Genomic DNA, 385,109 nt, shown 5'->3' with positions numbered 1-385,109 from the left:
CACCGAACGGGAAAGCGGTGCCGAGAAGCCTCAGCACCGCTTTATCGTATCCGAATTGCTTTCACCCACTTATGGAATCAAAATTCGGGATGACTCATGTTTTTTTAGATAGTCATACTATTTGTACATCACATGTACGCTTCGTCTCTCCCTCGCCGTAATTGGATAACATTTAATTTATTAAGGATTATCAGCAATGGATAGGCTGGATCGAACTCGTGCCAGCGAAATCCGCCAAAATTTGCCCGACCCCCATATTTGTGATGATTATTATGATAGGATTCACCCATCATTAGGAAATCGAAGGGAAATAGATTTTTGGCCGTATCGTCCACCTCGAAATTCGTATAGCCATAGCGATGTGCATACCAGTTGATGATAGCACCGTGAACAGGGCCCATGAGAAAATGTACGGGTAATAGCAGATAAAACCAGGGTGACGTAGCGAACTGAATATAAAACAGTGTATAGGCCGTTCCCCAGGCCAACCGCACCAACCAACGATCTCCAAACTGCTCCATCCACTTCCAATTAGGCACACCTTTTTTGAATTTCGCAGGGATAGAATCCCGATTCTTCACTATATCATTATAGTAAATCCGAGTCTTCCACATCATATCGAACAGATTTTTAGAGAATTCGGGTGAGTGGGGGTCTTGCTCAGTATCGGCGTGGGCGTGGTGCAATCGATGCATAATACCATAGGCACGCGGACTCAGAAATGAAGAGCCCTGACCAATAAATGTTAGTACATAAAAGACTTTTTCCCAGCCTTTGCTCATAGTGAACATCTGATGGGCCGCATAGCGGTGGAGAAAGAGCGTTTGCATCAGCACAGATAAATACCAGTGCGCCAAAAAGAAAGCGAGGATAATCATAATAAAGAAAGCTCCCCTCTCCTGTTTAGGAGAGGGGCCGGGGGTGAGGTAAGGCACAAAATTGTCCTTCCTTTCCCGCTACCTTTCTGATCTATATCAGTCAGCTAACTGATAGTCATCAGGATACTCTTATACAGATATAAATCAGCTACGCACCTGACATATATCAGGATTTGCGCTACGAAATACCCCCACTTTTGAGCCATCAAATCAACGCGCTCATGAGCATTATCTTTTTTATGATCGGTATTAGTCTGCTTATGGCCCTGGGGTTTCTGGGGGCGTTTTTCTGGTCGATGAAAACTGGTCAGCAGGACGATCTGTATACTCCCTCGATCCGGATGCTGCTCGACGATGATTCCGTAGATATACCTGAAGATTAATCAAATACCTAGTAACCTCTGTACTCGCTCACTATGAATGTTTCGTTTAATCCATCGCCCACAGACGTAAAGTTCGAGCGACAAACTGGCCGCTCCGTTACGCAGCCACCAGATCGTGACCTGATAACCCCAGTGGAGCATTTCGCATACGATAACCGGATTGTCCGCAATTTCGCTATCGCCACTATTGTCTGGGGTATTATTGGTATGCTGGTTGGTGTACTGATTGCCAGCCAATTGTTTGCACCATCGGCTAACCTGAATAATCAGTATACCACCTTTGGCCGGATTCGCCCGCTCCATACCAACGCGGTGATTTTTGCGTTCGTCGGTAACGCCATTTTTATGGGCATATATTACTCGTTGCAGCGACTGTGCAAAGCGCGCATGTTCAGCGATCTGCTTAGCAAAGTTCACTTCTGGGGTTGGCAATTGATTATTTTGTCGGCAGTCGTAACGCTACCGCTGGGACTGACAACTTCGCACGAATACGCCGAACTCGAATGGCCCATTGACATTGCCATTACACTGATCTGGGTCGTGTTTGGCGTCAATATGTTCGGTACGATTGTCAAACGACGCGAACGGCATTTGTATGTGGCCATCTGGTTTTACATCGCCACGTTCATTACCATTGCTGTGCTACACGTGGTCAACTCGTTCGAGATGCCGGTGAGTCTGTTCAAAAGCTACTATCTCTACGCTGGAGTGCAGGATGCGCTGGTACAATGGTGGTACGGCCACAATGCAGTCGCTTTCTTTCTGACGACGCCGTATCTGGGCATGATGTATTACTACCTACCCAAGATGGCTAACCGCCCGGTGTATTCGTATCGACTGTCGATTCTCCACTTCTGGGCGCTGATTTTTATTTACATCTGGGCCGGACCGCACCATTTGCTTTATACGTCTTTGCCCGACTGGGCGCAATCGCTGGGCGTAGTTTTCTCGATAATGCTGATTGCTCCCTCCTGGGGTGGCATGATTAACGGACTGCTGACACTCCGCGGGGCCTGGGATAAAGTGCGCGAAGATACTCTCCTAAAGTTTATGGTGGTGGCACTTACCGCGTATGGGATGGCCACGTTTGAAGGGCCGATGCTATCGCTCAAAAACGTGAACGCTATTGCTCACTTTACTGACTGGATCGTTGCGCACGTACACGTTGGTGCATTAGGGCTGAATGGGTTTCTGACCTTTGCGATTCTGTACTGGACCATTCCACGCATCTACAAAACACCCTTGTATTCACAAAAACTGCTGAATATTCACTTCTGGATTGGTACGCTCGGCATTCTGTTTTACGCCGTTCCGATGTACATCGCAGGTTTTACACAGGGGTTGATGTGGAAGGAATTTACAGCGGAGAGTGTCCTGAAATATTCATCCTTCCTCGAAACGACGCTGCAAATTTTACCCATGCACCAGATGCGCGCTATCGGGGGAACGCTCTATTTAATCGGTGCCATTCTGATGGGCTATAATCTCTTCAAGACAATGGCGGCTGGTACGTTGGTCGCCAACGAAAACGCCGAAGCGCACGCCCTATCCGTCGTCTACAAACCAACGGGTTCCGATCAATTCTGGCATCGCTGGATTGAGCGCCGGCCATTCCAGTTACTGGTCGCGTCGTTAATCACGATTTTGATTGGATCGCTGGTTGAGCTGGTACCCACCTTTATGGTCAAGTCCAATATACCAACCATTCCTTCGGTACAGCCCTACACAGCACTCGAAGTACAGGGCCGGGATTTATACATCCGCGAGGGATGCGTCAACTGCCATAGTCAGATGATCCGTCCATTCCGAAGTGAAACTGAACGTTACGGCGAATATTCCAAAGCGGGTGAGTTCGTCTATGATCACCCATTCCTGTGGGGGAGCAAACGTACCGGACCAGACCTACACCGCGAAGGTGGCAAGTACCCCGACTCGTGGCACTATTACCACATGAACGATCCAACGTCAATGTCGCCGGGTTCTATAATGCCTCCCTATCCCTGGCTACTGACTCAGCAGCTCGACATTTCCACGACATCGGCCAAACTGAGTGCGCTGAAAAAAGTGGGCGTCCCTTACGATGATCAGACGATTTCGGCTGCGAATGAAGATCTCAACAAACAGGCAGCCGACGTTAGTGCCCGACTGGCCAAGGAAGGTATTAAAGTCAAACCCGACCGCGAAATCGTGGCCCTGATTGCCTACCTCCAGCGGTTAGGAACGGATATTAAGAAAATGGAAACCGTTAACCAGTGATGAGTGATGAACGATAAGTGATGAGTGGGTTGACACATTCTATTCATTACTCATCACTTATCATTCATCACTCATCACTACAACATACTATGTTCAAGCAATTTATCTCAAAAATTCCCGGAGCCGATCTCTACATGGTAGGCTCGTTCCTGACGTTTTTCGTCTTTTTTCTCCTGGTTGGCTTGTATCTGGTATTAGCCGACAAACGCCATCTCCGGCAAATGGGTAATCTCCCCCTGGACGAAGCTCCCCGCGACTAATCGACCTTTCTTATGAATCTCTTTTTAACCATCCTACTCGATCCGTCGACCGAAACCTCAGTCTGGAACCTCACTTCAGGTGAAGACTTGCTGCGGATTATACTCCTGATGTTCGTGGCTGTCGGGACGGTTTTGCTGCTGGCTATTACGCTTTACCTGGCCTACATTCTGCGGAAGGCGTTGGCTCCAGACGTAAAAAGCACCCCAATCGATACGCGGACGTTCTGGCAACGCGTATCGGACCTGAAACCATTGAGTCAGGAAAAAGACCTACTGATGGAACATGCCTACGACGGGATTGCCGAACTCGATAACCCAACCCCGACCTGGTTTATGGGCCTGTTTTATGGAACTATAGGATTCGCTGTAGTGTACTGGGCTATTTTCCACGTCTTCCGCACGGATAGTGTTATGGAGACAGAATACAATCAGGAAGTAGCAATAGCCGAGAAGGAACGGGAAGCGTATGTAAAATTAGTGGCGGGTAAAATCAATGAAAATTCCGTAACGCTGCTCGCTGATAAAAAAGGTATCGACGCTGGCAAAACGCTATTTAATCAATACTGTACCGCCTGCCACGGTCAGAATGCCGAAGGCAAAGTAGGCCCAAACCTGACGGATGAATACTGGCTGCATGGTGGTACCATAAAAGCAGTTTTCCACACCGTAACGGAAGGTGTTCCCGAAAAAGGCATGATTTCCTGGAAAAAACAACTCAATCCGCTCCAGATCCAGCAGGTATCCAGTTATCTCCTTTCGCTACAAGGCACCAAGCCCACCGGAGCCAAAGAACCCCAGGGCGAAAAAGTAACTATGCGTTAATGTAGAGATGCAATCCTTTATGTCTCTACAAAAATAAAAATCGATGAATCCCCAAACTCTCCATACTAGCCCCATTCGTCAGCGACTTTACCCTCGCGTGGTGAAAGGACGCTATTATCGCTGGCGGACGGCGGTTGCCTGGGCACTGCTGGCGGCTCTATTTGCTGGACCTTTTTTGAGTTATAATGGGAATCCTCTATTCCTGTTTAACGTGCTGGAGCGGAAGTTTAATTTCTTCGGCGTCACATTCTGGCCGCAGGATTTTTATCTGGTTGCCATTGGTTTATTGGCATTTATCGTCTTTATTGCGCTGTTTACGGTCATTTATGGACGGGTATTCTGTGGGTGGGTTTGCCCCCAGACCATCTTCCTGGAGATGGTTTTTCGTCGCATCGAAATCTGGATTGAAGGCGAGCCCAATGCCCGCAAACGACTTGATGCCGCGCCCTGGACAACTGAGAAAGTTCTAAAGAAAACGGCCAAACACAGCCTTTTTCTCCTCATTTCGCTCGCTATCAGCAATACTTTTCTGGCATACATCATTGGCAAGGATGTCTTGCTGACAATCATAACCGACAATCCCATCCATCACCTTGGCGGGTTAGCTGCCATTCTGATTTTCACGGGTGTTTTCTATGCTGTATTTGCACACGTACGCGAAATTGTCTGCACGACCATTTGTCCCTATGGCCGTTTGCAAAGTGTATTGCTGGATAAAAAATCAGTCGTTGTTGCGTATGATGATGTGCGGGGTGAACCGCGAGGCAAGCTGCAAAAAGCAAGAGCTGCCGAGATGGCAGGGTTTGCAGGGAGTGCTTTGATAGCTACGACCCATCCAAGCCCAGCCACGCCCGCCCCAAAAGGTGACTGTATAGATTGCAAACTTTGTGTGCAAGTCTGTCCGACTGGGATCGACATTCGGAATGGCATTCAAATGGAATGCGTCAATTGTACGCTTTGCATCGATGCCTGCGACAATGTAATGGATAGAATCAGTCGACCGCGCGGCCTGATTCGCTATGATTCGCAGGAAGGTATTCAGACCCGCCGGCCCTGGCGAATGACGCCCCGGATGATTAGTTATAGTTTCGTACTGATGCTGTTGATGGGAGTATGGGCATTTCTGCTGGTTAACCGTTCAGATCTGGATACGACGATTCTGCGGGCGCCGGGGCAGTTGTATCAGCGTGAAGCCAAGGGTAAGATATCCAATCTATATCTGGTTGAATTGGTCAATAAAACGCACCAGAATAAACCGGTTACGTTTCGCGTGGATTATCCGGGCGCTGCGCTTAAGCTGGTACAACCTATTCCTCAAGCTCCTGCTGGCGAACTGACAAAAGGTATATTTTTCATTCTGTTACCTGAAAAAGCCATTCACCAAAGCAGTACGAAACTTACCATCGAAGTCATCTCAGAAGGTGTCGTGCAGAATAGAGTTAAAACAACGTTTTTAGGACCTACTCAATGAGCGAAGAGTGAAAGTGCGAATATGCATCTGTCTCTCTTTCGTACTTTCACTCTCTCACTCTTTCACTCATTAAAAATGAACTGGGGGAAATCAATCATACTTGTGTTTGTGCTCTTTGCAAGCTTTATCGGTACAATGGTGTATCGAATGACACGCCAGCATATCGACCTGGTCAGCGATAATTATTACCAGAACGAAATCGATTTTCAACAACAAATCGACCGCGTAAACAACGCCCGATCAGCTGCTCCTGTCACCATAACTTATCAGGCCGATCAGCAACAGGTAGTGTTTGTACTACCCATCACCCTTCTGAAAGGCGAAATTACATTTTACCGTCCCAGCGACCGTCAACAGGATTTTCGGTTGACGATTGCCGCCGATCACTCCATTCGGCAGGTTGTTCCAACCCAGTCGCTGGCAAAAGGGAATTGGCGTGTGCAGTTCACGTGGTCGGATGGGCAGCGCGACTACTATCAAGAAGAGCAATTTTTTCTGTAAGACGATGTCACCCTGGCTTGCCACCGCTTTCCTGACGGGTCTGATTAGCAGTCTGCACTGCGTGGGTATGTGCGGCCCACTGGTTGCAGCCCTGCCTGTTGGCCGGTTGCCACGGGGAAAGCGGTGGCAGGCTATCGCTTTATATCATACTGGCCGTATGGCCATCTACAGTGGATTAGGAGCACTGGCCGGTACAATGAGCTTCGGCCTTCAATTGCTAAACTGGCAACGACCACTAGCCATTGGTGGAGGTATCTTTCTACTGTTAAGTTTTGCCGGACGAAGAAGATTGCCCAGCCGATTTCGCTGGCCCTGGTTATCCAATCAGGTAACTACTCTTTTTCGGAAAACACTAAACCAGCCTAACTGGATTGGTTTTGCCGGGCTGGGTAGTTTAAATGGGCTCCTGCCCTGTGGGTTCACCTATTTGGCCCTCGCAGGAACCTTATCCACAACGACACCGCTGGCAGGAGTGGCCTACATGCTGTTATTTGGGTTGGGAACGTTACCCGCTCTGCTAGGCGTCAATTTGATAACTGACTGGCTAACAGCAATTGGACGCCAGCGGCTAAATCGATTTCTTTCAATGGCTACTATTGCAGTGGCTCTGCTCCTGATTTGGCGCGGATTGGCCCAGTATCAACTGCCCATAGCCCCGGCAGATGTGATTCCTCTCTGCCGGGGATTTCTGCCACACTAAGTCAAAGCAGATTCAAACTCATCATACCCGACAAAAATTGAAGGCAACCGTCTTTGATCCGGGAAAATTCACCGACTAAACTGGTAGCGTGTCGCTCAAGAGTGGCCGACAGATTAAAACGGGTATTATCGCAGGAAGGCTTTTCCTGGTGAAATTTACAATCAATACCTTCGCAAATCAGGTCACGAGTGAACCAGTCGAGTTTAGTTTGTAGCTTATTCAAATCCCGGTAGTAATCAACTGCATCGTGGCGAAGGCTGCGGCAATTATATAAGTTCATGACCTCCAGCAGCAATGAGCGTAGTTGCTGGATTTCGACTTCCTGCTGGTGAATAAGCCGTTGCCAGTATTGATAATTCTGGTGACAGATAACGGGCGTTATAGGCTGAGGTAACGGATTAACGACGGATTGAGTAGTCATATCAGTTGCGGTTTAACGAGTAGTCAGAGAAGGTTGCTGCATCTGGTAACCCAGTTGCGAAAAAAGATCGGCGCTGTCGACCGGTCCTGAATAGCGCCAGAGTTCCTGCCCCCGCTGTAACAGCACAAAAGCGGGCAAGGCCGTAATACCAAAACTACGAACGACTTCGGGATGTGTGCTATCACTAACGCGCATGATCTGCACTGTCGGGTTGAGGAGCGAACGGACGTTTTCCAGCAGACGGTCTACCTCGGCACGTTGGGCCGGGGCAGCGGATGTACAAACTAGCAACATGGGATGCTGAGGTGTCGCCGTGAGCAACGAAGACGGAGGTGCCATAGCAATAAACAGATTAATGGTGGTAAAATTGATCGATTTACCTTTGGTAAACGTTGAGAGAGATCAGTGCACCATCTGATTAAAATCAGCCGTGTTCGGTATATTGGCGTTTACTTTGCAGCCAGAAACTAACCTGTATGTTCGACGACTCATTTGAGGCCGTTTTCACCCACGCTACGATTGGAATCATCGTTACCGATGAACAAGGGAGGATCGTGTCTGCCAATCGCTACGCCCGCTCTCTGTTTGGCTACAGCGAAGAGGAGATGAACGACTTATCCATCGATGCGCTGGTGCCTGATTCAGTGGCCCCCCGTCATGCTCAGTTGCGGGCTTCGTTCAATGCGAATCCGCAGGTGCGGGCTATGGGTCACGGACGCGATCTGTTTGCCAAGCGGAAAGATGGTTCGGTGTTTCCGGCTGAAGTCAGCCTGAGTTTTTTTTACCGCGATAATGCCCTGCTGACCGTCAGTTACATTATTGACATTACGGCAAAAAAAGCGGATGAGCAGACTGTACTGCAACAGAAAAGCCGCATTGAGCAACTCAACGCCGAACTCGAACAGAAAGTGGCCGACCGTACCCACGCCCTTATGACGACGTTGCATCAGCTGGAACAGTCGAAGGACGAACTGGCGAAAGCCCTGGCCGCCGAACGCGAATTGGGTGAGTTGAAATCACGATTCGTTTCGATGGCTTCGCACGAATTCAGAACGCCCCTGAGTGCAGTGCTCACCTCGGCGTCGCTGATCGAGAAGTACCCCAATACAGACCAGCAGGATAAACGACTTCGGCACATCCATCGAATTAAATCGTCCGTCAATCACCTTAACGATATTCTGGAAGAGTTTCTATCAGTCGGTCGTCTCGAAGAAGGGCGCGTTGAAGCTACCTGGTCGCGGTTCAACTTGCCGGAATTAATTACATCGGTGGTGACCGATCTGGGCGATATGCTAAAATCGGGTCAACGCATCGATACACAGTTCGATTGCCCAAAGCCGGTCTATTCCGATCCCTCGTTACTGCGGAAAATTATCGTGAATCTGCTGTCGAACGCTATCAAGTATTCTGCTGAAAATCAGACTGTTCATATTACTGCCCGTTGTGAAGAAACTTCTTTTCTACTAACCGTTCGAGACGAAGGTATTGGGATTTCGGCTGAGGATCAGACGCATTTATTCGAACGGTTTTTTCGGGCTAAAAACGCTACTAATTTCGCTGGTACGGGCTTAGGACTGCATATTGTGGCTCAATATGTCAACTTGTTGGGGGGTACTATTGAGCTAAGCAGCCAGTTAGGCGAAGGCACCATCGTATCACTTACTTTTCCTTATGAAAACGATTCTGCTCATTGAAGATAACGCGGCTATTCGGGAAAATACAGCCGAAATTCTGGAACTGACTGGCTACCGCGTACTGACTGCCGAAAACGGTAAAATAGGTATTGAACAAGCCCTTGCCGACCGGCCCGATCTGATCATCTGCGACATTATGATGCCTGTTTTAGATGGGTATGGCGTGCTACACATCGTCAATAAAAACCCTCAGTTGGCTGGCATTCCGTTTATTTTTCTGACGGCCAAATCCGAACGGGTTGATTTTCGCAAAGGCATGGAGCTAGGTGCTGACGATTATCTGACCAAACCCTTCGATGATACTGAATTGCTCAACGCAGTCGAGAGCCGATTCAACCGATTTAAACAATTTCAGGCGGATGCCTATAATCTGAAGCAGGAAGGGCTTACGCAATTTCTAGCCGATGCCCGCTCGATGGGTGGCCTAACGAATTTATCCGCTGATCGCAAAATACATCACGTTCCGAAAAAGCAATTTATCTATACCGAAGGCGACGAACCCACACGCCTGTTTTTTCTCAAAACTGGACGTGTTAAAACGACGCGCACCAATACCGATGGTAAAGAACTCGTAACCGGCCTTTACGGCCCTGGCGAGTTTTTTGGCGAGTTAGCTTTATTGGAAGAAACAAATTACACCGATTCGGCCTTAACGCTCGATGATGCCGAACTGATTTATATTCCTAAAGACGATTTTCGGCAATTGCTGCTGGCACAACCCGAAATAAGCCGGGAATTCATCCGGTTACTAGCCGGACGAGTCAGCGAAAAAGAGACTCAATTGCTGGGAATGGCCTACAGCTCGCTACGTCGACGCATTGCGGATACATTACTACGCCTTCAGGAGCCGCTACCCAATGGAGACCCCGCCCCCCCCATCCAACTCTCGCGCGACGATCTGGCCGCCGTAGTTGGTACAGCAACCGAATCGCTGATTCGCAACCTCACCGAATTTAAAAACGACGGACTTATCGAGATTACTGGAGCGGGCATCCGCGTTTTGCAGCCCGACAAACTCCGCCGGGCCAACTGGTAAAAAGTGTAGCTGATTAGAATCAGCTTTGGAACTAAGCAAGCTCAGCTTTGGGCCGGGCTTGTTCGCGTACTTTTGGCAAAAATCAATTGCCAGAAAAACGCATGAAAAAAGCGCTGTTACTTACGGATGGTTCGATCGATATGGCCTTGTCGTTGCGTCAATGGCTGGAAACGTCAGCAGAGCCCATCGACCTGACAGTCGTTTATGCCCTTTCAACTACGCAACTGACCAGCCAACCACTAAAGGCGGCTCCTTATTACGAAGCCAAAAAGGTTGCCAACGAGCGGCTAAACCGCTGGCTAACTTTTCTGCCACAAAATGATCGACTCCATCCCGATCCATCTCAAAAACACCAGCTTCATACTGAAATTTTGTTGGGCGAACCTGAATTAGTACTTACTATTCATTTGCTGATTCGTCGGTATGATTATTTGCTGGTTGATCCCGTACAGCCAGAAGTCATCTCAACGTTTGAGGCCTGCCAAAGCCAGATTATGACTCAATTGAAATGGATTTGTCTATCTGAGCGATTAGGCCCGCCGTTGGTGTCTACTGCCGAAGTGGTCTACACCTATTCCGTTTAAGCTGATCCATTCAGGCATCCAACGTATTCATTGAAGCTGTTTTAAATTTTCTTGTCAAACAGTTTCCTTTTCTGTTTGCTGAATAGGCGTTATTTTCTTCGAGCGCATCCCGAACGTAGCAATGGTCAGCATAGTGGCTGAACTAACAGGCATTAAAATAGCGGCTACAACCGGCGACAGATTTCCAAACAACGCATAACTCAGGCCAATCGCGTTGTATACCAAAGACACGCCAAAACTAAACCGAATCACGCGCATCCCGAACCGACTGTAACGCAGAAATTGCGGTAACTGACTCAGTGAGGCCGATTCCAGAATGGCGTCGCTCGACGGGGTAAATTGGATCGTATCGTCGGTGAGGGCAATTCCAACGTCAGCCTGTTTCAGTGCACCGGCGTCGTTCAGGCCGTCGCCAATCATAATCACTCGTTTGCCGTTGGCCTGTAGCTGCTTAATGAACGTTAATTTTTCCGATGGGCGACAATTAAACTGCATCTGTCCGCTCTTCGGAAACCAACGGACCAGGCCAGCCTGGGAATGGGCTGTATCGCCCGACAACAGGTACAATTGATAATCCTTTCCCAAATCGGTCAGTAGTTCGTCCAGACCCGGCCGAAACTGTGTTGGGAAGCAAAATCGACCGCGATAGCGATGATCGATACTCAGGTAGGTGGCTGTATCAGTCGATGGTAACGGATGAGGGTCAAACGAACCGGAATCGACAAACGAGTGCATACCTATTTTAACAATACGTCCATCAATTAATGCCTGAATACCCTGGCCGGGTACTTCGGTAAAGCCCTCAATTGACATTGATGACATATCTGAGAAATGAATCTCCAATTTACGACTGAGTGGATGAGCTGACTGTCGTACCAGTGTCGCTACCATGGTTTGTTCGATAGCACTCAGTGGTTGGGCAAATTCCTCCAATACGGCTGTTTGAGAAGTAGTAAGCGTACCGGTTTTGTCGAACACGATGGTATCACAGGCAGCCAATTGTTCGATAACATCAGCGTTTTTAAGATAGAGGTGTCGTTTACTGAGCAGTCGCAATCCATTACCCAGAGCAAATGGGTACGAGAGGGAAAGCGCACAGGGACAGGCAATAATCAACACGGCCGTAAACACGTTAACTGCTCGCGCCGGATCGTGTTGAGTGTACCAGTACAAACCGGCCAGCGTAGCTAACAGTATGACCGACAATGTGAAATACTTTCCAACGGCATCGGCAAACGTGCGGATGTGAGACGACTCGGTTTTCCGAAACACATCGTTATTCCATAATTGAGTCAGGTAACTTTGTGACACCTCACGTATAACTTCCAGTTCAATTGCTTCGCCAACTTGTTTTCCACCCGCATACAACAGCGCGCCCGGCTCTTTCGATTCCGGCTCCGATTCACCTGTCACGAAACTGTAGTCAACCCTGGCCTGGCCTTTGTAAAGCAAACCATCGGCCGGTATCAATTCCTGATTTCGCACCCGAATGCGATCGCCTTTTCGTAGTTGAGCGAGGGGTAATGCCCCACGCCCTACTACCGTTACGGCTAGCGGAAAATAGGATTTGTAATCACGCTCGAAGGATAGAAATTCATGGGTTCGCTGTTGAAACCATTTCCCACACAATAGAAAGAAAATCAGACCTGTCAACGAGTCAAAATAACCAGCACCACCGAGCACTAACACTTCATAGGTTCCCCGAAAAAAAGCAACCAGTATCCCCAGCAAAATAGGCAGATCAATATTAATGATGCCTTTTTTTAGGCTTGCCCAGACCGACTCGAAATAGCCCGATGCGGAATAAAACACGACGGGAATGGCCAGCAACAGATTAACGATACCAAACAGGTGCTTAAACGCAGGGTCATCAAGGCCAAGGTATTCGGGGAAACTGAACAGCATGATGTTGCCCGCACAGAATCCTGCGATGCCCAGTCGATACAAAAATGGTCGATTGGTAATTTTCTGCCCTTCTTTCACAACGTCGTTCAGGCTAATCAGGGGTTCATAGCCGACCGAAGCCAGCAATTCGACCACTTTACGGAGTGTCAGTTCAGCCGAATTATAGGTCAAGTGAACCTGTTTCTTCAGAAAATCTACCCGCGACTGCTGAATGGCCGGATTAATTCGGTAGAGGTGTTCGAGCAGCCACAAACAGGAGCTACAGTGAATGGTCGGAATGTAAAACGTAACCTTCGCTACCGAATCGCCCGAAAATTCCAGCAACTGGCTTATAATATCCGGATGATCCAGAAATTCCAACCGGGTTACCCCTGATTGGGATTTTCCCGGATTGGGGGCTCTGGTCTGGGCACGATCGTCAACAGAACCGATGGTATAATACTGACAAAGCTGGTGCTGATTTAGAATACTGTAGACGGTTTTGCAGCCATCGCAGCAAAAGTGCTTATCATCAAAAAGAAGGTCATCGTTAGCGCAATCGTTGCCACAGTGATAACAGGCTGTAGAAGAAATCGTTGCCGTATTCATCGCTCAGAATTTTGAAGCAAGTTGGCAACGAACCAAATCGTAAATACTGACAAGTATCAGTCATCAAGCTGATACGACTCAGGATTCAACAGCTTTATCAGTACCAAATTTGCGGAATGGAGGAAGGCATATTTGCCCTTACCACAATGCCCTATGCGACTCATCGACAAATACAACGTTCCCGGCCCACGCTACACCAGCTATCCAACTGTGCCTTTTTGGGATAATACAACGTTCAGCGAAGCCGCCTGGGTACAGAATCTCCGGCAGGCATTTTTTAGTAGCAATAGCCAGACCGGCATCAGTCTGTATATCCACCTGCCTTATTGCGAGAGTCTATGCACATTTTGCGGCTGTACAAAACGGATCACCCGCAATCACAACGTTGAAGAGCCCTATATCGACGCTTTATTAACGGAATGGAATACATACTGTGACTTACTTCCGGAACGTCCTCGTATTGCTGAACTTCATCTGGGTGGCGGAACGCCAAGTTTTTTCGCTCCAGAACAACTCGAACGGCTGCTAACCGGACTTTTTAGTCGAGCAATCCCTGCTGAATCAGTCGATTATGGCTGGGAGGGTCACCCCAACAATACAACACCTGAACATCTTCAACGGCTGTATAATTTTGGTTTCCGACGGGTGAGTTTTGGTGTGCAGGATTACGACCCCATAGTGCAACGCGCCATTCACCGCCCGCAGCCATTCGAGAATGTACGCCAAGTGACAAACTGGGCACGACAGATTGGTTACACCTCTATCAGCCACGATCTGGTCTTTGGCCTGCCCCTTCAGACAACGGATTCAATAGAAGACACCATTTATAAAACGCTGTCTCTTCAACCCGATCGTATTGCCTTTTACTCTTACGCCCACGTTCCCTGGCTAAAAGGAAACGGCCAACGGGGGTTCGATGAGCAGGATTTACCGTCTGGCGAACAGAAACGAGTTCTCTACGAAACAGGCCGAAATTTGCTTGAGCAGGCCGATTATGTTGAAATCGGGATGGATCATTTCGCACGAAAGCACGATTTACTCTACAAGGCCCTGCAGTCGGGAACGCTTCACCGGAATTTTATGGGGTACACAACCACTCAAACGCGGGTATTGCTGGGCCTCGGCGCGTCGTCTATCAGCGATGTTTGGTCAGCCTTCGCCCAGAACGAGAAAGATGTCGAGAGCTATATAGCCCAGGTAGTAGCTGGCGACTTGCCTCTGTTACGGGGCCATATCCTTGATGATCAGGACCAATTCCTGCGCCGACAAATTTTGTCTATTATGTGCCAGGGCAAAACGACCTGGCACCTTGGCAGTTGGTCGAAGAGCGAGTGGGCGCGATTAAGCGCTACGCTGGAATCGTTCTGGCTTGATGGTTTGTTGGAATATGATGCCGAAGGCTTACAGGTTCTGCCAGCAGGGCGCCCTTTTCTACGGAACATCTGCATGGCTTTCGACGAACGATTGACTTATAGTCAACCCCAAACCCGCTTGTTTTCGCAGACGATTTAATGATTTTCAGATCATCTATATACACCCACTCATTTACGAAACTGTTTCGTCGCCCTAAGAAAGAGATCGTTTACCCCCGATTTTGTATTTAGTTTCTCTCCCCCGCAGACAAGTATAACCATTGTTTACCAGGCACAAAACAGGCGCTGAATGATGCATAGCTCCGTTGCCATTATACACTAGATTGGCGTTCTACGCTAAATCACAGCCTACAAAAGCATTGAATGTCTGCTAATTAATGCCAGACTAAGGATAATCCTGAAAACTGCCGTATGACGATTGATGCATACAAAGTAGAAGCATCAAGTTGAATCGTTTATATGAAAAACAGATTACAGCCCTATTCTTCTGGCCATGAAACTTCTTTATCTGCTTTGGCTTTACTGTCTTTTCCCGATTGCACTACTGGCTCAGGCGCCTGATACCTACCCGGCTCATCCCGATTCGCAAATCAAACCCGGCGTTCCCAAAGGAGAGGTACTCAAATTCACGTTTGAATCATCTAAACTCTTTCCCGGTACCTGGCGAGAGTATTGGGTGTACGTACCGGCACAATACCAGCCCGATAAACCTGCCTGCGTATATATCAATCAGGACGGCATTCAGTGGCAGGCTCCCGCCGTATTCGACAATCTGATTCATCAAAAAGAAATGCCCGTTACCATTGGTATTTTCGTTATGCACGGGCGCGTCAAAGCGGCTAATCCTGACGCAGCTCTGGATCGCTTCAACCGCAGTTACGAATATGATGGTTTAGGCGACAGATATGCCCGATTTTTACTGGATGAATTACTTCCCGACGTGGAAACTCGGAAAACATCCGACGGACGAGCGATTCATCTTTCTCGCAATGGCAACGATCGGGCCATCGGAGGGTCCAGCAGCGGAGCTGTTTGTGCTTTCACCGCTGCCTGGGAGCGTCCAGATGCATTCAGTCGGGTATTCAGCACGATTGGTACGTATGTTGGTTTACGCGGAGCCGATCGCTATCCAACGCTGATCCGGAAGGTGGAGCCTAAACCACTACGCGTCTTTTTGCAGGACGGCACCAGTGATCACAATATCTACGCAGGAGACTGGTGGATGGCCAATCAAATGATGGAACGAGCCCTTACCTTTTCGGGCTACGAAGTAGAGCATATCTGGGGTGAAGGAGGTCACAATGGCAAACATGGCACGGCGATTTTCCCCGATGCGATGCGGTATTTGTGGAAAGGATGGCCCGAGCCCATTAAAGCGGGGACGTCGAAAAATCAGATGCTTGTGGATATTTTAGTGCCCAATGAAGGATGGCAACTCGTTGGCGAAGGCTACAAATCAACCGATGCATTGAGCACCAATGCCCAGGGAGACGTATTTTTTAGCGATGGCCCAGGCGGAAAAATTTGGAAGATCAGCCAGGGTGGGAAACCGAGCCTATTCGGCGACAATACAAATAAGATTGATCGACAGACAGTTAGCCCCGACGGACGAATGTACATGACGAGCGTAGCCACCAGGAAAATTGTAGCCCAGACCCCAACCGGAAAAGTAACACCCATTGCTGATGGGTTGGCGGGTAATAATCTGGTGATAGCTAACAATGGAGCTACGTACGTTACCAGTGTATCTCCCAACGCCAAAAATCATACTCAGGTGTGGTTAATTCAGCCCACAGGTAAAAAACAGGTGGTCGATACGGAATATTTTGCAGCAGGAGGAATCACACTTTCGCCTGATCAGACGCTGGCTTACATAGCAGACAACGATTCACACTGGGTCTATAGCTATTCAATTAAATCAGATGGCACGCTGGCTAATAAACAGCAGTATTATTGGCTTCACGCTCCGGACACAGCCAATAATGCAGGAGCAGAGGGCCTCAAAACCGATCGGGACGGGCGACTCTATGTAGCTACTCGAATGGGAATCCAAGTGTGCGATCAGGCAGGGCGGGTCAACGCCATCCTCCCAACTCCTAATGGAAAGGTATCTGACCTGTGTTTTGGAGGTACTAATTTCGATATACTTTATGCTACCTGTGGGGATAAAGTATATAAGCGTAAGTTAAACGTCAAAGGGGCTAATCCGTGGGACAAGCCTATCAAGCCAGCGACGCCAAGATTATAAGCTATATCTATTGAATTTAGATTACTTATTCGGCCGGTAGATAGACCCAGAAGGTAGCGCCTTCACCAGGCTTGCTGGTAGCTGTGATTCCACCACCATGATTAGTCGCAACCTGTTGGCAGATCGCTAAACCCACTCCGGTGCCCGCATATTCATTTTTACCGTGCAGACGCTGGAAAACCTGGAAAATACGGTCGACATACTGGGGATCAAAACCAATTCCCTGATCGCGCACACTGATTTGGTGAAACAGCGTTGCTGCGCTCTTCGGCCTGACTTCGCGTGGCAGCTCACTTCGCGGAACAACGATACTCTTCACCTCTACCCGCGGACGATGATCGGGTCGGCTAAACTTCAATGCATTGGATAGCAGATTCTGAAACAGCTGTCCTAGCTGCCAGGCTTCTCCATCTACTGTTGGTAAAGCATAAACCTCTACCTGAGCCTGTCGTTGGCTAATCGTCCAGTCAAGCGTGGTCAGTACATCGGCTACGACAGCGGATAATGAGACAGGAGCAAATTTTTGCTGAACCGTTGACAGTCGTGAATAAGCCAGCAAATCAGTAATCAGCGTAGACATCCGACTGACAGCCAGATTGATACGCTGGAGATAGTCGCGACTGATATCCGTTAGCTGGCCTTCTAGCTGGCTGGTCAGGAGCGCACTGAAGGATTGAATTTTGCGCAGAGGTTCCTGCAAATCATGACTAGCGATGGAGGCAAACTGCTCTAAATTATTATTGGAACGGTTTAACTCCTCAATCTTGCTTTCAAGCTGACCTTGTAATTGCTTCACACGGGTAAAATCGGTGAAGTGAATGACGACCTCCTCATCCAGTTTGAACGTACTCATGACATTATAGAGGTCAAGGCCGTCTTTATCGTAATGAATGTCAAACGTAAGCGGCTTGCCCGTTGTAAAGGTTTTAACCGGATTGGTAAAGCTCACCGTTTCGAGATAGCCCGGAAAAACCTCCCCCACCCGTTTTCCCTGCAGCTGTTCTGGTGTTGTGCTGGCATAGGAAGCGTAAGCCTGATTGGTGAATTTAAAGCGAAAATCAACGATTTCGCCCTGTTCAAAAACCGGCTGAAGCACTTGTAGGGGCTCCTTAAACAAATTGATAATCGTTTGCAAATACCGATTAGATTCAGCAACCTCCATCAATTGCACCTGAGGAGTAATGTCCTCTATCGTATGGATGATAAAAGCGACTTTTCCATCATTACCAATAACTGGTTTATTCACCGGTCGCCAGACGCGCCATTCCTGCTCACTTGTTTGAAGGTAAGGCCACTCATAGTGCTGATCAGCCATTAAATGCGTTTGCCTGGCCTGAATAACCTGAACCAGCGACTGCCGGAGTTGGGTAGCCATGTTATGACTGCTTTCCTCGCGAAAAAGCACATCGAATATGCCGCCACCCACCAAGGTCTCCCGCTGAATGCTTACGGCTCGCAGATAATCATCAGATACAGCTGTAATGGTAAATGTGGGTTCATCAGGTAGCAGCACCAGATGATTGCCGGGCATGGCATTTATGAGTATCGAATGGACGGCCAGGGCATCCCTGCCGGTTGCTGATATACTTCCGGAAGAAGATGAAAACATGTTATACAATGCAGCTTTTCAGCGGTTAATTTATTTTATACAATCTTCCGTTTCCGTGAATGGGTAGTATACAACTAATAGTATCGACCAGCCTTCTTCCTTCGTTCTGCCAGTAAATGTCTGCTGGCTTCTTCTATACTTTTCTTTAAAAGTAAATGAAAAGCGGCTTGAGAAGTCAATCACACCAAAATTAGTTGACTAATCGGCATAATTTAATTTATCTTTGTAGCTAAGATATTTAAATGCTAAGATAGATGAGTGATGATCTAGCCAATCGAGTCAGAAAACTGAGTCAACACTATGCATTCAGTTCTATTCAGATGCACGAAGCCATAGGCCGAAAAGCGGGACTTTCCGGGACTGACCATAAATACCTGGGATTTCTAATAGAAAAAGGTCAGATGACAGCCGGTGAGTTATCGACTTTAACAGGTTTGACGACAGGCGCAGTTACTGGCTTGATAGACAGGTTCGAAAAGAAGCAATTGGTAAAAAGGCAATTCGTAGCAGACGACAGGCGGAAGGTAATCATCGTACCGAACACAGAAACGATCATGGCACTTTTTGTACCTCTCTACAAAGAATTCCGGGAGAAGTCGGCAGCCTTGATTGCTTCGTTTTCAGATGAAGAAATCAAAATCCTGGAAAGCTACTTTTCAAAAGCAATTGACATTATGGATAGCACAACCAATGAACTTCAAAACAAGGCATTGTAGCCAAAGTAACGTTATGAAAAACCAACGCAGTAAGATTTCATTTGTATTTGATTTTCAGCATATTGACAAAACCCAGCAAAAAATTGCCGGGGGTAAGGGTGCTAACCTTGGGGAACTCACCCGGATTGACGGAATACGCGTTCCAGATGGTTTTTGTATTTCAACAGAAGCGTTTCAACGAATCATCGGAGAAGCTTCGGCGCTGAACGCATTACTCCATAACTTATCGGCGCTGACAGTGGAAAACCGGGCCAAAATCAGCGAACTAAGTAGCGAGATTCGCCAGGTTATTGAAGGAATAGCTATTCCTTCAAACATTCAGGAAGAAGTCGCCAGCTATCTGGCCAAGCTTGGAGAAAAAGACGCCTATGCAATACGATCGAGTGCAACAGCCGAGGATTTACCAACGGCTTCTTTTGCCGGACAGCAGGATACGTATCTAAATATTGTTGGCAATGAGGCCGTTCTGAAGCATATCAGCAAGTGCTGGGCATCGCTGTTTACGGATCGTGCGGTCATGTATCGAATACAAAATGGCTTCGACCATCGTAAAGTTCAACTAGCTGTAGTGGTTCAGAAGATGGTCTTTCCGGACGCATCAGGGATCATGTTTACAGCCGACCCAGTTACTTCCAACAGAAAGGTACTTTCTATTGATGCCAGCTTTGGGCTTGGTGAAGCATTGGTTTCCGGTCTGGTCAATGCGGATAATTACAAAGTGCGCGACGGCAAGATTATCGACAAGAAAATCTCCACCAAGAAACTGGCTATTTATCCCATAACCAATGGCGGAACGAACGAACAGGCAATTGAGCCTGAGCACCAGAACAAGCCAGCGCTGATGGATGAGCAGATTTTACAGCTTGAACGTATGGGCAGACAGATCGAAACCCATTTCGGTAGCCCGCAAGACATCGAATGGTGTTTGACTGATAATCAAGTTTATATTGTTCAGAGTCGGCCAATCACGACGCTGTATCCCATTCCAGAAGCGGCTGACTCCGAAAACCATGTTTATGTGTCCGTTGGTCACCAGCAAATGATGACCGATCCCCTAAAGCCATTAGGGTTGTCGATCTGGAATTTAACGGCAGCACGTCCTATGTTTACGGCGGGGGGAAGGCTGTTCGTGGATGTCACAGAGGAGCTGGCTTCGCCGGATAAACGAGATATTCTCGTAAATGTGCTGGGTAAATCGGACCCGCTCATAAAAGACGCGCTCACGACCTTGTTAGAGCGAGATGATTTTATACCTCTGTTGCCCGATGATACGCTGGAGCAGCGTTCCGATAAAAGAGATCAAGGTCCGTCGTTTAGGGATTTTCGAGCGTTAAACGAGTACGATCCAGCTATCGTTGCTGAGTTAATCCAGAGCAGTCAGGCATCGCTTGACGCGTTAAAACAGGCGATTCAAACTAAATCGGGAGTCGATTTATTTGATTTCATTGTAGCAGATGCCCCGCAACGAGCGAAGAATGTAGCTGATCCACGAAGTTTTGGTGTGATTATGACAGCCATGAATGCTTCAGCCTGGGTCAATACCAACCTGGAGGAGTGGCTGGGTGAAAAGGCGGTGGCTGACACACTTTCTCAATCTGTACCAAATAATATCACCTCAGAAATGGGACTGGCCCTATTGGATGTTGCCGATGCAATTCGTCCGTACCCGGAAGTCATTACGTATTTGCAGCAGGGCGGACTTCAGGAAAAAAAGGATAATGTTCTGAATGAGTTGGTTAAACTCGATGGCGGACAAGAAGCTCGTGATGCAATCGATGCTTATTTGACCAAATACGGGATGCGATGCGCCGGGGAAATTGATATAACAAGAACCCGTTGGAGCGAAAACCCAGCTACTCTTTTCCCGCTGATTCTAAGCAATATCAAAAATTTTGAGCCGGGCGAAAGTGGTCGGAGATTTGAGAAAGGGCGTCAGGAAGCTTTAGAAAAAGAGCAGGAGTTGATAGATCGACTGAAGAACTTACCGGATGGCGAAGAAAAGGCAAAAGAAACCATCCGGATGATTGGATTGATCCGGAATTTTGTCGGTTATCGTGAATATCCCAAATACAGTATTGTCAGCCGCTTCTTCGTGTATAAACAGGCGTTGATGAAAGAAGCCGAACGACTCGTACAGGCAGGTATTATTCACGAAAAAGAGGATATCTATTACCTTAATTTTGACGAGCTCCGCGAAGTCGTACGTACGCATAAACTGGATTATCAACTCATTAATCATCGAAAAGAGGAATACAAACTTTTTGAAAAACTAACGCCTTCCCGTGTTATGACGTCGGATGGTGAAATCATTACCAGTGCGTTTAAGCGTGAAAATCTCCCAGATGGAGCTATAGTAGGATTACCCGTTTCGGCCGGCACTGTAGAGGGTCGGGCTCGCGTCATCATCAATATGGAAGATGCGAATCTGGAACGTGACGATATATTGGTTACCTCCTTTACAGACCCCAGCTGGACACCCTTGTTTGTTTACATAAAAGGGCTGGTTACCGAAGTTGGTGGACTGATGACTCATGGAGCCGTTATCGCTCGTGAATATGGACTACCAGCCGTTGTCAGCGTAGACAATGCGACCAAACTGATTAAAGACGGACAGCGAATTCGGGTGAATGGAACAGCTGGCTATATAGAAATCTTACAAGCCACCTAAGGCAATTGTCTTGCGAAATACTATTGATAATCAATAGTATTTCGCAAGAATACTTTATTTATTTTTCCTTAAAGCTAGTTACGTTGACCCGAATTTTTTTATCGGGCATTTCGGCTATTTCCATCAGAAATGTTATTACTCCGTCTTTCCCTTCAATCGTCAGTGTTGTGTGCCGCTGCGGTCCGGATGGGTCATCAAAGGTCGCTTTAATCACTGTTTTTCCCTCTTTATAGGCCACGTTCCAGTTGCATGTATTGGATTGAACGGCGCCAACCATTTTATGGTCCGCCCTACCAGGTGTGATGGTTACCTGTGATTTAGTGATGTCAATAGTACTTTGTTCGGCCTCGGTTCGTTGAACGACTCCAGATCCATCAAGGTACTCTGTTTTCGAGGAAACGAGCGTTACGTCTTTGTCGCATTGGCCAAAGCTGAGTGTTGTAGTAAATAAGATCGTAAGGCAGATAATACTTTTCATAGCTATTTGTTCATTTATGTCAACAGTCATCAAATCTATTAACATGCAAGCTACTATGCAAAACAATGTAGCTTGCATAACCTAAAATATGATAAGAGGTCAATAGTTAGGATAAGTGGACCTGTTGCAATTGGCTTGATTAGCCTCTGCTAATAGGCATATACGGCGATAAAGTAGCCTAGTGAACTAAAATCCTGAGGTTCTTGCTGTATTCTTAAAATAGTCCTTTTTCATTCCCCGCCAAACCCCTAATTTTGCAGGATTTTTGACCGGACGCTGCTGTCTGGCCTTGCCAGATACGACGATCTGACTAGTATTCAAACGGGGCCACCTGGCATTAACCCGCCTGTGTGGTTCACTGTCCCGCTGAAAAATGCCCAAAAACACCAACATTCGCTCTGTTCTGATTATTGGCTCAGGCCCCATCGTGATTGGCCAGGCCTGTGAATTCGATTATGCCGGTTCGCAGGCAGCCCGCTCCATCCGCGACGAAGGCATCGAAGTAGCGCTGATCAACTCCAACCCGGCCACGATCATGACCGATCCGATCAATGCGGATCATGTGTATCTGCTGCCGCTGGAGAAGAAGTCTATTGTCGAAATCCTGAAAAAACATCAGGAAATGGGTCGGCCTATCGATGCGGTTCTGCCGACAATGGGTGGCCAAACGGCGTTGAATCTGGCCATCGACTGCGAAAAAGCAGGCATCTGGCAGAAATACGGCGTCAAGATTATTGGTGTCGATATCAAAGCCATCGAGACCACTGAAGACCGAGAGAAATTCCGGTTATTGATGCTTCAGTTAGGTGCTGGCGTGTGTAAAGGCCGCACGGCCCGCTCCTTTCTGGAAGGAAAAGAAATTGCGCAGGAAATCGGATTCCCCCTCGTTATTCGGCCGTCATTTACGCTCGGTGGAACAGGTGGCGGCTTCGTAAACGTACCTGAAGATTTCGACAAAGCCCTAACCCACGGTCTGCATGCGTCGCCGGTACATGAAGTACTGGTGGAACAAAGCGTGATGGGCTGGAAAGAATACGAATTGGAATTGCTGCGCGATAACAACGGTAATTTCATCATCATCTGCTCCATCGAGAACTTCGATCCGATGGGCGTCCATACGGGCGATAGTATTACAGTCGCTCCTGCTATGACGCTGCCCGATACGCTGTATCAGCAAATGCGCGATTTAGCGATTCGGGTGATGAGTGGTATCGGGCAATTTGCGGGGGGATGTAACATCCAGTTCTCGGTCAATCCGCAAACCGACGAGATTATCGTCATTGAGGTGAATCCGCGTGTAAGCCGCTCATCGGCACTGGCTTCGAAAGCAACAGGTTATCCGATTGCTAAGATTGCCGCTAAAATGGCGGTTGGTTATAACCTCGATGAATTAATCAACCCAATTACGGGAACGACGTCGGCCTTTTTCGAGCCAGCAATTGACTATGTTATCGTAAAAGTGCCGCGCTGGAATTTCGATAAATTCCCCGGTGCCGATCGCTCGTTGGGCCTACAAATGAAATCGGTGGGTGAAGCAATGGGTATTGGTCGGAATTTCCAGGAAGCCCTGCAAAAAGCCTGTCAGTCGCTGGAAATTCGCCGGAACGGATTGGGGGCGGATGGTCACGAACTAACCGACCGGGCTGCGCTTACGGAAAGTCTTCAGCACCCAAGCTGGAACCGGTTATTCCATATCTACGATGCGTTTAAAGCGGGCATGTCGTTCCGAACGATTCAGCAGTTGACCAAAATTGACCCTTGGTTTTTGCATCAGATCGAAGAATTAATCGAACTGGAACGCGAAATTCAGCAGTACGATCTGGACGATATTCCGCCCGAATTGCTCCGTACGGCCAAGCAGAAAGGTTATGCCGACCGCCAGCTGGCGCACTTGCTTCAGGTGAAAGAAAGCAAGGTGTATCAGTATCGCCAGGCCCACAACATTCGTCGGGTGTATAAGTGCGTAGATACTTGTGCCGCTGAGTTTGAAGCCAGAACCCCTTATTACTATTCAACTTTCAACAATCAGGTTCCCATCACGACCGATCATGCCGAACCTGTTTCGGATTTGCCGGGCAACGAATCGATTCGCAGTAACCGCAAGAAAGTAGTGGTGCTCGGATCGGGACCAAACCGGATTGGGCAGGGTATCGAGTTCGATTATTCGTGCGTACACGGCGTATTAGCGGCTAAAGAAGCGGGCTACGAAACAATCATGATCAACTGCAACCCGGAAACCGTTTCGACTGACCCGGATATTGCGGATAAACTGTATTTTGAGCCGGTTTTTTGGGAGCATGTTCATGCGATTATTATGCATGAGCAGCCTGAAGGCGTCATTGTGCAGTTGGGTGGTCAAACTGCCCTAAAAATGGCTGAGAAGCTGACCCGTTATGGTATCAAGATCATCGGTACGAGTTGGGAAGCGCTTGATCTGGCTGAAGATCGCGGGCATTTCTCCGATATGCTTCGGAAACTAGATATTCCGTACCCAAAATTCGGAACGGTACGGGAAGCTGAAGGGGCTATCGAATTGTCGCGTGAGCTGGGATTCCCGTTGCTGGTCCGTCCGAGCTACGTATTGGGTGGTCAGAGCATGAAAATCGTGATCAACGAGAATGAACTGGAGCAACATGTGATGAAGATTTTGCAGGACATTCCTGACAACAACATACTGCTCGACCACTTCCTCGAAAACGCCATCGAAGCCGAAGCCGACGCCATTTGCGACGGCGAAGATGTGTACATCATCGGCATCATGGAGCATATCGAACCCGCAGGTATCCACTCCGGCGACTCGTATGCGGTTCTGCCACCGTTTGATCTGAGTGAGAACGTGATCCGGCAGATTGAGGAGCATACGAAAAAGATTGCTGTTGCACTCAAAACGGTCGGCTTAATCAACATTCAGTTCGCGATCAAAGACGAGGTGGTTTACATTATCGAAGCCAATCCACGCGCCAGCCGGACGGTTCCGTTCATCTGTAAAGCCTACCAGGAGCCGTATGTCAACTACGCGACGAAGGTGATGCTGGGCGATAAAAAGGTGAAGGACTTTAATTTTAAGCCCGTCAAAAAAGGCTACGCGATCAAAATACCCGTGTTCTCGTTCAGCAAATTCCCGAACGTCAATAAAGAGCTCGGTCCCGAAATGAAATCAACGGGAGAGGGTATCTACTTCATTGATGACCTGACAGATGATTACTTCCAGAAGGTCTACTCTGAACGAAATCTGTACCTGAGCCGATAACAAAAAAACGGGCTGCATCGAAATCGAGCAGCCCGTTTTTTATACGCCCTGGTTAGCTATAGCCAGCCAAGTAAAGAGAGAACTAGTTTCAGGGCGAAAAACGTCAAGACAAAGGAAAATAGAATAGCCAGAGGCCAGTTACTGGAAAGGAAGAAGTTTTTCATAGAAGTTCAATATATTACGATATGTTAATGTTAATAGAGGGTACTACAAATATATTAAATGGTAAAATAGTAAACAAATTAGAGAAATAACTTCTTAATCGCTAACGCAATAGAATGGATAAAATACAGGAATGGGCAACCAGTAAACGACCTTTATTCGAGTAGCTGCAGCACAAATCAAGAGGCTTTCAATACCTAAAATAAGGGATTTGGTTTCGTAAAAGAAGAGTATACTAGAAGGCGCAACCACTTTTTAATGAGTTATTTATAACCCACACCAACCCTAAATCTGTTTCAAACGAAACTGGTTGCTTCTCCTACCGCCAGTATATGTCTTGAAAATAACGATTAGCCTTTTGATAGTCTGTATTTCCTTTATCGTCTATGTAATGAGTAGGCCAACTTCTCCTATGCCCAAAAAGATAGATAGTCTACAAACTACGCAGCCGAAAGAACAACAGACAGAAGAACCGAGAGCCCAGACTCAGGCCAGAAAGGCGGACTTGGCCAGTAGACAACTCCATCTGCTAGCGGCCGAAAATGAAATACGATTTACGTTTACGTACTCTGGTATTGGCTTGATGGGCGTTAAAGAAATAGAAACAGGTTGCCTTTGGGTAGGCGTTAATGATGAAAAAAAACGCTATACACTCATCACTAAAATTTTAAGCCGTGTTGCCCGAAAACAACTCTTCGACTGCCTCACTATAGTGGATTATAAACAGAATGAAATAAGGCGAATCCATATCCGGGAATAAGCTATATGCCAGCAAGAAACCTGCGAAACTAAACGATTAACTAACGGTCCCTGTGCCACCAGGATCATGACCTGTTCGTAACCACCCTAGCAACGCATCAAGATTCGACGTATTGATATCAGGTTTAAGCGGGCCAGGCCCTTCTTTATCGGCCAACAAGTCAAACTGTCCCTGGAATACATCGTTTTCACCAGAAATAGTTACCTCGGCAATGGGTTCTTTTTCATGGTATTCGGCCAGGATCAGCTTGAGCTGCCCGGACTGGGGTTGGATTACCTCTTTGAGAATATAACCCGCCATCACATAATGATCAATCTGGCTATTGGCCCAGCTTACCAGCATCGAATAGGTTTCGTCTTCCATCTGTATTAACGTTTTCGATTCACGACAGTGTTATCAGCGAGGATAAGCGTCTTTCAGAGAATAGGACACGATGCAGGGTTGAATTGTTATGAAGTAATGAGGTACAGAGTTCTATAAATCATCATCAACTGCTCGTTCGCTCAAAAGTTTGACTCGCTTATAGGCCGATTGAGTAACTTCCGTTACATACTCAACCCGGTCATCCTATGCCAGCTCCTCCCATTAGTTTCGACCCGCCTTACGATCTCCACCTGCTGCGGGGCCAGTCTCTTCAAATTTTCACTGGAGCCTTCTCGCTATTGACCATTGCCGGGAGTCCGGCACATCGGTATGTTGATCGTAACGCTGGAATTAGCTACACCTTCTGGACAAGTTTCGACGAGGACAAAGCCGCTGATTTTGGTCTGACGGTCGACAATCCCGTTGAACACGATCCCGCTTTTGATCGAAAACCAAATTGGCGAATTAATTTACTAGCCAATGAGCCTGCTAACGAGCACAACCGGATTCGCAATTTCCATCTCTTTGCCGAAGTCACGAAAGAAAAAGAGGGCGATGAAACGGAAGACCCTACTAACTGGACAGCCGTACGCATTCACATTCATAATGCGCTTTCAACGATCTGGCTTACACCCAGGGCCTTAACGATACCCCTCAATGTTCCTTATGAATTTCGAGTTTATGCTCGATTTGATGATGATGTTGTTGCCGACATCAGCGATTACAATTATTATCGGATAGTCAATCCGGTAGCGATCACCTGGGATTCACCTACGCCTAATTTAATTAATCCGAACAACGGAACGATCCGTGCGAAGAGTCCGGCGGGATTACACGATGTAACTGTATCGGCGGTGTATAATGGAACAACGCTACAGGATAGTGTTCTGGCGCACGCAACGACCCAGCTAACCGACACCTCAACGCTTCGGGCCGAACTGGTTGTAACGGGCGGATGTCCGGGATTTTCCCGATTGAATGACGTGCCCAATATTCTGTTTCTATCCGAAGGCTTTACCCGCGATCAGGAATTCAACTTTAAAATTCTGGTTGCGGAGTATGTTCTGGATTTGATGAACAAAAAAATCACTTCGCCCTTCAATCTGCTCAAAGGCTCCATTAATTTCTGGATGGTATTTGTGCCCTCGCGCGAGAGCGGTGCAACCTACTGTGGCGATCTGGCCGTTCGCCAGAAACCGAATGAACCCATTCTCGCTAAGTTAATCGGATTACCCATTCCGCATATTGAAAAACCCGACAGCGATAAGCCGATTGCCCAATGGGGAGTTGAGCATCTGCTCTATTGGGTCGGATTACCCGTCAGGGCAGAACGTAATCCCGATGATCAGCAGGTTATCGATGGGATATTTGCAAAATGGGCGGCTACGACCAATCTCACAGATGACGAAATTGATAAGTTGAAGACGAATGAATCATTACGAAAGAAATGGCAGAAATTGGGCGAAAGGCGTCTTCCTGATGCGAAAGATACGGCCTTCGGTATCACGATAACCGATCAGACAGCGGCCCTTAGATGGGGCGATTTCAGTGAAATAAATCTGGACTCAAAGCGCATCCAGCGGAGACATCTGGATGCGCTGTTTAGAAATTTACGGGATGAGGACGACAACCTGATTGGCACTACGTTCATAAAGGAGGCTACTCTGACGCAGCCACAGGGGAAAGACTGGGATAATATTGTTCTCTTAACGGCTATTCGTCGCGGGCGTGCGTTAAACTCCGCAGGCTATATGTTTACCATTCTTGACAAGGTCAGTTATTTTCAGACTACAGAAACCTTACTCGGTGATTTAACGACCTTTCAGGTTCCAATTGCTCCGACCGATTTGCCGAATAAGTTGCCAATCAATGCAAAAGCCACGACTACCCATGAGTTATGTCATTCATTTGGTCTGGAAGATGAGTACGGCGAACAACCACCATCGGATAGTTATGACAATAAACCAGTAACCGATCCGTCCGTATCAGGCTGGCCATTTGCCAACTTTACCGAACGTGCGTCTAACTTAGACTGGTCGAGTAATACGCAGGCCAGAGCGGATCTTGAGGTACCCGTATCAACGGGAGGCCATCAGATTCAACCGTATCACATCAAGTGGCGCTATCATCGCATTCAAACGTGCGGCATCGTAACGGCATTGACGGTTACCGGTAATCAAGTCATATTAATCTTACCGAGTGGTCAGGTTAGCCAATTTACAGTGAACAAATCCGTCTTTCTCCGGAAGCGACGGAAGACGGCAACGGTAAATATTCTCTTTAATCCGGTAAATGGTAGTACCAGTACACTCGCTACGATCGTAACACCGGACCCTATGCCTATTGCCTTTGGCCGTGAGGTCGAAATAACCGCGATCGATGTCGCTACGAATCAGGTAACCCTTACGAGCGACGGCGATACCCTGATTGTTCAGGTTGAACCGGGGCAGGCTGCTTCCCTTCAGACAGGTACCGGATTTGAGATTCGATCCGGAAACAGACGAGGCCCTGTCGTCACGCTATTTCGTACACCGAATCCGGCTGATGCGGATCATGATCTCATCGAAAAGGCGCTTTCCCCACTACTGACGGTAACGAGCATTGATGCAGTCAATAATCAGATTACGCTAACCATTCCAGCCAACAGTTCTCTTTCTGCCTACCTGAGCACCGTCGATCCGAACGAAGCCATGATTGTCTTCGAGCCGATTGATATGCCAGACGGCCAGCGATCAGCTGATTATCCGCATGCTGAACTGATTTCGCAGAAAGTATTAAATCATATTCTGGTCAATCCATTCGCCTTTAATACCAATGACGCTCATCAGGAAGTGATTCCCGAAACGTCCGATAACACGAATATTCCCGGTCATTTAGTGCCTTGTTGTTCGCGCCGGAAGAAAGAGGTTATTGGCTTATACGCCGGTGGCGATCAGCGCCATGGTGGAGTGTATCATCCAGCGGCAAGTTGCATGATGCGATCCTCCATTTCTGACGGTCATTATACGGAACTATGTGCCGTTTGTCGCTACACGCTCGTCAACCTGATTGATCCGACCAAGCACCGCGATTTCGACGCCGACTATATGGATCGGAATATATATCCAGACTAGAAAAGCGTGCCGTTGGCTAAATAGCTCCAAGTCACGATAGAAGAATGCCTTACCTTTTGCCTGACTAAACTTCGCCTGTATGTCTGCTCCGCGTTGTGCGTTCAATCCTCCGTATGATATTCACCTGCTTCGGGGGCAATCCATCGAGTTGTCGAACTTGCTGGAAATTGACAGGACAAATGCGTCGAAATATGTCGATGCCCACGCGACCATCAACTACACGTTTCAAACCAGCTTTACAGCATCGGATAACCTAAAAATAACGGCATCGCTCAGCAGCACGACCAGTCGAAAGCCAACCTACATCGTCCAACCGAATCCGACGGCGCCTACCGATCCGAAATTCCTCATTACCAGTTTTCTGGTATATGCCATCGTAACGGATACGTCAGACAGTTCAACCACGCAGGCGGCCATTCGGATTCACGTGCATAAAACCATTCAGAAAGTCTGGATGACGCCCGATCCCATCACGGTATATCAGGGAATGAAGGGCGCTCGGGCTGCTGTATATGCCCTTTTCGACGATCATGTTGTGGCTGAAATCGGAGATATTTACGTGGGTGATAACGCAGAGATCATTGATTACGCCATCACGAACAAAATCCAGATCAAGTGGAAATGTACGGCTACACCTGGTTTAATCAACGATAGTGGACGCATAACGCCGGGTACGCATACAGGCGATCATACTGTAAGCATTACCGTAAAATATGGTTCGCGGACCGTTTCCGCTACAGGTAAAGTTAGCGTATCGACGTTACTAGCGGCCAATCAGACAACGCTTCAGGCTGAACTGGTCGCTACGGGCGGCTGTCCGGGGTTTGCCAAACTGAACGAGGTACCGAATATCCTTTTCCTCTCTGAAGGATTTACGAATCAGACAGCGTTTGACACACTGCTGAATAATTACGTATCGGATCTGGTCAATAAAAAAATTACCTCGCCCTTCGATCTGCTCAAAGGCTCCATTAATTTCTGGAAAGTATTCGTGCCCTCGCGCGAAGATGGGTTGACGTACCGCTCGGTGCTGGAAGTATTAGAAACCGATCCTAATGTCTTAATGGCTTCACCGGCTAAAGTGGCGACCAAGCCCAGCAGCAATGACGCCAGTACATGGACGGCTGAAAATTTGCTGTATTTCGTTGGCAACCCTGTTAAAGGCGACGCTGTTGTGGGCGATACTGCACTTCGGCTTCGCTGGGAAAACACCACTAAACTGACGACGGCTCAATTGGATGTTTTATTCGATTCAGCCGGTACGAATTATCTGGCAGGAAGTTGGCGATCGGATGCCGAACGTCGGCTACCTGATGCAAAAGATACCGCATTCGGCATCAGCGTGAACGACTATACGGCGGCTGAACTGGACTATAGCTATAACTTCATCAATTTTGACAAACGCCGGGTTCAGCGCGATTTTCTGGATGGATTTCTGGGTAGTTTAAAAGATACCGATAATAACCTGATCGGCCCTGTATTCGTGATGGATACCCCCGCTGGAAATCGCGGAAAAGATTTCGACAATGTTCTCTTTTTGCTGGTGGATGGCCGGGGCCGCGAACAGAACGAAGCCGGATACCTGTTTGCCGCAATCGAGGATACAGCGGCCATTTCACTGAAAGGAACTCTGGCAGATGATCGGGTTTCGGAAATAGCGGTTAAGGTTCCTTCTAAGATGCCCTTGCGCAAAAAAGGGTCCGTTACCCATGAAATAGCGCATTCGTTCGGGCTGGGCGACGAGTATGGCGAATCGCCTGATGATGAACGTTTTCTAGGCAAACCTGTTACAGATCCGCAGGTCGCCAATTGGGTATTTGCCAACTTCCAGGCACCCGCTAATCGTACCGATTTCTATAGTAATATCCAGGCCAGAAAAGATGTCGAACGGCCAAAACCCGGAGGAGCCGTCGGAACCGAAATCGACGCGTATAAAATCAAGTGGCGTTACCACCGCATTCAGAAATGTTCGCTGATTACGGCAATTACGGTGTCGGGGCCTGACATCGTCATGACGCTGAAAAATACGAAAGTCAATTTTAAAGTTGGTGAAACCGTATTTTTCCGAAAACGGCAAGTCAATCGGTTTCAGATTCAGATTTACACGATAGGTATGGCCGTTATGGCCGAAATCGTGAGTCCCACTACGCTGGCGAAGGTGTTCACAAAATATTATGTGAACGTGCTATCGATTGATGCGGCAGCGAATAAGCTGACTGTCAAAACCGAGTATGAATCAGCACAGACGACACTGGAAGTAAAGCCTGGCCAGATTCAGTTTTTTACCGTAGGACAACGATTGGGTATTCTGGACAAGCGACTGACCGATCCTATCTATACCATCACCAGAACCCCTGCCGCTACCGCCGGACAGCCTGATAGCCAGACGCTTTCATTATCGCCAGAGTGTACAGTAAAAGCAAAATCAGGTAATCAGGTTACGCTGCAATTGGTTGCCAACACGCCGTTACCAACGGACCTGACGACGCTCAATGCCAACGAAGAGATGTTGTTGTATGCCGCTGTCCCGGTCCGCGATAATCAGGGGAATAATCAGTATAAATACGCTGAACTAATTGCCAAACCCGTTCTGGATTATTTGAATGCTAACCCATTCCCCCTGAATGCCAACGCAGCCCATCAGGAGCTTATCGACAAGGATGAGATACAGAATTCATCACTTCCCAAAGACTTAATCCCCTGTTGCACAAGCCGGAAGAAAGAAATTGTTGGCCTTTACAATGGGGGCATGCATCATTTTGGTGGAATATATCATCCGGTGGCTAAATGTCTGATGAAAAGAGGCTACCTGTCCGAGGATAAACAGAAAAAGCAAAAGGAGCAAGTGATCGAACTGTGCGCCGTGTGTCGATACACGCTGATTAACATGATCGATCCAGATAAATTCAGCGATTTTGATTCCGATTATATCCGTCGAAAAATTTATCCTGACCAACATCCATGGGTACCTTAGAAGAAATTGGGAAACACTTGGCGCTGGCCGTTCGACCGTTGAAAGACGCCGTAAGCGACGCTGCCCATTTCCGGCAGTTCATCTATCAGTTGGGCTGGAAACCGACCGACATACCACCGTCATATTCAGCATTAGCTACCGATGTAGAGGCTGCGCTCACGGCATTAGACGCTCTACAGGCAAGCCCTGATCCGGCAAAGGCATTGGACGTGCTGGCTAAAGTCAAGGCGGTGTATGAAGCACTTCAGAATCTTAGTGATGTTCCGCCGGGGATAACGGATGCGCCCGCGTTTCTGGCCGAGATTCAGGAACGTATTTTCGAATTGCTGGTCGTCGATTATCTGACGATTGCGTGGCCGTTCCTGCTCAACTTCTTCAAAATGACGGGCGTCATCGAAGAGGTCGCCATACCCGGAACCGCCGACCGAAGCCGCCCTTCGTATATTCGGTATAAACTAAACTGGGATCGGATTCCGCAAATTCTGACTCAGCCAGATAAACTTCCCGAACTGATTTACGGCTGGGGAACGCCTGATTTTAATTTCGAGCTTTTTGCCGAACATTTGCTCGAACTGCTTTACGCCTTACGTATTCCAGTATCGCTCGCTTCGTTAGATGCCGAAACAGGCTATCGCTACCTCGATTTTCCAACCGATGATCCCACAAATCCCCGCGTCAAACAGTTTATCAGGATTGCATTTGCGTACCTGAATATTGCCGGACAAGACCGTGATCTGGGGCTTGCTATTTTAGATTTACCTGCCGTCGATGGCAAACTGCCGGGTATCATTGTTCAGCCTGCGCTACCGTCGGAAATTACCCTGCCTGAGTTGCGGATTCGTGAGGATGTCAATCTGATTGTCCGAGCGGGTACTAATATCGCGTCGCTGTTTGGTCTGCTGATTCGGCCCGGTGATATATCTGTTAAATACCCATTTCAGGATGGGCAATTGCCTTCGGCAGGTTTCGGCGCTGGCGTTGAATACGCACCCACTCAGACGCGAACCGTAGTTGGCAACGATGGTGGAACCCGGCTGGAATTGAAAGGTGGATCGCTGGAATTTAGCTTTTTGTTTAACGGCAACGAACCTGAAGTAAAAATAGGTGGGAAGCTAACCGATTTCGCACTAGTCCTCACCCCCGGCGAGGCAGACAGTTTCATCCGAAAATTGGTTGGTGATGGCGAAACGAAGATTCCGTTTACACTCGGATTCGAATGGTCGAATAAGAACGGGATTAAGTTAACGGGCGGTGGCGGTTTCGAAGTGGCTGTTCATCCGCACCTGGTATTAGGACCGATTTCGATTGAGGAATTGTTGATTCGGCTCCGAGGAGAATCCGATCCGAAACCCGCAGCCATTCTGGAAGTAGGCGCAGGTATCAAAGGGCAACTCGGGCCATTGACGCTGATAGTGCAGAATATCGGATTAGCATTAATCACCAAATTCGGTGGCGGAAATGCCGGACCATTCGATATCAGTTTAGGCTACAAACCGCCAACAGGCGTCGGTATTTCCATTGACGGTGGCGGTTTTACGGGTGGCGGTTTCCTCTTTTTCGACGATACGAAAAAAGAATACGCTGGTGGACTTGAACTGACGTTTTCGGGCGTGATCTCGCTCAAAGCCATTGGCATCCTGACGACCCAGATGCCCGACGGAAGCGAAGGATTTTCCCTGCTCATCATCATCACGGCAGAATTCACCCCGATTCAGTTGGGGTATGGTTTTACGCTCAACGGCGTCGGGGGATTGCTTGGCCTGAATCGAACGTATCTGATTGAAGAGCTTCGCAAAGGTGTGTACGATGGCTCGCTTAATTCTATTCTATTTCCGCAAAACATTGTCGCCAATGCGACGACTATCGTTAGTAATCTCAAGCGAATTTTCCCTCCGCAGCAAGGTCATTTCCTGATCGGACCGATGGCAAAAATCGGTTGGGGAACGCCCACGCTGATCAGTATCGAATTAGGGTTATTGCTCGAAATTCCCCGACCCGGTTTTGCACTTTTGGGCGTATTGCGGATGAATTTACCCGAGGAACGGACACCTATTGTCAAGATTCAGGTTAATTTTCTGGGCTACGTTGATTTCGATAAAGGGCAGATTTCCTTCGATGCCTCGCTGATCAATTCCCGCATTCTGACCTTTACGCTTACGGGCGATATGGTATTACGGCTATACTGGAAAGAGAATCCAAACTTTCTGGTGTCCATTGGCGGTTTTCACCCATCCTACTCGCCACCGCCCATGTCGTTGCCCGCCATGAAGCGGTTGAGTCTGATTATTTTCTCTGGCAATCCCAGCCTCAAGGCCGAGTCTTATTTTGCCATTACATCGAATACGATTCAGTTCGGCTCCAAAATCGAGCTGAGTGCTGATGCAAGTGTATTTAACGTATATGGGTTTTTATCGCTCGATGTACTGGTTCAGTTTTCGCCATTTTATTTTATCGCCGAAGTAGCGGCCATGCTGGCCGTTCGGTCGGGATCGCATACGTTGTTTAGTGTCAAGCTAAAACTGACACTCGAAGGACCAACCCCCTGGCACGCACACGGAGAAGCCTCGTTTGAAATCGGCTTCATTTTTACCATTACGATTACCGTTCACTTCGACAAAACCTTTGGCGAACGACGAAACGATACGCTGCCGCCTGTTCGAGTAATCGACAAATTGCTGGAAGCACTTAATCAGTCAGGCAATTGGAAGGCGAAATTACAGGTTGGCAACCAGCACGTTTCCCTCCGGGAATTACCCAAGGATGATACTTCGCTAATTCTGCATCCATCTGGAACGCTGCACGTAACCCAGAAAATTGTTCCGCTTCGACTGGACATTGCCCGCTTTGGCTATCAGCAACCCGATGGCCCGCGTCGGTTCGAGATTACGAACCTAAAAGTCGGGAATGCACAGAAAACACCATCGGATGCGGATTATGAAAAGGAGCAGTTTGCTCCGGCTCAATTCATCGAACTATCTGATTCCGAAAAACTGTCCAGACCATCATTCGAAGCGTTTGATGCGGGTGTAGAAGTTGGTGGTTCGACGCAGCCGCAGAGCGATTACGCAGTCGGGCTCGATGTTTCCTACGAGCTGATTTATGTACCCGAAAAGCAAACCCGCAAATTCCTGAACATCGACCGTGGCCTGTTTGGACTGTATCTAGGCACAAACGCAATTTCTCGGTCGCCGTTAGCCGAAGAACAGCGTAAGCCATCGGTATTAGGCGCCAATCCTGTTCGGGTACGTCCTGAAACGTTCGTCGTTGCTACATCCGATACACTGCAACTGCACCAGCAACTGGTATTTGCTACCGAAACCGAGGCCCAGATGGCACTCGGAAATCTGATTCGTCAGGACGCCGGACTAGCCGATGAATTACAGGTTATTCCCGCTTATCAACTCAACTAAACCCAGCATCGATCATGAGTTTAGCCCGATATACCTTTTTGCCGTGGCTGCGCCGTGGTATCGCCAATCAACTTACGGCGGGTGCCACCTCGTCACGAGCGCAACTGGCCGTTAGCCTGACCGTCAATAATGATACGGCTCATCCAATCTCAAAAACCGTTAGTTTGATCGGCCCCGGCGATATTGTTGGTATCAACCAGCAGATGATTGTGCGGACTGAACCGCGTAATCTAATTACTGATTTCGAACCGAATTATCTGGCGTTTATTGAGTTTTACGACGAAGATTTTCCCTGGCGCTACACACCCGATACGGTTCAGACCAATCATCGACTAACACCCTGGATTACGTTGGTCGTGCTAAAAGAGGATGAGTTTACCGATGTCAATACGGGTAATAGGCCGTTGCCAGCCATAACCATTAAGGCTCCCCGGAACGCCATTCTTCCGCCAACGGCCGATATGTGGGCCTGGGCGCACGTACACCTGAATGAACCCATTGATCATCCCAGCAATCAGCCTGATCTGGGACAATTAGATACGTTGCTCCAGAATTCACCCGATCGTGGGGTTTCCCGGATCATGTGTCCCCGGCATCTGGAGCCGAATAAGGCATACCACGCGTTCCTGATTCCAACCTTCGAGATTGGCCGAAAAGCGGGGCTAGGAGAACCTGTTAACGATAATGATCCCGCCCTTACAATGTCGTGGACAAACGGCGAAACGGGCGAGAAAGAGTATCCGGTTTATTACCGATGGTTTTTCCGAACGGGGGTTGGCGGTGATTTTGAATCGCTGGTTCGGTTGCTGCAACCCCGCGATATGGATAAGCGAGTCGGAATTCGGGCGATGGACGTTCAGGCTCCCGGTTTTGGGATTGGCGCGGTAAGCGTTTCGCCGGACAATACGGTCGGATTAGAAGGTGCATTGCTGGCGCCCACCACCGAGCGAAAGCCCAAAGAAGCTTTCAACTCAGTCAGTGATTTTCCACAGAAAGTACAACCCATCATCAACCTCTCGGAAGATATACGCGATGCAAATCCGAATGCTGATCCGGTTGTAACACCTCCGTTGTATGGCAAATGGCACGCGCTGATCAGCCGATTAAGTCTCGATCCTGATGCTCAGAATTGGTTGCACGAACTGAATCAGGACCCACGCTATCGAGCTCCGGCGGGTATGGGAACGCTCGTAATTCAGCAAAATCAGGAGGATTACATGCGTAAATCCTGGCAGCAAATTGGTGATGTGATCTCGGCTAATCAAAAAATCCGATTCTCGCAGCTGGCCATGCTGACCAGTATGCAGCTTCATCAAAAGCATCTCGCCAATCTCGACGATACGCTCCGACTGGCAATGACAGAATCGTTGCATAAAAAAGTACTTAGCGGATCAACTACGATTCGTTTTCAGGTACAGCAAAGTTTATTGCCTGCCGCTAGTGTCAGTGGGGCTTTTCGTAAACTCGTCCGTCCGCGCGGATTGATGGCGAAGCGATTGGCGATGACCACACCCGTTCGAAGTTTTACAACGTTGCTTCAGGAGTTGAACGTGGGTAAACTAACGGTTTCGCCAGCTAAAGTCGTCCCGTCTGAAGCACAGACATTGCCTACATCTATCGTAAAGCAATTGGATTTTAGCGCCGATGCCGTCAGGAAAATTGGTGCGCGGGGTACGTTTAAAATTCTGCTGTCCGGTAAAGCCCAGACGACTATTACCCGCCTGGATCGGGATAACACGGTAGCTAAAGCGTTTCGGAACGCGCTGACCAATTTACACGCAGTGCTGGATGAAAAAGTGAAGCCCGCACCCGTTCGGCAATCGGTGGAGATTCCGTCGGTCAGTCAGACGATTGTGAACGCGATTAATCCGCTGAAAACCTTTCCGGTTCGGGTGTTGCCGGGTATTACGAAAGGCGACGAAACAGTCCCTAAACTGGATCGGGTGATGGCGTATCCAGATATTAAAGACGCGATGTATGAGCCATTGGTCGCGATTAATAAAGAATTTTTCGTACCAAACCTGAACATCATCCCGCCGAATACACTGTCGCTGATGGTCACGAACCAGCGATTTATTGAGGCTTACATGGTTGGGCTTAACCACGAATTCATGCGGGAACTGCTCTGGCGCGAATACCCAACCGATCAGCGCGGTACGCCATTCCGGCAATTCTGGAAACCCATTGGCAATACGCAGTCGGCAGCCTTACCGCCCAAAGATCAGGCCGAGAAACAGAAAGACATTCCGCCTATTAACGAATGGCTATTAAAGTATCCTGAGAAGATACACCTTGGTGAACATAATCATCGGCAGACGGAAATAGAAGATGCATTGCTGGTGCTGGTTATTCGGGGAGATTTGCTCAAACGCTACCCCAATACGGTCATTTACGCCCAGCAGGCCGAATGGGGAACAACACCTGATAATGCCAATCGACTCGTGCTGTTCGACACAAGTGGACAGGCGGTGGCCGATGGCGTACACATCAAGAATCCGATTTATAAAGCCCAGATCGATCCTGATATTCACTTTATTGGCTTCGATCTAAGCATCACAAAAGCCAAAGGCGATGTAAAGGAAGAAACGGCGGCCGAACAACAGCGGCTTGGCAACAATAACCTGGGCTGGTTTTTTGTGATCCAGCAAGTGCCGGGCGAACCCCGGTTTGGACTGGATGATGAAGCCGCTACCAATCCTAGTCCGCAGAAATGGGATAATCTTTCCTGGTCTTCTCTTGGGGATGAACAGCAGGTCATTGATCTAAGCAAGCCATTTACCCAGCCGCTGACCGGCCAAAATCCGGATGCAGTTAACTGGAATACGCAGTCGGCGGATCTGGCGTATATCTTGTTTCAGAAGCCCGTAATGGTTGCCGTTCATGGCCGCGAAATGCTTAAAAATCTAACTGCCATCCAACCCTGAACGTGATGAATCTGACAGATATTCAACAGAAAGCCGCGGAACTGGCGAGAGGTCGGGACAAAGCCTATGGGCAAGTGGTCGAGCAATTTACCCAATTGGCTGCGCTTAAAAATGAAGTAGCACAGTTACAATCAGCGGGTAAATTGTCGGACAGTGATGCTGCCGTACTTGAGCAACGGTTAGCCGAAGTCGCAAGTGCCGAGCAAAATCTGTCGTTGTATAGAAAGGATGTACTGGCAGGGCGAGCGCAGGAACTTGCCGATTATCAGACACTGTTTGCCGACACGCCCCAAAAGCTGATTGAGCAATTGCCGGATAATCTGCCGTTTGTGCTGTTTCCAGTTCGGATCGAAACGCATTTTCATAATGACGGTAACACGCACGAACTCTGGGTCAGAGTCTATCCCGACGACATCACGACGTTCTCACATAAAAAAGACCTGACGGCTGATGAAATTGAGTCGGGCGAAACCTACTGGCGGCAGGTTTGGGCAACACGTTCTGAGTCAGATGAGTCGGGCAAGCAGCAACGAACAACGCTTTGGAATGGATTAGCTAATCGATTTGGCGCGAATCGGGCTGCCTGGGTAGCTAAACAAACGCAACCGACAAACTGGTCGGCTGATTGGAAGGCCCTTCCTGAGCTAATTTTAAAACCGCAAAATCCGCCCAAACCCCAGCCCTGGACGCAGGCTCCCCACACTCGACTAATGCCCAATCAGTTTGTTTTTATGGGATTTGTCGGGCCTCGGAAAATTCTGGAAGCCGTCGGAAAACCGATTCCTGATTATTTAGTAATGGGTCCCGACCCGTTACAGATGGAAGCATCCTTTGGGCGCGATGACGCTAATAAACTGGTGTACAGCCAGGAAATGGCCTGGATGTTCGATTTTGACGAAGCACTGGCAGTGGGGATGGCGGTTAAAATCCCTTTGCCAAGTCCCTGGTTTCAAAAAGGATTTGATCGGTTGATTGCATTGGGTGTCCGATTTAGTAGCGATGCTACACAAAATCAGCAATTGCTGGATGACCTGATTCAGAATCACAATTACTCCTCTGGCGGAATCAGCATTCTGCCGCAGGGAACGCCAACCAATAACACAGAAAAAGCAAAATCAGGCCCTGCGTTATCCATTGATCGCCAGGCGGAAGTAGAAGTGAATGCTCCTTATTATTCACCAGTTACCGATTTTTATCAGCAAACAGATGGGCAGCGATTAGCCGAAGCGTTAGGCGTTCAGAATGAATCGGTGGCTTTCGTTCCAAATGCTGGACGAACCGATATTCGGGAAGCGTTCGCCATGAATAACGCGCTCTGGCCCGCTACCTGGGGTTTATTTCTGGACGATCTGCTGAAACCGCTGGTGAGTCGATCACGACAGGCATTGGCGCGGCAATTTTTCACTGAGTTTGTATCGGGTCGAGGTAGTTTGCCAGCTATTCGGGTGGGCAATCAGCCGTATGGTTTGTTGGTAACGAGCGATTTTAATAGCTGGCAGTTTACCGATCCTGAGCTAGGAAGTGACAGAGATTTCTGGACCAAACTACTGGCTATTCTGCAACAGCTTCAAAGTCAATGGGAGTTACTGCGTTCGCAGGTAGCTTTTGCTGGAAAACCGGGAAATGATTCCGAAAATCTAATGAACATTCTGGGATTACAGGCTTCTTCTGTTTCGTATCATTCCCGAAAAGCTGTCAGCGATGCGTATGCTTGGAATTACCTTAATTTCCAACAGACTACGCCCGTACCCGATACCGTTTGGGTGCTGCTCCATCGAAACAAACAGGCCCAACTCGCTCGGCTAGGCTTTAATCCGGCAGATGATTTTCTGCTTGAAAAACTACTTTTTCAGGCATCCGCCGATGAATTGAACGGGCCAGTCATCGATAGTGATCCCCGAACCCCGCTGTCGGAAACCGACTTGATTCAACCGTTCAACGGAACGGATAATTACATTGACTGGCTCTTGAAAAACGATTTACAAACGATTCGAAATGGTCAGTTTTTGGATGCGAATAATCAGCCGATTGCCGCGCCCAAAGCCCTGTTGTATCAGGTTCTGCAACGAGCCTATCTGGAAGAATTTGGGAAACGTATTGCCGATTGGCTGGTTGATCAGCAGTTTCTCCAGAACCTACCTGTTGAAAGCCAGATTCAGAATATAGGCGAACAGCAAGACCTTACGAAAGCTGATTTTTTTCAACTGGATGCAGCTAAACTTCGGCTTTCTCAAACGGCTATGCCCGTTGGTGAGTATATCCGTACGCTAATCCCTAAACCCGGCGTACCCTACAATGGCCCGACGCAGATGTTGCCATTAATGGGTGTGATTGAGGCCCTGCGGACGCTCCGTGGGTTGCCTACTGCCCGATTAGAGCGGTTATTCGCAGAACACATGGATTTGTGCAGCTACCGGCTAGATGCCTGGCAAACGGGTTTGTTCATGCGTCGGCTATATAATCTGCAACATACGGATAAGCATGAATATGTGCAGAAAGGTACGTATTTGGGGGCCTATGGCTGGGTAGAAAATCTACGACCCAATACCACCAAAACCGCTGTCTCGCAAGAACAATATCCAGCTCCTCTCCAGGATTCAAAGACCAACGTAATTTTTGAAGATGCCACCAACGGCGGGTACATTCAAACGCCATCCTTACGGCACGCGACGACCGCTGCATTACTGCGCAACGCCTACCTTTCGCATGGCGACGACAATGCGCAATTTGCCGTTAATCTTTCCTCAGAACGGGTTCGGTTGGCGTTGAATTACCTGGATGGCATTCGGAATGGACAGGAATTGGGCGCGTTGCTGGGTTATCAGCTTGAGCGTGGTTTGCACGATCGTGGCTTACTGATGAACCAATATATTTACGTATTGCGCGATCGTTTCCCGTTGACGGCCAGACAATTAACCGAAGTTCCTGACAATGCTCCACAGGAAGTTGTAGAAGCTCGAAATGTAATCAATGGCTATGATTTGCTGGACTACGCCCGTACGCATCCGACTTTACAGGGAATTGCGGGTTTGCCCGCTGATGGCTCATCGGAAAAACAGGCGCTGCTGGCTGAGTTAGACCGCTTAACCAATGCACTTGATGCGGTAGCAGATTTGTCCTTATCAGAAAGTGTTTTTCAGGCCGTCCATGGCAATTATGATCGGGCAGGGGGGATGATGCAAGCCATTTCAGAAGGAAAAATGCCCGCTCCTCCCGAAATTGTTGATACGCCAAGAAGTGGTATATCCATTACCCATCGGGTAGCGGTGTGCCTGCAAACTGAGGGCATAAGCGATCATCACCCGGCCTGGAACGGAGGGGCTTCACCACGAAGTAAAGCGAATCCGTTTGTCAATCACTGGCTTGGCGAACGATTGCCGAAACCCGAATCGATCCAGTTTCACTATCAGGCCGGGAGCGTGGATGATACGTTGTCACTCGCTCAGTTTTCAATACAACCGCTCGATCTTGTGTTGATGATTGGGAACGAATTAGGCACGCTTTCTTCAGAGATTGAGCGGTGGTTGATTTATCAGATTCGTCAGCAGTTCAATATCTCGGACTCGGCGACCATTACGTTTGATTTTCATGAAGCAGCGGCCAATGCCGTATCCTTATCTGCTTTGTTGCCGTTGCTTCGTTCGTTAAAGAAAATCGTGACCGAAGCGCGACCACTTCATGCTCTCGACTTTTTCCCGCAGACACAATCTTACCTTCAGGGAGTACCGAACCCCGCTGGTTATCAAGGCTTAGATGCCTGCAGAATAGCTATAACAGCTTCTATAGCTGATTTGACCGCCCGTGCTTCGACGTTAAAAACAATTGCTGACCAGCTCAATACCGAGTTAACAACGGCTCGCGCCAATCAAACCGCTACTCTACCACCAGCTGTACTCAATTCTGTTCGAACAGCGTTGCTGTCCATCGCTAACTACGGTTGGAGTCAGGCCATTCCAACGTCGACAGATGACAATTCGCTACCTGCTGGCGATGCATTATTGGCGCAGGCAAACGGCTTGATTGCGACCATCGAGAAGCAAGTAGCCACTATTGATTTTACTGATTTTGCCGTACTTACTCCTGATCAACAGCTAGATCGTTGTCGGGAAGCGGCCCGTCAAATTTATGGTCAGTCGTTTAGCTGGATTTCGCAGTTTCAGTTTCAGAATCAACCCCAACTGGCCAATGCGCTTGAACATAGCCGGGATATGCTGAGCGATGAGCCTGAGCTGGTTATGGAAAACTGGTTGCAGAGTTTGGCTCGGGTTCGTACCGATATGGAAAATGTCGAAACGCTGGCTCTGCACCATGATCTCTATCAGGAACAACCGTTCGATTTGATGCCTGTTCAATTGCCTTGGGTATCAGGCGAAAAATGGGTAGGTGAACGTTTCTCTGAAGCACAGCGAAATGAAGAGAGAATGTCAATTGTACTACATCAGGCACCAACAAATTTATCTGGTTTACAGGCCGGTTGGCTGCTGGATGAATGGACTGAATTGATCCCAACAGATCACGAAACAACCGGGATTGCCTTTCATTATAACCGCCCGAATGCCATGCCGCCACAGACAATCTTACTGGCCGTGCCGCCCGCAATTACCGGTAAATGGACCTGGGATGACCTGGTTGGGGTTCTATATGATACGATGGAGCGTGCCAAACGCCGGGCCGTGGAGCCGGATATGCTGACGCCAACGGATTATTTTCAGGTATTACCCGCTGTGCTAAATGACTTCTCGACAGGTGGTTTATCTACGATTTTTACGAAAGGGAGTGTATTACTGAAAAACTAACCAGGCCATGCCCGTACTCGATAATTTACGTCCGCTATTTTTTCAGTTACCTCTATTTCGACCAGCTATTAAAGGCTGGAATCGATTAGAAGGTCGCCCTCGGCAGGCTGACTTTGAACGTAGTCTGCGGGCAGAAGTGCGCGATCCGCTCTGGATGCTGACGCGGCAATGGCAATTTGGGGAGTTTATCGCTGAAGATGCTGGTTCGCCCATCGATGCCCGTATGCTAACCTATCAGACGTACCTAAATCGGTACGCCGTAAAAGATGGCCCTGCTCAGCCGTTGCCAACCGATATTCCCCTCGAGACACGCGTAGAGCGCGAGCCCTGGCCCGACGATCTGGCTAGTCAATTACGAATAGGTCGGTACGCGGAAAAGCTGCTCCGTAAAAAAGGACTGTCTGCGTTTAAAAATGACTATATAGGTCAATATCAAATTGACGCTAATCGCCCAGATCCAACTTACGATAAAGACACGGCCCAAACCCGTGAAGCCGTCGCCGGGAAAGTTATAAATGGGAATCTACTGATTACTGCTATTCGAAACGGATCGCATGCGACTTGGATAGACGCCAAAATACCTTCGCAGAATGAGCGTACGAGCCATATTGATCTGGCTAATGAATTGCTAGTCTGGTTAGCAAAATATACGTCGCAGCCGCTTTCAGAAGCCGATAACTCCTGGTCTGGGTCGAGTCTGGAATATCAATTTGCCTGTGCCGCCGAGGATACGGATGGTAAACAAACCGTTTTAAGCGCGGAGCAATATGATTCGGGGCAACTGGATTGGTATTCGTTTGATGTAGATGCGAGCAAAACGCTCGATTCACCTGCCAATACAACTATAGAAGCTATAAAACCACTAGAAGAATGCCTGTCGTTTATTCCGGCTCCAGTATCATTTCAGGGAATGCCGAATCCACGTTTCTGGCAAATGGAAAGCGAGCGGATCGAATTCTCCCAGATGGACGTCAATACGACCGACGTTATCAAGATCATTCTTACCGAATTTATGCTGTTGTACAGCAACGACTGGTGTATTTTTCCGTATGAACGTAAAGTTGGTTCATTATGCGATATCCGGGGACTGGTCGTTACCGATGTTTTTGGGCAACGGACAGCTATTACACCGTCGGGTAGCGGTATTGATAATGACTGGAAGCGGTGGAGCTTTTTTTCGCTCAGTACGCAGTCCGAAGCAGCCAATACCCTTTCATTTTTACCACCTGCTTTGGGTAAATCAGCAGAAAGCCAGCCAATCGAAAAGGTGAATTTTATCCGCGATGAAATGTCGAACATGGTGTGGGGCATCGAATCATTAATTCCGTCGCCTTTAGGACGAGGGATAAATGGCTATGAATCGGCGTTAGCAGCACAAAACGCTACTTTGCCTCCGCCTGTTACGCTACTTCCGACAGAGGCAAAAATCCGCTATATTCTAGGAACTAGCGTGCCATATAACTGGATCCCGTTCATTCCCGTCCATGTACCTAACAATAACCGGGATATTCAGCTTCAACGCGCTCGAATGCCCGATGCCGCAGCGGCATTCAAAGGGGAAATTCTTGACGAACCTGCTCCTTATTTTGTTCATGAAGAAGAAGTGCCCCGGTCTGGAAAGATTGTAACTCGACAATACCAGCGAACCCGAATGCCCGATGGAAGTGTAGTACTCTGGACCGGTCGCAAAGCCACCATCGGAAAAGGAGAGGGAAACAGTAGACTTAGCTTTGACCAGATCGTTTAAGGATACGTTTACGTTTGGATACGTGCCTGCAAACACTAACTTCATCATAGTTAATGATGGTATCCTGCCAAAACATTTAATGCCCAGATAAAATATTAATCACCACGGTGCGTGATTCTGCTGTAATCTACGTTATTTCGCAGAGAGTCAAGTTACTTTATCTGAATGGTAGGTATTATTATGGGCAGTCTTTCTGACCGAAAGGTTATGCAGGAAGCCGCCGACATCTTAACAGAATTAGGCGTATCGTGGGAAATGGATATTGTTTCAGCCCATCGAACACCTGAAAAAATGGTCGACTATGCGAAAAACGCCCGCGATCGAGGGATGAAGGTCATTATCGCTGGAGCGGGTGGTGCCGCTCATCTGCCGGGTATGGTCGCTTCGCTAACAACATTACCTGTCATTGGCGTTCCGGTTAAGTCAAGCAACTCGATTGACGGCTGGGACTCCGTTCTGTCTATTCTGCAAATGCCTGCCGGTGTTCCTGTGGCGACGATGGCGCTCGATGGTGCTCGTAATGCAGGTATTTTAGCCGCGCAAATTGTAGGCACATTTGATAAAGCAGTCGCCCAGAAGCTAGATCTGTTTAAAGAGAATTTAAAGGAGAAAGTCGCTCAAATGAGCCAGGATTTACTGAACACCACAAAATGAAATCGACAAGATTCTCCGCCAGATATAGCTACACACCAGTAGCTATACACGCTATACGATTTATTTTCCATTGACAATATGGCAACAGAAACCCAGTCACCTAACCCTCGCCCAGCAACAAACTCGAGTTTGCCAGCTATCACCATTATCGTGTTGGTTGGTATGATTGCCGCTTTATTGTACATCGGCTACGATAATCTGGTTGATGATACAAAGGGGGCTGATCAACTGACGAACGTACCGCTTGATACGTTGTCGCAGCAGCCTCTGGCGCAGAATGACCCGGAAATGCTTATGTCTCCCGAAGAGGCAGATACCTCTTCACAACCCACTCCGGTTGATCTTACTCAGGCGGCCCCACCTGCGGATGCGCCCGAAGCAAATGCAAAGGCTGAAGAAGTAGCCGAAGACAATCGGGAAACGACCGAAGGGAAAGCTGCGCCTGAAGAAAAATCTGAACCGGCGAAACCTGCTCCAGAGAAGCCGAAAGCCGAGAAGCCTGTTGAAAAGCCAAAAGAAGAGAAACCCAAAGAAGAAAAGCCCAAACCGGAAGCCGTTGCCGAGAAAGTGAAAGTAAATCCGGGTGGGGTTTCAAATACGCATACTGTGGGCGCTGGCGAAACCTTCTATGGCGTAGCGACTCGGTACAATATGAAACTCAGTACGCTCAAAGCGCTCAACCCAGGCGTAACGGAGAGTGATGTAAAAGCGGGAGTCACGAAGTTAAATGTTAAGGTAATGGCTGTGCATACCGTTGGGCCTGGCGATGTGTTGCGGGTAGTTGCGCAGAAATATGGCATCAGCAAAGAAGCCCTAATGCGGGCCAACAAAAAGCAGAAAGATCTTGCAACCCGTGGCGAAAAACTGATTATTCCTTTTCCTGACAAACAGTAGTTTTAAGGGTACTAAATAGGTCGACTAAAATGCATTAGCCTATTTTTTGTCCTGCTGACGAAGGAAGCATCTTCGGTAAGTGGATTCAGGCTACTACCGAAGATGCTTCCTTCGTCAGCAGGACAAAAACGCCTTTTCAAAATAATCTAAACTATTTACACTGAGTGCTTAAGAGAATTTGTTTATAAGTTTTTTTGTCATTCCGACGACAGGAGGAATCTCAAAATCAGCTAGTTACTTCTCCAGATTCTTAAAGAGTTGATAACTCTTTTTATTTCTTCTCGTAAACCAGCCCTATCGTAAACCGAAAATCGTTGTTTTGGCGATCGGGCGCAATCAGGCTTTCGTAGGCATTGGCCACTGTTGAGCGGAGACTGATGACTTCTGTTAATTTTAACTGGAGACTCAAGCTCGCATTCCATCGAACATTATACTGCCCTAAAGCGGGTTGATAAAAGGCCGTGTGTGTAATGGTAAAGCGATCTTTAGCCATTGTGTATTCCCCGAACAGACGGGCTGAATTTCGAAAGATGTTGATGTCGCTGAGTTGGATGAAATCCGTGTATTCCTGCATAATGACATCCGTCAGGGAAATGTACGCCCGCTTTCGATTCAGTAGTTTGTAGCCTGCCCCTGCTGCAATTGTCCAGCGGTGATTAATCTGGCGTAGATTACTTCGTTCGTACGATCCAAATGCCAGGTAATACAATCGATTTTCATAACGGTACGTCGTTCGTAAGTCGCCAAACCACTCGCGCTCGGCGAGAATACCATTTTGTCGGCCGTATACAAAAGAAGGATTACTCGATAGTTTGAAATAATTACTCAATTGATAATCAACGGCGCTGGTTAATTGTAACAGCGTACGGTTGACATTCCCGGCGGTAACTGTACCATCTGCCGTAAAGCGATATCGAAGTACATTGGTTATTGCCTTCTTCAGTGTATCCGTTTGGGGTGATTTTACCGTTCCCTTACTCGAATCCTGTCTGGCTGTTTGGGCTGAATCGGGAATGGAGGGCCGGAGGGGATCAGGTTGCTCGACAATCTGTGCATTTGCCAAGAAACTTGTAAAAAGAGCATACATCAAAAAGAGGCATAACGAAGAGTATTTCACGGAAAAGTAACATTGATGAGCCTGCAACTTAGAAAAAAAGTGTTTATTTGACGGCTGACTCAAGCGTCAATTTATCTAATAGCCTTCTCAATTCAGCTCAATAATCGTATGACTCGCTGGGGAATTTTAGGACCGGGACGTATTGCCCACAAATTCGCACAGGACTTGCTGACACTGCCCGAAGCACAGCTTTATGCCGTTGCGTCTTCTGATCTACAACGTGCGAATGAATTTGCAGAAACGTATAATATTCCTCATGCTTTTGGCAGTTATGAGGAACTGTTAACGCTGCCGGATCTGGACGTTGTGTATGTGGCGACTCCGCACGTAAAACACCATGAGCATGTCATGATGCTGCTCAATGGGGGCAAAGCTGTATTGGGCGAAAAACCATTTGCGATGAATGGCGATCAGGTTCGGGAGATGGTCGAAACGGCGCGTTCGAAAGGTGTGTTTTTGATGGAAGCGCTCTGGAGTCGGTTTATGCCCGGTATTGAGTTTGCTCTGGATCTGGTTAAATCAGGGGCTGTTGGTAAGGTAGTTTCGCTAAAAGCTGATTTTGGTTTCAGGGCCCCTTTTTTACCCGAAAAACGATTGTTTAACAAAGAGTTAGGTGGCGGTTCTTTGCTCGATATAGGCATTTATCCGCTCTTTTTATCGTATCTGTTTTTAGGTAAACCAAAGACCATCAAAGCGTCTGCTACGTTTGGCTCTACGAATGTTGATGAGCAATGTGGCATGGTATTAACCTATTCAGATGGTCAACTTGCCTTGCTCGATAGCACGATCTTAGCCGCAACGGATTGCCTAGGCTTAATTCAGGGCGAAACAGGTCAGATTCGTATTCAAAGTCGTTTTCATGAAACGAAAGGCATTGTTTTGAAACAGGAAGACCAAACCACAAGTCCATTTGAGTTTAATCGGGAGACGCACGGTTATGATTACGAAGCGCGTCATGTGATGCAATGTCTGGCCGAGGGTAAAACAGAAAGTCCGCTCTGGTCGCTTGACGATAGCCTGAATTTGATGGAACTATTGGATGCCGTTCGGGCCGAAGCAGGTATTGTGTATTGAGTGATGAGAGATGAACGATAAGTGATGAGTGATTAGACTCCTCTTTTGTACCTTTGTTCATCATTTATCTCTCATCATTCATCGTTTAGAATGACTGATCGCTATGCCCAGCGCGGGGTTTCCGCCAGTAAAGAAGACGTTCATAACGCCATTGCCCAACTCGACAAGGGCCTTTTTCCCAAAGCATTCTGCAAAATTGTACCCGATACGCTAGCGGGTGATCCGGATTTTTGCACCATCATGCATGCCGACGGTGCCGGGACGAAATCGTCGCTGGCCTACCTGTATTGGCGTGAAACTGGCGATCTAAGCGTTTGGAAAGGTATTGCTCAGGATGCAGTCGTGATGAATACCGATGATCTGATTTGTGTAGGAGCAACTGGTCCTATGCTGCTCTCATCGACGATTGGACGGAATAAAAACCTGATTCCGGGCGAAGTAATTGCTGAAATCATTAACGGCACAGAAGAGGTGCTGCAAATGCTGCGCGATCACGGTATTGACATTTACAGTACTGGTGGCGAAACGGCTGACGTGGGTGATCTGGTCCGGACCGTTATTGTAGACAGCACCGTTATTGCCCGAATGCGACGCGATCAGGTCATTAGTAACGACCGTATTCAACCCGGTGATGTGATTGTTGGATTAGCTTCATTCGGGCAGGCAACATACGAAACCACCTATAACGGAGGTATGGGCAGCAATGGCCTGACTTCTGCCCGGCACGATGTACTCGCCCATTATCTAGCCGATAAATATCCAGAAAGCTTCGACCCTGCCGTTGACAAATCGCTTATCTACAGCGGTAGTAAACAGCTAACTGATACGATCAATGTTGGTAATGCAGAGGGCACGAATCCAACGATTGGTCAGTTAATTCTTTCCCCTACGCGTACGTATGCACCTGTTGTGAAACAGCTTTTGGATCAGCTTCGCTCGCAAATTCATGGAATGGTGCATTGTTCAGGAGGAGCACAGACGAAGGTGTTACATTTTGTTGATAACCTGCATATTATCAAAGATAACCTGTTTTCAATACCGCCTTTGTTTAAGTTAATTCAACAGGAAAGCGGAACGAGTTGGCAGGAAATGTATAAAGTATTCAATATGGGCCATCGACTGGAAGTTTATTTACCCAAAGCTTACGCCCAGCAGGTTATCGACATTGCTCAATCGTTCGGTATAGAAGCACAAATTATTGGTCGGGTTGAAGCGTATCAGGGCAAGCGTGTAACCATACAAAGCGAAGTTGGTGAATTTGTGTATTGAGTGACGAATTTCTGTTATGCGGTCAAATAGGCGAATTGGCTAAACTAACCGTATTGCATGAAGAATATATACGCTGTTGCTCTATCGATCTGGCTTATTATTGCTCATATAGCTGCTGCGCAAACGGCTCCTTTCATGGGCACATGGCACTTTGAAAATACGACGAGTGGAACTTCGTCTAATCCGTTGGTAGGCGTTTCGAGCGTAAGTTATGCAGGCGTAAATCAATTATTCGGGGGTTATCAATCGGGCTATTCGGGGCAGGGCGTAAGTTTACAGCACTGGTCAACAACCGATTGTAATTATGGGGAATACGCTCAATTTTCGGTTCAGCCACAAGGGACAGCGCATATTACAATTACATCGCTGTCGTTTGCCTTTTCCAAATCAGGAGAAGGCCCTCAGCAGTTAAAGGTCAGATCGAGCGTCGATGGGTTCAGTAATGATTTATATTCCAGTTCGGTTGCAGCTAACTACCAAATGGCTTCGGTTGGCCTGAACGATGGAGGATTTATTGATCAAACGTCTGCGATAACGTTTCGCATTTACGGCTGTAATGCCTCATCCAGTAACGGCACGCTTCGAATTGATGAAATTCAACTCAATGGTTCCTCATTGCCTATTATGTTACGATTACCCCAAAAGACGACTGAGTAAATTTGTTCTGATAAATCACTGTTGATCTACAAAAAAGCGATTCCAACATTGGAATCGCTTTTTACTAAAAAATAGAAGTAAGGCATTTACGCTAATTCCGGTTCTTCTTTCAGAACAGCTTTTACCTCTACTCGCGGAGGAAGTAATTTATAGAGTACAGGCGTAACAACACGCGAAAGTAATGTACTGGAAATCAGCCCCCCGATTAATACCCAGGCTAGTGGCGAATAAAGCGGATTGCCTTCGATAGCCAGCGGAATCAAGCCCCCGATTGCCGTCAGCGACGTAAGAACAATCGGTACAAATCGGATCTCGCCCGCTTCCTGGATCGCGTCGATAAGCGACATACCTTCTTCGCGGAGATGGTTCGTGAAATCAACCAGCAAAATAGAGTTTTTAACCTCAATACCGATCAGGGCAATCAGGCCAATAACGGCTACGAACGAAAATGGATTACCGGTGAAATACAGCGCCAACACCGCGCCAATTACGCCAAGTGGAATAACGGACAACACGATCAGAGTACTTTTAAAGGTGCCAAATTCTAATACCAGGACGGAAATGAACCCGAAAATCGTAATGAGAATAATAGTGCCTAGTCCACCAAACGATTTCTCACGACTCTCCAGTTCGCCCGCAGCTTTGTAGCTGAATCCGGTCGCAAACTTCATTTTATCCAGCTTTGATAGCACCTCATTAAACACGTTATCAACCAGATAGCCCGTTTTGACAAAACCCGTAATCATGACGTATCGATCTTTGTCGTAGTGTCGGATCTGATTCATACTGCTTTCAAATTCCAGATCAGCGATTTGGCGTAGAGGAACGGCAGCACCCGTTAACGTATTGACGTACAGATCGCTCAGAACACGTTGATCAGCTACTTTCCCTTTTGGCATCGTAACATTGATCGTGTAATCATCACCGTTTGGTTCTTTAAATGTTCCTACGTTCAATCCAGCAATGGCGAGCCGAATCGTGCGGTTAACATCGGCAATAGAAATACCCAATAAGCCCGCTTTTTCTTTGTTGATGCGTACGCGTAAATCCGTTTTCTGATTCGACAAAGGATTATTGACGTAAATCAGTCCCGGTGTCTGTTTGAAAACGGCTTCAACCTGAGCAGCCGTAACTTTCAGTGTATCCAGGTTTTCGCCAAACACGCGAACCGCAACCGGCGCATCCTGATCGGGACCTTGTTCGAAATCTTTTACTTCGATTTTCGCGTTCGGATAATACTTGAATCGCTCGCGTAGCTTGTCAATTAATACGCGTTTCTCGGCGGGTAATACATCCACTAACTGTACGTAAAACTGAGCGTAGTTGGGCGATTCGTTCCGCTGAATGATGTTGTAATAAATCCGTGGTTGACCGCGACCGATATTTGTCGTCACGTATTTTACATCATGTTCGCGTTTCAGAACGCTCTCTACGTAGCGAGCAACTCGATCCGTTTCCGACAAGCTCGTACCATCTGGCGTATCGATATTGATAAGAAATTGTGGCTTTTCGGAAGCGGGGAATAGGGCAAAACCTACGATTTTGAACATATACAAAGCTCCGCCAAACAACGCTCCAGCTATTAATAATGTAATGACTGAATGGCGTAAACCCCAGTGTAACAGACGACTATACGAACCGCTAATAACTCGTTTCAGCGACCGCATGAAAATATTACCGTCTGGATTGTGAGATTCTTTCAGAATGCGACTCGATAAAAACGGAACGATAGTTAGCGAAACAAACAGCGATGCCAGAATCGTCGTCACAACGGCCATTGGCAGCGAACGAATGAAGTCGCCGGAGGCTTCGGGGAGGAATAAGAGCGGTAAGAAAGCCAGAATCAGCGTGGTCGTACAACCGATGACGGCCAAGGTAATTTGGCTGGTGGCTTTGATGGCCGCTTCGCGTTTTGAGTAACCTTCGCGCAGGTATCGTTCAATATTTTCAACGACCACAATCGAATCATCGACCAGAATACCCAGCGCAACAATTAACCCGACTATACTTAACTGATTGATACTAAAGCCCAGAATATCAAGACCTGCTAGTCCGATAGCGAGTGATAACGGAATCGAGATCATTACAACCACCGCAGCCCGGAAACCTAGCGGAAGTAGCGTGAGAGAAACCAGCAAAATAGCCAGTCCAAAATCCTGCAAGAAATGATCGAGCCGTTTGTTGACGCTAACCGTCTGGTCGAAGTTTTTAACGAGCGTGATGTGGGGAGGTAGCGTTTTGGCAAATCGATCAATTACTGGATTCAGTTGTTCACCGATTTTAGCAATGTTTTCGCCCATTTTCTGCCCAGCCGTTACCAATACTGCCCGGTGACCGTTCAGTCGAGTGATGTGAGTTTCATCTTCGTAATTAAAATCGACGTCAGCTACGTCGCGTAAGTAGATGATTTTCTGGCCGTTTGTCGAAACAATTGTATTTCGGATCTCATCCAGTGACTGATAATCACCGGATGTTTTAACGTTGAATTTTCGAGTACCGGCCTGAATATTTCCACCTGGAATGTTCAGATTTTCAGCCTGAAGTGCTCCCAATACCCGGTTGACAGCTATGCCGTTCTGAGCCATCTTTTCAATATTGAGCGACACCCGCACCACCGAAGCCGGATAGCCCCAATCTTCAGCATTTTTCAGGCTCTTGATCTTTTCAAACTCTTCCTTTAGTTTATCAGCGTATTCGCCCAATTCTTTAGACGAAGCGACTTCCGATAGCAAGGCGACCTGAACAATATTGACGTCGGTCGGCGAAAACTTCTTAATGTCAACTCGGTAAATATCAGATGGTAGCTCACCTTTCAGCGCATTTACCTCCCGGATAACTTCCTGATATTTCTCTTCAGCATCCACGCCATAATCATAATCGAGTCGGAATACGGCTAATCCATCATCGACATTGGTAATCACGTGATTCATGTTTTCCAAGGCATTGAATCGCGCTTCACCCGGATCGACAACCAGTTTCTCCATGTCCAGCGCATCGGTGCCGGGGTAAATAACGGCGACGGCAAAACTTGGGGCTATAAATTCAGGGTCTTCACCCCGTGGCATATTTAGCAACGAGTTGACACCCAGAGCAGCTACGCCCAGAAATAACACCAGCATAAACTGCCAGTTCTTGACGGAAAATTCGGATAAGTTCATGGCTTTTCTAGTCAAAAAATACTTATTTCAGGACTACGCTTGAGGATTCTGTTAGATAAGCTGAACCAGCCGTAACGACGTCTTTAACACCCGATAAGCCATTGGCCAACAGAACTTTATCACCATCAAGAAAGCCGATTTGCACCGGAACTTTGCGAACGTGTTTCTTGTCGTCGGCTAGCAGATAGACAAAACCTTCCTTGCCATTCCCTTCGACAATCGCTTCGATGGGAACCAGCGTATAACTCCGGCTTTGCGCAGGAACAAGCGTTACTTTAGCAAATAGTCCCGGTGCCAACTTAGCCGCGCCCGGACTAACACGTACTTCTACTTCGTAGAGCTTATTGACCGGATCGGCCGCTTGCGCTAATTCGCTGATTGTACCAGTAAACGTTCGGTCGGGGTAAGCGTCGAGTTTGATGCTGGCTTTATTGCCGATACGTAGCCGCGCCCAGTCTTTATCGGATACGCCAACTCGTACTACCCAATCATTCGGACGATTGGATGAAAGCTGATAAACAGGCGCCCCTGGCCCTATAAATTCTCCGGCATTGACGATTTTACGGGTTACGATACCATCTACTGATGAACGAATCTGCGCGAAATCCCGGTTGAATTGCGCGATGGTCAGATTTTGCTTGGCCACGTTCGTGCCGGTCGTCGCGTTCTGAAGTTGTTCGAGTGTAGCAGCAGTATCAGCGTACAAACTTTTCACACGGCCGAGATCTCGTTCCGCTTTTTCGTTCGCCAATTGTGCCTGGCTCACCTGCGCGTTGATTTCGGTCAGATCGAGCGTGGCCAGCAATTGTCCTTTCCGAATTTGTTGGCCTTCTTCAACATACATTCGAGTAATGATACCGCCAATTTTAAAGGACAATCGGGCTTCCTGAGCAGACGAAACCAGACCCGATGCAACAACAGGTTCGGCGCGTACAACTGTACTGACCGGAGCGAGTTTAACCGGAACCACTGCTTCGTCGGATTCCGTTGTCGTCGTTGCATTTTCGGCTTTGCTACCGCAAGACCATATTGCAACGGTCAAAGAGAGTGAAATAAGGAGAGGAAGTGCTTTCATGAGTGTAACAGGAAAGAAATATGTGGGAGGATATGCCTATAAATCATTGACCTACGTTCACAGCGCGATCCAGGGCCGCACGTTTGACGAGGACATCCATACGAGCCAGGGAATGCTGAAGCTGCGCTGTTAAGCGATCATTTTGATAGCGCAAAAACTCGATGAGGAGTGATTGCCCGTTCCGGTATTTGCTATCAATGACGCGGAACGTTTGATCGGCGTTGAGCATGCCACTTTGCGTAGCTGACAGACTTTCGTTCGCTGCATTCAGATCGTAATAAGCCTGCAACACCTGTAGCTGGATTTGTCGCTGAACTTCGGCCAATCGCGTTTGCAATGCATCTGTCTGAATTTTAGCCTGCTGAATCTTTGAGCGTTTTTCGTACCCGCGAAATAAATCCCATTGCAAACCAACCTGAGCAATTGCATAAGCCTGATTTTGAAACGTGTACCCAAAACCCTGAAAGCCCGCATTGCCGCCAACATATACGTTCGGAATTTTAGCGTTGGCTTCGTTTAGCTTCACCGCTGTCTGAGCGGCTCGTAAAGACTCGTTCAATTGCGTAATTTCCTGTCGGCCACGTAAGGCAGTCTGTTGTAAATCAGCAATTTGCTCTTTCGATTCAGGCAAGATTTTCGTTAGCGAAGAATCTATATCGATGGCTGTTGTGAGATCGCGATTGAGGAGGAAATTGAAGTAAGCTTTGGCGGTTTCTCGGTTCTTCTCCGCCACCGCCAGTTGCTGATCAACTTTGCTAATTTCATAGCGAGCCGACGTCAAAACTTCCTTCGTAGCTACGTTATTACTGATCAATTTTTCGTTCAGCCGAGCCAGTTCGTTCAGGACTTTATGCGAATTGTCAAAAATGCGAATGGCGTCCAGCGTTTGCAGATATTGGTAATAGGCTGTAGCAATATTATAGCGTAGTTCATTTTCAACTACTCGTTTACGAGCCTGCTGTGCCGAAAGTAATTGCTTCTGAATAAGGTAATTGTACTGAATATCTGTATTGAAAATAGAATAGCTGACACTGATTTTCGTATCGTGAAAATTATTTGGTGCCAGTAATTCATTTACATTCGGAATGTTCGTCGGGAATCGATCGGAACCGATCAACTGGTTTAGTGTCCTGTAGGCTGGATTGAGTAAATCACCTACCGGAAATTCGAGCCGACGGCCACCCGCTGCTACGGAATAGACCGGATTGAACGCTATTCGCGGATAAAACAACGAACGAGCCTGATTGATCGACTCCGTCACTCGATTGATTTCCAGCGACTCCTGTTTTAGAGCCAGATTATTAGTCATTCCCTCCTTAATGTAATTCTCCAGAATCGGAGAAACGCCCGATGGTGATGGCTGGGCTATGGCTGACAGAGGAAGAAAAAGTGTCAGATAGCGAATGTGTTTAAGAATCAATCTCATAATCGCTTATCAATTAATGAACAGTGTTTAGTGAAGAGGCAAAAAAATATTACAATCCGTGTCGAAGTGTTTGGCAGAATAAATTGAACGCTTCATCCATAATCATCTGGCGGTCACATTCGGGGAACATGCCTAGCCGTTTACGCAAAAACAACGCGGTATAGCCGTGAATACCACTCCAGATCATCATCGCCGTTGACTGAACATCATGCTGTTTAAAAATGCCAGCATCCATACAGTCCTGTACGGTCTGCATCAAAATACCGAACGCTTCATCGCCTTCAACCCAGTTTTCTTTTTCGAGCGTGTCCATTGGCGCGGTCATAATGAACATTAGATCGAATAATTCTGGATTATCAATCGCAAATCGAATATAGGATCGGCCCATTTCTACCAGTCGTTCAAACGGATCAGCCAATTGCTGTAGCGGTAGAAACTCACCGACCATTTTCACAAACCCCCGTTGATGCAGGGCAAACAGAAGTTCGTTTTTGTCCTTATAATATAGATAGATCGTCGCGGGGCTGTATTCGATTGAGTCAGCAATGTTTCGGATACTGACTTTATCGTAACCATTTTCCAGAAATAATTTTTGAGCTCCGTCCAGAATCAGCTTCCGCATTTCCTCCCGCTCCCGTTCTTTGCGCTCTACAATTCCCATTGGTGAATTAATTAACGACGCAAACTTACTGAACACTGTTTAGTAAACAAGCATTGTTTATAATTTTTTAGAATCGTTTGATTAAACGGCTCATTTTATGGGTAGGGAATGATTTAATCTTTTTGCGTTGTTTATACTCTAAGGAATAAAGAGTAGCTAATTATTGTACAATGAACGTATTGCTGAAATGGGCATTAGCCGTTGGTTTTTATGTGACGCTAACACAATCGATAGCTTTTGCGCAGCTCCCTAAAGGGTATAACATTGGGGATGTTGTGGCCGATTTTCGCCTGAAAAATGTAGATGGACGGACAATTTCGTTAGCTGACTATCGAGCTCAGAAAGGATTGATTGTGGTATTTACCAGCAATCACTGTCCATTCGCCAAAGCTTACGAAGATCGGTTGATTGCGTTGGATCGCAAATTCGGGGTACAGGGATATCCCGTGTTAGCTATTATGCCAAATGATCCTACTGCATACGCAGAAGATTCGTTTGAGCAAATGAAAATTCGCGCTCGCGACAAAGCATATCCGTATGCGTATGCGATGGACGAAACGCAGACCACAGCCCATGCATTCGGCGCTACCCGCACACCCCAGGTCTATATATTGAATCAATCGAGCGGTCAGTTTGTCCTTGAATACGTCGGTACGATCGATGATAATCCGCAGGATGGAACCAGTGTGCAGCGTCGATATGTCGATGAGGCCATTAGTAATTTATTGCTTGGGAAACCTGTGCAATCGCCAATTACCAAGCCGATTGGTTGCGCCATAAACTGGAAATAGCCATTATTCTGGCACACCGTTTGCCAACCGGGTTTGTAATAATCAAACTACACAAACCCATTATGAAAAAGTCTTTTTTAATACTGACTCGAATTCGGCACGTAGCCGGAACATTGTTACTGGTTTCTTCGCTGGCTTTGTTGCAGGCTTGCGGTTCCGATCATAAAGACGAGTCGCGTACGGAAGATGCGCTGGAAAAAACTGGCGATGCTATTGCTGCGGATACGAAAGATGCCGTGGATAAAGCCAAAGAAGATCTGGATGACGCTGGCGATAAAGCAGAAGCTAAATCGAAGGATATAGCGGCTGATTTTAAGCGCGAACGCGATGAAGCTGTGGCTAAAATGCAGGTTCAGAAAGAAAAATTAGATGCAAAAATCGATGAGCTGAAAGCCAAAGCTGATAAGGAAAAAGACAAGGCAAAGGCCGAAACAGAACGGCAAAAAGATAAGCTGGAAGAGGAGCGCAAAGAGTTAGCTGCTGACATCGATAAGGCAAAGAATTCGACTGCCGATGCCTGGAAAGATATCAAAAAAGGCTTTAAAGAAGCTGGTCGCGACATAGGTGATGCCTTTGATAAAGCGGGCGATAAAATCAAAGATTAAAAATAATCTTCTCGAAAATCATCGTTAAAGGGTGCCAATCTACTCACAGGTTGGCACCCTTTGTGCTTATAGACTGTGGAAACCGCTCCTCAGTTTTGGGGATAGATATACAGTTACTACTTGTATTCCAGCGAGGAAAATTGTTATTTTGCGGGCTAAATTGTCTGTTAAAAGCGAAATGTCTGTCATTAATAAGATCAGAGAACGTTCAGGGTTGGCCGTCGGCGTTATTGCCATCAGCCTGATTCTGTTTATTGTGGGTGGTGATTTGCTGGGCGGTCGTAGTTTATTGTTCGGCGGAGATCAGCAAAAGGTAGGAGAGATTGCCGGCCAATCCATTGATTATCAAGATTTCAATGCGAAAGTAGACGAACTACGCGCCCAATACGAACAACAAACAGGCCGCGCTCCTGCCGATCAGGATATGGCGCAGATTCGTGAGCAAGCCTGGAATCAGTTATTGTTCGAAATTGCCTATCAGAAAGAGTTTGATAAACTGGGCATTAAAGTTTCGCCCGAAGAACTTGTCGATATGGTACAGGGAAATAACATTAGCCCCGCCGTACGTCAGGCCTTTACAAATCCTCAAACGGGCGTTTTCGACAAAAGCTCGATTATCAGCTATCTCAAAGGCTTAAAAAATCTGCCTGCTCAACAACAGGCTGCCTGGGCGAATTTCGAGAAAAACCTAAGTTCAGATCGTCTGCGCCAGAAGTACGAAAGCCTGATGCGTCTATCGGTATTTACGACAACGGCCGAAGCGCAGAAAGAATACCAGGCTCAGAACTCAAAGGCTAACGTAAAATTCCTGTTTGTGCCATTCTACACCATCAACGATACGACGGTGAAGGTGACGGATTCGCAACTGGAAGAATATCTGTCAAAGCACAAAGACGAATATCCCGGCACAGATAGCCGCTCGATTCAATATGTGACGTTCTCAGTTGCCCCTTCTAAAGAGGACAGCGCTACGCTTTACAACGATATCAAATCACTGGCTCGTGGCTTAGGTGCCGCTTCGAATGACTCGACCTTTGCACAGCAAAACAGCGATGTTCGGGTTCCGCTCTATATGACAGCCGGTGAAATGCCAGAGCAGCTTCGGGCTTCTATTCCAACTTTTGCTCCAGGTGGTATTTACGGACCTTTCCGGGAAGGAAACACCTATTTTATCTATAAATACGGTGGGTCGAAAAAAGATACCAGCTTTACAGCTCGTGCCAGCCATATCCTGATCCAGACGAAAGGATTAGCTGATTCTGCGAAAGCCGATGCGCGTCGTCGGGCGGAAGGGATTCTGAAACAAATTCAGGGTGGAGCCAGCTTTGAAGCGTTAGCCCAAACGAACAGCCAGGATGGATCAGCACAAGCAGGTGGTGACCTTGGTTATTTTAAGAATAATGGCCAAATGGTTAAACCTTTCGAATCAGCTGTATTCGGTGCCACATCAGCAGGCTTAATTCCTCGGCTGGTTGAAACGGAGTTCGGTTATCACATCATTAAAGTGACGGAGCCTAAAACCAATATACTGTATCGTATAGCGGCAATTGGCAAAACCATTGCGCCAAGCCAAACTACCCGCGATGAAGCCTTGCGTAAAGCTGATCAGTTTGCAGCTGAAGTGCACACAAAAGATGAGTTTGTCGCGAAAGTAAAAGAAGATAAGTCATTAGTTGTCGCTACGGCTGACCGTATTCCAGAAGGAGCGTCTCAGATCAATGCACTGACAGGTTCGGAAGTTCGACAAATCGTTCGCTGGGCTTTTGACAGCAAAACCGACCCCGGTGATGTATCGACTCCATTCGAAGTTGGCGACCAGTATGTAATTGCTGTGCTGACAGGTGAGAGTAAAAAAGACAAAGTAACGGTCGATGATTATCGGAATGAGCTGACCGCTAAAGTTAAAAATCAACTGAAAGGCGAACAGATTCTTGCCAAGTTGGGTAACGCTAGTGGAGATTTCGAAACAATCGCTCAGAAGTACGGTTCTGGTGCTTTAGTTGAAACCGCTGACGACATTAACCTGGCTACAGGTTTCCTACGTAGTGCTGGTGTTGATCCAGTAGCACTTGGTAAAGCGTTTGGCTTAAAAGCAGGCAAACGGTCGAAACCATTTGTTGGTGAGGGCGGTGTTTTAATTATCGAAACAACGTCAATTACACCTGCTCCAGCCGTTGCTGATTATTCAATGTATAAGACACAACTTCAGCAAAATGCTATATCTCGGATGGGTTTCAATATCAACGAAGCCATCAAAGAAGCTGCTAAAGTTGAAGATCGTCGGGCCAAATTCTATTAGGCTTTTTGATACGAATACAAATAAAAAACTCCGCTTATGATAAGCGGAGTTTTTTATTTGTAGCGTTTTGTCATTCTGAGGTACGAAGAATCTTAATGTATCCTTATTGGTGAGTAAAGAAACTTCAAGATTCTTCGTACCTCAGAATGACAAAAAAAGATTCTCTACCAGGTGCGCTTGCTCATTACTTTGTCTAATTCGGCTCGATTCATAGTGCCTAATTCTGGGTGTTGTCCCAGCCATTTCAAGAATTCGACCTTAATTTCATCCGTCCATTGGCTATCGATTTGCCCAGTTGTATAACGACCGGATTTGACGACTTCAAAACCGAACTGATCTTTACGCGTAACAAATTCGCAGGTAGTGATCACCTGTTCGGCCATGTGAGCCGGGATAAACAAAACACCTTCTCGCTGGGCAATCACTAAATCGCCGGGAAGCACCATCGCACTACCCATTCGAATTGGGGTGTTTAAGCCCATGAGCACCATTTCTTCCAGGAACGACGGGTGGAAATCGCGAACGAAGGCGTTAAAGCCTTTGATGTTCTCTAATTCCTGCAAGTCTCTGGCAGCGCCGTGAAAAACGACACCATTGCCCGTTTTGCTGAAAATAGCATTGCCTAAAGTAGCGCCCATCAGTGTACCACCACCAATTTTTCCGTAGGCGTCAGCTACATAAACATCACCTTTTGTTAGTACTTCGATAGGCCAGGCATTTGTATTGCCTTTTCGCCCCTGTTGGGTAGTGCCTCGCGCTTTTATTAGTTTCTCTACATCGGGCCGAGTGGGCATGAACATGGCTGTTACTGCCCGACCAATCACCGGAACGTCGTTATGAATTAATTTCCAGCCACCTTCAAATTGATTGGTATAGCCCTCGTTTTTCAATACAGTCCAGGCATCGTCGATACCGATACGTTTCGCCCGTTCCAATAAGTTATCTGGAATTTTAGGTCGTCCATCGGTAAATCGCTCACCCTTCCACTCGGCGGTCAAGAAAAGTAATTCCTCTTTCGGAAGTGTTTGGGCAAATACGTTGCTGGCAATACAACTAATGGCTAGAAACGATAATACGCAGGCAATTCTGGAGTTCATCAATTCAATAATAATAGGTGATAGTTGTCGCGGTAAATTTACTTATGTCCTTCTTTCGCCAGGTAGGCTTCTATGTCTTTTTCAGAGATGGCTAATTTCTTAGGGTATTTACTCACCCATGTTCTGAATTCGCCTTTGATCTTGTCCGACCAATCGCCGTGAATTTCGCCAGATGGGTATTTGCTCTGTTGCAACAATACGCGTTCAAATTCATCACGTAGAGCTGTCATTTCAGAAGCGGATACCAGCCCTTCGACTAAATGAGCGGGGATAAATACAACACCATATTCATTGGCAAATACGACATCGCCAGGAAGAACCGTCACTTCGCCGACACGAATTGGCGCGTTGATCGACGTAGGGGTCATGTCTTTGATATACGACGGATCATGTCCTTTCACCCAGGCATTGAAGCCTTTTGTGTCTTTCAGCTCCTGCATGTCGCGTATTGAGCCGTAAAAAATGACACCTTTCCCGGTTTTTCCGTATATGGCATTTCCCAGGCTTGATCCGATCAGCGTGCCGTCTTTGACTTTACCATAGCCATCGGCCACGTAAATATCACCCTTGGTTAAGATGTCAATTGGCCAGATGTTAATACCGCCTTTCTGAGATCGCCCCTCGGCTTTACCGTGTTTTCTAACCAGGCTGTCAAGATCGGGGCGAGTAGGCATGAATTGGGCGGTTACTACTCGGCCTGTCATGGTTTCACCCGGCTTAAGGATGACCCAGTTTTTTTCGACCTGGTTCCGGTACCCTTTATTTCCCAGATAGCCCCAGATTTGCTCCAGGGTACAATTTTGCAATCGTTCGAGCACCAGATCCGATACTTTTGGGCGTCCATCGGGCAAGCGTTCTCCCTTCCAGTTTCCTGTTAATTCCGTGACGTATTCTACGGATGAGCCTACTCGCTGTGCCTGTGCTGACATGCCTACTGAAAACGCCATACCTGCTATCAGCAACGTTTTATGTAGAACTAATTTTTTCATGTTGAAAACGTAGGGTTTTAATAGATTATAAGGATAAAAGACGCCCAGATAAGTAAATTACTGACATTGGCTCATTTTATGGAATGAATACCGAGCTATAAAACCCTGACTGTTTTTTTACCATGAAAAATATTTTCTCCCAATTAACTTCCTCTAACCCCTCGTCCGATCGCCGTGATTTTATGCGTAAGGCAGGTTTAGGTGGCCTATCACTTGGTTTAGCATTTGATAAGCAACCGGATCAGGAGCTTGAATTTATTACCCAGAAAGTAAGCCGGGATTCGAAGCCATCGGAGCTTAAAATCACGGATATGCGTATTGCCGTTCTGCAAGGCGTACCGTTTAGCAGCCCAATTATTCGAATCGATACCAATCAGGGATTAGTGGGCTGGGGCGAAGTGCGCGACGGAGCAAGTGCCAATTATGCGCTTATGCTCAAAAGTCGGCTTTTGGGGAAGAATCCCTGTAATGTCGAACAGATATTTAAGCAGATCAAGCAATTCGGTGGACAAAGCCGAGCGGCTGGTGGAGTTTGTGGCGTTGAAATGGCGCTTTGGGATCTGGCTGGTAAAGCGTACAATGTGCCCGCCTATCAATTACTGGGTGGTAAGTATCGCGATTTTATTCGCCTGTATGCCGATACGCCTGAAGCGAACACTTATGAAGGATTTGCGGAAAATATGAAGAAGCGTCGGGACCAGGGGTACACTTTCCTGAAAATGGATTTTGGCATCGGTATGCTGGCCGATCAGCCGGGCATGCTGGTCAATGGAAACAACTGGAGTGTAAGGCGTCAGTGGAGTGATTCAGAGCCTGGGAAATTGGGTAATTATGCTAACACGAAACACCCCTTTACCCGGATTCAGGTCACGAAGAAAGGGTTAGATAAATTAGCTGAACACGTCGGTAAAGTTCGTGATATTGTTGGCTACGACACCCCATTAGCTGCTGACCATTTCGGCCATTTCGACGTCAATACGGCGATTCAGATTGGTAAAGCGATGGAACCCTTCCGACTGGCCTGGCTTGAAGACCTTGTCCCCTGGTTCTATACCGATCAGTGGAAGCAAATTTCGGATGCGATTGAAACGCCAACCTTAACCGGCGAAGATATTTACCTGAAAGAAGGCTTTATCAAACTAATTGATGCCAAAGCCATCGATATGATTCACCCTGATTTGGCGTCATCGGGTGGTTTGCTGGAAACGAAAAAAATTGGCGATTATGCCGAGGAAAAAGGCATTCCGATGGCGATGCACTTTGCAGGTTCACCGATTTCGATGATGGCCAACGTACACTGCGCAGCAGCCACTGAGAATTTTGTCGCTCTCGAACACCACGGTGTCGACGTAGAAGGCTGGGAAGGTATCGTAACAGGAATCAAACCAATTGTTGAGAAGGGCTTTGTCCGCGTTCCCGATCGACCCGGTTTAGGCGTTGATTTGAATGAAGAAGCGGCTAAAAAATTCCTAAGAAAAGGGGCAACCTGGTTTGCACCAACCGATTACTGGAATACCCGCGATTCGTCTGACCGCGAGTGGAGTTAATAACATTCGTTATAATTCAACCTTGTCCTCAATTAACTGGTTGTTGATTGAGGACATTTTTATAAAACTTTCTTTGTCATTCTGAACGTAGTGAAGAATCTCAAAGCACACTTATAAGAAAGCTTAACCAGACCACCGGAGCGGATTCTTCACTGCGTTCAGAATGACAAAAAATTTATTACTTATCAGTAACATTTACTTCAACAAATCCTCCAGCGCCGTTTTTACGTCCGTATATTCATACGTAAAGTTCGTCTCGTCGGCAATACGCTTATTTAATACGAAGTTTCCGCCAGTGACAACAATGGCCATTTCGCCATATAGCAGCTTTATTGAGAACTCGGGAATATTGGGTAGTAACAGTGGCCGATGTAATACATCGGCTATGGCTCGGGTAAGCGATTCATTCGTAACCGGATTGGGAGCAACGGCATTATAAACCCCTTGCCAGGTATCCTCCGACAACGCCTGCACATACATTCGGCACATATCGTCGAGATGAATCCATGATATATATTGTTGCCCCGAACCAATTGGAGCCCCTGCGCCTATTCGGATAGGAAGGGCTAATTTGGGTAAAGCGCCACCGTCCATTGTCAGAACAACACCCGTTCGCAACTTTACCGTACGAATACCAAGGGCAGCAATCGTGTCTTCCGATCGTTCCCAGGCACGTACGACCTGAGCCAGAAAATCGGTTCCGCCATCACTCGTTTCGGTTATGGGTCGGTCGCCGGTATCGCCACCGTAGTATCCAATAGCTGATGCCCCGATAAATGATTTTACGTTATGTTTCGTTTTGGCTAGTGTTTTGGCCAGTAATTCTGTCGACTGTGTACGGCTATTCAGAATTTCATCTTTCCGACTATCGGTCCAGCGACCATCGGCAATGCCTTCTCCGGCTAAATGAATAATATGGTCGGCGGTCTGGATAGCTTTGGGATCAATAGTACCTTTCTTGATATCCCATTGATAGACGTTAACGTCAGGGATATCCTTTTTCTCCCGACTGACTAATGAGATTTTATAACCCTGTTGTTGAAGTAACTGGATTAATCGTCGACCAATAGTGCCCGTACCCCCCGTTATTAAAACTGTTTGACTCATTCGAAATAGGTTTTATAAACAACCTGATGAGCAAGGATACGGTTTAATAATCTTACAGATTCCATTCTTTAGGTAAACCCAATTGACGAGCATAGTGAGCAGGCGCTGTATAATGCACCCAACTGAGCAGTCGATTAATATCGTCGGCAAATTCGATATAATAATCAGGATCGAGTTTGGCTACTTTTTTTAAAACCTGATCTGCTCGCTTGGCAATGTAATCAGCAGCTTTGTCGGTACGGGAATTGTATTTCTGGAGAAGATGAGCGTTGTGCTCGTAGAACGTATTGAGCATGTAAAGCATGAGTTCGACTTCGCCGTATTTGTCTTTGGTTACTTTCAAATGACGACTGATATACCCGCTTACGGTGCGCATATCCATCATGAGCCAACCCGCTGTATCGGCGTGGATTTTAGACGTACGATCAATAAAATCCCGAATTAGCTCTCGGCGCTCGTCAATGGTTTTACCTGCTTCAACCAGTTCAAACTGAAGCCGTTCGGTTAACACGCCATCTTTAGCGACTAAACGCAGGAGCAACTTATCTTTCTCATTGACCGGCATTCGGACAATTGCTTTTTTTAGATCTGGGTCAAGAGCAGGCATTTATTTGGTGCTAATCGATGAACGATAAGTGATGAATGTAAAAATAGGTTTTATATACCACTCATCGTTCATCGATTAGCACTCATCATCAATTACACGCCCACATTATCGGTCTCGTCTGTTTTGATTTTCTCTTCTATGTAAGTGATGATGTGTGCAGCTACATCGATGCCCGTTGCGGTTTCGATACCTTCCAGACCAGGCGATGAATTGACTTCCAGCACTAAAGGGCCCCGGTTTGATGCAATCATATCGACACCGGCTACTTTTAGGCCGAGTGCCCGAGCGGCTGCGATAGCTGTCCAATGCTCATCCTGTGATAGTTCTACGGGTATCGCATTCCCCCCCCGGTGAATGTTGGAGCGGAATTCCCCATCCAGCCCTTGCCGTTTGATAGCACCGACTACCTTTCCTCCAACCACAAATGCCCGTATGTCAGCGCCTTTGGCTTCGGCAATGAATTCCTGAACCAGTACATTCTTTTTCAGTCCGTAAAATGCTTCAATGGTTGACTTGGCTGTTTTGGTGGTTTCGGCCAGTACAACACCAATTCCCTGCGTGCCTTCCAGCAATTTGATCACAACCGGTGGGCCACCTACCAATTTGATCAGTTGGGTAACGTCCCCATTTTTCGGGTGATTGGCGAACATAGTTTTGGGTAAGCCTACACCTGCTTTCGAGAGCACCTGTAAACTGCGGAGTTTATTCCGCGACCGCATAATAGCCTGCGATTTGCCCGTTGTAAACACGTTCATCATTTCAAATTGCCGGACAACCGCGCACCCGTAATCTGTTACAGATGCGCCAATGCGGGGCACAACGGCGTCGAACGAGTTTAACTCGTTTCCTTCATAAAGTACCGAAGGTCGGCCGCCTTCAATCATCATCTGGCAATTCAGGTGATTAACCACAATGCCTTCATGTCCACGTTGATGAATAGCGTCGAGAAGGCGCTGAGTTGAGTATAAATCAGGCTTCGCCGATAGGATGGCAATACGCATAAAAGTCGATAGTCTTCAGTCGATGGGTAGGCGTCAGCGATTAACTAGCTGACTCTCATTGACTTTGGCTTGATAAGATAAGTTCTTTTGTGAAACGTCTACGATAAATCGGTTGCGGAGTAATTTGCGACCTAATAAGACTGGATTTTTAAGATTTTCGCGGTCGGCCAGGGTAAATTCGGTCTGAATGGTTCGGCCAAATAAAGTAATGTGCGTTTTAATAACGTATCGCTTCTCCGATACACCAAATGAGTTACGAATCATCCGTTGCTCGAATTGATCGCTGTAAAATGGCTTGGCTTTTCCCGCCGTTTTGTCGATCAGCCAAAACCGTAAGATTACCCGAACGCCAACTTTTACCAGTCGCACCTGTTTGCAGTGCAAAGCAGATGTATAAGCCCCCGTATCGATTTTGGCCTGAATATCGAAAAGGCCAAAATCTGGCAAATCGATAAGGTCGATCATACCAATAATCTTTTTAGGTTTGGGCATTCGGGGTTATTGTTTTCAGTTTAGTGAAAACCGCTATCGCCTAATTAATCGACTGAACGTTAGAGACATATCCAGCATAATCATTTTGGCCCGCGCATTTCGTTCGAGATGATAAGCCGCTTCGTTTAAATCATGTACAATATGTTCGATATGATTGACTGTCAGTATTTTAGCAAAATTTTTCACAAATGCCATTTCGTTATCGGGCAATCGGAGTAACTCCGTTGCGCCCTGTTGCCAGAGAAATAAATCGCGGTAAAGCCGAATGCTGTAATCCAGTAATCCTTTTTGCTTCTCCTTGCTGAAACCATCAAACTGATCAGCCTGTTTAACTAATTCGATTAAATCCTGCCGATAACAGGTACGCATCCACTCAGCAAACCAATTATGTTGTTCGGCCGACTGAGCATCCTGCCTGGATAAATTGAGTGCTTCCGCCAGATTCCCGTCGGCGAGATAGGCAATTCGCCGGGCGGTCGTTTCATCGAAGTTAAGATGTTGGCGAAGATAGGTAGCTACCTCTTCGTCGGTAAATGCCCGTACGGCCACGCGCTGGGTTCTCGACAAAATGGTAATCAGCAGTTTGTCAGGTTGGTTCGTCACCAGCAGAAAGAGCGTTTGAGCAGGCGGTTCTTCTAATACCTTCAGCAATGCATTGGCCGATGCGGTATTCATCAGTTCGGGAAGCCAGATGAGCATAATTTTATAGGCTCCTTCGTAAGCTTTCAACGACAATTTCTGCAAAATATTCCGGGCCTCTTCGGCTGATATGTTCCCCTGTTTGTTGTCCGCTCCAACCTGCTCAAGCCAATCGGGTAAGGTACGGTAAGGCCGGTTCAGCAGGAAAGTACGCCAGTCAGATAAATAGGCTTCCGAGGTTTTTCCTTTACCCGTATTGGCAACCGGAAATACCATATGCAAATCGGGATGAACGAGTTTCTGGGTTTTTATGCACGACGCACATTGTCCGCACGCATCAGTCGATTGCCGGTCCTCGCAGTTAACATATTGTGCCAGTGACAGTGCTAGTGACAGATTTGCACTCCCTTCCGGGCCATCGAACAGCAGTGCGTGGGCGAGATGATTGGTCTGCACTGCCCGCAATAACAACTGCTTTGTTTCGTCCTGACCGATGATTTCGTTGAATAACATACAATGGCAATAATTGGGGGCAACGATTATCTACTTGTTCTCCAGTGAGAAAATAGATTTGAGAATATCGGCTTCTGTATCATCGAACGCTTTGCCCCGTCGAATAAACGCTTCGTGCGCCACTTGTAATGCCTTATCAAGACGGTACGTTGCAAAACTATCCGCTCCTCCCCAGGAAAAGGATGGAATATGTTTAGGTTGAAAGCCGGCCCCAAAAATATTCGCGCTAACTCCGGCGACCGTTCCCGTATTGAACATCGTACTAATTCCTGCTTTCGTAAAATCGCCCATCATCAGGCCGCAAAAAATACGCCCCGTATCTTCCAGTTGTCCTGTAGCGTAGGAGTGAAGTTTAACGTTGCTGTAATCGTTTTTAAGATTCGAATTATTCACATTCGCTCCCAGATTACACCATTCGCCAATTACCGAATTCCCCAGAAAACCGTCGTGTCCTTTGTTGCTATATCCCAAAAAAATCGAATTACCGACTTCACCACCCACTTTGCAGAAGGGACCAATGGTGGTATTGCTTCGCATTTTACCGCCCCAATTAACGGTTGATCCTTCACACAACGCAAACGGGCCAATGACAATAGACCCTTCACTAATCGTAGCGTCCCGACCAATGTAGATTGGTCCACCTTCCGCATTCAGAATGGCGGCCCGAATCGTTGCGCCCGGTTCGATGAATATATTTTCTGGCGCATAACAGCGGGTAAATGGGTCAGTAATTGGAGCAGACGTTCGCCCAGCCGTTAATCGAGAGAAATCAGCTCGGATTTGATCGCCATTTTGTAAAAATATATCCCACAGATTGGCTATGATCGTTAGTGGCTCCGCAAACGTTTGATAGGTATAATCGTCGGTAATGGTTGGAGCCAACGACAATGTTTTACCTGTTCGAACAGCAAGTACTAAACCATCAGTCGTAATCAAGCCAGCATTATTGGCCAGGTTCGCGATGGCTTCCTGTAGAGCAATTGTCGGGCAAACGGCACTATTTACATACCAATTATCGGTATCTGCAAGAAGCGGGAATTTCGTCTGTAAATACGATTGGGTCAGAAAGGAAGGTGATTGCCCTAAAGTGCCAGCCCATTTTTCGGCCAGTGTCTGTATCCCGATTCGGATACCGGCTACAGGCCGCGTGAACGTAAAGGGCAGCAACGCAGTACGAATAATCGGATCGTCAAATAAAATCAGATTTGACATTGGTTGAGTCAATGGATCAGGTGGCAAATATCTACTCTTAATCTGGAAAAAGGGAACATATCAAAGAGTACTTTTACAAAACTATGGCTACGCTGACTGCGGATACAATTATTCAACACATCGCCAGCCTGCAGGGCGAAGATGGTCTGTTTCCGTCGGTTCGTCGTAATGACTTGATTGGTTATAAACGCGCAGATACCAATGTTTTCTTTACGGCCATTACTGTTTTTACGTTGCAGTCTATTCGAATAACCGTATCGCCAGCGTCTCAACTATTGATCGACCAGATTGCCGAACGAGCCCGAGTAGCTTACTCAATTTTTCAGAATAAAGACGGATTAAAAACGTATAATTTCTGGCCCACTCGTCCATCCCGACACTTCCCAAATGGTCGTTTGTTTCACCGATTCGAGCATTTTCGTATTCCTGACGATATCGATGATACAGCGATGGTGTATCTGACAACGCATCCAACTCAGCAAGAATTGAGTTGGTTAAAAGATAAACTTAGTCAGCACGCTAACGGGAGCGGTCGATTCCAGATTCGAAATACGTATAGTGATTATCGGCACCTACGCGCTTACTCAACCTGGTTTGGGAAAAATATGGGCGTTGATTTCGATGCCTGCGCCCTGAGCAATATTCTCTACTGTATTTATCAATATGATTTACCTCGTAATGAGCATGATAGGGATTCGTTAAACTATCTAAAATCGATTGTTGAGTCAGGTAGATATATCTCGGAGCCATTTCGATGCGCCCCACACTATGCTCGTACATCGCTGATTATTTATCACCTTTCCCGATTAATGGCGGCTTTCGATATAACCGAATTAGCCACGATTCGACCACGGCTGATTCAGGATGCGCACCAGGCGCTAAATAAGGCTCATAATGCTGTGGAAAAACTAATGCTGGCGACATCCTTACATCGTTTGGGTGAACCAATGCCAAACGTATCTACAGACAAACTTGCGCAGGACGTTAACTTATTTCACTTCTTCATCGCCGGTTTACTGACGGCTTATGAGCAGCCCTGGCTCCGTCGTTTTGCCGATCGATCGATCGTCCAGATGCGGTGGCAATGCGAAGCGCACAGCTGGGCGTTGGTGGTGGAAGGGCTTTCGGGAGTGATGAGTTATAAGTGATGAAGGATGAGTGGGCTGACGCATAATCTTCACTCACCGTTCATCACTTATAACTCATCACTCAAATTCACAGGCTCATACCGCCGTCGACGAAAAAGGTTTGTCCGGTAATGTATCGGCCTGCATCGGAGCATAGGAGAACGGCCATTCCGGCAATGTCTTCGGGCCGGCCTTCAAAACCGACGGGAATGGTCATTCGTTGCGAAATTCGGTCAGGAACGGGCGGAGTTGGCTCGTCGGTTCTTGGGGTTTCAATAACGCCCGGAGAAAGGTTATTGACAGTAACACCTTTGTCGGCTATTTGTAAACCCAGATTTCGAACCATGTTGGCGACGGCGGCTTTAGTACCAGCATATACCATCATAGTCGGATGTGGTCTTAATTCCTGAACGCTACCAATCGTGAGCAGTCGTCCCCAGCCGCGTTCAGCCATTGCTGGATAAAAGCGCTGGATCATGGATACCGTTGATTTCCAATTGGCGTTTACCTGGGTATCAAAGTCATCCGGGGTACTATCTTCCCAAAGAGCCGGAATTTGAACGGATGCATTGACGACTAAAATATCGATGGAGTCAAACGCTTCTGTAGCCTGCTGAAAAAGCTTGTCGACAGCATCTGATTCGGCTAAGTCGGCGCTAATTACTTCACTTTTTACCCCTTTTTCCCGGACTTGTTCAGCCACTTTCTGAGCTTCATCGTCACCCTTCCGATTATGGATGAGGACATTCGCGCCAAATTCGGCCAGAGCCAGCGCAATCGCTTCGCCTATACCTTGGCTAGAGCCAGTTACTAATGCGTTTTTGCCAGATAAATTCAGAAGATCTTTAATCATGGATAGTTCGCTCGTTTTGCAGTAATTGGTAAACCATAAACCAGCGAAACTATCCCGAAAAAACTAGTGATGGGCTTTAATACGTTTTCGTCATATCGGCTGGAATCGTCAGTATGAAGTCGGCCAGATTTTTATTGTCATCCGCTGGTTTCTCAATATCAGCGATTTCGACTGATGAAATGGTCAGAATTTTCAGATCGGGTTGCTGCTGGCGTAAATACCAGACAATGCCTTCAAAGTTTTTGGAATGGTAATCGCCATTGAAATGTAGAAACGTCTGACTGGGCTTGCGATTTTGCAGAATAAAGTACGCCATCGTCGCATCTTTAGCCGCCTGAGCACGGGCGAAATTAGCCGACTGATCCGTAGCCGCCGGAGTTGTAGTGGCTGTTGAGGAACCAGGTGTTGAGCCGTGAGTGCCATTGCCCATCATATCCATCATTCCCTTATAGCCGGGTAAGGTTAAATCAACAGTCAATGGCAACGGAGCGATCTGCCGCTTGGCATCCGCCGAGATCGTATCGAGCGACGCTAAGCCCTGGCGGGATACCTGCCGAGCGTATTGGCGGGGAATATTAGTTGCTATAAATGGAATGTGCTGCTCACGCGCAAAATCCGTAATCGGCTTATAATCTGTATTATAGTTTGGCCAAAGCCGAGCTTGCGTCGCTAATTCTTTGGCGGTGGTTTTGGCAGTCACATAGTCACTGAGTGCCGCTTGATTATCGGTTTCAAACATTTCGGCACCAAGTACCAAAGCTCCTTTTCGGGCAGCCTGCAAATCTTTCGTTAACTGAAGTTCAAGCCAATGACAAATGGGATTGTTGTGTAACTCGCCAAATAAAACCACATCGGCCTCAGTGGCCTGACGGAGCAATTTGGCATACGTTGTTGATTTCAGAGTGGGTGTATAGAGCCGATAAGCCGGTTTATCAGGGCCGTTCAGGCGGGGACGAAAAGAGAATGCCAGCAGGCAAAGCAATACCAGAATAAGACGCATTATCAGCAAGTTGTAGAGTTGTATCCTGAAAATCCGAGAATTTCTGCGAAGTTCGGAAGGAATACATGAAACTGTAACCAATCGGTCGTATAATTCGTTACTCGTCTGTCAACTTCCTCTTCGTATGAATCTGTTAGAAACCCTCCGCCAATTTCCGGATTTTAAATTAGTGCCTGATGACCAATTACAGTGGTTTATCGAGCGAGCTGACGAAGTATCCTATCCGGAGGAAGTCGTTATCTACAAGCCAAATGAATCGGCTGATTATTTGATGTTATTATTGGAGGGACGTGTTCGGATTGAAACCGGCGCAGGCGGACCGGGCGATGAACTGCTTCTCTATGACGCCTATTCCATTCTGGGATTATTGCCTTTCTCGCGGATGAAACGTTTTCCGAATCGGTTAGTGGCTGAAAAACAGACAACTATCCTTCGGCTCCATCGCGATCATCTGCGCAAGCTGATTCATACCTGTTACGAACTAACGGAAGTACTTGTCCATCAGATGACTACGCGCGTTCGGGACTATACAAAATTGACCCAGCAAAACGAAAAAATGGCATCCCTGGGTCGTTTGTCGGCTGGCTTGGCTCATGAACTCAATAATCCGATTGCTGCCGTTGTTCGCTCGGCCGATACGTTGAAAGCGCACTTGCGGGCAACACCCGAAGCGTTTAAAACCATCATGCATCTCAACCTGACTGATGAGCAGGTTGACTCGGCGAATACCGTATTTTTTGGCAAACTGGATCAGTGCGTTGCGATGGGCACATCGCAAAAATTGACGTTACTCCAACGAAGTGACCTGGAAGACAGACTAACGGATTGGCTCGATGATCATGGTGTTGATGATTCGCTCGATTTAGCCGGGCCGTTAGTCGAATACGGATTTACAGAAACCGATCTGGATTGGCTTCTGGATAAAATTGGTGATGAGAATCTGGTTGGGGTAATTAACTGGTTGGTCAATAACCTCGTAACCGAGAAACTGGTAATCGACATTAGTGATGCATCCACCCGCATTTCGACGCTGGTCAACTCAATAAAAAATTATACGCACATGGACCGGGGGGCGGGCAAAGAACGAGTTCGTTTAGCTGATGGCATTCGAAACACGCTTACTTTGTTGAATCATAAAGTAAAAAGTAAACACATTGTCGTACATCTCGATTTACCCGATAATTTGCCTGATGTATGCGGTTGGCCCGGTGAACTCAATCAAGTGTGGACAAATCTGATCGATAATGCGATTGATGCGTTACCTGATGGCGGTAAAATTAATATAATCAGCGAACTGGATCATCAGTCAAACGGGATGGATTTTGTGCTGACCAAAGTAATTGATAATGGAACCGGCATTCCGAGCGATATTCGGGACAAAATATTTGACCCTTTTTTTACAACCAAAGAAATTGGGAAAGGCACTGGTCTCGGTCTGGATATTGTACAAGGCATTGTCAAACACCACAATGGCTCGATTAAACTCCAATCAAAGCCCGGCCGAACCGAGTTTAGTATTTGCCTACCTGTCGAATAATTAACTGATTGAATTGTAGAGCTACGATTTATTATTCAACAAGTCAATCAGTCAACAACTCAATCATTCCTCTATGCGCCTTCCTATCATCTTTTCTATCGACGACGACCCGCAGGTATTGCAGGCCATTCAACGCGATTTGCGGCAGCAGTACCGAAAAAAATACCGAGTTCTTAGCACCAGTTCGGCACGGGAGGCCCTGGAATCGCTGCCCGATTTAAAGAAAAAAGGCGAGGAAGTCGCTCTCTTTTTGTCGGACCAACGAATGCCGGATATGACGGGCGTGGAGTTTCTGACGCAAGCGCGTAAGTTATACCCGAATGCCAAACGCGTTTTGCTTACGGCCTACTCGGATATCGATGCGGCCGTTCGGGCAATTAACGAAGTACAGTTAGATTATTACATTGCCAAGCCCTGGGACCCGCCCGAAGAGAAATTATACCCTATTTTGGATGATTTACTTGGTGACTGGCAATCGGACTATCGACCTGCTTTTGAGGGATTAAAACTAGTGGGTTATCAGTTTTCACCCCATTCTCATGACTTGAAAGACTTTCTGGCAGGCAATCTATTTCCCTATCAGTGGCTTGATATTGAGAATGATCCACAGGCAGAGCCGTTACTTGATCTACACAAGCTAAGCCGAAAGGAGTTACCCATTGTTGTGTTCGAAGATGGAACTGTACTGACACAGCCAACCCTCAGTGATGTGGGCGAAAAGTTAGGTCTGCAGCCAAAAGCGTCCAAAAGCCTGTACGATCTGGCGATTATTGGCGCGGGCCCGGCCGGATTAGCCGCTGCGGTTTATGGGGGTTCGGAAGGTCTAAAAACCATTTTAATCGACAAGCGTGCGCCGGGAGGGCAGGCAGGTACGAGCTCCCGAATTGAAAATTACCTTGGTTTTCCAAATGGTCTAAGCGGAGCCGATCTGGCCCGTCGGGCTATTACACAGGCTCAACGTTTTGGGGTTGAATTTTTAGCTCCTCAGGAAGTCGTTTCAATTAAGTCGCAGGGCGAGCAATACAAGCATATTAAAATGGCCGATGGCAGTGAGGTTGTAGCACGAGCCATTTTGCTTAGCACCGGCGTGTCGTATCATAAGCTGGATAATGAAAGCCTTGATAAGTTTACCGGCGCAGGTGTGTATTACGGAGCCGCCACAACCGAAGCGTATGCGTTTAAAGACAAGCCCGTATTTGTGGTAGGTGGTGGAAATTCGGCGGGGCAGGGCGCTATGTATTTATCCCGAACGGCCTCGGAAGTCGTAATATGCATTCGACGGTCTGATCTAACCGCAACGATGTCGCAGTACCTCATTGATCAGATCGAACGGACGCCAAATATTACGGTTATGGGCTGCACCGAGGTTGTGGAGGGATTAGGTAACGATCAATTGGAATGTGTGGTATTGGAAAATATGGATTCCAAAGAGCGTAAAACCGTTCCGGCGGCCGGGTTATTTATTTTTATCGGTACCAAGCCGTTCACCGACTGGATTGAAATGAACATTATTAAAGACACGAACGGTTTCATTGCCACTGGTCGCGATCTGGCCCGCTACGCCGACTTTAAACAGGTCTGGAAACATGAGCGGGAGCCTTATCTGCTCGAAACCTGTAGCGCAGGCATCTTTGCGGCTGGTGATGTTCGCTCTGGCGCCATGAATCGCGTCGCTTCAGCCGTAGGAGAAGGAGCCATGGCCGTGAGTTTTGTGCACAAGTATTTAGCTGAAAACTAAACGATGTATGCTATAGGGTCTATGAGATATATTCGGTAACTACTTCACCTCTCATACACCCTATAGCATACATCATACATCTACAATATGCTTAAACGGACTATTTGCACTCATCTGGCTGCGGTAACAGACATTCGCTTACCGGAGGAATATGTTTGTGAAGAATGCGTGAAAACGGGGAGTTCCTGGATGCATTTACGTACCTGCCAGACCTGTGGTGTAACACTCTGTTGCGACTCATCCCCCAATAAACACGCAACGAAACATTTCTATCGAACTGAGCATCCAGTAATCGCTTCTGCCGAACAGGGCGAACGATGGTTATGGTGTTACACAGACGAGCAAATGGCAACGTATTGACTGGAGCGTTTTACAGCCTGTCAGCAGGATCATTTAAGCAGTTGCGATATACGCATACAAAGCCTGGTCTAACACTTGACCATCTTTAATCGCACTTCGGCGCATGATTCCTTCACAGTGGTAGCCTGCTTTTTCAAGCACTTTAATTGAAGCCGGATTACGTAAGAAGGGGACGGCATATAGGCGAGTCAGGTCAAATTCGCGAAAGACGTACTGAGTGAAGGCTTTTAAGGCTACGGTAAGGATGCCACGGCCCCAATAGTTTTCCCCTAACCAATACCCTACTTCTGCCGAACAGCGCTCAATGTCTTCATGAAGCACTAAACCTATCGCTCCAACGGGCTCATTATCAACTACGATAGCGAAATTAGTTTCAGGCAGAGTCCCTACAACAGACGCTATCCATCCTTGTGCATCAGCCTCCGTATAAGGATGCGGAAAGCGATCCCGTAAGTTCAGCCAAATATTCCTGTTATTGGCGTGTAGAGCGAGCGTCGGTTCGTCGCCCTGTTGCCAGGAACGGATGATACAAAGGTCACAGTCAATAGACATAGCACGAACAGTTATTTTTCAGCTTTTATCAGGATATTACCTCTTTCTCCGAGTAAGTGAGAACGCTAATAAGATCAGCACTGTATACCCGAACATTGATTGCATTTTCAAAGCCGTTGTATCAGTGGCAATATATGTAAACTGAATCCTCAAAAACTAGCTGTGATTAAACCACAAGGGTATAAAAATCAGAAGGATGAAGAAAAGAACTATTAACACGCATATCAATAGACCCGTACCCAGGGCTTTTAGTAGCTCTTTTAGTAGCTGCATAACTATGATATAAGTGCGTTTCTGTAGACTAGACTAGTACAGCCTGATTTAAATGAGGAAATCAATACTGTTGAAGTCTGGTAATTTCTTCTCCTTCCCATTCTGGATTGGTTCCTTCAGGTCGATAATGATAGTCAATATAAGAATGGCCATTATGTTGATAAAATAACAGCACATTATCTAAGGAACTCGGATTATTAACCGCATTAGGGGTTAAGTAAACCGTGTACCGATATGAACCACCTTTCAGTTGTTTTGCTACTGGAATGGTACTTGAGCCAACAAAGGCTTTTGCATACGTCAGGTTTTGCCCGGGCGAAAATCCATAGTTGGGTTCTGACTGGATGGCTACCTGAACGGTATCTTTACTTACTCGCTGAATCTTTAAGCTAAACGACTTGCCATTGATTGGATATACTAGTCCTGTATTCAATGCTACAACAGCTGAGTAATCACCACTAACTAGAGCTGCTGGCTCAGGATCAGGTTCTGAAGAACGACAGCTAATTAGGCTAAAAAGTAATAGAATGCAGAGTTGATAAAATGTTTTCATTGTAACAGGCCTGGCCTAGAGCTATAGATCCTTTTCCATAAGAGACAGTTGTTTTACCTATTGTATAATCTAATGTTATGTTTACCTGACAGGATAAATATAAGTTTTTAAGTAATTGGCCGACTCATGTACAGGATCTATTTTACTATTATACGGCATTTCGGCCTTGTCCGTTGAGAAGTAAAGCTGGATCAATAAATAAAGTCTTGGGAAACACGAGTTTCTGCTGACTTCAACCGGATCAGTTCCCCTAAGAGTCGGGTACGGTTCGCTAAATGAGGTTTGCCCAGCCGTTGCGCCAGACTGGCAACAGCGAGGTTTAATGTATCAATTTCCGTCTCCCGACCCTGATTAATATCAACTAACGTCGAGATAAGTTGCCCTTCTGAGCGCCGACTGATTTCCAGTAATCGCTGCTCCACAATCTCGCGGTCCAGTAAAATCTTCATTTCTTCTGCTACGGCTACGCATTCGTCGATCACCTCTCGCGCTAATGCCAGTGCCGATGTATTCCGGTAAAAAACACCGTTATCGACATTCAATAGTGGACAAATGGCATTGAAGACGCAGTTCGTAATAACCTTCTCCCAGACGGCCCGTTGAATAGCAAGTTCCGTACGAAACGGAAACAGCGATGTACTCAGTTGCTCCACAAGCTCGGCTACTCGGGCTTCCTGACCGCGCACTACTCCAATCGGCGAAGCTGCCACAGGCTTATAGCTGACCGTATGAACATCCCGTACCTGACTGGTAGCCAGTAGCACGCATCGATAAACCTCTGGAAAATCAGCTTCCAGAAATGGCGCTTCGATGTCCAGGCCATTTTGTAGTAAAACCAGGGGCGATTGGCCTGTCTTACCACTCAATCGCCTGGCTAAATCCTGATTACCGAACGATTTGCTGGTTATAATTATCAGCCCGTTCAGCGAATCAATCTGTTCCAGCGTATGGATCGGAATAGACGCCGAGAGAATAGTCCCATCACTGCATTCAACCTTAATGGAAGCCTCAGTTTCTGAATAACTACCCTGGCGACCGTGCAGCAGAATTACATCTTTTCCAGCCTGCCGGAGTATAACCGCTAAGGTCATGCCGATGGCACCAATTCCGATAATATAAATAGGAGTATGCATAAGAATGGGGTGATAAGTTAGCTAACTCATTTACGGTAAGATCATTACCTCAATAGATGAGTCACTATAAAGGCGATGATGCGCGGGTTGAAAATCGACGGTTTGAGCTTTATAGATAGTTTCGACGTACGTCTGCGGGTTTCGGTCGATCAGTGGGAACCAACTACTTTGCACCTGAATCATCACCCGATGCCCTTTTTTAAAGGTGTGCAGGATGTCCTGAAGCTGGAATGTCACATCGGTAATTTGATTCGGTGTGAAGGGTTTGGTGATTTCAAAACTATCCCGAAATCGTCCGCGCATAACGTCGGCCCGAACCAGTTGCTGGTAGTTCGCTAGCTGCGTTTGCGAATTGGGCATATAGGGATGATTGGGTTCGTCAGGTGGGTATACATCAATGAGCTTGACTACCCAGTCCGCATCGGTTCCTGTCGTACTAACCTTTAATCGAACCGTAATTTCCCCACCCACAGTCAGTTTTTCAGACAATACATCGGTTTGAAAAGTAAGCACATCGGAACGTTCACTGGCAAACCGCTGATCGGCCGACATGTAGCTGGCCAACGCGCTAAAATCCGGCTCAGCCGTTAGCGTTGCTTCGGTATAAGGAACAGGATTCGTCGGGTCACTAACATACTCCCGATAGGATGTACTGCCAGCGGATTGTGTCATTAGCTGACCCGTTTGGACCAAATACCAGCGTAGTTTATACGTATCAGGCGACGGCCAGCGGGTAAACGTTCGCCAGTGTTTTTGGCCCGTATCGAACAAGGAGATCATAGGCAGCCCGGTTTTGCCGTCGCCAGCTCCTTTCAGGTAGTGGTGAAAGAAAGGGGCTTCCAGTTCACGCTGATAATAGGTTGCCAGACTATCGCCAAAATAGAGATCATTATGGAGTGTATGACCCGTTTCTTCCGACCACCCCCGGTGCCCAAACGGACCCATCACCAGCATCGGACGTGCTTGTGGGCTCTGCTCCTCGAGTGTTTTGTAGATACTCAGTGGTCCATATAAATCTTCAGCATCGAACCAGCCCCCTACGACCAATATGGCTGGCCGAATCTTTCGCAGATGAGGTAGAATGTTGCGCTGCTGCCAGAAGGCATCATAATTTGGATGCTCTACAGTTTGTTGCCAGAACGCATTCCGCGCTAAATAAGCCTTTGCATTAGATAATGCCCCTAATTGCTTATGCCAAGCAAATTCCGTCTGGCCTCCCGTTTGAATCCAGTTCCTAAGGAACCAGGGCTTTGTGGTCGGATTAGTTGGTCCATCGCCAAACAGCGGATAGGCCAGCAAAGCGACCTGTGTAAAGGCTCCATTATGATGAATGTCTTCTCGGAAAAAGTCAGCGATGGGAGCTTGTGGTGAAGACGCTTTCAAGGCCGGATGCGTATTTATTGAACTCGCCATGGCGTAAAATCCGGCATAACTCATTCCCCATAGCCCTACTCGACCGTTGTGATAGCGTACGTGCCGAAGTAGCCACTCAATCGTATCATACGTGTCGGTACTTTCATCAATCGCTCGCGTACCCGATACCTTTCGACGATCACTGACAACAGGAGTCATATTGGTCCAACGACCTTCAGAAGCCCAGCGTCCTCGTACATCCTGATAGACAAAAATATACCCATCCGTCTGGAGTGTTGGCGAAGGTCCTAAAGCCGTTTTATACTGGTTGGGACCGTAAGGTGTAACCCCAAAGCATGTACGTTGCATTAGAAAGGGATACCGTTTGCTTACCGACGCATTACGGGGCACATAAACGGCCGTATACAACTTAATCCCATCACGCATTGGGATTCGATATTCCAGTTTCTGATACCGCTCACGCACTTTATCGGCTGCATATACAGATGTTATCAGACATACCGATAAGCATAGGGCGAAGATCATCGCCTGAACGATCGCTGGTCCGATTAATCGATTCATACCACCAATTGCTGATGAATAAGTTGTCCGATGGTTTTCAGTCCCCAGGCAACGCGTTCGTCAAAAGGCATTCCGTAACTGAGTCGCATGCAATTGGTATACTGCGGCTGAAGGCTGAATAAAGTCCCTGGCAACATACTGATTTTATAAGGAGCCAACTGATCAAGCAAGGCCAACGTATTCACTCGAGCATCAACTTCAACCCATAAGGTAAAACCGCCCTGTGGTTCGCTGATGCGCGTGCCATCCGGAAAGTGGGCACGGATGGTCTGCTGGTAGCGCTGGCAGTTGCTTTTCAGTCGCTGCCGAAGTCGGCGCAGGTGTAGTTCATAGCGATCGTTAGCCAGAAAATTGGCCACGGCCTGTTGAGTTATACCCGGCGAGAAACCCGCCTGATAACGCTTTACCTGAAACAGCGCATTGTAATATCTCCCCGGAGCTACCCAGCCTACTCGATAGCCAGGGGCCAGGGTTTTACTGAACGATCCACACCATAAAACCAACCCCTGCCGGTCGAAGGCTTTACAAGGGAGTGGTCGGTCGGGGGCGAAATGCAGGTCGCCGTAGAGGTCATCTTCAATGAGGGGAATCTGGTACGTTTCCATCAGCCGCACCAGTCGTTGTTTATGGGAATTGGGCATACAACAGCCAAGAGGATTGCTGAAGCTGGGCACCAGCAAACAGGTCTGCACTTGTCCCGCACGGAGATGTCCTTCCAATACGTCCAGATCAACGCCTGTCAGAGGATCGGTTGGTAATTCAAGTACTTTCAGGCCCAGCGAGAGGATCGTTTGCAGGATACCAAAATAAACAGGGCTCTCTACCGCGACGGTATCGCCTGGCTTAGTAACAGTTTTCAGGCATAGGGCCAGGGCAGCCGTGCAGCCTTCGGTCGTAATGATTTCCTCATCGGTGATCTGACCGCCCCAAAACAGAGCATAGCGGGCAATTTGTCGACGCAGCGCAGCATTACCAGCCATCTGTTCGTACTCGATTCCACCGTGGGGCAGTTCGCGCTGGGCTTGCTGGAGCGCCTTGGTTAACTTGCTAACTGGAAGTAGACTGGGTGCAGGTACGCTCAGTGATAAAGGTAGCCAACCGGGTTGCCGTTGCTGGTGCATTAGTCTGAGCAATACCGACTCCTGATTGGAGAGATCAGATTGGTGGGCCATCGCCTGGGGTTCAGACCGGCGAGGTACAGTACCCATACGTTCAATCATTGTTCGAGCGTAGTAACCCGACTGGGGCCGGGCTTCTACCAGCCCCTCTGCTTCCAGGCAATAGTATGCCTGCTGTACGGTGTTGATGCTGACGCCAAGCTCCTGGCTAAGCGTACGGACGGAAGGGAGCTTATCACCTTCGGTTAGCACGCCGAGTCGCAACTTATCACTCAACTGACGGGCCACTTGCTGATACTTAGGAATCGATACATGCATAGACTTTTTATAAACCACGATAACTGGTTTACAGACAAAAGTAGTGGTCTCATCTGTACGCGTTGTCATACAGATTTCATTAAAACAGCTCGTACAGTTTGATCACATGAGTTAACCTTCGAAAAAGCAATCTGTACGGTAACTGAATCTATAAAGTGTATCTGGTTTCGTACAGATTCGGCCACTTTTTTTGTGACATGCAAACTCAAACAACTCCCTCGTTCGATCTTGCCCAACTGCGAGCCGATACACCGGGCTGCCACGATAGCCTGTTTATGAATAGTGCCGGAGCTTCCCTTATGCCTCAACCGGTCGTAACAGCCATGATGGATTATCTTCAGCAGGAAACTCAAGTAGGCGGTTATGAAGTCGAGCGGTTACGAATGGATCAGATAAGCCAGTTTTATGACGAAACGGCCCGACTATTGAACACGCAACCCGGCAATATTGCCTATGCCTATAGTGCTACCGATGCCTGCATTCAGGTCTTGTCGGCCATACCGTTTCAGGCAGGCGACACGATTCTAACTACTACGAATGATTACGTTTCCAATCAGCTGGCGTTCCTATCTATGCAACAACGATTGGGCATCCGGTTGTTACGAATCAATGATTTGCCCAACGGCGATCTAGATCTGACCCATTTAGAGGAATTAATTCAGCTTCACCGACCAGTATTGGTAACCATCACGCACATACCCACAAACTCTGGTCTGGTGTTGCCAGCCGAGGAAGTAGGTAATCTCTGTCAACAGTATGATGTTTGGTATCTACTCGATGCGGCTCAGTCAGCAGGGCAGTTGCCGCTCGATGTTGCCCGGATTCAGCCCGATTTTCTAATAGCAACGGGACGTAAGTTTCTGCGTGGGCCTCGAAACACAGGGTTTCTGTATGTATCAGATAGGGTGCTGGAAGCCGGACTATCACCACTATTTATCGACCGACGGGGAGCTAGCTGGACCGGCCCAGACACGTATGCATTACAGACGGGCGCCCGCCGATTTGAACCGCAGGAGATTTCGCTCCTTAGCGCAGGACTAACTGAAGCCATTCGTTACGCGAATCAGGTGGGTTTGGAGGGTATTGTCCAGCAGAATCGACAGCTTATGCACCGGCTCCGAACGGGTCTGGAACAGCTCGATGGTCTGACCTTGCTTGACCGAGGCTCCCGTCAAAGTAACCTTCTGACATTTCACACAACTCGCCAATCACTCCCAGTGCTGGAGGCAGCCCTCAAACGCGAATGTCTGATTTATACAACACAATATCCACCGTCAGCTTTAATCGACTTCCAGCGTAAGGGAATAGACTGGCTGATCCGGCTGTCTCCCCACTATTTTAATACATTGGACGAGATGGATGCAGTGGTCGACTTAATCGCTCGGTCTTTAAACGAATAAGAGCCTAAAAGTTGCTATCGTCTCCATAGTCGGCGTGTCATCATCCCTGACCTTTTCGGAGTGGTTGTTCATCTGCAAGAGCTCGTTTGCAAAACCAACTTTCGCAGGATAATATTACAGGCACATAATCGCTGGGTTTCCAAAGGCTAAACTAGCTTGTTGCAACCCATTTTATATGACTAAACAAAGTATCACTACTATCGAACAACAAGGATTCAACGGTTTGCAGATCGTCAATCGATGGAATATTGAAGGAAGGATAACGTACATTTTGGGAATTTCCACTACACTGCTTACCATCTTCAATATCATTTTCGGGCAAGTGGCCCAGGCGCAGCAAGCCGAATTGCCTACCCGTTGGACACAAGCCGCCAGGACTGCCCCAATACCATTGGGCGAATACCCGCGCCCCCAACTTCAGCGCAGTCAATGGCTTTGCCTAAACGGAAGCTGGAATTATCAGGGTGGCAAATCAGTCGCATCCGCCAACAATCCGTCAACAGTAATCAATTTCCCAGCTAAGCCTGAAAAAATACGAGTGCCCTATTGCCCTGAATCGGTTTTATCGGGCATCAAGCGAAAGCAGGAAATGAATATGTGGTATCACCGCAAATTTACGTTCCCTGCGACCTGGAAAGGCAAACAGATTCTGCTTCACTTTGAAGCCGTGGATTATAACGCAACGGTCTTTGTAAACGGGCAAAAAGTAGGTAACCATTCGGGAGGATACGATGCGTTTTCGTTTGATATCACATCCTTTCTGGTAACCGGGGAAAACAGCCTGGTTGTTGCCGCTTATGATGCCAATGATGGGCGTACACCTTCGGGTAAGAACGGTCCTCGTGGCGATTACACATTCACATCCGGCATTTGGCAGACGGTATGGCTCGAACCCGTCTCCAAAGAGTATATTAAAAACATCCGTTTGTTACCTGATCTGACCGGCAAACAACTAAAGATTGAAGTGAATGCCAGTTCTCAGACCAAGGTATCCGCAGTTGTTCTTGCAGGAAAAAAAGAGCTTATCCGGGCAGACGGAAAGGCTGGAGCGGCTTTCTACGTGCCGATTGCTAACCCCAAATCCTGGTCGCCGGATTCGCCGTTCCTATATGATTTAAAAATCACGCTGACATCGGCCAGTGGGGTCGTAACGGATGAAGTGATGAGCTATTTTGGAATGCGTGACGTAAGCCTTGGCAAAGTGGATGGTGTTATGCGCCCCTTGCTGAACGGAAAATTTGTTATGCAGCTGGGTTTGCTGGATCAAGGCTACTGGCCCGATGGTATTTTAACCGCACCCACCGAGGAAGCGTTAAAATCGGATATCGAGTTTACCAAAAAAGCCGGTTTTAACCTGATTCGTAAGCACATGAAAACCGAGCCCCAGCGATTTTATTACTGGGCCGATAAACTGGGGCTGCTAGTTTGGCAGGATATGCCTGCGATCTGGTATCCCGACGAAGATACGGTAACTACCCGAACCACTTTCCGAAACGAGCTCAAATCGCTTATCGATGATCATTATAACTCTCCGTCGGTGATTTGCTGGGTGCCTTTCAATGAAAACTGGGGAGCTTTCGATGTAAAGGCCATCACGGATTGGGTTAAACACTATGACCCTTCCCGACTGGTCAATGGTAACTCCGGATTCAATAATAATCCGCCCTACCAACAAGCGTACGGAGATCCGAAAAACGGCGATTTTGTGGACACCCATATTTATGTTGGTCCCACTAAAGCATCCCAACCAGATAGCCAGCGAGCAGCTTCACTGGGTGAATTTGGTGGAGTTGGTTTGTTTGTGCGCGGCCACATGTGGCCGGTTGAAAACAACGCATACGCGTATGAACCTACCCATTCCGCTCTAACCGATCGCTATCTATTTTTATTGGATCAGGTGGAACAGTTAATGCGTTACCGTGGGCTAAGTGTGGCTATTTACACTCAAACCACCGATGTTGAGCACGAGGTAAACGGCCTTCTGACATATGATCGGGCGGTAGAGAAAATGGACGTAGGCCGGATTCGTGCAGTAAATCAAGCCGTATTACAAGCCGGCAATCGGTTAGCGTCTAAAAAAGAGTAACGTGTGCCGCCGTCAATACTAACCAAACCGATATAATCGCCTGGGCGATTATATCGGTTTCATCCGGATCAATAAGACTCGTAAGTATGTCTATTGGACCCGAACCGTTACTATCCTGCAAAGTGATTGGTAAGCCCGACCCCTTATACGCATAGGTGTAGACGGCGTTAACCTTACCTGTCGTTTGGTTCGTAATTTTAGTAATGTTATTGCGACTGAATCGCCGAACCGCAGCAATATCAGGCGCAATCAATCCATGGTAGGGGTTGGGGTTGCTATCGTACTCATAGAGAAAAATCTCTACGGAATGGCCGGATATAACATCAATGCGAGTTATATTATCTCTCGTGTAGTAATGGTTTCTCCCGCATGATTACTGCTCCCACCATGAGACTACTAGTTTTTTGATTCAATCTCTAGATCATCAACTAATAAGCAAAAACGAAGCACATACTTTTCGCCTTTCGTAACTTTTAAACCGCTGTGGTCGAGCGATTGATCAAATAATAGTGCGCCACCTTTCTTAGGTTTAATTCTTAAGTTCGCTTCTTTAAAATATGTTTCGCCATCCTCAAAATCATCATTCAGGTAAATCAATAATGTGTGATTTGAATATATATTTTTTCCAACCTCGATAGGTGCATCTGAATGTATTTTAGCAAACCCTTCTTGTTTATATAGATAAAACTCAAATAATTCTGTAGTATATTCTGCCGAAAATTTAGCAACAGTAGTCCTATTAACTATAGATACAAGCCTCGATCTTATTAAATTCAATAAACCTTCATGCTTAAAAAAAGTCTCTTGATTATATCGGCCATATTTATGCATATCTTTTGCATCATTAAACCTATTTTCTAAAGCTTTTATTAATAGGTAACCACATTCTGTATTAGTCAGCAAATTATCAATAACCCACACATCGGATGTAATACATTGAAGTTCTGGCTTAGGTAAATTAGTGTAATTATATTGGCTTTTGTCTATAGCTAACTTCCATAAATGTGAACAATCTGCATTTTCAGATGGTGTAGGATAAAAGGATGGGATCGGTGGGCACTCTTTGAGAGGTGGATTTGCCCAATTTTTCATATCGGGAGTTATTGTTGTACCTCGCCCGTCCCAGCCTGTTGTTTCAATTAAGCTATAGGGTGGCCTGAAACATAAGCCATCTTGTAATAGATGTAAAAACCACCAACGAATTGCCCAGAGATTTTTTTCTTCTGCTTCTAATGCCATTTTGGGCAGATCTGAACCATATTTTTCTACATCAATTCCATTTAAAATACATTCGTTATAAAGTTCCAAAGCTGTCCGTTCCATGCCTTTCCATGCTCTTGCCCATGTTCCCCAGCACCAGCATTCAGCTTTGCCGTCAAAGTACGGAGTATTGTTTAAATTTTTTGGCGTAACGCTAGGATGTGTCCATCCTGTCACACTCATTACTCGTTGATCATGTTCATAGGTATTCAATGCGGAGGTCAAGTACTTATAGGTACCTTTAGTACAAATAAGATCGTCTTCAAAAAAAATGGCTGATTTATGTAATGTCAATACTTTATTTACACCGTATAGAATGGATTTACCTAAGCCAATATTTATATCTTGTTGATAAATTACCTTATCGCACCAATCAATTTTATTCAGTTCACTTCTTACCTTTTCTACGTTACTTTCATCAATATGGTTTTTAGGACCATCACTAAATATATACAAAAGAGGCACATTCTCATTTTTTAGACAAATGAGAAGCTGACGCAATAAGTCAACTCTGTTATAGGCAAAAACGACAACGGGAACAACTTCGCTCATAGATTTAACTCACTAACAATCAATTAATTGTTTTTCAAAATGACTTGTAAGCAGATCTACAACTGCTTTTTTGTGATATTTACAAGCTATTGTTTCAGTTGTTGCGAAACTACCATTTTCAAAAAATTTATTGGATGGAGATCCTCCACCGCAAAACATCCAATATTCACAAGAGTTTTTGCAATTATTCACACCTTTATCTATTTCGGTTTTCGCTTTCAAATACACTGGATTGCTTAAGATAGAATTCAATCCATCAGCCATAACATTACCCATAATAAAGTTATTATAATCAGTGCTTTCTGTAGAAAGTAACTCGGGGCAGAATGTACTATAATTACCATGACAATCGAAATTCAGAATACTGAATGGTTTATTAGTATTATTGAACGGTTCAGCTATATTCATTGTAAAAGGTCTTATATTCAACCAAAACTCTCTTACTCTAAATTTCTCATTTAATGCAATAGATTTATCTAATAGCTTTTGAATAAAATACTTATATCTACTCATTTCTATATCATTAAAGGATGTTTTATAATTACTGCCCTCCATTTCATCAATATTAAAACCAATATCATGAATACCATTTTCAATAAAAAAATCGCAGACTAAATCAGGATAATCCAAAGTATATTTTGTTACAACCATAATTACACTAAAGGGTATCTGAGCTTCCTGAAGCATCTTCACGCCTTTCATTACTTGGGTATGCGTACCATTCTTCTTTTTATCAACTCGTTTTTTATCATGAATAAAGGCAGGCCCATCAATACTAACACCAATATTTATTCTATACTTTTTGATAAGATTTATCCAGCTTTGATTTATAAGCATAGCATTTGTCTGAAAAGTAAAGGAATACTCGATACCTGTATCTTTTCCAACCTCGTTAATAATCGAAAAAACCTGCTCGTAGTATGATATTGGTACAGCTAGTGGTTCTCCTAAATGCCAAAGAAAATCTATTGGATGAGTTATAATTTTACTTGAAAATAATTCCAGAGCTATTTTTCTCACAATGTCGAGACTCATCTTAGTTGAAGACGAACGATAAGGTAAATAGCAATAGTCGCAATCTATATTACAAAATGGTGTTGGTTGTAGGATAACCAAAGTTCTTGATACCGCCATGTTTTTAGAGTTTAGCTACAGAAAAGAATTCCCCACCAGAGTTGGAGGATTTGTGGAAATATCCCAAAGAGGGAATAGTAATTAGCTATTCCCTCTTTCTGTTTATCCTATTTTGATACTTCACATACCGACGCATTTTGATATTGCGACGACTATCTGGATACCTACTAAGTAGGTATCCAGATACGTATTTACATTCGACTTACCAATGTGACTGCTGCCACTGTGGCCATGATTGCGACCATTGGCAAAAGCCATTGATATCTGAACTATATTCCGATTTTATAGGAAACGGAGCAAGTTCAAAAATTTTTGCTTTCAACTCTGGCGTCGCTTTTTGAAAAGCCTCCCGAACTCTTTGGGTTCTTTGTGTAATAGGCTCATGTGCGTCAATCTGTAATGCTTCCATGAAAAAAGTTTTTAGATGAAACAATTAGAACAATTTACTTTTTCGTTGAGTATGCTTTTCAATCATTTAAGCTTCTTTCCATGCTTATTTTCCCAAGCCTTTTACTTGTTTAGTAGGTGTAAGTTATTTGAATTCACCACTATCTTTCTTGGATTTGAAGTCCTTTCGAGCTTGTTGTAATATATCTTTGACATCATTGTCTTTCGTGATGTCCTTGGCAACGCTCTTTAAATCGTCTTCACTCAGTTTCGTTGGATCTACTCCTCTAGAGAAAAGAGTGGTCATAGTTTTGAGGTAAACGTAACCTGAAGCCAATGCCAATGCATAACATATTCCTCCCATTAGAACAGACGCTCCTACGTTGCCTAAGCCGGGAATGAATGAAAGTACCGATGATACAACAACGGCACCTACCGCTGCTGATGCGAGATTCGTTGCCACCCCGGCTGCAAGCGTCTTAAGGATATTACTGGAAATTGGCAATCCAATCTCTGCGCCAATCCGCCCGTACATAGTCCATATAAACCCTGCACTAGCAAGAACCGCTGCAGTTCCTCCAACGCCAGGCGCCCAGGCAGACGCCAAGGCCGCAACAGCAGCACCTTTTGCATGGAACTTCACAATACCGGCGATTTCTTTCGGTAAGTTGTCATCAGCAGTCTTATCCATTGCTTCGATAAGTTGTTTCGCCTGCTCTATTAGTCTGTGATCTATTTCCATTGCATTTGGCTTATTTACATTCTGTCGGGTACGGGCAGCCCATCACTACGGCGTTTCTAAACCTATATATCTTCTGAGCCAGCCGATGTAACAGAATGAGCAAAAATATTTTTTACCGAAGGCCTTATTCTGCAGATAAGGCGCTACTAGTCAGCCATCTTTCAGGCTATTTATCCAACAAATAAGTGCTTAATGATGGGCGGGCAACTTGATTGAATCCAGCTATCTGAACCTTTACATGTCCCTTTGGCTGGCCACGTATTTTATAATTCCAGAACAAACGAGCCGCTCCTCATTTTTCATCAAATCGAACCCTACACTCCAGCAGGATCAGTTGATGCAGATAGACATTTCTTTATAGCTAAATCTGCTTAGAATGCCAGAGCCTCCTTGACCAAAACCTAACCAATTGACGAGATAGATGTGAAAAGTGGCACTCAGGAAACCAACTCTTCTTAATACCGCCTATTATTTATTCATAATTACCAGCCCAATTCCGTATACACGTGCAAAACAAAAGCCACAATAACCTGTAAGTCAGGTTATTGTGGCTAGAAAAGTAGTCCCGACGGGAATCGAACCCGTATCAAGCGTTTAGGAAACGCTTATTCTATCCGTTGAACTACAGGACCAAAAAATAAAACCTAAAAGGCTTGTGAAACCTTTTAGGTTTGTTGCTCTACAAAAATGTTAAAAATACATTAGCCTGCCAAACCGTCGCCATATTCGGCAGATTCAGAAAGCGGTACGTGCAGCCAGTTTGGGTAAATCTGGTAATGCTTCTCCTTGACCAACGTGTATAGTAACTCACGCAGTTCGCCAACGTTCTCGCCCGTTTCCGCCGAAATGAACGCCACATAATCGGCTTTCTGAGCCAGGTATGTTTTTTTCAGATAGTCGAGTGCCGTTTTCTTCCGCACAGCTATCGGAATAATCACTTCATCCTGAACATCTTCGTCGTCAACAGTATCCAGTTGATCAGTCCATTCGTCTTTCGGTACAAACTGATCCATTTTATTGAATACCAGCACCATGGGCTTATCGGCAGCTTTGATATCAGCCAGCGTTGCGTTAACGACTTCGATTTGCTCTTCGAAATTAGGATGCGATACGTCTACGACGTGGATCAGAATATCCGCTTCACGTACCTCATCAAGTGTCGACTTAAAGGATTCGATAAGCGTTGTTGGTAGCTTACGAATAAATCCTACGGTATCGGTCAGCAAAAACGGAATGTTTCCTAGCGTTACTTTCCGAACTGTTGAATCGACCGTTGCAAACAGCTTGTTTTCGGCGAATACGTCTGTTTTGGCCATCGTCCGCATCAGGGTCGATTTACCCACGTTCGTATAACCAACCAAAGCTACCCGCACCAATCGATCGCGCTCTTTCCGGCGGGTCTGGCTCTGTCTGTCAATTTTCGCAAGCTTATCCTTCAAGAACGAGATCCGGTCTTTCACGATCCGACGGTCAGTTTCGAGCTCTTTTTCACCTGGTCCACGCATACCCACGCCCCCTTTCTGACTAGTCAAGTGGCTCCACATACGGGTCAAGCGGGGATACATGTACTGGTATTGCGCAAGTTCAACCTGCACGCGCGATTGTGCCGTTTGGGCACGCATCGAGAAAATGTTCAGGATGAGCAAACTGCGGTCAAGAACCTTAATATCCTTAAAATCAGCTTCCAGATTCCGTACTTGCGAAGGCGTCAGATCATCGTCGAAAATGATTGAATCAACTGGATTGTCGAGAATGAAGGTCTTGATTTCTTCCAGCTTTCCTTTTCCTACAAACGTGCGGTTGTCGGGATGGTCGAGTTTCTGAGTAAACGATTTAATTGTGGTAACGCCTGATGTTTCAGCCAGGAAGGCCAATTCATCTAAATATTCCTTTGTCTGGTCGGCAGTTTGCTTTTGTGTAATCAGCGCGACCAATACAGCGGTTTCGGGTTGTTTGTGTGTTTCAATCATAAAAAAATGTAGGTATTGGATGTATGATGCAGGATGTATGGGTTCAGTAGAACGTACAGATTATATCATACATCATACATAAATAAAACGGCCCCTTTCGGGTAAAAGTTTCGGTAAAAACAGGTGTAAAAACTTGATTTTCATTACACCTGAACGGTTTTCCAGCGACCTCGACGGAAGACTAGAATAGCAATTACAGCCAACAAGGTTTCGCTGATAGCGACTGACCAGAACACGCCCGAGGGCCCCCATCCCAGCGGATTTGCCAAGGCATACGCTAGTGGAATTTCAACCGCCCAGAAACACACAATGTTGATGAGTGTAGGCGTTTTCGTATCACCCGCACCATTGAGCGATTGGCTCAATACCATGCCATAGGCCATAAACAGGTAACCCAGGCAAAACACTCGTAAGCATTGCACGGCAATCTCAACCACTTGTGTGTTTCGGTCGAAAAGGCCAACCACTTCGGCAGCTCCTAAAAAGAATCCGACGCCCACAGCCGCTAAAAAAAGCATGTTGCAGAAAGCCGCTCGCCAGGCAGATGCTTCGGCTCGTTCCGGTTTTCCCGCCCCCAAATTCTGCCCCACCAGCGTCGAAGCCGCGTTCGCCAAGCCCCACGAAGGCAAAATCGTGAAAATGATTATACGAATAGCGATCGTATAACCCGCTACAACATCGCTGCCATAGGTGGACAAAATACGAGTCAGGAAGATCCAGCTTGCTGATCCAACCAAAAACTGACTTGTGCCGCCAACCGCCAGACTTAGCATATTCCGAATGATGGCAGCGTCAGGAATTAGATCAGACTGGAACACTTTAATACCGCCTTTCTGCCGAGTCAGACAGTAGAGTTGATACAAAGCGCCTATCGTACGGCCCATTGTGGTTGCTACCGCTGATCCCATTACACCCAGTTCGGGAAACGGACCAAGGCCGAAAATAAATACCGGACACAGAATGATATTTACGCCGTTAGCTATCCACAACGATCGCATAGCAGCCGATGCATCACCCGCTCCGCGCAAACAGCCACTTAGCGTATATAGGAGCATAATGGCGGGTGAACTGGCGAAAATCATGCGCGTAAATCCGACTCCGTTGGCAATTAATCGCTCATCACCACCCATAAGCCGCAGAATATCTTCGGCAAATACAAACCCCGGTACGCCCAGCAGAATGGCCATAGCCAGGGAAACCAGAATGACCTGGCCAACGGTTTTGGCAGCTTCCCGCCGGTTTTCTTCACCGACGCGACGGGACACCATAGCTGTAGCGGCTGTACTCAACCCAATCGCAATCGAATACACGATGGTCAGAACCGATTCGGTTAAGCCCACGGTTGCAATGGCTTCGGTACCGATTTTAGCCACAAAAAATACATCGACGACAGCAAATAGTGATTCCATCACCATTTCCAGAATCATCGGAACAGATAGGAGAAAAATAGCCCGGTTGATACTACCAGACGTAAAATTGGTTTCCGAACCGCGTACTGCGTCCAGGAATAACCGAAAAAACTTGGTCATTAGTGAAAAAAGCTGACCCGATAGCTGTAGAGCTATTGGTACTGCGTGAATGAAGTATAAACAGATTGGCCACTTAAAGGAGTGGCAGTAATCGGAAGAGAAATGTAAAAACCCGTGGGTTTTTAAGCGAGGAAAATCATCGGTCAGGACGTCCCGACTGAGCGGGCGTAGTTAATGGGCGCAAACTTACGACTTTCTTTTCGACAAACCCAAATTCTTTTGAGTAAACGGTCGACAAGACGGGTTGTAATCGCCAATACGATCTAAAATCAATTGATTGATTATCAAACCATCTGGAAGCCTACTAGTTAATTTAGCATGAGCACTTCGACTATTTCTCTAAATACAATTGCGGATTTTCTGCAAAAAGAACTGGCCGTTGAACAGTTTCCAGAGACTGAACAGGGCGGAATTTATTATCCATCAACCCGGCCCATTCATCGAATTGGATTAGCACTGGAGCCATTTTCTACCTTGACTAGTTGGATACGTGATGAGCAACTTGATGCGGTTTGGATTCACCGTCCCTGGCAACTTGATCTTACTCAACTGCCTTCTGATATCGGTATATTATCGCATCATTTACCGTTCGACGAAGGACTTACTGTAGGCTACAATCCGAAATTAGCGAAGCAATTGGGAGCTATTCAGGCGCCAGAGCCTATAGGCTATAAACAGGATATAAACCGGGATGGAAAACCAAGTTCGCAACGTCCTTTGGGTATGATCTTCGATGTTTCTCCTCAGGAATTTGACCAATGTCTGGTAACGGTCAGGAATTTATTTAATGGGTACGATCGGGCCGAAGCGGGGCATAGCTCGGGCGGCTGGCAACCAACCAGTTCGCGTATTGCTGTAGTTGGTGCTATGACCAATGCACTCGTTCGGGAAGCTGCCGAGCGAGGAGCGCATCTTTACCTGACGGGCGCTTACCGCAAACCTGGCCAGCAGGCCGTTGATGAAACGGGTATTGCGGTCATTTCCGTCGGCCACCGTCGATGTGAAGAATATGGCTTGAGAATATTGGCTAATTTATTGGAAAAGCAATTTCCTATTGAATGTGCGGTACGGGAACCTATGCTCATTTTAGCCTGATAGGCAATTACTTATGAAATAGTCCGTGGATCGTCGGCGATGCGGGTATTATCGTAAAAGGTATTTAACATAGCCATATCATCGTCAGAAATTTCAAAATCCCAAACATCGAAATTTTCCTGAATACGTTCACGACGGACTGATTTTGGAATTGTAACTGCGCCGTGCTGAATCGACCAGCGAATCAACAGTTGATAAATGCTTTTGCCATATTTTTCAGCTATTGCTATGAGTCTGGGGTCATCTTTTTTCTCACCTCTTACTAATGGCGCATAGCCTTCCGTCTGAATCTGTTTCTCACGGCAATAATCCAGAACTTCCGGTACATAACAATAGGGATTTAGTTCGAATTGATTAACAGCCGGAGTTATGATTGATTCAGTCAGTAATTCATCAATATGGTTGGGGTAATGATTCGATACGCCAATGGCACGCGCTCGACCGTCGGTATAAATTTTTTCGAGGGCTCGCCAGGTTTCGTGTCGATATTCTTTAACTGGCCAGTGAATCAGGTATAAATCAACCACATCGAGCCGAAGTCGTTCCAGACTCCGATTAAACGCCCGTAAGGTTCGGGTGTAACCCTGGTCGTTGTTCCAGACTTTTGTGGTAATAAAAATATCGCTGCGAGGAAGGCCGCTCGCCCGAATCGCATCGCCGACTTCCCGTTCGTTGCCATACGCTGCTGCCGTATCGATCAGGCGGTACCCTATTTCGAGGGCCCATTCGACAGCCTGCTGTACTTCATTCGCCTGGCTTGGCGCATAAACTCCAAGTCCAAGCAAAGGCATTTCAACACCATTGTTTAACGTAATGGTTTCATTCATATGATAGGAACTGGTTATCCCTATAGAATAGAAAAAGGGAGCATTTTGTTTAAAACTTACTTTTTAATCAGTCCTTTTTTTAGTTTCGTACGTGTAAGTTTGACTCACCGATCAAGATGGTTTAGCGCCCTATGCAAGTACGTTACCTAATTGGCTTACTTATTTGGTTAAGTACTACGCTTACCTGGGCTCAACCCGTTCAACAAGGCTCACCGATTCATTATTCGGTAGAAATAGGAAGTGGCTTGAATTCATCGACCCAGATTCCTTTCTGGCTGCGAACCAATCAATATAATACCGTACCGCTGGAAGGTTCTTTCGGAACAGTTCGGCTCGGTATTCAGCGTGACTACAAACCCCGAAATGATTCAACATCGAAACGCAAATCACGTTTCGACTGGGGTTTCAGCGTGTATGCGGTCGCGAATGCAAGACCTGAACAAAAGATTGATAATCCGGCTATTTTGTTACCCGATGCTTTTGTAAAAGCACGGTTTGGGCAAATTGAACTCTATGCTGGCAATCGGCGGGAAGTGGCCGGTTTAGGCGATACGTTGTTATCTTCTGGCTTTGTTGCCTGGTCGGGAAATGCAATGCCTTATCCGAAAATCCAACTGCATACGCCTGATTATGTGCCAATTGGCTTTACCAAGAAGCTACTCTCCTTTCGATTTGGCTACGCGCACGGATGGCTGATCAATACCTACATTCAGGGCAGTTATCTACATCAAAAGTATTTGTATGGCCGAATTGGAAAGCCAACCTGGAAGCTGCAAATCCATGCAGGACTCAATCATCAGGTACAATGGGGAGGCCATGCCGATTACTTGATTGGAACGCCATTAGCTGTCAATGGTAATCTGTCGACGTCGTTCCAGGACTATTTATACATCATTACAGGTACTTACCCCGACGCATTACAGAATGATCGGTTTACTGAATTTGACGGTACGAATCGGTTAGGAAATCATGTCGGAAGTTATGATCTGGCCCTGGAATGGAAGGGCAAATCGCATAACTGGCTGTTATATCACCAGCATATGTACGACGATGCTTCGGGACTAGCTTTGCAGAATTTACCAGACGGTCTAACAGGTCTTCGATTTCTAAATCAGTCAGTCAATAAACCTCGCTTTCGGTTTCAGCGAATCGTGTTGGAATGGCTGGCCACGACCGATCAGAGTGGACCAACTTTTGCCCCTACAGCTCGGTATCAGGGAGCTGATAACTACTTCAATCACAGTCAATACATTCAGGGGTGGTCGTATAGAGGCCGTACAATGGGGACGCCTTTTATCATTCCCCGATCGGATTTTAAGCCGACGATTAATGATGCTTACATCGGCGGAGGCTTTTTCCCGAACAACCGGGTTGTTATGTGGTATTTGGGTGCAATGGGCGGTTTCCGTCAGGGCCCAACGCTGAGTGCCAGGGCTTCTTACAGTCGTAATTTCGGGTCATATAAGCAGCCTTTCCCGGAGGTGTTTCATCAATTTTCGACGCTGGTATCCGCTCAATGGCGCTTCCGAAAACTACCACGCACGATACTGACAACGACAGTCGCTCTTGATCGGGGCGATCCACTACCCGACTCATTTGGCAGCTATATCAGCCTGAAAAGGGTCTGGTAATAGCCCAAAGTTTAATAACATTTTAATTCGCATCCAGGCCAGGATTCACCCTTTCCGAGTCTTATTGTTCATCACAAAGCTTGACTACTTACTAAGCGGTTCATGCAAATGTAGACAATACAAGTAATTTCGATGAATTACCTGTATTTTTGAGAGGAAACGGGTTTCCTCAACACTTTCATCTTAACCGCTTTTCGCTATGACAATTGAACCAATCAGTCCAACATCGCCTGCGGATAAGGCCATGCAATTGGAATGGCATTACGGGGCACATAATTATCATCCTGTTCCGGTCGTACTGAGCCGGGGTGAGGGCATCTTCGTTTGGGATGTAGAGGATAAACGATATTTTGATTTTCTATCAGCCTATAGTGCTGTAAGTCAGGGCCATTGCCATCCCCGGATCATTGGCGCTATGATGGAACAGGCGCAACGGCTCACGTTAACGTCCCGCGCTTTTTATAACGATCAAACCGGTATTTGCGAAAAATTCCTCTGCGATTATTTTGGTTACGATAAGGCTCTGATGATGAATTCAGGGGCCGAAGGTGGCGAAACAGCCCTGAAACTGACGCGTAAATGGGCGTATAAAGTCAAAGGAATTCCGCAAAATCAGGCCAAAACCGTGTATGCTGCGGGCAATTTCTGGGGTCGTACACTGGCAGCTATTTCATCGTCGACAGATCCTAGCAGTACTAACGATTTTGGCCCATTGCTACCGGGTTACATTATCATTCCTTACAACGATCTGAGTGCGCTGGAAGATACGTTCAAAAACGACCCGAATATTGCCGGGTTTATGGTCGAACCGATTCAGGGAGAAGCGGGTGTTGTTGTGCCCGATGAAGGCTATTTACGCGGTGTACGCGATTTGTGTACCAAATACAATGTTCTGTTTATCGCGGATGAAGTACAAACCGGTATCGGCCGAACGGGCAAACGTGTTGCCTGCGATCATGAGGGTGTAAAACCTGATTTACTCGTTCTAGGAAAAGCTCTTTCGGGCGGAACAATGCCCGTTTCGGCCGTGCTAACTTCCGACGAAGTAATGCTAACGATTAAGCCGGGCGAACACGGCAGCACCTACGGCGGAAACCCATTGGCCTGCGCTGTTACGATGGAAGCCTTGCGCGTTGTTGAAGACGAAAAACTGGCGGAAAATGCAACGGCCATGGGCGAAATTTTTCGAGCTCGGATGCATGCGCTTAGCCAGAAAACGGATGTGGTCAAAACAGTGCGTGGGAAGGGGTTATTGAACGCAATTGTTATTTCAGAACGTCCTGAACTGGGTAGTGAGACCGCCTGGGAAATTTGCCTGAAGCTGAAAGACAACGGCTTATTGACCAAACCTACGCATGGCGATAAAATTCGATTTGCGCCCCCGTTGGTTATCAACGAAGAGCAGATACACGAAGCGTGCGATATCATCGAGAAAACAATATTGGAATTTTAACGAATCAGTTCAACGGAAAGCAAGGACAGAGAAATGGGATAACCCGATTTCTTTGTCCTTTTTCGTACCCAATTGACATCATACTAAACGCTTTAACTACACGGTTTACTAGATAGAATGCAGCAATTGAATGATAAATGGATGCGTGTTCTGGGCGTTCCGCTGCTGGCATTAACCGGGCAATGGGCCATGTATGGCTACACCATGATGCCTTACCCAGACGATTGGCGTATTCCATTCTTTTTCGTTTTAGGCAGTGTGATCGTATGGGAAGTGAATCGCTGGGGGATTATTTTTTCCCGAAAACGTTACCCCGAACAATCGCAAACCTGGCGACGAGTCCTCTACCAATTAGCCTGGTTTATTGTTTTTGCCAGTGCCGTTCGGATTACCCAAACCTGGTTTTATCAACGGATTGGGCTTTGGCATTCGAGTGATTTTCTGGAGTTTAAACCGTATTTTTTCAATACACTTGTCTCAGTTGTTGGTACCATCCAGATCGCGGCTGTTTACGAAGGAATCTACCTCTATCAGCGGTGGCGAATCGCCTATACTGAAGCGCAGGAGCTGAAAAAAGTAAATCTGCAAAGCCAGCTCGATTCGTTGAAAACGCAGATCAACCCTCACTTTTTATTCAACAATCTGAATACACTGTCATCCCTGATTGGTAGTGATGCTGATCATGCCGAACAGTTTCTGGATGAATTATCGTCGGTGTATCGGTATCTGCTTCAGCCCAATAGCCGCGATCTTTGTCCGCTTCAGGAAGAAATCGAGTTCATTAATGCTTATTTCTATTTGCTAAAAACTCGTTTTGGCGAAGGCATTTTTATGAACATTAATCTAGATCCGGCTTCGCTAACCTGCCTGATTCCTCCATTAACGCTTCAGGCGTTGTTTGACAATGCGATCAAGCACAATGTTATTTCAGTAAACCGACCGCTGACCATCAAATTATACGCGCAATCGGGAAATTTAGTTGTCGAGAATAATCTGCAGGAGAAGAAAATAACCGTTCAGTCACCCCATCATGGTTTACAGGATATCATGACGAAGTACGCCTTGCTTGATCATCCAGCAGTTACGGTTTACCACGATCAGGAAAGTTTTCGGGTCAGCCTCCCGCTGATTCAGCCTTCTGCAGAATTGCTTCGAGTGTAGCGAATCGGTTTATTTATCCCGATTAGTCAACCAATCTTTTACTTCACGAAGCATCAGGGCAGCCGATTTCCGAGTAGCCGCTACATCGCTATGCAGTTGGGTAAGCCGGGAATTCACAGCATTGGAGAGATTTAAAAATACGCTGTATTCGTTAATATGCTGAGGGCCAGTCGGTAAATCACGGCCCGAGAAGAAATCGACTAAATCCTGGTATTCGCTATCGAGATTCATCTTGCTAAGGTAACCAGCCGATTGCGTATTTCCATCCCCTACTGCCCTACCAACGCCAGCATTTTTCCCTGCGAATCAATTGCTAAACGAGTCAACTGAGTAATACCAGCAGAACTAAAATCGGCCAATTGCTGCCATCCTGAATGCGTGGCCGGATCATATTTGTACAAGATAGCACCTTTACCCATCAGCAGTTTTCCATCCGGCGTCCAGACGAAATCCTCGCTTCCTTCCAACGTGGGTGTAATCGTTGATGTTTGTCGCGTTTTCAGGTCGAGCTGTTTAATTTCCCAATGCGTGGGTGTTTGCTTATGCACATAACTGAGCACCTGTTTACCCGGAATTTTAAGGAGCGTACGACCAATATTTCCTTCAATATAAACAGTATCACCTGTGCTGACTCGGGCCAGTTGAAGCGAATTTGGTTTTCCTAAAATGAATAAGGCCAGCCAATCAGTATCCAGCCAACAATGATAACCAACGGGTTTTACATTTGGGAAGATCAAAGTGGGTTTGCCCGAGCCCGTTAGCGGAAATTTCCACAACCGCTGCGTTTTATCAAGCTCCATCCGAATAACAGAAAAATGAGCCTGATCGGGCATAACCGTTGGCGAATATTCGCCTTCGGGCGTTTGGGTTAGCCGAGTTGTCGTTTTCGACGAAAGGATGTAGCGATAAATATCGGTTTGGCCATCGGCTTGCATGGACGTGTAAAGGATGCTGGTCTTATCAGGCGTAAACGAAGGTTGGTTATCATACCCTTTTCGCTGCGTTATATTCAATGGCTTGTCTGGTTTGGCCAGATCAACTAAAAAAATATCGGTGTCAGCCTGACCAAATGTTGACGTTGTCATTCCCATACTAACCAGCACTGGTAGAATGAACAATCGATTTGCACTCTTTCGGAGAAAGTTTATTAGAGAAGCCATGATTGTGTAGTGTTGATGAAATTCAGGTTTGCTCATCAATATAGGTTTCATTTCGTTTCATTCAACCCCAACCCGTCTCCTACTACAGTAGAGGGCTAAGAAAGGAAATTTTGCTCCCCTGTTTTAGGAGAGGGGCCGAGGGTGAGGTTAATCACAAAAAAAGCTCGACCAATGTCTGATCGAGCCTTTTAGTTTATTGATGGTATTTGTAATGTCTGTTAGCTGGCAAATCGCTGGACGCAGATGGCCTGTACTTTCTCCCGGCTTCGCTTTAGCCGCATCTTGACAGCACTAGGTTTAAGATTATAAAGATCAGCAATCTCTTCGATGCTCATGCTGTCTTCATATTTCAGGCGCAATAACGTTCTTTCTTCAGTAGAAAGCCGATCCATTGCCTGTTGCATCGCTTGTAGCGTTTCTTCGTGCAGATGCGTTTCTATTGAATCGGCTTTGGTCTGTTCTAATGTTTCACCCAAAGCGATGGTAGGAAGCCGTTTTGCTAACCGAAGTTGATCAGCACAATAATTATAAGCGATCGAATAGAGCCAGGTTGAAAAACTTGAGCGTTCCTGAAAGGAACTTAATTTGCCGAAAACTTTTAGAAAAATATCCTGAGTGAAATCCTGCGCCTGATCAGCGTCTTTTGTCATGGATAAGCATCGCTGGTAGACTTTCTCGACGTAGCGGGTATAGAGATTTTCGAAGCACTGATTGGGCTGCTGAGTCAAATAACTACGAATTATTTCCTCATCACTCAAAGATACTTTCATAGCAGAATGGTAACTACAGGTTAAGTTTCAAGCGTAAAAATAGCACAATATTTATATTTATTCTTAATAGGTATCATTGTTGATACATATAATAGGATATATCTACTAAGCGGTGCCTGGTAAACATTGACTACACATACACTAACTAGCAGGAAAGTAACTTCTATGTTTTGCTGGTCATTATTTACTACTAATCAATAGGTTATCGAAGCTACATTATTTTTTCCACTAAACCTATCAGACTACCTTACTCAGAGTGATTAGAATTATATTTTTCCAAGAATTCAGCCACTTGTTTGTGAAAATGCTTGAAGCTATCTGAGCGCGATTCTAACCACGAAACGTCTAATGATTCCAGAATATCGTTAGCAATAGGTATTTGTTTCTTAACAAGTTTTGTCTCCCCATAAATAGCTCGCTTAGCCTCTGAGCGTGGCATCGATTCCAATGGTGAGTTTTTACCCGGTTCATCACGGTGGCGTTTTATATACCATAGCCAATATTCAATGCATTGCACGGGCAATATCAGTACAGCGGGATGACCTATACATTTATTCGTATAATGCTCCTGACGTGATTTGATCGTTGGTTTATGTTCTGTATCAAGATCTCTACCGACAAATAAGACATCCAATCCCAGAAGAATACGTTTGCGTAACGCATCGGGAAGTAGCTTGTCAACCTGGTTAGCATTTTCGGCTTTGAATCGCCAGCGCTCATTTTCGTCTTCGATGAATGTATTGGGGTATTGCTGGTTGAGGTATTTTTCCAGAAAATTACGCTGAGCTTCATCCTCACCGAAAAAGGCATACGTAATAATCTGGCTCATTTTGGCACTCCTCCCAGAAAACCAACCGTCCAGGCATCGCCTAATGAATCTGTGTAATGGGGCGGCTCAATCCCTAATTCTTTACTCTTAGCCGTCTCAGGTTCAATAACATCATGAAGCAGATTCTTCACATGAGTCGCTCCTTCTTCGTCCTTGTCAAAAATGAACACTGACTCCGGCATATCTTTGAACATATCGACCACAGTTGGACTATGCGTAGTCATGATGACTTGCACATCTTTATCTTCGACCAAGCCCAAAATAAACTGCATTACTTCAAACAATCGACGCGGGTGGATTCCCTTTTCCGGTTCTTCTAGAAGTAAAAGTTTAGGCGGATTAGGTTGGTTGATAATTGTAAGTAACGATAAGAAATATACAACTCCCTCTGATACATTCTCAGCCCAATAATCTTCATCATTTTTCCCAAAGAACTTTAAGCCAAGTTTACTTTCGTTTCCAACTTTAACTGGTGGCGTACTAAAGCTAACTATATCGCCAACGCAGCTCGCTAAGTCTTTTTCTATATATTGATAAGCACGTTTATAATTCGTATTAAGGTAAAAAAGGAATTGAATTAGATTTGAGCAATCGCCTTTTAATGCTATTTCATCAGCAGAAAAATAAGCTGGTTGTACTATTCTATTAGGATCTGGTTTATAAATTTCTAATTTCCCTACGTGAGTAATTAGATCTTCTTTTGAAAACTCGTAAAAAGTCTCATTTTCGGCTATTTCTAATGAGTCAGATAATTCACTATGAACGGAGACTTTATAATTTAAATCCTCAAAATCATTGTCATTCTCTGCGATAAGTAAATGCTCATATTTTTCTGATTTAAACGGCTCTTTGTTGTCAAATACTAAATGCATGTCAACTAGATTGTCACCGTATTGCATATACTTAACATTTCTTGAAAATGAAAACTTATCATTCCCAGCTACCGAATCAGAAAAGAACTCCAGCGCCTTCAAAAAATTCGTCTTACCGGAGTTGTTGGGGCCGATGAGGAGGTTGACTTTTTGGAGGTCGAGCGTGACGTCTTTTAGGCTCTTGAAGTTCTGGATGGAAACGCGCTTGAGCATGGCTGGTAGCAATTGGTGAGCGCAAGTTAGGGATTTACTTTCCCATTTGTGTCGAGCGCATCAGGACGGTATTATCAGGGTCAATGACGATGCTGGCTGGTTTGGTAGCCAATGGAACGGTAAACGTTTGCGATTGCTGAGTCAGGTTCAGTTTGGCAGTGCGGCTGAGTTCGCGGCCACGGGTCGGTCCGTCGCTACGGTCACGAATACTGAACGTGAGCGGTATGGCAAAAACCACACCAGTACGCTGTGCTTGTCGAACGTCGATGACTAATGCTTTCTTAGCTTCGTCGTAGCTGGTTCCCCACACGATTTCCGGGAAGCCGGGCTGATAGAGCCATTGCTGGAAAAACTGCCCTAATTTTTTACCCGAAACACTCTCCATCACGGCTTGTAAATCGCTGGTTTGGGCGTTGCGGTTGCGGAATTTCTGGTAATACGCCCGAATGCCTTTCCAGAATATATCGTCGCCAAGTTCATGCCGGAGCATGTGCAACACCCAACCGCCTTTCTGGTACGAGTTGGGATTGAGCAAATCCATCAAATCGCTGGCTGTCGAATCGATAATGGTGCCTTTCGGCTTCATGGCTGAAAAGCGAAAAATCTGGCCTTTGTTCTGATTCAGCACAGCATTCAGCGTGTCTTTCCCATACGCATGTTCGAGGTAAAGGGCCGAGAAATAGGTAGCAAATCCCTCACTCAGCCACAACTGCGACCAATCCGTTTCCGTGGCTGAATTGCCAAACCATTGATGTGCTATTTCGTGGGCCAGCAACGCTTCTACGTCCGAGTCTTTACGTCCCACAATTACCTTCTCGTTGTAGAAAATACAGCTGGCATTTTCCATTCCGCCGAAAATCGTAGTCGATTCTACGTTCGCCAGTTTTTCGTACGAATACGGGCCAATCTTGTCGATGAAATATTGCAGAATTTCCTTAGCTGGCCGGTAGTCGATAAATCCTTTCTGACTATCGCGGGGATACAGCCAGCTTTGCACAGGTACACCACTCACGGAGCCAACTTCTTCTACCGCAAACTTAGCTGCGCCAATTACCATTACTTTAGTCGGAATAGGTGTATTCTCCTGCCAGCGTGTTAATTTCCGCCCGTTGGGTAAATTGCTTTCGCCTGCAAATTTCCCATTTGCAATAACACGATAAGTAGCTGGAGCATTTACTGTAAAGGAGCAGGTTGCTTTATCAGACGGATGATCGACGACCGGCAAATAATTACGAGCGTTATTCGGCCAGTTATCTCCGAAAAATGTTCGATCACCAAATTTATTTCGGCTGATAATCAGTCCTTTTTCGGGCACTCCTTCGTAGCGAATCACCAATTCGGTCGGTTGATTGGGAGCAGCCGGAAGATTAATGAATACCCGATTATTTCGCTGATTGAAAGGTGCGGCTTTTCCATCAGCCAACGTAACGCTACGAACTTTCATACCTGTGGCAACAGAATCGGGCTTGCCACCAATCAGATCGAACCAAACGGTTTGCCGGTCGTCAGCGCGTATGAATCGAATCGTTGTTTCACCCTGTATTTGATTGGTTGAGTCACTTAATGTAAGTGCAAAACCGTAGTGTTGTACATCGACACCGGGCTGTGTAAAGCGTGCGGTGTAACTTGGCTGTTGCCCACAGGCAATTGTTGTTACCCAAAGAAGGGCAATGGCAAAAAAAGCTTTACTCGTTTTTATCATTTTCTTACTCCTTAATCTCCTGACACAATTCTACCAATACGCCATTGGTACCTTTTGGATGCAGGAAACACACTAATTTATGATCGGCCCCGCGCTTGGGCGTTTCATTCAGTAACGTAAAACCCTCGGCTTTTAATCGCTCCATTTCAGTCAGAATGTCCTCTACCTCAAAGGCGATGTGATGAATGCCCTCCCCTTTCTTTTCCAAAAACTTGGCAATCGGACTATCTGAGCTGGTTGCTTCGAGTAATTCAATCTTCGTCTGATTCACCTTAAAAAAAGACGTCATAACATTTTCTGACGCAACGGTTTCTGATTTGTAAGGTTCTACATTGAGTAACTTGGAAAATAAGTCGTTCGATGCAGTCAGATCGCGGACGGCAATGCCAATGTGTTCGACGTTGGTGAGCATAGGTAGCTAAAGAACTTTTCCGTTTTGGCGAAAGTTATAGAGAAAGCATTGATATGCGTCAAAATTGAGCTAATTACAACTATGGTTACGGTTTCGGAAGTTGCTAAAAACAAAATTATTGAACTGCGGCAGAAAGATGGCCTTGCCGATGAATATGCAATTCGCGTAGGCGTTCAGGGCGGTGGTTGCTCGGGGCTTATGTATGATTTGCAATTCGATGCAACGCAACAGCCTACAGACCACGTTGTTGAAGATAAAGGCATTAAAATTCTAGTCGACCGTAAAAGCTTACTTTATCTGGCTGGTACGGAACTCGATTTTTCAGATGGTCTGAATGGAAAAGGGTTCCAGTTCAAGAACCCAAACGCCAGCCGTACCTGCGGTTGCGGAGAAAGTTTCGCCGTCTGAACCGAGATTCAGCAGATTTATAGATTTTCTGGATTTTGTTTGAAAGCCGCTTCACAGAGCGGCTTTTTGATTTTTACTTTATCGGATTTATTGATTGATATTTGCCGAATCCGCAAAACAAAATCTGTTAAATCCATCAATCCGTTAAATCCCGGTTATGAATGCCAAACCTGTTAGCCATTCACGCACTACGTTGACCGAGTTAATGATTCCGTCGTATGCCAATTTTGGCGGTCGCGTACATGGCGGTATTCTGTTGTCGTTGATGGACAAAGTAGCTTATGCTTGCGCGGCTAAACATGCGGGGCAATACTGCGTCACGGTGTCGGTCGATGGGGTAAATTTTCGGCAGCCGGTGGAAGTGGGTGAACTGGTTTCGCTGATGGCGTCGGTCAATTATGTTGGTCGAACGTCGCTGGTAGTTGGTATCAAAGTAATTGCGGAAAACGTGACGACGGGCACAATCAAACATACCAATACCAGCTATTTTACGATGGTCGCTAAAGACGAAAATGAAAAACCAACCGAAGTTCCTCCATTACTTCTCGAAACGCCAGATGACGTCCGACGCTTTCTGGAAGCGATGAAACGGAAAGAGCTTCGAATTTCCTTTGCCGCCTATTTCGACAATGCCAAAACGCAGATGCTACTCGACGAAAGTATGGATAAATTGGCAAATGAACGGTGTGAACTAGCGCCGGGATTTAACGGATTGCTGGATTAAGCGGCTTCTGAACCGGGATTTTTCTGATTTGACTGACCGACTGTGATTTTGGACCTGGATTTAGCAGATTTTAGGATTTACTGGATTTTGTTTTCTTTTCAGGGGATCAAAAAAGTAATCATCTACAGAATCATAGTCGGTCAGTCAAATCAAATGAATCCCGGTTCAGATTTCTCCCCGCACAATCTTCGCTCCGGCAACCATATTCGCTAACTTTTGCTTGGCGGCCCAGCGAGCTGTCTGGCTTAAACCACAATCGGGGGCAACGGCTAATTTCTCGGCGGGAACGTAAGGCAGGCATTTACGGATGCGTTCGGCTACGTCTTCGGGCGTTTCGATGTAGTAGCTTTTTACGTCGATGACCCCAACGGCTACATCAAATTTTTCCGCGAACCGTTCGAGCAAGTTCACTTCTGAAAAATTCAGGATGGTCATTTCCGAATGCAATTCGTCGACAGTCATATCCAGAAAATCGGGGAGCATCGGCGCAATGCTCTTTTTCCCGACCGAACGCCCTTTGTAATTCCCAAAACACAAGTGCATCGACAATCGCGTTTTTCCTACGCCCGGCGCAACGGTACGGTTGAAAATATCAACGAACCGTTTGGTGTCTTCACGATACGCGTAACACGACATAGACGGTTCATCGACGCAAATTTCTGGCACGCCTAGCTCTACGAGTTTCGCAATTTCCTGATTGACTAAGGGTAACAAAGCCTCTGTTACTTCCCAACGATCTTTGTATAAATCGCCGGGGAGCAATCGCCCGCTAAGCGTGTATGGGCCAGGGATCGAAACTTTTAGTCCTTGTCCTTCGGGTGCCAGTCGTTTCAGGCGCAGGTATTCTTCGACAACCCCAAGCCCATTTGGAGCGGTTAAGGGTTCGATAATGTTATGCTTTCCACGCTGATCATGGGCAGGTGGACCAAATCGCCGTAATTCGGTATCGTTATTCTGTATGCCTTTTATGTAGCCGTAAAACGATAGGTTAAAATCGAAGCGCGTTTGTTCACCATCGGAAATGACATCCAATCCAGCCGAAACCTGATCGTGCACCGACGTAATGACGGCGTCTTCAATCATTTCGTTAATGTCGGCGGGTCCAAACTGCGCTAGATTCTGGCTGGAATATTCGAGCCAGCCCGGAAAAGGCATCGAGCCGACAACGGTTGTTTTAATAGGAACGGGTTGCACTATATCGAAAAGTTGAGGGTTGACGTTCAATTAAACAGCTTTGGAAACCTTCATCGCGACAGGGTCCCAATGAATTACTTTCTTCTGCGCGGCACTCAGATTGGCTGCCAGTGATGGTGCAGCCGCTCGTAGACCGAATACTGCATCTTCTTTCACCAACGACGGATTGTTTTCCCGAATGGCGTTAAAAAACACAATCATGTGATCGAGTCGGTCGTCGTAGCCATCAGGCGCGGTGTACGTAACGACTGGTTCGTTTTGTACTTCCCGTGTAAATTGCCCAACGGGGTATTTCTGATCATACTGACGAATAAAATCGTCCTGCATCGATTGTGGATAGGTAAACAGCGCATCGTAACCCCGGCTATACATAGGAGCAGTCGGGCGTTTGAGTCGGTTCATCACGAACGAGTTCCAGCCAATATCGATGACGCCTTCGGTGCCGACCAATCGCGTATGAATATCTCCTCCAGCACCCGTAGCGAGGTTTACGCGAGTCGTAAATTGGAAGGATGGATGTTTATCGGTTTTTGGGTAATCCATCATGGCCGTAACAAGATCATACGCATCGCGACCATCTTTCCAGTAATTCAAATCACCAAGGGCAAAAATGCGCGTTGGTCCCAACGAACCCGTTATCGTATGCACACCCGTAATGAGGTGAACGAACAAGTCACCCGCTACGCCCGTCCCATAATCTTTGTAATTCCGCCAGCGAAAAAACCGTTCGGGCTCAAATGGACGTTTGGGGGCATCACCCAAATAGCGATTCCAATCGACATCTTTCGGGTTCAGGTCTGGCGGCATCGTATATTGCCACGCTCCCAATGCATCCGTCCGATCCAGAAATGTTTCTACAGAAGTCAGTTCACCTATATGCCCAGCTTCGTATCGGCGTTTGGCTTCGAGTACTGCCGATGCGCTGGCACGCTGACTACCTACCTGAAAGACTTTTCCTGATTTTTTGTGAGCCGCAATAACGGCGTGGCCTTCGTCGATGTGATGTACCATCGGTTTCTCGCAATACACATGTTTACCAGCGTTCAGCGCGGCAATGGACATGTGATCGTGCCAATGATCGGGTACACAAATTAAGACTGCATCGACATCTTTACGCGCTAGAATTTCGCGATAATCGCGGGTAGTAAATAGATCATTTCCCCAAACTTCTTTCGCTCGAACCAATCGGGGTTCGTACAAATCAGCTACAGCAACCACCTTGGTGCCGGGTACTTTTAGCGCACAATCAAGATCGTAATGGCCAATAATACCGGCGCCAATGAGTGCGATATTGATTGTATCAGCCGCTGAGCGTGGCTTGACGATTTCAATCAAGTATTCGCGAAAGTTACGATCGGTTGGGGTCAGATTTTCGGCGTTGGTAAGTGTTGCACCTGCGGCCACCAAGGCCGAACTGCCACCAAGCTGACGAAGAAATTTACGACGGGAATGCATAGGAAATGGTCATAAGGAGCGAGCAAAATAGACAATTTCCCAGATAAAATAGACTGATTCTGCCAGTTAATTACTTTAACTGGCATTCCCACCACAGCATCTCTTCGATTTGATCAAATAGTCGAAAGCCGCATTTTTCCAGCACTTTCTGCGAAGCGACATTCTCCGCTTGTGTATCTGCGACGACTCGTCCAACCTCTGGTTGTAGTCTAGCCCAATTTACCAATCCATTTACCATTTCCGTCATGTACCCTTGCCGACGTACAGTCGGATAGGTGCCATAACCGATCTCTATTGTAGCATCCTCATCTGGTTCGCCTTTAAACTTTGCCTCGGCTACAAATTGACCCTTCTCCCGATCAATAGCCAGCCACAGTGTATGGTAAATAGCCTCAACAGACGGATCTTTCAGACGAGGTATGGTAAAATGCGTAACGATTCCTAAAACAGGTTCCGTTAATTCCCGACATCCTGTTTTCAGGCCCAACGCTTTTTCCAGCTGATGGGTATCAGCTTTATACAGATACAGTTGATCAAGTGTAAGCGGAATCAGAGTCAGGCGCTGGGTTTCGATCATTGGAGTTACTTATCAAATCTGCCCTTCACTGACGCTCCAGCCACCATCGACGGTCAATATTTGTCCGGTCGTGAAGGCGGAATAATCTGACATGAAATAGACGGCAGCCCCATCCAGATCATCGGGTTGACCGATTCGCCCCCCATCGAGAGGTTGTTTGGTTTTGGTAAAGGCCAGAATTGTATCGTCCTGTGTAGCTCGTTGCGCCATCGGCGTTTCAACTAGGGCTGGAGCCAGTACATTCACCCGAATGTTATCGCTTGCATAGTAAGCTGATACTGATTTTGAAAAGCCGATCACAGCCGATTTCACAGCGGCATACGCATGTGTAGCGAAGTACGTAGGTGAAGGACTTAGGCCCAATACAGAGCTCATATTCAGAATGGTACCACCCTCGCCTTGTGCTCGGAACGCACGAACGGCCGCCTGATTTGAGAGCATCAACGACGTCAGGTTTAGGTTAGCCGTATAATTCCAACCTTCAAGGGTCAATTCATGCAGAGGGCCATCCCCAAACCGCCGACCGCTTCCACCAGCGACATGATAGAGTCCGTCAAAACCACCGAAAATCTGTTGACAAAGCGCAATGGCTTTGGGAGCTGTTTGCGGATCGGACGCATCTCCCGACATGGCTAAACCATTTCCATCTAATTGATTTTCAGCTGCTGTACAGCTTTCAGGATTCCGCCCTACAACCACTACCTGCGCTCCCTCGCGCACGAACGCCAGCGCAGCCGACAAGCCCATACCTGTTGTGCCGCCAATAACAACAATCTTTTTAGAATCTAACCACATTCGCTATACAGTATGAGTTTCAGTCTGCAAGAAACGAAATAGACGCCTTACCGCCAATCAATACGGCTAAATGTTAGGCTAGAGAATTCTATCGAAGTATAAGTGTTCTGACTTGATAAAGGATACGTTGCTAAGTTGGAATTGTATTTATGGCATCTGCTTAACTAGAGGTTATTTAACTAATCTGAAAACAGGGCTAGTAAATTATTCTTTGTCATTCTGAACGAAGTGAAGAATCTCAAACCTGCCTACAAGGAGAACTTGAGATTCTTCACTTCGTTCAGAATGACAAAAACGCACTGACTATTTACTCAAAAGAGTAAAGCTCACTAAGCTTTACACGACATCCCGCTCGATAATCTTACCGCTGGATTTTTCTTTCAAAATCAGCTTATTACGACCATCGTGGGTCATTTCCTGTTTGATGAGGTAATGATCGGCGTCGTATTCAACAAGTGTCGATTCGGGTTTTAAGCCTTCCTGACCGCGCCAAACGGGTAGGTTAACTTTCTCCCACTGCTTCGTTTCAGCAGATCGGTAGGCTGCGTCCAGAACAGCATTGACGACGTAGCCATCGTAGAACGTTTCGGCGGGTTCGCGACCGTCTTCCTGCGACTTAAACATGTCCGTAAACATGTGATTGTAGCCCAAGTCATTGACTTCATCACCAACAGGAAAGAGCCAGCCGGTGTTCGATTCGGCTTTTTCGGCGATATAATCCCCACCTTTGCCGGTTGAGAACATTTCAAAGCCTGTTCGCAGGAAATTATTGATCCAAATCGTGCCTTCAGTACCCATCACTTCGTCGCGCAAATCCATGCCTCCCCGGAAGGTCCAACTCACTTCAAATTGACCGATAGCACCGTTTTCGTATTTCACCAATGCAATGGCATGATCTTCAGCATCGATGGGTTTTACCTGCGTAGCGGCCCAGCACATTACTTCAACCGGCTTGACATCTTTACCAATAAAATTTCGGGCAATTTCCACGCAATGGCAGCCCAAATCGAGCATGCAACCGCCACCAGCCTGTTCTTTATCCCAGAACCAATCGGAGTGAGGGCCGGGGTGTGTTTCGCGCGATTTTGCCCACAGAATCCGGCCTAAAGCGCCGTTTTTTACGCTATCCAACGCTTTTAAAAATTTCGGCGTATAACATAAGTCTTCGAGATAACCGGCAAAAATGCCTGCTTCTTCCACCGTTTTCATCATCCGTAGTGCTTCTTCACCGGTTCGGCCTAAGGGCTTTGTACAAACGACTGATTTTTTGTGCTTTGCGCAGAGATTGACAGCGGTTTCGTGGATATTATTTGGCAGAGCGATGCAGACCATATCTACATCAGGATGCGCAATTACTTCTTCCATATCGGTCGAAGCGAACTCGCAGCCGTAATCGGCTTTAAATTTATCAGCAGTTTCCTGACGTCGAGCATAAATGGCGACGACCTTATCGCGGCTGCGTTGGCCGTGGATGGAATCGGCATAGAAGCGGCCAATAAAGCCGCCACCAAGCATGGCAATACGTTGCATAGGTACGATTCGGGTAAGTGGTTAATGTGTACTTTCGTAGCGTTAAAGATGAGAAATTACTGTTGACTACTGAATAATGCCCGACTTTTTTGACATCCATACTATTTTCTTTACGCTATGGGATTACCCGATGAGCTATCTGGAATTCTTTGGCGTTGTCAGCGGATCAATAGCAACCTGGCTGGCTGCCCGCGCGCATGTCTGGAGCTGGCCTATTGGCGCAGCCAGCGTCTTACTCTTTTTCTTTCTATTCTATCAGATTCAATTATATCCCGATATGTTTTTGCAGGTGTTTTTCTTCGTTACCAATCTACAAGGCTGGTGGCGCTGGACACACCCAACCCTCGACGAAGCCGATCAGCGAAATGAGCTCCGAATTACTCGGTTAGTTGGTCGCCCGTTGATGCTGGCTCTTTTGGGTGGAATTGTTGCCACTGTCGTTTTAGGAGCATTTGCACAGAATCTACATGTTTGGTTTCCAGTCTTATTTAATAAGCCCAGCGCATTTCCTTATCTAGATTCGTTCACGACTGTAATGAGCATTATCGGTACGTTCATGATGATTCATAAAAAGCTGGAATGCTGGTGGGTATGGCTCGCGATTGACATCATCAGCACATACATGTATTTCACGAAAGGCGTCAAATTAGTGGGTATTGAGTATGCCATTTTCTGCCTGATTGCCTTTCAGGGAGCCTGGCACTGGACAAAAGAATACCGAAGCTATTCGACTAAAATGGCATGAGAACGGGGTTGGTTTTCGGCAAGTTTATGCCCGTTCACAAAGGGCATCTGGCATTAATTGAATTCGCCAGAAAACAGTGCGATCACCTGATTGTCTCCATGACCGTTACGCCGGAAGATGTTATTTCGCCGGAAATTCGGCTTGGCTGGCTAAACGAATTACTGGCTCCTTACCCATCCATCGAAGTTGTTGCTGAATCGGACGATTTTCATGATCCAACCTTGCCTTTGTGGGAAGCGACAAAACTGTGGGCTGCGTTCATCAAACGACGTTTTCCAGCAGTAAGTATTTTTTTCTCATCGGAAGAATACGCTATTCCGTTGGCACATCATTCTGGCTTACAACACATTACCTTTGATCCACCTCGACTGAAAGTTCCAATCTCGGCTACATTGATTCGGCAACAACCTGCTCGGTATTGGGATTACATTCCAGACATCGTGCGGCCTTATTTTGTCAAAAAAATTTGTCTGTATGGGCCGGAAAGTACGGGTAAAACTACTTTAGCGCAACAACTGGCGACAGAGTATCAAACCGCTTACGTCCCGGAAATGGCTCGCGATTTAATCACGTCTACTGAGTTTACACCCGAGGATTTCATTCGGATCGGTCAAGCGCAAACGAAAGCGGTGCAGGAAGCCATACAGCAGGCAAATCGTATTTTATTCTGCGATACGGATGTCATCACGACGCAAATCTATGCACAGCTTTACTTAGCTGAAATTCCGCCCATTTTATACGAACTGGAACATCAAGTGCATTATGACAAGTATATTTTACTGAACATTGATGTCCCCTGGATAGCCGATAATCTACGTGATCAAGGTCATCGTCGGGAAGAAATGTTTGGGCGTTTTCAAGCAGAACTTGATAGCCGAAAATTACCCTATCAACTTGTAAGTGGCTCGTATTCAGAACGCTTTTCAATGATTAGACAGGTAGTTGATAAGTTACTGAATAACAGTTGAAAAAATTGAGTAAAATAGGACGTTTCTCAGACAGTCAACTATAAATGAAGCTACATTAATTAGTACTATTTAAGGAATTTTAGTCTATAACATACTGATAATTATGATATTACTTATTTTGTACTATAATTTTGCAGTAGAAACTAAATAGTAATCTATATGGCAGTTGCCAAACAATTCCTTAAAAGTAAACCTCTCGCGAAAGTAACGTTTGACTTGCCAGCCGAAGCTGTCAATGGTGCAAAGACGGTCGCCCTGGCCGGTGAATTCAATGGTTGGGACATCACTACCCAAGCCCTGAAAAAGCAAAAAGACGGTTCCTACAAAACAACCGTAGAATTACCTGTAGGTGGCGAATATCAATTCCGCTACGTTTTGGATGGCACGACATGGACGAACGACTGGGCTGCTGATAAATATGTAGCCAGCGGTGTTTCAGGTGAAGAGAACTCAGTAGTTGTTCTCTAAGAAAAAATTTACGTAAACGTAAAATGGGTAATCAGGCCGGTCAAAACGACACCTGATTACCCATTTTCCTTTTTGGAAAGAATGAAAAACAATTCAGTCTTTCTCGGTAAGTAATTTTTGTCCTTCGTCAGAAGGACAAAAAGTCTATACGGTAAAGCTGTCCGACTCGACGTAGGCTTTGATCAGCGCCATTTCACCTTCTTTACCGGGTTGTGAATTGCCATGTTCCATGCCGAAAATAAACTCTTTGTTTTCGGCTTTCTGCTTCTGGTAAACGTGCTTGAACACGTTTTTATAATTGATTTCGCCCGTCGTTGGCTCTTTACGACCCGGATTGTCGCCAATCTGGAAATAGCCGATTTCACTCCAGCACCAGTTGATGTGCGGAATAATATGCCCTTCGTTTTTCTGCATGTGGTAAACATCGAACAGAATTTTGCACGCTGGGCTATTAACAGCCCGACAGATTTCGTACGTCTGATCGGAAGTCCGCAGGAATAGGTTAGGCGTATCGCTGAGCGGCTCTAATACCATTGCTAAACCCGCTGGAGCCAGAATATCAGCGCCCCGGCGTAACGCATCGATCACATGCCCGGTTTGAATACCAATCGGCAGGTTGCGCTCAAAATCACCGGGTACTACCGTTGCGAATTTCGCATTAACGCGTTTGGCAGTTTCAACAGCTTTGCGGCAACCGTTCAGGAAAATTTCGATGTATTCAGGTTTTCCAGCAGCCAATGTATTCTGACCATTCCCCCCTTTATCGACCACAAATACGCCCATCGTCATGCCCAGCCGGGTCATTTCTTTAGCAATTTTTTCCTGCGTAGCCACATCCCGACCCATCATGCCGTTATCTTCCAGAGCCGTAAAGCCCATGTCGGCCATGAATTTGAGTTGGTCAATCAGGTCTTTGCCTGCGCTATTTTCAAACATGCCGAAGTGTGGGGCATATTTGATTTTGAAGGTGTTTTTAGCCAGTAGATTCGGCTGTGAATGCCAATTGCCTGCCATTGATTCGCCCGTGACGGCAGCGCCTGCCAGTCCGAATGTCGATTTTACAAAGTTGCGTCGTTGCATGATGGTCGTCTGAACCGGTCTTATTTCTTTTTCAAACTTGCTAAATAATCTACTAAATCTACTAAGTCCTGCGTACTCATGGTTTCCTGAATACCGGATGGCATCATGGACGAATCGAGTTGTTTCATTGAGACGACGTCGGCCATTTTGTAGTTCTGAACAACGCCCCCTGGAAACTTCATTTGGAGATCAGTTTCGGTTTTGCTGGACACGATACCCGTCATGGAACTGCCATCTTTAAATTTCACCTCCCATCCTTCGAAACCGAAACTAATGCCTGCGTCGGGATGGAGGATAGCTAAGTACTGACCTTCTTTGGGGAGTTTGGAGCCAATTTCTGATAGTTTCGGGCCGAAATCCATCCCATCGCCGTTGATTTGATGGCAGGTTGAGCAGTTATTTTTAAAGATCGTAACTCCTCGAGCAGCATCGCCTTTCATCGTCAACAACTCGTTAATACCCGGCAGTTTTTTGCCTTCAGCCCCTTGAGGAGTATCAAGATAGCTTGCCGCTTGCTGACGAACATTTTTGCGCCAGTCACCACTCACGCCCTGTACGGCTGCCTTTTTGTAATCGCCAGTAATATCACCCGATTTTAAAAGTGCTACCACCATATCAGCCCCTTCGTTGCTACCACCTAACGAACGTGTGGCTTCCCGACGTAAAGGAGCAGCTCGTTTGGTATCTAAGGCTACCGTTTTCAAGATTCCGGTTGATTCTTTATTACCAACACGACGCAAAGCAATCAGCATATTTGTAGCCGCTTCAGCATTTGTCCCGTTAAGTACCTCCCAAATTAGATCTTTTCCGCCCTGTTTGAGCAATTGTCGAGCGGCTTCACGACCCATATTTTCCATGGCTTTCGATACGGCTAACTCCTTCAGATGGTTGTTTTCAGAAGCCGGTTCGTAGCGGTTTACAAGTTCGATGTATTCGGTCGTACCGTAAACATCGCCCATGAGTTTCGTAAGTGCAGCGTTAGCGGCTGGTGAATTCCGTACAAAAGCTGGGTCCAGATGTCGCAGAGCTAGTTTTGTTACATCGGTTGAGTTGCTGTTGGCCTGCAAAATTGCTAGCAATGCATTTGATTTTTCGGTAGCGCCGGGGTTGAAATCAAAAGCCCGGAAATACCGTAAGCGCTGATTTACCTCAACTGATGGATCACCAGCGAGTTTAGCTAATAAAGGGACCGATTCTTTGGTACGGGCGCGCCAGACAATATCACGGCCAGCCGCATTCGCTAATGGATCGCCAGCTACCTGTTTTGCCCAGGCGGTGTAATAGCTATCCCAATTGCCATCGGCGCCAATGCCTAAAGCCTCCAAGTACCAGCGATCTTTACCATCGTACTGACTAGCCAATTGCGCCCACAAAGCTGGTGCTTCTGCAGACGTATTGTGCCGCAGGGCAATGATACACTCCCGTCGAACCTGTGCATCTGGGTCATTTGCCAGTTGCTTCACGTAGGGAATAATGTCTTTCTTGAGTTCGCGGGCAGCACGAAGGCCCGTAATTCGTAGATCTGGATTGCTGCTTTTCAGGGCTGTTTCAATGTATTTTGAGCCTTTCTCCAATTTGCCCAACAGCCATAACGCGCGAGCCTGCATCCGGGGATTGTCGGAGTTTTTATACAGATTAGCTAATGCTTTTTCGGCCTTATTACCCATGCTAGTCAATTTCTGCCAAGCTGAGTAGCGAATCGCCATGCTTGGGCTTTGCAACGCTTCGATAGCACCTTCAGTTGTTGCCAGGTCAACTTTGGGCTGCGTATAAGGTGAATTTGGAGGTGCTACCCGATAAACACGACCTCGATTCTGGTCACCCGCCTGGTGACCGCCAACACCGGGATCATACCAATCGGCGATGATTAGCGAACCGTCGGGCGCTACACAAACATCGGCGGGTCGGAACCACTGATCGCGGGCGCCTTCGAGTACATTAACAATCTGTGCTTTATATCCCGCACCGTCTTTTTGTACCGGATACGAACGAACAACATTTGGTCCCGCATCGCAGTGGATAACCTGATTTCGGAAAACTTCGGGAAGTAGTTTTCCCTCATACACAATGATACCCGTTGGCGAGCCAGCGCCGGTTTGCAGTAGGTTTGGTACGACGCCGGGATCGTTCAGGTGCCAGTGCCGACGGGGAATTTCGGGTTCGATATTTTCCCGATTGGCCTGCCAGCCAGCGCCTGTCAGTTCATCGGTATAGCCGTAATTGCCATACTCCATTACGTAGTTAATCCGAACGCCTTTATTACCATCGTCGTCATTATCCGACTGCCAAAGCGTGCCGTACGAATCAACCGCGACTTCGTAGTTATTACGAAAATTCTGGCCCAGAACCTCTACGTTTTTACCGTCGGGATCGCAGCGAAAGACCATTCCCTGTTTGAAATTCTGCTTGTTAATCGTTTTGCCCGAAGCAATATCGACAACCGCATTCCCATCTTTATCAAGAAGTTGCTCGCCCGAATTACCGAAGTTGAAATACCATTTACCATCTGGGCCAAACACAAAGGTGTGCATGCCATGGTCGTGCTGTTCTCCGCCTATTCCGGTAAAGAGTAACTCTTTTTTGTCGGCTTTATCGTCACCATTTTCGTCGGTAAGCACCCACACGTTCGGGCTATCCGAAACGATGACTTTGTTGCCTTGTACCCATATACCTAGTGGTGATTCGATACTAGGGTCTTGATAAAATACTTTGGAAACATCGGCTTTGCCATCGCCATTGGTATCTTCCAGAATCACGATCCGGTCACCTTCTTTACGTGTCGGATTTCCGTTGATCGCTGGTCGGTAATTATACGCTTCGCACACCCAAACACGACCGCGCGCATCGACGTCAATATCCGTCGGATTGGTCAGCATCGGCTCCGAAGCAAACAGCGTTGCTTCTAATCCCGGTGCTACGTTTAGGCTACCTACTGCATACTTAGGATCGTGTTTATCATCGTCGCTCAATTGCGCAAACAAGCGATTCAAATAAGTTTCTGAAGCTGCGTTGAGATTGCGATTTTGATAAGCCCCAACAAACGTACCGCCTACAATCAGACTGGTTGCTGCAAGAGCCATTGCTCGTTGAGAAAGCAATCCGCGTTTACCCGTAGAAAACCGATTCATATACCTATAGCAGAAAGAGATTATCTTTTCTCTGAAAGAGACATTTTTAGTAAATTATACCCATTGCTGTCTGATTTTGTCATGCATTCAATAACATAGTAGCACATTGACGGGTTTTGATTACCATTGTGTCGCCATATTGGCGTTTCACCTAATCACCTTAACTCATGGGCTTTCTCTATTCTATTCTGATCGGTGGAGTAGCTGGCTATCTGGCCAGCGTCATCATGGACAGCCATAATTCGGCTATCGTCAATATTTTACTGGGTATTTTTGGCGGATTCGTGGGTGGATTCATCGCCAAAAAGCTTGGGAATGATCCCGATAATGATGGTCTGATAATGAATCTACTTATTTCAGTAGGTGGCGCTATCGTACTGATTTTTATTGGTCGGTTATTCTAGCAACGAAAAAGGGAGCTCAAAACGGGCTCCCTTTTATATAATTTCTATTCTATTCTTAAGGCTGACCACCCAATTTTTCATTACGGCTCGACAAATCTGGCTGACCAGTAATCGCTCCTCTTGCCATTGCCAGCAAGCTCATTACTTTACCGCCCGGATGATCCCAATATTCACCAGCCTGTGTAGTTACTTTTAACAAGACAATACTAGGGTCATCTTTCCCTTTTGGGAACCACGTATTTAACGCGTCGCTCCATAGTTCGTCCATCTTAGCTTTGTCTTTAACAACCTCAGAATATCCATAGGTAACCACATAGGTTTCTGATCCAGAGTCTGAAAAACTCAGCGTCACCTGGCTGTTCTTATCGACTTCGTTTATTTTAGGGGCGTTATCGTAGGCAAAAAACCACATTGTACCATCGTCTTCCATCTCCTGCGTGGCCATTGGCCGAGTGTGAAAATTGCCATCTTCGCTTAATGTAGTCATCATGGCAACGCGGATGCCTTTAATCTTATCGCGGAGGGTTTCAATTTCTATTGTGTTCAGGGTTTGCTCAGTTTCCATAACGTTTCGGTTTGTTTCTATTCGTAACCGTTCGTCAAGGGTCAGGGTTTTACCAATAGACTGTGAATTGTAGGCAAGTTGAGTCAATGGCCCAGCAATCGCTATTATTTTACGACGAAAGTTAGCTCTCTGAAAGGCTGATTGCTTGACTGCATTTCCTTCGTTATATCACGGTCAAACGGGCGATTAAGGTTATTGCCCGCCAAATCTTCTAATCGGCTCTCAATTCGTAATTTATACTGGCCGGATTGCCATGCCATATCTGGGACAAACTGGCTTTGTTTTTCATTTTTACCGATTTTCCACGAACCAGCCACTAGTTTTCCATCTCTTTGTAAAATGTATAGCGTTTCGGTCAGCAAATAATAATCGAGTGATTCTCCGAAATTGACAGCCAGCGATTCTGTACTGCCTGATTTTGGAGAATGAACACTCCATCGATCGGTATTTGGCGAAAGACTATCCCGACGAATGGTTCGAAATACTTTTTCCGTCGATTTGCCTAATGAAGCGCCTTGCTGGTCAGGCCAGTTACCATCGATAACTAACTTATACGATGCACCTGCCACCAATGGAGCGCCCAACTGTTGGTTTGGCTGTAAATCCCGTTTGATGCGACCAGGATCAAGCCAGAGGGTTAGTATGGTTCGGTCGGCATTCCAGAGTTCGGGCTGGAGATCGAGAAATACGCCCGGTAGTGTATCGGTTTGGTTTTTGAGTAAGGTAACGTACTTCAGCGACTGACCTTCCCGCATCGGGCGCGAAAAATGGAGATACATTTTCAGCAGATTATCCGGCAGCGAATCGGGCGATGGATAAATCGCTAGCAGCGTCGGTTTGTCACTAGACTCTAAGGTTGGAATTGCAATCTCGCCCAGCGGCTTATTTCGCAGCCAAACGGTATACTGCAAACCACGTGTAAATGAAACTAACGGTTCGAAAATGACGGCGTTATCCGTTCGCTGAAGCTGTCCGGCAATCGGTGTTTCCTGATCCGCTAATCGCACGGTTACTAACTGATTCAGCGAATCGTCCGGTACAGATTCTATCAGGCGATTTGGAATGGTAATACCTGTCGCTCGTTTATCATTCCAACGAATAGACAGATCGGTAGTATCGGACGATTGGCAGGAACCGAACAGATAGGCAATAAAAAAAATCAGGCTATACAATGCGCATAGCCTGAAGAATACGGAGTAAGGATATTTATAAATACCGCTCATTGGAAGTCCAGAGATCAAGACTACCGTTTGACCGACGTTGGAGCAATACCATGCGGCTGTCGTCCAGTTTATCAAGCTGGATTACGTTTGTAATCGGCAGCGATACAAAATCGACTCCAGCTGTCGCAAAGTTTTCGACCACTGGCGTTGTTAATGCACCCTGATAATCTTCTATACTTTTGGCTTTTACTTTGAAAACCGGACGATTCGAATTCGCCATCATCACAAATGACTCCCCTCCTTTCGTGAGTGTAACAATATCTAATGGCTGATTACCACTGCCCATTTCAGCAACGGTCCGACCTTTTACATGCTTTCCAGCTTTCAGTTCATCCATGGGGAACAACACCAGTGGGGTGCAGGTGTAGCTCGCCAACAAGTATTTTTTACCCTTGATTTCGGTCGTCGTAAACGTCTTGATCGGAGCCATCGTTTCGTATTTAGCATGAGCTGCATGGTAGATTTCCAGCGACGCCTGATCCTGTGCATTCGTGAATGGGAACGGGATGCTGCGGAAGGTAGAGCCAAATTCCTGATTCGATAAACCGCTTACCAGTACTTTCCCATCGGCAAAGCCCATGTCGGAAATAGACGCAATACGAAGGGACTCACCCCGGCGATCTTTGGCATCTTCGGCGGGGGCATTTGTTAAGGTTACGGTCGAATACGGAATCTCTTTCAGCGAAACTGGGGTTAGTTTATCTCCTTCTATTTTCAGCAAAACCGGCGTACCATCGCTGTGTTGAACAGCGCAATACACATTCTTTGATTTTGGATTCACCGCAATGTCCTGAATCGTGATGTTAGCTACATCCGTTCCCAACAAAGCAGCAATCTTCTGATCAACATTCTTGATTTCGACCGGGTTAGCTTTGTCAACCGCATTCGCATCTTTCGTATCGACCGCAAAAACTGCGGCACTCCGTCCATCGCCAATAAACAACACGCCATCCGGCCCAAAAGCCAGCGCGTTGATGGATTTAATGGCAGGCGTACCCACGACAAGTCCATACTGACTACGGACTGTTCGGGTGGTTGTCGCTAACAGTAACAGCCCAACAACGCCGACCGCCATTACTGCATATAGTTTCTTCATATCTGTATAGTTGGTTTAGAGAACGTGTTGATTATCAGCCCGAAAGTAATCAGGTTAAACTTTATTTCAAAACAGCAATTCAGGCTATTTGCCTGGCGGTAGCAATCAGGGGTTTATACTAACCAAATTCTTAGCTATTGGCCCGTTTTTTCCAATTCGTTCAAGGTCCAGGGCGTTGTTCGCGAAGCAGTTTCCTGCCGTAGTTTAGCGACATCGGCCGGCTTTATGATCGGTTGAAATCGCCGGAAACCGCCTGGCGTAGAAGCCGTAACTGGCCGATTCGCCAAACTGGCGTTGGTAGAACCGGGCGGAGGTGGTACGGGTGGAGGAAAACTGGCAGCTGAGACAAATTCGTAGCGGATATAACTGGCCACGGACGCCAGCCATTCGTCGTTGTTTTCAGCCATCGACGGCATAAGCGTCGGGTATGTTTTGCCTTCAACGGGTCCCGTAAGACCTTGCAACAGAATTTTGAGCAGCATATCGTTTTCGATTATGTGTTTGGAACCAGCAATCGGTGGAGCTACCTGACTGGCTAATCCCTTTCCATCCGTACCATGGCACGACGAGCACAGCGATTTAAAAATTTCGGCTCCACGCAACACTAACACCCGATCAGCCTCAGCTAACCGGCCTAATTTGCTGCCATACCGTTTGAAATCGTAATTCTTCTGAATACTGGCTTCAACAGATGTCAGCATTTGGTTTGATGCATTCTGAGCGAGCAATTCCTGAATAACTGATTTCGCTTTATCAGACGTGCTGTAATGCAGCGATTCCAGTATCTGCACCCGCACATCAATGCTAGGATCGTTTTTCAACGAAGCAACCTGATTAATTAAGCTTTCGTCGTTTTTCTTTAGATACGACTCACTGATCCAGACAGCCGTCCGACGAACTTGTGCATCCTCATCTTTCAAGGCTGTGCTTATCGTAGCGGGATCGATGGCATCCAGCCCTTCCAGTGTCCAGAGGGCATGAATTCTGGCCAATGCACTAGGTTTCTTCGATAAACTTGCTTGCTGACCTGTTGCTATCTGCTTTAATGCCGGAACAACTGATTTATCAGCCAGTGCGATCAATTGCTTTTGCGCATTATCACGCCACCAACCGTTAGCATGATCCAGATAAGTTACCAGTTGATTAGCTGATTCATCCAACATACGCGGTTTTGGGCCGGGTTTTACGCCATCCTGTACTAGTCGCCAGATGCGCCCGTGCTGGATGTGTTTATCCAAACCCAATCGCTCAATCTGCGGACGAATCCAGCTCCCTTTGGGCGTCCACTGCGATTCCTGGATAATACCCCGATTCATGTCTACGAGATAGAGGCTTCCATCTGGGCCGGTATAGGTATTGACGGGACGGAAGTTAAAATCCGACGACGCAATAAATTCCTGCTCTTTATAGGCATTCTCGAGCTGGGTTTTACCCTGATTATTACTCACATGAGCACGTCGTACAATTCGGGCAACGGGTTCGCAAATCAGGTAATCGCCAACTAAATCAGCAGGCAGTTTATCACCCCGATAGATCGATTGTCCACAACCGGCTGTAAAGTGATTGAGCGTACTATCGGGCCGCAATCGACGGGGACCGCCTTGCGCATCGGGGTTGGCAATGATCGACCAGACGGGGCTGAACGTGGCTTCGTCGTAGGCGTCGGCAAATTCGAGAGCGCCGTATTTAGGGTTGATCTGAAAGCCAGAACCGGCATTTTCGCCCCCACCCCTACTAAAAAATAATCGCCCGTAATTGTCATGTGTTAATCCCCACTGGCCATTGGAACCACTTGGCAGTGAATCCATTTGTATTGTTCCGTTGGTATATCGGAACCGGACGGGATCGACAGTTAGGTAAATCCAGTTATCCAGATTCCAGTCCAGGCCGCTACGCTGGTGCTCCAGGTTGCCCGGTGCTTTGCGGTCTACGTGGTAAATGCGTTTTTTATCGTCGGCAACGCCATCGCCATTCGTGTCTTTATAACTCCACAAATCATACGTATCGGTTTCGTTTACAATCAGTTCGTGGTTCACACACAGAAGCATGCGAGGTAGCATAAGCTTGTCGATAAACACCGAACTCTTATCCATTTTGCCGTCGCCATTCGTGTCTTCCAGCAACATCACCCGGCTTACTGGATCATGCTCACCCGTTGCGTCGGCATCCTGCATATAGGTATCCATCTCGGCCACGTACATGCGAGCATTACCATCCCACGCAATCGTGACCGGCTCATGAATCATCGGCTCACTAGCGACTAATTCCATGTGATAGCCTTTGGGCACCTGAAATGCGTTCAGGCTCTGCTCAGGCGTTAGCTGCGCTGGATTGGCAATCGGATTAACGGGCAACCTGGCATTGCTATCCGTTCCCGACGACGTAGCCGTTTGGGCCGTTTGCTCCGTCGGTTGCTGTGTTGTTTTGGATACGGTACAGGTAATGACGAGTCCGCTTACGGCCAGCAAGGTTCCAAGCCAGAATTGTCTTTTCATGAGGTTTAGGAGGTTGGTATTCTATTCATCAAGAAGCATGAAAACCAGGTTTATATACTCAACTAGTATACTTCCAGTTTAAAGATCAAAGATTCCCGTGTCTGTGTCCTCACAGACATCTCTGCGTCAGCAATGCCTACCATCCGGAAGGGTGTCTGTGAGGACACAGACACGGGAGTTTACGTGGAGAAACAAATTGGAGGAGAACTAGTAAAATTAAATACAAAAGAGCCGACCTTATCATCCGGCCTAAAACCAGAATGATAAAATCGACTCATTATATGTGCTAACCTGAACGATCAGCGCGATTAACAGCTAAGCGAATTACGCTTGTTTCTGAAACTCACCAGCTGCTTTTATTTCAACTTCTTCGCTAACCGGCATTGCTCCTGAACCGCCCACACCAAAATCGGTGCGCTTTAAGGTTCCAGTCATTTTAAAGCCAACTTTTTCTGGACCTGGTTTTCCATCACGACCGGGCATTTGTTTTGGCCCCATCATCGTAACGTCCAGCGTGACGGGTTTGGTAACACCATGCATGGTCAAATCACCCATAACTTTATATTTCCCGTCAGCACCTTTTTTGAACGATGTGCTTTTGAAGGTCATGGTTGGGTATTTAGCCGCATCGAACCATTTTTCACCTTTCAAATCTCCGTCGCGACGTTCGTTGCCTGTATCGATACTATTGATGTCTGTCGAAAATTCAAATACAGCGTCTGAAAGGTCAGGTTTAGCAGCCGTAATTTTAGCTTCGAATGTTTTAAAACTACCGTCAACTTCGGCCAGCATCATGTGCGTAATGGAAAAGCCAACTTTTGAGTGAGCTTTATCCAAAGACCAGGTTTGCGCGAACGTAGTTGAGAAGGTCAGCAGAGCCGATGCGGTAATTGCTAAGAAGGTCAATTGTTTTTTCATTGATAATAAAACTGGATTAAGTGAATAAGAATACAAGTTTAAGCAAAGATTGACTTAGAATTATACTCAGCTTCCATACGGTTTTTTACTTAGTATGGTTGCTTAGTATAGAAACTTGAGAAGCTAAGAATTTTGTCATGCTGAGGAACGAAGCATCTTAACGTTTCAGATTGAGGATTAGGCAATCTTAAGATGCTTCGTTCCTCAGCATGACAAAGTCAAGTTGTCAGTTTCGTGGGCGACCGCCTTGCTGACCTCCGGCAGGTGCAGCCTGTTGTGGCTGTCCACCGCCGTCGTTGCCGCCTTCGCCACCTTTTACGTCGTCGTTAGTAACCGAGCGGGCTTTCTTACGAGGCTGCTCAAAGGTCATTTTTCCAATACGATACGAGAACGTCACTTTTAGGTTTGAATTGTACAGGTGAGTGACGCTTGTCTGTGACAGCAGCGGTGAGTTAAGGGTAGTCCGCATCGTTACGCCATTACTAACAAAGTTTTCGGCAGCCAGACCGATGCTACCACGCTTGTTAGCCAAATCCTTCCGAACGCCCAGCGAGTACATGTAGAAACTACCCATCGTTCCCTGCAACTGCGGATTTGGTCCACGGAAGAAACTGAATACCTGCGCGCTCCAGCCTTTGTCGAGTTGTAACTGACTCATCAATCGGCCACCGATACTTACTCCTGTATTGCTGATCGTCATCGATTTGCCATCGGCACCCGGAGTTGTACCCTGCATATACATGTAGTACGTATCGAGACCGCCGTTAATGCTCCATTTCGATGTCAGGTTGGTATTGAAGAAGACGTTGGCGCCTACTGTACGCTGAATACCAATATTTTGGAACGTCGTAATGATGGCTCCTGCCGGATACGTGGAGTTTGTGGTATCGGCTGGAATACGAATCTGCGTAATGGCGTTGTTCGTTAACCGACCGAATACAGACGCATTCAGATACGTTTTCTTAATTGTTGAACTTAAGCTCAACTCAACGTTATCAGTCAGTTCTGGACTCAACGTCGGATTGCCCTGCATAATCATGAGTGGGTTAGCCGCGTTGACGTTTGGGTTCAGTTGTTGCAAACCCGGACGTTGAATTCGACGGTTATAGGCCGCTTTTAGCGTCGACCCACCTTTCAGACTTTTCGAGACGTTCACGCTGGGCACTAAATTGCCGTAATCGGGAATGTTCAACGGCTTAGTTTCGTCGGCTTTGGCGTTGATGCTCGTGTGCTCGTAGCGAGTACCCACTTTGAACGTGTATTTGCTGGGCGTTACGTAGGTATACGAAATATAACCCGCAGCAATGTTCTGATCGTAGTTGAGCGAACCCGACGGACTAGCTGGATTATACACTAATTCGCCCGTGCTACCACCAATTTTATACTGGTAGTCGCTATCTACTTTTCGCATGATCGCCTTTCCACCGAATTCCAGTAATTGATTTTTTCGGATGGGCGTCTGATAGTCCGTCTGAATCGTGAATTCCTGGTTGGTATTGTTATTCAGATTCTGCTGACGACTCGTTAAGATCCCTGTTTGATCCAGAATATTCGCGTAAAAATTATTGACCAAACTCGTGCGGCTGTATTGAGTCGAAATTGTCCACTCCTGCTGTGGTTTGAACGTACGGATATAATCCAGGTTCATATCTACCGAGTTAGAGAGGTCTTTCCGATCTACATCTCGATTGCTCACGCTTTGTAATACATTACCCGCGTAGATATTGGTTAACTGGTTTTGGTCTTGAATAAAATTACGTGTGCCGAATCGAACGTTAGCCGACAGCGACTGATTCTTGGCCAGATCATAGTCAAAGCCGAGTGTGTATTGACCAAATATTGGCTTATCGAATGCGGTTCCCGTTTGGCTTGTCCGGAGTTGTTGTGAACCTACCAATGTTGTCTGATCAAGCGTCGAAGAAGCACGGTTGTACATGGCCCGGCCAAAACCGCCCAGTGTAATACCCAATTTACCCTGCCGATACGAGCCATTTAACCCTAAGTTAGAAGCCCGAAGGCCAACACCTGCATCGACATTAAGCGTAAGTCCGTGCAGCGTATTCTTTTTCGTGATAATGTTGATAATACCGGCAGCACCTTCGGCGTCGTATTTAGCGGATGGGCTGGTGATTACCTCAACCGATTTAATCATATCGGCTGGTAGTTGTTTCAGGGCATCCGCTACGTTAGCGGCTACAATGGTCGACGGTTTATTATTGATCAGTACGCGAATATTCTGGCTACCGCGCAGGCTCACGTTTCCGTCCAGATCAACCGATAGCATCGGTACACGCTTTAGCACATCTGACGCATCGCCCCCTTTGGCGGTCATATCTTTATCGGCGTTGAAAACCAGTCGATCTACTTTTTCTTCGATAACCGCAGCTTGTCCCGTTACAACGACTTCGCCCAGCGTCCGAACATCGGGCGACAGTTTTACCGATCCAACTTTCAAGTCCGTTCCTTTTGCAATCGTGAACGGTTTGGAATCCAGATTTTTATAGCCGATAAACGAATATTGAAGTCGGTAATCACCGGGAGCTAATTTGCTCATGGTGAAATTACCTTTCGCATCCGATGTTGTTCCGTCGATGGGTTTATTGGTTTTCTGACTGATCAGGGCGACTGTCGCAAATTCAACCGGATTGCCTGATAATGAGTCTACTAACAAACCTGATATTTTGCCATTGCCTTTTGGCGTTTCTTCAGCCACGCCGGTAAACTCTGCTTTCTGGCGACGGTTGTCCTGGTTAAAACCGCCGGGACCGCCGGGGCCACCACCCGGAGGGCCAAATTGAGCGTAAAGGGCTGGGGCTTGAACAATCCCAACAAAGAGGAGTAGAAGTATGAGTTGCTTACGCATTGTTTGTTGTATTCAATAATTGACGAAGCAAAACAACATCGGACTGTTCAATTCAAAAAATACAATAGACAGGAAGGATTAAAACGTCGGCAGATCGGCCATTTTAGCCGATGAATCTAATCTTTCACACGCAGATGGCGTAACGAAGCGATTCGTCGGTTAAAACAGGCGAACCATCGGGAAACTCTGTAAATGTGACGATTAACCCGGTATTACTTTCATTTATACGCTAAACTTGTACTGTATTTTTCTGCGTATGGCTACGACTTTGCTTTCTCGTCGATATGTTCCCTGGCTAACTCATCTACTCGGTTGGGGGCTGCTTGGTTATCTGCTTTTCTTCCAAACGTTCAATTCCGACATTCACCTCCCCGATCTATTCTGGGTTCGACAAGGTATATTTTTCACCTTGATGGTTGGGGTATTTTACCTGAATGCGCAACTACTTGTTCCTCGATTTTTGCTTCCAGGGCAAACGAGTCGTTACTTATTATCATTAGGTGGAGTTATTCTTCTGGTCATGCTGGTTCTGGCAAGCATCGAGTTTGGGTTCGATTTGGCAAGGCTGATGCACCGGGCTTTTCATCCCGATGGTAGCGGTAAACCCAAACCATACGGTTGGGTGCAGCCCAATTTATTTACTATCGCATTGGTACTAGGCATGAGTACCAGTATGAGTTTATTACAGAAATGGCAATCCGACGCCAACCTGCGCCTATCGCTCGAACAGGCAAAAACAACCTCCGAATTATCGTTTCTAAAAGCGCAGATCAATCCGCATTTCTTTTTTAATACCCTCAATAACATTTACGCACTCACGCTAATCGATGGCGATACTGCTCGCGAAGCGCTCCATCGGTTATCGCGTATGATGCGGTACGTACTTTATGAAACTCAGTCAGGAACGACATTGCTGAGTAAGGAACTCGATTTTTTGAGCGATTACATCCAACTTATGCAACTGCGACTCACCGACAAAGTGACCGTTACGCTCGATAAACCTTCGCCCCTGCACGATCAGGCAATTGCGCCGATGTTATTTTTGCCGTTTGTTGAAAATGCGTTCAAACACGGTGTCAGCACCCTGGACCCGAGCTGGATTCGAATCAATATTCAGCAGAAAGATCATCAATTAGTGATGGATGTCAAGAATACGTTATTTACACAAAAATCAACTTCACTCGAAGCGGGCAATGGTATCGGTTTGACAAATACACGTCGACGGCTTGATCTGCTTTACCCAGATCATTATACGCTGCTCATTAATGAGCATACGCTGGCCAATGAATACCATGTACAACTAACCCTGAATTTGTCATGACACTCACCTGCATTGCCGTCGATGACGAACCGTTAGCGCTGGGACTGGTTTGTGCATTCATCGAAAAAACACCATTTCTGAAATTAGCTGGTCGTTTTAGTAGCGCGGTAGAAGCCCTGCAACGTATTCTTCAAAATCCTGTAGATGTCATTTTTCTGGACATACAAATGCCCGATCTAACGGGTCTGGAACTGGCTCGCGTGCTGGAACGAAACAACCGGGGCGCACAAACCACACGGATTGTTTTTACAACCGCTTTCGATCAGTTTGCCCTCGATGGCTTTCGTGTCGATGCGCTGGATTATTTGCTAAAGCCGTTTAATTACGAAGAATTTCTACGAGCAGCCAGCAAAGCGCGGCATTATTTCGAGTTAGTACAGCGCCCGGAATCAGCGCCGGTTCCACTTACGTTGGCTCCCCCAGCTCCTATTAATACTGTCGACGACTATTTATTTCTGAAAGTAGAATACCAGTTGGTGCGGGTTGCTTATAATGACATTCTGTACATCGAAGGACTAAAAGATTACGTAAAAGTATACCGTCAGAGCGATCCGGATCGGCCACTGTTATCGCTAACAAGTCTGAAATTATTGGAAGAAAAATTGCCGACCCGCCAGTTTATGCGGGTGCATCGATCCTTTATTGTTTCCTTAGGGAAAATCAGTGCCGTTACCCGAAACTCCGTACAGATTGGCCATACTACGATTCCAGTGAGCGACCAATATAAAGATACGTTCGGTGAATTTATTAGCCGCTGGCTTTAGTAGGAAACAAGTTTTTAAGTAAAGATAGTTTGCGATCCTTCCCTTCGGTCAGGATGACAAAAATGTTACTTGAGATACCTATTTGCGTCTCAATACTAACTTCTCCGAACTAGCCCATAAATAGCTTATCATGCCCGGCCTTTCGACCGGGCATTTATTTTTTGCAGGTAGCCAATCTATTCGAAGTCAATAAATAGCTGTTTTCTAATCAGCTTATTTCTCTTGAGCGCAATTCTAGTAAGCTAATTCAAGTAAGTTTTCGTGATCTTCTTGTGTTTCGGATACTCCCAAACGTTCTAATACGATTTTGGCGAAGGCCACTTTATCTGATTTCCTATACTGCGATTGTAATAAACGGCCAGAAGGAGGAACAAAACTTTTACTTACCTCCTGGCAAGTTTCCCAAAGCCTGGGATTCATTCGAGCTTTGTATTGACGGATTGGTGTGTCTTCAGCGAACCAGAGATCAATAACGTTTTTAATAGAAAGTTTTACTACAGCACCCATAGCATTATAATATTGGCGATATTCGTAAAAAGAACAAATATTTAACTATTTAATGATAAAATTGTCTAATTAACTAAAATATAATTTGTAATTCTACTAAAAGGCCCTTATGGGGCCAATTAGGGCATAGTTGGAAATAACTATGCGCGATATTTTAATTCATTATTAAATCAATTCTATCAGATATCATGCCAGCCTATTAACCAGGTAGACTACCGTAGGAGGTATTAGCCAACGGCATGGCTCAGGTTGATAAACGGATGTCAATAGAAAACGATTTTTTACACGAATGCATTGTCATATTTATCGGACGGACTATGTTATGGTAATTTTACGAGCAATGGTTTTTCAGTTTCGGAATTCATTTGAGCGGGTAATTGAAAAACGTCTCCTTTCTGATTACAGAAATATAGATAGCTTGCGGATGGCTTGCGTGCGTTTCCATCAGCCCAAAACGCATAAAAATCGGAATGCATCGCAACGGGTCGGCGAGGATAACTTTGATTTCGGAGATTGTTTTGTGTGATTACTTTACTCGCTTTCCAGCTTTTACCCTGATCCCGACTTTCGAGCAATACTAAATCGCCACCCGTACCAAATGGCTGCGCGCCCGGCTTGGCGGGACCAATGATTCGCCACAAAGCCCCTTCGACGTACAGTGATCCCATGTCGTAGTTGTGATCCGACTCGGTAACCTTCTGGATAGTCCACTCCTTACCCGTCCAATAGGCTAATTGCCATTCGTAAGGACCATTCGCCGGGCCGGGTTCTGACCCTTTGCTGGTAACGTAGAGAATCATTGGATGGCCCTGCTGGTCATAATTCACATCGCTGATGTAGATGTTCAATCCCAGACTTTTATAGTCTTTCACCAGCGCCTGGTTCGAAACTGTGGTTAATGGTATTGTAACGGGCTTATCATCAGCCGTATGCCAACTAGCCCCAAAATCATCTGTTTCAACAAAATATAGATTCGTTCGGTGATCCAGACCAGCGCCAACTTCGGTATCAGGGTGGTAATTGAACGCACTGCAAATCTTATTTTTCCATTGCGTACTGGACTGATAGTGACCTTCTTCAATAGCACCAATATTTTTCCACGCCGACCAGCTAACCCCATCTGGACTGGTGATATAAGCAATGGTTCGCCGGGGTTTGGTAGCCCCATATTTTAGCATTCCCCGATCGTAATGGGTCATCAGATTCAGGAATCCTTTTCCGGGTTGATAGTAGGCTTGCAGATACGAGAAGTTATCGAAGGGAATACGTTTACCTTGCTCATCCAGCCGAGTTGCTTCGATTCGCTGAAAAGTGCTGATGTCATAGGGTTTGTCGCTTCGATGGATAGCTGATGGCCGCTCGGTGCCATGAGAAGTCGAGAAAATCCAGATATAACCCTGTTTATCCAATTGAATAACCGGGTTATCATGCGCATCATCGGTGGCTTTATTGAGCAGGAGCGTTGGCCGGGAAACCATTCCGGTTTTATGGTCGAAAAAACCGACCATATGGCATAGTTCCTGTGAAGTTGAGTCGGTTACGCCACCGTAGCAGAAAAAGGTTCGATTTACGGCTGGCGCATAGATTGAAAAGGGATAGTGGTTCGCCGGATACGTACCCAGCCCACCGCTGTATTTGTAGATATATTCATTCCGAACTTTCGTATTGTAATACCAAATTCCGCGATAACCAGCGGCCTTCTGATTCAGCGTTTGCAACTGGGCATAACTTAGCGAACTGATAAACAGAAGTATACAAAAAAATCGAGCCTTCATCTTTCTATAGATAGTTATTGATAAACTACCCTTAGTGAAGATGAAGGCTCGAAAATCTACTTTTCTTTATTTACTGCACTGGCTGGCCGTTTCGGAAGGTGGTCGCTAACTTCTCTCCGTCCGAAAAATAGTACGTTCCTTTCCCGTTCGGCACATTTTTCTGGAACCAGCCCATATATTTATCGCCGTTGCGATAATAATAGACGCCATAGTCCGAGCGGAGGTTGTCGCGAAAATTCCCTTTGAATTTGATCTTACCGTCGGCGTAATATTCCGTGCCTTCACCATGCTTGTCGCCTTCCTCAAACTCACCTACGTATCGCTCACCGGTTGGGTACACAAATACGCCTTTCCCATCCTCACAATCGCCCGAAACGCAGCCTACTGATGTGCGTGCAGGCGCTTTAGGCGCTACCACTACACGAGTTGGTGTTGGGGCTGGTGTAGTGGTAGCGATAGGTTTAGGCGCCATAGCAGCCGGTGTTTTGACAATTACCCGGCTTTTGGGATACATAGCTTCGGCTTCCAGCCATCCTTTTCGAATCGCATCAATTCGAGCAGGTTTCGCCGGATGGGTCGAGGTTGCGTATTCATTGCCCAATTTCCGAACTGCCACGAGCGATTCCTCCAGCGAAGCGCCCAATTGATGCAGCACAAATCCCGAAAATTTATCGGCTTCAATTTCTTTCAGCGGTTGTCCGCCCCGACCGTCAATCGTGTGCCCTTGTAAATGATGGCCGATTTCATGCGCCATAATGCTGATCGCCGACCAGTCTGTTTCGGTTTCTTCTTCGATTTCCTGCATAAACGCGCCATCATAAACGATAAAACGCTGCCCTTTCAGGACGGTCGCAAAGCAGTTAGACGTGTTGGAACATTCAATGACTTTGAAGTTTCGCATCAGGCCAATCGGCTTCAGAATACGGTCGACAACGCGCTCAGCATGCGCATTGGAATTCGTTGTCGGTGCGCAAACTACGTCTGAGGCCACTTTGCTGCCTGTATAACTACAAATAAATGAACCCGACGAAGGAATTTGAGCAGATAAAGGGCCAGTAATGGCCGCGCACAAGAGAATAGTAGGTAAAGAGAAAGCCGCTCTCACAGGCATAACCAAATGGGTTAATCGTTCAACACGGCAGAATAACGAATGAACAAGAGCGAAGATTATATCGAATGAAAATAGAGAGTCGAAAGCTGTAGGGAAAAGCTAAAAATGAATGTCTTTGTCATTCCTCCTATCGTCGGAATGACAAAGACATTCATTTTTAGAACGGGAGAATTAGACCAGATTATCAAAAATGGTTTTGGCAAACGATACGTCTGAATTTTGATCGGCCACTTCCTGAAGATTTTTGCTAGAATAAGTCATCCCTTCTGTCAAAACCTGTTCCAGAACCTGACTGATGGCTTCGGGCGACGTTGAGTCGGTTACGATACCCAATTGCTTCTGGCTCACTACATGACCTACATAGCCATAATCAGATGCGATTAGTGGTTTGCCTGATATCGCTGCCCGAATGATAACAGAAGCCATCCCAACATGGCGTTGATATAAAGCAAGCACGTAATCCGATACGTCAAAATAAAGCTGAATTGAGCGTCCTTTTATTTCTTTAAATACTGTGACAATCTGAACATTTGGACCGACTTCAGCAATTTGATGTTCAATTTTTACCTGATAATCGGGTTGGATAGCGCCTACCAACAGAAAGCAAATTTTCTCTTGCGCAGCCGGATTAAGTTGCTTTAGCGCATCCAGAACCGGCTCTATTCCTTTTCGATCATCCAAATAGCCGAAGAGCAGAAATACGTTCCGGTCTGGATCGATCTGTAACTCACTTCGCAATGCTTCACTTTCGGCAGTAGTAATCGGATAAGACTTTACCGGATCGGGAAGGGCAATCACATTTACCTGCGTATTGATCTCGTTCAATAACGGCACCGCAGAATGATCCAAGCAAAATAAATTGGTTAGCGCACCTTGATTAAGCAGTCCGCGAAGGGTTAGCTTTTTTCGTAACTTATTCAGATAGGATTTCAGCCCTGTTGCTCGCGTGTAATGGAAATCGGGACGAAAATAAATACCCGATACCCGACTAGTAGCTTTTCTTCCCAACCAAAGGCCCAGTTGAAAAATATCAAAATACATGAGCAACACATGCGTTGCCTGATAGCGTTGGCTATAGCTGAGCAATAAATTCCACTCCCGAAACGAGCGACGGATCATCGATCCCTGTCGTGTAAAATCAATTTCAGATTGCTCGATAGGCACGAATTGGATCGTTGTTACTTCAGGAGCCTTTTCATGCAGTTGGCGAAATATAGGTTCAAACGACGCTGGTGTTGCAACAACCAGTTCGCCTTCTGGCTGGGTATGAAGCCAATAGCTGATCAGATGGCACAGATAGTCGGGGTGATGACCATCGATAATGGTATCAAATAGCAGAATTCTTCTCACGATACTTGCGTTACAACATGCTGGTAGACTTGCAGGGTCTGGCTGGTCACTTTCTCGAGCGAAAAATCCAGTTGGCGATTATACCCCTTCTGCCGTAAAGTGGCCCGCAAGGATTCGTCCAGAATAATGGTTTCGATTTGTTGCTGAATAGACGTATCTGACTCGGGGTCAAAATAAAGTGCAGCATCTTGTGCGACTTCTGGGAAACAGGATGTATTGCTGAGCACAACCGGACAACCCGCAGCAAACGCTTCCAGAATAGGAATACCAAATCCCTCATACAGAGAGGGATACACAAACGCTATAGCGTGCTGATATAATCGATATAAACTAAAATCGTCAATGGCATAGAAATGTATTCGCCCATTGAGTTCCAACTCATTGATCAGTTGTTTCTCGTCAGCTTTAAAATGTCCTCCTCCTGCGCAGATCAGTTGTACATCTGGATACTTCTTCAGTACAGGAGCAACGGCATTCAGAAACGGTAAAAAGTTTTTATAGCTGCCCCGATCACCCACGTACAACAGATACGATTCAGGCAGTTTGAGCTGAAAGCTATCCGGGACAACTAAGTTTCGAAAATTACTGGCATGATAAATCACCGTGACTTTAGCCGGATCAATTTCGAAAATTTCGGTCAGATCGTTTTTGGTGTTTTCCGAGACTGCAATAATATGAGCCGAACGCTCCAAAAGCATCTTTTTCTTCTGCTTCGAGCTGTTGTCCAAATGCTGAAATTTCGCACCAAACTTATCCTTGGTAGCATCGTGATAAGTAAGAACGAACGGCTTATTAGTGATGAATTTAAGGAAGTATGGGTGAAAAAACGTCGGATGGAACAGATCATAATCTTTCTGAAGCAATCGCATTGTACTCCGTAAACGGTTGACCTGCGACACCATCCGGTTTGTATTCATATAGCCAAACGTGTACCGAAACGGGCGAGCCGGGAATTCACTGCCGTCGATCAGATAGTGATTATTCGAGAACAAAACCGACAGATCAATATCAACGCCTTTCTCTCGGAGCCCCACCATTAAGTTGTAAAAATACCGGGATACCCCTCCAAACCGCGAGCCTGTAAACGCCTGATGATCGTACAAGATTTTCATATGCGGTGCAAGTTTACACATAAACTCCGTGTCGTTGGTTATGACTGGAAAAGCCAGGCTCGTCGACAGGCCCTATTTAAACCGTTGTATGGCTACTTTGCCTTTGGCTCCAACGGCATAGCAAGTACCTTTTACACAGCCCATTGAATGAAATCCTTCTGTATCCAGTTTTTGCCAGGTTTGGCCCTGATCGGCGGATAAACTGGTTCCTGATGGGCCTACTGTCAGCAATCGGTCGCCAGGGAGTAGCGCAATGGCTTCTTTCAGGCCGGGAGGATCGGTTGGCGTAACGTTTTGCCAGGTTTGCCCACCATCACGGGTGATGGCTGCATTGGGGCCGGATTTGCTTTCCTGTTTGTAATTTCCTCCAACAACCATACCTGCTTTATCACTAAAAAAACGCATCCCAAACAGTCCAGTCGCTTCACCGCCAGGTAGGGATGTGCTGCTAACGGCCCAGGTTTTGCCTCGATCACGAGACCGGAAAACACGCCCAAATACACCTCCACCCGAAGCGATCCAGACATTCCGTTTTCCTTCGACAACAAGGCTGGTGCCACTGGCGGCAAAAGCGGCTTCGTTTGGCTCCATCAATGGCAAACGGGTTGCCGGAACGGGTTGCCAGGTTTGCCCGCCATCGTCGGTCGTCAACATAAACCATCGTCCGTCAATTGGGTCACTAAATACAATTCCGTGCTGATCATCCCAGAAATCCATACCGTCGAAAAACACGCCTTTTTGCTGCGTCTGATAGAGTAGTTTCCAGGTTTGACCAGCATCGGTTGTCTTGTAAATACGTGCCTGACCATTTTCAGCAGGTCCGGCACTCATCAACAGAGCGGTTTGGGCATCTATCGCCTGTACATCCCGGAAATCGCAGGTTTGTGCGTCGGGTACCGAACCCGTTTGCCAGGTTTTGCCGCCATCCGCCGTTCGGACAAACGTACCTTTTGTACCTCCAATCCAGGCAACATCAGGACTAGCGACACTAACAGCCCGAAAACTGGCATCGGTACCAACCGATTGAGCTTGCCATTGAGCAAACCCGAAAAACGGTATCAAAAAAAATAGAGCCAACAGGCGCAGTGATTGCTTCATGAAAAAGAGTGATTTTTTTGTCATGCTACCGAACGAAGCATCTTAAAGTATCAAAACGGATTAGCTAGGAACCTGTAAGATGCTTCGTTCGGCAGCATGACAAAATAAAATTTTTAACGACTATAATAGTGCTGAATACTTTCACTTAGAACCTGATAAATCTCAGCGAGTTCGGGCTGATCTTGCAGATAGTCCAGATGAGCGTCAAGAGTAGTTAAATCACCGCGACGGGCGGGGCCTGTCTGAACGTTAGCGGGGTTTGTAGCCGCCAGTCCTTTTCGGAATGTTTCACTAATGATCGGTCGCAGCAGGTCGAACTCCAACCCTTTTTGCGTAGTCAGATCGTGTGCCAGAGCAATCAAATGGTTGGTGAAATTACAGGCGAATACGGCTGAAACATGTAGCGTCCGCCTTTCTTCTGACGTGATGATATAAACGATATTGCTAATGTCCTGCCCCAACTGCACTAATGCTTCTTCAGTAGCTGGATCAGATGCTTCTATACACAACGGAATCTCGTCAAAAGGCACAAAAGACTGCCCCTTTGTAAATGTTTGAAGCGCATAGAAAACACCCGTCCGAACCGGTACATCACTGTAAATAGCTATCCAGTGTTCCAAAGCTTCCAACGATTGCCCACCTGCGGTATGTACAACAATGGCATTTTCGGGAAGTACCAGCCGCGAACAAACTTCTTCCAAGGCTTGATCCGTTACGGCCAGAATAAATAATTGCGACGGGCTATCAGCAAAATTCAACTCAGAATGTGTACTGGCATCGTACAGATAACTAACCAACTGACGGGAATGATCTAACTGACGGCTATAGACTTCATTGATATGATGTCCTGCATTTTCCAGCGCTGGAGCAAGGTGCCAGGCCAGATTACCCGCACCGATAAACGAAATTTCCATATTCAAGTATAGCCTATTTTAGCTGAATCGACGCTATTGGTCTTTGTTTCTACAGTTCTATCTTCGAGTGATCTAACTTGATAGAATATGGCCCGGTAATTGTAGGGCTCCCTCATCGTATGGTTCTCCTGACAAATACATCTGGTTGAGCGATTCGTACGATGTCATCATAATGTATAATTTTGCGACTTATGCCCATCGAGCGAAAGTTAAAACTTGATAAAAAATCTGCCTGCTCAATAGACGAACGGGCGGTTTTTGGCCGTTTGATAGAGGAATGTACCGTACGCTACCAATTCTGAACCCGAAAGTCCCCAAATGGTGAACCCTTACTTTGTTCACAGTTTTACATTTACACCATCCCTTCTCAACGTTAGCAGAACCTTATTCGGAGTGAATAGTTGGTTAACGCTGGGATGCTGGGTGTTGTTGGGACTTGGAGTTACCTTCGGTCAGAATCCATCAACACCCCCGGCCCGACGCGGAGCAGCCGCCCGTCGACAGCAAGCGGCCACTGACTCGGCTCGTGCAGAAGCCCGTCGGAAAGCACAGATGCGAGCCGATTCGGTTAAACAGGCCATTCAGGATCGAACCGACAGTATTCGGGCTGCCCGCAGCGCCAATCGCCGTCCAACCGTCAACTGGCCAGATCGTCGAGCCACACGTTTCTCTGAGCGTCCATCGAAATCACCCTTTATTTTACGCGATCCCAAAGGTGTATCCACCGATTTCCGGCTCAGTCCAGATGGAGGAATTGGCGTTACGGAGCGCGTTCGTACAGGTGTGTCTCTATCCGGTGCGCCCATGTCTAACAACGTACAGGGACAAACGACAGCCCCTTCTTCGGCTACGAGTCCGCCGGGACAGCCCCTTCCGGGTTTATCGCTTCCACCGTCGCAATATGGATTACCGTATCGGCCAGCCGAAACGATTCCATATTCAACGTATAATCAACTCCAAAATCAAAATCTTGAACAGAATCTCTGGCGAGAATATGGCGCCAAGCGTGATGGTCAAAGTGCAATCAGTGGTCGTGGATTGATTCCTAAACTCGAACTGCCACCCATTATTGATCGCCTTTTTGGAGGCAGTCAGGTTGATTTTAAACCGAATGGTTTCGTTACGCTCGATTTTGGTTATCTCTATCAGTTCAACGACAATCCAGCCTATCCGGTCCGTCAGCGCCGAACGGGAAATTTCCTGTTTAACGAACAGATCAGCATCAACTTCAACGGTAAAATTGGCGAGAAACTGGGCGTATTGGCCAACTTCGATACGAAAGCCAGTTTCAATTTTGAGAATGCGCTGAAACTCAACTACAAACCGGGTGGCGGACTTCCTCCGTTGGGTACGGGCCAGGGATTACCGGGATTACCTAGCGTACCCAGCCTGCCTGGAGCACCGAACGTGCCCAGTCTGAATCCAGCCACGGGTTTACCAAATTTCACCCCTCAGAATGAGAGCATTTTGCAGGGACTTGAAGTTGGTAACATTAGCTGGGCGGTTAATAGTCAGTTAATTCCGGGCGTACAAAATCTATTCGGGATTAAAACCCAATTACGTTTCGGTAAACTCAATGCTACGTTAGTCGCTTCGCAACAACGGTCGCGCAAGAACGAGATCGTTCTACGGGGAGGTACATCGAACCGACCGTTCGAAATCCGGGCGGATAATTACGATGAAAATCAACACTTCTTCCTGTCGCAATTTTTCCGGTCGATCTACGAATCGTCGTTAAAAACGATGCCACAGGTTACCTCTGGGGTCAATGTAACCCGGATTGAGGTTTATGTGACGAACCGGACGAACACGACCGAAACGCTCCGAAACATTGTTGGCTTTCAGGATTTGGGCGAAGGCAATCCGTATAGCCAGACGAATCCGAACGTAGCGCCGTTTTCGCGCAATAACCGCACGCCATCCGATAACTCAGCTAACGGTTTATTCACAAAACTGACTGCTCAATCGAATCAACCCTTTCGGCAAATCGACCAGACAAACGATCAATTGACAAATACGTTCCAACTAGCGAAAGGAACAGACTATGATTTGTTACGGGGTGCTAAACGACTGACAGACAGAGAATATCGCTTACAGGCCGATCTGGGCTATATCTCGCTGGTAACGCCACTGCGCAACGATGAAATTCTGGCGGTTGCTTATGAATATACGTATCAGGGCCGACGCTATAAAGTCGGTGAATTGACCGAGGATTATCAGTCCCGGCGGGCCGACGAAGTGCTGGTTCTGAAGCTGTTGAAATCATCGACGCTCCGTAACAATCTCCAGTTGCCAATGTGGAATCTGATGATGAAAAACATTTATCCGCTCAGTACATCGCAGATTACCCGGCAAGGTTTTCAACTCCGCGTTATTTATAAAGATGACCTGACGGGTATCGATAACCCAAACTTGCAGGAAGGCCGACGCACACAGAATCGTCCGTTGGTTCAACTGTTTGGTATGGATCGCCTGAACCAGCAACTAGACGCCCAGCCCGATGGAAATTTCGATTATGTAGAGAATTATACCATCGACAGTCGATATGGAAAAATCATCTTCCCGGTACTCGAGCCGTTTGGTTCTTTTCTGGAGCAACAGTTCGACGCTGATGAGGATGCCTTGAAAGCTAAATACGTTTTCAGACAACTTTATACGACGACCAAGGCCGACGCCACTCAGCTTGCCGATAAAAATAAATTTTTCCTGAAAGGCTCATTCCAGTCAGGCAATGGAGCAGAAGTGCAATTGCCTTACGGGGTTAATGAACAATCGGTTACGGTTACGGCAGGTGGCGTGGCTCTGATGGCTGGTCAGGATTATGTGCTGGAATCGCAAACGGGTCGATTACGAATTATTAACGAAAGCGTAACGAACTCTGGACGTGAAATTCGGATTAGTTACGAGCAACCGGATCTTTTCCAGAACCAGATTAGAACGCTGGTTGGCACTCGTCTGGACTATGCCATTAACCGCGACATTAGTATCGGTATGACGGCCATGCACATGAAGGAAACCCCCGCTGGCTTTCTGACTCGTGTAGCGCTTGGCAATGAACCTGTTAACAATACAATTGTTGGTCTTAACGCGAACATTCGCAAAGACGCCCCCGGTCTGACTCGCTTACTTGATGCGCTACCGGGCGTTCAGACGAAAGAACTATCAACAGTTCAGTTTACCGGCGAAGTAGCACAACTCTTCCCAGGAACCAACCAGCGGGCTCGGAATGAAAGTTATCTGGACGATTTTGAGGCTGCCCGTACTATTTTCGATTTAACACGCCAACCTACGCGCTGGCGATTAGGGGCAACCCCCCAGCAGTTTCCGCAGGGCTCTTTTGCCGATCCCTTGCCGTATGCGTATAACCGCGCCCGAATTTCAGTTTATACGGTTGACCCCAGTATTTTTGGATCAACTGGTTTGGGAGTATCATCCAATATTGATATTGATGATGTCAACTCGCACGTGTATGAGCGCCCGTTCCTGCCCCAAGAACTATTTCCAGGCCGATCCGCGCGCCCTGTTCAGTTGCCCGAAAACATCCTGGATGTTTCGTATTTCCCTAGCGAACGGGGTATGTACAACTACAATCCTAACCTGGATGCGAATGGGCGTCTGCCAAATCCACGAGGCAATTTTGGATCGGTTACCCGCGCTATTGCATCAGATATAGACTTCGATAACGCCAACGTCGAAAACCTGACGTTCTGGCTTATGGACCCATTTGTACAAGGCCCTTCTGGGGTTATTCGTGGTGGTCCGGATCCAAGTCAGTTTTTCGATAACACAGGCCGTACCGAAGGCGGAAAGCTGGTGTTCAACCTGGGTGATATTTCGGAGGATGTCGTTAAAGACAGCCGCTACGAATTTGAGAACGGTTTCCCGCTCGACTCGGCAATTAGCGTCCGAAATCCCGGAACCGAAAATACTTCGTGGGGACGGGCACCAACGCGGCAATTCGTAACCAATGCCTTCCAGACGGGTTCGCGAGAGCAGCAGGATATTGGTCTGGATGGTTTAAGTAGCCAGCCTAATATTCCAGCAGGAGTAACCGCCGAGCGGGATTTCTTCAGAAATTACCTGACCGCAATTCGTACGCGAGTTACCGATCCCAATGCATTGGCCGAGATTGAGCAAGACCCCTCGGGCGATGATTTCAAATTTTACCTGGGCGACGAAGCCGATCAGCAGAAATACATCATCGCTCGGTATAAGCAGTATATGGGCATGGAGAATAACTCGCCCGAAAATACCAGCACCAATCAATACCTAACCCCCGCTTCGTCGACGCTGCCCGATATTGAAGATCTGAATACTGACAATACGATCAACGATAATGAAGCCTATTACGAATACGAAGTAGATCTGCAACCGGGCAAAATTCAGGTAGGTCAAAATAAGTACATTATCGATAAGGTGTCTGTACCAACCAAAGGAGCGCCGGGTGGCGTTGTAAACTGGTATCAGTTCCGGATTCCGGTACGTGAGTATCTGCGAAAAGTGGGCAGTATCAATGGATTCAAATCCATCCGGTTTTTGCGAATGTATCTGACCGGATTTGCCAATCCTGTAGTACTTCGATTTGCCGAATTACAAATGGAAGCCAACCAGTACCGCAAATATACCGGCGACCTGAATCAGCATGGTTTACAGGAAGTTCCTGAACCTTACGACGCCAATTTTACCGTATCGACGGTTAATATCGAAGAGAACAGCAGTACTCAGGTAACCGCTCAGGGTGGCGATAAATACATTTATTCTGTCCCACCAGGCTACGTTCGTGACCGCGATTATACCCAGCCAAACGTAGTTGAACTGAACGAGCAGTCGATGCGCCTGAGCGTAACGAATCTGCGGGATGGCGATTCGCGGGGGGCGTTCAAAAACACGAATTTCAACCTGCTTTTCCGCGAACGACTCAAAATGTTCGTACACATGCACAACCCTGATAATGAAAGTGGTCAGGTATCGGCATTTGTGCGGTTGGGTACGGATTATACCGATAACTATTACGAAATTGAAATTCCCCGACTGGTCGCTACGCTTCCAAATACGACGGATGCTGAGGCTGTCTGGCCAACGGCGAACCAACTGGATATTGCGCTTGCCGAACTGATTAACCTCAAAGCCAATCGCAACCGACAGTTTGGTCGCCAAACGTCGCTGCCCTATACAGAAACGGCCTCAAATGGTATTTATCAGATAACTGTGGTGGGTAACCCAGATTTAAGTTCGGTGCAATCTATAATGATTGGGATGCGAAATCCCAAAATACCGGGTGATGGCGAACGACCGAAAACGTTTACCATTTGGGTCGATGAGTTGCGGGCGAATGGATACGATCAGCATGCCGGAACAGCAGCCATCGCGGCTTTAAGCATGAAATTGGCTGATCTCGGCACATTGACTGCCTCGGGACGTATTACGACTTTTGGATTCGGTGGTGTACAGAGTCGTATCGGAGATCGTGCGCTCGAAACCACTACAGAATTTGGGGTATCGTCGGCGCTGGCGATTGATAAATTCCTGCCCGCCAGCTGGGGCCTTAAAATTCCATTTTACGTAAACTACGACCACCGGAATGTTGATCCTCATTTCGATCCGCTAGACCCCGATATGCCGCTGGAAACGTCGCTGTCGACCAAATCGGAAGCGGATCGGGCTAGTTACAATCGGTTAGTACAGGACAATACCACCCGACGGGGCTATAATTTCTCGAATGTCAGAAAGGTAAAAACCAATCCAAATTCGAAATCGCATTTCTGGGATATTGAAAACTTTGCCTTTACGTATGCGTTCAACGACATGAAGCGTACGAACATCCTGACGCAGGAATACCTACAGGCCCAGCATCGGGGAGGCATCTCCTATACCTATAGTGCGCAACCTAAACCGTTTGAGCCGTTCCGGAATGTACAATCGTTTGAAGCACCTTACCTACGCTGGTTGAAAGACTTTAACATAACGCTATTGCCGTCGCTGGTATCTATCCGTACCGATATGGATCGGAGTTTTATCAAGACCCAACTCCGCTCATCCGATCTGACGACGAACGGTATTCTACCCCAGTTTGAAAAATATTTCCTGTTCAATCGCTATTACGACCTGACCTGGAATCTGACCCGAAGCCTGGTACTGACCTACCATTCTCAGGCGAATGCAGTGATTGACGAACCCGCAGGTGATATCAATACTCAGGCTAAGAAAGACTCAATCTGGTCAAGCATTAAGCATCTGGGTCGGATGAAAAATTTTGTGCAGGATATCCGGGCCACGTATCGACTTCCGCTTGACAAAATCCCTTTGCTCGACTGGATAGCCGCTGATGCGGTTTATGGCGTTGGCTATCAGTTCCAGGCAAATTCGTACGGAATTGTCGATTCTCTTGGTGTTCCGTTTGGCAATATTATCAGAAATAATCGTGAGCAGGGCATTACGGGGCGGGTCGATTTAATTCGACTGTACAACAAAATACGCTACCTGCGTTTTGCCAATACCCCCGCTCCTATTCGGAAAAACTTCGCCCGTAACCCTGGCGATATCGAAGAAATTGAACGGGGGGAAAGTAAAGTGCTCAAAAACTTCACACGGGCTTTATTGACTGTACGTGGAATTAATTTCTCCTATACACTCCAGGAATCGACCATTCTGCCTGGCTTCCTGCCAACACCGAAATTCTTTGGTTTAAGTCCTGAAAATGCACCGGGTCTGAACTTCGTATTGGGCGGTCAGGATCGTAATATCGCCTATAAAGCTGCTCAGAAAGGCTGGCTTTCGCCAAGTACGATCCAGAATACAGCTTTCCAGCAAAACATTACGAAGAAATTTACAGCGAGTACTACCCTGGAACCGTTCAAAGATTTCCGGATGATTATCAACTGGAAACTGGATCGGACGGATGCGTATCAGGAATATTTCCGTCCGGGTTCGCAGGGCGGGGCGTTTGAAACCCAATCACCCGTTCGAAGTGGTCAATTCAGTATGTCGTTCTGGTCGTTCCGAACGGCTTTCAAGGGGCTTCGTGATGATAATACGTCTGTTTTATTTGACAGTCTGGAGAGCTATCGAACTTATTTCGCGAAGGTGCTCAACGACAAAGCTCGGGAAGGGAATCGGGCCGGTACGTATGACCTGAATGCGCAGGATGTATTGATCCCGTCGTTCTTTGCGGCTTATAGTGGTCAGCAGAAAGAGAAAGCGAAATTCTCGCCCTTCTATAATTTCCCGCTTCCGAACTGGACGATCACCTATAACGGTATGTCGGGACTGGGCTTTATTCGGAAAGCATTTAGTGCATTCACGATCAATCATAGCTACACATCGACGTACAGCGTAGGTAATTACATTTCGAATCTGGATTACACAGCCGCCTACGTGAATCTGGCCGTTCAGGATTTTGGCGTCGGAACGCTGACCAACCAGTTAGGCCAATTTATGCCGGTTGTCGCGATGAGTACGATTACCATGTCGGAGAAGTTTGCCCCAATGATTGGCGTTCAGGTTCAGACGAAAAGTCGGATTAATGGTCAGCTATCGTATAACCAGAGTCGTGATGTAGCCTTGAGTTTATCGAATGCGCAGGTAGCGGAACTGAGCAACAAAGATCTGACAGCCTCGCTTGGCTTCACTCGGCAAAATGTCCGGATTCCATTCCGGATCAATGGAGCCTATAAGCGACTGAAAAATGATTTGACGTTCTCCTGTGCACTAACCTTCCGCGACACACGAACCATCCAACGAAAACTGGATGCTGAACAGACCGTTACGGCGGGTAATGTGAACTTCCAATTACGTCCGCAGATCAGTTATATCGTTAATCGCCGGTTGAATTTCAACCTCTATTTCGACCGTACGTTCAACGATCCTCTCGTTTCGAACTCCTTCAAGCGGGCAACTACGGCTGGCGGTGTTCAGTTGAAGTTTAATCTGGCTGAGTAATCGGACTTGCCTTTTTAGTGTTTCCTGAAATAATAAACCTAGTGAGAGGGTGAACGATTGCCCTGAATGAAAGTTCTATAGTAATAGAACATACTTTTTAGAACACGGATGAGATGGTCTGGCTTTCTGACAATTCTGTTGTGTGCGCCCTTATTCGTAATGGCACAAAAGCCAGTCCCTAAAGTATTTCAGCGCGGCCTTGGACGATTTATCTACCAAACCCTGAATGATACCTCATCGGCCGAGTCGTCCAAGATTTTAGTTTTTCCAACGTTAGGCTATGCTCCTGAAACCAGTCTGGAGGTTGGCCTACGCACCTTCTCGCTCTATTACGCCAAAGATGATACGACCGTCAACCGGCTGAGTGAGATAACTTTATATACTTTTCTTACGCTACGCGGCCAATTTGGCGCCCAACTCGAAAACGCGGTTTACTCCGATCAAAACAAGTATTTTTTATTAGGTCGAGTTCGTTACCAGCAATTTCCGTTGCTCTATTATGGCATTGGCCATGAAACGCAACCCCATAATCCGGCGCTGGTCAATTCCAATCAGATACAGTTTCGTCAGCGCGTATTGCGAAAAGTTTACGCGAGCTGGTATGCCGGTCTCGAAGTCGATTATCAGAATATTCATCGTGTCTCCTTTGAGCATTCTGATTCTTCAGCCTTCATACGGCCCGTCGGCAGCGAAGGCTCGTCGAGTGTTGGGGTTGGCGTGGCTATCGTAAATGACACCCGTAAAAACGTGCTCAATGTTCGGAATGGGCAGTTTCTTGAAGCAGGATTTCTGGCGTATCGACAAGCCGTCGGTAGTGATTTTGATTACCAGAGTATTGTCATTGACGGTCGTATCTATCGGCCTTTGGGAAAACCAAACCGAATTATTGCAGCGCAGCTTTCGGGCGTATTAATGTCTGGCACAGTTCCTTTTAATAACATGGCTTTGTTGGGCGGAGAAAACCTGATGCGCGGCTATTACTTAGGTCGTTATCGTGATAAAAACCTGATCGCCATGCAAACCGAAATACGCTGGTTGCCGTTTAGTTTCAGCAAGCGCTGGGGCGGAACGGTATTCGCCGGACTAGGAACGGTTGCGCCAACACTCGATAAAATCCAATTTAACCAATTTCGTTGGGCGGTTGGAGGAGGTCTTCGGTTTCTCTTTTTTCAGCGAAAAGATGTATTCCTTCGGGCCGATGTGGGCGTAACACGTGAAGGAACGGGGCTATATTTTTCTCTCGGCGAAGCATTTTAAACCAAATCTGTAACCAAAACCTGTTTAATCTAACACATGAAATACAACCCGCTTGGCAATACCGGCGTATTGGTCTCTGAGATTTGCCTTGGTACAATGACGTTTGGTGGGAATGGCTATTGGAAAGCCATCGGCGAACTCCAGCTCGACACCGTAAATGACATCCTGAAAACGGCAGTGGATATCGGCATTAATTTTATCGACACCGCCAATGTGTATTCCTTTGGTGAGTCGGAAGAGTTATTAGGTGCGTCGATAAAATCGCTCGGATTGTCGCGCGACGAATTGATCATTGCTACCAAAGTTCGTGGACGAATGGGCGAAGGGAAAAATCAGGTTGGGCTCGGTCGACTGCAAATTATGCAGCAGATCGAAGGTAGCCTGAAACGACTTCAAACCGACCATGTTGATCTCTATCAAATTCACGGATTCGACCCTATCACGCCACTAGAAGAAACGATGCGTGGTCTGGAAGATGTGGTGCGGAGTGGAAAAGTGCGCTACATCGGTTGCTCGAATCTGGCGGCCTGGCAGATGATGAAAGCCAACGGAATCGCCGAAAAGAATGGCTGGACGAAGTTTATTTCGACCCAGAATTACTACTCTATTGCTGGTCGCGATCTCGAAAACGAAATCGTGCCGATGGTACAGGATCAGCAAATGGCGATTCTACCCTGGAGTCCGCTGGCCGGTGGTTTTTTATCAGGAAAATATACTCGGGACAATAAACCCGAAGGCGATTCGCGCCGACTTGGCTTTGATTTTCCCCCTGTCAATCAGGAGCGCGCTTACGACATTATTGATGTAATGGAAAAAATTGCAGAAGCGCATGGCGTTTCGGTCGCCCGTATTGCCCTGGCCTGGGTGTTGGCGAAACCAGCCATTACAAGCGTTATTATCGGCGCAAAAAATACGGATCAATTAGTCGATAATATCAAAGCGGTAGAGATTAGCCTAACATCCGAACAACTCGACCAACTGGATCAGGTAAGTGCGAATCCGAAGCCGTATCCGCAATGGATGATTCAACGGCAAAGTGGTGACCGATTTGGTGCCTATAATTTTTCACCCAATCAATCGACTGTAGCTTCTAAATAAAGTAGATTATAACAATATTTATTAGCTCACCACTGATTGAGTTGAATTAACTAACCGCCGAACTCCCCAGGTCTGTGTCCTCACAGACGCCTGTGCGTCAGCCAACGCGATTCTCCGATAAGGGATCTGTGAGGACACAGACCTGGAAACGGTAGCAGCCAAGTAATCAATCAATAAAGTTGTACAGACCAGCAAAGAGTCTGTGCAACTTATTGTAACTATAGACAGGCATCTGGATTATGGTTTGCAAATTCGGCATCGGATACCGAATTTTGTGGATATTCTAGATAAACACCCCTACAATGAATTTTCCTGCAGAGCTGAGTTATACGGAGGATCACGAGTGGATTCGGATAGAGGATGACGGCACCGCCGTAATTGGAATTACCGATCACGCACAGCACGAATTGGGCGATATCATTTTCGTTGATATCAATACTGTTGGACAAACCTTAGGCAAAGGTGAGGTATTCGGTGCTGTAGAAGCCGTTAAAACCGTATCGGATCTGTTTTTACCGATTGAAGGCGAAGTACTTGAGTTAAATCCAGCGATTGAGAAAAGTCCCGAATTACTGAACAGCGACCCCTATGGCGAAGGCTGGATTATCCGGCTAAAACCTGCTGATGCTAGTCAGAAAGATAGTCTCCTAACGGTCGATGCTTATAAGAGTCTGGTAGGTGCCTGATTCACGGAATAAATTAGTAAAAGGCTCCGCAAGGAGCTTTTTTTTGATAATCACTTATCCATAGCCCCGTTTTGTCGAACCAAATCGGGAGTTTTCTATGCAATTATTAATCCGTTCTGCCCGCGTTGTTGATACTGCTTCGTCGTTCGACGGACAGGTGGTTGATATTCTGGTTGAAAACGGCCTGATTCGCCAAATTGGTGAAAATCTGTCGGCCCCCTCCGAAGTTCCTATTATTGAATCCAAAAATCTACACGTATCATCGGGTTGGTTCGATATGCGCGTATTGGCGCAGGACCCCGGTTATGAACATAAAGAAGATCTAGCCAGTGTATGTCAGGCGGCTGCGGCTGGGGGTTTTACGGATATTGCTGTACTACCTAATACCTATCCTGTAGTCGACGATAAGGGGACGCTCGGTTATATCAAACGCATGGCCGAAGGGCAACCGGTCAGCGTGCATACCATTGCGGCTGTGACGAAAAAAGCGGCTGGTGAAGATTTCACCGAAATGCTCGATCTGCATCGGGCGGGAGCCGTTGCGTTTTCTGATGGCACTCACCCGCTCCAGAACCCAGATCTACTTCTCAAAACGCTTCAGTATCTCCAACCCATTAACGGACTACTGATCAATCGGCCCGAAGAACAATTACTTACCCGTTTTGGGCAAATGCATGAGGGCGTTCAAAGTACCTTATTGGGTCTGAAAGGAATGCCTGCCCTTGCCGAAGAACTGATCATCGAACGTGATTTACGATTGCTGGACTACGTGCATGGAGCAAAAGATCCCTCTGCCCATAGTCCTCTGCCTTCTGCCTTGCATTTCTCCACGATTTCATCTGCTCGGTCGGTTGATTTGATTCGTCGGGCGAAAGCGGCCGGGCTGCCAGTAAGTTGCGATGTTGCTGCGCATCAATTAGTTTTCGATGATTCGGCTTTAGCGGGTTTTGATACAAACCTGAAAGTAAATCCACCCTTCCGCTCTCCAGAGGATGTAGCCGCATTGTGGCAAGGGCTGGCAGACGATACAATTGATGTAATTGTATCGGATCATTCGCCCCAGGATGCTGAAAGTAAAAACGTAGAATTTGATCAGGCTGAATTCGGCATGATTGGTCTCGAAACCGCGTTTGCGGCTGTTTTAACGCATAATAAGCAGTTATCGTTAGCACAAATCATCGAGAAGATAAACACAAATCCCCGACGTATTCTGCATTTACCCAATTTAGGTATCGGAGAAGGCAATACAGCCAGCCTGACACTCTTTGACCCAACTCGCGAGTGGGTATATAGTCGCACGTTCTCCAAGTCGAAAAACTCACCGTTTCTAGGGCAAACACTTACGGGCGCTGTGATCGGAACCGTACATCAGGGCCAGTTTAACCGTACTTCATGAAAAACATTATCAATTATTTTAATCACCCGTTACTGAAGATTCCACTGCTGGCAGGCTTCACAACGGGTATTTTGTGCTTCCTGTACTTTCTGGGTTTGTACGCGCTGGATATACCAGCATTAGGCAACATTCGCGTACTGGATTACGGCATTCATATCATTGTAATCTTGGCTACAGTCTGGTATTATCGGAAATATATCGGTCATGGGCGACTGCATTTGTGGGAAGGTCTGGCAATTGGTTACGTGCTCAATACGGTAGCCGCTTTAGTAACAGGCTGGCTTATTTATTTCTTTGTTACTCAGATTGATCCGGGAGTTTTTGCTGAATATATAACGAATTCAAAAAAGCTCCTGTTGGAAGGCAAAAAGCAGATCACCGATCAGTTTGGCCCCGAAACGTTTACCGAACAATGGCAGAAAGTGTCCACAATGCAGCCTTCTATATTGCTCCCCGATGAGCTGACGAAGAAAACCGCGTTGGCGGTAATACCTGTGCTCATTATTTCGCTTATTTTCCGAAAGCAGGATTATAGTGTTATGCAATGATTTGTCCTAAGACCATTCTACGATGAACGAACCAATTTCAACATCCCGTCTTGCGATTAAATGGGGGCTTATCTTAGCCGTTGCGTCCATCATCTACTCGATCATTCTATTTGTTACCGATAGCATTGGAAATAGAGGACTGGGTTTGGTAGCGTACGCCCTCACCATCACTGGGCTTGTTTTAGCGATGCAAGAGTTTAAGAAACTCAATGGTGGTTACATGACGTATAGCCAGGGGCTTAGCTTAGGTACGCTAACGGCAGCAATTTCCGGTCTAATCTCCAGCGTATTTTCCGTATTCTACATGACGTTCATCAACACTAATATGATGGAGCGGGCAGCTGAAAAGGCGCGTGAGCAGATGGAAGATCAGGGAAAGATGTCGGATGAGCAAATTGACCAGACTATTGAAATCATGGAAAAATTTCAGAGCCCAGGCATTTTGTTTGCCTTTGGTGTTATTGGGTCTGTGCTATTAGGGCTGGTTTTTTCACTGATTATTGCGGCATTTATACGTCGAAACAAAGACAATCCGTTTGAATAGAATCATTATTACATACTGACTACGTGCTGGCTATTTTTCGGAAAGAAATCAATCAGTTTTTTTCGTCGCCCATTGCCTATATTATTATGGGCGTATTCCTGACCGCTATGGGTTTGTTGCTCTGGGTATTTCCCGATACAAGCCTGCTGGAGAACGGATATGCCGATATGGGTACGTTTTTTAATCTAACGCCCTATCTGATGCTATTTTTGGTACCTGCCATCACCATGCGTTCGATTGCCGATGAAGTGCGTTTGGGTACACTAGAATGGCTGTTGACAAAACCCGTCAGTCGTTGGGGAATCGTCTTGGGGAAATTTCTGGCGAGCTGGTTATTAGTCATTATTACACTGGTGCCTACCCTTCTCTATTATCTTTCGCTCTATCAGCTTGGCTCACCAGCGGGCAATATAGATTCAGCCGGTGTATTTGGCTCCTACATTGGTCTGGTTTTACTAGCCTGCGTATTTGTTGCCATTGGTTTATGGTCGTCCTCGTTCAACGACAATCAGGTAGTGGCTTTCGTGCTGGGCGTATTTATTTGTTTTCTGCTTTACATCGGCCTGAATGCGCTGGCAGGCTTATCGGCTTTAGGCGGCCTATCGTATTACCTTTCTTTATTTGCCCTGGATGAACAATACAGAGCTCTTGGCCGAGGAGTCATTGATAGTCGAAATGTTGTTTACCTGGTTAGTGTAACTGCCTTCTTCTTACTTCTGACAACCAATCGATTAAAATCGACTTTATGAAAATTCCCCCTGCGCTGGTTCGCTGGTTAGCCATCATCTGGACAATCATTATGCTAATCGGCTGCCTGACTCCTCACGAGGAAATTCCTGGCGAGTTAGCAACCTGGAATGATAAAGTGCTGCATATACTCATTTTCGCACCTTTTACACTGCTATGGGCGCTAACCGGCTTTCAGGTAGGCCGCGTACTCATTGCTGGAATTTTGTTTGGTGCCCTCATCGAAGTTCTTCAATACATACTACCCATCAATCGAAGCGCCGACTGGATGGACTTAGCTGCCGATAGCCTTGGCGCTGTGGCCGGTATTCTGATCGTTTGGTTACTACCCAAAAAGTTGAGACTTATGATTTCTTAAACCGAAGGATTATACTCAGTTTGAGGGTGTAATAAAGTATAGAGTCTGATTCTTAATCAAATTCTAACGAATTATCTGAACGCTGATCAGGAAAAAAATCGCCAATTTGCTTCTTTCAAACCATAGAAAGTTATGCATATTGGATTCATTGGCTTAGGGAAGATGGGATTTAATCTCGTCAGCAACTTAATAAAGCATGGCCATACGGTTGTCGGCTACGACATCAATGCAACGTTGGTAGAGGCTGTTAAGGAAGAAGGTGCTCAAGGGGCAAATACGCTGGAAGCCATGTACAATGCGCTTCCCGAAAAACGGGTGTTATGGCTGATGATTCCAGCTGGTCCACTGGTTGATAAGGTTATCGAGCAATTGCTACCACTTCTGCAACCGGGCGATACACTTATCGATGGCGGAAATTCGCAGTATAAGGATTCCATGCGACGCCATGATTATCTGAAAGAAAAAGGTATCGGTTTTCTGGATTGCGGTACCAGTGGGGGAATCAGTGGTGCACTGAATGGGGCCTGTACCATGGTTGGCGGAGATCCCGACGTGATTGAACCATTACACAAAGTATTTCAGGACATTTCCGTAGAAGATGGTTACCTCTACACTGGTTCAGCCGGTAGCGGCCACTTTACCAAAATGGTACATAACGGTATCGAATACGGCATGATGCAGTCCATTGCAGAAGGTTTTGAAGTGCTGGAAAAGGGTCCGTTTCCGATTGATTTTGAAGCAGTGGCTAAAATGTGGAATCATGGCTCCGTTATTCGCAGCTGGCTGATGGAACTGACGGAAGACGCGTTCAGCAAAGACCCAAAACTTGATGGCATTAAAGGCAAGATGTTTTCATCGGGCGAAGGCAAATGGACGCTCGAAACGGCACTTGATCTGGGCGTTCCAACACCGGTTATTGCCCTCTCGCTGATCATGCGTTATCGCTCTTTACAGGATGACACATTCACAGGAAAAGTCGTCGCTGCGTTGCGGAATGAGTTCGGTGGTCACGCGGTTGAAAAAAAATAAATTTCGCATTAACGAAAAAAAGTTCAATTCTGTTCGGTTTTTTTCGTTAGTATTACACGGAGGTTCGGACAGTTTCGATTGTCGTCCATAGCGAAATCGAGACTATCCGAATTTTTTTGTCTATTTCTAACCACCGTACTCATTTCCATGAAGGTACTGAGCACCCTCCAGGACCCCACCTTTACGGGGAAAGATTATTCGCGAGTTGATCGCTTTTTTCTCCAGTATATTAAAGACGAGCGGGACCTCCCCTTCATTTATCTTACCCTTAAGCTCACCTTTATTCTTATTCCACTGAGCGTTTTGCTATTCATGCCTTTCGTGTCAGGCTGGTTATGGTGGACTATAGCTGCGGTACATTTCTACATTAGCAATTTTGTGTTCAAAGGGCCATTTGGGCTCATGTTGCATTGCACTAGCCACCGGCAGTTTTTCAAGTCAGAATATGACTGGATGAATAAATACCTGCCCTGGATAATTGCTCCTTTCTTTGGTCATACGCCCGAAACCTATTACAGCCATCACATTGGTATGCACCATCCCGAGAATAATCTCGAAGATGACGATAGCAGCACGATGACGTTCCAGCGGGATAGCTTCCGGAGTTTTCTGGCTTATTTTGGTCGCTTTTTTGTCGTCGGTGTTCGTAATCTACTGTCGTACCTTCGTCAGAAAAATCGCCCTAAATTAGCCACTCGTGCCTTAACGGGTGAGATTGTCTTTGGTATAGTGTGTATCGGGCTATGTTTCGTTAGCTGGCCTGCTGTAGTTCTTGTTTTTCTGGTCCCACTAGTTATTTACCGCCTGATTGCTATGCTGGGTAACTGGACGCAACACGCGTTTGTGGATAGCGAAGATCCAGGCAATGCATACAAAAACAGCATCACTTGTATTAATGTGAAGTACAACAAAAAATGCTGGAACGATGGTTATCATATTAGCCACCACATTCGCCCAGGCATGCACTGGACGGAGCACCCAACATTTTTCCTAAAAACAATCGATAAATACGCGACGAATCAGGCCATCATTTTCGACGGATTGGATTTCTTACAAATCTTTTTCTACCTGATGCGCGGTCGATATGATGTACTGGCGAAAAATATGGTGAATGTAAATGGAGCCTTTGCCAATGATGATGAAGCCATCGCTCTATTACGCCGACGCACACGACGAATTATTGCAGAGCCTGTTGTTCAGGAAATGCAGCAAGTAGCCGTCGTAACGGCTTAGTAGATAACCTATACAACTAAAAAGCCACAAAGAACATAAAATCTTTGTGGCTTTTTAGTTGATAACAACTCATGTCTAGTTAGCCCCTACTTCCATCCGAGCTTCGATAATTCGCTGAATATCAACAGAGACGTTCGACAAAAAATCATAACCCGTCAATTTCTCTATTTCGTCGATGCTAGTAATGTACGCTTGCCAGGGTTTATCGGCGGCTGATTGCTGATTCGGGATATTTACCGCAATAATTCGTGTATTTTCCGTAACCTGAAACATAGCGTCATAGCCTGTTGGAATAACGATCAGGATTTTCCAGAGCGTGGCCGGAACGGTGAGTTTTCCGTCTGCAATTGAGGTTGCGTAACCATTCTGGCCTGTGCCGCCCGTGCCATTTACACCAGCAATAATATAGACATCGTTACCGTTGCTCATCAGTTGACGTTCATAGTCTTCTAAATTTTTCCAGGTCTCCCGGTTATGTCGCGGGGCTTGTGGCACGATGTTGGTTAGGAGGAATGTGGCTGCGTTATCTTCGGGTGTCGCATCCCGATCATCGGAAGGACAGAGGTGACCTCGATCAAAACCGGTGTTTGTGTAATCAGACGGGCGGGCCGCATACCAGCCTTTAGGTAAAGCCGGATCGGGCTTGAAAGCATCGGTTCGCTTGCTATCACCTTTTGACGCTGCGTTCAGGTGCCAGCTAACCCAATTAGCGATGCCACGACTACGATTATAAGAGAGTATATATTGAGGTCGAGATAGTAAATAATTGTCCGGATCGCTGATGGAAGCTCCGCTTGGATTACCAAGGGCCATGTTATCCGAACGATTGAGTTGAGAGGAGGACGTGCCCGTTGTTGGCGATGTTGGACGTACCGTCGCACAACTGCTAATCAGGGCCATCAGGCCAATGCCTAAAACAAGTATTTTCAGTTGATTATGCATCTGAATTGATTTTGCTGACATTCTTACGGAACTTTACAATCAATCCATAAATGTAGTGATTCTCCAGGTAGCCTATTTACAAATCTGAACAGAGAATCAATACACCCAAAAATAGACGAGTACCCGCTGTTATGGCTAAACGAAAGCAACCGCCTGTTTACGAAAACCCTCGTTCAGGCTCTCCCAAACCTGTTCCAACTCCCGCAAAAAGTACTACCCGACCTAATACGGTTAACGAAACGGCACAACGCCCTCCGGTTCGTACGGCGCCGGCAAAACCGGTTAGTACACCATCAACATCCGATTTACCAATTAAAAAACGCCCTGTTGTCTGGTGGCCGGTTGCCGTTCTGACTTTATTAGGATTCAGCTTGTATATCAATACGTTTGGGCACCAGTATGCGCTGGATGATATTGCTGCTGTCGGTCAAAATTTATTCGTTAAAAAAGGATTTGCGGGTATTCCCGACTTGCTGCGGACTGAATTCTGGCACTTTAGTAATATATCGCTGGGTTATTATCGCCCCCTTTCACTGATCACCTTCGCGCTGGAGCAGGAGTATTTTAAAGATAATCCGAACATCAGCCACATGATTAACGCTGGCCTGTATGGCCTGACGGGTTTATCGGTTGGCGTACTCCTCCAGAAATGGTTGCCTGGCCAGACAATTATGGCTTTTTTGATTGGGCTGGTATTTATTGCCCATCCGATTCATACCGAAATCGTAGCGAACATTAAAGGGCGCGACGAAATTCTGAGCTTCCTGTTCATCTCGCTTATGTTGCTTTCCTATTGGAAGCATCTGGAATCGTCTTCGCCGTTCTGGTTCAAAGGTCCAGCAGTTGACTGGATTTTTGGTGGGTTAGTTGGTCTTTTTGCCGTTATAGGCGGTTATGTAATTGGTAGCAGCTTGACAGGAAGTGCGGCAGGCGGTGTAATAGGTGCACTGATCCTGGGTTCCATGTCTGCAAGTTGGTTAGGACTTGCCTGCGTATCGCTCTATTTTGCCTTTCTTTCCAAAGAATCGTCTATTGTTAGCTTGGCCCTGATTCCAGCAATGCAATATTGGTTTGCCCGTCGGAATGTCTGGCAATCATTGATAAGTTTGTGGCCATTCCTGGTCGTTGCGGCCGTTTTCTTCTATCAGAAACAGAAAATGATTGGCACCCTAAGCGGAACGCCACCGATCGACTGGGCGAATTACCCCTATGCTATCGAGAAAACGCAGAAATCGACGATGTTCAAGTTCCTGGAATACTACATTCGATTGCTGATACTACCTCATCCATTGGTCTACGACTATTCGTACAACGTAATTCCATCGGGTGGCAAAGGCGATTTATTGACGTGGGCTGGCTTCTTCACCTTTGTAGGATTGCTCGTACTGGCCTGGAAAGGGTTTGTAAAACGGACGCTTTGGGGCTTTGGTATCTTCTGGTTCTTCGTGACCATGGCGCCAGGTTTAGGCTTTATCTGGTTCCGGGGTGGTATTTTCGCCGAACGATTTGCCTATGCGGCCGTTATGGGTTTCGGATTTATCTTAATCTGGGCATTACAGCAATTGCTTGTACGCTCGTCAGCTGACTCAAAACCTGTGCTAGTACGTTATGCACCACTGCTGGTGCTGATGGTTGTCGTTGCTGGATTATATTCCTTCAAAACAGTTGAACGCAACCGCGACTGGAAGAATAACTTTATTCTCTTTAATTCAGCCTTACCGTATGCACCGAACAGTTGTCAGGTACAGCGGCACGTCGCGAACGAGTGGATCGAAAAGGGGCTGAAAGATCGCGCGAAAGCCGATTCTATTGCAAATGCTACCAACGCGATTAAGCCAAAGCCATCCGTTGATCAGATCAAGAAAGCGCAGACATTGATTGATACCAACATTGCGCATGCCAATAAACATGGTCGCTGGGCGCTGGATCATTTGCAGGAATCGACCCGGATTTACCCAAACTTTGGAGAAGCCTATTTCTCAATGGCGTACGTTTTCCAAAAAATTACGCCCAATGTCGATTCAGCTAAATACTATTACAAGCAAACGATTCGGGCGGCTAATGCCTACGCTCCCGCTTACAATAACCTTGGTGTAATTTATCAGGGCGAAGGTCAGGTGGAGAACAATCGACAAAAGCTAGAATTAGCTTCGTACTATTATAACCGCTCGATGGTCGTGAATCCGGCTTACGTCGATGGCCAAAACAACCGGGCTAATTTATTAAAAGCGTTCGGCATCGACGTAAAAGTGCTGCCAGATTCGGTTATTAATAAGTACTAGGTAGTTAGTTTGAAGTTGTTTTGAACCTCTGACAAAATGCGGGCAAACGTTTTTGTCATGCTGACCGGTCCGCCGGTGCGGAAGGAAGCATCTTGAAGTTCCCTAACTCACTTGTTCAGGTATTTTAAGATGCTTCCTTCCGTACCGGCGGACCGGTCAGCATGACAAAAAACGGAAGGTTTAGACAATTCCTGGTTTCAAACTATTTTTATTCCTCCGCCAGCGTACGGGAGATGTTCATGCGGTAGACGCCTAAGGCAGGAAGGGCAGCGGCTAGAATGCCAATTAGAAGAGCGATTCCCAGTAGGCCCCACTCTTCAGGAAGAATCCCAAAGGCAGCCAGATTGTAATGATATTCATCGGATACACTGCTGGAAAATAGCCAAAGTCCAATACGGCTTAATAAAATTCCCAGCACGAAACCAATTAGGGCTAATACAATACCTTCCAGCAATAGCATACCAAACAGTTGCGCTCGCGTAGCGCCCATCGATAGCATCAAGGCCATTTCGTATCGCCGTTCTTTCAGCGAGTTATAGAGCGACACAAATACGCTGATACCCGAAATAAGCATAATCACAATCGCTAATCCGCGCAAAGTCTCGACGCCCACACCCAGCAGCGAAAACAGCCGATTCACTTCAATATTCGGTAAAGCCGCCTGGAGTTTGGAATTGTTGTTAATGCCGCGAGCGAGCATCATACCCAGTGGATTCCGAAACTTAATGAGCATACTCGTGATCTCGCGTGGCGCTTCTTCATCATGGTCTTCGTGTGCCTCTCCAGCTTCGTGATGCTCTTCATCATGGTGATCTTCGTCATGATGCCCATGAACGGCCCACACACTCGATACAGGTGTAAGAATCAGTTGATCGGTGACCGTATTAGTCGCATTTAGAATTCCGACAACTTTATATTTTGAGTCGCCGTGCTCTTCACCGTCTTTATCCAATCCGTGCGAACTGGCAAACGAATCACCAATTTTCAATCCCGTAACGGCAGCTACGCGTGGGCCGATGACCACTTCCAGATTTTGCTGGAATAGTTTTCCCTGTCCGACTGTCGCGCCAAAATGATCGAGGTAGCTTTTGTTGGTTCCGACAATCCGAAACGAATGATAATTATCCCCCATCGCCAGCGGAATTGCCGTTTTGATCATCGGATTACGCGTCAGCCGTTCAGCTTCTTCGAGTGGAATATTGCCCGTCGGCGAGTCGATCTGATAAATGCTGGATAGAATTAATTGCAGCGGACTTCCTTTAGCACCCAGCACCATGTCGATGCCTTTGATATTTTTCCGAAACTGATCGTCTAATTGTTTATTCAGTAAGAGCAGTAAGGAAATAATCGTGATGCCAAAAGTCATTAACAGTCCACTCAGGAAGCTGCTAAGCGGTTTATCCCGAAGATTACTCCAACTAATTCGAAAAAGATTCATAGCCGCAGGTCAATAGCCGTCTCAACTTAGTATAGTATTGCAAATTACTGAATAGCAGCGCGATTACAAATCCAGTTTGAAATGGTGGCTGGCAATATTAAACCGCTTGTTTAGGTACAATCGATGGGCGTCATAACGCGCTGGATTCTGTCCCGAATCAAGCGAAACACACTGACAATTCGTCTGCCGGGCCTGATCGATCACGAAGTCCACTAAAGCACCAGCGTATCCTTTTCCGCGCGCTTCGGGCAAAGTTGACAGATCATCAATGTATAAAGTCTTTCCGCTGTACAGTAAATTCATATACCGGTAACCTGTTACGGCCGGAGCGATTTCGCTGCCATCGTCAACAAAGGCGAGCACAAATCCATCGGTTTCCTGCTGAGAGCGAATCCGCTCAAATGCCTCTTCAGGTGTGAGGTGAGTCCGAAGCGCGATCATAGCCGGTATACATCGCCGGATATCGGCATCCGATGTGGCAATTTTAATGGTCATAATTGTTGGCGAATTTGGATTAATAATTCGTCGCCACCGCGTTCCAGAATCGCTTCAGCCAGCGAATGTCCTAACAACGGAGCCTCGATAGGCGGCCCACTAAACGTTTCGCGTAATAACTGAATGCCGTCTAAACTGACCAGCCCACCAGTCAGGCTAATCGTTTCTTCGGTTGTCCAGTGAGCGAGTGCAAACGATGGAATACTGCAACCACCTTCTAACCGGGCTAGAAAAGCACGTTCGGCCCGTAAACAGGCTTCCGTTGGTAAATGATTGACCAGTCGTTTAATCGTTTCGCTAACCTCATTATCCAGTGAAGTAGCGACTTCGATGGCAACGCTTCCTTGCCCTACAGCGGGCGTAAAATCGGCCATCGGGAGATGTTCGACGATTAAATCGTCATAGCCCATTCGGTGAACCCCTGCGTAAGCCAGCAACAACGCATCGCATTGGCCCTCATCCAGTTTGCGAATACGAGTTTGCAGATTCCCTCGCATGTCAACCGTGGTCAGATGGGGACAATAATGCTTAAGCATCGCTACCCGACGTGTCGATGACGTTCCTACCCGAAAGGCTTCGCCACTTTTTAATGACAGAGATTTATTACGGCTAACGAGTACATCATTGGCTAATTCGCGCTCGGTAAACGCTATGATAGCTAAATCGGACGGTAAATTAGACGGGAGGTCTTTGGCGCTATGAACAGCAATATCAATGCTGCCATCGCGAAGTTGGTCTTCCAACTCCTGCGTAAATACGCCTTTACTACCAATTTTCGACAAGGAACGATCTAATACCAGATCGCCTTTCGTTTCGATTAATACTAATTCGGAGCTTACGCCACCTTGCTGGAGCAACGTTTGAATATACTCCGCTTGCCAGACCGCCAATCGGCTACTTCGCGTTCCAATCTTAATATGCATGGTTCTACAAAGATACGCCACGAATCCCATCTTTCGGTAGCGACAATTGGGTAATGGGTGTGGTTGTCTTTCCACATAAAGCCCATAAATCGCAACAATGGCAAAATTGCGTATGTGCTATAGAAACTAGCTTAATTGTGCCAAAACGGCATTATAGGCCCGAAATAAGGCAAATTTTACCTGACATCATGTCTGAAAAATACTGATTAATCCTTTAGGCACGAGGTTTGTCTATAGTATAGAAGTTGAACAGTAAACAACATCCACTATGAAAGCGATAGAAAACGTGTTTCAGGGAACAGCCGGACAGATCGACTTGCTGAATACCCTTTATGGTGGGTCGACGCAGACCACCATGAACGTCGAGCGGGAAGATGAACGGTTGGTCATCACCATATCGGCCCCCGGTGTGAAAGCCAACTCGTTTAATGTATTAGTTGAGGGCAGCAAACTCGTTCTCTATACTTTGCTGGTTGGCACATCAGAACATCAGGAGAATGGCGTCAGCCAACGGCTGGCCGTACCGATGTTCCTTCGAGTTTTAGACATTCCGTCCTTTGTTGACGCCGATCAAATAGAAGCTATTCACGAACAAGGTCGGGTTATGGTTATGCTGCCCTTTAAAGACGAAGAACAGCTTCACCGAAGGATCGACATTAAAAATTTGTTTTAAGTCCGATCATGAATCTCTCCCGGAACCAACGATTAGGTTCTGTTTCCTATAGATGCGTTCGAAGCCGCTTTCACGAAAGCGGCTTTTTGATTTTTACGTGTAGAATTGACTTAGTCAAACACTGATCATTTTTGTCATCCTGACCGAAGGGAAGGATCTTAACATACCCTATTTGAGTATTATGGAATCCTAAGATCCTTCCCTTCGGTCAGGATGACAAAAAATTAGTTTACTTGCTTACAGTAATGGTCCAGTCGGGGCCACTGAATACTTTATATTTCTCTGAAAAATTTCCCATATTAACCGCAATGGAGAAATTGAGTAAGCTGTTCATATACGCTGCATCGTCGCCAGTAGAAACTTCGCCAAAGGTATTAACCAGCCGAACTGATTTGTCGTATAGAACCGCGTCGGCATGATAAATCTGAACGTGTACGTTATCACCCGCCTTTACGCCAAGCTGATCGATCAGCGTTTTCGGAATATTGCTCCAGACATTGCCATATTGAATATCCAGAACCGGAATGTTTCCCTTGACAATTCCCTTCGCTAATTCCGGTTTCTGATACGGTAAACGCACTACCTCATTTGGCAATATAGGACCGACTTGGTCAAAACGGATGGTACGCGAAGCCAATCGGGCAGCGGTATACGCATATACATCACGACCATGAAAGGTATACGATTGGCCAGAATTTTTCCGGCGGTTAATCGCTTCATTAATCTGACGAATTTGCCGAATGCCCAACTGTTCAGCTACTAAGGTAAGCGTACCATTATCAGGCGTTACAATATAATGTCCAGAATTAGTTAATAAAACGACAGAACGACGTCCGGTCCCAACTCCCGGATCGCAAACCGACACAAAAACGGTTCCTTTTGGATAGTATGTTACGGTTTGATACAACCGATAAGCGGCCTCCCAGATGTTATACGCCGGAATTTCGTGGGTCAGATCGAACAATTTCAGCGTTGGCGATACGTCTAAAGCTACGCCTTTCATGGCTGATACAGCTCCATCTTTCAACCCAAAATCAGACTGAAAAACAACAATTCCATTCTGAGCAAAAATGGGTCGACTAGCTATCAGAAGAAGTAAAAGAACAAATCTGTAAACGACACGCATAGTGAATAGGTGTTTGTATTCAATTATTTTCCAACCGGTTGGCACTGGCAGTCGATTCTGTTTGAGAATAGCTAACGTAAGCAACTAAGCCTATGCCAATAATACTAATCAGATCGGCCAGCGTAAAAAGGATGTGAATCCAGTTGAAATCGATTGGTAGAAGGGTCAGAAAAAAACCAAGTAAATAAACACCCCAGATCGTTAGAATGGGCAAGGCCTTAAAGCGAAACTGAGGTTGATGATTCAGCGGAGTTGAGTCATCGGTTTGCTTCCAAAGCTTATTCAGCGTAAACAGAATAAATACGTAGTCAATCAAGGCAATAAGCCCCCAGATAGCTTTTGGGCCAACCTGAATTTCGTTATCAAACGATACTTGTTGATGACCAATATAACTAGCCAGCACCATGAATAAGGTGGACACTACTAAAGCGGCTATAGGTCGTTTGGTCGTATCGAATTGAATCTTGAATATAGCTACTATGTGAATCAATAGCAGAGGTGTCGTAATAAACCAGCCCATATACCGATATTGTCCGACTGCATTATAGGATTCACGCAGTAACGTTTGACGATCGGCCAAGTCGCCAACAGTGGCCAATTCGGCCAACATATCGTGGTAATAACTTTGAAGAAAATAATAAACCCAGCCTGTTATCGCGCTGCAAATCAGTACTATTATAGGCATCTGTCGATAAGGAGATGCGGCTGGCTCAGGAGCGATTCTCGTATACGAGGTCAGTATAAAAATAAAATTGCCTAAAAAGGCAAGCATGGCTACGACAAGCAAAAAGTACGTAATCATGGGCAGAATCCCACTAGTACCTGCCGTCGGAATAAATGTTTGAGCTACTTCCATATACACAAAAACGGGAAGCATGAAGATACTTCCCGTTTTTAAAAGCCAAACGTGATCGTCTTTTTTATTTTTGTACCGCCTTAATTTGCGCCATTTCCTTCTTCGATTTATCGATCAGACCCTGAGCATAATTCCGTAGGGTTTCGTTTTTACCGTATTGCAGGTATGTCGTAGCCATATCAATCGCATCCTGACGCTGATCAAGCAAAAGAGTCGCAAAATTTTTATCAAGATTGCTCGTCAATTTGTCGCTAGAACCCGTTTGCTGCAATTTTAAACTCATTGCCTCGACGTTGCGACTTTGCTGCTGCGTATAGGCCTGATTGGGACGCGTTGGTTTCAATTGGCGCATCGTACCATCTACCAGTGTAATCTCGGATTCGGTAGCAGGCAACAACGTTTTAGCTATTTTTAGTAAGGCTGTGTCTTTCCCACTCTGAATTTCCTGTTTCAGCAAGTCCTGAGCGCCCTGCGCATGCAATTTAGCCTGAAATGCATAGTCGAAATCGGGGTCTCCCGTAGCAACCAGTTTTTTGATCTTGGTAACGGTTTGCTGTAAGGGAGTTAATAAGGCAGTTTTAGCGGGATCATTAGCCGATTGACTGGCCGTAGCTGCACCAGTAGTCGCCTGGCCACAAGCAGCTAATGAAATACCTGCTAACGAGAAGGTTAACGCCCAGATAAATAGATTGGATTGTGATGTTTTCATTCGTCGTAACATGATTTAACAATCAATTTTTGTCGCTAAGTAAACGAACTATATACTAAAGACAAAAATCAAGTCAGAAGGTTTAGGCGAGTTACTTCGGTTTAAGTAGAGAACCAAAAAAGGGCTTTCATATAGCCCTTCTTTGTAAAAACGATTAGCAAGAAATTACAACCGAATAATCTCAGCACCAATGGCGTTCAGGCGCGTATCAATATGCTGATAGCCACGATCAATCTGCTCAATACTGTCAATAATACTGGTTCCTTTGGCCGACATGGCGGCAATCAATAACGCAACGCCAGCCCGAATATCGGGCGATGACATCCGAATACCTTTCAACGGAATCTGACGGTTTAGCCCTACGACGGTAGCCCGGTGCGGATCGCAGAGGATAATTTGAGCGCCCATATCGATCAGTTTATCCACAAAAAACAGCCGGCTTTCGAACATTTTCTGGTGGATTAGTAGTGTTCCCTGGGCCTGTACAGCTGTTACCAGAACAATACTGAGTAAGTCGGGGGTAAAGCCTGGCCAGGGAGCATCCGCCACGGTCATCATACCGCCATCCAAAAATGAATCAATCTGATAATGCTCCTGAGCGGGAATATAAATGTCATCGCCCCGAAATTCCATCTGAATACCAAGCCGTTTGAACTGATCAGGAATAATCCCTAGTTCCGGAATGCGGCAATTTTTGATCGTAATTTCGGATTGCGTCATAGCGGCCAGGCCAATAAACGATCCGATTTCGATCATATCGGGCAGCATGGTGTGCTCGGTGCCATGTAGTTCCGAAACGCCTTCAATCGTGAGCAGGTTAGACCCGACACCCGTAATCTTTGCCCCCATCGAATTGAGCATCTTGCTGAGTTGCTGCAAATAAGGCTCACAGGCGGCATTATAAATGGTTGTTGTTCCCTCGGCCATAACGGCAGCCATCAGTACATTAGCTGTACCCGTTACTGACGCTTCATCAAGAAGCATATAGGTTCCGCGCAAATTGCTGGCATCTACCTGATAATATCCACCATCGTTGGCATCGTAATTGAACTGTGCGCCCAATTTTTCGAAACCCAGAAAGTGCGTATCCAGTCGGCGACGGCCAATTTTATCACCACCTGGACGCGGAATACGACCTTTTTTGAAACGAGCCAGCATCGGCCCAAGCAACATAACCGACCCACGGAGGGCAGCTGCTTTTCGCTTATAGGTTTCGGTTTCCAGATAATCCAGATTTACATCGCTGGCCTGGAAACGGTATGAACTTTCACCCATTTTGGTTACCCAAACACCTAAATCCCCCAGTAAATCAATCAGTTGGTTGACATCGCGGATGCTTGGAATATTGTGGATAACAATGGGTTCTTTGGTAAGTAATACGGCACAAAGAATCTGTAACGCTTCGTTTTTTGCGCCTTGCGGAATAAGGTCGCCTTTCAGTTTGCGCCCGCCCGTAATTTGAAAAGATGCCATTCTTGGAGTGATGAGTTATGAGTGATAAGTGATGAACGATGAATAAAGCCATCAAGCCATTTTATTCATCGTTCATCACTTATCACTCATCGTTAAAAAGTTATCGTCTTCGGCGGTCGTTGTTTCGGTTTTGACCACCTGGGCCGTTGTTTCGATTGCCGAAATTACGTTGGCCATTATTATCACGGTTTGGACGCCCCTGATTCGATCCACCATCGCGGTCATTACGGTTGCGGTTTCCGAAGTTCCGCTGTTGACCACCATCGCGATTAGAGCGTCCTTGATTCATGCCCGATCCATTATCCCGATTTCGGTCATTTCGGTATTGATTGCCACCTACGCGCTGAGGTTGGTCGCCCGTTCGCTCGCGTGGAGTCGATTCAACAAGGCCTTCTTCCCGAATGAGTTTAATATCGTCGTAGAGTTGACCATTCGAAAGCTCAATCAAACTTTGATAAATGGTTTCGTCTTCAACGGATTCTTTATTCCAGGCCTGATAAAAAGTACGCATCAAGCGCGTCAGATACGAAACGAATGCTCGGCGTTCCTCCTGATCTTCCAGAGCAACTGCTTTGGCAACTAGCAAATCCACATTACGGCCAAAGTGCTTGAATTTCAAATGATGTGTATTGTAGGGAACCGTCTGAGGCTTTTTACCCAGGGCTTCTTCAGACGGTGGCGGATAGGGGCTATCGACGTCCAGCGTAAACCCAGACATGATGTACAGATCATCCCACAACTTGTTGTAGTAATCCTGCCCATCTTTCATGTTCGGGTGAATTTGCCGCATTAACTCGATCAGAATATGTGCGTACCGGGTACGCTTTTCTCGATCGTCGATGTTGACCATATTGTCAACGAGCTTTTGTATGCTGCTGCCGTATTCTTTCAAAGGCTTTTCCTGATTTATGATAAGGAAAACAAAAGTACAAAGAAAGGATGGTAGGGCAAGACGTATTCTGCAAGCAGATTATCCTTTCGCTGGCTAGTAACAGCGATACGTTATAGATGAGATGTGATTAATTACTGCCTGCTGATAAACAAGTCTATATAAACGCCTTTTTAGCCTTAGTTCAGTTGGTAATTATTCGCAGATTTAGGTACATCTATCAGTAAATCAACAATTTCGTTCCAGAAACGGTCCAGATACCAACGAAGATGCTGGGGGGAATAGGCAAACGATTCAAATTCACGAATCAAGTTTTCTCGCGAATAGGCGTCGGCCTGCTTTATAACGAGTGTTAAAGCCGTATAAATTTGTTGTAATTCGGCATCGCTGAATTGCTCACCCCACTTACGAGGCAGAACTCCCGGAAATACCGGTCGGGATGCATGAAAAGTCTTAATATATTGTTTCAGAAGATTGGTTTGAGGCATCTGACTGGTCATGTTCAGCAAAGTTACATGCCAGACAGATTACCAAAATCTTGCCAATATACAGTGATCTCAAACAAATGAAGGAAATAACAAAAAGTTGTCGATTTATTAGCAAAACAGGGTTTCAGGACAGCCCAAGGGATACCGTCTACTAGATTTTTGCTATCCGTTGAAAAATGCGTAGCTTAAATTGGCCGATAAGCAAACCGTTAACCAAACCATAAAAAATGCAAAAAATTATTTTCTACACGGCAGCATTTCTCCTCTTTACATCGCTGGGATTTGCCAAACCGAAGCCAGGCGCGGCAGAAACCGAAATTCGTCAGGCTCTTGATTCCACATCAGCAGGCTGGAATCGGGGGAACCTACAACAGTACTTAGGAGCCTATACGCCCGATGCGCAGGAGATGGGACCTAATGGACCGCGCGGGGGAGTAGAAGTTATTGAGAATACGATGAAGAATGGGTTCTGGAAAACCGGGCGGCCTCTTCAGATATTACGGTACGAACACGTCAACGTACGTATGTTGGGAAAATCCAATGCACTAGTAACGGGCCAATATGTGCTTAGCGGTGGGGATAAGCCTAATCGAACCGGCTGGTTTACGACGGTCTGGGAAAAAACGAAAGGCGGCTGGCGAATGATTTTCGACCATTCGTAAACGCAGAACGTTTATCAAATTATACCCCATGAAGACGTTTTCTATACAGCTTCTTTTGTTGCTCCTTTCAATTTTTCTTTTGGTTGTTGATAGCAGTTACGCCCAAAAAGAGAAAGAAACGCTCCCTCCCTGGAAAGCGGGAAATCTGGATATTCACCACATTAATACAGGCCGGGGCAATGCAACGTTTTTTATCCTGCCTGATGGCACAACGCTGCTGATTGATGCGGGTGCCCTCGATCCGACTTCGCCCAGAACATTAAGCCCTCGAAATACATCTGCCGTGCCCAATGCAGACAAACAGCCGGGCGAGTGGATTGCCCGGTACATCATCAGCATGATGACGATGAGCCAGCTTACGCCAAAGTTGGATTATGCTCAACTCACTCACTTTCATAACGATCATATGGGTAGTCCCTCGTCGATTTCGCCCAAATCGAAAGAGGGCAATTTCGTGCTAACAGGAATTACGCAGGTAGCTGCCTATCTGCCCATCGACAAGATTATGGACCGGGGTTGGCCGGATTATACATACCCGACTCCACAGGTTAGCCTAATGATGACCAACTACAAAGCGTTCGTGGACTGGCAAGGCAAAAACAAGGGAACCGTTTTTGAGCGAAGCAAACCGGGGCGTAATGATCAGATTGTCTTAAAGAAGGCTCCCGCTCAATTCACGAATACATTCGAAATCAGGAATATTATTGCTAATGGCGAAGTATGGACGGGTGCTGGTACAGAAACACGTAAACTCTTCCCCGATCTGGCGGGGCTGAACCTGAGTCAGTTACCGTCCGAAAATATGTGCAGCATTGCGATTCGGCTACGTTACGGTAAGTTCGATTATTTCTCTGGTGGCGATCTACCGGGGATACTTCGCTTCGGAGCGCCAGCCTGGAATGATGTTGAAACGCCGGTATCAAAAGTAGTTGGGCCTGTAGATGCGCATATTCTTGATCATCACGGCAACCGGGATTCGCAAAACGATCATTTGCTAGGTGCGCTTCGGCCTCGGGTTTTTGTTATACCTGTCTGGTCGTCGGATCACCCAGGTCACGATGTGCTGGACCGAATTTATTCGCAGGAAATTTATCCGGGCGAACGGGATGTTTTTGCTACGGATATGCTGGAAGCCAACAAATTAGTTATTGGCGAGTTATTGAACCGACTCAAAAGTAGTAAAGGACATATCGTGTTGCGGGTTGCGCCGGGCGGAGAAACGTATCAGGTCATTATCGTTGACGACAGTACCGAAAAGTTTACGGTTAAGTCTGTCTTTGGACCTTATCAATCGCGCTGACCGAATCGTTATACTTCAACTTCTACGGTAGTACCTTCTTCAGCGAACACCCGGAACGTACCGCCCAGTTCTTTCGCCCGGGTTTGCATATTTTGCAGACCGTAATGCTGCCCCGAACGCGCTTCACTGGTCCAGGTAAATCCTCGGCCATTATCGTGGATACGCAAATTAATATGTCCACTCGAACTGACTTTTAGCAGAACCCGCGCCGACGTCGCCTGTGCGTGTTTGACCACATTATTAAGCGCTTCCTGAACAATGCGGAACAGATTCAAAACCTGCGTTGAACTCAATCGCTGGGTTTGCGAGCCCGTCACCTGTACGTCGACATTCAGGCCATTCGTTTCGTGGAAATACCGATTGATGTATTGATTCAATCGCTCATCAAATTCCTCGACAGTAAAGCTTTCCTGATGAATGGCCCAAATAGTTTCGCGTAATAATTTGACAGCCTCTCGTGTATGAGTTACGATGTTACGCAATCGGCCAGCCCATTGCTTTCCATCCTGAATCGGCTGTTTTTCGACCTGATCACTGATATGCGTCAGGTTGGTGACAATAAACGCCAGATGCGCGCCAACATTATCGTGCAGATCGCGGGCAATACGCTCTTTTTCAACCAGTAAGCCATTTTTCAATGCTAATGTCTGCACTTCGGCTTCGTACGCTCGTTGTTGCTGAACGGTACTTTCTTTGATAAGTCGCTCGGTTTGGTCGCGCTCTAATTTATAGCGATAGGCCAGGCCAATGGTCAGAGCCAGTACCTCAAATAGAGCAGCCACGGCATAATACGTAAAATTCGCAACGGGTTCGTAGGTAGGAATCAAGCCGAAATTGGCAAAGACCTGGCCGAGATTGAGGGTATAAAATGGCGAAACGGCAACAAGGTACAGCCAGCCTTCGCGTACATGATATCCTCGGATAATGCTGATTACGATATAGGCTACAATAACCGGCATGGGTAGCCAGTAAAAAACTGAGAATATCCGTATAATAATCAGTTCGACAGTTGGTGTGAGGGGCGTAACTAATTCAAAGGTCAGACAAAACAGGCAAACGAGTCCGCACCAAAGAACGACCGTTCCGATCGTATGCCAGCGGTATGATGGGGTATCCTCAAGGGATAAAAATGTACGAACGAAGGTTAGTTGGGAATAGAACAGAATGAGCGGAAACAGAAAGTAAACATTCTGGCGGGGCAACCAGAATTGCGATTCGGAAGCGAACTGGTTCATAAACCCATCGTTGATGAAAAAGAAACCAGCCAGACCCAGTACGCAGAAAATATATTTCGAATAAATGCGGTCGAAGGTGGTCAGGAAGAGGATAAAACTCAGCATTGCCACAAACGTCAGCGAGAACAGGACTCCTCCCCAAAATAAGTACCCTTTCTGCACAATCGACTCATAAGCCGATTCGCGTAGCAAACTGATTGGTACGAGCTGAGTTCCTCGTTGTTTAAAGACGCGGAAATAGGCCGTAACCTGCTGATTGGCTGGCACGGTGAATGGAAACCAGTAATGCCGGTGATATCGAATTCGCTGCTCGGCGGGTGTTTTCCAGCCAACTACCCGTGACGTAGATAGAAGCCGATTGTTTGCATCGACAATAAACAGTTGTAGTTCGTCAAATGCCCAAAAATCAACTTCAGCCAGCCAATCTTGCGCCGTGTTTTTAGGATTCTCCAGTCGAAACCGCAGCCAGACAGGTCTTGCTGCCTTTAGACCGGATATATAGCCGAAATTTGGAACGGGGGTCGTTATAGGCTGAAAGGCTGATTCAGCCGTCAGACTTAGTACATCAGTAATAGTTCGCGTGTCGAGCGAATCGCGAAAGTAGGCCAATCCTCCTTGCAATGATACCTGATATTCATTTGTCGGCAACTGGATAACAGGCTGATTCATCAGCGGTTGCGCCAGCAAGCGAACAGCCAGTAAACAGCCTATCAACAGGCACAACAGGTGACGAAAACGTATCATCAGTGGTTGGGAGCAGCACTAATGTAGAGGCTGAATGGCGAATAAACAAAGAATAACTATTATCTATAAGACTGTCTACCTCCTATTGAGAAGATGATTTTTTTCATTCTGACGCAGGAAGAATCTTATTCTATCCTCACTCACAGGTAAGAAAATTTTAAGATTCTTCCCTGTGAGTGAGGACAGAATAACAAGAATATTCAATCAAGTACAGTTTAAACAGGCTCTACAACGTATACCCGCCATTGTACTGCCGCCTTACGAACTGATTGGCGTAATCGTAGTTTGTAATTTTCATAGTATCGCCATCCCATAAGAGTTTTTTACGGCCTGTAAATTTGCCATTTTCCCGAGCCAGATACGAGCGAGTCGCCAGATTACCCATCAGTACGGTTTCGGTAAGCGGCCCAGATTGGTCGAACGATGAGGATGTGTAAGCACCGTAGCCCTGTTTGCAGGCTTTTACCCACTGTTGTTGGTGGCCTTCCGTTTTACCTTCAATCAGCGGTTTTTCGGGGGTAGGTAAGGTTTTATTGGCAAATTTATCGGCAGGTAATAATTTGGGGTCGTTCCCGAATAATCCGCCCGTCAACATGCCTTTGGTGCCGATAAACAAAATGCCTCCATTATTATCCCGGAATACATCTTCGTAAGCAACGCCTTCCGGTAGTTGCGGACGAATACCACCATCGAACCATGAAAATTTGATCTCTTTAACTTTCTTATCGTCAGATGGAAACGTCAAATGAATAGCTGAAGATGGCGGGCAACTATCATCGTAAAAGGCTTCTTTAAAAAAGTCGGCATAAACCGAACCAACGCTACATTCTACAGACGTTGGGTATTTGAGTTTCAGCGCCCGGAACGGTACGTCCATAAAATGGCAACCCATATCGCCTAAAGCACCCGTGCCGAAATCCCAGTAGCCACGCCAACGAGTTGGCATATAAGCCTCGTGATAATCGCGGAAAGGTGCTGTGCCAAGCCATAATGGCCAGTTTACTTCTGGCGGAATTGGCTGCGATTCGCCTTTATCTTTTGGAGATCGAACGCCTTGTGGCCATACCGGGCGATCCGTCCAGCAATAAACAGTATGGACATGGCCAATCATCTTTTTTTGAATCGCCGTTTCGATAATGCGGGTTGCATCGCCCGAACTACCCTGATTCCCCATCTGAGTCACGACCTTATATTTTTCAGCCGCTTGCGTGAGCATCCGAGCTTCATAGATATCGTGTGTTAGGGGTTTTTCAACGTATACGTGTTTCCCCATCTGCATAGCCGCCATCGCAATGGGTGCATGCATGTGATCGGGCGTACTGACGATGACTGCGTCAAACGTTTTTCCCGCTTTATCAAAAAGTTCGCGATAGTCCTGAAAATAAGGCGCATTGGGAAATTGAGTGCGGTATTTCTTGGCCTGACGATCATCGACATCGCACAGGGCTACGATATTATCGGAACCCTTATTATAGGCCAACCGAATGTTCACATCAGCTTTACCACCACAGCCGACAGCCGCGATGTTGAGCTTATCGGACGGCGCAATAATTCGTGAGCCACTAACGGATGTCCCACCTAACACATGGCGTGGAACAATAAAAAAGCTAGCCGCAGCCAATGTGCTGTTTTCCAAAAATTTACGACGTGAGGGCTTAGACATGTTCAATGATTGAATGATAGAATTTCGAATGATTGAATAAGACGACAGAATAAGCAAACGGTCCCAATCTATTTACCTATTCAATCATTCGAAATTCTATCGTTCAGTCATTAAACTAGCCCATTATCTGGCCCATTTTCATCGCAAGGCCCATATCGCCTTTAATCTTAATCTTACCCGTCATAACAGCCATCATCGGATTCAGATCGCCGTTGTTCAGTTTGACAAGATTATCGATACTGATTTGCAGGTCCGTATCGGCAGGCTTGTCATCGTTCGAAACCACGACTGGCGATTGAGTACCATCAATGTAAACAACGCCCAGGTCAGTTACGAGCTTCATGGTAGCGTTGATATTATCGGCGTGTGTAACTTTGTTCCGAACTTGTTCGGTTAGTTCTTGCAGCGTCATCGGATTTGGATTTAGTTGTCAAGTAGAAAACTCAGCCGCGAAAATAAGGTTTGTCCCGTACGTATGCGTTCTCAATTTTTGACCCTACTCTGTATTCTCACATTTCTTAGCTGCGCCTGGGGTTTGTTCGATTCTATTGTCTCCTTTTCTCAAACAGACGCCGTATCCGAAACGTCATCTATTGAACGTAAACCTGAGCAAACGAAAAAAGAGCAGAAACAGTATTACGAAGACCGCTCATCGGGCAACGTGCCGCTTCCCAGCGATCCAGAGCTGGTTCGGTCCTTGGCTGTTGGTCAATTTATTTATTCAGCCATTACGTTGATTGGGGCAATCCTGATGTTTCGACTTCGAAAGATTGGCTTCTGGGTTTATGTAGCGGGCGTTATCGTCGGTTTTGTCTTGCCAGTTATGCTAGCCGGATTTGAAGCCCTAAACGTCTCCTTCGGGGTATTTTTCAGCCTACTATTTACTGGATTGTATTGGCTCACTCTGAAAGAGATGCACTGACGACCGATCAGGAAAAGGCCTACTTTACACGCCAGGGTGGATCTTTCCGGTTATTACCTCCATAAAAAAGGACTAATTGATTCCCATCTGGATCTTTAAGCTTGGCTTCTTTCCAGAGCCAGCTTTTGTATTCTGGAAATTCTTCAAACTCAATACCGGCATCTAGTAATCGACCGACGTATTGATCCAGATCACCACACTCGAAATACACTATAATACCCTCACCCGATGGCCGTTTCTTTACCTGATGGACAGAGAATGTAGACCCTCCATCGGGGCATTCAAACCGGACGTATTGCGGCCGGGCATCAACGATCAGTGTTAGGCCAAGCGTTTCGTAGAATGAGACTGAAACTGTTAAATCAATTGCTGGAACAGAAACCTGGTTTAGATTCATAGTGGTGTGATTTGCAGGTTCGTTCGTTTATAGAATGGAATAGGACATGTTGACTAAAGCTTAAAAATCAGCTCATATTATATACTTCCCTTGAAATATATGTTGCTACAGATACATAGAATGAAACTAACAGTAACAACTGCCGAGTGTCAATTTTTGTAAATGGCAAGTAGGGACAAATTAAGATTTTCTCATGGGAAATCAAAAATATTCACCACCGAAAATCTAGCAATAAGTGGCTTTACAGGAACGCTAAGCCACAAATCACCCCCATTTGCACTGGGTTACTAACTCCTGCTATTCACTGACCAGCAAGTTATTTTCCAATCGTCTTATCAGGATTTTTTCTCTTCCTCATCGACAAACGCACACTTCATTCGTTATATATCAAAAAACCTTGATATTGATAGTGTATGCATCCGTTTCGCCCGTTCATATTTGCCTTGCTAACGCTTGTCTCGCTGACATCGTTAGCGCCTAAAGCCGACGATCCTGACGGTGTGGTGGGTAAATGGCTCAGTGCTAAAAAGAGAAACCAGGTCCAGATTTATAAGCAGGGAAATAAATATTTTGGGAAATTGGTCTGGATGATAGATCCAAACGATCCTGCTACTAACAAACCGAAAACAGACCGGGAGAACCCAGACGAGAAGCTGCGTGCCCGCCCGTTGATTAATATGGTATTGCTAACCAATCTGACCTACAAGGGAAATAACGTATGGGCAGATGGTGAAATTTATAACCCGGAAGACGGGAAAACGTACAATTGCGACCTAACCCTCAAAGACCCGAACACCCTCGATTTCCACGGGTATATTATGGGTATCGGTTTTCTAGGAAAAACGCGCACCTGGACGCGTGTGAAGTAAAGAAGTTTTTAAAACTTCGTGCGCTTTTGTTATTCTGACTGCTGGGAAGAATCTCGAAGCCTCCTATTATGAAAGTTTAAGATGCTTCCCTGTAGTCAGAATGACAAAAAACCATCGTCAATAGGTAAAGCTAAAAACCAATCGAATTGCCTCCATCGACCGGCAGCGATACGCCTGTAACATAGCCAGCCGCATCGGAAGCTAAGAAAACAGCCGCCCAGCCAATGTCGGAGGGTTTGCCAAACGCACCCATCGGTGTTCGGCGCATGGCTCGTGCAAACCGGTCAGGATCGCCACTCATAGCCGTTTTACTCATAGCGGTTTCGATAAATCCTGGTGCGATCGAATTAACCCGAACACCATTCCCGGAAAATTCGGACGCCAGCACTTTTACCATACCTTCTACACCTGATTTAGAAGCTGCATAGGCTGCAACCCGGTCAATCCCGTAATAGGCCGCCATCGACGAAATCATGATGATGGAACCGCTTTTACGGGCCATCATCCGTTGTGCACAAGCACGTGTCAGGCTGAAAACGGAATTTAAATTCGTGTGTACAATCCGGTCAAAATCTTCGTCAGTAACTTCCAGAGCTGGTTTTTTCATGTTGATACCCGCGTTGTTCACCAAAATATCAATCGCTCCGTAGTCCGACTCAATACGCTCGACTAGCCCTTCTAATGATTCGCGGGCTGTTACGTCGTTCACTTGGTAATAAGCGCATTCACCCAGGGAGTTGACAGCTTCTTTAAGCGGTTCTTCCCGTCGTCCGGTGATCACGACTTTGGCTCCAGCCTCAACCATGCAACGGGCAATGTCGAAACCGATTCCGCTGCCGCCACCCGTAATGAGGGCTAGTTTACCTTCCAATGAAAAAACGGCGGGATAGGTTAATTTTTCGGTGGAGTTATTCTCTATTTGAGTCATTTCAATCGCGGTAAAAAATTCAAAGATGGTAAAGCAACTACCAGATTCATATCTGACCCCGTCGGGGTCAGATGTTTATAGGTATAATTGTTTTCTTGATATCCAAGGGCTGTGTCTTCACAGCCTCTCATGCGCCAGCCATCCGGAACGTGGCCTGTGAGGACACAGTCCGAGGAGGTTCACAACATTATCATTCAGTCCACTTATTCGCCAAATTATATTCAATGCCCATTTCTAACCCTCTCAATTCAGCCAATCCGCGCAAACGACCAATGGCTGAATAACCGGGATACGTTTTTTTGTGTAAATCATCGAGCATCTGGTGCCCATGATCAGGGCGCATGGGGATAGACGTTTCGCCAATACCAGACTCAGCACGCCGTTTTTGCTCCAGAACGATCTCTTTCACTACGGCATACATATCGACATCGCCCGCTAAATGATCGGCTTCGTGGAAATTACGCGGATCGGCTTCACGCTTCGTTGTTCGCAAATGAATGAAGTGAATTCGGCTACCAAACCGCCGGATCATAGCAGGCAAATTATTATCTGGCCGGATGCCTAAAGAACCAGTACAGAATGTAATGCCGTTGGCGGTTACATCGCAGGTATTCATCAACTGCGCCAAATCAGATTCTGTACTGACAACGCGGGGCAAGCCTAATAAAGGCCTTGGCGGATCGTCGGGGTGAATGCACAAATTGACGCCGACTTCCTGCGCTACGGGTGCTACTTGCTGGATGAAGTAATACAGATTCTGCCGCAACTGCTGATCGCCAATGGTTGCATATTCATTCAGCAATCCCTGAAACGTCGTTAGCGAAAACGCTTCTTCTGAACCGGGGAGACCTAACAGAACTGTATTTGTTAATTCAGCCAATTGTTCAGAAGTCATTTGGCTGAATTTCTGCCGAGCCGATTCGATTATTTCAGGTTCGTAATCGGCGGGGGCAGCGGGGCGTTTCAGGATATACAGGTCAAATAAGGCAAAGTCTTCCCAGACAAATCGAAGCGCTTTTGAGCCGTCTGGCATTTCATAACTCAGATTCGTCCGCGACCAGTCGAGTACGGGCATGAAATTGTAGCAAACCGTTTTGATGCCACAAGCTGCCAGATTTCGAATCGACTGCTTGTAATTTTCAATATAATGGGCACGAGTAGGTCGCCCTTTTTTAATATCCTCATGTACGGGCAAGCTTTCCACAACAGCCCATTCCAGCGGTGAATAGCGGTGATTGTCCGCTTCAACGAGCTGCTGCCGATGCTTTATTTCGTCGATTGACCATAGTTCTCCAACCGGAATTTGATGTAACGCGGTAACAACTCCCGTACAACCTGCCTGCCGAATATCCATGAGCGAAACGGGATCATTCGGCCCGAACCAGCGCATGGTTTGTAACATACCCATACAATAATTACAATTTACGGTGTGCGATTTACGATTTTATTCTGTTCGAATTCCTGGCTTATCCTTTCATCAAAAGCTTTTTGTCATGCTGACGCAGGAAGCATCTTAAAGTATCCTAGCAAATGAGTAATGACACTTTAAGATGCTTCGTTCCTCAGCATGACAAAATCAATAGTTACCGCTTATTTATCATACAAAGAACGGAACATCTTTCGGCGCGTATTTCTTCATACCCTCTTCGTTGATTTCGACACCAATACCCGGCTTTTCAGAGAGCGGAATAAAACCTTTTTCCACCATTGGGCCGTCGAACGTCACGATTTCCTTGAACATCGGTTCCTCGTGGAAATAAATCTGCCACTCCAGAATCAGGAAGTTTGGTACGGATGCACACACGTGGCTCGATGCCATTGCCCCGAGATACGACGCGACCATGTGCGGGGCGAACGGTACATAGTAAAGATTGGCTAAGTTGGCAATACGCTGTGCTTCGCCCAAACCACCTGCTTTCTGTAAATCGGGCATGATGATATCAACGGCACCGATTTCAAGCAGTTTCCGGAAGCCATGCGCCAGATAATGATTCTCACCGGCACAGATTGGCGTATTGGAAGCCTCGCGGATTTGCCGATATGCTTCTGGATTTTCGGCTGGAATAGGCTCTTCCAAAAACAAGAGGTTCAGCGGCTCCATCATTTTCGCCACTCGCCGACCCGTCGTTACGTCATATCGACCGTGCATATCGACGCAAATGTCAATCTTCGGCCCAACGGCTTTTCGGACTCCCGCAATCTGATTATACATCCGTTCGAGTTCGCCAGGGCTGGCCGTCCAGTTATAGGCATCGTACTTATTCGGATCGTTGCGCTCGTCGATGTCGTATTTCACCGCCGTAAAACCCATATCGACAGCTTTTTTGGCACTCTTGCCAAAAGACTCCGGACTCGTATCTGTCTCGCGGTAAGCACCCGTGTCGCAATAAACCCGAATTTTATCCCGGAATTTTCCGCCCAATAATTGATAAACAGGCATACCGAGTGCTTTTCCGGTCAAATCCCAAAGCGCGGTTTCAATCGCCGATAAAACCGAGATGTAAATACCCGCCTGCGCCCCTTCGAAAAAGCCCGATTTCCGCACATCTTCAAACAATCGATTGACGTTTAGCGGACTTCTGCCCTTGATCCGTTGGCCCATCATTTTGACTAAATGATATGTACCCACCGACGCATCGACGGCTTCGCCACAACCCCAAATACCTTGGTTAGTATGAACCTTTACAAACAAGCTGTGTCCACCACGCGTATAGCCGCACTTGATATCCGTAATTTTCAGATCTGATGGGGCAGACGAGAGTGGTGCGTTGTGAACAGCGGTTTCCAGCCCTTCGCCAAAACTAGATAATGCATTGGCGCTGAATACGCTGGCTAAAGCGCTTTTGGTCAAAAAAGAACGTCTTGAAGTTTTCATGAGAGGAAAAGGTTTGTGGTTTACCAGGTGCGGGTTTTCAGCAGTTCCTGTATTTGCTCTTTAGGAACGGGTAGCTCATTGATGTGGGCATTGAGCCACTGCGAAAAGTCTTTTTCAATGTCGGCTGACCAGCGTGTATCAATCTGCCCCGAGGTGTATTTCTGTTCGCGCAGCCGCTGGTGGCTGAACATATCGCGTAGCCGAACAATCTCCGATGTTTTAACTACCTTCTCGGCTAGATGGGGTGGAATAAATATTACCCCGCCGTCGCGGCCCAGCACAACGTCGCCGGGCATAACCATCACCCGACCAATACGGGTTGGGTGATTCATGCCTACCAGTGTGGTGTTGAGCGCTCCATTAGGATCATTAAGGTGGTGGGAGGGGTGATACGAACGGAAAAATGACGTAAAGCCGCCCAATTCTTTTAAGCCGTTTATATCTCGTATAGCGCCTTCGTACACGATTCCGTTACCAGTTCTGGTATAAATATCGTTGCCTAAGTTGTCTCCAACGGTGGGACCATCTTCGTGCATACCAAACTGATCGACTACGTACACATCTCCTTTGGTCAATAATTCAATGGGCCAGGTATTCTGCGGCTTCACCTTCCCCGTTTGCTCCTGGCCCCGTTTACTCGTTATTCGCTGCACATCAGGACGCCCAGGCATAAACGTAGCCGTAACGGCCCGCCCTACCAGCACGCTGTCGGGATTGATAACTTGCCAACCGTCGGCATACTGATATTTATAATTCTCATTGCGGAGAACGGCCCAGGCTTCTTCGTGGGTTACCAGTTTCATTCGTTTCAGCAGCGCATCCGGTACTTTCGGGCGGCCATCGGGGAATCGTTCGCCTTTCCATTCTGGCGTCAGGAAGATCAATTCTTCTTTGGAAATCTGTTGTGCAACCGATTGCATAGCATGACCTGACAGGATCAGCATGGTCAGCCAAAGGAATCCACGTTTCATATAAAGGAGATGCTTAAGGAGGTTTAAAAGGGACTGTCGAATAAGAAATTTGGGCTTATAATCTACCCTTCTGAGGATCAATTCGGCGATTTACCCGCGCTGGATAAGTAAAGGTTCTCTACCTTTGAGTTTAACGTATGAGTATTTTTCCTCTCAAACATTGCTCGACTAATGCGCAACAACCCATTTTATTACCTCTCACCATCTCTGATTTCAACCTTAATTATGGGATGGGTTCACGCCCAAACGCTACGTCCACCGGCCTACCCTTTAATTACACATGACCCTTATTTTAGCGTCTGGAGCACGACGGATAAATTGACCGATTCACCCACGCGCCACTGGACAGGCAAACCGCAATCTCTGGAGGGAATCATCCGGGTCGATGGAAAGCCCTATCAGTTTTTGGGCGCAGTACCAACCACCTATGAACCGATTGTACCGACCGGCGAAACGAAGCCCTATACAGCCAAATACACGACCGAAAAACCGGGTCGTAACTGGGAGGAATACAATTTTGATGATAGCAAATGGGTATCAGCACCGGGGCCTTTTGGCGATACGCCCGAAGCCCGGACTCGATGGGTAAATAGTGAGACGATGAAGGAAGGTATCTACATCCGTCGGGAATTTAATTATGATGGCAAAGCCGATCCGAGCAAATTACTGCTGGCTCTAAATCACGACGACGATGTAGAAATTTACCTGAACGGTAAAAAAATTCTGGATAAGCCGAATTACATTCACGAGTATATTTATTTGCCGCTGTCGGAAGCCGGTCAGAAAGCCTTGCAAACGGGCAAAAATATTCTGGCAATCCATTGCGTAAGTCCGCGCGGAGGTTCGTTCATCGATGTCGGAATTGTTAATCCAGTAACGACCTCGCCAATCGAAACGGCTACGCAAACCGACGTAGTTGTATCGGCTACCCAAACGCGCTATTCGTTTACCGCTGGCCCAGTGAATTTGGCGCTTAATTTCCTGTCGCCTTTATTGCTGGATGAATTGGAAGTGGCTGCCCGGCCGATTACGTATGTGACGTTTGACGTTCGTTCGCAGGATGGGAAACCGCACTCGGTACAAGTGTATTTCAGTGAATCAGGTACGATTGCGACAAATACGATTGGGCAGGAAGTCGTTACGAAAAATGCGCAAACAGGTGGGCTGGCGTATCAGGTAATTGGCACCGAAGCACAACCCATTCTGGCTCGCAAAGGCGATAACGTTCGTATTGACTGGGGCTATGCGTATCTGGCCGCTCCGCAACAAGCTGGTAACCAAACAGCTTCTGGGCTGGCCGATGGGCTAAAGCAAGGCTTTCTGGCAAAAGGGCAACTCTCTCCTACGGCTGGCGGTAAACCGGGAGCACGCGCTGCGGTCGATATGGCGATGGCGGCCGTTCTGGATTTCCAGAATGTAACAGGACCTGCTACGAAACATCTGTTGCTCGGCTACGACGATTTCTATTCGGTTCAGTATTTCAAGCAGAATCTACGTCCGTGGTGGCGTCGGGATGGGAAAACGGCTATGTCGAATCTGCTTCAAATAGCGGAAGGTGATTACAATCGGCTTCGCCAGAAATGCACAACCTTTGATGCTAAACTCCGTGCTGATGCACAGAAAGCGGGTGGCAAAGAGTACGCGGATTTATGCGTTCTGGCGTATCGTCAGACGATTGCGGCTCACAAAATTGTTGCCGGTCCGAAAGGGGAAACGTTATTTTTCTCGAAAGAGAATTTTTCTAATGGCTCCATCGGTACAGTTGACATTACCTATCCATCGGCACCACTCTTTCTGCTGTATAATACAACGCTGCTGAAAGGCATGATGGAACCCATTTTCCAATATTCCGAAAGTGGTCGCTGGACAAAGCCGTTTGCCGCTCACGATGTCGGTACATATCCATTGGCAAACGGACAGACCTATGGCGAAGATATGCCCGTTGAAGAGTGCGGTAACATGCTGATTCTAATGGGCGCCATTGCCAAAGCAGAAGGTAACGCCAATTATGCCAAACAGCACTGGAAAACGCTGACAACCTGGGTTGAGTACTTGAAGAAAGATGGTTTCGACCCGGCAAATCAGCTTTGTACGGATGATTTTGCCGGCCACATTGCTCGTAATGCAAACTTATCCATAAAAGCGATTATGGGCATTGCCGCGTACGGAAAACTGGCGACACAACTTGGCGATAAAGCGACTGGCGAAGCTTACCTGAAAACAGCTAAGGAAATGGCCGCAAAATGGCAGCCCTTAGCTCTCGATAAAACAGCATCGGAAAAAACGCACTATGATCTGACGTTCGAAAATCCCGGTGATACGTGGAGTCAGAAATACAATCTGGTTTGGGATAAGCTGTTGGGAATAAACATCTTCCCAAAGGAAATTGCGCAGAAGGAAATCGCGTATTATTTAACCAAACAAGAGCCATACGGCCTTCCCTTAGACAGTCGTAAGACCTACACAAAATCAGACTGGATTATGTGGACAGCAACAATGGCTACCTCGGATAAGGATTTCCGCGCCTTTATAGCACCTGTCTGGAAATACGCAAACGAAACCCCTTCGCGGGTCCCTCTCTCTGACTGGCACGAAACCACGAACGCGAAACAAGTTGGTTTTCAAGCCCGATCCGTTATAGGCGGCTACTACATTAAATTATTAGAAGGCAAACTGGTCAAGTAAATTACGATCTGCGATGTACAAATTACGATTTAACAGACAGTTCATTTATACAGGCTTATTGATCCTGACTCTGGGAGCAGGTTCAGTGCTTGCCCAGCAGTCGCTCACGATTAGCCAGCTTCAGACAGCGCCAATTATGAGTAAGTGGGAGAAACAGGTTACGCCCGAAAACGCCTGGCGCGAATACCCACGTCCGCAATTTGTGCGTAAGCAGTGGCAAAACCTGAACGGTATGTGGGATTATGCTATCGCCCCCAAAACGGCTCCGCAACCGAGCCAGTATGAGAGTGGCAAAATTCTGGTCCCGTTTGCCCTTGAATCCACCTTATCGAAAGTAACGAAAACGCTCACCGCCGACCAACGATTGTGGTATCGCCGATCGATTAGCATACCAGCCGACTGGGCAAATCAACGCGTGTTACTGAACTTCGGAGCCGTTGATTATGAGTGCAGTTTATGGATCAATGGCGGCTTGGTTGGTTCGCATACGGGTGGTTCCGACGCGTTTAGCTTCGATATTACTGATTATCTAAAAAGCGGCTCTAACGAGCTTGTGTTAGGCGTCACCGATCCGACTTCAACGGGTGAACAACCCCGTGGAAAGCAGTTGTTGAATCCAAACGGCATCTGGTATACGCCCGTGTCCGGCATTTGGCAGACGGTCTGGATGGAAACCGTACCGAAACAAACCTATATCGAGGAAGTAAAAATTACCCCTGAACTTGATTCCAATCGCGTTCGGGTGGATGCGCTACTCGATAAACCAGCAAATAATTACACGACAGCTATTCGTGTAACGGCTATGGATGGGACGCAAACGATAGCAACAACGCTGGTTCGGGCAGGACGAACGGCTTATTTGCCGATGAAAAATCCTAAACTATGGTCACCCGACAGTCCGTTTCTGTACAATTATAAAGTCGAATTAGTGACTGTAACGGACCCGTTTGGCGATACACCCCGCAACCGACGGCCCCGTCAGGACGAACCGCTGCGTACGGCCTATGCTGGCGCAACAGTAACGGGAAATCCCTTGGACGAGGTTACGGGTTATTTCGCGATGCGTAAGATTTCGGTCGGTCCGGGACCAGTGGCGAATCAGCCGGTTTTGTTGCTGAATAATAAGTTCGTATTCCAAAATGGACCGCTCGATCAGGGTTGGTGGCCAGCTGGATTGCTAACGCCACCATCGGATGAAGCGATGACATTTGAGATCGATTTCCTCAAAAAATCAGGTTTCAATATGCTTCGCAAACACATCAAAGTAGAACCCGACCGCTATTATTATCTCTGCGATAAGCTGGGCATACTAGTTTGGCAGGATATGCCATCAGGCTTTATCGAAGGTCAAAACGAATATCCCGGCGATCAAACCGAGCCTATTCGACGCTCAAAAGGGAAAGAGCAATTTGAACTGGAACTTCGCCGGATGATGAATCGACTGCACAATCACCCGAGTATTGTAACGTGGGTTGTGCATAACGAAGGTTGGGGGCAATACGACAACAATCGACTGGCCAATTGGGTAAAAGCCATGGACCCAAGCCGTACGGTCAACGCGGCCAGTGGCTGGAATGATTTGGGCGCAGGAGAATTTTACGACATTCATACGTACGAAGAAGAACCCAGGGCGCCAGCGCCAAAGTCTAATCGGGTTGTCGTTATTGGTGAATTTGGCGGAATAGGCTGGCCCATTCAGGGACACCTCTGGAATCCCGGTATGCGCAACTGGGGTTATCAGACCTATCAATCGGCTGATGTCGTTTTGAAAGCTTATCAGAAGAAATACGCCAAAATAATCGAATATTACCAGAAACAAGCCTTATCCGCAGCCGTCTATACCCAGACAACCGATGTCGAAGGCGAAGTGAATGGACTACTCACCTACGACCGGGAAGTCATCAAAATTCCCGTCGAAACGCTGAAGCAGATCCACGCACCGTTGTTTAAGTGATATTTGTCATGCTGACGAAGGAAGCATCTTTAACCATCCTAATGAACTAATATGGGAACTTAAAGATGCTTCCTTCGTCAGCATGACAAACGTTTTACCTATCTCTAAACGATATAGCATTACAGTCAGCCTGTTATCAACGCTTACATTGAAACAGTTAATCATCTTATTTTCACTGACCCTAGTTTTACTGTGGATTGGCTTTTCCAACCCCACACGAGCGCAAGCGCCACGGCGAAAAATGTTTTTTGGCGATACGACGCATCGGAAGCCGGGTTATGCCAAAGATCCGCACGTTGTCTGGTTCAAGAATCGCTATCTGCTGTATTATTCGGTGCCACTCTACAAAGATTCGGCTGGCGTCGATCATTGGGGTATTGGGATTGCCGAGAGTCGGGATTTGATGAACTGGCTGAAAGCGGGCGAAATCACCCCTACGACGGAGTACGAGAAAAAAGGCTTATGTGCTCCAGGCGCACTCATTCGCGATGGGAAGGTGCATTTGTTTTACCAGACGTACGGAAATGGGCGCAACGACGCAATCTGTCATGCCGTCTCGAACGATGGCATCCATTTCGAGCGAAATCCGACCAATCCCATTTTTCACCCCGCCATCAGTGACTGGTCTTGTGGACGAGCTATTGATGCAGAGGTTATCCAATTTAAAAATCAATATTTCCTTTATTTCGCCACACGAGATCCATCGTATAAGATTCAGCAATTGGGCATAGCGGTAGCCCCTGCCAACACCAATTTCAATCGTAGCGATTGGGTTCAACAGGCCACTAGCGGGTCGATTTTAAAACCAGAATTGCCCTGGGAGGGTGAATGTATTGAAGCGCCATCGGTAATCGAGCGAAATGGGGTACTCTATATGTTTTATGCAGGTGCTTATAATAATTGGCCTCAGCAAATTGGTGTCGCTAAGAGTCAGGATGGATTGCATTGGGAACGCGTTCAGAATGAACCTTTTCTGAAAAATGGCCAACCCGGCTCCTGGAATGCCAGCGAATCGGGTCATCCGCACATTTTCAGCGATCCGAAAGGGCAAACCTATCTTTTCTATCAGGGAAATAACGACAAAGGCAAAAGTTGGTATCTGTCAAACGTACCCGTCAGCTGGACCGCTTCTGGACCAGTTTTGCAGAAATAAATTCCAAATATGGATCTTCGTTTTGGGCTTAAAAACGAAGATCCATATTTTTTTAAACATAATAACTAATAGATTAGTTGTAAAACTAATTCATTAGTCATACCTTTCATCGTCATTTAATAATTCTCTTAAAAAATTATGCCGATACGCGATCTCACAAAAGCCGAAGAAGAAATTATGCGGGTTCTCTGGCAACTTAAGAAAGGCTTTGTCAAAGACGTATTAGCCGAACTGCCTGAGCCTAAACCTGCCTACAATACAGTTTCGACCATTATCCGCATTCTGGAAAAGAAAGAATTAGTGGGTTATACCGCATACGGAAAAACGCACGAGTACTACCCGCTGATTACGGAGGAAGAATACAGACGTTTCCAGACCGACCAATTGATGGCGAACTACTTCGATAATTCGCTCAAAAAGCTGGTGTCGTTTTTCGTAAAGGATAAAAACATCAGCCTGAATGAAGCCGATGAAATCATCAAACTCCTAAACCAACAGAAAGACCAATGAGCACGCTCGACTATTTCCTAAAAGCCAACTTATACGGCTTACTGTTCGTAAGCTGCTACTGGCTCCTCCTTCGCCGACATACGTTTTTTAACCTCAATCGGGCATATCTGCTTCTCTCAGCCGTTGCGTCGCTGGTGCTTCCGCTCGTCAGTTTATCTACGCAGACCGTTGAGACACTTCCAGTGCCCGTAGGAGTTATTGCACTCCCCGCTTCAGTAATCGTTTCTCCAGTTGAAACAGGCCCCGACTGGGAACAGATTGGTTTACTAACCTACGGTGCGATTGCGCTTTTACTCAGCGTGTATTTATTCATTCGCACCACGAAACTGCTACGTTTCATTAAGAAATCGCCCAGGCAGCAGAATAGCGACCATGTGCTCGTTCAGCCAGATAATTCGCAGGTTCCCACCTTTTCCTTTTTTCAGTATCTGGTACTTAACCCCGACGACCGAAATGCCAACTCGATTATCGAGCACGAGTTGGTGCATATTCGGCAGTATCACAGCATTGATGTAGTCGGATTATCTCTGTTACGAGCCATTTTCTGGGCCTGTCCGGCGCTGTGGCTCATCGACAGAATGCTACGTCAGGTTCACGAATTTCTGGCTGATAAAGTCGTCTCCAAACCAGCTAATTATGCACATTTTCTGGTCAATTATGCTTTTGGCACACAGGCTAATACGCTGGTGAATAGCTTCTTCAATCCGTCATTACTTAAGCAGCGGATTATCATGCTCCAGCAAAAATCAACAACTCGTTGGGCGCTAGGCAAATACATACTGGTACTTCCACTCGCGCTTGGATTATTAGCCATGACTACAGCGCGGGAAGAAATTACGGAAATAGTTGGCCAAGTCACTGAAGATACAATTACGGTTTCAGGTAAGGTGACGAGCGCAGAAGATGGGAAGCCACTGCCGGGCGTAGCAGTTATTCTAAAAAACGGCAATATGGGAACAACAACTGACGCAAATGGATCTTATAAATTAGCTAACGTCCCAAAAACCGCTTCATTAGTTTTCAGCTTTGTTGGATTTGAATCGAGTGTAGTGGACGTGCACGGGCGTACTTCGATTTATGTAACCTTAGCTGCTAAAAGTAGTCAACTGAACGAAGTGGTAGTGGCACCCAATTCGAAACCACAGGCTACACATTCAACTGATGATCAGGGGGAAGTTTTTTTAGTCGTTGAACAAGTACCTGAGTTTCCCGGTGGTATGCAGGCATTGAGTCAGTACCTAGCTCGTAATTTACGTTACCCTAAAGAAGCACAACAAAATCGGATACAGGGCCGAGTATTTGTAAAATTTGTTGTTTCCCAACAGGGAGATATTCAGGATTTGCATATCCTAAAGGGAATAGGTAGCGGTTGCGATGAAGAAGCCGTCCGGGTAATAAGCCAGATGCCTAAATGGAAACCGGGTAGGCAACAAGGGAGAGCGGTGGCAGTTCAATACAATCTGCCTATCAATTTCCAATTAGAGAAAAGCACAGATAAACGTACCGGTCAGCTAACTCCGCAAAGCAATCCATCTGAACAAGTTGGAGCAACTGCTGATAATTTCCTGAAGCAACCGTTTGATTCGACGAAACAGTCAAGTACATCCATTCGGTTTCGAGGCAATCGGTTTAGTGAGGGCGATCCACTTTACATCATTGATGGCGTTGAAGTACCCAAAGGTACGTTTCCCAAAGACGGCTTAACGGAGAAGAATAATCTGAACTTAAGCCCTAATGATATCGAAAGTGTCACTGTTTTAAAAGATGGGTCGGCTGCGGCTACGTATGGCGAGAAGGGGAAAAATGGTGTCATTCTGATAACGACGAAGAAAAAATGAACACGTTCACCTACCTCCTGACAGTTAGCTTATACCTGCTCCTGTTCTACGGCTGCTATGCGTTGCTTTTTCGCCGAAATACATTTTTCGGGCTGAACCGGATGTATTTAGTCGGGTCGGTTTTACTTTCTCTGCTTCTCCCCTTTGTCGAATTACCACAGGAAACGACTCAATTACTGTCTATCGATGCCATTACGCTGCCTACGTTTGTTGTTGGTGGGGCTACAGCTGAAAACAATAGCTGGTCACTATCTCAGTGGTTCTGGCTGGCATACGCTCTGGGTATTCTAATCATGAGTATTCGTCTGGTGGTCAATCTTCGAGGTGTTCTTTTGTGCATCCGACGAGGTACAGCCGAAAAACGATCTAGTTATACCCTTATCAGACTTCCCGATAATTCGACCCCGTCCTTTTCATTTGGAAAGTATATGGTTCTGAATCAGGCAGATGTTCTCACAGAACCAGATGCGTTAGTACGTCACGAAGAAGCACACATTCGCCAACGGCATACCGCAGACATTCTCTTTCTCGAATTCGTACAGTTGATTTTCTGGTTCAATCCAGTTGTGCTTTTTTACAAACGAGCCTTACAGGAAGTTCACGAGTTTCTAGCGGATCGGGCTGTTCTGAAAACTCCCCAGCCCGATTATCCTCATCAATTAGTGGCCTATGCACTGAATGTATCGCCATCAGCTCTCATTACCCCTTTTGTCTCTAAATCAACCCTTAAACAACGTATCATTATGTTACAAAAACCCGCATCTCGCCCTCGGGCGTTGTTTGGCTACGCGCTGGTTCTGCCACTAGCCGCTTGCCTGATTATGTGTACGCAATCAGAAAAAGATCAACCGCAAACATCGGCACAAAGAACTCCTGTGGTAGGTGAAGTATATACTGTGGTAGAACATCAGCCTGAGTTTCCAGGGGGAATGGTCAAATTAGGTGAATACCTCGGCCAGAATTTAAAATATCCCGAAACAGCTCAGAAAGCAAATGTAGAGGGTAAGGTTTTTGTTAGTTTCATTGTCACAACAAAGGGAGAAATCGCTGATGTTCAACTACTCAAAGGTATTGGTGGCGGCTGCGATGAAGAAGCTATACGCGTTGTTAAGGCAATGCCACGCTGGCTTCCAGGTCGTCAAAGCGGAGAAATAGTAAACGTAAAGTATAATCTACCCATTCGTTTTGTGATGGAAGAAGATACAAAAGAATCAAACAGCCAACGTATTCCTCCTCCACCGCCACCAGTTCCGGCTTCCGAAAAGTCAGCGTTTTTCTCTATACCGACTGACGATGCTGAGATTCTTTCGTCGTTTAAACACTTCTTCGTTGATGGAAAAGAAGTCGCCTTCAATGAATTTATAAAGCACAATAAAGCCAATATTGTTGAAGCCAGTGATAGCGATCAATCGATTCGCATGAAAACGAATTGAGTTGGTTTTTCGTAAAAAACCAACTCAATATCAGCACATTTAGGGGAAGAATGATATGGTTCAAACCTAACAGGTATTAGAGACCTGTCAGGTTTGAACCATTTTTATTTCTTTGTAAGCAATTGCTTCATTATCAGCTGCTTCAGCTCATCCAGTTGTGCCTGGAGTTGCTGATTGATCTGCTGTTGTTGCTTATCGCTGTTCTGCAACTGCTGGTTCTTTTTCTCCAACTCAATTGCGTAGAGCGTTAGCTCTTCTACTTTCTTAAGCAACAGCGAATTCATTTTAGCCACATCAACTCCTTCTCTAACAACTTCCGCGGCCGATGGTATTTCTGGCAAATGCTTGTACTGACGAACGTAGTTTTCAACAGCTCCCAGGGAACGAAGTGAATAGGTTGGCTCAAAAACAATATCACTCCAATCATTAGTCGTATTGATACGAAGCTTATAGCGAGCTTTTACTACATCACCTCGTTCATTAACCGTTAAAAACTGGTCGGTTGAAGCACTCGCAGGGCTACTTTCTGTCAGACTGGTCAGCCGAAGGCCACTTGCATCTGGTACATCGTTCACCACCTCAAGCCGGGCTGTAGGCGACGATGTTCCAACGCCGACATTGGCATTATGACCCAACACTACAGCGTTACTTATGCCTACGGTAGCATCGGCACCAATAGCCGTAGAATTGGTCACGGCCTTTCCGTTATCAGCCAGAACTCCAGCGTTTGTCCCCAAAAATGTGTTTCGGGAGCCTTTATCGAATTGTCCTGTGTTGAAGCCGATGTAAACATTCTCATCCGTATTGACGGAGGCTGGGCCGGATTTCGTACCAATGATTGTATTATTCGAACCAGTACTGATATTACGCCCCGCATTCACGCCAAAAAACGTGTTACCCCGCCCTGTCGTGACCTGTACACCAGACTGATACCCTATGAATGTGTTGGAGTCAGCCAAAGCGTTTAATCCTGACTGATAGCCGATATACGTGCTTTTTTTACCATTCTGGTTCGCGAATCCTGCCTTAGACCCCAGCATCACACACGCATCCCCAAGAGAATTAAAACCAGCACTATCACCAATAACGACGTTTTTATTTCCGACTTGATTCTTATTGGCCGCCCGAAGCCCAACAGACACATTATTCGAACCGGTTGTATTACCAAGGCCATTTGCGATTCCGAGAAATGTATTCCCAGAGCCAGTCGTATTAAACGATCCGGTGTTGCTACCGAGAAACGCATTACTACCGCCTGTCGTATTTACATAGCCTGCCGAATTCCCCAGGAATGTGTTGGCCGACCCCGTTGTATTACTGTAGCCAGCATTGTTACCGATGAACGCATTTTGCGAACCGGTAGTGTTACTAAGTCCGGCATACGAACCGGTGAATACATTAAAACTACCCGAAACGGTACTATAACCAGCATTAATTCCGACCAGGGTATTATTAAGCCCCGTCGTGTTCGAATAACCGGCGTTGCTTCCTAAAAAGGTACTGCCTCTGCCCGTGTTATTGCTATAGCCGGCCATACTTCCAATAAAGGTATTCCCAAAGCCTGTTGTCGTACTAAAACCACTATTATATCCTACAAATACATTCTGGTAACCTGTTGTATTCAAACTACCAGCAGAAGCGCCCAGGAAAGCATTCTGATAACCTGTGGTGTTCAGACTACCCGAAGCGCCACCCAAAAACGTATTGCTTGAGCCAGTCGTGTTTGCCTGCCCGGCTGTGCTTCCCATGAATGTATTGTTCGAGCCATTGGTATTGTTATACCCTGCCTGAAAGCCGATATACGCATTACTCAATCCACCCGCATTCGAATAACCCGCATCGCTGCCGATAAAGGTGTTATAATAGCCCCCTTCATTGGAGAATCCGGCATTATTGCCTAAGAAAACGTTGTTAAAACCAATCGTATTCGACCGACCAGCTCCGTTGCCAATAAACGAGTTGTTACTGGATGTGTTGGCAGACAAGCCAGCCTCATACCCAATAAATGTGTTTCGGTTGCCAGATACATGGGATTGACCAGCCGAAGACCCTAAAAATGTATTGTAATTTCCTGTCGTGTTCGATGTTCCGGCCGAAGCCCCCAGAAATGTATTGTCGTTTCCAAGCGTGTTATACTTACCGGTTCCGTATCCTACGAATGTATTCTCGTAACCCGTTGTGTTCGATTGACCTGATTGAAAACCAAAGAACGAATTATTGTACCCTGTCATGGCGCCATTCCCAGCCGAAGGCCCTACAATTGTATTGTATAATCCAGGTGAAGATGCATTCGCAGAGTTGTTTACGTAGTTGTTTTGGGCAAGTAGAAATTTCGTTGACCAGATAAGTAGAAATACAGATAAAACTATACGCATGTAAAGTTTAATTAATAGTTAACGATGAGTTAAAATGAGAGCGAAGAAGTTGGAAAAGAAGCACTTCTAGTTCTGAAGCAAACATCTGGCCAAAACTATAGCGGGTTGCTATACTAATTAGATAAGCAGGTAATTATCAGAATAATCTATTAAACGGTAGCCTGTTCTACAGCTCAAATGAGAGAAAAAAACAGCTACATGAAGCCATCCAGATAGCTGGCGCTATTGGCTATACGAAATCACAGATATAGTTCGTTTTGGCTCGGTTTTTGAAAGCCCAAAATGCGCAACTTCAAGGGCTCATCCGTACAGGTTCCCTACATCAACCCGCCAAAGATGGTAGCTACGCATCGAGTAAACATCCGTCGGTAAAAAACAGGTAAACGTCACAGCAGGTACTCATTAATGGTCGACTGTATGAAGTTGAAAAGTTTACCAGAAGTTTGGTTACTTTACAGGTAAATCATCACCCGGTATCGATGACACCCCTTTCGCAGGAAATTCAACCCGACGCAGACCTGAACCCGATTCAGGCGAATCATCAATCAGACAGCAAACCTGGTAAAAAGGAAAAGAAAGAAAAGAAAAAGAAGGTTAGTAAAGGCGTCGAGACGCTGTTTCGGACAACGATGTCGAACCATATGCGACTAAGTGAAATGGCCGATCGGAAAGCGAATCTGATGATTTCGATCAATACCATCGTCATATCCATAACTCTATCCGCCTTTACTCGTTCGGTCGATATTCCTTCTTCCTTTATTGTGCCCAGCCTTTTGCTGGTGGGCGTAAGTTTAGTTACGATTGTCGTATCACTTATTGCGACGAATCCAACGATTTCGCCTATTCTCAGAAAACCACCCAAGAGTGCTACTCCTCCCGTTGACCTATTATTTTTTGGCTATTATAGCCGACTTACTGCCGACGAATATCGTACAGATCTACGCAAGTTACTTACTCAGGACGATGACCTTTATAATAGTCTGATCGACAATATTTACGCGCAGGGACAGGTATTGGCGAGAAAGTATCGACTATTGAAATTTGCTTATCAATTTTTCATGATTGGGTTCTCGACGGTTGTCGTAATTGCTGCGATAACGTTAGTACGTATGCGCTGATTTATTTCAATCCCTTTACCACAACCCCTGATTTGGCCCCTTTGCCAAAAACCTCCTGTACCAAAGCAGGATTATTGATGAGGGCATAAAACTCGTCCAGGTACCGTAGCGTATTTTTTACATAGCCTTTGTTTAACCGGCTATCATTCTGGTATAGTGCATAGAATTGAGGCTTCGTGGCATTGAATTTATCGAATACCTTCTGAAAAATCGGTTTTGAATAAATAAGGCCACGATACATTCGCTCCCGAACGGTTTTAATGCCAAGCTGCTCAGCGGGCAGGGCATATCGGGTATCGACAATACCAGCGTGATCAAAGTCGTAAGGCACTGGCAGTGAACCCGTTTCATCATTAGCGAACAGCCGAATGTTATGCAGATACGGCACTGACCAGTCGGTATTGCCAATCATATACTCAAAAACGGCAACGGTAGCCATCTGGAGCGAATCGGCATACCCCATGTTGGTTTGCTTTATATTGTTAACCTTTACTTTGTTTCGTTTAGCCACATCGTCTTCATCTTCCAGCAGAAATCCCCAGTGCGTTTCCGGATCACGCTTGCCTAGCGAATCCGCATACGTAACCTGTGCCAGTTGAGCGCGGAAACTCAAATCCGTAAGCAGGTTATACATTCTATACACCAGATACTCCCGAACGACCCATTCATCAACCTGGCAGTGCGTGACTAGTTTTAACTTATTCTGCTTGGCAAACAGGCTGTTTTTGGCTTTCTTTTTGGGTAAGTCGATCAACAGGGGTGGAAAGAGACAATTGGCACGATTACGCCGGAAATTTCCCCGTACTTTCATTTGCAGGGGTAAACGAACCGTTTGTTTCTCCGCGTCGGTATAGGTCAGCACAGCTGCATGATTGATCGGTTTTTCTCCGCGATCTTTCAATAGCGTTCGCATGTTAGCTGTCAGCGTGAATTGCAGGGTACTATCGTTTGTAAACAAAAATCGTGGAGCGCCCTTACTTTTTGTCGAATCGGAGAGAGTGCTCGTTTTCTGTGCATACAAAGCCGTTTCTGATAACAGAATAAAAGCCAGTATAACGAGTACGCCCAACAAAGAATGGTATTTCATGAACTAAAAAAAGATTGACTAATTATTTTACAGCGCCGGGCGGAGTCAGGTAGCGAGCCAGAAATCGATAAATTTCCTCCCGCGACTCATGGGCTAGTTTGGTATCGAGCCGGTTAAAACTATGACCTCCCGGCGCATCCTGATAGATTTTGTACTCAAATTTTTTCTCATGTGCTTTCAGGGCATTGATCAACGATTCGACCTCCAGTACATTTACGTCTTCATCGTTCGTATTGGTATGAATCAGCAAAGGCGTTTTTAACTTCTGCGCATTCCAAACCGGCGACCGACGACGGTATTCAGCGACATTATCCGACGGATCTTTACCAATATGCGTAGCGGCCGAAAATATAGCCCGGTAGCTCGCTGGCTTATACCCCAACCGAGCAATAATATCCGTTACCGGAACACCTGCATAGGCCACTTTATAATCTTCCGGATGGTCGAAAATATTCATCAGCGAAATCATTCCTCCGTGGCTCCAGCCAATGATACCAATTCTGTCTGCATCAACCTGCGGCATGTTTTCAACGGCCCAACGCTTGCCAGCCAGCACATCATCATTCTCGTAATCGCCGTAGTCGATCTGATTATAGAACGTACCGCCATACCCAACGCTACCCCGATATTCTGGCGCAAGGATCATATATCCCTGCTCCACTAACTCCCGGACGATGTGCGCATAAAGCGTACTAAAATCGCCATGAATCCCATCATGCACGAAAACCAGTAAAGGCAGCTTTTTAGCCGAAGCGTATTTCTTTGAGACAAACGTATAGGCCGGAATAACAACTGGATTATTAGCACCCTGCCCAGTCGGATTACGAATTATGTGCGGGGGCTTACTGGCATAGCGAACTTTGTCGATAATGGCCACATCGCCCAATTTCTGATACCAGAGTAAATCATCGACTGTTTTAGCCAGCCCCTGATTAGCGAACCGCATAGTTTCTTCAAGTTGCCGAACTCGTTCAGCTAAATCGTTGGCTGTTGCAGTGGATTGGCTAGGTGGTGCAGACTGTCCATACGTGCTGATGTGACTAAGAAATAAGACAATTACGAGATACAGCTTGTACATAAGTAAGTTGATTAAGTAGGTTGTTATTCAATCCGTAAGATATTGATATTCACGAATAAAATAATCACCTGACTTATACAGCTAAATCTGAGTCTGAACCCAGAAATTTTTCCTACTAATTGTAGAACGTAAAAAGATTATGTGCTGCCCACCTTAGTATTGGGTGTTCTTAGCCTATGTGAGCTATAAACATAGATCGGATTATCTCCCAGCTTGCAACAGTAAACAACAATCATGTCGCTACGAAAATTAATTACCAACAAAGATTTTGACGCTATAAAGGAAGCGCTTGACCAAAATCCACAACTCGCTAACGAAGAGCTGCCATACGATGAACACAACCCTGCAAAAGCGCATCCACTCCACCGGATTTGCGACGACGTTATGAGCGGTACCTGTTCTGATGACGAAGCCGTACTGATGGCAACGGTTTTCCTGGATCATGGTGCCAATGTCGATGGTAATTCACTGGTTGATTTGCACGATACACCACTCGTGGCAGCCGCAAGTTTACACGCAGAAAAAGTAGGCATTTTATATGTCGACAAGGGCGCAACGATCAATCATCCGGGTTGTTATGGCGGAACAGCTTTGCACTGGGCAGCCTGGGTCGGTCGCGACAAGCTGGTTGAGCGTTTGATCGCTGCTAATGCTGATATCCATAAACGATGCGTAGAATTTCAGAGTACACCTTTGTTATGGGCTGTTCACGGCCTAAAATTTGGCGGTTCTGAAAACAGACATAATCAGGCAGAATGTGTGCGATTACTCCTAGCCGCTGGCGCCGATAAAACCGTTCCGAATAAAGAAGGGACAACGCCGATTGAGTTTCTGGATGATAAGGACGAAGAATTACGGCAACTCCTGATCTAACGCTATGAAATTAATTCCTTTGTTCAAATGCCGGAACATGGCCCAAGCCATTACGTTTTACACTACCGTTCTCGATTTTGAGCTGAAATATTCACAAACTTCCTCCGACGATTGGGTGGTTGATCTGATAAATGGAGAGATCGAGCTTCAATTGACTGTACTGGAATCTGATAGGCTTTTTGGAAGCATAGTCAATGTTTGGATCGAGAACGTAGATAGCCAATTCCAGAAATACCTAAAAAGGGGTTTAGTTGTAACAGGAAAAGAAAATTCGCCCGTTCATCAGGGACCCACTGATCAAAGCTGGGGAACGCCGGAGTTCTACATAACCGACTCCGATGGAAATACTCTCCGATTTGTCCAACCGAACTAATAAATCTCTTGCATTGAATGAAAGCAGTACTAAAAAACGCCTGGCCTTATCAGCAGGACAAAATGAACTTACCAGTCAATGATGTGGCGGAAGCGATTCCATTTTACGAAACCATACTGGGCTTTCAAGTCGTTTCCCGAAACGATACACCCTATAAATCAGCTACTCTTGAACGGGATGGCCTTCAAATCGGATTGGCTGAAAATGGTGGCGACCCGACGCAGGACGGTTGCTTTTTCGAAGTTGACAACGTAGAAACCGCTTTCGCCGAGTTGCGGGCGAATGGGCTTGAGAAAGAACTATCCAAATTTGATTATCAGAAACATGGAGAGACAAATTGGAACGTATTTTTTGTCGTCGCTCCCGACGGGCTTTGCTATTGCTACGGCGAAAAGATTAGCTAAACGTGTTAGCTATTTACAGAGCCTTTTACTACAACCTGATTATCTATCTGTTTAGGACTTGGTAAAATAAAACTGAACAACAGGCCAAAGACAATGCAGCCGATAATGCCAACGCCGGGATACAGAAAGAAGTGAACCCATCCGTTAGCTTGCACAAAATAAAGTAGAATAGCACTCAGCAAGAAGCCAATTAAAATACCCTGGCTGTTAATTTGTTTGAAGAAAATACCCGCGATAAACATACCCGCCAGGCATCCACCGAACATACCGGTGAGCTTTAAATATTGATCCCAGATGGATGCATTTTGCAGGTAAACCAATCCAATAGCGATGCCAATACCCGCTACGCCCAGCCCTAACGTGGCTAATCGAGCAAACCGGAATCGTTGGCTATCAGACGATTCCGGTTTGACATATCGGTAAAAATCGGTCGTCATAACCGTAGCAATCGAGTTCATACTTGATGAAATAGTCGACATCGTTGCGGCAAATAAACCGGCAATTACAAGGCCGCGCAAACCAACCGGAAGTTGCGTAGAGATATACCAGGGGAATACGTCGTCGGTACGTCCCATCGGATTCAGGTCGCTCGGATTATGCCGAAAAAAGACCCAGAGTGCAGTGCCAACGCTGAAAAAAATGAGTGTTGCCGGAATCACCAGTAACGCATTGGTCCAGATGGATTGTCGCGCTTCGGCTTCGGTGGGTGTAGTCAGATACCGCTGCACAACCACCTGATCGGATGAATACGTAGTGAGCTGCGACAGAAAGTTACCGACCAGTACCACCCACAATACAGGTTCGGTAATCGCCCATCCCTGATTGATGAGATGCAGTTTACCCGCATCGGCAGCTTCGCGAAACATTGAGCCGAAACCACCCGTAGCGTTAGCGATAAAAAATAAACTGGCGAATGCCCCACCCAACAAAATCCCTACCTGCGCAACTTCGGTCCAGACAACGGCTTCGATACCCCCTGAAATTGTGTATAGCACCGTAATCGCGCTCATCACCACAATACACGCCATCAAATTGAGGCCCGTAACCGTACTCAGCACCAGTGCAGGCAGATACGTAACGATGCCCAATCGCCCGACTTGAAATAGTACGAACGTAAGGCTGCCGAGCAGTTTAACCCGTTGATTAAAACGGATTGCCAGAAATTCGTAGACGCTGGTAATCTTGATCTTACGGAAATACGGCAGAAACCAATACGCTACGATGGGTGCTACGACCACAATCATAACATTGGCAAACAGATACGTCCAATCGGTCGCGAAGGTTTTAGCCGGAATGGCGATGAACGTCAGCGCGCTCAGTTTTGACCCGAAAATGCTCAGCCCTGCCGCCCACCAGGGAATGTTCTGCCCACCCAGAAAAAAATCATCTGTAGAAGCGCCCATTTTGCGCGCTACGTAGGTACTGATTCCGATGACCAGCATAAAATAAATAGCTACTACGCCCCAATCCCATCCACCAAACGTACCCGCCTGCTGTACTGGTGAAGCTGTCAAAACGCGATTGGTGCGAACACCTGGTCGTACTTCACCACCTGGTAACACGAGCTGATTATTCCAAACGATCAACGGCGTTGTAACGGGTGCCCACGTACTAGCCATCGGATTCGTAGCTGCATCCGACTTTTTCTCTGTACTGACTAAACCTGAAGTAGTCCAGGTATTCGTAAGCGTATGATAAGCCAGAATGTCCGTTCGGAATCCGGAGTGATTCTCTTTCAGAATTGCGTTTTTGTCAGCATTAGCACCGTCGTCTCCGCCCAATACGAGTAAATGCGTTTGCCCAGCCGTGAAAGCTGGTGATGGAGCGGCTACAGTCGGATGAGGAAGATCGGCTATTCGTAACCAACTTTTTTGCGATGGATTATAGGCGTAGGCGTCTGATAGATAGCGTCGTTTGATGGATTTCGTTTGGGCATCCCGATAAACTTCTGTTCCGCTGAATAGGAAGAATTTACCATCCTGTGCACCGGCAACGGCTAACATTCGTCCCGGTCCCGGCCAGCCAGAAAGCTTTTCCCATTGTGCATCGGGTTTCGTCAAATCCAAACTCAAAAACAGGTTTTCAGCCGTTGTGTCAGTTGGCGATTCGATACCGCCTGCTACGTATACCGTATTGTTGAGAACGGCCCCGGACGCGTTGGCCAATGGCACAGGAAGCGGCCTTAGTGGTTTGGTTGACACACTACCATTTTGATAACTCAGTACAAATACGTCGGTATAGTGTCGTTCACCGTCAGCACCACCGATGCATAAGACACCTTCAGGAATGGGCAGCGAAATAGCGTAGCCCATTTTTCGAGGCAATTTGCCTGCTTTTTTCCAGGAGCCCTCTTTGTTTTCCAGCACAAAAACATCGTCATACCAGGTTTTAGGCGTTTTGCCCCAGGGGCCGACATTATCCGGGAAGTTCGCTCCTCCACCAACCAGCAAAGCGCCATTACTGACACCAGCTAAAGAACCCGCAAAACCGACAGGATCAGGCACAGGCGGCAACTGCCCCCAGGAAAACGATTGAGCAAACGCAAACTGACTCATCAGACTTAGCCATAAAAACTGTATGACGGAATATTTCATACTCGGGAAGAATGAACAACTACTTCGACAGGCCGTTTGAATTGATACTTACGTTTGCAGGTTGCTTTCCAGACGCTGCCTGAAGCCGTTCCCAGAAGCCGATGGTCTCCAGTTCGGTATAAAGCAGATCATACTGAGCTGATGTAAGTTTGGTCAATGGTAAACGGCAGGGGCCAACGTCGTAGCCCAGCATGTGCATAATGGCTTTTTGCGCCGGAATCGGTGGATATTTCACAAAAGCACGTACCATATCCACCAGATGCGCCATACAATCACGAGCTTCTTCCTGATTGCCCGCTACGTAATGACGCTGTACTTCCAGATAAAGTGGTGCTGCGAAATTATACGTACTGCCAATAGCGGCCTGAGCACCTAAACTCAGCGCTGGTAGTAGCATTTCATCATAACCAAACAGTACGTCGTAACGGCTATTTTCGTAGCGAAGACAGGTTTGATACTCCCAAAGTGTGTTGGCTGTGTATTTGATTCCGCGCAGGTTTGGAATTTGTGTTTCGCTCAGCCGGAGAAACTCAACCATGTCCATACCAATACCCGTCAAAACCGGAATGTGGTAGTAATAAAATGGCATGTTCGGCTCCGCAGACGCAATCTCAGCCATGCTATCGACCAGGTTCTGCACCGATGACGGTTTGAAATAAAAAGCAGCCACGGACGATGCGGCATCAGCGCCAATCGCATACGCATGACGCATCAATTCCTGCGATTCGCGGATACTGGAATGACCTACATGTACCCAAATCGGCAATCGCCCTGCCGAAGCTTTCACAAAGGCTTCGGCCACGGTCATGCGCTCCTGCGTAGTCATGTTGGGTCCTTCGCCGTTGCTGCCACAGATGAATGCTCCGCTGAGCCCATCAGCCACTAACTTATCGACAAGTTTTGGAATCAGGGAAAGGTTGAGCGAACCATCTTCGTGAAACGGTGTGAATGGGGCCGCTAACAGCCCTTCGGTTTTCTGAAATTTTAGCATGCGTTCAGGTTATTTATTTCGTGAGTGTCGCTACGTTGCCAGTGTCTTTTTGATCGGTAAGCCAGGCCAGATTAAATCGTTTCAGCACGACTTTATATCGCCAGGATTGCTTTTCGGCTTCGTTGGTTTCGTATAAGCAGTAAATCATACCATCGGGGCCAACAGCCAGATCGGAATAGCCCGCTTTGCCGGGATCAATCACTTTTTTTACAGGCCAGCTCTGACCGTCATCGTAACTCAGTTTGACTGTAAGATTTTGCCGTTTACGGTTGCCTCGATTATTCATCGGCTCCGGGTCATTTTCGCTATCGGGATTGACAAAAACGATCCGGGTTTTACCCCCTTTATCCGGGCTGCTCACCCGAACCAAACTTGCCATACAAACCGGATCGAACAGTTCATCATCGAAAACGGGTTTTGTCCAGCCGGTTGCCCCATCAGCACTGTAAGCAACCATCCGATGGTGCGGGTCCGATTCGGTACGTATGTTGAGCATTACGCGGCCATCGGTCGTTTCAATCGCTACGTGTTCGCTGGGATTTTTGATTTCGGCAGTTGTATTTGTGATAATGTCGCCCCGTTTCCAGGTTTTGCCGAAATCATCGCTGTACACTGTAGCAATACAGGACGGACGGTGATCACCACCAGGAATTTTGGGATTCGGTTCGCAAAGCCACACCGGAACGACTAATCGACCAGCGTGCGAGCCTTTTTGCAACTGAATCGCATGACCGGGGCCGGGAGCCAGTACTTTCCAATTATACTCAGGACGGAACTGTTCAAAGGCATTCGTAATATCCGTTGGCGCCGACCAGGTTTTCCCGTCATCCGTCGAGAGGACGTAGTAGCAGTTGCTGTAATTACGCTGATAAAGTACATGAATCGTTTTCCCATCGCGATCAACAATGGGCGTACAGTTGGACGTAGGTCGTTTGTTTTCACGGGCCGCAATTACGATGTTATCACCCCAGGTTTTTCCAGCGTCCGTACTTCGTCGCATCACGATGTCAATGTCAGCCCAGTCGCCGGTATTATTGACACGTGCTTCGCAGAATGCTAATAATGTTCCTTTTGTTGTCATGACTAGTGCCGGAATCCGGGTTGTCGCGTACGTAGTGCCAGGATCGAAAACAGTAGCGGTTGTTTCGAAAATAGGCTCCTGATTATTGCTAGTCGTGTTTTTGGCTGTACGACAACTGCTTATGAGAAGTGTACTAGCAATAAGAAACGAAAGGAAGTATTTCATACGGTTTTACGGTTTAGGGAAAGAGCGCTTTCTGTTATTATTTCTGTTATTAATCGTTTTTTACCCCTAAATCCCCTGAAGGGGACTTGATTTAAGTGTAAGCAAAGTCCCTTTCAGGGGATTTAGGGGTATTATAGCATCCTCATTTTATCAACTCATCCAACTTGATCTTCTGGAAAACCAGATCGGCCTGACTACTTTCATAGACAATGCCAATCGTTTTTTCGTCTACTGATGTAATGCACGAGTAGCCGCGACCTTTCAATTCATCCAGTAAAATCCAGTTTTTCTCAGGCCAGGTCATACCATCATCGAAGCTCACTTTCAGCGTAATATGATCGCGATCGGTTTTGCTGTTCGGATTGACGAACAGAAGTAAGCTACGTTTTTTGCCACCTATCGTGTAATCGTGTCGGTGGATACTACCCATGCAGGTTGGTTCGGGAAGCGCACCAGATGAGCTGGGGTGCTCCCGCCAGGTTTTGCCTAAATCATTCGTTACGGCAATAATCCGACCGTTGCTGGCTGACAGATTTCCTCGATTCTTGTTAGCACGCATGTTCAGCATAATTGAACCGTCGGTCAGTTGAACGGCCATGTTTTCGGTGGTACTCTCGGCGCTGGCTTTAGTACTGGTCACCCAGGTTTTACCACCGTCTTTGCTGTATGTAATGTTCGAGAAAGGGCGTCCGTCAGGTTCGCGGCCTTGTGTTGGGATAACTAGCGTACCATCTTTTAATGTAATGCCCGCTCCTGGCGCGGGTGCCCAGAGCCACCAGTCTTCTTTTTTGCATAGTTGAGTCAGATTGACGGGTTCGCTCCAGGTTTTACCATCGTCGGTACTTTTTGTCAGGAGAAATTGAGCCGTTTGCTTTACGTCGAAACCTGGCTGCGAACCTCTATTGCGCCATTGGTGATTCCAGTCGGTGCTGGCTTCGTTCAATCCTTCGATCCATTTTCCCTGATCGTCCAAAACACCATACATCCACAGGCCCGCTACGTAAATGGTCTTCGAGTTTTTATCAACCAGAATGCAGGGGTCTGATACGCCGTTGAATTTCTGCGGCAGATTTCCCCAAGTGCCTTTATCAAGCGCAATACGCATCGGTTCCCACGATTGGCCACCATCAGTACTGCGACTGACACCAATATCAATATCACCCTGCAAATCACGCGCACTTCCTCGACGGGCGTCATAGACGGCAAGCAATGTTCCCTGATTGGTCGTAACTAATCCCGGAATGCGGAACGTATGTACGTTCTCATCGTTGTGCTGACGTAGCGCGACACCGATACGCTGCTTTACTGCATTCGGCGATTGCTGAAGTTTGATACGCTCCGACGATACGCGTAACGATTCGCAAGTTGCATCGACATAACCCATCAAATCAGCGCTCTTTTTGAGTTCGTACGAAAGCCAGAAATAGTTCTTTCCCGGCTTTAATGGTTGTTTTCCTTTGATAGAGAATTGACTACCTATTTTGTCAACGTCTCCGAAAAGGACTGCGGTTTTCCTGGTAAGTGCAGTAGTTAAAACCGAGTCGTTGCCGCAGTAATACACCCGAGCATGGGCGATGTCGGTTACGCGGGTAGTTCCTTTCGTATCGAACTCGAACGTCGTGGTTTCTTGATCAGAAACCCCTTCGGGTACATTGATAGTCAATCGCAAAACCGGGTTATCGGTTTTGCCAGTCAATACGGGTGTAGTAAACTGTTTCTCACTGACCATTATACCCGTTTCGGCTGGGAAACGACCTGCTATGAGAATGGCAGTAAACAGGATAGCTAGCGGAAATAGTCGATTCATATGGTTTTTCCTGTAGAGACGCAAAGGATTGCGTCTCTACATATTTAATACCCTTCTGTCTGTTTGATCTTGCTATTCAGCGCCATTACCCGCGTGGCAATGGGCCAATATAACGGCGTTGTTTTGCCCTTTAGATTAGGCACTACGTCGTATATATTGATCGTACCGCCTTTGTGAAAACGGACCAGATCCCACCAGCGCTTGTTTTCGTTAAATAACTCCCGACCGCGTTCGTCCAGAATTTCTTTTTCCAATACTTTTTTATCAGTGGCGGTGAAATCAGCGATGCCCGCCCGCTTGCGCACTTTGTTCAGTTCGACCAGTGCGTCCGCCGAACGACCGAGTGCGGCTAATGCTTCGGCTTTCAGGAGGATAATATCGGCTAAACGGTAGATAATTACGTCATCGTCGGCGATACGATCTTCGGCATAGAGCGTACCCCGGAATTTGTTGGGCCAGGCAACCAGTTGTTTAGTTCCCTGCAACTCCCAGATATAGCTGACATCCTTGCGCGTATCGCCTAGGTATTTATCGATAATGGCCCGAATTTCCGGACTGGCAGCATAGGCCGCCTGCGCATTGCCGGGTTCTTTCACCAGTGCTAAATCGGCTGCGTTGGTAGCTGTTCCTGAATAATTGATGAGCGGCAACCCGTTTCGACCGTACATATCCGAGCCGGTTTCGTTGCGATTGAAATACAGCGAGAAAATAATTTCTGCGTTTTTCTTGTTGGTAGAAAGGAAAATATTCCGGAACGATGGCAGCAAGCTCACGCCCGATTTTTCGACTTCGGCAATGGATGCTAAGGCATCGTTGAAATCGGCATCACCGCCGTTGAGCACTTTGGCCGTCCATAGTTTAGCGTCGGCTTTAGTGGCGTATGCGGCAGGTTTGGAAAAGCGATTTTTATCGACGTAACCCGCTTCTGGGAAAGCTGCGATGGCCGCATCGAGATCCGTAAATACCTGTTTGAATACGTCGGCAACGGGCTTGCGTTCCAACAGTGGTACGTTCTCATCAACAATGGCATCCAACGTAAGCGGTACATCGCCCCATATTTTAGCCATGTAGAAATACATACTCGCCCGCAGACAAAGGGCTTCAGCTCGCGTCCGGTTCTTCACCGTCTGGTTCGTGAAGTTGAAACCGTCCATTTGCTTGAGGAGCAAATTAACGTGACCAATTACCGAATAATAGGGCGTCCAGTCTTTGGAATTTCCCGCGTTGATGACCTGCGACCAGTAGGCTGAGAATCGTGGCAAACTTCCCTGGACGTAGCTATCACTTCGGTCGTCGCCAAAGGACAGATCATTCATCTGGGTTCGGTAGAGCTGGTAAATACCTGTTAGGTATGCGGAGAAATCGTCTTCGTTTTGCCAGTAAACCTGGTTCGTAATCTGCGAAGCGGGTTTGACCTCCAGAATGCTATTGCAGGAAAAGCAACTCAGGGCAGCAATCCAGCTAACAATAGTGAGTATTTTTTTCATGGATAATGTCAGAGAAAAGTTAGAAACGAATGGTTGCGCCGAGCGTGAATTGGCGAGGCCGTGGGTAGCCCCCTTCATCGAAGCCTTTGTAAACTTCCGGGTTCAAGCCTGTGTAGCCGGTCAGGTAGCCAAGGTTATACACACCCGCATTCAGCTGAATAGAGCCCGTTTTAATGCGATTCGTAACGGCTTTCGGAACCTGGTACGAAATCGACACTTCGCGGAAGGCTAGCCAGTCGCCTTTGGAAATGTAGATGGAATTGTCGGTGCTATAGCCTTCCAATCCTACTTGTGTGTAGCCAACGGCTGATGCTCCCCGCAAGTGGTTTCGGTAGCCAAAATCAGCATCACCAAAGCTGAATCGAGGATATTTCTTGCCTACATCCCCCGGATTTTGCCAAACATCGTCGTTGAGTGCCTGACTCGGTGCGCCTTCGTTGGATGCCCGCGCTTGCCCCATCGAGCGAGCCAGCGCCCCGTTGCTGATGATGTGGCCCAATGCGTAGTCCATCGTGAAACGTACCGTAATCCCTTTCCAGCTGAACGTGTTTTGCATACCGCCAATCTTGTCGGGAACACGCCAGCCCATAAAGACAAGGTCTTTGCCATCAATCTGACCGTCGCCGTTGAGATCGGCCCAGTTTACGTCACCACCATGCTTGGGTTTCCCTAAGGCTACGCTTGTCGTAATCAGATCTTTGGGCGCACTTTTTGCCTCCTCGTCGGTGGAGTAAATCCCATTCGACTGCCAGGCCCATACACCGCCCGGGCGCTCCCCTTCCGCATAACCACCAACTTCAACATCCCGACCAAGTGCAGGGTTGTAAACGGCACCGCCATTGATACGATTCTTGTCCCGACCATTCGGGGGCAACTTCACAACAGTAGTTCGGTTGAAGGCAAAGGAGAAGTTTGTGTTCCAGGTAAAGGCACCCGCTTTCACTACGGTAGCGCCTAATTCAACTTCGATACCCCGATTGCGCAGTTGGCCAACGTTGTAGGGAATGCTGGTAAAGCCAGATTCAGTCGGCAATTGCAAATTATCCAAGCGGTTCTTTGTCAGCTTGTTATAAACGTCCACCGTCAATGTAACACGATTAAACAGGCCTAGATCAATACCCGCATCAACGGTTTCGGTGGTTTCCCAGAGAAGATTGGGGTTGGCCAGCGTAGTACGTAAAATACCGCCATTTCCACCATACGGACGTGCTCCATAGCCACCGTATGTATCGGTATAGCTCAGATTCGATAACCCCGTCTGGCCGTAGCTACTTCGAATTTTGAGCTGATTCATGAACGGCACTTTCCAGAACGATTCCCGGTGAATGTTCCATCCTGCCGAAACGGACGGGAAGAGTGCGTACTGATTATTGGGAGCAAAACTTGAAAAGCCATCGTACCGTAATGATGCGCCAAACAAGTATTTACCGTCGTAATCGTAGTTCAATTGCCCGAAGAAGCTGGCTGTTTTGCTCACATTCAACGTAGAACTAGCTGTGAAGTTCGGCTGCTGTACACCATTCACCGATGTCGTTTGTGGATCACCAGAAATAGTGGTCGTGTAATCATTTGTTGACCGCTGACCCGTTGCTCCGAGATTAAAAGCAGATAGGCGAGTGAAGTTGAAACCGGCCAGCGCCGTCAGATTATGCTGCGTACCAAACGTGTAGTCGTATTGCAAAATCTGGTCAGTCATAATCTGCCGAGATTGATTCGATTGCTCCACTTTTTGCCGTTGAATTTGCTGGCCGGGGAAATATCGCTCGAAGAAAATGTACTGGTAATTGTTGATGTAGATCGAAGCAGAAGGCCGATAATGTAATCCTTTTACGATTTCCAGATCGCCAGCTAGCCTGAACGTCGTTTGCTCCGTATTAGCCTTTAAATCCTGATAATATAATTCGTGTAAGCGGTTTCGAACCGTTACACTTTCGCCCAGATAAGGCTTGCCATCATCGCTATAGATGCGGTTGAGTGGAGTAATCCTGACTCCGCGAACCAATTGATTCAGTGTATTATCGACGTATTTGTTGTCATTCCAGAGATACGACAGATTGGCATCCAGTTTGAATTTATCACTCACTCTAAAGCCGGCATTTGTCAGCGAACTGAATCGTTTGTAACCCGTTCCTAAAAACACCCCGCCCTGATCGACGTAGCCCAGCGATACGTTATAATTGCTACGGTCATTTCCGCCATCAACTGCTACGTTATAGTTATTGGTATGAGCCGTTTGCCAGATAATATCCTGATAATGATTGTCTTTGAAAATAATCGTTTTGCCCGGATTGAGCGGATCGTCGATGGTTTCCCAGCCGTTTGCCAGCAAATTATCGACATACGGCTGGCCTTCTACCGATACCAGATTAGCGAGGTAGGCCGTCGTGTAATAAGCCGCTCCATATTGCCCTTTTTGCGTATACGTTGGCGTAGTAGCGGAGTTACCGGCCGAGTAGAGTTTGGTGTTAATATCAAATACGTCCAGTCCACGCGCCCAGGTTTTTCGGGCCAGCGTCAGGTAATCGCGACCGCCCAGATATTGGTAGTTACGCGCCTGGGTCTCAACGCCGTGCTGATACCGAAACGTTACGTTGCCGCGCCCGGCATTGTTTTTCCCAGACTTCGTTTTGATAATGATTACCCCATTGGCACCCCGTGCGCCATAAGCCGCTGTAGAAGCGGCATCTTTTAGTACCTGTAAGGATTCAATATCATCGGAATTTACATCGTTGAAATTCCGGAAAACACCATCAATAATAACCAGCGGATTGCTCGATTGAATAGCCCCGATCAAATCACCTCCGCCTGTTCCGGTGCTGGTTCCGTACGGATTTAATGTAGTACCACCCCGGATCACAATATTGGCCGCTGCCCCCGGCTGACCGGATAAAACCGGAACAGTAACGCCCGCCATTTTCCCCTGCAATGCCTGTACAGGACTAACGGATGGAATATTCTGTAACTCTTTGTTATCGAGTTTCGAGACCGATGCACTTGTTTTTGCCCGCGATTGCTCGGCATACCCAACTACCACTACTTCATTGAGTGCTTTAACGTCTTCCTTGAGGGATACGTTTAATTGAGAACGCCCATTGAGCGGAATTTCCTGGGTAACGTAGCCAATAAACGAAATGACCAACGTAGCATTGGGATCGGGGACACCAAGTGTGTAAGCGCCCTTGATATCAGTGACCGTACCGGTTGTAGTCCCTTTTATCACTACGCTTACGCCGGGTAGACCTTCATTGTCTCCGCCCGTAACCTGCCCTTGAACCTGCAATCGGGTTTGGGCCAGGCTATCGACGGCACCCAACCCGATGACGAGCCCAATTATCCAGCTACAAACATGAATTATAGAACACTTTACCATAACAAATGAGGTTAATTAGGAATAGAGGTGTTTATCTTGTTGTTATGTAAATAAGTAGGACATAATAACACAATGTTCTGACTATTTTCGAAAAGATCAAAGACTTTCAGGCAAATTTTTGTATTCCTTAGAGAAATAATAACATTTAACTACTGTAGCCCTACAGTCAATTAGCTAGAGACGATAACGCGGTTAAAAGCTGGAATCATCTGTTTTGCTGCCTCTCGTACCAATTCAGCATCTTCGGACGGAATCGAGCGATAGGGCCAGCGCATCCGACAACCTACTTTTGACCAACTCCCAACTACCGACATAAACTTGTCGCACGCGGGATTAGCGTATCCTTTTTCGGTGATGTAGGGAGCAATATACTCGCGCATCCACTGCTGAATTCCTATTTCCCATTCCAGCGCCTGAGTCAGATCGGTTTGCATCAAATTATACCAATCCTGCGCCAGTTTCGGATGCAGACACGCTACATTCGAATAAGCTCCATGAGCTCCTTCCTTTATTCCAGTTGCCAGAAAATGACCCGGTATAAATACCGATAGCCCTTGCATGTACTGCCGCATCTGACCATACCAGTCTGAATCACCACCCGGTACTTTGACACCAACTAATTGAGGGATTTCGTCTTTTAACTGACCGAATTGAATAGGTGATAATCGAACTTTAGCATGTGGTGGATTGTAAAGTACAAGCCGCACATCAGCGGAAACAGCGGCCATTCGACGTAAAAAGGAACTGATTTCAGAGTCAGTTGGCGGAAACCAATCGGGTAGGATAACCTGCATCGCCCCCGGCTGCCAGCGTAACGAACGTTTCAATCGCTCCAGCGATACAATCGGACTCATGTGGCTAACACCAATCTGAAACGGCATATCGGCTGCGTGGCATTTCTGCGCCAGTAATTCGTGAATCTGATCGAATTCAGCTTCGGTTTGGTTGTAGAATTCCCCTGCCGTTCCGTTGGAGTAAATGCCATTGACGCCGACGTCGATCAGCGTATCGATTTCGTTGCTCAATTCCTCAAAGTCAATTGACTCATCTTCCCGGATCGGAAGCATTAACGTCGCCCAGTTGCCCCAAATGTCATCGGCTTCTAATGGTCGATTTGTTGATGGATAGGTACGTACACGCATATAGTGAGTAGATATCAATAGGTACTACCCCGGATAATTTCAACCGTGTGATTATCCAGCCAATCCCAATTCAGTTCAACGCCCAAACCCGGCCCCGTTGGACAATACTGGCAGCCATCTTCCCGAATTTCGAGCGGATCGTTTGCCAACCCAAAGCGGAACATAGGATGATGACTTTCCAGAAATCGCGACAAATGCGTTGCGCAACCAACGTGCAGATTAGCGACATCCAGCAGAGGAGCACCAGCGGTATGAATTTCCAGTCCATAGCCCATCATCTCGCACATTCCCAAGGCTTTCATAATGCCTGTTATGCCACTTTTATGATGCACATCAGCCCGAACGAGGTCGATGGCGCCATTCACCATATAATTAGGCAGCTCAAATAATCCGACCGTTTCGGCGGCCAGAACCGGTGTTCGAATCGCATCTGATAGCTTTTTTAATTGACCGATATGCGCATCTGGAAATGGTTCCTCAAACCACTCATAGCGAAGTTCATCGAGTTCACACCCAATCACTAAGGCATCATCGAAGGTCAGTACAGCCGACGAATCCAACATCAGTGGAAAATCTGGTCCGACTAGTTCACGTGCTTTCCGCAACCGGGGAATATCCAATGCCGAGCCGCCTGACAATTGAAGTTTTATCCCACGAAATCCCTGCTTTACTTTTTTGATTACTTCCTGCTCGACTTCTTCAATTGTCGTGATGGTTTGGGGAGGACAAGTAGCGTAGGTAGGCACTTTTTCGCGATATTGGCCGAGCAACTTTGCAATTGACATTCCGGCTGCTTTTCCTTTTATATCCCACAACGCAACATCCAGATTGCCCCAGATCGTTTCTCGCAAATTGTAGAGATGCCGTTGTTTTTGACGGAACGCCTGCCAGATCGCTTCGTGATTGAGTGGGTCTTTTCCAACTAGATCATGGTAATATACATCGTGAACTGCATAAGCGGATGCTCGTCCCTGACCGAGTGGTCCATAATCCATCGTGTAGCCTTCGATGCCTTCATTGGTGTGTACCGTCGTAAGCGGAAAATCCCAATACGGTACGTGGCCGGGCGGAATCGGACGCGGATGAAACCAGGCTTCGGCACCCACACGGATTAGTCGAGTAGTAATAGTTGTGATTACCATTTACTATTTGCACTTATGTACTACATATAAAAGCAAATATAAAAGCACACAAGTATAATCTCCTAATTTCTGTACTACTTATTTGAAAGATAATTAAATTTTAGCCTAAGCGTAGTAGATGAGGTTCTAAGTGCCTGAGCATACCACTGGCAAATTCTTCCCGTGTGCCGTTCTTCAAAATGTTCACCAAATCGCGGTGAGTAACTGAGCCGACGGTGTGAAAGTCGTGATCGGTTTCATATTCAACTACGTATTCAAATACGGGCATGAGCATTGCTTGAAACCGTTTAATTGTCTCATTACCAGCCATTTCATATAACGCTGAGTGGAAAGCAATTTCGCATTCAACCTTTTCCTGAATCGTTTGCACCTGCGCTTCCCGACTCACTATTTCTTCTAGTTTCTGAATCCCCTCTTCCGTTTTTCGAGCAAACAACAAAGCGGCCTGCCCTACTTCAAGTACTAGTCGAAACTCGAAAATCTGTTTGCGCGTATCGGTACCCAGAATATGGGGATGCATCATTCGCTCCAAACCACTCAGAATATCGGGTTGCGACAAGATCATCCCCCGGCGCTTCTTCGTTTCAACCATACCCAGCATCCGTAAGCGACTTAAGGCTTCTCGCACTACATTTCGACTAACGCCCAGTGCTTCAGCCAGTTCTACTTCTTTCGGAATAGCATCGCCTGGTTTAAAAGCTTTGTGTGTGATGTATTCTCGTAATCGTTCCTCCACCTGATCAGCCATAGTGGTCGAAATGATTGGTTCTATTTTAGGTGTCGCTTCCATTGGTTTTGCTAGTCTATAAAAGCTGGATATCGCTTATAGGTACGCTAAAGTAGTGAATTGATAAATAAGTAGTACATTTATACAAATCCTGTTCGGAAAGAGTACGATTAAGGTAAACAACTGCTAACGGAAATGAAAGTAGTCGTTCGTTGGATATTACTTGGAGCGATTAGTGTGGTTGGTTCGGGAACGCAGTATGTTACCCAAAAACCTGATCGGCGGAACGTACTGTTCATCATTATTGACGATTTACGCACTAATCTTGGTTGTTATGGAGATTCACTCGCCCATACGCCAACCATTGACCGATTAGCGCATACTGGATTAGTTTTTAATCGGGCGTATTGTCAACAGGCCGTATGCGCTCCGTCGCGGGCATCGATGCTGACAGGTTTGCGTCCCGATTCGATTCGGGTTTGGGATCTGAATACGCCCGTTCGGACGCATTTGCCAAACGTCGTGACGTTACCACAGTACTTTAAGCAACGGGGATACGTAACGCAGTGCATCGGGAAAATCTTTCATGATCCGGCCGATCATCAGGATGCCCAATCCTGGTCGGTGCCCGAGCAATTGCACATTACCGACGAGACTGGTGGGAAATACGTTCTGCCCGAAAATATTCGCAATGGCGGCAAAGGCTTCTGGAAAGCGGCTCCTACCGAACGCGGTGATGTACCAGATTCGGCTTATGTCGATGGCCGAGTGGCTCTAGCGGCTATGCATGCGTTGGATAAGCTTAAAGGAAAGCCTTTTTTTCTGGCAGTTGGCTTTCGGCGTCCTCATTTGCCGTTTTCAGCGCCTGAACGTTATTGGAAATTTCATCGATCCGAGCAATTCGCCAGCCGAACTAATAGCCAATTACCAATGGATGCTCCCACCTATGCCAGTCATGAATCGCCTGAGCTTCGTGGCTATACAGGCATACCCAATAAAGGCGAATTGGCAGAAGAAACAAAGCAGCAACTTCGACACGGCTATTATGCCAGCACCAGTTTTGTGGATGCGCAGGTAGGTCTTGTACTTCAGAAATTGAAGCAATTAAGACTAACCCAAAATACGATTGTGGTGCTGGTCAGCGATCATGGCTTCCATCTGGGCGAGCAGGGCCTCTGGACCAAAACGTCTAACTATGAATTGGATGTTCGAGTGCCGCTTATTATATCGGTTCCGAATCAAAAAGCCAAAGGCAAGCACACCAATGCGCTGGTTGAATTGATTGACTTGTTTCCTACGCTTACAGATTTGTGCCAGCTTCCTGTACCGAAACAAACCCAAGGCATATCTTTCAAAAAGCTGCTCGATACCCCAGATCTGCCGCACCGATCTATCGCTATAAGCCAGTTTCCCCGACCGTGGACGTACAAAACGACTCCGGAACTGATTGGTTATTCCATCCGAAATAATCGTTACCGTTACACTGAATGGCGACGATACAAAGATGGCTCTGCGGCTAGTCGTGAATTATACGATCTGAACCACGAACCGATTGAGCGTACCAATTTAAGTGGTCAGTCAGAGCATAGCAGTATCTTGAACGAAATGGCTCAAGCGTTACGTAACGAAATTCCTCCGAAAGCGTCTGCACTCGAGCGGCCAATTCGATAGATTGATTTACAGACATTAACCGCTAAACTCCCCGTGTCTGTGCGTCAGCCAGTCCTGCTCTCTGATAAGGGTTCCACTTCCTGGGTCTGTGAGGACACAGACCCAGGAAGTGGTTCTGCGATTAATTTCCCTACGTTCGTTGCTTGCTGACGGATTCCATCAAACCGCGCATATAGCCGATGGCATATAACGTACCAATCGTGCTATAGCCGGGATGTTCATTGCTATCGCCAGCCATCGTCGGAACGTGGTCGGGGCGGATGGGCCCTTTGAAGCCGATTGCATAATAGGCTTTCATCGCCTGATACATATCGATAATGCCTTCGTCGTGAAAAGTTTCTTCGAAGCTGAACTTGCCACCCCGCACATTGCGGAAATGCACAAAGTGAATTTTCTGACGCTTACCAAAATAATCGATCAACGTAGGGATGTCTTCACCCATTAAGGCAAAATTGCCCTGACACATGGTAATGCCGTTGCTTGGACTTGGGTATAACTCCAGCAATCGCTTGAATGAATCAACGGTGTTCATAATTCGGGCAATGCCACGAATACTATCTACTTGCGGATCGTCGGGATGCATGGCGAGTTTCATGCCGACTTTCTCTGCTTCTGGAATAACGGCTTTTAGAAAATACGCCAGATTTTTCCAGAGCGTTTCCTTCGACACTTCGCCATATTGGGTTAACGGCAAATTTTTGATTGCGTTATTGTCAAAAGCCGTTACCAGAGCACCACCGCGCCCCGGGCGATCATTCTGGGTTCGGTACCAACCAATTACGGGCATCCAGTTGTAGCAAATTGTATCGATTCCTACGCTGGTCAGGTTTTTCATCAGCGTGATGAAATTCGCGATTTCTTCATCCCGACCAGCCAAACCGAGCTTCGTTTTTTCGCTCAGTGCCGGAGGGCCCTCAATGACCCGTAGCGTTAGTCCAACTTTCTCCCAGGCTTCTTTTACGGCCAGAACAGCTTTGGCTTCCCACGGTTTTACATCCGCCAAACCAACCATCGCCGGACTGATACCACCAACCGCCCCCAACACATCCATTTGTTTTGTTAGGGCAATCTTTCGCTCGTCCATACCACTGAAATAGGCTTCGCAGAATTGCATGCCCGCATCCTTCACCAGCGATGCCGTGCTTCTCGGAGTGGGTTGTTCTACTGAACGAGTAGGATTAGCAGCTATTCCACCTACGGTCAGGACTGTAAGCGACGTACTCTTTTTGATAAAGTCTCTACGAGAATTTTCCATGTCTTTGATTGGCCAGGCCTAACTGAAATACTATTCTATACGTCAACTACTCATATCCAATATTAATTTATTGATAATCAGCGTTTTAATGAAAGATTAACAGTAAATAAAGAGCAGATAGTAAGTCACAGTGTGGTTACATTTTGGAAGTGATTTCCGCTTATGGAGAAAAACAACCTTTCATCTGAATACAGATCAATTTGTTTTTTGGCCTCTGTCTTTCGGCAAACAGTTCACAACAACAGTTTCTACTATACTCCTAACAACAATGAACGCGTTTGCTAAACCCCTCCTCTTTCTGATGCTATGCGTCAGTGTATCCGTTCTCGCTGATCCCGGAAAAAAACTCGGGAAAAACGATCACCCAACGAAACTGGCTTATTATCAAATCGGTACGTATATCGACAAGGCAGAAAAGCTGCATGTTAATGTCAACAAACAATTAGGTGGTGATGTATCTGTCCATCTGATTGATCCCAATGGTAACCAGTGTTATCATTATGTAATGGGCTCCGAAGAAACGATGATAAGGCTCAAAATGGACTTATCTGAACTCCCTGATGGCAATTATCAGCTGCGGGTATCGAATGGCCTCGAATTAGAAGTCCGTGACGTGAAAATTTCGACACGGACACCAGCAGTTGTTTCAACCCGCCAGCTGACCGTGCTGTAAATAGAATCTGATTGATTTGAATTAACTAATCATCTAGACGAATAGGGCGCATTTCCTAGGTCTGTGCGGCCGGTGTCCCGGTCCGCATAGACACGGGAATTCGGCGATTGATTGCTTCAAATCAATTTATCCAAACACTTCCCATTCAGATCGTTCGCTTACTCAATCTGCATATCTATTAATTGTACCATCCATGATGAACGAGCCTAATCTTGATCAATGGACCACAGCGTTTGCTGTAATTGCTTTTTTGGGCCTATTTCTGGCTCCGTTTTTATCCAGTCAGGCCGGACAGCGTAAAAATCAGGTGCGCTATATTGTTGCTATCGTTGTCCTGTTTTCACTTACCCTGATTTATTATGTACTATTCTGGAGTGGTTACATTCGCTATTTCCCTTATCTGATCGGAACCGTCGATTTATTCTTTTTCCTGTTCGGGCCATTATTCTATCTGTACCTTAAAGATCTGGCAAATCAGCCCGTTTCGGCTCGACAACGAACGATGCACTTTTTACCTTTCCTGACCAGTGTAGTCGTTAGTATTATTGTTCTGATCGCGCGAACGCAGTACCCGGAGTTATGGAGTAAACCGGCCAAAATACCGTATTGGGGTATCTATTTTAAACTGTTACCCTGGCTCTATCTGTCGCAGCTTTCTCTATACGCACTGGCCGTTATGCGGCTGCAGCGGCTGTTTGGGAATCTGCAAAAAGTAGCGAGCTGGGCCTTCTGGGTTAGCCTGTGTTACATGGGATTCGTATTGGCGAACTGGTCGTATTATTTGCTGGTCCAATTCCCTTTTTTCAATCGGGCCTGGGATTATGCGATTTCATTCAGTATGGCAAGTTTCGTTGGACTGGTTGCCGTGCTGGCGTATGTGCAACCGCATATTTTCCAAACCAATGAATTTCCCGGTTTCGAAAATTCGAAGAAAGAAGAGGGGGAAAGCCGGTATCGTAATTCAGGCCTACCCTCGCACTTAGCAAGTCGTTTTGCGGAACAACTTCAGCTATTGATGCTTACGGAAAAGCTCTATCATCATAACGATTTGCGGTTAGATACCTTAGCGGATCGACTGGCGATCAGTCGCCATCATTTGTCGCAGGTACTCAATGAACAGTTGGGAATGAGCTTTTTCGAGTACATTAACTCATTGCGCGTAGAAGAAGCGAAAGCGCTGCTGAGTCAGGTATCACGGCAGGAATTGAACGTAATTGAGGTAGCGTATCAAGTTGGCTTTAACAACAAAGTATCATTCAATAAAGCGTTTAAACGCGCTACGGGGCACACACCCAGCCAATTCCGACAAACCATGCAGGCGTCTTCAACCTGCGATCACGCAACCAGTTTGAAGACGTCTGAAAAACGGTAATGTTTATCAGGATTACCATTTTTTAGGATTTACGCTGTTTCATTTGGTAAAATCAGCCGTATATACATACCCTTTTTGTCATGCTGACGCAGGAAGCATCTTAAAATCGCCTAACGAGTTATAAAGGAAACGTTAAGATGCTTCCTGCGTCAGCATGACAAAAACTCTATCAGATCAATCATTCTTAACTTAACAACCTCAAAATCAGACACTATATGAATCGTTCTATACCGTAAAAAGCATGATTAAATCATTCTACATGGCCGGAAAACTGCTTTCTCAGGTAGACGATTTTAAAGACTATTTCCGACCCTGGGCGAATCCATTTCCAAATTGGCAAGGATTAGCCAATGTTGTTATAGCAGAAGTGGTCAATGGTTGTCTTGAACCAAAATTGACAATTGAATCCTTCAGCGTTGACAAGGTCGATAAATACCTTTTCCGGGAAGCGAGAGCCAACGCAACCAATCTAGTACCCACCTTTTACCTGCATACCCAAACTTCGGTCGAGAAACAGAATGAGAGCATCCGAACGATGGTTAAAAAGATCCGGCAGTCGGTTAAAAACTACCAGCACGATTTTCTGACAGATGCCCAAATCGACGAGATCGAACTAAAATTACGGCAGCTCTCGCTTGATCAGGGTACGAAATATTTGTTCACGATTCGAATTGATGGATTGTATTTCGGTGATTATGAGCCTTATCGGTCGCTATTTCTGAATGATAAAACCCCATACGCTACCTATTGGCGGAAATCGTGGGCAACGGGCAAAGTGTGTGCTGTTCAGTATGAGCAGGTACCCGAAGTGTGGGGGCGTGTCAACACGCTTGGGTTTACGGTTGAGAAGCCAGCTTTTTCCCTGAATGGATTCAACGGGGCAGATTCCTATAAAATGTTTCCCGTTTCGCCCGATGCTGTAAAAACGCTGGAAGGAGCCAAACGGCTGATGCTGGAGCGATTATCCCGGTCATTTTTCGGGCTGAATTATCTGATTATGCCCCGCTTTATTCAAGCCGTTTCATCTGAAACGGCTACACAATTCTGGAACGATTATTTGACTTCTACTTCTGAGGACGGCGAAACACGAGACTGCGCCATCCGAGCTTTTATCGAAGGGAATTCTCCGACTTGTGCGCAGCAAATCAATAAATTAGACAACTGCCAATCAGTAGCTTACACGTTATTCTTCTATGAAGAAAATCAGGCACAGTTCGCCATTAAATTGTCGGTAGCTGATATTTTACCAGTTCGTTTTCACCAATTATTTCAACTTAAAAACGCAGTTGACTCGGCCTACGAAGCGCTGACGGACAGTCAATTTACAGCTACAGGAAAGTCGCAGAAGTTCGGCATTTCGCTGGCTGCAATAAAGGATTATTTCGCGGATGAGATAATACTTCAAGGCAAAACAAAATGGCGATTTCACCCTTCGTTTTACCGCGTCATCGAAGCTATTTTCTACAACCAGCCACTCGACCAAGAGCAACTTCTACGCGCTTTTGTGACAACCATTCGAGCGTCGTTTCGAGATAGAAACCAGGACCCTTACCAAGCCAATCGACATACACGGCACACATTTGTGCTGCTACAGTTCTTCTATCAACTCAATCTTTTTTCGTATTCCAATATGAAACCCACTCCTCCTCAACCACTTGCGCTGATGCCCGAAGCGTTTGAGAAACAACATCCCGATATGCTGACCCATCCGTTGCGCCGGGCAGCTTTTTATCTGGGTTGCGAGGTAGAAATATTGCTGGCAAAGCAAAAAAGCTTTTACCGGAGTCAGCCCTTTCGCCAATGCCTTAACGGACTAAATCTGGACGTCGATCAGTTACGAAAAATTCACCTGAAACTAACGGCGAAAATTGGCGAGTATACGGATACTAGCCTGCAGGATAAACGGCATTTTTACTCGTCTGAACTGGCTCGAATTGCTGAACTGGATGCACACATTGGCCCTGCACTTTTACTGGCTGACAACAGCCTCTCGAAAGCGGATATTTCCTACGCCTTTGCCGTCGGCATGGCCATGCAAAAAGCCTTTACCAATGAACAAATTCGGCAAATTCGCTCAAAGCGGATGGCGGCTACCAATTCAGCGACAGCAGATTAATATATGCCAGTAATCCAAAACCGAAGCGAGATTTTGTTTTTATACGACGCCAAACGATGCAATCCCAACGGCGATCCGTTAGATGCCAATCGCCCTCGAATCGATGAAGATTCGGGTTGTTGTCTGGTAACCGACGTCCGGCTGAAGCGTACTATTCGCGATTATCTGGTCGATCAGGGGTTCAATGGCGAAGCGGGTAGCAAAGGCGATGTATTCATTCGGGAAATCGGCGGCAAACCAGTAACGGGAATCGAGCGGGCAAAGGCATACGCCAATCGGGAAGAGTATTTGCAAAAATTCATTGATGTGCGGTTGTTTGGTGGCGTATCGGCCCCGAAAGCTGCACCCAGGGCGAGTAAGCAGCCTAAAGAAACCGTATTTGTTCCTGCTGATTCAGAGACTGATAGTGTGGACATCGACGAACCTCTTGATACGAACAAATTATTTCACTTCACAGGTCCGGTACAGTTTGGCATGGGTCGGTCGCTGAACCGGGTTCAGGAAAATTTCATCAAAGGCACGGGTGCGTTTACGACGAAAGAAGAATCGATTCAGAAAACGTTTCGGGAAGAATACGCCATCACGTATGGGCTGATTGCCTTTCACGGGGTAATTAATGAGCAAGCCGCTAAATATGTAGGCACCACGAGCGACGACGTCGATCACTTGGTTGATGCCATCTGGAACGGGACGAAAAGTTTGCTCACACGCTCTAAAAAAGGACACATGCCCCGATTGCTGATCAAAATTGATTACAAAAACGGGTTCTTTATCGGCGATCTCATTGAGCGGCTAATCCTGATTCCGAAGCCGGGAAAACGCGAAGATTCGTACGAAGATGTGGAAGATTTTACAGTCGATACGTCGCGTTTGGTAGCTGTGCTAGCGAAGTATACGGATCGCATTGAGCGTATAACTGTTGAGCAGGACGACCGAATTCAACTCTCGGAACCGATTCCAATTAAGCCCTAATGCGTCGCAATATCCTGATTTTTGACATCTGGGGAGACTATGCACATTTTAAGAAAATTTACGCTACCACAACCGCGCTCTCCTACGCTATTCCGCCCAAAACGGCCTTGTACGGCTATCTAGGCGCTATTCTGGGGTTGTCCAAAATTGATAGTGATTATTTGAATCACTTTGCCAATAAACAATGCCTGATCGGTTTATCAGTCTTGAATCCAATTGTTATGAAGCGGCTGGGGGCTAATTTAAGACCTACGCTAAAGCGAACTGCGGACTCTTCGAAACCAACATTGATCGAATACATATATCGACCTCGTTATCGTGTGTATGTCTGGCATCAGGATGTTGATTTTCAGGCGAAACTTCGACAGGCATTGCAAACGCATACCACTATCTATACGCCCTCACTAGGTTTAGCTGGACTTGTATCAAACTTTGAATGGGTTGGCGAAGTAATTACTGATACCATTCAATCTGGCCAGGTGATTCCTATTCATTCCGTCATTCCTCGCAAATATTTGGTCAGTTTAGATGAAGAAGCGCTGCTAACTGGCCAAACCGAATTGATTGAACAAAGTCTATTCGCCATCGAAATGAACACCGACCGCGACGTGACCGAGCGTGACGACATACTCCTGGAACGAAAAGGGCGACCAATTTGGGCGTGTGTTACTTCATATTACTCCATCCATCAGGCCAACATCATCCTTTTCTAACGAGCAATAACGTTTAGTCATACCGTATGCCCACTCAGGTTCTGATTCCACTTACGACGGTCACATTTCCCGAAATAGCCCTTCATACACGGGATGCTCATAAGCTGCGGGGGTATTTTGGCGAACTGTTTCGCGAGTATTCTCCACTATTGCATAACCACCTACAAAGTGATGATACTGGGCAGCCCCAGTATCGGTATGCGTATCCATTGGTGCAGTATAAAGTGTTGCATCAAGTACCCACACTAGTTGGCGTGGGCGAAGGCGCCGGTTTATTGACCCGGTTATGTCTAGATGTATCAGAGTTGAAAATTGATGGGCAACGCTTTCCGATTCTATCCAAACACATTCACCATACACAGGCACCTCTTGGCATCACCAACGACCTGATTGAGTATCGTTTCGCGACGCTATGGATGGCCCTCAACCAGACTAACTATCAGGATTATCGGCGCCACTCATTATCCGATCAATCGGCCCAACTGAAACGTGTATTAACAAGTCAGTTGTTAGCCACTTTCCGGGCATTTTCGATCTGGCTGGAACCGCACGAACGCATGTTGCTGAAATTAATGCTAACCGAACGATGCACCCAATTTAAGAACCAGCGAATGGTAGCGTTTGCCGGTAGTTTTCTGGCGAATGTAGTCTTGCCCGATGGTATCGGTTTGGGCAAAGGTGTGTCGAGAGGGTTTGGTACAATTGAGCGAGTGTGAGTCCACCTCACCCCCGGCCCCTCTCCTAAAACAGGAGAGGGGAGCAGAACTACATTTTTAGCCCCTCTCCTGTTTTAGGAGAGGGGTTGGGGTGAGGTGAATTCCATCAAGTATAAGCAGGATTGAAGTATATCTATTTACTCTCTTAGAAACAGAGAATTTTTCAAGGGTCATCCACTTTAAGCAGGATTGAACGACCTAGAGTTTGTTGGGATTTTGGAAACCCATTTTTGTCATGCTGAGGCACGAAGCATCTTAAAGCGTCCCAATTCTTTTGTTAGGATAGTTTAAGATGCTTCGTGCCTCAGCATGACAAAAATGGGTTTTAAAAACGCCTTGCGTGACTAGTCAGGAGACGGCTGGAAACGCAGGGCTTTTTTCATGAATTGAGGTACTGGCCAAACGTAAATCTTTATCGGCTTACAAAAGCGATAATCTTTATCGGGATTACCCTTACTCCGTCTGCTGACCTATTCTTTTGAGAAGATTGTCGCTCTGCTGTCCAGAAAAAAGGCTGTAACAAGGCCAATTTCTGGGGTGAGTTTCATTCAAATAGCTGACCATTTTTCAGGTTTCTATGTATTCAATCTTTACTCAAAACATGAAGTACACATTCATCACAAGCTGGCTGGTGCTGTTTCTGCTATTCTGTAGATCGGTATCGGCGCAGGACGTAACCGTCAGCGGTCGCGTCACCTCATCCGATGATGGCCAGGCTTTGCCGGGCGTAAGCATCCAGGTAAAAGGAACAACCCGTGGCACCACAACCGATGCCAACGGCCAGTATCAAATCAGCGCACCGGCCACCGGGCGATTAATTTTCAGCTTCATTGGGTATGCTAACCAGGATGTCGCGGTTGGCAATCAATCTACCCTTAATATCGCTTTAGTCACTGGCTCGCAAAGTCTGGACGAAATCGTGGTTACGGCTCAGGGGATCGAGCGCGATAAACGATCATTGGGCTATGCTACACAGGAAGTTAGCGGCAATACGCTGGCACAACGTTCGGAACCTAACCTACTAAATGCGTTGCAGGGGAAATTGGCCGGTGTGAATATAACAGGTTCTAGTGGGGCACCAGGGGCTTCGACCAACATCAACATTCGCGGAATTACCTCATTTACAGGAAGTAACCAACCGTTGATCGTGGTCGATGGGATTATTTTCAGCAATGATGTCAACCTGAGCCAAAATACCCTTTTCGGTACGCAGCCATCGAACCGCCTGGCCGATATTAACCCCGAAAGTATTGAATCCGTAAACGTCCTGAAAGGACCAGCGGCTGCCGTATTGTACGGTTCTCGTGCGTCGGCAGGGGCTATTGTGATTACGACCAAGACCGGCCGAAACAATAATAATAAGACCGAGGTAACTGTCAACTCGTCGTTCAACGTACAGAATGTGTATGGCATACCGAAGTTTCAGAATGATTACGGGCAGGGAGCCAATAACCTGTTTACGCCAAACTCTACCAATTCCTGGGGAGCCCCTTTTGTAGGCGGGCCTTCGTCGGTAACAAACACGCAGGGATTGGTTGTCCCGTATCAGGCTTATCCCAACAACGTAAAAGATTTCTACCGCCAGGGGAGTATCCTGCAAAACTCGGTTAACATTGCTTCCGGCGATCAGAATCGTAATTACATTATATCCATTGGTAATACCTTGCAGAACGGGATTATCCAGAACTCGAAATTCAACCGTACGAATGTGCAGTTGGGTGGCGAGTCGCGCTTGCAGAATGGATTACGAATCAGCGGAACGGGAACCTATGTACAGACCGTTTCGACGGGTATTCCGGGAGGGAATGGAGCCAGTGCCTTTGGTCAGATAACCCGGATTCCACGTAGTTACGATCTGGCCAACGAACCGTTTCAGGATGCCAATGGTAAAAGCATTTACTACTCCACGACAAATAATAACCCGCAGTGGAGTGTAAATAACGAGAAGCTCGATAGTCAGGTAGATCGCTTTTTTGGCAATTTCCAGATCGGATACGATATCACAAAGTGGTTGAACGTGGCGTATCGGGTGACGGGCGATACCTATTTTGATCGGCGGAAATTGACCCTTCCAATCGGCGCAGGACGAGCACCAGCGGGCGAAATTCAGCAGGATAACTTCTTCCGAAACGAACTCAACGGCGATCTGATCATCACGGCCCGGAAAGACAATCTATTCCTGGAAGGTCTGAATGCAAATCTGCTGTTGGGTAATAATATCAACCAGCGCAAAACGCAGCAAACCCTGATCGATGCCTCTTCCCTGACGATTCCCGGTTTTTACAACGTGGGTAACGGTACGGTGTTTACGGCTAACACAGGCACTGGTGAATTTAGCACAGCGCGTCGGCTGGTGGGGTATTACGGCCAGTTATCGCTGAATTATAACAATTACCTCTTCCTGGAGCTATCGGGCCGGGCCGACCAGTCGTCTACACTACCTAAAGCGAACAATACCTATTTTTATCCGTCAGCAGCCGTAAGCTTTGTCCCGACCGACGCGTTTAAGCTCAACTCGGATGTTGTATCGTATGCTAAAGTGCGGGCCAGTATTGCTCGGGTAGGCCGCGACGCAGATCCGTATCTCCTCTCGTCGGTATATGCCGGGGCAAGTTATGGGAACAATGTAGCCAATATTACTTTTCCCTTACAGGTAGCCGCCGGGAGTATTCCAGGCTTTGTGGTTGGCGCAAGAATTGGCAACAACAACCTGACTCCCGAGTTTGTAACCTCGTATGAAGCTGGTATTAATCTGGGTTTCTTCCGGAATCGGTTAAGCGTCGATGCTACCTATTTCGATACCCGAAGCACCAATCAGATCTTCAACGTAGCCATCGCCAATACATCTGGCTACGATACCCGAACTACCAATGTGGGTGAGCTGCGTAATCAAGGCGTCGAAGTAGTTTTGAATGCGACGCCAGTTCGAGCCAGTGGGTTCAAGTGGGACCTTACGTTGAACTATACCCTGATCCGCAACAAAGTCATCTCTATTGCACCAGGCGTTAAATCGTCAGCTATCGGTAGTTCTGCAACGAATCTGGTTGGCTCTGGAGCAAATGCCTTTACGGGTATTATCCCCTCGATTTACGAAGGATTTCCGTATGGTGTAGTGGTTGGAACGGCCAATGCCCGCGTACAAAATACGGATAAGAATGCGCAATATTATGACCCAACCGGTCAATACGTTGGGCAATACGTAATCAACGGAACATCCGGTCAATTTGCGCCAGGTGTTGCCAATTCAGTCATTTCCAATCCGCAACCAAATTATACGGCGGGGTTAACAAACACTTTTTCGTATAAAGGACTTGCCTTATCGGTACTGGTCGATACGCGCCAGGGCGGGCAGCTTTATTCGTTCTCGATGGTCGATCTTCGAGGAAATGGCTCACTGTATGTTACGGGTATTGATCGCGATCAGCCGCGTATTTTGCCGGGTGTTATCCAGAACGCTGATGGCACATTCCGACCCAATAATATCCAGTTAAGTCCACAAGCGTATTGGGGTGGAACCGGCTTTAATGGCCTTGGTGGACTAGCCTCCGAAGCCGCTGTTTTTGATGCTACCGTTTATCGTCTACGCGAAGTCGCGCTGAATTATACATTACCGAAGGGCTTACTGGGCAAAACACCGTTTGGATCTATTTCGGTGGGTGTTAGCGGTCGTAATCTGTATTTCTATGCGCCTAATTTCCCGGCCGATCCTGAGATCAACACGCAGGGGGCTGGTAATATTCAGGGAATGGACCTGAACGGTCCGCCGAACACGCGCAATTTCGGCGGCAATATCCGACTCACGTTCTAATCACTTTATTCATCAAAGAAGCTCATGAACTTATCAACGTATAGACGCTATCTGTTGCTGCCCCTGTTTGTTGGGATGGGCGCCTGTAGCAAATTTCTGGACATAAACACGACGCCGAACAACCCCACATCCGTAACACCAGCGGTGTTACTGCCAGGGGCTCAGGCGGGTACTGCTTTTGCCGATGCGAACGAGATTAATCGGTTTGCCGAAACGCTGGTTCAGCATATAGCTGGGGCCGGTAACAACCCGGCCAACTACGATGTGTTCCAGACGAATGGGGCCGACATGGAAAACCAGTGGCGGTTTGAAATCTATAACGGCGGACTCATCAATTTTCAAAAACTGATTGAACTAGGCGACGCTACCAATTCAAAAGCTTATACCGGTATCGCCAAAATCATGAAGGCCTACACCTTTTCGATTGCCACAAATGTGTGGGGCGATGTACCGTATTCGCAGGCCTTGCAAGGAGAAGCATTTACAGCTCCACGCATCGACAAGCAGGAAGATATCTACAAAGGAAATGCTTCCCAGGGTATTCAGAGCCTATTCGATCTGGTACGCGAAGGAATCAAAGATCTCGATGCGGCTTCAACCCTAAAACCGGCTGCCGATGATTTGATTTATGGTGGAGATTTGGCTAAATGGAAACGAGCCGGTAATACGCTACTACTAAAATTCGCTACGGTAATTAGTCGCAAAGAACCGGCACTGGCGACCAGCGTGATCAATGAAGTGCTGACGGGCAACAACTACATCACGGCCAACTCGGGGGATATGAACTTTACGTTCGGTTCTTCTGTGGGTAGCCAGGACCCGCGTTACTCCTATACGAATGTCAGTACATTTAAGGATGACATTATTTTAAGTACTCGGTATCTGAATATGCTCAATGGCCTAAACGATCCCCGATTGCCGATTTTCTTCACCAAACCCGCTGCTAATTACGTCACCATCGACAACGGATTCCGGGGTACGCTGCCAATCCCTGTCACCAACTGGTCACGGTATAATAAATTTATTACCGGCAATTCAGGCGAAGGTCCTGTACGGATGGCAACCAATTTTGAACGAGCGTTTATCCTGGCAGAAGCGGCTTTGCGTTTGGGTACTCCCGGCGATCCGCAAGCCCTCTACACCGAAGGTATTACCGCTGCCATGACGCTAGCTGGGCTCACCGCCGATCAGATCCAGGCCTATCTGACAGCTAATCCAACGGTGGCTACACTCAGCGGAACCAATGAACAGAAAATAGCCCAGATCATTACCCAGAAGTACATCGCCTGGACAGGTCATGGTCTGGAAGCCTGGAATGATTACCGGCGTACCGGCTATCCAGTGCTACAACCCTCGCAGAATGCCGCCGGTATCGACGGGACTCGTCCCGTACGGGCCGTGTATATCAACACTGAGATTCAACGGAACCCCAATTTTCCCAACCCCGCTCCTCAATCGAATGTACGGGTATGGTGGGATGTCGATTAAGGAACGACTAATGACTTTAAAGACTTATGAAAAATCAACTCATTTATAGTTTATTGCTGATCATATTGTCAATTAGCAGCTTCTCCTGCAAAGACGATCTGATCTACAGCGATCTGGTTCGGGATAATCGCCCAGCCGTTCCGGTGACGTTTCCGGGTACCACCACCTATGGTTTCAATCCATTTATTACGAGTTCACTGGCTGGCGGTGGCCCCATTGAATTTACGCTGTCCATTCCATCCAGCAGCGGCCGGACAATCAAGGAGATTACAAAAGTGCTAGGGGGCGCTACCGGAATTACCGTTGGTAATCTAAATACAGCAACGGCATCAACGTTGTACAACTCAGTCCCAATTGCTGGTACAGGAACGACAGCCGTATTTAAAACGACGATAGCGGATTTCAAAACGAAGTATCCAACGGTGGCTACAGCTCCGGTTGCTCTGCCCAACTACACGGAAATTCAGTTTTTATTTCTGGTTACGCTGGACGATGGTACTCAGATTGTGCCGGAACCGGTTCGCGTTCGGATTGTGAATTGAATTTCCCTCACGGCAACGGCCGACCGCCCCCGGCCCCTCTCCCAGAACGGGAGAGAGGAGAAAACTTGGAATAAGCCCCTCTCCTGTTTTAGGAGAGGGGTTGGGGTGAGGTGAAACCTCCTAACAACTAAGCCACGCAAGCCTGTTAGCCATAACTGACAGGCTTTTGCATTTACGCCATTTCAATCGAATCCCAACTCGTCTTTTTATACTGTTGAAGCATGTGCCAGAATACCCCAGCCGATGCCGGAATGGCAATCCAGACTCCGTAGGGGACAAACGTCAACCCGTAGTGCGAGAAGCCAACGAAGCCTAAAACAAGGCTTACTAAAAGACTACGAGCGGCATTACTTTGCCTGACAGCATCCTGCTCGACAGAAAATGGCATGTAGCGGGTTGATAACAAGGCCGAACTGAGAAGCATTACCAGTGAGTTACTAAAAGCCAGCAGTACATCGCTGATTTTATCGAGTCCGTAGCGATAGAGAATAAAGCCTGCCAGTAAGCAGAAAAAAGGCAACAATAACTTAATAATGATGGCCTTTAGCGAACCTGAAAGAATATTACCCGGCTCCTGAATGGGCGCACTGCCATACACCCACGAAGCACGATAATTATCGGATGCGCGCAATTGATACTGGGCGATCATAACATAGAGACCACCAAAATACAGGGCGAATAAATAGAAAAAATTACTAGCCCCAAAAACTTGACCCTGGAACGACATCGCAATGACATAAGCTAGCCCGAATCCCAACTGTGGATACGTTTTTAACTTAAACTTGCGGTCGCGACTAGTTATGTGCCACGTGAGAGCAAACGCGGCTCGTTCAAGGGAATTGCTGGTAGCCCAGTCCGCTATACGCTCCATCCAACCTGATCGACTTGATAACTTCTGCGCTGAACCAGTAGTCGTCATCGGGCGATTTTCCTGATCGATATTGCTTAATTTCTGGGTAAAATCCGTTGTCAGGAAACGATTCATGAACCAGATACCTGCAAAAGGTGTGAGTAAGGCCAGCGTGAGAAAAATCAGATGCGTTTGATCAATAATGGGTCGAATAACCGTTTCTAGCGCACCCGCCATCCACATTGGCGGTACGAAATAATGCCACCACTGATGTTCCAGCGATTGGCTTATGATGACTTGCGAACCAATTACACGGGGTAAAATCTGATAGCCACCGTAGAACAGAATCGCCATTACAATCTGTAAATAATTGATGACCTCCCGTAACTTTTCTTCGCTGGTAAAGCGCATCAATACCAGATAAAACAGATTGGTCAGAAAGACCATGAATAAGGCTGACAATAGGCTCAAGAGCAGAAATAGCAAAGCCACAAGGCTTCCAAATCGGTTCCCAAGAATGAAGATACCGACAACAGTCAGCGAGAGGGTAATGGTAAATAAGTAACTGGTAATATGGACGATCCGGGCCAGCCAGAGCGTCCGACTACTAACGGGTCTAGGCAGAATAATTTGATTATCAGATGAGTCGAGAATAACCGATGAGAAATCAGAAATAAGTGTCATGGCACAAAGAGCCATGATGTAACTGAACTCCAGCGTGAGCGGTAAAAACAATTGCTCTTTCTCGGGAATGCCTAACATAGCGAAACTAAGCAGCCCGCCAACCACCGTGTAAATGCCCAGTATACGCAGGAAACTATTATTCGTCTCGCCAGATTGTTTGCCGTACCTACCTAAACTGACAACACTTCGTCTATTATCCATCGTCAGTTTCACCTGTACAATGGCCCGCAACTGACCGTAATCTGCGCCAAGCATTCGGAATAGGCCTTGCAGACGGTCGAGAAACCAGAGAATGATCGGTGCCATACGTTAGTTTTTCAGTGTATGGATAAATTCTTCCGCAACACCCGTTTGCCCTTCGTTGCCTGTCAATTGGGAAAATAACTGTTCAAGCGATTCAGGGCGCTGATGTTGCAACTCGGCAAACGAACCGTCGGCAATTACCTGCCCCTGATTGATAATAATGATCCGATCCGAAATCTTTTCCACCACATCCATCAGGTGCGAACTGTAGAAAATAGTTTTGCCGCTATTCGCCAACTGACGAATAATTTCCTTTACCAGTACTACCGCATTGGCATCCAGTCCAGACAAAGGCTCATCCAGAAAAATAACGTCGGGATTATGTAACAACCCCGAAATGAGCAGCACTTTCTGACGCATCCCTTTCGAAAACGTCGTCATACGTGCATCGACGTGATCGCTGAGTTGAAACAACCGAAGCAATTCTAGGGCTTTTCGTTCAATTGTATGCGTATCTAATTCGTATAACTGCCCGATGAATTGGAGGTATTCCATCGGCGTCAGCGTATCGTATAAAGCCGCATTTTCAGGTACGTAACCAATCCGCCGTTTGATCTCAAGGGCAGCCGTTTTTACATCCATGCCGAGTACGGTTGCCTCGCCCGCGTAGTCGGGCAGCATACCAATCAGGATTTTGATTGTTGTGGATTTTCCGGCGCCATTCTGGCCTATATAACCGACGACCTGCCCTGCCGATACGCTGAGATTAATTCCTTTGAGAACGGGAATAGAGCCGTAGGATTTATGTAGATTCTGGAGTTCGATAACGGGAGTAGTATTCACGAAAATAGCGGTTCGTTCGGGCTGAAATTTACAGAAAAATCCCGCCCAGCCACAAGCCAGACGGGATTTACGGTCATTAATCACAAAAAACGGTTACGCCACGGTTTCTTCGGCGTCAACCAAACTATGTTTTACTAAATACTCAGCAATTTGCACGGCATTGGTAGCGGCTCCTTTACGAAGATTATCTGCTACGATCCACATGTTCAGCGTTTTTGGCTGGCTTTCATCCCGACGTAGACGACCAACGAATACTTCATCTTTTCCGTGCGCGGTGAGCGGCATTGGATAGATTTTGTTTTGTGGATCATCCTGAACGATAACACCTTCTGTATTACTCAGAATATCAACCACTTCGCTCAATTCAAACTCATTTTCGAACTCAACGTTAACCGCTTCGGAGTGGCCGCCGATGGTCGGAATCCGAACCGTAGTAGCCGTTACCTGAATTGAATTATCGCCCATGATTTTCTTGGTTTCATTCACCATTTTCATCTCCTCTTTGGTGTAGCCATTGTCGAGGAAGACGTCGATGTGGGGCAGTACGTTCAGATCGATCGGGTGTGGGTATACTTTTTTCGCTTCGTGATCGCCTTTCCGCTCCGCAAACAGTTGATCCACAGCAGCTTTACCCGTTCCGGTTACGGATTGATAGGTCGAAACTACTACGCGTTTGATTTTGTAGCGATCGTGAAGTGGTTTCAGCGCTACTACCATCTGGATGGTTGAGCAGTTTGGATTGGCGATAATTTTATCATCAGCGGTTAGCGTATCCGCATTTACTTCCGGAACAACCAGCTTTTTGGTAGGGTCCATCCGCCAGGCCGATGAATTATCGACGACAATAATACCGGCTTCGGCAAACCGGGGAGCCAATTCCAGCGAAGTTCCACCGCCAGCCGAGAAGATCGCAATAGCAGGTTTGGCAGCAATGGCATCCTCGAAGCTAACGACGGTGTACGGTTTACCCTTGAACTCAACCTGTTTACCAACCGACCGCTCGGAAGCAACGGGAATAAGTTCAGAAACCGGGAAGTTACGTTCTTCCAGTACCTTCAGGATTTCGCCACCGACCAAGCCAGTAGCCCCAACGACTGCGATTTTCATTGTAGTAATGTGGGCAATTGCCCACGGTTATTAATTAGTAATAAAAAGCAGAAATTCTCTGCTCTGTGATTTTGGACTGCAAAATTACGGCAAAACTTTGATAGACAGATGGTATCATCTAAAAAAGTAGGCTCACCGAATCATCTTTAATACCAAAGCCCAGCCAACCGTTCGCTGACTGGGCCCTGTGCGTAAATAGACTGAATTATTCTCCGCCAAACAGGAAACCAAGCGCCAGGCCAAACGCGGTATTTTTGGTTGATCCGTCAGAGCCATTGGCCAAATTACCTAAGCCCGGTGAATAGTAGCCTGAAATCGTCAGACCGCTAGTAAGCTCATAACCAGCGGATAAGCGCAGGCCATAGTCAATTCGCTTTAGCTGATCTTCGCCCGAACCAAATTCAACGGATTCGGAAGCTGATTGGCCTTGTATAGCGCCACTTACCTTGCCATTGATTGCATAGCCAACATAAGGTCCCGCTCCCAAAACAACTTTACCTGGACCTGCTTCAAGACCATACGTCAACTGAATAGGGACTTCCAGATAATTGAGGGAATAGTCTATATCACCACCACTGACCGTACCACCCGTCAAGGCACCTAGATTAAATTTTGTGCCTTTTACTGAATACAGAATCTGAGGTCTTATTGATAGATTACCAGCGATAGAGGCATCTAGTAACAGACCGGCCATAAAGCCAATCCGATTGCTGCCATTAATAGAAATACCGCCGAGATCGTTTTTTTGATTAGCCAGCTGCACTCCTCCGGTCAGCCCAACACGAACTTGTGCAAAGGATGCCAAGGTGAAGAGAAGCAAACCGACTGTGAGAAAAATAGTTTTTTTCATCCGTTAATTAAAATTTAGTTAAACGGGTACAATAATACACCCTAAGTATCTACATACCCAATTTTATGTTTACAAATAAACTATAAACCAATCAACCTGATGAGTAATAATATGATTATAAGCTCAATACGTTGTTAGACCATTATCGTATAGATAGGTCCAACAGAACATCCGTCTCTGCGACATCGTCAATCCGATCTACAGGTTCGAAGAAGGAAAGGCCTACTTTTAAACAATCGGGTCGGCAATCGGCCAGAAATCGATCATAATACCCTTTTCCGTATCCTACACGATGGCCAACCGTATCAAAAGCAAGGAGTGGAACAAGCACTAAATCAATCTGATTACTCGCAATTGGTGTATCGCGATCAACCGGTTCAGGGATTCCCCAACGGTTTTCAGCTAAGACAGTTGTCGGCTGTAATGGATAATGTGTTAGCAGATTGGTAGTCGTATCCGTAACAGAAACCACCAATTGACAATTTGGGAATTGTCTCCATAAGGACCGAATAATTAACCACGTATCAATCTCGTTTTGTCGACGAATTGGTAGAAACGTATGGATTAGGGACTGCTTGGCAGTGAGATCAGTTCCCGCCAAAAAATCGAGAAAATGCTGAGCGATTTCCTGACTTCGAGTTTGCACTTCATCAGTAGTCAGCGCCTTTCGTTTGGCCAGAAACAACCGTCGCACTTCGGATTTTGTCATCAATAGGAAAACTATTAGCGTATGGCTTATTGATACGAAGCAATTGAGCGCCGAAACGAACAGAGGCCCTTTCCAAGGTCTGTGTCCTCACAGACTCCTTACCGGAGGCTAGCGCTGGCTGACGCGCGGGTGTCTGTGAGGACACAGACACGGGAACCCAATCAATCAGCAGTGGGCTGATCGTGTTTTCCGAAAAGGCTATTCTAAACAAAGCTGCATGCGGTAGTCGAACGGATCGAAGACAGATAGCATTTTTTGCAGAAAAGTCCGGTCGTTGAGATAGAATGTCAGGAAATTTTCGGATCGTTCCTGCAAACTACCATTCGGAAAGAGCTCGTCCTTAACTGCCAGTAATTGTCGTACACCCGTTTCCTGATTGCGTTCTTCGGCTCGACGCATCTTCTTTTCGAGTCGGGTAATGGCATTGGCAAACCGTTTCGTTTCGGCTAGTACCGCTTTTTCAAGCGTTGGATCAACCATTTGTGCTTTGTGCAGAATAGCATCCAACGCTTTGTGTACGATCTTGTTCTCATTATCGAACTTCAACGTATGGCGAGCGTGGTGTTCGACGTATTCATGCTTGATTTTCAGCGTATCCTGAAATAAATCTTCGGGAGTCAGTCCCAGTTTACCAATTCGTTTTGCACTGACCGATGGAATATAGAGCGCAAAATTGCGCGGCATCAGGATAGGGAATGTTGTTTGATAATGATCAAAAACACTTTTCAACTGTAACCAGTAAGGTACTTCCGATGGGCCGCCAATGTAGGCCAGATTGGGCAGGATGGTTTCCTGGTAAAGTGGACGCAACACCACGTTTGGACTGAATTGTTCGGGATGCTCGTCGAGCAAATTCAGTAACTCATTTTCCGAAAATTTGCGTTTGGTATGAACAATCTTATAGGTTCCATCCTCTTTACGCTCAATCCGTTCACGAATCTGATCATCCAGAAAAAACAGATTGATATCACGAGGAGCAATCACGGTTTTATAGCCAAGTGCTTCTAATTGGCTTGTATTCTCCTGAACTAACTCGCCAGAGTGCTGATTCAGCAACTCATCACGCATGATCGGGGCAAAAACACGCTTTAAAGCAGCATCGTCGGCATCCAGACAAACTAGTCCCTCAGCACCAAACAATTCATTGACGTAATAACGGGCGGCATTCGCCAGCGTATCCTGTTTCAGATAAGCTTCCTCAAAAAGAGTCAGTTTCTCAGGAATCTGCTTAAAGAGCGTCGTTAGCTCCTGCGGGTTCATGCGACCAACAGCCCCACGCTGATTCGTCTCCCAAGAATAGCTTCTGCCGAACATCGAAAAATGATTGATTTCAGCAAAATCATGATCTTCCGTTGCCATCCAGTACACGGGCACGAAATTGTAATCAGGATAGGTTTCTTTCAGCTTCCGGGCCAGATTAATCGTCGTGATCAGTTTGTATATGATATACAGCGGCCCCGTAAAAATGTTGAGCTGGTGACCCGTTGTTACCGTAAATGTGTTGGGTTGAAGGAGGATTGAAAAATCGGGCTTCGTCCCAATTGATTGGTATTGTCGTTCCAGCGTATCTACCAGAATCCGTCGTTTTGATTCGTCAAATGGCTTCTCCTTAAGCTGATCGCTAAAGGCAGCGATGGTCGGAAAACGATTGTAAAAAGGAGTTAACGTATCTTTTTGGTTAATGTAATCGAGGAAGAGTGACGAAAACTGACCGGTAGAGGTAAGCGGCAGGTACTGACAGTCCATTCGGAAAAGGATTGGGATTTACTCGGCTCAACAACAGAAAAACCAGCAAGGTTCGACGCTATTGTTTAGAAGCTTCTTGTAGCTGGTTTTTTGTGATAAGCGGCCGATCGTTCGGTGCCTTTCTACGACCAAACGTTCTCCTATAGCGAATTTCCGAACTGTCTTGTAATTTAGGGGGATTGAGAACCAATAGTTCTTGCAGAAAGTCCAATATCCCCTTATTTTTGACTTATTCGTTTTTAATCCGATTTTAATGTACTCTACGTTTATGTCTCGCCCGTATTTATTGTTCGTTTGCATTCTGGTTAGCTGTATGGCGGTTACCTGCGTTCGAGATTATCCATCCGGAGATCCTAACCCTGCCCCACCCGTTGTAACGAATCCGCCGGGCGGAGGCTTACCGGGTCAGGTTCAGCAATCACCTCAAAAACGGCTTTATCTGGGAAATGATAAAATCCGGCTGGGTATCGATCTGAATGCTGGCGGAGCCATCACGTATCTTTCAGAAGCGGGAAGCAACGTAAATATGGTCAACAACAATGACCTGGGACGGCAAATTCAAACGTCGATATATGCTGGGCCGAACCCTTATAGCGTAAATGGCAAAGACCCCGTTTATCAGTGGCGAAACCTGGGCTGGAATCCTGTTCAAACCGGCGATTATTACAACCATCCGGCAAAAGTCGTCAGCTATCAGCAGGGACAAAACACGCTCTATGTCAAGACGATACCCCTAATTTGGCCACTCTTCAATGAGCCAGCCGATTGTGTTTTCGAACATTGGATTGAGATAAAAGAAAATACAGTCCATATACGCTGCAAGGTGGTCGTAAATCGAGTCGATACAACGTATCATGAATCTCGTACGCAGGAAGTTCCCTGCATGTATCTGAATGCTCCCTACTACCGAATTATAACGTATGATGGCCTGAAACCTTTCTCGAACGGTACTGTCAGCGAATATTTCAGCCAGGAAAATCTCAATAAATACTGCACTGAAAACTGGATTGCTCTACTCAACACAGATGGTAGAGGAGTGGGTCTCTACAAACCGAACGGCGAAGTACGATTTAGCTCAGCAGGCTTCGGGAATTCGCACGTGGGAACCGAGTATGATATATCAAGTGGTTATGTAACCAGCCAACCGCATGTACTCATTGATCATAACAGCGAATATGAATATGAGTGTACGCTCATTGTGGGTTCATTAAACGATATTCGGCAGTTTGTTTATAGCCAGCCACGCCCTCCGATAGGACCAAACTATACCTTCACCAAGGATCGACAGGGTTGGTATTACAGAAACACACGCGATAAAGGATGGCCCATTCAAAATGAGCTAAATGTTCGATGGCAACGAACGGATCAAACAATACCCGAATTTCGAATTTTGAGTCCGTTTGTGTTCTGGTATGCTTCTGACGTCCCAAAACTGTATCTGAATGCGGCCTTCCGCACGAAAGGAACGACGGCTCGATTTGTCTGGCAAAAATCAGACTATAGCGACATTCACGAAACGCCGGGACGCTACATCGATTTTCCAATTATTGGGGATGGGCAGTTTAGAACCTACGAGCTTAATTTAAGTCAGGTTGCTGGCTGGGACGGGGTTATTAAACAGATTTACTTCACGAGTCCACCAGCGCAATATGGCCTTGAAGAGGGATCAACTGTCCAGATACGAAGCGTAACCATGACAAAATAGAAAACGAAAATAGGTTCTATTTTTCGTAAACAATTAGGTTTTGGGTCGAGTTGTAATGTCAATAGACAACTTATCGAAATTCAACTGTTATGATTAAGAACGAAGAAATTGTTGATGATCTTAATGATCTGGTCAAAATCAATAATGACCGGATTCATGGCTACGAAGAAGCGATTAAAGAAAGCAAGGATACGCAACTGAACGACCTGTTTCGGCACATGATTATTCAAAGCGAACAGTTTCGCAGTCAGTTAGCGGATCACATTGTGCGGATTGATGGAACGGCAGTAGCTGATTTTGATTCGACAGATATTAGCAGTCAATTGCATCGTGCCTGGATTGATATTAAGTCAGCCATTACGGGTAAAGATCGGAGTACGATCCTAAGTTCGGTTGAGTTTGGTGAGAATGCAGCCGTTGAAGCCTACGAAGATGCGATCTCGAAAGATCACATTCCGGCTTATATCAAAGAGGATTTGCAAAAGCAACTTAGCGAATTACGAGGAGCCTACGATAAGGTTAAGTCGCTCGAAAGTGCCGCTTAAGTGAATACACATCTACAAAAAAGGGATGGCTTACTACCATCCCTTTTTTGTTAACCTTTTGTCATCCTGACTTCAGAATGGATGTTGATGTTTTATTACTTCGGAAGCGGCATATCCTGAAAATCTTCGTCAGTAAGCTTAATCGTTACTGCCTGCATATTCTCTTCGAGGTGTTTTACCGACGACGTTCCGGCAATGGGCAGCATAACAGGTGAAGCTGCTAATAACCAGGCCAGCGCGACTTGATAATCCGTTGCTGGTTTTCCATCAATTTGATGGCGGGCGGCTATTTTCCGGATGGCGTTTTGAGCCGATACATTGCCCGCATCGAGCGGATACCAGGGAATAAAGGCAATCCCGTTCTGCTCGCAGTATTTCAGCACGTTATTCCACTTTTGCTGACCGAAGTTGTACATATTCTGCACCGATACAACTTCGAAGTACTTTTTAGCTTCTTCAATCTGATCAATATCTACTTCCGATAAGCCAATGTGCTTGATTTTCCCCTGCTCCTGCGCTTCCTTTAAAAAGCCCAAATATTCGCTGGAAGGCACTTTCGTATCGAAACGGTGGAGCTGATACAGATCGATCTGATCTAATTTCAGCCGTTTCAGACTTCCATCTAATGCTTCTTCCAAATGCTTCCGGCTGCCATCGACCGGCCACTGATTCGGACCTGTGCGGAGTAATCCACCTTTCGTGGCAATAACCAGACCTTCTGGGTAAGGATGAAGTGCTTCGGCAATTAATTCTTCGGATACATAAGGACCGTAGCTATCGGCCGTATCAATAAAATTAATGCCTAATTCGAGAGTGCGTTTCAACACCCGGATGGCTTCGTCATGATCTTTCGGTGGCCCCCAAATGCCGTTACCTGTGATGCGCATCGCGCCATAGGCCATCCGGTTGACGGTTAGATCACCACCGATTGTAATCGTACCAGCCTGTGCGGCCAGTTGTGCTTCTGTTGCTTGCATACGTCTTGCTAATGGTTCAAGTATGGATACCCGTTTAGGTACTCAACAGGCTAAACCAACTGAATAGCCATTTTGTATTAGCAACCGTGTAAAGTTTTCATTTTTATTACCGTTTCGCTATTCTGGGTCGAAAAAGCGATCCGCCATGTTTCGTGAGCTGTGCTGTATTGTAATAACGTCTATCTGCGTGGGGCCGACGAGTTTATAAACGATACGATAGGATTGATGGATCAACTCTCGTAAGTTAGGTAGGTCAAATTCAGGGACTTTCCGACCCATCTCAGGCTGATAGCGAAGTAGATCTACTTTAGCAATGATTGAATCCTGCAAGTAATTAGCATAAGTGGGCGAATAGTGAGCATGATACTCTCCAATAGCATCCAAATCACCAACAGCGCGATTTGTGAAAGTTATACTCACCATTTGCGTAAATGTTGCCGAATATCCTCAATCGGAACCGTTTCTTTCCGGTCAGATTGAAGTAATCCTTCCTGAACTTTCTGAATAAAAAGTAGTCGTTCAATCAACTCTTCTACCGAAAATTCGTCAGGCATTTTCTCCAGCGACTCTTGTACTGCGGCTTTTGTCATAGGACTGTTTTTTATCAAATATACCATTTTACCGTTTCTCAATCCCATCCAACACGCGCCGGATTACGTTAGCACGTTGCATGAAGTCGAGTGAGGTACTAATATCTTGATTGTCAATAACCTGTTTAAATTGCTGTAAAAATTCGATGTATGCAGCCAGGGCATCCGAAACATTTGTACGGTTCTGGTCAAAAATGGGTGCCCACATTTGCGGAGAGCTTTTCGCCAGTCGAACCGTCGAACTGAAACCCGTACTGGCCATATCGAAAATGGCCTGTTCGTCTTTCTCTTTTTCCAGCACCGTCAAGCCCAGAGCAAAGGCGCTAATGTGGCTCAGGTGCGAAACATACGCCAGATGCAGATCGTGTTCCTGCGGGTTCATGTAGAATAATTTCATCCCAGCATCCCGAAAGAGGCTTTCGGCTAAGGTCAGGCTATCAGGATTGCTTTTCTCCCGGTCGCAGATAATGAGGTTTTTACCGGGTAATAACTCCCGAAAAGCGGCACCAGGGCCCGAATTTTCGGTACCTGCCATTGGGTGAGCGGCCACAAACTGAGCCCGTTTAGGATGGGCATCGGCAACAGCACAAATCGTTTCTTTGGTTGACCCCAGATCAACAACCGTTGCCCCTGGAGGCAAATGATCAAGAACGGTTGGCAGTAAATCAATGATCGTATTTACTGGCGTCGCCAGAACAACCAGCGTACTTTGCGCGACAGCTTCGACCAACGGCAACACCTCATCAACAATGCCCTTCGCCAAAGCTAATTGCCCATTTACCGCCGACGTATCGACACCAATGAACCGCATTTTGGGGTATTTCTCACGGACGGCCAATGCAAACGAACCGCCGAGTAAACCAATGCCTATAATGGAAACTTTCATGGACCGGGATTTAACGGATTACAGGATAAAGCAGATTTTGTTTGGTTGCTTTTCCGCTTTGATGAGAACTACGATTTGAGATGAAATCTTCGAAAATGAGGATTGAGTACCCGTTTGAATTCTAAGCTAGATGTGCCAAAATTTATCCACAAGCCGATTTCTAGATTGAACGCTTCAAGGTAATTAATAGCCTGTGCCAGATGGACTTCCTCTAACTTAGTTATTGCTTTTAGCTCGACTAATATTTTGTCTTCAACGAGAAAATCGACACGACGTGTTCCCATCAACACGCCTTTGTAAAAAATTGACATATCTACTTCACGAGCAAATAGGATACGATTTTGCTCAAGTTCGTAAGCTAAGGATCGTTGATAAATAGCTTCTTGAAATCCATTACCCAAAACACGATGCACCTCCATGGAGCAACCAATAATTCGATGGGTTAGCTCGCCATACTTGTAGTCTTTCTGCATTATTACTCCAGCTATTCCTAAAGACTAAATTCAGTCTCATTTTTAATCTTAATAAATTGAAAGAATAGCGAGGAATATAAATAAACAATCAAACAAAATCTGCTTTATCCTGTAATCCGTTCAATCGCGGTTCGGATACGGGCTTCGGGCATACACAACGACACACGTACATACCGGCTGCCTTTCGGTCCGAAAATGAAGCCAGGGGCGATAAAGATGTGCTTGTCTGTCAGAAGATTGTTGACGAACGCTTCTGGTGAATCCACGGTATCAGGCAATTTCGCCCAGATAAATAAACCCTCCTGATCGGTAGCATACGTACAACCAAGCGCATTCAGAAATGTATGAACCGCATCCAGTCGCCCCTGATAGACCGCATTGCGCTCCTGATGCCATTCTTTCGAATTCGACAACGCTTCAGTAGCGGCATCCATGATTGGTTTAAACTGCCCAGAATCAACATTACTTTTAATAGTCAGGACAGCATCGACGTAGGCCTTACTACCAGCCATCCAACCGACGCGCCAGCCTGCCATATTATGCGATTTACTGAGCGAGTTTAATTCAATCCCAACCTCTTTTGCGCCGTCAATACGCAAGAGACTAATCGGATCTTTTTTGTTCAGGATCAGGCTATACGGATTATCGTGGCAAATCAATATCCGATTATCATGCGCAAATCGAACTGCCCGTTCGAATAAGGCATACGTAGCTGGTGCGCCCGTCGGCATATGCGGATAATTGAGCCAGATCAGTTTAATCGGATTCGTATCGTTCGAGGAAGCGACTAAATCGGTCATAGCTTCCCAATCCGGTTGCCAGCCTTTGTTTTCCAGCAGTGGATATTCCAGCACGCGAGCCCCTACCATCTGACTAACGGCTCGGTAGGCTGGATAACCCAATTCAGGAACTAACACGCCATCCCCGTCATTCAAAAACGTCAGTGAAATATGCGTAATACCTTCCTTCGAACCAATTAATGGCAAAATTTCCGTTTCAGGATCGAGTTGTACGCCATATGTATCTGCATAAAATCGAGTGATTGCTTGGCGAAGAGCTGGTGTTCCTTTATACGATTGATAGCCATGCGACGTTGGTTGCCGCGCCGACTGAGCAAGCGCGTCAATGGTATTAGCCGACGGCATCATATCAGGATTGCCAATGCCGAGATTAATGATGTCATGACCAGCCGCCTGTAGCTGGCGAACTTCAGCTAGTTTAACAGAAAAATAATATTCCTGCGCCTGATCAGCACGATGAGCAAGAGGGATAATCACTGGAACCGGGATTTAACAGATTATTGGATAAAACAGATTATGATTAAAAACCAATCTGTTGATTTATTTTGGACGGCAAAGATACTTTTCTCAGGACAATCATAATGACTAAATCATCCGTTTACTGGAACAAACAAAATCAACCTAATCCCTAAATCAGCGCAATCCAGGTTCAGAAAGGTATTTCAACAACGGAGCCAAGTGCAATGCCTGCATCATTTCGCCCGAGTTGATAATCTCCCAAGCTCGTTCGCGCGAAACAATATGTACCGTGATTTCTTCCGTATTTTCAAGATGCTGCCCCTGTTTTAATTCGACACCTGTGGCCAGAAAAGCATGCGTCAGATTCGCGTGAGTACCCGGATTGGCGGATAAAGTCATAAGCGGTTGCCAGGTACCACCTCCAAAACCCGTTTCTTCCAATAACTCACGTTGTGCAGCCGCCAGCGGTTCTTCGCCCGGATCAACTACGCCCGCACAGAGTTCGTAATGAACTCCTTTGATGCCATGCCGGTATTGACGGATTAAGACTAATTGGCCTTCGGTCGTAACAGCGACAACGTTGATCCAGTTGGGATATTCGAAGATAAAGTAATTGGGGATGGTCCCGCCATTCTCCATCCGAATGGCATCTTTACGAACTGTAAACCAGGGCAATTGGTGAATATATTCGGAGTTTTCGACCTGCCAGGGCTGAGGATCATTATCTGGATTCATAGCCGCAAAGGTAGGGTTTTTCAGCTGAGCCATATTAACCGACCTCTCAGATTCGTTGTAGAGAGAACTTTTGCTTCTGCATTCTTCGCCCAACTCGCGACCTGATGAAAAACAGAATTGCTCTTTTCGTTTCCGCCCTAACCCTTTTTCTGTCGTCCTGCCATCGGCCAATTGCCTATTTCCAGCGACCCCCTCGTTCGGCAGCAACTCAATCGATTGTTAAAAAATCACAGGTAATAGTCGAACCAGAAAATACCGATCTTGATTCTGCTTACGCTCAGCCAATTGAGATAGAATCAGAAGAAGCGATTGGCGCTGTGGCTACGGTTCAGAATACTTTGTCATCGTCAACAAAAACAGCTCAGATTGAACGACGAATGCAGCGAGCCAAGTCCATGTTGGCTACGCCAGGCGAAACAACGGATAAACAACCTGGGCCAAAACCCAAAAAGCAACTTCGACTAGGGAATCGCATTCGGGAGAGTTTAGGGCTTCCGCTTCGGCAAGAACTGAACTGGTGGCAGCGAATCAGCTGGAAGCTAAAAGCCTCCGTTATTGTCATTCTGGTAGCCGTTGTCTTCGCTATCCTCGGCCTCACGACACTAGCTATTATTTTCGGTCTATTAGGTGCCTTCCTCCTGATTAGCGGACTCAAACGATCCTTCAAAGTCCGACGACCGTGGCTTTAATGGGAATTGGATAATTTTTTTGTCATCCTGACACCAGGAAGGATCTCAAAAAATAGCTAGCAATAGCGTTACGGAAGCTTCTGGACAGCATCGTAAATCAATTGAATATACTTCTCCCGATTGATGTCGTATACAAAATCGACGTTTGGCTCCTGCTTTAGCACGTTGAAGAAGTCGACAACCGTTGTGCCTGTTGTTAACTTACCCGCAACTTCGACATCTACGTAGCAAGGCTTGTGTTGAAACATTGCCGAATCGATTAGCCAGGCAATAGCGCAGGGATCGTGTAAAGCCGCTCCTCCATTCAGTTCGGGTCGTTCCCGGCGGTAATAAATAGAGAAGAAATCCATCAGTTCGGCAACTACCTTTCCCGATTGATTGCCTATACTTCGGAATCGCTCGATATCTTCCTGGAAAACTAGAGCTTTATGCGTTACGTCTAAGCCACACAACGTAATGGGAACGCCTGACTTAAAAACAAGAGCGGCTGCTTCGGGATCGACATAAATATTGAATTCAGCCGTAGGTGTCATATTCCCCCTAAAAGCACCACCGCCCATGATCGAAATCCGCTCAATTTTCGACTTCAGATGCGGATATGCCAGCAAAAATGTAGCAACGTTCGTTAAAGGTCCCGTAGGCACAATAGTTATCTCTTCCGAGCTATCGGTCAGAATCTGTGCAATGGCTTCTACTGCTGATAACGATTCTGGTTGAAGCGTCGGTTCGGGAAGAATTGGGCCATCCATCCCCATTTCGCCATGCACATGATCAGCAATAATCAGTTCACGAAAAAGCGGTTTGTCGCACCCTTTATAGACGGGAATAGTAGCCCCAACCAATGCCATGATTTTTAAGGCATTTTTTAGCGTTTTTGCCTGAGTCTGATTCCCAGCCGATGTAGTAATGGCTTTTATATCGAATAGCCCACTGCCAATTGCCAGCATAAGCATGACAGCATCATCGTGTCCAGGATCGCAGTCAATGAGTACAGGAATCTTCTTCATAATCAGTATTGTGTCGTATTCCCAACTTTGAGGGGGCGCAAAGATAGGCAATGAGAGCTGTCTACGTCGCAATATCAATTGATTCTACTGAATCTGTAACTTATCTTAGCTAATCAATTTTGTTTTACTTCCTCCCAATGCGCACTACATCAACGCTATTTCTGAGTTTTGGACTAAGCTTATTTTGCTTCAGTTTGTCTTTTTGCCAATCCAATACCATACCTGCTGAGGCCCAGCAAGCGGCAAAATCGGTTCGGCCTGAAGCCATAAAAACCCATATGGGTATTCTGGCAAACGATTCACTAAAAGGTCGCAAACCAGGAACGCGAGGTTTTGCGATGGCAGCCGATTACGTAACCGCGCAGTTTAAAGCATTAGGATTGAAACCTGCCGGAGAGAATAACGGCTATAGACAAAATGTGCCTTTGCGCCGGTGGCAGGTACACGAAGAAACCAGCACACTGACGCTAACGATCAACGACCAGCAAAAACCACTTACATATGGTCAGCAATTTATTCTAAGCCCAAATCCTGACCATGCGACGAGCGAGGTGAATGCTCCAGTTGTGTTCGTTGGTTTTGGGGTTACGGCTCCTGAGCTTGGCTATGATGATTATGCGTCGATCGATGTAAAAGGTAAAATTGTGGCATTTCTGAATGGTGCTCCGGCATCGTTTCCATCTAATCAGCGCGCTTATTATTCATCCTCGAAGGCGGAAAATGCGGTTGCCCACGGCGCAGTTGGTACATTGGCGTTTAATTTACCGACCGATCTGCGAAACCGGATTGAGAGTTCAGCCCCTCGCGCCCGGCAGGGAATATATCGCTGGCTGGATAAACAAGGGAAACCTCAACGAACCTTCCCGGCTATCAAAGGTGCTGCTGCTCTCAGCGATTCAACAGCTCGTTTGATCTTTACCAATGCGCCCACATCCTTGCGAGATGTAATGGCTAAAGCTCGCAAAAATGAGCCTCAGGCATTTCCATTGAATATATCGGCCCGAATCCAGACGCAGACCGATATGGTTGAGGATGTGGCTGGCTATAATGTCGTGGGTATGCTGCCCGGCTCTGATCCAGTTCTAAAAAACGAATACGTTGTTTTTGTGGCTCATATGGATCATCTGGGCATTGGGCGAGTTGTAAAAGGCGATTCTATCAACAATGGCGCTCACGACAATGCTTCAGGAGTAGCGATCAATCTGGAAACGGCACGACTATTTGCGTCGTTGCCCAAAGCACCCCGACGGTCGATTTTATTTGTGGGCGTAACGGGTGAAGAAATGGGGCTGCTTGGTTCCGATTATTTTGCCAGTAACCCGACCGTACCCAAAGATAAAATCGTCTCAAATCAGACGTTGGATATGCCGTTTTTCTTTCATCCGTTGCTGGATATTGTCCCTTATGGTGCGCAACATTCAAGTCTGGATAAAGAAGTCAGACAAGCCGCTTCCTATTTAGGTATTCAGATTAGCCCCGATCCGATTCCTGAACAAACCGTATTTATGCGAAGCGATCACTTCAGCTTCGTTCGGCAAGGAATTCCGGCGTTGTTCATCAAAAGCGGTTCGCAAACCGGCAATCCCAATCTCGACGGCACTAAACTAAATCTCGACTGGCGCGCTTCGATTTATCACACTCCTCAAGACGATATGAATCAACCGTTCGATTTCAACGCAGCCGCTAAACATGCTCAGCTGCAATTTCTAGTCGGTTACTTAACCGCCCAGGCCGATGGCCGCCCAACCTGGAACAAAGGCGACTTTTTCGGAACAAAATTTGGGAAAGAAAGACTTTGAAAGAGATGAGCGATAAACGATGAGAGATGAGTTTGCTGACGCAAAGTTTTTCACGTAAATCCCCGTGTCTGTGTCCTCACAGACACCTGTGCGTCAGCAAAGATTGACCTACCGGAAATCTGTCTGTGAGGACACAGACACGGGAAAAGGTGATGAGTTTGTTTATATCTCATCACTCACCTACGCGTTTCTCCACTTGATACCATGGCCAACAGCTCGGGCGGAAGGGGTTGTTACGGGTTTCCGGCCAGTCATTCTTTGACAGCATCGGCTACGTATTTTTTGCTGGCCGATGAACCATCACCCTGATTATTGTCGATAGCACCAATGTAGGCGACACGATATTCGTTGTCTTCTTTCTTCACAAAGAACATATGTGGTGCATTGCTGGCTCCGAACGCAATGGCCTGGCTTTCGTCGTACAGATAAGGGAAAGCGTATTTTCTGGACTTAGATCGTTGCGGCATAGCCACATACGAATCGCCGGGGGAGCGTTGTGAATCGTCCACGTAAAGTGTATCATTAGGCTGACTGAGCAATTTCTCTACCTGATCAAACTTAATCACCGAAACCGACTGGCTATGGTCCGACGAAATCCCCAATATATGCCTAGTAATACTCAAATAGCGTTCATCGATGTAACTGGTTTACAGAGCGATAAAAAATAATAAACGAAATTTCTCCGATTATGTATTGCTTAAATCAGCTACATCGATCTACTGGAAAAATCTCTACCGATACAGCTCTGTTTTCTCTTCGCTTGCTTCCTTACCTGTACGTTAACCAATTGAAAAAGACCCTTTTAGATAGTATAGAAAATTTAAGTAGATAGTACCTCTATAATTGCATGATAATAAGCGAGTTCCTATTAAAATAAGCTTAATTTTATAGTAGGAGTATATAAGTATATTTAACTATCTTTTAATTGTAAATTTTCGGTATTGGAGCCTGAGGATCGTTACTTTGCTAAGTTCTTATTAATCGAATGAGGTTAAAAATTGCATCCTATTTTCTGTTGTTTTTGGGGTTTACTTGTCTATCCGCTTCCGCTCAGGTTATACTCACGTTACGACAGACGCTCCAACAGGTTCGTACCACTAGCCCAGCGCTACGTGTTGAACGACTGAATATTAATGTAGTGCAGGCTGATCAGACTACGGCCAATTTGCGCCCGAATCCTGTATTGAACAATCAAACGCTCTTGCAATTGAATCCAATGCCCGGAGCCGAATCGGTTGGGTTGTTGAATCGGGAAAGACGACAATTCTGGCTTCAGGCCACGAAAGAATTTGATATTTACAACAAGCGTACGTATCGAAATCGATTTGCTGAAGCGAATACGAATCTGGCCGTTCGTAGTGTGGCAGAAACCGAGCGAAATTTGCTTTTTGATGCGGCCAATAAATACCTCGATGCCTGGTATGCGCGCATCCAACTGGCGCTGCTTCAACGAGCGAAATCGAATGTCGATACGCTGGTTCAATTGAATAAAGTCCGACTCAAAGACCTGGTTATCACCACTACGGATCTAACTCGAACGCAGTTGATATCCGATCAGTACGATATTCAGACACGCACCGCTCAACAGGAGCTTCGTAATCGCTTGAGCGAACTTCGTCTGATCGTTGGCAGTGCCGATAGTGTAACGGTGGCTTTGAACGATTCCATTATCAATCCAGCTTTTTCCAATCCCTTACGGCTGTATCCGACTGTCAATGCTACAGCCGATAGTTTGTTTCGACTGGCTTCGACAACACGCGCGGATGTTCAGGTTGCCCAGGCCAATATTGAAGCGGCCCGGCGAAATGTGGATTTACAGCAGGTATTAGCAAAACCGCGTAACGAAGCCGGACTGATCTGGAACCCGCAAAATGCCGTTCCGTATGCGGGGGTTTTCCTGACGATTGAACTGCCTGTATATAGTCGTAATCAAGGCGAAATTCAGAAATCAAAGGTATTGCAGGAACAGGCGGGGCAAGCTGCTGTCCTTGTTCAGGCACGCATTCGGTCGGAAGTAGAAACGGCTTATCAATCATTTATGACTAGTCGGCAAAATATGGATCGTTATGTCAGTATTCGACGTGATGCCGATCGTGTGCTGGCTTCTGTCCGATATGCCTACCTGCGCGGTGCGACTACTCTGATTGATTTACTTCAGGCTGAAAGCTCTTGGTTTGATACACAAACCGCTTATTATCAGAATCTTTATACCTACCGTCAAAATTATGTCCGGCTACTTTTCGTCACTGGGCAGATTAATTTGTATTAACCATGTCGTGTCGTCTCCTATTGATTTTACTGGCGATTCTGGCAACGGCCTGTAAAGAGAAGCCAAAGCCAGTTATCACCTCCATACCACGTCCAACTATTAGCACAGACGGAACCAAGATTACGTTTCCCGATTCGGTGATGATGCGTGCCTTTGAAACGCAACCAGCTCGCTCATCAGCCATCCGGACAGACTTCTCAGCACCGGGTCACGTAGCAGCAATGGTCGTTCGTTCGGTGGAAAATCCCTCTGAACGTCTTGTATTGTTCGATGATCCGGGTTTGTCTGATAATTACACCGCCATTCTGCAACATCGGATTAATATTCAAACCCAAAAAGGGAATCTGGAGCGTATTAAGGATTTACAGGCTCACGGGGCCGCATCGGGAAAGGAAGTCATTGAAGCTCAGACCCAATTAGCCAACGAAGAAGCGGCTATCATCTCGGACGAAGCCACGCTTAAACTCGCCGGTTTCGACCCAAAAGCGTTGCGTCAATCACGGCCCAATACGATCCTGGTCGTCTGCGAGATCCCTGAAAATCAGTTTGGCCGAATTCGGAGTGGGATAAAATGTACACTCAATTTTACGGCTTTCCCGAACGAACGATTTGAGGGTGTGATCGACAATGTCAACGATTACGTGGACAACACAACCCGCCAAATCAAACTCCGCATTTCAGTCGCCAACCCCGACGGACGACTCAAAGCGGGGATGTTTGCGACGGTTGCGTTTGGGGTTGCTGATGGCAATTTCATGACGGTCTCGCGCGATGCGGTTGTTACCGTGCAAGGTCGCGATTATGTGTTCATAAAAACGGCGCCAATGACCATTGAACGGCGGGCCGTACAACTCGGTCAGCAGCGCGATGATCGGGTGGTTATTCAGAGTGGGCTAAAGCAAGACGATCAGGTGGTTTCTGCCAATGTGCTGCAGTTGAAGGGATTGAGTTTTGGGTATTAAGGTATGATTCAGAAATTAATAACATTTTCGCTCAAAAACCGCTGGATTATCGTTGGTATAGCCATTGCAGTAATGGGCCTTGGCTTGTGGTGTTTCAAACTCCTGAAGATTGAAGCTTACCCGGATATTGCCGATACCAACGTCATTGTCATTGCGAAATACGATGGTCGGGCCGCTGAAGAAGTTGAACAACAGGTAACAATCCCGATTGAGCGGGTGCTCAATAGTGTGCCCCACGTAACAGACCGTCGTTCGCGAACAATCTTTGGCTTATCGGTCGTACAGTTGAATTTCGATGAAACGGTTACGGATTATTTCGCTCGTCAGCAGGTAATTGAGCGTCTTTCCGGGGCCGAATTGCCTGATGGTGTTTCGCCTGAATTGGCTCCATTGACAACTGCAGTTGGTGAAATATATCGGTATGTAATTGAAGCACCACCGAGCATGACGCCCATGCAACTGCGTGATTTGCAGGACTGGACGATAATTCCGCAGCTACTCCAAGTGCCCGGACTGGCCGACGTAACCACCTTTGGCGGACCAATCAAGCAATATCAGGTAATACCCGATCCGGCAAAACTGCGCAAATACGATCTGACGTTACAGGATGTTATTGATGCGGTTCAGAAAAACAACCAGAATACAGGCGGTAATGTCGTATCTCGTGGTGGACAAGGCTTTGCCGTACGCGGATTAGGTGCCCTGAAAACACCCGACGATGTGGAGCATATCGTTCTGAAAGCCAACGAAGGCGTACCGATTTTGCTCCGCGACGTGGCTAGCGTTGAGATCAATCCGCCCTCGCCATCAGGCATTTTGGGTTATCGGATTCCCGACGAACATTTAGATGTTATTGGCGCAACCGAAGGCATTGTCCTGCTCCGGCGAGGTGAGAATCCAAGCGAAGTACTTGAGCTTCTGAAAGAAAAAATTGCGGATCTCGAAGCGCGTGAATTACCGAAAGGCGTTCACTTACGTGTCCTGTACGACCGGGGCTTTCTAATCGATCACTCGCTCGAAACGGTAGCGCATACGCTGATCGAAGGAATTTCTATCGTAACCATTTTGCTGGTTTTGTTTTTGGGTAGTCTGCGGGCAGCGCTGGTGGTTACGGTTACAATTCCATTTTCGCTGCTGTTTGCGTTTATCCTCATGAAATTGGTTGGTATTCCGGCCAATCTGCTCTCGTTGGGCGCTATTGATTTCGGAATTATTGTGGATGGAGCCAGTGTCATGGCCGAGCACCTCATCCGAAAATACCGATCAGCGGGGCCTGCCGAACGCAATCAGGGAGTGGTAAATGTAACGGCCCGATCAGCGGGAGAAGTGGCGCGGGAAATTTTCTTCTCAGTCACGATTATTATCCTGGCCTACATGCCTATCCTTCTGATGCAACGTGTTGAAGGAAAGCTTTTTAGTCCGATGGCGCTAACCTTATCTTTTGCCGTTATCGGATCACTGATTTGCGCCTTAACAGTAATCCCCGTATTGATTTCGTTTGCCTTCCGGAAAGCGCTCGCTCCTGATGGAAAGCCTCTGAAAGAACATAAAAACTTCCTGCTGTCGCCACTGGAACGGGGATATCAATGGTTTTTACGTTCGGTTTTGTTTCGAATGCCCAGATTGGTGGTTAGCGTCGGGATGATTGTTGTTCTGATTATGATTGGTTTCGGATTAAAACTCGGTACCGAATTCCTGCCCGAACTTGATGAGGGGTCTATTTTTATGCGGGCCTTTATGCCATCGGGCATCACGATTCAGGAGAACGCGAAGATCTCACCCAAAATCAGGGATATTATCAGCAAGTACAAACCCGTCAGTTTTGTCATTACGCAAGCCGGTCGCAATGACGACGGTACGGACCCCTTCCCGACGGATCGAACGGAAATTCTGATTGGGCTGAAAGATTACAGCACGTGGTCGGATACGATTTCGAAGAAAGAAATTGTGCGGTCGATGCAGAACGAATTGCAGGAAGCTTTTCCAGGCGCTTTCTTTTCATCTGGTCAGCCCATCATCGACCAGGTAATGGAAATTGTAACGGGTAGCGCAGCCGATTTAGCCATTTCAGTTGTCGGTAGCGATTTGACGTTGATGCGTTCGAAAGCGGATAGCATTGCGGCTCTGGTACGCGCTATGAATGGGGCAGTATCCGTTAATATCGAACAGGAAGGCCCTCAGGATCAGCTAGCAATTCGTATTAATCGCCCGGCGGCAGCACGCTACGGCATTAACGTCGCTGAGGTCGAAAATATGATCGAAGCGGCTATTGGCGGTAAAGCCATCGGTTCCATTTACGACGAAGCCAAACGCTACGATATTGTGGTGCGCTTTACGCCCGAAAGTCGCGGTAGTATCGATGCGATTCGGCTGCTACAAGTGCCTTCAGCTACAGGGGCATTGATTCCCATGAGTGAGCTGGCCGATATTCGATACGTTCAGGGCCAAACTAATATTTACCGCATCAACGGCAAGCGGATGGTGACGGTCAGAACCAATATTCGAGGTCGCGATCAGGGTGGATTTGTGAAGGAAATCAGTCAGAAAGTGGCGCAACATATCAAGATTCCTGAAGGCTACAGCGTCATTTACGGCGGTCAGTATGAAAACCTCGAACGGGCGGGCGGCCAATTGGCGGTTTCCATCCCATTGACAATTGTCGTTGTATTTCTGTTCCTCTTTATGCTCTATGGCAACGTTCGCGATACACTTTTGACGCTAACCTGTTTGCTATTTGCGCTAGCGGGAGGTATAGGGGCATTGTTGTTACGAGGCTACAATTTTAACGTATCGGCCGGAGTAGGATTCGTATCGATTTTCGGCATTTCGGTCATGGCGGGCGTGTTGCTCGTATCTGCCCTGAATCGAAATCTGATCGACAACTCCAAATCGCTATTGGAAATCACTATTGAAACCGCTCAGGAACAATTCACGGCAATTATGGCGATCATGGTTGTTGCTATTATCGGTCTTGTACCTGCCGCCATTTCAAGCGGTATTGGCTCCGATGTGCAACGTCCATTAGCAACCGTAATTATCGGCGGATTAACCACAACGCTGTTTTTTACACCCCTTATTATCCCTCCTCTATTCTACCTTGTTAACCGACGTCGCCCTCGACCAACGCCGTTGGATTCGACGGGTCACCACATTGCCGAACCCATCGAGGAAGGAACAGAGATTTGATTTCAGAGAAGCAGTATCCGCCATTTTCCCAATACCTGCGGCTAATTGATTTGACGAAAATAACCACTGAACATCCTGGGTCTGTGTCCTCACAGACACCCGTGCGTCAGCCAGCAATCCCCTCCGGTAATGGGCCTGTGAGGACACAGACCCAGGATATGGGAAAAATATCAGTCCATAGCTTAGACTAGGACTGATACTTTTGGTGATACATCAATTAAATTTCTCCAACTGTTTAACCAACACAGTAAAATCTTTTGGGTATGGCGCTACGAACGTTTTTTCTTCGCCATCTAATAGACTAAATGTCAACGAATGTGCGTGAAGGGCAACCCGCTGAATTAGCGGAAGCTCTTCTGTGCCTTCCTTGAGGTTAAATTTGCGCTTAAGCGTTGATAAATAGACTGGCTCACCGCCGTACGTTGCGTCGTAGACAATCGGTGCTTTTAGGCACATCAGGTGAACCCGAATCTGGTGCATACGGCCCGTAATCGGCATACATTCGACCAGTGTGGTTGTCCGAAAAGCCTGCAATGTATTGAAAATCGTTTCGGCAACTTTTCCTTTTTCGCGATCAATCCGAACGGCCGTTCCGTCTTTAATTGGTGAAATAGGCAGATAAACCGAAACGCCATCAAAATTGTGAACACCATTCGTAACGGCATGATAGCGCTTCGTAACTTCCCGGTGTTCAAACTGCATCGCCAGGTGACGGTAAGCCTCTGGATTTTTGGCAATTGCCAATATACCCGACGTTTCCTTATCCAGCCGATGACCCAACTGAGCGTCCGCATGATAGTCTTTCGCCAATCGCAGAATACTCTGCCCTCCCCGATCTGTTGTGCGCTCATCGAGCGAGGCAATATGGGGTGGTTTATTGATCAGTATATACTCCTCATTCTCGAAAACAATGAGGTCTTCAAAATTTAGTTTCATTAGAGTCGTTAGTCACTAGTCGATCATTAAGCTATCAACGTAAACAAACACAAAAAGCCTCCTCCTTACCGGAAGAGGCTTACAGGCTAATATCTTTCAACAGTTAAACTGTCAGCGTACCGCGTTGAGCCGCTTTGCGGATCGTAGCTTCCAGACCGTTTTTGTTGATGGTCTTGATTGCTGATGTTGCAACTTTCAGCGTAACCCATTCGCCCGTCGATTCAACGAAGAACCGCTTCTTCTGAAGGTTCGGGAAGAATTTACGCTTTGTTTTATTATTAGCGTGAGAAACATTGTTTCCCGAGCGTGTGCGCTTTCCTGTTATTTGACAAACTCTGGCCATTACCGTACTCGTTTTCCGTATGAGGGCGCAAAATTCGCTAAATAATTCATAATCTGCAAGTCATTCCTTCTTTTTTTTGAATCCATAGGGACAATGTCGGCACCTATTCTGGCAACAATAGCCCCGTTTCAGATGGTAAGCAGCCGTGAAAACTACGTAGCCTTCCGATGTATGATAGTAATCCTCATTAGCTAAACCGGGAATTTTCTTCTTCGGTGATCCTTCAGGCATACAATTTATTGCTCTTGAATCAATTCTATGCGTAGGTTAGATTCGTTTTTATGAAGTACGTCCTGTAGCCTATTTTCGTTCGACAACAACTCATCCGTTCAGCAAAGATGGCACCGCTCACACGTCAGCAACATATCGTTTTTCGGCTTGTAGCAGTACCAATAGCTGCTTTAGCAGCCTCACATGTTGTATTCAGTCAGGTATTTCCGGGCCAATCTGGCTATCAATTTCCGTGGGCATATTTTTTTACCGTCGCAACGGTCATGCTTTCCTGCTGGGAAGTTAATCTGGCTATTTTTCGCTGGCTCGACGATCAGTTACCTTTCTGGCAGAATCCTGTTCGTCGTTTAGTCGCTCAAATTCTGATGGGCGGAATCGCTACCCTTCTGACTTTCGCCGTTCTATTTCCGTTAGCCCAACGATTCTATACGGGTCAGTGGCCACCAACGGCTACCATAGCGAAAGGGGTTGCGGTGTGCATTACAATAGCCTCGCTTGTAAATGGCGGTTATTCAGGACTTTATTTATTACAAGCCTTTCTCGTTGAACGGAAAAAAGGTATTTCAACTTTGCCAGAAAGCACTTCGGATACAGAAAAGCAACCTGATTCTTTTTCTTCACTAGTGTCTATTGAAGTAAGTAATGGACAACTCCGACTCCCAATAGATCAGATTGCCTACTTTTATTCGACAGGTGGACTGATTTTATTAGTTAAGACCGATGGCCAACAAGTACCTACCGTTTATTCGTCCGTTGCTCAACTGACGCCGGTGTTAGATAAGCACCACTTTTTTCAACTCAGCCGACAATTTATTGTGCATCAGAATGCTGTTCGGGCTGTTCAGGATGATGTGAATCGTAAACTTGTTGTAACACTCGTACCCGCTCTACACAAGCAGCAAGCAACTCAGGAAGTTGTTGTTAGTCGCTACCGGAGTCAGGAGCTAAAAAAATGGCTGCAAGCTTCCGCACCATATTGACCATTCGTCCTGATTCGGCGTACCATTCATCTACAGTTTATCTAGTTTCTTAGCATACAGCGAATTATCTCTTTTGCTTTGCTGGCACAAGCATCGTCGCTTGTATTAGCTAAGAGTCGCTATGCAACCCAATTTATCCCATTTATTCGACACCACATCAGGCTGGCTAGATGCTTTTTTCGTCATTACAACCCTTATCACGATAGGTCTATTGTATATGGCCATCCGACAGGTGTCAGCTGTAGGTGCCAACCGATGGTTAGTCGTTAGTTTAAGCTGGTCAGCCATACTAGCGTTACTGGCTGACCAGCAGTTTTTCTTCTCTTTTGATACAAGACCACCCAGGTTCGTATTCGTGATTGGGCTGCCGATATTACTCATTATTGGTTTACTGGTGACCCAAAAAGGTCGTTCATGGATAAGCCAATTACCGCTTTCTACACTTACGTTTTTGCATACAGTCCGCATACCTGTTGAGCTAACCTTGTATTGGCTTTATGTACACCATCAAATCCCGGAATTGATGACATTTGCCGGACGGAATTACGATATTCTGGCGGGACTGACGGCACCTGTTATTGCCTATTTTGTTTTTCAACGGGGTCAGCTATCCACTCGTTGGTTGTTAGTATGGAATTTGATTTCCCTTGGATTAGTCCTGAATATCGTTACGATTGCTATTCTGTCGGCTCCATTTCCTTTTCAAGAGTTCGGCTTTGAACAACCGAATGTAGGTGTTCTGAAGATTCCTTATATATGGCTGCCGGGAGTCATTGTTCCAGCCGTCCTTTTCGCCCACGCCATAGCTATTCTGAGGTTATTAAAAACGGGTATCAGATGAGCTTCCCAACTGGCTCGTTATTATACCTCCTTAGTCTACAAATCAACTCACTGATTAAACAAGACTATTTTTAAATTAACTCACTAAGTAAACAAGACTATTTGGATTACAGTTATATCGCAAGTTTTACACTAATTCACTCAAATAGTTATGAAAAATTGTTTTGCAGGGTTACTCATGTTAGTTGCCTTTTCAGCCACTGCTCAGCAGTACAAACCGTTTAAAGTAAACGTATCTGTTGGTTATGCCAAGCCACTTAATGCAGGTGTATCGGGCGGATTCCTGGCCGCAGTAGAACCTAAGTATGGCGTTTCTGATCATTTCGACTTAGGTTTCCGGCTAGAACTAGCTTCCGTCGCACGGGGTGTTCAAAATAACGGTACAACCACAACGGGTGACGTTGGTGCCTTTTTATCTTATTTGATAACTGGCAATTATTTGTTTGGAGACGGCAATGTTCGTCCTTTTCTAGGTGCTGGTCTTGGTTTGTATACAATTGGCGCGGGTGGTACGGTTGTTATTAGCAGCAATGGGCAACCAAATCAAAACATTAACCTTGTGAGCGATACCAAATTTGGCGGTCTGATTCGGGGTGGTATAAAAGCGGGCCATTTTGTGGCCGCCGTTGAATACAACGCAGCTCCAACCACCAAAAGTAGTACGTCAACACTGGAAGTTACCAGTGAAAACGCCTACCTGGGTATCAAAATCGGCGTAGATCTTGGAGGTGGCCGTCGTTAAATCTGCCCCTTCCAGACACTGATTATCGATCCGCTTAGGCTTTCTGAGCGGATCGTTTTTTTAACTAGTAGTGAAATACAGGCCAACTTCACTACAGATTATAATAAGATAATTTTAACAAACTATTAGACACGGTTAACAAGCTACTCATTTAACTCTACTAATTACTCAATGACAGTAGGAAATCAGGCATTTAGGCATAAATTTTACGTAAACTGCCTGCTTTCAATACTTGTAACTCATGCGTACGTTTTTAATTCTCTTTTTATTGGCTGGAGCGTTAACCCTCGGTAAAATCTTCTTCTTCCCTAAACCCAGTAGCAAAGTACCAGGAGCCGCCGTGGGAGCATCCGGCAAATCAGATGAGAAAGGCAAATCAGCTGACAAAAACTCGACAATTCCGGTCGATGTGTATCTGGCCCGATCCGAAAAACTCGCTAATTTCCTATCCGTTTCCGGAACGGTCTTACCCAACGAAATTGTCGAACTGAAGGCCGAATTGTCGGGTCGACTCATGCAGCTCAACGGGAAAGAAGGGGCGTATGTAAACAAAGGGGAGCTAATCGCCAAAATCAACGACGAGGAACTGAAAGCCCAACTAACCAAACTTGGGTATCTTGAAAAACGAGCCAAAGATGTGGAAGCTCGTCAGAAACGCCTGCTTGCTGTTGAAGGAATCAGTCGGGAAGAATACGATATTGCCGAGAGCAACGTCAATACGGCGAAAGCGGATCAGGTTTTGCTCATGGCTCAACTAGCGAAAACCGAAATTCGGGCACCCTTCAGTGGAAAACTCGGCTTGCGGGCCATCAGCCAGGGAGCTTTTCTAACACCTGGCACACTCGTTACCACGCTGGTACAAACCAATCCGGTAAAAATTGACTTCTCGGTACCCGAAAAATACGCCAACCAGATTCGAATTGGCAGCCCGGTGCGCTTTACGGCCGACGGCTTGACCGGTTCGCTGACGGCTCGTGTAACAGCCATCAGCCCACTAGTTGACGAATCGCTTCGTACGCTGAAGGTAAGAGCATATACCGCAAATCCGTCCGGAAATTTGGTACCGGGTATGTTTGTCCGGCTTGAGATGCCACTGAAAGGTGAGAATCAAGCGATTCAGATTCCAACCCAGGCGATCGTACCCGTGCTAAAGGGTAAAAAAGTGTATGTGGTTCGGCAAGGCAAAGCACAGGAAACCTTTATCAAAACCGGCGTTCGCACCGATCAGCAGGTACAGGTAACGGAAGGGCTGGCCCCTGGCGACTCGGTCATTATCAGCAGCATTATGTCGCTGAAAAATGGGGCCTCGGTGATAATCAAAACCAAATCTTAATTCTCAAGATCAAGCTATATGAGTTTATCAACGCTCTCGATCAAGCGTCCGGTGCTGGCCATTGTGATGAACCTGCTCATCATCTTTTTTGGCGCACTGGGGTTCCGCTATCTGGGTGTACGCGAGTTCCCATCCATTGATCCACCCGTTATTTCTATCCGAACTAACTACGCCGGGGCCAATGCCGATATCATTGAATCGCAGATCACCGAACCCCTTGAAAAACAACTGAATAGCATCGAGGGGATAAAATCCATCAATTCGTCGAGCAGTCAGGGAAGAAGTGAAATATCCGTGGAGTTCGATATTGAAGTCGATATGGAGCGAGCTGCGAATGATGTACGCGACAAAGTTTCGGCTTCCGCCCGAACGCTGCCGCTCGACATCGACGGGCCACCCATTGTGAGCAAGGCCGATGCAAACTCGGATCAAATTATGATTCTGACGCTGCAAAGCAATACCCGCTCGCACCTCGAGGTCAATGAATTCGCCGAAAATGTGATTGCTCAGCGACTGCAAACCATTACGGGCGTAAGTGAAGTATCTATCATGGGTCAGAAAAAATATGCGATGCGTATCTGGATGGACCCGGATAAAATGGCCGCTTATAACATCACGGCACAAGACGTAAAAGTTGCTCTCGATCGCGAAAACGTCGAACTGCCTAGTGGTAAGGTCGTTGGTAGTAATACGGAGCTGACCGTAAAGACAATTGGTCGTTTTCGTACTGAAGAGGATTTTAATAATATGATTGTGAAAACGCTCGGTGATAACGTCATTCACCTGAGCGATATTGGTCAGGCCGAACTTGGTCCTGAAAATGAAGAAAGTACACTCCGGCTGAATGGGATTCCCATGATCGGTCTGGGTATTGTGCCACAACCGGGTTCAAATCACCTTGATATTGCGGCCGAAGTGAACAAACGGCTGGTTGAAATTCGGAAAGATTTGCCAGCCGATTATAAGCTGGATATTATGTTCGACGCAACCGTATTTGTGAAGCGATCCGTTGAGGAAGTGGCCGAAACGTTGCTGATTGCTATTGCCCTGGTTGTGATGATCATCTTCCTGTTTTTCAGAGACTGGCTGGTGGCTTTCCGCCCCTTGATCGATATTCCGGTATCGCTGATTGGTACGTTCTTTATCATGTATTTGATGGGCTATTCCATCAATGTACTGACGTTGCTGGCTATTGTAATGGCGACGGGGTTGGTGGTGGATGATGGAATTGTCGTAACGGAGAATATTTTCAAGAAAATTGAACAGGGCATGAACCCCATTGAAGCCGCCATCAAAGGTTCCAATGAGATCATTTTCGCGGTTCTTTCAACATCCATTACGCTAGCAGCCGTGTTTTTGCCGGTTATTTTCATGGAAGGATTCATTGGGAAGCTGTTCCGTGAATTTGGGGTTGTGATTTCGGTTGCGGTACTGATTTCAGCCTTCGTGTCGCTCACGCTGACGCCCATGCTGAACGCGTACCTAAACCGGAAGACGCACAAGAAAACCTGGTTTTACGACGTTACCGAACCTTATTTCGAAGCCATGACTGCTGGCTACCACGCCCAGTTGGCAAGTTTCTTCAAGATTCGGTGGGTGGCCCTACCTATTATTCTGGCCACCCTCGGAATGGTTTGGTTTTTCGGGAGAGAGCTACCCTCAGAACTGGCTCCACTCGACGATCGGAACTGGTTTCGGCTTAACATGACCGCGCCCGAAGGTACGTCATTCGAGTCTATGGACGATTACATGCAAAGGGTAGACCAGATGCTGGAGGATTCGATGCCTGGAAAACAGGGAATTATGCTCGTTACAGCGCCAAATCGTTCTGGTTCCGGCAGTCCCAATTCAGGAAGCGGCCGTATCTTTCTGCTCGACAAAATGGAGCGTAAGGGACTCTCTCAGCAAACGATTGCCGATAAAACAACCAAACTACTGAAGAAACTACCCGACGCTAAATCGGTGGTTGTGCAGCAGCAAACTATTTCTGTAGATACCCGAGGGGGCCTACCCGTTCAGTATGTCATTCAGGCTCCAGATTTTGAGAAACTGCGTGAATACCTGCCCCGTTTTCTGGAAGAAGCCCAGAAAGACCCCACGTTTACGTCGGTTGATGCCAATTTGAAATTCAACAAGCCGGAAGTGAACATCTTCATTGATAGGGAAAAAGCCAAAGCCATTGGCGTATCGGTAGCGGATGTAGCACAAACCGTTCAGTTGGCCTTAGCTGGCCAGCGATTTGGTTATTTTACGATGTCGGGTCGGCAATATCAGGTAATTGGCCAATTCGATCGCGCAAACCGAAACGAACCACTCGATGTGTCGAAAATGTACGTAAAGACCAATCAGGGACAGGTGGCGCAACTGGATAATATTGTCCGGATGGATGAGCAAAGCAGCCCTCCCCAATTATTCCACTTCAATCGCTACATGAGCGCAACTGTACAGGCGGCTCTGGCTCCCGGCAAAACCATTGGCGATGGTATCGCGGCCATGGACGCCGTTCGTAATCAACTTAATGACCCGATTATTCGGACTGGTCTGAGTGGAGCTTCCCGCGATTACGCCGAAAGTCAGTCAAATACCCTGTTTTCGTTCCTGCTGGCGCTGATACTCGTCTATTTTATCCTGGCCGCTCAGTTTGAAAGTTTTGTCGATCCGTTTATTATCATGCTCACTGTGCCATTAGCTATTGGTGGGGCAGTTTTTTCGCTCTGGTACTTCAACCAGACGTTTAATATTTTCAGCCAGATCGGTATTATCATGCTGATTGGTCTGGTTACGAAAAACGGGATTCTGATTGTCGAATTTGCCAATCAGCTCCGCGAAGAAGGCATGTCGATTCGAGAAGCGGCTCTGGAAGCGGCCTCGCTCCGCCTTCGCCCTATTCTAATGACGAGCTTAGCGACTACTCTCGGCGCTCTGCCGATTGCGATGGCTTTAGGATCAGCGGGTCAGAGTCGGATGTCGATGGGTATTGTGATTATTGGTGGTTTGATGTTTTCGCTGGTGTTGACACTGTTTGTGATTCCGGCCATGTATACCTTCCTATCCCGTAAAAAGAAAAGCGATCATCCGGAAAAGGCGCCGTCATTTTTAGAAGAAGAAATGTCGGCCAAACCCATTGCCACGCTGTAAGCGCGAGTCCACACTTCTTTACTTCTTCAAATGGTCGTCATTCACCCCAGTATTTAGCGTATCAGCCACATTTATTTAGGCCAGCCAGGGTGTTGTTGTAAGTTTGTAACTTATCGCAGCAATGAATGGCGACCTGGTTAAAGACACACCGTACACAGGTATTTATCGGCATTGCCTTAGCAGTGCTACCGCTCGTTTATTTCTGGTATACCGGCGTAAGCTGGAAACCGTTAAACCCGCATGATCACCTGATTCAGAATGGGTTTGCCTATCTATTTCTGCTGTTATTCTCGTATTTTAATCACACGATATTCGTCCCGCGCTGGTTTCTAACCAAACAATACGTACCCTATGCCCTGATTGCATTGGTTTGCGTCATAAGCGCGGCCTACCTTCCCCATCGAATCGAACAATGGGCGTTTTTTAAACCACCGAAGCAGAATACACCGCTAGCCTGGGCACGGCAAATTTTTGTGGAAGAGATGATGCTAAAGCCTTCCAGCGACCATCTTTCCCGTTTACCAGAGTCTGATCCGTTCCATTCAGATAGACCACCTCATTTTGGAGAAAGGCCACCATTCCCCGACGACCCACCTCCCCACCACAGGCAACGAGATGCTTTTCTGAATAACCCACCCGGCGGTCTACCCTTCACACTAACAGCCAAGCTGATTATATTTTTCCTGCTGGGCAGTGTGAGTACCTTGCTGTCTATTTCCGTGCTGACGGCCAATCGACTGCACCGCGTGGAGAATGATCAATTGCACGCTGAATTGCGGCAATTAAAAGCGCAGATACAGCCGCACTTTCTGTTTAATACGCTCAATAGTATTTATGCACTGGCCATCCGGAACGATGACCGCACGGCAGATACGATTGTCAAACTATCTGAGTTTATGCGCTATATCATTCGGGATGCGCATCGGGATCGGGTATCGCTGCTGAACGAGATCACTTACATTGCCAACTACATCGATTTACAGAAAGCCCGTCTCCGGGATGCAGTTCAGATAGACTATCGACTGGAAGGTGAGGAAAGTCATTTACAAATTGCCCCTTTGTTGCTGTTTTCGTTTATCGAAAATGCATTCAAGTATGGCGTAAGCCCCGATGAAGAATCGCCAATTGTTATCCATTTGCGGATTCAGGGAAATGAATTGAACCTCTATGTCACGAATAATAAAGTTGACGTTAGCCAACTGGAGAAATCAACAGGTATTGGTTTACAGAATACCCGAGAGCGATTAAGGCTACTTTATCCAGACGCCCATACATTGACCATTGACGATACACCTACGCACTTTCGCGTTACTTTACTACTCGTACTAGCATGATGAAAGCCATTGCGTTGGATGATGAACGCCCAGCTCTGGATATCATTGAGTCCTTCTGTAGCCGTGTTGATCAGGTCGAATTGCTGAAAACATTTACCCGTACCGGCGAAGCCCGACTCTATCTGGAAGCCAATCCCGTCGATTTAATTTTTTTGGATATCAACATGCCCAAAGAGTCGGGCCTGGACTTTTTCCGATCGATCGCCCAACAAACATTAGTTGTTTTCACAACGGCGTATAGCGAATTCGCACTGGAGAGCTACGACCTTGAGGCTGTTGACTATTTATTAAAACCTTACACATTTGATCGGTTTGTTAAAGCTATTGGCCGAGCCCATACGCGCTGGCGGGCACTGCGGCAAACCGTGGGCGATGAAGGAACAGAACTAACACAACTCTTTTTTCGAGCGGATTACGGATTGGTCAAGGTTACAGTAGCGGATATTCTCTTTATTGAGGGACTGGATAATTATCTCAAAGTTCATCTGCATAAAGGGCACCCTTTGGTCTTACGGCTTACCCTGAAAGCCATGTTGGAAAAATTACCCACCGATAAATTCATTCGTGTTCATCGGTCATTCATTGTCGCTATCGATAAAATCCAGGCAATTCGTGGCAAAATGATTTTGATTGATGACGAAGAAATTCCCATTGGCAGCAGCTACGAGAAAGACTTTTTCAGTTTGTTTATGAAGTGAAGCCGCCCCATTCGCCCTTGGCTTAGTTAGCAATTTTCAACCCCGGAATTTCCCTCATTCACCACAAAATCAGGGTGAATACCCCCAAACTTTCGGGGTTAACCACATTTTCTCCTACGGCACGTTTTTACACTCCACCTTTATCCAGTCAATAAGGAACGTCCAATTATAAGGCACCAGATCTGGTGGGCAAATCCGGCTGTTAATAAACCATTCGCCACAACATTTCAGCTCTTTACCCCAACAATACATCGGCTATGCAACAACTATTACTAGTTATAAGTACTCACAAGTAATCTATTAGACGCTGAGTTGAACTTATTCAGCATACATCATGAAGCGAAATACCCTAACAACCAGTCTGCTGTTACTATTGAGTTTCAGCATCCTTTTCGGAGCCTGCAAATCAACGGATGTTGACGCCACCAATTCAACGGGTTCGACATCAACTGGCTCCAGTTCCGGTAGCACGAGTGCCAGCTCAATCACAACGGCTTTATCAGCCACCGTCACTACAACGACTTGCGGTTCAGCAGGCATTGCCCAGATTGTTTGTCTGGCTGAAGCGTTTAAAACGACCTTATCCAGTACACAACTGGCGGCTACCCAGCTTACTTATTCCAAAACAAACGCTCAGAAATGGTCGAACCTGCCCGCCGGGATGTCTGCTCGATTAGGAATCAAATTGGGCTCGCTTAGTGATACTCAACTAGCTGCTTTCCGTAATCTTATGGTAGCCGTGTTGGCTCTGAATGCCACCAATGAGGGATACAATGAACTGGTAGGCAATCTAGCAGCGGATGATTATCTGTATACGATCGGTGGTGGTTCTGATTACGGCGCCGGCAACTATTACATTTCGTTTTTAGGCACACCCAGCACTAGCAGTTTATGGGCTATTCTATTCACCGGTCACCACTACACTCAGCCTTTTACCTTTAACGGAGGAGCGAGCACGGGAGTTACACCCGCTTTCCGCGGAACGGAGCCGCAGGCATCTGTTACGGCTGGTAGCCGTACCTACCAGGCTTTCGAGCAGGAGCGAGTTGCCTTTGCGGCTCTATTAACGGGATTGAGTACCACTGAGCAAACAACCGCTAAACTATCCGGATCATACAATGACCTGGTATTAGGTCCGGGTCAGGATGGGAAGTTTCCGGCGACTAAAGTTGGTTTACAGGTAGGTAGTCTGAGCAGTGACAAGCAGGCACTCGTATTAAATGCGATCAGGCTCTACGTCAATGATATGGATGCAAACACGGCGGCCTCCATTATCACTAAATACACGTCAGAATTAGCGAATACCTACGTGGCCTATGCCGGTACGACAGCCATGGGTTCTCAGGGCGATTATGTTCGTATTGACGGGCCCAGCGTGTGGATCGAGTTTTCGTATCAGGGTGGCGTCATTATCAAAAACACACCCCATTCGCACTCGGTCTGGCGGGATCATACAACCGACTACGGCGGCAATTAGGATTTCCTCCTCGAAACAAGCGTGTAGCGACGAACACAAAAATGATGATAATGTTTTTCCCAGTGAGCCAGATATGCCTGATCAACAATCGTCTAAATAGACGACTGTTGATGATCATCCTGTTCGTTGTGGCTGGTTTATTGCCAGCCACAACCTCGGCTCACCCCATGCCTAATTCGGTGGTATTACTAACCATTCACGCCAACCGAATTGACGCCGAACTCCAAATCCCTTTAGTCGAATTACAATCGGCCTGGGGGCACGCTGTCAACGATTCATCAGCGGGGTTAGTAACGCGTCTAGGTCCTCAACTGAGGGATTACTTAAAAACGCACATCCGCCCACAAAGCCCCGACGGTCGTTTCTGGACTGTATCGGTCGGTGGATTGATCGTTCATGAAAGTCAGAACCCAATTAATGGCGTGTATCGTGAACTAACGGCTCAGGTGCAGATGGTTCCACCAGTAGGCCAGGACGTACGGCAGTTCTCATTCCATTACGATGTTGTGTTGCATCAGTTGATGACCCACAAAATTCTGGTGTCGATCCGGCAGGATTGGGAGCGCGGACAACTAGCTGAAGCCGACCCCGTACAGGTTGGCACAATTAGTTTAGATTTCGTTAACAATCGGATTCCGCCTTTATCCATCAGTCTGTCGTCGGGTAATCGGTGGACGGGCTTTTCGGCCATGGTGAAGCTAGGCACTCAACACATAGCGGAAGGTACCGATCATTTGCTGTTTTTATTAGTGCTGCTGTTGCCTGCTCCTCTGCTGGTGTCTGGTGGCCCAGGACGACGATTCGGCTGGGGCCCGTTCGGTGGAATTCGATACAGCTTGAAACGGTTACTACTTATCGTTACGGCCTTTACCATCGGCCATTCCATTACGCTGCTGCTAGGTTCGCTGGGCTGGGTTCAGTTGCCCTCGCAGCCGGTTGAACTATTGATTGCTCTATCGATTCTGGTATCGGCTATTCATGCCATACGGCCAATTTTTCCGGGTCGCGAAACCTGGATCGCAGCCAGTTTCGGACTGATTCATGGGCTGGCGTTTGCGGATACGTTAGCCAATCTGCAACTCGACGCAGGCCCCATGGTGCTCAGTATTCTGGGTTTCAATCTGGGCATCGAACTGATGCAATTGCTGGTCATCGCCTTAACGATTCCTTGGTTCATGCTGCTCAGTCGAACCCCCACTTATCGAACCATACGCCTGACAGGCGCTGGCCTGGCCATTATTGCAGCCATTGGCTGGGTAGCGGAACGGATTACGGGCCATGGTAATCCACTGTCAAATGGTGTGGAGCAGGTCGCCGGTTATGCGCCTTATGTGCTTGTATTCCTGGTCGTATTGGCAATAGTTTTCGGCCGTAGAATAAAGCTAGCCGATTTCAAAAATGAAATACACTAATTCGTTCTTCCTAAATGAACAGTTGCTGTTCGATTTATTGGAACGGATCTCACTTATGCCGTTGAATAGATAATCACTTTTGCTCTAAGCAACTTCACGATAATCAAAAGAAAACGGTAGCCGTTATCGTTAATGGGTTTAGTAAGAACCTATTCGCGTTCACACATGGCAGATCAGCCCAACTGGCTTCATAAATTAGGGAATCTACTCGTGCCCCCCAGCCAGAGCCAAACTACCTCTATTACTACCGTAACGAACAAACGGATTTTGGCTGAGTTAGTAGCTTCGTTCGAGGACTCCATAGGCCGGGAGTCCGTCGGGGCAAGTATGCTGTTCAATGCGCACTTTCTGATTATTCTGCATCCAGACACCTATGAGGAGCGACAGAATGCGTTTCCAGTCATCGTCGATGAAGCGGTCAAGTCCTTTAAAGCCATCATTGAGTCTCACAAAGGGGAGTATGAACGGGTAGCACCGGTAGCCTCCAGTTGGTTTTTCAAATTTGGGGGTGGCCGGGAGTTTGGTGGCGAAACGATCTCGCCATCAGATGTCTACGTTGTCGGTGCACTAACGGGTATTTTGCCTGGCAATGAAAGTCGTCAATCATCCGATAAGCTGCACGTAACGCGCCGGGTCAAACAAACTAACCGCTACGAAAAAGTAGATGTGGACCTGAATACGTTTCAGCATATCGACTTTCGCGAGCCGGGTGCTTTCGTCGTAAAATTCAAATTTGACACATCGCCCGCTACAAACGAACGGTCACCAATAGCGGGATCTGCCACCCGAAATGCGGCTAACTTGCCACGTAGCCTTGCCGCTGGCTTGGCCGAGATTACGTATTACGTTGCCGAGTTGAACAAAGAGGATTCGTACCTGATGCGCGACCGGGAGATTGTAGTGGCCCGTAAGGAACCTGATAATCAGCATTTCCCGAATTATCTGCTTCTGGAATCAGCCTATGTATCGAACCCGCACGCCCGCATTCGGTATGACGACGCAACCCAAACGTTTCAATTGGCCTCCTTCAGCCGAAACGAAACCCGCGTGAATGAACAGTTGATTCCCCGTAGCGAACCCGCTAATCCGCAGTGGTACTCCCTGCCCGACAAGGCCCAAATTCTGCTTAATAGTATGGTTACGCTCAACTTCCAACGGACTACGTAAGCATGATTGATGCACTACTTGTTTTCGTATTACTCCTGTTCGTTGTATTTCTGGTCTTGAAACATTTTCAGGATTTACCTCGATAAATAAACAACACTATTTCTGACAGGCTGATCAGTCAGACCGTTAGTGCGGATTTTCGGCAGAAACAATTCGCCACATCGATCCGACTGATCAGCCTGCAAGACGCTACTGAATGAATGCATTGGAATTGACCGGCCGGACCGACGTAGGCCAGCGCCGAAACGATAATCAGGATGCCTTTATCTGCGCAACGATCTGGGCAGAAACCAGTGCATTGCTGACGGTTATCGACGGTGTCGGCGGCTATGCTGGTGGCGACCGGGCTGCGGCTATTGCGAAGGAATCAATAGAACAATACATGGCCACGCCAAACGGCAACCCGTTGTCGATGTTGCGCGAAGCAGTCGTGTTTGCCAATAATCAGATCAATAACCAACGGATGCAGGAGCCTCGGCTTTCGCAAATGTGTTGTGTGCTGACTACCGCTGTAGCTGATAGTCAGTCGGGTAAGGTATACTACGTTCATGTGGGCGACACGCGTTTGTACCGATACCGTCAGGGTGTTCTCGAAAAACTGACCTACGATCACTCGCTGGTTGGCGTTCGGGAAGATGCCAATGAACTTACCGAAGCTGAAGCCATGGAACACCCTCGCCGGAATGAAATTTTGCGGGACGTTGGCTCAATGGCACATCGGGTCGATGATCCTGATTTTCTGGAGTCTGGAGAAACCGATTTTCTGCCAGGTGATCAGTTGTTGCTCTGTAGCGACGGCCTGACGGACATGATTACGCAGGCACAAATAAAGGCGATTCTGAACCAGAATCGCACTCTTGATGAGCAGACGACCGAATTGATTCGATTAGCCAATCAGCAGGGTGGAAAGGATAATATTACGGTCGTTCTGGCTAAAAATAATACAGTCGCTGCCGGGCCTTCGACAAGTTCAACCAAGCCTATCGACCTACCAACGCCGAAATCTCCGCCCGTAACTGTTCTTCCTGTTCATAATGAGGCTACATCTGTTGAGCCAAAGGCCGCTAAAAAACGTTCAACAGGTTTAGTGGCTCTGCTGGGTTTGTTAGCACTAGGGCTGATTGCGGCAATTGTGTGGTATCAATACCAACCACCAAGCCAATCTGATATAATAGCGGATAGTGTGGGAACAGTTACCAGTCAACCGAATGCGATATCAATGACAGCATTTTCCACATTTGATTCATTACTACAAACCGCCTATCGCAGTAAAGAGCATCGACTGGTTTTGCCTCCTGACACGTTCCGACTCAGCCAGCCATTGTTGCTGACCGATTCACTGCAAACCATAGTAGGTAATAATCGACTGACCGTTCTGATGCCCGCCGACTCAACGCAGGCACGGGTCGCATTACAAATTAGCCGATCAGGAACCGTACACGTGGAAAATATTGTGTTCAGTGGATTTAAGACGGGCATTGAGACAACTCGCGATGCGAAGCTGCAGCTCTCAAACGTATTTTTTAATAATGTGGGTTTGCCCATTAGCGCGGCTGTTCGGCAGGATACTTTCCGTAAAGCTGTTGTCATCCTATCAGTACAAAATGACCCTGATTCAACCAAAACAAAACGCCGTTAATGTCCACGATTCGATTTGATACGCGGTTTCCGGGATACGAAGTGCTAAGTGAATTAGGCCGTAGTAACGCGCGTATCCTGAAAGCGCGTCACCTGGCAACGGGTGATCTGGTGGCCATAAAGCACTTTGCGCTCAATACCGATGCCGAAACGCTACGTCGATTTGAGCGGGAATCGGCTATTATGACCAGCCTTGCTCACCCCAACATTGTAAAAGTGCGGGAGGTTCGACTGGAGGCTGAGCTGCCTTACCTGGTCATGGAACTGATCGAGGGGGGAAGTCTAAAGCAACTCATTGACAATCAGGGCGCGCTTGACGTACCCACGGTCAGTCGGTTAGGGTTACAAATGGCTAGTGCATTTAAGGCAATTCACCCACAGAGCATCGTTCACCGCGATATCAAGCCGGAAAATATTCTGTATCGCCCTCTACCCAGTGGCGAACTCCATTTTCTGCTGACTGATTTCGGCGTGGCAAGGCTGCACGAACAGTCGAATACACTGACGGGTCAGTCACTAATGACCTATGAATATGCATCGCCGGAGCAGTTCAATGATCCGCGAGGAGTTGGCGTTGCAACGGATTACTACTCATTAGGGGTGGTTCTGTATGAGTGCCTTCATGGAAGTGTACCATTTGCGTTAGATGACCATACGGGTATTGTGACCTTCATGAATAAAGTGCTGACGGAAGCACCACCCGCCCTGACGGTTTCGGCGAGTGATCAGACATTTAGCCCATTTACGGACTTACTTCGGGGATTACTGCAAAAGAAAGCGGCTGATCGACTGAGCGATCCTGATGAGTTAACCTGGTTGATCAAACAGGCCGAACTAGCTTATTTACAAGCGAATCGCAGCTCCACACGGCAATCAATTGCTGAGCCGGTAAAGCCTGAAGTTGTTAGTGAACCGGCCAATGCGGCTGAAGTCGTAAAGGCTGTACCAGTAGAAGCTAAGCCTGTGCAGGCGCTACCAGCTCATAAGTCACAGACAGCTGGCTTAAAATGGGCAGCCTTGGCGCTTGCCATTTTTTTAGGTATCGCTGGGTTTTACTATGTCATGATTAAACCCAAAACTGATACTCGCGCAACGCTTCATACACCGGCTACCAACACAGATACATTGGGAAGGCCTAACCTGAAAGAGGAAGCAGCGCGGAATCAACGAGAAGCGGAAGAGGCCATACGGCAGGAGCAGCTCAGACAGGAAGCTCTGGCTGCGGTTGAAGGACTGACAATTAAAGTGAATGATTATCGAGTAGGCTTATTCGGGGGGATCAAAAACGTACAACTTCAACTAACAAATCCGAGTCAGGTTACCTTTTCGTCGGTTGGTGTTAAAGTGAATTATGTTAAAGATAACGGCGGGCTGTATAAATCCGAAAAGGTGTATTTCAGCAATGTCGGCCCCAATTCGTCGCTAATTCAAACTGCGCCCAATAGCGATCGGGGTACCAAGGTTACCTACAAAATTGTTGAGCATCAGTTTGCTCAACCACTGGACTCGCTGATGCATACGGCTTCATCAGACTCGCTAAACTAGTTGACCTATGCCAACTGTAAGTGTCAATACGTATTTTCCGGGTTACGAAATCATAGGCGAACTGGGCCGCTCAAACGCCCGTGTGCTGAAGGCGCGTCATCTGGCAACGGGCGATTTAGTCGCGATCAAACACTTCACGGTTCATACGGATGCCGATACATTACGACGGTTTCGACTCGAATCGCAGTTAATGACCGACATTCAGCATCCAAACGTAGTACGTGTGCGGGAAGTACAGTTGGATATGCCGATGCCCTTTATTGTGATGGAATGGGTGGAGGGCGGCAACCTGCGCACACTTCTCGGCGAACAGGGTTATCTGGACGTATCAAATACAATTCGACTAGGTCTCCAAATGGCCGAAGCCTTTAGGGCAATTCATAGTCGCGGCATTATTCACCGCGATATCAAACCCGAAAACATTCTCTTCCGCCCATTACCCAGTGGCGAACTTCATTTTCTGCTGACTGATTTTGGCGTGGCCCGTCTGCGCGAGCAAACACAAACAATGACGGGTCAATCGTTGATGACCTACGAATACGCGTCGCCAGAGCAGTTCGACAATCCACGAGGTGTTGATGAGGCCACGGATTACTATTCACTCGGCGTGGTTTTGTATGAATGCTTGTCCGGAAAGGTACCGTTTTCAATGAATGATAGCGGAATCGCTACGTTTATGGGCCATGTCCTGCGAACACCACCACCCGATTTGTCGCTGCCTTCGGGGCAGAACGTTCCCCCGAGTCTGGATGCAATTCTGGAATGTACATTAGCCAAAAATCCCGTCGAACGACTTCGTGACGTTGGTGAACTCGTATTTCTGCTGCGACAAGCCAATGTTGAACAGTTGCACGGCCACCGCCCGGCAGATCGTCGGATACACACGTCTTCGCGCACAATGGCGGCTCCAACACAGAAGCCTCAGCCAGAAACGCCAATCATCCAACTGCCTGATGATGAACCCGAAAGTCGTTCGAATGGATGGGCTATTGGATTCGCCTGTTTTATCGTGACATTATTGATTGGCCTGGCTATCCTATACAAAAACCATCTGGATAAGGCCAATAACAACAAGGCTCAGATTGTAGCCGATTCAACGGTGATGGCGCCTGATTCATCGTATACCGACAAAATGGCGGAGGATACAACCGAGGCCTCATCAGGTTATCTAATTGAACAGCCAGCGGATTCCACCGCAAAAGAAAGCAATCAGGAGACAGTACCCGAACCACCAGCAGCCATACCCGATTCATCGCATACGGTCGTTGATTCAACGCAGACAAATTAAATAGGTAAAGTTTTTTTACCCCTAAATCCCCTGAAGGGGACTTCACTCGTACTTAGAAAAGTCCCCTTCAGGGGATTTAGGGGTTGACCACCAAAATATGAATGTATCCTCTAGCCCTTCCGGGCGGCCGTATTTGCTGGGAGCAACAATTATGTTATTGCTGCTCTTTGGACGGCTCTATATGAACCTGTCTCCCGCGCTGAACCAGGCAAAAAAAGCCCTGGGAAACAGACAGGCATTAACACTCGAATCAGGGTTAAAATCAATAGCAATCCAGCGAATCCTAAATACAGGTAATTATTACAGCGACCCGAAAGACAGATCTTTACTTGCCGATTCGTTGGCAGCTAAGCTTCGGAAGAACGGTTCTCCAGATAATCTGGGAGCTTTAAACAAACGGCTGTTTTCAATACTGGCGCCTGTGGCCTGGCGTAGTCGGGTTGGGGGTACTGATTTTCAGAGTCGGTTGCAGGTATCCCGCCAGCAAATGGGCTTCGATTCGATTCTGTACGTCCGCGAACTGAACAGTCCTAAATCGTATCCGGCTACTGTTAACGTGGGACCTGGAACAGAGTCAATAGCAGGTCTGGTTACGCACGACGAAGTCCCGATGGCGAATGTATTGGTTCAACTGAAGCGCCATCCTGCCACCGCCCAACCCGATACGTTACCAGATCGGTTTACTTATGCCCGAACAGGTGCCGATGGCCAGTTTTCCTTTGCAGGTTTGGTGAAAGGTTCTGGATATAGTGTTGTTCCACTAAAGCCTGGGTTTGAGTTTGGTAGCCGCCGGGGTACGAGTCATCTGACCAGCGATCAGTCGTATAATTTCACTGCTCGTCGGCATCAGCTGCGGCTGATTGGTTCTACGGTTTATGGCCAACTCAAGAACGACCATGCGTTTACGGTTCGTACGCCAACTGGATTTACGCGGCAATTCTGGGCAATAGTTGTGCTATTTGTGCTGGTTTTCTGGATAGTACAAGGCTTTTGGGATTTTCGACGATTTCACCCCGATTCGTTGTTACTGCCTGTACTGATGCTGTTAACGGGCCTATCGTTGCTGACACTTCTGGCCATTCAGGACCCTTTGCAGGATATACTTTACGCCTGGCAAACCTTGCAGGGAGTTGCAATTGGTCTGGCTGGCATGACGATTTTATCACAACTGAACATCGGACGATTTTACGCAGATTGGCGCTACGATTGGCTGTTCACGTTCCGAAATCGGGCTTCTGTACGTCTCTCAGGCTGGACATGGCTGGCACTTGCAATTGGTTTGGCAACAGCCACTTTGCTCATCGGTTCGGGACCAGAAGGCAGTGGCGTGCGAGTTAATCTGTCTATACTAGGGTTAACATTTCAACCTAGTGAAATTACCAAATACCTGCTCCTGATCTTCTTTGCTGGTTTCTTTGCCGCCAACGAACAGCAGATTCGACAACTACCCGATCTGCGCTGGCGATTCCGGGTGAGTTTGGGCGCGTTGGCTGGCGCAGGATTTCTTATGCTGCTCTACCTCCTGCTGGGCGACATGGGACCAGCTCTGGTTGTTTGCTTTACGTTCCTGTTGTTTTACAGCATTGCTCGCGGAAACCTTCCCCTGACATTAGCAACGGGCCTCGGTTATGGCGTAGCACTCTGGCTACTACCCGGTTGGGCTGCAACGTTGCTCAGTATGGTTGCCCTGATTGGATATATGTACTGGCAGGGTGAAGCGCGTTCGAGAACAAACTGGGGGTGGGTCGCTTTGCTTACTGAAGCCCCTGTGTTACTGCTTCTGGTCATGGCGATGTTCGCGTTTGGCGATCAGCTGCCGTTTGTGGGAAGCCGACTAGCCGACCGGAAAGCGATGTGGCTTAATCCCTGGAATAACGATGTGTACGGGGGCGATCATCTGGCGCACAGTTTCTGGGCATTGTCGGCTGGAGGCTGGACAGGGCAGGGATTAGGAAAGGGGTTTGCGAGCGCCATGCCAGCCGCCCATACCGATATGATTCTGCCTAGTGTTGGTGAAGAACTAGGTGGATTAGGGGTAGTGGCTGTGTTTCTGCTGATGGGCATAGTACTGCACCGTATCTTACTGCACGCCCGACGAGCCGGTCAGCCCTTTAGCTTCTTTCTGGTGGCCGGTATTGCTATTGCTACTGGGGTTCAATTTTTAATCATTGCTGGCGGTTCAATTGGATTACTTCCCCTAACAGGAATTAGCGTACCGTTTCTGAGTTATGGCAAAATTTCGCTCATTATCAACTTAATGGCAATGGGCGTTGTGTTTAGCGTGGCCCATCGACCAGGGCAGCCAGAGCAACGTCAATACCTGGAGAAGCATTACGATGTTGTGCTGATGACGGGGATCGCTGGATTTCTGATCGGCGTACTGATTCTGATTGGTCGCTTAGTACCGATTGTCGGATGGCGGGGTAATGAGTACATTGTGCGACCTGCTCGCGTAGTGACCCGCAATAGTGATCCGGTGTATAGCTACAATCCCCGAATCGAGCGATTGACCCGTGTACTGGCGGCAGGCACCGTCTACGATCGCAATGGACTGGTACTAGCAACCAGCTCGCCAGAACAGATCATGCACCAATCGACGCGGCTTCGGCAGAGCGGCCTGAAATCGGATCTGCTTCAAACGCTCACGCAAAAACGATTGCAACGCTATTACCCTTTTGGTGAACACCTGTTTTTCTGGACGGGTGATTTAAATACGCAACTTTTCTGGGGGCAAAGTAATGGGTATTATGCCGAGGCTACTCATTTCAGCGAATTGCGTGGATTCAACAGTCGCCCGAAAAAAACGACGCTGATTGCTACCGACTACCAGGCCGACCGATTCAGTCCGACGGTTCAGCAAACACGTACACTCACCGCTTATGATTACAGCGAGCTGGCTCCTGCCTTACGAGCCGGAATCGACAGCCGCGAAGTGGCCGAACGCAAAGCCAAAAACCGGGATATTCACTTGAGCATCAATGCTGAATTACAGGTTGCATTACAGAAAGCGTTGGCCCAATCTGACTACAGCAACAAACGTCTTTCGGTAGTCGTATTAGATGCGGCATCGGGCGATGTGCTGGCGTCAGCAGTTCACCCATTGCCCAATATCAAAACGCCCGAAGTTATGCTGTTGTCAGATCGCGATCGATTGAAACTACCGTACCTGATCACCGAGCGCGATTTAGGAATGACGTACGCAACGGCGCCTGGTTCAACGGCTAAAATCCTGACGGCGATGGCTGCCTTTAACAAACTGGGGGCGTCGGCATCGTCCGTTCGCTATTCGATTTCGTGTCAGGAAATTATCCGACGCGGCACACGGGAATCGGAACCCTGTGGAGAGCTGGTCGATATGCGAAAGGCAATTGTTCGGTCGAGCAACGTTTATTTTATCCGAACGGCAAATGATAATACATTGGATAATGAACTGGCCGATCTCTATTTAGCTACGGGTATGAACGTCGACCTAATTGGTGGCTACTCTTTTTCGGATACGCATACCGACGACGAACGCGTTCAGATTCGGCAGCACTGGCGCGACTCATCCTTTGTTGTACGTCGAAAATTGTATCAAAGCACGCAATACCCAAGACGTTACCGAAGTGAGTTTTCGGGCCTGGCCTGGGGACAAGGGCAATTGACAGCGACTCCCGCATCGATGGCACGGATGGCGGGCGCCATTGCCAATCAGGGCATCTTGCAGCCATCACGCTACGTATTGGATAAGGCCGGAAAATCACAGCCTGTCAGCGTCGGGAAGCCTATCGGACGTCGGCCGGATTATGCCGAGCAATTAGAAGAGTTTATGATCGAACAATCGAATCCAGCAGCGGGACGTAGTAAGATTAGTACAGCACGAGTAGCTGGTAAAACCGGGACACCCGAACGCATTGTGCAGGGTGTACAACGGAATGATGGCTGGTACGTGTTTTTCGCACCTACTCCCGACGGTCGGTCGCATACGGTTGTTACGGTTCGGATCGAATTAGGGGAATCCTCCGCTGATGCAGTTAGTTTAGCGAATACCGTAGTAGCCCCAATTTTAAAACAGCGCAGTTATTTGGGAAGCTTTTAACCGTGTAACAACTACCATGAGCCTATTAGAAAAGGTCAAAAAGATATTTGGATTTACTGAGGCTGACCAGCAGCCACACAACTCCTCAACAGAACCGTCTGAATCCGTTCCCGTTATACCAAAATCAACACCCACCGGTCTTCCACCAGCCGCTCAGTTACGCGAGCAGATCATGCGATTTATCGTCAGTAAACTTCGGGCTTACCAGAACGAACCGGACACGGCTCCTGTCGGACTTCGGTTGTCTGTTTTATGCACAAATCCAGAAGATGAAGAGTTGTATCGAGTCGCTTTGTGGACGAATCAGCCAGAAAAATTTTCGGCTGAACTGGCTCGTCAGCTAGCGGATAATTACATTACACTGCCCAAAAACTGGCAGTTTGAATATGCTTTTTTTACAGATACGCTGCCCGATACTACCTATCGGGAAGGGAACCTGGGACTGGTTGTTGTCGATAAATCAAAGCCCGATAGCTCACCGCTTCTGGCCAGAGTGGTTGCCTTGGTCGGTCAGACGGAACGGGCGGAGTACCTTCTCGATTCTGCTCAAAAGACTACGTTCTGTATCGGGCGTGGGCATACGACCCAAACGGCATCAGGCCGGGTTCGGACCAATGACATTGTTATTTTAAACGACGGTGATCCCGGCTTCGATTCGGAGAAAGGTTCTGGAAATGGGGCGGTTAGCCGAGCGCATGCCACCATTCGCTATGATATGGTCCAAAGACGATATGCCCTTCTGGTCGATCCGGGCGGGCTGCCTTCCGGAGGCAACAAAACGAAAATCATCCACCCAAATGATTCGATAGAAAGGGCTGATATTGCAGGAATGAGTTACCCTCTTCAGAGCGGAGATCAAATTGAGCTAGGTGGTGAAGTCACGCTCCTGTTTGCGCTTCTGTAGTGGTTCACTTTACATTTAGGTAGCCCACGGAGGGCATCTCTACAAGCGCGAATAAGCCGTCTTTATCATCGCTTATTTCAGGTCATAACAATGCTTATCTGGATTTATCCGTGAAACTGACCATATTCTAAAACATTTTAGAAGTGGATTTCTTTATAGATTAAAATAAGATTAAAAACGACGAATCAACTTGATTTCGACAGCTCGTGGAGTGCGTTGAAATCAACTTGATAGTTTCTGATCCAATAAAGAATTCATGAGTTTCGCTGACAATCTGGTTCCATTACTTACGCTCATTGTATTGGAAATTATCCTGGGCATTGATAACATTATTTTCATTTCCATTCTAGCCGACAAATTGCCGCCAGAACAGCGAGATCGGTTGCGATACTGGGGGTTAGGCCTAGCGATGGTGATGCGACTGGGACTGCTCGCGCTCTTATCCTGGATTCTGCAACTAGACCAAACCCTGTTTTCGCTGGGTACGATTGATTTTAGCGGTAAAGGACTGATTCTGCTGGCAGGTGGGCTCTTTCTGATCTATAAGAGCACCAAAGAAATTTACCACAAGGCCGAATTGAACCAGGAAGCCAGCGAACCCGATATAAAGAAAGCAACCTTTCGGGATTTGCTGATTCAGGTGCTCATTCTGGATATGGTGTTTTCCATCGACTCCATTATCACCGCCGTTGGCATGGTCAACCAACTCTGGGTTATGTATACAGCGGTCGTTATTACGGTGGGCGTTATGCTGGTGGCCTCTAAACCAATCGCTTCATTTATTAATCAACATCCTTCGTTTAAGATTTTAGCACTGTGTTTTCTGCTCATTATTGGAATGTCGCTCGTTGCGGAAGGGCTCCATTTTGAGATACCTAAAGGCTACATCTACTTCTCAATGGCCTTCGCTTTTCTGGTGGATTTCATTCAGTTAAAAACCGTACCTCCAGCCAAAGGAAATAAATGAGGATTTCAACCCTGAAATAAGCCTTCAACCGATCAGGATTCTGGTAGCCTGGACGGTGATCAATCACATCATCCTTAAACGACAGTTACGATGAGAACGATGGATTTTATTATCGAAACGCAGGATGTAATCAGTATGCTCATGGCTATCCTATGTGGGGGTATCATTGGTTTTGAGCGGGAGTATAAAAGCAAATCAGCCGGGTTTAGAACCATTATTCTGATTACGCTTGGCTCCACCATTTTCACGATTGTTTCCCGACACGGAGCGGGTGCCGATGATCGCATCTCAGCCAATATTATTACCGGCATTGGTTTTATTGGGGCAGGGGTCATTTTCAAAGATCAGCTTTCGGTGTATGGGCTAACGACCGCAGCCGTCATCTGGACATCAGCGGCCATCGGTATGACAACCGGTATTGGATACCATGCCCTGGCCTTTGTATTTACGCTGATCACGCTATTTATCTTGCTGATGGTCAGCCGGGTCGAGCGGCTAATCGATAGGCTTCAACGACAAAAATTGTTGAGTGTTACGTTCCGAAACGCGGAATTCGCTCAGGTCCGCTTATTGGAAGAGCAATTACGAGCCCGGCAATTGGCTATTACCCAAATGCAGTTAAGTAAGGATCAGGATACGCTCACGGTTGTCTGGCAGGTTTCAGGTAAAAAGGACTTTTTACAGCAGTTAAACGAATTGTTGGTGAACTCTCCGGCCATACTGAGCTTTAACTAGCCCCCAGAATCGACATGAACGCACTCTTCTTAACTCTGGCCTTTGTTGGCCTGATTTTACCTTGCCGGGGCCAGCAAAAATATGAACGGGAATACAGAATTAAATCAAGTGCTGTTCCCAAAAAAGCGGCCCAGTTCATCAACGATGTATTCAGCAAAACGACCGTTCATTGGTATGGCGAAGAAAGCCTGACCGGCACAACCATCGAAGCCAAACTGAAGAAGGGAGGGAACCGATACAGTATTGAATTCGACCCATCTGGCAAAATTCAGGACGTTGAAATACAACGTAGTTTCAATCAAATTCCAGCGCAAACCCGGAAGGTTCTGAACGATCGGTTAAGCCAGCAATTCGACAAGTTTACCGTCGTTAAAACGCAACTTCAGTGGACGGCTAGCCAGGCCGATTTAAAAACGGCCATCTTAACCAATAATCCTCCCGCTTCGGTCCAAATCCGGTATGAACTGATTCTGAAAGCCCAAAAGGACGGTGCTGCTAACTATTATGAAGTTCTCTGTGAACAGAGTGGAGCAATCGTCAGCACTCACCAGTTGGTACAACGCAATGTGAATAATATGATTTACTGATGGGGAAAGCTTTTGTCGTTGCTTCGGTATGGATTTGCAGTATTATACCTGCCTTTTCTCAGGAGAAGTACGTAGCAGGCACGCTCCCACAGGTAAATATTAACTTTTCATTACCGAAAAAATTTAAGCTAAATACCAAACTTGAATCCCGTCAGATTTTCAGGGAGCGAACGCTGAACGAGAGCGTCAAAAACCAATTACGATACGAGCGAACCGATCTGGCCCTGGTGCTTACCAAAAAAATGTCGCTCAATTCCACGCTGGGCGGTGGGTATTTGATCCGGCTTGAAGATAATCAACTCGTCCATCGGTTGATTCAGCAAGTTAACCTGGTCAATGACCTAAACTTAATTACCGTTGCCCACCGGTTTGTCCTCGACGAAACATTCCGGCAAACGGAGCCCGTAGAAATTAGAGGCCGATACCGACTTAGTCTGGAAAAACCCTTAAATGGAATGCAGATCGATCCCAACGAACTGTACGTAAAATTGAACAATGAGTACCTGGGCATTTGGTCGCCTGATAGAACGGATTTGGAAATTCGTGGACTATTAGCATTGGGCTATAATATGGTAAAGGATACTAAACTTGAGCTAGGTTTTGAGTATCGGGTGAATGAGTTTGACCAGCCCAGCCAGGCACACCAATATTGGGCAACCCTTAGCTGGTTTATCAATATCTGACGGGATAACTCCCATTCCATGAACTACACCAGGGCCATTTTTTTAGGAAACAGTAGTTTGAGGAGGTTGAAACTGATTTTTCCTTTACCATACTTTAGGCAGATTTACCTCTATGCAACTACTTATCACAGGTGGAGCTGGCTTTCTGGGTCAGCAATTGGCGAAAGCGCTTCTGACTAGCTCATTTGTCTTTGATGAACTCGTACTGGTCGATCTGGTGATGCCGGCCAATCCAGGAAACGACGCCAGGGTCATCTGCAAACAGGCAGATCTTTCCGAAGAAGGAGCCGCAAAAGCAATCATTACCGCCAATACAAGGGTCGTTTTTCATTTGGCCGCCGTCGTAAGTAGCCAGGCGGAAAACGAATTTGATCTGGGCTGGAAAGTGAATCTGGATATGACCCGTGCCTTATTGGAAGCCTGTCGTCATCAGGGGCCAGGCATCCGATTTGTGTTTGCGGGCGCTCTGGCCGTATATGGTGGAGATTTACCCGCTGTGGTTACCGATACAACCGCGGTTACTCCGCAGTCCTCTTACGGAACTCAAAAGGCCATAGCTGATTTGCTGGTCAATGACTACAGCCGAAAGGCCTTTATCGATGGGCGCGTATTGCGATTACCAACCATTTGCGTTCGTCCGGGTCGACCTAATCAGGCCGCTTCGTCCTTTGTCAGTAGCATTATTCGTGAACCGATCAACGGCCAACAAGCTATTTGCCCGGTATCATCCGAACTCGCCGTATGGGTATCTAGTCCGGATACAGTGATTCAAAATATACTGAAAGGAGCCGCTCTGGACGGCACAGTTTTTGGAAAATGGCGTACAGTAAACTTACCCGGTATTCGTGTTACGGTCCAGGAAATGCTCGATTCACTGGAACGTATCGCTGGAAAAGAGACCCTGGCCAAGGTACTCTTTCAACCAGATCCAGCCATTGATAAGATCGTGACCAGTTGGCCCAGTATAGTCGATAATACGAGAGCGCTTCAGCTAGGGTTCAAGGTTGATACGCATTTTGATGAGTTTATTACCCAATTCATCCGCAACAATCAACCGTAATGTTGCCTTCCCTTGACTCGTATCATAGGCGCGTCAAGGGACGGATGGAAATCATCGGCATTATCCTTGTATTCGCTTTTAGCGGATACTTTTCCGGATACGACTTAAGTGACGGGGTGTAATACCAAGCATGGAAGCCAGGTGTTGCAACGGAATTTGTTGTAAAAGATAAGGTTCCTTTTGTAAGAGTTTGGCGTAACGCTGCTCGGCCGATAACACAATCAGATCGTGCCGACTCTCATCGATGCCACAAATAGACTGTTCTAAAAGGGCAATGTAGAAATCTTTAAAATCGGGTAAATCCTTGACCAGTACTCTCAGATCCGGTTTACTGATCATAAAGACGGCTCCGCTGGTCAATGCCCGTATATTTTCAAGGGCTGGTTTTTCGCTGACAAAACTCATTACGGAAGCTAGCCAGGTGTTAGGCACAGAAACGTAACTGGTTATCTCCAGCCCATCCTTGAGTACGTAGTACTGGAATAAGCCACTATCGACCAAACCGATATAGCGGCTTGTTCTTCCCTCCATAACGACTAAATCATTTTTTTCAAAAGCTTGTCGTTTGAACGAGTTAACGATTTTCGTTAGATCATCACCTTTAAAACCGATGCGCTCAAAATAAGTCTGCAACTTCTCCATACAGGAACCGTGTGACGGATTAGAATTTGTACTACTTGGCGATTAGTGGCATCTGTCCGCGTTTCTCCAGATTTTTCAGCACTTCTTCCCGCGTGAGCAGCGCCGTTCTTAGTTTTTCTGAGACAATAAAGGTAACTGATCACCAACGTGTTTGCTATCCGGTTGAGTAGAATTGCCCTGGCTCAATAGTCTGGTAGCTAGAATCGAGTTGGGATAGCGATTTGAGGCAACTCTACGCTTCGGATCATGTAAGTCGTAGCAACAAGTACAATCAGACTAACGATCAGAACCAAAGCGGTCATCGCCAGAATCAGGGTGGTTTTAGCAGGACGTATCATGGTGAAAGAAGATGTAAGTGATTGATTTTGACTAGGTCAAAAGTAGACCACCCTTCACAATTCTACCTATCCCATTTGGGACAAAAGCTGACACATTTGAGACAAGCCTGTCCAAACAATTCACCTTCGTTAGCGGCATTTTATAGCCAGTCGCCTGATTTCCATTTTGCGGATTTAGCGACATGGGGTAGCGTATGGTTTGCAGTAGCTATCGCCAAGCCGTTACTCGTGTCAGTTACTACAAACCATACGCTGAACCATTTCACACGCCTACATACACAATTCCCTGCTCTACTTTAATCGGGAAGGTATTAATCTGATAAGCATCGTCGTTGAGGCACTTACCCGTCTGGAGAGAAAATGTTCGCTTATGGAACGGACAGGCTACTTTCGGCTCCTCGCCCTGGCTACCAATCATCCCCCGACCCAGGGCCATTTGCTGCCGATGGGGACATTCGTTATCTGTAGCGTACCATTCGCCCCGGCGTGTAAAATTAAAAATAGCAATCTGACGCCCGCCTATTAAAGCGCAGGCACCCCCATCCTGGGGAATATCCTCGACCCGACAAGCTACATGCCAGGTGATTTTATGTGTAGTAATATCAAGAGTTTCCATTGATTTGATACGTTTTAAGCCCATTCCTTCGCCCGAATCTGGTCGCGCAGGGGTTCGAACTGGACAGTTGGATCTTTTACTTCAGGCGCATTTACGAAGTGTGTGAACCGTTTGCGGAGTTCGGGGTTGTCAACTACCTCTTTCCACTCGCAGGCGTAGGTATCAATGATCAATTGCATCTCCCGTTCCAATTCGGCGCCAATGCCCAGCACATCGTCGACAACAACGGCTTTGAGATAGGTTATCCCTCCTTCCATTTTGGTTAGCCAGGTCGACGTTCGCGTAAGCGGATCAGCCGTTTTAACGTAGAACATCAGGAAACGATCGAGCAGCTTAACGCAGGTTTCCTTATCGACATCGGAGGCTAATAATTGGGCGTGCTGCGGTTTGGTACCCCCATTGCCACATACGTATACGTTCCAGCCTTTTTCAGTAGCAATTACGCCGAAATCTTTGCTCTGGGCTTCCGCGCATTCCCGCGTACAACCCGATACGCCCGATTTGAGTTTATGGGGTGATCGGAGTCCTTTGTAACGATTTTCCAGTTCGATGGCGAACGTAACCGAATCCTGAACCCCAAAACGGCACCAGGTTGTACCTACACAGCTTTTCACGGTTCGCAAAGATTTGCCATACGCATGTCCACTCTCGAAACCGGCCGCTACCAACTCTTCCCAAATGCTGGGCAAATCGCCGACGTGTGCGCCGAACATATCGATGCGCTGACCACCCGTAATTTTGGTGTAGAGACCGTATTTCTGAGCAACCTGCCCAATGACAATCAATTTCTCAGGAGATATTTCGCCCCCTGCCACCCGAGGCACCACCGAATAGGTTCCACCCCGTTGAATATTGGCTAAGAATCGATCGTTCGAATCCTGGATGGGTGCTCGGTCTTTGGTCAGGATATTTTCATTCCAGAGACTGGCCAGAATTGAAGCCGCAACGGGCTTGCAGACTTCGCATCCATCCCCCTGACCGAACGTATTCAGCACTTCGGTATAGGTTTTCAGACCGTTTATTTTAACCAGATCGAATAGCTCCTGACGGGAATAGTTGAAATGTTCGCAGATTACATTCCGAACATAAACGCCTTTCTCCTTCAGGACTCCCTGAATGATGTCTTTCACCATCGGCGTACAACCACCGCAACCCGTACAGGCTTTCGTTGCTTTCTTAAGGGCCTCGACCGTTGTATGCCCATTTTCGCCGATTTCATGGCAAAGCATGGCTTTGGTGATGGCTTCACAGGAACAGATTAACGCATCGTCGGGCAGGCTCATCACACCGGCGCTCGCTTCTTCCCCACCCCGCGAGCCTAAAATGACATCTTCAGGATCGGGAGGCAGAATGGTTTTGTTCTTGCAGGCCTGCAACAGCATGTTATACTGCTCGGCATCGCCCACCAAAATGCCCCCCAGTAAGTACTTGCCATCGGCCGATACATTGATCCGTTTGTAAACGCCTTTTGCCTTGTTTTCATAGACGATTGTTCGGCATCCGTCCGACTCGGAAGCAAATGGATTGCCAAAACTCCCTACGTCGGTACCAATGAGTTTGAGCTTGGTCGACATGTCGAAAGGCTTGAATTCTTTGATTTCGCCTGCCAGTTGAGAAGCGACTACCTCAGCCATCTCGTAGCCCGGAGCTACCAGACCATAAATCATATGGTGGGCTACAGCACATTCGCCAATAGCAAAAATGGAAGGGTCCGACGTTTTCAGCGAATTGTCGACCAGGATACCGCCATGAGGATGCGTATCCAGGCCAGATGCTTTTGCCAGTTCATCGCGCGGACGAATACCTGCCGATATCACCAGCATGTCGACGTCGATACGCGAGCCATCAGAAAACAGTAAACCCGTAATGGCATCGTCGCCAGTAATTTCCTGTGTGCTTTTAGACAGATGGATGTTCAGTCCGAGCGCTTCAAGTTGACGCTGGAGAATACCCGAACCTGCATCATCAATTTGCCGAGGCATCAGACGCGGGGCAAACTCAACGACATGCGCTTCGTCCATGCCTAGATCAAGTAATGCTTTGGCCGCTTCCAGACCTAAAAGCCCCCCTCCTAACACGGCTCCTTTACGCGCTTTGCGTGCATACGATTGAATGAGTTCAAGGTCTTCAATCGTACGATACACAAAGACGCCATCTTTCTCAACCCCAGCTACGGGTGGTACAAATGCTCCCGATCCTGTCGCCAGTATCAGATAGTCATAAGGCACTATAACACCATGATGAGATCGTACTTCTTTTCGGCCCCGATCAATGTCGACGACTGGATCGGTCAGGTAAAGCGAAATAGCATTTTCGGCATACCAGCTCTGCGGTGCAAGAGTTAAATCATCGGCCGTTTTACCGTCAAAATAGGCGCTCAGGTGCACCCGGTCGTAGGCTACACGCGGTTCTTCCCCAAAAACCGTCAATGTAAATCGTTTGCTACTCGCTTCTTTAGCTACCAATTTTTCGCAGAATTTGTAGCCCACCATGCCATTGCCAATGACGACAATACGCTTGATTGTGTTTGTGTTCATAGTTGAATCTAACTATAATATTGTGAAAAACCCGTTTAACTATTGTACTATTTTCATAAAATAGCCTTATTCCCCCAAACAAGGCTAGGTCAAAATTAAAAGGCTATATTGGTAATTCCTATATTTATATTCCGCAATTGGATAAAATATAAAGATATTTTTCTGAAAAAGGTTTGTTTTTAAGAATATCACCTCTACTTTTGAAGCAGAATCACAAATAGTTATAAATAACTATAAATAGTATTTTTTTACTATTTACTTCGGATAATAAACACGACAATGCAGCCAAAGCTAACACTCGTGGGGGCGGGTCCCGGCGACGGCGAATTGATCACCTTGAAAGGGATCAGAGCGCTTCAACAGGCAGACGTTGTTCTATATGATGATCTTGCCAATCATGGTTTACTGGAGTTTGCGCCCGAGCAGGCGCTAAAAATGTATGTCGGGAAACGAGCCGGTAAATCGTCGCTCACTCAGTCGGAAATAAATAGCCTGATTGTTCGGCTAGCGCAGGAACATGGTCAGGTGGTTCGACTCAAAGGCGGAGATCCGTATGTCTTTGGGCGGGGGTTTGAAGAGTATGAATTTGCCAGGCAACATGGAATTCCGTGTGAGGTAGTTTCTGGTGTGTCGAGTAGTATAGCCGTAGCCGCTTCGCAGGGAATTCCGGTCACAAGCCGGGGAGTTAGTGAAAGTTTCTGGGTTATTACGGGCACAACACGCAATGGCGAACTCGCTGAAGATTTGCGATTAGCCGTTCAGTCGAATGCTACGGTTGTGATTCTGATGGGCCTTAGTAAAGTGGCTGAAATATGTGCCCTGTATTGTCAGGCCGGACGCGGTCATTTACCGATGGCAGTGGTACAAAACGGTACACGTACGGATGAAAAGTGCGTGATTGGTCAGGTCTGGAACATTCCGCAATTGGTGGCAGAGCAAGGCGTGGGGGCGCCCGCTGTGCTGATCATTGGGGAAGTTGTTTCGTTGCATCCGTCCTATTTGGTGGAGTGCAGGCAGAGTTGGAGTGTTGTTGAGTTCTAAAGTTGTAGAGTTAAACGTTTTATGGTTTTGAGGTAAGTTAACGAATAGGTAAACACGTCAACTTTACAACGCTGTAACGCTACAACTTTAGAACTAAAAAAGCCGATCCGGTGTGGGGGCACCTTTGGATCGGCTAAACGGGATTTGTCTATGCGAAAAACACAAACGCTTCAAAGGAAATGAAAAAAGCTACGTAAAGCAAATTAGCGTCGTCACGCTTCCGAGGGGTTAATTACCCGCTGGTCTTCACTGTCTCCTCTTCAGAGCCATTGCTTTCGGTCTGTTCTACAAGTACTTACCCTCAATGGGTAGGGCTAATCGCTAGTGCCGTTATCGTTCACTTTCTTCATTCTCTACCTATGCATTGTATCGTTAAACGGGCATCAATGGCAGGTGTTATTCTGCTGATTGCTCACTCAACTATAATCGCACAAGTTTCGCTGGTCGGGCAATTACGCACACGCACTGAGTTGCGAAACGGCGTGGGTAATCTGGCGTCGAAAGATGCTCCCGCTGCTTTTTTTACATCACAACGCACCCGCCTGACGTTCGGCTACAAGTGGGATCGGGTGCAGTTTCAAACATCTGTTCAGGATATTCGCGTGTGGGGCCAGGATGCCGCTACCATTAATAATGCTGACGGAAACCGACTAATGGTTCATGAGGCATGGGCTGACATTACCCTCGCCAACAGTGCCGACACAACCATCAAATTCAGACCTATTCAGAATTTATCGCTGAAAATTGGTCGTCAGGAGATGATATATGATGATTCCCGACTGATTGGGAATCTGGACTGGTTGCAACAGGGTCGCCGGTTCGATGCTGCCATTCTGAAAGCGCAGCACAAAGGCTGGGCATTTGATCTAGGCGTTGGTTTTAATCAGAATACAGATGCCTTCGGCGTGGTGGGCGATTATTACACGCCTGCTAACGCGCCAACATCGGCCCTGTCGACGCAAAACATAACACTGGCTATTCCGGCTGGTTTTCTGCCAACTACCGGTAAAGGAGGGGCACCGATATTATTGACTCCACTGAGTACGAACGGCCAGAATCAGCAATTCAAATCGTTTCAGATGGCGTACCTGACCCGCGTGTTTAGCAGTCCGGTATTTGGCAAGACGAAATTCTCAACTCTGGTCTTTAAAGACGATTTTCAGAAGTATCGAATCGATAGCCTCGGCAGTGCAGCACAGGGTTACGTATATGGGAGACGTTATGACGTTGCGGGTGTGAATTCGCGGGTAACGTACGGAGCTATGCTCACGGGTCAGGTAGGCAAAGCATCCTCTCATTTAGGTACTGTTCAGTGGCAGGCGTTTGCGTATGGCCAAAGCGGTAAAGATCGCGATGGATTGACACTTAAACATGCGTATCACTACGGTGCCAACGTCATGATTCAGAAAGGCTTGCTGAGTTTCGGGCCTGGGTACGAAGTCTTATCGGGCAATAACACAACGACTATTCAGGCTGGCGAAACCAGCCGATTCGATCCGCTCTACGGCACTCCGCACAAATTTCGGGGCTCAATGGATTACTTCTACGCGGGAACGGGTTCGCCAGCGGGTGGGCTACAGGATGCCTTTCTGAAATTCAAATACACCACCAATCGGCTGACGACTGGGCTGGACATACACTACTTAGCACTGGCTTCGGCTACGTATAATAAAATGGCTGATGTACCGGCAGGAACGCTATTATCGGCTAAGCTCGGTATAGAATACGACTTTCTGGCCAACTACGCGCTTAACAAGTACACCAACGTTGAGTTCGGCTATTCGATCATGAGTGGCACCAACAGTCTGGAGTATGTTAAGCAAGGCACGATGGATCAGAAAAGCAAGATTGGCACCTGGGCTTATCTGATGATCAACATCCGACCAGATTTCTTCGCCATCAAAAAGTAACGAATGACGCTGATTTACAATTAATTGAAACTCTTCAATCACGCCTTTCAATTTGTTTTCAACTATGAACACTTACTCGAATAAACCACTCAAAACTCTGAATATCTTCAGCATTAAAGGCATTCAAATGCGTACGTTCCATATTACGTGGCTAACTTTTTTTGTCTGCTTTTTCGGCTGGTTTGGTTTGGCTCCGCTGATGCCTGCCGTGCGTGCCGATTTAGGGTTGACAAAACCTCAGGTTGGGAATATCATCATTGCGGCCGTTTCGGCAACGATATTTGCCCGGCTTATCGTTGGCAAACTGTGCGATACGTGGGGACCTCGAAAAACCTATACGACCTTGCTTGTGCTGGGTTCATTGCCCGTTATGCTCGTCGGTTTGGCACATGACTACACAACGTTTCTATTGTTCCGTCTGGCGATTGGCACCATCGGCGCGTCGTTCGTGATTACGCAGTTTCACACGTCTATGATGTTTGCCCCGAAAATCAAAGGAACGGCTAATGCTGTTGCTGGCGGCTGGGGGAATCTGGGTGGTGGTATTACCCAACTGGCGATGCCGCTCATCATGGCTGCTATTGTCGGATTTGGCTATACAAAGCCCGAAGCGTGGCGGTTGGCAATGATTGTACCGGGCGTGATGATGCTGATTATGGCATTTTTGTATTACCGCTTCACAACCGACACACCCAATGGCAACTATGAAAACCTCGACCGGACAATAGCTACAACAGAAAAAGTAAGCTTCTGGAAAGCCTGCGCTGACATCCGCGTATGGGCTTTAGCATTAGCCTATGCCTGCTGCTTCGGGATGGAAATTACCTTCGATGGCGTTGCCGCCCTGTATTTCTTCGACAACTTCAAGATGGCCGAAACCGAAGCCGGTTTCTGGGCGATGCTCTTTGGCTTCATGAACATTTTTGCCCGCGCTCTGGGCGGTATTGTTGCCGACAAAGTAGGGAATAAATACGGCATGCGGGGCAAAGGGGTTCTACTGGCAGGTATGCTTCTGCTGGAAGGAGCTGGCATCATGCTGTTCGCCCTGTCGGGTAACCTGCCGATGGCAATTATCACGATGATCACCTTTGCCCTGTTTTTGAAAATGTCGAATGGTGCTACGTATGCAATCGTGCCCTTTGTGAATCCGAAAGCCGTGGGTACCATTTCAGGAGTTGTGGGCGCTGGCGGAAATCTCGGCGGCATGCTGATGGGATTCCTGTTCAAATCGCAGTCCATTTCCTACAATCAGGCTTTTCTATACATTGGTTGCCTGGTCGCCATCTTCGGACTAAGCCTATTTCTGGTCAATTTCGGAAAAACCATCGTAGTCGAGCCCGCAGAAACCGAATTACAAGCAGCGTAAACGAATAATTTAACCTCTAAATCCCCTGAAGGGGACTTTGTCTAAATGCGAGCTAAGTCCCCTTCAGGGGATTTAGGGGTTTATAAGCTTATAATCATGTCTCATCAAACTACCTGTTGCTACTGTGGTGTTGGCTGTGGAATCGTAGTCAAACAGGAGCAGAATGGGCGATTGAGCCTGGAAGGCGATACACAACACCCATCGAATAAGGGGATGTTATGCTCAAAAGGGATGAATCTGCATTACACAGTTATGGATCAGTCGGATCGGCTGCTATATCCCCAGATGCGGTTCAATCGAGACATGCCCATGCAACGGGTGAGTTGGGATTCGGCGCTGGAGCGGACAGCGGCTGTGTTTAAGACGTTCATCCAGAAATACGGTCCCGATTCCGTCGCCTTTTATGTATCGGGGCAGTGCCTGACAGAAGAATATTATCTGATCAATAAGCTGATTAAAGGGTTTATTGGCTCCAATAATATCGATACGAATTCACGGTTGTGCATGAGTTCGGCGGTAGTTGGCTACAAGCTGTCACTGGGCGAAGATTCGGTGCCGGTTTGTTACGATGACATCGAAGAAGCCGATCTCTTTTTCGTCGAAGGGGCGAATCCGGCCTGGTGCCACCCGATTTTATGGCGTCGGATTGAAGCGCACAAAGCGGCTAATCCGAATGTTAAACTTATTTGTGTCGATCCGCGCCGAACCGATACAGCCCGCTCATCGGACCTACATTTGCCCCTCCGCCCTGGCACCGATATCGTGCTCAACAACGCTATTGGCCGGTTACTGATCGAAAATGGGTTTATTGATAATGAGTTCATTACCAATCACGCTGACGGATTCCTGGCCTATCGGGAACAGGTAATGCAGCGTTCGATTGAAGAAGCGGCCGACATTTGTGGAATTTCTGTCGAAAGTATTCAAACAGCTGCCAAATGGATTGGCCGTTCGAAAGGATTTCTGTCGCTTTGGACAATGGGGCTGAACCAATCGGTAATTGGAGTAAACAAAAATCTCTCGCTCATTAATCTACACTTGATTACAGGGCGCATTGGCAAGCCCGGAAACGGTCCTTTTTCACTTACCGGCCAGCCCAACGCAATGGGTGGTCGCGAAACCGGCGGATTAGCTAATATATTACCTGCTCACCGCGAGGTAACGAACGCTGCTCATCGCGCGGAGGTTGAAGCGTTCTGGAATAGTCCCGTCAAGATTGCGGCTAAGCCGGGCCTGACCGCTACCGAAATGTTCGAAGCCCTGGCTGATGACAAATTGAAAGCCATCTGGATTATCAATACGAATCCGTTGGTGAGTATGCCCGACCTCAATGCGGCCGAAAAAGCCTTGAGGAATGCCCGTTTCGTTGTGGTGCAGGACGTATCGAACCGGGCCGACACCGTGCAGTTTGCCGATGTAGTACTGCCTGCGGCTGCCTGGCTTGAAAAAGAAGGGACCATGACGAACGCTGAGCGTCGAATCGCTTACCTGCCTAAAGTACTCGATGCGCCCGGTGAAGCTTTACCGGACTCGGAAATCATCTGGCGATTTGCGCAAAAAATGGGCTTTGGCGATGCTTTCACTTACACGAATACCGCTACCGTTTATGACGAATACGCCCGACTCACGGCTGGAACAAACGTTGATAGTACGGGCGTAAATTACGACTTGCTAAAGAAACAGCGAACCATTCAGTGGCCATATTCAGCCGGCCACAAAGAGCAGGGGATTAGAGGAACGAAGCGATTATTTACAGATCATCAGTTTTATACACCGAATGGTCGGGCTCAAATCCATGCCGTACCCGACGAAAACACGTCGGAGCCAACGGATGAGAACTTTCCGCTCGTCTTAACGACGGGCCGTATCCGCGACCAGTGGCATACGATGACCAAGACGGGACGAGTGGCTAAATTGAATCAACATATTCCACAGCCATTCCTGCAAATCCATCCCGATGATGCTAAAGAACGCGGCATTCAGGATGGCCAATTGGTCGAAGTGCGCGGCCGACGCGGTGAGGTTCGGGTGAAAGCACAGCTCACTGACGATGTACGACCTGGCCTGTGTTTCTTGCCGATGCACTGGGGCAAAATGCTCAATAGTAACCTCAATCGAGCTAATAACCTGACCAATTCGCTCTTTGATCCGCGCTCGAAAGAACCTGATTTTAAGTTTTCGGCGGTTGAAGTCATACCGTATCGAAAGCCGATCGAGAAAATCATTATCATCGGCGCCGGTTCAGCCAGTCTGGGTTTTATTAACCAGTACAGAACTCTCAAGCCAAACGCAACTCCGGTCGAGGACGAAGTACACGTCTTTTCCAAAGAGATTTATACGTTTTATAATCGAGTTTTGTTGCCCGATTATATTAGCGGAGAGCAGACATGGGAGCAACTCGTCAAGCTACGGGAAGATCAATTTGCCGATGCCAACGTTATTGTTCACAAAGGGGTTGGCATTGTCCATATCGACCGAAAAGCAAAAGTCGTAACTGATAGCAATGGTGTTGAACATCAATATGATAAACTGCTGCTAGCCACTGGTAGCCGGGCGTTTATGCCCAAAGGTGTACCTCGTTTACCCGGCATTTTCAATATGCGTTCGCGGCTCGATGCCGATTCACTCTTACCTTTTCTACACAACGATTCTCCGCAGGCCGTAGTGATTGGTGGCGGTTTACTTGGTCTGGAATTGGCGGCTTCCCTGCGCCAGCTTGGTGTTCGAGTAGCATTGATTCACCGATCAGGGCGTTTTATGGAGCGCCAGCTTGACTCACTTGCCAGTGAACTCCTCTATCTTGAATTACTGGATCGGGGTATTGATGTGTATTTCAACGAAGAAGTTCAAACCTTTGCCGGAACGGATCGACTGGAAGGGGTTACGTTAAAATCGGGTCGTAAGTTAGCGTGTCAGGTTGTCGTAATGGCTATTGGAACCGAGCCGAATAGTGAACTGGCTCGTGCCGCCGGACTTGCCTGCAATCGGGGAGTGATTGTTAATGATTATCTACAAACTTCAGATCCAGACATTTTTGCCGCCGGTGAAGTTGCCCAATGGAACGGTCAGACATGGGGCATTACGCTAGCCGCCGAACAGCAGGCCGAAACGGCCGCCCGCTTTCTGGCAGGAGATATTTCGCAACCCTATCGCGGGAGTTTATCGATGAATATTCTCAAAATGGAAGGCTTGCATTTATGCAGTATTGGTATCAGTGAAGTACCCGCCGGACAAGGAGCCAATTTTGAAGAAATCGTCTTTATCGACAAATCGAAACGGTATTACAAAAAATGCATTGTTCACAACGATAAACTAGTTGGAGCGATTCTGGTCGGCGATAAAAATGAGTTTGCGGAATTCCGCGATCTGATTGTTACTGGTGTCGAACTATCGGATAAGCGATTGCAGCTATTAAGGGCCAGCAAAAAAGTGGACCCGGTAGAGGGCAAACTGGTGTGCTCCTGCAACACCGTTGGTCAGGGAAATCTGGAGCGGGTCATTCAGGCGGGATGCACCAATTTTCAACAGCTCTGTCAGCAAACTGGTGCCGGTACAGGCTGTGGCTCATGCAGGCCCGAAGTGCGGAATATTTTGGAGAAAATGAACGAAGCAATGCTGGTGAGTTAGGGCAATAGCACCCGAATTTTATAACCCGTAAAACCCATGCGCGATTATTATACCCTGAAAGTCAATATGCCCGCTGGCATTGTTTCGCCGGGTAGATTGCAAACCATATTGTCGCTGGCCTATGACGCTAAAGTTCGGCAGGTTCGCTTTGGCGCGCGTCAGCAGTTGTTGATGACAGTTCATTATGAAGACGTGCGCTTTCTGGAAAAGGATTTGAAACGACACCAGATTTCGTATGAATTGAATTCAGAGCAGTACCCCAACATTATCAGTTCGTATTGTGGTGAAGATGTGTTTCGAACAGGGGCCTGGCTGCACGAAAGTGAATACCATACCGTTCTGGATCAGTTTGATTATCAGCCCCGACTGAAAGTCAATCTATCCGATTCTAACCAGAGTTTTACGCCATTCTTTACCGGAAATCTTAATTTCATTGCTTCTCCTGAACCGCATTTCTGGTATTTGTATGTCCGACCGAAACAAAGTAATGCCCTGTTTCGGTGGCCGGAATTAATTTATACCAATGACCTGGGCCGACTGGCCAAAGCCGTTGAAGAGGGCATGCTTGAGGGCTATCAGAACGAAGATGCACTGTATAAAGCCGTTACGCGAGCGCAATCGTTTATCACTCAACCGGCGACAAAAGAGGTTGATTTGACGGATTTTTCGCTGCCTTATTACGAAGGATTTAACCGATATGGAGAGCGCTCCTGGCTGGGATTATATCGTCGCGATGAGCAGTTTTCAATTGCTTTTCTACTCGATGTATGTTCGCTCTGCCTGAAAACACGCATTGGCGAATTATGTATTACTCCCTGGAAATCACTTATTATCAAGGGGATCGCCGAAAAAGACCGAATAACCTGGTCGCATGTTTTGGGTAAACACAACATCAATGTACGGCATGCCGCCAACGAATTAGCCTGGCAAACGGAAGACCATACCGATGAAGGCACCTCACTGAAAAATTATGTGCTACGATACTTTGAAAAGAACGATACGCGCACATTTGGCTTATGCTTCGGTATTCAAACGCGCCCAAAATCAGAAGTATTTGGCTCCGTGCTGGTGCGCAAACGTCCACTGGTTCAACTTGGGCAACTGGCGTTGCTTAGTCTATATGACATCTATTTTACTGAAAATTTCAACCCGAATAGTCGAACGTACCATCTGTTTGAAAGGGGTTTATTTAAACTTCACGTACCCAATCAATTGAATCGGTTGTGTCGAAAATTCAATGCCCGCCGATTGCTGGAAAACGGTGAAACGATTCGACACGACGTAGAAAAAGCTGATCCAGCTCTGAGTACAGGGGTTTATGTGCATCAGTGCCCGCATTGTCGTACCATTTACGACAGTAAATACGGCGATCTACGGCGTAACATACCCGCCGGTACTCTTTTTGACAATCTGCCCAATGACTACACTTGCTCAACCTGCGACACTCCGAAAGTTGAAATGCGTGAACTGGCAGTAGAGTTTATAAACCTGCATTAACTCCTTTTAAATTAGGCGTGCGCTTTGTCCTTAACAAACCAAACAGCCTAACTTTTGAGTCGTGCGATATGTCACACGAGAGGCCCAAACACGCTTTTCTGCTCTGCATATCACCCAACGCCAACAATGGCTAATGAATGAGTAAGAGCTGAGACAACTGCTTGAGGTGGATCTCTCAAAACAAGAACGATTAGAACGCGTTAGAGATCTGTTTGTCGTGGGATGCTACACAGGTCTGCGGTTTTCGGATTTAACCAACCTCCGTCCTGAATATATAAAGAATGGTCTTATTCGTATAGAGCAACAAAAAACGGCTGATAAAGTAGTCATTCCGTGCCATGAGGTCGTAACATCAATGTTAAAAAAATACAATGGCTCGCTACCACGCAGTATTTCTAATCAGAAGATGAATGATTATTTAAAAGAGGTTTGCCAGCTTGCCGGACTCAATAGTAAAGAGAATAAAGCTAAGACCAAAGGTGGGAAGCGAATAACGAAAGTATTTGAGAAATGGCAGATGGTTAGCACATACACTGCCAGACGTTCATTTGCTACCAATATGTATCTATTGGGAATTCCAGCAATGACAATTATGCAGATCACTGGCTATCGTACAGAAAAAGCATTCATGCATTATATCAAACTCGACCGAGAACAACATGCTAAGGTTATGGCCTCTCATTGGCAAAAGCAGTTAGAGGGTACGTCATTTATCACTAATTAGTAAAGACAGCTGATGTCGTCATTTAAAGTTAGCAGTAGATTATTGCTCAAGCATGCCCATTAAATGAGCATTTTCTGAGATAAAGACAGCATGGTTTAGTTTGAACTTAAAACGCTCACATATAATTGAATAAAACAAAACAAGCCTCTTGATTGAGACTTGTCTTATAAAGTTTATACGCTTTACTATTAAAGTTTATACGCTTTACTATTGGTTCGACATAGTGGCCAATAATTCCTCCAAGTTGTCCATAGTCATTGCCGTTCCTTCCTTGAATCCCATTGCAAGCATCTTCTCTAAGCGCTCAAGCGATTCATTATAGATGCTGATCATTACGGTTGTCTTCCCAGTTTGTTCGCTGAAGGTTAAATCCCATTCAGAACCGGGTAATTCAGGGTTTTCATCTTTGTCAGCAAACGCATTCAATAACTTGAAATTGGTTTTGGGACTAATGGAGGTGTATTGTTGGATGGCCCATCGCTCATCTCCTTCAGGGCTTACCATCGCATAAAACCGTCGGCCACCCACTTCAAAATCCATAACTTTTGTTTTTGATCTCCAGGGTTTTGGGGCCCACCATTGATCCAGAAGTTCCGGCTTGGTGTAAGCATCCCATACTAAGGAAAGGTCGGCATTAAATTCTCTAGAGAAGCTTACCGTTTTTGTTGTTTTATTAATGGTGAAATCGTTCATGTTTAGCCTTTTTTGAGGGTTGATAATACGTCGTCAAGTTGATTAAACCGAGTTTCCCAACTTTGTCTGAATTGGGCCACCCACTGATCAACCTCTTTTATTTTGTCCACTTCGAGGGAGTAATAGATCTCCCGGCCCTGCTGTTGGGGTTTAACCAATTCGCATTCAGTGAGTATGCGCAGGTGTTTGGAAACCGCTTGTCGGGTGGTGTTGAAATTGTCGGCAATGGCGTTGGGCGTCATTGCTTGGAAGGCAATCAAGGTGATGATTGCCCGCCTAGTGGGGTCGGCAATTGCCTGAAAAATATCTCGTCTCATATTGATCAAACTCTACTTTGTGAAACCGAATGATTGCAAATATATGCGCAACCATTCGGTTTCACAAATTTCTATTAGCTTGAACGAAAATCAGTTGATTTTGTCGGCAATCGGCGGGCAGTAGCAATTTTATACTTACCCGGCGATTGACTAACTAAACGCCTGAATTATTGAAACTCAAATCTCGCTTCGTCTCAGGGAGGAGCGTATTTTGAGAATGACTGAACGGTCAATCAAATGCTATATCTCATAAAGGGGCTCTGACTTATGGAGTAGAAGGGCTTAGCCTATAATACTGACTTCTTGACTTAAACCGGCGATTTACTCTATTCAGCATCATTTTTATCCAGTTCAGCTTATCCCCTTGCTAAGAACAAGATTCGCCATGCTTATTTTTGATGGTGAGATATAAACTTGTAGTTGATTGTGAGAGAAGTCAATGATCGCTGGATTCGCGTGGTAGGCATTGGTCTACTGTGGCTGCGGGATTCGTATACCAATAAGGTCTTTATTCTGACGCCCAGTTTAGTGACGCTTAAACATGCCATCGAACTGCTGATTCTGACGACGCTGACCTGGGAGTTGAACCGCTGGATCCTGTTATGGTTTCAACGGCGATACCCGCTTCTTTCTCAAACCCGAAGGCGTATTCTAACGGCTTTGCCCATATGCTGGCTGGTTTGTCTGCTGATCGACTGTGCCGATATGGCATTGGTAAATTATACTAATTACCACGTTAAGTATTCGACAAATTCCTTTTTGAACGCCATACCTGGTGCTTTGCTGTTTAGCGGGCTCATCATTGGTATTCAGGAAGCGGTGTTCCATTTCCACCGCCTGATTCAATCTGAACGGCAAGCCGAAGCACTCAAGAAAGAATTCCTGCAAACCCAACTCGACAGTTTGAAGCAGCAGGTGAATCCCCATTTTCTCTTCAACAGTCTAAATACCTTATCGTATCTGATTGAAGATGATTCAGAGCGGGCGGAGCTTTTCCTGAATGAACTCTGCAAGGTATACCGGTATTTATTACGCGCGAACGAGCATGATCTGGCAGAATTGAGCACAGAAATTCAGTTTATTCGGTCGTATTATCACCTGCTCAAAACGCGTTACGGGGATAGTCTTCACCTGACCATTGCCGTAGACCCATCCTATCAGACCTATTTACTGCCCTCTCTGACGCTGCAACTGCTGCTTGAAAACGCGGTGAAGCATAATGTGATTGACAAGACCCAACCCCTACGGGTAGTTATTTCGACGGGCCCGGAAGGAATGCTGACGGTGACAAATAATTTGCAAAAGAAGCCCCATCAGTTGCCTTCCACCCAGGTCGGTCTGCGCAACATCGCTACCAAATTTCAACTGCTCGGTCAGGGCGATGTCCAGATTCAGGAGACTACCGATCAGTTTGTCGTTCGCTTTCCCCTGATCGCGGCTGATCAGGTTTTTGCCCATTCACAACCCGCATAATAGCTTGATTAATGAATATTCTACTTGTTGAAGACGAGGACATTGCAGCCAAGAAACTGACCAAAACCCTGGCGAGCGTTGAGCCCGACGCACGGATCGTAGCCGTCACCACCAGTGTCCGTGAAACGGTTGGATGGCTGCGTGCTTACGGTTCCGACCATCCGCTCTCGCCCGAGCTGATTCTGATGGACATTGAACTGGCCGATGGACAAAGCTTCCAGATTTTTGAGCAAATTACCGTCAACATCCCGGTTATCTTCACCACCTCCTACGACGAATTCGCCATTAAAGCCTTCCGGGTCAACAGCATCGATTACCTCCTTAAGCCGGTGCAAAAAGAGGAGCTGCGGACCGCGCTTGACAAATATGTAAACCAGCGGGCTCCTAAGAAACCAACCAGCCCCGCTACCTCGGAGACGATGCGGCACCTGGTGCAGGCCTTGCAGGAACAGCTTCAACCGAAAGCGTACCGGCAACGGTTTCTGGTCCAGTACACCAATCAACTGCTATCGATCGACACTCACCAGATTGCCTATTTCTTTACCGAAAATCGACTGAATCTGATTCAAACCTTCGACGGCAAAAAGATGGTTGTCGATTACAGCCTTGATGAACTGGAAGCCATGCTCAACCCCGCTACCTTTTTTCGAGTAAGCCGCTCGTTCCTGATTTCGATTGGCAGCGTTGATCGGGTGCAGACCTACTTTGGCAATCGGTTGGCGCTGAAGCTCAAACCGACTATCGACAAAGAAGTAGTGGTAAGCCGGGAGAAGTTGACGCCGTTCAAGGAATGGATGGGTAAGTAATACTAAAAACGTTGTCTACTTCGTTTCTGAGCGCATTCAGCGTGTATTGTACATAGACGAGCAGGTCCGGGAGACTATGCTCGTTTTTTTGTTTGCGCCCTCGCTCAGCCACACCCAGGTTTCAGTCAATGGAGCATCTCGACGCTCGGCACCTGATTTTATCACTTCGTAGTAAGCAATCCTCAACTCAGCTCGATTCAGCTTCTGCCCCCGGCCAGGACGGGCTACGTTTGTGCTGTCAAACAACAAACAACTACTCAAGAACAATCAATGAACCGAGTCATGCGTTGCCCAAAATTAGTCCTGGCCGCCAGTTTGCTTATTAGTCTGCTGGGAGCCTGTAACCAATCAACTCAATCAGGGGAGGCTATCCCAACGGGAAGCTACCTTAAGGTCAACTTCAACGGGCAGACCAAAACCTACACTGAGGTAAATATAACTCAGGCAGGGAACACCCTAGGCGAAATCAAGGGCAGTTTACCAGACGCCGATAATCTGAGCGTAGCCTTTTTCGGGTCAACTGCGGGTACGTATCCCTACAAGCAAAAGATGAGCGAGTACAGCGGGGTCAGCCAGATCGAATATAGCCTTGGCGGTAGGGTTTACAACAACTACAAAGCGCGGGTATGCCCGGCTACCTCGGGTTACTACTCAACCCAGGGTGTTGTTAAACTGACCGAATACATACCCGGAAAACTAGCTAAGGGCACCTTTACCGGCGAACTGCTCGACGCAAACGATCCCGACCAATGCTCTACCAATAGCGTGCCCTTCAGTGGTGAGTTCTCAATCACTAAGTAATCCGGCTCCTCACGCATAGCCTTCTTTTTTTAATCAATCATTTAGAAACTTTCCTGCTTTTTATGAAAACAAGTACGAATGCAACCACAAAAATCACCGCGCTGCGATGGCTTGGTGCGAATCAAGTTCACTGGCGATGTCAACAGATTCTGGCCGCTATACTAGTCCTGTTTGTAACTGCCTGTCAGAACCCAATCACCGACCCGATTCCCACGGAGCCAACCAAGCCCGATAGCTCGACGATTACCCAGCCGGGCAATACAACCACAGCTCCCGGTAACACGACGGCTACACAGCCTATCGACTCAACGAAGGCCACCCAACGCGTAAAAATTAGTTGGTCGGATAACGATTTTCAGGAAATCCTGTATGATGCCACGGCGCTTCCAGTACAGTATACCAGTCAATATGTTGATAATCAGGGTACGGGACATGTTCGGCGTTACGTCTACAAGCTACGGTATAATCCGGATAAACACCTGACCCGAATGGATGTCATTGGTGAAGCCGGCAGCAGCTATACGACGTACCAATACACAGGCAATCAGGTATCTCAAACCAGCCAATACGCAGCTGATGGGCGGCTAGTGAGCACCTGCACCTACCAGTATGCGGCCCCTAATCGGCTGAGCCAGGTCGATGAAACGAGTGTCTTCAACCAAGCGGCTGAGCGCCGAACGTACCAGTACGACGCAACGGGAAACCTGAGTCTGCTGTCTACTTACACCAAAGAAGCGACCTCGGATACGTATGTTCTCCAGCATACGCTCGCCTTTACCGAGTACGATTCGCAGCGCGATGTAGAAAATCTATTGGTTCATATGCCCCTGTTACCCGGCGTTTCGTTTCGGACCAATAATTACGGCCTGAAAATTCTTCGCGACAAGTCAGGTCGAGAGTTAAGCCGCGAACGGTACACCTATGCGTATAATGAGCAGGGTTACCCGATCAAACAGATCCGGACCGGCCCAGGCGGTTCGCTGACCGCTACCTACACCTACTAAACGTATTACATCTTACTATTTTCCTATTTTTTATGAAAACCATCATCACCTTCATCGGTCAGACAACGGCCTTGTTTTTAACCCGTCTAAGAGCGAGTCGCCATCGGGTTGTTTTCGGCCTCTTACTCCTGACTCAGCTCGTTTCCGCCTGTGGCAAACCAGTCGACGTTATCGACTCCGCCACGCAGTCGCCCCCACCAGCGGGCGTGGGCGGCAAGTGGCTCTACGGCACGTTCTCGCTCGGCAGTTTCTGGGGTACCAATGGTAGTTACCAGGGGGCTGGCTACGAGCAGAGCAAAGCCATCGAATTCGGAGCTAACGGTACGTACGACATGTACGTCGTCAACGTAACGACCTATTACAGTTGCCGCACAGGCGCATACACGCATGTTAAGGGCAAAGCCAAATTCAACGAAGCCGACCGCTCGGTCACGTTTACCCCCACTGAGGCTACGTACCGGGGTGAGTACAGCTGCTACCCAGGCAAAAACTTTCAGCGCCCGGCCACATCGACTGAGCTAACCCAATTCCAGCAGACGTACTACTACCAACCCGAAACCGATACCAAAGGCGGGCAAGCATTACGCATTTATTTTGGTAGCACCGATAATCAGGGTACTCAGTTTGAACGCGGAAACTGGTAAGTTCTCTACACACCCATTCGTCCCAGCATTAACGGCTGGTAATCAATAAAATAGCACTATGCATTCATCCCGTCTTTTTTTTAATAGCTCACTTAGTCTACTTATTTCTGGCCTGCTCCTCAGTGGACTGTGGGCCTGTCAAACACCAACCGATGCGGTCAATCCGAACAATCCTGCAAAACCTGAGCAACCAACGACAACACCGGTACAATCAGGGGTTGTTTACGACAAAGGAACCCCCATCGGGCAACCTGTTCAGAAAGCAATTGGCCCTGAAGGGGGGACGATAACCTCGGCTGACGGTGCTCTGAGTATGACGGTGCCCGCCGGAGCCGTTTCCAAAACAACGACCTTTAGTGTCCAGCCCGTAACACCGACCCTGCCTAACCTGCTTGGTCGGCAGGCCTATCGGCTGCTGCCGGAAGGACAAACCTTCGCCCAAGCCGTCACGCTTCGCTTTCAGTATCAGGCTGATAGCTTAGACGGTACCTCAGCTCAACTGCTTTTTATGGCTTATCAGGGGAATGATGGATACTGGAAAGCCCTGCCTGATACCGAACTCGACGAAACCGCCCATACGTTGACGGTTCGCACCAAGCATTTTAGTGACTGGGGGGCCTTTGCTGAATTTGTGTTGAAGTCGAATGTAGATGTGCTTGCCCCCGGCGAGTCCACTCAACTCAAGTTGCTAGGCTTTACGCATCTTCCGTCCGACTTATCGAATGAAGACATTGATATTGCTTTGGGCCGAGTGGCCTTCCTGGAGGATCCCAAAAACATTAAAAACTGGCAGGTAAAAGGCAAAGGCAATCTTACGGTAGAGAACTCCCAAACAGTGGCCACCTATTTCGCTCCGGAGAACGCAGCCGGTAGTTCAGCAATCATATCGGTCGATGTTTACAATTTTATCCCTACCAATCGGCGTCCCCGTCCGGGTGCATCGGGCAAGGCGGTGATTCTAAAGAAGATCCGAGTTGAAGGCACTTATTTTGAAGCGACTATTGATGGAAAAACCTATGAGTTTATGCCCTTCGCACTCGCTGACCGACATGGTATTCAGTTTTGGGGATCCTATAGTAGCGGTAAGTCGTTCACGGTTCAGATTCGCAGTGGAAGTATAAAGCCGTTATCGACAATTCCCTATGGTGTCCCCTCTGGCGAATTGGATGGAAATGCCGTAGTGAGTATAACTGACGGCAGCCCCTGGCCCTGGCTTACCTGGGCGCCCACCTGCGGAGTGGATTACCTGAAATCCGAAGGAGGTATTCACATCGATTCGTATGAGCTGGTGAATGGAAAATATTATGTACGAGGTTCGCTAACGGCTACGGTATACGGAAGTCCTGATAATTGCCTTAATATACAATCGAAAAAAGTCAGTGCTAAATTCAACTTTCCCTTCACAGAACTCTAAAAGGGGGGTAAAGGAATAGGTAAAAATGGAGCAGTGCCGTCATCTGCTACTACTCCATTTTACCTACTCCTTCTATAGTTTGTAATTCAGGGATTTGCGAGATTCATTAACTGCCCGCGATAGCGCTTTTAAAACCGCAATGACTTTACCAGACTTTTATCCGGTCCACTTCCGGTTTATAGAGTCGTTAACCCCGTTTTACCTCAAAGGCTCGATAGAAGGGAGTGAAGTTGGTCAGCGGGCCGTTCACCCGATGTTTGTCCGGTGAATGCGGGTTGGTGGTTAACCAGGCCCGTTCCGTGGCCGCTCGCATTTTACTGCGCCACATTTGGGCATACCCCAGAAAAAAGCGCCGATCGGGGGTGAAGCCGTTAATCTTGACGCTGCGTTGCCCCTGTTTGGTCCGTTTAAACGCTTGATAAGCCAGGGCATGCCCGCCTAAATCGGCCAGGTCCTCACCTAAGGTCAGCCGCCCATTTACATGCAAGCTATCCAATACGGTAAACTCGTTGTACTGGATAACCAGTACCTGTGCTTTGGTCGTAAAGCGCTCGGCATCCTGAGGAGTCCACCAGTCCCGCAGATTGCCATTGGCATCGTATTTACGGCCCTGATCATCGAACAGATGCGTCATCTCGTGACCGATCACCGTGTTTATGGCTCCATAGTTGATGGTATCATCAGCCTCGAGGTCGAAGTAGGGGTACTGGAGTATTCCGGCTGGAAAGACAATTTCGTTATTGGTGTAATTGGCATAGGCATTGACCGTCGGAGTCGTTTCCGGCGAGCGGCCAGTTGCGGTTAACTATATAGAGTTTTACTATAGAAATCCGAGCGGTATGACGTATTGGTGCCTTCGCTACAGCATAACATCAGCAGAAAGAATATTTTACGCAAAAATAGCCGTCAGATTTTCAGGGGAAAATCAACCGCACAGTAGACCTTAACGAGCAAGAGAACATTCGCAACCTGCTCAGCCACTTTCGGTAACTTGAGGAGTTCCTATAGATATACATTCCGAAAATAGATGTTTCGATTGGCTCTCCTGCCTAATATCGGCTTGAACCAGCATTGCCTACTCGCCCCGAATCTAACTGGCCGTTTCTTCACCTTCAATCGGTTTGCCAAGGTAATTGATAGTGCCCTTTCCCTCGCTACCTGATTTTCATTATGGCATAGCTGGCGGATTTTACTTCAGCACTGGCATATTCTCTACCTCATCAGCCGCAAAAATAACCACCTGGGTGTGCCCTATATGACTATGCGGGAAGCGTTGGCGATTTATCGACGTATTCAAGCATACAGCAAATCAACGCATACCGCATGAACATCCTGATCAGTACATTTTTCGCCGTGCTGATTACTCAGATTGTAGTACAAAACCGCATCGTCAACTACCTGACCGACGGGCTCACTGTTGCCGTTCTGTTGGGATGGGCGTGTATTATCTCCGAAAACCAATTTCTCTCCCAACCGATAGCCAGCAGGAGACTAACCCCTTTAAACTGGGGTTTCTATTGAGTTTACTCAACCTGGCGGCTTTCCCGTTCTGGACGATCTACACTATCCTTCTCCTCCAGAAAGGGTGGGTGAATCTGATGAGTTCGTCGGGTATGCTGATTTACGTAACAGAAATTTCACTGGGTACGCTGCTTGGGTTATGGGTATTTGTGTCTGGCTGAGTAGCCTGCTCAGGCAGTTACTAACCAATTATTACCACCGAATCGACCAACTCACGGGATTGCTATTAGCGGTTTATCCGTCGTTCAATGCCTGTTCTGGTTGATTGATCCGCTATGAAAGTGCCGTAAATGAAACCGAGAACTTATCTGCTGGTCGGCTTGTCGATGATCGTCTGGCTGGTGGTGGCACAAGGATGTATGCGCTTTCGGACAACTGACACCAAAGCAGTGGCTGAGTTTGCGAAACTTGGGCTTACTCTTGTTCCTGAACAAATGAGCGTTGCAAACCGGACGCTACGTATCTATTGGGGCTGCGGATAAGCCAACGCTCGTTTTCGTCCATGGCTCGCCAGGGAGCTGGAATGCGTTTGCAAGTTATTTAAAAGACAGCCTTTTTCTCGAACACTATCGAATGGTGAGTCTGGATCGGCCGGGCTTTGAGGATAGCGAGATAATCTAGGAAACTGTATTCGAAGTTGACAAACCTTTTATACCTAACGCAGATCGTCGTTGGTTGATTTATTCGCACGAACGACCTAAGCAAATTCTAAGGAGTCTTTAAGTCTTCTGTAACGACTCAGTATCAGCTTTGTCGCATTCCTTCACATATACAAACCAACGGTCTTATGGAAACTGTGGAACGTTCTTCTACGAACATGGCCTGGATATTGGCCACCCTGATTGGGCTGGGCTTAGCGGGCGGTATTTACTGGAAAAATAATCAGGCGTTAACGCATCGGTATGACCTAGCCGAACAGCGAGCCGATTCCTTACTGTCAGTTAAATTTCTACTTGAGGGCGACAACCGTGAACTGAAAAGGGAATTGAAAACGGCCACTGATGATAACGCTTATCTGGACAGACGTAACAAAAAATCACATAGCCAATTAACCCAAAGTGACCGCATTGTAACGGATCTCAGCCAATCCCACATAGAGCAGACACGCATTATTCGAAATGTAGCCGATAGCCTTAGTCAATTACGAATAATTCGCGATAGCCTTGAGAATCAGCTGGTAGCCATGCGCGATAAACTGAACTGGCAGAGCGAATCGAATGCCTTACTTGCCCATGATGCGGGAACTGCTAACACTACGGGATGAAGGCAAACTCAATGCCACCCAAATGATGTGGTTCCGTCCAACGAAACCTACTGAAGAATTGTGTGATACACAGACTGATCCGAACAAATTTACCAATCTCGCTGACAATCCGAAATACAAGGCCAAACTTCAAGAATTACGGAGGCAGCTGGATGCCTGGTTGAAAAAAGTGGGCGATAAAGGGGCTATTCCCGAAGCTGAGATACTGAAGCAGATGTGGAACGGTGGTTTGGAACCACCCAAAACGGCTGATCCAGTATTGATTACGTCAGGAAATACAGTCAGCATTCGGTGCGCTACTCCGGGTGCTTCAGTTGGTTATATTCTTAAACATAGTTCTGATCAGGCTACTGGTTGGCAGGTGTATAACGGGCAGAAGTTAACCCTTCAGCCGGGCGATTTGCTACGGGTAGTTGCCCAGCGAATCGGCTATTTGCCGAGTATAGAGGTGCGATTTACCCAGTAAGTGTTAAAGTCAATAGTTAAAAACAGGGCCGTTCATAAAAACGTCCTATTACAATGGGGTATATTGCCCGGGAAAAAGTTGGCCAGTACTTGAAATTGATTAGTGAATTAAACTCTAACCTGCCATTGGGGAAAAAATAAACAAAATTGAAGAGCAGGAAAGAGTTAATGAAGCGTACCGGTTGAGTGTTTAATGGAATCAGGTCGTTACCGGCTCCTGCATTTTCTGAGCAATAATATTGTAGAGGTTGACCCAAGCCTGGGCGATAGCCTCGTCCCAGTCGCGGCCCAGACCGGATTGTAGTGTCCAAAGCAGCGCTTCGCCAACGGCGTCATACTGGTCAGCTTTGACGCCGTATTGCCTGTGCCGTTGACCCAATAGCTCAACCTCATGAGTAAATTCGTCGAGCCGGTGAAGCTGACTAACCAGAAAGCTTAACGTGTCGATAAATTTTTTATACTGGACATCAAGAGGTCCCTTAAAGAGCGGTCTTAGTTCTGGGTGGGCCATAAACAACCGACTGTAGAAGACATCGCCCAACAGAGCCGGATCAATGTCACGCAGCAATCGCCAGGATTTTTTAATAATGGATAATTGATTCTCGCTTAGCATCGGCTATGTCCATCTAATGAGTAAAATCTCTCTCCTATTGAGAGAAGGGAGGTTATTTTTTGTGTGCTTTTAGCCAAGTATCCACTCTATCGGTTACTGCAAAGCGGACGCCGTTGAAGCGTTCGGGAGGAGATATGCTGAGAGCCTGCTTCAGCTTGATCACGCTTGGATAAAACGTGACAATTTGCTCGTTAAATTGCCTATCAATGGCCTGCAACATATGGTCTATCCCATAGGAATCAAAACTCCAGTCCTGGAGGTTGTTGCTGGTTTCAATGTCTGTTTTTATATCGGCTGACAGCTGCGCAAGGCTCTGATTTAATGGCTGGATAAACGCGTCGGGATGAGCTACCGAATTGCTGCCCAGGAATGAGTAGACTTCCCGGTAATAGTATGGATTGGCCAACAGGTCCAGCAATAAGGCTTCCCAGTCGGGGTGGGCTTTAATTTTGGCCAGGGCCGCCTGTCGGACATCATCAGCTTGATACTGCGTTGTAAAGGGTAATAAACTCAGGATCGAATCGCCCGGTTTATGAGCATTAATCTCGGCTAGATGCTGTTGATGGTAACGCGTTTCATCGTCGATTCGGGTAGCCACTTCGGCTTCGGCCCGCTGCGCGGAATCGCGCACATAACCAACGACTAATCCTGCGGCAAAAAGAGTGCTGACACTTAATCCTATCCAAAACGGGATGCTAAACGCCCGGACTGAAATGGCTGATTGCCATTCCGGACGGAGGGATAGCCAACTTACGACCAGCCATAGCAAGGGTACCCAGAGTTGGCCATACCCCAGGGCTAACCAACGCAAAAACTGGGGATAGCTACTCGCTGGATGCCATTCCAGTTTAAATATGGCTCCAAAAAAAGTTGTTAGTGCCATACAAAACCAGAACGTAAAAACAAGTACTGTGCGCGTGCCCGTTTCCTGTGCCACCCAGTCAAATCCACCTTTAGCCCGGATAAAGATCGTTACGGCTAAGCTACTCAGGGCAAAGCCCACCGACAAACCGACCAGTCCTAACCCGTAGCCCATGCTACTATCGCCACCCACCATGGGTTTAGTCGGCGTAAGTAGGGCTAAACTTATGTAGAGTAAGGCGGTGATGACAAAGAAACTATACGTAAGTACTTGCATGGCATTTGTTTGTTGGCTAGTCCACGTCCTGCGTTTAGCCGAATGGGTGAACAAAAATGAAAGGCTAACCGGAGTTACTAAATTATTTGTGGACGAAGCGTACAAAAGAGCGAACAAAGGGTATGTAGACCGATTTAACGGGTAGTTCAGCAGGAGACTTTGATTTGCGTTGGCCGTAGCGCCAGTTTACCGGAGTTTCTGGCCGTCTTGTTCACACATTTCATTCCGTTTTTCCCACCATTCAACTGCTTTTTTTTGTCTATCTTACATCTTTCCCCAACCTTTGGACAGCCGTTCACGCTTCTCTTTTTTACGCCGATGAATGCCATTATTATTGAAGATGTTAAGCTAGTCGCCAAAGAGTTAGCCTTCAAGATCGGGGAAATTGATCCCGCTATCCGCATCCTGGAAACATTACCGTCCGTGAAGACGGCACTGACCTGGTTTGGCCGAAATGAAGAACCTGATTTAGTATTTGCCGATATCGAATTAGCCGATGGGATGAGCTTCGACATTTTCAAGCACTTCCAACTGAGTTGTCCAGTCATTTTTGTGACAGCTTATAATGAGTACGCGATCCAGGCGTTTAAAGCCAATGGCATCGATTACCTGCTGAAGCCCGTTGAGCCGACTGAATTAAAAATAGCCATCGAGAAGGCTCGTAGTATTTACAAAAACAAGACGAATATACCGGTTGATTTGCAGCAATTAATGGCCCTGTTTGGTCAGCCGGGCCTGTCCCTGAAACCGACCCACAAAGAAACATTTCTGGGGAATTCGCGGGCGGGCTGGGTACCCGTCAAAACGACGGATATTGCTTATTTTCAGTACGATTCGATCAATTTCATCGTCACCCTTGCGAATGAACGCTATCCGGTTGATTATGACACGCTGGAACAGATCGAAGAACTGCTGGACCCGGCCCGGTTTTTTCGAGCCAACCGTCAACTGATCATTAACTGCGATATAGTGCAGTCGGTCAAGAGCGTCGAAAATGATAAGCTGGTCGTTCGGTTACGGCCACCTCACCATACGGTCGATGTGCAGATCAGCCGACATAAAGCACCGGCGTTCAAGCGCTGGCTGAACCGCTAATGATGACCTTTTTTATCCGCATTGGCTATGTCAGTTGGCTGCTAATGATGTTGAGCTATGTAGCCTTGTGGGCGCAACAGCCGCCCCTGGTGCCGTATGAATTTAATCACATCCAACAGGCCGATGGCTTATCCTTTAATTATGTCAGGTGCTTCTTTAAAGACCGGGATGGGTTTTTATGGATTGGCACCACCAACGGCCTCAACCGGTTTGATGGGGCTCAGTTCACCATCTTCCGACACGACCCGGCCAATCCACACTCGCTGGGCAATAATGCCGTTCATGCCATTTGTCAGGACAAACGCGGGCACTTATGGCTGGCTACCGATACGGGTATTAGTGAATTCAATCCGGAGACGGCTCAGTTCCGAACGATGTCGACGGGGCTTGGACGCGTGTTGGGCAATTGCCTGAGTATCCTTTGCGACAGGGCAGGGACAATCTGGTTCTCGACGATTCACCACGGCTTGTTTCGCTATGATATCCGCACGGACCACCTAACCCTCTACACCCATAACCCCCAGAATCCGCGTTCCCTGTCCGAAAACTATATTTCCGGAAATGGGCTGCTGGAAGATCCCTTTCGGGCTGGTATCTGGATCGGAACCCGGCGGGATGGCGGCTTAAATTATCTGGATATAGCTACGGGTGAATGTCAGAATTACCGCAACAACCCGGAAGCCTTACCCATTTTTGCGCCCCATTTTACGGGAGCGCTGACGCTCGATGGCACGCAGATGCTGTACGCCGACAATAATGACGAGCAGATTGTCATCTTCGATCTGAAAAACCGTAAACTGATTCGAACCATCAAACCCATCAGCCAAACAGGTCGCCGGGTCGATGAATTGAATGCGATTTTCGTGGATCGCCAGCATAATCTCTGGATCAGTAGCCTGAGTTACCTGATGTTTTATGTGAAGGCAGGCACGGATCAGGTTCGTGAACTGATGCATAAAGACACCCGACGCACTTCCATTGCGGGGAGTTGTTTCTGGGCGGGCTGGCAGGATGACGACGGCACCATCTGGCTGGGCACCGTCAATGGCATTTCCTACACCAATCCAAGCCGGGCTTTATACGAAGCGAATCCCCTAAGCCGCTGGTATCCAGGCCTGAAAACAGGGGCGCTGATCAATAACTTTTATGAGGATTCCGATGGGTCCTGGTGGGGTAGCGAAGTACATACGCCAGCGACGCTACTGCACTACGTAGCCGAGACTGATCGGCTGGAACGGTACCCGGCGCCGGGGGCTTTCTTCGCCTATGGCATTGGTGCCTACGGCTCTGATTTGTACGTGGCCAGCCAAACCCATTTGCTCCGATTCAGCAAAAAGACTCGTCAATTTATCGCCATTCCGCTACCGGCCTATGGTCAAACCGAAACGATTCGGAACGGTCGGTATCGGCTGCTTCAGCAGAACGAGTTAATCTGGCTTTTTTACCAGAATAAACAGACGCTTTGCTATCAGATTACGACGGGTCAGTGGCACCAGTATCCGATTCTGTCCAGCTCAGATCACCCTAAATTCTGGGTTCGGAATGCCCTGGTTGATCGCCACAATGCGGTATGGCTGGAGCTCTATCCGGAAGGATTTGCCAAATTCTCCCCGCAGACCGGGCAATTCAGTCTGCAAAAAGGCCCCGCTGAAGCGGAGTTCGAGAATACGATTTCGTCGTTTACCGAAGATAAAAACGGCTATTTCTGGCTGGCGACCAATGGCTACGGACTGGCCCGCTACGATCCCCGCAGCCGGCAGTATCGATTCTGGGGCGTACACGACGGCTTAGGGGATGATCACTGTCTGGCGGCTTTACCCGATCGATATGGACATATCTGGGTAGGGTCTTATAACTTGTTTTCCATCTTTACGCCCGCACGCAATCAGTTTTTGACCATTAGCCTGCCCTACAGCGAAGATAACCAGGAGTATTTTAATTTTCTGTGGCCGCTCCGGAATGGTCATATCCTGGCGGCCATTAAGGGGTATCTGATCGAGTTTAAACCAGAAGTCCTATCACGGTTTTCCGTTAAGCCAGCTCAGGTGTTACTCAGTGGCCTGGTTGCCAGCGATTCAACGTATTGGCTGACCAGTGCGACACCGACGGTGCACCTGAAGGCATCCGACAATTCGTTTTCCGTTCAATATTCGGTGCTGGGGCCGCTCCACGAAAAGCCCTATCTGTTTCGCTATAAACTGGAAGGCTACGATACGGAGTGGAGCAAAGCCCGTTCACAAACGAGTGCCAGCTATACAAAACTGCCGGGTGGCGATTATGTATTTGCTGTGAAGGGTGTGTCGATCAACAACATGGAGACGCCCATCCGTCGGCTTACCATTCATATCGACACGGTGTATTACCAAACAGTTACCTTCAAGGCGTTTCTGCTATTGACCCTACTGGCCATCGCCATTGGGCTGATTCGTTACCGGGTGGCCCAAACCGCCCGGCTGCACCATCTTCAGGTGCAGGCCACGCGGCTCGAACGCGACAAAACCGAAATCCAGTACCAGAACCTGATCAATCACCTCAATCCCCACTTTCTGTTTAACAGCCTCACCTCGCTCAACAGTCTGATCATCATCGATCCTAAACAGGCCTCTGGTTTTTTGCAAAAATTATCGGCGATCTACCGCTACATTTTACAGAACAAGGAGAAAGAAACCATTAGCCTGGCCAGCGAACTAGCGTTTGTGCAACAATACATTGAGTTGCAACAAGCGCAGCTGGAAGATGGGTTGCAGATCACAATCGACATAGCCGCTGACTACTTAGCCTACGAAATCGTACCCGTTACGCTTCAGAACCTGTTTGAGAACGCCATCAAACATAACACCACCGATGAGGATAGTCCGCTTCAAATCCAGGTGTTTGTGAAGGATATGTATCTATGGGTGGTGAATAACCGGCAGAAAAAGCCGCAGGTCAAAACCTCGAACAAACAGGGTCTGGATAGTCTGAAAAAACTGTATGCCTACCTGAGCGACCAGCCGCTGCTAATTGAGGAGACCGACACTACGTTCACTGTGAAAGTGCCCTTGCTTTGACCGTCAAGCTGTTTCGACAGGGATTTTTGTCAGTGACATTCAGTTTCCTGAACACTATCTGCATCTATGGTTTATAAATCCCTGGCCATTCGCTAACGTATCGCCTAAATGGATTTTACACTTTCTAAAATAATGCTCCAAAGCACCTGAGCAGGCATCGCCTGAGCCTGTGAAGCATAAATCGTGCAGGACCTATACGTTAGGTGAGCAGCTGCCAGACTAGCTTGATCGCAGGTAATAACAAAGTCGCCGTTACGCTGACGAATAATGATAAACTTTAACGATCTACCGGGTCGTACCTCCACCCACTTATGGCCAACAATCGAGTCCCCGTTTTTGTCAGGCTGGGAAGGCCTGGAGGCTTCGTACCAAGCGGTGTCTTTCATAATCTATCTGTTTTAATCATTCGGTTGCTTTTGTTAAACAGGAATCAATAGTTGGCTTCTCGTCGATCACTGATTTTTCATTTGCAATGCCAATAAATTTATCCGAAATCTTACCTGCTTGATTGTTAGCCTCTGACAAGTCACCCCAAAGCCCTCCAGCACGAATGACGGAGGGCTTTGGGATAGATCGATTTGTAGCTCACTAGTTACCGCTTGAGTACCTTGAGTGTCCGCATCTGAGTGGGCGTACTGACCTGTAGCAAGTACATTCCTGCCGACTGACGGTCCATCTCAAACCGGTACTGCCCAGTCAAGTCAGCCGGCGTTACCCTCTGGCTATCAATAATCTGTCCGCGCAAATCGGTTAGACGTAACGCTAAAGGCTGGCCTGCTGCTGACTGGACTTCGACTTCCAGTATGCCATTCTCTACGGGATTACCCAGCAATCGAACCCGTAGACCGTTCTCAGCAGATTCACCAGCTCCTTTGCGAGCGCCATTTCCGTTGCAAACTGCCAGCCAGTTGTAAGTAAAACTGGCTTCACCCGCCGTGCCGATTTGGGTCGCTTTCAGGGTGATCGTCGGATTATCGATGTACATCGTCAGTGGGTAAGGGCCTGGGTTGGTGGTCGGTAGCATCTCATTAACCACCGAGAAGCTCACCGACTGACCCGTCAAACCCGAGTACTGGGGAGTTAAGCTAAGCAGCCGCTCGGTAGCGGAGACAGTCTGACAGCTTACCAGATTGACGCCGGTGATGGCAAATGATCCATTCATCGACTCCGGGTTTACCGTCAGGGTGAACTGGGTGCTGACGCTTAAGTTACCCCCGTCGGTGGCGGTGACCGTCACGATCGATTCCCCTGGGAAAAGCGGTACACCACTGATGGTGGCGGGCGCGGTGAAGAGCAAGCCCGCTGGCAAACCGCCTACTGATACCGTTAACGCATCGCCATTCGGGTCGGCGAAGGTGGCCGCCGGGATAGCATAGTTGAAGGGTTGATTCTGGGTGACAGCCTGAGCGGGAATGGTGTGAACGACAGTCGGTGCTTGGTTACCTGGTGGCACAACCCCACAGGCGGCTAACCAGTTATAGGTATAGCTAGCTTCACCCGCGCTGCCGGTTTGCGTCGCCTTCAGGGTGATGGTCGGATTATCAATGTACATACGTAGCGAATACGGGCCAGATTTAGTAGTCGGTAGCATTTCGTTGACCACCGAGAAGCTGATCGGTTGCCCGTTCAGCCCGGTGTACTGGGGACTAAAATTGAGGTGTCGTTCGGTGGCGGAGACGGTCTGACAATTCACCGTCGTTACGCCCGTAATAGCAAAAGCGCCGGGATTACCCGCTGGATTGATCGTTAGTGTATAGGTAGCGTTGGCACTTAGTCCCCCCGTATCCGTAGCGGTGACGGTAATGGAGTACACGCCAGCCGTAGAGGGTGGCCCGACGATATTACCCCCGTCGATAACCAGCAGTCCAGGGGGCAACCCGATTATACTGTAGGTTAAGGGTTGATTTTCGGGATCGCTGAACGCAGGGATGGTTTGCGAATAGACCTGACCGACCGTGCCTGTGGCATCGGCAATGAACGGCGCGACGGGTGGCTGATTGACGGGCGGTACCACGCTATCATCCGGCGACGTGACGATGGTTGCTTCCTCGCCAACGGCTACGAACAAGCCATTGCCATGCCCGATGCCATTGAGCGTCACACCGTTGCTATTGAAACTACGAGCCGTCCAGGTAACGCCATCGGGCGAGGTGAAGATGCTGCCATTCTTGCCCACGGTTACAAATTGACTATTGGCAAATAGTACCCGATTAAGGTCATTCCCCGTAAACGTGGCCACCGTTGTCCAGACACTGGCATCGGTCGAGCGGAGTGTCTTACCACCAGTCCCAACCGCCACATAGATGCCATTCCCATAGGCGACACTGTTTAGCATATTGGTAGTACCTGAGGTTCGGGGCGTCCAAATGGACCCGTCTGTTGAGGTGCCGATAGCTCCGTTAAATCCAACGGCCACAAATTGCCCATTGGTGTACGTGATTCCGTGGTAAAACGTATTGGCTCCGGCAGCACTCTTTATCCAGGTAATGCCATCCGACGACCGGAGAAAGCTCCCGCCTACATCCAGCCCTGATCCAACAGCTACATACTGACCACCCCCATACGCGACGCCATAGAGCGATGCCCCGGAGGTTGAGTGGCGCAGGGTCCATACGTTACCATCAGTCGACGTTTGAATAATACCTTCTCCCCCAACAGCCACAAACTGGCCATTCCCAAACGCGACATCGTTAAACCCTTCACCCGCGCCGGAAAAATGTTGGGTTGTACCCAGCGTGTAATTAATGCCATTGGTCGAAGTAACGGCAACGGTGCCCGTGGCTGGCGAGATACTGACTGGATATTTACCTACAGCTATATAATGACCGTTACCATAAGCGGTTGCGTTAAATTGTATGTCAATACTTATCGTCCGTGGGTACCAGTTGATTCCATTTTGTGAGGTAAGTATGATGTCCAATTGCCCGACAGCAATTAACAGACTGTTCACATACCGAACCCTGTATAAACTCAATCGGGTATCCGATGAGCCCGACGTCCAGTTTATCCCATCTGTTGACCGGAGCAATTGATGAAGAATTGTTTCCGCAACGGCTACATAGAGTCCTTGTGCCGGGTCGTACGTTACAGAAGTTAGAAGTAGTGAGGTACCACCTGCTGCCTCCTGCGCCGTCCACCCTATACCATTAGGGGAACTAACGACAGTACTATTGGTGCCAACAGCCACAAATTGCCCATTGACACCAATCGTCACTCCTTTTAGGTCATTGGCGGTGCCTGACACTCTCGCTGTCCAGATGATACCATTGGGAGTCGTTCTTATCATACCTCCATCTCCAACAGCCACAAACTGGCCGTCCCCGTAGGTAATGTCATTAAAACCCTTGCTCGTGCCGGTTGTCAGGCTTGTCCAGGCTATACCATCCGCCGACGTAATAGCGGTGCCATCGTCCCCAACGGCTATGAATCGCCCAGCCCCATAAGCAATGCTCCATAAAAACTTGGTCGTTCCCGAAACCTGACTCGCCCAGGTTATGCCATCAGGCGATGTAATGACGCGACCTGAAGATCCCACCGCTACGAACTGACTGTTTGCGTAAACGATACCGAGTAAGGCACCAGCCGATTGAGAAGGAGCCACCTGCGTCGTCCAACCAACACCATCTGTAGAAATCTGGATCAGGCCACTGTTGCCAACCGCTACATATTTGCCCCCTCCATATGCCACATCAAATACTATTTGCCCAGGCACTTGGAACTGGCTTGTCCAATTTGTTTGCGCATTTGCGACTAAAAAAGGTAGCAGCAACAGAATGCTGCTAAACAGTACCCGACGTAGCCAGGCGGGCGTATTGAAATAGGTGGAGACTACATTCGTTTGAGAACGTAAACATCGTCTTTTCATAATCGTGTTCTAGATGAACTAAAGGGTGAACATAAAGGAACCGTACCTGACTTTGGCTCACTGGACTAGCGCGTGGCTTCGGATCAGGCATCTGGATGTAAATCTGGCTCCGGTTAGCCTTGTCTCTCAAACATTTCAGGTTGAGTGGGTGCCTCAGCCGTTAAGTAGTAGGCAAAACGCGTTTAATTGTTTTTCGGGTTTTACCAGGTTACTCAGACTGTTAAGGCTATTTTTCGTCGCAGTTGACAGGGACCTATAAACCAAAACTGGCTCCGACGCAAACGCCAGAGCCAGTTTAAATGCATAAATACACGTGCAGTTTCTGCATTTATCAGGAGTATGGAGAAGATTGAACGCGCACCTATATACGTACTAAAGCTGTAGGGGTATATTGGTTAGTACGTATCCATAGAGAAACGTTTTAGGCAACGTACCGCTTTGACCGTTGTATTCTATTTTTTTCGTCACATAGCCTTCCGAATCAAGCGTGTATACGTAAAACAAATCGCTAGGAACATAAAAGAAGGAACTACCCGGCGACCGCTCGTACGATATATGTTTGGGCAAGTGCTTACTGGGCTTACCGAAAATGCGCAGGTAGGTATCATGAGCAGTCATCTTGGGGACAGTCATGTTCAACGGGTAGGCATCATTCAGCAAGGGGGCACCCACTGGCTCATTGTAACCAACTTTGATGTCCACTCCCTCTGAAAAACCCGTAGCAACCCTTACCATAACCATATCGCCATCTGTGTTGTAGTTGTAGGTGATTCCGCCAACACAACTGTTTTTATTCATACAAGACCATAATTGGCCTTTGTCTGTATACGTATAGACCCAGTGAATATCACTATAGGTCCCAGCTTCGACAGATTCCGTGCAACGACCGCTGGCGTCGAGGCTAAACGTTTCGTCATGAAGCACAATCTTTCCCTGATGGGTAAACGCCCTGATCTGTCCAGGACCATACGTGTAGTCGGTCTGAATAGGCATACTGCCCCGAACGGGCGTCGTCACCGCCAGTAGCTGGCCATTATCAGCGTAGGTCAGCTTAGCCTCGCCATATTGGGTAAGCTTGTGCACTTGGGGAATGCCGACTTCGATACCATCCGGCGGGGCTGCCGACCGGGCGCTACCAGTTGGGTTTGGAGTGAGGAAGCTGTCTTTCTCGCAGGCCGTCAGACCAATCGACAAGACGATACTCGTCAGTAGGTTACTCTGTTTAACGAAGGTTTTCATTGGTACTTTGTTGTTTTGATATAGCATGAAGCTACCCGATGTGGGTGCCCTTATTGTTTATTGTTGAGCAAAGGTGGGGCCGACAGGGTCGGTCATCAAACGTTTTAACGCCGTTGGTTCTGTTCGCCAATTAAATAGTGGGCAATTCAAGCTGAAGTGTTTTAGGGGCATTAGGTGCCTGTTTACGTCAATCTTATCGAAAAGATGGGCTATTCGTTCTCGTCGGAGGACTTTTGTGTAGTCTATAACGGCAGTAAGGTACAGCCAACCCTCAACAAACCGACTAAATCAACTTAGGCTCGATTGCCTACCCCTCAAGTGCTCAATAGAACCAATAAGGGTTCTATTTTTGATTGACCAGCCCGCTCAGCCCCACCTTTGTTGCGTTCAACCACACCAGGTGATTGGACAGCATTCACAAAACAAGTTCAAACAACAACTACCATGAAGTCTTTTTTGAAAATTACTACCAGTGCCCTGAGTTTCGCTTTTTGTATCGGGTTGGCGTCTTGTGAAAAAGATGCCTTACTAACACCGACAGCACCAAATCCCAAGTCGGCTGACATAGTCCCTGAGACCGCCTTGCAGACAATCAACCCAACGATACCCAAAAAATATACGCTGGTTAAACAGGGCGAGTACGTACTGACGTATCATGCGGATGGAAGACTGAAAAAGGTGCTGAAGGGCAACGTAACCACCGGATTCAATTATGACAATCCCAGCCAAATTGTTTGCCAAAGCTCAACGCACGACGCGTATGGGTTTGTTGTAATTAAATACACAACACTTTACCTAAATAACGATAATATGGCCGTCCGGAGTGAGGTGGAGACATTCGCAAATGGTAATACTACGGTCCAGAAATTTGGGTACGTCTATGAGAATAAGCGCCTGGTCAAATGCTATAATGTGGAGGATACCGATGCAGAAACGACCGTATTTGGTTACGACACGAATGGAGACGTATCTTCGATGAAGGTAGAAACGAATGGAAGGCTGGTTTATTCGGATCAGTATACTTACGGAAACCGAGGTATCCCGCAAGCAGATCTTTATCCGCTTAATCCTACGTTTTCGTTTTTTGGCCAGGATAAGTCCGATGGGACGGCATTGATGTTTTTACCGGTATTCGGGAAGTTCAACAAACACCTGGTCCAGACGATCACCCGCACCCAGACCGGCCCCTCCAAGGTCTTATTTAACTACGCGTACAAATACAACCTCAACGCGGATGGATACGTAACGGATCGCGAACGCTGGGACCAGACCACTAATCAGAAAATCGAAACGGAAACGAGCGACTATAAGGTAGAATCGATTGCCACTAAGCTATAGGAAACGCTGTTTTAGAAGTTGTAGGGTTGGTCAACATCCGTACGGATGTTGACCAACCCTACAGTACGTACATTATCCGGACGAGACATTATGAAATCGTCCATTTAAAAGAAGTATTAATTATAATGATTTAGATGTTAACCTGTTATTGAAGCTGTTTAAACTTCAATGAAAATCCCCAAAGCTGCGTGAATTTTGAGGTGCGAACTTTCAATAAATACAGCAATGGGGATCATCAGCAAAGCTATGATTGAAACATGCATTTTACCACAGTTAACCATTGGACAAAGAGCCTTTCCAACAACAGTATCTCTGACTGAGATCGTAGAATGCATTTTTCATCGCTTGAAAACCGGTTGTCAATGGCGCGAATTGCCTACCAAACAGTTCTTTAGCGACAAAGCACTTCACCGCCCGGCGGAATTCTGTTTTTTATTACTACAACAAGTGGAGTAAAGCCGACTGCTGGAAGAAAATCTGGGTAAATTTATTGGCCCAAAACCTCAAGCATTTGGACTTGTCGAGTGTCGAATTTGATGGTAGCCATACCCTAGCCAAAAATGGGGGCGACGCAGTAGGCTATCAGGGTCGCAAAGCCTGCAATACCACGAATGCGCTATTTCTGTCGGACAATCAGGGGGTTATGTTAGCGATGTCTACCCCGCAAGCGGACCAGCATCATGGTTTGTTTGAGATTCAAGGGCTCTTTGAGGAGATCTGTACTCTCTTGAAAGCGGCTGGTATTAACCGCCAAGACTTGTTCTTGAATGCGGATCCGGGCTTTGACTCAGTGGGCTTTCGCTTGGCCTGCGCTAAGCAGGAAATTATTGCCAATGTCAAGCCTAATCCACGTAATGAGCCGGCGGAGTCAGGGAAAGTCTATTAAAGTGGTGACCATATAGTTGCCGAAGAACTTTATAAAGACCGTTCAGCGATTGAGCATGCCAATGTTTGGATTGACGGTTTCAAAGCCTTGTTAGTGCGATTCGAGTATTCGGTGAGAAATTGGATGAGCCTCCATTTTATCGCCTTCTCTGTCATTTTACTACGGAAAATCAGGCGTAAACTCAAAGTTTAAACAGCTTCAAAGAATACTATCGTAACTATTTTTATAAATTATCGATACTAAATCAATATAGTGGCAATAGTGTGATAGGGATATTAACCAAATGTATTTCTTAATTCATATATAAGAGTTTTTTACTGATATTATCTATAAATACTAACAGTTTTCGCCCCCCAAACCGTCTCCTAGGGGAAACGAAAAAGGTCTAATCAACTGTTTATCAGCTAATTAGACCTTTTCAGAGTAGCGGGAGCTGGACTCGAACCAGCGACCTTTGGGTTATGAGCCCAACGAGCTACCAACTGCTCCATCCCGCGATGTTGGGAGTGCAAAAGTACAACAACTTTCTGATTAAACAACTAATCTCGTCAAAAAAAGTTTACTGTTGCTCTGAAACGTTTTTTGTGAATCGGGGGTTGTTAACCAAAGCTACTGGTAATCAGCCAGTGGGATCACCTCCTATGAATACAGAGATTATCCAAAATTTCCCGGCCGATCATAAGGCTGGTTTTGTCAGTATCGTTGGCAAACCGAATGTTGGTAAGTCAACCCTCATGAATCAGCTCGTTGGTGAACGGCTGTCAATCATTACCTCCAAGGCCCAAACAACCCGACATCGGATTATGGGTATCCTAAACGGGACTCATAACGACCAGGAATTCCAGCTCGTTTATTCTGATACACCCGGTATTATCAAACCGCAATACAAACTCCATGAATCCATGATGAGTTTTGTGCGGGGTTCTCTTGAAGATGCTGATGTGGTTCTTTTTGTCACCGATATATTCGAACAGCACGACGAGAATGATGTTATCGAGCGGCTACAAAAATCCGATGTGCCTATTCTGTTGCTTATCAATAAAATTGATCAGGCTACACATGATCAGGTAGTGGAGAAAATCGCCTATTGGAATGAACATTTTAAAGCTCAAGAAATCATTCCGATTTCGGCCTTGAATGGATTTAATATAGAGCAGGTGTTTGAAGGAATTATCTCTCGTTTGCCCCTGCATCCTCCCTATTTCCCTAAAGACGAACTTACAGACAAGCCTGAACGATTCTTTGCTTCGGAGATTATTCGGGAGAAGATTTTTCTGAACTATAAGAAAGAGGTTCCATACAGTAGCGAAGTAATTATCACCAGTTTTAAAGAGAAGCCCGACATTATTGTCATTCAGTCTGAAATTCTGGTTGAACGCGCTACGCAGCGAGCGATTCTGCTTGGAGAAGGTGGTAAGATGATCAAAAAAACGGGTATTATGGCCCGCGAAGAACTGGAGCGCTTCTTCGGCAAAAAAGTGTTTTTAGAACAATTCGTCAAAGTAGAACCCGACTGGCGCCAGAAAGAGCGAATGCTTAAGCGGTTGGGATATGACGAATAGTAGTGATGATTGATGAACGATGAGTGCTGTGCGCATCAGGCCACTTATCACTCATTCTTCATCACTCATCGCTCATCACTAACTAAAATGGCAAACATTGTTGCAATTGTGGGTCGCCCGAATGTGGGCAAATCCACGTTATTTAATCGCCTGACGGAGCAACGACAGGCTATCATGGACAACCAAAGTGGCGTAACTCGTGATCGCCATTATGGCACCGCCGAGTGGAATAACAAGTATTTTACGGTTATCGATACAGGTGGTTATGTTGTTGGTTCTGAAGATGTATTTGAGGAATCAATTCGTGAGCAAGTAGAAATCGCAATTCAGGAATCAACCGTTTTGTTATTCGTTGTTGATACGCAAACCGGTATTACGGGCCTGGATGAAGACTTTGCGGATGTGCTGCGTCGGTCGAAAAAACCGGTTTATATCGTTGCCAATAAAGCCGAAACAACGGAGCGCGCTCAGGGAGCTGCTGAATTTTACGGACTAGGTCTAGGCGATCCATACCCCATTTCATCAATGACTGGAACGGGCACGGGCGATTTGCTGGATGAGATTGTAAAGCATTTTCAAACCGATGGCGTTGAAAATCCAGATGCTGGTATTCCACGCATAGCCATTCTGGGCCGTCCAAATGTTGGAAAATCTTCCTTTCTGAATGTATTGACTGGGCAGGAGCGCAGTATTGTAACGGATATTGCGGGCACAACCCGTGATGCGATCAATACACGCTATAAAGCTTACGGAAAAGATTTTATCCTGACCGATACAGCCGGTATTCGACGTAAAGCTCGTATTCAGGACAACATCGAATTTTATTCGACGCTCCGCTCAATTAAAGCGATGGAAGAGTCGGACGTTTGTATTATTCTGCTCGATGCAACTCGTGGCCTGGAAGCGCAGGATTTGACTATTATTGGTCAGGCCGTAAAAGCGAAAAAGGGCATTGTCATTATGGTCAATAAGTGGGATGCTGTTGAAAAAGATCATCGTACTGCCGATGTATGGCGGAAGGAGATGATTCAGCGGATGATGCCTATTGATTATTTGCCCATCATTTTCGCGTCGGTTCATGAAAAACAACGCATTTTTCAGGTGATGGAAAAGGCGATGGAGGTCTACGAAAATAAGAACAAAAAAGTGGCTACTTCGAAGCTAAATGAGGCTTTGCAGCCTGAAATCGAAAAATATCCGCCACCGGCTATTAAAGGCAAGCATATCAAAATCAAATATATGCTTCAGGTCCCAACGCCTTCGCCAACGTTTGTTTTCTTCTGCAATCTGCCGCAATATGTTCAGGAATCCTATCAGCGATTCCTTGAAAACAAACTTCGCGATCATTTTGATTTTACCGGCGTACCGCTCACGCTGTTCTTCCGACAAAAATAGCATAGAGTAAGTGGCGCGGAGCATGGGTGATTACTGCACTTTACAATCCTTGCTTCGCGCACCCTTTTCCATGCCTTCTCTCTTATGTCACGTAGCCGTTACTGGGTCGGAGCTTTTTTAGTTTTTCTGGCGGCATTTTGTTTTGCAACAAAAGGAATACTCATCAAGCTAGCCTATCAATACCCAATTGATTCTATCTCGCTGCTGACATTACGGATGCTTTTTGCGCTTCCTTTTTATGTTGTTATCCTATTACGTATTGCTCAGAAGCAACCTCCTGTACCGTTAACGTTTCGGCAGTGGATGGCCCTGGCCTTTTATGGGATAACGGGTTATTATCTTGCCAGTTTCTTTAACTTTTTAGGGCTCGTTTACATTACGGCCAGCCTGGAGCGAATTCTGCTGTTCATTTATCCTACCTTCGTCCTGCTTATAAATGCTATTGGTTTCCGGCGGCCGATTTCTAAATTACAGATCGTTGCGCTGCTTCTGACCTATGCAGGAATCCTGCTTGCTTTTTGGGGAAATATTGAGACGTCTGTTCAGAAAGACGTTATGCTGGGCGCTTTTTGGGTTATTTTAAGTGGTTTGGTTTATGCGATCTATCTGGTTGGCAGCGATCGGATGATTGCTCTGGTTGGCTCACAACGCTACACTTGCTATGCCATGATCGCTGCGACCGTTCCCACTGTTATCCATTGCGCTATTCAGAATCGACTGGATTTAGATAGTTACCCAATGCCCGTATATGCACTCGGATTAGGCATGGGCATTTTCGTGACGGTTATTCCCACGTTTATGATTGCTGAAGGCATAAAACGAGTGGGCTCCGGAAATGCCTCGATTATTGCAAGCATTGGCCCTATTTTCACCATTGTGTTATCATCTTCTATTATAAACGAAACAATTAGTATTGAACAAATTGTTGGCACTCTACTCGTCTTAACTGGGGTATTTTTAATTGGCTGGCGTGGTACAAAGCAATCGATTTCGGAAACCAGCGCGTAAATAAATACGTCTTGCTGAAACTCTAAAACTTACTAATTGGTTACCAGCAAGAAAAATAAACAGGTTTTCATCTTATTATAGGATATAGAAAACAACCATTAAATAAAATATATCTCACTTTCAGCAGGTTAGTGTTTTATATATGTCTGTTTTCACATTATCTTTCAGATCACTATTACCAACTAATACCCATTGTCATGCCTACCGACAAACTTTTTGATGAAGAAAAAAAAATCGACAAAGCAGCTTATGTATTAAAAGCTGTTGCCCATCCGCTGCGGATAAAAATTATTCAGATGCTGAACGAAAATAAAGAATTGAATGTCTCAGCAATCTACAAGAATCTGAATGCGGAACAATCATTGATCTCACACCACTTAATTAACATGCGGGATAAAGGAATTCTGGATATCCGGCGCAGCGGTAAAAACATATATTACTTTCTGGTTGACAACGCCGTAGCGGAAATCATTGATTGCATCTATAAGAGCACATTGATCAGCTAATTCATCCAAAAACAGTAAAGCCGTAAAACAGATAGATCTTGAATCACTGTTTTACGGCTTTACTGTTTTAAAAGCGAGTCTATCCAAATAATTCCCCCGTTCGGAAATTCGGCATAATGCCCAGGTGACGATAGGCTTTTTCAGTAGCTTCACGTCCACGGGAAGTCCGCTTTAGAAACCCTTCCTGAATCAGGAATGGCTCATATACTTCTTCAATCGTCTCAGCTTCTTCACCGCAGGCTGTGGCAATGGTAGTCAGACCAACGGGGCCACCTTTGAATTTGTCAATAATCGTCATCAGAATCCGATTATCCATGTCATCCAAGCCGTTTTGATCGACGTCGAGCGCGCTCAAAGCGATTTCAGCGATCTCGACGTTGATATATCCATTGCCTTTAACCTGAGCAAAATCGCGGGTTCGTCGCAAAAGGTTGTTGGCGATACGCGGTGTACCCCGGCTCCGGCGGGCAATTTCAAACGCGCCTGTTTCGTCAATTGGCGTTCCTAAAATAGCGGCTGATCGCTGCACGATACTGGTCAGCAATTTTGCATCGTAATATTCAAGTCGGCAACTGATACCAAACCGTGCTCGTAGGGGCGATGTAAGCATACCAGCGCGTGTAGTAGCGCCAATCAACGTAAATGGATTCAATTTGATCTGTACCGTCCGCGCATTTGGCCCAGAATCGAGCATAATGTCGATCTTGTAATCTTCCATGGCCGAATACAAGTACTCTTCCACAATCGGATTGAGACGGTGAATCTCGTCGATAAACAGAACATCGTTTGGCTGCAGATTGGTTAACAATCCGGCCAGGTCGCTTGGCTTGTCCAACACAGGACCAGAGGTCATTTTTATGTTGGCATTAAGTTCATTAGCAATGATGTGCGATAATGTTGTTTTCCCCAAACCAGGAGGACCATGAAGCAGAACATGGTCAAGTGCTTCGCCCCGTTGCATGGCAGCCCGGACAAATACTTCGAGGTTATCCAGCACTTTTTCCTGCCCCGTAAAATCCTCGAAAGAAAGCGGTCTGAGCGCCCGCTCGATTTCTTTGTCGGTAGCGGTCATGCCATCGGATGAGCCTTTCAAAAAGTCGTTTCGCATGGTTTTGATTCGTACAGACCTGGCCCGTTTTTCAGTCCAAAATGGACTGTTTCAGACCAGGTCGTTTACGTCAAATTTACGAAAAAAACAGGAGAAAACCGCTATCGAATGAGCATTACTGTACCTCTTTTTGTAACGGGTCCACGCTCGGGAAACGACTCGCTTGTGAACGTCACAACGTAGGGATAAAGCATTGATGGATAGGTTGATCCGCGGTAAGTTCCATCCCACTTCTGCTCTGGGTTATCACTCGCGAAAATTACCTCGCCCCATCGATTGTAGATTCTAAACTGGTAGTTGACAATGTAAGCTGTGAATATCTGTAACACATCATTTACCCCATCATTATTCGGCGTAAAGGCATCTGGTATATTCACCCTTGGTTCGCACAGATTCAACACACGAGCCGATCCTACGGCTGTACAACCCAGCACGTCCGTCACACGAACCTGGTACTCCCCTGCCTTATCGACGATAATCGATCGGGTCGTATCATTTCGGTTTATCCACAGATAGCGCAGACCGGCCGCTCCACCAGCTGTTAGTGTAGCTTTTCCTAAATCACCCTCACAAAGCGATGCCTGCTGGGTTAATGAAAATGGTGGTGGTGGTCGATCACCCACGTTGATACTGCTTCGTCCAACACAACCCGACTGCGTATTTCTAACGGTCAGACTATACGAACCTGGATTTGAGACCGATATACTGGGCGAAGATGCGCCCGTACTCCATTGATAAACATTACCCGGTATATCACCCGACAGAGGGGCCAATAGTATGGCTAGTCCATTGCATTTTAGTGTATCAGGACCTAATCGGGCAAAGCCAGTGCTATCTAAGCCAACCCGGATACTATCCTTCAGCAACTTACATCCTTTCGTATCAATCAATTGCACCTTATAAAGTCCCGGCGAAGCCGTTCCAAGGGCGGGCGTAGTTGCCACAACACCATTGTTCTGATCCAGCCAGGTATAAGTAGCAATGGTTCCTCCCGTAACTGTCAGGCTTATTGTACCGCTATTCGGTATACTACACAAGGCATCTCTTACCAGTGGTGAAACGGCTAACTGATTATCGGGAGATTTCAGGGTGAATGCTGTATCGGCTTTACAGTCGTGTAGTGTATCGGATACGCTCACTTTATACCCACCCTCCGTCAGGCTGACCTGCTGGCCGGTTGTGCCCGTCAGAATGGCTCCATCGGATCTAGTCCAGTTATACTCGTAGATACCATTGGGTGTAGTCGTTACATTAATTACCCCATCTGCTGACGTACAAGTTGTTGGGCCGGTCAAGCTGGCAGCCATTCGTAATTTGGGCAGTTCGCTAACCCGAATCGTATCCGAATTTTCGCAGGTTGTTCCGTTCACCGTCGATTGCGCCGTAACGGTATAGGTTCCTGCTTTCGTTACGAATATCGTTCGCTCCGTTCCACCATTACTCCACTGAAACTGCGTCCAGGTTCGTTGCGGTACGGTTAAATCCACCGATGAGCGGTAACAGAAAACGGTATCGGGCCCAAGATCAAGTGAGGGAGTTGGTTTGATCTGAACTTCAATCGTATCGCTTTTGAAACATTCACCATTAGCGGCTATACCTACTGCAATGTAATAGCCGGGCCGATCGAAAGTGATGGTCTTTTGCCTACTGACAAGTGCTCCATTCACAATCCAGACGTACATTTTGGCCTGTACTTTTATATCCAGGGTAATTCCTTTTTTATTACAAATGGCCGTGTCTGCTCCCAGGTTTATGTCGGGCGGTAATTCTACGATGGTCAGTGTATCCCGGATTAAGGTGTCTTTACAAATGCCTCCGCTACTGGTTCTGGTAATAATCTGGAGACTGACAAAATACTGCCCCGGTTTGGCGTATGCGTGCGTAATTGGATCGGTAGCCGTAGTTGAATAAGGGCGACTACCATCGCCAAAATCTAACGTGTATGCTTCTTTTAGCTTTGGACAGTTCGGACTTATCTGAAACACAGTAGGCGCATTGACGCAGGTATCTCCATACGTAAGTCCCGGTCCACTCGACTGATCGTTGAAATTCGCTACTAAGTTGGGTAACCCTAACTGACTCGTTTTGCCCCCGAGCGATTGACCAGATGGGTTGAAAATCAAACTATCGAGCAAACCACCGTTCGGATTTTCAATGGTACCCAAAGAACTGCTCCCCTTTATGGCTACGTAAATACGACCATCGGGCCCAATTTGTATAGAGCCGTATTGCCTGGTCGTACTACTATCGACAACCATTTTTGATTTATTCACCAGGGAGTCGGGTTGCGTCAGATCATACTTGACTATGTAGGATGCATTTTTTAGGCTTCCATCACTGTTTGTATCGGCCAGCATGGTCACGTAGAGACTCTTCCCATCGGGCGAGAATTCTGCCCCGTACGCTTTAGGAGGAGTGGGCCCGAGATCGATTGTCCGTTGAAATGTTAGAACGCCCGTTGAGTCATTGAACGTGAATAAGTCGATCGAATTTTTGGGAGGGCCGGGGACAACAACCGCCATTGGTCGATTTCCTTCGTTACCACTTGTTGTATCGGCCGGACCAATTTTTATATAACCTTCTGCATTTGAGAGCGAATCAATTACCTGACCACCTGTATACGTTACAGGATCAGTATTCTCGCTACGTGTTAAATGGCGAACTTCGTATTGATTCGTGCCATATTTCCGGGTAATTACCCAATAAGTAGAATCGCGTGTGTTCGCTACCGACGCCGACTGTTCAGTACCTTGATTTGACAGGAGAATATTCTTTTCAACAATAGCCCCTTTGCCCCCATCCTGACGCATATCAACTACGCTATAGGTCAACGTTTTTTTGCCGCGAATTTCCGACGTTGTATATACGTAATATAAATATTCGCAGCCTCGGCAAGTCGGTTTTGGCACAATCAAAGCAGATTGGGTGGAGTTAGGGCTTCCGTCTAGTGGTATCTGGTTAGTCGTTGTATCGCCCGGTATCAGCGATTTCAACGGTTTACCATCTTTCCCATAAATAATAATTCCGTTCGTGTAAAATAAGAGAACTCCCTTGGTATTGGCAATGGATGACGACCCTTCAATGGTGCTCAAACTCCCATCTGTAAGCGGTTTTGGCGTTCCTCCACCGCTAAAATCCAAGCCAGCATTTTGTCCAAAATACCACTTTACACCCTGAGATTCTTTTTGTTCCCCACAGACATCTACGTTAATTCGGTTCTGATACGAACAACCGTTCGGACTGATGGCTTCGACCGAATAACACCCTGAACTATCGACCTGAATCGATTGAGTTGTATCTCCTTTGGGGTACCAGATGTACCGATAACCCGGCTGTTCAGTTCCATTGTATGGGTCCAGCGTAATGGTCTCGCCTTTACAAATGGTTGTATCGGTTCGCCAGTTCATAAACGCAGGTGGTGGCGTACTGATATTAATAATTCGCTCCGACGTCTGTGCACTCCCACTTACGGTTCGGGTTAAGCGAACCGTATACGTACCTGGTTGCTGATAAACGTGTTTGGCAACAGAATCGCGCTGCTTGGTAATGGTTGTACCATCCCCAAAATCCCAGAGATGCGAGGTCGCACTAATTCTGGATGTATCGGTAAATGTAAGCGAATCAGATTTGCACTCCTGATCAGGAATACAGGCTTTGCCACTGATTTTAAATCCCTGCGCCCAGGCCGTCGTCATTCCTGCCAACAGGAATAGTACAGCCCAGAGTCCAACTACACGAATATGACTGCTAAAGTTTAACATGAATAAACGCTGAATCAAGCCACCTTCCCAATTTCACTGCCACGATATAACAACCACGGGGGCATTACGTTAGTATAAACGACGATGACTCACTAAAATTTTATCGCCCGATCGTCACAAAAGCCCTTTAAATTCGACTAATTTTATAGGTTGTTGCAACGATAAATACTTCGTTTACGATAATAACGTTGCAACGGTAAAGTTGGCCCAGTCTTTGCCATGAATTTCTATTATGCTTAAGAAATACGTACTGACAATTTTGGCACTGACGCTGAGTCGGATGGTCTTTGCTCAGGACCCTCAATTTACTCAGTTTTATGCGGCCCCTATGTACCTGAATCCTGCTTTTGCCGGTTCGGCTCTGGCACCACGGATTACGGCAAACTACCGAAACCAGTGGCCAGCCATTACGAACTATGTTACGACAATGGTAGCTTTTGACCACTTCGTCGAAAAATACAATAGTGGCATTGGCTTAATGATTCAAAATGACAATCAGGGCCAGGGGCGCATCCAGTCAACAGATATTGGTCTGCAATATGCATACCAATTTCAGGTAAGTGAATCATCGTTTGTACGGCTCGGTTTACAGGGATCTTACGTGAATCGGAGCGTAAATTATTTTGGACTTACTACTGGTGATCAATTTACGGATCGTGGGTTTATAACAGGCAGTGTTTCAAGTGATCCGGCGCTAATGGGCGGGCTACCAACTCAAAAATATGTTGATTTTTCAACAGGCGGTCTCTTCTACTCCGACTGGTTCTGGGTTGGCTTATCAGCTCACCATATCAATCGTCCCGATCAGGGGTTCTTTATTGGCGGTCGCGAACGTTTACCAGTTAAAACCAGTATTCAGGCAGGCTTACGAATTCCACTAATGGGCTTTACGGGACTTGCTGACGAACAGGATCGTGAAATTAGTATTTCACCAGTGGTTATGTACAAGCACCAGGGAAAATACGACCAATTGGATTTGGGAGCTTATCTGACTTATTCGCCTTTAACGATTGGTGCTTATTACCGGGGAATTCCCTTCAAGAAATATGATCAGACGTTGAATAATCATGATGCGATAGCGGGTCTGATTGGCTGGAGAATGGAGAAATTCTCTATTGGCTATAGCTATGATTTAACAATTTCTACTTTGGGTAACAGTGGCGGATCACACGAATTATCAGTGTCTTATATTTTCGACAAACCTGAAGGCCGCCGATCTGGAGTGAAGCGACGGGACAAAAAATTGCCCTGCCCAAAATTCTGATTTCCAGCTATATGGGTCAATAGCTAACTTAGACCGTTGACTAATTAGAACGGGGTCAATATACGTTTTTAACACAAATCGTTAATAGAAAAATTTATTCCGGAAAACAGCTTTTTAGTTGTAGATAATTCTGCAATTGATTTTTACATCAAAATTATTTTAAAGCACTTACTAGTTGTAAGTGCTTTTTTTCTGAGCATAAATTCGTACTTTCACAAAACTCTATCTACTAAGGAGTTATATTTGACTTTACTCTTATTTGTTCCGGGATAAATACAAAAAACCATGTCATCACAACTATCTCGCCGGGATTGGCTGCGCGCCAGTGGGCTTCTAACCGCAGGGCTAGGCTTAAGTCGATTTACACCCGCCGAAGCCGCCCAATCTAACGCTCCGCTTGTTTCGTCATTTACGAATGAATTTGCTTTCGCCGATGATCCATTTAGCAAAATGCCTAAACTCCGGGCTCGGTTATTCGCGAATGAAAACCCACTAGGCATCTCGCAAAATGCGAAAGAGGCTCTTGTGAAAGCCGCCGAACTCGGAAACCGCTATGCCTGGATGGAGTTCAGCCAGTTGAAAACTCTGATTGCAGCTGATGACCTAGTGAAACCCGATAATATTATGATGTCGCCGGGCTCATCGGATATTCTGATGGCGGCTGCTGACTATTACGCTAAGGGTGGTGGTACGATTCTTACCAGTGCTATGACTTACGACGACTTGCTCCAGCGAGCCGAGAAATTTGGCGCAAAAATCAAGGCGCTCCCGATGACGAAAGATTATAAGTATGATCTTCCTGCAATCAAAGCCGCAATTACGCCAGAGGTCAAACTAATCTACATCGTTAATCCAAATAACCCAACAGGTACGATTGTTCCTACTGCCGAACTGGAAGCATTCTGTCGGGAAATTGCCCCTAAAGTGCCTGTATTCATCGACGAAGCGTACATTGATTTCTTCGAACCTGCCGACCGCCCTAAACTAGGCAAACTAGTAGCGGACGGATTGAATGTGATTCTAGCTCGTACGTTCTCGAAAATTCACGGATTTGCTGGCTTACGTTTAGGCTACGCAATTGGTCAACCTGCCACGCTCAAAACGTTGCATGAGTATACGAACGGCGAATTTGCCGTTAGTATTACAACACTGATGGCTGGTATTGCCAGCTATCAGGACAAAGAGTGGCAAAACCACTGCCGTGCCGAAAACGCGAAAGCTCGTACATATACCACCAAAGCCCTGACCGATATGGGCTACGAGGTAATTCCATCTTCTACAAACTTTATCCTGTTCCCAATCCGAATGAAAACCGGTGCCTTTAGCAACCAGATGTTTGGCCAAGGCATTGGTATTCAGACGCGTGATTTCAACGGCCAGCCGTATTGCCGGGTCAGTGTAGGAACTATGGATGAAATGGCCATTTTCATCGATGGCTTTAAGAAAGTAGTAGGTTAAAATTAGTTGTCAGTTACTAGCCGTTAGTAAAGAACTCTATAGGCTAACGGCTAGTAACTGACAACTGTCGACTCTTTTTATGACCCGACGCGACTTCATCAATTCAACGAGTGCCAGTTATGCCAGTTTATTGGCGTGGGGAATGCTCCATCCAGCTCCCGCGTCAGCCTTTAATTTGCCTGCCAATGGGCTACAAAACGATGGAAAAGGCCGAAAAATAATTATCCTGGGAGCCGGACTAGCGGGTATGACAGCCGCTTATGAACTCGGAAAACTTGGGTACGATTGCACGGTTCTGGAAGCTCGTTCCCGCTCGGGAGGGCGCGTCTGGACGATCCGGGGCGGAACAAAAGAAACCGAGTTGGGGGGCACACCACAGACATGCTCCTTTGAGAACGGATTATATTTCAACGGCGGAGCAGCCCGGATTCCGCATCACCATCAACTAACGCTTCAATACTGCCGCGAATTAGGCGTTCCGCTGCAGATTTTTAATGGAGCCAATGAATCGGCTTATCTGTACAACGACGGTGGAACCGGCGATTTTGCCAATCGCCGTATGCGCATCAGTGACTATCACCACGACATGCGTGGCTACACCGCTGAACTCCTTGCCAAAGCGCTCGACCAATCGTCGCTGGATCAGCAGTTAACCAAAGAAGACGTTGAAAAACTGGTCGACTTCCTGAAAAATGAAGGTGACTTAAATACGGCTCATTTGTATAAAGGCACGAATCGGCGAGGTTATAAAGTAAAAAGTGAGCCTGGTGCAGGGCATAATCCAGGAACGCAAACCGATCCTTACGGCTTGACGGACTTACTCCGATCAGGATTTATGCAACCCGTTTTCTACAACGTTGGCGACTATGCTTATGAACAACAGGCAACGCTCTTGCAACCTGTTGGTGGAATGGACGCCATTCCGAAGGCCTTAGAGAAAAAGTTGACGGGCAAAATCATCTTCAACGCCCCCGTTAAAGAACTTCGGAAGACGGAGAATGGTGTTCGGGTAGTCTATCAGAAAGACGGTAAACCCGTTGAGGTAACTGGCGAATTCTGCGTTTGTACGTTGCCGTTACCGATGCTCAAAAATCTCGAATCTGATCTTTCGGGGACAGTTCAACGGGCTGCCGATTTTATTCCTTACATGAAAACCGGCAAAATCGGCCTGCAATTTAAACGGCGGTTTTGGGAAGAAGATGACGGAATTTATGGTGGAATTTCTCGTACAAATATGGATATCAACCAAATCTGGTATCCATCGTTTGGTTTGCAGGAAAAGAAAGGCGTTCTAATTGGCTATTATAATTTTTATAGCCGAGCCGAAGCAGTGGGCGCTTTGCCCGTTGCGGAGCGGGAAAAAATGGCCCTGACGCAAGGCGGCAAAATTCACCCGCAATACCCAACGGAATTTGAAAACTCCTTTTCGCTAGCCTGGCATCGAATTCCTTACAGCGGTGGAGGCTGGGCCAATTACGATGATTCTGCCCGGAAAAAATTCTACGCATCGCTACTCGAACCGGATGGCAATATCTATTTCGCCGGAGAACATACAACCTATTTAACAGCCTGGATGGCAGGTGCTTTTACGTCGGCCCGCCGAACGGTTGAAGCCATTCATGCCCGCGTAGGTGAATACACTAAAAAGTAAAAACCATGAAAAACAACCTGCTTTCAATTTTAATTTTCCTCTCTTGTGCTGTTACCACGCAATTCCTTAGCCAGCGTGTTTGGGCACAGACCGCAACAGCTAGCATGACGGCTGAGCAACTGACCGCTATCAAAGCCATTAAAATTGCGAATCTTGATAAAGACACTTACTTCAAATCGGGCGGATTTATTCTGGATCGCTACGAAGAACGCCCGGCGTATGTATTTGCTTACAGCGATGGCATTACCCGGAAAATTTACCTCTATAAAGTTTTCGCAGCCGAAGACACGAAAGAGTTAGGGTTACTAGCTATTTACAAAAATGAGAAATCAGGCGAAGTGAAACCATTCGTCATTCCCGGGGCATCAGCCGACCGCAAAGCCTGGGACGCCTACATCGACGATCTGAAATACGTTGGTGAAAAAGAGCCAGGTTTGATGTCTGCCCTGACGTTTGTTCTGTCGCGTGAAATGGCTAGCCTGCTATCGGGTAGTACTGGAAAGGCCGACGAAGGAAGTGGGAAGAAAAAAGAAGAATATAATTTCTGTTTCGCGGCCGATGCGCCCGTTACAATGGCTGATGGCTCTTCCAAAGCAATTAGTGAGCTGACGACAAATGATGTTGCTATGGGTTATAATACCCAAACGAAAACCATTGCACCAACGCACGTTACCCGCGTCGATACGCATACGGGTAAGTTTACGTTAGCAGGTGTATGGCTCGCGCCCGTTAATGAACTAACTGCCGATAATCGTTCTGCGCTGACCGCTCCGGTTTTACTGGAAGCTACGGCTAATCACCCCGTAATGACTGCAACTGGCCGAAAAGAATTGGGCCATGTGAAAGCAGGTGAGATTTTATACCGCTACGATGCGGCAACTCAACAAGCTGTAGCTTATAAAGTTGTACGGATAGAATCATCCGTCCGTTCGGTAGAGAAAGTTTATAATCTGGCTACCGAATCAGGTGCTTACCTAATAGGCGAAATCGTCGTATTAGATAAATAAAATCGATATACTAGTCAATTGTTCTGGAAAGCGGAAGAGGTTTAGATCTCTTCCGCTTTTAGTTTATTCAACTAAATCGCATTGCCCTATTGATCTTTTGCGACTATTTTTGTTTGTCTTAAACTCGTATGCTTGCATACTAATTCAATAATAAACCTATGCCTGACGCTTTCATTTACGACGCAGTCCGAACACCTCGCGGACGGGGCAAAAGCGACGGTTCGCTGCATGATGTTCAACCCATTCAACTGCTTACAACCGTCCTGCAAAAGCTTCGTGACCGTAACCAACTCGACACATCGCTTGTCGATGATGTAATTATGGGGTGCGTAACGCCTATTGGCGAACAGGGTGCGGATATTGCCCGAACGGCTGCCATCGAAGCAGGTTATGCTGAAACAGTGGCGGGTGTACAACTTAACCGGTTTTGCTCATCAGGTCTGGAAGCAATTAACATGGCTGCTGCTTACGTAATGTCGGGGCAGGTCGATGCAATTGTTGCCGGGGGCGTTGAGTCAATGTCGCGGGTGCCGATGGGGTCTGATGGTGGTGCTTTGTTCATGAATCCACAAATTGTCGCTCGGCATAATATTGTTCCGCAAGGTATTTCGGCTGATTTAATTGCGACAAAATATGGGTATACCCGATCGGATGTCGATTCTTTTGCAGCTGAATCGTATCGCCGGGCAGTTGAGTCTCAAGCAGCCAATCTATTTCAGAAAACGCTTATACCCATCCAAGACGAAATTGGAATGACTTTGCTGGATCGCGATGAAGGTGTTCGTCCCGGCACTACAGTTGAAAGTCTGGGTAAACTCAAACCCGCGTTTGAATCGATGGGTCAGATGGGCTTAGATGCACTTGCCTTGTTGAAATACGCTCAATACGATAAAATCAATCACGTTCACCACGCTGGTAACTCCTCACAAATTGTCGATGGTGCAGCTGGAATTTTAATTGGCAGCAAAGAATTCGGTGAAAAAACCGGACTGAAACCCCGCGCTCGCATCAAATCATTCGCGGTTGTAGGTTCTGAGCCTACGATTATGCTGACGGGTCCCGTTCCGGCAACCCACAAAGTGCTCAAACGAGCAGGAATGACTGTCAGTGATATTGATCTATTTGAGGTAAACGAAGCTTTTGCCGCTGTACCACTGCTCTTTATGGACGAGTTTGGTGTATCGCATAGTCAATTGAATGTTAACGGCGGTTCGATTGCACTAGGTCACCCACTGGGGGCAACGGGTGCCATCCTTTCCGCTACCCTGCTTGATGAATTGGAACGAGCCGATAAAGAGGTTGGCCTGGTAACGCTTTGCGTAGGGGGTGGTATGGGAGTAGCAACCATTTTTGAACGGGTAAACTAAGCGGAACGACCAATGATTAATTATACCATTGACCAAAATGTAGCCATCATCGCCTGGGAGATGACTTCGGCCCCGATGAACGTACTCAATGACGAGTCAATTCCCGCTTTCGAAGCTGCCCTGCAACGAGCCTATACCGATGAATCTGTTCGCGGCATTATCATTACTTCCAATAAGCCCGAATTTGTAGCTGGAGCTGATCTCAAAATGATTCTGCGGAATAACGATAAGCCTCCTGCTGAAATGCTCAAAGTGTCGTCGGAACTAAATCGCGTATTCCGTACGATGGAAACATCAGGTAAACCGGTAGTAGCAGCCATTAATGGTACGGCACTAGGGGGCGGTTACGAAATTTGCCTGGCTTGCCATCATCGCATTGCTTCGGCTAATCCTAAAACGCTAATCGGCTTAGTCGAAGTAACCATTGGCTTATTACCCGGCGCGGGTGGTACGCAACGACTTCCTCGGATGATTGGAATGCAAGCGGCTTTGCCTTTAATTCTGGAAGGGAAAAAAGTAGGCGTTCAGGAAGCGAAAAATCTGGGGATGATCGATGAGATCGCCGATAGCCCTGCCGATATGATGGCTAAAGCGCATGCCTGGATTTCTGCGAACCCTAAACCGATTAAACCGTGGGATGAAGTAGATCGAAAAACGGGCAAAATCGTTGGGAAAGACAACGTCAAAGTACCAGGTGGTAATGTGCAGAGCGTAGTTGGCGCACAGACGTTTAGTGCTGGAACCGCTATGCTGATGGACAAAACCAAAGGCAATTACCCCGCTCCGCTCGAAATTATGGCCTGCGTCTACGAAGGATTGCAAGTTAACATTGATCGGGCGTTAGTGATCGAAGCCCGACACTTCGTTAAAGTTGCGACGTCGAAAGTGGCTAAGAATTTAATCCAGACGATGTTTCTGGGAATGAACGAAGCCAATAAAGGAGCTAGTCGACCAAAGGATATTCCAAAAACAGACGTAAAAAAGCTGGGTATTCTGGGTGCCGGTATGATGGGCGCAGGCATCGCCTATGCATCAGTGATGGTGGGCATCGAGGTTATTCTTAAGGATGTATCGGTTGAAGCGGCCGAAAAAGGAAAGGATTATTCCAGAAATCTCCTCCAAAAAGGCATTGAACGTGGTAAAGTCGACCCGAAAAACGTTGATACCCTTCTTAACCTAATAAAACCAACGGCTAGCGCGCAGGATTTACAGGACTGCGATCTCATTATTGAAGCTGTTTTTGAAAATCGTGAACTCAAAGCAAAAGTCACGCAGGAAGCCGAGCCACTGCTAATCCAAAACGGCGTTTTTGCGTCGAATACCTCTACCCTACCCATTAGCAGTTTAGCTCAGGCATCAGCCAAACCCGAAAATTTCATTGGCATACATTTCTTCTCGCCTGTTGATAAGATGATGCTGGTCGAGATTATTATGGGTAGCCAAACGTCCGATTACGCGCTAGCCGTAGCGATGGATTATACCCGTAAGATTCGTAAAACACCTATTGTCGTTAATGATTCTCGCGGATTTTATACGTCGCGTTGTTTCGGCACCTATACATCTGAGGGAATGGAACTGCTTAAAAATGGCGTTAATCCAATTCTGATCGAAAATGGCGGTAAAGATGCCGGTATGCCAGTTGGTCCGCTGGCGGTAACCGATGAAGTATCCCTGGAATTGGTTTACAAAATTTCGGCTCAGGGTATTAAAGATGGGGCTTTGCCCGAAAATGATACCAGCTATCAGGTTGCCAAACAATTTGTTGACCTTGGTCGGATGGGCAAAAAAGCGAAAGCTGGTTTTTACGACTATGCCGACGACCGGAGTAAAACACTTTGGCCGGGTTTACAAGAATTATATCCCCAGGCTGCACAACAACCGACACTTGATGAAGTGAAGACGCGATTGCTTTATCGCCAGGCTTTGGAAGCCGTCCGATGTTTTGAAGAGGGCGTTCTCCGAACCAAATTAGATGCTGATCTTGGCTCGATTCTGGGTTGGGGATTTCCAGCGTACACCGGCGGTGCTCTCTCTTTTGTTGATTTTGTTGATATCGAAACCTTTGTCCAAACCTGTGATCGACTAGCTAATCAATACGGGGAACGTTTTCGCCCAACGGAACGCTTACGAGAACGGGTGGCACAACCGAGTGCTACTAACGCATAGAATCTACGAAATCGCCTAATCCACGTGGATTAGGCGATTTCGCTATACGGAGTATATTGCCCTTTCTGATAACTAACGGGCGTAGTGCCCGTCCATCTTCGGAAGGCGCGGTGAAACGCACTTAATTCATTGTAGCCCAGAATGTAAGATACTTCTTTGACTGGATACTGCCCCGATGTTAAGTAATGAAGCGCCAGCGATTTTCGAATCGAATCAACTAATTGTTGGTAAGAAACGCCTTCCTGTTGCAGTTTCCGTTGTAGACTTCGGCTACTGATATTTAGATTGGCAGCCATCGCATCCAGGGTCGGAATACCCAAATATGAATTGGCTAATAAATAAGTACTAATTCGTTCAGATAAACCCTGCCCCTGTCGAAAAGCATCATTCATGGCGCTTACCTTCCGTAAAAATACGCCCTGTAATTCATAGTCAGCCGTTAAAATTGGCTCATTCCAATAGCGTCGATCAAACGCTAGAAAGTACTCACTTGCTTCATTATCGATTGATTGGCATCGGAAAACGCGTTGGTATTCAACTCTATTTTCTTCCGGGAAGGGAAGTTTTACAGCTATTGGGCTGATCTTTTCAAGTACTAATCCATCCACTTCATGGAGTGTGAAGGCCATAAAAAAATCCATCATCTGCCGCATGAGCTCAGGGGCTTCTTGCAGGCTACTTGTATCGGGTATGAAACGGATTGAAAACGTCTGATCCGAATGGCTAATTTCCATTTCCAGCATATCCGTAATTAGATGTCCGAACCCAACAGCCTGCGTCAGAGCCTCCCCAATCGTCTGACTGTGTCGAATCAATTGCCCAACTACTCCCAGTGCAGTCAATTGCAGCGATTCTCCGAAATGCAATCCGAATAACTTATCTCCACTTAATGCGGTTGCATTCAGCCATACGTCATTGACTTGTTTTGCGGTTAATGGCTCATTTTCTTCCTTCTTTAACGCACCCAACTCAATTCCCGAACGCAGGCAAAGCTGCTCCAACGATATATTTTTTTGGACGGCGTAAGCGAGCAAATTGAGCACTAACTGTTTCTGGTAGTCTTGCATAAAGTAAAGGTATGCAAATAGTCCGTCGTGATTTTGGGATGGCGTAAAATGGTAATTGGTTGGCGGTTGAAGGTAAAACTCTCCCGGTAGGAGCCCGGTAATTTTGTCAAAAAAAACGCCATGAAAACAATCCTAATCGCGCTCATGCTCAATCTGAGCCAACCAGCAACTCAAAAACTAATAACGGATAAACACCCAAATTCAAATACCATGGAAACACAATCAATGCAGGTCGTCAACGAGTTTTTAACGGCTGTTCAACAAGGTAACCAAGCCAAACTAGCGTCACTGATTCACCCTACTATTCAATGGAGTCAGCCGGGAAACAACCGATTTTCAGGTATAAAAAAATCAAGTACTGAAGTTTTTCAAATGGTGGGTGGTATGTTTCAAGTTTCAGAGAATAGCCTGGCATTGACCGACATTAAAGTGCTGACCGCCAATGGCAATAGCGTAGCCTGTCTGGTTCACTGGAAAGCTGTTCAACCTAACGGAGGAATTTTGGACGTAGATAACATCGATGTATATACCGTCGAAAACGGCAAAATCGTACAGGCAAAAGTGTACTCAGCCAATGTAGAGCAGGAAGATAATTTCTGGCTTAAGTAAATAGATTCCTTAACAGTCGAGCTACAGTTTTATGCTGTAGCTCGACTTTACTATTATTGGTAAATGAACTCCACTACGTTACTACCCGACGTTCGGGAAATTGGAAATCCATCCGAACGGTATTCATACTGATAATCAACTATATTAATCACTTTACCCGTATAATCGCGGGTTGTTTCTTTCACAACATTGTTGGTTGAAAGAAAGCCTTCGTCGCCTATCGTATAAAATGGATTAGGCTTTTCATCATAATCATATTCGATTGTCTGATTTAGCTTCTCATCCGTCCGATTTCGTTTCTTTAAAATTCGCACATTTCCTTTTACATCCCGTATAGCACTGGTATATCCCATAAGTACATAGGTATTATAGAAATCCTTTGTGGCAGGAGCTAACCAAATCAGACGTCCGGCCTGGTCAAATCGTAGATCCTGAATATGGCCGCCATTATTATTACGATCTTCATAATAGCCACTTACGCGACCAACTTCATTACTTATGAATGTATGCGTCCGATCATAAGCAGCCACTATAGGTGGTTCGTTACTGCTGTAAAAATCAATTTTACGCAGATTACTGTCTGTATACTGGTATACTCTTCTCGAACAGACAACATCTGATTTTACAAATCGCGAGACTATTTCTGTTAGGCGTCCCTGTGTATCATATCGATACTCATTCAATGGACTTCCATTCTGTTTCGTCTGGGCAAGGCGTGGTCCTTTGGGTGGATTTGTTAAGGATAACGGGAATTGCCGCTCTACGGAGCTATCGTCAAATTTCGGGCTATCTACTTTCAGCGAATCATCAAATCGTTTGCTGGCAAGAGCTATCCGATCATTTTCAATCGCTTCTGGTGAAGGAGTCAGCAAAACAGTAGACTCTTCTCGTTGGCAGGAGAAGGCAATTAGGCCTATAACTATAAGGTAAAAGGTATATCGCATGGTATGGTCAGTGGTTTTCATATACTGATCCATAAACATACAAATTAGTTGTATTGCCGCATGCGAATCTAGATCAGCCGAAAACTCATCCGATGGTATTTTGTAGGGCCAAACTGCCGGATTGCTTCCCGGTGAATAGGGGTTGGATAACCTACATTCTGCGCCCAACCGTAAGCCGGAAATTCGCACCCAAGCTGTTCCATTAAATCGTCCCGATAGGTTTTGGCCAGTACAGATGCGGCTGCAATCGATAGAAATTTCGTATCACCTTTTACAATGCACGTGTGCGGAATCATCGGATAGGGCGTGAATCGATTTCCATCAACCAATAAATGTTCCGGCTTAATTGTCAGAACATCAACCGACCGATGCATGGCCAGAAAACTCGCTTTGAGAATATTGATCCGATCAATGTCTGCTGGCGATACTTCAGCAATAGCCCATGCCAGCGCATCACGTTTTATATCAATACGCAAGGCTTCGCGTTGGGAGCGGGTTAATTGCTTGGAGTCATTTAGAATGGAATGTGTATAGTGTTTAGGCAAAACAACCGCAGCAGCTACGACCGGTCCAGCCAGACACCCTCTTCCGACTTCGTCCAGACCCGCTTCAACGACATCGACATTATAACAGGAACGTAACAAACGACACAGGAAAAATATATAGATCTTTACTAAGCACAATAAACCAATAATAGACTATCTGATTACATTATATATAGTTATTGGCACTGCTTTATTTTTCAAGTTTACTTCGCCAATTCGTTCACAGGTAAATGATTCGCCAATTTCCTGGTGAGCGGTTTCCGTAATCACAATTTGACCGGGTTGAGCAACTGATTGTAGTCGTTGGGCGGTATTAACAGCATCGCCGATTACGGTATAGTCCAGTCTTCTGAGAGTTGTTGACCCAATATTACCTGACACCATTTCACCGCTGTTAATACCAATCGACACTTGTGGGTGATAGGCCAGATTACCGTGAAGATTTTCTTCTAGTTTAGCGATTTGCGTCCGGACAGCTAATGCGGCTTCAATAGCTCGGTCGAGATGGTATTCCCCCCGGAATACAGCCATCACGGCATCACCCATAAACTTATCGACCAATCCCTGCTGAGCGATAATCTCTTTAACCATCACATCAAAATACCGATTAACCAATCGCACGACGGTATCGGGTGATTCGCGTTCGGAAATGGCCGTGAATCCGCAGATATCGATAAATAAAACAGAAGCAACAACGGTTTCGCTAGCCGCCAGAGACGTCTCAAATTCGGGGCGGTTCATGAATGTCAGCACCGATTCATCCACGTACATCCGCAAAATATTATTTTCTTTAATAGCTTGCAGCGTCTCCCGAATCTGGATTACATAACTCATTGTTTTCTGCATTGTCAACTCCAGATCTTCGAAGTTGACAGGCTTTGTTACAAAGTCAAATGCCCCCCGATTCATCGCCGTACGAATATTGTCCATATCCCCATAGGCCGACACAATGACGGCTTTTAGCATCGGGTTGGTTTCATGGAGCTTGACCAATAGTGTCAGGCCATCCATACCGGGCATGTTGATATCGGTCAGAACCATGTCCGTATCAGGCTGCTGCGATAAGGTTTCAAGGGCCTCTACTCCATCATGAGCAAACAAGAATTCGTATTGCTTCTCCCGAATCTGCCGCCTGAATTTCTGTTTTATGAGGAGTTCTAAATCGGTTTCGTCGTCAACTACCAGTATTTTAGCCGTCATGCTAAATCACGAAGTTTTTGTTTCAACACCGCAAAATCGAGCGGCTTTGTCAGAAAATCATTAGCTCCCAGCTTAACAGCCTGTTGATGCGAATCCGAATCGCCATAGGCTGTAATCATCATTACAACGGGAGGAGGAGGAGTCTTGAAATCTTCCCGTATGTGACGCAACAGTTCGAAGCCACTCATACCGGGCATGTTGATATCGGAGAGAATCAGAATAACTTCTGACGAGCGTCCATTCAGATAAGTCAGTGCTTCTTCTCCAGAATTAGCGAAATCCAGTTGGAACTCGCCACTACGAATCTCACGTCGAAATCGCTGTTCAAAAAGGTCTTTTACATCGACCTCATCATCAACGACTAAAATTTTCATCATCATTTGGAATAGGATTACCCAAAGATAAGGAATTTACGGCACTACGAATGCCTTCGACGCTCGATACGCCTAACATAATGGCAACTTAAAAAGACAAATGATTTTAAAATAAGAAGTTTACCGGCCAAAGCGAATAAAGCGATGACTACAGTTCGTACAGAAATACATTCTAACAAAGGGTAACTTCTTTAAAATGCCTGTACGATCAGTGCGCCGAACATCTACTTCTCGGCAAAGAGGACATTTTCTGACGATAGCTATATTCCGATATAGGAAGATAAGTAGGATACCTAGGATTACTACAGTTGCAAATACAGCCGGCAGGTGGTCTTGTAAACGATCAATCATGGTATGTTAAATAAACTATATCGGCAACTAACAGACGTTTAAAGAAAAGGTTTTGCGTATACAAAGCCTGTACATTGAGATCGCTTAAAATCCGGCAAATGTCAACTCTTTAATTAGGTAAGGATCCTAAACACGTGTACAAAGTGGCCTTGGTAGGGATATACGAGAAGTTGGGCAATTCAGTTGCGAGACGAACTAAAAAAGGTGAGTATTTACATACTATATAGGACTCGTGCAGGAAAATATTCTCGATGAGAATTAGGCAAGTTTCCAACAGGAGCCCGAAAGGTGATGCAAAATTTTAAAAGTGCTGAATTATTTTTTCATGCCTTTGTGGAATCGCGCTCTAGTCTGCATCTAATCTAAAAAGAGGCCTCAGAAGGGCTTACTGAACTACTCCTTCACAACTTAACAATTATTTTATGAGCAACGCACCGCCTTAGTAAACTTCCAGTATCCTTAACGCCAGAAGCGGTTTTTTGGAGGATAGTCACTAGTCAAGATTAAAAGCTGTTGCCTATTTAGTGAAAATAAAGTCAGTGCAATAAAATATATCCAAGTATTTATTGCTGAATTACAATAAACTAAAACATTTGACAGATGCAATTGTGTGGTTTTTGTCGGAAAACACATATTTTTGTGGAGGTTCGACGGTATTTCTGTTAAATTTTTAGCTGACCGAACCGAAAGAGTCTAAATTTTTCACTTTTTTTACCGGGTAAACCAACTTTTAATTTTAACCCTACAGTCCAGTTCCAATGAAAACACAAACTCCCTCTCCAGCACCCGCTAAAGCACCAGCACCAAAAAAGAAGTCGTCTGGCGGTCTAAACCCTGCGTTAGTAATTCCAATTCTGCTGATCATTGGTATTCTAACGTATATGTTCGTCTTCGGTGACGGCAGCCACTTTCAGGAAGGTGATAACACAAAAGAACCACTACCTGGCGACTACTTCGGTACCGTCTACAAGGGAGGATTTATCGTACCGATTCTGTTCACCTGTTTTCTAACGGTACTGGTATTCTCTATCGAACGCTTTATCACAATTGGCCGTGCTAATGGCTCAGGCTCAATTGACGATTTCGTTCGGAAAATCAAAAGCCAGCTCGACAAAAACGAAGTGGCTGCTGCTATTCAGGAGTGCGACCGTCAGAAAGGTTCGATTGGTAATGTTGTAAAAACTGCTCTTGTGAAGTATCAGCAGTTGGCAACCGACACAGAGCTGAACAAAGAACAAAAATTAGTAGCTCTGCAAAAAGAAGTAGAAGAAGCAACGACGCTGGAGCTGCCAATGCTGGAAAAGAACCTGACGATTATTGCTACCCTGGCTTCGGTTTCTACGCTGATCGCTCTGCTTGGAACGGTACTTGGGATGATCCGGGCCTTCGCGGCTATGGGTGCTACCGGTCAGCCTGACACAGGTGCTCTTTCGACTGGTATTTCTGAGGCCCTTGTAAACACGGCTCTTGGTATCGGTACAGCGGCTATCGCAACGATCATGTACAGCTACTTTACCAGCCGTATCGACGTGTTGACCTACAACATTGATGAAATCGGTCTGAGCATTCAACAAAACTTTGCGGCTCACTATTAAGTCGCAAAAGTATAGTCAAAGTAATTTAACCCACCTGCCCATCTATAGTGGGCAGGAAGAAACAAAATAACTCATGCCAGCAGTTAAAATAAAACGCGCTAGTTCCACAGTGGACATGACGGCTATGTGTGATGTAGCGTTTCTGTTGCTGACGTTCTTTATTCTGACGGCTCAGTTTAGGTCTCAGGATGCTGCCGCTATCGAAACGCCTTCATCCATCTCCGGGATTAAAGTTCCTGATAATGATATCATGACAATTGGTCTTGGACGCGATGGTAAGGTTTATTTCGGTACAGATAACCAGCAAACACGTATTGCTACGCTGGATAACATAGCAGCCGCCAAAGGCATAACCTTCTCAGACAGAGAGAAGAAAGAGTTCGCCCTGATGTCGAACTTTGGAATACCCATTGCCCAGTTAAAAGCGTATTTGAACATGCCTAAAGAGCAACAGGCAAAAGTAAAACAGCCTGGTATTCCAACTGACTCAACAGGTGCTGCAGCCACGAACGAACTGAAAGATTGGGTATTCAACTCCCGGAAGGCTAATAACAATCTGCGAATTGCGTTGAAAGGCGATAACCTCGCTAAATTCCCCGAATTCAAGAACGTATTAGCTACGCTACAAGCACAGAACATCAACAAATTCAACCTGATTACAGGAACCGAGGCTCCTCCAGCTGGTTGGAAAGCTGATTAATCTCGTAGCGATTGCAGTTAAATTTGATTTTCACCACGCGAATCTGTTAAGAAAACATGGCAGAAATTAATACTGGCGGTGGTGGTGGTAAGCATGATGGTGGTAAGGTAAGATCCAAAAAAGCGTCAACCCGTGTCGATATGACTCCGATGGTTGACCTGGGATTTCTTCTGATTACTTTCTTCATTCTGGCTACCACCCTGAGCAAACCATCTTCGATGACGCTCAACGTGCCGGACAAAACAAAACAGGAAGAAACGGAGCCCATTAAGGCCTCCAACGTTATGACTGTCTTTCTGGGGAAAGACAATAAGGCGCACTACATTTTTGGTAAAGCTGCGAATGAAGACCCCGAAGTGAAGACGGTTGGCTATGGCTACGAATTTCGTCAGGCATTGACGGAAAACGTCAAGAAAGTCGGTGGCGAAAAGTTTGTGGTAGTAATTAAGCCAACTAAGCAATCAACCTATAAAAACATGGTTGATGTATTGGACGAAATGGCTATTACGAAGCTGAAGCGCTACGCATTGGTGGACCAGCTAACGCCGGATGAGAAAAAGCTTCTCAAGGACAAAGTAAAATTAGATACCTAACGCCATGGCAGAAATCGATTCAAAGGCAACACTTGATGATATAGTGTTTGCCCACCGGCACAAAGCGTATGGTGCGTACGACCTACGGAAATCGTACCCTAAGGCTGTAACTCGTGCCCTAATCATCGGCGGTGTATTGTTCACATTAGGCGTTCTTTCTCCTACAATTATTAGTGCATTAACGCCGGAGAAACAAGAACAAGCAATGGTAGAGGTGGATCTGATGAAGCTTCCGCCACCACCAATTGACCCGAACGAACCGCCACCACCGCCACCACCACCGGTTGAACTACCGAAGGTGAACACGGTGAAATTCCTTCCACCCGAAGTAAAACCGGATGAGGAAGTCCCCGAAGAAACACCTCCACCAGCCGTTGAAGAGCTGAAAGAAGCCGTTGCTGCTGAAAAGACGCAGGAAGGCGACCCTAATGCTGAAGAGGTAATTGCTGCTCCTGAAGCTACAGCTGCTCCAACCAAAGTCGAGGTTGCTGTAGAAGCCGCTCCGAAAGAAGAAGAAATCTTTACGGTGGTAGAACAACAGCCTGAATTCCCAGGTGGTATGGCCGCTCTTGGTCAATACCTTGGTAAAAACCTGCGTTACCCAGCAGCAGCTCAGCGTGCCAATATTTCAGGCCGTGTATTCGTGAGCTTCGTTGTCAATACGGATGGTAGTATTCAGGACGTACAAGTTCTGAAAGGACTTGGCTTCGGTACGGATGAAGAAGCACAGCGCGTAGTAAAAAGCATGCCGAAATGGCGTCCTGGTAAGCAGTCTGGTCGCCCGGTTCGGGTGAAATACAACTTGCCGATCAACTTTACGCTGGAATAATTCGTCTCTATGCGCAGACAAAATCGAGGTGCAGCTCAAGTTACGCTGTACGTTGCAGCGCTAGCTTCGCTGGCATATTTGGGAGGAGGCATCGCACTGATTGCCTCCTCTCAGTCTTTTGGAATGTTACCTGAGCCAGGCATACTTCGGTATGGGATGGGAATACTCTTGATTATTTATGGAGCTTTTCGTGCCTATCGTGCCTATCAACGTTTTCAAGAAAATGAGTAACAGACTTTGGGTCATTATTGGGTGTGTAGCTGGATTAATGGGTTGTAGCAACAATAAGCAACTCGACAATCCTTCGCGGGGAGAGATTGTGATTGCGGCTGATGAATCTTTCCAGCCATTAGTCAATCAATTGACATCCGCTTATTCCGGGATTTATCCAGACGCTCATTTCAAGGTTGTTTTTAAGCCTGAGCAGGAAGCAATTAATATGATGCTTCAGGATAGCGCACGTATGGTATTCACCACACGTATACTGAAACCTTCAGAAAAAGCCGTATTAGATCAACGGAAAATTAAAGGGGCAGCCGAAAAAATTGCAACAGACGGTGTAGCCCTGATCATCAACAAGGAAAATACCGATAGCCTCATTACGATGAATGAGCTTCAGGGTATTTTTAACGGGCAGATTAAGCAGTGGAGTCAACTTAAAGGCGGCAATCAAAGCAGTCCCATAACCTTAGTATTCGATAACAATAATTCAAGTAATTTAGAGTTTGTTTTAAACACATTTAAGGTTAAGGAAGTTAAGAACCTAAGAATTTTCACTACACATTCAAACCGGGAGGTGATCGATTTTGTCCGCAAAAATCCGTCAGCGCTGGGCTTTATAGGAGTAAACTGGATTAGTGATAGCGATGAGCCTCTTTCAGTTGAGTTAGCTCGGGACCTTCGAGTTATGGGCGTATCAGCAAAACAAAATCCAGTACAACGAGATGATTACTTTCAACCTTTTCAGGAAGACCTGGGTATGATGCGATATCCCTTACGTCGACCTGTTTATATTTTAAGTCGGGAAACACACCCTGGATTAGGGGGCGGATTAATAAATTATATAGCGCGGGACGCGGGATCGTTAATCATTCGTAAATTGGGACTTTGGCCCAGAATGCCATACGATCGGGTAATCAATTTAACAAAATGACTAAGTTTTTTTGGTTTAACCGTAATTTTTTAGTTTTGTCAATTGTTTAATTAGCACTAACCTTTTTTTCATTACCAACTTGAAGTCCATGATGAAGAACCAAAAGCAGTCGCTATTGACTATCCTGTTCGCTGGAGTAACTATGACGACTCCTTTAGTGGCACAGGATCTCCAAACAGCGTTGAAAGATATAGAGGCTGAGCGATATCCAAAAGCAGAGCAAGCGCTCACGCAGCTGTCTACTAGTTCGCCCAACGCCGAAAACCAATTTTATTTAGGCTATTACTATCTGAGAAGCGGCCAGTTTGACAAGGCTAAAGCTACATTTGATAAGCTGGCTGCGTCCGATCCAAAAGGTCAGTTAGCTAATATTGGTAATGCAGGCGTTGCACTCTCCAAGGGAGATGGACCAACTGCTAAAACCTTAATCGATAATGCGGTTGCTCAGACGAAAAGCAAAGATCAGACGGTATTGATTCGGGGTGGCGAAATGTACACGCTTTTCGAAGATCCGAAGAAAAACAATCCAGCAGAAGCGATCCGTTTGCTAACGATCGCAGATGAAAAGGATAAGAAAAACGAAAGCGCTGAGATCGAAATGTTACTTGGTGACGCATACTTCCTGAAAAATGACGGAGGTAATGCTATTACCAAATATGAAAATGCTTTAACCATTGATGGAAAACTGGCTGAAGCTGATTATAAAATCGGTCGATTATACCTGCGTGGTAAAAACTATAAAGAGGCTCAAAGCTATTTTAATAAAGCCATCCAGATCGATCCGGAGTTTTCACCAACCTATCGCGCGCTTGCGGATGCTTTAGCGAATTCACGGGCTTATAAAACGGCTGCTACAAACTATGAACAGTACATTCAGAAAAGCGGCACCAAAGACCCAGAACTGCTATTGGACGTAGCCCGTTATAAATTTCTGGCTCAGGATTATCAGGGAGCAATTACCTATCTGGATCAGTTGAAAGGGAAAATCAACAACCCAATTATTGACCGGATGTATGGTTGGGCCTATTCGGCCTTGAATAAAAACCAGGAGTCAGTTGAAGCTTTGAATCGATTTATCACTTCAGCTCCTCAAAAGGTGATTTATGACGACTATAAATATTTAGGTCGGGCCTATGGCCAACTGGGAACTCCCGAAGGTGATTCGCTGGGCGTTATCAATTTGGAAAAGGCTGCTCCGCTTGATACTACTGAGAACTTGTATCGTGAAATAGGTGAGAAATACTACAAGACGAAGAAGTTCGATAAAGCTGTTAATTACTACGCTAAAACGATTGCAAATGATAAGAAACCACAAAACAATGATTATCTATGGTTAGGTCTTGCTAGCTATCAATATGCTCCACGAATTGGCCGTGATAGTACAGCAGCACCGATGGATACAGCGCAGATTCGACAGGCTAAACAAATGTATTATTTGAAAGCTGACTCGGCCTTCAACATGATGGCCCAGAAAATCGAAGCAGATGGCAAAAAGTATCCTTTAGCTTATTACTACCGGGCAGGCTCTAACTACTATGCTTACCAGAATGATAAACTGAAGGGCGCAGAATTAGCAACACCGCTTTATGAGAAGTTCATCGAGCAGGCTACAAATCCTGATTCAACTGATAAAACAGATTATAAGCGTTATCTTATCACGTCTTATAAATCCCTGGCCGGGTTTGCCATCTTGAGAAAAGATGATGCTAAAGCAAAAGAGTACTTTAACAAAGTACTTGAGTTAGACCCTAATGATGCTGATGTGAAGAAAGCCCTGGAGGAGCCTAAAGCAGCTCCAACTCCAGCGAAACCCGCTCCTAAAGCAGCACCAGCGAAAAAGAAAGTGGCCGATAAATAATAGAATTTCAGCGATACAACAGAAAAGCGTAAGTTTGACACTTGCGCTTTTCTGTTTTTATTTACCAACGGAATCGCTCATCCCATAAAACATATGGGCCTCAAGGAATATCGCTATTATTTTTGCGGGTGTATTGTAACTTTGCGGGCGCAATTTTTTTGTCATAAACGACACTCCCATACAAAGCCGTATGCTTAATCTTGTACTGTTTGGCCCGCCGGGTGCCGGGAAAGGAACCCAAAGCGAGAAATTAATCCAGAAATACAACCTTGTTCATTTATCGACAGGCGATTTGTTACGATCACAAATAGCGGCCGGTACTGAGCTGGGTCTACGAGCCAAACAACTAATGGATCACGGCTTATTAGTACCTGATGAGGTCGTGATTGGAATGATCGAAAGTAAGCTTCGTGAAAATCAATCAGCACCAGGTTTTATTTTTGATGGTTTTCCGCGTACTGTATTACAGGCGGAGGCTCTCGATAGTTTACTAGACCAGTATCGAGCACCCATCACAAAAATGATAGCATTATCCGTAGATGATGAAGAATTGATTCGGCGTTTGCTCAAACGAGGAGAAACCTCTGGGCGTCCTGATGATAAAGATGAAACCACTGCCCGACGACGGGTAAGTGTATATAATAAAGAAACGGCACCTGTAGCCGATTACTATAGTCAACAGGGAAAATTTGCGGCTATTGATGGGATTGGCAAAATTGAAAACATTTTTGAGGCCATCTGCAAAAAAATAGAAGAGTCGGTAGTGAGGTAAGAAGATTTATGGCTTCATCAAATTTCATTGATTACGTAAAAATAAATTGTCGGTCCGGAGCGGGCGGAGCAGGTTCCGTTCATTTTCGTCGGGAAAAACATACCCCAAAAGGCGGCCCCGATGGAGGTGACGGTGGCCGTGGCGGTCATATTATTTTACGTGGTAATGCCCAGTTATGGACTCTCTTACACCTGAAATATCGCAAGCACGTTAAGGCAGGTAATGGCGTGGCTGGAGAAGGAGGCCGTCGAACAGGTGCTCAGGGTGAGGATGTAATTCTGGAGGTTCCGTTGGGTACCATAGCCCGCAACCCAGACACGGGCGAAAAATTAGCCGAAATAACCGAAGACACTCAGGAAGTTATTTTGTTTCCAGGTGGGCGGGGTGGTTTAGGCAATGACCACTTCAAATCATCTACCCAGCAAGCTCCTTATTATGCACAAACGGGAGAGGCAGGAGTAGAAGAATGGGTTATTCTTGAACTCAAACTATTAGCCGATGTAGGACTAGTTGGTTTTCCAAATGCCGGGAAATCAACCTTATTATCTGTCCTGTCAGCAGCCCGTCCTGAAATTGCCGACTACCCCTTTACAACCCTTGTCCCCAACTTAGGGGTCGTAGCTTACAGAGATTTTAAATCGTTTGTGATAGCCGATATTCCTGGTATTATCGAAGGGGCTTCACAGGGTAAAGGATTAGGATTACGATTTTTAAGGCATATTGAACGAAATTCTATCCTTCTATTTCTTATTCCCGCTACAACTGACGATATTAGGAAAGAATACAATACACTATTAAACGAATTACGAGAGTTCAATCCAGAATTAATGGATAAAACACGTCTTTTAGCAATCACTAAAATTGATTTAGTCGATGATGCCACGTTATCTCAGCTAAAAGAGTATCTACCTAAAAAAATTCCCGTAGCCTTTATTTCGTCGGTTAGTCAGCGAGGGCTCAATGAGTTAAAAGATATTATCTGGCAAAATCTTACGACAGTTGAGCCCATTACCTAGATGTTATTCATCCAGGGACAGTCATGCTGCTTGGCTAATCGTGTATTAAATGCGTATGAACCATTTTTTCAGGACATTCAGTACCACACTTCTTTTATTAGCCTATCATCTGACAACTGCTCAGATACAAATATCATTTCCTACAACCCGAGCTGTTCTCCAGCGTAATAATGCGAATGAAGCCACTATTCGTATTACAGGTTATTACACATCTGGAGTTACGCGTATTGAAGCACGTCTGCAAGCGCGCGATGGACAGGGAACGTCTACGGATTGGAATACCATTCAAAATAGCCCGTCGGGTGGTGTTTATGCAGGCGATTTAAAAGGTAGAGGGGGCTGGTACAATCTCGATGTTCGTGGCATGAATGGCGATCAGCAGGTTGGTAATGTAACCACTGTTGAACGAATTGGTATCGGAGAAGTCTTTATTGTTGCTGGGCAATCGAACGCTCAGGGGATTCACCAAACTGCACCTAATCCGCAGAATGACCGGGTCAATTGTGTGAACTACCGCTTCCCGGATAATGGCTTCCCAAACGATCCACCAACTCCGGTTTTCTCGATGCTTGATAACTTTGACGGGTTTACAATTGCCCCAAGAGGAAAGGGAAGTTGGTGTTGGGGGCAGTTAGGTGATCTGTTAGTCAAACGCCTGAATGTACCCGTTATGTTCTTCAATGCCGCTTTTGAAGGCACTGCCGTTCGAAACTGGCGTGAGAGTGCTCCGAATGGGGGAGTTGCCTATAGCGTTTATAATGGACAGCCTTATGTAGGCAGACAGCCTTATATTAATCTTAAACTATCGCTTCAATTTTATGCGAATATGTTAGGGATACGGGCTGTGCTATGGCATCAGGGAGAAGCGGATAATCTTATCAACACAAGTACAGCCTCTTATGCCAGCGACTTGCAATCCGTTATAAACCAGTCTCGTCGCGATTTGAATCAAAACGTACCTTGGGTGGTAGCAAGAGCCAGCTATGGCCAGTTTCAGGGTGGAGTTGATGAGAGTATAATCGCTGGGCAAAATCAGGTAATCAGCACGGTCTCGAATGTATTCGCAGGCCCTAATACGGATGGTATTCAGATACCCCGAGATCGTCCTCCCCTTAATGACCAATTAGAAGGCTTGCACTTTGACTTTAATGGCTTAGGGGAAGTAGCCAGTGCCTGGAGTAATAGTCTGACTGATGCATTTTTTCAGACGTCAAACCCTATCAATCCAGCAGCCTCCCCTACTATATCGATTGAATGTGCTGGTAACAACCTGAAAATGACTGTTAATGGCAATTACCCAAGTGTGCAGTGGGAATCAGGAGAGTCGGGTAGTTCAATTACGAAAGGGCCAGGTATTTACCGGGCTAAAATAAAAGATGGTTTAGGAAATACATTCTTCTCATCGCAGATTCGCGTTTCTGATTCACCTGTAGCATCAGTAGTTGGCAATGGTCCGCCATCCATTTGTATTGGTAGTAATCTGTCGTTAACAACCAATTATGACAATATTACCTGGATCAATCAACAAAATAATACGACCGTTTCTAATTCACGTACCTTCTCCACAGCTAATGCAGGTGCTTATTATGTTCGCTATCGGGACGTAAGCGGGTGTGATTTTTCGTCGAATACCCTCAATGTGGCTGTTAATCCATTACCGGCTACGCCAACCATTGCCAACGACAAACCGACAACTTTTTGCCAGGGAGACAATACGACATTACGCGCCAGTAGCGATAATGTTCAATATAATTGGAGCGATGGTCAACGAAGCAAAACGGTCAGCGTTGGAAATTCAGGGGCTTATTTTCTAACTGTAACGGATCAAAATAACTGTACATCCGCTCAATCGAATACGATTGTAGTAACCGCTAATCCAGTCCCTGCTAAACCCGTTATTGCTGCCAACGGCCCTACCGTGTTTTGTGCAGATCGCAATATAACCTTAACTGCTCCTCAAAATACAGCCTATCAATGGACTAGTGGGCAAACGACTCAGGCTATTACGCTCAATCAATCAGGCAATTTTGCGGTTCGCACCCGCAATGAATTTGGCTGTAACTCCGAACAATCAGATGTAATTACAATTCGAGTAAATCCACTACCGCAAGTTCCATCGATTTCAGCCGCCGGAGTGACGACATTCTGCGCGGGTAATTCGGTTGTTCTGAATGCTACAAGCCCTGTTGACGTTGTCTGGTCGAGTGGTCAAACCAACAAATCAATTACGATCACATCATCGGGCAATTATGCCGTACAGGCACGAGATCAAAATAACTGTTTATCCGATTTTTCATCGGTTATTGCCGTTAAAGTAAATCCGTTGCCTGCTACACCAACGATTCTGGCAAGCCCTTCGCCTATTATTTGTGAAGGTGATAAAGTCACGTTACGAGTAGATGGACCCTATACGGTATTCTGGAATACAGGCGATTCCACACAAAGCATTACCCGAAGCACGGCTGGCACTTATTCAGCCCGTGTTCGCGACGTGAATGGTTGTGTGTCGGCACAAATGGGATCAACCACGGTTGAGTTAAGACCGCTTCCACCACCGCCAACGGTAAATATTATTGGCACCTATACGCTAGAGGCTGTTAGCTCTACCAATGGTACACAGTTTCGTTGGCGTCGGGATAACGACTCGCTGACCGTTCAAACTGCTGTTATTAAAGCCAGTGACTCGGGTAATTACACGGCTCGCTCATCAATTGTTTATTCGCAAAGCTTAACCTGTTTTTCTCTTCCGTCGGCTCCTGTTTCATTTGTGATCAGCCCTAATGATCAGGGATTAAGCATTTACCCCAATCCTAATCCTGATAAAGTATTAACGATCGAGACACGGAATAATTTATCAAATGCTGTTGTATCAATTTATACATTGAACGGCCAACTCATTTTTACGACACCTGTTGCCCTTTTCGACGAGCGAAAGCGGCTTACCCTTACAGGTACGCCCTCGGGAATGTACATTATTCGTGTGCAGGCAACTGGGTTTGACGTTGCCAAGCGAATCTTACTCGGACTGTAATATTAATCCTATCCTAGCCGTTTAATCATAAGGATTAACCCTATTTTTGCATTTTAACGGGAAATCATACCGACTCGCTGAAGGCAGAACGTCTTCTTACAGATCGGTCTGATTTTTGCGTATTATTCTGTTACTGACCGCTGTAGACAATTATGTCATGCAGACGGATTATTGAAAGACAAAAAATGAGTAATCGTTACTTTCTAGTACATCTATTAGTTTTTGGTTGGGTCGCGATTAATACGTGGGTATCGGCACAGAGTACCAACCAGGTTCTAAAAATTACCTACCCATCGACCAGGGCCGTTTTTCAACGTACAAACGATAATAACAGCACAATCTATTTGTCGGGAAGTTTGTATCAGCCGGTCGATAGTGTGCAGGCTCGTATACAGGCTGAAGTAGACGGTCAGGGATTAAATACCAACTGGGTAACCATTCAAAAAAATCCACAGGGAGGTATTTTCCAGGGCTCTATCCGAGGAAAGGGTGGTTGGTATCGACTCGAGGTTCAGGCATTTGCGGGTGGCTCAGTCATTGGCAGCGATGTGGTTCGTAAAGTAGGTATTGGCGAAGTATTTATCATTACCGGCCAATCAAATGCACAAGGCTTTCAGCAATACGGTGCTACTGGTGCCACAGATGATCGGGTAAACTGCGTTGTTTACGATAATTCTACAGCGAACTCATTAGCTGATCCACCGGCTCCTACTTTCCAGCAGCTAACGGCTACGTCAGTAATCGGACCACGAGGCCAGAGCGCTTGGTGCTGGGGTTACTTGGGTGATTTGCTGGTCAAGCAATTTAACGTTCCCGTTCTGTTCATTAACACAGCCTGGGCTGGAACGGTGATCCAAAACTGGACTGATAGCGCAGATGGGAAAGTCGCTAAAAACATATTTGCGATTGGTACTCCCAATGAAAATTTTCCTGCCGGAATGCCTTATGCGAATCTCAGAATTTCTCTGCGATATTATTCCTCACTTCAGGGGTTGAGAGCTGTCTTGTGGCAACAGGGCGAAAATGATAATTCCCCATTACACACCCCTCGCAAGGAATATGCTAGTGCAATGCAGTATTTAGTTAACAAGACTCGCTCTGATACCGAACGATATCCGGCCTGGGTATTGGCCAGATCCTCTTACAACACGAATTCGGTTAGTCAGGATATTATTCAAGCACAGAATGATGTTATAAATACTTATGCCAATAACGTATTTGCGGGTCCATTTACCGATAATATTCAGATTCCTCGTTTCGATGAAGTTCACTTCGGCAATAGGCCAACGAATAATCCGGGCGACAAAGGGTTGAATGACTTAGGGCAGGCCTGGTACGAAAGCCTTAATGCTGTCTTTTTTGCGAGTTCATTGCCGCTAACCCCATCTCTTCAGCCTACCCTTAGTGTTGCCTGCGCAACGAATGGCTCTAACCTTACACTTAGCCTACCCAACTTATATAGATCCTATTCCTGGAGTTCGGGACAGTCAACACAAAGTATTACAGTTAACCAATCGGGTTCTTACCGAGCCACTCTGAAAGACGCGTACGGCAATACCTATTTGTCGCCAGCAATCGAGATACAAGGTTCAATTCAACCCCCAACGCCAACCATTTCGCTGGCAAAACAGCCCACGCAAACAGCGGCTAATCAACAACAAATCTGTGCTGACTCAACATTAGCGTTGATCGCCAATACAGCCGCCAACAGCACAGGCGTATGGAGTCAAAGTACAACCACGACAATTGCCAAAACAATCAATTTGGCGAAAGCAGGAACTTATTCACTACAGGCCGTTAGTGTATATGGCTGCAAATCAGCCCAATCAGCGTCTATTAATCTGACTGTAAGGCAAAAAGTGCCTACACCTAGTATTGAACAGATCGGACCTTATAGCTTACAGGCCGTATTGCCTACGCCAACGGGTGGCCAACCCGATTTATATGATTGGCAACGAAATTCGTCAGAGTTACTACCAAGAAATAGCGCAGTAATTAAAGTGGTTGTTTCAGCTAATTATTCGGCTCGTACGAAAACAACATTCTCACTGACGGGTGCCACTGATATTACCTGCTATTCAACTTACAGTACACCAAAACCATTTACATTCGACCGATCGAATGGCGGATTGGTAATCTATCCGAATCCATCCTCAGATGGTGTAGTAGCAATCGAAACGGTGGAAGATCTTAAAGATGCCGATATTGATGTGTTTACGCTTACAGGTCAGAAACTCTTTTCCAGTCAGGTTACTTTGCTTGACCAGCGGCAAGTTGTTGATCTGACTGGACTAGCTCAGGGCGTCTATTTAGTCCGCGTACATTCTGCTGGATTTGACGTATCAAAACGTGTTATTATCAATCGATAGGTATTTGTAACCCTATTATTAATCAAAGCCTTTTCCTGTGGGAGAAGGCTTTGATTTTTCTGGCAAATCTATGTGCGTCAAACACGATTGATTTAACCGGTCCAGTATCGTATCTTTGATGTATATTTGACACAATGGCAGCGATTAACATGCGCTTAAAATCGTGACCCAATTGGTTTTATCGCTACATTTGCCTGTTCATCTCAACCTAAGTCTATGAATGCAACCTATGTTCCGGCCGATTATTTGCCGGTACTCATTCAACTCGGATTAGCACTAGGATTTATTGTGACAACGATGATTGTCACACATGCTATTGGCCCGAAACGGAATAGCCAGAAAAAGGATGATCCGTTTGAATGCGGTATTCCTGTGCAGGGCGATGCTCGTACACCGATTTCTATCAAATATTTCCTGATCGCTATCCTATTCGTTTTATTCGATGTAGAAGTCATCTTTTTATATCCCTGGGCTGTAAATTTCAAGGGATTAGGGATGGCAGGATTTATCGAGATGGTCCTGTTTATGGGACTGCTTCTAGCGGGATTCTACTATATTATCCGCAAAGGTGTTTTGAAGTGGGAATAGGGAACAACAAATGAATTTTTGAGCATATTTATTCGTTGTTCTAATAGGTAACTACGACGTTTTTATGGCAACTGATATTAAGCTGGCTGAAGCCCCTGCGAGCTATGATGGCCCAGGTTTTTCAGCTACTTCATTCGATAAAATAATTGGTTTAGCCCGAGCAAATTCGCTCTGGCCATTGCCATTTGCTACTTCCTGCTGCGGAATTGAGTTTATGTCGACTATGGCATCGACTTATGATCTGGCTCGCTTTGGTTCTGAGCGACCAAGCTTTTCACCACGCCAAGCCGATATGCTTCTGGTAGCTGGAACAATTGCGAAAAAGATGGGGCCTGTTGTGAAGCAGGTTTATCTCCAAATGGCTGAACCTCGCTGGGTAATTGCTATTGGTGCCTGTGCATCTAGTGGAGGCATTTTTGATACGTATAGCGTTTTGCAGGGTATTGATCGAATTATTCCTGTCGATGTGTATGTGCCCGGTTGTCCTCCTCGTCCTGAGCAGATATTGGAAGGGGTTATGCAAGTTCAGGAATTAGCCAAGAACGAATCATTACGTCGGCGAAATACCGAAGAATACCAGAAGTTACTGAATTCATATAGCATTCAATAAGCACGAACGAGTGCATACTATAACGTTATAGTATGCACTCGTTCGCTCATTCACTCTTTCGCTCATTCATAATGCTGACCAACGAAGAAGTTGCGCAGATAGTTATCAACCAGTTTGGCGAGGCCGTTACCGACTTCGATGATCCGTATAACCTGCTCACGTTTTCAACGAGCCGGGAACAGATTATTCCAATTATTACCTTCCTAAAAGAGCATTCAACCTTACAGGTTGGTTTCCTGACCGATATTACTGCCATACACTACCCAGATTCGCAAGGAAAGGAATTCTGTGTTGTGTATCATCTTCATAGCCTGACGAATAATTTCCGCATACGTATAAAGGTGTACTTAACGGCGGACGACGTTCATATTCCGACATTAGTTAAGCTTTTTGCTGGTGCCAACTGGATGGAACGCGAAACATTCGACCTGTTTGGTATTATTTTCGATGGCCATCCTGATTTACGCCGGATTCTGAATATGGAAGAGATGGATTATTACCCGATGCGTAAAGAGTACCCACTCGAAGATGGTACGCGGGAAGATAAAATTGATGCATTGTTTGGACGATAGAGATTGAATGATTGAATTGTTGAATGATTGAGTTATTCAACAATTCAATCATTCGACAATTCAATCATTGAAATATGGTTTCTGAAGAACTTGATATAGCTAATAAAAACTTACCAGCCGAACAAGGCCCCGTTCAGTACGTCAACGAACTGACAACGCTTAACCTCGGTCCCACTCACCCTGCTACACACGGTATTTTCCAGAACGTGCTGCAAATGGATGGGGAGAAAATCGTTTCGGGCGAACAGACCATCGGCTACATCCACCGTGCCTTTGAAAAGATTGCCGAACGACGTCCATTCTACCAGATCACGACGCTTACCGATCGGATGAATTATTGTTCATCACCTATTAATAATATGGGTTGGTGGATGACGGTCGAGAAATTACTGGGCGTTGAAGTCCCCAAGCGTGCGCAATACATCCGCGTGATTATGATGGAATTAGCCCGCCTGGCCGACCATCTTATTTGCAACGGTATTCTAGGCGTTGATACCGGTGCGTTTACGGGTTTCCTGTACATCTATCAGGAACGCGAAAACATCTACGAAATCTACGAAGAAATTTGCGGAGCCCGTCTGACGACCAATATGGGTCGTATTGGCGGTATGGAACGCGACCTCTCCCCTACTGCTATTCGTAAGATTAAGGAACTGCTGGTACGCTTCCCTAAAGTGCTTCGCGAATTTGAAAACCTCTTCAACCGCAACCGGATTTTCATGGATCGGGTTATCGGCGTTGGTGGTATTTCGGCAGAACGAGCGCTTAGCTACGGTTTCACTGGTCCAAACTTACGGGCAGCGGGCGTCGATTACGACGTACGGGTTATGAATCCTTATTCCTCTTATCAGGACTTTGAGTTCGATATTCCAGTCGGTCAAAGTGGGGATACATACGACCGATTTATGGTTCGGAACGAGGAAATGTGGCAAAGCCTGCGAATTATTCAGCAGGCAATGGATAACCTGCCAGAAGGCCCTTATTATGCCGACGCTCCGCAGTATTACCTGCCGCCAAAACAGGAAGTCTATAAAAATATGGAAGCGCTTATCTATCACTTCAAGATTGTGATGGGTGAAATCGACGCTCCCGTTGGCGAAGTTTATCATGCTGTAGAAGGCGGTAATGGCGAGTTAGGTTTCTACCTCATCAGCGATGGCGGTCGCGCCCCTTACCGATTGCACTTCCGTCGTCCCTGTTTTATTTACTACCAGGCTTATCCAGAAATGTGTAAGGGGTTGACATTATCCGATGCCATTGTGATTATGAGTAGCATGAACGTAATTGCGGGTGAGCTAGATGCATAATTTCTGCTAAGACCTATGACAACAGAAACAAATAATTCAGCTGTACAATTTACGCCAGAGCGTTTAGAAAAGGCTAAAGAAATTATAGCGCGTTATCCTGAAGGAAGACAGAAATCTGCATTGCTTCCTTTGCTACACTTATTGCAGGAGCAGGAAGGTTGGACCAGTCCTGAAGGTATGGATTACGTGGCTCGAATGCTCGATATTCAACCGATTGAGGTGTATGAAGTGGCTACATTTTATACAATGTATCACATCAATCCCGTTGGAAAGCACGTCATTGAATATTGCCGAACGGGCCCTTGCTGTTTGATGGGTGGTGAAGAAGTGTATGCTCACTTGAAACAACGATTAGGCATCGAAACAGGACAAACAACTGTTGACGGGCAGTTTACACTGAAAGAAGTAGAGTGTTTAGCAGCTTGTGGAATGGGACCCGTTTTTCAGGTTCGGGAGAAATACTACATGCATCTGACTAAGGATCGTGTAGATGAAATCATTGATGAATTGTCGAAATAAGTAAGGTATGGCAATCAAGATATTAACCGAGCACATTAATGTTCCAGGTATCGAAACGTTCGATGTCTATCGGAAACAAGGTGGCTACACGGCTGTTGAAAAAGCGTTGAAAACAATGACGCCTGACGCCATTGTTGAGGAAGTTAAAAAAGCGGGTGTTCGAGGTCGAGGAGGAGCAGGCTTCCCAATGGGCATGAAATGGAGCTTTCTAGCTAAACCAGAAGGTGTCCCTCGTTACTTAGTCTGCAATGCAGATGAATCGGAGCCCGGTACATTTAAAGATCATTACCTGATGAAAAACATTCCCCACCTTCTGATAGAGGGAATGATTATTTCATCGTTTGCTCTGGGAGCCAATAAATCGTTCATCTACGTTCGCGGTGAGCTGATGTACGTGATTCATATTCTCGAAAAGGCGATTGCGGAAGCGACAGCTAAAGGGTTTCTGGGTAAAAATATCCTCGGCAGTGGGTATGATCTCGAACTCGTTGTACAACCGGGTGGGGGTGCTTATATCTGCGGAGAAGAAACCGCTCTACTTGAATCGCTGGAAGGGAAACGGGGTAATCCAAGGAATAAACCGCCATTTCCTGCTGTAAAAGGACTGTATCAATGCCCAACAGTTGTCAATAATGTTGAATCTATAGCCACTACAGCGTGGATTGTTAACAACGGCGGTGATGCTTATGCGGCAATTGGAATCGGTCGCAGTACAGGCACTAAGTTAATTTCGGCATCAGGTCATATCAATAAGCCGGGCGTTTATGAAATTGAGCTAGGTGTATCAGTTGAGGATTTCATCTATGCCGATGAGTGGTGTGGTGGCATCCGGCCTGGTCATAAATTCAAAGCACTCGTAGCCGGTGGGTCATCAGTTCCGATTCTGCCAGCCAATTTAGCGCTAACATTAGCTAATGGGGAAAAGCGATTAATGTCGTATGAATCCCTATCCGACGGTGGTTTTGCAACGGGTACGATGCTCGGTTCAGGTGGCTTCATTCTCTTTGATGAAACATCGTGTATTGTACGAAATACATGGAATTTCGCCCGTTTCTACCATCACGAGTCATGTGGCCAGTGCAGTCCTTGCCGTGAAGGAACAGGCTGGATGGAAAAGGTATTACATCGAATTGAATACGGTCACGGTCATCAGCAAGACATTGACTTGCTCGTCGATGTATCCAAAAAAATTGAAGGAAATACCATTTGCCCACTTGGTGATGCGGCTGCCTGGCCTGTCGCTAGTGCTATCCGGCATTTCCGTGATGAGTTTCAATGGCATATTGATCATCCTTCTGAAGCTACTCAACCCGGAGCTGTCTATAGGGGTGAAATGGCCTTGGTCTAATTATAACGTGGCTGAAAAGCCTTTTAGAAGTACTTGACTTGTGGTTTTCCAACCGCATCACGATATATGGAAGAAGCAAAGCCGCAATTATTAAAAGTCACGATTGACGGAATTGAGGTAGAGGTAGAACCCGGTACGACCATTTTACAGGCTGCTCGCAAAATTGGTCCTGAGGTAGCTCCTCCGGCCATGTGCTACTATCAACCTTTAAAAGGTAGTGGTGGAAAATGCCGGGCCTGTTTAGTTCGGGTGGCCGCTGGATCAGCTAAAGATCCTCGACCTATGCCGAAATTAGTGGCCTCCTGCCTGACAGCTGTACAAGATGGGATGGTTGTCGAGAACGAAACCAGTCCGCAAGTAATTGACGCGCGAAATGGCGTTGTCGAATTTTTATTGCTTAATCACCCACTCGATTGCCCCGTTTGTGATCAGGCTGGAGAGTGTGATCTTCAGAATTTTGCGTTCGATCATGGAAAAGCGACGACGCGTTACGAAGAAGAGCGTCGCACGTTTGAGAAAAAGGACATTGGGCCTTATGTGCAGCTGCATATGACGCGCTGCATTCTATGTTACCGATGCGTATACACTGCTGATCAAATCACTAATAAACGAGTTCATGGTGTATTAGGCCGGGGTGATGCATCGGAAATCAGTACGTATATCGAGAAGGCAATCGATAATGATTTCTCAGGTAATGTCATTGATGTTTGTCCGGTTGGTGCGCTGACGGATAAAACTTATCGCTTCAAGAATCGTGTATGGTTTACGAAACCCGTTGATGCTCATCGGGATTGTCCAACTTGCTCGGGTAAAGTAACACTCTGGTATCGGGGTGATGACGTAATTCGGGTGACGGCTCGTAAAAACGAATGGGGAGAGGTACAGGAATTTATCTGCAACACCTGCCGATTTGATAAAAAGAAAACGTCTGACTGGGTAATTGAGGGTCCAACGAAAATATCGCGTAGTTCTGTTATTTCAGCGAATAAATACCGTAAGGATACTATCAAACCGAGCTTTGGTCAGCGCTTAGCGGCTGCTGAATATAAGCCAATTCACGACGAGCGGGATACTTCGCAATTAGATATTCAACAGTTGGCGCCTGAGCGTTTCGCTAAAGTGCTTCCATCCGCTCTGGAGCCAGAACCATAGAAATTTATAGTGTTGTATAGTGAGCTAGTTATAAGTTTAGCACTACGTTCTCCCAACTCTGCAACCCTACAACAGTAAAGCTTTATAACTCAAATAATGGACTTAACCATATTAATCGCTAAAGGACTTATTATTCTTGTCATTTTTGCGGTAACACTCGGTATTGCAGCCTATTCGACTTATGCTGAGCGTAAAGTAGCTGCTTTTCTACAGGACCGGATTGGCCCAAACCGAGCAGGCCCCTGGGGACTTCTACAACCTATTGCTGATGCTGGTAAAATGTTCTTTAAGGAAGATTTTATCCCGTCGCAGGCTAGCAAATGGCTATTTATCCTTGGTCCTTGCCTCGCCATGCTTACAGCGCTAATGTCAAGCGCTGTTATCCCATTCAGTGATAGCATCAAATTTGCCTGGAACAATATTAACTACGACGTGCCTGTTCAGGGCATCGAAATTAACATTGGGGTATTGTACATTTTCGGTGTTGTATCGCTGGGTGTTTACGGCATTATGGTCGGCGGATGGGCGTCGAATAATAAATTCTCCTTATTGGGCGCGATTCGGGCAGCTTCGCAAAATATTAGTTATGAAATTGCCTTAGGCCTGTCGCTGATTGCCATCTTAATGATGACAGGTTCACTTTCGCTTCGAGCGATCATTAACGAGCAAGCTACATTTTTTCAATGGAACGTATTTACCCAGCCGCTAGGGTTCGTCATTTTCCTGACCTGTGCCTTCGCGGAGTGTAATCGTACGCCTTTCGATTTACCGGAATGCGAAACTGAATTGGTGGGCGGCTATCATACCGAATATAGTTCGATGAAACTCGGCTTCTATCTGTTTGCTGAATACATCAATATGTTCGTTTCCTCTGCCTTTATTTCAGCGCTTTATTTTGGTGGTTTTCATTATCCATTCATGAGCGTGGTCAACGAAGCGCTCAGTAACTCGCTGGGTGTAGTGGCCGGTCATAACGTAGCGACGGCTATTAGTTTAGTCGTTTTCTTCGGTAAGATTTTCTTCTTTATCTTCTTTTTCATGTGGGTTCGGTGGACACTTCCCCGTTTCCGTTATGATCAGCTGATGAATTTGGGCTGGAAAACATTCATTCCGCTCTCAATACTTAATGTTGTAATTACTGGTGCAGGCTTGCTTTACAATTTTAAATATTCAAGCTGGCTAATTGCCGTAGTCATGATTGTGCTAGCAGTCATGTCAACTAGCCGGGCGCCTAAACGGGAAGTTATCCCGCAACGAACTGTTTAAGTTAAATCATACCTGATTTTGGCAAACCGTCAAAGTCAGTACTGAATATAGAAAAGAATGCAACTGACAAATCGTTCTAAACAGGTCAGCAACAAGGAAATGACCCTGGCGGAAAAGATGTACCTGCCTGCCGTTATTGGCGGACTGGCCATCACGATCAGCCACTTTTTCCGGAAAAAGCCAACCATCCAATACCCAGAAGTTAAACGCTATCTGGGGCCTATTTACCGAGGTCATCATGTATTAAAACGTGACGAGCAAGGCCGTGAACGCTGTACAGCTTGTGGGTTATGCGCAGTTGCGTGTCCGGCAGAAGCCATTTCGATGGTTGCGGCTGAGCGTAAGAAGGGCGAAGAAAGCCTCTACCGGGAGGAAAAATATGCGGCAGTGTATGAGATCAATATGCTGCGTTGCATCTTCTGTGGTCTTTGTGAAGAAGCCTGCCCTAAACAAGCCGTTTATTTGCGTCACGATCGAATGGTACCTGTATTTCAAGAGCGGGACGAAGTTGTTTACGGTAAAGATAAACTAGTAGAGAAAATGGACGATCGGTATGTTCGTGCCAATAATTCTGAGGTTAAAACTACGCCAACTGAACCAAGTCTAACTCGTGCCGCTACCTAGCATACTGTTAAAAATGATCAGGATTTAATTAGCCATAAATTCTGACCGTTTCTGACTACTCTTGACATTACCTAACTATGACTGAAGCACTAAATTTCTTTAAAAATCTCACCCCCACCGGTTACTTGTTTTTAATCCTTACGGCAATTACCCTATTTAGCGCGATTGGGGTTGTTACCGCAAGGAATCCGATTTATAGTGTTTTGGCATTAATTGCTACCTTCTTCTGCCTGTCAGGACATTACATATTGCTAAACGCTCAGTTTTTGGCAGCTGTAAATATTATTGTTTATGCAGGCGCTATCATGGTCTTGTTTTTGTTTACGATCATGTTCTTAAATCTTCGAAAAGAAGATGAAGAATCGAAAACAAATCTGACTAAAATGGCTGCGGTAGTCGTCGGAGGAATTCTAATGGTCATGCTGATTACTATTTTCCGGGCTAAAAGCGCTCAGGTACCAACTGTTAGCAGTTCGACACCCTTTAATGCTAAAACGGGCTTAGTTGAAAATTTAGGGAATCTGCTTTATAACGACTACATCCTGCCGTTTGAGTTAGCTTCAGTCTTGTTTCTGGTTGCGATGGTTGGCGCTGTAATGCTAGGGAAACGGGAAGCGGGTGATCGTCATTTCTGACCGGGATTTTTCTTGATTATAGTAATTTACATGATTTTTAGCCGCTCAAATGAGCGGCTTTTTTTATGGATTAGAATTCTATGAGAAGAACTATTTAGATTGCTGCTTTATGCAGTAAACTCGAAAGGCATGTTAAAACTTACTTTTTGCTTCTTAATCCTCAGTCTAAGCATTGCTTTCGCGCAGAAGCCAGTACAAACGGATTCTCTGTTGATCGAAGGTCATTATCGGAAGTTTCATTTCGTGAAAGCGCCCAAGCCGAAATCTATGCTAATTTTTGTCCTACACGGATCAGGGGGAGATGGCTTAGGCTCTCAGAAAGGAGCTGGTAAACTGGAAGATAAACAGGACGAAGAAAATCTATTTCTCGTTTATCCCGACGGCTATAAGAAATATTGGAACGAATGCCGCAAGACAGCCAATACACTTGCCAACAAGGAAAACATCAACGAAAATGCATTCTTTGAAGGTATGATCAACTATTTCGAAAAACGCTATCAGATCGATACAAAGAAGGTTTTTGCGGTCGGCACATCAGGTGGAGGGCATATGGCGTATAAGCTCGCTCTTACAATGCCTGAAAAAATGCGTGCTATCACAGCGTTAATTGCTAATCTGCCAGATACAAATAATATTGATTGTGCCGAGAAAAGAATAGCGATTCCAGTAATGATCGTTAATGGGACAATCGATACGGTGAATCCTTATGAAGGTGGTGAAGTAATAACTGGCGGAATTAGTCTGGGTTTAGTTCGTTCCACTGATCGCACGTTTCATTATTGGGCAGACTTAGCGGGGTATAAAAACTCTCCTGCAAAAGAATTATTACCCGATACGGACCCAAATGACCATAAAACCATTGAGCGTTACACTTACAAAGAAAAAGGTAAACCCGAAGTTACACTCTTAAAAGTGATCGGCGGTAAACACGATTACCCAAATGACATTAATGTCTACCTCGAAGCGCTAAGCTTTTTTAAAAGGCAGCTCAATCCATAACAGTATTGTAGTTTGCCAGAAAAATAGTATGCTTGCATAATAATTCTTCAGACTGTAATTATTCGCCCGAGAAATGAGTTATTACAGTAAACCCTTTAAGAAGTAATTAACGCAGGTTTTATGGATGCATACATTGTAGCCGGATACCGAACCGCCGTGGGCAAGGCCCCACGAGGAGGTCTCCGTTTCACCCGCCCCGATGATTTGGCGGCTGAAGTCATTAAGCATTTATTAAGTCAGGTTCCTACTCTCGATCCAGCACAGGTTGAAGATCTAATCGTTGGGAACGCCGTCCCTGAGGCTGAACAGGGCATGCAAATTGCCCGCTATATTGCCCTACTCTCACTGCCGAAAAGCGTGCCCGGCATGACAATCAACCGTTATTGCGGATCTGGTTTGGAAGCGATTGCGATTGCTTCAGCCAAAATTCATGCAGGTTTGGCCGACTGTATCATTGCTGGTGGTACGGAATCAATGTCGCTGGTACCTGTAATGGGCTGGAAAACGGCGCTTAATTATGAAATCGCTAAAGCGCACCCTGATTATTACATCGGCATGGGCTTAACTGCCGAGCAAGTCGCCCAGCAATTTAAAATCAGTCGTGACGCACAGGATGAATTTGCGTTTGAATCGCATATGAAGGCACTGGCGGCTCAAAAAGACGGGAAGTTCGCAGACGAAATCGTACCGATTAAGGTAAGCGAAACCTATTTCGATGCGGAGAGTAATAAAAAGAAAACTCGCGAATGGACGGTTGCTCAGGACGAAGGCCCGCGTAAAGACACAAGCGCCGAGGGATTGGCGAAACTGAAACCCGTGTTCGCTGCTGGTGGATCAGTTACAGCTGGCAATTCATCACAGACATCAGATGGTGCTGCGTTCGTAATTGTCATGTCTGAACGGTTAGTTAACGAATTGAACTTGCAGCCTGTTGCTCGCATGGTATCCTACGCGACAGCTGGTGTTGAGCCGAAAATTATGGGCATTGGTCCGGTTGCGGCTATCCCAATTGCGCTCAAAAAGGCGGGTCTGAAACAGGATGATATTGATCAAATTGAATTGAACGAAGCCTTTGCAGCACAGTCATTAGCAGTCATTCAAGAGCTTGGTCTTGATCGGTCTAAGATTAACCCTAATGGTGGTGCTATTGCTTTGGGACATGCGCTTGGCTCAACCGGAGCGCGTTTATCGGTTCAATTACTGAATGAGATGCGTCGGCGTAATCAGAAATATGGTATGGTTTCCGCCTGTGTTGGTGGTGGCCAAGGTGTAGCGGGTATTTTTGAACGACTGAATTAATTTTATTTACACTTAATCCGCCGATGAGCAACCTAAATAAAGTTGTTCATCGGCGGATTTCCGTTTATACCGATCTACAGTAATTATTAAACGAAAAAATTATTAGTATGCTTGCATACTAATTTTAGAACGGTTTTATTTGTAAGAGAATAGTATGCAAGCATAACAAACTTACTGAACAATGATTGCAACCGAACCTAAAGCCTCAATCAAAGGTGGCGAATTCCTAATCAAAGAAACCGAAGCATCACAGGTATTCATTCCCGAAGAATTTACTGAAGAACAGCAGATGATTGCGGCTACCTGTCGCGAATTTCTGGAACGTGAAATATGGCCGCGCCTGAATGAAATCGACAATGCGAAGTCGCCAGAATTGATTTCGTCATTGATGGATAAAGCGGGTGAGTTAGGGCTTTTAGGAACCTCTGTTCCAGAACAATACGGCGGATTTGGGACTAATTTCAATACGTCCATGCTGGTCGCCGAAACAACGGGGGCTGGGCATTCATTCTCTGTAGCGTTATCGGCGCATACCGGCATTGGAACCTTACCAATCGTTTACTACGGAAACGAAGATCAAAAGGCGAAATACCTTCCTAAACTGGCAACGGGTGAATGGAAAGCTGCCTACTGCTTAACAGAACCCGATTCTGGCTCGGATGCTAACTCTGGCAAAACGAAAGCCGTACTGACCGAAGATGGCAGACACTATGTTCTGAACGGCCAGAAGATGTGGATCACTAACGGTGGCTTCGCTGATGTATACATCGTTTTTGCCAAAATCGACGAAGCTGGTCAAACGGATAAAAACTTATCAGCTTTTATCGTTGAGCGTAGCTATGAAGGCATCACAATGAATGAGCCGGAGCATAAGATGGGCATCAAAGGCTCGGATACACGCCAGATTTTCTTCAACGATGTAAAAGTTCCAGTCGAAAATCTGTTGTCAGAACGCGGCAATGGCTTTAAGATCGCTGTGAATATTCTGAATATCGGCCGAATAAAGCTGGGCATTGCGGCTATTGGTGGCTCGAAAGAGGTTATCAACGATGCAATTCGCTATGCCAATGAACGCAAGCAATTCAAAACGGCGATTTCTAATTTTGGCGCTATCAAGCATAAATTGGCTGAAATGGCCCTGAAAGTATATGTTTCTGAAACGGCATCGTACCGGGCTGGTCAAAACATTGATGACTTAATCGAGGATTTGAAAGCGAATGGCATGGAAGATGGCCAGGCTAAATTAAAAGCCCTGGAACAGTTTGCCATCGAATGCGCGATCATGAAAGTGCACGGGTCGGAAGTGCTGGATTATGTCGTTGATGAAGGCGTTCAGGTTTACGGAGGCATGGGTTATTCAGCCGATGCACCAATGGATCGGTCCTATCGCGATGCCCGGATCAATCGAATTTTCGAAGGCACAAACGAAATCAACCGAATGCTGATCGTCGATATGCTCTTAAAGCGTGCGATGAAAGGCGAACTCGATTTGATGACACCCGCAATGGCTGTTGCTAAAGAGATTATGTCGATTCCTGATTTCAACTCAGATGAGGAAGAAGGCATTTTCATTGCCGAAAAGAAAGTCCTGAAAAACCTGAAGAAAGCAGCCTTAATGGTTTCCGGTGCTGCTGTTCAGAAATTTATGATGACCCTTTCCGACGAACAGGAAATCCTGATGAATGTAGCCGATATGGCTATTGAAATCTATGCTGCAGAATCCGTTTTACTGCGAGTTGAGAAACTAATCAATATTAAAGGCGAAGAAGCCGTTGCGTTGCAAAAACAAATGGCATTGGTGTATCTGCATGAAGCCGTTGAAAAAGTGGCTAACGCCGGTCGAGCCGCCATTACGTCCTTTGCCGAGGGTGATGAATTGCGCGGTATGCTGATGGGTTTGAAACGCTTCACCAAAATTGATCCGATAAATCTTAAAAATGCCCGCCGTCAGATCGCCGACGCGATGATTGCGGAGAATAAGTATATTTTTTAATAAGCATCAACAGCTAATGAGAAGTAGGCCAGCTCTGTTTCGGGGTTGGCCTACTTGTTTATAAGCCAGTTCAATCCAATTTTGCAGCATGCAAAAACAGACGTTTCTCAGGGCGCAATGGCGGAACTTACTCATGCTGAATTATGAAGTAGACCCAACCATATTACTTCCTCACTTGCCTCCTACGACCGAACTAGATTTGTGGGAGGGAAAAGCATTGGTGAGCATGGTTGGGTTTCAGTTTTTAGACACAAGTGTGCTGGGTGTAAAATGGCCATTTCACGTCAATTTTGACGAAGTCAATCTTCGTTTTTACGTTCGGCATTTCGATGGTCAGCAATGGAAACGCGGTGTTGTTTTCATCAGTGAAATTGTTCCTAAACCGATGATTGCTGTGATCGCTAATACGTTGTACCACGAACGCTATAGATCAATGCCTATGCGTCATAGTATTGTTCCAGTGGGTCATGAAGAAATGGCTATTCGATACGAGTGGAAGCATAAAGGTCGCTGGAATTCGCTTGGTGCAACGGTGAGCAAGACCTTACGCACTATGCCTCCCTATGGTCCGGAAGCCTTTATTTTCGAGCATTACTGGGGCTATAACAAACTAAGCGAACAATCGACTCACGAATATCAGGTTGAGCATATTTCCTGGCAAATCGCAGACGTTCGCGATGCTTTTCTGGATACAGACATAGCCGATTTGTACGGTCGTGAATTTCTTCCGTTCCTGTCAGAACCTCCTCAATCGGTCTTTTATGCCGATGGCTCACCTGTTTCTATCCGAATTGCCGGTAAACTTCATCTCTAATTGACCATTCAAAATTAACTACTGACATACGGCTGTCACTACCTCGCACGACCTTTGTTGCGTTCATTCACCAATCCCCAACAAACCATGACAACGCAACTGGCGATTCCTGAAAAAGCTTTATCAATTAAGGAAACCGAACCGTTCACAGCACTTTCGTTTACGACACGCACTACATTACGTACGCTCTCACAATATGTACGCAACATAGCTGAAGATCTTTATGAGGAAGCTAATCGACTTAAAATCAACGTATCAGGCCCCATCTATTGGGTATATACAGGCGCTAGTGGTGATGAAAATCATGAATTTCAATTGGAAATTGCCTTACCAATTACTCAGACAGGTGAGCCCTCCAACGAGTTTTCGTACAAAACGTTCCCCTCTTTTCGTTGCGCAACCTATACACATGCTGGTCCTTGGAGTGATTTTAAGGAACTATATAGTCTTTTATTTGCTCAATTCTATCGGGATGGGTATCAGGGTAATAGCAATGTTCGTGAGGTATATATTGTCATTGATTTTGAGAATCAGGACAATTGCATAACTGAAATCCAGATTGGTTTAGTATAGCCCAATTTTTGAACAGTAAACAACTAAGTACCGAAGTTGGTAGAAAATCCAGCTTCGGTACTTTTTTTATAGCTCCGTAATCCACTGAGCTAACCAACCGGCTATTCATGAAAAACCAGCAATCCAATTCCCGACGAGATTTTCTACGTAATCTGGGTGTAGGCGCATCGGCTTTCTCGCTTCCTCTAGCGGGATATGCGGATAATCAATTTGTCAAAAATGAATCCAATGGACTTTATTCGTTGCTGACGGACAATAACTACAAAGATTTAAGTCAGCCTGGCCGTAAACTAGGTATTGCTTTAGTCGGTCTCGGCTATTACAGTGCAAACTTATTGGCTCCAGCATTACAACAAACGCAAAACTGCCGTTTAGCCGGTATCGTAACAGGCACACCATCCAAAGCGGAGGAATGGATGAAGAAATACAACATTTCAAAAGCGAATGTGTACGATTACAAAACCTTCGACCGGATTGCTGATAATAAAGACATTGATGTCGTTTACGTAGTACTCCCTAATTCGATGCATGAAGAATACGTCGTTCGGGCAGCACAGGCAGGTAAACATGTGATCTGTGAAAAACCGATGGCGATTACGCCGAAAGCCTGTCAGAATATGATCGATGCCTGTAAAAAGGCCAATAAACAACTAGCTATTGGCTACCGCCTTCACTATGAACCATTTACCAAAGAAGTGATGCGGTTAGGTCAGGAGAAAGTGTTTGGAGCCGTGAAATTTATCGAAAGTAGCGACGGTTTCCGGAGTGGCGATCCGAATCAATGGCGATTGAAGAAAAGTATGGCCGGTGGTGGCCCGCTTATGGATGTGGGTATTTATGCGGTACAGGGAGCACGTTATGTTACGGGTGAAGAACCTACTTCTGTAACAGCCCAGTTTGCCCCTAAAACCGATCCGCAGAAATTTAAGGAGGTCGAGGAAACCATGTTCTGGCAGTTTGAATTTCCAGGCGGAGCCGTATCAAATTCAACAACCAGTTATATATCAGGAGTTGAGAGGCTATATGCTTCCTGCGAGAAAGGATGGTTTGAATTATCACCCGCTTTTGGGTATGGTCCACTTAAAGGCCGGACCAGCAAAGGGCCTATTGAAATGCCTGTTGTAAATCACCAGGCCGCCCATATGGATGGTGTTTGTAAAGACTTGCTCGATGGCAAGCAACTCCCAAGCCACGTAACAGGCGAAGAAGGTTTGCGGGACGTTCGATTATTGCAAGCCATTTACCAAGCAGCCGAAACAGGTAAAAAGATCAGCTTAAAAGCTTAATAAGCCGTTTATCAATTACATACACTTATTCCTTACTAGTCCCGTTAATCGGGACTATTTTTTTGTCAGCAAGAATCCATCAAGGTTAATTAATCACCAATATCAAGATATAATTAAGACAAATTCTAAATAATACTTGCTATCGTCAATAGAATCCATTTACCTTTACGCATTATTTTTAATCAGTCTACATAATAATAAACAAATAAGCATTTAGATCCTCTGACTTACTCAGCCATCTAACGCTTAAAGTATCTAGATATCAACTCTTCAATCTGATTGGTAAAGAGCTTGACACTACCATGGGAAATACATATACCTCTTTTTTATATCAACTGTGTTTATTCCTACTCGTATGCATATCGTCGATATGGGCTCAGCCAATAACGGAGAGTGGTGTTGAGGGCACCGTTTTATTAACAGATGGCGCTCCTGCTTCCTTTGCGACGGTCCAGGTAAGAGGTACACGAAATGGTACCACTGCTGATAAAAATGGTCATTTCATACTAACGAATCTCGCTCCTGGTGAGCACGAATTACAAGTTTCGATGATCGGTTATGAATCTGTTCGTCAATCCGTTAGCATTCAACGCGATAAAATCACAGACTTTTCAACGCGCTTATCAGCCGCCACTAATCAATTAAATGAAGTTGTCGTAACGGGACAATATGAACCGCAATCGATTAAAAAATCGGTTTATAACGTCCGGGTTATCGATAGTGAACGGATTCGTTTACGGGCTGCCGTGAACGTAATGGGCGTGCTGAACAATGAATTAGGCTTTCGCTTTTCTAGTGACCTTACGTTAGGTACCACCGACGTACAATTGATGGGTATGTCGGGCCGGAACGTAAAAATTCTACTAGACGGCTTGCCGATGGTTGATCGAGGTGACACTCGGGAAAGCCTGAATCAGATTGACATCAATAGTGTCGAACGGATCGAAATTGTCGAAGGACCAATGTCGGTTTCTTATGGCTCAGATGCTTTGGCTGGTGTTGTCAATATCATTACCAAAAAGCCAGGTCACGAACGACTCGGCGTTAGTGCGCGAATTCAGGAAGAAACCGCGAATACGGAATACAATCCATTGACCAAATACGGGGTTCACATTCAAAATGTGGGGCTAACCTGGCAGAAGAAAGGCTGGAATATGTCAGCTAGCGTAACCAATAATACGTTTGGCGGTTGGCAAGGTCAATCGGTAGGGCGCGTAAAAGACTGGCTTCCGAAAGATCAGCTATTTGGACACGGTAAAATTGGCTATCGCACCGAAAACGTCAATGTATATTATCGGTTGGATGCGCTCAAAGAAGATTTGCTAAGCCAAGGCGCCGAAAATGTCAACACAAATCAAGCTCGCGATCAGCGATACATTACGTACCGATACGTCCATCAGTTTCAAGGTGACTGGAAATTAAGTGATCGTCTTCAGATCAATGGACAGGCTTCTTACACCGATTATCAGCGCCGAACCCAAACGACCATTGTTGATTTAATTACCGATCGACGCACATTATCATTAGGGCAAGGCGAGCAGGATATCGCCAAGTTTGCCAGCCAAACCTACCGCGCAACGGCTTCATACAAAATTTCGTCGGCCGTTTCGCTTCAGCCGGGTATTGATATTAATCTGGATGCAGCTTCTGGCGATCGGATTTTAGGTTCGCCAAGGATTAACGACTACGCTTTCTTCATTTCCTCTACCCTTAACCCAACCTCGCGCATTAGCCTTCGTCCCGGTTTACGCTTCATCAAAAATTCGGTATACGACGCTCCGCCCGCTATTCTTTCCCTTAACGCCAAATTCGCGCTTACCCAAACCCTCGATCTACGACTCGCTTACGCCAGAGGTTTCCGCTCACCTGCCTTGCGCGAATTGTATTTTAACTTCTTCGATGCCAGTCACTCACTTAAGGGAAATCCAAACCTAAAGGCCGAAACCTCGAATAGCTTCAACGGGTCGCTGGCCTGGCAGGCAAATCATCGGTTTAAATCAACACTTGGATTCTTTTACAACAACTTCAATAATCTAATCAGCTTCGGAACCGATCCCAGCGATCCCCGAGTGCAGATGACGATCAACATCGACAAATTCAAAACGACGGGGCTTACGTTCGAAAATGTGTATACCTGGAAAGCATTACAAGCAACCGTCGGCTTCTCCTACATCGGTCGTTACAACAACCTGCTGACCGAAACCGATACCACGAAATATAGAGAAGGAAAATTACCCTCGTTCATTTGGTCGCCGGAAGTCAATACAAACCTGACTTATAATCTTAAAAAGATTGATACAAAAATTAGTCTTTTCTACAAATACTCTGGCAAGAAACCCACTTATCTGGCCACTGTCGATTCGGACGGAAAGGTATCGGCTACCCTCACCGAAATCGCTCCCTTCCACTGGGCCGACTTCACCATCACCAAAAGCTTCGCGAAATACCTAACCCTTACGACGGGCGTCAAAAATATACTCAACATTACCCGGCTGGCCAACACATCGCCTGATACAGGAGGTGCGCATAGTTCAAGCGGTCCATCTCCGGTAAGCTACGGTCGGTCCTACTTTCTGGGGCTTAGTTTTCAATGGTATAAAAACTAGTCCCTGGCTCCCTTCGACCCTTAACCCTCTGATTTATACAACCAATTACAATTCTCAGTCTCCCCAAAACAGTAAAATAATATGAAACGAGTTATTCTTTTCTTGTTCACTATAGTCGTTAGTGCCTTAAACGCCTGTAAGGAGAGCGACCCGCCGTTGCCCGACAATCTGGTTCAGTTTGAAAGCGCCGAGCAAGGCTTAGATGCAGCCACCAAAGAGTCAACGATCAAGCTAAAATTATCGCGGGCAGTAGATGCGGCCACACCTGTCACGGTTCAGATAACGCCTACCGGCATTGCGTACGAAACACAATTCACCACAACACCAGCTGCTACGGCGAATACACTCTCATTAACCGTACCCGCCGGAAGTAGCGAAGGATCGTTCAAATTGACGAAAGCCGACAATATTTTCCTGAGCGGTACTGAAACCATTGATTTTGCTATTGCCTCAGCTACTAGCCCAGTACTAGTTGGCGCAACGAAGCAATTAAAAGTCAAATTCACGTCGATCATTTCTACAGGAACGACCTTAATCCTTGACGGTGGTACGGGTGGCTCGAGTGCGATCAATGCCGTTTTTGCTGATTTGAGTAACAATGCGGCTACATCCGTAAAACGCGCGGCCTGGGATTTAGGCTTCTACTCAGGTAGTGACTTCCGAGTGATTTTAAATAACATGACAGGTGCAGCGGCTATTGCTCTAGCTAAGAATGATCTAACACAGGTTACAGCTGCCGATACAGTTGGACTATCGCTCAACGTAAGCAATTTCGACCCAGCTGGTTTAAAATGGGTTGACGACGTATCGGGCGATCTCACTAAAACCGTCATTGCGAGTATTTCAGCCACTGACGCCGACAACAAAGTATATATTATTAACCGAGGTATAGGTGGTTTGACCCCTGCGAAAGGTTGGATTAAAGTGAGAATCCTTCGTAACGGAACCACAGGTTACACGCTGCAATATGCTGGTATCAAAGAAACGACCTTCAAAACGGTGTCGATCACTAAAGATGCTGCCTATAATTTCAAATTCGTTTCGTTCGATTCAGGTGCTTTAGTTGACGTAGAGCCAGCAAAAGATCGTTGGGATATTCTCTGGACGGGTGCAATCTATAAAACCAGCGACGGTACGAACGACATTCCCTACTATTTCTCGGATCAGGTTTACGTCAACGTTCTGGGCGGTGTAACGGCTGCGGAAGTACTCACAAGCACAGTCGCTTACGATTCTTATACCGAGAGTAACATCGCGACAACAACATTCAAAAATGACAAGACCGTAATTGGCTCAAACTGGCGGGCTACTACCGGAACTGTCGGCGTCAAAACCGACCGATTCTATGTCGTGAAAGATGCGGCTGGCAACGTGTACAAGCTTAAGTTTATCAGCTTTACCACACAGGATGGTGGTGAACGTGGTAAGCCGAAATTTGACTATAAACTGGTGAAAAAAGCTTCTTAGAGACTGTCTAAACTTCAATGAAAAGACGAATCGAGGAGATTTTGTCATTCCTCCTGCGTCGGAATGACAAAAAATGCCACTAACAAATTTTTAGACAGTCTCTTGAATGATCATGAAAAAACTATCTGCTTTTATAGTCTGGCTGGGCTTCCTGATGCTAGGGCTACTAATTAGTAGTCAATCGGCTTCAGCAGCAAATTTACCCAAAGATGAGCCAATCCGAATTGTTTCGCTCGACGGCACAGTGAGCGAAATCTTATGTGATTTAGGATTGCAGCCGCACCTGATCGGTGTGGATGTGACCAGTACATATCCTGAATCGCTCCAGAAATTACCTAAAGTTGGCCATAACCGGAATATTTCGGCTGAAGGTGTTATTTCACTGAAACCCACTTTGGTATTGACTTCGCAAAACGCCGGTACGAAACCTGAAGTGATTGAGCAAATTGAATCGGCAGGCATTAAGGTTATTTCCTTTCAGCAGGAATACAGCGTAGCGGGTACGAAAAAGCTTATTCAGGATATTGCCAATACTTGTCAGGTTCCTTCAAAGGCTAAACCACTGCTCAAAAAATTAGATGCTGATCTTGCCCAAGTAAAGAGAGCGACTAATAATCCCAAAGTCCTATTCATTTATGCTCGCGGTACAGGTACGATGATGGTATCAGGTCGCGGTACGCAGGTTGACAAAATGATTGAACTAGCTGGCGTGACGAATGCTGCATCTAGTTTTGAGAACTATAAGCCACTAACTGCTGAAGCGCTAGTTACTGCTAATCCGGATGTAATTCTCCTATTTGACACAGGTCTTGAAAGTCTGGGTGGTGCTGAAGGATTAGCCAAAGTACAGGGTATTGCCCAGACGAATGCGGGTAAAAACGGTCATATCATCACAATGGATGGGCATCTGTTAAGCGGCTTCTCTCCCCGTTTAGGTAAAGCCCTACAGGAATTAACCCAGAAAATCGCTCAGAAACCTAAAGCGTAAATAAATGGATACGACTGCCGCGACAATTAATCCGCCATCTACGACGCGTGTGCTGAAACCGACGCTGAAAACAATCCAAAATCCTTGGTTAATGCCTGCATTAGTCATTGGGTTAGTAGCAACTATTGTTTTGTCGGTTGGTATCGGCGCGGTACAGGTGTCACCTTATGAGATTGGATTAATTACCGCAAAGTCACTTGGGTACGTTGTTGACGTCGATAGTACGAAAGAAGCCATTCTAATAGCGATTCGATTACCGCGGGTTTGTCTGGCAGTACTTATTGGCGCAGGACTGGCTATTTCGGGAGCCGCTATTCAAGGTTTTTTTCGAAATCCGCTCGCCGATCCGGGCCTGATTGGTATTTCGTCGGGAGCGTCGCTGGCTGCCGTGATGATGATTGTGCTGGAAGTAAACTTCTTCCAGACATTTACGGGCGCTTTGGGCATGTACGCTCTATCAGCCGTAGCGTTTGCGGGTGCCTGTGCAACAGCTTTTCTAGTATATCGCATTGCCCGAATGGCGGGTAAAGATGTGATTACGACCATGCTCTTAACAGGGATTGCGATCAATGCCTTATCGGGTGCGCTAACGGGAATTATGACCTATATGGCAACAGACGAGCAACTTCGCAACATTACGTTCTGGAGCTTAGGCAGCCTTGGCGGAGCTAGTTGGACGGCCGTATTAGCGATTCTACCATTCATGACCATTGCACTGATCTGTATTCCAAGATTAGCTAAATCACTGAATTTGTTAGCCCTAGGCGAAAGTCAGGCCAGTATGCTGGGTGTCAATTTGAAAAGTATCAAGCGGCAGGTTATTATTTTTTCGACAATGGCAGTTGGTACGTCGGTTGCGGTAGCCGGTATTATCGGATTCATTGGCCTGGTCATTCCGCATCTGATTCGGATGGGTGCCGGTTCCGATCATCGACGGGTACTGACTGGATCGGCTTTAGGCGGAGCAATTGTCCTAACCCTAGCCGATTCCCTAGCCCGGACACTCGTAGCCCCCGCCGAACTTCCAATTGGTATTCTGACCGCTCTCGTTGGAACGCCTGTCTTTTTGTGGATTTTATTTCGAGATCGTCGCCAAGCGCGTTTGTAAGTCATTTAGAAAATGCTGGAAGTCAGAAACATATCGTACCAGATTCGAAATCGAAAATTACTCGATGGCGTTTCGTTTCGCGCTAAACCGGGCGAATTACTGGCGATTGTAGGCGCGAATGGAGCAGGAAAATCAACCCTGCTCAAACTGTGTACCCACGAATTGAAACCAGCCGGTGGCGAAATCAAACTTCGGGGAAAAGACATCAACACATATTCTGAAAAAGAGTTGGCTTTATTTCGCGCTGTTCTACCGCAGCAAAACGCCGTCGTTTTCCCTTTTTTAGTGAGTGAGTTAGTACTGATGGGTCGCTATCCGCATTTCGATTTTCACCCATCAGAAAATGATTACGCTATTGCCGAAATGGCGCTGAAAAAAGTGGGGATGTGGGAATTTGCTTCCCGCATTTTCACGACGCTATCGGGCGGTGAGCAACAGCGTGTGCAACTCGCTCGCGTACTGGCTCAAATCTGGGATGCTTCTGAAGGAATTCTATTCTTGGATGAACCAACGACTGGTCTTGACTTACTCCATCAGCATCAAATGCTGGAAGTAGCCCGTGAACTGACGCAAAAAGGCTTTTGCGCCATCGTCATTTTACACGATCTCAATCTGGCCTCGCAATATGCCGACCAAATTCTCATGCTCCGGGCAGGACAAATAGAAGCCATCGGCACTCCTCAGGAAGTCATAACGCCTTCAATAATTCATCGGGTTTTCAATTTACATGTATGGCTCGTCCAGCATCCTGAAATGGATTGCCCGATGGTTATTCCCCAACAAAATCAATTTTCCGATCGTAACCGACCAAACTAAATCGTCAATAGCCAATGATCACAACACAAGGCCTGAAAGAACGCTGGGCTGCGTTTAAAGAAGAAAACCCTAAATCAAGAATTCGGGATGCGGCCAAACAACTTGGCGTTAGCGAAGCCGATCTGTTAGTCACACAATTTGGCGAAACCGTGCAACGTCTCGAAGGTGATTTCCAGCAGCTACTCAAAGATGTACCTATGCTGGGCTACGTAATGGCGTTGACTCGTAACGACAACATCGTTCACGAGCGAAAAGGGATCTACGAAAAAGTGTCGTTTAACAATCATACGGGTTTAGTGCTTGGGCCGGATATTGATCTTCGCCTATTCATGTCGCACTGGCATTTTGGTTTTGCGGTCGATGAAAATGGTCGGAAAAGTCTCCAGTTTTTCGATCAGGATGGTACGGCTGTCCACAAAATCTATTTAACTGATAAATCCGACGTAGACGCTTACGAAGCGATAGTTCAGAAATATCTTTCTACCGATCAAACAAGCCCAATTACCACGGTAAGTTATCCGGAAAAAGAAGTTGAACAATCCAGTGATGACGTTGATGTTCAGGCATTTCAGGAAGAATGGCTAGCGATGCAGGATACGCACGAGTTTTTCGGTTTGTTACGCAAACACAAGCTAGATCGCGAACAAGGTATTCGCCTGGCACCAGCCGGACATTCGGAACAGATTTCCGTCGATCAGCTCAAAAAGATATTCGAAACCGTTGCTGAACGTGAATTACCGATCATGATTTTTGCGTCGAGTCCTGGCTGTATTCAAATCCATACAGGTCCCGTTAAGAAGTTGGTTAGCATGGGCCCCTGGTACAATGTACTTGACCCGGAATTCAATATGCACCTACGCGAAGATCAGATCAATAGCATTTGGGTAACCCGCAAACCGACTAAAGACGGGATTGTAACTGGTCTCGATCTATTTGATAAAGAAGGCAACAGCATTGCGCTGATATTTGGCAAACGTAAGCCCGGCATTCCCGAAATGAAAGAATGGCAGGAGGTCGTCAGCGAAGTAATTACTGCTTAAGCAAATCTCTTTTCATAAAACACAAATGCCGTAGTAATAAAGATTACGGCATTTGTTGTTTAATGTGAATCGGCATTAATTTCTGACTCCCGTATCTGTGTCCTCACAGATACCTTCCGGCAGGTTTATCTTTGCTGACGCATGAGGGTCTGTGAGGACACAGACCTAGGCATTTTAATGGTGATGTTCTTCTTTTTCATCTGCGGGCGCAGGAATCTCGCTCCGTATTTTGCTGGCCCAATCGGCAATTAGTTTGGCTTCTTCAGGTTTAAGCTTCGCATCGTGGTGAATCCAGAGGTAAGAGCCTAATGGCATCCAGCCGTCGGTTACCGCTTCGCCAACTTCTTCCAGTTTATGGCGGGCTCTTTTGGGCGAATATGCTGTGAATTCTGAAAAATTAAGTTCTTCTTTTCCTTCATGAATATGGCTGTTGAGCCACCACGCAACGGGCTGGATATTATCGTACCAAGGATACGTCGTGTTGTTGGAATGGCAATCGTAGCAGGATCGTTTTAGAACCGTTTGTACATTAGCCGGAACGGCATATTTTGTTGCAATGTCGTTTGGCGACGGGCCTGAAGCCTGATTTTTTTCAGGACGGAAAAACTGAATGATCACCAGAATGACCAGCAGGGCGATAAGAATTTTACGAAGCATATTGTTGAAATAGTTAGGTAAAGCGAGCTAAATATAGACACTCACAATACACCTTCCAAAATCACTCCAACGACTGCATAAGTGTCTGGGCTTTACGAATATTGGTATTAATCCGATCAGTTTCAACTAATCCATCGCGTAGACGAACAATGCGGTGAGCATATTCGGCAATATCTTCTTCGTGGGTCACCATAATCACCGTATTGCCTTTGCTATGAATCTGGTCGAAGAGATCCATGATCTCGTACGACGTTTTGGTATCGAGGTTACCCGTTGGTTCATCGGCTAGCAGAATACTTGGATCATTGACCAATGCCCGTGCAACCGCCACCCGTTGCCGTTGCCCACCCGATAATTCATTCGGTCGGTGACCAGCTCGATTTTCTAACCCAACGTTTTTAAGCGCCAGCATCGCTTTTTCGGTGCGGTCGGCTTTGCTATAGCCAGCATAAATGAGCGGCAAAGCCACATTTTCAAGTGAAGTTTGTCGGGGAAGCAAGTTAAACGTCTGGAAAACAAAGCCAATTTCCTTGTTTCGAACTTCGGCCAGCTCGTTTTCACCCATACGGCTAACGTCTTGATTATTCAGGACATAGCGCCCTGATGTAGGTGAATCCAGGCAGCCGACAATGTTCATCAGCGTCGATTTACCCGAACCCGACGGCCCCATAAAGGCAACGTATTCGCCCTTTTTTATACTGATTGTGATCGACTTCAACGCTTCGATCACTTCCGTTCCCATTACGTAACGTTTCGCGATTTCGTGGGTTTCGATAATATTCATACCTATCAATTATCTGGCAGCTACCCCTACAGCGGCTACAGCAGCGATTCGCCGACGACGCTGAAAGTAATTTCGAATGAACAAACCGGTCAAAATAATAATATCAACGGAAGATGTTACGTCAGTTTCTTCAACGACAATATCTCCGTGGTCTCCAAAGAACTTTCGTGTCTGATCGTAACTAATAACCTCTTTTTCAGGCATACCGTCGGGCGTTTCGTGAATCATTTCCCACTCCCGCATCAGCACATTATGCCGTTTCCAGAGATAGCTTTCGCCCGATTCAAGCTTCAGTTCGGCGCGTTTGCCAAAGCTAAACTCAATCTTACCAATTAGCTTATTCTCGGCAGCCAGATCATAAACATCAACCGAATGAATTAGAAAGCCAGTTACATCGAATCGCAGTTGCGTCTTGTTCAAATGAGCATCTACATCATATCGTAAACCGTTCTGATGCATACCACCCACAACGTTGCCATCCTGCATAATCGCCACTTCTCGACTGAAGGCTTCCTTCACCCAATTCAATTTCCGGCTCATGACCCTGTAGTGTTTAGGTTATTCAACAAAGCTACCTTATTGCAGGAATTTTTGGCGACTGTTTTCGATTGACGCCAATTTTTGCTGATAAATCGTCAGAAATGCCTGATAATCGGCGGAATTGGTTGACAACTGAAGCTTTTCCATGCCACTTTTAGCGTAATCTGGTAAGCTTAATTCCAGACATAACGTAACGTACGTCTTGAGCAGCTCGGCATTATCTTCGTTAAATGGCAAGGCATTCAGCACCAGATCATATCCCTGTTTTGGTTGCTTTTGTTGTAACTCAAACTGTGCTGCGGACGCAACGATTTTTGCGTTCAGAGGGGCTAGTGCAATAGCCTGCCGATAGGATTTTTGAGCCTGCGCCATCCGGCGAGTCCGTTCATACGTTTGTCCAAGCCAATAATTCATTTCGGCCTGATACGCAGGAAGAATAGTCTTTCGAGCCATCGTTTCAGCCGCGCCAACGCTCCGCCGAAAAGCCGCCAGACGAATAGCTACAACATTACGCAACGACAAAGCAATCGGACTCACTTGTGCAGAATCGGGAACGCCAGCCAACACCAATTGAGCATTTCGCCATTGTAACTGATCTAGAAAATCGTGTGTTAAGGCTACACCAGCGACGGTTTTTAGGCTAGGGCCTTGAATGGTTTCCCAATAGGCTCCACGGTTCGGATCGTCGATTCGATAAGTAGCGTAAAACGCTTTTTCTAAATCATTCTGAGGTTTACGTTCCTGATAATAAACCTGCTTAAGCGCTGCTACCGCCGGATCATTTTTCGACGCCGTTTCCCAGAACGACTGCGCTAAGACCGGATCGGCGGCTTTGGTCAGCGCAATGGCTCGGTAATAAATGGAAGCCGTATCAGCATTGTCGCCAAATGTTTGGGAAGCCTGTCGGTACAAGCCCTGTTCAAGCAACCATAAGCCTTTGATGGAGCGATAGGTCGACCCATTTTGCTGGTCATCTTCAGCGAGTTGGGTCATTACATTAAACGCTTCGGGATGATTATGTCGATTGTATTCGGCTACGGCTCGAGCCAGCAATAAATCATCCGTAAAATCTTGATTAACTGGATCAGTCGACAGCTTCTGCAAAGTCCCTGCCAGCGCTGAATCGGGCTGTTGATTGGCAATTGTATAATTATACAGACTCGCAAACCGCCCAACACTCAATCCTTGTTTAGCCGAAACGTCTAATAACCAGTTGGGTTTAACTGGCTGTGTCGTATCTGCCTGTGCAACCAGGCGTAGCGCTAATGCATTGGCCTGATAGGATTCATAAGAAGATTCTCTTGCACTTTTAGCTAAAGTAGAATCGGCTAGTAATACGGCGGGAGTGCGGGCATAAAATCCTAGCAGATTCGATTCGGGAACTTCGTGTTGTCCAGCCAGATCGGCGGCCGATTTATAATAGTAATAAGCGGAATCGGCGACGCTCGTCCGGGCGTATAAATAACCCAGATTATTCCGCAATTCACCACTATTCGGAAATGCACGAATGCCGCGTTGTAGCGCCTTAACAGCCTCGAAAAATAGATTTGTCTGTAAATAAGCCTGACTCAAACCTGCGTAATCGTGTGGATTCGGCTGTTTCAGCAAAGCCTGCTGAAAATAAAAAGCGGCTGCCGTTTGGTTATTCTGCGCTAACGCCTGAGAGGCCAGCGAATAATTGGATTTATGGTTCTGAAACTCCTGCTCCAGCGCTAATTGATAAAATGCATTTGCCGACGACGTTTCGTTTGTGGCCCGGTAATAATCACCCAGTCCATTATAATAACCAGCTACGCCCTGCCGAAACGTAATCAGGCTTCCGAAACCCATTAAAACGATAAAAACCACTACGCCTACAATGCGAAACAAGCTCAATTCCAGTCGTCGGGGTTTATACAGAACGCGATGAACAGCTAAGTTTTGCTGATAAATCGGCCAGAAATTGATTACGACATACGCCAGAAATACAATCCCCATCGCCAAGTGCGTGTAGACAATCACATCTTCAAATAGTTCGACCAGCGGATCATTCGCCGTTGCAAATGCGTAGGTAATCGTAAGCGTTGTAAGCAACACCAATCCTGCGTAGAGAAACGCACCCGAGTCGCGAAAAGAAACGACATCCTGCTGTTCCACTAATCGCCGAAATCCCCATATACCAATAAGTACGGAGACAAGGTACAGTAAGAACGGGCTAATCGCCAGCACATCCCAATCAATTGTTTTTGTATTCTTGAGCCAGATAAGCGTCAGGTTTATTAAATACAAAAGACTGACAATTAACAGATTATTAATACCTAATGTTCTTGATGAGCTAATAGGTGTCTTTCCTTCATCAGACCGGCCGACGGATGTAATCCATACTAATCCGGCAATAATTTCGGGAGCAATAAAGAAAATGAATCCGGTACTTAAAGCCAGCAATACTGGCATTCCATAACTCACAACGATCAACGCAGGAAATTTTACTGGCGATAAAGCACCTAATCCAATCGCAATCAGGATTGTTAATAATCCAAATGCGCCAAGGCGAATTGTTATTGTAAAATCAGATCGAAAAGCATGAAAATAATAGCTTAACGACCCAAACAGGAAAGTCAATACTAGAAATAAGTAGTTGCCACCCAAGCCCGGTATTTCCAGCATTTCCCAACGAAAAAATGCCATACCGAGAATTAAAACGGCCATACTGATCAAATACCGAATTCGATCAAATCGGGTAATAGCGCTTAGCAGGAGGACGAATGCAATGCCAATCCCGACCAATAAAGCGGTGGCAATTTCCGGGTGAACCTGCATAGCTCCGGCAATAAACTGCTCAGAAACGGCATACGCTTTACCGTTGACAGAATAGTCAAGTATGCCGTCCGAAAACGTATGAAATGGAATAGCTATGTCGTTCAGTTCACTTAGTACATCCCAATGAACAACGTTACCCAGACCGCGTATCCAGGCAATGGCAAATAGCACTAAACTGATAATGAAGACACTAAGACCAGCTAAATAGGCAAATCGGTAAGGCCGATTCCAGTCTTTCCAGAAAAATAACGACGACATGAACTAGAAACGCAGGTAATCCTAGGTTAGTGCCTCATATATAAACCTGATAGGTTTCAAAAACCTATCAGGTTTGACTTTACCCGCGTCCTGTCATCCGAGTTAGTTTTAATAATTTCTGAGCTGCTCGTTCGGTCAATTGGCCTGATTGCAAACGCCATTGCCAGCTTCGACCACCCAAGCCAGGCGTATTCATACGATTTGTTTCGTCCAGATTCAGGATATCCTGCACCGGCATAATGGCCAATCGCGCGACAGACTGCATGGTCAGGCGACAAATCTGCTCGACTACATTTCGCTCATTAATCTTAAATCCAAAATAATTATTCATTCGCTGACGCTGTGCTTCATCCGACTCACGAAACCAGCCAAGCGTCGTATTATTATCGTGAGTACCTGAATACACGACGAAATTTTCGGTGTGGTTATGCGCAATATGCGTCGAAGTTGGCAAATCGTAGCCAAATGCAAATTGTAAAACGCGCATTCCCGGAATGCCGTAATGACGTAAATACGGCTGTATTTCAGCAGCTTTTGCGCCTAAATCTTCGGCGATAACTGGCAAATTGACAAATTGCCGGTGCATCGCATGCATAAACGCTTCGATCGGGGCCTTCACCCACTCCCCTACTTTGGCGGTCGGTTCGCTCGCCGGAATTTCCCAGTACACGGCAAATCCCAGAAAATGGTCGAGCCGCGTGAGGCTATACAGCGACATTTGGTGCCGTAATCGATGCATCCACCAGTCAAATCCGGTACGTTCGTGTTCTTCCCAATCGTAAATCGGATTTCCCCATCGCTGGCCGTATTCGCTGAAATAATCGGGCGGAGCACCGGCTACGAATAATGGCTGGAAATTAGCGTCGAGTTTAAACAAGGTCGGATTGGCCCAAACATCGGCGCTGTTGAACTGGACATAAATAGGAATATCGCCAATCAAGTGAATTTTCCGGTCGAAACAATAAGCCGTTAGCTCATTCCATTGCCGAAGAAAAAAATATTGCAGAACTTTAATTACGTCGATTCGATGCTGAAGAAGTTGCGTTTGTCGAGCCAGTGTAGTTGGATCGCGCTGAACAATTTCAATCGGCCAGCGAATCCAGCTAGGCTCTCCCGTTTCCTCCTGTAATGCCGTAAAAAGGGCATAATCATTCAGCCAATCCGCCTGCCAGGCGCAGAATCGATCATAATCACTCCGTTGAGCGGGAGACGCATCCCGCAGAAAATTTTCGGCAGCTAGTTGGAGTAATGGACGTTTTTTTATCCAGGCTGCGTGGAGTGTAGAAGGTGCCAGAATCAGCGGTCCCGCCAGAATAGCTGGTTCGGTCGAATCGCTCCCAGTCGGTTCGGATACGGTAACATCCTGAACAAGTTGCTCATTAAATACGGCTAAATCA

General features: G+C 46.6%; 313 protein-coding genes and 2 tRNA genes (1 of these 315 cut by a window edge). 178 read left to right on the top strand and 137 right to left on the bottom strand.

What is annotated here, in order from left to right:
• Positions 1 to 128: 128 nt before the first annotated feature.
• Positions 129 to 878, bottom strand: coding sequence for an acyl-CoA desaturase (locus ACYVE4_RS08235; protein WP_460996796.1), 750 nt, complete (start codon positions 876 to 878; stop codon positions 129 to 131).
• A gap of 221 nt (positions 879 to 1,099) precedes the next feature.
• Between ACYVE4_RS08235 and ccoS the strand changes: the two genes are divergently transcribed.
• From ccoS to ACYVE4_RS08200, 7 genes are all read left to right on the top strand, one after another.
• Positions 1,100 to 1,261: a cbb3-type cytochrome oxidase assembly protein CcoS gene (gene ccoS, locus ACYVE4_RS08230; protein ID WP_460996787.1), complete on the top strand. Its 162-nt coding sequence runs from the start codon at positions 1,100 to 1,102 to the stop codon at positions 1,259 to 1,261.
• Between the two features lie 33 nt (positions 1,262 to 1,294).
• On the top strand, positions 1,295 to 3,517 hold the full coding sequence (ccoN, locus tag ACYVE4_RS08225) for a cytochrome-c oxidase, cbb3-type subunit I (protein ID WP_460996786.1): 2,223 nt from the start codon (positions 1,295 to 1,297) through the stop codon (positions 3,515 to 3,517).
• A gap of 89 nt (positions 3,518 to 3,606) precedes the next feature.
• Positions 3,607 to 3,777, top strand: a complete 171-nt coding sequence (locus ACYVE4_RS08220) for a hypothetical protein (protein ID WP_460996785.1) — start codon at positions 3,607 to 3,609, stop codon at positions 3,775 to 3,777.
• A gap of 12 nt (positions 3,778 to 3,789) precedes the next feature.
• A complete protein-coding gene (locus ACYVE4_RS08215; RefSeq protein WP_460996784.1) occupies positions 3,790 to 4,599 on the top strand; it encodes a cbb3-type cytochrome c oxidase N-terminal domain-containing protein in 810 nt (269 codons plus the stop codon).
• A 43-nt stretch (positions 4,600 to 4,642) separates the two neighbouring features.
• A complete protein-coding gene (gene ccoG / locus ACYVE4_RS08210) occupies positions 4,643 to 6,070 on the top strand; it encodes a cytochrome c oxidase accessory protein CcoG (protein WP_460996783.1) in 1,428 nt (475 codons plus the stop codon).
• Positions 6,071 to 6,091: 21 nt separating this feature from the next.
• Positions 6,092 to 6,571 (top strand): FixH family protein, encoded by a 480-nt coding sequence (locus ACYVE4_RS08205; protein ID WP_460996782.1) that lies wholly within the window; start codon positions 6,092 to 6,094, stop codon positions 6,569 to 6,571.
• A 4-nt stretch (positions 6,572 to 6,575) separates the two neighbouring features.
• Positions 6,576 to 7,271 (top strand): sulfite exporter TauE/SafE family protein, encoded by a 696-nt coding sequence (locus tag ACYVE4_RS08200; RefSeq protein WP_460996781.1) that lies wholly within the window; start codon positions 6,576 to 6,578, stop codon positions 7,269 to 7,271.
• Between the two features lies 1 nt (position 7,272).
• Here the strand turns inward: ACYVE4_RS08200 and ACYVE4_RS08195 are convergent, their stop codons facing one another.
• Together ACYVE4_RS08195 and ACYVE4_RS08190 are read right to left on the bottom strand one after the other, a co-directional pair.
• Positions 7,273 to 7,692, bottom strand: coding sequence for a hypothetical protein (locus tag ACYVE4_RS08195; RefSeq protein ID WP_460996780.1), 420 nt, complete (start codon positions 7,690 to 7,692; stop codon positions 7,273 to 7,275).
• A 12-nt stretch (positions 7,693 to 7,704) separates the two neighbouring features.
• Positions 7,705 to 8,031, bottom strand: coding sequence for a thioredoxin family protein (locus ACYVE4_RS08190; RefSeq protein ID WP_460996779.1), 327 nt, complete (start codon positions 8,029 to 8,031; stop codon positions 7,705 to 7,707).
• A 137-nt stretch (positions 8,032 to 8,168) separates the two neighbouring features.
• On the opposite strand from ACYVE4_RS08190, the gene ACYVE4_RS08185 reads away from it, so the two are divergent.
• The 3 genes from ACYVE4_RS08185 to ACYVE4_RS08175 all read left to right on the top strand — a co-directional run bounded on the left by ACYVE4_RS08185 (position 8,169) and on the right by ACYVE4_RS08175 (position 11,006).
• Positions 8,169 to 9,386 (top strand): PAS domain-containing sensor histidine kinase, encoded by a 1,218-nt coding sequence (locus ACYVE4_RS08185; protein ID WP_460996778.1) that lies wholly within the window; start codon positions 8,169 to 8,171, stop codon positions 9,384 to 9,386.
• Positions 9,364 to 10,422, top strand: a complete 1,059-nt coding sequence (locus tag ACYVE4_RS08180; RefSeq protein WP_460996777.1) for a response regulator — start codon at positions 9,364 to 9,366, stop codon at positions 10,420 to 10,422. The genes ACYVE4_RS08185 and ACYVE4_RS08180 overlap by 23 nt, the downstream gene beginning before the upstream one ends.
• Positions 10,423 to 10,523: 101 nt before the next feature.
• A complete protein-coding gene (locus ACYVE4_RS08175) occupies positions 10,524 to 11,006 on the top strand; it encodes a hypothetical protein (RefSeq protein ID WP_460996776.1) in 483 nt (160 codons plus the stop codon).
• Between the two features lie 54 nt (positions 11,007 to 11,060).
• Here the strand turns inward: ACYVE4_RS08175 and ACYVE4_RS08170 are convergent, their stop codons facing one another.
• The gene (locus ACYVE4_RS08170) at positions 11,061 to 13,499 is read right to left on the bottom strand and encodes a heavy metal translocating P-type ATPase (protein WP_460996775.1); all 2,439 of its coding nucleotides are present in this window, start codon (positions 13,497 to 13,499) and stop codon (positions 11,061 to 11,063) included.
• Between the two features lie 153 nt (positions 13,500 to 13,652).
• Between ACYVE4_RS08170 and hemN the strand changes: the two genes are divergently transcribed.
• Together hemN and ACYVE4_RS08160 are read left to right on the top strand one after the other, a co-directional pair.
• Positions 13,653 to 15,011: an oxygen-independent coproporphyrinogen III oxidase gene (hemN, locus tag ACYVE4_RS08165; protein ID WP_460996774.1), complete on the top strand. Its 1,359-nt coding sequence runs from the start codon at positions 13,653 to 13,655 to the stop codon at positions 15,009 to 15,011.
• 354 nt (positions 15,012 to 15,365) lie between these two features.
• Positions 15,366 to 17,120, top strand: coding sequence for an SMP-30/gluconolactonase/LRE family protein (locus tag ACYVE4_RS08160; protein ID WP_460996773.1), 1,755 nt, complete (start codon positions 15,366 to 15,368; stop codon positions 17,118 to 17,120).
• A 25-nt stretch (positions 17,121 to 17,145) separates the two neighbouring features.
• On the opposite strand, the gene ACYVE4_RS08155 is transcribed toward ACYVE4_RS08160, so the two are convergent.
• A complete protein-coding gene (locus tag ACYVE4_RS08155; RefSeq protein WP_460996772.1) occupies positions 17,146 to 18,729 on the bottom strand; it encodes a sensor histidine kinase in 1,584 nt (527 codons plus the stop codon).
• 254 nt (positions 18,730 to 18,983) lie between these two features.
• Here ACYVE4_RS08155 and ACYVE4_RS08150 point away from each other — a divergent pair, with 254 nt between their 5' ends.
• Both ACYVE4_RS08150 and ppsA read left to right on the top strand, forming a co-directional pair.
• The gene (locus ACYVE4_RS08150) at positions 18,984 to 19,445 is read left to right on the top strand and encodes a MarR family winged helix-turn-helix transcriptional regulator (RefSeq protein ID WP_460996771.1); all 462 of its coding nucleotides are present in this window, start codon (positions 18,984 to 18,986) and stop codon (positions 19,443 to 19,445) included.
• 13 nt (positions 19,446 to 19,458) lie between these two features.
• Entirely contained in the window at positions 19,459 to 22,113 is a 2,655-nt protein-coding gene (gene ppsA / locus ACYVE4_RS08145) for a phosphoenolpyruvate synthase (protein WP_460996770.1), read from the top strand.
• Between the two features lie 58 nt (positions 22,114 to 22,171).
• On the opposite strand, the gene ACYVE4_RS08140 is transcribed toward ppsA, so the two are convergent.
• Positions 22,172 to 22,591, bottom strand: a complete 420-nt coding sequence (locus ACYVE4_RS08140; RefSeq protein ID WP_460996769.1) for a hypothetical protein — start codon at positions 22,589 to 22,591, stop codon at positions 22,172 to 22,174.
• Between the two features lie 373 nt (positions 22,592 to 22,964).
• Here ACYVE4_RS08140 and carB point away from each other — a divergent pair, with 373 nt between their 5' ends.
• Positions 22,965 to 25,841 (top strand): carbamoyl-phosphate synthase large subunit, encoded by a 2,877-nt coding sequence (carB, locus tag ACYVE4_RS08135; RefSeq protein WP_460996768.1) that lies wholly within the window; start codon positions 22,965 to 22,967, stop codon positions 25,839 to 25,841.
• Between the two features lie 574 nt (positions 25,842 to 26,415).
• A complete protein-coding gene (locus ACYVE4_RS08130) occupies positions 26,416 to 26,763 on the top strand; it encodes a hypothetical protein (protein WP_460996767.1) in 348 nt (115 codons plus the stop codon).
• Between the two features lie 36 nt (positions 26,764 to 26,799).
• Here the strand turns inward: ACYVE4_RS08130 and ACYVE4_RS08125 are convergent, their stop codons facing one another.
• Positions 26,800 to 27,126 (bottom strand): hypothetical protein, encoded by a 327-nt coding sequence (locus ACYVE4_RS08125; RefSeq protein WP_460996766.1) that lies wholly within the window; start codon positions 27,124 to 27,126, stop codon positions 26,800 to 26,802.
• Between the two features lie 206 nt (positions 27,127 to 27,332).
• Between ACYVE4_RS08125 and ACYVE4_RS08120 the strand changes: the two genes are divergently transcribed.
• From ACYVE4_RS08120 to ACYVE4_RS08085, 8 genes are all read left to right on the top strand, one after another.
• Complete coding sequence (locus tag ACYVE4_RS08120) at positions 27,333 to 30,239, top strand: hypothetical protein (protein WP_460996765.1); 2,907 nt, start codon at positions 27,333 to 27,335, stop codon at positions 30,237 to 30,239.
• Between the two features lie 79 nt (positions 30,240 to 30,318).
• Entirely contained in the window at positions 30,319 to 33,213 is a 2,895-nt protein-coding gene (locus ACYVE4_RS08115) for a hypothetical protein (RefSeq protein ID WP_460996764.1), read from the top strand.
• Positions 33,201 to 36,623, top strand: coding sequence for a DUF6603 domain-containing protein (locus tag ACYVE4_RS08110; RefSeq protein ID WP_460996763.1), 3,423 nt, complete (start codon positions 33,201 to 33,203; stop codon positions 36,621 to 36,623). The genes ACYVE4_RS08115 and ACYVE4_RS08110 overlap by 13 nt, the downstream gene beginning before the upstream one ends.
• 14 nt (positions 36,624 to 36,637) lie before the next feature.
• Entirely contained in the window at positions 36,638 to 39,547 is a 2,910-nt protein-coding gene (locus ACYVE4_RS08105; RefSeq protein WP_460996762.1) for a hypothetical protein, read from the top strand.
• 5 nt (positions 39,548 to 39,552) lie between these two features.
• A complete protein-coding gene (locus tag ACYVE4_RS08100; RefSeq protein ID WP_460996761.1) occupies positions 39,553 to 44,343 on the top strand; it encodes a hypothetical protein in 4,791 nt (1,596 codons plus the stop codon).
• Positions 44,344 to 44,350: 7 nt separating this feature from the next.
• A complete protein-coding gene (locus ACYVE4_RS08095) occupies positions 44,351 to 46,090 on the top strand; it encodes a hypothetical protein (RefSeq protein WP_460996760.1) in 1,740 nt (579 codons plus the stop codon).
• 165 nt (positions 46,091 to 46,255) lie between these two features.
• A complete protein-coding gene (gene purE, locus ACYVE4_RS08090) occupies positions 46,256 to 46,744 on the top strand; it encodes a 5-(carboxyamino)imidazole ribonucleotide mutase (protein WP_460996759.1) in 489 nt (162 codons plus the stop codon).
• A 78-nt stretch (positions 46,745 to 46,822) separates the two neighbouring features.
• On the top strand, positions 46,823 to 47,638 hold the full coding sequence (locus ACYVE4_RS08085) for a LysM peptidoglycan-binding domain-containing protein (protein ID WP_460996758.1): 816 nt from the start codon (positions 46,823 to 46,825) through the stop codon (positions 47,636 to 47,638).
• A gap of 271 nt (positions 47,639 to 47,909) precedes the next feature.
• On the opposite strand, the gene ACYVE4_RS08080 is transcribed toward ACYVE4_RS08085, so the two are convergent.
• Positions 47,910 to 48,725: a DUF481 domain-containing protein gene (locus tag ACYVE4_RS08080; RefSeq protein ID WP_460996757.1), complete on the bottom strand. Its 816-nt coding sequence runs from the start codon at positions 48,723 to 48,725 to the stop codon at positions 47,910 to 47,912.
• A gap of 138 nt (positions 48,726 to 48,863) precedes the next feature.
• On the opposite strand from ACYVE4_RS08080, the gene ACYVE4_RS08075 reads away from it, so the two are divergent.
• From ACYVE4_RS08075 to ACYVE4_RS08065, 3 genes are all read left to right on the top strand, one after another.
• Positions 48,864 to 49,829 carry a Gfo/Idh/MocA family protein gene (locus tag ACYVE4_RS08075; RefSeq protein ID WP_460996756.1) on the top strand — a complete coding sequence of 322 codons (966 nt, stop codon included), beginning with the start codon at positions 48,864 to 48,866 and terminating at the stop codon, positions 49,827 to 49,829.
• A gap of 90 nt (positions 49,830 to 49,919) precedes the next feature.
• On the top strand, positions 49,920 to 51,098 hold the full coding sequence (locus ACYVE4_RS08070; RefSeq protein WP_460996755.1) for an AIR synthase related protein: 1,179 nt from the start codon (positions 49,920 to 49,922) through the stop codon (positions 51,096 to 51,098).
• 57 nt (positions 51,099 to 51,155) lie between these two features.
• A complete protein-coding gene (locus ACYVE4_RS08065; protein ID WP_460996754.1) occupies positions 51,156 to 51,755 on the top strand; it encodes a hypothetical protein in 600 nt (199 codons plus the stop codon).
• 86 nt (positions 51,756 to 51,841) lie between these two features.
• Here the strand turns inward: ACYVE4_RS08065 and ACYVE4_RS08060 are convergent, their stop codons facing one another.
• From ACYVE4_RS08060 to ACYVE4_RS08045, 4 genes are read right to left on the bottom strand one after another with little or no spacing between them, the layout of a single operon-like run.
• Positions 51,842 to 54,913: an efflux RND transporter permease subunit gene (locus ACYVE4_RS08060; protein ID WP_460996753.1), complete on the bottom strand. Its 3,072-nt coding sequence runs from the start codon at positions 54,911 to 54,913 to the stop codon at positions 51,842 to 51,844.
• Between the two features lie 22 nt (positions 54,914 to 54,935).
• Positions 54,936 to 55,988: an efflux RND transporter periplasmic adaptor subunit gene (locus ACYVE4_RS08055; RefSeq protein ID WP_460996752.1), complete on the bottom strand. Its 1,053-nt coding sequence runs from the start codon at positions 55,986 to 55,988 to the stop codon at positions 54,936 to 54,938.
• A gap of 43 nt (positions 55,989 to 56,031) precedes the next feature.
• A complete protein-coding gene (locus ACYVE4_RS08050; protein ID WP_460996751.1) occupies positions 56,032 to 57,414 on the bottom strand; it encodes a TolC family protein in 1,383 nt (460 codons plus the stop codon).
• Between the two features lie 49 nt (positions 57,415 to 57,463).
• A complete protein-coding gene (locus tag ACYVE4_RS08045; protein ID WP_460996750.1) occupies positions 57,464 to 58,075 on the bottom strand; it encodes a TetR/AcrR family transcriptional regulator in 612 nt (203 codons plus the stop codon).
• A gap of 170 nt (positions 58,076 to 58,245) precedes the next feature.
• Here ACYVE4_RS08045 and ACYVE4_RS08040 point away from each other — a divergent pair, with 170 nt between their 5' ends.
• The 3 genes from ACYVE4_RS08040 (at position 58,246) to ACYVE4_RS08030 (ending at position 61,770) form a co-directional block, all read left to right on the top strand.
• Positions 58,246 to 58,866: a thioredoxin family protein gene (locus ACYVE4_RS08040; protein ID WP_460996749.1), complete on the top strand. Its 621-nt coding sequence runs from the start codon at positions 58,246 to 58,248 to the stop codon at positions 58,864 to 58,866.
• A gap of 62 nt (positions 58,867 to 58,928) precedes the next feature.
• Entirely contained in the window at positions 58,929 to 59,471 is a 543-nt protein-coding gene (locus ACYVE4_RS08035) for a sll1863 family stress response protein (protein WP_460996748.1), read from the top strand.
• Positions 59,472 to 59,649: 178 nt separating this feature from the next.
• On the top strand, positions 59,650 to 61,770 hold the full coding sequence (locus ACYVE4_RS08030; protein ID WP_460996747.1) for a peptidylprolyl isomerase: 2,121 nt from the start codon (positions 59,650 to 59,652) through the stop codon (positions 61,768 to 61,770).
• Between the two features lie 164 nt (positions 61,771 to 61,934).
• Here the strand turns inward: ACYVE4_RS08030 and ACYVE4_RS08025 are convergent, their stop codons facing one another.
• On the bottom strand, positions 61,935 to 62,867 hold the full coding sequence (locus ACYVE4_RS08025) for an RraA family protein (protein WP_460996746.1): 933 nt from the start codon (positions 62,865 to 62,867) through the stop codon (positions 61,935 to 61,937).
• Positions 62,868 to 62,905: 38 nt separating this feature from the next.
• Complete coding sequence (locus tag ACYVE4_RS08020; RefSeq protein WP_460996745.1) at positions 62,906 to 63,856, bottom strand: RraA family protein; 951 nt, start codon at positions 63,854 to 63,856, stop codon at positions 62,906 to 62,908.
• A 122-nt stretch (positions 63,857 to 63,978) separates the two neighbouring features.
• Between ACYVE4_RS08020 and ACYVE4_RS08015 the strand changes: the two genes are divergently transcribed.
• Positions 63,979 to 65,403, top strand: coding sequence for a mandelate racemase/muconate lactonizing enzyme family protein (locus ACYVE4_RS08015; protein WP_460996744.1), 1,425 nt, complete (start codon positions 63,979 to 63,981; stop codon positions 65,401 to 65,403).
• A gap of 195 nt (positions 65,404 to 65,598) precedes the next feature.
• Here ACYVE4_RS08015 and ACYVE4_RS08010 read toward each other — a convergent pair whose 3' ends face one another.
• The 6 genes from ACYVE4_RS08010 to ACYVE4_RS07985 form a co-directional block, all read right to left on the bottom strand.
• The gene (locus tag ACYVE4_RS08010) at positions 65,599 to 66,510 is read right to left on the bottom strand and encodes a TIGR01777 family oxidoreductase (protein ID WP_460996743.1); all 912 of its coding nucleotides are present in this window, start codon (positions 66,508 to 66,510) and stop codon (positions 65,599 to 65,601) included.
• 52 nt (positions 66,511 to 66,562) lie between these two features.
• Positions 66,563 to 67,117: a hypothetical protein gene (locus ACYVE4_RS08005; RefSeq protein ID WP_460996742.1), complete on the bottom strand. Its 555-nt coding sequence runs from the start codon at positions 67,115 to 67,117 to the stop codon at positions 66,563 to 66,565.
• 92 nt (positions 67,118 to 67,209) lie between these two features.
• Positions 67,210 to 68,118: a 30S ribosomal protein S6--L-glutamate ligase gene (rimK, locus tag ACYVE4_RS08000; RefSeq protein ID WP_460996741.1), complete on the bottom strand. Its 909-nt coding sequence runs from the start codon at positions 68,116 to 68,118 to the stop codon at positions 67,210 to 67,212.
• Between the two features lie 33 nt (positions 68,119 to 68,151).
• Positions 68,152 to 68,610 carry an ATP-dependent zinc protease family protein gene (locus tag ACYVE4_RS07995; protein ID WP_460996740.1) on the bottom strand — a complete coding sequence of 153 codons (459 nt, stop codon included), beginning with the start codon at positions 68,608 to 68,610 and terminating at the stop codon, positions 68,152 to 68,154.
• Between the two features lie 33 nt (positions 68,611 to 68,643).
• A complete protein-coding gene (holB, locus tag ACYVE4_RS07990; RefSeq protein ID WP_460996739.1) occupies positions 68,644 to 69,762 on the bottom strand; it encodes a DNA polymerase III subunit delta' in 1,119 nt (372 codons plus the stop codon).
• A gap of 30 nt (positions 69,763 to 69,792) precedes the next feature.
• Positions 69,793 to 70,974 carry a GlmU family protein gene (locus tag ACYVE4_RS07985; protein ID WP_460996738.1) on the bottom strand — a complete coding sequence of 394 codons (1,182 nt, stop codon included), beginning with the start codon at positions 70,972 to 70,974 and terminating at the stop codon, positions 69,793 to 69,795.
• 83 nt (positions 70,975 to 71,057) lie between these two features.
• Here ACYVE4_RS07985 and ACYVE4_RS07980 point away from each other — a divergent pair, with 83 nt between their 5' ends.
• Positions 71,058 to 72,122: a hypothetical protein gene (locus tag ACYVE4_RS07980; RefSeq protein WP_460996737.1), complete on the top strand. Its 1,065-nt coding sequence runs from the start codon at positions 71,058 to 71,060 to the stop codon at positions 72,120 to 72,122.
• A gap of 67 nt (positions 72,123 to 72,189) precedes the next feature.
• Here the strand turns inward: ACYVE4_RS07980 and ACYVE4_RS07975 are convergent, their stop codons facing one another.
• Entirely contained in the window at positions 72,190 to 72,954 is a 765-nt protein-coding gene (locus tag ACYVE4_RS07975) for an SDR family NAD(P)-dependent oxidoreductase (protein WP_460996736.1), read from the bottom strand.
• A 76-nt stretch (positions 72,955 to 73,030) separates the two neighbouring features.
• A complete protein-coding gene (locus ACYVE4_RS07970; RefSeq protein WP_460996735.1) occupies positions 73,031 to 73,954 on the bottom strand; it encodes a ChaN family lipoprotein in 924 nt (307 codons plus the stop codon).
• Between the two features lie 124 nt (positions 73,955 to 74,078).
• Here ACYVE4_RS07970 and ACYVE4_RS07965 point away from each other — a divergent pair, with 124 nt between their 5' ends.
• The 3 genes from ACYVE4_RS07965 (at position 74,079) to ACYVE4_RS07955 (ending at position 77,589) form a co-directional block, all read left to right on the top strand.
• Positions 74,079 to 75,491 (top strand): ATP-binding protein, encoded by a 1,413-nt coding sequence (locus ACYVE4_RS07965; RefSeq protein ID WP_460996734.1) that lies wholly within the window; start codon positions 74,079 to 74,081, stop codon positions 75,489 to 75,491.
• Positions 75,492 to 75,564: 73 nt separating this feature from the next.
• Complete coding sequence (locus ACYVE4_RS07960; RefSeq protein ID WP_460996733.1) at positions 75,565 to 77,229, top strand: FAD-dependent oxidoreductase; 1,665 nt, start codon at positions 75,565 to 75,567, stop codon at positions 77,227 to 77,229.
• An 87-nt stretch (positions 77,230 to 77,316) separates the two neighbouring features.
• Positions 77,317 to 77,589, top strand: coding sequence for a UBP-type zinc finger domain-containing protein (locus ACYVE4_RS07955; RefSeq protein WP_460996732.1), 273 nt, complete (start codon positions 77,317 to 77,319; stop codon positions 77,587 to 77,589).
• A 33-nt stretch (positions 77,590 to 77,622) separates the two neighbouring features.
• On the opposite strand, the gene ACYVE4_RS07950 is transcribed toward ACYVE4_RS07955, so the two are convergent.
• The 5 genes from ACYVE4_RS07950 to ACYVE4_RS07930 form a co-directional block, all read right to left on the bottom strand.
• Entirely contained in the window at positions 77,623 to 78,141 is a 519-nt protein-coding gene (locus ACYVE4_RS07950) for a GNAT family N-acetyltransferase (RefSeq protein WP_460996731.1), read from the bottom strand.
• 334 nt (positions 78,142 to 78,475) lie between these two features.
• Positions 78,476 to 78,967: a hypothetical protein gene (locus ACYVE4_RS07945; protein ID WP_460996730.1), complete on the bottom strand. Its 492-nt coding sequence runs from the start codon at positions 78,965 to 78,967 to the stop codon at positions 78,476 to 78,478.
• Positions 78,968 to 79,158: 191 nt separating this feature from the next.
• Positions 79,159 to 80,100, bottom strand: coding sequence for a ketopantoate reductase family protein (locus ACYVE4_RS07940; protein WP_460996729.1), 942 nt, complete (start codon positions 80,098 to 80,100; stop codon positions 79,159 to 79,161).
• A gap of 30 nt (positions 80,101 to 80,130) precedes the next feature.
• Positions 80,131 to 82,035, bottom strand: a complete 1,905-nt coding sequence (locus ACYVE4_RS07935) for a CocE/NonD family hydrolase (protein WP_460996728.1) — start codon at positions 82,033 to 82,035, stop codon at positions 80,131 to 80,133.
• On the bottom strand, positions 82,032 to 83,540 hold the full coding sequence (locus ACYVE4_RS07930) for an aminotransferase-like domain-containing protein (RefSeq protein WP_460996727.1): 1,509 nt from the start codon (positions 83,538 to 83,540) through the stop codon (positions 82,032 to 82,034). The genes ACYVE4_RS07935 and ACYVE4_RS07930 overlap by 4 nt, the downstream gene beginning before the upstream one ends.
• A gap of 128 nt (positions 83,541 to 83,668) precedes the next feature.
• Here ACYVE4_RS07930 and ACYVE4_RS07925 point away from each other — a divergent pair, with 128 nt between their 5' ends.
• Positions 83,669 to 84,871 (top strand): aminotransferase class V-fold PLP-dependent enzyme, encoded by a 1,203-nt coding sequence (locus ACYVE4_RS07925; RefSeq protein ID WP_460996726.1) that lies wholly within the window; start codon positions 83,669 to 83,671, stop codon positions 84,869 to 84,871.
• Positions 84,872 to 85,046: 175 nt separating this feature from the next.
• Positions 85,047 to 86,957, top strand: a complete 1,911-nt coding sequence (locus ACYVE4_RS07920; protein ID WP_460996710.1) for a glycoside hydrolase family 2 protein — start codon at positions 85,047 to 85,049, stop codon at positions 86,955 to 86,957.
• Here the strand turns inward: ACYVE4_RS07920 and ACYVE4_RS07915 are convergent.
• From ACYVE4_RS07915 to ACYVE4_RS07880, 8 genes are all read right to left on the bottom strand, one after another.
• Positions 86,944 to 87,210 (bottom strand): hypothetical protein, encoded by a 267-nt coding sequence (locus ACYVE4_RS07915; RefSeq protein ID WP_460996686.1) that lies wholly within the window; start codon positions 87,208 to 87,210, stop codon positions 86,944 to 86,946. The two genes, ACYVE4_RS07920 and ACYVE4_RS07915, sit on opposite strands and share 14 nt — an antisense overlap.
• Positions 87,211 to 87,353: 143 nt before the next feature.
• Positions 87,354 to 88,769 carry a 2OG-Fe(II) oxygenase gene (locus ACYVE4_RS07910; RefSeq protein WP_460996685.1) on the bottom strand — a complete coding sequence of 472 codons (1,416 nt, stop codon included), beginning with the start codon at positions 88,767 to 88,769 and terminating at the stop codon, positions 87,354 to 87,356.
• A gap of 12 nt (positions 88,770 to 88,781) precedes the next feature.
• Positions 88,782 to 89,903 carry a cyclophane-forming radical SAM/SPASM peptide maturase GrrM/OscB gene (grrM, locus tag ACYVE4_RS07905; RefSeq protein ID WP_460996684.1) on the bottom strand — a complete coding sequence of 374 codons (1,122 nt, stop codon included), beginning with the start codon at positions 89,901 to 89,903 and terminating at the stop codon, positions 88,782 to 88,784.
• A 202-nt stretch (positions 89,904 to 90,105) separates the two neighbouring features.
• Positions 90,106 to 90,312 (bottom strand): hypothetical protein, encoded by a 207-nt coding sequence (locus tag ACYVE4_RS07900; RefSeq protein ID WP_460996683.1) that lies wholly within the window; start codon positions 90,310 to 90,312, stop codon positions 90,106 to 90,108.
• A gap of 123 nt (positions 90,313 to 90,435) precedes the next feature.
• On the bottom strand, positions 90,436 to 91,032 hold the full coding sequence (locus ACYVE4_RS07895; RefSeq protein ID WP_460996682.1) for a hypothetical protein: 597 nt from the start codon (positions 91,030 to 91,032) through the stop codon (positions 90,436 to 90,438).
• 560 nt (positions 91,033 to 91,592) lie between these two features.
• A tRNA-Arg gene (locus ACYVE4_RS07890) sits at positions 91,593 to 91,664 on the bottom strand.
• Positions 91,665 to 91,733: 69 nt separating this feature from the next.
• A complete protein-coding gene (gene hflX, locus ACYVE4_RS07885; RefSeq protein ID WP_460996681.1) occupies positions 91,734 to 93,002 on the bottom strand; it encodes a GTPase HflX in 1,269 nt (422 codons plus the stop codon).
• Positions 93,003 to 93,145: 143 nt separating this feature from the next.
• Positions 93,146 to 94,531 (bottom strand): MATE family efflux transporter, encoded by a 1,386-nt coding sequence (locus tag ACYVE4_RS07880; protein ID WP_460996680.1) that lies wholly within the window; start codon positions 94,529 to 94,531, stop codon positions 93,146 to 93,148.
• Positions 94,532 to 94,849: 318 nt separating this feature from the next.
• Here ACYVE4_RS07880 and ACYVE4_RS07875 point away from each other — a divergent pair, with 318 nt between their 5' ends.
• Positions 94,850 to 95,626 carry a Nif3-like dinuclear metal center hexameric protein gene (locus tag ACYVE4_RS07875; RefSeq protein ID WP_460996679.1) on the top strand — a complete coding sequence of 259 codons (777 nt, stop codon included), beginning with the start codon at positions 94,850 to 94,852 and terminating at the stop codon, positions 95,624 to 95,626.
• A gap of 11 nt (positions 95,627 to 95,637) precedes the next feature.
• On the opposite strand, the gene ACYVE4_RS07870 is transcribed toward ACYVE4_RS07875, so the two are convergent.
• Positions 95,638 to 96,453, bottom strand: coding sequence for an aldo/keto reductase (locus ACYVE4_RS07870; RefSeq protein WP_460996678.1), 816 nt, complete (start codon positions 96,451 to 96,453; stop codon positions 95,638 to 95,640).
• Between the two features lie 131 nt (positions 96,454 to 96,584).
• Between ACYVE4_RS07870 and ACYVE4_RS07865 the strand changes: the two genes are divergently transcribed.
• From ACYVE4_RS07865 to ACYVE4_RS07855, 3 genes are all read left to right on the top strand, one after another.
• Positions 96,585 to 98,084, top strand: coding sequence for a capsule assembly Wzi family protein (locus ACYVE4_RS07865; protein ID WP_460996677.1), 1,500 nt, complete (start codon positions 96,585 to 96,587; stop codon positions 98,082 to 98,084).
• A gap of 199 nt (positions 98,085 to 98,283) precedes the next feature.
• Positions 98,284 to 99,537, top strand: coding sequence for an ornithine--oxo-acid transaminase (gene rocD, locus ACYVE4_RS07860; RefSeq protein WP_460996675.1), 1,254 nt, complete (start codon positions 98,284 to 98,286; stop codon positions 99,535 to 99,537).
• 117 nt (positions 99,538 to 99,654) lie between these two features.
• Positions 99,655 to 100,698 carry a sensor histidine kinase gene (locus ACYVE4_RS07855; protein WP_460996673.1) on the top strand — a complete coding sequence of 348 codons (1,044 nt, stop codon included), beginning with the start codon at positions 99,655 to 99,657 and terminating at the stop codon, positions 100,696 to 100,698.
• Between the two features lie 9 nt (positions 100,699 to 100,707).
• Here ACYVE4_RS07855 and ACYVE4_RS07850 read toward each other — a convergent pair whose 3' ends face one another.
• From ACYVE4_RS07850 to mce, 7 genes are all read right to left on the bottom strand, one after another.
• On the bottom strand, positions 100,708 to 100,929 hold the full coding sequence (locus tag ACYVE4_RS07850) for a DUF6965 family protein (RefSeq protein ID WP_460996672.1): 222 nt from the start codon (positions 100,927 to 100,929) through the stop codon (positions 100,708 to 100,710).
• Between the two features lie 38 nt (positions 100,930 to 100,967).
• On the bottom strand, positions 100,968 to 101,858 hold the full coding sequence (locus ACYVE4_RS07845; protein WP_460996671.1) for a TolB family protein: 891 nt from the start codon (positions 101,856 to 101,858) through the stop codon (positions 100,968 to 100,970).
• A 218-nt stretch (positions 101,859 to 102,076) separates the two neighbouring features.
• The gene (locus ACYVE4_RS07840) at positions 102,077 to 102,628 is read right to left on the bottom strand and encodes an RNA polymerase sigma factor (protein ID WP_460996670.1); all 552 of its coding nucleotides are present in this window, start codon (positions 102,626 to 102,628) and stop codon (positions 102,077 to 102,079) included.
• Positions 102,629 to 102,875: 247 nt separating this feature from the next.
• Positions 102,876 to 103,457, bottom strand: coding sequence for a hypothetical protein (locus tag ACYVE4_RS07835; protein WP_460996669.1), 582 nt, complete (start codon positions 103,455 to 103,457; stop codon positions 102,876 to 102,878).
• Positions 103,454 to 104,542: an AAA family ATPase gene (locus ACYVE4_RS07830; RefSeq protein ID WP_460996668.1), complete on the bottom strand. Its 1,089-nt coding sequence runs from the start codon at positions 104,540 to 104,542 to the stop codon at positions 103,454 to 103,456. The genes ACYVE4_RS07835 and ACYVE4_RS07830 overlap by 4 nt, the downstream gene beginning before the upstream one ends.
• Positions 104,543 to 104,576: 34 nt before the next feature.
• Positions 104,577 to 106,244 carry a M1 family metallopeptidase gene (locus ACYVE4_RS07825; RefSeq protein WP_460996667.1) on the bottom strand — a complete coding sequence of 556 codons (1,668 nt, stop codon included), beginning with the start codon at positions 106,242 to 106,244 and terminating at the stop codon, positions 104,577 to 104,579.
• Positions 106,245 to 106,248: 4 nt separating this feature from the next.
• Complete coding sequence (gene mce, locus ACYVE4_RS07820; RefSeq protein WP_460996666.1) at positions 106,249 to 106,656, bottom strand: methylmalonyl-CoA epimerase; 408 nt, start codon at positions 106,654 to 106,656, stop codon at positions 106,249 to 106,251.
• Positions 106,657 to 106,737: 81 nt separating this feature from the next.
• Here mce and ACYVE4_RS07815 point away from each other — a divergent pair, with 81 nt between their 5' ends.
• A complete protein-coding gene (locus ACYVE4_RS07815; protein WP_190887967.1) occupies positions 106,738 to 107,064 on the top strand; it encodes a HesB/IscA family protein in 327 nt (108 codons plus the stop codon).
• Positions 107,065 to 107,221: 157 nt separating this feature from the next.
• Positions 107,222 to 107,788, top strand: a complete 567-nt coding sequence (locus ACYVE4_RS07810) for an acyl-CoA thioesterase (RefSeq protein ID WP_460996665.1) — start codon at positions 107,222 to 107,224, stop codon at positions 107,786 to 107,788.
• 165 nt (positions 107,789 to 107,953) lie between these two features.
• Here ACYVE4_RS07810 and ACYVE4_RS07805 read toward each other — a convergent pair whose 3' ends face one another.
• The 5 genes from ACYVE4_RS07805 to ACYVE4_RS07785 form a co-directional block, all read right to left on the bottom strand.
• Positions 107,954 to 108,982, bottom strand: coding sequence for a methionine synthase (locus ACYVE4_RS07805; protein ID WP_460996664.1), 1,029 nt, complete (start codon positions 108,980 to 108,982; stop codon positions 107,954 to 107,956).
• 30 nt (positions 108,983 to 109,012) lie between these two features.
• A complete protein-coding gene (locus ACYVE4_RS07800) occupies positions 109,013 to 110,437 on the bottom strand; it encodes a Gfo/Idh/MocA family protein (protein ID WP_460996663.1) in 1,425 nt (474 codons plus the stop codon).
• Between the two features lie 70 nt (positions 110,438 to 110,507).
• A complete protein-coding gene (locus ACYVE4_RS07795; protein WP_460996662.1) occupies positions 110,508 to 111,014 on the bottom strand; it encodes a GNAT family N-acetyltransferase in 507 nt (168 codons plus the stop codon).
• 12 nt (positions 111,015 to 111,026) lie between these two features.
• Positions 111,027 to 111,809: an SDR family NAD(P)-dependent oxidoreductase gene (locus ACYVE4_RS07790; protein ID WP_460996661.1), complete on the bottom strand. Its 783-nt coding sequence runs from the start codon at positions 111,807 to 111,809 to the stop codon at positions 111,027 to 111,029.
• 336 nt (positions 111,810 to 112,145) lie between these two features.
• Positions 112,146 to 113,339, bottom strand: coding sequence for a Gfo/Idh/MocA family protein (locus ACYVE4_RS07785; RefSeq protein ID WP_460996659.1), 1,194 nt, complete (start codon positions 113,337 to 113,339; stop codon positions 112,146 to 112,148).
• A gap of 76 nt (positions 113,340 to 113,415) precedes the next feature.
• Between ACYVE4_RS07785 and pnuC the strand changes: the two genes are divergently transcribed.
• From pnuC to ACYVE4_RS07770, 3 genes are all read left to right on the top strand, one after another.
• Positions 113,416 to 114,084: a nicotinamide riboside transporter PnuC gene (pnuC, locus tag ACYVE4_RS07780; RefSeq protein ID WP_460996658.1), complete on the top strand. Its 669-nt coding sequence runs from the start codon at positions 113,416 to 113,418 to the stop codon at positions 114,082 to 114,084.
• Positions 114,081 to 115,052 (top strand): AAA family ATPase, encoded by a 972-nt coding sequence (locus ACYVE4_RS07775; protein ID WP_460996657.1) that lies wholly within the window; start codon positions 114,081 to 114,083, stop codon positions 115,050 to 115,052. The genes pnuC and ACYVE4_RS07775 overlap by 4 nt, the downstream gene beginning before the upstream one ends.
• A gap of 159 nt (positions 115,053 to 115,211) precedes the next feature.
• Complete coding sequence (locus ACYVE4_RS07770; protein ID WP_460996656.1) at positions 115,212 to 115,520, top strand: isoamylase early set domain-containing protein; 309 nt, start codon at positions 115,212 to 115,214, stop codon at positions 115,518 to 115,520.
• Between the two features lie 144 nt (positions 115,521 to 115,664).
• Here ACYVE4_RS07770 and ACYVE4_RS07765 read toward each other — a convergent pair whose 3' ends face one another.
• The gene (locus ACYVE4_RS07765; RefSeq protein WP_460996655.1) at positions 115,665 to 116,600 is read right to left on the bottom strand and encodes a hydroxypyruvate isomerase family protein; all 936 of its coding nucleotides are present in this window, start codon (positions 116,598 to 116,600) and stop codon (positions 115,665 to 115,667) included.
• A 20-nt stretch (positions 116,601 to 116,620) separates the two neighbouring features.
• Positions 116,621 to 119,680: a PVC-type heme-binding CxxCH protein gene (locus ACYVE4_RS07760; protein WP_460996795.1), complete on the bottom strand. Its 3,060-nt coding sequence runs from the start codon at positions 119,678 to 119,680 to the stop codon at positions 116,621 to 116,623.
• Between the two features lie 215 nt (positions 119,681 to 119,895).
• Here ACYVE4_RS07760 and ACYVE4_RS07755 point away from each other — a divergent pair, with 215 nt between their 5' ends.
• A complete protein-coding gene (locus tag ACYVE4_RS07755) occupies positions 119,896 to 120,132 on the top strand; it encodes a GlsB/YeaQ/YmgE family stress response membrane protein (RefSeq protein WP_460996654.1) in 237 nt (78 codons plus the stop codon).
• 55 nt (positions 120,133 to 120,187) lie between these two features.
• Here the strand turns inward: ACYVE4_RS07755 and ACYVE4_RS07750 are convergent, their stop codons facing one another.
• From ACYVE4_RS07750 to ACYVE4_RS07725, 6 genes are all read right to left on the bottom strand, one after another.
• On the bottom strand, positions 120,188 to 120,697 hold the full coding sequence (locus tag ACYVE4_RS07750; RefSeq protein WP_460996653.1) for a pyridoxamine 5'-phosphate oxidase family protein: 510 nt from the start codon (positions 120,695 to 120,697) through the stop codon (positions 120,188 to 120,190).
• A 104-nt stretch (positions 120,698 to 120,801) separates the two neighbouring features.
• On the bottom strand, positions 120,802 to 121,920 hold the full coding sequence (locus ACYVE4_RS07745) for a hypothetical protein (RefSeq protein ID WP_460996651.1): 1,119 nt from the start codon (positions 121,918 to 121,920) through the stop codon (positions 120,802 to 120,804).
• Positions 121,904 to 123,016, bottom strand: a complete 1,113-nt coding sequence (locus ACYVE4_RS07740) for a hypothetical protein (RefSeq protein ID WP_460996650.1) — start codon at positions 123,014 to 123,016, stop codon at positions 121,904 to 121,906. Before ACYVE4_RS07740 ends, ACYVE4_RS07745 begins: the two co-directional genes overlap by 17 nt.
• Before the next feature lie 134 nt (positions 123,017 to 123,150).
• The gene (locus tag ACYVE4_RS07735) at positions 123,151 to 125,511 is read right to left on the bottom strand and encodes a DUF7133 domain-containing protein (RefSeq protein ID WP_460996649.1); all 2,361 of its coding nucleotides are present in this window, start codon (positions 125,509 to 125,511) and stop codon (positions 123,151 to 123,153) included.
• Positions 125,512 to 125,835: 324 nt separating this feature from the next.
• Positions 125,836 to 126,429, bottom strand: coding sequence for a YceI family protein (locus ACYVE4_RS07730; protein ID WP_460996648.1), 594 nt, complete (start codon positions 126,427 to 126,429; stop codon positions 125,836 to 125,838).
• 226 nt (positions 126,430 to 126,655) lie between these two features.
• Positions 126,656 to 129,292 carry a TonB-dependent receptor gene (locus ACYVE4_RS07725; protein ID WP_460996647.1) on the bottom strand — a complete coding sequence of 879 codons (2,637 nt, stop codon included), beginning with the start codon at positions 129,290 to 129,292 and terminating at the stop codon, positions 126,656 to 126,658.
• Between the two features lie 256 nt (positions 129,293 to 129,548).
• On the opposite strand from ACYVE4_RS07725, the gene ACYVE4_RS07720 reads away from it, so the two are divergent.
• Positions 129,549 to 130,613: a sensor histidine kinase gene (locus ACYVE4_RS07720; protein WP_460996646.1), complete on the top strand. Its 1,065-nt coding sequence runs from the start codon at positions 129,549 to 129,551 to the stop codon at positions 130,611 to 130,613.
• Positions 130,610 to 131,377: a LytR/AlgR family response regulator transcription factor gene (locus ACYVE4_RS07715; protein ID WP_460996645.1), complete on the top strand. Its 768-nt coding sequence runs from the start codon at positions 130,610 to 130,612 to the stop codon at positions 131,375 to 131,377. Before ACYVE4_RS07720 ends, ACYVE4_RS07715 begins: the two co-directional genes overlap by 4 nt.
• Before the next feature lie 234 nt (positions 131,378 to 131,611).
• Here the strand turns inward: ACYVE4_RS07715 and ACYVE4_RS07710 are convergent, their stop codons facing one another.
• The 7 genes from ACYVE4_RS07710 to ACYVE4_RS07680 form a co-directional block, all read right to left on the bottom strand.
• The gene (locus ACYVE4_RS07710) at positions 131,612 to 131,884 is read right to left on the bottom strand and encodes a hypothetical protein (RefSeq protein WP_460996644.1); all 273 of its coding nucleotides are present in this window, start codon (positions 131,882 to 131,884) and stop codon (positions 131,612 to 131,614) included.
• Between the two features lie 320 nt (positions 131,885 to 132,204).
• Positions 132,205 to 133,659 (bottom strand): BNR-4 repeat-containing protein, encoded by a 1,455-nt coding sequence (locus ACYVE4_RS07705; protein ID WP_460996643.1) that lies wholly within the window; start codon positions 133,657 to 133,659, stop codon positions 132,205 to 132,207.
• Positions 133,660 to 133,729: 70 nt separating this feature from the next.
• A complete protein-coding gene (locus ACYVE4_RS07700) occupies positions 133,730 to 134,770 on the bottom strand; it encodes a M48 family metalloprotease (RefSeq protein ID WP_460996642.1) in 1,041 nt (346 codons plus the stop codon).
• A gap of 171 nt (positions 134,771 to 134,941) precedes the next feature.
• Positions 134,942 to 136,120, bottom strand: coding sequence for a glycosyltransferase (locus tag ACYVE4_RS07695; RefSeq protein WP_460996641.1), 1,179 nt, complete (start codon positions 136,118 to 136,120; stop codon positions 134,942 to 134,944).
• Complete coding sequence (locus ACYVE4_RS07690; protein WP_460996640.1) at positions 136,117 to 137,232, bottom strand: glycosyltransferase family 4 protein; 1,116 nt, start codon at positions 137,230 to 137,232, stop codon at positions 136,117 to 136,119. Before ACYVE4_RS07690 ends, ACYVE4_RS07695 begins: the two co-directional genes overlap by 4 nt.
• A gap of 72 nt (positions 137,233 to 137,304) precedes the next feature.
• Positions 137,305 to 138,330 (bottom strand): WD40/YVTN/BNR-like repeat-containing protein, encoded by a 1,026-nt coding sequence (locus ACYVE4_RS07685; protein ID WP_460996639.1) that lies wholly within the window; start codon positions 138,328 to 138,330, stop codon positions 137,305 to 137,307.
• A gap of 113 nt (positions 138,331 to 138,443) precedes the next feature.
• Complete coding sequence (locus tag ACYVE4_RS07680; RefSeq protein WP_460996637.1) at positions 138,444 to 139,244, bottom strand: Rossmann-like and DUF2520 domain-containing protein; 801 nt, start codon at positions 139,242 to 139,244, stop codon at positions 138,444 to 138,446.
• Between the two features lie 318 nt (positions 139,245 to 139,562).
• Between ACYVE4_RS07680 and sov the strand changes: the two genes are divergently transcribed.
• The 11 genes from sov to ACYVE4_RS07625 all read left to right on the top strand — a co-directional run bounded on the left by sov (position 139,563) and on the right by ACYVE4_RS07625 (position 156,078).
• Complete coding sequence (sov, locus tag ACYVE4_RS07675) at positions 139,563 to 147,182, top strand: T9SS outer membrane translocon Sov/SprA (RefSeq protein WP_460996635.1); 7,620 nt, start codon at positions 139,563 to 139,565, stop codon at positions 147,180 to 147,182.
• Positions 147,183 to 147,341: 159 nt separating this feature from the next.
• Complete coding sequence (locus ACYVE4_RS07670) at positions 147,342 to 148,439, top strand: BamA/TamA family outer membrane protein (RefSeq protein ID WP_460996634.1); 1,098 nt, start codon at positions 147,342 to 147,344, stop codon at positions 148,437 to 148,439.
• Positions 148,440 to 148,475: 36 nt separating this feature from the next.
• Complete coding sequence (locus ACYVE4_RS07665) at positions 148,476 to 149,537, top strand: aldo/keto reductase (RefSeq protein WP_460996632.1); 1,062 nt, start codon at positions 148,476 to 148,478, stop codon at positions 149,535 to 149,537.
• 302 nt (positions 149,538 to 149,839) lie between these two features.
• A complete protein-coding gene (gcvH, locus tag ACYVE4_RS07660; RefSeq protein WP_460996631.1) occupies positions 149,840 to 150,223 on the top strand; it encodes a glycine cleavage system protein GcvH in 384 nt (127 codons plus the stop codon).
• Positions 150,224 to 150,320: 97 nt separating this feature from the next.
• The gene (locus tag ACYVE4_RS07655; RefSeq protein WP_460996630.1) at positions 150,321 to 151,619 is read left to right on the top strand and encodes a dihydroorotase; all 1,299 of its coding nucleotides are present in this window, start codon (positions 150,321 to 150,323) and stop codon (positions 151,617 to 151,619) included.
• Positions 151,616 to 152,167 (top strand): DUF4199 domain-containing protein, encoded by a 552-nt coding sequence (locus tag ACYVE4_RS07650; RefSeq protein ID WP_460996629.1) that lies wholly within the window; start codon positions 151,616 to 151,618, stop codon positions 152,165 to 152,167. Before ACYVE4_RS07655 ends, ACYVE4_RS07650 begins: the two co-directional genes overlap by 4 nt.
• 22 nt (positions 152,168 to 152,189) lie before the next feature.
• On the top strand, positions 152,190 to 152,711 hold the full coding sequence (locus tag ACYVE4_RS07645; RefSeq protein ID WP_460996628.1) for a DUF4199 domain-containing protein: 522 nt from the start codon (positions 152,190 to 152,192) through the stop codon (positions 152,709 to 152,711).
• A gap of 23 nt (positions 152,712 to 152,734) precedes the next feature.
• Entirely contained in the window at positions 152,735 to 153,460 is a 726-nt protein-coding gene (gene gldF, locus ACYVE4_RS07640; protein WP_460996627.1) for a gliding motility-associated ABC transporter permease subunit GldF, read from the top strand.
• Positions 153,457 to 153,816 (top strand): VanZ family protein, encoded by a 360-nt coding sequence (locus ACYVE4_RS07635; RefSeq protein WP_460996626.1) that lies wholly within the window; start codon positions 153,457 to 153,459, stop codon positions 153,814 to 153,816. The genes gldF and ACYVE4_RS07635 overlap by 4 nt, the downstream gene beginning before the upstream one ends.
• Before the next feature lie 132 nt (positions 153,817 to 153,948).
• Positions 153,949 to 154,845 carry a phosphogluconate dehydrogenase (NAD(+)-dependent, decarboxylating) gene (gene gnd / locus ACYVE4_RS07630; protein WP_460996625.1) on the top strand — a complete coding sequence of 299 codons (897 nt, stop codon included), beginning with the start codon at positions 153,949 to 153,951 and terminating at the stop codon, positions 154,843 to 154,845.
• A 147-nt stretch (positions 154,846 to 154,992) separates the two neighbouring features.
• Positions 154,993 to 156,078, top strand: a complete 1,086-nt coding sequence (locus tag ACYVE4_RS07625; protein ID WP_460996624.1) for a fatty acid desaturase family protein — start codon at positions 154,993 to 154,995, stop codon at positions 156,076 to 156,078.
• A 75-nt stretch (positions 156,079 to 156,153) separates the two neighbouring features.
• Here ACYVE4_RS07625 and ACYVE4_RS07620 read toward each other — a convergent pair whose 3' ends face one another.
• The gene (locus tag ACYVE4_RS07620; RefSeq protein ID WP_460996623.1) at positions 156,154 to 157,041 is read right to left on the bottom strand and encodes a DNA/RNA non-specific endonuclease; all 888 of its coding nucleotides are present in this window, start codon (positions 157,039 to 157,041) and stop codon (positions 156,154 to 156,156) included.
• A 110-nt stretch (positions 157,042 to 157,151) separates the two neighbouring features.
• Between ACYVE4_RS07620 and ACYVE4_RS07615 the strand changes: the two genes are divergently transcribed.
• Complete coding sequence (locus ACYVE4_RS07615) at positions 157,152 to 159,302, top strand: tetratricopeptide repeat protein (RefSeq protein ID WP_460996622.1); 2,151 nt, start codon at positions 157,152 to 157,154, stop codon at positions 159,300 to 159,302.
• A gap of 208 nt (positions 159,303 to 159,510) precedes the next feature.
• On the opposite strand, the gene ACYVE4_RS07610 is transcribed toward ACYVE4_RS07615, so the two are convergent.
• The 3 genes from ACYVE4_RS07610 to hemC form a co-directional block, all read right to left on the bottom strand.
• Complete coding sequence (locus ACYVE4_RS07610; protein ID WP_460996621.1) at positions 159,511 to 160,740, bottom strand: ABC transporter permease; 1,230 nt, start codon at positions 160,738 to 160,740, stop codon at positions 159,511 to 159,513.
• A gap of 63 nt (positions 160,741 to 160,803) precedes the next feature.
• Positions 160,804 to 161,235: a GNAT family N-acetyltransferase gene (locus ACYVE4_RS07605; protein WP_460996620.1), complete on the bottom strand. Its 432-nt coding sequence runs from the start codon at positions 161,233 to 161,235 to the stop codon at positions 160,804 to 160,806.
• The gene (gene hemC / locus ACYVE4_RS07600; RefSeq protein WP_460996619.1) at positions 161,232 to 162,158 is read right to left on the bottom strand and encodes a hydroxymethylbilane synthase; all 927 of its coding nucleotides are present in this window, start codon (positions 162,156 to 162,158) and stop codon (positions 161,232 to 161,234) included. Before hemC ends, ACYVE4_RS07605 begins: the two co-directional genes overlap by 4 nt.
• Positions 162,159 to 162,426: 268 nt before the next feature.
• Here hemC and ACYVE4_RS07595 point away from each other — a divergent pair, with 268 nt between their 5' ends.
• Entirely contained in the window at positions 162,427 to 162,831 is a 405-nt protein-coding gene (locus tag ACYVE4_RS07595; RefSeq protein WP_460996618.1) for an Hsp20/alpha crystallin family protein, read from the top strand.
• Positions 162,832 to 163,060: 229 nt separating this feature from the next.
• On the opposite strand, the gene ACYVE4_RS07590 is transcribed toward ACYVE4_RS07595, so the two are convergent.
• The 6 genes from ACYVE4_RS07590 to ACYVE4_RS07565 all read right to left on the bottom strand — a co-directional run bounded on the left by ACYVE4_RS07590 (position 163,061) and on the right by ACYVE4_RS07565 (position 168,384).
• Positions 163,061 to 163,957, bottom strand: a complete 897-nt coding sequence (locus tag ACYVE4_RS07590) for an SAM hydrolase/SAM-dependent halogenase family protein (RefSeq protein ID WP_460996617.1) — start codon at positions 163,955 to 163,957, stop codon at positions 163,061 to 163,063.
• Positions 163,958 to 163,976: 19 nt separating this feature from the next.
• Positions 163,977 to 164,834, bottom strand: coding sequence for a bacteriorhodopsin (locus ACYVE4_RS07585; RefSeq protein ID WP_460996616.1), 858 nt, complete (start codon positions 164,832 to 164,834; stop codon positions 163,977 to 163,979).
• 43 nt (positions 164,835 to 164,877) lie between these two features.
• A complete protein-coding gene (locus ACYVE4_RS07580) occupies positions 164,878 to 165,522 on the bottom strand; it encodes a DUF305 domain-containing protein (RefSeq protein ID WP_460996615.1) in 645 nt (214 codons plus the stop codon).
• A gap of 165 nt (positions 165,523 to 165,687) precedes the next feature.
• A complete protein-coding gene (gene murA, locus ACYVE4_RS07575; protein WP_460996614.1) occupies positions 165,688 to 166,995 on the bottom strand; it encodes a UDP-N-acetylglucosamine 1-carboxyvinyltransferase in 1,308 nt (435 codons plus the stop codon).
• A gap of 100 nt (positions 166,996 to 167,095) precedes the next feature.
• Positions 167,096 to 167,887: a DUF4290 domain-containing protein gene (locus ACYVE4_RS07570; protein WP_460996613.1), complete on the bottom strand. Its 792-nt coding sequence runs from the start codon at positions 167,885 to 167,887 to the stop codon at positions 167,096 to 167,098.
• A gap of 176 nt (positions 167,888 to 168,063) precedes the next feature.
• Positions 168,064 to 168,384 carry a hypothetical protein gene (locus tag ACYVE4_RS07565; RefSeq protein ID WP_460996612.1) on the bottom strand — a complete coding sequence of 107 codons (321 nt, stop codon included), beginning with the start codon at positions 168,382 to 168,384 and terminating at the stop codon, positions 168,064 to 168,066.
• A gap of 215 nt (positions 168,385 to 168,599) precedes the next feature.
• Here ACYVE4_RS07565 and ACYVE4_RS07560 point away from each other — a divergent pair, with 215 nt between their 5' ends.
• Positions 168,600 to 169,034 carry a YybH family protein gene (locus ACYVE4_RS07560; protein ID WP_460996611.1) on the top strand — a complete coding sequence of 145 codons (435 nt, stop codon included), beginning with the start codon at positions 168,600 to 168,602 and terminating at the stop codon, positions 169,032 to 169,034.
• Between the two features lie 28 nt (positions 169,035 to 169,062).
• Complete coding sequence (locus tag ACYVE4_RS07555; protein WP_460996610.1) at positions 169,063 to 170,334, top strand: ComEC/Rec2 family competence protein; 1,272 nt, start codon at positions 169,063 to 169,065, stop codon at positions 170,332 to 170,334.
• Positions 170,335 to 170,342: 8 nt separating this feature from the next.
• Here the strand turns inward: ACYVE4_RS07555 and ACYVE4_RS07550 are convergent, their stop codons facing one another.
• From ACYVE4_RS07550 to ACYVE4_RS07540, 3 genes are all read right to left on the bottom strand, one after another.
• The gene (locus tag ACYVE4_RS07550) at positions 170,343 to 172,313 is read right to left on the bottom strand and encodes a sensor histidine kinase (protein WP_460996609.1); all 1,971 of its coding nucleotides are present in this window, start codon (positions 172,311 to 172,313) and stop codon (positions 170,343 to 170,345) included.
• Positions 172,314 to 172,539: 226 nt separating this feature from the next.
• On the bottom strand, positions 172,540 to 173,976 hold the full coding sequence (locus ACYVE4_RS07545; RefSeq protein ID WP_460996608.1) for a Gfo/Idh/MocA family protein: 1,437 nt from the start codon (positions 173,974 to 173,976) through the stop codon (positions 172,540 to 172,542).
• Positions 173,977 to 174,091: 115 nt separating this feature from the next.
• Positions 174,092 to 174,388, bottom strand: coding sequence for an SCP2 sterol-binding domain-containing protein (locus ACYVE4_RS07540; protein ID WP_460996607.1), 297 nt, complete (start codon positions 174,386 to 174,388; stop codon positions 174,092 to 174,094).
• 63 nt (positions 174,389 to 174,451) lie between these two features.
• Between ACYVE4_RS07540 and ACYVE4_RS07535 the strand changes: the two genes are divergently transcribed.
• Positions 174,452 to 174,898, top strand: coding sequence for a hypothetical protein (locus ACYVE4_RS07535; protein WP_460996606.1), 447 nt, complete (start codon positions 174,452 to 174,454; stop codon positions 174,896 to 174,898).
• Positions 174,899 to 174,917: 19 nt separating this feature from the next.
• On the opposite strand, the gene ACYVE4_RS07530 is transcribed toward ACYVE4_RS07535, so the two are convergent.
• On the bottom strand, positions 174,918 to 175,295 hold the full coding sequence (locus tag ACYVE4_RS07530; protein WP_460996605.1) for a VOC family protein: 378 nt from the start codon (positions 175,293 to 175,295) through the stop codon (positions 174,918 to 174,920).
• 413 nt (positions 175,296 to 175,708) lie between these two features.
• Between ACYVE4_RS07530 and ACYVE4_RS07525 the strand changes: the two genes are divergently transcribed.
• A complete protein-coding gene (locus ACYVE4_RS07525; RefSeq protein ID WP_460996604.1) occupies positions 175,709 to 176,164 on the top strand; it encodes a DUF2147 domain-containing protein in 456 nt (151 codons plus the stop codon).
• Positions 176,165 to 176,294: 130 nt separating this feature from the next.
• Here the strand turns inward: ACYVE4_RS07525 and ACYVE4_RS07520 are convergent, their stop codons facing one another.
• The 4 genes from ACYVE4_RS07520 to ACYVE4_RS07505 form a co-directional block, all read right to left on the bottom strand.
• Positions 176,295 to 177,092: an SDR family NAD(P)-dependent oxidoreductase gene (locus ACYVE4_RS07520; protein ID WP_460996603.1), complete on the bottom strand. Its 798-nt coding sequence runs from the start codon at positions 177,090 to 177,092 to the stop codon at positions 176,295 to 176,297.
• 190 nt (positions 177,093 to 177,282) lie between these two features.
• Positions 177,283 to 178,500, bottom strand: coding sequence for a mannonate dehydratase (gene uxuA, locus ACYVE4_RS07515; protein ID WP_460996602.1), 1,218 nt, complete (start codon positions 178,498 to 178,500; stop codon positions 177,283 to 177,285).
• A gap of 189 nt (positions 178,501 to 178,689) precedes the next feature.
• Complete coding sequence (locus tag ACYVE4_RS07510) at positions 178,690 to 179,967, bottom strand: mandelate racemase/muconate lactonizing enzyme family protein (protein WP_460996601.1); 1,278 nt, start codon at positions 179,965 to 179,967, stop codon at positions 178,690 to 178,692.
• Between the two features lie 20 nt (positions 179,968 to 179,987).
• Complete coding sequence (locus tag ACYVE4_RS07505) at positions 179,988 to 180,938, bottom strand: RraA family protein (RefSeq protein WP_460996600.1); 951 nt, start codon at positions 180,936 to 180,938, stop codon at positions 179,988 to 179,990.
• 171 nt (positions 180,939 to 181,109) lie between these two features.
• Between ACYVE4_RS07505 and ACYVE4_RS07500 the strand changes: the two genes are divergently transcribed.
• The 6 genes from ACYVE4_RS07500 to ACYVE4_RS07475 all read left to right on the top strand — a co-directional run bounded on the left by ACYVE4_RS07500 (position 181,110) and on the right by ACYVE4_RS07475 (position 190,511).
• A complete protein-coding gene (locus tag ACYVE4_RS07500; RefSeq protein ID WP_460996599.1) occupies positions 181,110 to 183,623 on the top strand; it encodes a glutaminase family protein in 2,514 nt (837 codons plus the stop codon).
• 13 nt (positions 183,624 to 183,636) lie between these two features.
• Positions 183,637 to 185,577 (top strand): glycoside hydrolase family 2 protein, encoded by a 1,941-nt coding sequence (locus ACYVE4_RS07495; protein ID WP_460996598.1) that lies wholly within the window; start codon positions 183,637 to 183,639, stop codon positions 185,575 to 185,577.
• Positions 185,578 to 185,659: 82 nt separating this feature from the next.
• A complete protein-coding gene (locus ACYVE4_RS07490) occupies positions 185,660 to 186,730 on the top strand; it encodes a family 43 glycosylhydrolase (RefSeq protein ID WP_460996597.1) in 1,071 nt (356 codons plus the stop codon).
• 138 nt (positions 186,731 to 186,868) lie between these two features.
• Positions 186,869 to 187,240 (top strand): BlaI/MecI/CopY family transcriptional regulator, encoded by a 372-nt coding sequence (locus ACYVE4_RS07485; RefSeq protein ID WP_460996596.1) that lies wholly within the window; start codon positions 186,869 to 186,871, stop codon positions 187,238 to 187,240.
• Positions 187,237 to 189,078 (top strand): M56 family metallopeptidase, encoded by a 1,842-nt coding sequence (locus ACYVE4_RS07480; protein ID WP_460996595.1) that lies wholly within the window; start codon positions 187,237 to 187,239, stop codon positions 189,076 to 189,078. The genes ACYVE4_RS07485 and ACYVE4_RS07480 overlap by 4 nt, the downstream gene beginning before the upstream one ends.
• Positions 189,075 to 190,511, top strand: coding sequence for a M56 family metallopeptidase (locus ACYVE4_RS07475; RefSeq protein WP_460996594.1), 1,437 nt, complete (start codon positions 189,075 to 189,077; stop codon positions 190,509 to 190,511). The genes ACYVE4_RS07480 and ACYVE4_RS07475 overlap by 4 nt, the downstream gene beginning before the upstream one ends.
• Positions 190,512 to 190,615: 104 nt before the next feature.
• Here ACYVE4_RS07475 and ACYVE4_RS07470 read toward each other — a convergent pair whose 3' ends face one another.
• The gene (locus ACYVE4_RS07470) at positions 190,616 to 192,886 is read right to left on the bottom strand and encodes a beta strand repeat-containing protein (RefSeq protein WP_460996593.1); all 2,271 of its coding nucleotides are present in this window, start codon (positions 192,884 to 192,886) and stop codon (positions 190,616 to 190,618) included.
• Between the two features lie 479 nt (positions 192,887 to 193,365).
• Here ACYVE4_RS07470 and ACYVE4_RS07465 point away from each other — a divergent pair, with 479 nt between their 5' ends.
• Positions 193,366 to 194,004, top strand: coding sequence for a Pycsar system effector family protein (locus tag ACYVE4_RS07465; protein WP_460996592.1), 639 nt, complete (start codon positions 193,366 to 193,368; stop codon positions 194,002 to 194,004).
• Between the two features lies 1 nt (position 194,005).
• Here ACYVE4_RS07465 and ACYVE4_RS07460 read toward each other — a convergent pair whose 3' ends face one another.
• Together ACYVE4_RS07460 and ACYVE4_RS07455 are read right to left on the bottom strand one after the other, a co-directional pair.
• Positions 194,006 to 195,091: a hypothetical protein gene (locus ACYVE4_RS07460; RefSeq protein WP_460996591.1), complete on the bottom strand. Its 1,086-nt coding sequence runs from the start codon at positions 195,089 to 195,091 to the stop codon at positions 194,006 to 194,008.
• 22 nt (positions 195,092 to 195,113) lie between these two features.
• Positions 195,114 to 196,169: an alpha/beta hydrolase family protein gene (locus ACYVE4_RS07455; RefSeq protein WP_460996590.1), complete on the bottom strand. Its 1,056-nt coding sequence runs from the start codon at positions 196,167 to 196,169 to the stop codon at positions 195,114 to 195,116.
• A 234-nt stretch (positions 196,170 to 196,403) separates the two neighbouring features.
• Between ACYVE4_RS07455 and ACYVE4_RS07450 the strand changes: the two genes are divergently transcribed.
• Genes ACYVE4_RS07450 through ACYVE4_RS07440 form a run of 3 tightly spaced genes read left to right on the top strand, consistent with a single transcriptional unit; the run spans position 196,404 to position 197,819 of the window.
• Positions 196,404 to 197,042: an ankyrin repeat domain-containing protein gene (locus tag ACYVE4_RS07450; RefSeq protein WP_460996589.1), complete on the top strand. Its 639-nt coding sequence runs from the start codon at positions 196,404 to 196,406 to the stop codon at positions 197,040 to 197,042.
• 4 nt (positions 197,043 to 197,046) lie between these two features.
• Positions 197,047 to 197,415, top strand: a complete 369-nt coding sequence (locus tag ACYVE4_RS07445; RefSeq protein ID WP_460996588.1) for a glyoxalase superfamily protein — start codon at positions 197,047 to 197,049, stop codon at positions 197,413 to 197,415.
• 17 nt (positions 197,416 to 197,432) lie between these two features.
• A complete protein-coding gene (locus ACYVE4_RS07440) occupies positions 197,433 to 197,819 on the top strand; it encodes a VOC family protein (RefSeq protein ID WP_460996587.1) in 387 nt (128 codons plus the stop codon).
• Positions 197,820 to 197,824: 5 nt separating this feature from the next.
• On the opposite strand, the gene ACYVE4_RS07435 is transcribed toward ACYVE4_RS07440, so the two are convergent.
• The 9 genes from ACYVE4_RS07435 to ACYVE4_RS07395 all read right to left on the bottom strand — a co-directional run bounded on the left by ACYVE4_RS07435 (position 197,825) and on the right by ACYVE4_RS07395 (position 212,388).
• Positions 197,825 to 200,413 (bottom strand): sodium:solute symporter family protein, encoded by a 2,589-nt coding sequence (locus ACYVE4_RS07435; RefSeq protein WP_460996586.1) that lies wholly within the window; start codon positions 200,411 to 200,413, stop codon positions 197,825 to 197,827.
• Positions 200,414 to 200,432: 19 nt separating this feature from the next.
• Complete coding sequence (locus tag ACYVE4_RS07430; RefSeq protein ID WP_460996585.1) at positions 200,433 to 201,404, bottom strand: dihydrodipicolinate synthase family protein; 972 nt, start codon at positions 201,402 to 201,404, stop codon at positions 200,433 to 200,435.
• Positions 201,405 to 201,417: 13 nt separating this feature from the next.
• On the bottom strand, positions 201,418 to 202,650 hold the full coding sequence (locus ACYVE4_RS07425) for a sialidase family protein (RefSeq protein ID WP_460996584.1): 1,233 nt from the start codon (positions 202,648 to 202,650) through the stop codon (positions 201,418 to 201,420).
• Between the two features lie 142 nt (positions 202,651 to 202,792).
• Complete coding sequence (locus tag ACYVE4_RS07420) at positions 202,793 to 204,457, bottom strand: BNR-repeat neuraminidase N-terminal domain-containing protein (protein ID WP_460996583.1); 1,665 nt, start codon at positions 204,455 to 204,457, stop codon at positions 202,793 to 202,795.
• Between the two features lie 44 nt (positions 204,458 to 204,501).
• Positions 204,502 to 205,944, bottom strand: coding sequence for a RagB/SusD family nutrient uptake outer membrane protein (locus tag ACYVE4_RS07415; protein ID WP_460996582.1), 1,443 nt, complete (start codon positions 205,942 to 205,944; stop codon positions 204,502 to 204,504).
• Between the two features lie 19 nt (positions 205,945 to 205,963).
• A complete protein-coding gene (locus ACYVE4_RS07410; protein WP_460996581.1) occupies positions 205,964 to 209,314 on the bottom strand; it encodes a SusC/RagA family TonB-linked outer membrane protein in 3,351 nt (1,116 codons plus the stop codon).
• A gap of 170 nt (positions 209,315 to 209,484) precedes the next feature.
• A complete protein-coding gene (locus tag ACYVE4_RS07405) occupies positions 209,485 to 210,456 on the bottom strand; it encodes a dihydrodipicolinate synthase family protein (RefSeq protein WP_460996580.1) in 972 nt (323 codons plus the stop codon).
• Between the two features lie 14 nt (positions 210,457 to 210,470).
• Entirely contained in the window at positions 210,471 to 211,598 is a 1,128-nt protein-coding gene (locus tag ACYVE4_RS07400) for a mandelate racemase/muconate lactonizing enzyme family protein (protein ID WP_460996579.1), read from the bottom strand.
• Between the two features lie 100 nt (positions 211,599 to 211,698).
• Entirely contained in the window at positions 211,699 to 212,388 is a 690-nt protein-coding gene (locus tag ACYVE4_RS07395; RefSeq protein ID WP_460996578.1) for a FadR/GntR family transcriptional regulator, read from the bottom strand.
• A 132-nt stretch (positions 212,389 to 212,520) separates the two neighbouring features.
• Here ACYVE4_RS07395 and ACYVE4_RS07390 point away from each other — a divergent pair, with 132 nt between their 5' ends.
• Positions 212,521 to 213,996, top strand: coding sequence for a sulfatase (locus tag ACYVE4_RS07390; protein WP_460996577.1), 1,476 nt, complete (start codon positions 212,521 to 212,523; stop codon positions 213,994 to 213,996).
• A gap of 130 nt (positions 213,997 to 214,126) precedes the next feature.
• On the opposite strand, the gene ACYVE4_RS07385 is transcribed toward ACYVE4_RS07390, so the two are convergent.
• On the bottom strand, positions 214,127 to 215,251 hold the full coding sequence (locus ACYVE4_RS07385; RefSeq protein ID WP_460996576.1) for a mannonate dehydratase: 1,125 nt from the start codon (positions 215,249 to 215,251) through the stop codon (positions 214,127 to 214,129).
• A gap of 268 nt (positions 215,252 to 215,519) precedes the next feature.
• On the opposite strand from ACYVE4_RS07385, the gene ACYVE4_RS07380 reads away from it, so the two are divergent.
• The 9 genes from ACYVE4_RS07380 (at position 215,520) to ACYVE4_RS07340 (ending at position 227,651) form a co-directional block, all read left to right on the top strand.
• Positions 215,520 to 215,924 (top strand): hypothetical protein, encoded by a 405-nt coding sequence (locus tag ACYVE4_RS07380; RefSeq protein WP_460996575.1) that lies wholly within the window; start codon positions 215,520 to 215,522, stop codon positions 215,922 to 215,924.
• 193 nt (positions 215,925 to 216,117) lie between these two features.
• Positions 216,118 to 217,296 (top strand): helix-turn-helix domain-containing protein, encoded by a 1,179-nt coding sequence (locus ACYVE4_RS07375; protein ID WP_460996574.1) that lies wholly within the window; start codon positions 216,118 to 216,120, stop codon positions 217,294 to 217,296.
• Between the two features lie 241 nt (positions 217,297 to 217,537).
• Positions 217,538 to 219,412 (top strand): TM1802 family CRISPR-associated protein, encoded by a 1,875-nt coding sequence (locus ACYVE4_RS07370; RefSeq protein WP_460996573.1) that lies wholly within the window; start codon positions 217,538 to 217,540, stop codon positions 219,410 to 219,412.
• A 3-nt stretch (positions 219,413 to 219,415) separates the two neighbouring features.
• A complete protein-coding gene (gene cas7b, locus ACYVE4_RS07365; RefSeq protein ID WP_460996572.1) occupies positions 219,416 to 220,384 on the top strand; it encodes a type I-B CRISPR-associated protein Cas7/Csh2 in 969 nt (322 codons plus the stop codon).
• On the top strand, positions 220,384 to 221,097 hold the full coding sequence (cas5b, locus tag ACYVE4_RS07360) for a type I-B CRISPR-associated protein Cas5b (RefSeq protein WP_460996571.1): 714 nt from the start codon (positions 220,384 to 220,386) through the stop codon (positions 221,095 to 221,097). The genes cas7b and cas5b overlap by 1 nt, the downstream gene beginning before the upstream one ends.
• 26 nt (positions 221,098 to 221,123) lie before the next feature.
• On the top strand, positions 221,124 to 221,813 hold the full coding sequence (locus ACYVE4_RS07355) for a CRISPR-associated endonuclease Cas6 (protein WP_460996570.1): 690 nt from the start codon (positions 221,124 to 221,126) through the stop codon (positions 221,811 to 221,813).
• Positions 221,814 to 222,414: 601 nt separating this feature from the next.
• A complete protein-coding gene (locus tag ACYVE4_RS07350) occupies positions 222,415 to 225,621 on the top strand; it encodes a SusC/RagA family TonB-linked outer membrane protein (protein WP_460996569.1) in 3,207 nt (1,068 codons plus the stop codon).
• Between the two features lie 24 nt (positions 225,622 to 225,645).
• A complete protein-coding gene (locus tag ACYVE4_RS07345) occupies positions 225,646 to 227,109 on the top strand; it encodes a SusD/RagB family nutrient-binding outer membrane lipoprotein (RefSeq protein WP_460996568.1) in 1,464 nt (487 codons plus the stop codon).
• Positions 227,110 to 227,135: 26 nt separating this feature from the next.
• On the top strand, positions 227,136 to 227,651 hold the full coding sequence (locus ACYVE4_RS07340) for a hypothetical protein (protein WP_460996567.1): 516 nt from the start codon (positions 227,136 to 227,138) through the stop codon (positions 227,649 to 227,651).
• Between the two features lie 172 nt (positions 227,652 to 227,823).
• Here the strand turns inward: ACYVE4_RS07340 and ACYVE4_RS07335 are convergent, their stop codons facing one another.
• The 6 genes from ACYVE4_RS07335 to bshC all read right to left on the bottom strand — a co-directional run bounded on the left by ACYVE4_RS07335 (position 227,824) and on the right by bshC (position 234,683).
• The gene (locus ACYVE4_RS07335) at positions 227,824 to 229,491 is read right to left on the bottom strand and encodes a hypothetical protein (protein WP_460996566.1); all 1,668 of its coding nucleotides are present in this window, start codon (positions 229,489 to 229,491) and stop codon (positions 227,824 to 227,826) included.
• Between the two features lie 3 nt (positions 229,492 to 229,494).
• Positions 229,495 to 230,271 carry an ABC transporter ATP-binding protein gene (locus ACYVE4_RS07330; RefSeq protein WP_460996794.1) on the bottom strand — a complete coding sequence of 259 codons (777 nt, stop codon included), beginning with the start codon at positions 230,269 to 230,271 and terminating at the stop codon, positions 229,495 to 229,497.
• Positions 230,272 to 230,364: 93 nt separating this feature from the next.
• Complete coding sequence (locus ACYVE4_RS07325) at positions 230,365 to 231,378, bottom strand: aspartate-semialdehyde dehydrogenase (protein ID WP_460996565.1); 1,014 nt, start codon at positions 231,376 to 231,378, stop codon at positions 230,365 to 230,367.
• Positions 231,379 to 231,583: 205 nt separating this feature from the next.
• Positions 231,584 to 232,228 carry a porin family protein gene (locus ACYVE4_RS07320; RefSeq protein ID WP_460996564.1) on the bottom strand — a complete coding sequence of 215 codons (645 nt, stop codon included), beginning with the start codon at positions 232,226 to 232,228 and terminating at the stop codon, positions 231,584 to 231,586.
• Positions 232,229 to 232,370: 142 nt separating this feature from the next.
• Positions 232,371 to 232,937 (bottom strand): 5-formyltetrahydrofolate cyclo-ligase, encoded by a 567-nt coding sequence (locus ACYVE4_RS07315; protein WP_460996563.1) that lies wholly within the window; start codon positions 232,935 to 232,937, stop codon positions 232,371 to 232,373.
• Between the two features lie 198 nt (positions 232,938 to 233,135).
• Entirely contained in the window at positions 233,136 to 234,683 is a 1,548-nt protein-coding gene (gene bshC, locus ACYVE4_RS07310; protein WP_460996562.1) for a bacillithiol biosynthesis cysteine-adding enzyme BshC, read from the bottom strand.
• Positions 234,684 to 234,951: 268 nt separating this feature from the next.
• Between bshC and ACYVE4_RS07305 the strand changes: the two genes are divergently transcribed.
• Together ACYVE4_RS07305 and ACYVE4_RS07300 are read left to right on the top strand one after the other, a co-directional pair.
• Positions 234,952 to 236,388: a hypothetical protein gene (locus tag ACYVE4_RS07305; RefSeq protein WP_460996561.1), complete on the top strand. Its 1,437-nt coding sequence runs from the start codon at positions 234,952 to 234,954 to the stop codon at positions 236,386 to 236,388.
• Positions 236,389 to 236,477: 89 nt separating this feature from the next.
• Positions 236,478 to 236,933, top strand: coding sequence for a ferritin-like domain-containing protein (locus tag ACYVE4_RS07300; RefSeq protein WP_460996560.1), 456 nt, complete (start codon positions 236,478 to 236,480; stop codon positions 236,931 to 236,933).
• Positions 236,934 to 237,028: 95 nt separating this feature from the next.
• On the opposite strand, the gene ACYVE4_RS07295 is transcribed toward ACYVE4_RS07300, so the two are convergent.
• The 7 genes from ACYVE4_RS07295 to ACYVE4_RS07265 form a co-directional block, all read right to left on the bottom strand.
• Complete coding sequence (locus ACYVE4_RS07295) at positions 237,029 to 237,910, bottom strand: aldo/keto reductase (RefSeq protein ID WP_460996558.1); 882 nt, start codon at positions 237,908 to 237,910, stop codon at positions 237,029 to 237,031.
• A gap of 117 nt (positions 237,911 to 238,027) precedes the next feature.
• Positions 238,028 to 238,333 carry a type II toxin-antitoxin system RelE/ParE family toxin gene (locus ACYVE4_RS07290; RefSeq protein ID WP_460996556.1) on the bottom strand — a complete coding sequence of 102 codons (306 nt, stop codon included), beginning with the start codon at positions 238,331 to 238,333 and terminating at the stop codon, positions 238,028 to 238,030.
• Positions 238,327 to 238,500 (bottom strand): hypothetical protein, encoded by a 174-nt coding sequence (locus ACYVE4_RS07285; RefSeq protein ID WP_460996554.1) that lies wholly within the window; start codon positions 238,498 to 238,500, stop codon positions 238,327 to 238,329. The genes ACYVE4_RS07290 and ACYVE4_RS07285 overlap by 7 nt, the downstream gene beginning before the upstream one ends.
• Positions 238,501 to 238,528: 28 nt before the next feature.
• Positions 238,529 to 239,386, bottom strand: a complete 858-nt coding sequence (locus ACYVE4_RS07280; protein ID WP_460996552.1) for a prephenate dehydrogenase — start codon at positions 239,384 to 239,386, stop codon at positions 238,529 to 238,531.
• A gap of 68 nt (positions 239,387 to 239,454) precedes the next feature.
• Positions 239,455 to 239,859, bottom strand: a complete 405-nt coding sequence (locus tag ACYVE4_RS07275) for a GxxExxY protein (protein ID WP_460996550.1) — start codon at positions 239,857 to 239,859, stop codon at positions 239,455 to 239,457.
• Positions 239,860 to 239,963: 104 nt separating this feature from the next.
• Complete coding sequence (locus ACYVE4_RS07270) at positions 239,964 to 241,136, bottom strand: pyridoxal phosphate-dependent aminotransferase (protein WP_460996548.1); 1,173 nt, start codon at positions 241,134 to 241,136, stop codon at positions 239,964 to 239,966.
• A gap of 156 nt (positions 241,137 to 241,292) precedes the next feature.
• Positions 241,293 to 241,886, bottom strand: coding sequence for an NUDIX hydrolase (locus tag ACYVE4_RS07265; RefSeq protein WP_460996546.1), 594 nt, complete (start codon positions 241,884 to 241,886; stop codon positions 241,293 to 241,295).
• 71 nt (positions 241,887 to 241,957) lie between these two features.
• Here ACYVE4_RS07265 and ACYVE4_RS07260 point away from each other — a divergent pair, with 71 nt between their 5' ends.
• Entirely contained in the window at positions 241,958 to 242,542 is a 585-nt protein-coding gene (locus ACYVE4_RS07260; protein ID WP_460996544.1) for a hypothetical protein, read from the top strand.
• Positions 242,543 to 242,610: 68 nt separating this feature from the next.
• On the opposite strand, the gene ACYVE4_RS07255 is transcribed toward ACYVE4_RS07260, so the two are convergent.
• On the bottom strand, positions 242,611 to 243,549 hold the full coding sequence (locus tag ACYVE4_RS07255) for a nucleoside hydrolase (RefSeq protein ID WP_460996542.1): 939 nt from the start codon (positions 243,547 to 243,549) through the stop codon (positions 242,611 to 242,613).
• A 137-nt stretch (positions 243,550 to 243,686) separates the two neighbouring features.
• Here ACYVE4_RS07255 and ACYVE4_RS07250 point away from each other — a divergent pair, with 137 nt between their 5' ends.
• A complete protein-coding gene (locus ACYVE4_RS07250) occupies positions 243,687 to 245,348 on the top strand; it encodes a M28 family metallopeptidase (protein ID WP_460996540.1) in 1,662 nt (553 codons plus the stop codon).
• 251 nt (positions 245,349 to 245,599) lie between these two features.
• Here the strand turns inward: ACYVE4_RS07250 and ACYVE4_RS07245 are convergent, their stop codons facing one another.
• A complete protein-coding gene (locus ACYVE4_RS07245; protein ID WP_460996538.1) occupies positions 245,600 to 245,971 on the bottom strand; it encodes a thioredoxin domain-containing protein in 372 nt (123 codons plus the stop codon).
• 362 nt (positions 245,972 to 246,333) lie between these two features.
• Between ACYVE4_RS07245 and ACYVE4_RS07240 the strand changes: the two genes are divergently transcribed.
• The 3 genes from ACYVE4_RS07240 to ACYVE4_RS07230 are packed head-to-tail and all read left to right on the top strand — an operon-like array spanning position 246,334 to position 251,765.
• Complete coding sequence (locus tag ACYVE4_RS07240; protein ID WP_460996536.1) at positions 246,334 to 247,617, top strand: TolC family protein; 1,284 nt, start codon at positions 246,334 to 246,336, stop codon at positions 247,615 to 247,617.
• Positions 247,618 to 247,619: 2 nt separating this feature from the next.
• Positions 247,620 to 248,579 (top strand): efflux RND transporter periplasmic adaptor subunit, encoded by a 960-nt coding sequence (locus ACYVE4_RS07235; RefSeq protein ID WP_460996535.1) that lies wholly within the window; start codon positions 247,620 to 247,622, stop codon positions 248,577 to 248,579.
• 3 nt (positions 248,580 to 248,582) lie between these two features.
• The gene (locus tag ACYVE4_RS07230; protein ID WP_460996533.1) at positions 248,583 to 251,765 is read left to right on the top strand and encodes an efflux RND transporter permease subunit; all 3,183 of its coding nucleotides are present in this window, start codon (positions 248,583 to 248,585) and stop codon (positions 251,763 to 251,765) included.
• Between the two features lie 213 nt (positions 251,766 to 251,978).
• On the opposite strand, the gene ACYVE4_RS07225 is transcribed toward ACYVE4_RS07230, so the two are convergent.
• The 3 genes from ACYVE4_RS07225 to ACYVE4_RS07215 all read right to left on the bottom strand — a co-directional run bounded on the left by ACYVE4_RS07225 (position 251,979) and on the right by ACYVE4_RS07215 (position 253,275).
• Positions 251,979 to 252,701 carry an RluA family pseudouridine synthase gene (locus ACYVE4_RS07225; protein ID WP_460996531.1) on the bottom strand — a complete coding sequence of 241 codons (723 nt, stop codon included), beginning with the start codon at positions 252,699 to 252,701 and terminating at the stop codon, positions 251,979 to 251,981.
• A gap of 103 nt (positions 252,702 to 252,804) precedes the next feature.
• Entirely contained in the window at positions 252,805 to 253,044 is a 240-nt protein-coding gene (gene rpmB, locus ACYVE4_RS07220; protein WP_460996529.1) for a 50S ribosomal protein L28, read from the bottom strand.
• 60 nt (positions 253,045 to 253,104) lie between these two features.
• Positions 253,105 to 253,275 carry a DUF5522 domain-containing protein gene (locus tag ACYVE4_RS07215; RefSeq protein WP_460996527.1) on the bottom strand — a complete coding sequence of 57 codons (171 nt, stop codon included), beginning with the start codon at positions 253,273 to 253,275 and terminating at the stop codon, positions 253,105 to 253,107.
• Between the two features lie 107 nt (positions 253,276 to 253,382).
• Between ACYVE4_RS07215 and ACYVE4_RS07210 the strand changes: the two genes are divergently transcribed.
• The 20 genes from ACYVE4_RS07210 to denD all read left to right on the top strand — a co-directional run bounded on the left by ACYVE4_RS07210 (position 253,383) and on the right by denD (position 279,881).
• Positions 253,383 to 254,255: a LytR/AlgR family response regulator transcription factor gene (locus ACYVE4_RS07210; protein WP_460996525.1), complete on the top strand. Its 873-nt coding sequence runs from the start codon at positions 253,383 to 253,385 to the stop codon at positions 254,253 to 254,255.
• 121 nt (positions 254,256 to 254,376) lie between these two features.
• Positions 254,377 to 255,096: a hypothetical protein gene (locus ACYVE4_RS07205; RefSeq protein ID WP_460996523.1), complete on the top strand. Its 720-nt coding sequence runs from the start codon at positions 254,377 to 254,379 to the stop codon at positions 255,094 to 255,096.
• 150 nt (positions 255,097 to 255,246) lie between these two features.
• On the top strand, positions 255,247 to 255,837 hold the full coding sequence (locus ACYVE4_RS07200; RefSeq protein WP_460996521.1) for a hypothetical protein: 591 nt from the start codon (positions 255,247 to 255,249) through the stop codon (positions 255,835 to 255,837).
• A 241-nt stretch (positions 255,838 to 256,078) separates the two neighbouring features.
• Entirely contained in the window at positions 256,079 to 257,170 is a 1,092-nt protein-coding gene (locus tag ACYVE4_RS07195) for an efflux RND transporter periplasmic adaptor subunit (protein WP_460996519.1), read from the top strand.
• 18 nt (positions 257,171 to 257,188) lie between these two features.
• Complete coding sequence (locus ACYVE4_RS07190) at positions 257,189 to 260,308, top strand: efflux RND transporter permease subunit (RefSeq protein WP_460996518.1); 3,120 nt, start codon at positions 257,189 to 257,191, stop codon at positions 260,306 to 260,308.
• A gap of 125 nt (positions 260,309 to 260,433) precedes the next feature.
• A complete protein-coding gene (locus ACYVE4_RS07185; RefSeq protein WP_460996516.1) occupies positions 260,434 to 261,642 on the top strand; it encodes a sensor histidine kinase in 1,209 nt (402 codons plus the stop codon).
• Positions 261,639 to 262,340, top strand: coding sequence for a LytR/AlgR family response regulator transcription factor (locus tag ACYVE4_RS07180; RefSeq protein WP_460996514.1), 702 nt, complete (start codon positions 261,639 to 261,641; stop codon positions 262,338 to 262,340). Before ACYVE4_RS07185 ends, ACYVE4_RS07180 begins: the two co-directional genes overlap by 4 nt.
• Positions 262,341 to 262,674: 334 nt before the next feature.
• Positions 262,675 to 263,817, top strand: a complete 1,143-nt coding sequence (locus tag ACYVE4_RS07175; protein ID WP_460996512.1) for a DUF3500 domain-containing protein — start codon at positions 262,675 to 262,677, stop codon at positions 263,815 to 263,817.
• A gap of 110 nt (positions 263,818 to 263,927) precedes the next feature.
• Positions 263,928 to 265,229, top strand: a complete 1,302-nt coding sequence (locus tag ACYVE4_RS07170) for a HupE/UreJ family protein (protein ID WP_460996510.1) — start codon at positions 263,928 to 263,930, stop codon at positions 265,227 to 265,229.
• A 165-nt stretch (positions 265,230 to 265,394) separates the two neighbouring features.
• Complete coding sequence (locus ACYVE4_RS07165) at positions 265,395 to 266,396, top strand: FHA domain-containing protein (RefSeq protein WP_460996508.1); 1,002 nt, start codon at positions 265,395 to 265,397, stop codon at positions 266,394 to 266,396.
• A 196-nt stretch (positions 266,397 to 266,592) separates the two neighbouring features.
• The gene (locus ACYVE4_RS07160; RefSeq protein WP_460996506.1) at positions 266,593 to 268,035 is read left to right on the top strand and encodes a PP2C family protein-serine/threonine phosphatase; all 1,443 of its coding nucleotides are present in this window, start codon (positions 266,593 to 266,595) and stop codon (positions 268,033 to 268,035) included.
• Complete coding sequence (locus ACYVE4_RS07155; RefSeq protein WP_460996504.1) at positions 268,035 to 269,579, top strand: serine/threonine protein kinase; 1,545 nt, start codon at positions 268,035 to 268,037, stop codon at positions 269,577 to 269,579. Before ACYVE4_RS07160 ends, ACYVE4_RS07155 begins: the two co-directional genes overlap by 1 nt.
• A 7-nt stretch (positions 269,580 to 269,586) precedes the next feature.
• Positions 269,587 to 270,867 (top strand): serine/threonine protein kinase, encoded by a 1,281-nt coding sequence (locus ACYVE4_RS07150; protein ID WP_460996502.1) that lies wholly within the window; start codon positions 269,587 to 269,589, stop codon positions 270,865 to 270,867.
• A 97-nt stretch (positions 270,868 to 270,964) separates the two neighbouring features.
• Complete coding sequence (locus ACYVE4_RS07145) at positions 270,965 to 274,945, top strand: FtsW/RodA/SpoVE family cell cycle protein (RefSeq protein ID WP_460996500.1); 3,981 nt, start codon at positions 270,965 to 270,967, stop codon at positions 274,943 to 274,945.
• Positions 274,946 to 274,961: 16 nt separating this feature from the next.
• On the top strand, positions 274,962 to 275,849 hold the full coding sequence (locus ACYVE4_RS07140; protein ID WP_460996498.1) for an FHA domain-containing protein: 888 nt from the start codon (positions 274,962 to 274,964) through the stop codon (positions 275,847 to 275,849).
• 256 nt (positions 275,850 to 276,105) lie between these two features.
• On the top strand, positions 276,106 to 276,816 hold the full coding sequence (locus ACYVE4_RS07135; protein WP_460996496.1) for a TerC family protein: 711 nt from the start codon (positions 276,106 to 276,108) through the stop codon (positions 276,814 to 276,816).
• A 90-nt stretch (positions 276,817 to 276,906) separates the two neighbouring features.
• Positions 276,907 to 277,551 carry an MgtC/SapB family protein gene (locus ACYVE4_RS07130; protein ID WP_460996494.1) on the top strand — a complete coding sequence of 215 codons (645 nt, stop codon included), beginning with the start codon at positions 276,907 to 276,909 and terminating at the stop codon, positions 277,549 to 277,551.
• A 14-nt stretch (positions 277,552 to 277,565) separates the two neighbouring features.
• Positions 277,566 to 278,138, top strand: coding sequence for a hypothetical protein (locus ACYVE4_RS07125; protein ID WP_460996492.1), 573 nt, complete (start codon positions 277,566 to 277,568; stop codon positions 278,136 to 278,138).
• Positions 278,138 to 278,821, top strand: a complete 684-nt coding sequence (locus ACYVE4_RS07120) for a DUF2490 domain-containing protein (protein WP_460996490.1) — start codon at positions 278,138 to 278,140, stop codon at positions 278,819 to 278,821. Before ACYVE4_RS07125 ends, ACYVE4_RS07120 begins: the two co-directional genes overlap by 1 nt.
• 112 nt (positions 278,822 to 278,933) lie before the next feature.
• Positions 278,934 to 279,881: a D-erythronate dehydrogenase gene (gene denD, locus ACYVE4_RS07115; RefSeq protein WP_460996488.1), complete on the top strand. Its 948-nt coding sequence runs from the start codon at positions 278,934 to 278,936 to the stop codon at positions 279,879 to 279,881.
• Positions 279,882 to 279,959: 78 nt separating this feature from the next.
• Here denD and ACYVE4_RS07110 read toward each other — a convergent pair whose 3' ends face one another.
• The 4 genes from ACYVE4_RS07110 to nirB form a co-directional block, all read right to left on the bottom strand.
• Positions 279,960 to 280,523: a Crp/Fnr family transcriptional regulator gene (locus ACYVE4_RS07110; RefSeq protein ID WP_460996486.1), complete on the bottom strand. Its 564-nt coding sequence runs from the start codon at positions 280,521 to 280,523 to the stop codon at positions 279,960 to 279,962.
• Between the two features lie 197 nt (positions 280,524 to 280,720).
• Positions 280,721 to 280,861, bottom strand: a complete 141-nt coding sequence (locus ACYVE4_RS07105; protein WP_460996484.1) for a hypothetical protein — start codon at positions 280,859 to 280,861, stop codon at positions 280,721 to 280,723.
• A gap of 262 nt (positions 280,862 to 281,123) precedes the next feature.
• On the bottom strand, positions 281,124 to 281,477 hold the full coding sequence (gene nirD / locus ACYVE4_RS07100) for a nitrite reductase small subunit NirD (RefSeq protein WP_460996482.1): 354 nt from the start codon (positions 281,475 to 281,477) through the stop codon (positions 281,124 to 281,126).
• Positions 281,478 to 281,491: 14 nt separating this feature from the next.
• Positions 281,492 to 284,014, bottom strand: a complete 2,523-nt coding sequence (nirB, locus tag ACYVE4_RS07095) for a nitrite reductase large subunit NirB (RefSeq protein ID WP_460996480.1) — start codon at positions 284,012 to 284,014, stop codon at positions 281,492 to 281,494.
• Positions 284,015 to 284,293: 279 nt separating this feature from the next.
• Here nirB and cobA point away from each other — a divergent pair, with 279 nt between their 5' ends.
• From cobA to ACYVE4_RS07065, 6 genes are all read left to right on the top strand, one after another.
• Positions 284,294 to 285,055 carry a uroporphyrinogen-III C-methyltransferase gene (gene cobA, locus ACYVE4_RS07090; protein WP_460996478.1) on the top strand — a complete coding sequence of 254 codons (762 nt, stop codon included), beginning with the start codon at positions 284,294 to 284,296 and terminating at the stop codon, positions 285,053 to 285,055.
• A gap of 386 nt (positions 285,056 to 285,441) precedes the next feature.
• Positions 285,442 to 286,965, top strand: coding sequence for an alginate export family protein (locus ACYVE4_RS07085; RefSeq protein ID WP_460996793.1), 1,524 nt, complete (start codon positions 285,442 to 285,444; stop codon positions 286,963 to 286,965).
• A 64-nt stretch (positions 286,966 to 287,029) separates the two neighbouring features.
• Entirely contained in the window at positions 287,030 to 288,331 is a 1,302-nt protein-coding gene (locus tag ACYVE4_RS07080) for a NarK family nitrate/nitrite MFS transporter (RefSeq protein ID WP_460996470.1), read from the top strand.
• Positions 288,332 to 288,427: 96 nt separating this feature from the next.
• A complete protein-coding gene (locus ACYVE4_RS07075) occupies positions 288,428 to 291,958 on the top strand; it encodes a molybdopterin-dependent oxidoreductase (RefSeq protein ID WP_460996468.1) in 3,531 nt (1,176 codons plus the stop codon).
• A gap of 36 nt (positions 291,959 to 291,994) precedes the next feature.
• Complete coding sequence (locus ACYVE4_RS07070) at positions 291,995 to 293,455, top strand: rubredoxin (RefSeq protein ID WP_460996467.1); 1,461 nt, start codon at positions 291,995 to 291,997, stop codon at positions 293,453 to 293,455.
• A gap of 166 nt (positions 293,456 to 293,621) precedes the next feature.
• The gene (locus tag ACYVE4_RS07065) at positions 293,622 to 294,179 is read left to right on the top strand and encodes a site-specific integrase (RefSeq protein WP_460996465.1); all 558 of its coding nucleotides are present in this window, start codon (positions 293,622 to 293,624) and stop codon (positions 294,177 to 294,179) included.
• Positions 294,180 to 294,386: 207 nt separating this feature from the next.
• Here ACYVE4_RS07065 and ACYVE4_RS07060 read toward each other — a convergent pair whose 3' ends face one another.
• The gene (locus ACYVE4_RS07060; RefSeq protein WP_460996463.1) at positions 294,387 to 294,872 is read right to left on the bottom strand and encodes an SRPBCC family protein; all 486 of its coding nucleotides are present in this window, start codon (positions 294,870 to 294,872) and stop codon (positions 294,387 to 294,389) included.
• 2 nt (positions 294,873 to 294,874) lie between these two features.
• Positions 294,875 to 295,189, bottom strand: coding sequence for an ArsR/SmtB family transcription factor (locus ACYVE4_RS07055; protein ID WP_460996461.1), 315 nt, complete (start codon positions 295,187 to 295,189; stop codon positions 294,875 to 294,877).
• A gap of 426 nt (positions 295,190 to 295,615) precedes the next feature.
• Between ACYVE4_RS07055 and ACYVE4_RS07050 the strand changes: the two genes are divergently transcribed.
• The 6 genes from ACYVE4_RS07050 (at position 295,616) to ACYVE4_RS07025 (ending at position 301,331) form a co-directional block, all read left to right on the top strand.
• Positions 295,616 to 296,662, top strand: coding sequence for a sensor histidine kinase (locus ACYVE4_RS07050; RefSeq protein WP_460996454.1), 1,047 nt, complete (start codon positions 295,616 to 295,618; stop codon positions 296,660 to 296,662).
• Positions 296,663 to 296,673: 11 nt separating this feature from the next.
• The gene (locus ACYVE4_RS07045) at positions 296,674 to 297,468 is read left to right on the top strand and encodes a LytR/AlgR family response regulator transcription factor (protein WP_460996423.1); all 795 of its coding nucleotides are present in this window, start codon (positions 296,674 to 296,676) and stop codon (positions 297,466 to 297,468) included.
• 270 nt (positions 297,469 to 297,738) lie between these two features.
• Positions 297,739 to 298,269 carry a hypothetical protein gene (locus ACYVE4_RS07040; RefSeq protein WP_460996422.1) on the top strand — a complete coding sequence of 177 codons (531 nt, stop codon included), beginning with the start codon at positions 297,739 to 297,741 and terminating at the stop codon, positions 298,267 to 298,269.
• A gap of 62 nt (positions 298,270 to 298,331) precedes the next feature.
• Entirely contained in the window at positions 298,332 to 299,273 is a 942-nt protein-coding gene (locus ACYVE4_RS07035; protein WP_460996421.1) for a hypothetical protein, read from the top strand.
• A gap of 32 nt (positions 299,274 to 299,305) precedes the next feature.
• Positions 299,306 to 299,917: a hypothetical protein gene (locus tag ACYVE4_RS07030; RefSeq protein ID WP_460996420.1), complete on the top strand. Its 612-nt coding sequence runs from the start codon at positions 299,306 to 299,308 to the stop codon at positions 299,915 to 299,917.
• 58 nt (positions 299,918 to 299,975) lie between these two features.
• Positions 299,976 to 301,331, top strand: a complete 1,356-nt coding sequence (locus ACYVE4_RS07025) for a hypothetical protein (RefSeq protein WP_460996419.1) — start codon at positions 299,976 to 299,978, stop codon at positions 301,329 to 301,331.
• Between the two features lie 187 nt (positions 301,332 to 301,518).
• On the opposite strand, the gene ACYVE4_RS07020 is transcribed toward ACYVE4_RS07025, so the two are convergent.
• Positions 301,519 to 302,046 (bottom strand): M13-type metalloendopeptidase, encoded by a 528-nt coding sequence (locus tag ACYVE4_RS07020; protein WP_460996792.1) that lies wholly within the window; start codon positions 302,044 to 302,046, stop codon positions 301,519 to 301,521.
• On the opposite strand from ACYVE4_RS07020, the gene ACYVE4_RS07015 reads away from it, so the two are divergent.
• The 6 genes from ACYVE4_RS07015 (at position 301,957) to ACYVE4_RS06990 (ending at position 304,582) form a co-directional block, all read left to right on the top strand.
• Positions 301,957 to 302,136, top strand: a complete 180-nt coding sequence (locus ACYVE4_RS07015) for a hypothetical protein (RefSeq protein WP_460996418.1) — start codon at positions 301,957 to 301,959, stop codon at positions 302,134 to 302,136. The two genes, ACYVE4_RS07020 and ACYVE4_RS07015, sit on opposite strands and share 90 nt — an antisense overlap.
• Positions 302,137 to 302,764: 628 nt before the next feature.
• Entirely contained in the window at positions 302,765 to 303,013 is a 249-nt protein-coding gene (locus tag ACYVE4_RS07010) for a hypothetical protein (RefSeq protein ID WP_460996417.1), read from the top strand.
• A 129-nt stretch (positions 303,014 to 303,142) separates the two neighbouring features.
• Positions 303,143 to 303,334, top strand: a complete 192-nt coding sequence (locus ACYVE4_RS07005; RefSeq protein ID WP_460996416.1) for a hypothetical protein — start codon at positions 303,143 to 303,145, stop codon at positions 303,332 to 303,334.
• Positions 303,294 to 303,473, top strand: coding sequence for an alpha/beta fold hydrolase (locus ACYVE4_RS07000; RefSeq protein ID WP_460996415.1), 180 nt, complete (start codon positions 303,294 to 303,296; stop codon positions 303,471 to 303,473). Before ACYVE4_RS07005 ends, ACYVE4_RS07000 begins: the two co-directional genes overlap by 41 nt.
• A 166-nt stretch (positions 303,474 to 303,639) precedes the next feature.
• Entirely contained in the window at positions 303,640 to 304,116 is a 477-nt protein-coding gene (locus tag ACYVE4_RS06995) for a hypothetical protein (protein WP_460996414.1), read from the top strand.
• Positions 304,070 to 304,582, top strand: coding sequence for a hypothetical protein (locus tag ACYVE4_RS06990; protein WP_460996413.1), 513 nt, complete (start codon positions 304,070 to 304,072; stop codon positions 304,580 to 304,582). Before ACYVE4_RS06995 ends, ACYVE4_RS06990 begins: the two co-directional genes overlap by 47 nt.
• A gap of 198 nt (positions 304,583 to 304,780) precedes the next feature.
• On the opposite strand, the gene ACYVE4_RS06985 is transcribed toward ACYVE4_RS06990, so the two are convergent.
• Both ACYVE4_RS06985 and ACYVE4_RS06980 read right to left on the bottom strand, forming a co-directional pair.
• Positions 304,781 to 305,194: a globin domain-containing protein gene (locus tag ACYVE4_RS06985; RefSeq protein ID WP_460996412.1), complete on the bottom strand. Its 414-nt coding sequence runs from the start codon at positions 305,192 to 305,194 to the stop codon at positions 304,781 to 304,783.
• 52 nt (positions 305,195 to 305,246) lie between these two features.
• A complete protein-coding gene (locus ACYVE4_RS06980) occupies positions 305,247 to 306,332 on the bottom strand; it encodes a hypothetical protein (RefSeq protein WP_460996411.1) in 1,086 nt (361 codons plus the stop codon).
• Between the two features lie 255 nt (positions 306,333 to 306,587).
• On the opposite strand from ACYVE4_RS06980, the gene ACYVE4_RS06975 reads away from it, so the two are divergent.
• Together ACYVE4_RS06975 and ACYVE4_RS06970 are read left to right on the top strand one after the other, a co-directional pair.
• Positions 306,588 to 307,427, top strand: coding sequence for a LytR/AlgR family response regulator transcription factor (locus ACYVE4_RS06975; RefSeq protein WP_460996410.1), 840 nt, complete (start codon positions 306,588 to 306,590; stop codon positions 307,425 to 307,427).
• Complete coding sequence (locus ACYVE4_RS06970; RefSeq protein ID WP_460996408.1) at positions 307,427 to 310,477, top strand: ligand-binding sensor domain-containing protein; 3,051 nt, start codon at positions 307,427 to 307,429, stop codon at positions 310,475 to 310,477. The genes ACYVE4_RS06975 and ACYVE4_RS06970 overlap by 1 nt, the downstream gene beginning before the upstream one ends.
• Positions 310,478 to 310,581: 104 nt before the next feature.
• Here the strand turns inward: ACYVE4_RS06970 and ACYVE4_RS06965 are convergent, their stop codons facing one another.
• The 3 genes from ACYVE4_RS06965 to ACYVE4_RS06955 form a co-directional block, all read right to left on the bottom strand.
• On the bottom strand, positions 310,582 to 310,863 hold the full coding sequence (locus tag ACYVE4_RS06965) for a hypothetical protein (RefSeq protein ID WP_460996372.1): 282 nt from the start codon (positions 310,861 to 310,863) through the stop codon (positions 310,582 to 310,584).
• A gap of 206 nt (positions 310,864 to 311,069) precedes the next feature.
• On the bottom strand, positions 311,070 to 314,342 hold the full coding sequence (locus tag ACYVE4_RS06960) for a putative Ig domain-containing protein (RefSeq protein WP_460996353.1): 3,273 nt from the start codon (positions 314,340 to 314,342) through the stop codon (positions 311,070 to 311,072).
• 372 nt (positions 314,343 to 314,714) lie between these two features.
• Complete coding sequence (locus ACYVE4_RS06955; RefSeq protein WP_460996307.1) at positions 314,715 to 315,581, bottom strand: hypothetical protein; 867 nt, start codon at positions 315,579 to 315,581, stop codon at positions 314,715 to 314,717.
• A 444-nt stretch (positions 315,582 to 316,025) separates the two neighbouring features.
• Here ACYVE4_RS06955 and ACYVE4_RS06950 point away from each other — a divergent pair, with 444 nt between their 5' ends.
• Entirely contained in the window at positions 316,026 to 316,919 is an 894-nt protein-coding gene (locus ACYVE4_RS06950) for a hypothetical protein (RefSeq protein ID WP_460996287.1), read from the top strand.
• 511 nt (positions 316,920 to 317,430) lie between these two features.
• Positions 317,431 to 317,805 carry a hypothetical protein gene (locus tag ACYVE4_RS06945; RefSeq protein WP_460996274.1) on the top strand — a complete coding sequence of 125 codons (375 nt, stop codon included), beginning with the start codon at positions 317,431 to 317,433 and terminating at the stop codon, positions 317,803 to 317,805.
• Between the two features lie 424 nt (positions 317,806 to 318,229).
• On the opposite strand, the gene ACYVE4_RS06940 is transcribed toward ACYVE4_RS06945, so the two are convergent.
• A tRNA-Met gene (locus ACYVE4_RS06940) sits at positions 318,230 to 318,302 on the bottom strand.
• A 144-nt stretch (positions 318,303 to 318,446) separates the two neighbouring features.
• On the opposite strand from ACYVE4_RS06940, the gene era reads away from it, so the two are divergent.
• The 4 genes from era to ACYVE4_RS06920 all read left to right on the top strand — a co-directional run bounded on the left by era (position 318,447) and on the right by ACYVE4_RS06920 (position 322,276).
• Complete coding sequence (gene era / locus ACYVE4_RS06935; protein WP_460996263.1) at positions 318,447 to 319,367, top strand: GTPase Era; 921 nt, start codon at positions 318,447 to 318,449, stop codon at positions 319,365 to 319,367.
• Positions 319,368 to 319,454: 87 nt separating this feature from the next.
• The gene (der, locus tag ACYVE4_RS06930; protein WP_460996260.1) at positions 319,455 to 320,762 is read left to right on the top strand and encodes a ribosome biogenesis GTPase Der; all 1,308 of its coding nucleotides are present in this window, start codon (positions 319,455 to 319,457) and stop codon (positions 320,760 to 320,762) included.
• An 84-nt stretch (positions 320,763 to 320,846) separates the two neighbouring features.
• The gene (locus tag ACYVE4_RS06925) at positions 320,847 to 321,770 is read left to right on the top strand and encodes a DMT family transporter (protein WP_460996254.1); all 924 of its coding nucleotides are present in this window, start codon (positions 320,847 to 320,849) and stop codon (positions 321,768 to 321,770) included.
• 197 nt (positions 321,771 to 321,967) lie between these two features.
• Positions 321,968 to 322,276 (top strand): ArsR/SmtB family transcription factor, encoded by a 309-nt coding sequence (locus ACYVE4_RS06920; RefSeq protein ID WP_460996250.1) that lies wholly within the window; start codon positions 321,968 to 321,970, stop codon positions 322,274 to 322,276.
• Positions 322,277 to 322,355: 79 nt separating this feature from the next.
• Here the strand turns inward: ACYVE4_RS06920 and ruvB are convergent, their stop codons facing one another.
• Both ruvB and ACYVE4_RS06910 read right to left on the bottom strand, forming a co-directional pair.
• Complete coding sequence (ruvB, locus tag ACYVE4_RS06915) at positions 322,356 to 323,384, bottom strand: Holliday junction branch migration DNA helicase RuvB (RefSeq protein ID WP_460996249.1); 1,029 nt, start codon at positions 323,382 to 323,384, stop codon at positions 322,356 to 322,358.
• Between the two features lie 101 nt (positions 323,385 to 323,485).
• Entirely contained in the window at positions 323,486 to 327,145 is a 3,660-nt protein-coding gene (locus tag ACYVE4_RS06910) for a PKD domain-containing protein (RefSeq protein ID WP_460996248.1), read from the bottom strand.
• A gap of 232 nt (positions 327,146 to 327,377) precedes the next feature.
• On the opposite strand from ACYVE4_RS06910, the gene ACYVE4_RS06905 reads away from it, so the two are divergent.
• The 6 genes from ACYVE4_RS06905 (at position 327,378) to ACYVE4_RS06880 (ending at position 336,058) form a co-directional block, all read left to right on the top strand.
• Positions 327,378 to 328,409, top strand: a complete 1,032-nt coding sequence (locus ACYVE4_RS06905) for a PorP/SprF family type IX secretion system membrane protein (protein WP_460996247.1) — start codon at positions 327,378 to 327,380, stop codon at positions 328,407 to 328,409.
• Between the two features lie 285 nt (positions 328,410 to 328,694).
• The gene (locus ACYVE4_RS06900; protein WP_460996246.1) at positions 328,695 to 329,867 is read left to right on the top strand and encodes a pyridoxal phosphate-dependent aminotransferase; all 1,173 of its coding nucleotides are present in this window, start codon (positions 328,695 to 328,697) and stop codon (positions 329,865 to 329,867) included.
• Positions 329,868 to 329,946: 79 nt separating this feature from the next.
• Positions 329,947 to 331,518 carry a flavin monoamine oxidase family protein gene (locus tag ACYVE4_RS06895; RefSeq protein WP_460996245.1) on the top strand — a complete coding sequence of 524 codons (1,572 nt, stop codon included), beginning with the start codon at positions 329,947 to 329,949 and terminating at the stop codon, positions 331,516 to 331,518.
• 5 nt (positions 331,519 to 331,523) lie between these two features.
• Positions 331,524 to 332,525 (top strand): Hint domain-containing protein, encoded by a 1,002-nt coding sequence (locus ACYVE4_RS06890; RefSeq protein WP_460996244.1) that lies wholly within the window; start codon positions 331,524 to 331,526, stop codon positions 332,523 to 332,525.
• A 158-nt stretch (positions 332,526 to 332,683) separates the two neighbouring features.
• The gene (locus ACYVE4_RS06885; protein WP_460996243.1) at positions 332,684 to 333,892 is read left to right on the top strand and encodes an acetyl-CoA C-acetyltransferase; all 1,209 of its coding nucleotides are present in this window, start codon (positions 332,684 to 332,686) and stop codon (positions 333,890 to 333,892) included.
• A gap of 12 nt (positions 333,893 to 333,904) precedes the next feature.
• Positions 333,905 to 336,058 carry a 3-hydroxyacyl-CoA dehydrogenase NAD-binding domain-containing protein gene (locus tag ACYVE4_RS06880; protein ID WP_460996242.1) on the top strand — a complete coding sequence of 718 codons (2,154 nt, stop codon included), beginning with the start codon at positions 333,905 to 333,907 and terminating at the stop codon, positions 336,056 to 336,058.
• Between the two features lie 29 nt (positions 336,059 to 336,087).
• Here ACYVE4_RS06880 and ACYVE4_RS06875 read toward each other — a convergent pair whose 3' ends face one another.
• On the bottom strand, positions 336,088 to 337,125 hold the full coding sequence (locus ACYVE4_RS06875) for an AraC family transcriptional regulator (RefSeq protein ID WP_460996241.1): 1,038 nt from the start codon (positions 337,123 to 337,125) through the stop codon (positions 336,088 to 336,090).
• A 120-nt stretch (positions 337,126 to 337,245) separates the two neighbouring features.
• On the opposite strand from ACYVE4_RS06875, the gene ACYVE4_RS06870 reads away from it, so the two are divergent.
• Positions 337,246 to 337,734 (top strand): nuclear transport factor 2 family protein, encoded by a 489-nt coding sequence (locus ACYVE4_RS06870; protein ID WP_460996240.1) that lies wholly within the window; start codon positions 337,246 to 337,248, stop codon positions 337,732 to 337,734.
• Positions 337,735 to 337,787: 53 nt separating this feature from the next.
• Here ACYVE4_RS06870 and ACYVE4_RS06865 read toward each other — a convergent pair whose 3' ends face one another.
• Genes ACYVE4_RS06865 through ACYVE4_RS06850 form a run of 4 tightly spaced genes read right to left on the bottom strand, consistent with a single transcriptional unit; the run spans position 337,788 to position 340,800 of the window.
• Positions 337,788 to 338,699, bottom strand: a complete 912-nt coding sequence (locus tag ACYVE4_RS06865; RefSeq protein WP_460996239.1) for a hypothetical protein — start codon at positions 338,697 to 338,699, stop codon at positions 337,788 to 337,790.
• A gap of 47 nt (positions 338,700 to 338,746) precedes the next feature.
• On the bottom strand, positions 338,747 to 339,322 hold the full coding sequence (locus ACYVE4_RS06860; protein ID WP_460996238.1) for a ribonuclease HII: 576 nt from the start codon (positions 339,320 to 339,322) through the stop codon (positions 338,747 to 338,749).
• Positions 339,323 to 339,376: 54 nt separating this feature from the next.
• On the bottom strand, positions 339,377 to 340,423 hold the full coding sequence (locus ACYVE4_RS06855) for an adenylate/guanylate cyclase domain-containing protein (protein ID WP_460996237.1): 1,047 nt from the start codon (positions 340,421 to 340,423) through the stop codon (positions 339,377 to 339,379).
• Positions 340,420 to 340,800, bottom strand: a complete 381-nt coding sequence (locus ACYVE4_RS06850) for a response regulator (protein ID WP_460996791.1) — start codon at positions 340,798 to 340,800, stop codon at positions 340,420 to 340,422. The genes ACYVE4_RS06855 and ACYVE4_RS06850 overlap by 4 nt, the downstream gene beginning before the upstream one ends.
• A 1,106-nt stretch (positions 340,801 to 341,906) precedes the next feature.
• On the opposite strand from ACYVE4_RS06850, the gene ACYVE4_RS06845 reads away from it, so the two are divergent.
• The 32 genes from ACYVE4_RS06845 (at position 341,907) to ACYVE4_RS06690 (ending at position 378,674) form a co-directional block, all read left to right on the top strand.
• Complete coding sequence (locus ACYVE4_RS06845; RefSeq protein WP_460996236.1) at positions 341,907 to 342,743, top strand: MotA/TolQ/ExbB proton channel family protein; 837 nt, start codon at positions 341,907 to 341,909, stop codon at positions 342,741 to 342,743.
• A 73-nt stretch (positions 342,744 to 342,816) separates the two neighbouring features.
• Positions 342,817 to 343,443, top strand: a complete 627-nt coding sequence (locus ACYVE4_RS06840; RefSeq protein WP_460996235.1) for an ExbD/TolR family protein — start codon at positions 342,817 to 342,819, stop codon at positions 343,441 to 343,443.
• A 56-nt stretch (positions 343,444 to 343,499) separates the two neighbouring features.
• Positions 343,500 to 344,036: an ExbD/TolR family protein gene (locus tag ACYVE4_RS06835; RefSeq protein WP_460996234.1), complete on the top strand. Its 537-nt coding sequence runs from the start codon at positions 343,500 to 343,502 to the stop codon at positions 344,034 to 344,036.
• Positions 344,037 to 344,040: 4 nt separating this feature from the next.
• Entirely contained in the window at positions 344,041 to 344,865 is an 825-nt protein-coding gene (locus ACYVE4_RS06830) for an energy transducer TonB (RefSeq protein ID WP_460996233.1), read from the top strand.
• 223 nt (positions 344,866 to 345,088) lie between these two features.
• Complete coding sequence (locus ACYVE4_RS06825) at positions 345,089 to 346,018, top strand: PstS family phosphate ABC transporter substrate-binding protein (protein WP_460996232.1); 930 nt, start codon at positions 345,089 to 345,091, stop codon at positions 346,016 to 346,018.
• Between the two features lie 88 nt (positions 346,019 to 346,106).
• Positions 346,107 to 347,876 (top strand): tetratricopeptide repeat protein, encoded by a 1,770-nt coding sequence (locus ACYVE4_RS06820; protein WP_460996231.1) that lies wholly within the window; start codon positions 346,107 to 346,109, stop codon positions 347,874 to 347,876.
• A gap of 190 nt (positions 347,877 to 348,066) precedes the next feature.
• The gene (locus ACYVE4_RS06815; protein ID WP_460996230.1) at positions 348,067 to 348,648 is read left to right on the top strand and encodes an adenylate kinase; all 582 of its coding nucleotides are present in this window, start codon (positions 348,067 to 348,069) and stop codon (positions 348,646 to 348,648) included.
• Between the two features lie 8 nt (positions 348,649 to 348,656).
• Entirely contained in the window at positions 348,657 to 349,664 is a 1,008-nt protein-coding gene (gene obgE / locus ACYVE4_RS06810; RefSeq protein ID WP_460996229.1) for a GTPase ObgE, read from the top strand.
• 55 nt (positions 349,665 to 349,719) lie between these two features.
• On the top strand, positions 349,720 to 352,695 hold the full coding sequence (locus ACYVE4_RS06805) for a sialate O-acetylesterase (RefSeq protein ID WP_460996228.1): 2,976 nt from the start codon (positions 349,720 to 349,722) through the stop codon (positions 352,693 to 352,695).
• 185 nt (positions 352,696 to 352,880) lie between these two features.
• On the top strand, positions 352,881 to 355,064 hold the full coding sequence (locus ACYVE4_RS06800; protein WP_460996227.1) for a T9SS type A sorting domain-containing protein: 2,184 nt from the start codon (positions 352,881 to 352,883) through the stop codon (positions 355,062 to 355,064).
• Positions 355,065 to 355,280: 216 nt separating this feature from the next.
• Positions 355,281 to 355,652 (top strand): NADH-quinone oxidoreductase subunit A, encoded by a 372-nt coding sequence (locus ACYVE4_RS06795; protein ID WP_460996226.1) that lies wholly within the window; start codon positions 355,281 to 355,283, stop codon positions 355,650 to 355,652.
• Between the two features lie 64 nt (positions 355,653 to 355,716).
• Entirely contained in the window at positions 355,717 to 356,262 is a 546-nt protein-coding gene (locus tag ACYVE4_RS06790; RefSeq protein WP_460996225.1) for an NADH-quinone oxidoreductase subunit B, read from the top strand.
• Between the two features lie 71 nt (positions 356,263 to 356,333).
• Positions 356,334 to 356,834 carry an NADH-quinone oxidoreductase subunit C gene (locus ACYVE4_RS06785; RefSeq protein ID WP_460996790.1) on the top strand — a complete coding sequence of 167 codons (501 nt, stop codon included), beginning with the start codon at positions 356,334 to 356,336 and terminating at the stop codon, positions 356,832 to 356,834.
• Positions 356,835 to 356,908: 74 nt separating this feature from the next.
• Entirely contained in the window at positions 356,909 to 358,141 is a 1,233-nt protein-coding gene (nuoD, locus tag ACYVE4_RS06780) for an NADH dehydrogenase (quinone) subunit D (RefSeq protein WP_460996224.1), read from the top strand.
• 15 nt (positions 358,142 to 358,156) lie between these two features.
• The gene (nuoE, locus tag ACYVE4_RS06775) at positions 358,157 to 358,660 is read left to right on the top strand and encodes an NADH-quinone oxidoreductase subunit NuoE (RefSeq protein WP_460996223.1); all 504 of its coding nucleotides are present in this window, start codon (positions 358,157 to 358,159) and stop codon (positions 358,658 to 358,660) included.
• Positions 358,661 to 358,667: 7 nt separating this feature from the next.
• Positions 358,668 to 360,008, top strand: a complete 1,341-nt coding sequence (gene nuoF, locus ACYVE4_RS06770) for an NADH-quinone oxidoreductase subunit NuoF (protein WP_460996222.1) — start codon at positions 358,668 to 358,670, stop codon at positions 360,006 to 360,008.
• Between the two features lie 66 nt (positions 360,009 to 360,074).
• Positions 360,075 to 361,160, top strand: coding sequence for an NADH-quinone oxidoreductase subunit G (locus ACYVE4_RS06765; RefSeq protein WP_460996221.1), 1,086 nt, complete (start codon positions 360,075 to 360,077; stop codon positions 361,158 to 361,160).
• A 96-nt stretch (positions 361,161 to 361,256) separates the two neighbouring features.
• A complete protein-coding gene (gene nuoH, locus ACYVE4_RS06760) occupies positions 361,257 to 362,426 on the top strand; it encodes an NADH-quinone oxidoreductase subunit NuoH (RefSeq protein WP_460996220.1) in 1,170 nt (389 codons plus the stop codon).
• A 57-nt stretch (positions 362,427 to 362,483) separates the two neighbouring features.
• Positions 362,484 to 363,050, top strand: coding sequence for a NuoI/complex I 23 kDa subunit family protein (locus ACYVE4_RS06755; RefSeq protein WP_460996219.1), 567 nt, complete (start codon positions 362,484 to 362,486; stop codon positions 363,048 to 363,050).
• Between the two features lie 77 nt (positions 363,051 to 363,127).
• Positions 363,128 to 363,685, top strand: a complete 558-nt coding sequence (locus tag ACYVE4_RS06750; protein ID WP_460996218.1) for an NADH-quinone oxidoreductase subunit J family protein — start codon at positions 363,128 to 363,130, stop codon at positions 363,683 to 363,685.
• Between the two features lie 129 nt (positions 363,686 to 363,814).
• Entirely contained in the window at positions 363,815 to 364,684 is an 870-nt protein-coding gene (locus ACYVE4_RS06745) for a CE1 family esterase (protein WP_460996217.1), read from the top strand.
• 120 nt (positions 364,685 to 364,804) lie between these two features.
• Positions 364,805 to 365,983 carry an acetyl-CoA C-acyltransferase gene (locus tag ACYVE4_RS06740; RefSeq protein ID WP_460996216.1) on the top strand — a complete coding sequence of 393 codons (1,179 nt, stop codon included), beginning with the start codon at positions 364,805 to 364,807 and terminating at the stop codon, positions 365,981 to 365,983.
• 181 nt (positions 365,984 to 366,164) lie between these two features.
• Entirely contained in the window at positions 366,165 to 367,976 is a 1,812-nt protein-coding gene (locus tag ACYVE4_RS06735; protein ID WP_460996215.1) for an acyl-CoA dehydrogenase family protein, read from the top strand.
• An 88-nt stretch (positions 367,977 to 368,064) separates the two neighbouring features.
• Positions 368,065 to 368,790, top strand: coding sequence for a YqjF family protein (locus ACYVE4_RS06730; RefSeq protein ID WP_460996214.1), 726 nt, complete (start codon positions 368,065 to 368,067; stop codon positions 368,788 to 368,790).
• A gap of 87 nt (positions 368,791 to 368,877) precedes the next feature.
• On the top strand, positions 368,878 to 369,363 hold the full coding sequence (locus tag ACYVE4_RS06725) for a GyrI-like domain-containing protein (RefSeq protein WP_460996213.1): 486 nt from the start codon (positions 368,878 to 368,880) through the stop codon (positions 369,361 to 369,363).
• A 107-nt stretch (positions 369,364 to 369,470) separates the two neighbouring features.
• Positions 369,471 to 370,649, top strand: a complete 1,179-nt coding sequence (locus tag ACYVE4_RS06720; RefSeq protein WP_460996212.1) for a Gfo/Idh/MocA family protein — start codon at positions 369,471 to 369,473, stop codon at positions 370,647 to 370,649.
• A gap of 302 nt (positions 370,650 to 370,951) precedes the next feature.
• A complete protein-coding gene (locus ACYVE4_RS06715; RefSeq protein WP_460996211.1) occupies positions 370,952 to 373,255 on the top strand; it encodes a TonB-dependent receptor in 2,304 nt (767 codons plus the stop codon).
• A gap of 81 nt (positions 373,256 to 373,336) precedes the next feature.
• Positions 373,337 to 374,722, top strand: a complete 1,386-nt coding sequence (locus tag ACYVE4_RS06710) for an HmuY family protein (RefSeq protein ID WP_460996210.1) — start codon at positions 373,337 to 373,339, stop codon at positions 374,720 to 374,722.
• A gap of 112 nt (positions 374,723 to 374,834) precedes the next feature.
• Positions 374,835 to 375,710, top strand: a complete 876-nt coding sequence (locus ACYVE4_RS06705; RefSeq protein WP_460996209.1) for a heme/hemin ABC transporter substrate-binding protein — start codon at positions 374,835 to 374,837, stop codon at positions 375,708 to 375,710.
• A gap of 4 nt (positions 375,711 to 375,714) precedes the next feature.
• A complete protein-coding gene (locus ACYVE4_RS06700; protein WP_460996208.1) occupies positions 375,715 to 376,818 on the top strand; it encodes a FecCD family ABC transporter permease in 1,104 nt (367 codons plus the stop codon).
• A gap of 12 nt (positions 376,819 to 376,830) precedes the next feature.
• Positions 376,831 to 377,634 carry a heme ABC transporter ATP-binding protein gene (locus tag ACYVE4_RS06695; protein ID WP_460996207.1) on the top strand — a complete coding sequence of 268 codons (804 nt, stop codon included), beginning with the start codon at positions 376,831 to 376,833 and terminating at the stop codon, positions 377,632 to 377,634.
• Positions 377,635 to 377,648: 14 nt separating this feature from the next.
• Positions 377,649 to 378,674 (top strand): hemin-degrading factor, encoded by a 1,026-nt coding sequence (locus ACYVE4_RS06690; RefSeq protein WP_460996206.1) that lies wholly within the window; start codon positions 377,649 to 377,651, stop codon positions 378,672 to 378,674.
• A 174-nt stretch (positions 378,675 to 378,848) separates the two neighbouring features.
• Here the strand turns inward: ACYVE4_RS06690 and ACYVE4_RS06685 are convergent, their stop codons facing one another.
• From ACYVE4_RS06685 to malQ, 5 genes are all read right to left on the bottom strand, one after another.
• Positions 378,849 to 379,331 carry a heme-binding domain-containing protein gene (locus ACYVE4_RS06685; RefSeq protein WP_460996205.1) on the bottom strand — a complete coding sequence of 161 codons (483 nt, stop codon included), beginning with the start codon at positions 379,329 to 379,331 and terminating at the stop codon, positions 378,849 to 378,851.
• Positions 379,332 to 379,392: 61 nt separating this feature from the next.
• Positions 379,393 to 380,115: an ABC transporter ATP-binding protein gene (locus tag ACYVE4_RS06680; RefSeq protein WP_460996204.1), complete on the bottom strand. Its 723-nt coding sequence runs from the start codon at positions 380,113 to 380,115 to the stop codon at positions 379,393 to 379,395.
• Between the two features lie 9 nt (positions 380,116 to 380,124).
• Positions 380,125 to 380,655 carry a hypothetical protein gene (locus ACYVE4_RS06675; RefSeq protein ID WP_460996203.1) on the bottom strand — a complete coding sequence of 177 codons (531 nt, stop codon included), beginning with the start codon at positions 380,653 to 380,655 and terminating at the stop codon, positions 380,125 to 380,127.
• A 36-nt stretch (positions 380,656 to 380,691) separates the two neighbouring features.
• A complete protein-coding gene (locus ACYVE4_RS06670; RefSeq protein WP_460996202.1) occupies positions 380,692 to 383,712 on the bottom strand; it encodes a tetratricopeptide repeat protein in 3,021 nt (1,006 codons plus the stop codon).
• 79 nt (positions 383,713 to 383,791) lie between these two features.
• Positions 383,792 to 385,109, bottom strand: partial view of a 4-alpha-glucanotransferase gene (gene malQ / locus ACYVE4_RS06665; protein ID WP_460996201.1) — the 3' portion only. Its footprint extends 263 nt past the window's final position; only the last 1,318 of its 1,581 coding nucleotides appear in the window; its start codon lies beyond the right edge, outside the window; it ends in the stop codon at positions 383,792 to 383,794.

The sequence above is a fragment of the Spirosoma harenae genome (assembly GCF_054776975.1).
The sequence above is the reverse complement of the archived record's forward strand: the minus strand, read 5'-3'. Positions and strand labels throughout refer to the sequence as shown.

Bases quoted from the DNA above. Each gene is read 5' to 3' on its own strand.
- ACYVE4_RS08235 (WP_460996796.1), bottom strand. From the start codon at position 878: ATGATTATCCTCGCTTTCTTTTTGGCGCACTGGTATTTATCTGTGCTG.
- ccoS (WP_460996787.1), top strand. From the start codon at position 1,100: ATGAGCATTATCTTTTTTATGATCGGTATTAGTCTGCTTATGGCCCTG.
- ccoN (WP_460996786.1), top strand. From the start codon at position 1,295: ATGAATGTTTCGTTTAATCCATCGCCCACAGACGTAAAGTTCGAGCGA.
- ACYVE4_RS08220 (WP_460996785.1), top strand. From the start codon at position 3,607: ATGTTCAAGCAATTTATCTCAAAAATTCCCGGAGCCGATCTCTACATG.
- ACYVE4_RS08215 (WP_460996784.1), top strand. From the start codon at position 3,790: ATGAATCTCTTTTTAACCATCCTACTCGATCCGTCGACCGAAACCTCA.
- ccoG (WP_460996783.1), top strand. From the start codon at position 4,643: ATGAATCCCCAAACTCTCCATACTAGCCCCATTCGTCAGCGACTTTAC.
- ACYVE4_RS08205 (WP_460996782.1), top strand. From the start codon at position 6,092: ATGCATCTGTCTCTCTTTCGTACTTTCACTCTCTCACTCTTTCACTCA.
- ACYVE4_RS08200 (WP_460996781.1), top strand. From the start codon at position 6,576: ATGTCACCCTGGCTTGCCACCGCTTTCCTGACGGGTCTGATTAGCAGT.
- ACYVE4_RS08195 (WP_460996780.1), bottom strand. From the start codon at position 7,692: ATGACTACTCAATCCGTCGTTAATCCGTTACCTCAGCCTATAACGCCC.
- ACYVE4_RS08190 (WP_460996779.1), bottom strand. From the start codon at position 8,031: ATGGCACCTCCGTCTTCGTTGCTCACGGCGACACCTCAGCATCCCATG.
- ACYVE4_RS08185 (WP_460996778.1), top strand. From the start codon at position 8,169: ATGTTCGACGACTCATTTGAGGCCGTTTTCACCCACGCTACGATTGGA.
- ACYVE4_RS08180 (WP_460996777.1), top strand. From the start codon at position 9,364: ATGAAAACGATTCTGCTCATTGAAGATAACGCGGCTATTCGGGAAAAT.
- ACYVE4_RS08175 (WP_460996776.1), top strand. From the start codon at position 10,524: ATGAAAAAAGCGCTGTTACTTACGGATGGTTCGATCGATATGGCCTTG.
- ACYVE4_RS08170 (WP_460996775.1), bottom strand. From the start codon at position 13,499: ATGAATACGGCAACGATTTCTTCTACAGCCTGTTATCACTGTGGCAAC.
- hemN (WP_460996774.1), top strand. From the start codon at position 13,653: ATGCGACTCATCGACAAATACAACGTTCCCGGCCCACGCTACACCAGC.
- ACYVE4_RS08160 (WP_460996773.1), top strand. From the start codon at position 15,366: ATGAAACTTCTTTATCTGCTTTGGCTTTACTGTCTTTTCCCGATTGCA.
- ACYVE4_RS08155 (WP_460996772.1), bottom strand. From the start codon at position 18,729: ATGTTTTCATCTTCTTCCGGAAGTATATCAGCAACCGGCAGGGATGCC.
- ACYVE4_RS08150 (WP_460996771.1), top strand. From the start codon at position 18,984: ATGAGTGATGATCTAGCCAATCGAGTCAGAAAACTGAGTCAACACTAT.
- ppsA (WP_460996770.1), top strand. From the start codon at position 19,459: ATGAAAAACCAACGCAGTAAGATTTCATTTGTATTTGATTTTCAGCAT.
- ACYVE4_RS08140 (WP_460996769.1), bottom strand. From the start codon at position 22,591: ATGAAAAGTATTATCTGCCTTACGATCTTATTTACTACAACACTCAGC.
- carB (WP_460996768.1), top strand. From the start codon at position 22,965: ATGCCCAAAAACACCAACATTCGCTCTGTTCTGATTATTGGCTCAGGC.
- ACYVE4_RS08130 (WP_460996767.1), top strand. From the start codon at position 26,416: ATGCCCAAAAAGATAGATAGTCTACAAACTACGCAGCCGAAAGAACAA.
- ACYVE4_RS08125 (WP_460996766.1), bottom strand. From the start codon at position 27,126: ATGGAAGACGAAACCTATTCGATGCTGGTAAGCTGGGCCAATAGCCAG.
- ACYVE4_RS08120 (WP_460996765.1), top strand. From the start codon at position 27,333: ATGCCAGCTCCTCCCATTAGTTTCGACCCGCCTTACGATCTCCACCTG.
- ACYVE4_RS08115 (WP_460996764.1), top strand. From the start codon at position 30,319: ATGTCTGCTCCGCGTTGTGCGTTCAATCCTCCGTATGATATTCACCTG.
- ACYVE4_RS08110 (WP_460996763.1), top strand. From the start codon at position 33,201: ATGGGTACCTTAGAAGAAATTGGGAAACACTTGGCGCTGGCCGTTCGA.
- ACYVE4_RS08105 (WP_460996762.1), top strand. From the start codon at position 36,638: ATGAGTTTAGCCCGATATACCTTTTTGCCGTGGCTGCGCCGTGGTATC.
- ACYVE4_RS08100 (WP_460996761.1), top strand. From the start codon at position 39,553: ATGAATCTGACAGATATTCAACAGAAAGCCGCGGAACTGGCGAGAGGT.
- ACYVE4_RS08095 (WP_460996760.1), top strand. From the start codon at position 44,351: ATGCCCGTACTCGATAATTTACGTCCGCTATTTTTTCAGTTACCTCTA.
- purE (WP_460996759.1), top strand. From the start codon at position 46,256: ATGGTAGGTATTATTATGGGCAGTCTTTCTGACCGAAAGGTTATGCAG.
- ACYVE4_RS08085 (WP_460996758.1), top strand. From the start codon at position 46,823: ATGGCAACAGAAACCCAGTCACCTAACCCTCGCCCAGCAACAAACTCG.
- ACYVE4_RS08080 (WP_460996757.1), bottom strand. From the start codon at position 48,725: ATGTATGCTCTTTTTACAAGTTTCTTGGCAAATGCACAGATTGTCGAG.
- ACYVE4_RS08075 (WP_460996756.1), top strand. From the start codon at position 48,864: ATGACTCGCTGGGGAATTTTAGGACCGGGACGTATTGCCCACAAATTC.
- ACYVE4_RS08070 (WP_460996755.1), top strand. From the start codon at position 49,920: ATGACTGATCGCTATGCCCAGCGCGGGGTTTCCGCCAGTAAAGAAGAC.
- ACYVE4_RS08065 (WP_460996754.1), top strand. From the start codon at position 51,156: ATGAAGAATATATACGCTGTTGCTCTATCGATCTGGCTTATTATTGCT.
- ACYVE4_RS08060 (WP_460996753.1), bottom strand. From the start codon at position 54,913: ATGAACTTATCCGAATTTTCCGTCAAGAACTGGCAGTTTATGCTGGTG.
- ACYVE4_RS08055 (WP_460996752.1), bottom strand. From the start codon at position 55,988: ATGAAAGCACTTCCTCTCCTTATTTCACTCTCTTTGACCGTTGCAATA.
- ACYVE4_RS08050 (WP_460996751.1), bottom strand. From the start codon at position 57,414: ATGAGATTGATTCTTAAACACATTCGCTATCTGACACTTTTTCTTCCT.
- ACYVE4_RS08045 (WP_460996750.1), bottom strand. From the start codon at position 58,075: ATGGGAATTGTAGAGCGCAAAGAACGGGAGCGGGAGGAAATGCGGAAG.
- ACYVE4_RS08040 (WP_460996749.1), top strand. From the start codon at position 58,246: ATGAACGTATTGCTGAAATGGGCATTAGCCGTTGGTTTTTATGTGACG.
- ACYVE4_RS08035 (WP_460996748.1), top strand. From the start codon at position 58,929: ATGAAAAAGTCTTTTTTAATACTGACTCGAATTCGGCACGTAGCCGGA.
- ACYVE4_RS08030 (WP_460996747.1), top strand. From the start codon at position 59,650: ATGTCTGTCATTAATAAGATCAGAGAACGTTCAGGGTTGGCCGTCGGC.
- ACYVE4_RS08025 (WP_460996746.1), bottom strand. From the start codon at position 62,867: ATGAACTCCAGAATTGCCTGCGTATTATCGTTTCTAGCCATTAGTTGT.
- ACYVE4_RS08020 (WP_460996745.1), bottom strand. From the start codon at position 63,856: ATGAAAAAATTAGTTCTACATAAAACGTTGCTGATAGCAGGTATGGCG.
- ACYVE4_RS08015 (WP_460996744.1), top strand. From the start codon at position 63,979: ATGAAAAATATTTTCTCCCAATTAACTTCCTCTAACCCCTCGTCCGAT.
- ACYVE4_RS08010 (WP_460996743.1), bottom strand. From the start codon at position 66,510: ATGAGTCAAACAGTTTTAATAACGGGGGGTACGGGCACTATTGGTCGA.
- ACYVE4_RS08005 (WP_460996742.1), bottom strand. From the start codon at position 67,117: ATGCCTGCTCTTGACCCAGATCTAAAAAAAGCAATTGTCCGAATGCCG.
- rimK (WP_460996741.1), bottom strand. From the start codon at position 68,118: ATGCGTATTGCCATCCTATCGGCGAAGCCTGATTTATACTCAACTCAG.
- ACYVE4_RS07995 (WP_460996740.1), bottom strand. From the start codon at position 68,610: ATGCCCAAACCTAAAAAGATTATTGGTATGATCGACCTTATCGATTTG.
- holB (WP_460996739.1), bottom strand. From the start codon at position 69,762: ATGTTATTCAACGAAATCATCGGTCAGGACGAAACAAAGCAGTTGTTA.
- ACYVE4_RS07985 (WP_460996738.1), bottom strand. From the start codon at position 70,974: ATGTCAAATCTGATTTTATTTGACGATCCGATTATTCGTACTGCGTTG.
- ACYVE4_RS07980 (WP_460996737.1), top strand. From the start codon at position 71,058: ATGGCTACGCTGACTGCGGATACAATTATTCAACACATCGCCAGCCTG.
- ACYVE4_RS07975 (WP_460996736.1), bottom strand. From the start codon at position 72,954: ATGATTAAAGATCTTCTGAATTTATCTGGCAAAAACGCATTAGTAACT.
- ACYVE4_RS07970 (WP_460996735.1), bottom strand. From the start codon at position 73,954: ATGCGTCTTATTCTGGTATTGCTTTGCCTGCTGGCATTCTCTTTTCGT.
- ACYVE4_RS07965 (WP_460996734.1), top strand. From the start codon at position 74,079: ATGAATCTGTTAGAAACCCTCCGCCAATTTCCGGATTTTAAATTAGTG.
- ACYVE4_RS07960 (WP_460996733.1), top strand. From the start codon at position 75,565: ATGCGCCTTCCTATCATCTTTTCTATCGACGACGACCCGCAGGTATTG.
- ACYVE4_RS07955 (WP_460996732.1), top strand. From the start codon at position 77,317: ATGCTTAAACGGACTATTTGCACTCATCTGGCTGCGGTAACAGACATT.
- ACYVE4_RS07950 (WP_460996731.1), bottom strand. From the start codon at position 78,141: ATGTCTATTGACTGTGACCTTTGTATCATCCGTTCCTGGCAACAGGGC.
- ACYVE4_RS07945 (WP_460996730.1), bottom strand. From the start codon at position 78,967: ATGAAAACATTTTATCAACTCTGCATTCTATTACTTTTTAGCCTAATT.
- ACYVE4_RS07940 (WP_460996729.1), bottom strand. From the start codon at position 80,100: ATGCATACTCCTATTTATATTATCGGAATTGGTGCCATCGGCATGACC.
- ACYVE4_RS07935 (WP_460996728.1), bottom strand. From the start codon at position 82,035: ATGAATCGATTAATCGGACCAGCGATCGTTCAGGCGATGATCTTCGCC.
- ACYVE4_RS07930 (WP_460996727.1), bottom strand. From the start codon at position 83,540: ATGACAACGCGTACAGATGAGACCACTACTTTTGTCTGTAAACCAGTT.
- ACYVE4_RS07925 (WP_460996726.1), top strand. From the start codon at position 83,669: ATGCAAACTCAAACAACTCCCTCGTTCGATCTTGCCCAACTGCGAGCC.
- ACYVE4_RS07920 (WP_460996710.1), top strand. From the start codon at position 85,047: ATGACTAAACAAAGTATCACTACTATCGAACAACAAGGATTCAACGGT.
- ACYVE4_RS07910 (WP_460996685.1), bottom strand. From the start codon at position 88,769: ATGAGCGAAGTTGTTCCCGTTGTCGTTTTTGCCTATAACAGAGTTGAC.
- grrM (WP_460996684.1), bottom strand. From the start codon at position 89,903: ATGGCGGTATCAAGAACTTTGGTTATCCTACAACCAACACCATTTTGT.
- ACYVE4_RS07900 (WP_460996683.1), bottom strand. From the start codon at position 90,312: ATGGAAGCATTACAGATTGACGCACATGAGCCTATTACACAAAGAACC.
- ACYVE4_RS07895 (WP_460996682.1), bottom strand. From the start codon at position 91,032: ATGGAAATAGATCACAGACTAATAGAGCAGGCGAAACAACTTATCGAA.
- hflX (WP_460996681.1), bottom strand. From the start codon at position 93,002: ATGATTGAAACACACAAACAACCCGAAACCGCTGTATTGGTCGCGCTG.
- ACYVE4_RS07880 (WP_460996680.1), bottom strand. From the start codon at position 94,531: ATGACCAAGTTTTTTCGGTTATTCCTGGACGCAGTACGCGGTTCGGAA.
- ACYVE4_RS07875 (WP_460996679.1), top strand. From the start codon at position 94,850: ATGAGCACTTCGACTATTTCTCTAAATACAATTGCGGATTTTCTGCAA.
- ACYVE4_RS07870 (WP_460996678.1), bottom strand. From the start codon at position 96,453: ATGAATGAAACCATTACGTTAAACAATGGTGTTGAAATGCCTTTGCTT.
- ACYVE4_RS07865 (WP_460996677.1), top strand. From the start codon at position 96,585: ATGCAAGTACGTTACCTAATTGGCTTACTTATTTGGTTAAGTACTACG.
- rocD (WP_460996675.1), top strand. From the start codon at position 98,284: ATGACAATTGAACCAATCAGTCCAACATCGCCTGCGGATAAGGCCATG.
- ACYVE4_RS07855 (WP_460996673.1), top strand. From the start codon at position 99,655: ATGCAGCAATTGAATGATAAATGGATGCGTGTTCTGGGCGTTCCGCTG.
- ACYVE4_RS07850 (WP_460996672.1), bottom strand. From the start codon at position 100,929: ATGAATCTCGATAGCGAATACCAGGATTTAGTCGATTTCTTCTCGGGC.
- ACYVE4_RS07845 (WP_460996671.1), bottom strand. From the start codon at position 101,858: ATGGCTTCTCTAATAAACTTTCTCCGAAAGAGTGCAAATCGATTGTTC.
- ACYVE4_RS07840 (WP_460996670.1), bottom strand. From the start codon at position 102,628: ATGAAAGTATCTTTGAGTGATGAGGAAATAATTCGTAGTTATTTGACT.
- ACYVE4_RS07835 (WP_460996669.1), bottom strand. From the start codon at position 103,457: ATGAGCCAGATTATTACGTATGCCTTTTTCGGTGAGGATGAAGCTCAG.
- ACYVE4_RS07830 (WP_460996668.1), bottom strand. From the start codon at position 104,542: ATGCTCAAGCGCGTTTCCATCCAGAACTTCAAGAGCCTAAAAGACGTC.
- ACYVE4_RS07825 (WP_460996667.1), bottom strand. From the start codon at position 106,244: ATGATAAAAACGAGTAAAGCTTTTTTTGCCATTGCCCTTCTTTGGGTA.
- mce (WP_460996666.1), bottom strand. From the start codon at position 106,656: ATGCTCACCAACGTCGAACACATTGGCATTGCCGTCCGCGATCTGACT.
- ACYVE4_RS07815 (WP_190887967.1), top strand. From the start codon at position 106,738: ATGGTTACGGTTTCGGAAGTTGCTAAAAACAAAATTATTGAACTGCGG.
- ACYVE4_RS07810 (WP_460996665.1), top strand. From the start codon at position 107,222: ATGAATGCCAAACCTGTTAGCCATTCACGCACTACGTTGACCGAGTTA.
- ACYVE4_RS07800 (WP_460996663.1), bottom strand. From the start codon at position 110,437: ATGCATTCCCGTCGTAAATTTCTTCGTCAGCTTGGTGGCAGTTCGGCC.
- ACYVE4_RS07795 (WP_460996662.1), bottom strand. From the start codon at position 111,014: ATGATCGAAACCCAGCGCCTGACTCTGATTCCGCTTACACTTGATCAA.
- ACYVE4_RS07790 (WP_460996661.1), bottom strand. From the start codon at position 111,809: ATGTGGTTAGATTCTAAAAAGATTGTTGTTATTGGCGGCACAACAGGT.
- ACYVE4_RS07785 (WP_460996659.1), bottom strand. From the start codon at position 113,339: ATGCAACGTATTGCCATGCTTGGTGGCGGCTTTATTGGCCGCTTCTAT.
- pnuC (WP_460996658.1), top strand. From the start codon at position 113,416: ATGCCCGACTTTTTTGACATCCATACTATTTTCTTTACGCTATGGGAT.
- ACYVE4_RS07775 (WP_460996657.1), top strand. From the start codon at position 114,081: ATGAGAACGGGGTTGGTTTTCGGCAAGTTTATGCCCGTTCACAAAGGG.
- ACYVE4_RS07770 (WP_460996656.1), top strand. From the start codon at position 115,212: ATGGCAGTTGCCAAACAATTCCTTAAAAGTAAACCTCTCGCGAAAGTA.
- ACYVE4_RS07765 (WP_460996655.1), bottom strand. From the start codon at position 116,600: ATGCAACGACGCAACTTTGTAAAATCGACATTCGGACTGGCAGGCGCT.
- ACYVE4_RS07760 (WP_460996795.1), bottom strand. From the start codon at position 119,680: ATGGCTCTTGCAGCAACCAGTCTGATTGTAGGCGGTACGTTTGTTGGG.
- ACYVE4_RS07755 (WP_460996654.1), top strand. From the start codon at position 119,896: ATGGGCTTTCTCTATTCTATTCTGATCGGTGGAGTAGCTGGCTATCTG.
- ACYVE4_RS07750 (WP_460996653.1), bottom strand. From the start codon at position 120,697: ATGGAAACTGAGCAAACCCTGAACACAATAGAAATTGAAACCCTCCGC.
- ACYVE4_RS07745 (WP_460996651.1), bottom strand. From the start codon at position 121,920: ATGAGCGGTATTTATAAATATCCTTACTCCGTATTCTTCAGGCTATGC.
- ACYVE4_RS07740 (WP_460996650.1), bottom strand. From the start codon at position 123,016: ATGAAGAAACTATATGCAGTAATGGCGGTCGGCGTTGTTGGGCTGTTA.
- ACYVE4_RS07735 (WP_460996649.1), bottom strand. From the start codon at position 125,511: ATGAAAAGACAATTCTGGCTTGGAACCTTGCTGGCCGTAAGCGGACTC.
- ACYVE4_RS07730 (WP_460996648.1), bottom strand. From the start codon at position 126,429: ATGAAAAAACAATTGACCTTCTTAGCAATTACCGCATCGGCTCTGCTG.
- ACYVE4_RS07725 (WP_460996647.1), bottom strand. From the start codon at position 129,292: ATGCGTAAGCAACTCATACTTCTACTCCTCTTTGTTGGGATTGTTCAA.
- ACYVE4_RS07720 (WP_460996646.1), top strand. From the start codon at position 129,549: ATGGCTACGACTTTGCTTTCTCGTCGATATGTTCCCTGGCTAACTCAT.
- ACYVE4_RS07715 (WP_460996645.1), top strand. From the start codon at position 130,610: ATGACACTCACCTGCATTGCCGTCGATGACGAACCGTTAGCGCTGGGA.
- ACYVE4_RS07710 (WP_460996644.1), bottom strand. From the start codon at position 131,884: ATGGGTGCTGTAGTAAAACTTTCTATTAAAAACGTTATTGATCTCTGG.
- ACYVE4_RS07705 (WP_460996643.1), bottom strand. From the start codon at position 133,659: ATGAAGGCTCGATTTTTTTGTATACTTCTGTTTATCAGTTCGCTAAGT.
- ACYVE4_RS07700 (WP_460996642.1), bottom strand. From the start codon at position 134,770: ATGCCTGTGAGAGCGGCTTTCTCTTTACCTACTATTCTCTTGTGCGCG.
- ACYVE4_RS07690 (WP_460996640.1), bottom strand. From the start codon at position 137,232: ATGAAAATCTTGTACGATCATCAGGCGTTTACAGGCTCGCGGTTTGGA.
- ACYVE4_RS07685 (WP_460996639.1), bottom strand. From the start codon at position 138,330: ATGAAGCAATCACTGCGCCTGTTGGCTCTATTTTTTTTGATACCGTTT.
- ACYVE4_RS07680 (WP_460996637.1), bottom strand. From the start codon at position 139,244: ATGGAAATTTCGTTTATCGGTGCGGGTAATCTGGCCTGGCACCTTGCT.
- sov (WP_460996635.1), top strand. From the start codon at position 139,563: ATGGTGAACCCTTACTTTGTTCACAGTTTTACATTTACACCATCCCTT.
- ACYVE4_RS07670 (WP_460996634.1), top strand. From the start codon at position 147,342: ATGGCACAAAAGCCAGTCCCTAAAGTATTTCAGCGCGGCCTTGGACGA.
- ACYVE4_RS07665 (WP_460996632.1), top strand. From the start codon at position 148,476: ATGAAATACAACCCGCTTGGCAATACCGGCGTATTGGTCTCTGAGATT.
- gcvH (WP_460996631.1), top strand. From the start codon at position 149,840: ATGAATTTTCCTGCAGAGCTGAGTTATACGGAGGATCACGAGTGGATT.
- ACYVE4_RS07655 (WP_460996630.1), top strand. From the start codon at position 150,321: ATGCAATTATTAATCCGTTCTGCCCGCGTTGTTGATACTGCTTCGTCG.
- ACYVE4_RS07650 (WP_460996629.1), top strand. From the start codon at position 151,616: ATGAAAAACATTATCAATTATTTTAATCACCCGTTACTGAAGATTCCA.
- ACYVE4_RS07645 (WP_460996628.1), top strand. From the start codon at position 152,190: ATGAACGAACCAATTTCAACATCCCGTCTTGCGATTAAATGGGGGCTT.
- ACYVE4_RS07635 (WP_460996626.1), top strand. From the start codon at position 153,457: ATGAAAATTCCCCCTGCGCTGGTTCGCTGGTTAGCCATCATCTGGACA.
- gnd (WP_460996625.1), top strand. From the start codon at position 153,949: ATGCATATTGGATTCATTGGCTTAGGGAAGATGGGATTTAATCTCGTC.
- ACYVE4_RS07625 (WP_460996624.1), top strand. From the start codon at position 154,993: ATGAAGGTACTGAGCACCCTCCAGGACCCCACCTTTACGGGGAAAGAT.
- ACYVE4_RS07620 (WP_460996623.1), bottom strand. From the start codon at position 157,041: ATGTCAGCAAAATCAATTCAGATGCATAATCAACTGAAAATACTTGTT.
- ACYVE4_RS07615 (WP_460996622.1), top strand. From the start codon at position 157,152: ATGGCTAAACGAAAGCAACCGCCTGTTTACGAAAACCCTCGTTCAGGC.
- ACYVE4_RS07610 (WP_460996621.1), bottom strand. From the start codon at position 160,740: ATGAATCTTTTTCGAATTAGTTGGAGTAATCTTCGGGATAAACCGCTT.
- ACYVE4_RS07605 (WP_460996620.1), bottom strand. From the start codon at position 161,235: ATGACCATTAAAATTGCCACATCGGATGCCGATATCCGGCGATGTATA.
- hemC (WP_460996619.1), bottom strand. From the start codon at position 162,158: ATGCATATTAAGATTGGAACGCGAAGTAGCCGATTGGCGGTCTGGCAA.
- ACYVE4_RS07595 (WP_460996618.1), top strand. From the start codon at position 162,427: ATGAAAGCGATAGAAAACGTGTTTCAGGGAACAGCCGGACAGATCGAC.
- ACYVE4_RS07590 (WP_460996617.1), bottom strand. From the start codon at position 163,957: ATGCGTGTCGTTTACAGATTTGTTCTTTTACTTCTTCTGATAGCTAGT.
- ACYVE4_RS07585 (WP_460996616.1), bottom strand. From the start codon at position 164,834: ATGCTTCCCGTTTTTGTGTATATGGAAGTAGCTCAAACATTTATTCCG.
- ACYVE4_RS07580 (WP_460996615.1), bottom strand. From the start codon at position 165,522: ATGAAAACATCACAATCCAATCTATTTATCTGGGCGTTAACCTTCTCG.
- murA (WP_460996614.1), bottom strand. From the start codon at position 166,995: ATGGCATCTTTTCAAATTACGGGCGGGCGCAAACTGAAAGGCGACCTT.
- ACYVE4_RS07565 (WP_460996612.1), bottom strand. From the start codon at position 168,384: ATGACCAGTCAGATGCCTCAAACCAATCTTCTGAAACAATATATTAAG.
- ACYVE4_RS07560 (WP_460996611.1), top strand. From the start codon at position 168,600: ATGCAAAAAATTATTTTCTACACGGCAGCATTTCTCCTCTTTACATCG.
- ACYVE4_RS07555 (WP_460996610.1), top strand. From the start codon at position 169,063: ATGAAGACGTTTTCTATACAGCTTCTTTTGTTGCTCCTTTCAATTTTT.
- ACYVE4_RS07550 (WP_460996609.1), bottom strand. From the start codon at position 172,313: ATGATACGTTTTCGTCACCTGTTGTGCCTGTTGATAGGCTGTTTACTG.
- ACYVE4_RS07545 (WP_460996608.1), bottom strand. From the start codon at position 173,976: ATGTCTAAGCCCTCACGTCGTAAATTTTTGGAAAACAGCACATTGGCT.
- ACYVE4_RS07540 (WP_460996607.1), bottom strand. From the start codon at position 174,388: ATGACGCTGCAAGAACTAACCGAACAAGTTCGGAACAAAGTTACACAC.
- ACYVE4_RS07535 (WP_460996606.1), top strand. From the start codon at position 174,452: ATGCGTTCTCAATTTTTGACCCTACTCTGTATTCTCACATTTCTTAGC.
- ACYVE4_RS07530 (WP_460996605.1), bottom strand. From the start codon at position 175,295: ATGAATCTAAACCAGGTTTCTGTTCCAGCAATTGATTTAACAGTTTCA.
- ACYVE4_RS07525 (WP_460996604.1), top strand. From the start codon at position 175,709: ATGCATCCGTTTCGCCCGTTCATATTTGCCTTGCTAACGCTTGTCTCG.
- ACYVE4_RS07520 (WP_460996603.1), bottom strand. From the start codon at position 177,092: ATGACTCAAATAGAGAATAACTCCACCGAAAAATTAACCTATCCCGCC.
- uxuA (WP_460996602.1), bottom strand. From the start codon at position 178,500: ATGGGTATGTTACAAACCATGCGCTGGTTCGGGCCGAATGATCCCGTT.
- ACYVE4_RS07510 (WP_460996601.1), bottom strand. From the start codon at position 179,967: ATGAAAACTTCAAGACGTTCTTTTTTGACCAAAAGCGCTTTAGCCAGC.
- ACYVE4_RS07505 (WP_460996600.1), bottom strand. From the start codon at position 180,938: ATGAAACGTGGATTCCTTTGGCTGACCATGCTGATCCTGTCAGGTCAT.
- ACYVE4_RS07500 (WP_460996599.1), top strand. From the start codon at position 181,110: ATGCGCAACAACCCATTTTATTACCTCTCACCATCTCTGATTTCAACC.
- ACYVE4_RS07495 (WP_460996598.1), top strand. From the start codon at position 183,637: ATGTACAAATTACGATTTAACAGACAGTTCATTTATACAGGCTTATTG.
- ACYVE4_RS07490 (WP_460996597.1), top strand. From the start codon at position 185,660: ATGACAAACGTTTTACCTATCTCTAAACGATATAGCATTACAGTCAGC.
- ACYVE4_RS07485 (WP_460996596.1), top strand. From the start codon at position 186,869: ATGCCGATACGCGATCTCACAAAAGCCGAAGAAGAAATTATGCGGGTT.
- ACYVE4_RS07480 (WP_460996595.1), top strand. From the start codon at position 187,237: ATGAGCACGCTCGACTATTTCCTAAAAGCCAACTTATACGGCTTACTG.
- ACYVE4_RS07475 (WP_460996594.1), top strand. From the start codon at position 189,075: ATGAACACGTTCACCTACCTCCTGACAGTTAGCTTATACCTGCTCCTG.
- ACYVE4_RS07470 (WP_460996593.1), bottom strand. From the start codon at position 192,886: ATGCGTATAGTTTTATCTGTATTTCTACTTATCTGGTCAACGAAATTT.
- ACYVE4_RS07465 (WP_460996592.1), top strand. From the start codon at position 193,366: ATGACACCCCTTTCGCAGGAAATTCAACCCGACGCAGACCTGAACCCG.
- ACYVE4_RS07460 (WP_460996591.1), bottom strand. From the start codon at position 195,091: ATGAAATACCATTCTTTGTTGGGCGTACTCGTTATACTGGCTTTTATT.
- ACYVE4_RS07455 (WP_460996590.1), bottom strand. From the start codon at position 196,169: ATGTACAAGCTGTATCTCGTAATTGTCTTATTTCTTAGTCACATCAGC.
- ACYVE4_RS07450 (WP_460996589.1), top strand. From the start codon at position 196,404: ATGTCGCTACGAAAATTAATTACCAACAAAGATTTTGACGCTATAAAG.
- ACYVE4_RS07445 (WP_460996588.1), top strand. From the start codon at position 197,047: ATGAAATTAATTCCTTTGTTCAAATGCCGGAACATGGCCCAAGCCATT.
- ACYVE4_RS07440 (WP_460996587.1), top strand. From the start codon at position 197,433: ATGAAAGCAGTACTAAAAAACGCCTGGCCTTATCAGCAGGACAAAATG.
- ACYVE4_RS07435 (WP_460996586.1), bottom strand. From the start codon at position 200,413: ATGAAATATTCCGTCATACAGTTTTTATGGCTAAGTCTGATGAGTCAG.
- ACYVE4_RS07430 (WP_460996585.1), bottom strand. From the start codon at position 201,404: ATGCTAAAATTTCAGAAAACCGAAGGGCTGTTAGCGGCCCCATTCACA.
- ACYVE4_RS07425 (WP_460996584.1), bottom strand. From the start codon at position 202,650: ATGAAATACTTCCTTTCGTTTCTTATTGCTAGTACACTTCTCATAAGC.
- ACYVE4_RS07420 (WP_460996583.1), bottom strand. From the start codon at position 204,457: ATGAATCGACTATTTCCGCTAGCTATCCTGTTTACTGCCATTCTCATA.
- ACYVE4_RS07415 (WP_460996582.1), bottom strand. From the start codon at position 205,944: ATGAAAAAAATACTCACTATTGTTAGCTGGATTGCTGCCCTGAGTTGC.
- ACYVE4_RS07410 (WP_460996581.1), bottom strand. From the start codon at position 209,314: ATGGTAAAGTGTTCTATAATTCATGTTTGTAGCTGGATAATTGGGCTC.
- ACYVE4_RS07405 (WP_460996580.1), bottom strand. From the start codon at position 210,456: ATGCGTGTACGTACCTATCCATCAACAAATCGACCATTAGAAGCCGAT.
- ACYVE4_RS07400 (WP_460996579.1), bottom strand. From the start codon at position 211,598: ATGGTAATCACAACTATTACTACTCGACTAATCCGTGTGGGTGCCGAA.
- ACYVE4_RS07395 (WP_460996578.1), bottom strand. From the start codon at position 212,388: ATGGAAGCGACACCTAAAATAGAACCAATCATTTCGACCACTATGGCT.
- ACYVE4_RS07390 (WP_460996577.1), top strand. From the start codon at position 212,521: ATGAAAGTAGTCGTTCGTTGGATATTACTTGGAGCGATTAGTGTGGTT.
- ACYVE4_RS07385 (WP_460996576.1), bottom strand. From the start codon at position 215,251: ATGGAAAATTCTCGTAGAGACTTTATCAAAAAGAGTACGTCGCTTACA.
- ACYVE4_RS07380 (WP_460996575.1), top strand. From the start codon at position 215,520: ATGAACGCGTTTGCTAAACCCCTCCTCTTTCTGATGCTATGCGTCAGT.
- ACYVE4_RS07375 (WP_460996574.1), top strand. From the start codon at position 216,118: ATGATGAACGAGCCTAATCTTGATCAATGGACCACAGCGTTTGCTGTA.
- ACYVE4_RS07370 (WP_460996573.1), top strand. From the start codon at position 217,538: ATGATTAAATCATTCTACATGGCCGGAAAACTGCTTTCTCAGGTAGAC.
- cas7b (WP_460996572.1), top strand. From the start codon at position 219,416: ATGCCAGTAATCCAAAACCGAAGCGAGATTTTGTTTTTATACGACGCC.
- cas5b (WP_460996571.1), top strand. From the start codon at position 220,384: ATGCGTCGCAATATCCTGATTTTTGACATCTGGGGAGACTATGCACAT.
- ACYVE4_RS07355 (WP_460996570.1), top strand. From the start codon at position 221,124: ATGCCCACTCAGGTTCTGATTCCACTTACGACGGTCACATTTCCCGAA.
- ACYVE4_RS07350 (WP_460996569.1), top strand. From the start codon at position 222,415: ATGAAGTACACATTCATCACAAGCTGGCTGGTGCTGTTTCTGCTATTC.
- ACYVE4_RS07345 (WP_460996568.1), top strand. From the start codon at position 225,646: ATGAACTTATCAACGTATAGACGCTATCTGTTGCTGCCCCTGTTTGTT.
- ACYVE4_RS07340 (WP_460996567.1), top strand. From the start codon at position 227,136: ATGAAAAATCAACTCATTTATAGTTTATTGCTGATCATATTGTCAATT.
- ACYVE4_RS07335 (WP_460996566.1), bottom strand. From the start codon at position 229,491: ATGGCACCGATCATTCTCTGGTTTCTCGACCGTCTGCAAGGCCTATTC.
- ACYVE4_RS07325 (WP_460996565.1), bottom strand. From the start codon at position 231,378: ATGAAAATCGCAGTCGTTGGGGCTACTGGCTTGGTCGGTGGCGAAATC.
- ACYVE4_RS07320 (WP_460996564.1), bottom strand. From the start codon at position 232,228: ATGAAAAAAACTATTTTTCTCACAGTCGGTTTGCTTCTCTTCACCTTG.
- ACYVE4_RS07315 (WP_460996563.1), bottom strand. From the start codon at position 232,937: ATGACAAAATCCGAAGTGCGACGGTTGTTTCTGGCCAAACGAAAGGCG.
- bshC (WP_460996562.1), bottom strand. From the start codon at position 234,683: ATGGACTGTCAGTACCTGCCGCTTACCTCTACCGGTCAGTTTTCGTCA.
- ACYVE4_RS07305 (WP_460996561.1), top strand. From the start codon at position 234,952: ATGTCTCGCCCGTATTTATTGTTCGTTTGCATTCTGGTTAGCTGTATG.
- ACYVE4_RS07300 (WP_460996560.1), top strand. From the start codon at position 236,478: ATGATTAAGAACGAAGAAATTGTTGATGATCTTAATGATCTGGTCAAA.
- ACYVE4_RS07295 (WP_460996558.1), bottom strand. From the start codon at position 237,910: ATGCAAGCAACAGAAGCACAACTGGCCGCACAGGCTGGTACGATTACA.
- ACYVE4_RS07290 (WP_460996556.1), bottom strand. From the start codon at position 238,333: ATGGTGAGTATAACTTTCACAAATCGCGCTGTTGGTGATTTGGATGCT.
- ACYVE4_RS07285 (WP_460996554.1), bottom strand. From the start codon at position 238,500: ATGACAAAAGCCGCAGTACAAGAGTCGCTGGAGAAAATGCCTGACGAA.
- ACYVE4_RS07280 (WP_460996552.1), bottom strand. From the start codon at position 239,386: ATGAAAGTTTCCATTATAGGCATTGGTTTACTCGGCGGTTCGTTTGCA.
- ACYVE4_RS07275 (WP_460996550.1), bottom strand. From the start codon at position 239,859: ATGCAGAAAGACTACAAGTATGGCGAGCTAACCCATCGAATTATTGGT.
- ACYVE4_RS07265 (WP_460996546.1), bottom strand. From the start codon at position 241,886: ATGGCTCAGCTGAAAAACCCTACCTTTGCGGCTATGAATCCAGATAAT.
- ACYVE4_RS07260 (WP_460996544.1), top strand. From the start codon at position 241,958: ATGAAAAACAGAATTGCTCTTTTCGTTTCCGCCCTAACCCTTTTTCTG.
- ACYVE4_RS07255 (WP_460996542.1), bottom strand. From the start codon at position 243,549: ATGAAGAAGATTCCTGTACTCATTGACTGCGATCCTGGACACGATGAT.
- ACYVE4_RS07250 (WP_460996540.1), top strand. From the start codon at position 243,687: ATGCGCACTACATCAACGCTATTTCTGAGTTTTGGACTAAGCTTATTT.
- ACYVE4_RS07240 (WP_460996536.1), top strand. From the start codon at position 246,334: ATGAGGTTAAAAATTGCATCCTATTTTCTGTTGTTTTTGGGGTTTACT.
- ACYVE4_RS07235 (WP_460996535.1), top strand. From the start codon at position 247,620: ATGTCGTGTCGTCTCCTATTGATTTTACTGGCGATTCTGGCAACGGCC.
- ACYVE4_RS07230 (WP_460996533.1), top strand. From the start codon at position 248,583: ATGATTCAGAAATTAATAACATTTTCGCTCAAAAACCGCTGGATTATC.
- ACYVE4_RS07225 (WP_460996531.1), bottom strand. From the start codon at position 252,701: ATGAAACTAAATTTTGAAGACCTCATTGTTTTCGAGAATGAGGAGTAT.
- rpmB (WP_460996529.1), bottom strand. From the start codon at position 253,044: ATGGCCAGAGTTTGTCAAATAACAGGAAAGCGCACACGCTCGGGAAAC.
- ACYVE4_RS07215 (WP_460996527.1), bottom strand. From the start codon at position 253,275: ATGCCTGAAGGATCACCGAAGAAGAAAATTCCCGGTTTAGCTAATGAG.
- ACYVE4_RS07210 (WP_460996525.1), top strand. From the start codon at position 253,383: ATGGCACCGCTCACACGTCAGCAACATATCGTTTTTCGGCTTGTAGCA.
- ACYVE4_RS07205 (WP_460996523.1), top strand. From the start codon at position 254,377: ATGCAACCCAATTTATCCCATTTATTCGACACCACATCAGGCTGGCTA.
- ACYVE4_RS07200 (WP_460996521.1), top strand. From the start codon at position 255,247: ATGAAAAATTGTTTTGCAGGGTTACTCATGTTAGTTGCCTTTTCAGCC.
- ACYVE4_RS07195 (WP_460996519.1), top strand. From the start codon at position 256,079: ATGCGTACGTTTTTAATTCTCTTTTTATTGGCTGGAGCGTTAACCCTC.
- ACYVE4_RS07190 (WP_460996518.1), top strand. From the start codon at position 257,189: ATGAGTTTATCAACGCTCTCGATCAAGCGTCCGGTGCTGGCCATTGTG.
- ACYVE4_RS07185 (WP_460996516.1), top strand. From the start codon at position 260,434: ATGGCGACCTGGTTAAAGACACACCGTACACAGGTATTTATCGGCATT.
- ACYVE4_RS07180 (WP_460996514.1), top strand. From the start codon at position 261,639: ATGATGAAAGCCATTGCGTTGGATGATGAACGCCCAGCTCTGGATATC.
- ACYVE4_RS07175 (WP_460996512.1), top strand. From the start codon at position 262,675: ATGAAGCGAAATACCCTAACAACCAGTCTGCTGTTACTATTGAGTTTC.
- ACYVE4_RS07170 (WP_460996510.1), top strand. From the start codon at position 263,928: ATGATCATCCTGTTCGTTGTGGCTGGTTTATTGCCAGCCACAACCTCG.
- ACYVE4_RS07165 (WP_460996508.1), top strand. From the start codon at position 265,395: ATGGCAGATCAGCCCAACTGGCTTCATAAATTAGGGAATCTACTCGTG.
- ACYVE4_RS07160 (WP_460996506.1), top strand. From the start codon at position 266,593: ATGAATGCATTGGAATTGACCGGCCGGACCGACGTAGGCCAGCGCCGA.
- ACYVE4_RS07155 (WP_460996504.1), top strand. From the start codon at position 268,035: ATGTCCACGATTCGATTTGATACGCGGTTTCCGGGATACGAAGTGCTA.
- ACYVE4_RS07150 (WP_460996502.1), top strand. From the start codon at position 269,587: ATGCCAACTGTAAGTGTCAATACGTATTTTCCGGGTTACGAAATCATA.
- ACYVE4_RS07145 (WP_460996500.1), top strand. From the start codon at position 270,965: ATGAATGTATCCTCTAGCCCTTCCGGGCGGCCGTATTTGCTGGGAGCA.
- ACYVE4_RS07140 (WP_460996498.1), top strand. From the start codon at position 274,962: ATGAGCCTATTAGAAAAGGTCAAAAAGATATTTGGATTTACTGAGGCT.
- ACYVE4_RS07135 (WP_460996496.1), top strand. From the start codon at position 276,106: ATGAGTTTCGCTGACAATCTGGTTCCATTACTTACGCTCATTGTATTG.
- ACYVE4_RS07130 (WP_460996494.1), top strand. From the start codon at position 276,907: ATGAGAACGATGGATTTTATTATCGAAACGCAGGATGTAATCAGTATG.
- ACYVE4_RS07125 (WP_460996492.1), top strand. From the start codon at position 277,566: ATGAACGCACTCTTCTTAACTCTGGCCTTTGTTGGCCTGATTTTACCT.
- ACYVE4_RS07120 (WP_460996490.1), top strand. From the start codon at position 278,138: ATGGGGAAAGCTTTTGTCGTTGCTTCGGTATGGATTTGCAGTATTATA.
- denD (WP_460996488.1), top strand. From the start codon at position 278,934: ATGCAACTACTTATCACAGGTGGAGCTGGCTTTCTGGGTCAGCAATTG.
- ACYVE4_RS07110 (WP_460996486.1), bottom strand. From the start codon at position 280,523: ATGGAGAAGTTGCAGACTTATTTTGAGCGCATCGGTTTTAAAGGTGAT.
- ACYVE4_RS07105 (WP_460996484.1), bottom strand. From the start codon at position 280,861: ATGATACGTCCTGCTAAAACCACCCTGATTCTGGCGATGACCGCTTTG.
- nirD (WP_460996482.1), bottom strand. From the start codon at position 281,477: ATGGAAACTCTTGATATTACTACACATAAAATCACCTGGCATGTAGCT.
- nirB (WP_460996480.1), bottom strand. From the start codon at position 284,014: ATGAACACAAACACAATCAAGCGTATTGTCGTCATTGGCAATGGCATG.
- cobA (WP_460996478.1), top strand. From the start codon at position 284,294: ATGCAGCCAAAGCTAACACTCGTGGGGGCGGGTCCCGGCGACGGCGAA.
- ACYVE4_RS07085 (WP_460996793.1), top strand. From the start codon at position 285,442: ATGGCAGGTGTTATTCTGCTGATTGCTCACTCAACTATAATCGCACAA.
- ACYVE4_RS07080 (WP_460996470.1), top strand. From the start codon at position 287,030: ATGAACACTTACTCGAATAAACCACTCAAAACTCTGAATATCTTCAGC.
- ACYVE4_RS07075 (WP_460996468.1), top strand. From the start codon at position 288,428: ATGTCTCATCAAACTACCTGTTGCTACTGTGGTGTTGGCTGTGGAATC.
- ACYVE4_RS07070 (WP_460996467.1), top strand. From the start codon at position 291,995: ATGCGCGATTATTATACCCTGAAAGTCAATATGCCCGCTGGCATTGTT.
- ACYVE4_RS07060 (WP_460996463.1), bottom strand. From the start codon at position 294,872: ATGAACGATTTCACCATTAATAAAACAACAAAAACGGTAAGCTTCTCT.
- ACYVE4_RS07055 (WP_460996461.1), bottom strand. From the start codon at position 295,189: ATGAGACGAGATATTTTTCAGGCAATTGCCGACCCCACTAGGCGGGCA.
- ACYVE4_RS07045 (WP_460996423.1), top strand. From the start codon at position 296,674: ATGAATATTCTACTTGTTGAAGACGAGGACATTGCAGCCAAGAAACTG.
- ACYVE4_RS07040 (WP_460996422.1), top strand. From the start codon at position 297,739: ATGAACCGAGTCATGCGTTGCCCAAAATTAGTCCTGGCCGCCAGTTTG.
- ACYVE4_RS07035 (WP_460996421.1), top strand. From the start codon at position 298,332: ATGAAAACAAGTACGAATGCAACCACAAAAATCACCGCGCTGCGATGG.
- ACYVE4_RS07030 (WP_460996420.1), top strand. From the start codon at position 299,306: ATGAAAACCATCATCACCTTCATCGGTCAGACAACGGCCTTGTTTTTA.
- ACYVE4_RS07025 (WP_460996419.1), top strand. From the start codon at position 299,976: ATGCATTCATCCCGTCTTTTTTTTAATAGCTCACTTAGTCTACTTATT.
- ACYVE4_RS07015 (WP_460996418.1), top strand. From the start codon at position 301,957: ATGCGTCATCTCGTGACCGATCACCGTGTTTATGGCTCCATAGTTGAT.
- ACYVE4_RS07010 (WP_460996417.1), top strand. From the start codon at position 302,765: ATGGGCGTGTATTATCTCCGAAAACCAATTTCTCTCCCAACCGATAGC.
- ACYVE4_RS07005 (WP_460996416.1), top strand. From the start codon at position 303,143: ATGAAACCGAGAACTTATCTGCTGGTCGGCTTGTCGATGATCGTCTGG.
- ACYVE4_RS06995 (WP_460996414.1), top strand. From the start codon at position 303,640: ATGGAAACTGTGGAACGTTCTTCTACGAACATGGCCTGGATATTGGCC.
- ACYVE4_RS06990 (WP_460996413.1), top strand. From the start codon at position 304,070: ATGCCTTACTTGCCCATGATGCGGGAACTGCTAACACTACGGGATGAA.
- ACYVE4_RS06985 (WP_460996412.1), bottom strand. From the start codon at position 305,194: ATGCTAAGCGAGAATCAATTATCCATTATTAAAAAATCCTGGCGATTG.
- ACYVE4_RS06980 (WP_460996411.1), bottom strand. From the start codon at position 306,332: ATGCAAGTACTTACGTATAGTTTCTTTGTCATCACCGCCTTACTCTAC.
- ACYVE4_RS06970 (WP_460996408.1), top strand. From the start codon at position 307,427: ATGATGACCTTTTTTATCCGCATTGGCTATGTCAGTTGGCTGCTAATG.
- ACYVE4_RS06965 (WP_460996372.1), bottom strand. From the start codon at position 310,863: ATGAAAGACACCGCTTGGTACGAAGCCTCCAGGCCTTCCCAGCCTGAC.
- ACYVE4_RS06960 (WP_460996353.1), bottom strand. From the start codon at position 314,342: ATGAAAAGACGATGTTTACGTTCTCAAACGAATGTAGTCTCCACCTAT.
- ACYVE4_RS06955 (WP_460996307.1), bottom strand. From the start codon at position 315,581: ATGAAAACCTTCGTTAAACAGAGTAACCTACTGACGAGTATCGTCTTG.
- ACYVE4_RS06950 (WP_460996287.1), top strand. From the start codon at position 316,026: ATGAAGTCTTTTTTGAAAATTACTACCAGTGCCCTGAGTTTCGCTTTT.
- era (WP_460996263.1), top strand. From the start codon at position 318,447: ATGAATACAGAGATTATCCAAAATTTCCCGGCCGATCATAAGGCTGGT.
- der (WP_460996260.1), top strand. From the start codon at position 319,455: ATGGCAAACATTGTTGCAATTGTGGGTCGCCCGAATGTGGGCAAATCC.
- ACYVE4_RS06925 (WP_460996254.1), top strand. From the start codon at position 320,847: ATGTCACGTAGCCGTTACTGGGTCGGAGCTTTTTTAGTTTTTCTGGCG.
- ACYVE4_RS06920 (WP_460996250.1), top strand. From the start codon at position 321,968: ATGCCTACCGACAAACTTTTTGATGAAGAAAAAAAAATCGACAAAGCA.
- ruvB (WP_460996249.1), bottom strand. From the start codon at position 323,384: ATGCGAAACGACTTTTTGAAAGGCTCATCCGATGGCATGACCGCTACC.
- ACYVE4_RS06910 (WP_460996248.1), bottom strand. From the start codon at position 327,145: ATGTTAAACTTTAGCAGTCATATTCGTGTAGTTGGACTCTGGGCTGTA.
- ACYVE4_RS06905 (WP_460996247.1), top strand. From the start codon at position 327,378: ATGCTTAAGAAATACGTACTGACAATTTTGGCACTGACGCTGAGTCGG.
- ACYVE4_RS06900 (WP_460996246.1), top strand. From the start codon at position 328,695: ATGTCATCACAACTATCTCGCCGGGATTGGCTGCGCGCCAGTGGGCTT.
- ACYVE4_RS06895 (WP_460996245.1), top strand. From the start codon at position 329,947: ATGACCCGACGCGACTTCATCAATTCAACGAGTGCCAGTTATGCCAGT.
- ACYVE4_RS06890 (WP_460996244.1), top strand. From the start codon at position 331,524: ATGAAAAACAACCTGCTTTCAATTTTAATTTTCCTCTCTTGTGCTGTT.
- ACYVE4_RS06885 (WP_460996243.1), top strand. From the start codon at position 332,684: ATGCCTGACGCTTTCATTTACGACGCAGTCCGAACACCTCGCGGACGG.
- ACYVE4_RS06880 (WP_460996242.1), top strand. From the start codon at position 333,905: ATGATTAATTATACCATTGACCAAAATGTAGCCATCATCGCCTGGGAG.
- ACYVE4_RS06875 (WP_460996241.1), bottom strand. From the start codon at position 337,125: ATGCAAGACTACCAGAAACAGTTAGTGCTCAATTTGCTCGCTTACGCC.
- ACYVE4_RS06870 (WP_460996240.1), top strand. From the start codon at position 337,246: ATGAAAACAATCCTAATCGCGCTCATGCTCAATCTGAGCCAACCAGCA.
- ACYVE4_RS06865 (WP_460996239.1), bottom strand. From the start codon at position 338,699: ATGAAAACCACTGACCATACCATGCGATATACCTTTTACCTTATAGTT.
- ACYVE4_RS06855 (WP_460996237.1), bottom strand. From the start codon at position 340,423: ATGACGGCTAAAATACTGGTAGTTGACGACGAAACCGATTTAGAACTC.
- ACYVE4_RS06850 (WP_460996791.1), bottom strand. From the start codon at position 340,800: ATGATGAAAATTTTAGTCGTTGATGATGAGGTCGATGTAAAAGACCTT.
- ACYVE4_RS06845 (WP_460996236.1), top strand. From the start codon at position 341,907: ATGAAAACACAAACTCCCTCTCCAGCACCCGCTAAAGCACCAGCACCA.
- ACYVE4_RS06840 (WP_460996235.1), top strand. From the start codon at position 342,817: ATGCCAGCAGTTAAAATAAAACGCGCTAGTTCCACAGTGGACATGACG.
- ACYVE4_RS06835 (WP_460996234.1), top strand. From the start codon at position 343,500: ATGGCAGAAATTAATACTGGCGGTGGTGGTGGTAAGCATGATGGTGGT.
- ACYVE4_RS06830 (WP_460996233.1), top strand. From the start codon at position 344,041: ATGGCAGAAATCGATTCAAAGGCAACACTTGATGATATAGTGTTTGCC.
- ACYVE4_RS06825 (WP_460996232.1), top strand. From the start codon at position 345,089: ATGAGTAACAGACTTTGGGTCATTATTGGGTGTGTAGCTGGATTAATG.
- ACYVE4_RS06820 (WP_460996231.1), top strand. From the start codon at position 346,107: ATGATGAAGAACCAAAAGCAGTCGCTATTGACTATCCTGTTCGCTGGA.
- ACYVE4_RS06815 (WP_460996230.1), top strand. From the start codon at position 348,067: ATGCTTAATCTTGTACTGTTTGGCCCGCCGGGTGCCGGGAAAGGAACC.
- obgE (WP_460996229.1), top strand. From the start codon at position 348,657: ATGGCTTCATCAAATTTCATTGATTACGTAAAAATAAATTGTCGGTCC.
- ACYVE4_RS06805 (WP_460996228.1), top strand. From the start codon at position 349,720: ATGAACCATTTTTTCAGGACATTCAGTACCACACTTCTTTTATTAGCC.
- ACYVE4_RS06800 (WP_460996227.1), top strand. From the start codon at position 352,881: ATGAGTAATCGTTACTTTCTAGTACATCTATTAGTTTTTGGTTGGGTC.
- ACYVE4_RS06795 (WP_460996226.1), top strand. From the start codon at position 355,281: ATGAATGCAACCTATGTTCCGGCCGATTATTTGCCGGTACTCATTCAA.
- ACYVE4_RS06790 (WP_460996225.1), top strand. From the start codon at position 355,717: ATGGCAACTGATATTAAGCTGGCTGAAGCCCCTGCGAGCTATGATGGC.
- ACYVE4_RS06785 (WP_460996790.1), top strand. From the start codon at position 356,334: ATGCTGACCAACGAAGAAGTTGCGCAGATAGTTATCAACCAGTTTGGC.
- nuoD (WP_460996224.1), top strand. From the start codon at position 356,909: ATGGTTTCTGAAGAACTTGATATAGCTAATAAAAACTTACCAGCCGAA.
- nuoE (WP_460996223.1), top strand. From the start codon at position 358,157: ATGACAACAGAAACAAATAATTCAGCTGTACAATTTACGCCAGAGCGT.
- nuoF (WP_460996222.1), top strand. From the start codon at position 358,668: ATGGCAATCAAGATATTAACCGAGCACATTAATGTTCCAGGTATCGAA.
- ACYVE4_RS06765 (WP_460996221.1), top strand. From the start codon at position 360,075: ATGGAAGAAGCAAAGCCGCAATTATTAAAAGTCACGATTGACGGAATT.
- nuoH (WP_460996220.1), top strand. From the start codon at position 361,257: ATGGACTTAACCATATTAATCGCTAAAGGACTTATTATTCTTGTCATT.
- ACYVE4_RS06755 (WP_460996219.1), top strand. From the start codon at position 362,484: ATGCAACTGACAAATCGTTCTAAACAGGTCAGCAACAAGGAAATGACC.
- ACYVE4_RS06750 (WP_460996218.1), top strand. From the start codon at position 363,128: ATGACTGAAGCACTAAATTTCTTTAAAAATCTCACCCCCACCGGTTAC.
- ACYVE4_RS06745 (WP_460996217.1), top strand. From the start codon at position 363,815: ATGTTAAAACTTACTTTTTGCTTCTTAATCCTCAGTCTAAGCATTGCT.
- ACYVE4_RS06740 (WP_460996216.1), top strand. From the start codon at position 364,805: ATGGATGCATACATTGTAGCCGGATACCGAACCGCCGTGGGCAAGGCC.
- ACYVE4_RS06735 (WP_460996215.1), top strand. From the start codon at position 366,165: ATGATTGCAACCGAACCTAAAGCCTCAATCAAAGGTGGCGAATTCCTA.
- ACYVE4_RS06730 (WP_460996214.1), top strand. From the start codon at position 368,065: ATGCAAAAACAGACGTTTCTCAGGGCGCAATGGCGGAACTTACTCATG.
- ACYVE4_RS06725 (WP_460996213.1), top strand. From the start codon at position 368,878: ATGACAACGCAACTGGCGATTCCTGAAAAAGCTTTATCAATTAAGGAA.
- ACYVE4_RS06720 (WP_460996212.1), top strand. From the start codon at position 369,471: ATGAAAAACCAGCAATCCAATTCCCGACGAGATTTTCTACGTAATCTG.
- ACYVE4_RS06715 (WP_460996211.1), top strand. From the start codon at position 370,952: ATGGGAAATACATATACCTCTTTTTTATATCAACTGTGTTTATTCCTA.
- ACYVE4_RS06710 (WP_460996210.1), top strand. From the start codon at position 373,337: ATGAAACGAGTTATTCTTTTCTTGTTCACTATAGTCGTTAGTGCCTTA.
- ACYVE4_RS06705 (WP_460996209.1), top strand. From the start codon at position 374,835: ATGAAAAAACTATCTGCTTTTATAGTCTGGCTGGGCTTCCTGATGCTA.
- ACYVE4_RS06700 (WP_460996208.1), top strand. From the start codon at position 375,715: ATGGATACGACTGCCGCGACAATTAATCCGCCATCTACGACGCGTGTG.
- ACYVE4_RS06695 (WP_460996207.1), top strand. From the start codon at position 376,831: ATGCTGGAAGTCAGAAACATATCGTACCAGATTCGAAATCGAAAATTA.
- ACYVE4_RS06690 (WP_460996206.1), top strand. From the start codon at position 377,649: ATGATCACAACACAAGGCCTGAAAGAACGCTGGGCTGCGTTTAAAGAA.
- ACYVE4_RS06685 (WP_460996205.1), bottom strand. From the start codon at position 379,331: ATGCTTCGTAAAATTCTTATCGCCCTGCTGGTCATTCTGGTGATCATT.
- ACYVE4_RS06680 (WP_460996204.1), bottom strand. From the start codon at position 380,115: ATGAATATTATCGAAACCCACGAAATCGCGAAACGTTACGTAATGGGA.
- ACYVE4_RS06675 (WP_460996203.1), bottom strand. From the start codon at position 380,655: ATGAGCCGGAAATTGAATTGGGTGAAGGAAGCCTTCAGTCGAGAAGTG.
- ACYVE4_RS06670 (WP_460996202.1), bottom strand. From the start codon at position 383,712: ATGTCGTCGTTATTTTTCTGGAAAGACTGGAATCGGCCTTACCGATTT.